General features: G+C 55.9%; 415 protein-coding genes, 4 tRNA genes, 1 other RNA gene, 45 pseudogenes and 2 riboswitches (2 of these 467 running past the window's edge). Of the genes and pseudogenes, 294 read left to right on the plus strand and 171 right to left on the minus strand.

Annotation, left to right across the window (positions count from 1 at the left end):
• From ACZ1HE_RS01165 to ACZ1HE_RS01190, 6 genes and pseudogenes are all read left to right on the plus strand, one after another.
• Positions 1 to 228: the 3' end of an imelysin family protein gene (locus tag ACZ1HE_RS01165; protein WP_472619211.1), read on the plus strand. The gene continues 1035 nt to the left of window position 1, outside the view; the window shows 228 of its 1263 coding nt (coding positions 1036–1263); the start codon falls outside the window, past its left edge; its stop codon occupies positions 226 to 228.
• A 265-nt stretch (positions 229 to 493) separates the two neighbouring features.
• A complete protein-coding gene (locus ACZ1HE_RS01170) occupies positions 494 to 772 on the plus strand; it encodes a (2Fe-2S)-binding protein (RefSeq protein ID WP_472619212.1) in 279 nt (92 codons plus the stop codon).
• Positions 735 to 1220 carry a bacterioferritin gene (gene bfr / locus ACZ1HE_RS01175; RefSeq protein ID WP_472619213.1) on the plus strand — a complete coding sequence of 162 codons (486 nt, stop codon included), beginning with the start codon at positions 735 to 737 and terminating at the stop codon, positions 1218 to 1220. The genes ACZ1HE_RS01170 and bfr overlap by 38 nt, the downstream gene beginning before the upstream one ends.
• Positions 1180 to 2718 (plus strand): di-heme oxidoreductase family protein, encoded by a 1539-nt coding sequence (locus tag ACZ1HE_RS01180; protein WP_472624295.1) that lies wholly within the window; start codon positions 1180 to 1182, stop codon positions 2716 to 2718. Before bfr ends, ACZ1HE_RS01180 begins: the two co-directional genes overlap by 41 nt.
• Positions 2718 to 3725 carry an imelysin family protein gene (locus ACZ1HE_RS01185; RefSeq protein ID WP_472624297.1) on the plus strand — a complete coding sequence of 336 codons (1008 nt, stop codon included), beginning with the start codon at positions 2718 to 2720 and terminating at the stop codon, positions 3723 to 3725. The genes ACZ1HE_RS01180 and ACZ1HE_RS01185 overlap by 1 nt, the downstream gene beginning before the upstream one ends.
• Before the next feature lie 223 nt (positions 3726 to 3948).
• A pseudogene (locus ACZ1HE_RS01190) lies at positions 3949 to 4805 on the plus strand (DUF1513 domain-containing protein).
• Here ACZ1HE_RS01190 and ACZ1HE_RS01195 read toward each other — a convergent pair.
• Positions 4792 to 5340: a potassium channel family protein gene (locus tag ACZ1HE_RS01195; protein ID WP_472619214.1), complete on the minus strand. Its 549-nt coding sequence runs from the start codon at positions 5338 to 5340 to the stop codon at positions 4792 to 4794. The pseudogene ACZ1HE_RS01190 and the gene ACZ1HE_RS01195 overlap by 14 nt on opposite strands.
• Before the next feature lie 42 nt (positions 5341 to 5382).
• Entirely contained in the window at positions 5383 to 6300 is a 918-nt protein-coding gene (gene trhO / locus ACZ1HE_RS01200) for an oxygen-dependent tRNA uridine(34) hydroxylase TrhO (RefSeq protein ID WP_472624299.1), read from the minus strand.
• 172 nt (positions 6301 to 6472) lie between these two features.
• Between trhO and pncA the strand changes: the two genes are divergently transcribed.
• The 3 genes from pncA (at position 6473) to pncB (ending at position 10711) form a co-directional block, all read left to right on the plus strand.
• Positions 6473 to 7066 carry a bifunctional nicotinamidase/pyrazinamidase gene (gene pncA, locus ACZ1HE_RS01205; protein ID WP_472619215.1) on the plus strand — a complete coding sequence of 198 codons (594 nt, stop codon included), beginning with the start codon at positions 6473 to 6475 and terminating at the stop codon, positions 7064 to 7066.
• Positions 7067 to 7141: 75 nt separating this feature from the next.
• Entirely contained in the window at positions 7142 to 9379 is a 2238-nt protein-coding gene (locus ACZ1HE_RS01210; RefSeq protein WP_472619216.1) for a hybrid sensor histidine kinase/response regulator, read from the plus strand.
• A 42-nt stretch (positions 9380 to 9421) separates the two neighbouring features.
• Positions 9422 to 10711: a nicotinate phosphoribosyltransferase gene (gene pncB / locus ACZ1HE_RS01215; RefSeq protein WP_472619217.1), complete on the plus strand. Its 1290-nt coding sequence runs from the start codon at positions 9422 to 9424 to the stop codon at positions 10709 to 10711.
• Here the strand turns inward: pncB and ACZ1HE_RS01220 are convergent.
• The 7 genes and pseudogenes from ACZ1HE_RS01220 to ACZ1HE_RS01250 form a co-directional block, all read right to left on the minus strand.
• Positions 10693 to 11640: a DMT family transporter gene (locus tag ACZ1HE_RS01220; RefSeq protein WP_472619218.1), complete on the minus strand. Its 948-nt coding sequence runs from the start codon at positions 11638 to 11640 to the stop codon at positions 10693 to 10695. The two genes, pncB and ACZ1HE_RS01220, sit on opposite strands and share 19 nt — an antisense overlap.
• Complete coding sequence (locus ACZ1HE_RS01225) at positions 11633 to 13084, minus strand: aldehyde dehydrogenase family protein (protein ID WP_472619219.1); 1452 nt, start codon at positions 13082 to 13084, stop codon at positions 11633 to 11635. Before ACZ1HE_RS01225 ends, ACZ1HE_RS01220 begins: the two co-directional genes overlap by 8 nt.
• 45 nt (positions 13085 to 13129) lie before the next feature.
• Entirely contained in the window at positions 13130 to 14728 is a 1599-nt protein-coding gene (locus ACZ1HE_RS01230) for an ABC transporter ATP-binding protein (protein WP_472619220.1), read from the minus strand.
• Positions 14725 to 15540 carry an ABC transporter permease gene (locus ACZ1HE_RS01235; RefSeq protein WP_472619221.1) on the minus strand — a complete coding sequence of 272 codons (816 nt, stop codon included), beginning with the start codon at positions 15538 to 15540 and terminating at the stop codon, positions 14725 to 14727. The genes ACZ1HE_RS01230 and ACZ1HE_RS01235 overlap by 4 nt, the downstream gene beginning before the upstream one ends.
• A gap of 88 nt (positions 15541 to 15628) precedes the next feature.
• Positions 15629 to 16576: an ABC transporter permease gene (locus tag ACZ1HE_RS01240; protein WP_472619222.1), complete on the minus strand. Its 948-nt coding sequence runs from the start codon at positions 16574 to 16576 to the stop codon at positions 15629 to 15631.
• A 10-nt stretch (positions 16577 to 16586) separates the two neighbouring features.
• Positions 16587 to 17618, minus strand: a complete 1032-nt coding sequence (locus ACZ1HE_RS01245) for a ligand-gated ion channel (protein ID WP_472619223.1) — start codon at positions 17616 to 17618, stop codon at positions 16587 to 16589.
• 115 nt (positions 17619 to 17733) lie between these two features.
• Positions 17734 to 19165, minus strand: a pseudogene (locus ACZ1HE_RS01250) (ABC transporter substrate-binding protein).
• Between the two features lie 231 nt (positions 19166 to 19396).
• Here ACZ1HE_RS01250 and panB point away from each other — a divergent pair.
• The 4 genes from panB (at position 19397) to ACZ1HE_RS01270 (ending at position 23060) form a co-directional block, all read left to right on the plus strand.
• Positions 19397 to 20236: a 3-methyl-2-oxobutanoate hydroxymethyltransferase gene (gene panB / locus ACZ1HE_RS01255; RefSeq protein WP_472619224.1), complete on the plus strand. Its 840-nt coding sequence runs from the start codon at positions 19397 to 19399 to the stop codon at positions 20234 to 20236.
• Positions 20233 to 21084 (plus strand): pantoate--beta-alanine ligase, encoded by an 852-nt coding sequence (gene panC, locus ACZ1HE_RS01260; protein WP_472619225.1) that lies wholly within the window; start codon positions 20233 to 20235, stop codon positions 21082 to 21084. Before panB ends, panC begins: the two co-directional genes overlap by 4 nt.
• Before the next feature lie 69 nt (positions 21085 to 21153).
• On the plus strand, positions 21154 to 22632 hold the full coding sequence (gene glpK, locus ACZ1HE_RS01265; RefSeq protein WP_472619226.1) for a glycerol kinase GlpK: 1479 nt from the start codon (positions 21154 to 21156) through the stop codon (positions 22630 to 22632).
• Positions 22629 to 23060 (plus strand): VOC family protein, encoded by a 432-nt coding sequence (locus ACZ1HE_RS01270; protein ID WP_472619227.1) that lies wholly within the window; start codon positions 22629 to 22631, stop codon positions 23058 to 23060. Before glpK ends, ACZ1HE_RS01270 begins: the two co-directional genes overlap by 4 nt.
• A 31-nt stretch (positions 23061 to 23091) precedes the next feature.
• Here the strand turns inward: ACZ1HE_RS01270 and ACZ1HE_RS01275 are convergent.
• The 11 genes and pseudogenes from ACZ1HE_RS01275 to ACZ1HE_RS01325 form a co-directional block, all read right to left on the minus strand.
• Positions 23092 to 24345: pseudogene (locus tag ACZ1HE_RS01275) on the minus strand (flavin-dependent oxidoreductase).
• A gap of 61 nt (positions 24346 to 24406) precedes the next feature.
• Positions 24407 to 24949, minus strand: coding sequence for an isopentenyl-diphosphate Delta-isomerase (idi, locus tag ACZ1HE_RS01280; RefSeq protein WP_108785158.1), 543 nt, complete (start codon positions 24947 to 24949; stop codon positions 24407 to 24409).
• Positions 24950 to 25148: 199 nt separating this feature from the next.
• A complete protein-coding gene (locus ACZ1HE_RS01285; protein ID WP_472619228.1) occupies positions 25149 to 25562 on the minus strand; it encodes a c-type cytochrome in 414 nt (137 codons plus the stop codon).
• A gap of 103 nt (positions 25563 to 25665) precedes the next feature.
• Positions 25666 to 26681: pseudogene (locus ACZ1HE_RS01290) on the minus strand (P1 family peptidase).
• Positions 26682 to 26685: 4 nt separating this feature from the next.
• Positions 26686 to 27039 (minus strand): cupin domain-containing protein, encoded by a 354-nt coding sequence (locus ACZ1HE_RS01295; RefSeq protein WP_472619229.1) that lies wholly within the window; start codon positions 27037 to 27039, stop codon positions 26686 to 26688.
• On the minus strand, positions 27036 to 27782 hold the full coding sequence (locus ACZ1HE_RS01300; protein ID WP_472619230.1) for an SDR family oxidoreductase: 747 nt from the start codon (positions 27780 to 27782) through the stop codon (positions 27036 to 27038). The genes ACZ1HE_RS01295 and ACZ1HE_RS01300 overlap by 4 nt, the downstream gene beginning before the upstream one ends.
• Before the next feature lie 125 nt (positions 27783 to 27907).
• On the minus strand, positions 27908 to 28327 hold the full coding sequence (arfB, locus tag ACZ1HE_RS01305; RefSeq protein WP_472619231.1) for an alternative ribosome rescue aminoacyl-tRNA hydrolase ArfB: 420 nt from the start codon (positions 28325 to 28327) through the stop codon (positions 27908 to 27910).
• 296 nt (positions 28328 to 28623) lie between these two features.
• Positions 28624 to 29253, minus strand: a complete 630-nt coding sequence (locus ACZ1HE_RS01310) for a queuosine precursor transporter (protein WP_472619232.1) — start codon at positions 29251 to 29253, stop codon at positions 28624 to 28626.
• 97 nt (positions 29254 to 29350) lie between these two features.
• Positions 29351 to 30058, minus strand: coding sequence for an esterase-like activity of phytase family protein (locus tag ACZ1HE_RS01315; RefSeq protein WP_472619233.1), 708 nt, complete (start codon positions 30056 to 30058; stop codon positions 29351 to 29353).
• 148 nt (positions 30059 to 30206) lie between these two features.
• Complete coding sequence (gene mepA, locus ACZ1HE_RS01320; protein ID WP_472624301.1) at positions 30207 to 31061, minus strand: penicillin-insensitive murein endopeptidase; 855 nt, start codon at positions 31059 to 31061, stop codon at positions 30207 to 30209.
• 20 nt (positions 31062 to 31081) lie between these two features.
• Positions 31082 to 32445, minus strand: a pseudogene (locus ACZ1HE_RS01325) (MFS transporter).
• Positions 32446 to 32635: 190 nt separating this feature from the next.
• Between ACZ1HE_RS01325 and ACZ1HE_RS01330 the strand changes: the two are divergent.
• The 3 genes from ACZ1HE_RS01330 to yaaA all read left to right on the plus strand — a co-directional run bounded on the left by ACZ1HE_RS01330 (position 32636) and on the right by yaaA (position 35860).
• Positions 32636 to 32923: a YggT family protein gene (locus tag ACZ1HE_RS01330; protein WP_472619234.1), complete on the plus strand. Its 288-nt coding sequence runs from the start codon at positions 32636 to 32638 to the stop codon at positions 32921 to 32923.
• 95 nt (positions 32924 to 33018) lie between these two features.
• Positions 33019 to 35058 (plus strand): DNA helicase RecQ, encoded by a 2040-nt coding sequence (recQ, locus tag ACZ1HE_RS01335; protein WP_472619235.1) that lies wholly within the window; start codon positions 33019 to 33021, stop codon positions 35056 to 35058.
• Positions 35059 to 35089: 31 nt separating this feature from the next.
• The gene (yaaA, locus tag ACZ1HE_RS01340) at positions 35090 to 35860 is read left to right on the plus strand and encodes a peroxide stress protein YaaA (protein ID WP_472619236.1); all 771 of its coding nucleotides are present in this window, start codon (positions 35090 to 35092) and stop codon (positions 35858 to 35860) included.
• Here the strand turns inward: yaaA and ACZ1HE_RS01345 are convergent.
• Positions 35857 to 38079: pseudogene (locus ACZ1HE_RS01345) on the minus strand (response regulator). The gene yaaA and the pseudogene ACZ1HE_RS01345 overlap by 4 nt on opposite strands.
• Before the next feature lie 135 nt (positions 38080 to 38214).
• Here ACZ1HE_RS01345 and ACZ1HE_RS01350 point away from each other — a divergent pair.
• From ACZ1HE_RS01350 to ACZ1HE_RS01365, 4 genes and pseudogenes are all read left to right on the plus strand, one after another.
• A pseudogene (locus ACZ1HE_RS01350) lies at positions 38215 to 43642 on the plus strand (alpha-2-macroglobulin family protein).
• Entirely contained in the window at positions 43639 to 44199 is a 561-nt protein-coding gene (locus ACZ1HE_RS01355; protein WP_472619237.1) for a putative glycolipid-binding domain-containing protein, read from the plus strand. Before ACZ1HE_RS01350 ends, ACZ1HE_RS01355 begins: the two are co-directional and overlap by 4 nt.
• A complete protein-coding gene (gene pbpC, locus ACZ1HE_RS01360) occupies positions 44192 to 46225 on the plus strand; it encodes a penicillin-binding protein 1C (RefSeq protein WP_472624303.1) in 2034 nt (677 codons plus the stop codon). The genes ACZ1HE_RS01355 and pbpC overlap by 8 nt, the downstream gene beginning before the upstream one ends.
• Before the next feature lie 20 nt (positions 46226 to 46245).
• Entirely contained in the window at positions 46246 to 47085 is an 840-nt protein-coding gene (locus ACZ1HE_RS01365; protein ID WP_472619238.1) for a 2-keto-4-pentenoate hydratase, read from the plus strand.
• Between the two features lie 106 nt (positions 47086 to 47191).
• Here ACZ1HE_RS01365 and ACZ1HE_RS01370 read toward each other — a convergent pair whose 3' ends face one another.
• The 5 genes and pseudogenes from ACZ1HE_RS01370 to ACZ1HE_RS01390 form a co-directional block, all read right to left on the minus strand.
• Entirely contained in the window at positions 47192 to 47785 is a 594-nt protein-coding gene (locus ACZ1HE_RS01370; RefSeq protein ID WP_472619239.1) for a GNAT family N-acetyltransferase, read from the minus strand.
• Between the two features lie 68 nt (positions 47786 to 47853).
• A pseudogene (locus ACZ1HE_RS01375) lies at positions 47854 to 49897 on the minus strand (hypothetical protein).
• Positions 49894 to 52656 (minus strand): annotated as a pseudogene (locus tag ACZ1HE_RS01380) (DUF4159 domain-containing protein). The pseudogenes ACZ1HE_RS01375 and ACZ1HE_RS01380 overlap by 4 nt, the downstream one beginning before the upstream one ends.
• Positions 52653 to 53528, minus strand: coding sequence for a DUF58 domain-containing protein (locus tag ACZ1HE_RS01385; RefSeq protein ID WP_472619240.1), 876 nt, complete (start codon positions 53526 to 53528; stop codon positions 52653 to 52655). Before ACZ1HE_RS01385 ends, ACZ1HE_RS01380 begins: the two are co-directional and overlap by 4 nt.
• On the minus strand, positions 53525 to 54532 hold the full coding sequence (locus ACZ1HE_RS01390) for an AAA family ATPase (RefSeq protein WP_472619241.1): 1008 nt from the start codon (positions 54530 to 54532) through the stop codon (positions 53525 to 53527). The genes ACZ1HE_RS01385 and ACZ1HE_RS01390 overlap by 4 nt, the downstream gene beginning before the upstream one ends.
• A gap of 65 nt (positions 54533 to 54597) precedes the next feature.
• Between ACZ1HE_RS01390 and ACZ1HE_RS01395 the strand changes: the two genes are divergently transcribed.
• Entirely contained in the window at positions 54598 to 55167 is a 570-nt protein-coding gene (locus ACZ1HE_RS01395; RefSeq protein WP_472619242.1) for a DUF1285 domain-containing protein, read from the plus strand.
• Here the strand turns inward: ACZ1HE_RS01395 and ACZ1HE_RS01400 are convergent.
• Complete coding sequence (locus ACZ1HE_RS01400) at positions 55164 to 56099, minus strand: DMT family transporter (protein WP_472619243.1); 936 nt, start codon at positions 56097 to 56099, stop codon at positions 55164 to 55166. The two genes, ACZ1HE_RS01395 and ACZ1HE_RS01400, sit on opposite strands and share 4 nt — an antisense overlap.
• Before the next feature lie 173 nt (positions 56100 to 56272).
• On the opposite strand from ACZ1HE_RS01400, the pseudogene ACZ1HE_RS01405 reads away from it, so the two are divergent.
• Together ACZ1HE_RS01405 and ACZ1HE_RS01410 are read left to right on the plus strand one after the other, a co-directional pair.
• Positions 56273 to 57030: pseudogene (locus ACZ1HE_RS01405) on the plus strand (hydroxypyruvate isomerase family protein).
• 11 nt (positions 57031 to 57041) lie between these two features.
• Complete coding sequence (locus tag ACZ1HE_RS01410) at positions 57042 to 57272, plus strand: DUF2798 domain-containing protein (protein WP_472619244.1); 231 nt, start codon at positions 57042 to 57044, stop codon at positions 57270 to 57272.
• A gap of 53 nt (positions 57273 to 57325) precedes the next feature.
• On the opposite strand, the gene polA is transcribed toward ACZ1HE_RS01410, so the two are convergent.
• Positions 57326 to 60124, minus strand: coding sequence for a DNA polymerase I (gene polA, locus ACZ1HE_RS01415; RefSeq protein WP_472619245.1), 2799 nt, complete (start codon positions 60122 to 60124; stop codon positions 57326 to 57328).
• 309 nt (positions 60125 to 60433) lie between these two features.
• Between polA and ACZ1HE_RS01420 the strand changes: the two genes are divergently transcribed.
• Positions 60434 to 63223, plus strand: a complete 2790-nt coding sequence (locus ACZ1HE_RS01420) for a bifunctional aconitate hydratase 2/2-methylisocitrate dehydratase (protein WP_472619246.1) — start codon at positions 60434 to 60436, stop codon at positions 63221 to 63223.
• Positions 63224 to 63762: 539 nt separating this feature from the next.
• Here the strand turns inward: ACZ1HE_RS01420 and ACZ1HE_RS01425 are convergent.
• The 5 genes from ACZ1HE_RS01425 to ACZ1HE_RS01445 form a co-directional block, all read right to left on the minus strand.
• The gene (locus ACZ1HE_RS01425) at positions 63763 to 64869 is read right to left on the minus strand and encodes a lyase family protein (protein WP_472619247.1); all 1107 of its coding nucleotides are present in this window, start codon (positions 64867 to 64869) and stop codon (positions 63763 to 63765) included.
• Complete coding sequence (locus tag ACZ1HE_RS01430; RefSeq protein ID WP_472619248.1) at positions 64862 to 66376, minus strand: tripartite tricarboxylate transporter permease; 1515 nt, start codon at positions 66374 to 66376, stop codon at positions 64862 to 64864. Before ACZ1HE_RS01430 ends, ACZ1HE_RS01425 begins: the two co-directional genes overlap by 8 nt.
• Positions 66377 to 66382: 6 nt before the next feature.
• Entirely contained in the window at positions 66383 to 66799 is a 417-nt protein-coding gene (locus ACZ1HE_RS01435) for a tripartite tricarboxylate transporter TctB family protein (protein ID WP_472624305.1), read from the minus strand.
• A gap of 121 nt (positions 66800 to 66920) precedes the next feature.
• Positions 66921 to 67640, minus strand: a complete 720-nt coding sequence (locus tag ACZ1HE_RS01440; RefSeq protein WP_472619249.1) for a tripartite tricarboxylate transporter substrate binding protein — start codon at positions 67638 to 67640, stop codon at positions 66921 to 66923.
• 14 nt (positions 67641 to 67654) lie between these two features.
• Complete coding sequence (locus tag ACZ1HE_RS01445; RefSeq protein ID WP_472619250.1) at positions 67655 to 67879, minus strand: hypothetical protein; 225 nt, start codon at positions 67877 to 67879, stop codon at positions 67655 to 67657.
• Between the two features lie 178 nt (positions 67880 to 68057).
• Between ACZ1HE_RS01445 and ACZ1HE_RS01450 the strand changes: the two are divergent.
• Both ACZ1HE_RS01450 and ACZ1HE_RS01455 read left to right on the plus strand, forming a co-directional pair.
• Positions 68058 to 68150, plus strand: a pseudogene (locus ACZ1HE_RS01450) (LysR family transcriptional regulator); the annotation flags it as partial.
• Positions 68151 to 68162: 12 nt separating this feature from the next.
• Positions 68163 to 68897 (plus strand): LysR substrate-binding domain-containing protein, encoded by a 735-nt coding sequence (locus ACZ1HE_RS01455; RefSeq protein WP_472619251.1) that lies wholly within the window; start codon positions 68163 to 68165, stop codon positions 68895 to 68897.
• Between the two features lie 173 nt (positions 68898 to 69070).
• Here the strand turns inward: ACZ1HE_RS01455 and ACZ1HE_RS01460 are convergent, their stop codons facing one another.
• From ACZ1HE_RS01460 to ACZ1HE_RS01470, 3 genes are all read right to left on the minus strand, one after another.
• Positions 69071 to 70150: an NAD(P)H-dependent flavin oxidoreductase gene (locus ACZ1HE_RS01460; protein ID WP_472619252.1), complete on the minus strand. Its 1080-nt coding sequence runs from the start codon at positions 70148 to 70150 to the stop codon at positions 69071 to 69073.
• Positions 70151 to 70368: 218 nt separating this feature from the next.
• Complete coding sequence (locus tag ACZ1HE_RS01465; RefSeq protein WP_472619253.1) at positions 70369 to 71889, minus strand: trimethylamine methyltransferase family protein; 1521 nt, start codon at positions 71887 to 71889, stop codon at positions 70369 to 70371.
• A gap of 116 nt (positions 71890 to 72005) precedes the next feature.
• Entirely contained in the window at positions 72006 to 74033 is a 2028-nt protein-coding gene (locus ACZ1HE_RS01470) for an FAD-dependent oxidoreductase (protein WP_472619254.1), read from the minus strand.
• 254 nt (positions 74034 to 74287) lie between these two features.
• Here ACZ1HE_RS01470 and ACZ1HE_RS01475 point away from each other — a divergent pair, with 254 nt between their 5' ends.
• On the plus strand, positions 74288 to 74773 hold the full coding sequence (locus ACZ1HE_RS01475; protein ID WP_472619255.1) for an RNA pyrophosphohydrolase: 486 nt from the start codon (positions 74288 to 74290) through the stop codon (positions 74771 to 74773).
• 113 nt (positions 74774 to 74886) lie between these two features.
• Here ACZ1HE_RS01475 and ACZ1HE_RS01480 read toward each other — a convergent pair whose 3' ends face one another.
• Both ACZ1HE_RS01480 and nth read right to left on the minus strand, forming a co-directional pair.
• Positions 74887 to 75876: an adenosine kinase gene (locus tag ACZ1HE_RS01480; protein ID WP_472619256.1), complete on the minus strand. Its 990-nt coding sequence runs from the start codon at positions 75874 to 75876 to the stop codon at positions 74887 to 74889.
• Positions 75873 to 76517: an endonuclease III gene (nth, locus tag ACZ1HE_RS01485; protein ID WP_472624307.1), complete on the minus strand. Its 645-nt coding sequence runs from the start codon at positions 76515 to 76517 to the stop codon at positions 75873 to 75875. The genes ACZ1HE_RS01480 and nth overlap by 4 nt, the downstream gene beginning before the upstream one ends.
• 186 nt (positions 76518 to 76703) lie before the next feature.
• On the opposite strand from nth, the gene ACZ1HE_RS01490 reads away from it, so the two are divergent.
• From ACZ1HE_RS01490 to ACZ1HE_RS01505, 4 genes and pseudogenes are all read left to right on the plus strand, one after another.
• Entirely contained in the window at positions 76704 to 77555 is an 852-nt protein-coding gene (locus tag ACZ1HE_RS01490) for a methylated-DNA--[protein]-cysteine S-methyltransferase (RefSeq protein WP_472624309.1), read from the plus strand.
• A 256-nt stretch (positions 77556 to 77811) separates the two neighbouring features.
• A pseudogene (locus ACZ1HE_RS01495) lies at positions 77812 to 78542 on the plus strand (helix-turn-helix transcriptional regulator).
• Between the two features lie 101 nt (positions 78543 to 78643).
• The gene (locus ACZ1HE_RS01500) at positions 78644 to 79312 is read left to right on the plus strand and encodes a YiaD family glycine zipper/OmpA-like lipoprotein (RefSeq protein ID WP_472619257.1); all 669 of its coding nucleotides are present in this window, start codon (positions 78644 to 78646) and stop codon (positions 79310 to 79312) included.
• A gap of 156 nt (positions 79313 to 79468) precedes the next feature.
• A complete protein-coding gene (locus ACZ1HE_RS01505; protein WP_472619258.1) occupies positions 79469 to 80011 on the plus strand; it encodes an NADPH-dependent FMN reductase in 543 nt (180 codons plus the stop codon).
• A gap of 101 nt (positions 80012 to 80112) precedes the next feature.
• On the opposite strand, the gene ACZ1HE_RS01510 is transcribed toward ACZ1HE_RS01505, so the two are convergent.
• Positions 80113 to 80508 (minus strand): VOC family protein, encoded by a 396-nt coding sequence (locus ACZ1HE_RS01510; RefSeq protein WP_472619259.1) that lies wholly within the window; start codon positions 80506 to 80508, stop codon positions 80113 to 80115.
• A gap of 38 nt (positions 80509 to 80546) precedes the next feature.
• On the opposite strand from ACZ1HE_RS01510, the pseudogene ACZ1HE_RS01515 reads away from it, so the two are divergent.
• Positions 80547 to 81355: pseudogene (locus ACZ1HE_RS01515) on the plus strand (HTD2 family dehydratase).
• Positions 81356 to 81658: 303 nt separating this feature from the next.
• On the opposite strand, the gene ACZ1HE_RS01520 reads toward ACZ1HE_RS01515, so the two are convergent.
• Positions 81659 to 82693, minus strand: coding sequence for an NAD(P)/FAD-dependent oxidoreductase (locus tag ACZ1HE_RS01520; RefSeq protein ID WP_472624311.1), 1035 nt, complete (start codon positions 82691 to 82693; stop codon positions 81659 to 81661).
• A gap of 62 nt (positions 82694 to 82755) precedes the next feature.
• Here ACZ1HE_RS01520 and mnmC2 point away from each other — a divergent pair, with 62 nt between their 5' ends.
• Complete coding sequence (gene mnmC2 / locus ACZ1HE_RS01525) at positions 82756 to 83421, plus strand: tRNA (5-methylaminomethyl-2-thiouridine)(34)-methyltransferase MnmC2 (protein ID WP_472619260.1); 666 nt, start codon at positions 82756 to 82758, stop codon at positions 83419 to 83421.
• Positions 83422 to 83456: 35 nt separating this feature from the next.
• Positions 83457 to 84293: a DMT family transporter gene (locus ACZ1HE_RS01530; RefSeq protein WP_472624313.1), complete on the plus strand. Its 837-nt coding sequence runs from the start codon at positions 83457 to 83459 to the stop codon at positions 84291 to 84293.
• On the opposite strand, the gene ACZ1HE_RS01535 is transcribed toward ACZ1HE_RS01530, so the two are convergent.
• Positions 84252 to 86234, minus strand: a complete 1983-nt coding sequence (locus ACZ1HE_RS01535) for a lytic transglycosylase domain-containing protein (RefSeq protein WP_472619261.1) — start codon at positions 86232 to 86234, stop codon at positions 84252 to 84254. The genes ACZ1HE_RS01530 and ACZ1HE_RS01535 overlap by 42 nt on opposite strands.
• 134 nt (positions 86235 to 86368) lie before the next feature.
• Between ACZ1HE_RS01535 and dapA the strand changes: the two genes are divergently transcribed.
• Both dapA and ACZ1HE_RS01545 read left to right on the plus strand, forming a co-directional pair.
• Positions 86369 to 87241, plus strand: coding sequence for a 4-hydroxy-tetrahydrodipicolinate synthase (gene dapA, locus ACZ1HE_RS01540; RefSeq protein ID WP_472619262.1), 873 nt, complete (start codon positions 86369 to 86371; stop codon positions 87239 to 87241).
• 222 nt (positions 87242 to 87463) lie between these two features.
• Complete coding sequence (locus tag ACZ1HE_RS01545; protein ID WP_472619263.1) at positions 87464 to 88546, plus strand: MBL fold metallo-hydrolase; 1083 nt, start codon at positions 87464 to 87466, stop codon at positions 88544 to 88546.
• 326 nt (positions 88547 to 88872) lie between these two features.
• Here ACZ1HE_RS01545 and ACZ1HE_RS01550 read toward each other — a convergent pair whose 3' ends face one another.
• The 6 genes and pseudogenes from ACZ1HE_RS01550 to pdxR form a co-directional block, all read right to left on the minus strand.
• Positions 88873 to 89745, minus strand: coding sequence for a dimethyl sulfoxide reductase anchor subunit family protein (locus ACZ1HE_RS01550; RefSeq protein WP_472619264.1), 873 nt, complete (start codon positions 89743 to 89745; stop codon positions 88873 to 88875).
• The gene (locus ACZ1HE_RS01555; RefSeq protein WP_472619265.1) at positions 89745 to 90509 is read right to left on the minus strand and encodes a 4Fe-4S dicluster domain-containing protein; all 765 of its coding nucleotides are present in this window, start codon (positions 90507 to 90509) and stop codon (positions 89745 to 89747) included. The genes ACZ1HE_RS01550 and ACZ1HE_RS01555 overlap by 1 nt, the downstream gene beginning before the upstream one ends.
• A pseudogene (locus ACZ1HE_RS01560) lies at positions 90509 to 93332 on the minus strand (molybdopterin oxidoreductase family protein). Before ACZ1HE_RS01560 ends, ACZ1HE_RS01555 begins: the two are co-directional and overlap by 1 nt.
• 87 nt (positions 93333 to 93419) lie before the next feature.
• Positions 93420 to 94430: a phosphate acetyltransferase gene (gene pta / locus ACZ1HE_RS01565; RefSeq protein ID WP_472619266.1), complete on the minus strand. Its 1011-nt coding sequence runs from the start codon at positions 94428 to 94430 to the stop codon at positions 93420 to 93422.
• Between the two features lie 22 nt (positions 94431 to 94452).
• On the minus strand, positions 94453 to 96228 hold the full coding sequence (xsc, locus tag ACZ1HE_RS01570) for a sulfoacetaldehyde acetyltransferase (RefSeq protein WP_472619267.1): 1776 nt from the start codon (positions 96226 to 96228) through the stop codon (positions 94453 to 94455).
• A gap of 131 nt (positions 96229 to 96359) precedes the next feature.
• Entirely contained in the window at positions 96360 to 97820 is a 1461-nt protein-coding gene (pdxR, locus tag ACZ1HE_RS01575) for a MocR-like pyridoxine biosynthesis transcription factor PdxR (RefSeq protein WP_472619268.1), read from the minus strand.
• Positions 97821 to 98075: 255 nt separating this feature from the next.
• Between pdxR and ACZ1HE_RS01580 the strand changes: the two genes are divergently transcribed.
• Both ACZ1HE_RS01580 and ACZ1HE_RS01585 read left to right on the plus strand, forming a co-directional pair.
• Positions 98076 to 98384, plus strand: coding sequence for an ArsR/SmtB family transcription factor (locus ACZ1HE_RS01580; protein WP_472619269.1), 309 nt, complete (start codon positions 98076 to 98078; stop codon positions 98382 to 98384).
• Positions 98377 to 99406 (plus strand): annotated as a pseudogene (locus ACZ1HE_RS01585) (permease). The gene ACZ1HE_RS01580 and the pseudogene ACZ1HE_RS01585 overlap by 8 nt, the downstream one beginning before the upstream one ends.
• Positions 99407 to 99455: 49 nt before the next feature.
• Here ACZ1HE_RS01585 and ACZ1HE_RS01590 read toward each other — a convergent pair.
• Positions 99456 to 99839: a hypothetical protein gene (locus tag ACZ1HE_RS01590; protein WP_472619270.1), complete on the minus strand. Its 384-nt coding sequence runs from the start codon at positions 99837 to 99839 to the stop codon at positions 99456 to 99458.
• A gap of 128 nt (positions 99840 to 99967) precedes the next feature.
• On the opposite strand from ACZ1HE_RS01590, the gene ACZ1HE_RS01595 reads away from it, so the two are divergent.
• Positions 99968 to 100474: a hypothetical protein gene (locus ACZ1HE_RS01595; RefSeq protein WP_472619271.1), complete on the plus strand. Its 507-nt coding sequence runs from the start codon at positions 99968 to 99970 to the stop codon at positions 100472 to 100474.
• Positions 100475 to 100542: 68 nt separating this feature from the next.
• Here the strand turns inward: ACZ1HE_RS01595 and ACZ1HE_RS01600 are convergent, their stop codons facing one another.
• The 11 genes from ACZ1HE_RS01600 to fliF form a co-directional block, all read right to left on the minus strand.
• Positions 100543 to 101196, minus strand: coding sequence for a ribonuclease T2 family protein (locus ACZ1HE_RS01600; RefSeq protein ID WP_472619272.1), 654 nt, complete (start codon positions 101194 to 101196; stop codon positions 100543 to 100545).
• A gap of 127 nt (positions 101197 to 101323) precedes the next feature.
• The gene (locus tag ACZ1HE_RS01605) at positions 101324 to 102202 is read right to left on the minus strand and encodes a DMT family transporter (RefSeq protein ID WP_472619273.1); all 879 of its coding nucleotides are present in this window, start codon (positions 102200 to 102202) and stop codon (positions 101324 to 101326) included.
• A 165-nt stretch (positions 102203 to 102367) separates the two neighbouring features.
• Entirely contained in the window at positions 102368 to 103882 is a 1515-nt protein-coding gene (locus ACZ1HE_RS01610) for an adenylate/guanylate cyclase domain-containing protein (protein ID WP_472619274.1), read from the minus strand.
• Positions 103879 to 107625 carry an ATP-binding protein gene (locus tag ACZ1HE_RS01615; protein WP_472619275.1) on the minus strand — a complete coding sequence of 1249 codons (3747 nt, stop codon included), beginning with the start codon at positions 107623 to 107625 and terminating at the stop codon, positions 103879 to 103881. The genes ACZ1HE_RS01610 and ACZ1HE_RS01615 overlap by 4 nt, the downstream gene beginning before the upstream one ends.
• Positions 107618 to 108682, minus strand: a complete 1065-nt coding sequence (locus ACZ1HE_RS01620) for a hypothetical protein (RefSeq protein WP_472619276.1) — start codon at positions 108680 to 108682, stop codon at positions 107618 to 107620. The genes ACZ1HE_RS01615 and ACZ1HE_RS01620 overlap by 8 nt, the downstream gene beginning before the upstream one ends.
• Before the next feature lie 3 nt (positions 108683 to 108685).
• Positions 108686 to 108919, minus strand: a complete 234-nt coding sequence (locus ACZ1HE_RS01625) for a hypothetical protein (RefSeq protein WP_472619277.1) — start codon at positions 108917 to 108919, stop codon at positions 108686 to 108688.
• A gap of 10 nt (positions 108920 to 108929) precedes the next feature.
• Positions 108930 to 110387 carry a hypothetical protein gene (locus ACZ1HE_RS01630; protein WP_472619278.1) on the minus strand — a complete coding sequence of 486 codons (1458 nt, stop codon included), beginning with the start codon at positions 110385 to 110387 and terminating at the stop codon, positions 108930 to 108932.
• Positions 110388 to 110653: 266 nt separating this feature from the next.
• Positions 110654 to 111379, minus strand: a complete 726-nt coding sequence (gene fliP / locus ACZ1HE_RS01635; protein ID WP_472624315.1) for a flagellar type III secretion system pore protein FliP — start codon at positions 111377 to 111379, stop codon at positions 110654 to 110656.
• A gap of 20 nt (positions 111380 to 111399) precedes the next feature.
• Positions 111400 to 111687, minus strand: a complete 288-nt coding sequence (locus ACZ1HE_RS01640; RefSeq protein WP_472619279.1) for a FliM/FliN family flagellar motor switch protein — start codon at positions 111685 to 111687, stop codon at positions 111400 to 111402.
• On the minus strand, positions 111680 to 112279 hold the full coding sequence (locus ACZ1HE_RS01645) for an ABC transporter ATP-binding protein (protein WP_472619280.1): 600 nt from the start codon (positions 112277 to 112279) through the stop codon (positions 111680 to 111682). The genes ACZ1HE_RS01640 and ACZ1HE_RS01645 overlap by 8 nt, the downstream gene beginning before the upstream one ends.
• A complete protein-coding gene (fliF, locus tag ACZ1HE_RS01650; RefSeq protein ID WP_472619281.1) occupies positions 112279 to 113907 on the minus strand; it encodes a flagellar basal-body MS-ring/collar protein FliF in 1629 nt (542 codons plus the stop codon). Before fliF ends, ACZ1HE_RS01645 begins: the two co-directional genes overlap by 1 nt.
• Before the next feature lie 310 nt (positions 113908 to 114217).
• Here fliF and ACZ1HE_RS01655 point away from each other — a divergent pair, with 310 nt between their 5' ends.
• From ACZ1HE_RS01655 to ACZ1HE_RS01705, 11 genes and pseudogenes are all read left to right on the plus strand, one after another.
• Complete coding sequence (locus ACZ1HE_RS01655) at positions 114218 to 114532, plus strand: flagellar basal body-associated FliL family protein (RefSeq protein ID WP_472619282.1); 315 nt, start codon at positions 114218 to 114220, stop codon at positions 114530 to 114532.
• Positions 114533 to 114541: 9 nt separating this feature from the next.
• Entirely contained in the window at positions 114542 to 114982 is a 441-nt protein-coding gene (locus ACZ1HE_RS01660; protein ID WP_472619283.1) for a hypothetical protein, read from the plus strand.
• Complete coding sequence (locus ACZ1HE_RS01665; RefSeq protein WP_472619284.1) at positions 114979 to 115560, plus strand: MotE family protein; 582 nt, start codon at positions 114979 to 114981, stop codon at positions 115558 to 115560. Before ACZ1HE_RS01660 ends, ACZ1HE_RS01665 begins: the two co-directional genes overlap by 4 nt.
• A 60-nt stretch (positions 115561 to 115620) precedes the next feature.
• Positions 115621 to 116490, plus strand: a complete 870-nt coding sequence (gene motA / locus ACZ1HE_RS01670) for a flagellar motor stator protein MotA (protein WP_472619285.1) — start codon at positions 115621 to 115623, stop codon at positions 116488 to 116490.
• Positions 116487 to 117191, plus strand: a complete 705-nt coding sequence (locus ACZ1HE_RS01675; protein WP_472619286.1) for a hypothetical protein — start codon at positions 116487 to 116489, stop codon at positions 117189 to 117191. The genes motA and ACZ1HE_RS01675 overlap by 4 nt, the downstream gene beginning before the upstream one ends.
• A gap of 37 nt (positions 117192 to 117228) precedes the next feature.
• Positions 117229 to 118326: a hypothetical protein gene (locus ACZ1HE_RS01680; RefSeq protein ID WP_472619287.1), complete on the plus strand. Its 1098-nt coding sequence runs from the start codon at positions 117229 to 117231 to the stop codon at positions 118324 to 118326.
• 451 nt (positions 118327 to 118777) lie between these two features.
• On the plus strand, positions 118778 to 119497 hold the full coding sequence (locus tag ACZ1HE_RS01685) for a transglycosylase SLT domain-containing protein (protein ID WP_472619288.1): 720 nt from the start codon (positions 118778 to 118780) through the stop codon (positions 119495 to 119497).
• Position 119498: 1 nt separating this feature from the next.
• A pseudogene (gene flhA / locus ACZ1HE_RS01690) lies at positions 119499 to 121588 on the plus strand (flagellar biosynthesis protein FlhA).
• 79 nt (positions 121589 to 121667) lie between these two features.
• Positions 121668 to 122356: pseudogene (locus ACZ1HE_RS01695) on the plus strand (flagellar biosynthetic protein FliR).
• Entirely contained in the window at positions 122353 to 123438 is a 1086-nt protein-coding gene (flhB, locus tag ACZ1HE_RS01700; RefSeq protein WP_472619289.1) for a flagellar type III secretion system protein FlhB, read from the plus strand. Before ACZ1HE_RS01695 ends, flhB begins: the two are co-directional and overlap by 4 nt.
• On the plus strand, positions 123435 to 123875 hold the full coding sequence (locus ACZ1HE_RS01705; protein WP_472619290.1) for a hypothetical protein: 441 nt from the start codon (positions 123435 to 123437) through the stop codon (positions 123873 to 123875). Before flhB ends, ACZ1HE_RS01705 begins: the two co-directional genes overlap by 4 nt.
• Before the next feature lie 295 nt (positions 123876 to 124170).
• Here the strand turns inward: ACZ1HE_RS01705 and ACZ1HE_RS01710 are convergent.
• Positions 124171 to 125284, minus strand: a pseudogene (locus ACZ1HE_RS01710) (S-(hydroxymethyl)glutathione dehydrogenase/class III alcohol dehydrogenase).
• Between the two features lie 128 nt (positions 125285 to 125412).
• Between ACZ1HE_RS01710 and ACZ1HE_RS01715 the strand changes: the two are divergent.
• On the plus strand, positions 125413 to 125700 hold the full coding sequence (locus ACZ1HE_RS01715) for an I78 family peptidase inhibitor (protein ID WP_472619291.1): 288 nt from the start codon (positions 125413 to 125415) through the stop codon (positions 125698 to 125700).
• On the opposite strand, the gene ACZ1HE_RS01720 is transcribed toward ACZ1HE_RS01715, so the two are convergent.
• On the minus strand, positions 125697 to 126131 hold the full coding sequence (locus tag ACZ1HE_RS01720) for a cytochrome c (protein WP_472619292.1): 435 nt from the start codon (positions 126129 to 126131) through the stop codon (positions 125697 to 125699). The two genes, ACZ1HE_RS01715 and ACZ1HE_RS01720, sit on opposite strands and share 4 nt — an antisense overlap.
• Before the next feature lie 96 nt (positions 126132 to 126227).
• Here ACZ1HE_RS01720 and ACZ1HE_RS01725 point away from each other — a divergent pair.
• Both ACZ1HE_RS01725 and ACZ1HE_RS01730 read left to right on the plus strand, forming a co-directional pair.
• Positions 126228 to 127878 (plus strand): annotated as a pseudogene (locus ACZ1HE_RS01725) (DUF6504 family protein).
• Positions 127879 to 127959: 81 nt separating this feature from the next.
• A complete protein-coding gene (locus ACZ1HE_RS01730) occupies positions 127960 to 128310 on the plus strand; it encodes a DUF2794 domain-containing protein (protein ID WP_108785101.1) in 351 nt (116 codons plus the stop codon).
• Here the strand turns inward: ACZ1HE_RS01730 and ACZ1HE_RS01735 are convergent.
• From ACZ1HE_RS01735 to ACZ1HE_RS01755, 5 genes are all read right to left on the minus strand, one after another.
• Positions 128284 to 129057 carry a C40 family peptidase gene (locus ACZ1HE_RS01735; RefSeq protein ID WP_472619293.1) on the minus strand — a complete coding sequence of 258 codons (774 nt, stop codon included), beginning with the start codon at positions 129055 to 129057 and terminating at the stop codon, positions 128284 to 128286. The two genes, ACZ1HE_RS01730 and ACZ1HE_RS01735, sit on opposite strands and share 27 nt — an antisense overlap.
• Positions 129054 to 130436: a leucyl aminopeptidase family protein gene (locus ACZ1HE_RS01740; RefSeq protein WP_472619294.1), complete on the minus strand. Its 1383-nt coding sequence runs from the start codon at positions 130434 to 130436 to the stop codon at positions 129054 to 129056. Before ACZ1HE_RS01740 ends, ACZ1HE_RS01735 begins: the two co-directional genes overlap by 4 nt.
• A 65-nt stretch (positions 130437 to 130501) precedes the next feature.
• Positions 130502 to 130882 carry a hypothetical protein gene (locus tag ACZ1HE_RS01745; protein ID WP_472619295.1) on the minus strand — a complete coding sequence of 127 codons (381 nt, stop codon included), beginning with the start codon at positions 130880 to 130882 and terminating at the stop codon, positions 130502 to 130504.
• A 175-nt stretch (positions 130883 to 131057) separates the two neighbouring features.
• Complete coding sequence (locus ACZ1HE_RS01750; RefSeq protein ID WP_472619296.1) at positions 131058 to 131759, minus strand: maleate cis-trans isomerase family protein; 702 nt, start codon at positions 131757 to 131759, stop codon at positions 131058 to 131060.
• Between the two features lies 1 nt (position 131760).
• Positions 131761 to 132177 carry an SRPBCC family protein gene (locus ACZ1HE_RS01755; protein ID WP_472619297.1) on the minus strand — a complete coding sequence of 139 codons (417 nt, stop codon included), beginning with the start codon at positions 132175 to 132177 and terminating at the stop codon, positions 131761 to 131763.
• A gap of 169 nt (positions 132178 to 132346) precedes the next feature.
• On the opposite strand from ACZ1HE_RS01755, the gene ACZ1HE_RS01760 reads away from it, so the two are divergent.
• Both ACZ1HE_RS01760 and ACZ1HE_RS01765 read left to right on the plus strand, forming a co-directional pair.
• Entirely contained in the window at positions 132347 to 133843 is a 1497-nt protein-coding gene (locus ACZ1HE_RS01760; RefSeq protein ID WP_472619298.1) for a trimethylamine methyltransferase family protein, read from the plus strand.
• Positions 133840 to 136260 (plus strand): GcvT family protein, encoded by a 2421-nt coding sequence (locus ACZ1HE_RS01765; RefSeq protein WP_472619299.1) that lies wholly within the window; start codon positions 133840 to 133842, stop codon positions 136258 to 136260. Before ACZ1HE_RS01760 ends, ACZ1HE_RS01765 begins: the two co-directional genes overlap by 4 nt.
• A gap of 23 nt (positions 136261 to 136283) precedes the next feature.
• Here the strand turns inward: ACZ1HE_RS01765 and ACZ1HE_RS01770 are convergent, their stop codons facing one another.
• The 3 genes from ACZ1HE_RS01770 to ilvD all read right to left on the minus strand — a co-directional run bounded on the left by ACZ1HE_RS01770 (position 136284) and on the right by ilvD (position 139584).
• Positions 136284 to 136661 (minus strand): hypothetical protein, encoded by a 378-nt coding sequence (locus ACZ1HE_RS01770; protein WP_472619300.1) that lies wholly within the window; start codon positions 136659 to 136661, stop codon positions 136284 to 136286.
• Positions 136662 to 136672: 11 nt separating this feature from the next.
• Positions 136673 to 137434 carry a DUF6478 family protein gene (locus ACZ1HE_RS01775; RefSeq protein WP_472619301.1) on the minus strand — a complete coding sequence of 254 codons (762 nt, stop codon included), beginning with the start codon at positions 137432 to 137434 and terminating at the stop codon, positions 136673 to 136675.
• Positions 137435 to 137850: 416 nt separating this feature from the next.
• Positions 137851 to 139584, minus strand: a complete 1734-nt coding sequence (gene ilvD, locus ACZ1HE_RS01780; protein WP_472619302.1) for a dihydroxy-acid dehydratase — start codon at positions 139582 to 139584, stop codon at positions 137851 to 137853.
• Between the two features lie 190 nt (positions 139585 to 139774).
• Between ilvD and ACZ1HE_RS01785 the strand changes: the two genes are divergently transcribed.
• From ACZ1HE_RS01785 to ACZ1HE_RS01800, 4 genes and pseudogenes are all read left to right on the plus strand, one after another.
• Positions 139775 to 142894 carry an ABC transporter transmembrane domain-containing protein gene (locus tag ACZ1HE_RS01785; RefSeq protein WP_472619303.1) on the plus strand — a complete coding sequence of 1040 codons (3120 nt, stop codon included), beginning with the start codon at positions 139775 to 139777 and terminating at the stop codon, positions 142892 to 142894.
• The gene (locus ACZ1HE_RS01790; protein ID WP_472619304.1) at positions 142887 to 143774 is read left to right on the plus strand and encodes a lysostaphin resistance A-like protein; all 888 of its coding nucleotides are present in this window, start codon (positions 142887 to 142889) and stop codon (positions 143772 to 143774) included. Before ACZ1HE_RS01785 ends, ACZ1HE_RS01790 begins: the two co-directional genes overlap by 8 nt.
• Before the next feature lie 58 nt (positions 143775 to 143832).
• Positions 143833 to 144768, plus strand: coding sequence for an acetyl-CoA carboxylase, carboxyltransferase subunit beta (gene accD, locus ACZ1HE_RS01795; protein ID WP_472619305.1), 936 nt, complete (start codon positions 143833 to 143835; stop codon positions 144766 to 144768).
• A pseudogene (locus ACZ1HE_RS01800) lies at positions 144765 to 146040 on the plus strand (bifunctional folylpolyglutamate synthase/dihydrofolate synthase). Before accD ends, ACZ1HE_RS01800 begins: the two are co-directional and overlap by 4 nt.
• Positions 146041 to 146092: 52 nt before the next feature.
• Here the strand turns inward: ACZ1HE_RS01800 and zapE are convergent.
• A complete protein-coding gene (gene zapE, locus ACZ1HE_RS01805) occupies positions 146093 to 147178 on the minus strand; it encodes a cell division protein ZapE (RefSeq protein ID WP_472619306.1) in 1086 nt (361 codons plus the stop codon).
• A 148-nt stretch (positions 147179 to 147326) separates the two neighbouring features.
• On the opposite strand from zapE, the gene ACZ1HE_RS01810 reads away from it, so the two are divergent.
• Entirely contained in the window at positions 147327 to 148568 is a 1242-nt protein-coding gene (locus ACZ1HE_RS01810) for an MFS transporter (protein WP_472619307.1), read from the plus strand.
• A gap of 134 nt (positions 148569 to 148702) precedes the next feature.
• Here the strand turns inward: ACZ1HE_RS01810 and ACZ1HE_RS01815 are convergent, their stop codons facing one another.
• The 9 genes and pseudogenes from ACZ1HE_RS01815 to mbfA all read right to left on the minus strand — a co-directional run bounded on the left by ACZ1HE_RS01815 (position 148703) and on the right by mbfA (position 156206).
• Positions 148703 to 149023: an alpha/beta fold hydrolase gene (locus ACZ1HE_RS01815; protein ID WP_472619308.1), complete on the minus strand. Its 321-nt coding sequence runs from the start codon at positions 149021 to 149023 to the stop codon at positions 148703 to 148705.
• 125 nt (positions 149024 to 149148) lie between these two features.
• A pseudogene (locus ACZ1HE_RS01820) lies at positions 149149 to 149628 on the minus strand (alpha/beta fold hydrolase); the annotation flags it as partial.
• A complete protein-coding gene (locus tag ACZ1HE_RS01825; protein ID WP_472619309.1) occupies positions 149625 to 150539 on the minus strand; it encodes an ornithine cyclodeaminase family protein in 915 nt (304 codons plus the stop codon). The gene ACZ1HE_RS01825 and the pseudogene ACZ1HE_RS01820, both read right to left, overlap by 4 nt.
• Positions 150536 to 151156, minus strand: a complete 621-nt coding sequence (locus ACZ1HE_RS01830; RefSeq protein WP_472619310.1) for an HAD family hydrolase — start codon at positions 151154 to 151156, stop codon at positions 150536 to 150538. The genes ACZ1HE_RS01825 and ACZ1HE_RS01830 overlap by 4 nt, the downstream gene beginning before the upstream one ends.
• A 169-nt stretch (positions 151157 to 151325) precedes the next feature.
• The gene (locus tag ACZ1HE_RS01835; protein ID WP_472619311.1) at positions 151326 to 151778 is read right to left on the minus strand and encodes a YaiI/YqxD family protein; all 453 of its coding nucleotides are present in this window, start codon (positions 151776 to 151778) and stop codon (positions 151326 to 151328) included.
• A complete protein-coding gene (gene sthA, locus ACZ1HE_RS01840; RefSeq protein ID WP_472619312.1) occupies positions 151775 to 153226 on the minus strand; it encodes a Si-specific NAD(P)(+) transhydrogenase in 1452 nt (483 codons plus the stop codon). Before sthA ends, ACZ1HE_RS01835 begins: the two co-directional genes overlap by 4 nt.
• Before the next feature lie 3 nt (positions 153227 to 153229).
• On the minus strand, positions 153230 to 154063 hold the full coding sequence (gene fghA, locus ACZ1HE_RS01845) for an S-formylglutathione hydrolase (protein ID WP_472619313.1): 834 nt from the start codon (positions 154061 to 154063) through the stop codon (positions 153230 to 153232).
• A gap of 93 nt (positions 154064 to 154156) precedes the next feature.
• Positions 154157 to 155086 (minus strand): AEC family transporter, encoded by a 930-nt coding sequence (locus tag ACZ1HE_RS01850; protein WP_472619314.1) that lies wholly within the window; start codon positions 155084 to 155086, stop codon positions 154157 to 154159.
• A 145-nt stretch (positions 155087 to 155231) separates the two neighbouring features.
• Complete coding sequence (mbfA, locus tag ACZ1HE_RS01855; RefSeq protein ID WP_472619315.1) at positions 155232 to 156206, minus strand: iron exporter MbfA; 975 nt, start codon at positions 156204 to 156206, stop codon at positions 155232 to 155234.
• A 131-nt stretch (positions 156207 to 156337) separates the two neighbouring features.
• Between mbfA and ACZ1HE_RS01860 the strand changes: the two genes are divergently transcribed.
• The 5 genes from ACZ1HE_RS01860 (at position 156338) to ACZ1HE_RS01880 (ending at position 160313) form a co-directional block, all read left to right on the plus strand.
• Positions 156338 to 156955 (plus strand): TetR/AcrR family transcriptional regulator, encoded by a 618-nt coding sequence (locus ACZ1HE_RS01860; RefSeq protein ID WP_472619316.1) that lies wholly within the window; start codon positions 156338 to 156340, stop codon positions 156953 to 156955.
• A gap of 97 nt (positions 156956 to 157052) precedes the next feature.
• Positions 157053 to 157260, plus strand: a riboswitch (cobalamin riboswitch).
• 98 nt (positions 157261 to 157358) lie between these two features.
• Positions 157359 to 157553, plus strand: a complete 195-nt coding sequence (locus ACZ1HE_RS01865) for a hypothetical protein (protein ID WP_472619317.1) — start codon at positions 157359 to 157361, stop codon at positions 157551 to 157553.
• Positions 157550 to 158338 (plus strand): ABC transporter ATP-binding protein, encoded by a 789-nt coding sequence (locus ACZ1HE_RS01870; RefSeq protein WP_472619318.1) that lies wholly within the window; start codon positions 157550 to 157552, stop codon positions 158336 to 158338. The genes ACZ1HE_RS01865 and ACZ1HE_RS01870 overlap by 4 nt, the downstream gene beginning before the upstream one ends.
• A 12-nt stretch (positions 158339 to 158350) precedes the next feature.
• Complete coding sequence (locus ACZ1HE_RS01875; RefSeq protein ID WP_472619319.1) at positions 158351 to 159298, plus strand: ABC transporter substrate-binding protein; 948 nt, start codon at positions 158351 to 158353, stop codon at positions 159296 to 159298.
• A 28-nt stretch (positions 159299 to 159326) separates the two neighbouring features.
• Positions 159327 to 160313 carry a FecCD family ABC transporter permease gene (locus ACZ1HE_RS01880; protein ID WP_472619320.1) on the plus strand — a complete coding sequence of 329 codons (987 nt, stop codon included), beginning with the start codon at positions 159327 to 159329 and terminating at the stop codon, positions 160311 to 160313.
• A 183-nt stretch (positions 160314 to 160496) separates the two neighbouring features.
• Here the strand turns inward: ACZ1HE_RS01880 and ACZ1HE_RS01885 are convergent.
• Positions 160497 to 160583, minus strand: a tRNA-Leu gene (locus ACZ1HE_RS01885).
• 207 nt (positions 160584 to 160790) lie between these two features.
• On the opposite strand from ACZ1HE_RS01885, the gene ACZ1HE_RS01890 reads away from it, so the two are divergent.
• Positions 160791 to 161774: a complex I NDUFA9 subunit family protein gene (locus ACZ1HE_RS01890; protein WP_472619321.1), complete on the plus strand. Its 984-nt coding sequence runs from the start codon at positions 160791 to 160793 to the stop codon at positions 161772 to 161774.
• On the opposite strand, the gene ACZ1HE_RS01895 is transcribed toward ACZ1HE_RS01890, so the two are convergent.
• On the minus strand, positions 161775 to 162578 hold the full coding sequence (locus ACZ1HE_RS01895; protein ID WP_472619322.1) for an undecaprenyl-diphosphate phosphatase: 804 nt from the start codon (positions 162576 to 162578) through the stop codon (positions 161775 to 161777).
• 228 nt (positions 162579 to 162806) lie between these two features.
• Here ACZ1HE_RS01895 and ACZ1HE_RS01900 point away from each other — a divergent pair.
• The 7 genes and pseudogenes from ACZ1HE_RS01900 to ACZ1HE_RS01930 all read left to right on the plus strand — a co-directional run bounded on the left by ACZ1HE_RS01900 (position 162807) and on the right by ACZ1HE_RS01930 (position 171582).
• Positions 162807 to 164241, plus strand: a pseudogene (locus tag ACZ1HE_RS01900) (NAD(P)-dependent oxidoreductase).
• A gap of 129 nt (positions 164242 to 164370) precedes the next feature.
• Positions 164371 to 164511 (plus strand): hypothetical protein, encoded by a 141-nt coding sequence (locus tag ACZ1HE_RS01905; RefSeq protein WP_472619323.1) that lies wholly within the window; start codon positions 164371 to 164373, stop codon positions 164509 to 164511.
• Positions 164511 to 165044 (plus strand): hypothetical protein, encoded by a 534-nt coding sequence (locus ACZ1HE_RS01910; protein WP_472619324.1) that lies wholly within the window; start codon positions 164511 to 164513, stop codon positions 165042 to 165044. The genes ACZ1HE_RS01905 and ACZ1HE_RS01910 overlap by 1 nt, the downstream gene beginning before the upstream one ends.
• Positions 165045 to 165054: 10 nt before the next feature.
• On the plus strand, positions 165055 to 165492 hold the full coding sequence (locus ACZ1HE_RS01915) for a GFA family protein (protein WP_472619325.1): 438 nt from the start codon (positions 165055 to 165057) through the stop codon (positions 165490 to 165492).
• Entirely contained in the window at positions 165489 to 170021 is a 4533-nt protein-coding gene (gltB, locus tag ACZ1HE_RS01920) for a glutamate synthase large subunit (protein ID WP_472619326.1), read from the plus strand. The genes ACZ1HE_RS01915 and gltB overlap by 4 nt, the downstream gene beginning before the upstream one ends.
• Positions 170022 to 170264: 243 nt before the next feature.
• Entirely contained in the window at positions 170265 to 171110 is an 846-nt protein-coding gene (locus tag ACZ1HE_RS01925) for a Hint domain-containing protein (protein ID WP_472619327.1), read from the plus strand.
• A gap of 148 nt (positions 171111 to 171258) precedes the next feature.
• Positions 171259 to 171582, plus strand: coding sequence for a DUF4189 domain-containing protein (locus ACZ1HE_RS01930; protein WP_472619328.1), 324 nt, complete (start codon positions 171259 to 171261; stop codon positions 171580 to 171582).
• 199 nt (positions 171583 to 171781) lie between these two features.
• Here the strand turns inward: ACZ1HE_RS01930 and ACZ1HE_RS01935 are convergent, their stop codons facing one another.
• Entirely contained in the window at positions 171782 to 173125 is a 1344-nt protein-coding gene (locus tag ACZ1HE_RS01935; protein WP_472619329.1) for a FliI/YscN family ATPase, read from the minus strand.
• An 84-nt stretch (positions 173126 to 173209) separates the two neighbouring features.
• Between ACZ1HE_RS01935 and ACZ1HE_RS01940 the strand changes: the two genes are divergently transcribed.
• The 11 genes from ACZ1HE_RS01940 (at position 173210) to ACZ1HE_RS01990 (ending at position 179579) form a co-directional block, all read left to right on the plus strand.
• Entirely contained in the window at positions 173210 to 173599 is a 390-nt protein-coding gene (locus ACZ1HE_RS01940; protein WP_472619330.1) for a FlgB family protein, read from the plus strand.
• Positions 173600 to 173610: 11 nt separating this feature from the next.
• Positions 173611 to 174003 (plus strand): flagellar basal body rod protein FlgC, encoded by a 393-nt coding sequence (gene flgC / locus ACZ1HE_RS01945; RefSeq protein WP_472619331.1) that lies wholly within the window; start codon positions 173611 to 173613, stop codon positions 174001 to 174003.
• Positions 174004 to 174020: 17 nt separating this feature from the next.
• Complete coding sequence (gene fliE, locus ACZ1HE_RS01950) at positions 174021 to 174311, plus strand: flagellar hook-basal body complex protein FliE (RefSeq protein ID WP_472619332.1); 291 nt, start codon at positions 174021 to 174023, stop codon at positions 174309 to 174311.
• 1 nt (position 174312) lies between these two features.
• Positions 174313 to 174585 carry a flagellar biosynthetic protein FliQ gene (locus ACZ1HE_RS01955; protein WP_472619333.1) on the plus strand — a complete coding sequence of 91 codons (273 nt, stop codon included), beginning with the start codon at positions 174313 to 174315 and terminating at the stop codon, positions 174583 to 174585.
• On the plus strand, positions 174585 to 175298 hold the full coding sequence (locus ACZ1HE_RS01960; RefSeq protein ID WP_472619334.1) for a flagellar hook-basal body complex protein: 714 nt from the start codon (positions 174585 to 174587) through the stop codon (positions 175296 to 175298). Before ACZ1HE_RS01955 ends, ACZ1HE_RS01960 begins: the two co-directional genes overlap by 1 nt.
• 22 nt (positions 175299 to 175320) lie before the next feature.
• Positions 175321 to 176106: a flagellar basal-body rod protein FlgG gene (flgG, locus tag ACZ1HE_RS01965; RefSeq protein ID WP_472619335.1), complete on the plus strand. Its 786-nt coding sequence runs from the start codon at positions 175321 to 175323 to the stop codon at positions 176104 to 176106.
• Entirely contained in the window at positions 176106 to 176522 is a 417-nt protein-coding gene (gene flgA, locus ACZ1HE_RS01970; protein ID WP_472624317.1) for a flagellar basal body P-ring formation chaperone FlgA, read from the plus strand. The genes flgG and flgA overlap by 1 nt, the downstream gene beginning before the upstream one ends.
• Complete coding sequence (gene flgH / locus ACZ1HE_RS01975) at positions 176522 to 177256, plus strand: flagellar basal body L-ring protein FlgH (protein ID WP_472619336.1); 735 nt, start codon at positions 176522 to 176524, stop codon at positions 177254 to 177256. The genes flgA and flgH overlap by 1 nt, the downstream gene beginning before the upstream one ends.
• 11 nt (positions 177257 to 177267) lie before the next feature.
• Positions 177268 to 177792 (plus strand): flagellar basal body-associated protein FliL, encoded by a 525-nt coding sequence (locus tag ACZ1HE_RS01980; RefSeq protein ID WP_472619337.1) that lies wholly within the window; start codon positions 177268 to 177270, stop codon positions 177790 to 177792.
• Between the two features lie 171 nt (positions 177793 to 177963).
• Positions 177964 to 178040 (plus strand) — tRNA-Arg (locus ACZ1HE_RS01985).
• A 288-nt stretch (positions 178041 to 178328) separates the two neighbouring features.
• Positions 178329 to 179579: an aminotransferase class V-fold PLP-dependent enzyme gene (locus ACZ1HE_RS01990; protein WP_472619338.1), complete on the plus strand. Its 1251-nt coding sequence runs from the start codon at positions 178329 to 178331 to the stop codon at positions 179577 to 179579.
• 55 nt (positions 179580 to 179634) lie between these two features.
• Here the strand turns inward: ACZ1HE_RS01990 and ACZ1HE_RS01995 are convergent, their stop codons facing one another.
• Positions 179635 to 180096, minus strand: coding sequence for a hypothetical protein (locus tag ACZ1HE_RS01995; protein WP_472619339.1), 462 nt, complete (start codon positions 180094 to 180096; stop codon positions 179635 to 179637).
• A gap of 303 nt (positions 180097 to 180399) precedes the next feature.
• Between ACZ1HE_RS01995 and ACZ1HE_RS02000 the strand changes: the two are divergent.
• A pseudogene (locus ACZ1HE_RS02000) lies at positions 180400 to 182818 on the plus strand (GcvT family protein).
• Positions 182819 to 183084: 266 nt separating this feature from the next.
• Here ACZ1HE_RS02000 and ACZ1HE_RS02005 read toward each other — a convergent pair.
• A complete protein-coding gene (locus ACZ1HE_RS02005) occupies positions 183085 to 183972 on the minus strand; it encodes a LysR substrate-binding domain-containing protein (protein ID WP_472619340.1) in 888 nt (295 codons plus the stop codon).
• 196 nt (positions 183973 to 184168) lie between these two features.
• Between ACZ1HE_RS02005 and ACZ1HE_RS02010 the strand changes: the two genes are divergently transcribed.
• Positions 184169 to 185521: an MmgE/PrpD family protein gene (locus tag ACZ1HE_RS02010; protein ID WP_472619341.1), complete on the plus strand. Its 1353-nt coding sequence runs from the start codon at positions 184169 to 184171 to the stop codon at positions 185519 to 185521.
• A 6-nt stretch (positions 185522 to 185527) separates the two neighbouring features.
• Positions 185528 to 187066 carry a trimethylamine methyltransferase family protein gene (locus ACZ1HE_RS02015; protein WP_472619342.1) on the plus strand — a complete coding sequence of 513 codons (1539 nt, stop codon included), beginning with the start codon at positions 185528 to 185530 and terminating at the stop codon, positions 187064 to 187066.
• 16 nt (positions 187067 to 187082) lie between these two features.
• On the opposite strand, the gene ACZ1HE_RS02020 is transcribed toward ACZ1HE_RS02015, so the two are convergent.
• The 9 genes and pseudogenes from ACZ1HE_RS02020 to ACZ1HE_RS02060 all read right to left on the minus strand — a co-directional run bounded on the left by ACZ1HE_RS02020 (position 187083) and on the right by ACZ1HE_RS02060 (position 196513).
• Entirely contained in the window at positions 187083 to 187613 is a 531-nt protein-coding gene (locus ACZ1HE_RS02020; RefSeq protein ID WP_472619343.1) for a DUF2141 domain-containing protein, read from the minus strand.
• 12 nt (positions 187614 to 187625) lie between these two features.
• Positions 187626 to 187772 (minus strand): hypothetical protein, encoded by a 147-nt coding sequence (locus ACZ1HE_RS02025; RefSeq protein WP_472619344.1) that lies wholly within the window; start codon positions 187770 to 187772, stop codon positions 187626 to 187628.
• Positions 187769 to 188518, minus strand: coding sequence for a sterol desaturase family protein (locus ACZ1HE_RS02030; RefSeq protein ID WP_472619345.1), 750 nt, complete (start codon positions 188516 to 188518; stop codon positions 187769 to 187771). The genes ACZ1HE_RS02025 and ACZ1HE_RS02030 overlap by 4 nt, the downstream gene beginning before the upstream one ends.
• 151 nt (positions 188519 to 188669) lie before the next feature.
• Positions 188670 to 189200 carry an RNA 2',3'-cyclic phosphodiesterase gene (gene thpR, locus ACZ1HE_RS02035; RefSeq protein WP_472619346.1) on the minus strand — a complete coding sequence of 177 codons (531 nt, stop codon included), beginning with the start codon at positions 189198 to 189200 and terminating at the stop codon, positions 188670 to 188672.
• A gap of 41 nt (positions 189201 to 189241) precedes the next feature.
• Positions 189242 to 189979: a maleate cis-trans isomerase family protein gene (locus ACZ1HE_RS02040; RefSeq protein ID WP_472619347.1), complete on the minus strand. Its 738-nt coding sequence runs from the start codon at positions 189977 to 189979 to the stop codon at positions 189242 to 189244.
• Positions 189976 to 191043: a pyridoxal phosphate-dependent aminotransferase gene (locus ACZ1HE_RS02045; protein WP_472619348.1), complete on the minus strand. Its 1068-nt coding sequence runs from the start codon at positions 191041 to 191043 to the stop codon at positions 189976 to 189978. Before ACZ1HE_RS02045 ends, ACZ1HE_RS02040 begins: the two co-directional genes overlap by 4 nt.
• 49 nt (positions 191044 to 191092) lie before the next feature.
• Positions 191093 to 192687, minus strand: a pseudogene (locus tag ACZ1HE_RS02050) (hydantoinase B/oxoprolinase family protein).
• On the minus strand, positions 192684 to 194786 hold the full coding sequence (locus ACZ1HE_RS02055) for a hydantoinase/oxoprolinase family protein (protein WP_472619349.1): 2103 nt from the start codon (positions 194784 to 194786) through the stop codon (positions 192684 to 192686). The pseudogene ACZ1HE_RS02050 and the gene ACZ1HE_RS02055 overlap by 4 nt, the downstream one beginning before the upstream one ends.
• A 179-nt stretch (positions 194787 to 194965) precedes the next feature.
• On the minus strand, positions 194966 to 196513 hold the full coding sequence (locus ACZ1HE_RS02060) for a class I adenylate-forming enzyme family protein (RefSeq protein WP_472619350.1): 1548 nt from the start codon (positions 196511 to 196513) through the stop codon (positions 194966 to 194968).
• Positions 196514 to 196712: 199 nt separating this feature from the next.
• On the opposite strand from ACZ1HE_RS02060, the pseudogene ACZ1HE_RS02065 reads away from it, so the two are divergent.
• The 7 genes and pseudogenes from ACZ1HE_RS02065 to ACZ1HE_RS02095 all read left to right on the plus strand — a co-directional run bounded on the left by ACZ1HE_RS02065 (position 196713) and on the right by ACZ1HE_RS02095 (position 205942).
• A pseudogene (locus tag ACZ1HE_RS02065) lies at positions 196713 to 198343 on the plus strand (GMC family oxidoreductase).
• Positions 198344 to 198356: 13 nt separating this feature from the next.
• On the plus strand, positions 198357 to 199982 hold the full coding sequence (locus ACZ1HE_RS02070) for a long-chain-fatty-acid--CoA ligase (RefSeq protein WP_472619351.1): 1626 nt from the start codon (positions 198357 to 198359) through the stop codon (positions 199980 to 199982).
• A 124-nt stretch (positions 199983 to 200106) separates the two neighbouring features.
• Positions 200107 to 200946 (plus strand): flagellar motor protein MotB, encoded by an 840-nt coding sequence (locus tag ACZ1HE_RS02075; RefSeq protein WP_472619352.1) that lies wholly within the window; start codon positions 200107 to 200109, stop codon positions 200944 to 200946.
• A gap of 98 nt (positions 200947 to 201044) precedes the next feature.
• Positions 201045 to 202346 carry a flagellar hook protein FlgE gene (locus ACZ1HE_RS02080; RefSeq protein WP_472619353.1) on the plus strand — a complete coding sequence of 434 codons (1302 nt, stop codon included), beginning with the start codon at positions 201045 to 201047 and terminating at the stop codon, positions 202344 to 202346.
• Between the two features lie 36 nt (positions 202347 to 202382).
• Positions 202383 to 203834, plus strand: a complete 1452-nt coding sequence (flgK, locus tag ACZ1HE_RS02085) for a flagellar hook-associated protein FlgK (RefSeq protein ID WP_472619354.1) — start codon at positions 202383 to 202385, stop codon at positions 203832 to 203834.
• 3 nt (positions 203835 to 203837) lie between these two features.
• Positions 203838 to 204845: a flagellin gene (locus ACZ1HE_RS02090; RefSeq protein WP_472619355.1), complete on the plus strand. Its 1008-nt coding sequence runs from the start codon at positions 203838 to 203840 to the stop codon at positions 204843 to 204845.
• A complete protein-coding gene (locus ACZ1HE_RS02095) occupies positions 204842 to 205942 on the plus strand; it encodes a flagellar basal body P-ring protein FlgI (RefSeq protein ID WP_472619356.1) in 1101 nt (366 codons plus the stop codon). Before ACZ1HE_RS02090 ends, ACZ1HE_RS02095 begins: the two co-directional genes overlap by 4 nt.
• Positions 205943 to 205952: 10 nt before the next feature.
• Here the strand turns inward: ACZ1HE_RS02095 and nadE are convergent, their stop codons facing one another.
• From nadE to ACZ1HE_RS02135, 8 genes are all read right to left on the minus strand, one after another.
• Positions 205953 to 206945: an NAD(+) synthase gene (gene nadE, locus ACZ1HE_RS02100; RefSeq protein WP_472619357.1), complete on the minus strand. Its 993-nt coding sequence runs from the start codon at positions 206943 to 206945 to the stop codon at positions 205953 to 205955.
• Between the two features lie 95 nt (positions 206946 to 207040).
• On the minus strand, positions 207041 to 208330 hold the full coding sequence (locus ACZ1HE_RS02105; protein WP_472619358.1) for an amidase: 1290 nt from the start codon (positions 208328 to 208330) through the stop codon (positions 207041 to 207043).
• Entirely contained in the window at positions 208327 to 209520 is a 1194-nt protein-coding gene (locus ACZ1HE_RS02110; protein ID WP_472619359.1) for a YlbE family protein, read from the minus strand. The genes ACZ1HE_RS02105 and ACZ1HE_RS02110 overlap by 4 nt, the downstream gene beginning before the upstream one ends.
• Positions 209517 to 209993 carry a hypothetical protein gene (locus tag ACZ1HE_RS02115; RefSeq protein ID WP_472619360.1) on the minus strand — a complete coding sequence of 159 codons (477 nt, stop codon included), beginning with the start codon at positions 209991 to 209993 and terminating at the stop codon, positions 209517 to 209519. The genes ACZ1HE_RS02110 and ACZ1HE_RS02115 overlap by 4 nt, the downstream gene beginning before the upstream one ends.
• Positions 209994 to 210065: 72 nt before the next feature.
• Positions 210066 to 210770, minus strand: a complete 705-nt coding sequence (locus tag ACZ1HE_RS02120) for a hypothetical protein (RefSeq protein WP_472619361.1) — start codon at positions 210768 to 210770, stop codon at positions 210066 to 210068.
• 91 nt (positions 210771 to 210861) lie between these two features.
• Complete coding sequence (locus tag ACZ1HE_RS02125; RefSeq protein WP_472619362.1) at positions 210862 to 212232, minus strand: Rieske 2Fe-2S domain-containing protein; 1371 nt, start codon at positions 212230 to 212232, stop codon at positions 210862 to 210864.
• Between the two features lie 34 nt (positions 212233 to 212266).
• Positions 212267 to 213727 carry an aldehyde dehydrogenase family protein gene (locus tag ACZ1HE_RS02130; protein WP_472619363.1) on the minus strand — a complete coding sequence of 487 codons (1461 nt, stop codon included), beginning with the start codon at positions 213725 to 213727 and terminating at the stop codon, positions 212267 to 212269.
• Complete coding sequence (locus tag ACZ1HE_RS02135) at positions 213724 to 214788, minus strand: succinylglutamate desuccinylase/aspartoacylase family protein (protein WP_472619364.1); 1065 nt, start codon at positions 214786 to 214788, stop codon at positions 213724 to 213726. The genes ACZ1HE_RS02130 and ACZ1HE_RS02135 overlap by 4 nt, the downstream gene beginning before the upstream one ends.
• A 94-nt stretch (positions 214789 to 214882) precedes the next feature.
• Between ACZ1HE_RS02135 and ACZ1HE_RS02140 the strand changes: the two genes are divergently transcribed.
• The 3 genes from ACZ1HE_RS02140 to ACZ1HE_RS02150 are packed head-to-tail and all read left to right on the plus strand — an operon-like array spanning position 214883 to position 216905.
• Positions 214883 to 215977 (plus strand): pyridoxal phosphate-dependent aminotransferase, encoded by a 1095-nt coding sequence (locus ACZ1HE_RS02140; protein WP_472619365.1) that lies wholly within the window; start codon positions 214883 to 214885, stop codon positions 215975 to 215977.
• Positions 215977 to 216525 carry a decarboxylase gene (locus tag ACZ1HE_RS02145; protein WP_472619366.1) on the plus strand — a complete coding sequence of 183 codons (549 nt, stop codon included), beginning with the start codon at positions 215977 to 215979 and terminating at the stop codon, positions 216523 to 216525. Before ACZ1HE_RS02140 ends, ACZ1HE_RS02145 begins: the two co-directional genes overlap by 1 nt.
• Positions 216522 to 216905: a thiamine pyrophosphate-dependent enzyme gene (locus ACZ1HE_RS02150; RefSeq protein ID WP_472619367.1), complete on the plus strand. Its 384-nt coding sequence runs from the start codon at positions 216522 to 216524 to the stop codon at positions 216903 to 216905. The genes ACZ1HE_RS02145 and ACZ1HE_RS02150 overlap by 4 nt, the downstream gene beginning before the upstream one ends.
• Before the next feature lie 176 nt (positions 216906 to 217081).
• Here ACZ1HE_RS02150 and ACZ1HE_RS02155 read toward each other — a convergent pair whose 3' ends face one another.
• The gene (locus ACZ1HE_RS02155) at positions 217082 to 217972 is read right to left on the minus strand and encodes a LysR substrate-binding domain-containing protein (protein ID WP_472619368.1); all 891 of its coding nucleotides are present in this window, start codon (positions 217970 to 217972) and stop codon (positions 217082 to 217084) included.
• Between the two features lie 163 nt (positions 217973 to 218135).
• On the opposite strand from ACZ1HE_RS02155, the gene ACZ1HE_RS02160 reads away from it, so the two are divergent.
• The 5 genes from ACZ1HE_RS02160 to ACZ1HE_RS02180 all read left to right on the plus strand — a co-directional run bounded on the left by ACZ1HE_RS02160 (position 218136) and on the right by ACZ1HE_RS02180 (position 221581).
• Positions 218136 to 218570 carry a hypothetical protein gene (locus ACZ1HE_RS02160; protein ID WP_472624605.1) on the plus strand — a complete coding sequence of 145 codons (435 nt, stop codon included), beginning with the start codon at positions 218136 to 218138 and terminating at the stop codon, positions 218568 to 218570.
• Positions 218461 to 218973 (plus strand): amino acid ABC transporter permease, encoded by a 513-nt coding sequence (locus ACZ1HE_RS02165; RefSeq protein WP_472624319.1) that lies wholly within the window; start codon positions 218461 to 218463, stop codon positions 218971 to 218973. The genes ACZ1HE_RS02160 and ACZ1HE_RS02165 overlap by 110 nt, the downstream gene beginning before the upstream one ends.
• 44 nt (positions 218974 to 219017) lie before the next feature.
• Positions 219018 to 219848: a transporter substrate-binding domain-containing protein gene (locus tag ACZ1HE_RS02170; protein ID WP_472619369.1), complete on the plus strand. Its 831-nt coding sequence runs from the start codon at positions 219018 to 219020 to the stop codon at positions 219846 to 219848.
• Positions 219849 to 219913: 65 nt separating this feature from the next.
• A complete protein-coding gene (locus ACZ1HE_RS02175; protein ID WP_472619370.1) occupies positions 219914 to 220819 on the plus strand; it encodes an amino acid ABC transporter permease in 906 nt (301 codons plus the stop codon).
• 9 nt (positions 220820 to 220828) lie between these two features.
• Positions 220829 to 221581, plus strand: coding sequence for an amino acid ABC transporter ATP-binding protein (locus tag ACZ1HE_RS02180; RefSeq protein WP_472619371.1), 753 nt, complete (start codon positions 220829 to 220831; stop codon positions 221579 to 221581).
• Between the two features lie 14 nt (positions 221582 to 221595).
• On the opposite strand, the gene ACZ1HE_RS02185 is transcribed toward ACZ1HE_RS02180, so the two are convergent.
• The 4 genes from ACZ1HE_RS02185 to ACZ1HE_RS02200 all read right to left on the minus strand — a co-directional run bounded on the left by ACZ1HE_RS02185 (position 221596) and on the right by ACZ1HE_RS02200 (position 224363).
• Positions 221596 to 222531, minus strand: coding sequence for an ornithine cyclodeaminase family protein (locus ACZ1HE_RS02185; RefSeq protein ID WP_472619372.1), 936 nt, complete (start codon positions 222529 to 222531; stop codon positions 221596 to 221598).
• A gap of 151 nt (positions 222532 to 222682) precedes the next feature.
• Entirely contained in the window at positions 222683 to 223222 is a 540-nt protein-coding gene (locus tag ACZ1HE_RS02190) for a helix-turn-helix domain-containing protein (RefSeq protein WP_472619373.1), read from the minus strand.
• An 80-nt stretch (positions 223223 to 223302) separates the two neighbouring features.
• Positions 223303 to 224115 (minus strand): RHO alpha subunit C-terminal catalytic domain-containing protein, encoded by an 813-nt coding sequence (locus tag ACZ1HE_RS02195; RefSeq protein WP_472619374.1) that lies wholly within the window; start codon positions 224113 to 224115, stop codon positions 223303 to 223305.
• Positions 224106 to 224363, minus strand: a complete 258-nt coding sequence (locus tag ACZ1HE_RS02200) for a Rieske 2Fe-2S domain-containing protein (protein WP_472619375.1) — start codon at positions 224361 to 224363, stop codon at positions 224106 to 224108. Before ACZ1HE_RS02200 ends, ACZ1HE_RS02195 begins: the two co-directional genes overlap by 10 nt.
• 203 nt (positions 224364 to 224566) lie before the next feature.
• Between ACZ1HE_RS02200 and ACZ1HE_RS02205 the strand changes: the two genes are divergently transcribed.
• The 9 genes from ACZ1HE_RS02205 (at position 224567) to ACZ1HE_RS02245 (ending at position 233761) form a co-directional block, all read left to right on the plus strand.
• A complete protein-coding gene (locus ACZ1HE_RS02205) occupies positions 224567 to 225817 on the plus strand; it encodes an FAD-dependent oxidoreductase (RefSeq protein ID WP_472619376.1) in 1251 nt (416 codons plus the stop codon).
• 13 nt (positions 225818 to 225830) lie between these two features.
• Positions 225831 to 226088 (plus strand): sarcosine oxidase subunit delta, encoded by a 258-nt coding sequence (locus tag ACZ1HE_RS02210; RefSeq protein ID WP_472619377.1) that lies wholly within the window; start codon positions 225831 to 225833, stop codon positions 226086 to 226088.
• Complete coding sequence (locus ACZ1HE_RS02215; RefSeq protein WP_472619378.1) at positions 226078 to 228945, plus strand: 2Fe-2S iron-sulfur cluster-binding protein; 2868 nt, start codon at positions 226078 to 226080, stop codon at positions 228943 to 228945. The genes ACZ1HE_RS02210 and ACZ1HE_RS02215 overlap by 11 nt, the downstream gene beginning before the upstream one ends.
• Before the next feature lies 1 nt (position 228946).
• Positions 228947 to 229447 carry a sarcosine oxidase subunit gamma gene (locus ACZ1HE_RS02220; RefSeq protein WP_472619379.1) on the plus strand — a complete coding sequence of 167 codons (501 nt, stop codon included), beginning with the start codon at positions 228947 to 228949 and terminating at the stop codon, positions 229445 to 229447.
• A gap of 18 nt (positions 229448 to 229465) precedes the next feature.
• Entirely contained in the window at positions 229466 to 229882 is a 417-nt protein-coding gene (locus ACZ1HE_RS02225; protein ID WP_472619380.1) for a RidA family protein, read from the plus strand.
• On the plus strand, positions 229879 to 230628 hold the full coding sequence (locus ACZ1HE_RS02230; RefSeq protein WP_472619381.1) for an aspartate/glutamate racemase family protein: 750 nt from the start codon (positions 229879 to 229881) through the stop codon (positions 230626 to 230628). Before ACZ1HE_RS02225 ends, ACZ1HE_RS02230 begins: the two co-directional genes overlap by 4 nt.
• Positions 230629 to 230712: 84 nt before the next feature.
• Positions 230713 to 231642: an AEC family transporter gene (locus ACZ1HE_RS02235; protein ID WP_472619382.1), complete on the plus strand. Its 930-nt coding sequence runs from the start codon at positions 230713 to 230715 to the stop codon at positions 231640 to 231642.
• Between the two features lie 175 nt (positions 231643 to 231817).
• The gene (locus ACZ1HE_RS02240; RefSeq protein WP_472619383.1) at positions 231818 to 232585 is read left to right on the plus strand and encodes a DUF1013 domain-containing protein; all 768 of its coding nucleotides are present in this window, start codon (positions 231818 to 231820) and stop codon (positions 232583 to 232585) included.
• Positions 232586 to 232909: 324 nt separating this feature from the next.
• Positions 232910 to 233761 (plus strand): DMT family transporter, encoded by an 852-nt coding sequence (locus ACZ1HE_RS02245; protein ID WP_472619384.1) that lies wholly within the window; start codon positions 232910 to 232912, stop codon positions 233759 to 233761.
• 97 nt (positions 233762 to 233858) lie between these two features.
• Here the strand turns inward: ACZ1HE_RS02245 and recR are convergent, their stop codons facing one another.
• From recR to ACZ1HE_RS02260, 3 genes are all read right to left on the minus strand, one after another.
• Positions 233859 to 234449 (minus strand): recombination mediator RecR, encoded by a 591-nt coding sequence (gene recR / locus ACZ1HE_RS02250; protein WP_472619385.1) that lies wholly within the window; start codon positions 234447 to 234449, stop codon positions 233859 to 233861.
• A gap of 84 nt (positions 234450 to 234533) precedes the next feature.
• Positions 234534 to 234878 carry a YbaB/EbfC family nucleoid-associated protein gene (locus tag ACZ1HE_RS02255; RefSeq protein ID WP_472619386.1) on the minus strand — a complete coding sequence of 115 codons (345 nt, stop codon included), beginning with the start codon at positions 234876 to 234878 and terminating at the stop codon, positions 234534 to 234536.
• Positions 234879 to 234948: 70 nt separating this feature from the next.
• Complete coding sequence (locus tag ACZ1HE_RS02260; protein ID WP_472619387.1) at positions 234949 to 236709, minus strand: DNA polymerase III subunit gamma/tau; 1761 nt, start codon at positions 236707 to 236709, stop codon at positions 234949 to 234951.
• Positions 236710 to 236878: 169 nt separating this feature from the next.
• On the opposite strand from ACZ1HE_RS02260, the pseudogene ACZ1HE_RS02265 reads away from it, so the two are divergent.
• Positions 236879 to 237387: pseudogene (locus ACZ1HE_RS02265) on the plus strand (protein-tyrosine phosphatase family protein).
• Between the two features lie 5 nt (positions 237388 to 237392).
• Here ACZ1HE_RS02265 and ACZ1HE_RS02270 read toward each other — a convergent pair.
• The 6 genes from ACZ1HE_RS02270 to ACZ1HE_RS02295 all read right to left on the minus strand — a co-directional run bounded on the left by ACZ1HE_RS02270 (position 237393) and on the right by ACZ1HE_RS02295 (position 241342).
• A complete protein-coding gene (locus ACZ1HE_RS02270) occupies positions 237393 to 237791 on the minus strand; it encodes a hypothetical protein (protein ID WP_472619388.1) in 399 nt (132 codons plus the stop codon).
• Between the two features lie 89 nt (positions 237792 to 237880).
• Positions 237881 to 238091, minus strand: a riboswitch (cobalamin riboswitch).
• A 78-nt stretch (positions 238092 to 238169) separates the two neighbouring features.
• Entirely contained in the window at positions 238170 to 239126 is a 957-nt protein-coding gene (rsgA, locus tag ACZ1HE_RS02275; RefSeq protein ID WP_472619389.1) for a ribosome small subunit-dependent GTPase A, read from the minus strand.
• Positions 239127 to 239385: 259 nt separating this feature from the next.
• Positions 239386 to 239484: signal recognition particle sRNA small type (ffs, locus tag ACZ1HE_RS02280), an RNA gene on the minus strand.
• A gap of 42 nt (positions 239485 to 239526) precedes the next feature.
• Complete coding sequence (locus ACZ1HE_RS02285; protein ID WP_472624321.1) at positions 239527 to 240405, minus strand: 5'-nucleotidase C-terminal domain-containing protein; 879 nt, start codon at positions 240403 to 240405, stop codon at positions 239527 to 239529.
• Positions 240306 to 241142 carry a metallophosphoesterase gene (locus ACZ1HE_RS02290; RefSeq protein WP_472619390.1) on the minus strand — a complete coding sequence of 279 codons (837 nt, stop codon included), beginning with the start codon at positions 241140 to 241142 and terminating at the stop codon, positions 240306 to 240308. The genes ACZ1HE_RS02285 and ACZ1HE_RS02290 overlap by 100 nt, the downstream gene beginning before the upstream one ends.
• The gene (locus ACZ1HE_RS02295) at positions 241142 to 241342 is read right to left on the minus strand and encodes a hypothetical protein (protein ID WP_472619391.1); all 201 of its coding nucleotides are present in this window, start codon (positions 241340 to 241342) and stop codon (positions 241142 to 241144) included. The genes ACZ1HE_RS02290 and ACZ1HE_RS02295 overlap by 1 nt, the downstream gene beginning before the upstream one ends.
• Before the next feature lie 307 nt (positions 241343 to 241649).
• Here ACZ1HE_RS02295 and nudC point away from each other — a divergent pair, with 307 nt between their 5' ends.
• Together nudC and ACZ1HE_RS02305 are read left to right on the plus strand one after the other, a co-directional pair.
• Positions 241650 to 242633, plus strand: coding sequence for an NAD(+) diphosphatase (gene nudC, locus ACZ1HE_RS02300; protein WP_472619392.1), 984 nt, complete (start codon positions 241650 to 241652; stop codon positions 242631 to 242633).
• Positions 242634 to 242670: 37 nt separating this feature from the next.
• The gene (locus ACZ1HE_RS02305; protein WP_472619393.1) at positions 242671 to 243138 is read left to right on the plus strand and encodes an SRPBCC family protein; all 468 of its coding nucleotides are present in this window, start codon (positions 242671 to 242673) and stop codon (positions 243136 to 243138) included.
• A gap of 78 nt (positions 243139 to 243216) precedes the next feature.
• Here ACZ1HE_RS02305 and ACZ1HE_RS02310 read toward each other — a convergent pair whose 3' ends face one another.
• Positions 243217 to 244050: a prephenate dehydratase gene (locus ACZ1HE_RS02310; protein WP_472619394.1), complete on the minus strand. Its 834-nt coding sequence runs from the start codon at positions 244048 to 244050 to the stop codon at positions 243217 to 243219.
• A gap of 120 nt (positions 244051 to 244170) precedes the next feature.
• Here ACZ1HE_RS02310 and ACZ1HE_RS02315 point away from each other — a divergent pair, with 120 nt between their 5' ends.
• The 5 genes and pseudogenes from ACZ1HE_RS02315 to ACZ1HE_RS02335 all read left to right on the plus strand — a co-directional run bounded on the left by ACZ1HE_RS02315 (position 244171) and on the right by ACZ1HE_RS02335 (position 250618).
• On the plus strand, positions 244171 to 244677 hold the full coding sequence (locus tag ACZ1HE_RS02315) for a c-type cytochrome (protein WP_472619395.1): 507 nt from the start codon (positions 244171 to 244173) through the stop codon (positions 244675 to 244677).
• Between the two features lie 258 nt (positions 244678 to 244935).
• Positions 244936 to 246839: pseudogene (locus ACZ1HE_RS02320) on the plus strand (extracellular solute-binding protein).
• 9 nt (positions 246840 to 246848) lie between these two features.
• Positions 246849 to 247935, plus strand: a pseudogene (locus ACZ1HE_RS02325) (microcin C ABC transporter permease YejB).
• On the plus strand, positions 247935 to 249044 hold the full coding sequence (locus tag ACZ1HE_RS02330) for an ABC transporter permease (RefSeq protein ID WP_472624323.1): 1110 nt from the start codon (positions 247935 to 247937) through the stop codon (positions 249042 to 249044). The pseudogene ACZ1HE_RS02325 and the gene ACZ1HE_RS02330 overlap by 1 nt, the downstream one beginning before the upstream one ends.
• Positions 249041 to 250618 (plus strand): ABC transporter ATP-binding protein, encoded by a 1578-nt coding sequence (locus tag ACZ1HE_RS02335; RefSeq protein WP_472619396.1) that lies wholly within the window; start codon positions 249041 to 249043, stop codon positions 250616 to 250618. Before ACZ1HE_RS02330 ends, ACZ1HE_RS02335 begins: the two co-directional genes overlap by 4 nt.
• Before the next feature lie 256 nt (positions 250619 to 250874).
• Here ACZ1HE_RS02335 and ACZ1HE_RS02340 read toward each other — a convergent pair whose 3' ends face one another.
• The 3 genes and pseudogenes from ACZ1HE_RS02340 to hemN all read right to left on the minus strand — a co-directional run bounded on the left by ACZ1HE_RS02340 (position 250875) and on the right by hemN (position 254394).
• Complete coding sequence (locus ACZ1HE_RS02340; protein ID WP_472619397.1) at positions 250875 to 251177, minus strand: hypothetical protein; 303 nt, start codon at positions 251175 to 251177, stop codon at positions 250875 to 250877.
• Positions 251107 to 252798, minus strand: a complete 1692-nt coding sequence (locus ACZ1HE_RS02345) for an elongation factor G (RefSeq protein WP_472619398.1) — start codon at positions 252796 to 252798, stop codon at positions 251107 to 251109. The genes ACZ1HE_RS02340 and ACZ1HE_RS02345 overlap by 71 nt, the downstream gene beginning before the upstream one ends.
• Positions 252799 to 253039: 241 nt before the next feature.
• Positions 253040 to 254394 (minus strand): annotated as a pseudogene (gene hemN, locus ACZ1HE_RS02350) (oxygen-independent coproporphyrinogen III oxidase).
• A gap of 61 nt (positions 254395 to 254455) precedes the next feature.
• On the opposite strand from hemN, the gene fnrL reads away from it, so the two are divergent.
• Both fnrL and ACZ1HE_RS02360 read left to right on the plus strand, forming a co-directional pair.
• On the plus strand, positions 254456 to 255199 hold the full coding sequence (gene fnrL / locus ACZ1HE_RS02355) for a transcriptional regulator FnrL (RefSeq protein ID WP_472619399.1): 744 nt from the start codon (positions 254456 to 254458) through the stop codon (positions 255197 to 255199).
• Between the two features lie 64 nt (positions 255200 to 255263).
• On the plus strand, positions 255264 to 255518 hold the full coding sequence (locus tag ACZ1HE_RS02360; RefSeq protein WP_472619400.1) for a GlsB/YeaQ/YmgE family stress response membrane protein: 255 nt from the start codon (positions 255264 to 255266) through the stop codon (positions 255516 to 255518).
• Between the two features lie 370 nt (positions 255519 to 255888).
• Here the strand turns inward: ACZ1HE_RS02360 and ACZ1HE_RS02365 are convergent, their stop codons facing one another.
• Complete coding sequence (locus ACZ1HE_RS02365) at positions 255889 to 256728, minus strand: universal stress protein (RefSeq protein WP_472619401.1); 840 nt, start codon at positions 256726 to 256728, stop codon at positions 255889 to 255891.
• A gap of 197 nt (positions 256729 to 256925) precedes the next feature.
• Here ACZ1HE_RS02365 and ccoN point away from each other — a divergent pair.
• From ccoN to ccoP, 4 genes and pseudogenes are all read left to right on the plus strand, one after another.
• Positions 256926 to 258534, plus strand: a pseudogene (gene ccoN, locus ACZ1HE_RS02370) (cytochrome-c oxidase, cbb3-type subunit I).
• A 14-nt stretch (positions 258535 to 258548) separates the two neighbouring features.
• Positions 258549 to 259277 (plus strand): cytochrome-c oxidase, cbb3-type subunit II, encoded by a 729-nt coding sequence (gene ccoO, locus ACZ1HE_RS02375; protein ID WP_472619402.1) that lies wholly within the window; start codon positions 258549 to 258551, stop codon positions 259275 to 259277.
• Between the two features lie 11 nt (positions 259278 to 259288).
• Entirely contained in the window at positions 259289 to 259474 is a 186-nt protein-coding gene (locus tag ACZ1HE_RS02380) for a cbb3-type cytochrome c oxidase subunit 3 (RefSeq protein WP_085794038.1), read from the plus strand.
• Positions 259471 to 260346, plus strand: coding sequence for a cytochrome-c oxidase, cbb3-type subunit III (gene ccoP / locus ACZ1HE_RS02385; RefSeq protein WP_472619403.1), 876 nt, complete (start codon positions 259471 to 259473; stop codon positions 260344 to 260346). The genes ACZ1HE_RS02380 and ccoP overlap by 4 nt, the downstream gene beginning before the upstream one ends.
• A 150-nt stretch (positions 260347 to 260496) precedes the next feature.
• Here ccoP and ACZ1HE_RS02390 read toward each other — a convergent pair whose 3' ends face one another.
• On the minus strand, positions 260497 to 260652 hold the full coding sequence (locus ACZ1HE_RS02390) for a hypothetical protein (RefSeq protein WP_472619404.1): 156 nt from the start codon (positions 260650 to 260652) through the stop codon (positions 260497 to 260499).
• Positions 260653 to 260751: 99 nt separating this feature from the next.
• Between ACZ1HE_RS02390 and ACZ1HE_RS02395 the strand changes: the two genes are divergently transcribed.
• The 12 genes from ACZ1HE_RS02395 to rplA all read left to right on the plus strand — a co-directional run bounded on the left by ACZ1HE_RS02395 (position 260752) and on the right by rplA (position 271602).
• Positions 260752 to 261633: a LysR family transcriptional regulator gene (locus tag ACZ1HE_RS02395; protein WP_472619405.1), complete on the plus strand. Its 882-nt coding sequence runs from the start codon at positions 260752 to 260754 to the stop codon at positions 261631 to 261633.
• Between the two features lie 200 nt (positions 261634 to 261833).
• Positions 261834 to 263261 (plus strand): cytochrome c oxidase accessory protein CcoG, encoded by a 1428-nt coding sequence (ccoG, locus tag ACZ1HE_RS02400; RefSeq protein ID WP_472619406.1) that lies wholly within the window; start codon positions 261834 to 261836, stop codon positions 263259 to 263261.
• Positions 263262 to 263263: 2 nt separating this feature from the next.
• On the plus strand, positions 263264 to 263722 hold the full coding sequence (locus tag ACZ1HE_RS02405) for a FixH family protein (RefSeq protein ID WP_472619407.1): 459 nt from the start codon (positions 263264 to 263266) through the stop codon (positions 263720 to 263722).
• A 4-nt stretch (positions 263723 to 263726) separates the two neighbouring features.
• Complete coding sequence (locus tag ACZ1HE_RS02410; RefSeq protein ID WP_472619408.1) at positions 263727 to 265910, plus strand: heavy metal translocating P-type ATPase; 2184 nt, start codon at positions 263727 to 263729, stop codon at positions 265908 to 265910.
• A gap of 4 nt (positions 265911 to 265914) precedes the next feature.
• The gene (gene ccoS / locus ACZ1HE_RS02415) at positions 265915 to 266073 is read left to right on the plus strand and encodes a cbb3-type cytochrome oxidase assembly protein CcoS (protein ID WP_472619409.1); all 159 of its coding nucleotides are present in this window, start codon (positions 265915 to 265917) and stop codon (positions 266071 to 266073) included.
• A 21-nt stretch (positions 266074 to 266094) separates the two neighbouring features.
• Entirely contained in the window at positions 266095 to 266499 is a 405-nt protein-coding gene (locus ACZ1HE_RS02420; RefSeq protein WP_472619410.1) for a (R)-mandelonitrile lyase, read from the plus strand.
• A 163-nt stretch (positions 266500 to 266662) separates the two neighbouring features.
• Positions 266663 to 267712: a hypothetical protein gene (locus ACZ1HE_RS02425; protein ID WP_472619411.1), complete on the plus strand. Its 1050-nt coding sequence runs from the start codon at positions 266663 to 266665 to the stop codon at positions 267710 to 267712.
• Positions 267713 to 267805: 93 nt separating this feature from the next.
• Entirely contained in the window at positions 267806 to 268003 is a 198-nt protein-coding gene (secE, locus tag ACZ1HE_RS02430) for a preprotein translocase subunit SecE (RefSeq protein WP_164660327.1), read from the plus strand.
• 208 nt (positions 268004 to 268211) lie between these two features.
• On the plus strand, positions 268212 to 268745 hold the full coding sequence (nusG, locus tag ACZ1HE_RS02435; RefSeq protein ID WP_085796206.1) for a transcription termination/antitermination protein NusG: 534 nt from the start codon (positions 268212 to 268214) through the stop codon (positions 268743 to 268745).
• Between the two features lie 173 nt (positions 268746 to 268918).
• Positions 268919 to 270304, plus strand: coding sequence for a DUF3179 domain-containing (seleno)protein (locus ACZ1HE_RS02440; protein ID WP_472619412.1), 1386 nt, complete (start codon positions 268919 to 268921; stop codon positions 270302 to 270304).
• A gap of 172 nt (positions 270305 to 270476) precedes the next feature.
• The gene (gene rplK / locus ACZ1HE_RS02445; protein WP_085794049.1) at positions 270477 to 270902 is read left to right on the plus strand and encodes a 50S ribosomal protein L11; all 426 of its coding nucleotides are present in this window, start codon (positions 270477 to 270479) and stop codon (positions 270900 to 270902) included.
• A gap of 1 nt (position 270903) precedes the next feature.
• Positions 270904 to 271602 carry a 50S ribosomal protein L1 gene (gene rplA, locus ACZ1HE_RS02450; protein WP_472619413.1) on the plus strand — a complete coding sequence of 233 codons (699 nt, stop codon included), beginning with the start codon at positions 270904 to 270906 and terminating at the stop codon, positions 271600 to 271602.
• 23 nt (positions 271603 to 271625) lie between these two features.
• Here the strand turns inward: rplA and ACZ1HE_RS02455 are convergent, their stop codons facing one another.
• Positions 271626 to 272399 carry a hypothetical protein gene (locus ACZ1HE_RS02455; protein WP_472619414.1) on the minus strand — a complete coding sequence of 258 codons (774 nt, stop codon included), beginning with the start codon at positions 272397 to 272399 and terminating at the stop codon, positions 271626 to 271628.
• 388 nt (positions 272400 to 272787) lie between these two features.
• Between ACZ1HE_RS02455 and rplJ the strand changes: the two genes are divergently transcribed.
• From rplJ to ACZ1HE_RS02495, 8 genes and pseudogenes are all read left to right on the plus strand, one after another.
• Positions 272788 to 273306 carry a 50S ribosomal protein L10 gene (rplJ, locus tag ACZ1HE_RS02460; RefSeq protein ID WP_472619415.1) on the plus strand — a complete coding sequence of 173 codons (519 nt, stop codon included), beginning with the start codon at positions 272788 to 272790 and terminating at the stop codon, positions 273304 to 273306.
• A gap of 81 nt (positions 273307 to 273387) precedes the next feature.
• Positions 273388 to 273763: pseudogene (gene rplL / locus ACZ1HE_RS02465) on the plus strand (50S ribosomal protein L7/L12).
• Between the two features lie 251 nt (positions 273764 to 274014).
• Positions 274015 to 278151, plus strand: a complete 4137-nt coding sequence (rpoB, locus tag ACZ1HE_RS02470; protein WP_472619416.1) for a DNA-directed RNA polymerase subunit beta — start codon at positions 274015 to 274017, stop codon at positions 278149 to 278151.
• 62 nt (positions 278152 to 278213) lie between these two features.
• Positions 278214 to 279191, plus strand: a complete 978-nt coding sequence (locus ACZ1HE_RS02475; RefSeq protein WP_472619417.1) for a GSCFA domain-containing protein — start codon at positions 278214 to 278216, stop codon at positions 279189 to 279191.
• A gap of 19 nt (positions 279192 to 279210) precedes the next feature.
• A complete protein-coding gene (gene rpoC, locus ACZ1HE_RS02480; RefSeq protein ID WP_472619418.1) occupies positions 279211 to 283455 on the plus strand; it encodes a DNA-directed RNA polymerase subunit beta' in 4245 nt (1414 codons plus the stop codon).
• Positions 283456 to 283576: 121 nt separating this feature from the next.
• Complete coding sequence (gene rpiB, locus ACZ1HE_RS02485; protein ID WP_472619419.1) at positions 283577 to 284017, plus strand: ribose 5-phosphate isomerase B; 441 nt, start codon at positions 283577 to 283579, stop codon at positions 284015 to 284017.
• 124 nt (positions 284018 to 284141) lie between these two features.
• The gene (locus ACZ1HE_RS02490; protein WP_472619420.1) at positions 284142 to 284945 is read left to right on the plus strand and encodes a glycosyltransferase; all 804 of its coding nucleotides are present in this window, start codon (positions 284142 to 284144) and stop codon (positions 284943 to 284945) included.
• A gap of 2 nt (positions 284946 to 284947) precedes the next feature.
• Positions 284948 to 285814: a DMT family transporter gene (locus ACZ1HE_RS02495; RefSeq protein ID WP_472619421.1), complete on the plus strand. Its 867-nt coding sequence runs from the start codon at positions 284948 to 284950 to the stop codon at positions 285812 to 285814.
• 17 nt (positions 285815 to 285831) lie between these two features.
• Here the strand turns inward: ACZ1HE_RS02495 and ACZ1HE_RS02500 are convergent, their stop codons facing one another.
• Positions 285832 to 286638, minus strand: a complete 807-nt coding sequence (locus tag ACZ1HE_RS02500; RefSeq protein WP_472619422.1) for a putative rhamnosyl transferase — start codon at positions 286636 to 286638, stop codon at positions 285832 to 285834.
• A 357-nt stretch (positions 286639 to 286995) separates the two neighbouring features.
• Between ACZ1HE_RS02500 and rpsL the strand changes: the two genes are divergently transcribed.
• From rpsL to tuf, 4 genes are all read left to right on the plus strand, one after another.
• Positions 286996 to 287367: a 30S ribosomal protein S12 gene (gene rpsL / locus ACZ1HE_RS02505; RefSeq protein WP_005621086.1), complete on the plus strand. Its 372-nt coding sequence runs from the start codon at positions 286996 to 286998 to the stop codon at positions 287365 to 287367.
• 15 nt (positions 287368 to 287382) lie between these two features.
• On the plus strand, positions 287383 to 287853 hold the full coding sequence (gene rpsG / locus ACZ1HE_RS02510) for a 30S ribosomal protein S7 (protein ID WP_085794060.1): 471 nt from the start codon (positions 287383 to 287385) through the stop codon (positions 287851 to 287853).
• A 21-nt stretch (positions 287854 to 287874) separates the two neighbouring features.
• Positions 287875 to 289992 (plus strand): elongation factor G, encoded by a 2118-nt coding sequence (fusA, locus tag ACZ1HE_RS02515; RefSeq protein ID WP_472619423.1) that lies wholly within the window; start codon positions 287875 to 287877, stop codon positions 289990 to 289992.
• Positions 289993 to 290055: 63 nt separating this feature from the next.
• Positions 290056 to 291231 carry an elongation factor Tu gene (gene tuf, locus ACZ1HE_RS02520; protein ID WP_472619424.1) on the plus strand — a complete coding sequence of 392 codons (1176 nt, stop codon included), beginning with the start codon at positions 290056 to 290058 and terminating at the stop codon, positions 291229 to 291231.
• Between the two features lie 195 nt (positions 291232 to 291426).
• Here the strand turns inward: tuf and ACZ1HE_RS02525 are convergent, their stop codons facing one another.
• Complete coding sequence (locus tag ACZ1HE_RS02525; protein ID WP_472619425.1) at positions 291427 to 291819, minus strand: sugar O-acetyltransferase; 393 nt, start codon at positions 291817 to 291819, stop codon at positions 291427 to 291429.
• 23 nt (positions 291820 to 291842) lie between these two features.
• Positions 291843 to 292007 (minus strand): annotated as a pseudogene (locus tag ACZ1HE_RS02530) (maltose acetyltransferase domain-containing protein); the annotation flags it as partial.
• A gap of 370 nt (positions 292008 to 292377) precedes the next feature.
• Between ACZ1HE_RS02530 and ACZ1HE_RS02535 the strand changes: the two are divergent.
• From ACZ1HE_RS02535 to speB, 6 genes are all read left to right on the plus strand, one after another.
• A complete protein-coding gene (locus ACZ1HE_RS02535; protein WP_472619426.1) occupies positions 292378 to 293934 on the plus strand; it encodes a GT-D fold domain-containing protein in 1557 nt (518 codons plus the stop codon).
• Positions 293935 to 294264: 330 nt separating this feature from the next.
• Positions 294265 to 294579 (plus strand): 30S ribosomal protein S10, encoded by a 315-nt coding sequence (rpsJ, locus tag ACZ1HE_RS02540; RefSeq protein ID WP_008756422.1) that lies wholly within the window; start codon positions 294265 to 294267, stop codon positions 294577 to 294579.
• 18 nt (positions 294580 to 294597) lie between these two features.
• Positions 294598 to 295323, plus strand: coding sequence for a 50S ribosomal protein L3 (rplC, locus tag ACZ1HE_RS02545; RefSeq protein WP_472619427.1), 726 nt, complete (start codon positions 294598 to 294600; stop codon positions 295321 to 295323).
• A complete protein-coding gene (gene rplD, locus ACZ1HE_RS02550; protein ID WP_164661563.1) occupies positions 295320 to 295937 on the plus strand; it encodes a 50S ribosomal protein L4 in 618 nt (205 codons plus the stop codon). Before rplC ends, rplD begins: the two co-directional genes overlap by 4 nt.
• Positions 295934 to 296230 carry a 50S ribosomal protein L23 gene (locus ACZ1HE_RS02555; RefSeq protein ID WP_472619428.1) on the plus strand — a complete coding sequence of 99 codons (297 nt, stop codon included), beginning with the start codon at positions 295934 to 295936 and terminating at the stop codon, positions 296228 to 296230. Before rplD ends, ACZ1HE_RS02555 begins: the two co-directional genes overlap by 4 nt.
• 165 nt (positions 296231 to 296395) lie before the next feature.
• Entirely contained in the window at positions 296396 to 297367 is a 972-nt protein-coding gene (gene speB / locus ACZ1HE_RS02560) for an agmatinase (RefSeq protein ID WP_472619429.1), read from the plus strand.
• A 211-nt stretch (positions 297368 to 297578) separates the two neighbouring features.
• On the opposite strand, the gene ACZ1HE_RS02565 is transcribed toward speB, so the two are convergent.
• Positions 297579 to 297869 carry a hypothetical protein gene (locus tag ACZ1HE_RS02565; protein ID WP_472619430.1) on the minus strand — a complete coding sequence of 97 codons (291 nt, stop codon included), beginning with the start codon at positions 297867 to 297869 and terminating at the stop codon, positions 297579 to 297581.
• A gap of 208 nt (positions 297870 to 298077) precedes the next feature.
• Between ACZ1HE_RS02565 and ACZ1HE_RS02570 the strand changes: the two genes are divergently transcribed.
• The 6 genes from ACZ1HE_RS02570 (at position 298078) to rplP (ending at position 301156) form a co-directional block, all read left to right on the plus strand.
• Entirely contained in the window at positions 298078 to 298254 is a 177-nt protein-coding gene (locus ACZ1HE_RS02570) for a hypothetical protein (RefSeq protein WP_165821522.1), read from the plus strand.
• Between the two features lie 258 nt (positions 298255 to 298512).
• Complete coding sequence (gene rplB / locus ACZ1HE_RS02575; protein ID WP_085794068.1) at positions 298513 to 299355, plus strand: 50S ribosomal protein L2; 843 nt, start codon at positions 298513 to 298515, stop codon at positions 299353 to 299355.
• 3 nt (positions 299356 to 299358) lie between these two features.
• Positions 299359 to 299637, plus strand: coding sequence for a 30S ribosomal protein S19 (rpsS, locus tag ACZ1HE_RS02580; RefSeq protein WP_005980699.1), 279 nt, complete (start codon positions 299359 to 299361; stop codon positions 299635 to 299637).
• Positions 299638 to 299640: 3 nt separating this feature from the next.
• Complete coding sequence (gene rplV, locus ACZ1HE_RS02585; protein WP_085794069.1) at positions 299641 to 300021, plus strand: 50S ribosomal protein L22; 381 nt, start codon at positions 299641 to 299643, stop codon at positions 300019 to 300021.
• Entirely contained in the window at positions 300021 to 300728 is a 708-nt protein-coding gene (rpsC, locus tag ACZ1HE_RS02590) for a 30S ribosomal protein S3 (RefSeq protein WP_472619431.1), read from the plus strand. The genes rplV and rpsC overlap by 1 nt, the downstream gene beginning before the upstream one ends.
• Positions 300729 to 300742: 14 nt before the next feature.
• Positions 300743 to 301156: a 50S ribosomal protein L16 gene (gene rplP / locus ACZ1HE_RS02595; protein ID WP_108792445.1), complete on the plus strand. Its 414-nt coding sequence runs from the start codon at positions 300743 to 300745 to the stop codon at positions 301154 to 301156.
• A gap of 6 nt (positions 301157 to 301162) precedes the next feature.
• Here rplP and ACZ1HE_RS02600 read toward each other — a convergent pair whose 3' ends face one another.
• A complete protein-coding gene (locus tag ACZ1HE_RS02600) occupies positions 301163 to 301411 on the minus strand; it encodes a hypothetical protein (protein WP_472619432.1) in 249 nt (82 codons plus the stop codon).
• Positions 301412 to 301589: 178 nt separating this feature from the next.
• On the opposite strand from ACZ1HE_RS02600, the gene ACZ1HE_RS02605 reads away from it, so the two are divergent.
• The 3 genes from ACZ1HE_RS02605 to ACZ1HE_RS02615 all read left to right on the plus strand — a co-directional run bounded on the left by ACZ1HE_RS02605 (position 301590) and on the right by ACZ1HE_RS02615 (position 302741).
• Positions 301590 to 301775: a hypothetical protein gene (locus ACZ1HE_RS02605; RefSeq protein WP_472619433.1), complete on the plus strand. Its 186-nt coding sequence runs from the start codon at positions 301590 to 301592 to the stop codon at positions 301773 to 301775.
• Between the two features lie 110 nt (positions 301776 to 301885).
• Positions 301886 to 302506 carry a 2OG-Fe(II) oxygenase family protein gene (locus tag ACZ1HE_RS02610; protein ID WP_472619434.1) on the plus strand — a complete coding sequence of 207 codons (621 nt, stop codon included), beginning with the start codon at positions 301886 to 301888 and terminating at the stop codon, positions 302504 to 302506.
• Between the two features lie 19 nt (positions 302507 to 302525).
• Positions 302526 to 302741 (plus strand): hypothetical protein, encoded by a 216-nt coding sequence (locus ACZ1HE_RS02615; RefSeq protein ID WP_472619435.1) that lies wholly within the window; start codon positions 302526 to 302528, stop codon positions 302739 to 302741.
• A gap of 15 nt (positions 302742 to 302756) precedes the next feature.
• On the opposite strand, the gene ACZ1HE_RS02620 is transcribed toward ACZ1HE_RS02615, so the two are convergent.
• Positions 302757 to 303107 (minus strand): DUF6122 family protein, encoded by a 351-nt coding sequence (locus tag ACZ1HE_RS02620; RefSeq protein WP_472619436.1) that lies wholly within the window; start codon positions 303105 to 303107, stop codon positions 302757 to 302759.
• A gap of 303 nt (positions 303108 to 303410) precedes the next feature.
• On the opposite strand from ACZ1HE_RS02620, the pseudogene rpmC reads away from it, so the two are divergent.
• The 32 genes and pseudogenes from rpmC (at position 303411) to ACZ1HE_RS02780 (ending at position 325520) form a co-directional block, all read left to right on the plus strand.
• Positions 303411 to 303616, plus strand: a pseudogene (rpmC, locus tag ACZ1HE_RS02625) (50S ribosomal protein L29).
• A gap of 12 nt (positions 303617 to 303628) precedes the next feature.
• Positions 303629 to 303859, plus strand: a complete 231-nt coding sequence (gene rpsQ, locus ACZ1HE_RS02630) for a 30S ribosomal protein S17 (protein WP_085794080.1) — start codon at positions 303629 to 303631, stop codon at positions 303857 to 303859.
• Positions 303860 to 303945: 86 nt separating this feature from the next.
• Positions 303946 to 304314, plus strand: coding sequence for a 50S ribosomal protein L14 (rplN, locus tag ACZ1HE_RS02635; protein ID WP_008757934.1), 369 nt, complete (start codon positions 303946 to 303948; stop codon positions 304312 to 304314).
• A 2-nt stretch (positions 304315 to 304316) separates the two neighbouring features.
• Positions 304317 to 304628, plus strand: a complete 312-nt coding sequence (gene rplX / locus ACZ1HE_RS02640; protein ID WP_085794081.1) for a 50S ribosomal protein L24 — start codon at positions 304317 to 304319, stop codon at positions 304626 to 304628.
• Positions 304621 to 305181 carry a 50S ribosomal protein L5 gene (gene rplE, locus ACZ1HE_RS02645; protein ID WP_085794082.1) on the plus strand — a complete coding sequence of 187 codons (561 nt, stop codon included), beginning with the start codon at positions 304621 to 304623 and terminating at the stop codon, positions 305179 to 305181. The genes rplX and rplE overlap by 8 nt, the downstream gene beginning before the upstream one ends.
• Before the next feature lie 18 nt (positions 305182 to 305199).
• A complete protein-coding gene (gene rpsN, locus ACZ1HE_RS02650; protein ID WP_085794083.1) occupies positions 305200 to 305505 on the plus strand; it encodes a 30S ribosomal protein S14 in 306 nt (101 codons plus the stop codon).
• A gap of 13 nt (positions 305506 to 305518) precedes the next feature.
• Complete coding sequence (rpsH, locus tag ACZ1HE_RS02655; protein WP_085794084.1) at positions 305519 to 305911, plus strand: 30S ribosomal protein S8; 393 nt, start codon at positions 305519 to 305521, stop codon at positions 305909 to 305911.
• A gap of 11 nt (positions 305912 to 305922) precedes the next feature.
• Complete coding sequence (rplF, locus tag ACZ1HE_RS02660) at positions 305923 to 306456, plus strand: 50S ribosomal protein L6 (protein ID WP_472619437.1); 534 nt, start codon at positions 305923 to 305925, stop codon at positions 306454 to 306456.
• Between the two features lie 11 nt (positions 306457 to 306467).
• Positions 306468 to 306827 (plus strand): 50S ribosomal protein L18, encoded by a 360-nt coding sequence (rplR, locus tag ACZ1HE_RS02665; RefSeq protein WP_058283506.1) that lies wholly within the window; start codon positions 306468 to 306470, stop codon positions 306825 to 306827.
• A gap of 114 nt (positions 306828 to 306941) precedes the next feature.
• Positions 306942 to 307511, plus strand: coding sequence for a 30S ribosomal protein S5 (rpsE, locus tag ACZ1HE_RS02670; protein WP_472619438.1), 570 nt, complete (start codon positions 306942 to 306944; stop codon positions 307509 to 307511).
• 12 nt (positions 307512 to 307523) lie between these two features.
• Positions 307524 to 307712, plus strand: coding sequence for a 50S ribosomal protein L30 (gene rpmD / locus ACZ1HE_RS02675; protein WP_008559881.1), 189 nt, complete (start codon positions 307524 to 307526; stop codon positions 307710 to 307712).
• 142 nt (positions 307713 to 307854) lie between these two features.
• Entirely contained in the window at positions 307855 to 308235 is a 381-nt protein-coding gene (locus tag ACZ1HE_RS02680; protein WP_472619439.1) for an ectoine synthase, read from the plus strand.
• 200 nt (positions 308236 to 308435) lie between these two features.
• Positions 308436 to 308666, plus strand: a complete 231-nt coding sequence (locus ACZ1HE_RS02685) for a DUF1127 domain-containing protein (RefSeq protein ID WP_085794088.1) — start codon at positions 308436 to 308438, stop codon at positions 308664 to 308666.
• A 61-nt stretch (positions 308667 to 308727) separates the two neighbouring features.
• Positions 308728 to 309366: a DsbA family protein gene (locus ACZ1HE_RS02690; protein ID WP_472619440.1), complete on the plus strand. Its 639-nt coding sequence runs from the start codon at positions 308728 to 308730 to the stop codon at positions 309364 to 309366.
• A gap of 141 nt (positions 309367 to 309507) precedes the next feature.
• A pseudogene (gene rplO / locus ACZ1HE_RS02695) lies at positions 309508 to 309982 on the plus strand (50S ribosomal protein L15).
• Between the two features lie 108 nt (positions 309983 to 310090).
• Complete coding sequence (gene secY / locus ACZ1HE_RS02700) at positions 310091 to 311455, plus strand: preprotein translocase subunit SecY (protein WP_472619441.1); 1365 nt, start codon at positions 310091 to 310093, stop codon at positions 311453 to 311455.
• Positions 311452 to 312030, plus strand: a complete 579-nt coding sequence (locus ACZ1HE_RS02705; RefSeq protein ID WP_472619442.1) for an adenylate kinase — start codon at positions 311452 to 311454, stop codon at positions 312028 to 312030. The genes secY and ACZ1HE_RS02705 overlap by 4 nt, the downstream gene beginning before the upstream one ends.
• A gap of 208 nt (positions 312031 to 312238) precedes the next feature.
• A complete protein-coding gene (rpsM, locus tag ACZ1HE_RS02710; protein WP_472619443.1) occupies positions 312239 to 312598 on the plus strand; it encodes a 30S ribosomal protein S13 in 360 nt (119 codons plus the stop codon).
• 15 nt (positions 312599 to 312613) lie between these two features.
• Positions 312614 to 313003 (plus strand): 30S ribosomal protein S11, encoded by a 390-nt coding sequence (rpsK, locus tag ACZ1HE_RS02715; RefSeq protein ID WP_085794095.1) that lies wholly within the window; start codon positions 312614 to 312616, stop codon positions 313001 to 313003.
• Between the two features lie 117 nt (positions 313004 to 313120).
• The gene (locus ACZ1HE_RS02720; protein ID WP_472619444.1) at positions 313121 to 314137 is read left to right on the plus strand and encodes a DNA-directed RNA polymerase subunit alpha; all 1017 of its coding nucleotides are present in this window, start codon (positions 313121 to 313123) and stop codon (positions 314135 to 314137) included.
• 136 nt (positions 314138 to 314273) lie between these two features.
• Positions 314274 to 314693, plus strand: a complete 420-nt coding sequence (gene rplQ, locus ACZ1HE_RS02725; RefSeq protein ID WP_472619445.1) for a 50S ribosomal protein L17 — start codon at positions 314274 to 314276, stop codon at positions 314691 to 314693.
• Positions 314694 to 314804: 111 nt separating this feature from the next.
• Positions 314805 to 315200, plus strand: a complete 396-nt coding sequence (locus ACZ1HE_RS02730) for a YybH family protein (protein WP_472619446.1) — start codon at positions 314805 to 314807, stop codon at positions 315198 to 315200.
• A 64-nt stretch (positions 315201 to 315264) separates the two neighbouring features.
• A pseudogene (locus ACZ1HE_RS02735) lies at positions 315265 to 316648 on the plus strand (trypsin-like peptidase domain-containing protein).
• Positions 316649 to 316651: 3 nt separating this feature from the next.
• Positions 316652 to 317980 carry a replication-associated recombination protein A gene (locus ACZ1HE_RS02740; RefSeq protein WP_472619447.1) on the plus strand — a complete coding sequence of 443 codons (1329 nt, stop codon included), beginning with the start codon at positions 316652 to 316654 and terminating at the stop codon, positions 317978 to 317980.
• Between the two features lie 47 nt (positions 317981 to 318027).
• A complete protein-coding gene (crcB, locus tag ACZ1HE_RS02745) occupies positions 318028 to 318408 on the plus strand; it encodes a fluoride efflux transporter CrcB (RefSeq protein WP_472624325.1) in 381 nt (126 codons plus the stop codon).
• Positions 318405 to 319448, plus strand: a complete 1044-nt coding sequence (locus ACZ1HE_RS02750) for an RluA family pseudouridine synthase (protein ID WP_472619448.1) — start codon at positions 318405 to 318407, stop codon at positions 319446 to 319448. Before crcB ends, ACZ1HE_RS02750 begins: the two co-directional genes overlap by 4 nt.
• Positions 319445 to 320116 (plus strand): HAD-IA family hydrolase, encoded by a 672-nt coding sequence (locus tag ACZ1HE_RS02755; RefSeq protein ID WP_472619449.1) that lies wholly within the window; start codon positions 319445 to 319447, stop codon positions 320114 to 320116. The genes ACZ1HE_RS02750 and ACZ1HE_RS02755 overlap by 4 nt, the downstream gene beginning before the upstream one ends.
• A gap of 3 nt (positions 320117 to 320119) precedes the next feature.
• Complete coding sequence (locus tag ACZ1HE_RS02760; protein ID WP_472619450.1) at positions 320120 to 320827, plus strand: ATP12 family chaperone protein; 708 nt, start codon at positions 320120 to 320122, stop codon at positions 320825 to 320827.
• Positions 320828 to 321036: 209 nt separating this feature from the next.
• A complete protein-coding gene (locus ACZ1HE_RS02765; protein WP_472619451.1) occupies positions 321037 to 322053 on the plus strand; it encodes an amino acid ABC transporter substrate-binding protein in 1017 nt (338 codons plus the stop codon).
• Between the two features lie 129 nt (positions 322054 to 322182).
• Positions 322183 to 323414 (plus strand): annotated as a pseudogene (locus tag ACZ1HE_RS02770) (amino acid ABC transporter permease).
• A 3-nt stretch (positions 323415 to 323417) separates the two neighbouring features.
• A complete protein-coding gene (locus ACZ1HE_RS02775; RefSeq protein WP_472619452.1) occupies positions 323418 to 324716 on the plus strand; it encodes an amino acid ABC transporter permease in 1299 nt (432 codons plus the stop codon).
• A 12-nt stretch (positions 324717 to 324728) separates the two neighbouring features.
• Positions 324729 to 325520: an amino acid ABC transporter ATP-binding protein gene (locus ACZ1HE_RS02780; RefSeq protein WP_472619453.1), complete on the plus strand. Its 792-nt coding sequence runs from the start codon at positions 324729 to 324731 to the stop codon at positions 325518 to 325520.
• A 47-nt stretch (positions 325521 to 325567) separates the two neighbouring features.
• On the opposite strand, the gene ACZ1HE_RS02785 is transcribed toward ACZ1HE_RS02780, so the two are convergent.
• The 17 genes and pseudogenes from ACZ1HE_RS02785 to ACZ1HE_RS02865 form a co-directional block, all read right to left on the minus strand.
• The gene (locus tag ACZ1HE_RS02785) at positions 325568 to 326065 is read right to left on the minus strand and encodes a SixA phosphatase family protein (protein ID WP_472619454.1); all 498 of its coding nucleotides are present in this window, start codon (positions 326063 to 326065) and stop codon (positions 325568 to 325570) included.
• On the minus strand, positions 326062 to 326715 hold the full coding sequence (locus tag ACZ1HE_RS02790) for a ferredoxin (RefSeq protein WP_472619455.1): 654 nt from the start codon (positions 326713 to 326715) through the stop codon (positions 326062 to 326064). The genes ACZ1HE_RS02785 and ACZ1HE_RS02790 overlap by 4 nt, the downstream gene beginning before the upstream one ends.
• Complete coding sequence (locus tag ACZ1HE_RS02795) at positions 326712 to 327506, minus strand: sterol desaturase family protein (RefSeq protein WP_472619456.1); 795 nt, start codon at positions 327504 to 327506, stop codon at positions 326712 to 326714. Before ACZ1HE_RS02795 ends, ACZ1HE_RS02790 begins: the two co-directional genes overlap by 4 nt.
• 57 nt (positions 327507 to 327563) lie before the next feature.
• Positions 327564 to 328427 (minus strand): acetylglutamate kinase, encoded by an 864-nt coding sequence (gene argB / locus ACZ1HE_RS02800; RefSeq protein WP_472619457.1) that lies wholly within the window; start codon positions 328425 to 328427, stop codon positions 327564 to 327566.
• A 114-nt stretch (positions 328428 to 328541) separates the two neighbouring features.
• Positions 328542 to 329951, minus strand: coding sequence for a PepSY-associated TM helix domain-containing protein (locus tag ACZ1HE_RS02805; RefSeq protein ID WP_472619458.1), 1410 nt, complete (start codon positions 329949 to 329951; stop codon positions 328542 to 328544).
• Positions 329952 to 330025: 74 nt separating this feature from the next.
• Positions 330026 to 330364 carry a DUF2946 domain-containing protein gene (locus ACZ1HE_RS02810; RefSeq protein WP_472619459.1) on the minus strand — a complete coding sequence of 113 codons (339 nt, stop codon included), beginning with the start codon at positions 330362 to 330364 and terminating at the stop codon, positions 330026 to 330028.
• 23 nt (positions 330365 to 330387) lie between these two features.
• Positions 330388 to 331041, minus strand: coding sequence for a ribosome biogenesis GTP-binding protein YihA/YsxC (yihA, locus tag ACZ1HE_RS02815; RefSeq protein ID WP_085794113.1), 654 nt, complete (start codon positions 331039 to 331041; stop codon positions 330388 to 330390).
• Entirely contained in the window at positions 331038 to 331778 is a 741-nt protein-coding gene (locus ACZ1HE_RS02820; protein WP_472619460.1) for an MOSC domain-containing protein, read from the minus strand. Before ACZ1HE_RS02820 ends, yihA begins: the two co-directional genes overlap by 4 nt.
• Complete coding sequence (gene yidC, locus ACZ1HE_RS02825; protein WP_472619461.1) at positions 331775 to 333595, minus strand: membrane protein insertase YidC; 1821 nt, start codon at positions 333593 to 333595, stop codon at positions 331775 to 331777. Before yidC ends, ACZ1HE_RS02820 begins: the two co-directional genes overlap by 4 nt.
• Positions 333596 to 333719: 124 nt before the next feature.
• Positions 333720 to 335261: a putative bifunctional diguanylate cyclase/phosphodiesterase gene (locus ACZ1HE_RS02830; RefSeq protein ID WP_472619462.1), complete on the minus strand. Its 1542-nt coding sequence runs from the start codon at positions 335259 to 335261 to the stop codon at positions 333720 to 333722.
• 69 nt (positions 335262 to 335330) lie between these two features.
• Positions 335331 to 336199 (minus strand): annotated as a pseudogene (ttcA, locus tag ACZ1HE_RS02835) (tRNA 2-thiocytidine(32) synthetase TtcA).
• Between the two features lie 157 nt (positions 336200 to 336356).
• Complete coding sequence (gene yidD / locus ACZ1HE_RS02840) at positions 336357 to 336602, minus strand: membrane protein insertion efficiency factor YidD (protein ID WP_472619463.1); 246 nt, start codon at positions 336600 to 336602, stop codon at positions 336357 to 336359.
• A gap of 422 nt (positions 336603 to 337024) precedes the next feature.
• The gene (locus tag ACZ1HE_RS02845; RefSeq protein WP_472624327.1) at positions 337025 to 338353 is read right to left on the minus strand and encodes a DUF3604 domain-containing protein; all 1329 of its coding nucleotides are present in this window, start codon (positions 338351 to 338353) and stop codon (positions 337025 to 337027) included.
• Positions 338299 to 338811 carry a DUF3604 domain-containing protein gene (locus tag ACZ1HE_RS02850; RefSeq protein ID WP_472619464.1) on the minus strand — a complete coding sequence of 171 codons (513 nt, stop codon included), beginning with the start codon at positions 338809 to 338811 and terminating at the stop codon, positions 338299 to 338301. Before ACZ1HE_RS02850 ends, ACZ1HE_RS02845 begins: the two co-directional genes overlap by 55 nt.
• A 5-nt stretch (positions 338812 to 338816) precedes the next feature.
• A complete protein-coding gene (locus ACZ1HE_RS02855) occupies positions 338817 to 340733 on the minus strand; it encodes a DUF3604 domain-containing protein (protein WP_472619465.1) in 1917 nt (638 codons plus the stop codon).
• A 1-nt stretch (position 340734) separates the two neighbouring features.
• The gene (locus ACZ1HE_RS02860; RefSeq protein WP_472619466.1) at positions 340735 to 341352 is read right to left on the minus strand and encodes a hypothetical protein; all 618 of its coding nucleotides are present in this window, start codon (positions 341350 to 341352) and stop codon (positions 340735 to 340737) included.
• Positions 341352 to 342329, minus strand: a complete 978-nt coding sequence (locus tag ACZ1HE_RS02865; RefSeq protein WP_472619467.1) for a SphA family protein — start codon at positions 342327 to 342329, stop codon at positions 341352 to 341354. The genes ACZ1HE_RS02860 and ACZ1HE_RS02865 overlap by 1 nt, the downstream gene beginning before the upstream one ends.
• 92 nt (positions 342330 to 342421) lie before the next feature.
• Here ACZ1HE_RS02865 and ACZ1HE_RS02870 point away from each other — a divergent pair, with 92 nt between their 5' ends.
• Positions 342422 to 343081, plus strand: a complete 660-nt coding sequence (locus ACZ1HE_RS02870) for a Crp/Fnr family transcriptional regulator (protein WP_472619468.1) — start codon at positions 342422 to 342424, stop codon at positions 343079 to 343081.
• A 381-nt stretch (positions 343082 to 343462) separates the two neighbouring features.
• On the opposite strand, the gene ACZ1HE_RS02875 is transcribed toward ACZ1HE_RS02870, so the two are convergent.
• Positions 343463 to 344776, minus strand: coding sequence for an NAD(P)/FAD-dependent oxidoreductase (locus tag ACZ1HE_RS02875; protein WP_472619469.1), 1314 nt, complete (start codon positions 344774 to 344776; stop codon positions 343463 to 343465).
• A 204-nt stretch (positions 344777 to 344980) separates the two neighbouring features.
• Between ACZ1HE_RS02875 and ACZ1HE_RS02880 the strand changes: the two genes are divergently transcribed.
• Positions 344981 to 346384 carry an MATE family efflux transporter gene (locus ACZ1HE_RS02880; protein ID WP_472619470.1) on the plus strand — a complete coding sequence of 468 codons (1404 nt, stop codon included), beginning with the start codon at positions 344981 to 344983 and terminating at the stop codon, positions 346382 to 346384.
• A gap of 21 nt (positions 346385 to 346405) precedes the next feature.
• Here ACZ1HE_RS02880 and rnpA read toward each other — a convergent pair whose 3' ends face one another.
• Positions 346406 to 346825, minus strand: coding sequence for a ribonuclease P protein component (rnpA, locus tag ACZ1HE_RS02885; protein ID WP_472619471.1), 420 nt, complete (start codon positions 346823 to 346825; stop codon positions 346406 to 346408).
• A 25-nt stretch (positions 346826 to 346850) separates the two neighbouring features.
• Positions 346851 to 346985: a 50S ribosomal protein L34 gene (gene rpmH, locus ACZ1HE_RS02890; protein WP_005980833.1), complete on the minus strand. Its 135-nt coding sequence runs from the start codon at positions 346983 to 346985 to the stop codon at positions 346851 to 346853.
• A 314-nt stretch (positions 346986 to 347299) separates the two neighbouring features.
• On the opposite strand from rpmH, the gene ACZ1HE_RS02895 reads away from it, so the two are divergent.
• The 9 genes from ACZ1HE_RS02895 (at position 347300) to ACZ1HE_RS02935 (ending at position 355438) form a co-directional block, all read left to right on the plus strand.
• The gene (locus tag ACZ1HE_RS02895; RefSeq protein ID WP_472619472.1) at positions 347300 to 348031 is read left to right on the plus strand and encodes a TVP38/TMEM64 family protein; all 732 of its coding nucleotides are present in this window, start codon (positions 347300 to 347302) and stop codon (positions 348029 to 348031) included.
• A gap of 3 nt (positions 348032 to 348034) precedes the next feature.
• Positions 348035 to 349453, plus strand: coding sequence for a dihydrolipoyl dehydrogenase family protein (locus ACZ1HE_RS02900; protein ID WP_472619473.1), 1419 nt, complete (start codon positions 348035 to 348037; stop codon positions 349451 to 349453).
• A 16-nt stretch (positions 349454 to 349469) separates the two neighbouring features.
• A complete protein-coding gene (locus ACZ1HE_RS02905; protein ID WP_472619474.1) occupies positions 349470 to 350855 on the plus strand; it encodes a sensor histidine kinase in 1386 nt (461 codons plus the stop codon).
• A 64-nt stretch (positions 350856 to 350919) separates the two neighbouring features.
• Positions 350920 to 350996 (plus strand) — tRNA-Arg (locus tag ACZ1HE_RS02910).
• A gap of 591 nt (positions 350997 to 351587) precedes the next feature.
• Positions 351588 to 352511 (plus strand): alpha/beta fold hydrolase, encoded by a 924-nt coding sequence (locus ACZ1HE_RS02915; protein WP_472619475.1) that lies wholly within the window; start codon positions 351588 to 351590, stop codon positions 352509 to 352511.
• Positions 352508 to 353902: a 3-isopropylmalate dehydratase large subunit gene (leuC, locus tag ACZ1HE_RS02920; protein ID WP_472619476.1), complete on the plus strand. Its 1395-nt coding sequence runs from the start codon at positions 352508 to 352510 to the stop codon at positions 353900 to 353902. The genes ACZ1HE_RS02915 and leuC overlap by 4 nt, the downstream gene beginning before the upstream one ends.
• Position 353903: 1 nt before the next feature.
• Complete coding sequence (gene leuD, locus ACZ1HE_RS02925; RefSeq protein ID WP_472619477.1) at positions 353904 to 354509, plus strand: 3-isopropylmalate dehydratase small subunit; 606 nt, start codon at positions 353904 to 353906, stop codon at positions 354507 to 354509.
• Between the two features lie 15 nt (positions 354510 to 354524).
• On the plus strand, positions 354525 to 354851 hold the full coding sequence (locus tag ACZ1HE_RS02930; RefSeq protein ID WP_472619478.1) for a LysR family transcriptional regulator: 327 nt from the start codon (positions 354525 to 354527) through the stop codon (positions 354849 to 354851).
• Between the two features lie 5 nt (positions 354852 to 354856).
• Positions 354857 to 355438 (plus strand): LysR family substrate-binding domain-containing protein, encoded by a 582-nt coding sequence (locus tag ACZ1HE_RS02935; protein ID WP_472619479.1) that lies wholly within the window; start codon positions 354857 to 354859, stop codon positions 355436 to 355438.
• Positions 355439 to 355495: 57 nt separating this feature from the next.
• Here ACZ1HE_RS02935 and ACZ1HE_RS02940 read toward each other — a convergent pair whose 3' ends face one another.
• Positions 355496 to 356419 (minus strand): LysR family transcriptional regulator, encoded by a 924-nt coding sequence (locus ACZ1HE_RS02940; protein WP_472619480.1) that lies wholly within the window; start codon positions 356417 to 356419, stop codon positions 355496 to 355498.
• A 98-nt stretch (positions 356420 to 356517) separates the two neighbouring features.
• On the opposite strand from ACZ1HE_RS02940, the gene ACZ1HE_RS02945 reads away from it, so the two are divergent.
• Genes ACZ1HE_RS02945 through ACZ1HE_RS02965 form a run of 5 tightly spaced genes read left to right on the plus strand, consistent with a single transcriptional unit; the run spans position 356518 to position 361494 of the window.
• Positions 356518 to 357711, plus strand: a complete 1194-nt coding sequence (locus ACZ1HE_RS02945; protein WP_472619481.1) for a CaiB/BaiF CoA transferase family protein — start codon at positions 356518 to 356520, stop codon at positions 357709 to 357711.
• Positions 357708 to 358652, plus strand: coding sequence for a hydroxymethylglutaryl-CoA lyase (locus ACZ1HE_RS02950; RefSeq protein ID WP_472619482.1), 945 nt, complete (start codon positions 357708 to 357710; stop codon positions 358650 to 358652). Before ACZ1HE_RS02945 ends, ACZ1HE_RS02950 begins: the two co-directional genes overlap by 4 nt.
• A gap of 28 nt (positions 358653 to 358680) precedes the next feature.
• A complete protein-coding gene (dctP, locus tag ACZ1HE_RS02955) occupies positions 358681 to 359679 on the plus strand; it encodes a TRAP transporter substrate-binding protein DctP (protein WP_472619483.1) in 999 nt (332 codons plus the stop codon).
• Position 359680: 1 nt separating this feature from the next.
• Entirely contained in the window at positions 359681 to 360211 is a 531-nt protein-coding gene (locus ACZ1HE_RS02960) for a TRAP transporter small permease (RefSeq protein ID WP_472619484.1), read from the plus strand.
• Positions 360208 to 361494, plus strand: a complete 1287-nt coding sequence (locus tag ACZ1HE_RS02965) for a TRAP transporter large permease (protein WP_472619485.1) — start codon at positions 360208 to 360210, stop codon at positions 361492 to 361494. The genes ACZ1HE_RS02960 and ACZ1HE_RS02965 overlap by 4 nt, the downstream gene beginning before the upstream one ends.
• Positions 361495 to 361598: 104 nt before the next feature.
• Here the strand turns inward: ACZ1HE_RS02965 and ACZ1HE_RS02970 are convergent, their stop codons facing one another.
• The gene (locus ACZ1HE_RS02970; RefSeq protein ID WP_472619486.1) at positions 361599 to 362252 is read right to left on the minus strand and encodes a GntR family transcriptional regulator; all 654 of its coding nucleotides are present in this window, start codon (positions 362250 to 362252) and stop codon (positions 361599 to 361601) included.
• 208 nt (positions 362253 to 362460) lie between these two features.
• Between ACZ1HE_RS02970 and ACZ1HE_RS02975 the strand changes: the two genes are divergently transcribed.
• The 16 genes from ACZ1HE_RS02975 to ACZ1HE_RS03050 all read left to right on the plus strand — a co-directional run bounded on the left by ACZ1HE_RS02975 (position 362461) and on the right by ACZ1HE_RS03050 (position 377318).
• Positions 362461 to 363222, plus strand: a complete 762-nt coding sequence (locus ACZ1HE_RS02975) for a Gfo/Idh/MocA family protein (RefSeq protein WP_472619487.1) — start codon at positions 362461 to 362463, stop codon at positions 363220 to 363222.
• Positions 363146 to 363553, plus strand: coding sequence for a Gfo/Idh/MocA family oxidoreductase (locus ACZ1HE_RS02980; protein WP_472619488.1), 408 nt, complete (start codon positions 363146 to 363148; stop codon positions 363551 to 363553). Before ACZ1HE_RS02975 ends, ACZ1HE_RS02980 begins: the two co-directional genes overlap by 77 nt.
• An 88-nt stretch (positions 363554 to 363641) precedes the next feature.
• Positions 363642 to 364652 (plus strand): TRAP transporter substrate-binding protein DctP, encoded by a 1011-nt coding sequence (gene dctP, locus ACZ1HE_RS02985; RefSeq protein ID WP_472619489.1) that lies wholly within the window; start codon positions 363642 to 363644, stop codon positions 364650 to 364652.
• An 85-nt stretch (positions 364653 to 364737) separates the two neighbouring features.
• The gene (locus ACZ1HE_RS02990; RefSeq protein ID WP_472619490.1) at positions 364738 to 365259 is read left to right on the plus strand and encodes a TRAP transporter small permease; all 522 of its coding nucleotides are present in this window, start codon (positions 364738 to 364740) and stop codon (positions 365257 to 365259) included.
• On the plus strand, positions 365256 to 366551 hold the full coding sequence (locus tag ACZ1HE_RS02995) for a TRAP transporter large permease (RefSeq protein WP_472619491.1): 1296 nt from the start codon (positions 365256 to 365258) through the stop codon (positions 366549 to 366551). Before ACZ1HE_RS02990 ends, ACZ1HE_RS02995 begins: the two co-directional genes overlap by 4 nt.
• Positions 366551 to 368443, plus strand: a complete 1893-nt coding sequence (locus ACZ1HE_RS03000; protein WP_472619492.1) for a bifunctional sugar phosphate isomerase/epimerase/4-hydroxyphenylpyruvate dioxygenase family protein — start codon at positions 366551 to 366553, stop codon at positions 368441 to 368443. Before ACZ1HE_RS02995 ends, ACZ1HE_RS03000 begins: the two co-directional genes overlap by 1 nt.
• Positions 368440 to 369276 carry a citryl-CoA lyase gene (locus ACZ1HE_RS03005; protein WP_472619493.1) on the plus strand — a complete coding sequence of 279 codons (837 nt, stop codon included), beginning with the start codon at positions 368440 to 368442 and terminating at the stop codon, positions 369274 to 369276. Before ACZ1HE_RS03000 ends, ACZ1HE_RS03005 begins: the two co-directional genes overlap by 4 nt.
• The gene (locus ACZ1HE_RS03010; protein WP_472619494.1) at positions 369266 to 370453 is read left to right on the plus strand and encodes a Gfo/Idh/MocA family protein; all 1188 of its coding nucleotides are present in this window, start codon (positions 369266 to 369268) and stop codon (positions 370451 to 370453) included. Before ACZ1HE_RS03005 ends, ACZ1HE_RS03010 begins: the two co-directional genes overlap by 11 nt.
• Positions 370443 to 371117, plus strand: a complete 675-nt coding sequence (locus tag ACZ1HE_RS03015; protein ID WP_472619495.1) for a hypothetical protein — start codon at positions 370443 to 370445, stop codon at positions 371115 to 371117. The genes ACZ1HE_RS03010 and ACZ1HE_RS03015 overlap by 11 nt, the downstream gene beginning before the upstream one ends.
• Positions 371110 to 372300 (plus strand): Gfo/Idh/MocA family protein, encoded by a 1191-nt coding sequence (locus tag ACZ1HE_RS03020; RefSeq protein ID WP_472619496.1) that lies wholly within the window; start codon positions 371110 to 371112, stop codon positions 372298 to 372300. Before ACZ1HE_RS03015 ends, ACZ1HE_RS03020 begins: the two co-directional genes overlap by 8 nt.
• Positions 372301 to 372455: 155 nt before the next feature.
• Positions 372456 to 373370 carry a sugar phosphate isomerase/epimerase family protein gene (locus tag ACZ1HE_RS03025; protein WP_472619497.1) on the plus strand — a complete coding sequence of 305 codons (915 nt, stop codon included), beginning with the start codon at positions 372456 to 372458 and terminating at the stop codon, positions 373368 to 373370.
• Positions 373351 to 373899 (plus strand): aldehyde dehydrogenase family protein, encoded by a 549-nt coding sequence (locus tag ACZ1HE_RS03030; protein WP_472619498.1) that lies wholly within the window; start codon positions 373351 to 373353, stop codon positions 373897 to 373899. Before ACZ1HE_RS03025 ends, ACZ1HE_RS03030 begins: the two co-directional genes overlap by 20 nt.
• Positions 373896 to 374762 carry an aldehyde dehydrogenase family protein gene (locus ACZ1HE_RS03035; protein WP_472624329.1) on the plus strand — a complete coding sequence of 289 codons (867 nt, stop codon included), beginning with the start codon at positions 373896 to 373898 and terminating at the stop codon, positions 374760 to 374762. The genes ACZ1HE_RS03030 and ACZ1HE_RS03035 overlap by 4 nt, the downstream gene beginning before the upstream one ends.
• A complete protein-coding gene (locus ACZ1HE_RS03040; protein ID WP_472619499.1) occupies positions 374762 to 376543 on the plus strand; it encodes a thiamine pyrophosphate-binding protein in 1782 nt (593 codons plus the stop codon). The genes ACZ1HE_RS03035 and ACZ1HE_RS03040 overlap by 1 nt, the downstream gene beginning before the upstream one ends.
• 255 nt (positions 376544 to 376798) lie before the next feature.
• Positions 376799 to 376993 carry a hypothetical protein gene (locus tag ACZ1HE_RS03045; RefSeq protein ID WP_472619500.1) on the plus strand — a complete coding sequence of 65 codons (195 nt, stop codon included), beginning with the start codon at positions 376799 to 376801 and terminating at the stop codon, positions 376991 to 376993.
• 4 nt (positions 376994 to 376997) lie between these two features.
• A complete protein-coding gene (locus tag ACZ1HE_RS03050; RefSeq protein WP_472619501.1) occupies positions 376998 to 377318 on the plus strand; it encodes a hypothetical protein in 321 nt (106 codons plus the stop codon).
• A 24-nt stretch (positions 377319 to 377342) separates the two neighbouring features.
• Here ACZ1HE_RS03050 and ACZ1HE_RS03055 read toward each other — a convergent pair whose 3' ends face one another.
• The gene (locus tag ACZ1HE_RS03055) at positions 377343 to 377786 is read right to left on the minus strand and encodes a GntR family transcriptional regulator (protein ID WP_472619502.1); all 444 of its coding nucleotides are present in this window, start codon (positions 377784 to 377786) and stop codon (positions 377343 to 377345) included.
• A 548-nt stretch (positions 377787 to 378334) separates the two neighbouring features.
• Here ACZ1HE_RS03055 and ACZ1HE_RS03060 point away from each other — a divergent pair.
• The 14 genes and pseudogenes from ACZ1HE_RS03060 (at position 378335) to ACZ1HE_RS03125 (ending at position 391453) form a co-directional block, all read left to right on the plus strand.
• Positions 378335 to 379309, plus strand: a complete 975-nt coding sequence (locus ACZ1HE_RS03060) for a TRAP transporter substrate-binding protein (RefSeq protein WP_472619503.1) — start codon at positions 378335 to 378337, stop codon at positions 379307 to 379309.
• A 76-nt stretch (positions 379310 to 379385) separates the two neighbouring features.
• Entirely contained in the window at positions 379386 to 379919 is a 534-nt protein-coding gene (locus ACZ1HE_RS03065; RefSeq protein WP_472619504.1) for a TRAP transporter small permease, read from the plus strand.
• A gap of 2 nt (positions 379920 to 379921) precedes the next feature.
• A complete protein-coding gene (locus ACZ1HE_RS03070) occupies positions 379922 to 381208 on the plus strand; it encodes a TRAP transporter large permease (RefSeq protein WP_181892894.1) in 1287 nt (428 codons plus the stop codon).
• 19 nt (positions 381209 to 381227) lie between these two features.
• Positions 381228 to 381662 carry a GlcG/HbpS family heme-binding protein gene (locus tag ACZ1HE_RS03075; RefSeq protein ID WP_472619505.1) on the plus strand — a complete coding sequence of 145 codons (435 nt, stop codon included), beginning with the start codon at positions 381228 to 381230 and terminating at the stop codon, positions 381660 to 381662.
• Positions 381604 to 382545, plus strand: a complete 942-nt coding sequence (locus ACZ1HE_RS03080; protein WP_472619506.1) for an NAD(P)-dependent oxidoreductase — start codon at positions 381604 to 381606, stop codon at positions 382543 to 382545. The genes ACZ1HE_RS03075 and ACZ1HE_RS03080 overlap by 59 nt, the downstream gene beginning before the upstream one ends.
• Before the next feature lie 54 nt (positions 382546 to 382599).
• Complete coding sequence (locus ACZ1HE_RS03085) at positions 382600 to 383343, plus strand: SDR family NAD(P)-dependent oxidoreductase (RefSeq protein ID WP_472619507.1); 744 nt, start codon at positions 382600 to 382602, stop codon at positions 383341 to 383343.
• A 72-nt stretch (positions 383344 to 383415) separates the two neighbouring features.
• Positions 383416 to 384339, plus strand: a complete 924-nt coding sequence (locus ACZ1HE_RS03090; protein ID WP_472619508.1) for a sugar kinase — start codon at positions 383416 to 383418, stop codon at positions 384337 to 384339.
• A gap of 16 nt (positions 384340 to 384355) precedes the next feature.
• Positions 384356 to 385099, plus strand: a complete 744-nt coding sequence (locus ACZ1HE_RS03095; RefSeq protein ID WP_472619509.1) for a ribonuclease activity regulator RraA — start codon at positions 384356 to 384358, stop codon at positions 385097 to 385099.
• Positions 385100 to 385186: 87 nt separating this feature from the next.
• Positions 385187 to 385840: a bifunctional 4-hydroxy-2-oxoglutarate aldolase/2-dehydro-3-deoxy-phosphogluconate aldolase gene (gene eda, locus ACZ1HE_RS03100; protein ID WP_472619510.1), complete on the plus strand. Its 654-nt coding sequence runs from the start codon at positions 385187 to 385189 to the stop codon at positions 385838 to 385840.
• Positions 385837 to 386976, plus strand: a complete 1140-nt coding sequence (locus ACZ1HE_RS03105) for a mandelate racemase/muconate lactonizing enzyme family protein (protein WP_472619511.1) — start codon at positions 385837 to 385839, stop codon at positions 386974 to 386976. Before eda ends, ACZ1HE_RS03105 begins: the two co-directional genes overlap by 4 nt.
• Complete coding sequence (locus ACZ1HE_RS03110; protein ID WP_472619512.1) at positions 386973 to 387842, plus strand: amidohydrolase family protein; 870 nt, start codon at positions 386973 to 386975, stop codon at positions 387840 to 387842. The genes ACZ1HE_RS03105 and ACZ1HE_RS03110 overlap by 4 nt, the downstream gene beginning before the upstream one ends.
• 30 nt (positions 387843 to 387872) lie before the next feature.
• Complete coding sequence (locus ACZ1HE_RS03115) at positions 387873 to 388673, plus strand: NAD-dependent epimerase/dehydratase family protein (protein WP_472619513.1); 801 nt, start codon at positions 387873 to 387875, stop codon at positions 388671 to 388673.
• Between the two features lie 49 nt (positions 388674 to 388722).
• Complete coding sequence (locus tag ACZ1HE_RS03120) at positions 388723 to 389490, plus strand: HpcH/HpaI aldolase family protein (protein WP_461406285.1); 768 nt, start codon at positions 388723 to 388725, stop codon at positions 389488 to 389490.
• Positions 389491 to 389654: 164 nt separating this feature from the next.
• Positions 389655 to 391453, plus strand: a pseudogene (locus tag ACZ1HE_RS03125) (IlvD/Edd family dehydratase).
• Between the two features lie 68 nt (positions 391454 to 391521).
• Here the strand turns inward: ACZ1HE_RS03125 and ACZ1HE_RS03130 are convergent.
• Positions 391522 to 391678, minus strand: a pseudogene (locus ACZ1HE_RS03130) (IS6 family transposase); the annotation flags it as partial.
• 157 nt (positions 391679 to 391835) lie between these two features.
• Between ACZ1HE_RS03130 and ACZ1HE_RS03135 the strand changes: the two are divergent.
• On the plus strand, positions 391836 to 394355 hold the full coding sequence (locus ACZ1HE_RS03135) for a patatin-like phospholipase family protein (protein ID WP_472619514.1): 2520 nt from the start codon (positions 391836 to 391838) through the stop codon (positions 394353 to 394355).
• Between the two features lie 279 nt (positions 394356 to 394634).
• On the opposite strand, the gene ACZ1HE_RS03140 is transcribed toward ACZ1HE_RS03135, so the two are convergent.
• A complete protein-coding gene (locus tag ACZ1HE_RS03140; protein ID WP_472619515.1) occupies positions 394635 to 395948 on the minus strand; it encodes a tetratricopeptide repeat protein in 1314 nt (437 codons plus the stop codon).
• Positions 395949 to 396076: 128 nt separating this feature from the next.
• Here ACZ1HE_RS03140 and ACZ1HE_RS03145 point away from each other — a divergent pair, with 128 nt between their 5' ends.
• From ACZ1HE_RS03145 to ACZ1HE_RS03160, 4 genes are all read left to right on the plus strand, one after another.
• Complete coding sequence (locus ACZ1HE_RS03145) at positions 396077 to 396349, plus strand: hypothetical protein (protein ID WP_472619516.1); 273 nt, start codon at positions 396077 to 396079, stop codon at positions 396347 to 396349.
• Between the two features lie 31 nt (positions 396350 to 396380).
• Entirely contained in the window at positions 396381 to 398051 is a 1671-nt protein-coding gene (locus tag ACZ1HE_RS03150; RefSeq protein ID WP_472619517.1) for a sulfatase-like hydrolase/transferase, read from the plus strand.
• Between the two features lie 132 nt (positions 398052 to 398183).
• Positions 398184 to 398864, plus strand: coding sequence for a hypothetical protein (locus ACZ1HE_RS03155; RefSeq protein ID WP_472619518.1), 681 nt, complete (start codon positions 398184 to 398186; stop codon positions 398862 to 398864).
• A 79-nt stretch (positions 398865 to 398943) separates the two neighbouring features.
• Complete coding sequence (locus tag ACZ1HE_RS03160) at positions 398944 to 399495, plus strand: hypothetical protein (RefSeq protein ID WP_472619519.1); 552 nt, start codon at positions 398944 to 398946, stop codon at positions 399493 to 399495.
• Positions 399496 to 399604: 109 nt separating this feature from the next.
• On the opposite strand, the gene ACZ1HE_RS03165 is transcribed toward ACZ1HE_RS03160, so the two are convergent.
• On the minus strand, positions 399605 to 401074 hold the full coding sequence (locus tag ACZ1HE_RS03165) for an arylsulfatase (RefSeq protein WP_472619520.1): 1470 nt from the start codon (positions 401072 to 401074) through the stop codon (positions 399605 to 399607).
• Between ACZ1HE_RS03165 and ACZ1HE_RS03170 the strand changes: the two genes are divergently transcribed.
• On the plus strand, positions 401073 to 401252 hold the full coding sequence (locus ACZ1HE_RS03170; protein ID WP_472619521.1) for a hypothetical protein: 180 nt from the start codon (positions 401073 to 401075) through the stop codon (positions 401250 to 401252). The two genes, ACZ1HE_RS03165 and ACZ1HE_RS03170, sit on opposite strands and share 2 nt — an antisense overlap.
• A gap of 81 nt (positions 401253 to 401333) precedes the next feature.
• Positions 401334 to 402236: a LysR family transcriptional regulator gene (locus ACZ1HE_RS03175; RefSeq protein ID WP_472619522.1), complete on the plus strand. Its 903-nt coding sequence runs from the start codon at positions 401334 to 401336 to the stop codon at positions 402234 to 402236.
• Positions 402237 to 402700: 464 nt separating this feature from the next.
• Here ACZ1HE_RS03175 and ACZ1HE_RS03180 read toward each other — a convergent pair whose 3' ends face one another.
• Genes ACZ1HE_RS03180 through ACZ1HE_RS03195 form a run of 4 tightly spaced genes read right to left on the minus strand, consistent with a single transcriptional unit; the run spans position 402701 to position 405805 of the window.
• Positions 402701 to 404158 (minus strand): sulfatase family protein, encoded by a 1458-nt coding sequence (locus ACZ1HE_RS03180; protein WP_472619523.1) that lies wholly within the window; start codon positions 404156 to 404158, stop codon positions 402701 to 402703.
• A 45-nt stretch (positions 404159 to 404203) separates the two neighbouring features.
• Entirely contained in the window at positions 404204 to 404854 is a 651-nt protein-coding gene (locus ACZ1HE_RS03185; protein WP_472619524.1) for a GMC family oxidoreductase, read from the minus strand.
• Positions 404851 to 405012, minus strand: a complete 162-nt coding sequence (locus tag ACZ1HE_RS03190) for a hypothetical protein (RefSeq protein ID WP_472619525.1) — start codon at positions 405010 to 405012, stop codon at positions 404851 to 404853. The genes ACZ1HE_RS03185 and ACZ1HE_RS03190 overlap by 4 nt, the downstream gene beginning before the upstream one ends.
• Entirely contained in the window at positions 404951 to 405805 is an 855-nt protein-coding gene (locus ACZ1HE_RS03195) for a GMC family oxidoreductase (RefSeq protein ID WP_472619526.1), read from the minus strand. The genes ACZ1HE_RS03190 and ACZ1HE_RS03195 overlap by 62 nt, the downstream gene beginning before the upstream one ends.
• Before the next feature lie 161 nt (positions 405806 to 405966).
• Here ACZ1HE_RS03195 and ACZ1HE_RS03200 point away from each other — a divergent pair, with 161 nt between their 5' ends.
• The 7 genes from ACZ1HE_RS03200 to ACZ1HE_RS03230 all read left to right on the plus strand — a co-directional run bounded on the left by ACZ1HE_RS03200 (position 405967) and on the right by ACZ1HE_RS03230 (position 413293).
• Positions 405967 to 406485: a MarR family winged helix-turn-helix transcriptional regulator gene (locus tag ACZ1HE_RS03200; RefSeq protein ID WP_472619527.1), complete on the plus strand. Its 519-nt coding sequence runs from the start codon at positions 405967 to 405969 to the stop codon at positions 406483 to 406485.
• Positions 406486 to 406721: 236 nt separating this feature from the next.
• Complete coding sequence (locus ACZ1HE_RS03205) at positions 406722 to 407597, plus strand: TAXI family TRAP transporter solute-binding subunit (protein ID WP_472619528.1); 876 nt, start codon at positions 406722 to 406724, stop codon at positions 407595 to 407597.
• Complete coding sequence (locus tag ACZ1HE_RS03210; RefSeq protein ID WP_472619529.1) at positions 407566 to 408267, plus strand: hypothetical protein; 702 nt, start codon at positions 407566 to 407568, stop codon at positions 408265 to 408267. Before ACZ1HE_RS03205 ends, ACZ1HE_RS03210 begins: the two co-directional genes overlap by 32 nt.
• Positions 408234 to 410009: a TRAP transporter permease gene (locus ACZ1HE_RS03215; protein ID WP_472619530.1), complete on the plus strand. Its 1776-nt coding sequence runs from the start codon at positions 408234 to 408236 to the stop codon at positions 410007 to 410009. The genes ACZ1HE_RS03210 and ACZ1HE_RS03215 overlap by 34 nt, the downstream gene beginning before the upstream one ends.
• Positions 410010 to 410027: 18 nt before the next feature.
• Entirely contained in the window at positions 410028 to 411395 is a 1368-nt protein-coding gene (locus ACZ1HE_RS03220) for a sulfatase family protein (RefSeq protein WP_472619531.1), read from the plus strand.
• Entirely contained in the window at positions 411380 to 411592 is a 213-nt protein-coding gene (locus ACZ1HE_RS03225) for a sulfatase/phosphatase domain-containing protein (protein ID WP_472619532.1), read from the plus strand. The genes ACZ1HE_RS03220 and ACZ1HE_RS03225 overlap by 16 nt, the downstream gene beginning before the upstream one ends.
• A gap of 51 nt (positions 411593 to 411643) precedes the next feature.
• A complete protein-coding gene (locus ACZ1HE_RS03230; RefSeq protein WP_472619533.1) occupies positions 411644 to 413293 on the plus strand; it encodes an amidohydrolase in 1650 nt (549 codons plus the stop codon).
• A gap of 608 nt (positions 413294 to 413901) precedes the next feature.
• Here ACZ1HE_RS03230 and yghX read toward each other — a convergent pair.
• The 5 genes and pseudogenes from yghX to ACZ1HE_RS03255 form a co-directional block, all read right to left on the minus strand.
• Positions 413902 to 414788: pseudogene (gene yghX / locus ACZ1HE_RS03235) on the minus strand (YghX family hydrolase).
• A gap of 85 nt (positions 414789 to 414873) precedes the next feature.
• Positions 414874 to 416397 carry a malonate--CoA ligase gene (locus tag ACZ1HE_RS03240; RefSeq protein ID WP_472619534.1) on the minus strand — a complete coding sequence of 508 codons (1524 nt, stop codon included), beginning with the start codon at positions 416395 to 416397 and terminating at the stop codon, positions 414874 to 414876.
• On the minus strand, positions 416394 to 417692 hold the full coding sequence (locus ACZ1HE_RS03245; protein WP_472619535.1) for a malonyl-CoA decarboxylase: 1299 nt from the start codon (positions 417690 to 417692) through the stop codon (positions 416394 to 416396). Before ACZ1HE_RS03245 ends, ACZ1HE_RS03240 begins: the two co-directional genes overlap by 4 nt.
• A 1-nt stretch (position 417693) precedes the next feature.
• The gene (locus tag ACZ1HE_RS03250; RefSeq protein ID WP_472619536.1) at positions 417694 to 418350 is read right to left on the minus strand and encodes a GntR family transcriptional regulator; all 657 of its coding nucleotides are present in this window, start codon (positions 418348 to 418350) and stop codon (positions 417694 to 417696) included.
• A 51-nt stretch (positions 418351 to 418401) separates the two neighbouring features.
• Positions 418402 to 418788, minus strand: coding sequence for a YciI family protein (locus ACZ1HE_RS03255; RefSeq protein ID WP_472619537.1), 387 nt, complete (start codon positions 418786 to 418788; stop codon positions 418402 to 418404).
• 84 nt (positions 418789 to 418872) lie between these two features.
• Here ACZ1HE_RS03255 and ACZ1HE_RS03260 point away from each other — a divergent pair, with 84 nt between their 5' ends.
• The 20 genes and pseudogenes from ACZ1HE_RS03260 to ACZ1HE_RS03355 all read left to right on the plus strand — a co-directional run bounded on the left by ACZ1HE_RS03260 (position 418873) and on the right by ACZ1HE_RS03355 (position 435124).
• On the plus strand, positions 418873 to 419757 hold the full coding sequence (locus ACZ1HE_RS03260; RefSeq protein WP_472619538.1) for a fumarylacetoacetate hydrolase family protein: 885 nt from the start codon (positions 418873 to 418875) through the stop codon (positions 419755 to 419757).
• Positions 419754 to 420419 carry a malonic semialdehyde reductase gene (locus ACZ1HE_RS03265; protein ID WP_472619539.1) on the plus strand — a complete coding sequence of 222 codons (666 nt, stop codon included), beginning with the start codon at positions 419754 to 419756 and terminating at the stop codon, positions 420417 to 420419. Before ACZ1HE_RS03260 ends, ACZ1HE_RS03265 begins: the two co-directional genes overlap by 4 nt.
• 18 nt (positions 420420 to 420437) lie before the next feature.
• On the plus strand, positions 420438 to 420893 hold the full coding sequence (locus tag ACZ1HE_RS03270; RefSeq protein ID WP_472624331.1) for an OsmC family protein: 456 nt from the start codon (positions 420438 to 420440) through the stop codon (positions 420891 to 420893).
• 34 nt (positions 420894 to 420927) lie between these two features.
• Positions 420928 to 421473, plus strand: a complete 546-nt coding sequence (locus tag ACZ1HE_RS03275; protein WP_472619540.1) for a type 2 periplasmic-binding domain-containing protein — start codon at positions 420928 to 420930, stop codon at positions 421471 to 421473.
• Entirely contained in the window at positions 421445 to 422002 is a 558-nt protein-coding gene (gene dctP / locus ACZ1HE_RS03280) for a TRAP transporter substrate-binding protein DctP (RefSeq protein ID WP_472619541.1), read from the plus strand. The genes ACZ1HE_RS03275 and dctP (ACZ1HE_RS03280) overlap by 29 nt, the downstream gene beginning before the upstream one ends.
• Positions 422003 to 422032: 30 nt before the next feature.
• Positions 422033 to 422584: a TRAP transporter small permease subunit gene (locus ACZ1HE_RS03285; protein ID WP_472619542.1), complete on the plus strand. Its 552-nt coding sequence runs from the start codon at positions 422033 to 422035 to the stop codon at positions 422582 to 422584.
• Complete coding sequence (locus ACZ1HE_RS03290) at positions 422581 to 423027, plus strand: TRAP transporter large permease subunit (protein WP_472619543.1); 447 nt, start codon at positions 422581 to 422583, stop codon at positions 423025 to 423027. The genes ACZ1HE_RS03285 and ACZ1HE_RS03290 overlap by 4 nt, the downstream gene beginning before the upstream one ends.
• Positions 423028 to 423044: 17 nt before the next feature.
• Positions 423045 to 423887: a TRAP transporter large permease subunit gene (locus ACZ1HE_RS03295; protein WP_472619544.1), complete on the plus strand. Its 843-nt coding sequence runs from the start codon at positions 423045 to 423047 to the stop codon at positions 423885 to 423887.
• Between the two features lie 10 nt (positions 423888 to 423897).
• Positions 423898 to 424764 carry a dioxygenase family protein gene (locus tag ACZ1HE_RS03300; RefSeq protein WP_472619545.1) on the plus strand — a complete coding sequence of 289 codons (867 nt, stop codon included), beginning with the start codon at positions 423898 to 423900 and terminating at the stop codon, positions 424762 to 424764.
• A 21-nt stretch (positions 424765 to 424785) separates the two neighbouring features.
• A complete protein-coding gene (locus tag ACZ1HE_RS03305; RefSeq protein ID WP_472619546.1) occupies positions 424786 to 425592 on the plus strand; it encodes an amidohydrolase family protein in 807 nt (268 codons plus the stop codon).
• Between the two features lie 68 nt (positions 425593 to 425660).
• A complete protein-coding gene (locus ACZ1HE_RS03310; RefSeq protein WP_472619547.1) occupies positions 425661 to 425966 on the plus strand; it encodes a FixH family protein in 306 nt (101 codons plus the stop codon).
• Positions 425967 to 425974: 8 nt separating this feature from the next.
• Positions 425975 to 427090, plus strand: a complete 1116-nt coding sequence (locus tag ACZ1HE_RS03315) for a cytochrome-c peroxidase (protein ID WP_472619548.1) — start codon at positions 425975 to 425977, stop codon at positions 427088 to 427090.
• Positions 427091 to 427291: 201 nt separating this feature from the next.
• Positions 427292 to 428323: a LacI family DNA-binding transcriptional regulator gene (locus ACZ1HE_RS03320; protein ID WP_472619549.1), complete on the plus strand. Its 1032-nt coding sequence runs from the start codon at positions 427292 to 427294 to the stop codon at positions 428321 to 428323.
• Positions 428324 to 428442: 119 nt separating this feature from the next.
• Positions 428443 to 429723 carry an ABC transporter substrate-binding protein gene (locus tag ACZ1HE_RS03325; RefSeq protein ID WP_472624333.1) on the plus strand — a complete coding sequence of 427 codons (1281 nt, stop codon included), beginning with the start codon at positions 428443 to 428445 and terminating at the stop codon, positions 429721 to 429723.
• Between the two features lie 213 nt (positions 429724 to 429936).
• Positions 429937 to 430812: a carbohydrate ABC transporter permease gene (locus ACZ1HE_RS03330; protein ID WP_472619550.1), complete on the plus strand. Its 876-nt coding sequence runs from the start codon at positions 429937 to 429939 to the stop codon at positions 430810 to 430812.
• A gap of 11 nt (positions 430813 to 430823) precedes the next feature.
• Complete coding sequence (locus ACZ1HE_RS03335) at positions 430824 to 431657, plus strand: carbohydrate ABC transporter permease (RefSeq protein WP_472619551.1); 834 nt, start codon at positions 430824 to 430826, stop codon at positions 431655 to 431657.
• A gap of 9 nt (positions 431658 to 431666) precedes the next feature.
• On the plus strand, positions 431667 to 432668 hold the full coding sequence (locus ACZ1HE_RS03340) for an ABC transporter ATP-binding protein (protein WP_472619552.1): 1002 nt from the start codon (positions 431667 to 431669) through the stop codon (positions 432666 to 432668).
• A pseudogene (locus ACZ1HE_RS03345) lies at positions 432668 to 434196 on the plus strand (mannitol dehydrogenase family protein). Before ACZ1HE_RS03340 ends, ACZ1HE_RS03345 begins: the two are co-directional and overlap by 1 nt.
• On the plus strand, positions 434193 to 434621 hold the full coding sequence (locus tag ACZ1HE_RS03350; protein WP_472619553.1) for a PfkB family carbohydrate kinase: 429 nt from the start codon (positions 434193 to 434195) through the stop codon (positions 434619 to 434621). The pseudogene ACZ1HE_RS03345 and the gene ACZ1HE_RS03350 overlap by 4 nt, the downstream one beginning before the upstream one ends.
• Positions 434573 to 435124 carry a PfkB family carbohydrate kinase gene (locus ACZ1HE_RS03355; protein WP_472624335.1) on the plus strand — a complete coding sequence of 184 codons (552 nt, stop codon included), beginning with the start codon at positions 434573 to 434575 and terminating at the stop codon, positions 435122 to 435124. The genes ACZ1HE_RS03350 and ACZ1HE_RS03355 overlap by 49 nt, the downstream gene beginning before the upstream one ends.
• Before the next feature lie 248 nt (positions 435125 to 435372).
• Here the strand turns inward: ACZ1HE_RS03355 and ACZ1HE_RS03360 are convergent, their stop codons facing one another.
• The gene (locus ACZ1HE_RS03360; RefSeq protein ID WP_472619554.1) at positions 435373 to 436386 is read right to left on the minus strand and encodes a helix-turn-helix domain-containing protein; all 1014 of its coding nucleotides are present in this window, start codon (positions 436384 to 436386) and stop codon (positions 435373 to 435375) included.
• A gap of 113 nt (positions 436387 to 436499) precedes the next feature.
• On the opposite strand from ACZ1HE_RS03360, the gene ACZ1HE_RS03365 reads away from it, so the two are divergent.
• From ACZ1HE_RS03365 to ACZ1HE_RS03390, 6 genes and pseudogenes are all read left to right on the plus strand, one after another.
• Positions 436500 to 437948, plus strand: a complete 1449-nt coding sequence (locus ACZ1HE_RS03365; RefSeq protein ID WP_472619555.1) for an acyl-CoA dehydrogenase family protein — start codon at positions 436500 to 436502, stop codon at positions 437946 to 437948.
• Positions 437933 to 438262, plus strand: a complete 330-nt coding sequence (locus ACZ1HE_RS03370; RefSeq protein ID WP_472624337.1) for an acyl-CoA dehydrogenase C-terminal domain-containing protein — start codon at positions 437933 to 437935, stop codon at positions 438260 to 438262. The genes ACZ1HE_RS03365 and ACZ1HE_RS03370 overlap by 16 nt, the downstream gene beginning before the upstream one ends.
• Before the next feature lie 23 nt (positions 438263 to 438285).
• Positions 438286 to 439095 carry a methylthioacryloyl-CoA hydratase gene (dmdD, locus tag ACZ1HE_RS03375; protein WP_472619556.1) on the plus strand — a complete coding sequence of 270 codons (810 nt, stop codon included), beginning with the start codon at positions 438286 to 438288 and terminating at the stop codon, positions 439093 to 439095.
• Between the two features lie 16 nt (positions 439096 to 439111).
• The gene (locus ACZ1HE_RS03380; protein WP_472619557.1) at positions 439112 to 440725 is read left to right on the plus strand and encodes an AMP-binding protein; all 1614 of its coding nucleotides are present in this window, start codon (positions 439112 to 439114) and stop codon (positions 440723 to 440725) included.
• Between the two features lie 176 nt (positions 440726 to 440901).
• Positions 440902 to 441126 (plus strand): annotated as a pseudogene (locus ACZ1HE_RS03385) (glutathione S-transferase N-terminal domain-containing protein); the annotation flags it as partial.
• A gap of 27 nt (positions 441127 to 441153) precedes the next feature.
• The gene (locus ACZ1HE_RS03390) at positions 441154 to 441537 is read left to right on the plus strand and encodes a glutathione S-transferase C-terminal domain-containing protein (RefSeq protein ID WP_472624339.1); all 384 of its coding nucleotides are present in this window, start codon (positions 441154 to 441156) and stop codon (positions 441535 to 441537) included.
• A gap of 64 nt (positions 441538 to 441601) precedes the next feature.
• Here ACZ1HE_RS03390 and ACZ1HE_RS03395 read toward each other — a convergent pair.
• A tRNA-Ala gene (locus ACZ1HE_RS03395) sits at positions 441602 to 441677 on the minus strand.
• A gap of 161 nt (positions 441678 to 441838) precedes the next feature.
• A complete protein-coding gene (locus tag ACZ1HE_RS03400) occupies positions 441839 to 442165 on the minus strand; it encodes a TIGR02300 family protein (RefSeq protein WP_472619558.1) in 327 nt (108 codons plus the stop codon).
• A gap of 131 nt (positions 442166 to 442296) precedes the next feature.
• On the opposite strand from ACZ1HE_RS03400, the gene ACZ1HE_RS03405 reads away from it, so the two are divergent.
• The 6 genes and pseudogenes from ACZ1HE_RS03405 (at position 442297) to ACZ1HE_RS03430 (ending at position 447466) form a co-directional block, all read left to right on the plus strand.
• Positions 442297 to 442950 carry a M48 family metallopeptidase gene (locus tag ACZ1HE_RS03405; protein WP_472619559.1) on the plus strand — a complete coding sequence of 218 codons (654 nt, stop codon included), beginning with the start codon at positions 442297 to 442299 and terminating at the stop codon, positions 442948 to 442950.
• Between the two features lie 43 nt (positions 442951 to 442993).
• A complete protein-coding gene (locus ACZ1HE_RS03410; RefSeq protein WP_472619560.1) occupies positions 442994 to 443641 on the plus strand; it encodes a GntR family transcriptional regulator in 648 nt (215 codons plus the stop codon).
• Between the two features lie 75 nt (positions 443642 to 443716).
• Complete coding sequence (locus tag ACZ1HE_RS03415; RefSeq protein WP_472619561.1) at positions 443717 to 444730, plus strand: ABC transporter substrate-binding protein; 1014 nt, start codon at positions 443717 to 443719, stop codon at positions 444728 to 444730.
• 7 nt (positions 444731 to 444737) lie between these two features.
• A pseudogene (locus tag ACZ1HE_RS03420) lies at positions 444738 to 445504 on the plus strand (ABC transporter ATP-binding protein).
• Positions 445497 to 446285, plus strand: coding sequence for an ABC transporter permease (locus ACZ1HE_RS03425; protein WP_472619562.1), 789 nt, complete (start codon positions 445497 to 445499; stop codon positions 446283 to 446285). The pseudogene ACZ1HE_RS03420 and the gene ACZ1HE_RS03425 overlap by 8 nt, the downstream one beginning before the upstream one ends.
• 41 nt (positions 446286 to 446326) lie before the next feature.
• Positions 446327 to 447466: a lytic murein transglycosylase gene (locus ACZ1HE_RS03430; protein WP_472624341.1), complete on the plus strand. Its 1140-nt coding sequence runs from the start codon at positions 446327 to 446329 to the stop codon at positions 447464 to 447466.
• A 227-nt stretch (positions 447467 to 447693) separates the two neighbouring features.
• Here ACZ1HE_RS03430 and ACZ1HE_RS03435 read toward each other — a convergent pair whose 3' ends face one another.
• Positions 447694 to 448533 carry a LysR family transcriptional regulator gene (locus tag ACZ1HE_RS03435; protein ID WP_472619563.1) on the minus strand — a complete coding sequence of 280 codons (840 nt, stop codon included), beginning with the start codon at positions 448531 to 448533 and terminating at the stop codon, positions 447694 to 447696.
• A 158-nt stretch (positions 448534 to 448691) separates the two neighbouring features.
• Here ACZ1HE_RS03435 and ACZ1HE_RS03440 point away from each other — a divergent pair.
• A pseudogene (locus tag ACZ1HE_RS03440) lies at positions 448692 to 449971 on the plus strand (serine hydroxymethyltransferase).
• Between the two features lie 151 nt (positions 449972 to 450122).
• Here ACZ1HE_RS03440 and ACZ1HE_RS03445 read toward each other — a convergent pair.
• Positions 450123 to 451085: an acetyl-CoA carboxylase carboxyltransferase subunit alpha gene (locus ACZ1HE_RS03445; RefSeq protein WP_472619564.1), complete on the minus strand. Its 963-nt coding sequence runs from the start codon at positions 451083 to 451085 to the stop codon at positions 450123 to 450125.
• A 125-nt stretch (positions 451086 to 451210) separates the two neighbouring features.
• Here ACZ1HE_RS03445 and ACZ1HE_RS03450 point away from each other — a divergent pair.
• Positions 451211 to 452045, plus strand: a pseudogene (locus ACZ1HE_RS03450) (AraC family transcriptional regulator).
• Between the two features lie 6 nt (positions 452046 to 452051).
• On the opposite strand, the gene ACZ1HE_RS03455 reads toward ACZ1HE_RS03450, so the two are convergent.
• A complete protein-coding gene (locus ACZ1HE_RS03455; protein ID WP_472619565.1) occupies positions 452052 to 452645 on the minus strand; it encodes a LysE family translocator in 594 nt (197 codons plus the stop codon).
• Positions 452646 to 452718: 73 nt separating this feature from the next.
• Between ACZ1HE_RS03455 and ACZ1HE_RS03460 the strand changes: the two genes are divergently transcribed.
• Together ACZ1HE_RS03460 and ACZ1HE_RS03465 are read left to right on the plus strand one after the other, a co-directional pair.
• On the plus strand, positions 452719 to 453171 hold the full coding sequence (locus ACZ1HE_RS03460; protein WP_472619566.1) for an Lrp/AsnC family transcriptional regulator: 453 nt from the start codon (positions 452719 to 452721) through the stop codon (positions 453169 to 453171).
• A 121-nt stretch (positions 453172 to 453292) separates the two neighbouring features.
• Positions 453293 to 453871, plus strand: a complete 579-nt coding sequence (locus ACZ1HE_RS03465) for a PA14 domain-containing protein (RefSeq protein ID WP_472619567.1) — start codon at positions 453293 to 453295, stop codon at positions 453869 to 453871.
• Between the two features lie 48 nt (positions 453872 to 453919).
• On the opposite strand, the gene ACZ1HE_RS03470 is transcribed toward ACZ1HE_RS03465, so the two are convergent.
• A complete protein-coding gene (locus ACZ1HE_RS03470; protein WP_472619568.1) occupies positions 453920 to 454531 on the minus strand; it encodes a hypothetical protein in 612 nt (203 codons plus the stop codon).
• Between the two features lie 304 nt (positions 454532 to 454835).
• On the opposite strand from ACZ1HE_RS03470, the gene ACZ1HE_RS03475 reads away from it, so the two are divergent.
• Complete coding sequence (locus ACZ1HE_RS03475; protein ID WP_472619569.1) at positions 454836 to 456005, plus strand: iron-containing alcohol dehydrogenase; 1170 nt, start codon at positions 454836 to 454838, stop codon at positions 456003 to 456005.
• A gap of 71 nt (positions 456006 to 456076) precedes the next feature.
• Here the strand turns inward: ACZ1HE_RS03475 and ACZ1HE_RS03480 are convergent, their stop codons facing one another.
• Positions 456077 to 457036: an L-malyl-CoA/beta-methylmalyl-CoA lyase gene (locus ACZ1HE_RS03480; RefSeq protein WP_108789757.1), complete on the minus strand. Its 960-nt coding sequence runs from the start codon at positions 457034 to 457036 to the stop codon at positions 456077 to 456079.
• Positions 457037 to 457337: 301 nt separating this feature from the next.
• Between ACZ1HE_RS03480 and dgcN the strand changes: the two genes are divergently transcribed.
• On the plus strand, positions 457338 to 458124 hold the 5' portion of the coding sequence (gene dgcN, locus ACZ1HE_RS03485) for an N-acetyltransferase DgcN (RefSeq protein WP_108789759.1). Its footprint extends 215 nt past the window's final position; only the first 787 of its 1002 coding nucleotides appear in the window; it begins with the start codon at positions 457338 to 457340; its stop codon lies off the right edge, out of view.

A 458124-nucleotide genomic window follows, 5' to 3' on the forward strand; every position in this document is an offset into this window, starting at 1 on the left:
ACCATGATGGCGCTGGGCCGGATCAAGTCGGCGGCGGAAAGCGGCTTTGCCTATGACCAGATGTTGGAGCGCGGCAACGCAGCGGGTGAGGCTCTGGTGATGGGCGGCGTCAACGGCCTGGTCGACCAGACCCGCAGCATTCAGCGTATCGTCGCAATCTTGAAGCTCGACAACGTCGACTTCGAAGGCTCGGATTCGCTGGACAACCCGAATGCGGTTTTCCATTAAATCAGAGCCCTGATGAACAAGGATCAACGGCGCCTCTGGCGCCGTTTTTTTTGTAGCGCTGGTTCGTTGGTGATTCCCTAATTGCCCAGTTCTGTTGCGTGAAATACCGCTTATCTTTCGATTTGCGGGTGCAAACCGCAAAAGTTTCCTTTTACCTGAGTGTTTTACTGCGAAAATACACTCGCGCCCCCAATTGTGACTGGTTCGTGCAGAAATACCCGACTATTACACTTGGATAAGAAACCTTCGCTACGGACTACAAAACATGATCGTCTGTCACTGCACCAACATCTCGGATCATGAAATCCAATCTGCCATCGACTGGATGCGTGCATCTGATCCCGAAGCGATCATTACACCGGGCAAGATCTACCATGCCCTTGGTAAGACGGCGGATTGTGGCGGATGCATGCCGCTTTTCCTCGACACCATGCGATCCAACGTTAACCTCGAAGTACCAATGCAATTGCGGCGTTTGCGCGTCGCAACAACACAGGAGAGTAGTCATGAAGGGCGACGCAAAGGTTATCGAGTATCTCAATAGATCCCTGCGGCACGAGCTAACGGCGGTCAGCCAGTATTGGCTTCACTATCGTTTGCAAGAAGACTGGGGTCTGGCCCATATGGCTAAGAAAAGCCGCGAGGAATCCATCGAAGAGATGGAGCACGCGGACAGTCTGATTGAACGGATCATTTTTCTTGAAGGTCACCCCAACCTACAAAAACTGGACCCGCTGCGCATTGGCCAAAACCCGCGAGAAACTTTGGAATGTGATCTGGCTGCTGAAATCGACGCGCGTGCACTGTATGCCGAGGCCCGCGATTATTGCCGCGAAGCAGGTGACTACGTTTCGATGTCGCTGTTCGAAGGTTTGCTCAAGGACGAAGAGAGCCATATTGATTTCCTCGAAACCCAGCTGGATCTTTATGATCGGATCGGTGCTGAAAACTATGCGCTGCTCAACGCTGCAAAAATGGACGAAGGCGAGTAAATCGCTTGTCGGAGTTGCCACTCTGGTGGCGACTCCATGTTTCGCCGGGTCGCTGGACGATCCGCATCTTTCAAAAACTCCCAGAACGGAAATCGACTGGCAACGCATTCAGGCGGTAACGACGCCAGTGCGAGATTTTTCTGCAGCTGAGCCTCATGAGGCTTTGTCAGGTGGCGCTGCGTCTGTCTCTGCGAGAGCGGATGCAGATGCGTTTTCACAACCCTCGGGCAACATGAGCTTTGAACGAGAACTGGATTTCCGCTTGGGAAATGGGCTGTTCAAGAAACTCTGGGTTTCCTCGCCCTCTTCTACCTTGGCGTCCGATGGGCTTGGTCCATTGTACAACGCCCGGTCGTGCCAACGTTGCCATGTCAAGGATGGTCGCGGCCATCCACCAAACGGACCGGAAGACAACGCCGTTTCAATGTTTTTGCGCATCTCGATTCCAGGTGGCGCCGCTCCGCTTGAGATTGAGGATTACATCGCCACGCAACCTGACCCCGTTTATGGTTGGCAACTTCAGGACTCCTCACTGCCGGGCCACTCGTCTGAATACCGATTGGACGTGACTTATACTGAGGTTCCGGTCGAATTGTCGGGTGGCGAAGTCGTTTCATTGCGACGGCCAGAGTATCAGGCAACCGATCTTGGGTACGGTCCGTTGCACCAAATGGCCATGCTCAGCCCCCGGGTGGCACCGCAGATGATTGGCCTTGGTCTGCTTGAAGCCATACCCACACAGGACATTCTGGAGAATGCAGACGAAGACGACGCAGATGGTGACGGCATTTCCGGACGTGCCAACATTGTGTGGTCTGTTGAATTCAACAAGCCGATGTTGGGTCGATTTGGCCTCAAAGCTGGATCTCCAACAGTTAATGAGCAATCTGCGGCAGCCTTCTCGGGTGACATAGGAATTTCGACGTCGCTGTTTCCTGACCCATGGGGCGAGTGCACGGTAATGCAGAACGCATGCCGCAACGCACCGCACGGCGATAATGATGTCCGTGAATTCGAAGTTGATGACGAGGCAATGAACCTTGTTACGTTCTATAGCCGCAATTTGGCTGTGCCATCTCGCCGAGGCGAAGGTTCACCAAAAACCTTGCGTGGCAAAAAGGTGTTTTACGAAACAGGTTGCATTGCCTGTCACACACCCAAGTTTGTGACCCATCGCCTACAGGGCCAACCGGAACAGAGCTTTCAGTTGATCTGGCCCTATTCTGACTTGCTGTTGCACGACATGGGGCCTGGATTGGCTGATGGACGGCCCGAGGCACGGGCGACCGGTTCTGAATGGCGAACGCCCCCTTTGTGGGGAATTGGACTTACACGGCAAGTGAGCGGCCACACGCAGTTTCTCCATGACGGGCGCGCAAGGTCGCTGCTGGAAGCCATCCTTTGGCATGGGGGAGAGGCTCAGTCACAACGTGATGCTGTAGTAGCCATGCCAAAACCTGACCGTGATGCCCTTATCCGCTTTTTGGAGAGCCTTTGATGTTGAAAATTTGCGCCCTTGTTTCTGTTTTGGGAGTAACGGCGGCCGCAAGTTGGGCCAAACCGACTGACGAGGTTTTGGACAATCATGTGTTGCCGGGCTTCAGTGAATTGGCTGTCACCAGCTCTATTCTGGCCGAAGTTTCCGACCAGGAGTGTGACGCGAATTCAGAGCAATTGCGCGAGGCTTTTTCGAATGCCTTTGATGCTTGGATTCAAGTTAGTCATTTACGGTTTGGGCCAACTGAAACAGACAATCGCGGATTTGCACTGGCGTTCTGGCCGGATAGCCGCAGCAGTACACCCAGAACGCTTATGTCACTGATCAATGAAGAAGATTCTGTAGTCGACGATCCCAAGGCGTTCGCATCCGTATCGATCGCTGGCAAAGGTTTCTATGCGCTGGAATATTTGTTGTATGATGACCGCATTCGCGAAACAGGATCTGAAACCTATAGGTGTCGATTGGTTCAGGCCATCGCAACAGATATCGCGAGAACTGCACAGGACATCAATTCGGATTGGCGTGACGGATACGCGGATCAGATGCGTGAACCGCGATCGGGAGGTTTATACCAAAACACTGATGAAGTGCTGCAGGAATTCTACAAAGCGCTCACAACAGGGCTGCAGATAAATGATGATATGCGCTTGGGGCGACCCTTGGGGACTTTTGACAAGCCGCGTCCCAATCGGGCCGAAGCGCGCCGTTCCAACCGATCGCTGCGGCATTTGCAGATGTCTCTCGTTGAATTGCACGAGCTGGCTGGGAAGCTTGCCGTAGGAAAGCCAGAAATAGAGTCTGAATTGGACGCAAGCTTTGCAGCGGCGATCAAAAAGTCGAAAATGCTAGATGATCCCACCTTCTCAAAAGTGGCGACGCCGTCTGGGCGCATCCGGGTAGAGGCATTGCAGCAATCAGTTTCTGATGTGCGCTCGACAGTGACACAGTTCTTAGGACCTGCCTTAGGGGTATCTGCTGGTTTCAATTCACTGGACGGGGACTGACATGGCGACGCGACGCGGGTTTTTGACCGGGTTGGCGGCGGCTGGAATACTGCATCAACCCAGCTGGGCAGCTGTGGGCAAACCCGTGTTTCTATCCGCTGCGCGCACGAACGATGGTGCTTACGTTCTATTTGGCATCACAGGCAATGGTGATCCGGTTTTTCAGATTCCAATCCCAGATCGAGGCCACGCCGCCGCGGCGCACCCTGAAAGGGCCGAGGCGATGGCATTTGCACGAAGACCGGGCCGATTTGCGATTGCTTTAAATTGCCTGACAGGCGCGATTCTTGCGCGGCTGACAGCCCCTCAGGGGCGGCATTTTTATGGGCACGGCACCTATTCTGCTGACGGGCGGTTTCTGTATACCACCGAAAACGACTTTGAAGGTGCGCGCGGGATTGTCGGTGTATGGGACACGGGCACCTTTAGAAGAGTGGGAGAGTTCCCTTCGGGGGAATCGGCCCGCACGACATTTTACTGGTGCCAGATCAGGACGTTCTGGTCGTAGCCAATGGCGGTATTGAAACCCATCCTGATAGCGGGCGGGCCAAACTGAACTTGCCGTTTATGAAACCGAACCTGACTTATCTGTCGCTTGATGGCGATATCATTGAAAAAGCGGAACTTTCGACAGACTTTCACATGAACTCCATCAGGCATCTGGATGTACGCAAAGACGGCTTGGTTGGGTTTGCCACTCAGTGGCAAGGTGACCGATCTCGCAGCCCTTCGGTTGTCGGTCTGCACAAACGGGGCACCGAACCAAGGCTGTTAGCAACCACGCAATCCCAGAACCGCGCAATGCATGGCTACGGCGGCAGCGTCACTTTCTATGCTAATGGTTCACGCATCGCGGTGTCCTCGCCCCGTGGTGGAATTGTTCAAACAGGTGATGTCGCAACTGTCCAGGTGGATCATGATCAATCGATGCCGGACGTTTGCGGATTGGGTGTTTCGCAGGGAGCGTTGCGGGCGTCCACGGGAAACGGGGCTTTCTTCGACGTAGGGCAATCTGCAACGCGACTTAGCCAGTCAAATCTGGCGTGGGACAATCATCTGGTGAAAATCAATCGAAGTTGAACCGTTTTTGCGCGCGATGAGAGTAGACGCCAACGGCAGCGGCAACAAACAAACCCAACAAGATGTAGCCAGTTATGGCTTCAGCTACTGCTAAGCCGCGGCATGTTCCGACAGGTCGCAAATCGCCGAACCCAACAGTCGTGAATGTAACGTAGGAAAAGTATAACACATCCATCGCGGTTTTTGCCCCGACGATGCAAAGATCGAAGTACCCAAAAGATCCATACACCGCTGCAAATAGGAAAGGCACAACCTGAATAAACGAGACACCCATCAGCAACAGTTGATGATGAGGGGACGAAATTCGGGTCGCGTAGATCCAGATCTGACAGATCATCCAAACCGTGAGCCCGAAGGTGGCCCAAGATCCGATAGTGTTGCCTGCTGTATCTTCGTTCAAATGCGTCAGGGCATAGAAGGCCGCAGTACTAACAACGACCAATGCTGCCGATCCAATCAAGGTCGGACGCCACCATTCCAAGTTCATTTCCTGTTGCGTCATCGATCCTGTCTCTGTCAGCTGAAATTGGTTCACAGCCTAGCCGTGTCACAAAATTTGGCAAACAAGATAAGGAGTTCACTTGGGTATCGGTTCGCTTCCAAGATGCTCTTCGCCTCGCTTCCTGGATAGAGCAATCTGCTTTTGACGTTCGCGAAAGCGTGCCTTGTCCGCCTCGGTCGTTTCGGTCACGCACCTGTGGCAGGACACTCCGGTTTCGTATTCCGGACGTTCCATATCCTTGGGCAAAAGTGGCCGCCGACAGCCATGGCAAAGAGTGTGTGGTCCCTCTACCAACCCGTGGCCGACCGAAACGCGATTGTCGAACACAAAGCATTCGCCTTGCCAAGTGCTATTGTCTGAAGGCATTTCCTCGAGGTAGCGAAGAATACCTCCTTTTAGGTGATAGACGTCTTCGACCCCCTGCCCCAACAGAAAATTGGTCGACTTTTCGCAGCGGATGCCACCCGTGCAAAACATGGCTACGCGTTTATTGTGAAAGCGATCCTTGTTCTCTTCCCACCAGGCAGGAAATTCCCCGAAACTAGTCGTCTTAGGGTCTATTGCGCCTTCAAATGTACCGATCTCGACCTCATAGTCGTTGCGTGTATCGATCACGACGACGTCGTCGGATCGGACCAGGTCATTCCATTCTTCAGGCTCGACATAGTGACCGACACGAGCGACCGGATCCACGTCCGGCTGGCCCATTGTCACGATCTCTTTCTTCAAGCGTACTTTCATCTTACCGAACGGGGGGTGATCGCTTGTCGCCTCTTTCCACTCCAGATCCGAACAACCTGGCAGGCTCCGGATGTGAGTTAACACGGCATCGATGCCAGTACGTGGACCGGCGATAGTGCCATTGATCCCTTCCTGTGCCAGCAGCAGAGTGCCTTTGACCTGATTGATGTGGCACAACTCCAACAACGCAGGTTTTAAGACTGCGGGATCCGGGAAGCGGGTGAAGTGATAGAGAGCGGCAATCGTGTACATATCCTGGGCCATAAATCCATGTTCCATTGGGTGCAAGGGGCCGCAGCGCCCTATTTTCAAGGATGAAATGTGTAAATTGTAGGCATGTTATTTCGCGAAACAAAGGCTGGAGGCCGTTTGCAAAGCCCGGATGGCAGGTTACACCTTGAGCATCCGCAACAGGAGGATGCCTATGGGAAACGCGCTGATCATCATTGATGTCCAAAATGACTTCTGTCCCGGTGGTGCGCTGGCCGTCGCAGGAGGGGATGAGATCGTACCCGGTATCAACGCGCTCATCCCGGATTTTGATGCCGTGATCCTGACACAGGATTGGCATCCGGCAGGGCATTCCTCGTTCGCCAATTCCCATGGGGGACGCATACCTTTTGATGTCGTCGAGATGCCGTACGGAGCGCAGGTTCTATGGCCCGACCACTGTATTCAGGGTTCGCAAGGCGCCTTGTTTCACAAGGACTTAGACACCATGGGTGACCTGATCATTCGCAAAGGTTTTCGGCGTGAGATAGATAGCTATTCGGCCTTTTTCGAAAATGATCGGTCGACGCCGACAGGACTGGAAGGGTATCTGCGGACCCGTGGAATTTCCAAACTGACGTTGGTGGGGTTGGCATTGGATTTTTGCGTTAATTTTTCGGCCGTCGACGCAGCAGGCCTGGGATTTGATGTCACAGTTGATCGCACCCATTGTCGTGCCATCGACATGAATGGCTCACTCGCAGCGGCAGAAATGGCAATGCGCGACGCTGGAGTGACGCTGGTCTGAAGCGCTGGTTGCAATTTCTTAACTGACGATCCGTTACCAATTGAACAATGGTGATCATTGTTCCAAGGGCGGATCATGCCTGAAAATTCCTCGTCGGACGTCGGCCGACTGGACGCGTATGAACGACAATACAGCCGCAGGGGGCTGATGATCCGCTATGCGCGGGGGCGTGTTGCGAACTTTTCCGCACGTCAAATTCTGACGGTGATTGGTGGCATTGTTCTGGGCACTCTGAACAGCCCGGCTCAGGGGGTTCTTGCAATCAGCCTTGCGTTGTCGGGGGAAGCGTTAGATTGCCTATATTTGCGGCGCGCTGAACGTTTGATCGCAAGTGGGGAAGCCTTTCAAAGGGTTCGTGCATTGAGCACCGCTACTGCTGCCATTCAGGCAGCGACAATTTCCGTTTGCGTCATGATGGCTTGGCTGGGTCCGGTAACTGGAGTTTCGCCGTTGTTTTCGGTGGCATTTTTGGCGGGCGCAGCAATTAATGCGGGTCTTGTTTTACCATTTCATCGTCCGGCGGCCACCGCGCGGCTAATGGTATACGCTATGACCGCTATTGGTCTGTTCGCCTATGATGCTGTCACCGTCCAGGGATACAGTTCGGTCCTGCTTATGAATTCGGTCGGTGCTGCGATGCTGGCTTATATGGTGATGCTCTTTCTTCAGTTTATTGTGAGGGGATTCCACAGGCACAAGCGATCCACATTCGAGTTGACCAAGCAGGGGCGCGACTTGACAAAAAGCCAAAAGGAAGCCGAGCAACTGTCTCTTGTTGCCCGAAATGCGAACGACAGCGTTATCGTATCCGGTCCAACAGGCAAGATTGTTTGGGTTAACAATGCCTTTTCGCGGATAACAGGCTACTCTTATGACGAAGCCATAGGATGTAGACCGGGTGACTTGTTGAATGGTCCGGATACCGACCCCGACACAGTAAGAAACATCCAAGACGCGATTTTGGACGGAAAACCTTTCCGCGGCGAAGTTCTGAATGTGACAAAGGGTGGCCAGTCGATTTGGGTCGAGACAAACCTTGTACCAGTGCTGGATGATGACGGTCAGGTTGAAGTGGCCGTGGCCGTTGAGCGAGATATAACCTTAGCCAAATCCCATGCTCGTGAGATGTCTGCTGCCCGGGAAGCTGCAGTAGAGGGCGCACGCGCCAAGGCTGAATTCTTGGCGACGATGAGCCATGAGATTCGCACCCCGATGAATGGTGTGATCGGGATGACCGATCTGCTGTTAGAGACACGCCTGAATGCCGAGCAACAGCAATACACGGAAACAATCCGGAGTTCAGCCCGAGCGTTGCTGACAATTATCAATGACATTCTGGATCTCTCCAAGCTGGACGCGCAGAAAATGGCGTTGAGCTATGTGGACTTTGATCTTCTGCAATGTTTCGAAGAAACGATCCGGTTGCTTCAACCTCAGGCACGGGAGAAAGGGCTGGATCTGCGCCTTATCATCGAGGGAGACATTCCGAACATTGTGCACGCCGACGACGGCCGCATGCGACAAATCCTGATCAACCTGATTGGAAATGCAATCAAGTTCACCGAGACGGGGGTAACCGTATCGCTTGCTGCCAATCGATGGGGTGAGGGTCACATGCTCTCGGTCGAGGTTACAGATACCGGTATTGGGATACCGGCAGAAAAAGCCCAACAAATTTTCGAACGATTTTCACAGGCCGACGCGGCGACCACGCGTCTATACGGTGGGACGGGACTGGGGCTGACGATTTCTCAGGAACTCATACAAATGATGGGTGGCGAAATTCGCGTGGAATCAACCGTTGGCGAGGGATCATGTTTCGCAGTGGAGTTACCGGTGGGACCCGATGTCGAAGAAGACTCGGGGCCTTCGAAAACGGAACAGCACCTACGCAATAAGATGGAGGTTTTGGAAGGAAAAACTGTCCTGGTGGCCGAGGACAACAAAATCAATCGACTGCTCATGGAGAAGTTCCTGGTCGATGTCCCGATTGAATTGAAGTTTGCGTTTGATGGTCAGCAAGCGGTCGATCAAGTTTCTGACCAGTGTCCTGACCTGATCTTCATGGATATGTCGATGCCGGTTATGGGGGGGATCGAGGCGACAGAACGCATTCGGGAAATGGACGGGCAGCAGCCAGCGATCGTGGCATTGACTGCAAACGCCTTCGACACGGACAAGGCAGCCTGCCGCAAGGCAGGCATGAACGACTTCCTCAGCAAACCCGTTCGACGTGCAGATTTGATCGACTGCATGATTGCTCAACTGAGTGTGGATCAAGATGCTGAGCAATCAAATTGCGTCGGCGACTAACGTGGCGTATCCATATCTGAGTCAATACGACGAGGGTTGCCCGTGGATATCGCTACACGCGTTTATAATCACAAATGGAAGATCGATCCGATCGTCCGTTCATTGATCGACACTGATTTCTATAAACTGCTGATGTGCCAGTCGGTGTTTCGCAATCGACCTGAAACGGATGTCACGTTCTCACTTATTAATCGCTCGACACAAATTCCTTTGGCAGATTTGATCGACGAAGGGGAGCTTCGTGAACAGTTGGACCACATCCGGTCGCTCCGGCTAAGCCGTGGGGAAAGTACCTGGCTGCGTGGCAACACTTTTTACGGAAAGCGGCAGATGTTCCGCCCCGATTTCATGGAGTGGTTTGAGGGACTGCAACTGCCGCCCTATCACCTGGAGCGGAAGGGTAACCAGTACGAACTGACGTTCGAGGGAAAATGGCACGAAGTCATGTTGTGGGAGATTCCCGCTCTGGCCGTTCTGATGGAGCTAAGGTCCCGCGCCGTGATAAACGAAATGCGGCGTTTCGAACTACAAGTCCTCTACGCCCGTGCAATGACGCGAGTGTGGGAAAAAATCGAAAGCTTGCGAGGCATTGATGGCCTGAGTATCGCGGACTTTGGCACCCGCCGTCGCCATAGTTTCCTGTGGCAGGATTGGTGCGTCCAAGCGATGATGGAGGGTCTGGGCAGCAGCTTTACTGGCACTTCCAACTGTTTGATTGCCATGCGTCGCGAAGTCGAAGCGATTGGCACCAATGCTCATGAATTGCCAATGGTCTATTCAGCTTTGGCGGCAGGCGATCAGGCTCTGGCGAAAGCCCCTTATGACGTTCTCAGCGATTGGCACGAAGAACATGATGGTAACTTGCGGATTATTCTGCCGGACACATACGGAACAAAGGGATTTCTCGACAGCGCACCGGATTGGTTGGCAGGTTGGACGGGAATTCGCATCGACAGTGGCGATCCTGCCTCAGGTGCGGAAATTGCGATCGATTGGTGGACTTCACGTGGCGAAGACCCGAAACAAAAACGCGTAATTTTCTCAGACGGTCTGGACGTGGACAAGATCGCGGAACTGCACCAGCAGTTTGCAGATCGGGTCAATGTTTCGTTTGGTTGGGGCACGCTTCTGACCAATGACTTCCGCAAACTCGTACCTGATGATGGGCTGGCGCCGTTCTCGTTGGTTTGTAAAGCTGTGTCGGCGAACGGTCGACCAACGGTCAAGCTTTCGGACAATCCAGAGAAAGCCATGGGTCCTGAGGACGAGATCGAAAGATACAAACGCGTGTTTGGCGTGGGAAAACAGCAATCCTATGAGGTTTTGGTCTGAACCGCTCGCCTGCGTAGTCTCTGCTCACGCCAGATCACCAGTAACCCTCCGGCAATGATCAGGATCGAGCCGGGGAACAGATCCTTCCATGGCGCTTCGTCAAACACCAGCCAGCCCGCGACAAACGCGATCGGGATGCCAAAGTAACTAAATGGGGCAAGATTGCTTTGCTCCGTCATCCGGTATGAAACGACAAGACACAGCACAGCTGTACCACCGAACATCCCCATCGCGACAATCCAAAGAAGATCCTGGCTCGAGGCGATTGGCGAGAAGCCACCAGCAAACATAGCCAAACCAAAGGCCCCGAACAGGGCGGCGACAACGGAGTAGAGATTTATCAAAGGAGAGGGAACATCAGGGTCCATCTTGCGTGCCGTGACACCAGTCAACGCGTACATGAACGCAGCTGCCAGAGGTGCCATTGCATCCATTCCAAAGCCGTCATCCGTTGGGTTCATGACCATGATCACCCCAATAAAGCCCAACAATACGGCGAACCATCGGACCATTCCCACTTTTTCACCCAACAAGGGCACGGCTAAGGCCGTCATGAAAATCGCGTTGGAATAAGAAATGGTAGTAGCGGTCGCAAAAGCCATCACCCCCAGCGAATAGTAGAAACAGAACTGGGCAAATGTGACAAATACCCCTCGCATTAGACCCAGTTTCCACTGTCGCATTTTCCAGGGTCGCCCGCTGCGATGCCAACTGGCCGATGACCAAAGAGCAATAATACTGGGAAAAATTCCGAAGAAATTTCGATACGCTGATAGTTCTGCCGCAGAGTACCGAGGCGACAGATATTTGATTATCAGACCCATGATGTCGAACAACGTCAACGCCAGCAACGACAGCAGGATGGCAAAGATCAGATTGTCCTTGTGGCCTTGCGATGAGCCCGCCGCCGCCGCCGCATGTTCACCCATGGAACGCTGCGACAGTTTTTAGTTGAGAGAACCCATAGAGGGCTTCAAAGCCCTTCTCTCGCCCGTGTCCTGATTTCCCGACACCACCAAACGGAAGCTCGACACCCCCGCCTGCGCCATAGTTGTTGATAAATACCTGCCCTGCGCGCAGTTGCTTGACCAATCTCATCTGACGCGCACCATCTTTTGTCCAGATGCTGGCAACAAGGCCATAGTCTGTGGAATTGGCGATCTGAATTGCCTCTTCCTCAGAGTCGAAAGGGATCAGAACCTGTACAGGGCCAAAAATCTCGTCCCGGGCCAATGGATGATCAGCAGGGACGTCGGCAAATAGGGTCGGCCTGACATAAGCACCTGTCGAAGGGGCGTGATCCGCGATTTTTCCTTGCGCAGCACGTGTAAGATCCGCACCCTTTTCAAGAAATTCGGAAACGATTTCTTTTTGCCGGGCAGAGATTAGCGGCCCAACCCTCAAATCATCCTTTGCCGGTCCAACGGTAAGTTCCTCATACGCATTGATCATCGCTGATTTGACCGTTTCATAGACCTTGCGCTGGACCAGAATGCGAGACGACGCCGAGCAGGTTTGACCTGCATTTTGAATTCCTGCATTTACCAGAAACGGCAAAGCAGTCTCTAAATCAGCATCATCAAACACCAGCTGAGGCGATTTTCCACCCAATTCCAAAGTAACAGGCACCACATTCCGGCCAGCGGCTTGCTGAACCAGAGCTCCTGTCGCGACGGAACCGGTGAACGAGATGTGATGTACCCCCGGATGAGCAGAAAGTGCTGCACCTGCTTCGGCACCGACACCGGGAACCACGTTCAAGGCCCCGGCGGGTAATCCGGCTTTGACCGCTAAATCGGCAAAGGCCAATGCGGTAAGGCAGGCTTCTTCGGCGGGTTTTAAAACTGCAGCGTTTCCCATGGCCAAGGCTGCGCCAACCGAGCGGCCGATGATTTGCATTGGGTAGTTCCACGGCACGATGTGTCCGGTAACTCCATGGGGTTCTCGCAGGGTATAAACAGTGTATCCGTCAAGGTAGGGAATGGTATCGCCGTGGATCTTGTCTGCAGCACCACCATAGAATTCGCAGTACCGAGCCAAGGCGATGGCATCCGCGCGAGCCTGGGTTAATGGTTTGCCGACATCTGCAGCCTCGATCGCTGCCAGTGCATCGACATGATCCAGTACAAGTTGCCCTAACCGGGTCAGGACACGACCTTTCTCAAAGGCGGGCATTTTGCCCCAATCTTCTGATAGGGCCTGTTCTGCTGATTGTACGGCTGCGTCGATGTCCTGCGGTCCCCCGCGTGCGATCCGGCAGATTTCAGACCCATCTGACGGGTTGATCAAGGGCAACGTGTTACCCGACGCCGGAGCACGCCATTCGCCACCAATCAGGCACAAGGTTGGATCGAACCATAAATTCAAAGACATGCTAGACCCTCGTGATAAGTCAAATTCGTTTGAAACGGTGGATGCTCAACCCACGGTCCTTGCGATTGAAGGAAGCCGGGGCGCTGCGGCAATCAACGCCTGAGTGTAGGTATGTTGAGGATTCGAGAACACCTCTTCTGTCTCACCTTGTTCTACAATCTTTCCGGCTTTCATGACCATGACCCGATCCGTAATCGTGCGCACAACGCTGAGATCATGGCTGATAAACAGGTAGGTTAGCTTATAAGCGCTGCACAACTCAGCCAGAAGATCCAGGATCTGCGCTCGGACGGATACATCTAGGGCGGAAACGGCTTCGTCAAACAGGATCAATTCTGGCTTGATGATCAGAGCGCGCGCAATCGCGATGCGCTGTCGTTGCCCGCCAGAAAACTCGTGAATGTATTTCCCGGAATCATCTGGCGACAGACCCACCGCGGTCAACATCTCGGCGATGCGATCACGGCGTTCAGAGACCGTTAGAGGCGTTTCCAGAAGGTGAAACGGTTCCGTGATCAGTCGTTCAACTTTGTGACGTGGGTTGAAGCTGCCAAAGGGGTCTTGAAAGACGACCTGCATCTTGCGCCGTACATCCAAATTTGGCGCATGACCGGAAAATACCGGGTTCCCATTCAGTAGAATCGAGCCCTGTTGTACTTCTTCAAGGCCCAAAATTGCCCGAGTTAGTGTCGATTTTCCACATCCCGACTCACCAACTAATCCAAGACGCTCGCCTTGATTGAGCGCAAAGCTGACGCCGTCTACAGCCCGATGATATTCGGGTTTGGCGAACAAACGGTTTTTTGGCTTACGATAATCCCGAACAACGTCCGATACGACCAGCAATGGTTTAGAACCCTTCACTGCGGGCAGTGACACCTGATGGTTCGAAGCCTGAAACAACATGCGAGTATAAGGGTGTTGCATGTTCTGTAGCAAATGCCGGGTGTGACCGGTTTCAACCACTTCACCGTGACGCATGACAACGATGCGGTCTGCCAAATCAGCGACAACCGCCAAATCATGCGTGATCATCAGCAGTCCCATACCGTATTCCGTTACCAGACCCTTTAGCAGGTCAAGGATTTGAGCCTGAGTTGTTACATCCAGAGCTGTTGTCGGTTCGTCCGCGATCAGTAAACGTGGGCGAAGTGCGATCGCCATTGCAATGACTACACGTTGTCTCTGGCCACCTGACAATTCGTGTGGGAAGCGGGACAATGGGAACGTGGTTGGCGGTAAGCCCACGCGTGTTAAAACCTCTTTTGCCCTTTCCTTAGCTTGTTCGGCGGGCATTGCCTTGTGGATCAGAATGGTCTCCATCACTTGATCACCGATGGTTTTCACCGGATTCAGTGCGGTCATAGGCTCTTGAAAAACCATTCCGATAGACTTGCCCCGGAGGCCACAGAGGGACGCTTCGGACATCTCGGGAAGGTTCTGTTCGTCAAGTGAAATCGAACCCAATGTCTGTGCTGCTTCTGGCAGCAATTGCATGACTGCAAGCGCAGTAAGTGACTTGCCCGAGCCACTTTCCCCGGTAACGGCCACGATCTCACCGGGCTCTATCGACAGATTGACGCCCTTTAGAATGTTGGTTGCGTTGATCGACAATGACAGATCTTTAATGTCCAACAAACTCATGAACGTGCCACCCGGATGCGAGGATCAAGCCAATCGCGCAGCCCGTCTCCCATTAAATTCAAACCCAGAACCGTGATGATGATGGCAAAACCCGGTATCAAAGCCAGATGAGGGGCAAAGCTGACCATGGTTTGTGCATCAGCCAGCATGCGGCCCCAGCTGGGGGTAGGTGGCTGTGCTCCCAACCCGACATAGCTCAATCCTGCCTCTGCAAGAATTCCCAGGCTGAACTGAATAGTGCCCTGTACGATCAGCAGGTTGGCTACATTTGGCAAAATATGTTCTGCCGATATGCGCGCGGCTCCTTTGCCAGCTACACGGGCTGCCATGATGAATTCGCGCTCCCATAGGCTCAGGGCGGCACCACGGGTAATGCGGGCAAAGACGGGTATGTTGAAAATACCAATGGCGATGATGGCATTCACAGCGCCTGCTCCGAAAATCGCCGTGATCAGAATGGCGATCACCAGCGAAGGAAAAGCAAAAACCAGATCATTGCCGCGCATGATCACCTCGTCCAGCCAAGACCCCTTTCTGGCGGCGGCGGTCAGGCCTAAGGGAACGCCAATGGCCATCCCGATGCCTACGGCGATTAGAGCCACGGCTATAGATGTGCGGGCTCCAACCATGATCATTGCAAGCATGTCGCGACCAAAGTGATCGGTTCCCAACCAATGCGCGGTGGTCGGTGGTTGCAATTTTTCGGTTATGTTAATCGCTGCGTGGTCGTAGGGCGTCCAGATGAATGACACGGTGGCTGCCAGGATCACCAATGACGACAACGTTGCTCCCAGAACCAGATTGCGATTCATCTGTTCCCCCGGGTTGATGATGGCAAGGGTGAATGGGCGCCACGGCAAGAACCGGTGATGCGGCAACTCGGTAGGGTGGGTTGATAGGTCATGTCCTGCTCCTGAGGCGGGGATCAACGGCGGCGTATGCAAGATCAACAATGAAATTGACCGTGATAACCGCAAAAACCAGCAACATCACAACGGATTCGACAACGATCAGATCGCGGGAAGAGATCGCCTGAAAGACCAACCGTCCAAGACCAGGAAGATAGAATACTTGCTCAATGATAATTGAACCGGCCAGCAGAAAAGAAAATTGCAGGCCAATAATTGTCAGAACCGGGATCATTGCATTGCGCACCCCATGCCGCCAAAGCGCTTGTCGACGGCTGAGCCCTTTGGCTCGGGCGGTTCGCATGAAATCCTCTCCCAGAATATCGAGTAGCGCAGAACGCATGACGCGGGCCAGAATTGCGGCCTGTGGCAAAGCCAACGCGATGGCGGGCAACGTCAGGGAACGAATCCCGGCTCCGAAACCTTTGTCCCATCCAGCAAAACCACCAGCATTGAACCAGCGCAGATTGATTGCGAAGACCAGGACCAGCATCATCGCAAACCAGAAATTGGGAACAGCAACGCCCAATTGGGTAGCCCCCATTACGGCGACATCACCGGGTTTGCCTCGTCGTGATGCGGCATAAATCCCAGCAGGAAAGGCGATCAACGTGGATAGCGTCAGCGCGTAGAGGGCCAAAGGCAGTGACACCCACATCCGGTCCGCGATCATCTGCGACACCGGTGTACGATAGGTATAGGATGTGCCGAAATCCCCGGTTAGCATCCCTCCGACCCAAGAAAGGTAGCGTTGAGTTTTGGGTACATCCAAACCCAATTCCGCGCGCAAAGCGGCCAACGTATCCGGTTGTGCGTTTACACCAAGCATAAACGATGCGGTATCTCCTGGCGCCACTTCGATGACGGCAAATATCACCAGCGAGGCCACTGCGAGGCTGATGATCAAAGACATCAGGCGTTTGAGCGTATAGCGCAACATCAGTGCAAACTCAGCTCACGACTAGATAGTTCGTGATGGCAAATCCGACGATGGCAGCATACCCCAGAGGGTAGATCCATTTGATCGCGTAGTTGTCGAGTTTTCTGGCGACGTGTTCTCGACCAGAAGCTTTGAGACGCCTTAACATCACGTTGAAAATGATAATTGCGCCAGTCATCACGAACATCCACTGCAGAATGAAGTCCAGGAAGGTCAGATATCCCAGCTTGGGCAGGTCATCCGAGATCGCCCAGTTGAATGCGACAAAAACCAGCAGGTTTGCTCCAGCAATCTCTATCCTCTTGCGGTACTCGTCCAAAAAGAACAGGGCCCAGCTACACGCCACCAGCACCAGCATCGGAAGGAAAATCCGAATGGCGTAGTACATGACGTGCCTGCGCCCTTCGAATGCCAGCGCCGCTTTGGCGCTTTCAAGACCGGACAATCCGGTTGTGGTGCTCAACTGCATGTGGGCCTTTTCGAGAATCCACTCTTCTTCACCGAGGAGGTTTCCCAAGCCAGAGTGTTCTTCTAGAACTTTGTATTTGACCACATCTGACGGGTAGACCGAGACGATTTCGAAAAAGAACTGTTGATGATCGAACGGGTACTTCTTGAAGTTGAAATAGGGCGCCTGCAGGGTCAAAGACGATTTTTCGAGGTAAGTCACTTGACCAGAGTGGTGAATCGCAACGACAGATTGGTGAATCCAGCGATTGGATTGCTGGTTCTGAATGACAAATGCAGGGACAATCGTTGATCGTTCAGAAGCGTGTTGCACAAAGGCTTCGGGCTTGACGATGCGAACGTCTCGCCCGATGTCGTTTCGGTTAAAGGAAAGTGCGGGGTCAAGCCAGCTGGCGCGAATTGTTACCACAGCTCCGAAGTTTTCCGATTTCTGATCAACAAACGAGATCTGATCGATGTGAATGCCGATCCCAACTTCCAAGGGATTATCTGGCGTTCCAACAAGGTTGTCCATTTCCGAGTGGAACAAACCCTGCGCCGAACTTGTCGGTGCAGTCAGAAACAGCGTCATCATGAAACATGTCAGTAAGCCCAAGGGCCTGAGAATACGTAAGAGGTTCATGTTGATCGAATCTAAGAAACTAAAAGTAAGACCGGGCCTGACAGCAGGCCCGGTAGGTTTGTAGAGATTACTCGGCCCAGCTTACAGCTGTCAGATCGTTCGCAGCTGTTGGAGCATTGACCCATAGCCCCTGAACACCTGCTTTGGCGACGCTCAACGCAGCCAATTGGAACAGATAGCCGTTCACATAATCTTCTGAGATCATAGTCTGCGCCTGACCCAATAGCTTGGTTCGTTCATCCGGGTCGGTGGTTGAGTTCAAAGTGGTCATCAGCTCTTGGAACGCAGGGTTGTCATACTGGAAATAGTATTCAGGTCGAGCATAGATGCCGATGTCCATGGGTTCTGTGTGGCTGACGATGGTCAGGCCAAAATTCTTGCCCCGGAACACGGTTTCCAGCCACTGCGCCCATTCGACATTGGTGATTTCGGCTTTGATACCAACCTCGGCCAACTGCGCTGCGATGATCTCACCCCCGCGACGGGCATAGGACGGCGGCGGCAGATGCAGAGTGGTTTCAAAGCCATCGGGAAAGCCTGCTTCGGCCAGCAGGGTCTTGGCTTTATCGGGATCGTAGGTCGAGTTGCCGGTCAGATCGACATAAGCCGGGTGATGCGGGGCAAAATGGGTGCCGATGGGCGTGCCATAGCCGAACATTGCCCCATCCACGATGGCCTGACGGTCAATGGCATGGGCAAGCGCCTGACGCACGCGCACATCATCAAACGGAGGCTGTTTGTTGTTGGTCGACAAGATCGTCTCACCCTCGGTCGAGCCGACAAGGACACTGGAAACGGGGATCAGCCTCGAATTGGGGTAGGTTTTCGGGCGCCGGGAAGCCACTGAACACATCCACATCCTCGGCCATGACGGCAGCAAAGGCTGCCGTGGGATCCGAGATAAACTTGAAAGTGGCCTTTTCCAGCGCCGGTTGCTCGCCCCAATAGTCGGCGTTGCGTTCCAGGTCGATCTTGTCGCCCTGCACCCAGCCCGCGAATTTGAAGGCGCCGGTGCCGATAGGATTGGTTTTGATGTCGTCGATACTCTCGGGTGCGACGATCACCGCATCACCCCAGGCCATGTTGAACAGGAAATTACCGTTGGGCTCTTTAAGCGTGACTTTGACAGTCAGCGGGTCAACCACAGCGACGTCGGTGATCCCCGCAAACAGTGCCTTCTGCGCGTTGGCGCTGTCTTCGGCCCGGGCGCGGTCCAGGCTGAATTTGACGTCTTCGGCGTCCATTGTGGTGCCATCGTGGAAGGTCACTCCATCGTGCAGCTTGAAGGTATAGACCGTGCCGTCGTCCGAAATTTCCCAGCTTTCAGCCAGGCCCGGCACGATGGCGCCATCGCCCATGAAACGGGTCAGGCCCTCGAACACGTTGGTGTAAACAACCGAGTCGATCGCCTGCGCTGCCGCACTGGTTGGGTCCAGGTGGGGCGGTTCCAGTTGCATCGCGACGGTGATGTCCGACTTGGCGATGGCCTGTGTAGCCATCAGGCTGACGCTCAGCGCCAAAGCTGCTCGAAATGTGTGTTTGAATGCGTGTCCCATTATGTTCTCCCCAGCAATATCTTGCTCGCCCGATCCGGGAATCTGGCGGCCTGACCCTCACTGTTTCCTTAAACCTTGGGTCAATCAAGGAAATGTTGGCGCAACCGGTCTTTATGTGTGCGGTGCAGAAATGCTATGCCGCGCCGCAACATAATACGCCCGCAGGAGGGAACCATGAGTGCCACCGCCCGCAAGAAAGCGCCAAATGCCGAAGATATCCGCGCCCGAAAAGGGGGCGAACCGCTGGTAAGTCTGACCGCCTACACGACGCCGATGGCGCAGTTCATGGACGCGCACTGCGACTTTGTTCTGGTGGGCGACAGCGTTGGTATGGTGCTGCATGGGCTGACCTCGACACTGGGTGTGACGATGGACATGATGATCATGCATGGTCAGGCCGTGGCGCGTGGACTGTCCAGCGCGATGATGGTCATCGACATGCCGTTTGCCTCCTACGAAGAGGGACCGCAGCAAGCATTTCGCAATGCGGCACGGTTGATGGCCGAAACGGGTGCCGGGGCGGTCAAACTCGAAGGCGGGGTGGAAATGGCCGAGACTATCCGCTTTCTGGTCAAGCGTGGCATCCCGGTGATGGCACATATCGGCCTGACGCCGCAGTCGATCAACACCCTTGGCGGATACAAGGTCCAAGGCCGCGATGCGCAGGCTGAGGCGGTTCTGGCCGATGCCCAGGCCGTTGCAGAGGCAGGGGCGTTTTCGGTGGTGCTGGAGAAGGTGCCCCAAAAGCTTGCAGATCAGATCACTGCCGAGATTGCCATTCCAACCATCGGTATCGGTGCCTCCGCAGGCTGTGACGGTCAAATTTTGGTGGTTGACGACATGCTGGGCTTTTTCACCGCGTTCAAACCGAAGTTCGTCAAACGCTATGCCGATTTGGGCGACCGGGCTGAGGCCGCGATTGCGGAATACGCCGCTGAAGTGCGGGCGCGCAGTTTTCCGGCATCGGAACATGTTTTTGCCGACACAGCACCGGAAAAGGGAAAATCGAAATGACCGCCCCGATCCTGCGCTCCCTCGCGGAACTGCGCGACCTGACAGCCACCTGGAAACGTGCGGGCGAAAGCATCGGCGTGGTGCCCACCATGGGCGCTTTGCATGCAGGCCACCTGTCTTTGGCCAAGGCTGCGCGCGATGGCTGTGACCGGGTGATCGTCACGATCTTTGTGAATCCCAAACAGTTCAACAATCCCGAAGATCTGGAAAATTACCCCCGAACCGAACATGAGGACGCTGAGAAGCTGGCGCCTTTGGGCGTTGACGCGATCTATGTGCCCGCCCCTGACGAGATTTATCCCAGCGGCTTTGCCACCAACGTTTCGGTTTCGGGTCTGACCGATGTGATGGAGGGCGAATTCCGCCCCGGCCACTTTGACGGTGTGGCAACTGTGGTGGCGAAACTGTTCCTCCAGACGTCTGCCGATCGGGCCTATTTCGGACAGAAGGATTATCAGCAACTTATGCTGGTCACCCGCATGTCGCGCGACTTGGACATCCCTACCGAAGTCATCGGCTGCCCCACCGTGCGCGAACCTTCTGGCCTTGCTATGTCCTCGCGCAATCTGCGCCTGTCGGACGAAGGGTTGGTTAAAGCCGCGCAACTGAACCCGATCATGCAAGAGGTGGCACAAGCTCTGGCCCAAGGCGCGTCGTTTACCGATTTGGCAAAACAAGCGCGCGACAATCTGGAACAGGCTGGATTCACCGGCATTGAATACTTCGATCTGCGTTGCGCAACCTCGTTGGAGGCTTTGGACACCCCAACCCGCCCGGCACGGATGCTGGCGGCAGCTTGGATGGAAGGCGTGCGCCTGATCGACAACATCGAAGTGCCCTCGATCTGATTTCTAGGCTGGAACGTTTCCCTTCGCTCGGGCTAACCTCGCCGAAAATACAGCGGGGAGCGCGCGGCAATGACCTATATTCTTGCAATTGATCAGGGCACCACATCCAGTCGGGCAATCCTGTTCGACGGTGACATGACGCGCGTGGGCACGGCGCAGCAAGAGTTTACGCAGCACTTCCCGCAAGCCGGATGGGTAGAGCACGATGCCGAAGAGATCTGGTCGACCACTCTGTCGGTCTGCCAAGAGGTGCTGGCCAATCATGGTGTCGGCCCGGACCAGATCGCCGGGATCGGCATCACCAACCAGCGCGAAACCACCGTTTTGTGGGACCGCGAAACCGGCAAGCCCCTGCACAATGCCATCGTCTGGCAGGACCGGCGCACCGCGTCGATCTGCGATGCGTTTCGCAGCGAGGGGTGCGAGGATGATATTGTCGCCCAAACCGGCTTGCTGCTGGACCCTTATTTCTCTGGGACCAAAGTCAAATGGGTGCTTGATACAATCCCTGGTGCGCGAGAGCGGGCGGAGCAGGGCGGGGTGCTGTTCGGTACCATCGACAGTTTCCTTATCTGGCGGCTGACCGGGGGCAAAGTGCACGCCACAGATGCCACCAACGCAGCGCGGACCTTGCTGTTCAACATTCACACCGGTGAGTGGAGCCCCGAGATATGCGATCTGTTGCACGTGCCCATGGCCATGTTGCCCGAGGTGCGGGATTGTGCGGCGAACTTTGGCTCGACCGAGCTGTTTGGCGGATCAATCCCCATACTGGGCGTGGCTGGCGATCAGCAGGCGGCAACCATGGGGCAGGCTTGTTTCCAGCCGGGCATGATGAAATCCACCTATGGCACGGGCTGTTTCGCGCTGCTCAACACTGGATCGGATCCTGTTGCGTCGAACAACAGGTTGCTGACGACGATTGCCTATCAGTTGGATGGGCAGCGGACCTATGCGCTTGAAGGGTCGATCTTTATTGCGGGCGCAGCCGTGCAATGGCTGCGCGACGGTTTGGGCATTATTGAAAGCGCGCCGCAAAGTGGCGAGCTGGCGGCGCAGGCCGACCCCGCACAGAACGTGGTGTTGGTGCCGGCCTTCACCGGCTTGGGTGCGCCCTATTGGAAACCGGACTGTCGCGGCGCTGTGTTTGGCTTGACCCGCAACTCAGGCCCGGCCGAATTCTCTAAAGCAGCCTTGGAAAGCATCGCCTATCAGACGCGTGACCTGTGGGAGGCGATGCAGGGCGATTGGGGCAGTGACGCCGATGTGACCTTGCGCGTGGATGGGGGCATGAGCGCGTCTAACTGGGCGATGCAGGGGTTGTCGAACCTGCTGGGCGCGTCGGTGGATCGTCCGGTGATGCAGGAAACAACGGCCCTTGGCGCTGCTTGGCTCGCTGGGATGCAGGCGGGGGTCTACCCCGATCAGGCAGGTTTTGCCGAAACCTGGGCGCTGGATCAGCGGTTTGATCCCAAGATGGCTGAGGCTGACCGCGAAGCGGCCTACGCCCGTTGGAAAGCTGCAGTGGCAGCGACCATGGCGTTTTGAGGTTTTCACACCTCAACATCGTGGCGCGGGACGTGGACAAGCTGGCCGCGTTCTACCGGCAGGTTTTTGGCTGCTGCGATCTTCGCTCACCCCGAACCCTTTCCGGTTCGGTCGTGGATCGTGGGATAGGTCTAAGCGGAGTAGAGATCCGCTCGATCTGGTTGTCCATGCCAGGCAGTGATGAAGTGTTTCTGGAGCTCTTCCAGTTTGCCTCATTCAGTGATGGATTCGTTGGACATGCGAACACTCCGGGCTTCGCACACATGGCCTTTGAAGTGAGCGATCTGAAGGGTATTTGCGACGCGATCACCGAGGCCGGTGGGTCCGCCTTGGGCGAGATCGCCAATCTTGGCACTGATAAGAACCCCTATCTGGCGGTTTACATGCGCGATCCCGAAGGCAACATCATTGAGCTCGGGCAGCATTAGTCAGGATCGCTTGGGTGCGCGAGCGTCCCTGTCATCGGTCAACGTGGGCACCGTCTGGAATGATACGGGGTTTGGCGTTCAGTGCCTCTATCGAGAAGCCTGCTGTGGTTTTGTATTTTTCAGAGTGGGCCGCCAGATCGGCGTGAGGAATCACGTCGTCAATCACTTCGAAATCACCGCCGCATAGATCCTCGACCCGTTGCAACACCGCATCCGGTCCGCCACCTGCGCGGTTGGCGAGGCCGACGCCGGTTGTAACCGGGCGGACCTGCGCCTCATATGATTCGAGCGCTTGCTGGGTTACCCCGTGTTCAAGCAAACAGGCTCCGATCACGCGGGCATCGACGATGGCACTGGCTCGCCCCATTGGATCCGATGGGATAGGTCGGATGCGCGGCATCCCCCATCAGGGTCACGGCGCCTTGTGTCCATTGAGGCAGCGGATCTCGATCTACCATCGGGTATTCATAAACCACCTGCGCGCCCTTGATCAGCGCGGGCACATCGACCCAGTCGAACTGCCAGCCTTCGAAATCGGGCAGGAAATCGGCGATGTCTGCGGGGCGGTTCCAGTCCTCTTTCTTCCACGCGGCATCCAGCGGGAAGCGCTTTTCGGCGATCCAGTTTATGGTGGCCAATCCGCTGTCCGGATTGGGCGCAGAAATCGGATAGGCGACCAAGCGCAAGTCATCGTGCCCGATCATCACCATCGCGGCCCCGCCTCGAAACTCGGGCGCTTGGGTGGTTGCACGCCACAAAACGCGGCCGTTCCAGATCGGCGCGCCTTCGTCCGGGTACATCTGCGCACGCAGGGCCGAATGGATGCCGTCCGCAGCGACGATCAGGGACGCTTCTTCGGACCGCCCCCTTCCAGCAGCAGTGTTGACGACGCTTCGAACCCCACGGCCCGCGCGCCGGTTTCGATGCAGTCCGGTCCAGCCCTGTCGATCAGAGCGCGATAGAGCATCATCTGCAATTCGCCCCTATGGACGGAATATTGCGGCCAGGTGTAGCCCGCCCAGGTGCCGCGCGGTTCTTCCCAGATGGTTTTGCCCAGTTTGGAATAGAACCCGTACTGCTTTGTACGCACGCCGATGGCGTCAAGCTCGTGCTCCAACCCCATCTCGAACAGCTCGCGCACTGCGTTGGGTTGCAGGTTGATGCCAACACCCATCGGGCGGATGTCTTGCGTGGCCTCAAAGATGCGGAACGGCACCCCGATCTGGTGCAATGTCAGCCCAAGGCTCAGGCCCGCGATACCGCCCCCGGCGATCAGAATGGTCAATGTTACTCTCCCCTAGCTCAAGCAAGAGAACCAAGTTCGAATGTAACTGACAAGGGGAGCCTTAGGCCTTGGCCGAGATAATCAGATCAGGGCCAAAGATAGTGTCGGCGTGATGCTGCAGATAGATCTTGAGCCAGGGTGTAAACCGCTCAGGGTGGCGGCGGACTTCGGCCAGCAAGTCGTGATAGTCGATCCAACGGGTTTCCATCACTTCGTCCGGGTTGGGTTCCATCGCCAGATCGCCGCGCGCATGGGCGAGGAAAACGTCGACAACCTCATTTTCGACCATGCCATTGCCGACGTCGGCGTGATACTCCAGCCTGTGGCGGTATTCGGGATACAGGCCAGTAATCCCAAGCTCTTCGTTCAAGCGGCGCACGGCGCATGTGCTGGACGTCTCGTCCCAATCAGGATGGGTGCAGCAGGTGTTCGCCCACAGGCCCGGCGTGTGGTATTTGTTCATCGCCCGCCGCTGGATCAGGATATCCATCCCGCGCACGACAAAGACTGACACGGCTTTGTGTTTAAGACCCTTTTCATGAGCCTCTAGCTTGTCTACGGGCGTCAACTCACCATCCACCCAAGCAGGGATCAGGATACCCATGTCGAAACTCCCGGAATGTGGTGCTGTGTGCAGGTCATGATGGGCCGGTTGGTAGCGCGTTTGTTTGTGTTGACTGATGGCGAGGATCGCAATGCAAGGTTGCTGACATCAAAGGTGGCGTCGATCGTCAAGCCAATCAATCGCACGAAAGGCCGCAGGGGCTGCGGCCTTTTGTTCTTTTTGAACGCTTGGACCTGATTTATTCGGCCGTGACGCTTTCCAGATAGGCGTAAATGTCTTCCGAACCCTTCTTGAGCTTGAATGACATCTTGGATTTGGCGGATGTGCTGTCGAGATAGGTTTTCAGGAAGCTTTTGGGGTCCTTGGTATATTCAGCAAAGTTTTCTGCATCCCAGACCAAGCCCTTTTCACCGGCCTCAACCAGGCTGTCGCCATACTTGAACCCGTCAACAGTGCCTGCAGTGCGGCCAACTATGCCATAAAGGTTTGGACCGGTCTTGCCGCCCTTCAGGATGGTTTCACCGTCATCTGACACGATGGTGTGACAGGCTTTGCACTTGTTGAAGGCTTTCTTGCCTTTCTCGGCGTCGCCCTCGGCCAGGGCAGGCACGGCCAGCAGGCCGACAATCATCGTCGCAACAAGACGTTTCATGGCTATTCTCCACTAAATTGGCTGCCCCTAATGAGAGGTCGCGAGGCCCAAGAGTCAAAACGGCACTTTGACGCGCACTGGCACTGTGTCGCAGTCCCTGAGTTTATTTACTGTTTGCTTGCGACCATGTCGGCAAAAGATCGCCTTTGGCCGGAGTGGCCAGATATGCGGCACGCGCAATGGCGCGCGACAGGCAAAGGGCGGCGGCATGGCCGATCATTGTCAGATCGCGTTCCGGGTTTGTCATCGGCCGCGCGCCTGTTGACACTGAAAACACCAGATCCCCATCCCCCGGCGAATGAGCAGGCACGGTTGCCCGTGCAATGCCATCGTGGGCGGCAATGGCCATGCGCTGACATTGCGCCTTGGACAGGTCCGCATCGGTTGCCACGATGGCGATGGTTGTATTGGCGCGGTCTTGTGAATGCTGACGCATCGCCATGAGCTTCCGGCTTTCCTGACTGCGGCCAAGCCCCCATTCGGATCGGGGCCAGCTCCGCCGAACTCGGCCTCAATCTCAAAGTTTGCGGCCCAGAAATGCCGATCTCCCGGCGTGGTGACGCTGCCCATCGGGTTGACGCCGACGAGGGCGCCGACGGTCGTACCATCGTCCAACACCAGCGACGCGGACCCCAAACCGCCTTTGAGCATAGAGGTCAGCGCGCCCGTGCCCGCACCGGCGGTGCCTAGGTCAAACTCTTCACCTGCGGCCTCAAACGCCGCACGGCCCAATGCGCGATAAGGATTTTCGGTCCAATCCTTTTGCCCGCCATTGAGCAGGTCAAACAGGATCGCACCCGGCACCAGGGGAATGATCGCCTGGCCAACCTGAAACCCGCGCCCCTGTGTGCGCAACCCGTCCACAACGCCAGAACAGGCGTCCAGCCCATAGGCGGATCCGCCTGATAGCACCAGCGCCTCAACCTTGGCCACGGATTTGTCTGGGGCCAACAGATCGGTCTCGCGCGTGCCAGGCGCGCCACCCATCACATGGACCGAAGCCGTGAAGGGCTCGGCTGACGTCAGGACCGTTGTGCCGGATTTCAGGACGTCGTCTTGGGCGTTGCCGACCATTAGGCCGGACACATCGGTAATCAGGTTTTTGGGACCGGGCTGCATGGCATCAGATCCTGGGTTTCGGGGCCGCCGTGGCGGGATTACCGGTATTTGGCACGCCCTTCGGTTCGATCAGAAGAACCTTGCATTCGGCATCAGCACGGGGGCGATGAGTTACACCCTTGGGCACGATATAGAGTTCACCGGCGCGCACAATTTCGGGCGATTGACCTTCGATGTCCATCACCATCTCGCCTTCCAGAACGAAGAAAAAGTCATCGGTTTCGTCATGATGGTGATAGGGGAAATCGCCCTGAAATTTAACCACCATCACGTCGTTGCCGTTGTAATCGGCCACCACATGCGGATCCCAATGAGACGAGAACTGCGCCAGCTTTTCGGTCAGGTTCACACGGCTCATATGCAGCGGCCTCCGTCGACTTCCATCGCGACGCCGGTGATCATGCTGGCCTCGTCCGAGCACAGGAAACAGGCGGCGTTTCCCATATCCTCGGGTTGCGAAAAGCGGCCCAAAGGGATGGTCGAAAGGAACTTGGCGCGCACTTCTGGTGTGTCCTCGCCCATAAAGGACTTCAAAAGCGGCGTTTCACCTGCGACCGGGTTGATCGCGTTCACACGCACACCCGAGGGGGCAAGTTCTACGGCCATGGTTTTTGTGGCGGTGATCATCCAGCCCTTGGAGGCGTTGTACCAGTTCAGATTTGGCCGGGGAGAGACACCGGCGGTCGAAGCGACGTTCAGAATAGCACCTTTCCCGCGCTCTTTCATGTGGGGAACCAATGCGCGGGCAGTCAGGTAGACCGACTTCATGTTCACGTTAAACACGCGGTCGAAATCCGCCTCGCTCACGTCCTCCAGCGGTGTAGGAAGATGGGTGACACCTGCGTTGTTGACCAGGATGTCGATGTGACCAAGCTTGACCAGGGCGGTTTCGGCCATTGTGTCGACGGAAACCGCATTACTGACATCGACCTGATGGGCAAAGGCGTCGCCGTCCATCTGCTTGGCGATTTCCTGGGCGGCATCCAGATTAATATCTGCGATCATCACGTGCGCGCCTTCGGAAACGAATTTGGCCACGATGCCCGCACCAAAGCCCGAACCGCCTCCAGTCACGATGGCTGTTTTCCCTTGCAGTCTCATGTGTTCCCTCTCCCCTGAAAACGCGATGTTGGGGTACACTATCAGCGCGCACCAAGGACGCCAGCCCAAAGCGATCCGGAGATCGGGTCTTCAGGCCTCGGTGGTGCTCCCGAGGCTGAAAATGATTATTCGTCAGGAATCCTGCCACGCAAGGATTTGACCTCGCTCCGGGCTTTTTTGGCCTGCAGTCGACGCCGCACCGACCCCTTTGTGGGTTTGGTTGCAATTCGACGTTTGGGAGCCACCAATGCCTGTTGAATCAGTGCCACCAACCGTTCGCGCACGATCTCACGGTTGCGGATTTGCGAACGGGTTTCATCGCACTGTAAAATCAACGCGCCCTCTTTGGTCCAGCGGCGCCCTGCCAACCGTCTGAGGCGATTCTTCACTGGACCGGGCAGCGAAGGTGAGCGTTCAGCCTCGAACCTCAGCTCGACCGCGGTGGACACCTTGTTGACGTTCTGTCCGCCGGGGCCAGAGGCACGCATGAAGCTTTCCGTCAGCTCCCAGTCCTGAATTAAAATATCGTCGGTGATCCGCAGCATGGCGTGACCATACAGCGGCCCTTGTTGGGCAAACAGAGCTAAATCAAAAAGGGCTGCTCGAAAACGAACAGCCCTTCGAAAGTTTTAGGAGGTCGGGTCGGTCAGAGTAAACTCCACGGACCTGATCTCAGATCGTTTCGGGTGGCGTTGCCGCCAAGGATTGCCTTAGCAGGCGCGCCCCCGAATTGTTCCGACACCTCTCTCCAATCTCTTTCTCGACACTGGATCACCTCCTTTGCTTTTGTTGAACTCAAAAGAAAGGTGGCACGGGTTGCCGAATTCTCCAAACAAAATCGTCAGGCGGTGCTGCCGTTCGGGTCAAGGCGCCGCACAATCATGCGGAACGGGATAAGCGCGATCAGGGCCAGCGACAGCTTGACCAGCCAGTCTGCAAAAGCCATCGACATCCACAAAGGTGCGACCGGGCCCATGCCCAGCATCGGGATCGCCTCATTCGCCCAGGACACGTCGTTGGCCGGTTCCAACCAGGCAAGCTGAGCCGAGAACGCGATCGAGAAGAACAGAGCGGTGTCCACGCAGGATCCCACCAGGGTCGAGGCCAGCGGCGCACGCCACCATTTGCCGTCGCGCAGAGCGGAAAAGATGCTGACGTCCAGCATCTGTGCCGTGAGGAAGGCGATGCCCGATCCCATGGCGATGCGCAGGGTGACCAGCGGGCCAAACTCGCCCATGATCTGGGTGCCGATCAGCGAGCAGATGACGCCCACGATGAAGCCCACGAAAACCACGCGGCGCGCGGGACCGGCGCCATAGACGCGGTTCATCACATCAGTGACGATAAAGGCAAGCGGATAGGTGAAGGCCCCCCATGTCAGCCATTGGCCGAACAGGAATTGAACCAGAATGTTTGAGGCCACGACGATGGCGGCCATGGCAAGAATGCCGGGAAGATGTGCACGTGTCATTTGTCTGAGCCCGTTTTTTTGACAAGGTAGCGGCGACTTGTCCCGCCTGAACGACGGGTAAGCGGCGCGTTTAGACAACTTTGGTTACAAACACAAGTCAGTCGGGCAGGATGTACTCTACCAATTCCGTCCGTTGGATAAACAAAAAGTTGTCGTCCGATATCATGGTTGCGCGCAGCGTGCCGCTTTGGTCGCGCCAAACAGAGATACCTTCAAGATTGTCGTGAGTGCCAGGACCTGTTCGGAACATGACTTCACCGCCCGATACCATTCCGCCTTTTAGCTCCCATCTTCGCAATTGACTGCGAAACCCCAAAATTCCCGCTGAACGTTCCAGCAGATAAAAGCGGCCATCTGGGCCAATGTCCGCTCCCACGGGCTTGAAGGTGCCATGAGTAGGTAAAGTGAATGGTTGCGACCAGCGCCGACCGTTCCAACGGTAGACAGGAATGTGTCCGTCAGCAGTCAAGCCGCTTTCCGGCATGGTATAAAGATGTCCATTGCGATCCAGAGCCAATGGTTCAAATGACCCGTTTATTGCCATTTGTCGAAAAGCTGCAGGCCGAGGCAAAACGTCGGCGACCGCGCCTTGATTCCGATAGCGAGCGACTCTGTGGACACCTTCGAATGAAATATAAATCGTTCCGTCCGGGGCTATTGCCAGACCTTCGGAATCGCCGACACGTCCAGACAGTGCTTCGCCTTTGCTGGAACGAAGACGACTCATCGACGTTAGTTTCACGTCGGCGATCTTCCCTTCATCTCTTGCAACGTCGGCAGTCGCTATTCTGGCACGGTCGCTCAACACCGTCAGTTGACGCCCGCCATCCGACATTTCGATGGCCGAAAACCCCCGAACCACGGGGCCTTGCTGGTCCACAAGTGGCTGCTCAGGAACTCCGCTTTTGACGTTTTATCAGCGGTTGCCGAGCCGGAAACTGCACTCGCCAGAACTATTGAGAGTGCAATACCGAAGCGCATTGTTTTGGCAAATCCGAAAGAAAGTAATCGCGTCGCTTCTTGGGTGGCGGCGCGTTGGGGTCACGCGGCTTGGGCGGCGGCGGGCTAATGATGTTGTTGACCCAAGTTTGCGCTTCGTCGCAGCCGTCGCCTTTGGGTGGTGGATCCTGATTGATGCAACCTTTTGCGTTGCGTGGGCATTTCAAACGGACATGGAAATGGTAGTGATGTCCGTACCAGGGTCGGATCTTGCGCAAATAGGCCCGATTGCCTTTTTCGGTGTTGCACATCTGAACCTTTGCGCCCGGAAAGACAAAGATGCGCGCTGTGCGTTTGTCTTTGGCTGCGGCTTTGATGATCTCGTGATGTTGGCGTGTCCAGTTGCTGTTGACGAATGCGCCTTTATTTCGGCGCAATGAGATCGAAGAGATGTTCTCACGTTGCTGGCGCGACATGCGCAGATTGTTCGCAGGCAACATCCAGATGTCGATGTCCAGACCAATCTGATGACTGCGATGCCCTGTCAGCATCGGCCCGCCGCGTGGCTGGCTGATGTCCCCGATGTACAAACCACGCCAACCGCGCTGCTGTGCGGCCTTGCGAGAGAGTTTTTCAATGAAATCGATTGTCTCTGGATGTCCCCAGTTTCGGTTTCGTGACAGACGCATGGCTTGCCACGTCGGGCCCGTTTCCGGTAGCTGAACCGATCCTGCTGCGCAGCCTTTGGAGTAGCTGCCATAGGCCGAGGATTTTTGGTTTGAGGCCGTTCCTTTCGCCCCAAACAGCTGCTTGGCCAATGGTTCCGCCGAAAGTGGGCTGATCAACCCGAGTAGACAAAAGACAAAAATTGAAACTTGAAGAAATCTCACTAGGAACGGTCCCCTTCTGGTTTCACCCAAATCAACAGGATCAAGCCCAGAATAAACAATCCGACCACGGGGGAAACCCCCAGCCGTGCACTGCCTGTCGCGGTCGTCATAATAGCGATCAATGCAGGCGCCAAAAACGCGGTTGCTCGGCCTGACAGACCATAAAGTCCAAAACTCTCTGTTGGAGCTTCGGGATCAGAATGACGCACCATCATTGATCGACTTGCGGATTGCAGTATGCCTCCCATGCCCCCAATCAGGACACCACACCCAAAGAACACCATGTCTGGCAAGCCCGATCCTGCTTGCAGTGGGATGCCAAAGATCTGTGTCCTATCCATGCCGACAATGGTTGCGCACACCAGGATCAATACCCAGATCGATGCCCTGATCACGGGTTTAGGGCCAAGCCGCTTGTCGGCTTTGCCCCTAACCATGAAAACAGGGCCGCGGCCAAGACACTGACAATGCCAAAAACCCCGATTTTCACAATGTTCCATTCCAGAACCAGAGTAGCGTATACGCCGCCGAAACCATAAAGCCCGTTCAGTGCATCGCGGTACAGCATCGAAGATCCCAAATAGGCTGCAAGACTTGAACGGGAAAAGACCCGTTTAACGGTTTTTGCCAACATTCTCAGCGCTTGGGAAATCCCGCCAGATTTGCCAGTCGGGTCACCGTCGCGAACCCACATGAAGTATGGGATCATGAAAATGGCGAACCATCCCGCCGTCAGGATTCCAACAAAGCGTGTGCCTTCTCGGGCTGTCGCATCCAGACCAAAGGCAGGATCAAGACCGATCAGTGTTTTACCATTGGGTTGTTCGACAAACAGGGCCAACATGATCGCTAGGGACACCAGCCCCCCGAAATAGCCAAATGCGAACCCGGACCCAGAAATCTTGCCGACATCTTTTTCGTCTCCGATGTCGGGAAGCTGTGAATTGATGAAGATCAGGGCATATTCTGCACCGACAAAACCGAAGCCGAATGCAAACAGCATCATCCACATGTTTGACCCGTCTGGCATCGTATACCAGAGCAGACCAGAACCAACGACATACATGACGGAAAATCCAAATATCCAAGGAATGCGCCGTCCGGTCACATCCGCCAATGCGCCAATCAAGGGTGCACCGAAACCAATGATCAGTCCGGTGACCGTCAAACACCAAGACCAAACGGTTTGTGCCCGCGCAGCCGCGGCTTCGTTGTCCAAACCAGTGGAATGAAAATACTCGGCTGCTACGCTTGCAAAATATGGCCCAAAGATGAAAGTGACGAGGAGAGTGTGATACGGCTGGCTTGCCCAATCAAAGAACCACCATCCCCAGACGCGCTTGCGCGCAGAAATTTCCGACATGTCCATCCCCAAAGCAATTGGCTTGATATGACGGGCAATTCACGAGCGACGCAAGGAATATCGCTTTGACCAAGAACCGTCGTTGCCGGCGTGGCACAGTCAATCCTGCAATGCTCAGGTGCTTCAGCGGCTCTTGCCCTTTGCCACAGGTCTGCTTAGGTGAGTAGCGGTCCGACAAAGAGGAAAACCGATGCAATCGCTGTTCCAAATTCTGATGCTGCTGCTGGACGTTGTCTGGTTTTTCATCATCGCCCACGTGATTATGAGCTGGCTGATCAATTTTCAGGTATTGAACCTGCATCAGCAACTGGTTGCTCAGATCTGGTACGGGCTGAACCGCATCCTGGAACCGCTTTACGGCCCCGTGCGCCGGATGCTGCCGTCCATGTCGGGTATCGACCTAGCCCCGCTGGTGGTTCTGCTGGGTGTCTTTGCCCTGCGGATTATCCTGATCAACAACGCGGCGCTGTTCTACTGACCTCGTGACCCGTGACCTCTTGTTCACGGAATCTTAGTATGTGATTGTGTCTGCTAAGAGCAGACACACAAAATACTGACGAGGCATACGCCCAAATGTTCGACGCCGCGCCACTGTTGCGAGATGTCTTTGGATTCGACGCCTTCCGCCCAGGGCAGGAAGAGATTGTCGATGCCGTGACTGCGGGCGAAAATGTGCTGGCGATCATGCCCACGGGTGGCGGTAAATCCCTGTGCTTTCAACTGCCTGCGCTAATGCGTGAGGGGGTCACGGTTGTGATCTCTCCGCTGATCGCTCTGATGCGCGACCAAGTGCGCGCGTTGCAAGAGGCGGGCGTCGCGGCTGGGGCACTGACATCCGGCAATACGCCTGAAGAGACCGACGCGGTTTGGGCTGCTTTGGATGCGGGCGAGCTGAAACTTCTCTATATGGCACCGGAACGTCTGGCGTCAGGTGCTGCCATGGGCATGCTGCGCCGGATCGGGGTCAACCTGATCGCCGTGGATGAGGCGCATTGCGTCAGCCAATGGGGCCATGATTTCCGCCCAGATTACCTGCGCATTGGCGAGCTGCGCCGTGCCCTGGATGTGCCGTTGGCCGCCTTCACCGCAACGGCGGATGCGGAAACGCAGGACGAGATTGTCGAGAAACTGTTCGACGGTGTCCCTCCGCGCGCCTTCCTGCGTGGATTTGATCGGCCCAACATCCACCTCGCCTTTTCCGCCAAGGACAACCCCCGTCGCCAAATCATGGAATTCGCTGCTGCTCGTAAAGGGCAGTCCGGCATCGTCTATTGTGGCACCCGCAACAAGACCGAAACCCTTTCGCAGGCCCTGCGCGAGGGCGGGCATTCTGCATGCTTTTACCATGGAGGGATGGAGGCCGAGGATCGGCGTGTCGTCGAAACCCGTTTCGCCCGCGAGGATGGGTTGATCGTGGTTGCAACGGTGGCTTTTGGCATGGGCATCGACAAGCCCGACATCCGCTGGGTGGCCCACGCAGATCTGCCAAAATCGATCGAGGCCTATTACCAGGAAATCGGTCGCGCTGGGCGCGACGGTGGACCGGCGGAAACGCTAACCCTCTTTGGTCCGGATGACATTCGACTGCGCCGGTCTCAGATTGATGAAGGGCTGGCACCGCCCGAACGCCGCGCTGCGGACCATGCTCGCCTGAATTCTCTGCTTGGCCTGGCCGAGGCGCTGCAGTGTCGGCGCAAAACATTGCTTGGTTACTTTGGTGAAACGGATGTGAGTTGCGGCAAATGTGATCTGTGCGATGCGCCCGCAGATGTGTTTGACGGAACTACGCCAGTGCGGATGGCGCTTTCAGCGATCCTGCGGACTGAAGAATGGTTTGGCTCGGGCCATCTGATCGACATCCTGCTGGGCAATGAGACCGACAAAATTCGTGCTCGTCGGCATGACCAATTGCCCACTTATGGCGTTGGCAAGGAGTACAGCAAGCCGCAATGGCAGGCGATTTTCCGGCAGATGATGGGGCACGATCTGATACGCCCGGACCCTGAACGCCATGGCGCGCTACGCATGACCGAGAGGGCCAAGCCGATCCTTAAAGGCGAGGCGCAGATCCAACTGCGCCGGGATTCCATCCGGAAGGCCGCACGCAGGCCAGTGGTCAAAGCAATGGTTTCAGACGAGGATGCACCGCTGTTGTCTGCCCTTAAGGCCAAACGCCGCGCGCTGGCTGAAGCTGCCAAAGTACCGGCCTATGTCATTTTTCCCGACCGAACGCTGATCGAAATGGCGGAACGCCGCCCGACCTCGCTGGATCAGATGGCGCGGGTGGGGGGTGTCGGGGCCAAGAAACTGGAGCGCTATGGCTCACTCTTTCTTGAAGTGATCACCGGCACGGTGGAGGAACTGCATCCGGCGCGCCGCAAACTTGCGGGTCAGGATCGGGCTGATTTGTACGATCAATTGTTGAAAAAGCAGACCGAGTTGTCGCGCGGAGCAGATGGTATCGACAAACCCCTTAGCTGTTCGGCCTCACAATTGGCCAAGGTAGCGCAACTCAACCCTGCGGATCGAAATGCGCTGGAACGGGTATTGGGAGAACGCCGGGCAGAACGATTTGCCGAGGCTTTTCTGGACGTCCTTAGAGCAGCAAGCTAAATCTGCAAAAAGTACAAAATGGGGAACTGAAATGCTGGTTGTGATTTCTCCGGCCAAGAGGCTGGACTGGGCAGAACGCGATGTCATGGCGACGGAACCCGCATTTCAGGAAGATGCGATCCGATTGGCCAAGACGGCGCGCAATCTGACCTTGGGCGATCTGCAAAAACTGATGGACATCAGTCCTGACCTGGCCCGATTGAATCGCGACCGATTCAAGTCGTTCGCCAATGAACCCGGTGTCGACCTAACGCGCCCGGCCGCACTGGCCTTTGCCGGAGATACTTACCAGGGCCTTGAAGCCGGTTCGTTGGACGCAGATGAATTGGCGTGGGCGCAAGACCATTTGCGTATTCTGTCTGGCCTCTATGGTGTGTTACGGCCACTTGATCGAATTCAGGCGTATCGCCTTGAGATGGGAAGCAGGCTGAAAACCCGACGTGGCAAGTCGCTGTATGATTACTGGCGCGATAGCCTCAGCAAAGCGCTGAACGAACAGGCGGAAAAGATGGATGCGGACACTTTAGTGAACTGCGCCAGTCAGGAGTATTTCGGCGCCGTAGCCCCAAAAGCGTTGAAGTTGCGTGTGGTGACGCCCGTATTCATGGAAGACAAGGCAGGCTCTCCGAAAATCGTCAGCTTCTTTGCCAAGAAAGCTCGCGGCGCGATGGCACGATTTGTGATTCAAAACAGATTAACTGATCCAGCGGCTCTTCTGGAATTTGACACAGGCGGGTACGCCTATCGCGCAGATCTGTCTCAGCCGGAGAAACCGGTTTTTGTGCGTCCTTATGAGGCCTAATCGTTCTCACTGGGATCCACTGGAAGGGCCTGTGGGGGACAGAACTCCTTGATGCGTTCGTGAATCAAGATTTTACGCAGTGGTTTGGTCATGTAGTGATCCAAACCTGCTGCCAGATCCCTTCTGAATCGCCGTTCATCGCGTGCGCAGTTAATGCGACAATTGGAACGTGATGCCCGGTCTCCTGTTCCTGTTTGCGGATCGCCTGTGTTGCTTCTTTTCCATCCATTTTGGGCATCGAGATGTCCATAAAAATCAAGTCCGGCTCAAATTCTGAATGGGCTTTCACTGCCTCCAGACCGTTACCAGCGAATTTCAAATCAATCTCGAGGTCTTTTACCATTTTCCGGAACACCAGTTGGTTTGTGCGGTTGTCCTCTGCCGCCAGAACACGCATTCGGCGTTTGCCTGGTTCAGTAGGTGTAGGTGCCATCTTGGCTTTTTGGGGATCAATTTCCGCACTACCGCGAGTGGGAGCAGGTTGAGATGTTTTTGCACCCAGTTTCGCCAATCGCGTAAACAGTTCCGCGCGGGGAATGGGTTTTTGTAGAATTCCTTGAGACAGTTTGCTGGCTGGATCTGCTTGGGCGACGCTTGGGTTTGATGACAACAAAACAAATGGCACGTCCGTCCAATGCTGGTTGCGCAAAGCTTCGACCAATTCCAGACCATCCATTTCAGGCATGTTGTGATCGCTCAGCACCAAATCGACGGTCTGATCCATGCGCTCCAATGCTTCATGTCCAGAGGCACACGAGGTAACTTTTACCCCTAGCTGGGCAAGTTGTTTCTGAAGAATTGCCCGATTGACCGAAAGATCATCAACAATCACTACGTGCCGTATCTCTCCAAGGAAATTGGGAGGTGACGGCTGCGGCCCCTCGGCCATGTTCAGCGCAATTCGAAACCCAAAGCACGAGCCTGTGCCCTCTTCACTTTCCACCCACACCGATCCTTGCATCAATTCCACCAGGCGGCGCGAAATTGCGAGGCCAAGTCCGGTGCCTTCGAACTTTCGGTTGCGCTCGTCTTCGACTTGATTGAATTCACCAAAGATATGCTCGATTTTACTGGCTGGAATTCCAATGCCGGTGTCTTCGATTGCAACGTGAATGGCGCAGCTTTGGGATATCGGGTCGGGCACCCCGGTAACGCGGATCAGGACATGACCTTGGGATGTGAACTTGATTGCATTGCCAACCAGATTTGTCAGCACCTGTCGGATGCGGCCCGGATCTCCAATGAACAAGGTTGGTAGGAACAGATCGTAATCAACCAGCAGGGTCAGACCCTTATCTCGAACGGTGGGTTGCAGGAGCATCGCGATCTCATGAATACAACGTTCAAGATCAAATGGTTCGGGATGCAGGATCAGCTTGTCAGCCTCGATCTTAGAATAGTCTAGCACATCGTTGATAATGACGAGCAATGCTTCGCCCGAATTCTTGATGGTGTTTGCATAAAGCCGTTGCTCTTCATCCAGGCTGGTATCTGTCAACAATTCTGCCATGCCCACCACACCATTCATGGGTGTACGGATTTCGTGACTCATATTGGCGAGAAAGGCGGATTTTGCTCTGTTGGCGGCTTCGGCACGGGCGCGGGCCGCGCGCAATTCGGTTTCATAGTGAACGGTTGAGGTAATGTTCAGAGCCAAGCTCACGACGTCGCCACCGTGACCGCGTTGGTCGATCAGCTTGATGTATTGGTCGTTCCACAACCGTATCACAACCGGTTCGGGGTTCGGGGCAAGCCAACGCTCGGTCATCATGTGACGCCACTCGGCCTGAGACACGGCCTCGGTGTTGACCAAGCCTTCGTCGGTGAAAAGCTGCAAAATCCGCATGTAGGAAATGCCGGGTGCAACTTCTTCCAGCCCGTCAAAAACGTTCAGGTAGGCAGTGTTGGCGCCGATTAGATTGCTGTCGGCGTCGAAGAACGCAAACCCGTCCTGAATGGTTTGAATGGAATGCCACAACCGACGTTCCGCTATTTCGATCTTAGCGTTTGCAACCGTCAGGTCCGACTTAACCTTTTCGTTCTCGTCACGAACGGTCGCGACTTCGGCCTGCTTTTCACCGATTTGACGGGTCAGGGCCAATGCATGCTTAGCCTAGTTTGCGATTTGCGGCGCTCAATTCAGCCTGTTTCAATTCAAGCAGTCGTTCAGCTGCTAGACGAGCGCGTCGTTCTTCGGCCAATTTGTTGACTAGGCTCATTCCCACGGATCCCCAACGGTTCTTGGCAGCAGCATCCAACGAGTCGGTGAAGAAGTGTTTAAGCCACTCTGTCAGCGGGAATCGTTGCCAATACCGCGCCAGCCATGCGACCCTGATCCAAACGCGGAGGGCATGATGACACGCTTTTTGACCTTTATTTTCGTCAACATTATTTCAATGGTCTCATTCACGATCGGAGCGGCAGCTCAAAACGCAGTGCCTGAGTTTCGGTATGTTGTTACGCAGGGCATGGACTTTTTCGGCGAGGATTTGGATGCCCTGTTTGACACGGACTTGCAGTCTTGTGTCCGCGCCTGTTCCATCACTCAACAATGCGCTGCTTTCACGTTTAATACGCGGTCAAATGCGTGCTTCCCCAAAAGCGGAGTAAAGGATCAAACGCCGTATGACGGGGCAGTATCCGCGCAAAAAGTGCTTACACAGGCCGAAGTTTTGCAGCGCGGATCAGACCGAATGCACAAGGTGCCAAGCCTTCACGCACAGGATTTTGAGCAGGCTGCCAACCTGGCGCGTGACCTTGGCCTGAAACACCCTGCAGGCGGCATGGATATCGACGCAGTTCTGGGCGCGATGCGTGCTTCGACCGCTGACCCAAATAGGGCTCTGGGTTGGACGGGGGCAGCCGTTTCGTTGACAGACCGGTCTGATCTTTGGGTGGAATATGCGCTCAGGTTGTTACAAATAGAACCAAAAGCGCAGCGCCGCTCAGACATACAAGCGCAGGCGATTTCAGCAGCACTCAATGGGTATTTGAGGTCAGACAATGCAGGCGCTCAGGTCACTGCATTGGAGGTTCTTGCACAGGCGCTTGAGCGTTCTGGACGAGGCCGCGATTCAGTTTCCATTTTGCGCGTAGCGTTCGGGATTCAACCGCGTGACGATGTTCTGGCAGCGCTGGAACGGGCAATTGGAAAATACGGTTTCCGCGTGACTGACACCACAGTTGAAAGCGACCTTTCTGCGCCTCGGATCTGTATTGAGTTTTCCGAGAAACTAGAGAAGGCCAATGTAGACTATGAACCGTATGTCCGATTGCCAAACCAAACACTTTCTGTTCAGGCAGACGATAATCAGATTTGCGTTGATGGGGTCGAGCACGGCGAACGGTACCGCCTAACACTGCGAAAGGGACTACCATCTGCGTCGGGCGAAACCCTTCATCGCGATGTAACACTTACACACTATGTGCGTGATCGGTCTCCTTCGGTTCGATTTCCAGGCAGATCTTACGTTCTACCCAAAACGGCAGAAGCCGCGCTGCCAATCGAAACTGTTAACCTGACACAAATCGATCTGCGACTGCGGCGGGTCAGCGACCGGAATCTTTTGCGCGCAGTTCAGGACGGATTTTTCGGTCGCCCGCTCAACCAATGGCAAGATCAACAGTTTGCTTCAGAAATCGCGCAAGAGGTCTGGTCCGGTACGGCCGAGGTTGTCAGCGAACTCAATCAGGACATGACCACGCGCTTGCCGCTTTCCGAGGCGATCGCAGGACAACCCGCTGGCATCTATGCCCTGTCTGCACGCGTACCAGGTGCTGATCCCTATGATGATCCGGATGCGACCCAGTGGTTTGTTCTGTCCGATCTGGGTTTGCAGACGGTGTCCGGAACAGACGGGCTGCGTGTTTCCGTTTTGGGGTTGGGCGACGCCAAGCCACGGGCTGGCATAAAGGTCGCGTTGATCTCAAAAGCCAACGCTGTGCTCGCCGAAGCTGAAACCGGTACAGATGGCACTGTTCTGTTCGAAGGTGGGCTAACGCGTGGGTCCGGGGCCGCGGCTCCGGCGATGGTATTCGCGCGTCAGGGCGAACGGGACATAGGGTTTCTTTCGCTGACAGACCCGGCCTTTGACCTGACGGATCGTGGGGTGGAGGGTCGACCGGCTCCGGGGCCTGTCGACGTTTTTCTGACTACTGATCGCGGAGCATACCGAGCGGGTGAGGTGATCAATGCAACGGTGCTGGCGCGCGACGGTGTGGCAAAAGCAATCGATGGCTTGCCGATGATTGCCATTTTGACCCGCCCTGATGGCGTGGAATACCTGCGTCGGGTGTCAAATGGGGGTGCCGCTGGTGGTTACGTTTTTGATTTGCCGGTTGATACAAACGTTCCGCGCGGCACCTGGAAGCTGGATATCAAAAGCGACCCTAAAGGCCTAAGTCTGGCCAGTCAGATCTTGTTGATCGAGGACTTTCTTCCCGAACGCATCGATTTTGAACAAACCCTTCCAGATACTCCTTTGCGCCCGGGTGATAGTGTGCCCGTGTCCATCAACGCCCGATATCTGTTCGGCGCGCCTGGTTCGGATCTGACTACTGACGGTCAGATGGTGATCCGCACGACGCGAGAATTGGGAGCCTTTCCTGGATACCGTTTCGGTCGTCACGACAGTTCTGTCACGGCGCAAAGCAGCTATTTCGGTGGTGAGCGCACGGATGCGCAGGGCAAAGTTCAACTGATTGTTGATATCCCCGCAATTGAAGCGGCGGGTCGACCACTCGAAGCTACGGTCATTACACGGATAGCTGACGGCTCAGGGCGGCCGGTTGAAAGACGCCTCAGCGCGCAGGTCAATCCGCCCACGGAGCTAATCGGGATTAAACCGCTTTTTGAAGATGTGGTGGCCGAAGGAACGGAAGCCGAGTTTCAAGTTATTGGTCTGACACCCGACTTGACGCCTCAATCGATGCGCGTGCGCTGGACCCTGAACAGGGTCGAGACACGGTATCAATGGTACCAGCTTTACGGAAACTGGAACTGGGAACCAACAACCCGACGTACCCGGATTGCGGTCGGCGAGGCTGATCTGGGCCCTGACCCTTTGACGGTATCCCAGCCAGTAGATTGGGGTGAATATGAACTGGTCGTCGAACGACTTGACGGGACGTATACGGCGGCCGCGTTGAATTTTTTGCGGGTTGGTATCAGGGAGGCGATTCCTCGGTCACGCCGGATAAATTGGAGCTGTCACTGGATAAGGACAGCTACCGTGTGGGTGACACCGCTCGCTTGAGGATCGTTCCACGCATGAGTGGCACTGCGCTGATCACTGTAATGTCCAACAGTGTGATACACCGGGAAATGGTCGAAGTATCCGAAGGTGATACGCAAATTCCATTGAGTGTGACCGAGGATTGGGGCAGTGGCGCCTATGTCACCGCCACAGTAATCCGACCGATGGACGAGAGTTCGGGCCAGAATCCGGCCCGTGCACTGGGGCTGGCTCATGCGCAGGTCGAGCCTGAAGGGCGCAAATTGGCAGTCTCTATTGACACTCCCGACGTTGTAAGACCTCGGCAAAATCAAGCAGTCAGTGTTACGGTCGAGGGTGCAACTGAGGGTGAAGATGTCTTTTTCACATTGGCGGCCATTGATGTTGGAATTTTAAATCTGACCGGTTTCAAAAGCCCCAATCCGCAGGATCACTACTTTGGCCAGCGACGATTGGGTGTTGAACTGCGAGATGTCTATGGTCGGTTGATCGATGGAATGAACGGGGCCATGGGGCAGGTGCGATCTGGTGGTGACACTGACACCGGCCTGCGCATGCAATCCCCTCCGCCGACGCAAGACTTGATGGCGGTGTTCAGCGGTCCGGTAAAAATTGGCCCGAACGGCACGGCGTCGGTTGAGGTACAACTTCCGTCCTTCAATGGCACGGTGCGCCTAATGGCCGTGGCGTGGTCGCAGTCCGCAGTGGGACAGGCCGAGCATGAAATGCTGGTTCGAGACCCGGTTGTCTTGACCGCCAGCTTGCCGCGTTTTCTAGCTCCGGGTGACAGAAGCCGGATGTTGTTGGAGGCAGTGCATGCCGACGGTGCAACCGGTACAATGCAAATCCAGGTCACCGCTTCGCAAGGTGCTCAATTGGGTGACGTACCCGCATCGTTCACGCTGGAAACAGGCCAAAAGAAGTCTTTTTCGATCCCCGTTGTTGCCGAAACTGTCGGAGATCACCTGGTACAGCTGGTACTGACGACACCAGACGGGCAGTCGCTGCGACAAACTCTGACATTGCCTGTTCGGGCAAATGACCCGGTGGTGGCGCAAACCAGACGCTTTTCTCTGGGGGCGGGTGACAGTTTTCTGTTTTCAGATGATGTGTTTGCGGGATTGCGTGCTGATACGGCCGAGGCGATCTTATCAGCCGGGCCTTTGGCCAAGTTTGATGCCCCCGGACTGCTCAGTACATTGGGCCGTTACCCATATGGCTGTACCGAGCAGATCACTTCACAAACAATGCCTCTGCTGTATTTGTCGTCTGTGGCGCAAGCCGCCAAGCTTGGAAGTGGCGCCAAGGTTTCAGCTCAGATCGACGCTGCAATCTCGCGCGTGCTGACACGGCAGGCATCGAACGGCGCCTTTGGCCTTTGGCGGGCTGAAAGCGGAGACTTTTGGCTGGACGCATATGTTTCCGACTTTCTGAGCAGGGCCCGTGCCGAAGGGTATGTTGTTCCCCAACGTGCCTTTGATCAGGCGATGGATAATCTGCGCAATCGCATCAACTATGCTCCTGATTTCGACTTCGGTGGCGAAGACGTGGCTTATGCGCTGATGGTTCTGGCGCGCGAGGGTGCGGCCGCGATGGGTGACCTGCGTTATTATGCCGACGAAAAGGCCGAGGCTTTGGCCACCCCGCTTGCGGTTGCCCAATTGGGCGCAGCATTGGCGATGTACGGCGATCAAACCCGAGCGGATGCCTTGTTTGCCCGATCGGCCATCATGTTTGAGGAGCACGGCTTTGTGGACTCGGTCGTGTGGCGGTCTGACTACGGGACATCTCAAAGGGACGCCGCAGGCGTGCTTGCACTGGCTGCTGAGGCAGGAAGTGTCACGTCCGGAAATGTCGAGCTGATTCAACAGGTCAGCCAGACAAACGGACATTTGTCTACGCAAGAGGCAGCATGGACCTTGTTGGCGGCACAGGCGTTGGTCAAGTCGCCAGAGCAATCAGGCCTGAAGGTCAATGGAACACAGGTGTCAGGTCCCTTTGTAAAGGTTCTTCGCGGAGCGTCTGGAGATGTCTACAACATTACGGCGGCAGACGGGCAAGCAACTGACATCACTCTGACAACCTTGGGTGTTCCCGAAATTCCTGTTGCTGCCGGAGGGACAGGATACGGGATCACGCGCCAGTATTATTCTATGGAAGGGACATTGCTGGATCGCCGCGATTTCACAGTGGGTGAACGAATTGTCACGGTTTTGACAGTTGATCCGTTCGAGGCCTCGGGAGCGCGCCTGATGATCAATGACCCACTGCCCGCGGGAATCGAGATCGACAATCCCAGCCTTCTTCGGTCGGGCGACGTTCGGGCGCTTGATTGGCTATCCCTATCCGAGGCTACGCATACCGAGTTTCGTTCGGATAGGTTTCTGGCGGCCATCGACATGCATGGCGGTGATAGGGTTACCGTGGCCTATGTGGCACGCGCTGTCACGCCAGGGGGTTTCATCACCCAGCGGCTTCGGTTGAAGACATGTACCGTCCTCGATATCGGGCTCAGACTGAAACCGGACGGGTCGAGGTCAGACAATGACGAAGGTGCTTGCAACAGCACATTGGCAGCGGTCCGAGGGTGAGGGAACCGACCGCTGTACCTTGTCGCGCGTCGAACATGGGTGGATCTTGATGGGCTACGCTGTCTGGCGCGTAAACGGGGTTGGCTCACGGCTGAGCTATGACGTGCGATGTGGCCCTGAATTGCAAAGCTTGTCTGCTGATATTGCAGGTGAAGTTGATGGTTCGCCAGTTTCGCTGCGCTTGTTTCGCAGTGACGATGGATGGTTGTTGAATGATGTTCCGCAGGTCGACACCCAAAATTGCAAGGACTTGGATCTTAGTTTCACACCTGCAACCAATCTTATGCCGATCCGGCGTTTGGGCCGAATGCCGGGGGATCAGATCACGACAACCGCCGGTTGGTTGAAGCCCGGGTTAGACAAAATCGAGCGTCTTGAGCAAAGCTATGAGCGGACTTCGGATGGGCAGGTTCACTATACGTCGACCAACCATTCGGCAGAATTGAAAGTGGACATATGCGGATTTGTGACGGCCTACCCCGACGGGTGGCACGGATGGGTGGATGATGCCTAGGGCCGCGTACCTTTGTTTTGCACTTGCTGTTGGTCTGTTCGTGGTTGCCATGGCGCGGGATGGTCTGGACCAATGGATAGACCGAACCGAAGTGCCCGTGGTTCTGTCCGAAACTTCGGTTGAGGTCCTTGATCGGAACGGCCAACTGCTACGCGCTTTTCAGGTTGAGAACGGCATATGGAGACTATCTCCCGGAACTGTGGATGAGACGTTTCTTGCCATGCTCCAAAGGTATGAGGATAAGCGCTTCGCGTCACACAATGGTATTGACCCGCTGGCTTTGCTTCGAGCTGTTGGGCAAGCAATTTGGAACGGAAAACCGGTTTCTGGCGGATCTACTCTGACGATGCAGGTGGCACGTTTGCTTGAGGATGGCCCAACCGGTCGATGGTCTGGCAAGCTGCGGCAGATGCGGGTTGCCTTGGCGCTTGAGCGCCGGTTGAGCAAGGGGCAAATCCTTGACCTTTACCTGACAAACGCACCTTACGGGGGCAATCTCGAAGGTGTGCGAGCCGCCTCGCGCGCTTGGTTTGGAAAAGATCCCACCCGGTTGACCGCGGCGCAAGCAGCCCTGTTGATTGCATTGCCACAATCCCCCGAGGCGCGCCGTCCAGACCGCCATCCGGTTGCTGCGCGCAAGGCACGCGATCGTGTTTTGGAACGAATGCATGATCAGGGCGTATTGCCTCTGGCTGAGGCGCAGGCTGCCCGGCAGGAAAAATTGCCGGGCAGCCAACGGGAGTTTCCGAGGTTGGCAGCCCATCTCGCTGACCGCCTGCGTGCACGGCACCCCGAACGATTGCGGCACAACCTGACTGTTGATGCAGAGGTTCAAGCCAGTCTTGAGCAGTTGATACACCAGGCGGCACGCGTTGCAGGACGAAAAATGTCTGCCGCTCTGATCCTGGCGGATACCCAGACGGGAGATATTCTGGCATCGGTTGGTTCGCATTCGTATCGGGCAGATCGGCAGGGATTCGTCGATATGACACAGGCAATCCGATCCCCGGGCTCAACCTTGAAGCCACTTGTATATGGGTTGGCATTTGATCAGGGATTGGCTCATCCGGAAACACTTATCCACGATGGGCCAATTCAATTTGGTCGATATGCTCCCCGAAACTTTGACGGGCAATTCAGGGGGGATGTTCGGGTTCGCGAAGCCTTGCAGATGTCTTTGAATATTCCGGTGGTCAAACTGACGAATGCCTTGGGTCCGACTCGGTTGATGGCGGCGTTGCGAACTGCAGGTATTGAACCTCAATTACCGAATGGCAAGCCGGGCTTGGCGGTTTCCTTGGGTGGTGTCGGGCTCAGCCTGCAGGATCTGGTTCAGCTGTACGTCGGACTTGCGCGCAAAGGGCAGGGGACACTCCTGCGAGAGGACTTGTTGATGCCGGTGGCAGAAGCGGGCCGGATACTGTCGAGTGTGTCTGCTTGGCAAGTCAGTGATGTTTTATCGGGTGTTGCGCCTCCACCCGGAGCCCGGAGTAAAACTTTGGCTTACAAGACAGGCACATCATATGGGCACCGGGACGCTTGGGCTGTTGGTTATGATGGCCGACATGTGATTGGTGTCTGGATGGGCCGTGCTGACGGAACCCCAGTTCCCGGGGTCTTTGGAGGTGAACTTGCGGCACCTGTATTGTTTCAGGCGTTTGGTCGGTTGAAACCCGAGTTTGAACCCCTGCCACCTCCTCCGCCGTCCGCACTAATTGTGGGTGCAGCGGAGTTGCCGCGCCCTTTGCAACGGTTCGAAACGCGCGGCGGGACCATGGAAAAGCAGCACGCGCCACAATTGGTTTTTCCCCCGAACGGCGCCAGTCTTGAAACCCACGGGGCTTCGGTCGTCATAAAGCTGCGCGGAGGTCTGGCTCCCTTTGTCGTTTTGGCGAATGGCGTGCCCGTCGCAAGGAACATGCACCTGAGAGAATTTGAAATCAGCAATCCGGGGCGCGGGTATTCCAATCTGGTGGTGATTGACAGTGCAGGACAATCCGACCGAGCAGAAGTTCGGATTGAGTGAGTAAAAGGAGTTCAGTGAAAATGAAATTTGTTGCCCCCCTGATACTGATCTTGAGCGGCGGCGTTGCGTGGGCTGAATGTGCCAGCGACGATGAAATTGCTAATTTTGTTCAGGACTATACCACAAATACACCAACGGTTGCTTTGTCTAAGAATGGAACCATGGACGATGCGTTGTGTACGCAAACCAAGCTTGCCAAAGCGCTGGAACCGTACATGGGCCCTTTGATCGGATACAAAGCTGGATTGACCAGCAAACCCGCGCAAGAACGGTTCAAGGTTAGCGAGCCGGTGCAAGGAGTTCTCTACCAGAACATGATGCTGGAAGACGGGGCCGAGGTGTTGGCAAATTGGGGAGCTCGGCCAGTGTTTGAGGCCGACTTGATTTTGGTTGTCGGAGACCACGCCATCAATTCCGCTACGACACCGGCCGAGTTGCTGGCGCATGTATCCGAAATTCGCCCCTTCATCGAACTACCTGATCTGACACTGGCCAAAGGTGAACCGATCACCGGTGTGACCCTGACAGCGATTGGCGTGGCTCCGAAATTGGGCGTTTTGGGAACGGCCATACCGGTCGAGGATAGTGTGAAAATGACAGACATGCTTGCTAATATGCAGGTCAGTCTGCAAGCGGCGGATGGAGAGGTATTGGCCAAGGTTCCGGGAAAGGCTGTATTAGGTCATCCTGCAAACTCAGCGCTTTGGCTGATGTCCAAAGGGATCGAGTTTGCTCCTGGCGACATGATCTCGGTGGGTTCGTTTGGCCCCTTGTTTCCACCTGAGAAAGGCAAAGGTGGGGCCGTTGCGACCTATTCAGGATTACCGGGCGATCCGTCTGTACGCGATACGTTCAAGTAGCGAGCGCGAGTTGAACATCTGCGGGAATTGACTTTTGAATCACAAATTGACGCGGTGACCTTGGGCTTGACGACGTGACGGGACCATGGTTGCTCAGTCCGCGTCCTCAATCATCTTTCTCATAAATAATGAACGGTGTTTTCGAGGCTACTTTGTCGTAGAGCATGCGCCCTTTGTAGTTGAACTCTTGTGTTGCCCAATAGGTACTGGGTACGCCGTCTTGCTTAGCCTTCTTGTGCACCGCTTCAATCAAGGCTCTCCCTACGCCTGTCCCCCTTACTTTGGGGGCGGCAAACAAGTCCATCAGGTAGCATGTATCTTCAATCGTCCACATGTACCGATGATAGAGAAAATGAGCCAATCCAACTGGTTCGCCTTTACTTTCGGCGATAAGGCATTGGTGTTCTCCAACGTCATCCGACAAAAGTCTTTGAAAGGACACTTGGTACACGTCATCCGGCACAGAAGTTTCATAGAACTGCAAATATGCTGTCCATAGCTGACTCCATTCATTGTAGTCGCTTGCTCTGAGGGGGCGTATGATGAAGTCTTCCATTGCAACTTTCTCGAGATGTGAACGAGAGCCCATCTCACAAAATCCGGTTCGTAGTGTCAAACACGTTGAAAATTGTTTTTTCGGAGTAGCTTCTTCCAAATTGGAAACGTTCAACAAATGGGGCGGTATTGTTTGATGCGCCACATTGAAATGACTTTGAAATGCTCTTTGGTCGCATCAAGCGTGGGTTCAGCTCGTGAGAAGAAACTGGCTCACCGTCGACCTTCACGGAGCCATCCGCCGACTAGAAAGCCGGATGCCAAAAGCAAAACCAGCCATCCAGGTAACAAATTGCTCTGAGTCACATCACGCGTTTCATAGGCATTTCGGGGCGTGATACCCAACCATCCCCGCCCGGCCGCAGGGCGACCTTCGCGGACCGTACGAACCGACGGAATGCCGTCTTCAAGCCGGAACACACCGCCACGCAAAGGTTTCAGGAGCGGGTCGATCAACTCGGCACTTGCAATTGTCTGTTCAAACTCTCGTGGAGCTGCGGGGCCGAGTCCAACAACGGCTTCGCGAGGACCTTCGGCTAGTCGATAAAGACCGATTTCAGGGCCGTGATACGTGGTTTCGTACCGGCCAGGCGACACTTCGGTCAAACCCAGTTGCAGTGTTTCACCATCTGGCCGGGTCACAGTGACGGGGCCAACTTCGTCGGACAGAGTTCTGCGGATGATGCGCATGGTTTGGCCCTGTGCTTCGGCAAAAAGGGCTTCTTCCTCTAACTCCGGCTCTTTCATCATCCAGTGGGCAAGTCGGCGCAGCAGTTCAAGTTGCGGTCCGCCACCTTCGTATCCACGGCTCCAAAGCCAAGCATGATCAGACGCCAAGAGGGCAACACGGCCTTCGCCCACACGATCGAGAACCAGAAGAGGGCGGTCATCTATGCCAGTCATGACGACATGACCTGACTGAGGTTCAACATCGATCTGACGGAGCCAGGGTCCCCAGTTTTCCGCATTCTCCAAATCCGTGGTCACAGGGTGACGTTGGCCAATATCAGTAACTTCAGGTAAATAGCGATCCTCGATCACGCGTGCCGTAGGCTCGGCTGGCAAAATCGGTGCAAGAGGGGATCGATAGATGCTATCGGCCGTGGCAAAATCCGGGCCGAGCGGCGACAAGCACTGCGCCACCGTCCGCGACATAGTTGGTGACGTTGTCCAGATAGATCGCTGGCAGGATTCCACGGCGTTGGTATCGGTCGAAAATGATCAGATCAAAATCTGAGATCTTTTCCAAAAACAGTTCGCGTGTTGGAAAGGCAATCAATGACAATTCATCAACCGGAACTCCATCTTGTTTCTCAGGTGGGCGCAGAATGGTGAAATGAACCAGATCGACCGAGCTGTCAGATTTTAACAGGTTGCGCCAAGTACGCCCACCGGGATGCGGTTCACCAGATACCAGCAGTACCCGCAGGCGATCACGAACTCCGTTCATTTGGATCAACGCGCTGTTGTTGCGGTCGGTCAGCTCTCCATCGGCTGTCGGCACCGAAAACTGAATCACGTTGCGGCCACCGTGGGGCAAAGTAACGGGCAGCTCAAAATCTTGCCCAACAGGAACGTCGAAGCTTTGCGCCGGAGCACCGTCCACCGAAATTTGGAGTGAAACAAACGGGACCAGTTCCGGCACAGCTCCGGTGTCTTCGATGCGAACTGTCAAAATGACAGGCTCATCGATGATGGCAAAAGCAGGTGCATTGCGCACGATCAATCGACGATCCCAATCTTTCGCCCGACCGGTCAACAACAGATGCAACGGGGCAGGTAGGTCAGGCGCCCGGTCAATGTCGTGAACACGCCCGTCGCTGAGCGCCAGGATGGCTGCTACCCGAGCGCGGGGCTCTTCGGCCAATACCTCGGTTAGGGCTTGCATTAACAGAGTACCAGTATCGCCTTCGCCATCTGGTACAGTAATGCGCCGCAATTCTGTGTTGTCGCGCCGGTTGATGACCTCGGCCAAAGTTTCGGCCGCGTTGGTCGTTTGCGTGCCACGGTCCGACAAGGATTGGCTGGCGCTTTCATCTTCCAGCATGATCACAATGTCGGTTAGCGGGGCCCGGTCCTCGATCTGATAGACCGGACCGGCCAAAGCGGCCAACAGCACCAAGGCGGCAACTCCGCGAAGCGCCCACCCCGAGAGGTTTCGCCACAGTGCCAGCAACACGCCCACCAGTGAGAAAACAGCCACGCCAATCAAGATCGGCCAAGGGATCATCGGATCAAAAAGGATCGTTCCGGTCATTGGCCCAACCTGTCGAGTAGCGCGGGAACATGAACCTGATCCGATTTGTAGTTCCCAGTTAGCACATGCATCACCAAGTTTACTCCAAAGCGATAGGCCAATTCTCGTTGCCGCTCGCCAGCGTATCCGCGACCGACTGGAAGCAGTGGACGCCCGTCCTGATCGGTTGCCCAGGCGCCTGCCCAATCATTACCGCCGATCACGACCGGAGTGACGCCATCGTTTAGGTTGCGAAATGGCATGCCTTCGATCTGCTCGGCATCCGGCGGCGCGGATTCGACCCAGACCTGAGCGTTCTGATGGCGCCCCGGAAAATCTTGCAGCAGGTAGAACGTACGAGTCAGGACGTGGTCCCGTGGGACTGGTTCTAGGGGGGATGTCCAGCAGGTTGGCGAGTTGTTGTAGTTTGCGTCCGTTCGGGCTCGCAGTGCCAAATTTGGCTATGTCGGCGTCGCGCGTGTCAAACAGGATCATGCCGCCCGACCGCAGGTACGAATTCAATTTGGCATATGCCTCATCCGAGGGCAGCGGTTGATCGGGGGTGATCGGCCAGTAGAGCAACGGAAAAAATGCCAGCTCATCGCGTTCCAGATCAATACCGACGGGGTTTGCGGGTTCGATCGAGGTGCGGAAAAACAACGTGTCCGACAGCCCCCTCAGGTCGGCTGTTTGCGACCCGGTCCAGGCCCGCGTCGCCGGTCAATACATGGGCCAGAACCAACTCGTTGGTCGAGGCGAGTGCAAAATCGATTTCCTCGGCCGTTTGCGCGGGCAGATCAGTTGGCAGCATCAGCAGCGCTACAATCGGAGCAACTGCGCGCCCAAATCCCAATCTCCCTGACAGCATTAGAGACGCGATCACATCAATAACCAACATCATTAGCGCAAGGCTGAGCAGGATGCCGGACAAATCCCGCTCGGGCTCAACCGCTAGGCCACGCACGGGGACCGAGGCAGGCCAGGTGGCGACACTGAGTTGCGTGTCTTCGGTGATCACGTTCATCGCCAGACTGCGCTTTTCGTTGGTGTAGATACCCGGGCGCAAATCCGGGCCGATGGCACTGCTGGCCAGTTGCTCACCTGGGATGCCGGGCAGGTTGCTCGGCGTCTGACAATGCGCCGAACCCGTCCATGATGCGCGACGGTGTCCACGTGGTGCCTTCCAGGTTCACAGCTTCACGAATTTTGGCGGCACTCGACACCGCCAAGCGATCCAGCATTTCAACAAACAGACCCGACAGCGGCAGGTTCGACCATTCCGCATTGGCAGTTACATGGAACAGAACCACTTGCCCTAACCCCAGCGACTTGCGCGTGACCAAGGGCGTGCCGTCGTTGAGCGAGGCGATCACCCGGTCTGCCAGCGTTGGGTCGGGCTGTGCCATCACCTGCGTTGTCACGGTCACTTCGGCAGGCACCCGCAACCCGAAGAAGGGCGAGGTTTCTTCGAACGGAGCCAGCGTTTTGGCCTCGCCCCAGCTCATCGCGCCACCGACAGATCGGCCGCCGCCACGTAGTCGCACGGGCATCAGGGCGTTTTCCTCGGCGCGGGCCAGATCGCTTGCCGCCAATCGTGGGCCAGCAAAGCGAAGCAGGAGCCCGCCCTTTTCTACCCAGGCTGTCAGTTCCGCCTCTTCCAGATCTGACAGCGTGGCAATATCCGACAGGATGACGACGTCCGGGTTTGCCGGCAGCACCTCGGCCAATGTGCCGTCGATGAACTCCGCCGTTGGTGCGACGACTTGAGTCAGGTAGTGGTGAGGGGACAGCAGGGCCAGTCCTTCGCGGTTCTGGCGGCCAGCAAAGATTGCCACTTCGCGGCGACGCAAACTGTCGTCGGCCAGGGTCACGGCACCGGCAGAGCGTTGGCCTTCGACCTCAAATCGGGTGATCCGCGCGCGCAATTCGGACGGTAGTGACAGATCTGCGGTGGTCTCGATATCACCCGATGCGAATTGTGCATCGGCCTTGGCGAGAACGCGCATGGTTCCGGCTGGATCGCGCCCCTGTGCCAGAATAGAAACCTCGCGCGCGTTGGCAGCTTGGGTACGGGTTACGACCAAGCGCACGACACCGTCTTCGAACTTGGCAGGACGCAGGGCCAGCGCAGGCTTTGCCGATTGATAAACGGTCACCGCGCCCCGAGTTTGTAAAAGGTCAAGAGCCGCAACACGGCCCGCATAGTCCAGTCCGTCGCTGAGCCAAAGCGTATCGAAATCGCCCTCAATTGCGTTGGTGATTTCGACAAATCGGCTGAGTTGAGGATCCGAGGGCTGCCAGGGTTCAGGTTGCAAGCCGGGCAAGCGGCTGCTCCAGACGGCTGCTGACTGGAACACCACCGGTTCGGGATCGCTCAAGCGTAGGATCGCAACCTGCCGCCCGGCACGGCCTGCTTCAGCCAGTTGCACCGCCAAAAGATCGGATTGGTCGCTCCAGTGTGATGCTCCGGCCCATGTTGCATCCATCACCACCATCAAAGGGCCAGACCCGGCTTCATCCCGCGAGGGGTTGAGCACAGGGCCAGCCAGCCCGATGATCACTGCAGCAACGGCCAGCATGCGCAAGAGCAGCAACCACCATGGCGTGCGGTCGGAAACGGTTTCATCGTCCTTGATGCCCAATAGCAGTGTGACAGCCGGAAACATCCGCCGGATCGGTGCGGGGGGTACGGCACGCAGCAAGAGCCACAGGATCGGCAAGGCCAAAAGCCCCAGCAACAGCCAGGGCGTACTAAACCCGATGCCAGCCAGAACGGTCATCTACGCCCCCCGCCCAACGCACGGTAGAGCCACAAAAGGGCCAATTGCGCGCTGTCATTGGTGTGGTGCAGTCCCAGTTGCCAGCCAGTTACATGACACAGTTCTTGCAGCTTGGCCTTACGCTCGGCAAGGCGCTCCAGATAACGCCCCCGCAGCTCTCCGGCCTTGAGCGTTTCGTGACGGACGGTGCCGCCGACGCTCTCGAATATTGTGCGACCTTGATAGGGAAACAGTTCCTCGCTTGGGTCGAGCACTTGCAGCAGCACACCGCGCACGCCGCGATCGGCGGCTTTGGTCAGGGCTGTTTCCACTTCGGCCAGATCGCCCAGGAAATCGGAAACAAAGACGGCGCGGGCGTAAGGAACCATCGCGCGGTGTTCGGGGGGTTCGTAATCCGCTTCCGTATCCTTCGTCCAGGCTTCGGCCAAGCGAATGATCTGCGCATTGCCACGTCGGGGCGGCAGGCGGGTGCCGGTCAAGCCAACACGTTCCCCGCCGCGCACCAGTAGAATTGCAATCGCCAGCGCCAACAGTCGGGCGCGCTCCTGTTTCTGAGGCACGCTCTTGTCGGAGGCAAACCGCATCGACGCGCCCTGATCGACCCAGAGCATCACCGACTGTGCGATCTGCCATTCCCGTTCGCGTACAAACTGCTGATCGCCGCGGGCTGAGCGGCGATGGTCGATCAACCGCCGACTGTCCCCGTGCTGTGCCGGACGGTATTGCCAGAAATCATCGCCCAACCCTGCGCGCCGACGCCCGTGATCGCCCAGCAAAACGGTGCCTGCCAGTTGCTCGGCATAGGCCAGCAACGGGGGCAGCCGGGACGCTTCGGTCTCGGATCTTTCACGTAGGGTGAGCGCCGGGGTCACGCCGCCGCCTCGGCCGAGCCCAGGCTGGCCGCTGTGGTTTCGATCAGGTCAGCCAGGCTGTCACCGCGCGCACGGGCGGCAAAGTTCAGCGCCATTCGGTGGCTGAGCACAGGGCGGGCCATATCGATGACATCCTCAGCATTTGGCGCAAGACGCCCTTGCAAAAGGGCCCGTGCCCGCACGGTCATCATCAGCGCTTGAGCAGCACGCGGCCCCGGACCCCAGGCCACGGTTTCGGCTACACGGTCGGACACGCCGGGTTCTTCGGGGCGGAAGGCGCGGACCAGATCAAGGATCATCTCGACCACTGATTCGCCCACGGGCATCCGGCGTAGCAGGGTCTGCGCGTTTAGCAGTTCCTGGTGGGTAAAGACCTGATTGGAGTCGTCCTCTTCGATGCCGGTGGTGGCCAGCAGAATATCCCGCTCGGTTGCGCGGTCGGGGTAATTCACGTCGACCTGCACCAAAAAGCGGTCAAGCTGCGCTTCGGGCAGGGGATAGGTGCCTTCTTGCTCGATGGGATTTTGTGTCGCCAGAACATGGAACGGCGCGCCAAGGCTGCGATCCTCGCCCGCGACGGTCACGGTCTTTTCCTGCATCGCCTGCAGCAGCGCCGATTGCGTCCGTGGACTGGCGCGGTTGATCTCATCCGCCATCAGCAGCTGACAGAACACTGGCCCCGACACAAAGCGAAAATGGCGCGAACCATCTTCGGCCGTGTCCAAAACCTCGGACCCCAGAATGTCCGCGGGCATCAGGTCGGGTGTGAATTGAATGCGATTGCCATCCAGCCCCATGACCGTCGACAGGGTTTCCACCAGTCGAGTCTTACCCAACCCCGGCAGGCCGATCAGCAGAGCATGCCCGCCGCATAGCAGCGCGGTAAGTGTCAGGTCGACGACCCGCTCCTGCCCGATGAACCGGCGGGTGATCGAGGTCTTGGCCTCTTTCAGCTTGGTTTCCAGACGTTCAATCTCGGCGACCAGATCGGCGGGCTCAGACATGGTTTTCCTCTCGATGAACCTATATGAGTGTAAGTGTATCGCGCTGACAGGAAATGGCAAAAACAATGAGCGGACAAAAAGTTGTGACGCCTTCGGCAGATGACATCGCACAGGCGGTAAAATCGACCAAAGACAGCGGATTACCGCCGGTTCACCTGTGGAACCCGCCCTTTTGTGGCGATCTGGACATGCAGATCCTGCGCGACGGTACTTGGATCCACGAAGGGCGACCCATCAACCGCCCCAAGATGGTGCAGCTTTTTTCGTCTATCCTGAAGCGTGAGGGCGACAAGTATTATCTGGCCACCCCGGTTGAGAAGGTGGGAATCACCGTCGAAGACGCGCCCTTTGTCGCCATCGACGTCGACAGCGAATGGGAAGATGACGCGCAAGTGCTGATGTTCAAAACCCATGTCGGGGATCAGGTTGTCGCCGGTGTGGATAATCCGATCCGCCTGGCCGAGGGAGATGAACCCACGCCCTATGTCATGGTGCGCGCCGGGCTTGAGGCGCGAATTGATCGAAAAAGCTTTTACCGGATGGTGGAACTGGGCGTTCACCACGAAGGTTGGTTCGGGGTCTGGTCTTCGGGTACATTCTTTGGCTTGATGCCGTCCGAGCAGGTCGAAGGTTAGCGCCTCGGCTGCAGCTGCGATGCGACAACGCCCAAACCCACGATGGCCGCGCCAATCGCTTGGGTCCAGTTCCACGCCGATCCAAGTATCACCATGATCACCATCACATAGAAGGGTGCGGTGTTGATATGGAACGTGGCAACGGCCACGCCCAGTTTGTCGACCGCTCCAATGAACATGATTTGGCTGACCGACATGGCAACGATGGCGTAAATCGCCAACATACCGATCTGTTCCATGTCTATGGCCACGCTAGGGGTCACTTCGAAGCCAAGAACAGCAGAGCCTGCCAGCAGTGTCGAAACCATGAGCAAAGCCCCGGAAAACGTGATCGTTGAACGCCCCACCGGTCCCAAATCAGGAAGGGCTTGCACGGTTTTCATGCTGGCCCAGGTGAACAGCGTCGTCGCAACAATCGCACACAGCGCCCCAAGCCCCAGCTGAACGGGCGCCAGACCACTGGTTGCGATAATACCGCCGATGATCGAGGCAACCACTCCAAAAGCGAACTGCTTGTTCAGACGGCGGGTGCCTGCGCGCACCTCAAGAACGGCTCCGATCAGTGGCGCGCACGAGGCCACCAGTGCAACGGTCACCGGATCGGTGAAAGCCTGCGCGACTAGCAGCAGATAGGTGCCCAGACCAAAGCCAAACCCGCCGATCGTCAAGGCGCGACGCCAGTTCGCGTTCAGGATCTTGCTGGGCCCCTCGACAAACAACCACAGGGGAAAGAGCACAGACAATGCCATGATCAGACGCGCGGTAATGATCGTCAGAGACGGCCAGCTCTGCAACAACACCTCGGCCGCAGGAAAGCCAGCTGCCCATGTCATCATGGCCGCCATGCCCAGCATATTTCCCGAAGCGATATTGTGCCGCGCGGAACCGGCGGCGGGCGCAGGTATCCGTGCGGGATCTGGGCTATAGGCCATCCCGATGTGTCCTGTTCGAATGTGGATCAAACGCCTGATTCGGCGCTGCTCTTCCGGTGTCGCCGGAATCCGCCCCGCCATCTGGCCGGTTTTCGACAACGTGTCGTTTTCAGAGGCTTGGCGGGATATGGATCGAAGGTTTATGCCTGTGCATGAAATTTACGGAGGGTCCGATGCCCAAGTTTGCCGCCAACATCTCTCTGCTCTTCGCCGAGCTGCCTTACCTTGATCGCTTTCAAGCCGCAGCAGAGGCGGGTTTCGAGGCGGTGGAGATCCTGTTCCCTTACGAGATTGCGGCGCGCGACACGCGCCGGGCTTTGGTTGCCAATGGGCTGGAACTGGTGCTGATCAATGCACCGCCGCCAAACTATACGGGCGGACAACCGGGTTTTGCGGCTGTGCCGGGGGCGAGGAGCGCTTTCAACGGGATATCACTCGGGTCATGCGTTACGTCCAGCAGCTGCGACCGGGTATCTTGCACATCATGGCGGGATACGAGCAGGGCGTTCAGGCACAGGACACCTTTGTGCGAAATCTGCAATGGGCCGCGGATCATGAGCCAAGCCAGCAGTTCACCATCGAACCGCTTAATCCCGGTGATCAGCCCGGCTATTTTCTCAACGATTATGACCTGGCGGCCGAGGTACTGGATCAGGTGGATCGCCCAAACGTCGGCTTGCAGTATGACACCTATCACGCAGAGGTGATCCACGGTGATGCGCTCAAAGTTTGGGAGCGCTTTCACTCGCTTTCGGTTCATGTCCAGATTGGCGCTGCACCGGACCGGTCCGAACCGGGGCGAGGCACTATGGATTTTCCAGTTCTGTTTCAGGCATTCGACGAAGCCGGGTACACAGGTTGGGTTAGTGCCGAATACAAACCGTCAAAGCCCCAAACCCTGGATACCCTGGGCTGGAGACCTACCGACTGAGGAGAGGCCAGATGCTGCCCGCCCGATTTGCTCCCATCCTGTTCGGATTTCTGGTGTCCGGGATCATGTCTTGCATCGTTACTTGCGTGGCGACGATCAAGGCGGTTGGTCTGGGCGAGCACACATTCGGAAATTGGATGGGCGCGTGGGCCTTCAGTTGGCCCATTGCCTTTGCGGTCATCCTGATTGTTGCGCCGGTGGTGCGCCGGTTCGTCGAGCGCCTGGTCAGCCCTAAGGGCTGACACGCTGCAAAGAGGGCTCGTCGGGCCTGATGCGCAGCGTCCTCTGAGGGACCTCAGTGCGCTTCGGCCCAGTTCGCGCCCTGACCGGCATCCACAGTCAGTTTCACGTCCAGCTTCACCGCAGGGTCGGCTGCGCCTTCCATTATGTTGCGCGCGACTTCGATGGTTTGATCCACGGCATCCTCGGCCACTTCGAACAGCAATTCGTCATGCACCTGCAACAGCATCTTGGCGGGCAGATCAGCGATGGCATCAGGCATCTGCACCATCGCGCGGCGGATCACATCCGCTGCGGTTCCTTGGATCGGCGCGTTGATCGCGGCGCGTTTGGCAAAGCCTGCACGCGGTCCCTTGGCGGCAATCTCGGACGTGTGGATTTTCCGGCCAAACAACGTCTGCACATAGCCATGCTCTTTGGCAAACTCGACCGTATCGTCCATGTAACGCCGGATACCCGGGAAACGTTCAAAATATCGGTCGATGAACCCCTGCGCTTCGGCTCGTGGAATGCGCAAATTACGCGCCAGACCAAAGCCAGAGATGCCATAGATTACACCAAAGTTGATCGCCTTGGCCTGTCGCCGGATATCCGGTGTCATCTCATCCAGCGGCACGTCAAACATTTCAGACGCGGTCAGCGCGTGAATATCCAGGCCGTCGGCAAAGGCCTGTTTCAGCGCGTCGATTTCGGCGATATGCGCCAGAATGCGCAGCTCGATCTGGCTGTAGTCAAGCGAGACAAGAACGTTGCCCGGTTCGGCTATGAAAGCTTCGCGAATGCGTCGCCCTTCTTCCGTGCGCACGGGAATATTCTGCAGGTTCGGATCGGTCGAGGCCAAACGTCCGGTGCTGGCCCCGGTGATCGAATATGATGTGTGAACGCGGCCGGTGTCGGGGTTGATATGCGTCTGCAGAGCATCTGTGTAGGTCGATTTCAACTTGCTAAGCTGGCGCCAGTCCAGCACCCGACGTGGTAGCTCATGTTCGGTCGCCAGATCCTCAAGAACATCCGCCCCGGTCGAATATTTACCAGTCTTGCCCTTCTTGCCGCCTTCCAGCCCCATCTTGTCGAACAGAATCTCGCCCAATTGCGCAGGCGAACCCACGTTGAACGTCTCACCCGCCAGCTCGTGAATTTCGGCCTCAAGCCCTGCCATCTTCTGGGCAAAGGCGTTGGACATGCGGCTTAGAACCTCACGGTCGACCTTGATGCCGTGCATTTCCATTTCAGACAGCACCGGCACCAGCGGACGCTCAAGCGTTTCGTAAACCGTCGTCACCTGCGCGCGGTGCAGTTGCGGCTTGAACAGCTGCCACAGGCGCAGAGTAATGTCTGCGTCCTCGGCGGCATATGCTGTGGCCTCGTCAATCGGCACCTTGTCGAAGGTGATCGCAGATTTGCCCGAGCCCAACAGCGGTTTGATCGGGATCGGCGTGTGGCTGAGGTAGCGTTCGGACAGGGTATCCATCCCGTGCCCATGCTCGCCGCCATGCATCGCATAAGACATCAGCATCGTGTCGTCGATCGGGGCAACGCGCACGCCGTAGCGTTCAAAGATCTTGGCGTCGTACTTCATGTTCTGTCCGATCTTCAGGATCGAGGGATCCTCAAGCACCGGTTTCAGCAGGTCGATGGCCGTGTTCAGTGGCATTTGTCCTTCGGACAGCTCGTCCGAGCCAAACAGATCATCTGCTGCGGCTGCCCTGTGGGTCAGCGGGATGTAGCAGGCTGATCCGGCCTCGACACACAGCGAAATGCCCACCAGATCGGCGATCATCTCGTTGAGGCCCGTGGTTTCCGTGTCAACCGCAACCCAACCCCTATCGCGGATCAAATCGATCCAAGGCTGCAAGGCGGCGGCATCGCGGATGCACTCGTATTTGGAGGCATCAAAAGGCACGTCCTCGGCCACTGCATTCTCAACTTCAGGTGCAACTTTTTCGGCAATGACCGGGGCTTCGGCACCTAGCTGATCGGCGATCCGCTTGGTCAAGGTGCGAAACTCCATCTCGGCAAGGAACCCCAACAGGGTTTCCGGGTCGGGGTCGCGCACTTCAAGATCATCCAGCGTGAATTCCAGAGGCGTTTTTTCGTCCAGCTGCACCAGTCGCTTCGACAGTTCGATCTGATCGCGCTTTTCGATGAGGGTCTGGCGGCGCTTTGGTTGCTTGATCTCTTCGGCGCGATCCAGCAGCGTTTCCAGATCGCCGTATTCGTTGATCAGCAGGGCGGCGGTTTTGACCCCAATGCCTGGCGCGCCCGGCACGTTGTCGACGCTGTCGCCAGCCAGGGCCTGCACGTCCACAACCCGTTCCGGAAACACACCGAACTTCTCAAACACGCCGTCCCGGTCGATGCGTTTGTTCTTCATCGCATCATGCATTTCGACCCCGTCGCCCACCAGTTGCATCAGGTCCTTGTCCGAGCTGATGATGGTGCAGCGCCCACCGGCCTCTCGCGCCTGGACGGCCAGGGTGGCGATGATGTCGTCAGCTTCATACCCCTCTATCTCTTGGCAGGCGATGTTGAAGGCGCGGGTTGCCTCGCGGGTCAGCGGCATCTGTGGGCGCAGGTCCTCGGGCATCGCCTCGCGGTTGGCTTTGTATAGGTCATACATATCGTTGCGAAACGTATGGCTGCCCTTGTCAAAGATAACCGCCAAATGGGTCGGTGCGTCGGCGCCATGATTGCCGTCGATATAGCGTTGCAACATATTGCAGAAGCCGGAAACGGCCCCAATCGGCAAACCATCCGACTTGCGGGTCAATGGTGGAAGGGCGTGATAGGCGCGAAAGATAAAGGCTGAGCCGTCAATCAGGTGCAGGTGGCAACCCTTGCCAAATGTACTCATGCCGTATCTCCCATGTTCGAACTTGAATCTGTCCTGCCATGGAATGCATCAGGATACCAGTGCGAGCACTCGAGGTTCCTGAAATGCAGCACGCGGCGAAGCAGCCAGTATGTCGAAAATCTATCTTCGGTTGGCCGGGTCCGGAACTGTTGAGCTGATCAAATATGCACCGCATGCCATACAACTTGTCGCAACTAGACCGGTTGAACTCAGGGGGCACAATGTATACAGCAGTATACAAATTGGGATTCCACGTTGCCGTGACGTGGCGAAGCCCGCCCTGTGAAACGCCAGCTTCGGGAAATAACTATGAGCCTCTACACCGATTACCTGACCGAGATCGAAACCCGCAAAGAGCAGGGTTTGAACCCAAAACCCATAGATGATGGCGCCCTGACCAAAGAGGTGATCAGCCATATTAAGGCTCCAGACAGCGAACATCGCGAAGACTGCCTGAAATTCTTCATCTATAACACGCTTCCTGGAACCACCAGTGCCGCCGGAGAAAAAGCGCGGTTACTGAAAGAGATCATCCTGGGCGAAACGACGATTGATGAGATCACTCCGACATTTGCTTTTGAATTGCTAAGCCACATGAAGGGTGGCCCGTCTGTCGAGGTTCTTCTCGACCTAGCGCTCGGAAATGACGAAAGCGTCTCGCGCGAAGCAGCAGATGTTCTGAAGACGCAAGTGTTTCTCTACGAGGCTGACACGGACCGTATCAAAGCAGCGTATGAAGCTGGAAATGCTATCGCCGCTGATCTGTTGGGCAGTTATGCTGAGGCTGAGTTTTTCACGAAGCTCCCTGAAATTGATGATGAGATCAAGATTGTAACCTATGTCGCCGCCGAAGGTGACATCTCGACAGACCTTCTTTCGCCGGGCAATCAGGCGCATTCTCGTGCCGACCGCGAATTGCATGGCAAATGCCTAATTTCCGAGCAGGCTCAGAAAGAAATCGAAGACCTGAAGCTCAAACTCCCGGATCACCGCGTCATGCTGGTCGCGGAAAAGGGTACGATGGGTGTGGGGTCTTCGCGGATGTCAGGTGTAAACAACGTGGCACTGTGGACGGGCAAACAAGCGTCGCCATACGTGCCGTTTGTGAACATCGCACCGGTTGTCGCCGGAACCAACGGTATCTCGCCGATTTTCCTGACCACCGTGGGCGTTACCGGCGGTATCGGGGTCGACCTTAAGAATTGGGTCAAAATGGTCGACGAAGATGGCAAACCGATTCTGAACAACGATGGCAACCCAGTGCTGGAACAGCGATATTCGGTTGACACAGGCACGGTTCTGAAAATTGACACCAAGGGTAAAAAGCTCCTCAGCGAGGCCGGTGAGGAACTTGTTGATATGGCGGGGTCCTTCACGCCACAGAAGATGGAATTCATGAAGGCGGGCGGCTCCTATGCCGTGGTCTTTGGTAAGAAACTTCAGACATTTGCGGCTGAGACATTGGGCATCGAACCACCTTTGGTCTTTGCACCGTCCAAGGAAATCAGCCACGAGGGCCAAGGTCTGACTGCGGTTGAGAAGATCTTTAATGCCAATGCTGTGGGCGTCACGCCGGGTAAAGTATTGCACGCTGGATCTGATGTTCGGGCCCGGGTCAATATTGTGGGCAGTCAGGACACCACCGGTCCAATGACCGCGCAAGAACTTGAAGCGATGGCTGCCACCGTCCTGTCACCCAGTGTCGACGGTGCCTATCAGTCCGGCTGTCACACGGCTTCGGTTTGGGATGCCAAGGCGCAGGCCAACACGCCGAAATTGATGGCGTTTATGAACAAATTTGGCCTTGTCACCGGGCGCGACCCAAAAGGCACCTATCACGCTATGACAGATGTGATCCACAAAGTGCTGAATGATATCACTGTGGACGATTGGTCGATCATCATTGGTGGTGACAGCCACACGCGGATGTCCAAGGGCGTGGCTTTTGGTGCAGACTCAGGAACCGTTGCACTAGCGCTGGCAACAGGTGAGGCCTCGATGCCGATCCCGGAATCCGTAAAGGTGACATTCAAAGGTCAAATGGCCGATCATATGGACTTCCGCGATGTCGTTCATGCGACGCAGGCACAGATGTTGGCGCAGCACGGTGACAACGTTTTCCAGGGCCGTATCATTGAGGTGCATATCGGGACGCTGCTTGCTGACCAGGCTTTCACTTTCACTGACTGGACTGCCGAGATGAAGGCAAAGGCGTCGATCTGCATTTCGAACGACGACACGTTGATTGAATCGCTGGAGATCGCAAAGTCTCGAATCCAGATCATGATCGATAAGGGAATGGAGCATGAAAACGGTATGCTCCAAAATCTAATCGACATCGCCGAAACTCGGATCAACCAAATTCGGTCGGGTGAGAAGCCCGCACTTCGTCCGGATGACAATGCAGAGTATTTCGCCGAAGTTGTGGTGGACCTGGGCGAGATTGTTGAGCCGATGATTGCGGATCCTGATGTCAACAACGCCGACGTTTCCAAACGCTATACCCACGATACGATCCGGCCGATTTCCTACTACCGCGCGGAAAAGAAAGTCGACCTTGGTTTCGTCGGGTCGTGCATGGTGCACAAGGGCGATATCAAAATTGTGGCGCAGATGTTGCGTAACCTTGAAGCACAACACGGCAGTGTTGAGTTCAAGGCACCGCTGGTTGTTGCCGCGCCGACCTACAACATCATTGATGAACTGAAAGAAGAAGGCGATTGGGAGATCTTGCAGAAATACTGCGGCTTCGAATTCGACGATGCAGCACCCAAGGTGCAAGCACGTACAGAGTACGAAAACATCCTCTATCTCGAGCGCCCGGGTTGTAACCTTTGCATGGGTAACCAGGAAAAGGCGGCCAAAGGGGACACGGTTCTTGCCACCTCCACTCGACTGTTCCAGGGCCGCGTTGTTGCCGACAGCGAAACCAAGAAGGGCGAATCCCTGCTTGGCTCCACTCCGGTTGTGGTGTTGTCGGCGATCTTGGGTCGTACACCGACGCTTGAGGAATACAAGGTTGCGGTGGAAGGGATTGATCTGACCAAGTTTGCTCCACCGCTGCAGAAGCCTGCACTTGCACGGTCAATGCATTTCTGATCCGAACTTTGAAGTTCCTATCAGGCGCTGAAACCTGCGCCTGCCCGTATTTTTTGTTCTCTTCTGTGCCGGGCCTGCGTATTCATCGTAGGCCCGGTGTTGCTTTTGTTAGGGGCAGGCGAAACACCCATCGGGCACCTTTTAGGACTATGGCCCGCAGTTCTGTTTGATCAGATGGAAACAAATGGCCTGAGCCGAGCGATGTGTGGACGGCCATAGTTACGATCACATGTACCGCATGTTTGTGAGCGAGTTGCTTGTCATGATGCGCGATCTCGTTTGCATAGAATTCGGCAACATCCGCGTTTCGTTCGCCAATAATAGTGCTGGATGATGATCCCTATGCTTCGCTCCTGAAAACATCCGCCACATTGGTGTCCACTCGGCGGTTTTCGAAGGGCCCTGACCGGTTGGGTTGAAAACCAAAGCATCCACGGCAATCAGGTTTCAATTACTTGCAAGTCAAACAAACGTCGTTGAACACCCTTCGTGCGATTGCCGACCGTCCGGCCTGGACAACCGCAATCGCACGGAGACCTTCAATGGGACATAGCCTGTGTGTGTCGCAGGCTTTCAGTTAACGCTCTTTCCATTGCAGCATTGTCGACGATCAGGGTTTTGAACATTCGTTCCACCCATTCCAATGCTCCAGAGGTCAGCAAGAACGTTTCAGGTACGACCATCCACTCGGCGATCCACACACCGCCAGAACGCTCATGTTGGTGCAGAGTTAACTCTCCGATTTGCTCGGCTCGCTGACGACCAAGCCTTGAGACGGCCTCGCCGAATTCTGAAGCGCGCTGGTTTGTTTTGTGAGCCATGGCCGAAGATGCTCCCTTGCCGTCTTCGGGACGCTCATAAACTTCGCCAATGTCAGACGACGACAGCAAGTTTACATTGTGGGCGATCTTGGCCAACGTGCCACAAAGTGCGCCGAGGGAAGTGACGACTTCGGCCACCCCGTCACGGGCGTTTTGCCAATGTGGGTCGACCGTGTTCAACCCCAACGCCGATGCCACTGTTCGCTTGATTTCAAGTCCAGACCCATTTTCGTAGTCTCGCAGATCCCCAACAGGTCCACCGATCTGGGCGTTCAGCCCGCGACCGGCGGCATCCGAAAGGGAAGCAAGGCGGCGTTCCAATTCGGATCGCCAAACTTGCAACTTCGTTTCCAACCTGATTGGCACAGCGTGCTGTCCGTTGGTACGCCCCATCATCATTGTCGAACGATGTAGATGGATGTGTCGATCCAGTTCCGCCACGAGTGATGTGACGCCGGTCTGTACTTGCTCCAGACCGTGTCGCATCTGCAAGGCCATTGCCGTGTCCATGATGTCCTGAGTTGTGGCTCTGAAGTGCACATATTTTCCATGTGACCCGGTCAAAGCTCTCAACTGCCGTACAAGACCGACAATAGGCCGCCCGACAACGGTCATATCATCCCTCAATTGGTATTGGTTGAGATCCGATACTGAAACCGCTTCGAGTGCATCTGCGGCCTCAGCCGGAATAATCCCGGCCGAAGCCTGGCAACGTGCCAGTGTCTGTTCAACCTTAAGCCATGCCGATAGGGTGGCGTGCTCTGACCAGATGGCGCGCATGTCCGCACTGGAAAAACAGTCGCGGTAGAGGCCGAAGTCAAGCATCGCCCAAACCTCCTTCAGCAAGCTTGCGCTCTTTCATGATTCCACGGACGCGGAAGGCAATGGCCCCGGCACCGATGATCAAGAAAGCCAGTGCGATTGGACGCTCGATAAATATCAAAGCGCCTCCATCGGACATCAAAAGCGACTGACGGAATGTTTCTTCTGCACCCTTGGCCAACACAAAGGAAATCACGAAGGCAGCAATGTTGAAGTCATATTTGCGCATCAACCAGCCGGCGAACCCTGCACATGTCATAACGGTAACATCAAACATTGATCCGCGCGCAGAATAGGCAGCTACAAAGGCGGTCATGAAAATCAGAGGATACAGCACATTGGTGGGTATCTTGAGAATGAGCCGAGCGACTTGAGTGGCCCCAAAGTATCCTATGACACCATAGGCGATGATCCCCAGCATGCCGCAAGCAAACAGCTTGTAGACCAGTTCCTTGTCCGTCAGGAAAAGCGTCGGGCCAACCTGAATTCCGTGGATCAGAAAGACGCCCAACAGAATCGCTCCAATTGTAGAACCGGGAATGCCCAATGTCAGAAGCGGAGCCATCGAGGGACCGGAAACCGCGTTGTTTGCTGCCTCAGGCGCTGCGACCCCTTCCAGGGCACCCTTGCCCCATTGCTCGGGGTTCGTGGCACGGCGTTTACCTTCTCCGTAAGAGATAAAGGCTGCGATTGCCGAACCTAGACCAGGCAGAACGCCGATGCCTGCACCGATGAATCCACCGCGCAACGCGTGGGGTAGGCAGGGTTTGTACTCATCCCATGTCAGGTCGTTGCCGTCAGCCGAACTCTCGTTTTCTTTAGTTTCACCAGTTGCCTTGCGGCGTTCTTCCAACTGAGCAAAAACCTCTCCAAGAACGAAGACACCGATCATCAGCGGCACCAGCCCGATACCATTGGACAGGTCGAACGAGCCGAACGTATAGCGTTCTTCGCTGGAAATTGGGTCCAGCCCGACCATGGCGACTAGAATACCCAGCAATGCCGAGGCCAGGCCTTTGACGATGGACTTACCAATGACCGACCCGATGACGACGAAGGCGGCGAAATAGATCGCAAATGTCTCGGGGGGGCCTAGTTTCAGAGCGATGGCGGCAATGAATCCGACACCGACAACCAACAGGATATCTCCCATCAAGTCGCCGATCACAGACGAAATTGTGGCGACCTTCATCGCCTTGCCTGCTTTACCCGCGCGGGCCAATGGATAACCGTCAATCTGCGTCGCCGCACTGGCAGCTGTGCCAGGGGTATTGAACAGAATCGCAGCAATGGATCCACCGTATCGGCCGGATTTACCGATTACATAGAGAAAGGCCAGGGCAAACAGGGGGGACATATAGAAGGTGATCGGCAGCAACATCGCGATCGCAGCCGAAGCGGTCAAGCCAGGTGTTGCGCCAACAATCATGCCAACAGCCGCGGCAAGAACAATGGCAAACAACAGTACCGGGTCGGTGATTACCGAAAGAAGGGCGGGAAAAATTTCCATAAGATGTTACCCCTGAATCCAGTCGAGCAGGTCGAAAATTTCGCCGTAAGGCGGAAAGACTCCGAGCAGCACGAAGAAGATGAGATGAAAAACCAGCGGGCAGATAACAACCGAAACGGCCAGTCCGATCCTGCTGCGTACTCCGAACATGTACATTACCACCGGTGCCACAATTGCTGTGGGCAGCAGATAGCCAAACCAACGAAATGAGTGCTGATAAATCAAAGCTATGACGAAAAGCACGATGATCTGAAACACAGCCCCGTTGTCATTCGTGCCTTCTGATACGCCCCCTGCGGTCTGACGTGACGCACCCGCAAGCAAGAGGAGGGACAGCCCCAACAGGGCAACCGATGCGGAAAAGGGCACAATACCGGCCCAGGTGTCTCCAGGTGATGCGCCTGGAACTTGCCAAGCCCCCAGATGGCTACAAGTGAAATGGCCGCAAGCACCAAACCTTCGGCATAAGCGCGCATGTCTTCCTCCCTATGTGAACTGCAGATGAAAAAAGACCGGGTAACAGTGTCACCCGGTCTTTTGAGATTTAGTTGCTCAGGCTTTCAACCAGCGGCGTGGCATCTTCTTTCATCGAAGTCAGCGTTGCCTTTGCGTCTGCGCCCTTTTGGAAAACAGGTCCGGTTCCGCGCGAGGCCAGAAGCTCTGCAAATTCAGGCTTGGCGGCAATTTGTTCAAGTGCTGCCTCCATGGCGGTCACAACCTCGGCAGGGGTGCCTTTGGGCGCAAAAACGATCACGGGCGAGGAGACGGCGGCAAATGGAATACCCAGCTCTCCAAACGAGGGGACTTCGGTCATAATGCCGTCACGATCCTGGCTGTTGACCGCAAGGGCGCGCAATTGCTCTTCGAAACCAGCAAGCTGTTGAACACCCAGGAAGCCGAAATCAGCCTGCTCACCAATCAAAGCAGCACGGGTCGGTCCGCCTCCTTTGAATGGAACATCCTGTGCTTCGATGTCGTTGCTTGCCAGAAAGCCAAGACCGCCAACATGGTGGAACCCGCCGCGACCCGAATGGGCCCAACGCAACGATCCGGGATCTGCCTTGGCCGCGTCGATCACGTCTTGAACAGACTGGAACGGGCTGTTCTTGGGTACCATCAACGAAGTTTGCAGCTGACCAACCTGGGCAACAAAGTCAAAACTCTCAAGTGCGTCAATTTCTGTGTCACGCGTCATCGTGGACAACAGGAACGAACCGCCTGAGGTCATCATCATAGTATAGCCGTCAGGGCGTGCGCCCACCACAGAGTTGGCTCCGTTCAGCCCCCCGACCCGGGCTTGTTCACGACAACGACCGGGACATCCAGAATACCCTCGGCTGCGGCCGAAATGGCGCGAGCGTAGGCATCGGTGCCTCCACCGGCTTTGTATGGCACAACCAGGTTAATTGGGCGCTTGGGCCAATCTGCTGCAAAGCTTACGGTTGCGGATGCAGCGACAGCAAAGGCCGCGATTGCAGTGCTTAGAATAGTACGACGCTTCATTGGGTCCTCCCTATTTCAGTCGAATCCAGCTTATGCGGAAACAATGATTGCGAAAAATGCAAAGATGTTATCTACTCTTGCAAAAAACGGAAGATGTGAACATGAACATCAAAGCTCTCCGGGCCTTTACCGCAACATTGTCGGAAGGATCGCTGGTTGCGGCTTCTGAGATTCTTTTCTGAGTCAACCTGCGGTCAGTCGCTTGATTTCGGGCCTGGAGGCTGAACTGAAACTCAAATTATTTGACCGCAGCGGTAGGACGCTGACACCCACGCCTGAGGGGATGGCCTTCTACCGGGAAGCGGGGCGGATTCTCGATAACTTGGATGAAGTTCCGCGCATCGCGGCCGAAATTCGAGCGGGACGCACTGAAACCCTTCGCGTTGTGACGATGCCCCGGATTGCGCAATCGCTTTCTGCGCCCGCCGTGGCAAGATTTCTTCGTTCTAATCCGGATACCAACATCAGCCTTGATGTGCGTGCAAGACGGGAAGCCGGCAAATGGTTGGCGGGACGAGAATATGACATCGGTATCGGCGCTTTGCCGGTCGACCATCCGGGCATTGTGACCAAACCCCTTCTAAGGGTTCGTGCACAGGCGATTTTGGCTGCAGATCACCCACTTGCTGATCAAGATGAGCTGGCCGCAAGCGACTTTGGAGACGAACCAGTCATTCGGCTGATGCATGGTTTGCTGCTCCGTGATCAGCTGGATGATTTCTTTCGCTCGGCAGGGGTTGTGCCGCGTCAGTCTTGTGAAGTTGCTGCATCGCAGCTGGCGTGTTCGTTGGTCGCTGAAGGGGCCGGTATCACGATTGCAGATGAACTTGTTGCTTCAAAGGGAATGCGAAGGAACCTCGCCCTTGTTCCCGTTGTCCCAGAGCGCTGGATGACGTTCGGATTGCTGTACCCGATTTCGCAATCCAAAACAGATGCTTTGTACCGCTTTGAAAAATGTTTGTCGGCCGTTGTCGAGGAGTTGGCACTACAAAGCCCAACACTCGAGTTGGTTCAGTAAGGGCTGGAAACTCGGATGGTGCACCTGAACAGTCGGAATGAACGTCTAACGCTGAGTTTCCGCTTGTTGTGATTTGCGCAAAGGCGTTTCAACGTTCTGTTCCTCGCAGGCACCTACAGAACGTCCAATTTTTTCATGGATACACCTCTTAGTTTCTTCGAATTCGAGCGACGTCATCCCCGATCCTCCCAAGCAGCGAGAGCGTTGCTCATCAATTGACGGGTCAGAGTTTCGGCACTTTCTTGGGTGCCACAAAGCCCGGCAGCTTGCCCTGACCACAGCGAACTAAAGTCAGCATGCCCATTGGCTTCAGCTTTCTTCTTTAAAGGGGCCAACCCATCCCCGGCCTTCGGAAAGGCCGGAACCCTATCGGAGAGAGGTCCTTTTTCACGCATCAGCTTGTTCATGACACTTCTCGCAGGTTTGCCGGAAAAAAGGTTGGTTATTGCCGTGTTGTCGACGCTGTGCTTCAGCAGTGCAGTTCTGTGCATGTCAGTGATAAGCGCCTCCTGTGTGAACAGATATGCAGTGCCAATCTGTACCGCTGAGGCTCCAAGTAAAAAGGCTGCTGCAATTCCCCGTCCATCTGCAACACCACCCGCCGCAATGACCGGAATGGAAACGGCATCAACAATCTGGGGCAGCAGTGCAAATGTTCCGGCCTGTGTCGCGATGTCCTTGGTCAGAAACATCCCTCTGTGTCCGCCTGCTTCATAGCCTTGTGCGATAATTGCGTCGCACCCGTTGGCTTCAAGAAAGCGCGCTTCTTCAACCGTTGTTGCGGACGCTAGAATACTCATCTCGCAGGACTTCAATCTGGCGAGAAGACTCTTTTCAGGTAGCCCAAAATGAAAACTCACGACACCTGGGCGGAGGTCTTCGACTACCCTGCACATATTATCATCAAACGGCATACGGTCGACAGCTTGAACGAGCGCATCCTGATCCAAACCCAGATCGTCATAGTATTCGGACAAGTATTTTTTCCACTGTGAAGCACGTTGGGGGTCGTCATCTGGCATCGTGTGACAAAAGAAGTTCACGTTAAGTGGCGCGTCGGTTTGTGCTTGAAACACTTCGATCTGTGTTCGCATCGTATCAAGGTCAAGCATGGCACAAGGAAGGGAACCGAGCCCGCCCGCCTTGGCAACGCCGACGGCCATTGCCGCGTCACTTGCTCCGGCCATCGGAGCTTGAATGATCGGCTTATCAATACCCAGAAGCTCCATCAGCTTGGAAGAACGTTTGTGCATCTTGCTTTCCTTTGCGAGTCCAGCCCACCGTAACTGCCAGCTACTCAAAAATCGATCATTCAAAGTCGTGCCGCTTGTTAGCGATCGGGCGCAAGTTGATCGGTTTGATGTGCAGAAACGCTTGCCCCGTTAACCCGTTACAGAGTCTGCCGTTCGACAGCATGACTAAGACAAATCAACTGGGAACATCAGCCATTTGCAAGATACAAGATTGTCCCCTAGTGCCACAGATCCGGCAGGGTTTCCTTTTTTCGCTCCATGAAAGCCTTCAGGCTTTCATCCACAGCCTCATCCAGAGGGGGAGGTTCGTAGCGCAATAGGTCTTCTTTCCATTTTCGATTGGCACGGCGCGCGGCATCGGCACCTCCCTTTTCGGACCATGTTTCAAATGACAAAGTGTCGGACAACTGGGCGTCATAGAAAGCTGTTTCATAGTTGCGCATTGTATGACCACAGCCAAAAAAGTGGCCGCCGGGGCCAACCTCGGCAAAGGCGTCCATGGCGAAAGCCTCGTCATCCAGTGACAGGCCGTTCAGGAACTTGTGCATCGCACCCAGATAGTCAGCGTCCATTACCAGTTTCTCATAAGATAAGGTCAGCGCGCCCTCTAGCCAGCCCGCCGATTGCAGCACAAAATTGGCTCCGCTTAAGACAGCGGCGTGCAAAGCTGTGACGCTTTCCATCATGGCCTGCCCATCCGGCACTTTGGAACTGGTGAACGCCCCCGAGCAGCGGATCGGAAGCCCGACCCGGCGCGCCAGCTGGCCTGCGACATAAGACGCCAAAGCCGATTCCGGAGTGCCAAATGAGGGCGATCCAGATTTCAGGTCGACGGTCGTCACAAAGTTACCGAACACAACTGGTGATCCGGGCCGCACCAATTGGGCCAAAGCGCACCCGACCAGCACCTCGGAATAGGCCTGTGTTACGGCAGCGATCATTGATACCGGAGCCGTTGCACCACCAAGGACAAAAGGAACAATGACCGGACATTGGTTGGCGGCGGCATAAGTGCGGATGGCACGGGACATGGCGTAGTCAAACACCAGCGGAGAGTTCATGTTGATGTTGGCCATGACCACGCAGTTGCGGTCAACAAAATCTGCTCCAAAAGCAAGGCGCGCCATTTCAACGCTGTCTTCGGCGCGCTCTGGGGCGGTGACCGAACCCATGAAAGGCTTGTCGCTCCATTTCAGGTGTGCATAGACCATGTCCAGATGGCGCTTGTTTACTGGCAGATCTGTGGGCTCGCAGGTGGTTCCGCCCGAATGATGCAGCCACGGCGACATGTAAACGAGCTTGGTCAGGTTTTCGAAGTCCCGGATCGTGCCATAGCGCCGACCACCATCCAGATCGCTGACAAAGGGCATGCCATAGCCGGGACCAAAGACGACGTTCTTGCCGCCCAGATCGATCGTACGCTCAGGATTGCGGGCGTGCTGGCGAAAGGTTTTGGGCGCGGTTTTGAGCGCCTTCTGCAGCAGCCCCGGCGGGAACCGGACCCGGTCGCCTTGGACGTCGGCGCCTGCCTCGTGAAACAGGCGCAAGGCTTCGGGATCTTCGACAAACCGGACACCAATCTGTTGCAGCAATTGCTCCGACCGCGCTTCGATCTGTTCCAGGCCTTCGGTGCTGATTAGGTCATAGGTGGGGATGTTGCGGTGCGCGCCGGTAATGATCTGCGGAGCGACATTACCAACTTGCTTGTTTGTGCGTCGGCGGCGAATTGGACGTGTCATGATCCCTCTCTGGGCGGTTGGTTTGAAAACCGTGAGTGGGATATAGGGAGCGTTTCTGTCCCGGAAACGACAAAGCGTCGGTCCCGGGGCAGGTGTCACATGGATGTGTTGGCGCGTTAGAGAGACGCGGCCAGGCGCGTGCCTTGATTGATCGCGCGTTTTGCGTCGAGTTCAGCAGCGACATCAGCACCACCAATTACATGGCAGTTCACGCCCTTGGCCTCTAGCGCATCCGCAAGGCTGCGATCCGAAAGCTGTCCCGCGCAAAGCACCACGGTGTCGCATTCGATAACGGTCGGGTCGGCGCGTTCCTCGCCAAAGCTGACGTGCAGCCCCTGATCGTCGATCCGCTCGTAGTTCACGCCGCCGACAAAATTCACGTCCTTCATCTTGAGTGTGGCGCGGTGAATCCAACCGGTTGTCTTGCCCAGACCCTTGCCATGCGCCTGTTTTTTACGCTGGAGCAAGGTTACCTGACGCGCTGGTGCATGAGGCTGCGGTCCTTCGGGAGCCAGGCCGGAACGGTGCTCGGCCGGATCGGTTACGCCCCATTCCTTCATCCAAAGCGGCAGGTTCTCAGTTGGGCTGTCGCCCTCGTGCAGCAGATATTCGGACACGTCAAAGCCGATGCCGCCTGCGCCAATCACCGCCACGCGATCGCCCACCGGGGCCTTGTGGCGCAGCACGTCGATGTAGCTGAGGACATTGTCCCGATCTTGACCCGGAATGCCAGGATCACGCGGGGTGACGCCGGTTGCGATGATCACCTCGTCATAGCCAGTCAGATCGTCTGCGCCGACTTCGCGACCCAATTCAACAGTGATGCCCAGATCGGCCACCATTGTGCGATACCAATCAACAAGCCCCCAGAACTCTTCCTTTCCGGGCACCTGTTTAGCCATGTTAAGTTGGCCACCGACCTCATCTGCGCGGTCGAATATAGTCACTGTGTGACCGCGTTCTGCGGCGGCCATTGCGGTCGACAGACCTGCCGGACCAGCGCCGACGATGGCGATGGTCTTTTTTGCGTCGGCGGGATTGATTACCAGTTCGGTCTCATGACAGGCGCGGGGATTCACCAGGCACGAGGTCAGCTTGCCGCCAAAGGTGTGATCCAGACAGGCCTGATTGCAGGCGATACAAGGCGCGATCTTGGCGGCGTCCCCGGTGGCAGCCTTGTTGACGAAATCAGCGTCCGCCAGCATCGGGCGGGCCAATGACACCATGTCGGCGCAGCCTGTCGACAGAACCTCTTCGGCCACTTCGGGTGTGTTGATGCGGTTCGAGGTGATGACCGGGATCGACACCTTGCCCATCAGCTTTTTGGTGACCCAGGCAAATGCCGCACGTGGGACCGATGTGGCGATTGTGGGAATGCGAGCCTCGTGCCAGCCGATGCCGGTGTTCAGGATCGTGGCGCCCGCTTTTTCGATCTCTTGCGCCAGTTGCACCACTTCGTCGTGGGTCGAACCGTTGGGGATGAGGTCAATCATCGACAGGCGGTAGATGATGATGAAATCCGTTCCGACGGCCTCACGCGTGCGGCGCACCACTTCGATGGCCAGGCGCATGCGGTTTTCATAAGACCCGCCCCAGCGGTCCTCGCGCTTGTTGGTGTGAGTGACGAGGAACTGGTTGATGAAATACCCCTCGGAGCCCATGATCTCGACCCCGTCATAGCCCGCTTTCTGGGCCAGAACCGAGGCGTTCACGATGTCGGCGATCTGCTTTTCGATCCCGTCTTCATCCAACTCATTTGGTGGGAACGGAGAGATCGGAGATTTGACCGGACTGGGGGCCACGCATTTGGGGCCATAGGCATAGCGACCCGCATGCAGGATCTGCATCGCGATCTTGCCGCCTGCCTGATGCACGCGATCCGTAACTATTGAGTGGTTGGCGACATCCTCGTCCGTGGTCATCATCGCCGCACCCGGCAGTACAGACCCTTCGAGGTTCGGCCCGATCCCACCAGTCACCATTAACGCAACGCCACCGCGCGCGCGATCGGCGTAAAATTCGGCCACCCGGTTCCAGTCGCGGGTTTCTTCCAAACCGGTGTGCATTGAGCCCATCAGCACTCGGTTTTTCAGTGTTGTGAATCCCAGATCCAATGGCGCAAGCATGTTTGGGTACGCAGTCATCGGCAAACTCTCCCTATTTTGACGCGCAGGATCGCTGCACTGCCGCGAGGAGTCACGCGAAACCTGACGTCAACCGCCTGTTACGCAAACCGGGACCACTCCCTCCTTCGCGGCATACCCTTGCGGGCCCTTTCTTAGTTGGGCCGGGCGTCTCGCCGATGGCGAGACCCAGTACCGCACAACGTGGGCGTATTGCCTCTGGGCGTGCAGTTGGTCCTTTGTTAGGGAGGGGTATCCGAAATATGAGGCCGCCCATGACCCCTGAAGAGATCGCCAAACTTCCCTATCGTCCCTGCGTTGGGCTGATGCTGATGAATGCGGATGGCAAAATCTTTGTCGGTCAGCGCAATGACCGCCATAAGGATGCTTGGCAGATGCCTCAAGGCGGTGTGGACAAGGGTGAAGATCCCCGTGATGCAGCCTTGCGTGAACTGTGGGAAGAGACCGGAGTGACCGCTGAGCTGGTTGATGTGGTGGCCGAGACAGAGGGTTGGCTTCCGTATGACCTGCCCCATGATATCGTTCCTAAAATCTGGGAAGGCAAATATCGCGGGCAAAAGCAGAAATGGTTTCTGTTGCGATTTACTGGCACCGACGATCAGATCGACATCCGGACCGAACACCCTGAGTTCACTGTATGGAAATGGCAGGCATCGGATCAGTTGATTGCCGAAATTGTGCCGTTCAAACGCGAAGTTTATGCCAAGGTGCTTGATTTGTTTGCAAATCACCTAGCGTGAGGTGCTGTCCCACCGATTTGGCGGGACAGGTTATCTTCGAAGTGCGCTACTGCGGATCGCCACCTTCCTGGCAGGGTAGCCGAGGAGGCAACTCACCTCTTTGCGGTCTGTTGTTATAGCAAACCTTGTTCGCGCAGGAGCTCTTGCAGGTTGGCCTCGGGGCGCGGGCCGATGTGGCTGATCACTTCGCGGGCGCAGACACAGCCAATCTTGGCGCAGGTTTCCAGATCGCGACCTGTCGCCAGGCCAAACAGGAATCCTGCGGCAAACTGATCACCTGCGCCAGTGGCATCCACCGGCACGATTTTTTCGACCGGCACGTTGATCCGCTGACCTTCTGCCAGCACCGACACGCCGTCGCCTGACCGGGTGCAAACAACCAGCGGGCAAATTGCGGCGGTCTTGGCCAGTGCAGCCTCCAGATCATCGGTTTCGAACAGCGACTTTATCTCGTCCTCGTTGCCGATCACGAAATCCAGCTCGTTCTCGATCAGCGACAGGAAATCGGCGCGGTGACGTTCAACGCAGAATGGGTCAGAAATTGCGATCCCGGTTTTGCCGCCGCCATCGCGACAGTCGCGCGCGGCTTCAAGGAAGGCGGTTTTGCCTTTGTCTTTGTCGAACAGATAGCCTTCGAGGAACATGATCTGTGAGTTCCCGGCGACGTCTTTGGAAACGTCCTTGGAGCTCAGCTCTGACGAGATACCCAGGTATGTGTTCATCGACCGTTCGCCATCCGGCGATACAAAGATCATCGAGCGAGAGGTCGGTAGTTCCCCTCCGGCAACCGGTGGGTTGACGAAATCAACGCCGTCTTCGTTCATCGCATCGGCATAAAACCGACCCAAGGCGTCGTCATGGACGCGTCCGATAAATGCTGCTTCCAATCCCAGTGCGCCTGCGCCGGCAATGGTGTTGGCGACAGATCCACCCGGAGTCTGCACCCGGTTGTTCATTGCGGCATAAAGCACCTCGCCGCGCTCACGTTCGATGAGCTGCATGATACCTTTCTCGATCCCCATGTGATCAAGAAAGCTGTCATCGGATTGGCTGATTACGTCCACAACGGCATTGCCGATACCGACGAGTTGATAGGTCTTCATAGGTTCTTGTCCTCGAACATGCACAAGTCGCGGATCAGGCAAGTGCCACACATCGGCTTGCGCGCTTTGCAATGATACCGACCATGCAGGATCAGCCAGTGATGGGCGTGAAGCTGAAAGTCGGCGGGAATGTTGTCTTCGACGGCGCGTTCCACGGCATCGACATCTTTGCCCGGCGCGATACCAGATCGATTGCCGACGCGAAAGATATGAGTGTCCACGGCTTGGGCGGGCTGTTGCCACCACATATTCAAAACCACATTGGCGGTCTTGCGCCCTACGCCGGGCAGTGATTGAAGGGCGGCTCGGGAATTGGGCACCTCACCGCCGTACTCTTCGACCAGAATGCGGCTGAGCTTGATCACGTTCTTGGCTTTTTGACGGAACAAACCAATTGTCTTGATGTGTTCGGTCAGGCCAGCTTCGCCCAGATCAAGCATCTTTTGCGGCGTGTCCGCGATCTTGAACAGCTCTCGCGTTGCTTTGTTCACGCCTGCGTCCGTAGCTTGCGCGCTTAGCGCGACAGCGACGACCAGGGTATAGACGTTCACATGCTCCAGCTCCCCTTTGGGCTCTGGCTCTGCTGCCTGGAACCGAGAGAAGATCTCGCGGATCGTATGATAATCAAGTTGCTTTGCCATGGTGGCCTTAATGCCGTGCAATGAGAGGTGGGTAAAGCCATGGGCGACCGAGAACTTTGTCCGCTGAGGCATGACGGTCACGCAGTTTCCTGCGCGCGCCATTGCCAGAACAGTTGCGCAAGTTCCGGGTCGCATTGACCGGACTGCGTTGGCTAGTGTGAGATGAGTAAGCGAAAGGGTATCGTGATGAACATGCGCACCGGGGAAGAAGGCTATCACTATGGCGTCATGCGCCGGGCCATCGAACTGATTGATCAGGGCGAGGGGAACCTGTCGCTCGAAGAGCTGTCGGGTCAAATGAACATGAGCCCGGCGCATTTCCAGCGGCTGTTTTCGCGGTGGGTTGGCGTGTCGCCGAAGAAATATCAGCAGTACCTAACTCTGGGCCACGCAAAGGCCCTGTTGCAGGACCATTTCACTACGCTTGAGGCAGCGCACAGTGTTGGCCTTTCCGGAACAGGCCGCCTGCACGATCTCTTTGTCCGGTGGGAGGCGATGAGCCCGGGTGAATACGCGCGCCATGGGCAGGGTCTTGTGATTTACTGGGGTTGGTTCGAAAGTCCCTTTGGTCCTGCGCTTGTCATGGGAACTGACAAGGGCATTTGTGGGGTTGGGTTTGCCGCCGAGACCACAGCCGAGGCCACGATGGAGGATCTACTTTCGCGCTGGCCACAGGCTACGTTTGTCGAGGATCCGATGCGCCTGCGCCCTTGGGTCCTGAACATGTTCAACGCGGCCAATGATCGATTGGAACCAACACCGCTCTATTTGATTGGTGCGCCGTTGCAGATCAAAGTGTGGGAGGCGCTGTTGCGCATCCCATCAGGTCAGGTCACCACCTATTCCGAGATTGCCGAGGCCATCGGAAATCCACGCGCGGTACGGGCTGTGGGCACGGCAGTGGGTCGCAATCCGATCAGCTGGATCATCCCCTGCCACCGGGCCTTGCGCAAATCCGGAGGCTTAGGGGGCTACCACTGGGGCCTGCCCGTCAAACGTGCGATGCTGGCCTATGAGGCCGCCAGAGCCGAAGCCTGATACGAGGTTTTGACATAGCAATCCGGGGGCGGCTTTTGGCCTTACGATCTGCGATCTCGGCGCTTTCAATTTCCCATGACTTTGGCACGCGCGGGGTGCTCCACCGATCAAGGCCAAGGGTCATCAACGTGGTGTGGTCGTACGAATACATCAGAACTCTCCAAATCCATTTACTCAGCAGAAGAAAACAGATCCTTCCTGACATCCCGTTGTCAGGGGGCTGTGCTAAGGTGTCAGGATCAACCCGGAGACTTAGATGCATCGATCCAATCGTTTGTTCGAAATCATCCAGATCTTGCGCGCCGCCCCCGGCCCTGTGACTGCGGATACGCTCGCCGACCAGCTCGAGGTGTCGGTCCGCACGATCTATCGCGATATTGCGGCGTTACAGGCGATGCGAACTCCGATCGAGGGCGAGGCCGGGTTGGGCTACTTGATGCGTCGTGGATATGATCTGCCACCGCTCAATTTCGACCTCGAAGAACTCGAAGCGTTGCAGGTTGGTCTGTCAATGTTAGCTCGCACTGGAGACAGTGCTCTACAACAAGCAGCAAAGCGAATTTGTCAGAAGATCGAAGACCTCCATGATCCGGCCGAGTGGTTGCAAGTGGCTCCCTGGGGCGCGCCATTGGACGATGCAGAGCGCGGTTGCGTGTCAATGTCCAGGCTGCGATCGGCAATCCGGCAAGAACAGAAATTGCAGCTGACGTACAAAGATGAGGTCGGCCGGAATACAGTACGCGTCGTTCGTCCGGTGGCTTTGATCTATCACTTGGAATGTACGATGTTGGCGGCCTGGTGTGAATTACGCGGGGGTTCCGGCACTTTCGAACGGATCGCATCTGGAGTTGCGACTGGTTGGAAGAAAGATTCGTGGGTCAAGGTGCCGCGTTGCGGGAGGTGTGGCACCAACAAAACCGTTGGGAGGATCCTGAAGCTAGCCCTGATGAATCACGATATGCGCGAGGAACCGCCGAGATCACTTGATTGTCGCTTGAGCCTTTACCTTCAAGCCATGATATAATGGGGCAACGCAAAAAGCCCCCGCAGCTGCTGCAGAAGAGGGCCCCTGAGCAGAAGGTGATCCCATGTCGATTTCGAAGTATTCTGTGGCTGCACTGACATGTGCAGCCATCACCCTGAGCGCCTGCACTGATCCCGCTCAATTGGGATCACAGACCGATCCCAACCAGAACGCCAAACAAGGTGCCCTTCTTGGCGGAATTCTTGGTGCAGGCTTGGGTGCAGTTTCCGGGTCTTCCAACAAAACGCGGGCGGCAATCGTCGGGGCGGCAGCTGGTGCCCTGGCAGGTGGGGCGGTCGGTACGTATCTGGACCAGCAAGAGGCCGATCTGCGCCAGGAACTTGCCAACGATGGCATCACGATTACCAATACTGGTGATCGTCTGATCGTTTCTGTTCCAAACGACATCACTTTTGCTACCGATAGCTCCGAGGTTCAACCGGCTCTGCGCTCGGACCTTAACAAGGTGGCGCAGAATTTACTCAAGTATCCCGAAAGCAGTGTTGAAATCATCGGGCATACTGATAGCGACGGCGAAGCGGCCTATAATCAGGGCCTCTCTGAACGTCGGGCAAACGCGGTCGCCGACATCATTCAGGCGGGCGGGGTGTCATTCAACCGGATCGCTACTTATGGCCAAGGGGAAAACGATCCCATTGCATCTAATTTGAATGAATCGGGTAAAGCACAAAACCGGCGGGTTGAAATCGTGGTAATCCCCTCCAACGCCTAAAGAGTTCTGAACCGAACCAACCTAAAGAAAACTGTCATGACGCAGCGTCTGGCAGGGTTTGTACGTTTTTGAACACCAGCTGCGCGCACGTTGGGGTTTGTTCCCTTCGGCAGGTTGCTAAATTGGGAACAGTTAAGAAAACCGGAGTTATTCGAAATGTCCGCACCCGTTCTTTTGGGCCTGTCAGGGTCGTTGCGCAAGGATGCCACAAACCGCAAGCTGCTGCGCGAAGCCGCGCGCCTGTATGGTGCTGAAACCTACGTCGAGGCAAACTTGCAACTGCCTCTCTATGACGGTGATTTGGAAGACGCTGAAGGTATCCCGACTGATGTTCAGACACTGGCTGATCAGATTGCAGCTGCAGACGCAGTGATCATCTCGACGCCGGAATACAACAAAGGGCCGTCTGGTGTGCTGAAGAACGCGTTGGATTGGGTAAGCCGGACCGGAGCCAACCCTTGGTTGGACAAGCCGGTTGCCGTTATGTCTGCGGCAGCAGGGCGCGCCGGAGGAGAGCGGGCTCAGATGGTTTTGCGGGGGTTTTTGGTCGCCTTCCAGCCGCGCATCCTTCAGGGGCCCGAGGTTCACTTGGCTAACAGTTCAAACGAGTTTGACGAGAGTGGCCAACTGAAAGGTGAACTCTATACTAAAACGCTCCAGAGCCTGATGGACAAGCTGAAAGCCGAAGCAACGCGTTAGAGCGCTTTGGGCCGTTTTCGGGTTGTTTTTTTGACACGAATGTCCCTAGAACGCCGAAGGCGTATCAGGTTGTTCGTACCTCGTGGTTTGCCTGAAACACCTTAAGGTCGCGTTCCGATCTCGATAAGGTTTCCGTCAGGATCGCGTGTGTAGATTGATTGGATCGGGCCGGTTGCTCCAGTGCGGGCAACCGGCCCTTCTTCGATAGAGATACCGTTGGCGGCCAAGTGTGAAGCCCAGACGTCTAAAGAGTGCTCGGTCAGGAAGCACAGATCTGCAGACCCTGGTAGGGGATGGCGAGCCTTTGGATCAAACGGGCCATCTGCCGGGTGTAGATTGATTTTTTGGCTTCCGAATTTCAACGCAACCCGGATGGAACCATCTGAGACCTTAAATTCTTCGACCTGCATTCCAAGAACTTCGGCATAGAATGTAATTGTTTCCGCCATGTCAGTCACGGTTAAAACCAGATGATCGAGTGAAGCAACGGCAGGCATGCATTGTCCTTTGAGATGATCTGGGTAAGGTGCCTTCTATGACAACTGCTGGCCAGACTGAAATTCAAAGTGACGTGATGGATCCGGCGCGCGCGGCAGCCTTTCAGATCGCTTTGGGACAAGACCCTTCGATTGAAGCAGGTTCAACACTGCCTCCATTCTTTCATCAGCTGTATTTCTGGACACCACACCCGCCCATGGGGTTGGGGCGCGATGGACACCCGTTGGTAGGAAGTGGGCTGATACCCGATATGGGGTTACCCCGAAGAATGTGGGCGGGGGGAGGCTGACATTTTCAGCACCTCTGCGAGCAGGCATAAAGGCAAAGCGCCACTCGGTGCTAGAGGACACTGCTTCGAAGAAGGGGCGAACGGGGCCTCTGGCCTTTGTCACGCTGCGCCACGAAATCTGGCAAGACAACGTGCTTTGTCTAAGTGAGTGGCAGGATCTAGTGTATCGTGAAGACCCCGCCAAGGACGGGCTAAAACCCGCCCCAGCCAAGGCACGAACGGATGAAACCGACATGCATGTAGCCAGTTTCGATTCAACGCTACTGTTTCGCTACTCGGCACTGACATTCAACGGGCATCGCATTCACTATGATCTGGACTATGCGCGCGATGTCGAAGGATATGACGGGCTAGTGGTGCATGGTCCGCTTCTGGCGCAGAAACTGATGCTGCTCGCCACCGAAGTGATGGGGCCATTGTCGGAATTTTCATTCCGGGCGTCTTCCCCGTTGATGCACTTTGAACAGGCAGAGTTTTGTCACAAGAACAGTGATTTCTGGGTGCGTGGATCTGACGGGCGGGAGTGCATGCAGGCAGTAGCCGTGCCAGTTCATTGAGTCACATTTAGCGTACGAGGGGGTTTAGTTAAAAGCGGTCCACTCCCGCGTCCGAACCAATCTGACTGCGTCAGCTCGGCTAGCGGCCTTGGGCCGGGCGCCGCGCTGCGCACGGCGCGGTCTCGCATTTGATAAGTGTTTTGGCTACGGAAATGATGTTTCAATTGTAGACCTAGGCGATCAAACACCGTCCGCCGAGCGGAGCGAGGCTCGGCCCAACGGGAGGAGGTGTTTCGCCAGAAACATCGACGACGGGCGGGAGTAACCCTGATTTTGGGCGTGTAATCTCAAAAGGTAAGGAGTTCAGAGGTTTCTTTCTGGTCGAAAACCCTCTGGAATTCTGTCACATCCGTCCAGCATCAAATCTGCCATGGCATGCGCCACCTTTGGCGCCATACCAAAGCCGATCTTAAAGCCTCCGTTGGCGATGAATTGCCCCGGATAAAGCGGATGCTCACCTAACATCGGTGCGCGGCTTTTGGTACGAGGGCGAACACCAGCCCAACGTTCGATAACCTCTGCCCCATGCAGCAATGGCAGGGCGCGGGTGGCACGGTCCAGCACATCATCGAGTTGGTCATCCGTCGTATCGGGTGTGTCATAGTCCCGCTCAGAGGTCGATCCGATAGCTAATGTGCCATTCGCATGCGGGATGAAATGCAGCGCATCGGCAAAAATCTGCGGAACCTGTCCGGCGTCAAATCGTAGCAGCAGGGCCTGCCCCTTTACGCCATTGCCAACCATTTTGCCCAAAGCCTGAGACAGTTCCAACAAGCCAGTCACACCAGTGGCATGTACCACGAAGCCGCTGTCCTTACCCTCGGTCTTGATCTGAACACCTATTGTTTGCAACGCTGCGACCAGCGCCGCGCAGGCCTGTCGTGGGTGCATCCGGGCGCTCAGCGTGTCGTGGATGACAAACCCAGTGGGGCTGGGGGGACACCAGCCGCCCATCTCAGACACCGGTCTGACGCGCCAATCGGCTCTACCTTGCCATAACTCCTTGGCTGTCTCAGACCGCTTATGTGCCAACGTTAATGCGCGTTCGTCCACAATTGGCTGTAGTCGACCCAGACGTCCATAACCGGGTGAGACGCCTCCAACCTGTTGAACCTGAGACCAGAACGTTTCGGCCATTATCAGGCTGTCGAATTGAAAGGCTTTCTTGGCATTCCAGTTCTCGGGCACATGCGGAGCCAAAGCCCCGACCAGACCGCCACTGGAACCGGCGCCGGGGCCGTAAGGATCGATCACCTGTATTTTTGCGCCGCGCTGTGCGCAGATCCAAGCGATGGACAGGCCAAAGATTCCGGCCCCGCGTATCGTCACATCTGCCATTGCCAATCTGAGCCGCCTTCGTCAGTGTCGCGCTGTTTCACCAGCCTTTAGGGGATAATGCCATGACTGACCAGCGCGCGGAACTGAGTTGGGCAGACGATACCATTCCCGTCTCGGATCGGTTCGATGACCCCTATTTCTCGCTTCAGAATGGATTGGAAGAGACGCGCCATGTCTTTTTGGCGGGCAACGACCTGCCTGCCCGCTTTGCCCCCGGCTTTCACATTGCCGAGTTGGGATTTGGTACGGGGTTAAACATGTTGACTGTCTGGGCCGAATGGGAACGATCAGGGCAGACAATGCCCCTTCGGTTCACCAGTTTCGAGGCATTTCCGATGGACGTGTCAGACATGTCCCGCGCATTGCAGGCCTTTCCCGAACTGTCGGACTGGGCTGAGCGGTTTCTGGCTGTTTGGAACGGTGAGGCCTGTGATTTGGGGACAATCCAAGTGAGTGTGATCCAAGGAGATGCGCGTCAGACACTCGCGCACTGGGACAGCTTCGCAGACGCCTGGTTTCTCGATGGCTTTTCGCCCGCAAAGAACCCCGAACTTTGGGAGTCGGATTTGATGGCCCATGTCGCAAACCACACAGCACGGGGCGGCACAGCTGCCACATATACCGCAGCGGGGTTTGTGCGTCGGGGGCTTGAGGCCGCGGGTTTCACCGTAATGCGCACCCCGGGGTACGGACGCAAACGGCATATGACACAGGCAGTTTTGGATTGACGCAAAAGAACAACATTCCTGCGGGCATTGCCCTGATGCTAGGCGCGACCGTGGTCTTTGCTCTGCAGGACGGCATCTCGCGCCATCTGGCGGGTACCTACAACACCTACATGGTGGTAATGATCCGCTATTGGTTCTTTGCCGCCTTTGTTGTGGCTCTGGCCGCCCGCGCACCCGGTGGCATGCGCGGGGCCGCCCGAACCGACCAGCTGCTGTTGCAGATATTTCGCGGCGTTCTCTTGGCGGGTGAAATTTGCGTAGCGGTCTATGGCTTCACTATCCTTGGCTTGATCGAAAGCCAGGCCGTGTTCATTTGCTATCCGCTGCTTGTTGCGGCCCTCAGCGGGCCTGTGTTGGGCGAAAAAGTGGGGTGGCGCCGGTGGGCCGCGATCGGGGTTGGCTGCGTCGGTGTGCTGATCATCCTGCAACCCGGGATGGGTGTGTTCAATCCGGCGGCGATCATCCCGTTGATCTCTGCATTGATGTTCGCTCTTTATGGCCTGCTCACGCGGTATGCCGCGCGCAGAGATAGCACCGCGACATCGTTCTTCTGGACCGGCATTGCGGGCGCCGTGATCATGACTGCGATTGGCATGTGGTTCTGGGAACCGATGCAGCCTGCCGATTGGGGCTGGATGGCGCTGCTGTGCATCTCGGGCGTGTCAGGGCACTGGTTGTTGATCAAATGCTATGAAATGGCCGAGGCGAGCGCAGTGCAGCCCTTTGCCTATTTCCATCTGCTGTGGGCAGCGATGTTGGGCATTGCGATTTTTGGCGAGACCTTGCGCGATGCCGTTGTCATCGGCACCGCGCTGATCGTGGGTGCGGGCCTATTCACTCTCTGGCGCGAACGCGCGCAAAGTCGATCCTGACAGCTCTTTCGAGAACGGAATGGGAAGGGGGTCCTTGCCTAACCGGGCGCGATAAACTGGCAGGCTTTCGGTCACGCGCATGACATAGTTACGGGTCTCGTTGAAAGGGATGTGCTCGATCCAGTCGATCATGTCCGGCGTTCCGGTGCGCGGATCGCCAAAACGCTCCATCCAGGAAATCGGGCGGCGCGGACCGGCGTTGTAACCTGCCGACATCATCACGACATTGCCAACAAAGTCGCCCGCGAGCCCCGCAAGATAGTTGGCGCCGAGGGTGGCGTTGTATTCCCAATCGCGCGTCAGCCGGTCGGTTTTGTGGCCACCGAGCAAGCCCAGATCGGTCGCCACCAGCTTGGCTGTGGCTGGCATCACCTGCATCAATCCACGCGCGCCTGCACCGCTGATGACAACGGGATCGAACTCACTTTCACGCCGTGCGATAGCAAGGGTCATTTCCTCAGCCATGGGCAGTTCTTTGCTGGCAACCGGGTGCAACGGGTAATAGGCGGCTGGAATTACCAGCCCAGTGCGTGCCGTGCGTTTGGCGATCATGACGGCCAAATGGGGTTGGCCCATGTCGATTACCATATCGCCTAGTTGGGCTGCCTGTTCCGGTGGCAGATCTTCGACCAGATGGGTCAGGAACCGCTCAGCCAGGTTCTTCTCGCCTGCACTTAGCAGCAGAAGCGATGCCTCCAACACACTGGACTTCATGAACGGAGCTTCGCGCCACGGCGGGTTCTTGGGTGGATTGACTAGATCAGGGTCAAACTCGCGCCCGATCTGTTCGGCGGCCAATAGCCCGTAGAACGATGTCTGGTGTTTTGCACCATCCGCAAAGGCAGCCTGCGCCTTGTCGATGTCACCCAACTCGGCATAGGCGCGCCCGCGCCAAAAACCACCGCGCCCTTTTGAGATGGGCGAGGCGACAGCGGCATCGAAGTTTTCGAAATGCTTGGCAGCTGTCGCTGGATCGCCCAACTTTCGCAAGGCAATGAAGCCTGCCAGCCATTCCAGATCGGCATAAGCATAGCCCATTTCGGGCGTCATGTGGTGGCGCGCGGCAACGCGGTACGCCCGCTGGTTGTTGCCCTGTCGCATTTCCAACCGGGCCAGCCTGCGTCGGCGTGGGCCCCATTTGTCAGGCTCGCCCAAAGCCTCGGGGCTGGTCGAGCGTTCCAGCATCAAATCAACGGCGCTTTCGTCCAGTTCCTTGCGGTCGCGCCAGACAAAGCGTTGATAGGCTAATCCGGGCGAGTCCATCAGCGATTTGGGAATCGCTGTGATCTTGCTGTCTACGCCGGGCGCCATTTCGAACAAGGCGATCCGCGCCTCGGCCAAATTGCGCTGCCCCTCGCTAACCAGCGGCAACATGCGCTTTGAGCTGATCATGTGTTCGTCCCAGATCAACCGATCCAGCCGTGCCGCGTGATGCGGTTGAAGCAGCTTGCCGAAGTTTTCCAGATAGTCCTTTTGCAAACCGCTTCCCATCGGCATGGTGCGCCAGGCTTTGACCAGTTCTGCCTCGGCATCGCCTCGCTGCCCCTTGGCCATCAGGGCGGCGGCATAGTTCAACGCGCCTTCGGCAGTTTGCGGAGGAACCTGCGCATAGAATTTCAGCGCCCGGTCTGGGTCGGCGTTGGTAAAGGATGGCTCGCTTTTGCGGCGCAGGAAATCCAAACCCGGCCAATCCGGCCGCCGTTCCAGAAACACCAGCACATCGCCGGAGGTGCCGAAACCTTTTCTCAGCCAATGCCAGACAATGATGTCGCGTGGAACAGATCCACGCCCGCCAGACACGCGCAGCGCTTCGTTCCAGTTTCCGGCCCGCATTTCCTTGAGGCCAAGCTTCAAATCATCAGCTGGGCCCGCCGATGCAGAGCTCAGCATCGCAGTGCCAAGCAAGATTAGGGCCATAACAGCGGCCAGAACGCGCGTCATCACTTGCATTTCCCGATCAACCAAGGCTAGAGCCTTTTACGTTAAGCCGTGTTCGGCCGGGATCAACACACAATCCCGAAAGAATGCAAGTATCGGCGGGCCACTGCCCGCATCACCAACCAGGGAGCATCCCAATGTTCACAGGCTCTATGCCAGCCCTCGTCACCCCGTTCCTCAATGGTGAGTTGGACCTGGATAAGCTCAAACACCTGGTGGAATGGCAGATCAGCGAAGGTTCAACCGGCCTTGTGCCCGTGGGTACCACCGGCGAAAGCCCGACACTCAGCCACGACGAACACGAAGCAGTTATTGCCGAAGTGGTCAAAGCCGCGGCTGGCCGCGTGCCGGTTATCGCTGGTGCCGGGTCGAACAATACAGTCGAGACGATTCGCTTTGTCGAGTTTGCGGCCCGCGTTGGTGCGGACGCAGCCCTGGTCGTAACGCCCTATTACAACAAGCCGACACAGCGGGGCATGGTGGCGCATTTCACCGCAGCACATGACTGCGCGGACATCCCGATCATCATCTACAACATCCCTGGTCGTTCGATTGTCGACATGACACCCGACACCATGGGTGAGCTGGCCAAGCTGCCGCGCATCGTGGGCGTCAAGGATGCCACTGGCGACATCGCTCGCGTCAGCCAACAACGCGCGTCGTGCGGCGCGGACTTCTGCCAACTCTCGGGCGAGGACGCGACTGCTCTTGGTTTCAATGCTCATGGCGGCGTTGGCTGTATCTCGGTCACTGCAAACGTGGCCCCGAAACTCTGTGCCGAGTTCCAGCAGGCGACACTGGCGGGCGACTATGCCAAGGCGCTGGAGTATCAGGACAAGCTGATGCCGCTGCACGAAGCGATCTTTATCGAACCCGGTCTGGTCGGCGCGAAATACGGCCTGTCGAAACTGGGCCTATGCAGTGAAGAGGTTCGCTCGCCACTGACCGGATTGGAAGACAGCACCAAAGCCGCCATCGACGCGGCCATGGCCCACGCTGGATTGATCTGATTTTCCAAAGTCGGGCAGCCGTCGAAAAGGGCGGTGCTAAAGTGGGCAAACCGCTGACCAAGAGGGTTGCTAATCACGCGCTTGCGGGTGCGCGATCAGCAACACCTCAATGACCGGTTTGAGCCCAATCTGCGAGATGGCGACTTCGTCTAAATCCGACCGCTTTCTGTGGACCGCTCTAACGAGTTCGATACTGTGGCTGGGGTGTAAGGAGAATGCGCCATGTCAACTCGCCTCAAAGTCATGACCACATTCATCGCGGTCATTGCCGTTCTGGCGGTGGGCTACAAGCTGGCCCAGCCGAAGATTGCGTCCTACCTGATGCACCGCACGACGATGAAGAATGCAGGATTCGATCGCACAACGGTATTGCCAGACGGGATACATGTTTTCATTTGCGGTGCCGGCTCTCCCATGCCGGACCCGAAACGCTCAGGACCCTGCACAGGGATCGTTGCGGGTAAAAAGGTTTTCGTCGTTGACACCGGCGGCGGCAGCATCGGCAATCTCGGCCGCATGGGATTTCCCCTTGGGAGGGTAGATGCGGCGTTACTAACACATTTGCATTCGGATCACGTTGATGGTTTGGGTGAGTTTCTTTTGCAAAGTTGGATCAATGGCAGTCGCAAGACGCCCACCCCTGTCATGGGCCCCGTCGGTACGAAAACAGTTGTCGAGGGCTTCAACGCTGCCTATCGGCTCGACAGCACCTATCGCACAGCCCATCACGGAACAGAAATCGCGGACCCGCAAGGGTTCGGTGGCGAGGCGCGCGAGTTCTCTGTCGGCGCTATCGCCGAAACAATCCTGGAAGAAGGTGATCTGAAAATCACGGCCGTCGCGGTACATCATAACCCCGTTGAGCCAGCGGTTGGCTATCGTTTCGACTACAAGGATCGCTCCGTCACTTTGTCGGGCGATACGATCTATCACCCGGGCCTTGTTGCCGTCGCCAAAGGGACCGACCTTCTAGTCCACGAAGCCTTGAACATTGAAATGGTCGAGATCCTTCGCGGTGCGCTTGAAAACAAAGGCTTCGATAACCTGGCAAAGGTCATGTTCGACATTCAGGACTATCACGCAACACCGGTTGATGCCGCCCGAGCGGCAAATGACGCGGAGGTAGATGCCTTATTGCTAAATCACATAGTGCCGCCACTGCCTTCGAGGATGCTATATCCATTGTTTTTGCAAGGGACCGAGAATGAGTTTGATGGCACCATAACGATTGCTGAGGACGGCCAGATCTTCAGCCTACCGTCGGATAGTGACGAGATCATCCACTCGAAAGGGTTTGGTTTCTAGTCGAAATGAGTTTCGATCAGAGACCTCGCATTCAGCTTCTCCTACTTTCCGCAGTTCTAAACGCCTTGCCCCTTTGTAGAACCAAATGGAGTACTCAAAACAGTGAGCCAGCCAGAAGGGAGTGCACATTCGACCGGCCGGTTTGTCCAGGAAGCGGGCGTTCATGCGGAACAATCGCGCTGCGCTGTGGCTAACGGCAGGTTTGTCCGCACATTCGCCTTTTGAAATGACAGCGCCCTCGCAGAAATCTGCGAGGGTGCTTGTATCTTGGGGACTGCTGCTTTCTTTGTGTGAAGCTAGGGGAACTTGCCCCGACCCCCAGCAGTTTATCGTTTGCCGTAGTAAAGGCCGACCACGTGTTCGGCCTGGGCAAAGAACAGCCAACGCGATGTGGCGATCCCGGCCAAGTGCGAGAGCACTGCGATCAACGCGCCAAAGTGGTGCGGTGAGATCAGCAGGATCAGGATCGGCAGGACAAAGGCCAGCACGAAGGAGATCACTCGCAGTTTGGCAGCGTGCTTGCGACCCACCACATGTACGAACTCGCGCAGCAGATAGTTGGTACCGGTGTGCGGCGGTTCAAACGCGCGCACTTTACCACGCGAGCCCAGACCTGTCGCGGTGCCCATGTTGGTGCCCGAGTTGGCAAAGGCTACGTCGCCTTGTTTCCAATAGGCCAGCTGAACCAGCGCGGCGATGGCAAGCAGAACCAAGGCTGCGTTGACCTGACCGGCCAGCAGTGCACCGCCTGCGAGGCTGAAGGAAATGAACATCGCTGGGGTCAGCTTCATGTTCCAGCGCGGGATGGTTTTCAACTGGGTGTAGATCATCGACGTGGTGAATACGGTCAGGAAACTGAACAGTGCGCCGATCAGACCCAGGGCGGTGTATGTCTCGCCCAAGAACACCAGACCGGCCCCATAGGGCGCCATCACCAGCAGGGCGATAACTGCGCACCAGCCTTCGCGGCTGAGCCAGCTGGTTTTCCACTGGGTGAACGCCTTCATCGCGCGCTCGGGGTGGCCCAGGTGAAAGGTCGACGCCATCAACCCGCCAACGGCCAACGCATAGGCGATGGCAAAGAAGACGAACGCAACCCAACCGGTCACGTCGGGGTAACCCAAGCCGAGGAACAGCAGCAGGCCAAAGCCCAAACCGGACAGGGTGGTGAATACGATAACTGAAGGTGCGGGATGCATCAGGCGTTACCTCCGGGGAGTTTGTCGAGGGCTTTGTCCAGCCAACCCATGAAGCCTTGGGGCTCTTCGGCCACGGGGGCTAACAGGGGGGCAAGGATGTCGATTTGTTCTTCTATTGTGTCCTTAGGACGGGGTGGCAGGTATTTGTTGACGGGTTTGGTGCCCATTTCGGGCATCAGGTCCATACCGCCACGCTCTTCGACCAGCTTGGACACGTCGCTGTTGGGATCACCCAGATCACCAAAGTGACGGGCACCGGCGGGACAAGTCCGTACGCAGGACGGGACGCGATCAACCTCTTCAAGGTTTTCGTTGTAGATCCGGTCAACACACAGGGTGCATTTCTTCATCACGCCCTCGGTCGCGTCCAACTCGCGCGCACCATAGGGGCACGACCACGCACAGAGGCCACAACCGATGCAGTCGCTTTCGTTGACTAGGACGATACCGTCCTCAACCCGCTTGTAGCTGGCCCCAGTGGGGCAGACGGTGACACAGGGCGCGTCCTCGCAGTGCAAGCAGGACTTGGGGAAGTGGATCAGCTGCGCGTGGCCCTGTTCAGGCTGGACTTCAAAGCTGTGGACACGGTTCAGGAAGGTGCCCGACGGGTTGGAGCCATAAGCATCCTGATCCGACAGTGGCGCACCGTAGTTTTCGGTGTTCCAACCTTTGCACGAGATCACGCAAGCGTGGCAACCGACACAGGTATCCAGGTCGATCACCAGACCCATTTTGCGGTCAGTGGATTGGGGGAGTTGGGTCATTATTTGCCTACCTTCCACGCCAGGTTCTTGGGACCGGTTCCCACCGGTGATTTGATCGGTTCAAAGACCGGCTGACTTTCTGCCAGATCCTCGGGTGCGCCTGCTTTCTCGATTTTGACCTTCAGGTCGAACCATGCGGCCTGACCGGTTACGGGATCCGAGTTTGCCCAACGCATGCCGTCGCCCTTGGCGGGTAGCAGTTCGTGGATTAGGTGGTTGAGCAGGAAACCTTTGGTTGCCTCGGGTGCGTCTTCTTCCAGCGCCCAGGCGCCTTTGCGTTTGCCGATGGCGTTCCAGGTCCAGACAGTGTTGTCGTTCAGCGCGGCCATCTCCATCACCGGTACGGTGATCTCACCATGGGGCGAGGAGACTTTGGCCCAATCGCCGTCCTGCAGGCCGTTTTCGCGCATCAGCTTGGTTGGAACGTACAGAGGGTTGCGACCATGCAGCTGACGCAGCCAGGCGTTCTGGGTGCCCCACGAGTGATACATCGCCATCGGACGCTGTGTCAGCGCATTGACGGTGAAACCCTCGTTACCCTGCTGATCGGTCTCATACCAGATCGGCATCGGGTCCAGCTTTTCCTTGATCCGTTCGCGCAGGTGATCCGGGGGTTGACGGTCGCCATGACCTTCGGCGGCCAGCTGGAATTTGCGCATCGGCTCGGAGTAAAGCTGGAACAGATAGGGCTGCGGGCTGTCATAGATACCCATGTCCACGGCCCAGTTCTGGTAGGATGTGTTCCACGGTTTGTAGTAATCCGCACCATCCGGGATGTGGGCCACGTAAAAGCCGCCGTTCTCGATGTAACGATCCAGCTGCTCGGGGTTCACTTCGCCCCGGCCTTCTTTGTCGCCGTTTTCACCACGGAAACCCGCCAGCGGGCCAATACCCGGCTTGCGTTCGTGGTTGACGATATAGTCGGCATAGTCCTGCCATTTGGCGCTGCCGTCTTCATGGGTGAAACCGGGCAGTTTCATCTTGTTGGCCAGCTGCACCAGGGCGGTCTGGAAACCGCGCACATCGCGGTCGGGCTCGATCACCGGCCAGCGAATGGCATCCGCAGCCGCATCAGCCTCACAGATCGGGCGATCCAGCAGCGAGATACAGTCGTGACGTTCCAGATAGGTGGTGTCGGGCAAGATCAGGTCGGCATAGGCCACCATTTCCGAGCTGTAGGCGTCGGAATAGATGATGCGCGGGATCACGTATTCGCCGCTCTCATCCTTGTCGGTAAGCATCTCCATGACACCTTTGGTGTTCATGGAGGAGTTCCACGACATGTTGGCCATATACATGAACAGCGTATCGATCTTGTACGGGTCACCCGCATGCGCGTTCGAGATCACCATATGCATCAGCCCGTGGCTGGACATCGGGTTCTCCCAGGTGAACGCCTTGTCGATCCGGGCCGGGCTGCCGTCTTCTTTGAGCGCCAAGTTTTCCGGGCCACGCACAAAGCCTAGGTGCGGGCCGTCCAGCGGCGCATCGGGGGTCACTTTAGAGTGCGGGGCAGGGTGCGCCTCGACCGGCTTCGGGTAAGGTGGCTTGAAACGGAAACCACCGGGAACTTCGACGGTTCCCAGTGATGATCTGCAGCACGTGCAGGGCTCGGCAGGTCTGGAAGCCGTTGGCGTGGGCTGACACACCGCGCATCGAGTGCATCGACACCGGGCGACCGATCATCTTGGTGTGTTTTTCGCCGCGGAAGTCGGTCCATTCTTTATCGAGCTCGAACGCTTCGTCAAAGGCGACGCGCGCCAATTCACCCGCGATGGCGCGGATGCGTTCGGCGGGGATGCCGCAACGCTCGGCCACAGCTTCGGGCGCGTATTCGTCGGACAGGTAACGCTCGACCATGCCGTGGAATACAGGGCGGTGGGTGACACCGTCTTTTTCATACGTGGCAGACAGATCTGGGCGGACGCCCGGCTTGTCAAACGCGGTCAACTCGCCGGTGTTACGGTCGATGACCAGCGGCTTGCCGTCTTCGTCGCGCAGGAACAGGCCCTTGGTCGCGCCTTCGGTGGCGTCGATCAGAACCGGCGCATTGGTATAGCGGCTGAGGTAGTCCAGGTCGATCTTGCCGGCCTTCATCAGCACGTGGATCATCGACAGGATGAACAGGCCATCGGTGCCGGGTGTGATGCCGACCCAATCGTCGGCCACAGCATTATAGCCTGAGCGGATCGGGTTGACGCCAATCACACGCGCGCCCCGCGCCTTGATCTTACCCAGACCGATCTTGATGGGGTTGCTGTCATGGTCTTCAGCGACGCCAAACAGCATGAACAGCTTGGTGTGGTCCCAGTCGGGCTGGCCGAACTCCCAGAATGCGCCGCCCATGGTGTAGATGCCGCCCGCAGCCATGTTGACCGAGCAGAAACCACCGTGTGCCGCATAGTTGGGCGTACCAAAGTTCTGTGCCCAGAAGCTGGTGAACGACTGCGACTGGTCACGACCGGTGAAGAACGCCAGTTTCTCGGGGTTTTCGTGACGGATCGGCTCCAACCAGCCCGCCGCGATGTCCAGTGCCTCGTCCCAGCTGATCTCTTCGAACTCGCCCGAACCACGTGGCCCAACGCGTTTCATCGGCGCTTTGAGGCGCGATGGGGCGTTGACCTGCATGATCCCGGCGGACCCTTTGGCGCACAAAACGCCCTTGTTCACGGGGTGATCACGGTTGCCCTCGATATAGGCGACCTTGCCGTCCTTCATGTGCACGTTGATGCCGCATCGGCACGCACACATGTAGCAGGTGGTCTGCCGGATCTCGTCCGAGACCTTGGGCGAAGTGTTGAGGATCGGCTGCTGATGAGTCATTGGCGGGTCCTGTCCTTTATTTCGGGAGAAACGTGCACGTTTCTTTCCGAATTGAAAACACTGTTCCGAAAAACAGCGGTGTGTTCGTTATTTTGTCCCTGCGGCTTGCAGGATGGTAACCGCAATAATTTGGGTCACGTCATCGGCGCTGCAGCCACGGGACAGGTCGTTTGCGGGTTGGGCAAGGCCCTGCATCACCGGACCGATGGCGGAATAGCCACCAATCCGCTGAGTGATCTTGTAGCTGATGTTGCCCGCGTCGAGGTTGGGGAAGATCATGACGTTGGCTTGACCAGCCACATCCGAGCCGGGCGACTTGCGCTCACCAACGGACGGGACAAAAGCGGCGTCAAACTGCAGCTCACCGTCGACCTGAAGGTCCGGCGCGTCGGCACGCAGGGTCTCGGTCGCTTCGATCACCTTGTTCACTACGGGATGCTTGGCGCTGCCTTTGGTCGAGAACGACAACATCGCAATCTTGGGCTCGGTACGCAGCAGAGCTCGGGCCGAGCTGGCCGACGCGGTGGCGATCTTGGCCAGTTCTGCGGCGCTTGGGTCAATGACCAATCCGCAGTCGGAATAAAGCATGGCGCGCGCGCCGGGTTGTGCGTTTTCGGGCGGATACATCAGGAAAAAGGATGAAATCATCCCCGCGTTCGGCGCCATGCCGATGATCTGAATGGCGGTGCGAACCACGTCACCGGTGGTGTGAACAGCGCCGCCTACGGTCCCGGTGGCACGACCCGTGCGCACCAGCATAGCGGCATAAGCGAGTTGTGTTTCGGCAGTGGCGCGCGCTTTGACAAGGTCTACACCTTTGTGCTTGCGGAGTTCGTAATAGAGATTTGCGAACTCTTCGGTCAATTCCGAGGTCGCGGGGTCGTGGATTGCAACGCCATCAGATGCGGAGGCCCCTTCGGCCTGCAACGCAGCTTCGACTTCGGCTTGCGGTCCAACAAGAATAACATCGGCCAGATCGGCCTTGTGGGCTGCCAAAGCCCCGGCAACGATGCGGGGATCTTGGCCTTCGCTTAGAGCAATTACAGGGCGGGCTGCCGGGGCGCTTTCACGCAACAACTCGATAGGTGTCTTGGTCATGCGTCCCGGTCCCTGTCCTGAATTATACTTGCTGCTGCTGCATGTCGGCTGCGTTGATGCCAGCAACTTCGACCGGCTTCTTCATCGCGTCGCGACGGAAGGGGTCACCCAGTTCCTGGTTGATCATCGCTTCGATCAGGGTGGTGATACCGTTTTTCTGATCTTCGATGGCCTGAGCCAGAGCAGCTGTCAGTTCGTCCTGGGTGCGCGCGATGACGCCTTTCAGGCCGCATGCGTTGGCGATGCCAGCATACGAAACGCCTTCGTCCAGCTCGGTGCCGACAAAGTTGTCGTCGAACCACAGTGTGGAGTTACGCTTTTCAGCGCCCCACTGGTAGTTGCGGAACACGATCTGAGTGATCGCAGGCCAGTCGCCACGGCCGATCGCTGTCAGTTCGTTGACAGAGATACCGAATGCGCCGTCACCAGCGAAACCAACAACCGGTACGTTGGGCTGACCGATTTTCGCACCAACAATCGACGGCAGACCATAGCCACAGGGGCCGAACAGGCCGGGCGCCAGGTACTTGCGGCTTTCGTTGAACGAAGGATAGGCGTTGCCGATGGCGCAGTTGTTGCCGATGTCGGACGAGATGATCGCTTCGACGGGCAGAGCTGCTTGGATCGCGCGCCATGCCATGCGGGGCGACATCCAGTCAGGCTTGGCTGCACGTGCACGCACGTTCCAGTCGGTGCCGGGATCGTCCTGCTCTTCGTTCATCGAAGTCAGTTCCTGAGCCCACGACGATTTGGTGGTGGCGATCAGGTTCTTACGCTCGGCGCGACCTGCGTCACCCGCGTCATCGGCCAGCTTGGCCGAGATCGAGGATGCAACTTTGGCTGCGTCGCCAACGATACCTACGGTAACCTTCTTGGTCAGGCCGATGCGGTCAGGGTTGATGTCGACCTGGATGATCTTGGCGTCTGTGGGCCAGTAATCAATGCCGTAGCCGGGTAGGGTCGAGAACGGGTTCAGACGTGTGCCCAAGCACAGAACAACGTCTGCTTTGGCGATCAGTTCCATACCGGCTTTCGAGCCGTTGTAACCCAGAGGACCTGCGTACAGCGGGTGGTTGCCCGGGAACGCGTCGTTGTGCTGGTAACCAACGCAAACAGGTGCGTCCAGAGCTTCGGCCAGAACGCGCGATGCTTCGATGCCACCTTTGGACAGGATTGCGCCTGCGCCGTTCAGGATGACCGGGAATTTGGCCGACGACAGCAGGTCAGCTGCGTTCTGTACAGCACCCTCACCACCCTGGGGCAGTTCGAAATCAACGATGACGGGCAGGTCGATGTCGATCACTTGGGTCCAGAAGTCGCGCGGGATGTTGATCTGAGCCGGAGCGGAGGCGCGCTTGGCTTGCATGATCACGCGGTTCAGGGTCTCGGCGATACGCGAAGGATCACGGACTTCTTCCTGGTAGGCAACACAGTCAGCGAACAGGTTCATCTGTTCCATTTCCTGGAAGCCACCCTGACCGATGGTTTTGTTTGCGGCCTGGGGGGTCACCAGCAGAACCGGTGTGTGGTTCCAGTAGGCGGTTTTCACGGCGGTCACAAAGTTGGTGATGCCGGGGCCGTTCTGCGCGATCATCATCGACATTTTGCCGGTGGCGCGGGTGTAACCGTCTGCCATCATACCGCCGGATGTTTCGTGGGCACAGTCCCAGAATTTGATGCCGGCATCAGGGAAGATGTCCGAGATCGGCATCATAGCGGAACCAATGATGCCAAACGCGTTGTCGATGCCGTGCATCTGCAGCGTTTTGACGAAGGCTTCTTCGGTGGTCATTTTCATGAGAGTGCACTCCAAGAAATAGATTATCGTTGACCGGCACGAGCGCACCGGCGGTTTGGAACTGGTTTAGGCGTAAGCAGAGGCTGCGAGTTAGGGCCAAAAACCTGAACCGCTTAGGTCCAGATGACCCCTCAATTGCGGTTGATGGACTGAGCCAAGATTTCGATTCCCGGCTCGATCCGATTGACCGGAATAGAGGAATAACCGAGTCGGAAATAGTTCTTGGGCTTTTCGGGGCCTGAAAAGAACGGTTCACCCGGTTCGATATGAACGCTCTGAGCACGCAGTTTTTCTGCCAGAACTGTTGTATCCACGCCTTTTGGTGCTCGCATCCACAACGAAGACCCGCCATAGGCACCGCGCCCTGCGATGGTCAACCCGTGCTCGGCGATCGCCGATTCTATTGCTTTTCGACGCTCGAGCAGGGCGGCAGAAACTCGTCGGATCTGTGCATCGTAATGGCCGAGTGAGAGGAAGTAGGCGGCTGTGCGCTGGATATGCCCAGGTGGGTGCCTTAGGACCAGTGATCTGAGTGCGCGCGCCTCGCGAATGAATGCCTCAGATCCCACCATGTAGCCCAACCTCAGGCCCGGAAACAGAGACTTGGAAAAGCTGCCGACGTAAATGACTCGCCCGTCGCGATCCAGCGACTTTAATGCGGGTGATGGCGCGGCCAGAAAGGCCATTTCAAACTCATAATCATCCTCGACGATCATGGCGTCGATCTCGCGAGCCCGTTGCAGCAAATCATGCCGACGGTTTAGCGGCATGGTAGCCGTTGTCGGGCTCTGGTGGCTGGGCGTAGTAAAAATTACATCGGTGTCGTGGGGAATTGCGTCAGGCGGCAAACCGTCCACATCAACCCGCAATGGGGCAACTTGACAGCGTGCCTGCAAGAGCAACTCGCGCAAAGCATAATAACAAGGGTCTTCGATCGCGGCCTTACGACGACGATTAAGCAGAACCCGCGCCGCCAGCCAAAGTGCGTTTTGTGCCCCGAGTGTGATCAAGATCTCTTCGGGTTTGGCAGTAATACCGCGCCGGGGCAGAGTGTGGCGGGCGATGAACTCAATCAACAATGGGTCGTCTTGGTCAACATAGTCGGCCGTGAGAGAGGCAAAGTCTTTCTGGCCCAACGCCCGAACCGCACATAAACGCCAATTCGCGTGGTCAAACAGCGTGGGGTCAGCCTGCCCATAGATGAAGGGAAAACGATAATCACGCCAGTCGCTAGGTTTGTGTAGCGTGTCGCCACCGGTAAACCGACGCGCAATTGCCCGGTTCCAATCGACAGTCTCTTCGGCACGTTGCAGCGGGGTATAGCTGGGTGGTACGGGCGCATTATCCGATACGTAGTATCCAGACCGGCCTCGGGATGTCAGATAGTCATTCGCCAACAACTCGGTATAAGCCAGCGTCACCGTAATCCGGCTGATCCCCAGGTGTGAGGCCAATTTGCGCGAAGAGGGGAGTTTTTCACCCACATGAAAGCGTCCCGATAGGATGCCTTCAGCAATCATCTGCTGGATCTGCGCCTGTAGAGTGCCCTGCGCGTCAGGTTTGAGAAAGAATGTGTCGACTGAGATGCCCATTGCGGCACCATAGTGTGGACTTAAGTGGCGTGCAATCTGGACTTACATATAAAGCCAAAATTCGATTCACACCTCGTGTGAAGGTGTTCGATATCGATACTTGTGGGCTCAATTTTTGGGAAAGCAAGCATAAATATTAAACATAACAAGAACTTGGTACGAGACGGGCTTCATGCACGCTCGACAAAGAAACATGTTGCAGCCCTCGAATAAACCATATAACTAGAAAACTAGTTTAATAGAGGAATGTGGAAAATGTGGGAATCAGTTGCTGCAGGATTTTCTGCGATGGGATCTGAATCGCGATTGAAGGTTCTCAAGGTTCTGGTCCGAGCAGGCGAATCGGGGCTGACAGTTGGTGAAATCCAGGAGCGGACAGAGATCGCACCATCGACCCTGGCCCATCATCTCAAGTTTCTTGCCGGAGGTGGCGTGGTGGTCCAGGAAAAGACCGGCCGCAGCACAATCAACCGAGCGGATTTCGATCAATTGCGCGTTTTGGCGGACTTCATCCTTGGTGAATGCTGTGCCGACGCGCCCAAGAGGGCTGCAAACGATGGCTGATCTTACGCAAAACCCGGGACGCAGCGCGTCCCTGCTCAAAATGCTGAAAACCCCCTGGGCAGTGATTGTTGTCGCCCTGTTGGGTGTCGCAGTGATGGATCCCGACAATCTGCAAGATGTCGTCGAGTTCGCGATCAAAGCACTGGCTCACACTGGGCAGTACATCCTGTTTGCCGTGCTGCTGCTTGCCTATCTAAAAGCAACCGGAGCCGAGGTCATGGTGGCGCGCGCCTTTGTCGGACGCGAAACAAGGATGATCTTTCTGGCAGCAATGTTCGGCGGTCTGGCGCCCTTCTGCTCATGCGAGGTGATCCCGTTTATCGCGCGGCCTTCTGGCTTTGGGCGCGCCTTTGTCGGCCGTCATGGCCTTCTGGCTTAGCTCTCCTCTCATTGATCCCCCGACCTTGCTGATCACCGCAGGTGCGCTTGGCTGGCCATTTGCCATTGGCAAGGCTGTGGCGGCGGTTGCATTGGGTTTGTTCGGTGGTTTTGTCATTAAGGGGCTGATGTCACGCGGTGCCTTTGCGCAACCTCTGCGTCAATACAAGCCGTCCGGATGCTGTGGCAGCGGACCGAAAGAACAGGACAAGCCGGTCTGGAATTTCTGGACCGAGCCTGCGCGTCGTACCGTATTCAAGTCCGAGTTTGCTGCGAACGCGATTTTCCTCTTCAAGTGGTTGGCGATGGCCTATGTGCTCGAGGCGCTGCTGGTCTTCTACGTCCCTGCCGATCTGATCGCGCAACTTGTGGGCGGCGAAGGTGTCGTGTCGATCGCAACAGCTGCTTTGGTGGGAATGCCTGCCTACCTCAACTCCTACGTCGCGCCGCCACTGCTGGCAGGGCTGATGGAACAGGGTATGAGCGCAGGTGCCGCGATGGCCTTTATGGTGGCGGGCGCCGTCAGCTCGATCCCTGCGATGGCGGCGGTCTGGTCATTGGTGAAACCGCGGGTCTTTGCGATGTATCTGGGCCTGGGTATCAGCGGCGCTATCATGGCCGGGATACTGTTTCAGATGATCTGATCCAGTAGAGATATTAAAACAATGGCCGGGCGCTCTTGCCCGGCCCTTTTTACATGCAATGGCGTGGCAGCTTTATCCGGTATCGCGGCTCACCAGAGGAAACAAAAACCCGCTTTTCGATGCACGCTGTCGTGCCGACTGTCTGCGCGACCGGCCCTTCAGTTGAGGTGATGGAAGTCGCGGAGCCATCCGGTAAGCGTACCGAAACAATGATACCGTTTCGAACGTCGCCGTTTACGGGCGTTGCAGACAGTACAGGGACGGTCAAAAAGGCTTCGTGCTCATGAGTTTCATCGCCGGTCATCAGCAGCAGGCCAGCCAGTATCCCAATCAGAGCGAAAACACCCAAGATCGCGATCCCACGGGTTTGCAAGAAGGCGTAAACCGACACGGCGCGATGGGGCCCAAGTAATTTAGACAGAATATTCAGCATGCTGCTTGGTACGCAGAGTACTGCTTGGCCGCAAGAGACTTGTGAATTGCGCTTGGTTCCCGGAGCGAATGCTATACACATTGAATAAAGATCAAAATAATGTTGCAGCAGACCTTTGGAGGGAAGTCATGACGAAACTGGCAGCCATCAGCCTTGCCGCCGCTTTAGCGGTTGGTTCAAGTTTTGCATCCGCACAAGAACTGATTGACAAAGGTTTCGTTCACGGTTGGAACTTGATGGTCGATCCCCAATTTGGTGATGGGTGTCTGATCCAAACCGTGTACGAAGACTTGTCCGTGGTTCGCTTGGGTTACGACATGGTTGGCGGCCGCGGCTATCTGACCATCTTTAACAAGACTTGGGGAGACATAGAGAACGGGAAGCAATACCCGGTGACCTTTGATTTGGATGGCGAGAAATTCGACGCGATCGCAACTGGCATCAGGGAAGGAAAGATCTCGGCGGCGATCCTGTACTTCACGGACCGAAATTTCGTTAATGCAATCGCGCGTCGCCAGGTGATGACAGTATTTGGCCAGGACGGCCAAGAGGTTATGGCGATTGATCTGACCGGGTCATCAAAGGCGTTGGACTATGCTCGTCAATGTCAGGAGGAAATGACAGGGGGCGGTTGATTCCGACCCGCTTAATCTTGAGTGGGTCGAGTGAACGTAGACTGGTCAGTTTGTGCATGTGCCGGATGCTATCTGATGGGTGTGAAAACTGCTCCCTCTAGTGTGCAATCACGGATCACGTCGCGACCGCAAGGCACCGGTTCCAATTCCTTTGACAAACAGATGCGTGCTTCTTCGATGTATCCGTCACGACAGGTGATTGTCAGCATGTCGGGCTCCAGCTTGGGGTTGGCCTTCAAAAAAGCCTCTTCTACCACTTTGGCAGGTAGTTTGACGCTGCGATCGAGTTTGCGAAACACGTCCGGCCTGACGATCTGATCATAGGCCTGCCGGGACAAATCGTAGTAGGCCGAAGCGCTCAAACCTGAACAGGTGCCGTGCTTCTTCCATTGATGCCAGGCTAGGCCAGCACTGCCTTGGATGTCCTGCATTTCACGGGTCATTCTGCGCGACGGCGGAGCTTCGGAAGTCCGGCAATAGGCGGGCCAACCGCGGTGAAATTGTGGCCACAGGCCATGCAATATCCAACCATAGTCGTGCCGAGCATCACATTGTTCAGACCCACGAGAATCTCCGGTCGTCGCACACCAGTTTGGGGACCAACTGAGTGACAGAACATAATAGTCAAATTCACCGGCTTTTTCTCCGTCCGCATTGGTTGCTGAAGCCAATGAGGTCACCAAGCCGAATAACAAAATCGGAAGGACGTAAATCACACGCATGGATTGGAGCCTTGTACTCATTAGGTTGCAAAATATCATCAATGGGTTCGCACAGTGTTTGCCAGAGCATTGGACCGGATAATGAACGAAAGGCTTTCGTCCGAAAAGCAGGAAGACGCTTTTGAGATCATGCAGTTTTGGGTGCCGGTTGGCGTGAAAGTTGAACCGCAAGAATGCCCAACGTGGTGATTAGAACACCAATCCCATCAAGCATACCCAGGCTTTCACCCAGCAATGCGGCAGCAACTGCTACTCCGAAAGCGGGGTTCAGAAAGTGAAACGTCGAAGCTCGGATGGCGCCTATGCGGTTCATCAGCAAGAACCAAATCAGGGTGGCAGCAAGGCCAGGGACCAAAGTAGTATAGGCGAAGGCCAGCAAAAACGGTGTCGTAGGATTGATGTAGATAGATTCAAAAACAGGTGCGGCAACGAACAAAACAGCTGACCCAACCAGCATCTGAAGCCCCACCACCATCATAAAATTCCCACCCGAGGTTGCGCCTCGGACAGACAGCGTTGCGAACGTAAGTGCCAGTGCTCCCAGCCCGCAAAGTAGCAGGCCAAACAGGTCGACGCCGCTGGAAATTCGCGCTCCCATGATGACAGCAACACCACCGAAACCCATGAGCAGGCCGATCAGACCCAGAGGCTTTAGTCGTTCACCAAAGATCAGCAGATTGGCCAGTGCCACCATGAGTGGCATGGTTGAGGCAATGATGGCTGCAACCGAGGCTTCGATCGTTTGCATCGCATAAAAATTCAAACCTAAGTACAGCGCATTCTGGCAAACACCAAACATGATTGTTGCGAACAATTGGGGGCGTGTCAGGCGCCAGCTTTGGCCCATGGCGCGTGCAATAATCACCCCCAGTAGTCCAGAGATCAGAAACCGGAGTGCAAGCGAGAACAGCGGGGAGGCGTCGGCAACGATGATCCGAGCCGAAGTAAAGGCGGATGACCACATTAAGGCGAAGGTCAGCCCCATAATAATGGCACGCATGTCCATGATGCTGTCTCTCCCTTTCGCAGCGGATGGACAGTTCATGATTTGGGGAATGCACGCAAGCCAATTGGTATGTGTTGATACAAATCGAGCATCGCTCGGCAGCAAACGTAGGTTATTGAAGACTTCGCCTAGTCATCGTTTCAACGTCGGCGGTTCGCGCAATGTTCAATTGGACATTGTGCTCTCTTCTGCATTTTCTGCGCATCTCTTGATATAAAGCTTGGCTACGGGGTCGTTTGGGTTGGATTGCAGGGCTTCGGAAAAGAGCTGCCTAGCCTCGTTGAACCGGTTCTGGCGGAAGAGATCCAGTCCTTGCTCGAACTCGGATGGCATGGCAGCGCTTGTAGCACTTTGAGCCTCTTTGCTTGTTCCTTTAACTTCAAACACCGTTGTGCTTTCTGACATCCCTTTGACGTTCACTCGGTCAATTTCACGAATGTCGAACTTCTGGCAGTCCTGACCAAGATGGTTAAACGCATCCCCGCTGATCAAAATCGAGGTGCCGTAAACTTTGGTAAGGTTCTCCAACCTTGACGCTAGATTGACAGCGCTGCTGATCACAGTTCCATCCATGCGGTCCTGTCCACCAATTGTGCCGAGCATCATCAACCCGGTATGCACACCGATGCCAATCCTGACCGGCTCTGCACCCGTTCTTTGGCGATGATCGTCAAAAAGTTCAATTGCGCGAATGATTTCAATGGAGCAGGAAACCGCATCCGTTGCTCCGGTTGGGAACAAAGCCATAATCCCATCGCCTAAGTACTTGTCGATGAACCCGGAATACTTGCTAATAATGGGATCCATTTCTCCCAGCAGGGCATTGATGAATTCAAAGTTCTCTTTTGGGTCCATCTTTTCTGAATGTGCTGCAAAATCACGCACGTCTACAAACATGATGGTCATTTGGCGCTGAACATGATCTGCCAGTTGGACATCCGTAATGCTGTCTTTCTCGAGCAAAGCGATGAATTGACGTGGGACGAACCGTTCGTAGGCTTGGTTCAGGTTCTTCATATCTGAATAGAGCGACGCGTTTTTGATCGAAATTGCCGCCTGAGAACTTAGTATCTCCAGAACGGCCAACCGGTCTGGGGTGAACGCTCCGGTAGACAGGGCATTTTCCAAGTAAATCATGCCTACAAGTTCACCATGGAGGAGAATTGGCGCGCATAGCACCGAACAAGGAGGTTTATCTTTGAAATAGGCATCGTCGCTGAATGGTGTTTCGATACTCGCATTGTCTAGAACGAGAACGGCTTGAGTTCTTTGGACGTAGCGCACAACCGTATTGGGAACATCGTCCAACAGTTCGCCGTCATCACGTATTTTCCTGGCACGCTTCCGAACTTCGGTCCAATCGCTTCTTCCCTCCGCTTCGACGATCAATTCACCATCATTGCGCAGCAGAACCAGACCTCTTTGAGCACCGACATTCTGAATTACAATCTTCAGCAGCTGTTGCAGCAATTCGTCTTGCATAATTGCACCCGAAATCGCTTGAGAGGCTTTCAGTACGGACGCCATATCAAGGTTGCTGAGCACTTGTAGAGACGAAAGTTGGCGCTCAAACGGAGCATGCTCGATCCTGCTCTCAATGAGGTCGCGGTGTTGGTTGCGCAATTGGGCGACTTTCGCTGTTGCTCCCCAATTTTGGTAGGTCGCAATCGCTTCGCTCAAGTACGAGCTTGCGGCGGTGCGGTGTCCGCGCTCGAGATTTGCTTCCGCCGCTCTTTCCGCGGCGATGGCGGCGACATCGTAACTCCGGTTTTTTTGGCAATTGAGATCGCTTCGTCGTACCTGGTCATTGCCAGATCAAAGTTGCCCGAGAGGCGTTGCACCTCTGCGGCTACCAACATGGCCTTATGTGATTGCGCGTCGTCAGCGGCCATTGCGATCTTGTGCAACTTTGCGAAGAGCTTTTTGAGTTTCCGCTTTTGTTTGCGCCTTTCAGAGTTATCGCTGCTCTGAATGGTACGGCTCAAATGTAGAGAGTATTGAAACAGGTAGTCCACGTAGTAGAATCCTGTAGTGACGTATTCGTCCATTCCTTCCAGTTTGGTGAGAAGCCTTGCATTCAATTCCGGGTCGTTAAACACGGTAGCAAGGTGCGAAAAACACAAGCAGAAAACGCCAATACCCTGATCGCTAACCATCGAGCTTTCAAGATCCAGGTCTTCTTCGGTCAGGGAGAGTTCACCTCGGTCGTTTGTCGCGTGGTAAAGGTATCGTTCGAACGTTTGGACCGTTGTTGTCAGCTCATCGGACCGTAGTCGCAGAGCTTCGGGTTCGAACTCTTGCAGCTTGCTTTTTATCTGCCGAAGCGGAGCACCGCTGCTGAACAACGCGCGAAGAATGCCGAAGTAATGGTATCCTACATATGCAAGATCCGCCGATGCCCAACTGTAGGCCAAACCTTTCTCAAAAAGATCGATCGACTCCGAGAGCGGCCGTTTCAGCCAATTGATGAGCATCCCCTCAACAAAAAATATCCGCCCGCGACCAAGAGAGCTGGTGTTGTTATCTCGGGCAAGTTGCATGGCGGGAACCGCGATGTCATAGGCGGCATCAAAATTACTGAACGCAGCCGAGTTCACCACGCCGTACATCATGACAGAGTTTGGGCCATAAACCGACATGCCGTGTTTCATCGTCAGGTTGAACATCTTCAGCCCATTGATGATGAAGCGGTTCTTGTCCGTAAGAAATGTCGGGGTTGCCAAGGAGTTCATGATCTCCAAAGACTTTTCGACCTCTTGGTTATCGAGCGCTTGCAAATTGGAGATATTCTCCACGCCCAGCCTTTTGACGGACCTCTTTGCCTTGATCACTTCGGCAAGGAACGTCGGCAAAAATGGAGATGCGATGTTAATGCCGTTTAGCTTCAAACCTTCAATCCCAGAGGCAATCGCTTCCGAGAATTTTGTCATATAGGTCAGCATCTGGACGTTAAGGTTGTAGGCCGTCAGTTTTTCAATGGTGGTCTTCGAGTTTTTCTTGAGTATGTCAAAGAGCTTGTCAGCAGCGTGAAAATTGCCGTTCAGGTATTCAGATTCCATCTGTTCCAGATGGAATCTGTAGGCGAGATCGTAGTCGGAATTCCAACTCCCGGCCGGGAGCAGTTCAAGCCCGTGCTTCAAATAGGCTAGGCCAAGTTCGTACGAAGCTTTTGACTTTGCTTTTTGCGCGCCGGACAAAAAGAGCTCAGCGATTTTTTGAGGAGAAGGGTGCTCATTAATGTGAGCAAAGCCGCGAATAAGCTGGTTTAGGGCTGAAAATACACTTTCGTCACTCCCTCCGCTTCTGATCTGGTCATCAAGGAGTGTTCCGATTTTGAAGTGGCGTCGAGACTGGGCGTCTTCGGGTAGTGATGCGTAAACAGCTTCGAGAATACGATCGTGCGCGAATTCAAGAGTTGCTGCTTCAGCCGCAGGCGCACGCTTCTTGTCCAGACGATGTGGGTTTGCCTCTAACAACAGTCCTTGCCGAATGACATACTTAAGCCCAGCTCGAATGTCTTCTGCGGGTACGTCTTTTATTACAGCAATTGTTTCAATCTCGAATCTGTTGCCCAGACAAGCACCCCATTGCACGAGATCGAGTACGTCCGGGGGCAACATCTGCAATCTTTCCGCAAACAAAAGAGCGACGTCTTCATGTATGGAAAGCTGTTTAATTTCATCGTTTTGCCATTCCCATCGGTTGGATTCAAAATCGAACCCGATAAGGCTGTCTTCGTCGAGCTTCAACAAGAACTGCCTTAGGAAGAATGGATTGCCCTGAGTTTTTTCCAGGCAGATTTCCACCAGTTCATCGACCAGTTCAGTTTTGGGGACACCAAACGTGTCCATCAACAATTGGACGACATCTTCGCGCCCGAGTGGGGTCAAGGCGAGGTGGTGAATATTGGCCTGCCCAAGATTGGCAATAGACGCCTTAAGCGCTGACAAGGCAGCCGAGCCTTGCGGTCGGTGTGCGCCAACAAAGTAGATGTAGCTGCTGCCAGGATCAGAGATCAGGTATTCGATTAAGTTCAGTGACGCCGCATCTGCCCATTGCAGGTCATCCACAAAGACAGTCAGCGGGTGATCTTTGCTGGCAAATACTTGAAAAAATTGTCGGCAGATCAGTTTGAATCTGTTTTCCCGTTCAGTAGGGGGCAGATCCTCGAGAGCTGGTTGTTCTCCCAGTACCGTCTCGAGGTCTGGCACGGCTTCGATCAAAAGGCGGCCAGAGCCAGATAGAGCTTGCAGCAATTCTGGTCGCAAATGTTCCAACCGTTGTGGATCTTGAGCCAAAAGTTGGCGAACCAACGCTGTGAAGCATTCAAAAAAGGCTTTGTAGGGAACATTGAACAACTGATCGAATTTCCCTGAGACAAATGACCCTTGCCCCCTTGCCTTGACCCTATCGGCTACGGTTTCAATCAGGGTCGTTTTGCCGATACCCGACGGACCCTCGACAAAAAGAAACTCGGCGCTGCCTTCTTGGGTCTTTTCCCATAGACTGTGAAGCAGGTCCAATTGGGCCGATCGACCATAAAGACGTTCTGGTATCGAAACCCGCGACTGTTCGTCCATCTCCGCAACATCGAACCACGTAATTTCGCCTTGCTGCGCAAGCATCGTTCGGCATCGGGACAAATCTTCGAAAAGGCCCTTTGCGCTCAGGTATCGTTCGCTTGGTTCTTTGGCCAAAAGCTTGTCAGTGATCGCGGAAATGACGTCCGGAACTCCTGGCTCGACGTCAACCAACAGTTTCGGTTCTACAGCGATGTGCCCATGGCTTAGCTCCAACGGATCAGACGAAGTGAAGGGCGGGGCACCAGACAAGCATTCGTACATAAGAATGCCTAGAGAGTATAAATCCGAACTGGCTTGAACTTGGTGTTTAGTGCGCCCGGTCTGCTCTGGAGAGAGATATTCCAGTTGGGCTCCGCCAAAGTCGGTCGCTATCGGTTGTTGCTCTGCAATCAACGCGGCGTCCAGATCAAAGAACCTTGAACTGAAGTCGTTTTTGTCAACGAGGACACTGTCGGGGCTGAGATTGCAGAGAACAACTTGCCTTTCGTGCAGTTTACTCAGCGTCTCGGCAATGGATGTCGCAACATTCAGGAAATCTGCCAGGTTCAGCGGACCGGCGGATTTCAGTAGCTCGCGTAATGTAGTTCCCGTGGAATCTTCGGTGACAAGCTGAAGCTTTCCCGATTGGTGTTCGATCGTCCAAGAGTGAACCTCTGGCAGATCATTAAGTTGATGGACTGCGCTTATCTTTTGCTGAAAGGCTTCAACGTCTTCGGTCGGAAGTTCGGAGATATCAACGACCTTCAGGATGACGGCTGCTCCGTTGTCCTTTCGCGTCGCACGGAACCAGCTCAAAGGCTCTTGGCGCCGTAACTCTGTCGCGTTGCTTAGTTCAAGCATTGTCCATTTCCGTCATTTGATCTGCAATCCAATCCAACGGGTTCTGACCCGCGCTGACCCACAGATAGGCTTTGGCGATTGGATCTTGGTTTGGCTTGAATGTCAGCTTGAGATGATGAAGCGTTTTCCATACGCCCGAAGGCGCAATTTCGGACCATTCGGAAAAATTCCAGCCGATCCAACCATCAAGGTCGTTTTGTTTTTGTGGACAACAAAGGCCGCGCGAAGCGAGATCGCTCAACAAATTGTGGCCGCTAGCCTTAGAAAGTCCAGCAGTCCGGTACTCAATGTCAGTTCTTAGAGACAGCTGATCGCCAACTTCAATATGGACCATCGTTGGGAACACTGAATCGCTGGCACCATCAAACCAATCTTGAACAGCGCTGATTGATCCTGGCCAGGCAATTGCTCTGAGCGAGTTCATGATCAATTCCGACGTTTCCGCTCGAAACACCACGCGAACATGGTTTTCTGCGCGTGAAAGCAAGACGCCGAGGTGAACGACTTCCACCCCTGCTGGGAACTTTTGTTGCAGTTCAATGACCTGGCTTGCGCGAATACGCGCCTGATCAGCGCATCCCAGTAAACTAGTCAGCGCTCTTTCTATTCCGTTTCTTACTTGGCTTTCTCCCCGGGATAGGGCGTCCTTGTGAAAAGCTATGAAGATGCCGGGCTGCAGGGGGTTGCTATCAGACCGATCTACGTCGTACTCCAGCCACGCGTGTGAAATCATACGATCCAAAACACCGCCGGGCGTCGCCCAATCAGTGAAGAAGTTTTCAAGCTTTTGCCGAATGAGGTCCTCTGCCTCGATCTCGAGGCGATAAGATTGCAAGTATTCACTGACCTTGATCAAACCACCATCGCTTTGATCTAGCGCGACGGCTAAATCAACATCACCGGAACCGGGAGCCAGTCGAAGTTCCAATCCGAATGCCGAAGCAGCGTCTGGAAGGCGTTCAACCACGATTTGTGCCGCCCGAAATGCTTCGGGCGAAACAATACTTGGCGGCAACTGTTTTTTGATTTCTCTCAGTGCGGCGTTAGGGACGATCATCAATTACCAAAGGTCTACGCAAACGCGTTCGCCAATGTAGGTCCAGAGGCCCTCGCCATCCTCCGCCGCGAGTGAATTGGCCAATTCCGGGGGTGCGTTGAAGTTCTTGATGTAGAACTGCGCAATCTCTTCTTTGGACCCGCTCATGGCTTCCATGAATTGGGTTTTCAATTCCGGATTGGCAACCATTTGTGCGATCCCGGCGTTGATAATCTCGCCTTCACTTTTGACACTCATTGTATTTCTCCTATTTTTTGGGTTTGGATGACGCACTGAAAAACATGAAAACTGAGTCTGCGGCTCCTTTGACACCATCAAATCCCGCGCCTTGATGGCATCCGATACAGCTGGTGTTGGGTTTCAAGTAAGCCTCGAGGATCGAGCTGCTGAGGTGGGTGGGTGAGGGCGCTCCATTGTCACTGACATCCCGCCATTGAGTTCCAACAAATTGGTACTTGGCCCACACAGAATCCTTCAAAATTTCCGACGCATGATCGTCGAATGTGTTGCATGTCTCGCAATAGTAGAGCGGTTCCCAATCTGCGAGAATCTGTGATGGCTTAGTACCAGGACCAGAACCCGGAGGTTGATTGACTGGCAGGCAGTCACTGCAATCCGGCTGATAAAACAGCCAGCCATTTGGACATTGTTCAGAAGTCGAGGCGACGCCATCTGAACCCTGAGCCGTACTCAATCGTTGCAACTCATTTTCGTGGGGCGCAGCGCAAGTATGTTCGAACGTTGCCCATCCCCAGTCGTTATCAAGGTTTTTTGTCTTGTAGATGATGTGCATCGCCACAAGACCAACTGCTTTCAGATGGCAGGAATCCTGCAAAACCCCTTGTGCGTTGATCGGCTGCACATAGGCCCAAGCCTTGTGGAACAAGTCAGGATCGTCGACATCGGCAAGGATTTTCCAGGCGGCCTTTGTAACTATCGCTCCGCGCACAGCGCCGGAGAGGTCGCTCCCAGGAATTTTGCCGTTGAATTCGCCGAAAGGAAAAGAAACGAGGCTCTTTGGATCTGTCCCCGAGCCATCCTGACTTTGGTGGCTCGCCTTCCACTTTTGGCGACCCTGGTCACTAAACAGGTTGTTCTTGACGATGTAATCATACGCAATCCGATTCATTGCAACTTCGAAGCGCAGAGGCTCGCCGGATTGGTCTATGACATAGTGACCTTGGGGGTCTTTTGTACGTGTCAAAAATCGCGGTGGCAGCACGGCTGGTACGGTCTCGCGATGCGGATATAGGGCCTTTTCCGCAGCGATATCCAATGACCGGCAGGATTCGGGCAAAACGTCTTCGAAGTCGCCCCATTTTGAGGGGAGCGTGTTCCCACCGCGGAAAATTGCGGTCTTGGTCGGCCACGTCTCCCAGACTGGGCTATTGTCGAACTCGCCTTGTTGGCCAATGAACTTAGTATAGTCCGGCCGCCCACTATTGTCAGATACCGGCCAATTCAGGTGCAAAAACGCTTTTAGAGACATTTGCGACGTTTGAGTATCTACCGCTATTGAAACATCCGTTGGAAAGCAGCGGTAATTTTTGAAGATGCCATTTTCATCAACAACAGGCGGAGCTACTTGCTCCTGAGACGTCGGCGACGTGCAATGAATTGTGTCTTGCGCAAATGTGTTTTGGCCAAAATGCGAGAAGCAAAAACACAGGAACGTCACCAATACGCACTTAACAGAGGTATTCATAGGCACCTCCCGTACAAATTTTCTGCTGAATATTTCGCAGCTTCCCCAGCGTTACTCTAGTTAGGCGTATGGAATTTTTCAAGTTTTTTGGAGATGCGCGGTTTGCATGCCCCGGATGCGGCCTGCGTGAGTAAACCAACGTGGCATGTACTGCCGCTTGAACAATTGTTGAGAAACTCAAGGACAATTGTCTCAAGTAACCGCAAATCGTTCCAGTTGCACGCCACTTAATGCCTTCAAAGCTCCCCCTCTCGACGTGAGAGCGGCTAAGGGCTGTAGCTCCGCACGAGTGCTCCTGCAATCAATGACCATCCGTCAGCAATGACAAAGAAGGCAAGTTTGAACGGTAAAGAAACAGTTGCTGGGGGCACCATCATCATACCCATGGACATCAGAACCGCTGCTACAACCAAGTCAATTACTAGAAAGGGCAGAAAAACCAAAAAGCCAATCTGAAAGGCTCGCGAGATTTCAGAGAGTAAAAAAGAGGGCACCAAAACTGAGATTGGGGCATCGGGTGACAACTCTGTTGATGCGGTGTGCTCACGCAGTGAGGTCATTGATTCAAAAGTGTCGGGGTCAATGCGTGCTGACATGAACTCCTTGAAGGGAACAATCGCGTTGTTCAACGCAGGCTCAAGCTCCATGGTTTCTTCGGTCAATGGCCGAATGCCTGTATTCCAGGCCTCGGTAAACACTGGCTCCATGATGAAGTAGGTTAGAAACAGGGCCAAGCTGACGATCAGCATGTTGGGTGGGGATTGCTGCAAGCCAATCCCCTGCCTCAGGATTGACAACACAGTCACCAGGAACGGAAAGCACGTGACCATGATCGCAAGGCCGGGTGCAAGGCTCAGAACCGTGATCAACAAAATCAATTGTATCGTGCGACCTGAAAGCGAACCGCCTTCTCCGAAGGAAATCGATAATTCCTGTGCAAAGACAGAGTTGGGGAAGATCAAGGCCAACCCAGAAAAAGCCAACACGAGCATCTTGCAACATTGATTGGTGCTCATCCCAACCTACTCTGTAGATCTGTGATTTCCGTCAGCCGTACGGCGAGTTGTCCGGATTGCTCTCCGCTCAATTCCTCGAGTTGACCTCGGGCGACAAGTGTTCCTCCGACATAGAGCTCGACTGGATCTTCTACCCTTTTGTCGAGAGTCAGAACTGCGTTTTCACCCAACCCGACTAGATCTTTTATCAGCGGACGGGCGCGTCCGACGGATACCAAGATTTCAATGGGAACGGATGTAAACGGGTTGCCATTGTCTGAATTGTTTTTGGGTTCGCTATCCAATTTCTAACTCCTCGGTTGCCTGATTCAGGAATGCGTCCATCGCATTGGAAATCGAATCCAACAACGCTGCGCAGTCGACCTCTCTCTCTGCCGTTCCAACTCTCAGGTAGGCTTGTCCCGGAGGTAGGCTGGACTCTTCAACTAGTTGTACAGGAACAGAAAATTCGCGATCCAATGCCGACTTAAGTTCGCTACTCACACCGGATGGGACCACAAGCAATGCTGGTTGAGCTACTTGCTCGTTCGCCATCGACTTAAGTTCGTCGACGATGTGCTGGCAATACGATGTGTCGATCATGTTGGGCAGCACAGTCTCAACCAGACTGTTGAACATCGGCTCGAGCGAAAGCGTCATCTGGGCTAACGCTTCGTGATACGTAAACGAAAGGTCTTCGAGGGATTTCCCAAGAGCTTCGGAAACGCGGACGTGATCTTCGGCTTGAGCAGAGACAGCATCGTCCCACCCTGCGGTGTAGCCTTGTTCAAATGCCGAGAGGCGATGTTCTTCAAGTGCATCTTCGTCCAACATTTGCAAGGGTCCAACCGCCTTGGCCGCGATTTCGAAGTCTTCAAGTAAATGGGCAATCGACATTAAACTTTCTCCTCGCTTTCTTGCAGCCAGCTGCGCAGGATCTCGACAGTTTCTTCCTGCTTGTCTCCGATCATTGACCTCAACCGATCAACCGGGTCTTCAACGGCCGTTCCATCGATGTTTCCCAGTTGTCTTGTTCCGGCCGTTGACGAAACCTGAAGGGGCGCAAACTGCTCTCCGTCCGATGTTGCAATCTCGCCAGTTAGGCCGGTTTGTTGGAGCTGCTCCACCGAAGGCGCAGCATTGTTCTTCTGGGCCGGGGGCAAGGCAAGAGACAGCGGCTCTAGGCGGGCTGAGTTGTTCAGGATTGGGCGAACAACAAACAAACCCAGCCCAAGAGTGACGATTGCCAAAGTGGCGATCTGAATGAGAGACATCAGGTCCAGATGCATTCCCCGAAACAAGGAAGGTGTAGCGGTGCTGCCCAGTGGTTCTACGGATGGTAGTTCCATAGATTTGATCGTGATGACGTCGCCACGGTCGGCGTCAAACCCCACTGCAGATGAAACCAATTCCCGCAATGCATCCAGTTCTTCTTCTGAGCGCGGAGAAAAGCTCGGTTCAGCTGAAGAGGCGCTGGTGGAGCTACCGTTCACGAGAACGGCAACACTCAGGCGCTTAATGGCACCGGGAACACGTAGAATTTCCATTTCTGTTTCAGAAACTTCATAGTTCACTCTCTCGCGCGACGCGCTGGTTGATGAATTGGATTCGTCGCCCGTTGCAGCGTCTCCGTCGGGCAGGTTAGACGCGACAGTCACGTCGCCGGATTGATTTTTTGAGTTATCCGATCGTTCTTCCACATCGGTACTGACCGCTACTCTGCCGTTGGGATCGAAGCGTCGTTCTCTAATGGATTCAGTTTCAGTGACTGTCTCTACGCTGATTTCAACAACTGCATTCCCTTTGCCGACCCGCGCTTCGATCAATCGGAGTACTCTATCTTTCATTTGTTGCGCCCGGTCGTCAGCTGAACTTGCAGCGGCGGTCGCCTCTGGAGAGCCGATCAAAGTGCCGTTGGCGTCGATGACTGCGACGTTGTCAACCGTCAGGCCGCTGATAGCACTGGAAACTAGAAACCGAATGGCATTTGCCTGGGTCGGGGTGATCGGGCTTCCGCTGGGGATCACCGAGACCGAAGCAGTCGGTTCCAAGTTTCGCTGAAACGGCGAAGAGGAATTGTTCGCAATGTGCACGCGAGCCTGCCCGACATGAGGAGATGCCACAATGGTTCTGGCCAACTCGCCTTCTTTTGCGCGCCAATACGCGGCATCAAACATTTGAGACGTTGTTCCAAAGCCATTGAGGGAATCTAGTAATTCGTATCCGCGTCCACCGTTCGCGGGTAAACCCTCGCTGGCCAGGGTCATGCGCAGCTCGTCTCGTTGAGCCGAGGGTACATAAATCGACCCACCACGCACGTCGTACGGGACGCCTCGTTGCTCCAGAGATCGAACGACATCACCTGCCGCGCCGCTTTCCAAGCCGGAATACAGTAGTTGCATACTGGGGTTAGCCACGATTCGTGACATCGCCAAAGTCGCAAGGATCATTGCCATTGCGGCCCCTACGACGATGATTTGCTTCTTTTTGTCTAAACTTGCCCAGACAGTTCTGATCTGCTGCACGTTACCCTCCGTCTTACCGGCTTTCTGCGCGGCTCACTGTCTGTATTGCGCGATTGGCCTTAACAATCGGTTAGTTCCTGACGAGCTATGAAGGATCGCGAACTTGAAGAGGGTGCGACATGGCTGACGTCACTGCGGACGAACTGGAACCAGATAAAAAGAGCGGAAAGTTACCGCTGATCGTCGGGATCGTACTTGGCCTTGCCGGTGCCGGTGCAGGGTATTTTGTGACCACGTCCGGGCTGATTCCGGGACCCAAGCATCTCAGACGCCAAAAGGTCACGTCGCGGCGACAGGCGACACCACCACTTTGGAATCTGTCAGTGACATCGAATACGTTGATTTGTCTCCGATTATGATCACGCTGACAAATGGCGAAGCGGATCATCAGCTGCGGTTCCATGCACAGCTCGAAGTTCCATCAAAGTACTTTTCTGACGTTGAAAAGATACGACCGAGAATTCTGGATGTTTTGAACGGTTACCTTCGCGCACTGGAAATTTCCGATCTCAAGGATTCACTCGCGTTGACCAGGTTGCGCGGCCAAATGCTGCGCCGAATTGGAATAGTGGCCGGTAAGGGGCGTGTACGCGACCTTCTGGTCATTGAATTTGTGCTGAACTAGGAGAATCAATTGGAACTGATCGCAGATATTCTTCTTGCTGCCGGAGCTTTGGGTGCCGGGCTGTATTGTTTTGTTCTGGCGAAGCGCTTGAAGCGATTTAATGATCTGGAAAAAGGGGTTGGCGGGGCTGTGGCCTTGCTGGCAGCTCAAGTTGACGACCTCAACAGCACCCTTAAATCGGCCAAGGACGCTTCGGACAGTTCAAACGTGGCTTTGGGCGATTTGACGTCAAAGGCTGAGGCCGCAGCCGGACGTTTGGAGTTGTTGATGGCGTCCATGCACGATGTCTCATTTGATGAATCTGAAAAATTGCCAGACGCCAATTCGGAATGCAGGCAAGAGGAGACTCAGTCAAGTCGCGAAACATCTGAGAAAACCGCAACGGATTCAAATAGTGCGGGGCTGATGTTCTCTAGGCGAGATCGCCATGGGCTGAGGGCCGGTTCATGAGTGCCCAGAACCTATCCAAAAACGGTGCCTTGTCGGTAATTGCGGTTCTCATGATTGGATCGGCAGTATTACGGCTTGGCCTAGAAGCAGGCCCTGCCATCGCACGCGAAATTGCTGAACAGCCGGAACAACCGAACCCTTCAAATGGGTTGGTTCCTAACTCACCTTCGCCAGGCTACGAAAAGCTCTTGGCCGCCTTGCAGCAGAGAGAAAACACTCTGAGGCGTCGGGAGCTCCAATTCGAGGAGCGGAGCAAGGCTTTGGCCGTTGCGGATGAAGCTATCGAAAGGAAGCTGGTGGAGCTCACCAGGGCAGAAGAAGCATTGCGCGAAACGATTGCTTTGGCCGATGTTGCAGCAGAAAACGACTTGTCTCGGCTGACCGACGTTTTCGAGCAGATGAAGCCAAAAGAATCTGCGGCCTTATTCGAGGAAATGGACCCAGAGTTTGCCGCCGGATTTTTGGCTAGAATGCGCCCCGAAGTTGCTGCCGGTGTCATGGCGGGCCTCAGCCCAAATGCTGCCTACACGATAAGTGTTGTTCTAGCGGGGCGAAATGCCAACGTCCCCAAAGACTGAACTGCGCCGCCGCAATTTTCAATCTTTCTGGAAGCTACAGACTGAATTCGGAGTACTGATATGATCGGAATCATCGGGATCGTTTGCATCTTTGCGATGGTTTTTGGAGGCTACCTCGCCGCAGGTGGGAAAATGGCCATCATCCTCAAATCGCTGCCGTTTGAAATGATGATGATTGGAGGGGCGGCCATCGGTGCCTTTTTGATCAGCAATGATATGGGAGGTGTCAAGCATACCGCAAAAGACATGGCCAAGGTCTTTAAGGGGGCTAAGTGGAAGCCGGATGATTATCGCGATCTTCTATGCCTCCTGTTTGCGTTGATCCGCATTGCCCGAAGCAATCCGGTTGAAGTTGAACAACACATCGAAGATCCGCAGAATTCCAGTCTGTTCTCCAAATATCCCAAGATTCAAGCAGACAAGGAAGCTGTAGATCTGATTTGCGACACGATGCGCTCGGCCTCAATGAACTACGACGATCCACATCAGGTTGAAGAAGTGTTGGAAAAGCGAATGGATGCCAATCTGCACCACGCTCTGCATTCTAGTCATGCGTTGCAGACAGTTGCAGACGGTTTGCCTGCTTTGGGTATTGTGGCTGCCGTTTTGGGTGTCATTAAGACAATGGGATCAATTGATCAGCCTCCTGAAGTGTTGGGAAAACTGATTGGGGGTGCTTTGGTCGGGACTTTCCTGGGTGTTTTTCTTGCCTATGGCCTAGTTGGACCATTTGCCTCCAAGGTCAAATCCGTCGTCGAAGAGGACAGTCATTTCTACCACCTGATACGCGAAGTGCTGGTAGCAAACTTACACAATCACGCTGCAGCCATTTGCATCGAAGTGGGAAGGCAGAACACCCCATCCCATATTCGCCCGGGATTCGCCGAACTGGAAGAGGCCCTGAAGGCAATCAAACAGGAAGCGGCATGATCCGGATCTTCTTGCTCATAGTTGGTTTCTCACTTCAGGCGATCCCTGCGGTTGCTGAGCGATTGATTGTACGGTCAGGTGAACACACAGATTTCACGCGGCTTGTAGTCAAGATACCCAAAGGAACAAATTGGTCTTTTGATCCGAATCAAGGTGGAGGGGGCCTTACCGTGGAACTGCCGGATGTCGTTTTCGACGTTTCGAGCGTATTCTCCCGCATTCCGCGTGGCCGTTTGGATCAACTAGAACAAAAGAAGCCGGGCGAGGCGCTATTGCTGACTTACGGCTGCCATTGTGTTGCAAGCACGTTTGTGGAGGCCGGTACATTCTTGGTTGTCGATATTCGTCAGGCAACCTTACCGGAAACCGGATCCCTCGAGTTGCCAATTGTTGTTTCTTCGTTGCAAAGAGACACGTCAAGTTTCCTCCGCGACCCGACCCATAATCCCTCGGAACTCACTGAGATCGTAGACTCCAGTGGCCCCAAAAACCGAAGTAACTCAGAAACCTCCTATGACAGTATTCGTCAAACCGAACTGAGGCTTCTCGCGGAGCTTTCGCGCGCAGTCGATCAGGATCTTCTCGATGTTTCACCACTTGGAAACGTCGCTTCGATCCAGTGCAGAATCCTCAAAGCCGGAGACGAATGCAGGAGAGTTGAGCAATTTAGGCGACAACTTTCGGATTTCCTCGGCATTTGAATTAAATAATTCGCCGCCCCCAAGTAAGAGGAGATCATTGACGCGTGAAGTGGATTGTAGCGCTGGTGAAGGTTTGGACGTTTCAAATTGGAAGATCCAAAGAAACTTCGCGGAAAACATTGGTTCCTTACGGAACGTTATTTTTGACGCGGCCGGTGCCATCGATGTGAACGCCGTTTCTACTTTGGCGCAGAAATACACCTATTTTGGTTTTGGTAGAGAAGCCGCGCAAATGTTGTCTTTACTATCAGAGAACACTCAAACTTCGACGAATTTGTTGATGCTGGCCGAGCTAATAGATGAGTTGCCGCTGGAAACTTCAGTTCTGCTACAGGGTTTACAAAGCTGCGACGGGGCAGTGCCGATGTGGTCGTTGTTAGCTGACGGAGAACTGTCTTCGACTGCCGATGTTCAATCGATCATGACTACGTTCTCGAAGTTGCCTGAACACTTGCAGATACACTTAGGCCCAAGGTTGGCTGACTTATTTGTACAAGCCGGTGACATGGCGTCCGCACGCACAATTTTAAGAGTTATCAATAGAATTCAACCAGTTTTGGAGCCAGAATCATTGATAGTTGAGGCTGAGATAGAGAAATCAAAGGAAAGCGCCGACGAATATCAGGACAAGCTGGAAGAAATTGTCGGAGACACACGTGAATCTGATCAGTCTCCCAGGGCACTAATATCATTAGTTGAAGAACGCTGGCGTAAGCGGCAAGGGTTTGAGGAAGTTGACGCCAAGTTATTGGAAACATATGCCTATGAATATCGGAATGATGAGCTTGGTAGTAGTCTTCGCGCCGCTTACATCACTGCCCTGGCCTTAGGTGGAAATTTCAATGATGCTTTCAATGCACTCTCTGACCGATCAGCAGACCGAGATCCTGAAACTTTGAACCAAATTCTTACCCTATTATCGGAAAGGGGAGACAACGTATCCTTTCTGAGGTTTGGATTAGATATCGATCATGAGCGCTCGGAAGTCCTAAAGGATGAAACCATCGATGTCGTTGCTTCCCGACTGATCGAATTGGGCTTCTTTACGCAATCTATGGATCTGTTGGAACGGCAGCCAAAAAAAGCGCACTGGAAAATTGGAAAATTTTACGCGCAAGGGCCGCTTTGGGACTAAATCTGCCTCACCGAGCACAGCTCGAACTATTAGAGGTGCCAGGAGCAATAGCCGCGTCTCTGCGAGCGGACGCGCTAATCCAATTGGGCAAGCTGTCTGCCGCCGCCGACCAATTGGAAAGCGTAGGAAAAGTTGAAGAAGCATCCAGGAACTACTGGTTGATGGCAAATTGGGAACGCATGCCATCAGGGAGCAATAAGTATAGCCGGGCCGCAGAGTTGACGCAGAGACTTCAAAATCGTGGTGAAACTGTAACCTTGTCAAAGCTGACCGAAGTCAAGAGTCTTGTAAACAAAAGCGAGGAAGTTCGGTCGACCGTGCAAGAGCTCTTAACGTCTATCGAGTAGAGACATTCGATTCACGCAAAATGTATTTCTTAGGAAAGCGTCAAGGTTCATCATCTAGTAAAAAAGGCCTGACATAGCCGAGAGTTTAAAGCAGGGATTGAGTCTTGGAGAAACCAAGAAAAATTTGTTATTCATCCTATTTGCGGATCTCTCTGGCTGTTCCGCTTGTATTGTTTTCCCCGGACCATTTGGAATCAATGGAAAACAGAGAGGGTGCAAGCCGTTTGTGCGATGCGGCAGCACTACTTGCCGCAAAGGTTTATGACGTCCCGCAAGATGTGATGTTGGCGATTGCGCGCGTGGAAACAGGCCGTGATTTTTTTGGCCAAAAACTGCCCTGGCCGTGGGTGGTTAACATAGGTGGCAAAGGATATTGGTTTTCAAGCGAGGGTGAAGCTAGATCATTTATTTTCTCTAGGTTTAAGAAGGGAGCTCGAAATTTTGATTTGGGATGCTTTCAAATAAACTATAAATGGCACGGCTCTGCATTTAAATCTATTGAAGAGATGTTTGACCCAAAGAAAAATGCGATGTATGCGGCAAGTTTTATTGCTAAACTGAATTTTGAATTTGGAAGTTGGACTGAAGCCGTCGGTGCCTATCATTCCAGAAATAAAAAGTTTGCGGACACCTATGTGGAGAAATACGAAAATGAGAAATCACAACTGAATGTGGCGCAAACCGTGTCGGATGAGTTTCAGGATGGAGGACCCATTACTAGGTCAGGTAGTGTGCCTTTGATTGGCTACGGTAAGAGCGAGCTAGGCTCTTTGGTATACTTGGGTGCCAAAAATAGATCACCCCTACTAATATCAGTTGACTGACATGCCGAAACTATACATTAGCTCCTTTCTCAACCCAACAGTTCTATTAGCCATTGCATTGATGACGGTGATCATCATGATGATCTTGCCGGTTCCGGCTTGGGTGTTGGACGTTGGTTTGGCTGCGTCTTTTGCATTGGCCATTCTCATATTCACGATCACCCTTTTTATTGAACGACCATTGGATTTTTCTGCGTTTCCAACAATATTACTTGCGTCTCTTATGTTGAGGCTTTCGCTAAATATTTCTTCAACTAAGTTAATTATCGGCCAGGGGCACACTGGTCCCAGTGCAGCGGGTGGTGTTATTCAAGGTTTTGCTCAATTCATAATGGGCGGTAGTGTTTTTCTAGGGTTGGTGGTTTTCGGCGTCTTATTGATCGTTAACTTTATGGTCATAACTAAGGGCGCAGCGCGTATGGCGGAAGTTGGCGCTCGGTTTGCGTTGGACGGAATGCCAGGAAAGCAACTTGCTATCGACAGTGACATGTCAGCGGGTGCCATTGATCACGAGCAAGCGAAGGAACGCCGGGAAAGAGAACAACAGGAAACGACCTTTTTGGATCCCTGGATGGGGCATCAAAGTTTGTTAAAGGTGATGCTATTGCTGGTCTGCTGATCACTATGCTTAATTTAGTGATGGGGTTGGTGATGGGCGTTGTCGTTCATCAAATGCCCATTTCTGCGGCCTTCGAAACCTATGCAATACTTACTGTTGGTGATGGGCTGGTTTCCCAAATTCCGGCTGTAATCATCTCGATTGCGTCCGCCTTACTCCTCGCGCGCGGAGGAATGCAGGGCGCAACCGATTTGGCGTTGTTGAATCAACTTGGTCGCCATCCTGCGGCATTGGCAACTGTAGGTGTGCTGATGGGATTGTTCGCGCTCGTGCCTGGCTTGCCATTTTTGCCGTTTATTTTAGGCAGCGGGGCTTTGGGGGCGGCGTCCTATTGGCTGTATCTACAACGAAGAAAAGACATGGAAGCAGAGGAAAACGCCGTTGTTCAATCGGAACAGGAGCCGAAGAGACGTGGGCTGGGCGATATTCTTGACATTGATGACGTCCATTTGGAGTTTTCGCTCGATTTAGTCGGGATGGTTCTGGACCCAGGGACTGGTTTGGACGCTCGCATAGCTAATATGCGTACCCATGTCGCGTCCGAATTCGGAATTATTCTTCCAGACATTCGGCTGACTGATCAGGCGGAACTGACTGCGGGTACCTACGTCATTAGGGTTCAAGGGGTCGAGCAAGCAAGAGGTGTTTTACATCCTGATCTTGTTTTGGCTCTTGTTCCCGACGGTTTCGCTTCGCTACCCGAAGGAGCGGATGTAACTGAGCCGGTTTATGGGGCTCCGGCGCGCTGGATCGCACCCGGAGACCAGGAAAACGCAGCTCTATCGGGAGCAACTATCGTTTCCCCGGCCGAAATCTTGGCGACCCATTTACTTGAGGTTATCAAACAAAATTTTTCTCGCCTATTAACCCTCAAGTCGCTGCGTCGGTTACTCGAAGAGATGACGCGGCTCAGCGATCCTGCAAGAGCGGAAGCAAATCGCAAATTGTTGGACGAATTGGTGCCCGACAAAGTCCCCGTGGACACACTTCACAGTGTACTAAAATTGCTTTTGGATGAAAGAGTTTCCATCCGAAACCTGCCATTGATTTTGGAAACGATAGCTGAAGCGCGATTGGTAACGACACAACCTGAAGCGATTTGTGAATTGGTTCGTCACCGTATGGGCTTCCAACTTGTGGCCGAGATGAAGCGCGCAGATGGATCAATTCCCCTAGTGCAGTTGGCTCCGGAATGGGAAGACGCCTTTACTGCATATCAGGTTGATAGTGGGTCGAGCGGTATAGACATCGCGCTGCCTCCAGATTTGTTTAACAAATTGGCCGATCGGGTTTGTGAACAAATCGAAAAGACCTCGGAGAGTGGAATTTTCCCTGCGATCGTGACGTCCACACGCCGACGCCGATTTCTTCGGACGGTTATGCGTGCACGCGGTATTTCCAATCCGGTTTTATCGTTCGAGGAAATTGGACTTGAAGCACGTCCTGCCCTTGTGGGAATGGTTCATGCTTGATGCAATTGGCAGCGACTTGCCCAAATATTTGTCCACAGAACTTTGGCATTTTCTTGTCGTCTTGTTCCGGGTTTCGGCGATGGTGTCCGTCATTCCGGCTTTTGGAGAACGTACTGTACCAACGCGCGTCAAGATGGCTGTCGCAATTGCATTCTCAGTCATTGTCGCCCCGGCCTTGGGCTCAGGATTTGTCGTTCAAAATTTTTATGCGTTTGTGATGATATTCTTGACGGAAGTTTCCATAGGTTTGGTCCTTGGCCTCGTCGTTCGACTCTTTGTTTTGGCATTGCAGACGGCAGGTTCAATCGCAGCTCAAGCCACGTCGTTGTCTCAAATTTTGGGTGGCGCCGCTGTGGAGCCGGTGCCGGCAATGGGATTTCTGTTGGTTGTTTCCGGGTTGACGCTTGCAGTGATGACAGGACTGCATGTCAAAGTAGCGGAATACGTCATCCTGAGTTATTCTCTTTTTCCCGTGGGGCTGTTTCCGAACGCAGCGGATTTAACCCCTTGGGGCATCAGGCAAGTGGCGTCGGTTTTTTCCTGGCGTTTGCTTTGGCTGCGCCATTCGTGATTGCATCATTGCTTTACAACCTAGCAATGGGCGTCATTAACCGGGCGATGCCTCAGCTCATGGTTGCGTTTGTTGGGGCGCCGGCGATCACGCTTGGCGGGCTCTTCCTTTTGTTCGCGACAACCCCACTGCTGTTAACAATCTGGGTGGACGCCATGAATGGGTTCCTCACTAACCCGGTCCAGGGGCAACCATGAGCAATTTGGACGAAGACACCGAAAAATCCTTCGATCCAACCCCGCAGAAACTTCAAAAGGCCAGGGAAAAAGGCGAGGTCGCCAAGTCGGCCGATCTGTCGATCGTTGCAGCTTATGCTGGGATGATGCTGGCGTTTCTAACATTAGGCAGTTCTTCCGCTTTGTCGCTGGGAACAACGTTGGTCGTTTTCTTGGACCAGCCTGAAAGTCTGTCGCGCTTGTTGGTCGAAGGCCCGTCGCCAGGCCCCGCTGGCGGTATGATCGGTTCGATTGGCCTTTCGATCTTGCCATTGTTTGCGATACCCATGGTTGCAGTTATTTTGTCCGTCGTCGCGCAACGAGCTTTTGTTGTGTCGGCAAGTAAAGTAAAGCCAAAACTGTCTCGTATCTCGTTGATTGCAAATGCAAAAAACAAGTTCGGGCGGGCCGGACTGTTTGAGTTTGCAAAAAGCTTCATCAAGTTGTCGCTCTACTCGCTGAGCCTGGGTGTCTTTCTGCGCCTCAACATGAGCGACATCGTTTCAATGACAGGAGTCGAACCGCGTATCGTGGTTCCATTGATGTTGAAGCTTGTTTTTCGGTTTCTTTTCTTAGTGTTGGCGATCGCACTCTTGATCGGGTCAGTTGACTACATCTGGCAGTATTTTGAACATATCCGCAAAAACCGCATGAGCCGAAAGGAAGTCACCGACGAAACGAAGGACAGCGAAGGCGATCCGCACATGAAGCAACAGCGACGTCAAAAGGGTCAGCAAATTGCAATGAACCAGATGATGGCGGATGTACCAACTGCGGATGTCGTGATTGTAAACCCCACTCACTATGCAGTGGTACTAAAATGGTCGCGATTGCCGGGGGCGGCGCCGGTATGTGTTGCAAAAGGTGTCGACCAAGTCGCGGCAAAGATCCGGCAAGTGGCAAATGAAAACGGGGTGCCCATTCAGCAAGATCCACCAACTGCACGCGCGCTACATGCCACTGTCGAAATTGGTCAGGAAATCGCCGAGGAACACTACCAGCCGGTGGCCGCAGCTATTCGGTTTGCGGAAAATGTACGCAAGAAAGCACGAGGTAGAATTTGAGAAAAACGGAACACCTCAGTCGATTGCTTCAGGTTTGCGAGGCAAAATACATTCAGGAATATGAGGCCATTAAAGACATTTTGCGACAAGAAACTAGAATTCAGGGTCAGCTCAATCGTCTTGATGCACAGGTCGTGTCGGCAATGTCAGAAAGCCAACAAACACTCTCGGTCCAAATGGTGGGTGTCGATGTTCTTTGGCGTGGGTGGGAGTCACGTACTCGTCGGTTGTTGAATACTGAGCTGGCTCAGGTGCGCGCAAAGAAGTTGGACGCAATGGGGCGTTTGAGAAAGGCATTCGGGCAAAAAGAAGCGTTACAGCAGCTTGAGGCACGCAGTAAGGCAACGCAAAAAAAACGCGAGGTCGATCGTCACAATGACAACCTGGTTTTAGGGAGTTTGTTTACGTCTACTCAAAATCCACGTGAGTCAGTATAGCTAGATTCACACACTTGGCAGTGTCAGCGGATCAGAAGATTGCACATCCAAAGGATACATGTGGCTTATGGACGATCTACTTTCGTTTTCGTTCGAAGCGCATTTCCCGAAAGCCAACACAATCAACTTACTCGCCTTCTTGAGTGTATTTATATCATAATACGAGCTGCTAGAGATGCTCCGACTGCCTGATGAGTTCGAGGGAGGCCCACCCATCTAAAAAGGGAGGCTCGTCTCCAAGCCTCCCTGCAAAATTTGTCTCTGTGCGACGTGACGCACTTGGGATGTGTGAAGGTTAATACAATACAACCGAACGGATCGATTCACCCGCGTGCATCAGATCGAAACCTTTGTTGATATCATTTAGCCCCATGGTGTGAGTGATCATCGGGTCGATTTCGATTTTACCTTCCATGTACCAGTCGACGATCTTTGGAACGTCGGTGCGCCCACGGGCACCACCGAACGCGGTCCCGCGCCACGAACGACCGGTGACCAACTGGAAAGGACGAGTCGAAATTTCAGCGCCTGCAGGCGCCACGCCGATGATGATCGATTCACCCCAGCCCTTGTGCGCAGCTTCCAGCGCGGTACGCATCACGCCGACATTGCCTGTGGCGTCGAATGTGTAATCTGCGCCGCCCTTGGTCAGGTTGACGAGATAGGGGACCATATCGCCTTCGACCTCTGACGGATTGACGAAATCGGTCATGCCGAATTTGGTGGCCATTTCCACCTTGGAGGGGTTCAGGTCAACGCCGACGATCTGATCCGCACCTGCCAGACGCAGGCCCTGGATCACGTTCAGGCCGATACCACCCAGGCCGAACACGATGGCGCGGCTGCCGATTTCCACCTTGGCCGTGTTCAGAACGGCGCCGATACCAGTGGTCACGCCGCAGCCGATGTAGCAGATCTTGTCAAACGGCGCGTCCTCACGCACCTTGGCCAGCGCGATCTCGGGCAAGACAGTGTGGTTGGCGAAGGTCGAACAGCCCATGTAGTGCAGGATCGGATCGCCATCGAGTGTCGAAAAGCGCGAGGTGCCGTCAGGCATCAGGCCGCGGCCACTGGGTCTCGCGGATCGCTTGGCACAGGTTGGTCTTGCCGCTCAGGCAATATTCACACTCGCGGCATTCCGGGGTGTAGAGCGGAATGACGTGATCGCCCGGCTTAAGGGAGGTGACGCCCGGGCCAACTTCGACAACAACGCCTGCGCCTTCGTGACCTAGGATCGCGGGGAACAGCCCTTCGGGATCAGCGCCTGACAGCGTGAATTCGTCGGTGTGGCAAATGCCGGTGGCCTTGATCTCGACTAGAACCTCGCCCGCTTTGGGGCCTTCGAGGTTCACTTCCATGATCTCAAGCGGTTTTCCGGCCTGAACGGCGACGGCGGCGCGGGTACGCATACTGTAGTCTCCCAGCTAGTTTTCTTTTGACCCTGCGTTAATCTGCAGGTGTTTTCAACTGTCGTTTCGTGCCAAGGTTTCAAACAAAAGAACCCGACATTACCGACATTTATATAATGGGAGCGCCAATGAAACGGATTTTGTTTGCCTGCATTCTGGTATCAGCCTGTGATACCACTCAAGTTCCGGATGATACTGAAGTGGCCGCGGAGGCCTCTGCAATCGATTTGTCGATGTGCAAGATGCAGGATTTGACCACCAGTATTGGCCAACCTGTTTCCGATATCCAATCGTTGTTGCCGGAAGGGACCCGTGTTCTTGCACCAAACAGTGTGGCAACTCAGGACTATCGTCCGACTCGGGCCAATGTTTATGTCGATGTCAGAGGAACGATCACGCGGATTGCCTGCGGTTAAGGCTTTTTCCGAAAACTTTGATGACAGGACAGGCAGGCATTTATCATGTGCGGTAGTGTCTGCCTGAGCTTGCGCAGATTACGGGTATTCAACCCTTTGGCAGCTTTGCGTGCCTGCTTGGTTTGAATTTTGAAAGACCCCCATTGAGCCCATATTTGCGGGCTTGCATTCGATGCCGGGTCATTGGGATTTCTGCGGAACTTTCCAGCGATTTGACGCGTGTTTTTGATCAGGACACGCTGGGCTATACTTGCACGTTGGCTGTTAAAACCTTCGCGCCCCGAGGCCATTACCCCCAATGTTTCAATGGCCAGCCTTGAACTGCGCATAAGTGCGATGCGTTCGATGACGCGGGGGTGCTCTACGGCGATGATGTCCTCGGCGTTTGCGGAACCTAGCCCAAGCAAGGTTGCTAGGGCCAGCGCCGTCATTGTTCGACGAGTTAGTACGACTCGACTCGACATACGATTCTCAGCTATAGAACAAAAGAAGAACAAATTGCCGCCTGCTCTGTTGTTGCCCGTCCTATGTCCAACCGTCGAATCCTTTCCCTCTGGTTCCCGCGTCTTGGTGCGGAGCGGCTGGTGCGCGCCTCACGTGGTCTGCACGAGGGGCCACTGGCCGTTGTCGAAGAACAGTCCAACATGCAGGTTATCACCGCGTTAAATTTGGCAGCGCAACAGGCCGGTTTACGTGTGGGACAGCCGGTACGGGATGCTCATGCCATGTGCGGCGGGCTGATCACACGCGCCCGCAACGTCCCGGCCGAGGCGGCGTTTCTGACCGCATTGCGCCGCTGGGCGGGCAAATTCAGCCCCTGGGTGGCCGAGGAAGCCCCCGATGCATTGGTCGTCGATTTGAGTGGCTGCGCGCATCTGTTCGGCGGCGAGGCGACGCTGCTGGATGTCCTTCAGGCCGATTGCGCCGATATGGGCCTGTCGATGCAGATGGGCATTGCTGATACTTTGGGCGCGGCCTGGGCCCTGGCGCGGTTTGCCGGGCAAGAGGTCGGATCAGACCGTAGCGGTGATGCCATCAGCCAAGAGGCGCGCGCAACCCGGGCGCGGGCGGGCAAGCGGCGGCATTGGACCAGGGGCGGTGCGGCCCCGCAGGTGGTGACCGCAGGGGGGCGCGCGAATTTCAGCGCCCGGGCAAACCTATGGCGCGCTCAGCCCACTGCCGGTGGCAGCCCTGCGGTTGGATGATTCCACGGTGGCACAGTTGGGGCGGCTTGGCTTGCGCCGGGTCGGCGATTTGCTGGGCCAGCCGCGTGCCAGTCTGGCGCGCCGGTTCGGCAAGGGGCTGGTGTTGCGGCTGGATCAGGCCATGGGCAGCGCGCCTGAGCCTGTCTCGCCTGCGCAGCCGCATGTGCAGTTTGCAGTGCGGATGACCATGCCCGACCCGATCGGGTTGAAAGAGGACCTGATGGCCGGGATCGACCGTATCCTGCCCAGCTTGTGCGCCAAGCTCGAGGCGAAGGGCATGGGCGCGCGTCATATCCGGCTTGAGGCGCACCGCACGGATCAGGCGGCAGAGGTGTTGACCGTGGGGCTTGCTCGACCGTCACACGACCCACACCGCATCCGGCCTCTGCTGGAGCTGAAGATCGACCAGATCGACGCAGGTTATGGCATCGACATGCTGCGGCTGATGGCGGTCCAGGTCGAGCCGGTTCATGCTCGCACCCTGGCGGGGCACGCCGACGCCAGCCGCGCGGTGCGTGATCGGTTGGCGGGCAATACAGGTGTGGATGACCTGATCGGCAAGCTGGGCGCGCGGGTGGGTCTGGATGCGATCACGCGCCTGCACCCGGCCTCGTCTCATATCCCCGAGAAGACAGCCCAAACCCTTGCGGCGGCTTGGTCGGAACCTGCACAGGGCTGGCCCAACCCACCTACGCCGCGCCCGCTGCTGATGTGGCAACCCGAGCCGGTCATGGCACCGGACAACCCCACCGTGCCGGGGCGCTTTCGCTGGCGCGGGCGTGACTGGACCTTGGCCGAGGCACGGGGGCCGGAACGGATCGCGCCGGAATGGTGGCTGGACGATCCGAACTGGCGCAGCGGGGTGCGGGATTATTGGGTTGTGGTGACCGAACAGGGGCACCGGTTGTGGCTCTATTTCGGGCATGGCGGGGCGATGTCGTCGGGGTGGTTCTGTCAGGGCAGTTTTGCGTGACAGGCGCGCTTTGGGTCACAGATGCGCGCGGAAAATCGCGACAGGCTTGATTAACGGATCATTTGCGGCAAACTTGTAGTCATGAACATGCAGCCTCCTAGCCCATTTTCGCCGGGGTCGGCAGACACACAAGTCGCCTTTGACCGGCGCGAACTGTCAGTCATTCTTTCTGTCTATGGTCGGATGGTCGCCGCCGGTGAATGGCGTGATTACGGCATTTCCAGCCTGCGCGAAATGGCGGTGTTTTCAGTCTTTCGCCGGACGGCTGAACACCCACTCTACCGGATCGAAAAGCGCCCTAAGCTGCGCAATCGGCAGGGGATGTATTCGGTCGTGGCAATGGACGGACAAATCCTAAAGCGGGGCCAGGATTTGAAAACGGTTCTGCGCGTGCTGGAAAGAAAGTTAATTCGCGCGGTTAACCTGGACTGATCCAAATAATAGTCGTTTGTGGGCTGTCACACGGCCATCGCCCTGTGCCTCGATTCGCGCGATGGCGGAGTCCAGCGGCTCAAACCGAACCGCCATGTGATGCGCATTTGCGTGTAGCAAGGTCGCCTCATCATAGACCCAACCAACATGCCCCTTCCAGAACAACAAATCCCCACGCCGTGGCGCGGTGCCCTCAACCAGCACCTGCCCAACCGCGCGTTCCTGATCGCCACTGTCACCGGGACAGGCGATACCACAGGCCAGCAAACCGGCCTGGACCAACCCAGAACAATCAAGTCCCAAGCGACTATTGCCACCCCAAAGATAGGGCGTTCCGAGAAACATTTCGGCCACTGTAACTGGATCGCTTTCCAGGGTGTCAGCAGAGACCAGATGTTGCTTGGGGATATACCCGAACTGGGTTTCGACAAAAGCGTCGCTCTCGTCCCGAGCCGTAATTCGACTGCCAAAACTCAACGACATGAGATCTGGTGATTTCATATTGGCTTCGGCATAGGCATGGGTGGCCAGTGTGTTGATCCAATGGGTGAAACCTCGCACCTCGGCGGTTACACCACGGGGGATAAACCCCTCGTATCCGTCTTTGGACGCTCGCACTTTAATCCAGTTACCGTCACGAGCGATCACATCGCAGGTGTCCCCCATCAACAGTTGACGATCTCGCGGCCCGTCAGGTGCACGCAGCAGGTCAACCACCGGTTCCGCAATCTGGATACACTCAGTCATAAGCCCAACATTTTCGGCAGAGCCTCGATCAAGGCGCGGGGGCCTTGACCGAACCCGCCTTTAGACCGGCCCGGTGCCTTGGTCGGTTGCCAGCTGTAGATGTCGAAATGCATGTAAGGTGTATCCGTCACGAAACGGCGCAGGAATAACGCTGCGGTGATCGAACCCGCAAACCCACCACTAGGGGCGTTGTCCAGATCGGCATACGTAGGCTCGATCATCGTCTCGTACGGCTCATGGAACGGCATGCGCCAGACGGGGTCGGCTGCTTTGATCGCAGCTTGGGACAGCGCCAGTGCGGCCGTGTCATCGTCCGTGTAGAATGGTGCGATATCTGGTCCAACAGCAACGCGGGCCGCACCCGTCAAAGTCGCCATGGAAATGATCAGGTCCGGCTTGTCTTCGTCTGCCAGGGAAACGGCATCGGCCAGCACCAGCCGCCCTTCGGCATCTGTATTATTGATTTCAACCGTCAATCCTTTGCGAGATTTCAGAATGTCGCCGGGGCGGAAGGCGTTGCCAGAGACAGAGTTTTCCACCGCTGGTATCAACACGCGCAGTTGCACTGGCAAATTCAATTCCATAATTGCGCGAGCCAGACCTAGAACGTTGGCAGAACCGCCCATGTCCTTTTTCATCAAAGCCATGGCAGAGGCCGGCTTCAAATCCAGCCCTCCGGTATCGAAACAGACCCCCTTGCCAACAAGCGTCAATTTTGGGCCGCTTGTTCCCCATGTAATTTCTATCAAACGAGGTGCTCGATCCGACGCCCGCCCGACCGCATGGATCATCGGCAGGTTCTGGCTCAACAATGCCTCGCCCTGGATTGTCTTGCACGCTGCACCAAACTCTGCGGCCAATTCTTCGGCTGCGTTTTGTAATTGATCCGGCCCCATGTCTGAGGCTGGAGAATTTACAAGGTCACGGATCATGCTTTCGGCATTGGCCAGAGTTTCGATGCGTGCGGTATCGATGCCCTGCGGCGTCACCAGCCTGGCTTTGGCAGGTTTAACGTCTTTGTAGCGATCAAATACATATCCGGTCATCAACCAACCAAAACACTCCGTAGCGAGAATGTCCTGATCGAGATCACAAATCAGATCATAAGACCCCTCAGGCAGATTTTCGGCGGCGGCGGCTAGGACGAAGCGCTTGCGGGCACGCGTTTTGTCGGTACCAAAACCCGCGACCGCCATGGCTTGAACATCATTTACCTCAGGAACAAGAACCGACTGCCCTATCGCACCGGTAAATCCATTGAGGTTCAACCAGTCCTGCACGCTTGACGGCTGTTCCTTCAGCCACGTCTCGCAACCGTCCTGATCGACGACGTGCAAAGGTATAGTGGAATCGGTACGGTTGACGAAACTCAGGGTCATCAGATGCGCTCGCTCGCTGGAATACTCAGGTAGACTAACGGGCGCGCATCTGTCCGCAAGACCTGTCAGACTGAAAGGTCTTGTAAATCCCAGACCGCGGTAAGGGATCGCTCTCCGACCCGGATCAGTCGAAACAGTGTTGCACTGGTCGCGACGTGATCTGTGGCGTCCACTGAGCGCGTGACATCCGACGCCACTTGGGCCAGAGCCGTCATCCCGATCTGTTCTGAAATGGCAATCAGGGATCGAGCGCTTTTGCGCAAGGCCATCCAATCTTGCTGACGCCAAAGTCGCTCACATTGAGAAAGACGTACAGCGAGTTCTTCTATCGCCCGGCAAACGACGTCTTCTGCTCCGGAATCGCCAAGCTGACGATAAAGATGGCTCAACCGGTCAGAATCCAATCGGACGGGTTCGTTTTGTATTAGAGAAATAATGTTATCCACCACAGATACCCCAAACTTTGCACCCCCACGGCACAAGAGGCATCATTCGCCCAACAAGTTTTCAAATCGTTGTCAGAGGCCACATAAGTTAGGGTATTTTTATTAAATTTCAGTTGTTTGCGCCGATCAAGGAGATCGCCCTGCACGAGCCATCATGTTGAGAGCACGAGAGGTTTTACATTTTGAACAGAGAGCCGTGGCCGTCTATGCGATCGTTGATGCCGATTTTGCGAAGTGTGTTCCAATAGACCGCTGCATTGCACGCAATCACTGGCTTGGATAACTCGGTTTCAAGCTCCTCAATCAACCCGACGACTGGAAGTGCTGTCCCAACCTGTAGGATGGCGTCACAGTCAGATGCTGCAACGTTTCTGAAAACTTTGCGTATCTCATCCAGCGGCGTCTCGCATATCTCAGGCAGCGATGGTGCGCAGGTACCCGCAATTGCAACAACTTCAAATCCTGCGGCCTCGGCGTTGGATCTTACATTCACATCGATTTCCGGGGTGAACGGAGTGACGATCGCGATCCTTTTAGCGCCGAACGTCCCAAGAGCCGCATAGTTAGATGACGAGGCGTTAAGTACAGGGACGTTAATTGCATCTTCCAGTTCGGTGCAGCGCCGAACGAGCCGCTCGACACCGCCAGGCCCTGCATCGGTGGTCAACCCGATGCAAATGGCTGCAGGGTCGCAATCCATCAACTTCTGCGCCTCATTGATCAAGTCATCTGAAATGTTTTCACCACCCAGACGAAACCTCTGCATCTGATTGGTGACGCCATCGGGGCGCAAAAGTTCCAGTTCTGGTTGAACCACCGTGTTCATGGCGGGGGTCATTACACCAATAATTGCACGCGAAGCGAGTGTGTCGCTCATGTCAGCACCCTTTCAGAAAATCATTCAGGCCGTTCATTCCGTTGATGTAGATTTGGTCACCCACGATGGCAGCCATCTCTTCTTCTATCTCTTCGGGACAGTCGAACCGGCTCTCCCAAATGCCCAGAGTGCAATCCGAATGCGTGATCGGAACGAACCGATGGGTCGAGATGTAGTTGCGAACAGGCAGAGGGCTCTCAAGGATGTCATAGGTATAGAAGCAGTCGTTGTCCGAGAGTTCCAACAGCGTTTCGCGAAATGTGGTTCCATCAACGATTTCAAGGCGACGCACATTGCCAACGCTACACCCATCGCCGGTCTCCATCGTCGCTTTGGCGACAGCAGGATTCCACTTTGAAACACCGTCAAACTCTCGAACAATCGACCAGATTTGATCAATGGGGGCATTCAAGATCATGCTTCTAAAGACATGCATCGTCGCAAAAACTCCTCTGAACTTGTTTGACAGTAGATTACAACTTCGACCGTCTGCAGGTAAAAAACGACACTGACAACGTCGCATTCTCTATAGCAACACATTGACGGTTCCACTTCCTTGATCACAGGGGACGACTTTGGAGTGGAGCTTGGCAAGGCGGGCGCGCGCAAAACAGAAAACAGCCAGCCACGGAGCAACCGCCCCGCCAATCGGTGGGCGTTTCCAACCCCTTGGGCCGCGACGTCTGACACAGATAATCGATGCAGCGTTTTCAATCCTGGAACGAATAGGAATGGACGATTGTCCCGGCGATGTCGCCGATCTGGTCATTTCGGCCGGGGCGGTAAGGCGCGCAGACGGGCGATTGTGCTTTCCGCGTCAGATGGTGGAATCTTGCATTGCAAAGGCTGCTAAAAAAATTGACCTACCGGGCTTTGCTGACGACTTTGGCCTGACCATCGGAGGTGGAGCTGTTCATATCGGAACAGGTGGTGCGGCTGTCGAAGTCCGTGATGCCCAAGGGGCCTTCCGATCATCGACTTTGGCGGATCTGTATCAACTTATGCAAATTGTTGGACGGTCCGAGAATATCCACTACGGAGTCCGGCCCATTGTTGCACGGGATATGCCGTCTGCTTGGGACATGGACGTCAATACAGCCTTTGCTTGTCTAAAGGCGTGCCCCAAGCCGATTGGCATTAGCTTTGACACTGCGGATCACGTCAGGCGCATTGCCAAAATGTTCGACCTGGCTTTGGGAAAAGATGATGGGTTTCGCCGCCAACCCTTTTGCATGGGTGTCATTGTACATGCGGTTTCGCCCTTACGGTTTGCGCCAGAAGGGGTCGAAATCATGAAGGCGGCAATCGCTGCTGGCATGCCCTTACAAATTTGTACGGCGGCGCAGGCCGGAGCGACCAGTCCGGTAACATTGGCCGGAGCATTGGCGCAAGGATTGGCCGAAGCTCTTGCTGGTCTGGTAATTGCAAACATCCTGAAACCCGGATTTCCAACAATTTTGGCTTTCATGCCGTTCATCAGCGATTTGCGTACGGGTGCCATGACCGGGGGCAGCGGCGAGGCCGCTGTAGCAAACGCTGCGGCTGCGCAACTCTTGTTGCACCTGGGGTTACCCTCGACAGTATCTGCCGGAATGACCGATTCCAAAGTGCCGGACGCTCAGGCCGGTTACGAAAAAGGGTACACAGTCGCTCTGGCTGCGCAGGCCGGTGCAGACATGATCAACCTGAGTGTTGGGATGTTGGGATCGTTGATGGTGGCGTCAGCAGAGGCATTGGTGATCGACGACGACATGTGCGGCGCGATCCTGCGAACTGTGCGAGGTGTTGAATTGCCGGACGATTCCCTGGATCTGGACATGATCGAAGCTGTTGCCTGCGGCCCTGGTCACTTTCTGGGCGAGGCGCAAACGCTGGCTCGCATGAAAACCGAATATGTCTATCCAACACTTGCAGATCGCCAAAGTGTACAGGACTGGCAAGAGGCTGGACGTCCGGAATTGCTGGATCGTGCTCGGGCTAAGGTCGCCGAATTGACATCTGAGCCGCCAATTCATCTTTCTAAAGAGCGTGAATCGGTAATCCGGGATGTGTTCGACATCAAGTTACCAGAGGATCGGAAATGAAAGATCACAAACAGGTGGTTGTTATCGGGGGTGGGGCAGTTGGGTGTTCTATCCTCTATCATCTCGCGCTGGCTGGCGTCACCGACACGATTCTTCTTGAGCGGGACGAATTAACCAGCGGTTCAACGTGGCATGCAGCAGGCAACATCCCGACATATGCAACCTCTTGGTTGGGCATGCGCGCAGGGAACTATGGCTCGAGGATGTACAAAGACCTTGCTGAAAAAACTGGCAGCCCAATCACCTACCGTCACACTGGAGCTTTCTGGCCAGCGCACACGATCGAGCGGATGGATTTGTTTGGCCACATCGAAGGCATTGCCAAAAGCGCAGGCTTCGACCTTCACCGTTTGAGTCCGGATGAAATGGCAGCGATGCATCCATTTTGGTCCCCGGGCGATACTGTTATTGGCGGGATACTTGACCCCTATGAAGGGGATATAGATCCAAGCCAACTAACGCAGGCGCTTGCAAAGGGTGCCCGTGAACTTGGCGCTGAAATCAAAAGATTTTCGCCCGTGACGGGCATCAAACAAAACCCGAGCGGAGAATGGGTGGTGTCGACCCCTGATGGGTCTGTGACTACAGAAATCGTTATTAATGCAGCTGGGTTCTATGGGGCGAAAGTGGCAGAAATGGCTGGTCTGAGCACACCTGTCATTACTCTGGAGCATCAATACCTGGTCACGGACTCCCTAGCCGAGCTCGAAGCGTACCCGGACTTGTTTCCATTGGTTAGAGACCCGGATATTCGGTTCTATTTGCGTCGGGAACGAAACGCATTTCTGCTTGGCTCCTATGCCCATGCGGGACGTCCAGCTTGGCCTGACAGTGGTCCGCCAAATGATTTCGCGCATCAGCTTTTTCCTGACAGTGTCGAGGATATCCTTGACGTTCTGGACGATACGATTGCCCACGTTCCTTTGTTGGCCAAGGCCGGCGCGCAGCGTTTCGTGAATGGTCCTATTGCCTATGCGCCCGATGCGATGCCTCTTGTGGGGCCTGCCGCTGGGGTTCGAAACTTCTATCATGCAACCGGGGTGCAGATCGGTATCACGCACTCGGCAGCTATTGGCAAGGCTATGGCCGAATGGATCACCGAAGGCGAAACCGAATGGGACTTGTCAGCCTGGGACCCCAGACGCTTTGGCAAATGGGCTACACAGGATTATGCCCATGCTCGGGCTTCGGAGCACTACGACCTGCAATACGCCATTCCTTATCCCCACCGAAACATGCTTTCTGGGCGGCCACTTCAGCGAACGCCTTTGTACTCAAGGCTGAAGGCTTCAGGGGCTGTGATGGGTCAAATAGGTGGATGGGAACGAGCGTTCTGGTTCGAGACTGCCGAGCATCCTGACAACGGTACATTGAGTTTTCACGAAGAACCCTGGCAAGCCGCGGTACATCAGGAGTGTATGACAGTAGCAGGCTCGGTTGGCGTGATGGATCACGGAGGTTTCACCAAATTCACCGTCGAGGGACCGAGGTCGGCCGAATATCTGGATCGTGTTTTCTGTGGAGCCGTTCCTGAGGTTGGCCGTATCAAGCTTAGCTATTTGCTGACCCCTAAAGGGCGTATTTGGTCCGAGGCCACGATCGCCAGGCTGGATGAAGACAGGTTCCTGCTGTGCGGTCCGACACTTGCCAATCTGAGGGATCTTGATTTTCTGCAATCCCAACTGCCTAGTAGCGGCGTCTCACTGGTGTCAGGGCACGTCATGGATGGTGCGCTGATGGTTATGGGGCCCAAGTCCCGCGATGTTCTCTCATTGCTAACCGCATCTGATTTGTCTGCGGAAGCCGCGCCGTGGATGTCTGTCGCAGAACTCCAGATCGCCGGAGTTGATGCGATTGCGATGCGTGTGTCTTACGTTGGCGAACTTGGGTGGGAATTGCACACAGCCAGCAGTGATTTGCCAGTCCTCTATGACGAACTGATGAACCGCGGTAAGGCTTTCGGAATTGGACAATTCGGATCTTATGCCTTGAACTCCATGCGTGTTGAAAAAGGATATCACGCTTGGGGTTCTGATTTCGGAACGGAATACACCCTGTTCGATGCTGGGTTGCAGAATTTTGCAAAACCTGCGGGCCGAAACTTTGTAGGCAGAGACGCAGTGTTGGAGCAAGCAATCCAAGAACCCAACTGGGAATGGGTCGGGCTTGAGCTTCTGGATGCGTCGCCCTGGCCTTTGGCATCTGAGCCGATCTTGAAAGGCGGTACCGCCATTGGGTACATCACTTCAGGAGCCTTTGGACCACGTACCCAAAAGATGCTTGCGCTTGGATATGTGTCCGGAGGTGCTGTTTCGATAGGTGAAGAATGCGCAGTTTCGATCCTTGGCGAGACATATCGGGCGCGGATACATGCTCCGGCACAATATGATCCAGGCAACGCCCGAATGCGCGCCTGACCAATGTGACTACGAGCCGAGCGTTACATGGTTTCCAGACAATGCCGCCGAAATGCCCGTTTCAACATGTCGAGTTCCGCCCGCAGCAAATCGACTTCGGCCCGTAAGTCGTCCGAGACAACTTCTCCGGCTATGAGCGAAAAGCTACCCAGTTTCTCATCTGTTGCATGATCGAAAATTACAAAGGTATGAACGCCGTCCGCGATTGCATGCTCTGGAATCGTGATCTTCAGATCCCAATAGCTACTCTCACCACCTTCAGTCAGCTCTACGTTTTCCAGGATCTGATCGAGGTATACAACGCGAATGTCAGGTCGTTTTCCCGTCGTGGGAGCGCCGGTTATACGGCCTTCCCATATACCGTTGCGTAGTCGGATTTTTGTCAGGTCAAGTTCGCTCATGCTTGATGTCCCTAAAGCGCAGCACGACGGTGCCGACAAAATGTGAGATCCCGGATCACAACCTGATTCATGTCTGGGGCTTCAAAGATCAGGTCGAGCCAGATCTTTTCGATCCGTTTTTCGTTCAGCCGTGAGTAAGCGAGGTCAAACTCCACCATCACGTTCTTTTCGTTCAGGGGCAGCTCCCGAACGATTTGTTCGGTGTTTGGACCATGTTTTATGTTCAGCCGCGCAAAGATTTCCAACGGTTTTTCGGTTTCGATAATCGTGTCGATGCGCAGCAGATGACCACGGGTCATGCCTTCTGCGGCTTCATTGGGCAAGTCGATCACCAACGACAGGAAAGAACCGTCGAATTTGAAAACGTCCATACGCAACCCAAACGGGGCAAGATCGGCTTCGCGCGTGTTTCGAAGCTGTCTCAGGGTCAGTTCCGAAAAATCGCAATCGTGAAACAGAGTGACTTCTTCCCCTAGTTTTGAACGAGAGGGGGCAGATGAAATCCCAAGTATCGACAACGGTCCGCGCCAGAGTTCTGGTCGCCACGACCAATCCGTGCCGTGGGGCTTGGGAAAATAGGATGAGCCGACAACCGGCAGTGCCAGCCGCCCATCGGCTATGTGGACCAGCTTGTTCAGATGGGTCCGAAGATCCCGCGCCTGATTGCGTTGGGTTCGCAACGTGGACAGATTTGCCGAGGCCGAACTCCGTGCAGCAAGACGCCAGCGCCGGAGCGCCCGTAAGTGAAACAACTGATCCAGTACCCTGCCCATATTCCATCCATCGCGCGTTGAACCGCGTTTCAATTCCTGTTTAACCGCAGGTTGTTAACCAAAGAACCCCAATACGTCGATTTGACACATTTTTTTGCACGAACCGTCAACAATTGGTTGCGGCATTTGTTTGTTCTTTCGGTGCTGGCTTTTTGCGTAAGTGTAACGAGATCGGCCAACAAATGGGCGCCTTCCTAGGTTGATGACAAGCCTTCCTCGTTGTCTTCAAGTGCCACGCCTACCTGCTTTCCATTTACGACAAAGGCAGACCGCCAATCTTGTGGACCAGCATCATTTACATCATGAGTTCTGGCGCTCAACTGCAATAGCGGAAACTCGTCGATGCAATACCCCTGAGGTGCCACCAACTTGACACCCCCCGTACTGTCGCCTCGATGGCGCCGACCAGCAAAACCTTACAATTCCATGTAGTCATGCTTTTCCGAACTTCCGCCGGGGTGGGTGACCGCCCCCTTGTAGGTCTCGCCCACCAATTGCGCGTACTTCCACAGTGCGCCTGACGCATAAATCGTTTCGCGCGGGCCGCTCCATTCAGCCCTGCGAGCGGTCAGTTCCGTGTCGTTCAGATCGACCGAGAGTGCACCGGTGATGGCGTTGATGGTGATCATGTCGCCGTCCTGCAACAAGGCGATCGGTCCGCCGTGCGCCGCTTCGGGGCCGACGTGACCGACGCAAAAGCCGCGTGTTGCACCGGAAAAGCGCCCGTCAGTGATAAGCGCCACCTTCTTGCCCATGCCCTGACCTGACAGCGCCGCTGTGGTCGCCAGCATCTCGCGCATGCCTGGCCCGCCTGACGGGCCTTCATTGCGGATCACGATCACTTCGCCCTCTTTGTAGGCGCGCTGTTGGACAGCATCAAAGGCATCCTGTTCGCATTCAAAAATCCGCGCCGGACCAGTGAACACAATGTCCTCATCCGCCATGCCCGCGATTTTCACGATAGCGCCTTCGGGGGCCAGATTACCTTTGAGGCCAACGACCCCACCTGTCGTCGACAGTGGCGTTTCGACGGGGTAAATCACCCGCCCGTCGGCGGCACGGTCGATTTGCGCCAGCTCTTCCGCAACGGTTTTTCCGGACGCTGTCATGCAGTCCTCGTGCAGCAACCCGGCCTTGGACAATTCCTTCATCACCACGGGCACGCCGCCTGCCTCATACAGATCCTTGGCCACATATTGCCCGCCGGGTTTCAAGTCGACGAAATAGGGCGTATCGCGGAAAATTTCGCAGACGTCATCCAAAAAGAAGTCGATCCCGGCCTCATGTGCCATCGCAGGTAGGTGCAGCCCCGCGTTGGTTGACCCGCCTGTACAGGCCACGATCCGAGCGGCATTTTCCAGCGACTTTCGGGTGACGATGTCACGTGCGCAAATGTTCTGATCGATCAGGTTCATCACAGCCTCTCCCGAGGCAATCGAATACTGATCACGGCTTTCATACGGCGCTGGTGCGCCCGACGAGTTGAACAACGCCAGTCCGATTGCTTCGGACACGCAGGCCATGGTGTTGGCGGTGAACTGCCCTCCACAGGCTCCGGCCGAGGGGCAAGCGACTGCTTCGAGTTTTTCCAACTCACACGTGGTCATGTGTCCGGCCTGATGCTGACCGACGGCCTCGAACACGTCCTGAATGGTGACGTCCTTGCCATCAATCCGGCCGGGCAGTATCGAACCGCCGTAAATGAACACGGATGGCACGTTCAGTCGGATCATTGCCATCATCATGCCCGGCAGAGACTTGTCACAGCCCGCCAGTCCAACCAAGGCGTCATAACTATGACCGCGCATGGTCAGTTCGACTGAATCCGCAATCGCCTCACGCGAGGCGAGCGAGCTGCGCATCCCTTCGTGTCCCATGGCGATGCCATCGGTGACAGTGATCGTGTTGAATTCGCGCGGAGTGCCAGATGCACTTTTGACTCCCAATTTGACAGCCTGGGCCTGACGGCTGAGCGCGATGTTGCAGGGCGCGGCCTCGTTCCAGCAAGTGGCCACCCCAACCAGTGGTTGGTGTATTTCATTTTCGCTCAGCCCCATCGCGTACAAAAACGCGCGATGTGGGGCGCGTTCTGGTCCCTCGGTGACGTGACGGCTTGGCAGTTTGGTCTTGTCGAACGTGCGGCGTTGCATGGCTGGCCTCCCTGATTTTCCCCTCTGATTTGAAATACCTGCCTGTGGATAACCGCACAAGGGCAGGGCAAAAACTGTTGGTGTGCGATCCTTGTAATTGAGGGGGTCAATGCTTACCGTTCAGACTTCGGTAACAGTGGAATATCCGCGCCTTGCCGTGGATTGATTCATCTGAGACGAGGGCCGGGTTATGGAACCCACGTTGTTTTCATTTATTTGGAAATATTCAAAAAAACAGCAACTTGTTCTGCTTGTTTTGACCGTCGTTTCGTTTCCCTTTCTCTACATCTCGTTGGAACTGCCCAAGCGGATCATCAACGACGCCATCGGATCGACCACAGAAATCGTGACCATATGGGGTTATGATGTTACGCAGATCCAGTATCTGTTGGTGCTATGTTTCGCCTTTCTGGCCACGGTGATCGCCAGTGGTTTCATGAAGATGCGGATCAACACCATGAAAGGTGTGCTGTCCGAACGGATGCTGCGGCGGCTGCGGTTCAAGCTGATCAGCCGGATGATGCGCTTTCCCAAACCCTATTTCGCCACCACCAGCCAGGGTGAGCTGGTGTCGATGATTACGTCCGAGGCCGAGCCGATGGGCGGGCTGATGGGTGACGCCATCGCGCAGCCGGTATTTCAACTGGGCCAGATGCTGACCATCGTGACATTTCTGTTCATGCAAAGCGTTTGGTTCGGTCTGGCCTCGGTCGCGCTGATCCCGCTGCAGGCGTGGCTGATCCCGATGCTGCAGCGGCAGATCAACCTACTGAACAAGTCCCGCATCCAAGAGGTCCGCAGGTTGAGTTCCGAAATTGGCGAAAGCGCTGCCGGTATCTCGGACCTAAGGGCAAACGGGGGCTGGCGCTATCGTCTGGCGCAGTTCACCGATCGACTTGGGCGGTTGTTCGAGATCCGGTTCAGGATCTACAACAAGAAATTCTTCATGAAATTCCTGAACAACCTGATCACGCAGATGACGCCTTTTCTGTTCTATTCAGTGGGCGGTTATCTGGCGATCAAAGGAGAGATCACGGTCGGCGCACTGGTGGCCGCACTAGGGGCTTACAAGGACCTGAGCTCTCCCTGGAAAGAGCTGTTGGGCTACTACAATCAAGTGCAGGACATGTCGTTGCGATGGGAAATCGTGACCGAACGGTTTGCCCCACGCAACATGATACCTGACGAGCTGTTTGAAGGCGAACCGCAGGATATCCCTCGACTGACTGGCGACATTGAGCTGAAGAATGTCACCGTTTTGGACAACGACGGCAATACAGTACTCGAAGATTTGAACCTGACTATTCCACCGGGCGCGCGCGTGGCGATCCAATCAACAAAGGCGAGCGAGCGTACTGCTTTGGCGCAGCTTCTAACACGTGAAATACTGCCTGCACGAGGTGAGGTTCGGCTATCCGATCATAACATCGAAGAGCTACATCAAGCAGTGATTGCAGCTCGCATCGGGTATGCACACTCACGTCCATATTTGTTTGATGGCACGTTGGGCGACAACCTTCTGATGCCGCTACGTACACAGCCTCAGTACAAGCCCGGTGAATTGCGTCGGCCAACCCGAAAACAGATCGAAGCAGTTCGGGCGGGTAACAGCGCGGATTCGCTGGATGAGGATTGGATCGACCCAGGTCTTGCTGGTTTGACGGATGGCGATCAGATCCGCGATTGGTGGTTCCAACTGGTCGAAGCCATGGGGATCGACGAGTTCATGTTCCGCCGCACCCTGCGCTCGCGGTTTGACCCCAGTCTCCATTCGGCATTGGCAGACGAGATTGTTGCAATCAGAGAGAAAGTGGCCGAACGGCTTGTTGAACGCGGGCTGGATGATGTGGTGTTTCGGTTCTCACCCGATAGGTTCAACCCGGCGGTGCCATTGGGTGGGAACCTGCTTTATGCGGCTCCCGCCCGCGAAATCACACAAGAAAAGATGGCTCGCGACGGGCGGTTCATGGCGATGCTACACGAGCAGGGGCTTGCCGATGATGCGCAGGCTATTTCGTTGGGTGTCATCGACATGCTGCGCCAAACCTTTGGGCGCGACGGCATGAGTCACCCGCTGTTTCTACGCTTGGGGTTGGATGAAGATACGTATCTGAAGCTGCTAGAGATTGCTGATCGGATCGATGCCAAGGGCGAAGAGATGCTGAGCGATGAAGACCGCGCCTTGGTTGTCACCGTGCCATTTCTGCTGACAGCGGAACAGATTGGGCCGAGTTTTCCGCAGGAGTACATGGATCGCATCCTGGCAATCCGCCAAAGTAAGGCAGCTGCGTTACGAGAATTGGTTGGCGGCGATTTTATTCCGGTGTCCGAGGACGCCTATGTCCCCCGTCTGACGGTGGTCGAAAACGCGCTCTTTGGCCGAGTGTCGCTGATGGCGGGTGCCAAGGCTGATGAGATCGAGGATTTGGTGGCCGAGGTGCTGATCGAGGCCGGATTGCGCCGCCGCATTGCTACGATCATCTACGATTTGCCTGCGGGGTTGGGTGGAACCAATCTGCCGACTGTGTTTCAGGAACGCGCAGCGTTCTCGCGTGCGGGGATCAAACGGCCCGACATTCTGGTGTTGGATCAGGCGCTGGCCAGTCACGACAGCCAAAGCCGCCTGCGCACCCGCCAGAAACTGCGCGAATTGCTGCCTAAATCCATCATGATTTTCATGGAAGACAATTTTGCCCACCCAGAGGCCTATGATCTATTCATCGAGATCAAGGATGGGCGGATCGATGGCGTGTCTCGCTCGTTGGGCGAGCTTGACCAAGGTGGTGCAGCTGACTTGAGTCGCAAGTTGAACATCATCGCGTCGACCGAGCTTTTTGCTAAACTCGACGCCCGTAACCAGCGGCTTTTGGCGTTTTCGGCGCAATGGTACGATGTGGCTGCTGGGCAGGTTATTTTTTCGGAAGGGCAATCCCCCGATGCTGCCTATCTTTGTTTGTCTGGCAAGGCCGAACTGCGTTGGCCTAACGGGAAGGATCATGATGGACGTGCAATTTCGGTTGTCGAGCCCGGCCGCCTGATTGGAGACTTGTCGATCATCACCCGCGAGCCTCGACCCTTTGACCTGATCGCGCAAGAGGACAGCAATTTCCTGCGAATTGGCGCCGAGGAGTTCCGCGCCGTGATCGAAAACGATGCCACCGTTGCTGTGAGCTTGCTGGAAACCGTTGCTGACCACTTGGTCGAGGCCGCGGCTTTCATGCGGTCTCAGAATATTAACTTGGCGGATTTCACCAATCCGGATGGCACACCGGTGCCTATGGATCTGGTCAACGGGCAGAACAATGCTTGATCGCGCGTACGCCCCACACGAGCAATTGGTTGGCCCGGGTCGCGCTCATGCGCAGCTTTGGAAACTCCTATTGGGTTTGTTGTCGATCGGGATTTTTGTCTTTGCCTTGAACACCCTTCTACTTGGCGTAATGGCGGGTGCAGGGTCCGATGAATGGGCACAGAGCGTTCTGACCGGCGCCTCCCCGTTGGCGATGTATTTTTTGCTGTTCAGCTTCGGGATCGTGACCCTTGCAGTCGCCCTTGCAGCGCGTCAGTTTCAGCGTCGAAGCCTGAGCAGCATTCTTGGGCCGATGTATCAGACTCTGGTACAGTTTTGGGTCGTGCTGCGTATCCTTCTTCTCTTGTGGGTCGTAGTGCTGATCTTGCCGCCCTATGACATGGGCGCACCACTGCAAAACAATGTGCCACTATCAATGTGGCTCCTGTTGCTGCCTCTATCCATGGTAGCGGTGCTCGTTCAAGTTAGCGCAGAAGAGATCCTGTTCCGGGGCTATATTCAGCAATCACTGGCGGCACGTTTCCGCAGCCCTCTGGTCTGGATGGTCTTGCCGTCGGTCCTCTTTGCGTTTGGTCACTACCTTCCGGGACAGGCTGGGGACAACGCGTTGCTTATCGCGTTGTGGTCGGGTGTGTTCGGCATTTTGATGGCCGATCTGACGGCTCGGGCCGGAACCTTGGGCCCTGCGGTCGCACTTCATCTTTTCAACAACATGATAGCACTTCTGTTCATCTCGCTGCCGGATAGTCTAAATGGCCTCTCATTGTTCCTGGTGCCATACGAGATGTCGGATACCGTTCAGTTGCGATCCTGGCTTCTGGCGGATTTTGCAATGATGCTGGTAGCGTGGCTTGCGGCGCGCCTTGCGTTGCGCCGTTGATTGCATTTCCTGACGCGGCGTCTTATTTGGGCACAGTGCAGCATCAGAAGGTTCCGCCATGAACTGGATCACCAACTACGTCCGGCCCCGGATCAATTCCATCTTTTCGCGTCGCGAAGTGCCCGAGAACCTTTGGCACAAATGCGATGAATGCGGGTCGATGTTGTTCCACCGCGAATTGGCTGACAATCTGAATGTATGCACCGAATGCGGTCACCACATGGGGATCACTCCGCGAGCGCGTTTCAAAGGATTGTTCGACGGCGGCGTATTTGCCGAAATCGACGTACCAGAACCAACGACCGATCCGTTGCAGTTCCGCGATCAAAAGAAATACCCCGACCGGATGAAGTCGGCGCAGAAATCCACCGGTGAAAGAGAGGCAATGCTGGTCGCCACCGGCGAGATTGGCCGCACTCCGATCGTGGCCGCGGCGCAAGACTTCTCGTTCATGGGCGGTTCGATGGGCATGTACGTGGGCAACGCGATCATTGCCGCCGCGGAAAAGGCCGTTGAGCTCAAGCGCCCGCTGATCCTGTTTTCCGCTGCTGGCGGCGCGCGCATGCAAGAAGGCATCCTGAGCCTCATGCAGATGCCGCGCACCACAGTGGCCGTGCAGATGCTGAAAGAAGCTGGTCTGCCTTATATTGTCGTCCTGACCCACCCGACCACCGGTGGTGTGACCGCGTCCTATGCGATGCTGGGCGATGTCCATATTTCGGAGCCCAATGCGCTGATCTGTTTCGCCGGTCCCCGCGTGATCGAGCAGACCATCCGCGAAAAACTGCCCGAAGGGTTCCAGCGCGCCGAATACCTGCTGGATCACGGTATGCTGGATCGCGTGACCAAACGCACCGAGATGCGAGAAGAGCTGATCACCATCACTCGTATGCTGATGAACCAGCCCCCAGCTGTCAAAGGCGACCTGCCCGCGCCCGAGCCCGAGGATGACGCTACGGCAGAGACCCCGGCGGAAGAGGCTGCCAAGGAATGACCGCCCAAACATCGGACGTCATCCTGGACCGGATGATGGCGCTGCACCCCAAGATCATCGATTTGACCTTGGATCGTGTCTGGCGTCTGCTGGATGCGCTGGGCAACCCACAGACCACACTGCCCCCTGTGATCCACATCGCCGGAACCAATGGCAAGGGGTCAACTCAGGCTATGATCCGTGCAGGGCTCGAAGGTGCAGGGCTGACGGCGCACGCCTATACGTCGCCGCATCTGGCGCGGTTCCACGAACGGATCCGTCTGGCCGGAGAGCTGATTTCCGAAGAGCACCTGGCACAGGTGTTGGATGAATGCTACGTCGCCAACGACGGCGTCGACATCACCTATTTCGAGATCACCACAGTCGCAGCCCTGCTAGCATTTGCCCGCACCAAAGCTGATTACACTCTGCTTGAGGTCGGTCTGGGTGGACGTTTGGATGCCACCAACGTCGTCGACAAACCGGCCCTAACTTTGATCACGCCCGTATCCATCGATCACGAGCAATTTTTGGGTAACACGCTGGCCAAGATCGCAGCCGAAAAAGCCGGCATCATCAAACGTGGCGTTCCTGTCATCGTCGGTCCACAGCAAGATGAGGCGATGGAGGTGATCGAAGACACCGCCGCCCGCCTTGGCGCGCCGCTGATTGCCCATGGTCAGCAATGGCACGTACACCGCGAAAGCGATCGGCTGATCTATCAGGACGAAACCGGTCTTCGGGATCTGCCTCTTCCCAACTTGCTGGGCGCACATCAGATCCAGAACGCAGGCGTCGCCCTGGCCGCTTTGCGCCACCTCAACCTGGGTGATACCGCTTACGAGGCCGCGGTAACCTGCGCCGAATGGCCCGCCCGCATGCAGCGCCTGAAAATCGGTCCGCTGGTTGACGCTGCACCCGAGGCTGAACTGTGGCTCGATGGCGGTCACAATGCCGCCGCCGGTCAGGCCATTGGCGATCTGCTGCAAGGGCTGCCCAAACGCCCGACCCATCTGATCTGCGGGATGCTGAACACCAAGGATGTAACCGGCTATCTGCGGCCGCTGGCAGCGCAAGCGGACACACTGACGGCTGTTCTCGATCCCGGGTGAGGCCAACACACTCTCGGCCGAAGACACAGCCACAGCCGCCAAATCAGTCGATTTCCCTTCCAGCACGGCGTCCTCGGTAATGGAGGCCTTGCAGGCGATCACCGCCCAAGATTCATACGCACGCGTTTTGATCTGCGGATCACTCTATCTGGCGGGTAATATCCTGCGCGAAAACGGCTGATCCCGGACAGAGATCCCGCTCTTCTTTTTGTACTAAATACGGCGGGGAACAGCTAAAGGCTGTGGGGGCAGAGCCCCCTTTTTTGTCCCCAATCTTTATCCTGCATCTCGCGCAGGCGCGAGGCAGTGCGTTCGAACTCAAACGTGCCTTCGCCTTCAACATACAGCATCTCGGGTTGGGCAGCGGCCGAACAGATCAAACGTACGCGCGCCTCATAAAGTGCATCGATCAATGTGACGAACCGCTTCGCCTCGTTGAAGTTGTTGCGTGACAGAGTTGGGATGTCGTCCAACATCAGTACCTTCACCGCCTCGGCCACGGCGAGGTAATCCCCCGGCCCAAGCATCTTGCCGCAAAGATCATAAAACGTTGCCCGCGCCACGCCATTTCTAAACGCAGGAAGTGTCACATCACGACCTTTGACTCGCAGCACAAGTGGCTCTGCCGCGCCGCCCGTCAGATCGGTCCATATCGCGTTCATCTCGGCACGGGCATCGGGACCGATGGGCGAGAAATAGACCTGCGATCCTTCCAGTCGGTTCTGGCGATAATCCGTCGGGCTCACCATTTCCCAAGTGACCATCTTTTCCTTGATCAACTGGATGAAGGGCAGGAACAGCTGCCGGTTCAATCCGTTTTTGTAGAGGTCGTCGGGAATACGGTTGGACGTAGTGATGATCACAACGCCGGCATCAAACAGCGCCTCAAACAACCGCCCCACGATCATGGCATCCGTGATGTCGGTGATCTGCATTTCGTCAAAAGCCAGCACCCGCACCGACTTGACGACCTGATCCACCACCGGTTTCAGCGCGTCTTCGATCCCGTTTTGGCGTGCTTCGTGCATGCCCACGTGGATTTCCTGCATGAAGGCGTGGAAATGCACGCGGCGCGAGGGGACATCCCCCAGCGTTTCGACGAACATATCCATCAGCATCGACTTGCCGCGCCCGACGCCACCCCACAGGTACAGCCCCTTGGGCGGGGATGGTGCCTTGCGAAAGAACCCGCGTTTGACCGGTGTCATGACAGCGGTGCGGATACGCTCGAACTCGTGTAGGACGGCCTCTTGGGCTGGGTCCGCGTTCAAGGTGCCATCGGCGACACGCGCAGCATAGAGCGAAGAAACATCTGTCATTTTGCACCCATAGCGCGACATGCGGTTGTTTGAAAGAAGACCGACCCGACCAACAGATCAAATTTGGTTAACTGTGTGCTCAAATCTCCTGAATTGACTGGGTGGGCGATCCGGTTAACGTGCCATTCTAAGTCAATTGGAGGTCCAGATGACCCGCGCGCCCAGCCTGTTCACTCCCGTACTGCTCGTCAGCTGCGTCATCATCATTGTCAGCTTTGCGATCCGTGGGTCCTTTGGCGTGTTCCAGATCCCGATTGCAGAGGAATTCGGCTGGCTGAGAACCGATTTCTCGCTGGCCATTGCAATCCAGAACCTGGCCTGGGGTATCGGGCAGCCGATCTTTGGCGCAATTGCCGAAAAGATTGGCGATCGCAAAGCGATCATCATGGGGGCAATCCTATACGCCGCCGGTCTGGTCCTGTCCGCCTGGTCTGTGACGCCGTTAGAACATCAGATCTATGAATGGCTCGTCGGCTTCGGCATCGCAGGCACCGGGTTCGGGGTTGTCCTGGCCGTGGTTGGCCGCGCGTCTTCGGAAGAGAACCGTTCGATGTCACTGGCCGTTGTGACTGCGGCGGGCAGTATCGGACAGGTGATCGGAGCTCCCACGGCGGAATGGATGCTTGGTTTTCTGTCCTGGCAACAGGTTTTCATCGTCTTTGCATTTGTGATCTTGTCGATTGTCCTGCTCTTGCCGCTGATGCGCTCGCCTGAGCCCGCCAGCAAGCAAGAGCTGCAAGAGAGCATGAGCCAGATCTTGACCAAGGCGTTCAAGGATCCGTCCTACACGTTGATTTTCCTGGGGTTCTTCAGCTGCGGTTATCAGCTCTCTTTCATAACGGCGCATTTCCCTGCCTTCGTGACCGAGATGTGCGGGCCGATCGAACCGGGCAGCATCCTGCACGGGATGGGTGTGACCACGACATCCGGTCTGGGCGCGCTTGCGATCTCGCTGGTTGGGCTGGCCAACATCGGCGGCACCCTCATGGCGGGATGGGCAGGAAATCACTTCCCACGCAAATACCTGCTGGCGGGTATCTACACGGCGCGCACCTTGATCGGAGCACTGTTCATCCTGCTGCCAATCACACCACTGTCGGTCGTCGTTTTCTCGATAACGATGGGGTCTCTGTGGCTGGCGACTGTTCCGCTGACTTCCGGCTTGGTCGCGCATCTCTATGGGGTGCGATACATGGGGACGCTTTATGGGTTTGTGTTCCTGAGCCATCAGTTGGGTGGCTTTCTGGGCGTGTGGCTGGGCGGCCGCATGTATGACCTCTACGGGGACTATACGACGGTCTGGTGGATTGGCGTCGCAATCGGCGCCTTTAGTGCGGTTGTTCACTTGCCCATTCGCGAGAACCGCCCAGTTGCGGCGGCCCAAGCCTGAAGACCAGCTACAACAAATAGGTTGGGTGCCTCCGGCACTCGGGCGCGTTCCCGCCGTCCGCAGGACGCGCAGATACGTTCATTTCGGGTTTGTTACGATCTGGAGTGGTGTCTTAGAGCCATATCGTTGATGCTTCAGTTCAACCCTTCGTTCAGGCGTTCACTCAGCACCGCCAGAACTTCGTCGGTATGGGTATAGGTCAGTCCGTGACCTGCATCGTCGATAACTTCTTGACGCGTGGATCGGCTCCACTCTGTTAGCTTGCCCATGGCCGACAGTGGGATGACAGTATCCTCACGTCCCCAAATCGCCAGTACCGGGACACCTGCTTGATGCACCTTGCGGTGCTCCTCTTGCAATTCGCGACCCAAAATACCTCGTAGACTGGAAAGAACCGCCGAAACAAACCCCTGATACTCCAGCTCGCGCAACTGCAAATCCACGATATCCGGCACAGAACTGGGGAGGTTTTTTCGGCTTCGATTTGTTTTCGGTGGCGGGTTGGAAACACTGCCATCATGAGCCAGTCGCCAATCAAAGGGGTTCGCCGAATGAACTGTGCAATGCTGCCCGTGGCCATGACCATGCCCGCAGGAGCCAACAAAACCAGATGGCGAACCATCTCGGGATGTTTGGCTGCAAAACATGTCGAAATGGCCCCACCCATGGAATACCCTATCAGGGTAAAGTCTTCTTTTACGCCCTGTGTTTCCAAAAGCTCTTCAAGTTGCTGCAGAAAGAACCTGTCGTCTTGGGCACCCTTCGGGCGGTCGGAAAATCCGCGACCGTAGAGGTCGTAGGTCAACACCCTATAGCCCATGGCAGACAGCCCGGTGACCAATCCTTGCCAAACAAAGGACGGTGTGGTCAGCCCGTGGACGCAAACCGCGACTGGGCCGCGTACCGGGCCGTGCCAGGTGAAATGGGTCGCACCCCTGGTCAGAGCGACCGTTTCTCCTGGCGCGTTGCGCCGTTCTTCCACTCCCATCACCTTGCGGCGTGCCTCGATCGCAAAGGGAGCAACAATTACAAGAGCGATAAGAACAATTAAAAATGTCATGATCTCGAGTGCCACCTTCTTAGTATGTAGTGGCTGGTCATCAGGTCCAGATGCGCACCACCGCCATTCTTGAATAGAGTAATCTCATCGGAGGTGGCCGAGAAGGCATTTAGATCATAAAAATCGGCCAACAAGTCACAACGAGAAATTGTGCCCTCTTTCAGAGGGGTTTTGAGCTCGCCAATGTGATCAATGGTGGTATCGAAGCTGTCTACAAAAATCCGTGCCTTTTGTAGTGCATTGTCATCTGCTTCACGCATGTCCGGACGATAGGCCCCGATCAGATTCACGTGTTGCCCTGGTCGCAGCCAGTCACCTTTGAGGATCGGATCTTTTGACATGGTCGCGCTGACAATAATGTCCGCCGAGTGCACCGCATTTGCCAGATCCTCAGCGATACTTACATTTGGCAGGCCCTTTGCCAACGCCTCGGCCTTGCACTTCGTCCGGTTCCAAATCCAAATTTGAGCCTTCGGAAACCCCTGGCTAAAGGCCTGGCACAGGGAATGCCCCACCGCACCTGCGCCAACAATCAATATGTTACGACTTTCTGGGTTGGCCAAGCGTAGAGCGCCTAACAAACTGTCCCCCGCTGTTTTCCATTTTGTCACCAAATGAAAATCGATCATGGCGGACAGTGTACCATCCTTGTCATCGTACAAGTTCACGGATCCATTGATCACGGGTTGATCGGATTGCGGGTTGTTTGGGAACACAGTCGCTGTTTTTACGATCGAGCCCAGACCGTCGATCCAGGCTGTTCGAGACAGCAATGTGTCCGGACCACGCGACAGCAATGTGTCGCCAATTTCCGCCTTTGCTAGTGAATGACCATCGACCAACGCTTGTGTCAACTCTAGCCAATCCAGGTTGGCTTCACCTTCCTTGAACGGGATGTAGGTGACATTCAAACCGTGTCCTCTTTCGACAGTAATCCTTCTGCGAATAGACGCTCGGCCCAACCCTGTGGTCCATTGAAATGGTGGGTCTGCCATCCCCGAGCTTGAGCAGCTTCGATGTTGTCCAGGCGATCGTCCACGAATAATAGAGTGGTCGGTGCGAGATTGCTGTCTTCTTCAACAGCGCGGTAAATGTCTGCGAAAGGCTTAACCTTGCGCATTCGGCCTGAAACATACAGCCGGTCGAATTCATTTAGAAATGGATAGACCGTGGCCGCATAGTCAAAGTTTTGAACGCCGAAGTTAGTCAGCGCAAATACTGGGATATTGCGAGAGCGCAGCGCGCGCAACAACCGAACGGAGTGCGGAATCTCTGGGGCGGCAAGTTCGATCCAATTGTCGTGCCACATGCGGATCTCATCCCGCCATTTTGGGTATTTCTCGGCCCAGTCATAAATGGTGTCGGTGAAATGATGCCCCCGATCGACGAGGTCGTTCATATGGTGCGGTTCGACCTCTGCGAACATGGCGCGACGACGGTCCTCACCGATAACCCGGTCATAAAAGCGTTCAGGTTGCCACTCGATCAGCACGTTTCCAATGTCGAAAATCACTGCGTTGATAGTCACTTGCCTGGATCCTGCTCAATCAACCGCAAACCGCGGCAATGTAATTCTCTACGACAACTGAACCAAGACGAGTGCCGATTTTCAAGTTAAGATGTCGAAAAACGCAACCGCACCGCCAACGGGAAGGGTAGCATCTTTGGTGTTGCTTTGACGGGCAGTAGCACTCCGACTATCTGCGGGCTGCTCTCAACTCGCGTTCCAAGGCATCTAAAAAGCGCGAGCGGTCGGCCTTGGTGAACCCTTTGCCGCTGCCCCCCGCGCCCAACGGATTGGCGGCGCGCAGGTCGGCCATCAGATCTCTCATCGCCAGTTGCTGGCCGATGTTGGCCTGGGTGAACGCTTCGCCGTTGTGACGCAGCACCCTTGCTCCGGCGTCGATGCACTTGGCAGCCAGTGGAATGTCACCGGTGACCACCACATCGCCGGGGCCACAACGATCCGCGATCCACATATCGGCGACGTCCGCACCCTCGGCTACAATGACTGTCTCGACTAAGGGGTTGGCAGATGGCCGCAGTCCGCCGTTTGACACGACATACATTTGCACCCGGTGGCGGGTTGCAACCTTTTCAGCCTCGGCTTTGACCGGGCAGGCGTCAGCGTCGATGTAAAGTGCCGTCACGAATCCGCTTTCTTGCCTTTGTCCTTGGGCGCGCGCTTGACCTTGAACTCTTCCGGAATGGGCATTCGGTTAAAAGCATCAAGTCCCGCGACCTTATAAGCCTCCGCCAAAGTCGGATAGTTGAAGGTGTTCTGGACAAAGTAGTCTACTGTCCCCTTCAGGTTCATCACCGCTTGTCCGATGTGGATCAGCTCTGTCGCGCCTTCGCCAACAATTTGAACCCCCAGAACACGCCGTGTCTTGAGGCTAAGGAGCATTTTCAGCATCCCGTGCTCCAGCCCCATGATATGCCCGCGCGAGGTTTCGCGAAAACGCCCCACGCCGACCTCATAAGGAATGCCACGCTCTTTCAACTCTTCCTCGGACATGCCGCAGGTAGACATCTCGGGCACGGAATAAATGCCATAAGGATACCACGGGCTTTCCGGCAGGGTCGGCGTTTCCAGCGCATGACAGGCAGCAACACGTCCCTGTTGCAGTGAGGTCGACGCCAACGAGGGATGCCCGATCACATCTCCGGTGGCGTAGATATGAGGCACGGCGGTCTGATAGGTCTTGCGGTTCACCTCAATCCGGCCGCGATGGTCTGTTTCCAACCCGATGGCGTCCAGATTGAGTGCATCCGTGGCCCCCATGCGACCGGCCGCAAAGAGCAGCATTTCGCCACGCACGTGCCGCCCGTTTCCAAGGCTGACCTCGACATGGGTTCCTGCGTCTTCGATCTTTTCTACTGGCGATCCAAGGCGCAGATCGACACCGTTTTCTCGGATCTGATGGGTGAATTCGTGGATCAAAGTCCGGTCAATGAAATCAAGGAAGCTATCGCGCGGCTCGATCAGGGTCACTCGCACATCCAGGGCCGAGAACATGGTGGCGTATTCCACCCCGATCACGCCCGCTCCGATCACTACCAAAGAGCGTGGGATCTCTTCCATCTCAAGGAAATGATCGCCATCGACCACGGTCTTGCCGTTGAACGGCACATAGTCAGGCCGATAGGTTTTGGTGCCCGTCGCGATCAGGAACTTGGCGGCGGTCAGGCGTGTGGTTTCACCCGCTTCGGTGGCCACTTCGACCTCGTTCGGGCCAACAAATTTGGCCCGCCCGTTCAGGGTGTCGACGTGGTTGCGGTTGAACTGATGTTCCAGCACATCGACCTCGTGATCGAGGGTCATGTGCAAGCGCGCCTTCAGGTCTTCGGCGTGGATCTCATCCTTGACCCTATACGAGCGGCCATAAAAGCTGCGCTCGCGCCAGCCCGAGAGGTTTAGCACAGTTTCGCGCAGGGTCTTGGACGGGATTGTACCGGTGTGGACGGAAACGCCGCCTAACCGGTCCTTGCGGTCGATCACCAGCACCCGGCGTTTCAGCTTGCCCGCCTGAATCGCGGCGGCCCGACCCGAGGGGCCGGACCCGATGATGATTAGATCATAGTCGAACTCAGCCACGGATCAGGCCCCATAAAGCGCTTCGGCGTGGAAGATCACGTGATCCTCCATGAAGGTCGAGACAAAGAAATAGCTGTGGTCATAACCGGGTTGCAGGCGCACGTTTGCTTGCTGGCGGCGGGCTGCAATGGCGGTCGACAGCGCCTCGGGGCGCAGCAGGTCGATGAACTGGTCACTGGTGCCCGTGTCGATCAGGATCGGCCCGTCAAAACCTGTCTCGGCCATCATCAAGGAGGCGTCGTGCTTGGCCCACAGCGCTTCGTCATCGCCCAGATAAGCTGACAGTTGCTTGCGGCCCCAGTCGGCGCCCGTCGGGTTCGAGATCGGCGCAAAGGCTGAAACAGAGCGGAAGCGGCCCGGCAGGTTCATCGCCAGCGTCAACGCCCCGTGGCCGCCCATGGAATGGCCGGTGATTGCTTGACGGTCAGCGTCGATGGGGAAGTTTGTGGTGATCAGCGCAGGCAGCTCTTCGGCGATATAGTCCCACATGTTGAAATGCGGAGCCCAAGGCTTTTGCGTGGCGTTGACGTAGAAGCCCGCGCCCTGGCCCAGATCATAGTCGTCGTGATCGGCCACGCCTTCACCACGTGGCGAAGTGTCAGGGAAGACCAGCGCGATGCCATGCTCGGCGGCCCAGGCTTGCGCGCCTGCTTTGGTCATGGCGTTTTCATGAGTGCAGGTCAGGCCCGAAAGATACCACAGCACCGGCACCGGCCCATCCTTGGCCTCGGCTGGCAGGAACAGGCCAAAGGTCATGTCACATTTGCACGCGTCCGAGGCGTGACGGTACACGCCTTGGGTGCCACCAAAGCAGGTGTTTTCGGAAAGGGTTTCCATGGCTGCGGTCCTTTGCATTGTCGGTTGTCTCATCGCTAACGGGCGCGGGCGTTTGCGTCCAGTGGGCGATATGGGATTTTGTTCAAGCTTATCTTATGGCGTGCCCAACCAGGCTATGAAGAGCGGCACGGAGAGGATGCTGAGCGACGTTGATACCAGAATGGCAGCTGAGGCCCGGTGCGGGGCAACACCATAGTGCGCGGCAAGCATGTAGACGTTTCCTGCCACCGGCAGCGCGGCGGCGGCGATGGCCACGGACATCGAAAATTGCGTCGTTGGGAACAGGAAGAAGAGCGATAGCGCCACCAGCACCGGGTGGATGGCCAGTTTGCACAAGCTGAGCCAACCCGCGATCTGAAGGCGTTCGGTTGATTTGCTGGCCAGCGACGCGCCGATGGCAAAGAGCGCGCCGGGCGTTGCGGCTCCGCCCAGGATGACGAGGAAGTCGTTGAGAGGTGCAGGGATCGGAACGCGGAACGCGGACCAGAGTAATCCGGCTGTAATCGAAACGATCATGGGATTGCGAAGAAGCCCGGTGCCAATCAGGCGAAAGGTATTGAGCGTCAGCCGCCCGTCGCGCCCGCCGTTGATCAGGATGACGATCAGCGAGGAAAACACGACCAGATCGACCGACAGTACCAGCATTACGGGGCCTATCGCGGCCTCACCAAACAGGACCGCAAGCATCGGCAGGCCCAGAAAGCCCACGTTTCCGATGGCGGCGCATTGCGCCTCGACCGCGGCGGTGGGGGTGTCGAGCACGCGCAGGTAGGCTACCAGGGTTGCAATAGCATAGACGCCAAGCGTACCGACCAGGTACCCGGCAATCAGTTGCGCGTCGAAGATTTCGGAAAAGGGTAAGTTGGCGGCAAAGCGGAACAGCATTGCCGAGAGGGCAAAGAAGAAAACGAACTTGGTGAGATAGGCGGTCGCCTCTTCGGTAAAAAACCGTGTGCGCCCGGCCCAGTAGCCCAGGCCGATGATCACAAAGAAGGGAAGGGTGCGCAGGAAAATTTCGCCCATGCGCAAGTGCTAGCGGGTTCTGCGGAAATTGCAATGTTGCGTCGGGGCAGGGGGTGCTCCCGCCCGTCGTCGGTGCCCCTTGCGGGCACCTCCTCCCGTTGGGCCGGGCGCCTAGCCTGCGGCTCGGCGCAGCCCCCGCAGAACGCTATCCGCTGCCAATCAGGATACCGGCGCCAAGCACAAGCGCACCGCCAAGGACCACTTGGAAGGCTGCGCGAAAGAATGGTGTTTCCATGTACCTGTTCTGAATCCAGGCGATGGCCCACAGTTCGACAAAGACGATCAGGATCGCCAGGATCGTTGCGGTCCAGAAATCGGGGATCAGATAGGGCATGGCGTGCCCCAACCCGCCGACGGTTGTCATCACACCTGAAGCGACGCCTCGTTTGATCGGCGATCCGCGCCCCGACAGTTCCCCGTCATCCGAGGCTGCTTCGGTGAAACCCATCGAGATACCGGCCCCGACTGAGGCCGCTACACCCACCAGAAATGTCGTCCAGGTGTCCTGCGTGGCAAAGGCCGTTGCAAAGATCGGTGCCAGAGTAGACACGGACCCATCCATTAACCCGGCCAGACCAGGTTGAACCCATGTCAAAATGAATTGCCGTTTGGCCTGACTCTCTTCGCTTGCGCGGCTGTCGTCGTCGAGTAGAGCATGTTCCAGATCGTTAGCCGCCGTCTGGTGCTGCGACTCTGCAGCAGCCAGGTCGCCAAGCAATCTGCGTGTGGCGCTGTCTTGCGTGCGTGCGGCCGCAGCCATGTAATACTGTTCTGCAGCGGCCTCCATTGCAGCAGCTTCCGCCCGTATCTTGTCAACGCTCATGTTTTCGATCAACCAGACCGGCCGTCGGGCATATGCTCCTGCCACATGTTCCCTCCGGATCAATGGGATCACGGAACCAAACCGCCGCTCGTGAAGAGCGATGAGGGCTGCTCGATGGTTGTCCTCTTCATGTGCCATTCCATCGAACATTTTTGCGGTGGTGGGAAAGTCCGCGCGCAGGGATTCCGCATACCCGCGATAGATGCGCGCATCATCTTCTTCTGCAGAGATCGCCAAAGCGATAATTTCTTGCTCGGTCAGATCGACGAACCGTTTTCGATGGGAAAAGAAGCGCATGGGTCACCATAGTTAGAATGATTCTAAACTACGTGCAAAACAATTAGTTTCAACCCCACCTCGCAATTTAGAATCGTTGAAACTGAACTGAACGGTTTATAAATAGAAAGAGCTACATCATGGGAGCCAACATGAACCAAGCCGCCACAATCCTGCGCACGGGCCGAAAATTTGATCAGGTTCTACGCGGCGCACGCGACGTTTTTATGGCGGATGGGTTCGAAGGTGCCAGCGTCGATGAGATCGCCAGAGTTGCTGGTGTTTCGAAGGCGACCCTCTACAGCTATTTTCCCGACAAACGCCTGCTGTTTATGGAGGTCGCACAGACCGAATGCACGCTGATGTCAGACAAGATCATGTCGATGGTAGATGAAAGCCTGCCAGCGCGTGATGTGCTTATGCTGACCGCCGAGCAAGTAATCACCTTTTTGACTTCGGATTTCGCGCAGCAAGTGTTCCGTATTTGCGTTGCCGAGCGCGACAGATTCCCTGAATTGGGCCGTGCTTTTTATGCGGCGGGCCCCGAAAACGGTCGGGAGCGGATCAGCGAGTACCTTGAGAAGGCAGTTTCTGCGGGTGAATTGAACATTGATGATATCCCCATGGCTGCGGAGCAGTTTTCAGAGCTCTGCAAGGCCAAGCTGTGGACCAGGGCTGTTTTTGGCATTCAGAATCAGTTCACCGAAGAAGAGATCCGCGATGTGGCCAAGCATGCGGTTGAAATGTTTCTTGCGCGGTACGGGACCTGACAAAAAGCTCTGCGAAACAGCTGACCAAAGAACTTGGAACCCGCCGAATGGAATCTGTTTGATTCTCCATTCTGCTTGACAGACTGAAAAGCGCTTTCGTAGATGAACGCGATGGTTTTTCCGGAACTGATCCGGAAAATGAAAAGGGAATACGGTGCGGCGCGTTGTTCAAGCGCCTAATCCGTGACTGCCCCCGCAACTGTAGGCGGAGAGCGATGCCGACATGCCACTGGCCCATGAGGCTGGGAAGGCTAGCAAAGCGCAGCTCCGCAAGTCAGGAGACCTGCCATCAAAGGTTCAACCAACCCGGGGCGGGGCGTCCTGGAAGGAGGCTTTATGGCACGGATTCGTGTTTACGTAGTTGGCACCTTCACACCGCGCGCAAAAACTTGCGAGGCGGTCGATGTCAGTTTCTCTTGATCAACCTATCTTTGTATTCCTGACCAACCTGGGAATGGACATCACATTCATTCGAAATGTGTCGCCGGTTCAAGGCCGGTTTGATGCTCGGAATAGCTTTGTGTTCCGTGTGCAGAATGCAAAGCAACGGTCGCTGATGACCTGGTTCCTGTCCATCAAGGCATTGGAGCCGTCATGACCGCGGAACAAGAATTCCTTAGCGCCCGCAATCTGGGATACTATGCTTTGAATGGTGATCCATTGGTTTCGGACGTGTCTTTTGACCTGGAACAGGGTGCGGTTCTCGCCATTGCCGGACCAAATGGTGCCGGAAAGTCGACACTGCTGAATCTTTTGTCCGGTATTGAACCGCTGGCAATTGGCGATGTTCTGGTCGGTGGTCAAAGCCTTAGAAATATGACTGCACTTGAACGCGCACAGCAGATTGCCGTGGTGAGCCAGCAATCGGAACCTGACGCCAGGCTATTGTTGCGTGATTACGTGGCTTTGGGCCAAATGCCATTGGTCACTGGACGCAGCGCGGCGCAAGACAATAGAGCGTTGGAACGCATATTGGAGCTCACAGGTCTGGCGAGCAAAGCGCCCATGTTGATGGGCCAACTGTCGGGAGGAGAGCGGCAGCGGGCGCATATCGCTCGCGCATTGGCGCAAGAACCGGCGCTTTTGTTTCTGGATGAACCTACAAATCACCTCGACCCGGACGCCAAGGGGCGCATGCTGTCGCTGGTCGCCTCTCTGGGAGTGACGGTTGTGATGGTGGTGCATGATCTTGTCATGATCCCGGAATTTGCAACCCATGCTGCGCTCATGAAATCCACCCGTTTGACTGCGTTTGGCCCGGCCGACGATGTCCTAACGACCGAAAGGGTGCGGGACACATTTGGAGTCGATTATCTGCAGCTACTCCACGAAGGCCGGATGATTCCGGCGCTTGATATCCGAAAAACTCAAGTTCAATTCTGAAGGAAAACACGAATGAAACTGTTGTGGACAGCAGTATTTGCTCTCGGGCTTACCAGCACTGTCAGTGCGAACGAGACAAAAGTCGACAATTGCGGAGAGCCGCTTGTCTTCAACACCCAACCTGAACGATTGGTGGTACATGATATTAACATGTCTGAAATGGCCTTTGCATTGGGATTGCAAGACAAGATCGTTGGCGTGACTGGTATCACCGGGTGGTACAAAACCAGCCCAGAATTTGATGCGGCACGTGGTGAAATTCCAGAGTTGGCGCCCAAATACCCAACAGTAGAGAACTTGGTTTCGGCATCTCCAGACTTGTTTGTTGCCGGATGGTACTATGGCATGAAGCCAGGTGGAGAAGTGACACCGGACACCTTGGAACCGTTCGGCATCAAGACGATGATTCTGACGGAAAGCTGCGTGCATTTGAATAAAGACCGCCCAGAGGCGAGCATGGACCTGCTTTTTGGCGATGTGCTGCGTTTAGGTCAGGTCATGAATGTTTCGGACAAAGCTGAAAGTCTCGTCGCCGATTGGAAGGAGCAACTGTCCACTATTGAAGCTAAGACTGCGGACTTGCAGAAGCCGCGGGTGTTCCTGCTTGATGGCCCCGCCGATGCCCCCTTTACGGCCGGTAAATTCGCCATTCCCGATGCAATGATTTCTGCTGCTGGTGGCGCTAGTGTTACTCATGATCTGGACACCAGTTGGGGTCGCACATCCTGGGAAGCAGTTGCAGCAACCAATCCCGAATTTCTTGTGTTGCTTGACTATCAGAACGGCAATGGTGCGGCAGATACATTCAAGTTCTTGCAGAAGCACCCGGTGATGGCACACACCGACGCAGTCAAAAACGAACGCTGGGTTGGCCTGCGATACGAGGAGTTAACTCCTGGTCCTGCAAACATCGCCGCAATCAAAAAAATGGCTAAGGCAATGCACCCGGATCACTTCTGATATGGGCCGGTTTGGCACTTCAATGACAATGGGAGCGATCGTACTGGTCGCTCTCCTTTTGCTCTCGGTGCTATTTGGCAGTACCGAAGTGCCAATTTCCGACGTGTTCACTGCAATCTATTCGGGATTGGGAATTGGAGCCGTCGATCCAGACCCCATGCATCGGATAATCTTTGATCTGCGTCTACCCCGGGCATTGTTCGCCGCGATGATTGGTGCCGGTTTGGGATTGGTCGGAGTTGTATTGCAAACGACAACCCGGAACGATCTTGCTGACCCGTTTCTATTTGGCCTCTCATCTGGCGCAGCGGCCGGTGCGGTTTTCGTGATAACGGTTACCGGCGATGTTCTGGGTATCTGGACCCTTCCATTGGCAGCGTTTTTTGGCGGTTTGGTGGCGTCCAGTATCGTGCTGGCGTTGGTGCAAGCCCTAAAAACGAGCGCTCCCGAGAAGCTCATACTGGCTGGTCTTGCAGTGTCGTTCCTGTTTGCCGCTATTACCAACTACCTGATTTTCTCGGGTGACAACCGAGCGGCACACTCGGTTATCTTTTGGATGCTAGGTGGTCTTGGGTTGGCGCGTTGGGAAACCCTCCCCCTTGTCGCTGCGGGTCTTGGCCTGATCTTTGCCTATGCGATGTGGCGCCACCGGTTACTTGATGCACTCTTAGCAGGAGATATCACAGCGAACAGTCTGGGTGTTCAGGTCAAGTCGGTTCGCTTTCGCATGTTCCTGGTCGCGGCTCTTTCTACGGCCGCGTTTGTGTCCGTTGCGGGTGTTATCGGATTTGTCGGCTTGATGGTGCCGCATATTGCGCGAGGCTTAGTTGGCCCACTTCATCGTGGGTTGCTTCCGTTGGCGGCTTTAACGGGTGCGATTCTGCTAACTGGTTCGGACATATTGTCGAGGCTGCTCTTAGCACCGCAGGAACTACCGGTTGGAATAGTAACGACATCAGTCGGTTCTGGTTTCGTTTTTCTTTTGCTGCTCGGAACTCGAAAGCGAGACCACTAGCTTTTGCGTGTTTGGAAAGAGGATATTAGGCCACTTAAAGCCATCATATTCGGATTTATGAATTTTATGAATGAATGTATCGAACGAGGGCGACTCTTCGTTTGGTAGTCCACATTCGTTTGGCGCAAGGAACAACGGCAAAATCGTTTGACAGGTATCGGGAGATTTCGTTGTCAGAGATTTTGGTGCCCAGGAGAGGACTCGAACCTCCACGTCCATACGGACACTAGCACCTGAAGCTAGCGCGTCTACCAATTCCGCCACCTGGGCAGGTGTCGTGAGGCGGGATTTACGCGGAGTGTTCGGGGGCGTCAACCGGATTCTTTTAACTTTGAGGAACTTTTTTGACGGGCTCCATAATCGTGTGGTGAACCAACCGAAATGGGCGCAGGCCAAGGTTTGAGGGCACATTTGAACCTTGTTTGCCAGCGCATAGGCAGGTAAATCGGTCAGTGCCTCAAGTGATAGGAGTCACTCATGTCAAAGATGGTCACGATCTACGGCGGATCTGGTTTTGTCGGTCGTTACATTGCGCGTCGAATGGCGAACGAAGGGTGGCGCGTACGGGTGGCCGTGCGCCGTCCGAACGAGGCGATCTTTGTAAAAACATATGGCGTAGTCGGGCAGGTCGAGCCGGTGCTGTGCAATATTCGGGATGACGCTTCTGTCGCGTTGGCGATGAAGGGTGCCGATGCAGTTGTTAACTGTGTGGGCGTCTTGAACGAAGTTGATAAGAACACCTTTGGCGCCGTTCAGGTCGATGGCGCCGAGCGGGTGGCACGGTTGGCCGCGTCAGAAGGCGTTGAACACTTGGTTCACCTTTCTGCGATTGGTGCGGATGAGGATGCAGGCAGCCTCTACGGCCGTACTAAAGCAGAGGGCGAAGCTGCAGTATTGGGGCATATGCCCAACGCCATAATTCTGCGTCCTTCCATCATTTTCGGCACTGAGGATCAATTTTTCAACCGCTTCGCAGGGATGACGCGGTTCGGCCCATTCCTACCGATCGTTGGCGCCGAAACCAGGTTTCAGCCAGTTTATGTTGACGATGTAGCAAAGGCGGCAGTCAAGGGTATCCTTGGTGAAGCCAAGGCTGGAGTTTATGAATTGGGTGGCCCGGATGTCGCAAGCTTCCGCGAGTTGATGACAGTAATGCTGGGTGTTATCCACCGGCGTCGGGTTATCCTTGGCGTTCCGACGTTTGTTGCCCGAATTATGGCCGGGGTACTGGATGTCGCGAAGTTTGTGTCGTTTCAGTTGTTTCCAAACAATATTCTAACCAGGGATCAGGTCAAAAGCCTTCAACAGGACAACGTTGTGTCGGATGGGGCCCAAACCTTTGAACAACTTGGTATCGATCCGACCACCATGGATGTTGTGTTGCCGGACTACTTGTGGAAATTCCGTCCCTCAGGTCAATATGATGCGATCAAGGATTCGGCCAAGAACCTGCGCGCTTGATCAACTGTAGGCATAGGCCAGCAAACCAATGCCCAGGATAACTCTGTAAATGACATACGGGGTGAAACTGACGCTTTGGAGAAGCCGCATCATCAAGCTCAGGGCAATCAGCGCAGCGACAAAAGCCATTGCAGCAGCAATAGCGCCATCACGTGCCATAGCTGCATCGGCGTTCAGGGCAACTTCGGCGCCAAGCAGGGCTCCTGCTGCAATGATCGTGGGAATTGACATCAACATGGCGATTTTGGCGCCGTCTTTCCGGCTGTATCCTAACTGACGGGCACCGGTGATCGTGATACCCGATCTCGATGTGCCAGGGATCAGGGCAAGCGCCTGCCAGAAGCCCATGATCAACGCGTCTTTTGAGTTCCAGTCGTTGAGTTTCTTTTGGGAGCCACCTGTTTGATCCGCCCAATAGAGTACGAGGCCAAATATCAGAACTGTCCAGCCAATCACTGTGACGGAACGCAAAGAGGCGCTCAGCCCTGTGAAATGCAGAACCATGCCAAAGATAACCGCCGGAATGGTGGCGATGATCAATCCGCTGGCGAGACGTGCGCCGGGTGTGTCTGTCTTTCCAGTTAGGGCACGAGGGAGACCTAGCAGGCCAATCTTTACGTCAGGCCAAAAGTACAGCACGACAGCTCCCAACGTCCCGATATGTACGGCGACATCAATAACCTGCCCCTGATCTTCTAGGTTTGTCAGGCTGGACAAGAGAATCAGGTGTCCCGACGAGGAGACCGGCAAAAACTCGGTGAGTCCTTGAATCAACGCGATGAGAAGCAATTGAAACAGCGGCATTCGTGGGCCTCGGTATCCTGCGAATTGGGTCTGAATTGGGTATAAGTCCTTTGGTTCAAAAAGAAAGTCGATAATAAGGACCGAATCGGACCTAAGTTGTTGCAATTTTCCGCCCATGAACCTAAACCGAGCGCAGTAAACCAGAAAAAAGGTCAGTATAGTTGACTTTTAATTGCGCGCGGCGTCTTGTAGACAATCGCGACGTAGCCAATTCATGGAGTTTGACCCGTGGCCAAGCAACCGATGCTAAAATTTGTCCAGATCGACCGCGACATGCCTAGCAAAGCGTGACGCTACTGTACGCAAGGAAGATTTCGACGAAATTTATGCCGAGTACGCTGCGGCCAAGGCCGAGGAGCAGGCGAGCCGGTGCAGCCAGTGTGGTGTGCCTTATTGTCAGTCGCACTGCCCGCTGCACAACAACATCCCCGACTGGCTGCACCTGACCGCAACCGGCCGCCTGGAAGAGGCCTATGCCACCAGTCAGGCCACCAACACCTTCCCTGAAATCTGTGGCCGCATTTGCCCGCAGGACCGTCTGTGCGAAGGCAACTGTGTGATTGAACAGTCGGGTCACGGCACCGTCACTATCGGTTCCGTCGAAAAATACATTACCGACACCGCCTGGGACAAAGGCTGGGTTCTGCCGAACGCTCCGACCCAGGAACGCAGCGAGAGCGTGGGTGTCATCGGTGCTGGCCCGGGTGGTCTGGCCGCCGCGGACATGCTGCGCAAGGCCGGTGTGCAGGTCACTGTATATGACCGCTATGACCGCGCGGGTGGGCTTTTGATGTATGGCATTCCGGGCTTCAAGCTGGAAAAAGACGTGGTTCAGCGCCGCAACGATCTGCTGGCTGATGGGGGCGTGACGTTTGAGTTGAACTGCGATGTGGACGCGGCGAAATTTGCCGAGATCCGCGAGGCGCATGACGCGGTGATTATCGCCACAGGCGTTTATAAATCACGCGATCTGACCATGCCGGGCAGTGGCTTGGCGGGTATCGAGAAGGCGATTGATTTTCTGACTGCATCCAACCGCAAAAGCTTTGGCGATGCAGTTGAAGAGTTCGACAATGGTCGCATGAATGCCGACGGTAAGAAGGTTGTTGTTATCGGTGGCGGTGACACGGCGATGGACTGTGTGCGCACCTCGATCCGTCAGGGCGCGACGTCTGTGAAATGCCTGTATCGCCGGGATCGTGCGAACATGCCGGGTTCGCTGCGTGAGACGCAGAACGCCGAAGAAGAAGGCGTAATTTTTGAATGGCTGAGCGCGCCCAAAGGGTTCACCGGCGATGACACGGTCAACGGTGTGCTGGTGCAGAAGATGCGCCTGGGTCAGCCCGATGCATCTGGTCGTCAGGCCCCCGAAGTGATCGAAGGCGCGGACTATGTTGAAGAGGCCGACCTGGTCATCAAGGCGCTGGGGTTCGAGCCCGAAGATCTGCCGACACTGTTCGGTCAGCCCGACCTTCCGGTGACCCGCTGGGGCACCGTCAAGGCGGCGTTCCAGAGCGGCGAGACCGAGATGGATAGCGTCTATGCCGTGGGTGACATCGTGCGCGGTGCGAGCCTTGTGGTTTGGGCCATCAAGGATGGTCGTGATTGCGCCGAGGCGATCCTGAAAAAGCTGGATGCTGCATCTGCAATCGCCGCCGAATGAGGGCTGAAATCCGCCTGTGACATGCGTGCACCAAGCGTGCACCACCCGTACACCGCCGCCGCATACATCTGATGCGGCATTGCAGCCAAAGGGTCAAAGACGATGACCCATAAGCCGAAGGACAGACTGATGATTGCACGATTGATTGCCGCGCTGATCCTGAGCGTGTCTGGTGGAATGGCGTTGGCTCAGGACCTTGTTGAGGTGCCCGAGGGATGCACGCCACTGGCCACGGTGCAAAAAATGAATGCCGCACCACGGTTTTGCTGATGTGCGAACAGGGGCGTCAGGTGCTGACCTTTGTCGATGGCAAAGCGGACATCGTCCACTTCTATGACAAGGAATGGGGCTTTGCTGGGTTCCTGTACCAAGCCAACGCAAATACGCGCTTTGATCGCAAGCCGGGTGTGGGTGATATGTTGAATCTGGATCAGTTGGTCGCGGATGGCCAGGATTCTGAAGATGGCATTTTGCTGTTGAACACCCGTGTGGTCAAAAACCGCGAGTTCACGGTCAAAGGCTCTTACACCTTGAGCGATGAAGTGGTCGAACTGAGCGGCCATGCGTTCCGCAAGGGCAGGTTGCACCGCGAGTTGCAGCGCGAAGGGATCGAAAGCAGCTGGCTGGGCTTTGACATGGACATCTTTGTGTCCAAAGAGCTGGGACTGTTTGTTGAGGGTGATCTGACCAACCACGCAAAGGATCGGGAGTCGTTCTCTGAAGATCACAGCCCCCGCGCCATCCTGTTCGAAGGTGATCCGGGCTTTTTGTCGGTGCGGTCACAATTCGGCTGTGACGGGTAAGGGGAGCGATATGACCGAACTGAACGGACAATGCATGTGTGGCGCTGTGAGCGTCACGGCGACCCCGGCAAAGCCCGCGATTGGTGCGTGCCACTGTGATATGTGCCGCCGCTGGACCAGCTCGGCTTTTATGACCTTTCAGGCCGAGCCGGGTTATGCCGCGCTGGGCCCGGTCAAGACTTTTGTGTCGTCCGATTGGGCCGAGCGCGCCTTCTGCGAGGAATGCGGATCGGCGCTGTGGTACCGGATGACTGCGCCGGGTCCGATGCAGGGCCAAACCCAGATGGCGGCCGGACTTTTTGAGAATGCAGGCGGCCATGGGCTGAGCCTGGAACTGTTTATCGACAAGAAACCCGAGGGTTACGCATTTGCAGGGGATCGCAAGCAGATCACCGAGGCCGAGATGATGGCTATGTATGCCCCGTCGGAAGAAGGAGACAACCAATGACCAAATATGATGCCGATTGGGTGCGCGCCGAAGAGGCGAAGCGTCAGTGGATGGCCGAGAATGGCCTGTATTCCGAGGAAGAAGAGCATTCGTCCTGCGGTGTGGGTCTTGTGGTCTCTGTTGACGGCAAGAAAAGCCGCAAGGTGGTTGAGGCTGGGATCGACGCGCTGAAAGCGATCTGGCACCGTGGTGCTGTGGATGCGGATGGCAAGACCGGCGATGGTGCAGGTATTCACGTGCAGATCCCGGTGATGTTCTTTTATGATCAGATCCGCCGTACCGGTCACGAACCCCGCATGGACGAGCTGATGGCTGTGGGTCAGGTGTTCCTGCCGCGTACCGATTTTGGCGCGCAGGAAACCTGCCGGACCATTGTTGAGACTGAAGTTCTGAAGTTGGGTTACTACATTTATGGCTGGCGTCATGTGCCGGTCGATGTGACCTGTCTGGGTGAAAAAGCGAACGCGACCCGCCCCGAGATCGAGCAGATCCTGATTTCGAACACCAAGGGTGTGGATGAAGAGACGTTTGAGCGCGAGCTTTATGTAATCCGTCGTCGGATCGAAAAGGCGGCCTCGGCTGCGGGCGTGTCAGGGATGTACATCGCCTCGCTGTCGTGCCGGTCGATCATCTACAAGGGCATGATGCTGGCCGAGCAGGTTGCCGTGTTCTACCCCGACCTGATGGACGAGCGGTTTGAATCTGCGTTCGCTTTGTATCACCAGCGGTATTCGACCAACACCTTCCCGCAGTGGTGGCTGGCGCAGCCGTTCCGCATGTTGGCCCATAACGGCGAGATCAACACGCTCAAGGGCAACGTGAACTGGATGAAGAGCCACGAGATCCGGATGGCGTCGTCCTTCTTTGGTGAGATGGCCGAGGATATCAAGCCGATCGTGCAAGGTGGCTCGTCGGATTCCGCGGCGTTGGATTCGGTGTTCGAAGTGCTGGTGCGCGCGGGTCGCTCGGCCCCGATGGCCAAGACAATGCTGGTGCCTGAATCGTGGTCCAAGCAGGCGGTGGATCTGCCACAGCCTTGGATTGATATGTATTCCTATTGCAACTCGGTGATGGAGCCGTGGGACGGCCCCGCCGCGCTGGCGATGACCGATGGTCGCTGGGTCTGTGCTGGCCTGGATCGCAACGGTCTGCGTCCGATGCGCTATGTGGTGACGGGCGATGGCCTGCTGATCGCGGGGTCCGAGGCGGGTATGGTGCCGATCAACGAAGCAAACGTTGTGGAAAAAGGCGCGCTGGGTCCGGGGCAGATGATTGCTGTCGATATGGCCGAGGGCAAACTGTTCCACGACACCGAGATCAAGGATACCCTTGCCACCAGCCGTCCGTTTGGCGAATGGGTTGGCAAGATTGCCAACCTGGAGGACCGACTGCAGGGCGTGACCGAGACCTCGCTGTTCAGCGGCGAAGAGCTGCGTAAGCGGCAGATCGCGGCGGGTTACAGCATTGAGGAGCTGGAGCAGATTCTGGCGCCGATGGCCGAGGACGGGAAAGAATCGCTGGCCTCGATGGGGGATGACACCCCGTCGGCGGTTTTGTCGAAAATGTACCGCCCACTGAGCCACTTCTTCCGCCAGAATTTCTCTCAGGTGACCAACCCGCCGATCGACAGCTTGCGCGAATATCGCGTCATGTCGCTGAAGACCCGGTTCGGGAACCTGAAGAACGTGCTGGACGAGGACAGCAGCCAGACCGAGATCGTGGTGCTGGAAAGCCCGTTCATCGGCAATGCCCAGTGGGAAAACCTGGTTGCAGGATTTGACGCAGCGCTGGTCGAGATCGATTGTACCTTTGAACCCGGTCAGGGCGCGTTGAATGCAGCCTTGGAGCGTATCCGGGCCGAGGCCGAAGAGGCCGTGCGCTCGGGTGCTGGGCACATCGTGCTGACAGATCAGCATTCGAACGCCGACAAGGTGGCGATGCCGATGATCCTGGCGACGTCGGCGGTGCACAGCCATCTGACGCGCAAAGGGTTGCGGACCTTTACCTCGCTCAACGTGCGGGCGGCGGAATGTATCGACCCGCATTACTTTGCCGTTCTGATCGGCTGTGGCGCGACCGTGGTGAACGCTTATCTGGCCGAGGATTCCATTGCCGACCGCATTGAGCGCGGCCTGCTGGATGGTTCGTTGACCGAAAACATCGCGCGCTATCGCGAAGCCATCGACCAGGGCCTGCTCAAGATCATGGCCAAGATGGGGATTTCGGTGATCTCGTCCTATCGCGGTGGTTTGAATTTCGAGGCCGTTGGCTTGTCTCGTGCCATGTGCGCCGAGTTCTTCCCCGGCATGACCAGCCGCATTTCCGGCATCGGTGTGACCGGTATTCAAACCAAGGCCGAAGAGGTCCACGCCAAGGGTTGGGGCGAAGTTGCCAACGTTCTGCCCATCGGGGGGTTCTACAAAGCGCGCAAATCGGGTGAGACGCATGCCTGGGAAGCGACCAGCATGCATATGATGCAGATGGCGTGTAACAAGGCCTCTTTCGAGCTGTGGAAGCAATATTCGGCCAAGATGCAGAGCAATCCGCCGATCCACCTGCGTGACCTGATGGATTTCAAACCGCTGGGTGCGGCGATCCCGCTGGAAGAGGTCGAGTCCATCACCTCGATCCGCAAGCGCTTTGTCACGCCGGGTATGAGCTTGGGCGCGCTGAGCCCTGAGGCGCACAAGACGCTGAACGTGGCGATGAACCGGATTGGGGCCAAGTCGGATTCGGGCGAGGGCGGTGAAGATCCCGCACACTTTGTGCCCGAACCCAATGGCGACAACCCGTCGGCCAAGATCAAACAGGTGGCCTCGGGCCGTTTTGGTGTGACCGCCGAATACCTGAACCAGTGCGAAGAGCTGGAGATCAAGGTCGCCCAGGGGGCCAAGCCGGGTGAGGGTGGTCAGTTGCCGGGCATGAAGGTCACCGACCTGATTGCGCGTCTGCGCCATTCGACCAAGGGTGTGACCTTGATCTCGCCGCCGCCCCACCACGACATCTATTCGATCGAGGATCTGGCGCAGCTGATCTATGACCTGAAACAGATCAACCCTCGCTGTAAGGTAACTGTAAAACTGGTGGCCTCGTCCGGTGTTGGCACGATTGCTGCTGGTGTGGCCAAGGCCAAGGCGGACGTGATCCTGATCTCGGGCCACAACGGGGGCACCGGTGCCTCGCCTGCGACGTCGATCAAATACGCTGGTCTGCCGTGGGAGATGGGCCTGACCGAGGCGCATCAGGTTCTGGCGATGAACAACCTGCGCGAGCGGGTCACCCTGCGCACCGATGGTGGTTTGCGCACGGGCCGTGACATTGTGATCGCCGCGATGCTGGGGGCCGAGGAATACGGCATCGGCACCGCTGCGCTGATCGCGATGGGCTGTATCATGGTGCGTCAGTGCCAGAGCAACACCTGCCCGGTTGGTGTGTGTACGCAGGACGAATCCTTGCGTGCCAAATTCACCGGCAATGCAGACAAGGTGGTGAACCTGATCACCTTCTACGCGCAGGAAGTGCGTGAGGTTCTGGCCTCGATCGGCGCGCGGTCGATTGAAGAGGTGATCGGGCGTGCGGATCTGCTGGCGCAGGTCAGCCGTGGTTCGGCGCATCTGGATGATCTGGACCTGAACCCGCTGCTGATCACGGTCGATGGCTCGGCCAACATCGTTTACAACCGCGACAAGGACCGCAACGCGGTGCCTGATACGCTGGATGCGGAAATCGTGCGCGACGCGGCGCGGTTCCTGCAGGACGGTGAAAAGATGCAGCTGTCTTATGCGATCCAGAACACGGATCGGACCGTTGGCACACGCACATCGAGCCACATCGTGCGGAACTTTGGCATGCGCAACACCCTGCAAGAGGATCACCTGACGGTGAAGCTGCAAGGCTCGGCCGGGCAGTCGCTTGGTGCCTTTGCGGCGCCGGGGCTGAAGCTGGAAGTGTCGGGTGACGCCAATGACTATGTCGCCAAGGGTCTGTCGGGGGGCACCGTTGTGGTGCGTCCGCCGCAGGTGAGCCCGCTGAAGGCGTCGGAAAACACCATCATCGGCAACACGGTTCTGTATGGTGCGACCGATGGCTATCTGTTCGCGGCGGGCCGCGCGGGTGAGCGGTTTGCCGTGCGAAACTCGGGCGCCAAGGTGGTGATCGAGGGCTGCGGTGCTTGTGGCTGTGAGTACATGACCGGAGGTATCGCTGTGATCCTGGGTGATATTGGTGCCAACTTTGGCGCCGGTATGACGGGCGGTATGGCGTACCTTTATGACCCTGAGGGCAAGGCTGAAACGGTGATGAACATGGAAACGCTGGTGACGTGTCCGGTTACGGTGGCGCATTGGGAGGCTGAGCTGAAAACGCTGGTCGAGCGCCATCTGGCTGAAACAGGCAGCCGCAAGGCGGCGGATATCCTGCAACACTGGGATGTAGAAAAAGCGAACTTCCTGCAGGTTTGCCCCAAGGAAATGCTGGTGCATCTGCCGGTCCCGTTGAACAAAGAGGCGCAGGCCGTACCGGCCGAATAAGTCTTGTCAATCAGTGCAGACGCAGCCCGTTCTGGCGGGCTGCGAAAGATGTTTGGGGAACATCTGCTGCAAAATCCCCCTGTTGTGAACACAAAAACACCCTAAATTTAGTGGATGAAAAATACCGGATCGCTGCCACGATCCAATCTTTTTGCACAAAGGTAGGGGGAGCGATGCCTACTGACTATTTGGATCAGGTGTTCCTGCTGGATCCGGCAAGCCCGCTCAGCCGTCGGGACCCAATTGAATTTTCAACAGGTTACGCTCACTGATCAGAACGACAACGGGCTGATCAACCGCTTTTCCGGAGACAACATCAACGGCGTGGACATCACAAGATCTTGGCCGGGGGACACCGTTACGGTGGATGTGCCAAACGTTGGGCTTGTTACCTATACCGGAATTACCTTCTACCTTGCCGACGGTGGCCGGATGTTCACGCCCACCGACGGCCAGGTTTTGCAGAACGGGACGTTTCAAGGATCAACGGCTGTCAACAGCCAGGGTTCATTGGATGTCGATGATCTGCCACCCACTTGTTTCACGTCTGGTACAAAGATTCTGACACCCCAAGGGGAACGCCGAATCGACGATTTGGAACGGGGTGATCTGGTCACGACACGCGATAATGGGGATCAGCCCATCTTGTGGATCGGGCGCACTGTTGTTGATGGGCGCGGTGAACTAGGGCCTATCCGGTTCAAGGCCGGTGTGCTGGGGGCAAAGCGGCCGCTGTTGGTATCGCCCCAACATCGGATGGTGATCGACGACTGGCGCGCGGCTTATTTCTTTGGCCACAAAGGGGTTCTGATCGCGGCGAAAAGCCTTGTGAACGGAACCACGGTAAAGCAGGTCAAGCGCGACAGCATTGAGTACATTCACCTACTTTTTGCCGCGCATGAGGTTGTTTTTGCCAACGGTGTGGCGTCAGAAAGTTATTTTCCGGGACATGCGTTGACCGGATCAGATCGTGCGACTCAGGCTGAAATCATCGCGCTGTTTCCCGAGCTGGATTGTGTTGACGCCATGGAGGCCAAGACGGCCTTGCCGGTCGTGCGGGCTCAGGAAGCTCGGTCGCTGGCGATCTGACCACCCTCAGTTTCTGAAAACAACCGGTTTGTGGCATACTGCCTGCGGGAGCACGAAACCTGTGTGAAGGTTAGCGGCTTCGTAGGGGGGTATGATGATCAAGCTAAGGTTTTGTATTGGAGCCGCGTTTCTTGCTGTGTTCGGGAGCATGATCGGACCGGCGGCGGCCGGATCGTGTGGATACGACTATTGTTGGGGCGCGGTGGGTGTGGGCCCGAACGGGGCTTATGGGTTTTCGCACTCGTGGGCGACCGAGCAGGACGCGATAAATGCGGCTCAAGAGGGGTGCGGATGGTCGTGTGACAACATGCGGACCTTCTATAACGCCTGTGCCGCCATTGCCGTTGCAAGTAACGGGGGCTGGGGTTGGGCCTATGATGTGAACAGGTCCCGAGCCGAGCAGACAGCAATAAGCTATTGCCGGGATTTTGGGCCGAGTTGCGTGGTGCGTGTCTGGTCTTGTTCGCAGTAGAACCGCACAGTTACTTTTGCCCGCCGTCGATCGAGCAATGAGCTCACCTCGTCGTTTTGGACCTTACTCTTGGAGTACTGATTCTTCCGAAGACCAGCCAAGATATCGGCGTGAATCAAACGTGCGAGGGAACGCGGGTGGCGTGAACGTTCCAAGGTTTAGAACGTTCCAGGCCACGATGAATACCTGTGGCGAGTATTCACTGTCGCATTTGGACCGGGTTCTGGGCCCGGCGCAGAATGAGGTTCAGGCGGTCGAAACTGTTTTCGATCGAATCGGGCTCGACCCTTGCAAAGAATCCGTCCAACTCGTCAAAAACTCGTACCGCCTGATCCAATGTAGGGTCAGTTCCTTCGGTGTAGAGACCAGCTTTGATCATGACTTCGGACTGTTCGTATGTCCCTAGAAGACGGCGCACATCTTGGATCGCGGTGTTCTGCTCGGGTGTAGCTGCATCCGGAAGGCAGCGTGAGACGGACCGTGTAACGTCGATCGCTGGAAAACGCCCACGTTCGGCTATGTCACGGCTCAGCACGATGTGACCGTCCAGCACGCCGCGCAAAATGTCGGCAACCGGCTCGTCCATATCTGACCCTGCGACAAGAACACTGAACACGGCCGTTATGTCGCCTTGTTCCAACGTGCCCGGCCCTGCGCGCTCGCATAGACCTGTGATCAGAGGTGTCACGGATGGTGGGTACCCGCGCAATGCCGGGGCTTCTCCCTGGGACACTGAAATCTCTCGGTGGGCTTCGGCAAAACGTGTGATGGAATCGGCCAAAAACAGAACATTCATCCCCTCATCCCGCAAGGTTTCGGCAACGCTCATGGCCGCCCATGCACAACGTCGCCGAACCAGCGCAGACTGATCCGAAGTTGCGGCAACCACGACGGCCCGGCTCATCCCCTCGCGGCCGAGGGTTTTTTCAACGAATTCATTTACTTCTCGTCCACGTTCACCGATCAGCGCAACCACGACCGCGTCCGCTTGCATTGAGCGCGCAAGCTGCGCCAACAGGCTGGATTTTCCGACCCCGGATCCCGCGAACAAGCCGATTCTTTGACCCTGAACAATAGGAAGCACGGTGTTCAGCACCGAAAGCCCCGTGGACATGCGCGTTCCAAGCGGCTTGCGTTCTACGGCAGGAGGCGGCGTGGCCATCAGGTCGCGTTCACCTGCTCCACGCAAGATGGGGCGGCCGTCCAAGGGTTGCCCGAACGGGTCAACGACCCGTCCGATCCACGATGCGCTGGGCGCGAACTCTGTCATCTTATGTAAAACAACGCGATTGCCCAGTGCCACGCCGTCAGGGGCGGCGTCGGGCAGCATGTTCAGCGCGTCCGTATCCACCTGCAACACCTCTCCATGTAGCGAGTTCCCGGTGTTCCTTTTGAGTTCGAGGCGGTCGCCGATACAGGCATGACTGCTCAACCCCCTGATCCTGATTACACCACCGTGTACGCCAAGAACGCGCCCTACATGGCGGGACAGGCTGAGAGAGTCGAACTGAGCTTTGAGATGGGCCGGATCAGGGACGGTCATGGGGTTCTCCAACAATTTCCTGAAACGGTTTCTAAAGGAATCGGGGTTAAGCCTTGATTGAAATTGATCGAGGGAGAAGCCCCGATGTTCTCTGACTTGAACGTCTTTAAGATGGCGTACGCCATGGCAACACATGCGGGAAAACGGCAGGCAATCGTGTCTCAGAACATGGCCAATGCCGACACGCCCGGATACCAGGCGCGCGACATCGAAGCCTTTTCCAATGCCTATGTGAAAGACGGTGCGCGCGTCGAAATGCACGCCAGCCGCGCCGGGCATTTGAATGGGGTTGAAACCGGTGCGCCCGACTGGGCGGTCTTTCACCCCGACCTGCCAAACGATCCCAACCAGAACAATGTCGCCATCGAAGAAGAGATGTTGAAGGCCGTCGAGGTCAAGCGTCAGCATGACAGGGCCATTGCGATCTACCGGTCGTCTCTTGGTATCCTGCGCAGTTCTCTTGGCCGGTCCTGAGGAGATTTGTCATGAGTGAGTTTTCCAAATCTCTATCCGTGACCGCCAGTGCGTTACGAGCGCAAGCAACTCGCCTGCGGCACGTTTCTGAAAACATTTCGAACGCAGATACCCCGGGCTATCGGCGCAAGGTCGTCCCTTTCGAGGCGAGCCGGGCCGAAAACGCGGGTGTCGACATGGTCAAAGTTGGCCGGGTGAACCTGGACCGGACCGAACTGACAAAAGTTTATGACCCGGCCCACCCTCTGGCCGACGAAAACGGAAACTTTCAAGGGTCCAACGTGGACCTGATGATCGAGATCGCTGACGCGCGCGAAGCACAGCGCAGCTATGAGGCGAACCTCAAGATGTTTGAGCAGGTGCGGCAGATGTCGTCGTCCCTGATGGATCTTCTCCGCAAGTAAAGAAAAGGACAGCCAGAATGGATATCCGCTCAGTTTCCGCCGCCCAGAATTACGCAACGGCGCGATCAGCCACCCAAGTCGACCCCAATCATCAAGGGGCTGCGCAGGGGTTGCGACAGACGTTCGCTGACTTTGCCGCGACCCTGCAACACAGCGAGCAGACAGCCGAGGCCGCTATGGTCGGGCGGGCTGATCCTCATGCCCTGGTTCAGGCCCTGGCACAGACCGAGCTTGCCGTTGAAACAGCGGTTACAGTGCGCAACAAGGTTGTTGAGGCATACCAGGAAATTCTGCGGATGCCGGTCTGACATGCTGACCGAGGGTCTCTTTTTTGACACGGTGCGCCAGGCGCTTTGGATATCGGTCATCGTATCGGTGCCGATCCTGACCGTGGCGCTGGTCACGGGGCTGGCCGTGGGCCTGTTCCAGGCGCTGACGTCGATTCAGGAGATGACCCTGACCTTTGTCCCGAAACTGGCAGCCATTGTCATCGTGTTCTGGATGTCGATGGGTTTCATGACCAAGACTCTGGTCTCTTTCTTCACTGCAACGATTATTCCATTGATCGCCGGAGGTTCCTAATGGAAACAGCAGGTTACGCAACACTTTCCCGACAATCTGGCCTGATGAATGAAATACGGGTGATTGCTAACAACATCGCAAATGCGACCACGACGGGATATCGGCAAGAAGGGCTGGTGTTTTCCGAATTCATCAAGGACGGCCCCAACCAACCGTCGCTGTCGATGGCACGGGCGCAGGTGCGAAACACGTCGTTTGAACAAGGAACCCTGACACAGACCAACGGCAAGTTTGATGTTGCAATCGAGGGAGACGGGTTTTTCAAGCTGGATACCCCTCAAGGCGAACGGTTGACCCGTGCGGGCAGTTTCACGCCGAACGCAAATGGTGATCTGGTCAATATGGACGGGTACCCTGTGATGGATGTGAGCGGGACGCCGATCTTCATTCCGCCGGATTCACAAACGATCAAGATCGCCGCGGACGGGACGATCAGCGGGGATGGGCGCTTGCTGGGGCAGGTTGGCGTGTTCACTCCGGTCAATCCATCCGGTTTGATCCGCGAAGGCGGTGTGGTGTTTCGAGCCGACGAAGGTTCGGAACCGACCGAAGACGCCAAGGTCATGCAGGGATTTCTGGAAGGATCAAACGTAAATGCCATCGCCCAGGTGGCGCGATTGGTCGAAATTCAGCGCGGTTATGAGCTTGGCCAGAGCTTTCTTGAGACCGAAGACCAGCGCATCCGAAATGCGGTGAAATCGCTGTTGCGCTAATTCACAAACACAGGAGTACCTTATGCGTGCCTTGAAAATTGCTGCTACGGGAATGACGGCCCAACAGCTGCGGGTGGAAACCATTTCCAACAACCTCGCCAATATGAACACCACAGGATACAACGCGCGGCGTGCAGAGTTTGCGGACCTTCATTATCAACAGGTATCGCGAGCAGGCACGGTTAATGCGTCCGATGGGACTGTTTTGCCAACAGGTGTGCAGTTGGGTCTGGGTGTGCGACCTGCCGCCGTTTCGATCCATCTGGCCCAAGGTGCTTTGTCGGCCACGGGGAATGACCTGGATGTCGCCATCGAAGGGCGTGGGTACATGGAAGTGACCCTTCCCTCAGGGCAGTCGGCGTATACGCGCGACGGTAGCTTGAAGCGGTCTGCCGAAGGTCTGATTGTAACATCCGACGGATTTACCGTTGCTCCCGAAATTACCATACCAATTGATGCGCGCAGCATCTCGATCAATCCGGCTGGCGAGGTTTTTGCCTATTTCGACGATACTGCGGAAGGGCAGCTTCTGGGTCAGTTTTCGCTTGCAAGTTTTGCCAATGCCAAGGGCTTGGAAGCCGTCGGCGGTAACTTGTTCAAGGAAACCGAAGCCTCGGGGGCACCAACTGTTTCCGAGCCTGGTCAAGATGGGTTGGGGACCCTCCGTCAAGGATACCTGGAGGACAGTTCGGTGGACGCGGTGCGCGAAGTTACGGAACTGATTGAGGCTCAGCGAGGCTATGAAATGAACGCCAAAGTCATCTCGGCCGTTGACCAGATGATGGGCGCGACAACGCAGGTGCGATGATGCGAGGCATTGTGGTCCTCCTGCTGTGCACGATGGGATTTTCGGCAAGTGCCGAGATCCTGGTGCCGTCCCGAACGATACGGGCCAAAGAGATCATCCAGCCGGACGATCTGATTGTGAAAGCCGTCGACGTCGCAGGAGCCATATCCGAGGAAGGCGCCATCGTCGGACAAGAAGCACGGGTGGCGCTGTATCCTGGACGACCCATCCGGCATTCCGATGTTGGCCCGCCCGCCATAGTCGATCGCAACGATGTCGTTCCGCTGATCTTTAGCAGGGGTGGGCTTTTGATCATCACCGAGGGCCGGGCAATGGGGCGGGGTGCATCTGGGGAAATCATTCGCGTGATGAATTTGACATCACGCACAACGGTGACCGGTCGTATCCGGTCGGACGGTTCAATCGAGGTTCACTGATGAAATCCAAACCGAAACTGCCGCTATTGGGCGCTATGATTGTATTGACCGCCTGTGGGCGTATGGACCATCTTGGCAAACCTCCGAGCTTTTCGGAGAGTACGGAGTCACCCGAACATGTGGCGATGTTGTGGCCGGGATTGCCATTGCACAGTACACCGCAACGTAGCGTTGATCAGGCGTCGTTGTGGAGTGGAGGACGATCTTCGCTGCTTGGGGATCGCCGCGCCGTGCAAAAGGGCGACATCATGACGGTGGTGATCGAGATTGATGAAAAGGCCGAAATCTCCAACGATACGGCACGGTCGCGTACCGGATCCGAAGATTTGGGCATTCCGAACCTTTTTGGCGTGCCGCAGAGATTAAACGAAAAACTTCCAGAAGGCGCCAGTTTGGCCGACGCTGTCGAGGTGACTTCGGCGAGCAAAACCAATGGCAAAGGGTCAGTGAAACGCAAGGAAAAGCTGACGTTGCGGGTTGCAGCAACCGTTGTCGATGTTCTTCCAAATGGTGTTCTGTCTATCGCGGGAACCCAGGAATTGCGTGTCAATTTCGAGATGCGAGAACTCTTGGTGTCTGGTTACGTGCGCCCTGAAGACATCTCGCGCCAGAATGAGATCACGTATGACAAGATTGCTTCAGCCCGTGTGAGCTATGGGGGACGTGGTCAGATTACCGACGTTCAGCAGCCACGTTATGGGCAGCAGATCCTTGATACAGTCTTGCCCTTTTAAGGAGTGTGGGAATGAAGAAATTGGTGCCTGTTCTGTTCCTGATCGTTGGCCTTGCAAGCGGAGGCGCGGCTGGCCTGTATTTGAACCCTGCTGAAACCATGAGCAAAGCTGGAGAAGAAGCCGTTCTGAAAGGCGGGGAGAGCAATGAGAAGGCAGAGGGTCAGCCCTCTTCGGCAATCAAGGCAAAACAGCCTGTAGAGGACGAAAGCTCGACCAGCGAATATGTAAAGCTGTCCAAGCAGTTTGTCGTTCCGATTGTGGCAGACGACCAGATATCGGCAATGGCATCAGTATCTTTGAGCCTTGAGGTTACCGAAGGGGGATCAGATGCGGTGTATTTGATAGAACCGAAGCTGCGGGATGTATTTCTCCAGGTTTTGTTTGATCATGCAAATATGGGTGGGTTTGATGGCGCGTTCACCCGACCGGATAATCTGGCACCGCTTCGCAAGGCTCTGAACGACGTTGCTAGTCTTGAACTGGGGAGTGTCGTCAAGGACGTCCTGATTGTCGACATTGCTCGACAAGATACTTAGGGGGGCCTGTTTTGGCCTTTGTTGAGGCTTGTTGGAATTGATGGTGCCGCGGTCGCTGAACCCCATTACCAGAGATTTTCGGGTGGTTCTGGACGACAGCTGTCGGAATGTCTGATGGCCAATGCCAAGCTGTTTGACAAAGTTGACCTCCTGTTGGAAACAAGTGGCGACGGGCCGTTAGCTCAGCCGGATAGAGCGATCCCCTCCTAAGGGATAGGCCGGGGGTTCGAATCCTCCACGGCCCGCCATTCACGAACAAAAGCTCTTTGAGATTGAGGCTCTGAGTTTAGTTTGGGAAGCGTGCTTTGAATGCAATGTGAACGCGTCGCCTCGCTGAGTTGCCAACCTGACCTGTGGTATTAAAAGACAATAGTCTTCCGCGAAATGCCCGGCCAACGCGGCGAAAAAGCAAGCGTGTGGGTCTTGCATAGACAAAAAGAAAATAGACGTATTGGACCAATAAGTTTTGCGTGTCATTGCTTAATTCTGGTCGTAGATTGCATGAAATTCCCTGCGTCAAACTGGACGAAGACTTAATGACACATATCACTCCCGAGTTGCTGACCGAAGTTCGTGACCGGTTTGCCCAGATCGATCAATGCCCGCAGCAGGGCGAGCGCATATTCTTTGAAAACGCCGGTGGCGCGCTGACGCTGAATTCGGTGGTTGAGACATCACAAGCCTATGCGGCTATCCCCGACAACCAAGGGCGCGACAACCCGGGCAGCCACGAGTTGGTCCGCGTTATCACCAAGGCCAAGGAAGACATGGCTGTCTTTATGAACGCGCCGGGTGGACAGTTCTTTGTCGGAGAAAGCGGCACCGAACTGCTGTTCCGTCTGATCATGAACGCCTGCCTTGGTACGGGTTCGGGTCAGGTTCTGGGCACCACCCTGGAACACCCCGCCACCCGCAGCGCCTGCGACCGGTGGGCTCGTGTGGCCGGGCAGACCCATGTTCTGGTCGCGCATGATGACGAGACCGGCACTGTCACGGCCGACGCTTATGCCGCCAAGGTAACCCCCAACACCAAGGTCGCCACCATCGTTCACACCTCGCCCGTGACCGGCATGGGTGTGGATGTCGAGGCGGTCGTCAAAGCAATCCGGGCCGTTGCACCCGATTGCTTCATTATCGTCGATGGCATCCAACACGCCGCTCACGGACGCATCGACCTGGCGGCTTACGGCGTCGATGGCTATGTGATTTCGCCTTACAAAGTGTTCTCGCGTCACGGCTATGGCGTCGCCTGGATTTCGGACCGGCTGACGCACCTGCCGCATAACTCCTTGATCGACGGCCCAGAAGACAACTGGGAAATGGGCACCCGCGACACCGGCTCTTATGCCACCATGTCCGACGTGGTGTCCTATTTCGAATGGCTGGGTGAGCAGGTCAGCGACGCCACCGACCGCCGCGCCAAATTTGTCGCCGCCGGAGAGGCGATCCACGCACAGGAAAAGGCACTGACCGACGCGATGATCCACGGTACCGGCAATCTGGCGGGCCTCAAGGACATGGAAAAGGTGCAGATCATCGGCGGCGTCGACAACCCCGCGCGCGAGGGTCTGGTGTCCCTCACCGTGAAAGGCGTACCATCGGTCGACGTGGTTAAGATGCTCAACGAACAGGGCATCCGCACTCACTTGCGCAAAGCCGACCATTACTCGGGCAACATCCTGACGCCCTTGGGCCTGGATGGCTGTGTGCGCGTGTCGATGTGCCACTACAACTCGGAACACGAAGTGGCGCAGTTTCTGGCGGCAATGAAAACCATTGCGGCTTAAGACCTATGGATTGTGGAACGGCTCAGAACTGCGCGGATACGAATATTCGGTGATCCTAGTTCGGCAATTCCACAGTCCCGACGATGTGGGTTCGTCTTAGGGGCAGTGCTCGGTATGCGGAAACAATGTCGGTTGTAGCGATCCCGCTGCCAATCATCCCTTCGTAACGCCCTGTTCCAGTGACGATTTCCCAAGTGTTGGCTGCGCCTTTTTCCCCTGCTTTCCAACGCATGATGAAAGTGTCATCACCCTCACCAAATACGCATATTCCCGTGATCGTGTTTGTACCGTCCTCGAATCCGAAACCCGAACCCAAACATCTGGCGGGCCCACCATCTAATGGGCCTTCAACAACTTCGAAGCCGCCTGTGTTGTCCGTCATGTGAAAAATGTGATTACCAAGGTCAAAGTTCTCTTGGTTCAGTGGGTAGACATTGTTGATTTCGATGCGGTGCTCGTCAGCATTGGCATGGGCACCGAGGATCGCCAGAAGTGAAATGAGCTGCAGGCTTTTCATTTGGTTCTCCAAAGAACGCCACTCATCTTACGAGGCTTTGAAGCGTTTACAATCAACAATAATTCTGGCGACCATTCACATACAGTGTGTGGCGACGCGCGCGAATACAATGTCGGGATTGGGGTCGTCTACGACATGACCGTTCCTATTGCCTGTAGTTCAATTACCCAAATCGGACCGTCCCTGATAATCCGGAACAGGTCGCACAACGAAATCCGTGGCTCGCCCCCCAATTTTTTGACGGGTGTTGAGCCGCAGTCCCGGCTAGCGTCTCCTCCAGCGCATTGACGGAGACAAAAGCCGATGAAAACCCACGCTCAGGCCGTTGTAATCGGGGGCGGCCTTGCCGGTTGTTCCATCCTCTATCACCTGGCCAAGCTCGGCTGGACAGATTCCGTTCTGATCGAACGGGACGAGCTGACGTCCGGCTCTACATGGCACGCGGCGGCCAACATCCACGGGCTGCACGACAACAACAACATCACCCGCATCCAGCATTATACGATGAACCTGTACAAAGAGCTGGAGCATGAAACCGGTCAGGGGTGTGGCGTGTTCCAGCCCGGCTCGCTCTATCTGGCGCAGACCGAAGAGCGTGAACACCAGTTGCGCCTGCAAGAGGCCAAAGCGCGGTTCTATGGGTTGAATTTTCACGAGGTCAGCCGCGAGCAGGCCAAGGAACTGCACCCGCTGGCCCAATTCGATGACATCCGCTGCATCATGTATGAACCCGATGGCGGCAACGTTGATCCCTCGGGCGTGACCCATGCCTATGCGGCTAGGCGCGCGCAAGATGGGCGCCACGATCGAACGTTTCTGCCCGGTGATCGGCACCGAGCAGCAAGCCGATGGCTCGTGGCTCGTGCGGACCGAGAAGGGTGACATTCACACCCAATGGGTGGTGAACGCTGCCGGTCTTTGGGGGCGTGAAGTGGCGACACTGGCCGGGCTTGAGATGCCGTTGCAGCCGACCGAACACCAGTATTTCGTAACCGAGACCATTGATGAGGTCGCCAATTTAGGCCGCCGACTGCCTTCGATCGCGGATCGCGATGGCGAGTATTACTTCCGTCAGGAAGGTAATGGGTTGCTGATTGGGGCTTATGAGAAGGACATGAGATTCTGGGCCGAAAATGGCACGCCGCTGGATTTTGCCCATGACCTTTTCCCCGATGACCTGGATCGGATCATGGAAAACGTCATCCGCGCCACGGAACGCGTGCCGGTCGCGGCCACCGCTGGTGTGAAACGGGTGATCAACGGCCCGATGATCTGGTCGCCGGATTCAAACGCGCTCTGGGGGCCGGTGCCTGAACTCAAGAACTATTTCATGTGCGGGGGGATCATCCCCGGATTTTCGCAATCGGGTGGTCTGGGCCTTTTGGCCGCACAGTGGATGATCGAAGGTGAGCCGCAATACGACATGTTTGCCTGGGATCTGGCACGCTTTGGCGATTGGGCCGACAAAAAGTTCACCAAGGCGCGGGTCGAGGATCAATACACCCACCGCTTTGCCATCCATTTCCCGAACGAAGAGCGCAGCGCAGGTCGTCCCGCACGTGTGCGTCCCGCCTATGAACTACAGAAAGAGATGGGCGCGGTGTTTGGCATGAACTGCGGCTGGGAGCATCCACTTTGGTTTGCCGACAAGCCAGGCGTTGTCGATACCAACAGCTTCACCCGCCAGAATTGGTGGGCGCCTGTGGGGGAAGAGGTGCGAATGCTGCGCGAAAACGTGGGCGTCATCGACATCTCGAACTTCGCCAACTACGTGATCAAGGGGCCGGGCGCGCAAGAGTGGCTGGACAAGCTGGTTGCCAACCGTGTGCCGTCTGAGGTGGGCCGTTCGTGCTTGACGCCGCTGATCGGTGTACGCGGCGGCATCGCCGGGGATTTCACCATCACCAAAGTGGCGGAAGACGAATATATGATGGTCGGCTCGGGCATGGCCGAGCGGTATCACCAACGCTTTTTCAATATGATCGAGCTGCCCGAAAGGACCACGTTCGAAGTCGCCACCAACCGCATCGCAGGGTTTAACGTTGCGGGTCCCAGGGCGCGTGACATGCTGCAGCGGATGACCAACGCAGACCTCTCGAACGAGGCTTTCCGCTTCATGCGCTCTGCGACAATCGAAGTGGCGGGTGTGACCTGTCTGGCGATCCGTGTTTCTTTCACCGGCGATCTGGGGTGGGAGCTGCACTGCGACGAGGGGGATCAGGTCCGGCTCTACTCAGCCCTGGTCGAACGGTCGCGCGAATTCAACGGCGGCCCGGTCGGTGGGCGCGCTTTGGGCAGTTTGCGGATCGAAAAGGGCTATGGCTCGTGGGGGCGCGAATATAGCCCCGAATACTGGCCGCAAGAGGTAGCGCTGGAGCGGCTGATCAAGCTCGACAAGGACTTCCTGAACAAAGACTCCTATCTGGCGGTCAGGGACAATCCGCCGCGTGAAGTTCTGTCGGTGTTTGAGGTCGAGGCGGTGCATGATGCCGATGCCTCGGGCGGCGAGCCGATCTTTACCAAGGATGGCAAATCAGTGGGTCGCGTGACCTCGGGCGCTTACGGTTACTCGGTCGGCAAGTCGCTGGCCATCGGCTATGCCGATCCGAAGGTGGCGCAGCCGGGCGATGAGCTGGAGGTGTTTATCCTGGGCAAACCGCACAAGGCCGTTTTACTGGCCGAGCCCCCGTTTGATCCCAAAGGAGAGCGGTTACGAGGTTAAATGGCGGGGGTTCTCCCGCGCCCGCTTGGTCCTGACTACGTCAGCACCACAAACGGCCTTGGGCCGAGCGCCGGGCTTTGCCCGGCGCGGTTGCGCTTGCGGCCAAGGACTCGCAGGAACAACAACCGTTGACCAACCGTTGCGTTCAAATCTCTGCAAGTGGCACCAGATGCCACGCGCCGAGCGTAGCGAGGCCCGGCCCAACGGGAGGAGGTTTTTCTAGGAAGAAAAACTGACGACGGGCGGGAGAGCTCCCGAAGCGGGGATTACGATTCTAGCCGTGTTGCAGCATTCAGCAGCCACGATTTGAACAGTTTGACGGCAGGCGCAGGGGTGCGATCCTTGAACTTGACGCAGTAGATCCATGGGTTGACGATCTCGGTCACCATCGGCTCCACCACCAAGCCACGTTCGAGATAGGGCAGGACAACTGCGCGGGGCAAGGCAACGCATCCCATCCCTTCGGCAGCCAATTCCAAGGCAAGGGTGGACACATCTGTCTGATGCTGTCCTGCAGACACCAAGGGTGGCAGATCAAAGTGTTTCGCCACCAGCTCCCAATAGACTGGCCGACCCAACACCTGAATGCGCTGGGCTTGTGGCAGCTGCTCGGGTCGTGACAGCGGCTCGCCCTCAACTTCGAACCCTGGTGCACAGACCAGTACCAGCCGCTCGGCCCAAAGTTGCACTGCGCCGTGAGGGATGTCTTCGGCGTAATTCATAGTGATCGAAATGTCCGAAACATCCTCATCCACATCCGACCAGACCGTGCCGTGTACTTTGACCTGCACGTCCGGGTGCGCCGCGGTGAAATCCCGCAACACGCCAGCCAACCACATCGATGCCAGGCTGGTTGGGCAGGACACCACCACCTCGCGCTTGCGTTTCTGCGAGATCAGGCTTTCGGTCGCGGTGTCGATTTCTTGCAGAGCGTGACGTACCGACGGCAGATAGGCCTCGCCCACTTCGGTCAAAGACAGCGACCGGGGCAACCGCACGAACAGCGGACGGCCAATGAATTCCTCCAGTGAACGGACATGGTTGCTCACCGCGGATTGGGTGCAGTTCAGCTCTTCGGACGCGCTGGTGAAGCTCAGGTGCCGAGCGGCGGCCTCGAACGAGCGCAGGAAGGTGAGATGGGGCAGGTTTTTCATGGTGCCCACCCTATCGCGCAAAGTGCTGGTACGCGACTGTCCTGTCTGCGTCGCCAAATGTCGCAAAAAAGCGACAAATCGTCGGTTGCGATGCGCGAAATTATCCACCCCATTGCCCCATGCTTCTTTGCGTGTTGCCCGAGCATCTTCCCACTAGCTTTGATCCAACCCAATCCGCGTGCTCGGAGGATCGCCTATGACCGCAACATTCGACCGAATTGCTGACTTCACGTTGAATTTGTCCCCCGGCGCTTTGTCCGAAACCACCCAAGACGCAGCGGCCCTGATGCTTTTGGACACGCTGGGGATCACCATCGGTTCTGGCCCGATGGAGGCAGGGTTGATCGCGCGGAACACTGCCGCCCTGCTTTACGGATCCACGGATCCAACAGTCACAGCGCGAATGATGTTCGACGGGCGACCAGTCAGCATAGCAGGGGCCGCTTATGCTGCTGCAACGCAAACCGATAATCTGGACGGGCATGATGGGTATAACCCCACCAAAGGCCATATCGGAGTTGTGGTTGTTCCAACGCTGGCCGCTCTGGCCGAGGTGACGCCGGACATCTCAGGCCCCGAGGCGCTAACCGCCGTGACCATCGGCTATGAGATTGCAGGCCGCGCCGGTCTTTCGCTGCATGACTCCGTCAGTGATTATCACACATCGGGTGCTTGGAACGCGCTTGGGGTTGTGGCGATGGCTGCGCGGCTCAAAGGGATGACCCGCGCGCAGATGCGTCAGGCTCTTGGCATTGCCGAATACCACGGCCCCCGCAGCCAGATGATGCGCGAGATCGCCAACCCTACGATGCTACACGACGGTTCGGGCTGGGGCGCGATGGTCGGCCTGTCGGCGATTGTGTTGGCAGAACAGGGGTTTACCGGCGCTCCGGCGATCACGGTTGAGGCCGAGGACGTGCGACAGCATTGGGAGGATCTGGGGCAGTTCTGGCAGATGGAGCATCAATACGTAAAGCCCTATCCGATCTGCCGATGGGCCCATGCCGCCATCGACGGGGCGCGGATGATCATGTTGGGACATGATCTTACCCACCACGACATCAAGCAGGTACACGTCAACAGTTTTCACCAAGCTGCCTGTCTGTATCGTGAGGTGCCGGACAACACGTCGAAGGCGCAATATTCGCTACCCTTCGCTGTTGCAGCGCAGATCGTGCATGGCCGGATCGGGGTCGAACAAATCTCGGGCGCGGGCCTGAGCGATGCGACAGTCATTGACGTGATGTCGCGTATCTCGATTGCCGAGTCGGAACACCACAGCAACCGCTTCCCGGTCGGCCGTTGGGCTGACGTGCAGATCACAACCACCGATGGCCGCGTACTGGACTCCGGTGACACCCACGCCCGTGGCGGCCCTGAGGCCCCGATGAGCCGGGATGACGTCATCGCCAAGTTCATGGAATTCGCCACCCCTTCGTTGGGCGAACCCCGCGCTGCCGCGATCCGCGATGCAGCCTTGGGCCTAACCCGACCCGACAGCAAACTTTCGGACCTGACACAACATCTTTACGACGCCCCGGAGGCGTAATTCCCTATGGCACGAGACAGAAGAAGCGGCGGCCGCCGCGGAAAATCAGCGCGCGCAGGGGGCAGCATTGAGCAGCTTCCCTGGCAGCAGGTTCAGAACCACTATCCGCCGTTTGAGCTACTGAACCCTGAACAAATGGACCAGCTGCACGCCACGTCCATGCGCATCCTGTCCGAGGCGGGAATTCGCGTGATGGGCGATAATGTCATGGACATCTTTGAGCGCGCAGGTGCCATCGTTGACCGTGGCACCAAGACGATCCGCATGGATGAAAGCATCGTCGCCGAGGCGCTAAAAACCGTGCAGTCACAGTTCACGCTCACTGCCCGCAACCACGCCAAACGGATCATCATGGGCGGAAACCACGTGAATTTTGGCCTGGTCGCCGGACCGCCCAACGTGCACGATCGCATCAATGGGCGACGGCAGGGGAACTACACCGACTATTGCAACTTCATCAAACTGGCGCATCACTTCAACGCCGTGAACCTGATCGGCAATCAGGTGTTGGCGCCCATCGAAATGCCTGCCAACAACCGCCATCTGGACACCTATCTGGCCAACCTTGTCTATTCGGATCTGTCGTTCCACTGCACTGCCATTGGCCGGGGTCGGGCGATGGACGGGATCAACATGATGGCCATTACGCGTGGGCAACGACCTGAGGATATGCGCGATGATCCCGGTGTGATTACCATCATCTCGGTCAACTCGCCCCGTCTTTTCGATGACGCCATGGGTGACGGGCTGATCGCTATGGCTGAATACGGCCAGCCGGTGACCGTGACACCCTTTACGCTGATGGGGGCGATGACCCCTGTGACCTTGCCCGCCGCATTGGCCCAGCAAAACGCCGAGGCGCTGTTTGGCGTGGTGCTGACACAGCTGGTACAGCCGGGCACGCCGGTCATGTATGGCTCGTTCACCTCAAACGTCGATATGCGCTCGGGCGCGCCCGCGTTCGGGACGCCCGAGAATGCCAAGGCCAATATCGTCGGCGGTCAATTGGCGCGGCGCTATGGCATTCCTTACCGCACGTCGAACGCCAACGCCTCGAACGCGGTGGACCTGCAAGCAGCGTATGAGACGATGATGGCCACCTGGGGCGCGGTGCTGGGTGGTGCAAACATCGTCTATCACGCCGCTGGATGGCTCGAAGGCGGTTTGACGGTGAGCTATGAGAAATTCATCATGGATGTGGAAATTATCCAGAACATGATCGAGTTCCTCAAACCGATGAAGTTTGATGAGGCTGAACTGGGCTTTGACGCAATCAAATCGGTGCCCACAGGTGGGCATTTTTTTGGCGCCGAACACACGATGGAACGGTACGAGACTGCATTTTATCGCCCGATCCTGTCGGATTGGCAGAACTACGAAAACTGGGAGGCCGCAGGCGCCAAAGACGCTGCCGAACGTGCCACGGAGATCTGGCAGCAAGCCCTGCGCGACTATGAGGAGCCCGCAATGGACCCCGCGATCCGGGAAGAGTTGGACGCCTATGTCGCCAAACGCAAGGAAGAGATCGGCGCGGGCGAACCCTAAGCACCCGCCCAACCGTTCAATAGTAATAGACAGTCACATCAACCGGCCCCGCCTTGACCTTGGCACGATCAAAGCCTGGATTGTCCTGCGAGCCAAAGGCATTGGACACCCCAACACCCTCGGTCGGGGTTAGGCCGCTGAAGTCCAGGTCGTAGTTCCCGTTCTCATCATGAATGGCGACAACCGCGAATTCTCCGCTGTGCAATTCGGGGAATTTGATCGTCATTGATCCTTGTTTGGCTGGTGCCTCGATAAAACCAGCGACTTTTTCAGGGTTCGAGTTTTCATAGGCCGTCTTATTGTCATAGGCCAAGACCAGCACCTTGCCCTTGGAATTGCGAATCCCTTCAAGCGTCACAGACAAAGGCCCTTTGACCTGCACTTGGCTGGGCGGCGTTTTGCCCTGGCTTGCATAGTACTCTCGATCCGCTTCGATCACGGCGGCCAGGGTCTCGGGCGATGACGCCTCTTGCGCCAACCAGGCCCCGGCCACGAATATCCCCGTGGTGGCCACAAGGCCGAACAATCGCATTGCATTTGATGGCATATCGCTGGCTCCTTATTCCGCTGGCGTTTTGGGTTTCGACTTCGGTTCCCACCCCGGTGGGTGGATCAGAACGCCGATCTTGTTGAAGAAGCCCGGCATGTTCCAGACATCCCGCCCAAGACGATAAAAACCGTGGAAGAACGCAACAAAGGGGTTCACGCTCTCGATAGGAGTGACAAGGCCGTAGACCACTTTTTCGTCTTCGCGCGCAAAGGTGCCGAACATGCGGTCCCAGATGATGAAGATCCCGGCATAGTTCTTGTCCAGATACCGGGGTTCGACCCATGGTGCACGCGGTGATGCGACGGCGTGTTCATGATCGCCTCGATCGGGCGGGGCAGCTTGCGGATCGCCTCGGTGTGAAGAATGGTCTGATAGACCTGCACAAAGATCTCGGCAAAGAAGATCACGAAGGGGTGGAAGCCCAAGAGCGCCAGTGGCAGGTGAAACAACAGCGGCCAGATACCGTCCATAGGACCAAATCGATAAGCGACCGAGATATTGAAGAAGGGCGAGCTGTGGTGAACCGTATGCGTGGCCCAGGCAAAGTTCACCCGGTGCATGAAACGATGTTCCCAGTAATAGGTGACATCGGCCAGGATTACGCAGATGATCACCGTGACCCAGGTGGTCTCGATGTCAAATATCGCAAATTGATAGACGTAGAAGAACGTCGAGACATAGAACAACCCGACGACTAATGCAGCAGTCACAATGAACATCGCAAGAGTGAGGTAGTTGGTGATCGTATCCCCGATCAAGGTCCAGCTCAGTTGTTTCTTAATAGCGTAGCGGACCATCTCGAACGCGAGATAGACCAGAGCAATAACAAAAAAGTAATCATTTACCAGCGTCTCCAGATAGGACACGTATTCGTTGCTGATGGGGGCAAAAAACTGTTCCATGCGCTCTCCTCCTGTGTGTTGGGTGGCCTTTGGCGATGGAAGTAAAATAGAATGTCGTTCATGACAATTTAAGGGGAAGCCCTGCCCAAAATCCGGTCAAACGCGTATTTTTGGGTCATGTTTTCCTTACCTTCGAACCTGCAACGTCGTGTCAGATCAACTCGTATTCAGCCAGAGGGTAATAAGTCGGCCCCTCAGGGCGCAAAACAGATTCGTACATTGCAAAACTCGTGGCCACACCCGCAGCATGGGTGAACGCACCCTCGGCGCTCAGGAACGGGACAACTAATTGCGCTTCATGGGGTTTTAACCGCGCAAGAGTCACATGCGGATGAAACTTACGCTTCTTCAGGGTGATCCCAGCCCGGCGAATGGCCTTGGAAACCTCACGATGCAGCGCCCTTAAGGCATCCGACAAGTGGACATCCGCAAAAACCAGCCGTGGCGCATCCCCACCAAAGCAACCCACCCCGCGCAGGTTCAGATCAAAGGTGGAGGCCCGGATCAGCGACAGCTCTTCATGCAGCGCTTCCAGTGCTGCCTCAGGTTGGTCATCCAGAAACGCCAAGGTCACATGCAGATTCTGAGGCTCAACAAGATGACCGGCACGCAGGTTACGCTGCAGGTCGATCAGAACCGATCTTGTCTGAGCCGCGAGAGGGAGAGCGAGAAAGCTGCGCATTTGCACACCGTAGTCCTGCTTGCCGAGGCGATTCAACGACGTCAAAGTCGATCGAACAACCGTCCCGGTAACCGATGGTGGCGGGGCAGGTTCAGAGCCTGCATGAGGCAGAACATCATCGCCTGGTTCGACGTCACCACTGGTTTGTCCAACTGGGCCTCGACCCGCTCAATCACTTCGACCGAGCGCATGTCGGTACAGCTGAGCACAATGGCCTGAGCATCGGGGTGATCCGCCTGACAAGCCAGACCGAATACCTCATCCGGGGTGAGTTCGCCTTGTCCGTAGTTCCCCAACTCACGCCCCACGTCGGCGCATTTGACCGTTTCGATCCCATTCTCGGCCATGAACGCCATCGCCTGCTCGTTGATCTCTCCCATATAGGGCGACGAGAACCCCACTTTGGCCGCACCAACAGCCTTGATCCCCGCGATCAGCGACCCCGCAGCGGTGAGCGACACCGCCCCCGACCCCGCCTTGATTTGCGCGGCCAGACCGGCATCAAAAGATGGCCCGTGCGTCAGTGTGGCTGAAGTGCAGCCATAAAGAACCACATCGGGCCGCACACCCGAGATCATCCGCAGGTCATAGCTGATGTCAGAGGCCCCCAGCCCCGCCATCTGATCCAAGCCGGGGATTTCATCGACGTCATAGCCACCCATACGCTGGAAATGCACCGTTGTATTTGGCGGGCGCAACAGCTCCATATCAGGCTCTAAATTGGTGTTTGTGAATGGGACAAGCACACCAATCTTGGCCGCGGTCCGGGTTTCAGTCATGTCAGCACTCCTTTTAGAACATCGCGTGCGCGGTCCATGATCTGAGGCGCACAAATAGTCGCGCGCAGGCAATCCGACAGGCCATATCCGCCCATGCCGCGCATCAATAGGTTTTGGGAGCGCAAAGCGGCGTCTGCTGCTTGTGCCTGTTCAGAAGAGGTGAAGCGAAGCAGAACAAAGTTGGTATGACTTTGCGGTACCATCAGTCCTATTGCTCTACAGTCATCAGCAAAGCGGTCGCGGATTTCGGCAGTCTTGGCGACCACATCCCGCATATGGTCCTGATCGCGCATCGCGGCTGCAGCTGCTGCCTGCGAAGCAATCGAGATGTTGTTGGGGTTGAGCAGTTTGCGCACCTCGTCGGCAATCGCAGGCGGGAAATAACCCCAACCGGCACGCGCGCCCGCCATACCATAGGCCTTGGACAAGGTTCGCATCACCACCGTGTCACCCCGATTTACAAGCGCGAATATTTCAGACGGATCGTTTTGTGTATCCGAAAACTCGGCATAGGCCTGATCCACCACCAGCATGATGTCCCCAGGCAGCGCGTCGCGCAGGCTGATGATTTGGGCATTGCTGATCAAGGTGCCTGTTGGGTTGCCCGGATTGCAGACAAAAACGATCCGTGTCTGCGGCGTTACGGCAGCCAGGATGTCACCCACGGATACGGTCAAATCAAGTTCGCGCGCTTTGACGTAGTCTGCCTGCACCTGGGCCGAGGCCGACGAGACAAAGGCGTAGCCATAATCGGTTCCCAAAACCCGATCGCCTGAACCCGCATAAGCGCGGATCAAGCAACCGATCAACTCCATTGACCCTGCTCCGCAGAGGATCATATCAGGGTCTAATCCGTGGATTTTTGCAATCGCAGCCCGCAAGTCGGGCCATTCAGGGTCAGGGTACGACTGCAGCTCTGCCATCGCCGCTCGCCCGGCTGCGATAGCTGCTGGACTAGCCGGAAAAGCGCTTTCGTTTTGGGCCAGAGAGATCGTATCGACCCCACCCAAGTCGGCCAGAGCATAAGCGGCCATCGCGCCCACATGTGGGACAGGTTTGATCATGATGTGCCCCCGTAGATTTTGACGCCCTCTTGGCTAACAAGCCCACGTTTCAAATCCAGCGCCAACGCCTCTGGGTCGCGCTCAGCGGCGTTACCAAAACCGCCTCCCCGGGCGTTTCAAAGATCAGATAGTCACTGGGCTCGACCCGCAACTCTCCTTTACCTGGCAGATCATTGTCTTTGTCCCGGAACCGGATGCGCCCCGGCGCGCCGGGCTGGCCGCCCATGCGGCCCAAGGCCGGGAATTTCAGCCTTTCCACAGACAAGAATACAATGAAGGGTGCGCCGTTGGACGAGCTCATCTCGATCCGCTGCCCCAAGCCGCCACGATACTTTCCTGCGCCACCCGAGTCTGGCCGCAATTCTCGTCGCCACATGACAACCGGGGCGACCGCCTCGGTAATCTCAACCTGCGAACCAAAAACGCCTGACGGATAGGCGGTTGCGGACAGGCCATCCGCATGTGGCCGCGCACCGGTGCCACCGTTATGAACCGGTTCGATGGCAAACTCGCGTCCGCCGTTCGCAGCAACTTCGGGCGCGTGGCGCATAGGCAGGTCGAACATGCAGGACGCACCCTCGGCTGGCACCTGATCCGGCAGCGCCTGATGCAGGCAGCCCAACACCAAATCCGGTGTCACCTGTCCCAGCGTGTGGCGCATGGCTACCGGGACGGGACGTTGAGCATTCAGAATACACCCCTTGGGCCCGTCCACAGTAAACGGCTCCAGCGAGCCGGCGTTGTTCGGGATATCCGGCCCGACGATGCAGCGCAGGGCAAAGACAGTATACGCCGTGGCATAGTTCAGTGGCACGTTGATGCCCTTGGATGAACATCCCGAAGTGCCAGTGAAATCCACATGAATCCCCTTATTAGAGACTGTCAAAGTGGCATGCAGTTCCAACTCGTTCTCGTACCCGTCCATCCGCAGGACGTTCTTGTAGACACCTTTGGGCACCTCGGCGATCGCCTCTAGTGTGCCACGTCGCGAGGTGTCGATGATGTAACTACCAAGCTCTTCCAGATCGTCAATTCTAAACTCTTCCATCATGGCCACGAGCCGGTTCACCCCCACTTCACAACAGGCGACCAGCGCATAGATGTCGCCTTCGTTGGCGATGGGTTCGCGGGAATTGGCACGGACGATGTCCATAAGCAGAGCGTTCAGCTCACCCTGGTCGACCAACTTGCAGGGGGGATCAACAGCCCCTCGTCATAGATGTCCGAGCCTTCGGGGCCCATGCCCAGACCGCCCAGGTCGACAAGGTGTGAAGTGCAGGAGGTGAAGCCCACCACCTTGCCATCCTTGAACGCGGGCATCATCAGCAGGAAATCGTTCAAATGCCCCGACGCCAGCCAGGGGTCGTTGGTCATGTAGATGTCGCCGGGTTTCATGTCCTGAACAGGGAACCGCTCGCGCAGATGCAGCACCGCCTCGGCCATCGTGTTGATGTGTCCGGGCGTGCCGGTCACGGCCTGTACCAGCATCCGGCCGTGCACGTCGAAAATCCCCGCGGATATGTCGCCGCATTCGCGCACAATCGGGCTGAAGGCGGCGCGGATCAAGGTCTGACCCTGCTCCTCGACCACGGCTAGCAGGCGGTTCCACATCACTTGCAATCGGGCAGTAGAGGTCTGGGTCATGCCGCGCCTCCTTTCTGGTCTTGGATAAGGACAAGGTTGCCGATGGCATCCACGTGGGCTGAGAAATCGGCTGAAACGAGCGTTGTGGTCTGCGGCTCGGTGATGAGGGCAGGGCCCGCAACGCCTTGCCCAGGTCGCAAATCTGTTCGGGCAACAAATGCGGCTTCTTTCCGGGTGCCCTCAACATCACACAGGATCGGGTGCGTCTCTCCTGGCTCCATCATTGTCAGTTCCGGCATCTTCGGCGTTGTTGGAACGGCATCATCTGGCGTCGCCACCTGTACCGCCCAGTTGAGGATTTCGATCTGCATCCCCGGCACCGGGCGCGAGAATTGTTTGCGATACTCTTTCTCAAAAACCCTTATTAGAGGCTGAATATCGCCCATTTTCAACGCTCGATCCGGCAGCGCGATCCCAATCTCATGCCCTTGCCCGTTGTAGCGCATAAACGCACTGCAACGGGTTTCGGTGGCGCGGTTCCCGGCACCCAGAGAGACCACTGCCTTGGCCTCGGCGATCATCTCGTCAAAGAGGGCGTTCACCTCGTCCAGGTCCAGCGTGTCGAGCAGCGAATACCGCGACCGGACGATCTCAAAGCTCACTGGCGCGAAAAGGAACCCAACCGCTGATCCGACACCCGGGTTGGGTGGGATCACGATGCGGCTGATACCAGCCGAGCGGGCAACGCGGGTGGCATGCAACGGGCCGTTGCCACCAAATGCGATCATGGTGCGGGGGCTAAGATCCTTGCCAGATTCCACCGCATGCATCCGCCCGGCGCTGGCCATGCTTTCATCCACAATACGGCTAACCCCATCGGCTGCCCCCATGGCGTCGGTGTTCAATTTGGCCCCAATCACCCTTGTTAGAGCCGTATTTGACGCCTCGGGATCGATGCTGATGTGTCCTTCGGCAAAGGTATCGGGTACGATGTAGCCAAGCGTGATGTCACTGTCGGTCACGGTGGGCTCGGTGCCGCCACGGCCAAAGGCCACAGGTCCGGGTTCGGACCCCGCGGATTTGGGCCCGACGGTCAGGCGCCCCAATCGGTCGACCCCCGCGATGGAGCCACCGCCCGCGCCGATTTCGATCATCTCGATCACCGGAATGCGTACTGGCATGCCCGATCCCTTGATGAAACGAGCTGCACGGGCGATTTCGAATTGGCGAGACGTCTGGGGGCGGGCGTTGTCGATCAGGCAGAGCTTGGCTGTGGTGCCGCCCACGTCGAACGACAACACCTCATCAATTCCGGCCTGTGCGGCGATCCGTGCGGCCAGGATCGCGCCACCGGCAGGGCCGCTTTCGACCAGGCGGACAGGAAAGCGCGCCGCTGTTTCAACCGTGCACATACCTCCACCTGCAGTCATCATCAGGATCGGGCAGGTCACGCCTTCGGCCTGAAACTGTTCAACAAACCGCTTCAGGTAACTTTCCATCAGTGGCTGGATATAGGCGTTGGCCACGGTGGTGCAGAGCCTGTCAAACTCGCGCGCCTCGGGGCTGACGTCGGATGAGATTGAAATGGTCAGGTTGGGGCGTTTTTCGACCAGTACATCGCGCAACCGGCGTTCGTGCGCAGGGTTGGCATAGGAATGCATCAGGCAGATCGCCACAGCCTCGGCCCCGCTTGCGTCGATGTCGGTCAACAAAGTGTCCACGGCAGCATCTTCCAGCTCGATCAGCACCACACCTTCGGCGGACATGCGCTCGCGCACGGTCAGAGCGCGTTCGCGGGGCACCAGCAGATCGGGCTTTTCCAGGTTGATGTCATACTGCGAATACCGCCGCTCATAGGCGATTTCGAGAATATCCCGGAACCCTTCGGTGGTGACCGTTGCCACTTCGGCCCCGCGCCTCTCGATCAGGGCATTGGTGGCCAGGGTGGTGCCGTGGATGAAACCCGTCACCTCGGTCAATGACCGCCCCGACTGTGCCATCACCCGCGCCGCGCCTTCCATTGCGCCGTCAGCTGGGTTGCGATGGGTGGTGAGTGTCTTGGTCGAGGCCAAGATCGTTTCTTCGCCTTCGACAAGCACTGTGTCTGTAAATGTACCGCCAATATCGATGGCGAGGCGCAGCATGTCTGTTGCTGTCATGTTGTCTTCCAAAAAAGCAGGATCGTGGGGTCGCGAAAATGGGCCGATGCCCTTAGTGCGGCACCAGGTTCGCGCCCGTCGCGCGGCGATCCATGCGTTTTGGAATTATCCCAGTCATGAGCACATCATGCGGGCGCCACGGGTCAAGTCTGTGCTGAAAACGACATGCCCGGTAAAAATCAAGTGCGGTCCCAATAGGGCGCGCGCAATTCGCGCTTCAGGATCTTACCGATCGAACTGCGCGGCAGGTCATCGCGCAGCTCCACCCGTGACAGGCGCTGTGTCTTGCCAAGCAGAGCGTTGGCCCAGTTCATGATTTCGTCACCTGTTGTCTGACCTTCCGGTCTGCGCACGACCAGGCCCAATGGCGTTTCGCCCCACTCCTCGGACGGGATAGCGATCACGGCAACGTCTGCCACGTCCGGATGATCGCGCAGCACCCGTTCCAGATCAGCGGCATAGATATTGAAGCCACCCGACAAGATCATGTCCTTTTTTCGGTCCATTAGCGTCAGGAACCCATCGGTATCAAACCGACCCATGTCGCCGGTGCGGATGAAATCCTCGCCTTGAGGGCTACGCCATGTGGCCTCTCGCGTCTTGTCATCTGCATTCAGATAGCCCTGCATCATCGCGCCTGCGCGCCCGACCACTTCGCCGAACTCTCCCGACGACAGTTCGTTGCCATTGTCGTCAATGATCCGCGCGTCGCAGCCCTGAACCGGACGGCCCACGGTGTCGAGCTTGTCGGGGAAGCTGGCACAATCCAGAACGGTGCTGATCCCGCCTTCGGTCATGCCGTACAACTCGAACAGCTTGCCGGGCCAGCGATCCAATATGTCCCGGATTAGCGGCGCAGGCAGTGGCGCCGAGGTTGAGAGTTTGGTGCGATAGCTCGACAGGTCATAATCATCAAACGACGGATCGCGCATCAGCCGCATGTATTGCACAGGCACCAGCATGGCGTGGGTGACCGCATGCGCCTGCGACAGTTCCAGAAACTGCAATGTGTCGAATTTGGCCATGCTGACAACCGTTCCCCCACGCGCCAGTACCGGTAACACCGCTACCTGTGTCGTGTTGGAATAAAGCGGTGTCGACATCAGCAAGCGCGAGTCTTGATCCAATCCAAAGACCGGCATCCGCATCAACTGTCGTCCCCGAAACAAGTGATCGTGAATGATCCCCTTGGGCGTGCCGGTCGTGCCAGAGCTGTAGATCAGATCGAACAGACTCTCTGGCGGGACGGCTACCGGGTGTTCCAAGGGCACGCCAGTGGCCCAATCGAACAGGTCGCGGTCCAGTACCGCGTCGGCAAAACCGAGCGCGGTAGCCATTTCGCTGTGCCGGGCAGAGGCAAACCGCAGCCGTGCCCCGCAATCGCCCAACATCTTGGTCAACACATCAACTTGGGCACTGGTCGGCAAAGGTACCATCGCACCGCCTGCGAGGATCACACCCGCGTAGAACGTCAGATAAGCCGCCGAATTGTCGGCCAAGGCGGCCACAGGCGTGCCCGGACCAACGCCCTCTTGTTGCAGTTTTGCCGCCACGCAGCGCGCATGGTGATCAAAGCTACGCCAGGTCAGCGACACCACCTCATCCACAACCGCGATCTGATCCGGCCGTTCACTTGCGTGTCGGACAAAGGTGGTTCCGAAATCCAGAAACGCGATATCGTCGGATTGTGGCGCGGTAATGCGGGCGGGCGAATGTGGCAACGTCATCTCTCGTTTCGACTTTGGGCAATGTCGCAACCCTTGCCGAAACATGTCCACGCTTCAACTGTTGATACACAAACGGACCTTGCGACGGCACGTCGGCCAAGACCCGCCGGTCACTCGATCTGACGCCCGGTCAAAGTGGACAACGCCACCCCTTGCAGGGCTTCATGACGCCATACAACGACAACAGGGGGAGAGACCTATGTCGTATGATTACGTGATCGTCGGAGGAGGGTCCGGCGGATCGACGCTGGCCGCACGCCTGAGCGAAGATCCAAACACAACCGTCTGCCTGCTTGAGGCCGCAGCGGGCGCGGCGACAGTATTCTGGTGCGTGCACCAGCCGCCGTGGTGGCAATGCTGCCCGGTAAACCCAAGATCAACAACTGGGCGTTTGAAACAGTTCCCCAAGAAGGCCTGAAAGGGCGGCAAGGGTATCAGCCGCGCGGTAAGGCACTTGGTGGGTCGAGTGCGATCAATGCCATGCTTTACGTGCGCGGCCATTCAAAGGACTACGACGAATGGGCTGATCTCGGCTGCAACGGCTGGGCCTGGGACGACGTACTGCCCTATTTCCTGAAAGCGGAAAACAACCAAAACGGCGCCAGTGACATGCATGGCGATGGCGGTCCGCTACAGGTCTCTGACCAGCAATCCCCCCGCCCAATCTCGCAGGCCTTTGTCGAGGCCGGAGAGGCGATGCAGATCCGCCGGGTCGAGGATTTCAACACCGGCGACAACGAAGGCATCGGCCTGTATCAGGTGACGCAGTTCCACGACCCGGAAAAGGTGGGTGAGCGCTGTTCTACAGCGGCGGCTTATCTACACCCGGTCATGGATCGCCCCAATCTGACCGTCATCACCGACGCTCACGCCACACGCATTGTGTTTGAGGGCAAGCGCGCCGCTGGCGTCACCTATCGCAGCGGCAAGGCCGACCATGAGGTGCGCGCAGACAAAGAGGTGATCCTGTGCGGCGGCGCATTCAACTCGCCGCAGCTGCTACAACTGTCGGGCGTTGGGCGACCGCAAGACATCACACCGCACGGAATCCAAATGGTGCACGAATTGCCAGGCGTAGGTCAGAACCTGCAAGACCACCTGGATTTCGTGCTGGGTTACAAAACGGCGGACAAGGATAACTTCGGGATCGGGCTGTCAGCTTCTGTCAGCCTGCTCAAACATATGGCGGCCTGGCGCAAAGATGGCTCGGGCATGTTGGCAACGCCCTTTGCCGAAGGGGGTGCGTTCTTCAAGACTGACCCCAACCTCGACCGGCCCGACGTACAGTTGCATTTCGTGATCTCGGTTGTCGATGATCATGCCCGCAAACTGCATCTGGGTCACGGCTTCAGCTGCCACGTCTGTGTGCTGCGCCCCAAGACGCGAGGCGAGGTCACGTTGAACTCGGCCGACCCTATGGATGCCCCCCGGATCGATCCAAAGTTCCTGAGCAACGACGAAGATCTGGCCGTGCTAATGAAAGGCACGCGCATGACACGCGACCTGATGCAGACGCCGCCACTCAAAGGGTACATCAAATCCGAGATGTTCATCGACAACGAACCCTCGGACGCCGAGCTTGAAGATCACATCCGCTCGCGCGCGGATACGATCTATCACCCGGTTGGCACCTGCAAGATGGGTGTTGATGAGATGGCCGTGGTGGACCCGGAACTACGTGTGCGCGGACTCGAAGGGCTGCGCGTTGTAGATGCCTCGATCATGCCACGGCTGATCGGCGGAAATACCAACGCCCCCACAATCATGATTGCAGAAAAAGCCGCCGATATGATCCGCGCGGCGCAGGCTGCCTCACAAGCTGCAGAGTAAAGAGAGAGACATAATGCTTGGCAAAATGATGCATCAGCCGCTGACCATCAGCTCGCTGATCGAACACGCTGGTCGATACCACGGCGATACGACCGTGGTGTCCGTAGAAACCTCGGGCGAGGTTATCCACAGCAACTGGGGCGAGGTCGAGGCCAACGCCCGCAAGCTGGCTGCCGCCTTGGCGAGGCTGGGTCTAAAAACCGGTGACCGCTGTGCCACGATCGCTTGGAACAATCGGCGACATCTGGAGATCTATTTCGGCGTCGCTGGTGCTGGCATGGTCTGCCACACGATCAACCCGCGCCTGTTCCCGGAACAGCTGATCTACATCATAAACCACGCCGAAGATCAGATCCTGTTCCTGGACCGGACCTTTCTGCCGGTGGCGGCCAAACTCGGCGAGCATTTGAAGACGCTCAAGCATGTGGTGCTGATGGGGCCGCGCGATGATGAAGCCGCAGCGATGATCGACGGGCTGCTGTTTTACGACGAACTGATCGAAGCTGAATCCGACGAAGTCACATGGCCCGCGCTGGATGAAAATCTGCCCTCGAGCCTGTGTTACACCTCCGGAACCACCGGCAACCCCAAGGGCGTGCAGTACACCCACCGCACCACCGTGCTGCATTCAATCGCGGGCAACCAGCCGGACGGCATGGCGTTGTCGGCCAAGGATACGGTGATGGCCGTGGTGCCGATGTTCCATGCCAACGCCTGGGGTGTGCCCTACATCGCCGCCGCCATCGGCTGCAAAATCGTCTTGCCGGGACCGAACCTGGATGGCGAAAGCCTGGTAAAACTGATCGATGGCGAGCGGGTGACCGTCGCACTTGGGGTTCCGACCATATGGATGAGCCTGCTGGCGGCGCTGGAATCCACCGGGTCCAAAGCCGAAAGCCTGCAACGTACCGTTGTAGGTGGCTCCGCCCTGCCCACGGTGATGATCCCAACTTTCCGCGACCGCTATGGCGTCGAGCTGATCCATGCCTGGGGCATGACCGAAACCAGTCCGCTGGGCACGCTCAACCAGCTCCTGCAAAAGCATGAGGGGCTGTCGGATGCTGAAAAGGGTAAGATCCGCGAAGGTCAGGGACGGCCGCCTTATGGCGTTGAGTTGCGTCTGGTCGATGATGAGGGCACGCGTCTGGCCGAGGACGGCGAAACCCAGGGCAACCTGCAGATCCGTGGCCATTGGATCGTCGATACCTACTTCAAGGCTGATGGTCCCGCGCTGACCGATGACGGCTGGTTCGACACCGGCGACGTCGCCACAATCGACAGCGACGGCTACATGATTATCCGCGACCGCTCCAAGGATATCATCAAGTCCGGCGGAGAATGGATTTCGACCGTCGAGCTTGAAGATATTGCGATCTCGCACGATGCCGTGGCCAATGCCGCAGCCATCGCCGCCAAACACGCCAAATGGGATGAACGCCCCGTGATCATTGCGATCAAACATGAAGGTGTGGAATTGGACGAGGCCGCGTTGCTGGCGCATTACATCGGCAAGATCGCGTCCTGGCAGGTCCCAGATAGGGTGATCTTCGTCGACGAACTGCCCTTGGGCGGCACTGGCAAAGTACTGAAAAACAAACTGCGAGATCAATTCGGCGACGTCCTACTGGACGCGAACTGATTTACTCAGGGTCCCCTGCCAAGTTGGTCGGGGACCCGAAATTACCAACAGTTTTACCTGTTAGACATCTCTTAACGCCTGCCCTGATATCCCTGATCCCGGGTGATAAGAATAGGTGGTGGAGATGGGTGCGCAAACCAATGCGGCGCCAGTCATCATCAAACGAAAAAAGGTAATAGGTGGCGGTGGCCACCATGGCGGAGCCTGGAAGGTCGCATATGCGGACTTCGTGACGGCGATGATGGCCTTTTTCATGTTGATGTGGCTGCTGAATGCAACAACCGAAAAACAGCGAAAGGGTCTGGCCGACTACTTTTCGCCGACGATCCCGTTGAACCCTGTTTCAGGCGGTGGAAACGGTGCCTTTGGCGGGGACAACATGTTCTCGGAAAAGACCATGGCAATGAACGGGTCAGGGGCCAGCAATCGGTTTCGGTCCGACGGAAACAAGTCACGTGGTGCAACCGGTGTTGATAAACAGGGCGGGGAAAATGCCCTTCACGAGGAGTTCAAATCGCTGGAAGCAGCGTTGATGGGCCGTGGGGGAGAGAGTCTGGTCAGTAAGAAGGCGCTTAAGCACATTGTAACGAGGGTAACGGACGAAGGTCTGGTCGTGGAGTTGTTTTCAACCGAGAACGAACCGTTGTTTGAGAACAATTCAGATAGGCCGACCCCTTTGATGAAAGAGTTGTCCAAAATGGTCGTCCGGCATTCCGCACTGGTTTCGAACGGGATGGCGATAGGCGGTCATATTCGAGCGCATCCTGTAGTTCTGGCGCATAACCCAGTGTGGGAAATGTCGACTGAGAGGGCGACGCGCACCCGCACAATGTTCGAAGGATTCGGCATTGAGCCCGACCGTATCAAACGCGTGGCAGGTCACGCCGATCGTGAACTGGCGGACAGTAATCCGATGGGGGCAAGAAACGATCGGATCGAGATCGTTTTTTTACGCGAACAATAAAGCAAGATAGATTGGTTTTTAGTTGTTAGCCCGCTGTTAAGTGCTCCTACGCTAGCTGTTGCATCGAGAACTTACTGATGCAGTAGAAAGGCGTGTCCATGACGATTTCCTCCTCGCTGAATGCAGGTATTGCGGCACTGACCGCAAATGCCAGCCGACTGGCGTCGATTTCAGATAACATCGCGAACTCTTCGACTTTTGGCTACAAGCGGGTTGAAACTGATTTTCATTCACTTGTGAACTCTACGTCCGGCGGAAACTATTCTGCTGGCGGCGTCCGCACCACGACGCAGCGAATGATTGATCAGCGTGGATCTTTGGTCACGACGACCAATGCCACGGATCTGGCTGTTCGTGGTCGCGGAATGCTTCCTGTGGCTCAGTTTTCCGAAGTGGCTTCGGGCAATGGTAATCCGGGTATGTTGTTATCGACCACGGGTTCCTTTCGCGCCAATGACGAGGGCTATCTGGTCACCGAATCCGGTCTTGTTCTGATGGGGTGGCGTGCAAACCCGGATGGGACGATCCCCAACCTTCCGCGGGATACTTCGGATGGTCTTCGCCCTGTGCAATTGAGCGTGAATCAGCTGTCCGGGTCGCCCACGACGGAAATGAACCTCCGTATGAATCTACCCGCGACAGCGACGCAGGCAGGCTCGGCAGGAGAAACTCAACCGCTTTCAGTTGAGTACTATGACAACCTCGGAAAGTCGGAGAATTTGCAGATCGAACTGGTGCCGGTTGTTCCGGCAACCGGTGAAAGCAATCAATGGACTTTGATAATGCGTGACACCGCGTCGGGCGGTTCCATTGTCGGTGAATACACCCTGGATTTTGACGATAGCCGAACCCAGGGCGGAACCCTGGCCGGTGTCGCGGCCACTACTGGAGGGGCGTATGATCCGGCGACAGGCTCCATGGTTGTCAATGTTGCCGGGGGTCCAATGGAGATTAATATCGGCAGACTGAATGATCCCAACGGAGTAACTCAGCTTTCGGATACGTTTGCGCCTGTATCTATTACAAAGGATGGATCTGCCGTTGGGGCCATGACGCGGGTAGAGGTTGATGAAAATGGGTTCGTGCATGCGTTCTTCGATTCGGGCGCCAGCAGAAAGGTATTCCAGATCCCTCTGGTTGATTTACCGAACCCAAATGGACTGGTCGCACTGGACAGCCAAACCTATGAGCCGTCTCGCGACAGCGGAACGTTTTTCCTGTGGAATGCGGGTGATGGACCAACGGGAGACATCGCGTCGTTTGCGCGTGAAGAATCAACCACGGATGTCGCGGGCGAATTGACTGCAATGATTCAGACCCAACGGGCTTATTCGTCTAGCGCAAAGGTCATCCAAACCGTGGATGAGATGTTGCAAGAGACGACCAACATCAAGCGCTAAGCGACGTCAGAAACCATTGAATGATGGAGGTCTCCAATGTCCATTTCTTCGGCGCTCAATAACGCGCTTACCGGATTGTCAGCCGCCAGCCGGGCTTCAGGTGTTGTATCCAACAATATCGCCAACGCGCTCACACCTGGCTATGCGCGTCGATCTTTGGAGGTTACCGCCAATGGGTTGAGCGGCAATGGGGTTCGTGTCGTAGGCGTCAATCGCCACACGGATCCGATACTCACGTCCAACCGGCGCACAGCGGACGCGGCCTTTGGGTATGAAAAGGCAATCGCACGTTTTCATTCCGGGTTAGAGGGGGCCGTTGGAACAACCGAAGACCCTTATTCAATAACATCCAGATTGGCCGATTTCGAAAGTGCTTTGTTGCAAGCGGCAAGCTTACCCGATTCTACTATCCGGTTGGATTTGGCCGTCGCGGGTGCCAAGGATCTCGCAGGGTCTCTATCAGAGGCATCTGAACAACTTAGGATTTCAAGATCATCTGCTGATCAAAGTATTTCAACCCAGGTTGACCGATTGAACAGTTCTTTACGGATGGTTGAGGATTTGAACCAGAAAATCCAGTCTGTCGGTGGTTCTGGAGGCGACATCAATTCCTTGTTGGATCAAAGACAAAAGGTAATTGATGAGATCAACGCGATTGTCCCGATCAACATCGCGCAAAGAAGTAACGACAAAGTGGCACTTTTCACGGACGGCGGCGCGGTTTTGCTGGATGGGAAAGCCGCCGTTCTTGAGTTCGGACTTACGGGGCAAACGAAACCGCATATGACGGTTCAAAATGGCTTGTTGTCTGGTCTGGAAATCAATGGTGTCCCGGTTTCCACCCAGGGTTCGACATCTGCCATCCGCGGTGGAAGTCTTGCTGCAGAATTTGAGATTCGTGACGTTCTTTCTGTTCAGGCGCAAGAGGATTTGGACGCGGTGGCTCGGGATTTGATCGAACGTTTCGAAACACCTGGGCTGGACAGCACGGTTGCCGCAGGCCAGCCTGGTCTCTTTACGGATGAGGGAAACCGGTTCTCGGTTGCGGCGCCTGCGGGATTGGCAGGCCGAATTGAAGTCAATGCGGCTGTCGACTCGAACGCGGGTGGCGACTCTTGGAAATTGCGGGCAGGTCTGGGTGCGCTGACCCCAGGTGACCCCGGAGATTCACGGCTACTTCGGGACTTTGGGAATGTTATGTCCGAAAGTCGGGTTCAAGCCGACACGCGGTTTGGAACAGGTGATTTGACTGCCGCAGGCGTAAGTTCAGGTCTGTTGTCAAAAGTTGCGCTCGACAATGCAACCTCAACCAGAAGTCTGAGTTTTGCCTCCGCCAACAAAAGCGAAGCGACCAGGATCGAGCAGGCCAACGGTGTGGATACTGACGCTGAGATACAAAACCTCATTCTAGTCGAGCAGTCTTATGCCGCCAATGCTCGCGTCATCGAGGTTGTGGAGGAACTTATGGACACGTTGCTGAGGTTGTAGGTCATGAGTATTTCATCAATAGGCGATCTTGCTCAACACTTGGTTCTTCGAAACCGAAGCTCTCAGATCCGATCTGAAATTACGGAATTGACGCAAGAGCTTGCAAGCGGGCACGTTTCAGATGTGTCGTCCCACTTGAATGGAGAGTATTCGCATCTTGCGGACGTTCATCACAATCTTGGGCTAAACGAGGCGCTATCCGTTACAGCTTCCGAAACCGGGGTGTTCGCTGCAACCATGCAGCGCAGCCTTGAAACCCTTGACAACCGCGTCGCAGATCTGACGCAAAGTCTTGTAGCCATCGGAAATTTCGGACAGCAAATCAATAGAGAACAGGCGAGCCTGCAAGCTGAGAGCGAACTGAAGGCAATGATAGGGGCCATCAATCAATCCGTCGCAGGAAGAAGCCTGTTTTCCGGAGTGGCAACTGATCAGGTGTCTTTGCGATCGGCAGAAACGATCCTCCAGGAACTCCGAACAGTCGTTGGCCCTGGCACGACGGCGATCGACGTAGTTCAAGCTGCTACTGATTGGTTTGCTGATCCGGCTGGTTTCAATACGACGATTTATCAGGGCTCTGACCAGTCGCTTGCTGCATTCCAAGTGGGCAAGAATGATCATGTTTCCATCGACTTGCGGGCGGATAACCCTGTCATTCATGACGTTCTCAAGAATACCGCCCTGGCGGCCTTGGCAACAGACCCCGCCCTGTCGCTGGATCAAGCCGAGCGGACCGAGTTGTTGAAGTTGGCAGGTTCTGGATTGACGAATTCAAAAGACGACATCGTCGGGTTACGCGCCAACCTAGGGTACGTCGAGGATCGAATTGGCAAAGCCGAAGCCCGTAATTCGGCCGTAAAAACCAGTTTGGAATTTGCGCGTGAGGAATTGATCGGGGCCGACCCTTTTGATGTTTCCGTGCGACTTCAGAGTGTGCAATCGCAATTACAAAACCTTTACACGGTGACCGCAAGGACATCTTCTTTGACATTGGTGAATTTTCTGAGATGAGAAAACTGTTCTGTATCCTCCTTCTACTACTGTTTCCGGCGATGGTGTCAGCGGGTGCAATTCGCTTGAAAGACCTTGTCGATTTTGATGGTGTTCGAGGCAATGATCTTGTCGGTTACGGGCTTGTGGTCGGTTTGAACGGTACGGGGGACGGCCTGCGCAATGCACCGTTCACCGAAGAGATCATGAGCAATATTCTGGAACGCCTTGGGGTAAATGTGACAGGTGAACAATTCCGCCCAAAGAATGTTGCGGCAGTATTTGTTACGGCAGATTTACCACCTTTTTCTCGGGTCGGAAGTCAGATCGATGTGACTGTTTCAGCGATCGGAGATTCCAAAAGCTTGTTAGGTGGCACCTTGATCATGACCCCGTTGAACGCTGCCGATGGACAGATCTATGCTGTGGCGCAGGGGACTGTGCTGGCAGGTGGTGCCGTTGCAGAAGGAGAGGCGGCCAGCGTGGTGAGGGGTGTTCCAACTTCGGGCGTGATCCCATCCGGTGCAAGGGTGGAAAGAGAGATTGATTTCGAACTGGGCTCGCTTACCCAGATGCGACTAGCATTGAGAGAGCCGGATTTCACGACCGCGGAACGGATCGAAACAGCAATAAACAGGACATTCAACAGACGCGTCGCCTTAATGCGAGACTCCGGTACTGTGGAGATCGACATTTCTGCTACGCGATCGGCTTCGACGGCTCATGCCATTGGTCGCATTGAGAACATTCTGGTGGAGCCTGAGCGCAAAGCCCGTGTTGTGGTCGATCAACGCTCGGGAACGATTGTAATGGGAGATGACGTTCGCATTTCACGCGTGGCGGTGTCTCAAGGCAATCTTACGCTTCGCGTGGAAGAGGCACCTCTGGTTGTTCAACCCAACCCCTTTGCCGACGGAGACACCGTTGTCGTGCCCAGAACAAATGCCGAGATCGAAGAGGACGAAGGTATCGCCTTGGCCGAAGTCCCTGAGGGCACATCGTTGACTCAGGTTGTCGCCGGATTGAACGCGTTGGGTGTCTCACCACGGGACATGATCGACATTCTAAAAACCATCAAAGCCGCGGGTGCCCTGCATGCGGAATTTGTTGTGCGATGAGGCGCAGCCTCTATTTCAGAAGATCGGGAAGAAACAAGTGTCTGTCGATCCGACTTAGCGAGTCATATCGGGCCTCTCGTGGATGGGAGAGGTTAAATGTTCCTGCTCTTTTGTACCAGGTCCGGCCCAGGCGTCCAGCGACACAATCCAGCGCCCTGCTGCCCTCGGTGTCGTGACCAAATCCCAGGGCTTCAGGCAAAGTATCGAGGGTCAGGTCCGGTTGGGTGGACAACGCGTCAGCCGTTGCCAGGACCATGAGGTCCCATTGCAGATAACTGACCCCAAGTTGTGATTCATCACCCGCGCTGATGCCTAAACCGTCCGTTGGGGTTGCACGCCAGGTTTTTTCAGGTACGCCGATTGCGCGGGCCATCCATGGCACTTCCCACGATTTCAATAGCGACTGGATTGGGGCTACGTCACCCACGTCGCCATTCAGAGTCCAGAAACCGGCGGCCAATTCAGAGAAGTTGTCGGTGCTGGCAACGATTCCGCCATAGCGATGCGCTTGATCGTATAGCGTGATCATCCGTAGCCGCGCCCGAATATTTCCGCGTCGAATGCGCAAGCCTGCGTCGTCACCGTTGGAAAGGGCCGAGTCCAGCTTGGTCAACCCCTCAACCATTGAATGGAACTGTGGGGTTAGGTCGATGTTCTGATGTTCGATGCCAAGTGCGACGCAGGCCTCTTGGCCACGTTCGGTTTCTTCGGGGTTCTGCTCAATTGGCATGGTGTGCCCCACAACGCGCCATCCTGCCGCTTTGAAAAGCGCAGCCGTCAGGGCACTATCGACACCACCGGACATGCCGATGACTGCTGTGCCTATGCCGTTTTGAACTCGATAGGCCGCCAAGTCGGCGAGGATACGATTCATATCCGAGTGCAAGACATCTTGTGGGGCGAAAGCGCCACTTGCAATGCGCGCGTCAAGCTGGGCGTCGAACCATGGGCTCAGACCGCCGATATTGTTTTGACGCGACAGATCCAGGATATCAGATTTCATTGACGGCGGCCTCCGGTACCAGTGTTGGCAATCAGGTCATGCCGCATTCATAGCTGAGGGTCTCAGGAGAATGAAACCGAATTCGCAGGTCCAGGTCAGCCGGAAACGGCCAATTGCTTAAAAACCCAGCAAGCGATGTCGAGAAGACGGGCGTCTTGACCCCGTGGTCCGATCAATTGAAAGCCAAGAGGCAAGTTTTCCTGAGTGTGGCCAAAAGGCAGAGCGACACACGGCAATTGCAGCAAGTTCCACATGCGCGAAAAGAGCGGATCGCCGGTGGCGTCGAGTCCGTGGGGTGCCGGACCGGGGGCGGATGGAACAAGCAGTGCATCCGTGTCGCGAAACAGATGGTCAAGTATTGCATTGGCCCGGTCCCGGACATTGAGCGCAGCCCGGTAGTCGGTGTCGCTGACAGCGCGCCCTGCGATGACCAGGTCGCAAAACTGCTGGCTGATCACAGGTGGGCCAATGGCAGCTTCGGCAGCGCGGGTACGGGCGGTTTCATATCCCATCACTGCTATGTGGGCTTGTGTCAGGTCTTTGAAAACATCCGGATGAGTGATTTCACCAGTTTCCCCGCCTGCCTTGGCTATTGCGGCAAGCGCCCGGGTGCAGATATCCCGCATGTCGACGCTGCCATCTTGCCAATGTGGTCCGCGCATCAGGCTAATCCGCGGTTTGGCTTCGTCAAAGTCAGGCTCAGCAGGAGGTTCAACGTCGCGAAGTACGGCATCCAGCAAAACAAGATCGCGTGGGTCACGGGCTAGCAGACCAAGAGTATCAAGGCTTTCTGACAGCTCCATAACACCTTGCAGGTCATAAGCACCGATCGTTGGTTTGAACGCGGCGACACCGCAATAGGCTGCGGGGCGGATCAGGGAAGCTGCCGTTTGCGAGCCTAATCCGAAAGGGGCCATAAAATCTGCGACTGCTGCAGCAGATCCGGACGAAGAACCACCCGGAGTATGTGCGGTGTTGCATGGATTTGCCGTCTTTCCCGGGCGAAAGTAAGCAAACTCGGTTGTCACGGTCTTGCCAATGGGAATGGCACCAGCGGAAATCAGTTGGTTAACACAAGTGGCAGAGTGTTCCGGTACTCGGTTTTCATAAAGAGAGCTGCCCCAACCCGTTGGCATGTCTTTTGTGTCAATTATGTCCTTGATTACAAAGGGGACACCATGGAGCGGCCCGCCGAAGGGGAGAGTGTCGGCGGCTTGGGCCCGCTCCATGGCTTTGTCCGGGTCGAGGCATTGAAAGGCCCCGATCTCCGGTTCTCGTTGAGTAATGCGATCCAGGTGTGCGGCCATCACCTGGGACGGCGTCATGTCGCCAGCACGGATGCCACTTGCTAGTTCATGGGTGCAAAGTTGGGTCAGATCGGTCATGCCGTAAGTTCAGCCACAGCGGCCGTAAACGGGTCAACAGGCATATCGTAGATGCCTCCACCCAAACGGCCTGCTTCACCCAGGCGATCCAAAATGCCCAAACTTATGACGGGCCCAGCCCCTTGGGCCACTGCACCGCGGGCGGTGCTGCCAAGTCGAACATCCAGTGCTCTGAAATAGGGGTGCGCCCCAACCGACAGGCCAGAAGTGCGCGCTTTGGCGTTGTCAGGTAGATAGTCTCCAAGCCCCTTCTTTTGTTCTGGGCTGAGTTCAATCGCCATGGCTCCCAAACCAAAGGCTTCGACGACGGCGCTGTCTCCGATGGCACCCAGAGCGCGATCCGCGGGTAAATCTACATCGAACTTTCCTTTTGGCGGGGTCGCTGGAATGGTGAACCACTTACCTGGAAGGCCCGAAATCTGAATTCCGACGTCGCGGCCATTTCCACCCGCTGCTGTCACAAAACTGGAGCCGTCGATCCCTTCGGCCAGTTTCATCATGCACTTTGTTGCCGCCATCCAAAGGTTCAAAAAGAGGGACGGAGAGGTCGTCATGAACTCCAGCACGTCCTCGTCGCTGATCCCCCCTGGTGTGCGATCCTTGATTTCTGCGACCAGTGCGGCCCCTGAAACGGGTGTCCGACCATGGCAATCGTCTCCTCCCATCAGGCCAACAACGGCCAGGGGAACCAATGCCATCCCTTCGGCCAGACCATTCTCAAGCACATCCAGAAAGCGGGTGTTGAGCCATCGGATGTGGTCCAAAACAGCTTGGGATCTGAGACCCAGCCGCATGGCAGGGCGAGATCCGGCGTTTATTGGCGTGAAAACACGTTGTTGCCCCCGCCAAGCGTCATAGATCGTGTGCAGCGGCATATGCGCCGACACCACTGCAGCCAAAGGTGTGACGATGTCATGATCCTGAGCTGGTTTGAGTACGATCTCGCCTGCCATTATCATGGCTTCGGCCTGATCGAAATCTTGCGCCAATCCTTCCCATACGGCGGCGACACAGGCGGAGTTCAGAATCGGCGCGGTGATATGGTCTGTTTCGGCAAACGCTGGCCCGGCGTGCAACAAGACATTGTCATCCAACCCGACGGCATCTGAAGCAGTATTGAACCGGTTCCAGACCGGCTGTGTGACCATCGCCTTGTCAAAGGCCAACTGATCGGCGGGGTGCAGTGTCATGTGTCCTCCGGTGGGATGATCCAGGTTTCCGAAAAATACAGAAAGGCGGTGGTGGTTTCATAACCAGCCTGAACGCGCGTACCCAATTGCCCGGGAAGCGCCCGCCCGTTCACCATGATCTGCGCCGAATGGGCCGGTACCAACAAAGAGAACATATTCTGTTCTCCTGAAGCGACCTCGTGCGGTGATAATTCCAAAGCCCGTGGCGGCTCGAACCCTTCCCAGATCAGTTCAACTGTCAACTGGGCTCCCGAAATGGTTTCAGAATATCGGTGACTCATCGGGTCGCCGGAACTCCGCACGGCCTGAATGCCAACTTCGGGGAGTGTGGCAAAGGCAGGCGCTCCAGCAAACGCTGCCAGTTTTGAGATGAAGTTCTGCTTCAGAAAGGCAGTCAGATCGGGGTTGTCGGACAAGATCACATTTGGGGCGTGAGCCGGTCCCTCAACTGCATCCGGTGTCCCATAAAGCAACAGCACCTGTCCCTGGCCAACGGGCGACCAAGCGACCCTAAAAAAAGAGCCATGGCCGAGAAGTTTCCCGCGTCATCTTTTAGCAGGATGCCGGGGTTTTCGCCGGTCCAATCCACGACGCCGGGGGTAATCGGTTCGTTCAAAGGCATCAGAGATCCTCCTGCGGGGTGACCCAGGTTTCGGAAAACGCCAGGAATGCGGTCGACATGGTTCGGCCAAAAAACTGTCGATCGGCGACTTGGCCGGGCAGGGGGTGCCATTGATCACGACCTGCGCTTGTTTCGCCTCAAGAAACACGGAATACATTTCGTGCTCCTTGGTGGCCGAGTTCTCCTTGGTCACCTCGACCGGCAAAGGTGGCCCCATGTCGTGCCAGATCATATCCAACGTCACTCCGGACCCACGCAGGGTTTCCGAGTAACGCGCTTTCAAATCACCGGGTCGTTTTTCGACACTGTCGCAATCCAGCCAACTCATCGCATCAAGTCCGGCCTTGCCGACGAAGGTGGGCATCTTCGTGACCCAGCCATCGACGATCCAGCGCATCATGCGCTGATTATCGGTCATGATGAAGTTCGGGACGTCGGGCCATCCGCGCGCCTCATTTGGAGCGCCCAGAACAATGGCGGCGTGACCTCGACCAAAGGGTGACAGCACCACCCGAAAAAACAACGCCAAGGTGTCATATTGGTCCTGCCCGGGGTCTTTCTTCAAATAAATCCCGGGGTTCTCGCCTGACCAATCCACGCGGCCCGGATTGTGTGGAATGCGGTTCATTTGAGCTCTTCTCCCTGCCTATGTTTGCCAAAAACTCCATGGGAGAACTGCACAGGGGAGGCGGAAGTTCTGAAATCAGGTGATACGTTCGTCATGCCCAGCTTGCCTCGTACTCTTTCAGCGCGTTTACGATATAGTCGCGCCGTTCGTTTCCGGTCAGGTGATCGCCGGACTTGTAGATTTCGGCCACCTGGTGTGAAATTTCCTTGAGTACGGCACCATCGTCCCGACCTTCCTGAAGCGGTATGCGCAGCATGGTGTCGCCCGCATAGGTCGGGATTTCACGGTCTGGAAAGCTGTCCGTGGGCTGTGGTGGGCGTTCACCTTTTTGAAGGGCACGAATGGCGTTGCGCAAGAGGCGCCGTGCCTTTGCCACGCCTCGGTCAGTGAAAGAGAGGTTTTCGCGTGAATGAACATTCTTTGGGCCTTGACTGACCCAAGCGTCATAATCACCAGGGTCGCGTTGGCGCATTTCATAGGGGCGATCCGGATCTTGCCCATAGAAATCGGTTTTGCCGTATCCAACTTGATCCCGATCGGTCAAACCTTTGGGATCATCATTGAAAGATGGATCTCGGAAATGCCGCCAGGCGATGACCATTGTGTTGGTATCATCAATCGGTGTGATCCAGCGGCTCAAGCCCCCACGCCCGAAGTAACGTGAGCCGTCAGGCACAGGGAAATGCCCGCCATTTTGAGTGAATGAGGGCAGCATATGATCGTGAATACGGACCCATACGATATCATCCACCCTTCGAACGTTGGTGTAAAAGTCCCCTGTGGCGCTGTCATGGAATTCGATCATCGGCATTTCGGCAAAAGCATCGATGAACTGACTGCGTACGGCCAGTGTGTGTAGGTAGACGACATGAAATGGATCCCAAGCGTTTTCCATCACCTGCAACCAATTGCAGGGAGACTTGATGAGATAGGGCACCAATTCGTCGCCCTCGTCATCAAACGTGTCCATAAACGGAAACGGAGGTTGTTCGTCGCGCGGTCCCAAATAGGCAAAGGCCAGCCCTTTGTATTCGATGACGGGATAAGCGCCGAGACAGGCCTTTTTCTTGACCTGAGACGCGGGCGGTTCGCATGGGGTTTCTAGAATCGTGCCGTCCAGCCCATATTTCCAGCCATGATATGAGCACCGAATGCCGCCTTCCTCGATGATCCCGAATTCAAGGCTCATGTTCCGGTGACAACAGTGGAGGTGAGTCAGACCCAGCTTGCCCTCGCCCGTTTCGCGAAAGAGCACCAGATCTTCGCCGAGAATGCGCAAGCGATAAGGCAGATCACCCACTTGATCCGTCATGGCAACAGGCATCCAGAAGCGGCGCAAATATTCACCGCATGGGGTGCCAGGGCCAACTTCGGTTAATTCCGGGTCCGGCTTCTGGCTCCAGACTTCTTGCTTGTCATGACCGCGAAAGTTACCTTCCGGGGCTTTGAAGTGGTCGTTCATCATGTCCTCCCTACGTCTCGAATATGCTGGCCCTTCACGGGAATGGGTCTGGCACCGGCGCCGTGCCGGTCCAGATGGATTTGGATTGCAAAAAATCGTTGATCGCGTCTGGGCCCAATTCGCGGCCATAGCCCGAAAGCTTGACACCGCCAATTGGAACACCCGGATCGACGCTTCGATAGTGATTGATATAGACGGTTCCGCTGTCGATGGCCCGGGCAACCCGCGCGCCCTTGTCCGGGTCCGAGGTCCAAACGCCCCCAGCTAGACCGTAGTCGCTGTCATTGGCCAGCATTAACGCCTCAGCTTCGGTTTCAAAGGTCGTGATTGCAAGGACCGGGCCAAAGACCTCTTCCCGCCAAAGCTGCATGTCCACGGTGACCCCGTCAAACACCGTTGGTCCAACGTAGAAACCGGATTGATCGGCAACGGTGGCCAGTCCGTCCAAAAGACAATTGGCGCCTTCCGCTTTTGCCTGCTTAATCATGGCCGTGACTTTGCGCAGATGCGGCTCGTTCGCTAGCGGGGCAACTTGTGTGTTGGGATCCATCGGATCGCCAATCTTCAACGCTTTCGCTCGCTCAAGAAGGCGATTGGTCACACTTTCCTTGGCGCTGGCTTCGACAATCAGGCGGGATCCAGCAACGCAGGTTTGCCCATTGGACAGGAAGATGCCGGATAGCACGCCATTGACCGTATTTTCCAAATCCGCGTCGGCAAAGACGACCTGAGCGGACTTGCCGCCCAGTTCCATTGTTGTCGGAACCACGCCACTCGCGGCGGCTTCTGCTACTTTACGGCCTCCGAAATCGGATCCGGTAAACGTGACCTTGCGTGCCAATGGGTGGCGGACCAGTGCCTCGCCGACCTCATGGCCCAACCCGGTGACGACGTTGAACACTCCTGCTGGTACCCCTGCTTCATGAGCCAGACGGGCGAACTCTAGCGTCGAGGCGGAAGCCATCTCGGAAGGTTTGACCACAACAGTATTACCAGCCGCCAACGCGGGGGCCAGTTTCCAGGCCAGTATCATCAAAGGCGAGTTCCATGGCGTGATCGCGACCACGACACCGTATGGCATGGGGTGGTTGGCACTTGTGACACCAGAGATTGCGTTGGCCTGTTGTCGCACACCAATTTTGCGCGCCTCGTTTGCAAAATGACGGTACCAACTGTGCAACCCGGCGAATTGCCCTCTTACTTCGGCTATTCGTTTGCCGTTGTCGCGAACCTCGGCTTCAACCAGATCCTGCCATCGATCCGAGAGCGCGTCGGCCAACTGGTCCAGAATGTCTCCACGGACATTGGCGTCTGATTCCGCCCAGGGGCCGGTCCGAAAAGCTTGATCCGCCGACAGCATGGCAAGATCGGCCTCATTTGTTCCGCAACGCGCAACCAAACACCAAGGCTCTCCGTTTGCAGGATCGATACTGGGTAAGGTGTCCCCCTCCCAATTTATCGATTTGCCAGAAATAAAGGGGCCAAAAGTCTTCATTCGAGGTCCTCGGCAATATCTTGAGCCACCAGGGCGAGCAGATCGCCGCGCTTCACCAGTCCTCGGTTTCCATGCGCCAGAACAATACCGGCATGCGGAAACCGAAGGGGCATCGAGACGCGTTCAGGTTCATTGGGAAAATGGAGCTCACCAGCCGGATCCCCGGCGACAACTGATTGCCCCGCACATACACGCCGGTCAAAAAGCCCGTCGAACGGCGCATAGACGGAATGATGTGGGGAGGTAATCTCTACGGTGCGTGCGGCGCAATGCGCAGGCGCAGTCTTGTCGACTATGTCCAATTCTGCGAGGCAATTCAGCAAACCTTGTTCGGCTAGGTCCGTGATCCGCGGATCAACGGCACCACCACCACCCAGTTCTGCCGCGATCATTGGTACGCCCACACGTGCCGCCGCCGCGTTGACCGAGCGATTATCGTTTTGATCACCCAACAGCCAAATCAGCGGCAAACCAAAGGCCCGCGCCATCCGGATATTTGAATTCGTGAGGTCCGGGTCCGCCGTGCGAGAGGGGAGCGTGCATGGTTCAAAGACAGATGCCTTACCACCTGAATGAAGGTCAATTACTGTGTCGCATCGTGGCATAAGAACGGTTTCGACATAGTGCGCCAGCATGGCAGTTGGGCCGCCATTCGGGTCGCCAGGAAATGCCCGGTTAAGGTTTTGCCCGTCCAGCGGTGACACCCGAGCCGAAGCCTGAAACGCAGGACCGCTCAAACCAGGAATGAGGATGATCTGCCCCTTCAGGTCGCTTGGATTTAATTGCGATGCGATCCTCATGATTGCCGCAGGCCCCTCGAATTCGTCTCCGTGGGTGCCACCGATGATCAACACGGTCGCTCCGGGCTGCCCTTTCAGGCTCAGGATCGGAACGGGGTGATACCCCAAGGGAACCGAGTTGTCCGACCATTTGAGCATGATGTCCCCCACCTGTCGGCCCGGCACATCCAGATCGATGGTCAGTTTGATGCGACTGTCTTGGGGTGCGTATTCGGGGGGCATAGCCTCACTTTCAAGCAGGTTTGAGATTCCTCTTATCATAATTTTTTTGCAAGTGAATTGCAAAAATGAGATTGCTATGTGATAGAAGTTGATAAAAGCGATACCTGATTGGGTTCAGAAATGGAGGAGTCGGATGGTCGTACCCCGTGCAAAGGCAGGAATTGACAGGATCAAACCGCATATGGTCGCGGGCGCGTCCCAGGCCGTTCCCCCAGCCTCGATCCTGTTGAACTCCAATGAAAGTGCTTTCGGTGCCAGTCCCAATGCCTTGACTGCAGCGCGGGCAGCTGTGACCGGGATCGAACGCTACCTTGAAAATCCTGACACCATATTGGCGCTAGCTTTGGCAAGTTGCTTTGGGTTGGATGTGAACCGAATTACCACTGGGCAGGGGTCAGACGATTTGTTGGCTCGTTTGGCGCGCGCCTATCTTGGTCCGGGAACGGAACTGATCCGCAGCGCCAACGGTTATCTCAAAGTACCCAACTATGCTCACGCCAACGACGCCGAGGCTATCGCTGTTCCTGACAAGGATTTTGTCCCATCTGTCGATGGCATGATCGCCGCGCTGACAGAGCGAACAAGAATCGTCTACCTGGCCAACCCCGAGAATCCTGCGGGTACATACTTGAGCGGCACAGAAGTGCGTCGCCTTCATGCGGCGCTTCCTTCGAATGTGTTGCTGGTGATTGACGCGGCTTATGAAGAATATGTCGACGCAGAAGACTATGAACCTTCGCATCATCTGGTCGAAGAGTTCGGAAACGTCGTCATGTGCCGGACCTTCTCAAAGATCTACGGCATGGCCGGGGCGCGGGTCGGTTGGATGTATGGCCCTGCCGACGTTGTGGATTCGGTGAAACGGATCGCGCTGACCTTTCCAGTTTCATCCCCATCCGCCGCTGCGGCAATCGCATCGCTTGAAGATCGGGCATTTACCAGAATGGTGTTTGAGGCCAATCGAAAGGGGCGCAACTGGATCACTTCGGAATTGCAAACTCTGGGTCTGCGCGTTGTTCCCAGTCAAGGAAATTTCGTGCTCGTTCATTTTCCCGACCCTGATCGATCAGCTGAAGCAGTGGACGTTTACCTGCGTGGCAAAGGGATCGCAGTGCGAAGGTTCGCGTCTCCGGCCTATGCCGACTACATTCGAATTTCAATTGGTCACCCGAATGAGTTGAAGGCCACATGCGACGGAATAGCCAAGTTCTTGCGGGAGGGTTCGTGATGGGATCTGCCTCCTCGATGTCCACGGATGCACCGCATGTACCTCATCCATCAGGCGCAGCCATCATCGCAGCGATCAAACAAGCCGACGTGCGAGAGATCGTGGCTCTGCCGGATATTGTCACCAGCGATGGTTTGTTGTGGCCAATTTCCCAGGATCCAGAGTTTCGTCTGACCCGTATTTGCAAAGAGGACGAAGGCGTAAGCATCTGTGGGGCAATGTCCTATAACAACACGCGTGCTGTATTGATGATGCAGCAGACGGGGCTGATGGACTCTCTTAACGCCATTCGGGCTATCGGTGTCGACTATGAACGTCCTGTGGTCATGATGGTCGGCTTGCAGGGAAAAGAGCCGCATGTGCATCCGGATATGTCAGCATCTTTTGGCGTGCGTATCGTACGTCCGGTTCTGGATGCGATGGAGCTATCGCACTCCCTGATTGAGGAACCGGATGATGTCTCGCACATCGTTGCAGCCATAGATGCGGCCTATGCTGCGTCGCGCCCACATATATTTCTTATTGGCCGATCACCGGAGGCCCCATGACCCTGTATCGAGATGAAGCACTCAAGGCATTGATTCCGCATGTTCAAGACGATGATATCGTCGTTGCGGTTTATCAAAGCTGTTTCGACTGGATGGCTTTGAACCCGCGCGACTTGAACTATGTGGCGGTTGGCGCGATGGGTCAGGCGTCTTCACATGGGTTGGGGTTGGCCCTTGCCAATCCTGATCGACGTGTGATCGTTCTGGATGGTGACGGCAGTTTGCTGATGAACCTGGGGACTTTGGTAACAATTGCAAATGCCGGAGTTTCAAATCTATACCACTTCCTGTCGGTAAACCGGGTCTATGAAGTAAACGGATCGCATCCATTGCCGGGCGCAGAGATCGTGGATTTCGAGGGTATGGCGCGATCAGCTTAGCTATGTCGGGTCGCAGAGTTTCGATGATCTGGAGGGATTTTCCTTGGCTTTGCCGCGTGTATTGAGCGCACCGGGACCGCAGTTTGTTGCTATGGAAACTTCCGCCGGACAGCCTTACCCGCGCGACTATGCCTATATTCACAGTGCACAGGCGCGAGAGACGTTCCGGAGTGCGCTTAACCGCTCGTAATCCCCTTTTTCGCAATCTCCAGAAAGGTTTCCCCTACGGCTGAGATGGGTTTGTTTTTCGACCAGAATAAGACGGCCCGAAAATTCAGTGGAGCAGCAAAGGGAAGGGCAACACAGTCTGGCATGGTTTGTAGATACTCCATGCTGGAACCGACGACGGAAACACCCAATCCGCGCGCGATCAGGCGGCAAATGGCATCCGTTGTTCGAGTTTCATACTGCATGCGACGTGTCACACCTTTGGCGTCAAAAAACTGATCGACCTCAAACCGGAAGCGCGACGAAGGCATGTAGGAAATGAAACTTTCGTCCGCCAGATCGCGGGCGTGGACAATGGTCTTGTCTGCCAGTCGATGCCCGAGGGGGACCACGCAGTAGACATCGTTGTCCTTGACGACAATGCTGTCGAACGAAGGGTTTGCGGGCTCTGTTGTCGTGATGCCAAAGTCGAAGTTCTGAGATACCATCCACTCGACGGCATCGTCGCTTGAGGCGATCTCTAGACGCGCCATTGCGTCTGGGCAGGCGGTGGCAAATCTTCCGATCAGGTTGGGCGCAAGTTGCGAGGAAACGCCAGGGGTTACGACAAGGCTCAGGCGGGCGTGCCCGAATTTGCCGATGGCCACTGCCGATTCCTTGATATGTTCCATCCCACTTACAGCCTGGCGAACCTCTTCAACCAAGAGGCGGGCTTCGTCCGTGGGGACAAGAACGCGACCCGAGCGCTGAAATAGGCGGAACCCGACCTCGTCTTCGAGGTCAGAAATCAGACGGCTGACTGCTGGTTGCGAAATGCCCAGCATCGCGGCGGCTTCGGTGACGGTTCCGGTTGATACCACCGTTCTAAACGCGTCGACCTGTCGAAATGTTATTTTCATGGTCAATCTGTTTCCTCTATCGGGAAATTTTGTGCAACGTCTTTCTCAATTATAGCATTTTTGCATGAAAGGGGTAAAAATCGTTGACAGAGCTATAAATCGCAATTGATACTCATCACGTCACTCAGCGCGATGCCAGGGGGATTAAATGCAAGGACGGGTCATGTCGGCGACACCACGCGCGCAGCGTCGGCGCGAGGATACCGGGTTCGATTCCCGGGCATTCGCGCGCACCACGTGGCAAGTGGGGCAGGCGGTCGGTGTCTTTGCGATCATAGCTTTTCTGATCTGGCGCGGTGCGCAGGCCATGGAATACAATTGGCAGTGGTACCGGGTTGAACCTTTCTTTTACCGGGTCATTGATGACGAAGTGATCTGGGGGCCGCTGGTACGTGGCTTGATCCAGACACTCAAGCTTGCGGGCATCGCTCGGCGTCATAGCTATTCTTATTGGTTTCGTCACTGCATTTGCACGGTTGTCGAACTCAATTTCGGGACGGATCGTTGCCAAATGGTATCTGGAAGCTATCCGAAACACGCCTCTTCTGGTTCAACTGTTCCTCTTCTATTTCGTCCTGGCTCCGATCTTTGGCATTGACCGGTTCTGGGCGGGTATTTTGTGTCTGGCCTTTTTTGAAGGGTCCTTTGCCGCGGAAATTATTCGCGGCGGGATCATGGGCGTGGACAAAGGTCAGTATGAAGGGGCCGATGCAATCGGCCTGAGCGTGGTCGACAAATACCGGTTCATTGTTATTCCTCAATCCCTACCGCTTATCCTTCCACCACTCACGGGACTGCTGATTTCATTGATCAAGCACTCGGCGATCGTCAGCGTGATTGCCGTATCAGAACTGACAACGGCGGGCTTAAACCTGATTGCAGACACTTTCATGGCGTTTGAAATCTGGTTCCTGGTTGCAGGTATTTACCTTGCGGTGACTGTTACACTTTCTCTCGGGGTAAGTCTGTTCGAACACCAACTTAACAAAGGCAAAAGATAAGCTTTTGAATAATAAGAGCTAAAATCAACATTGGAGGAACACGAATGAAATTCCTGAAACCCCTCAAGGGACTGGCCGTCGCGGCGGCATTGGCCGTGACCAGCTTTGCGGCAACGGCCATTCCAGCATCGGCCGAAGGTGTGCTGGAAGAAATTCAAAAACGTGGAAAACTGCGCGTGGGTATGGCGACCTTTGTGCCGTGGGCCATGCGCGACAAAGAAGGCAACCTGATTGGCTTTGAGATCGACGTGGCCAAGAAGGTGGCCGAAGACATGGGGGTCGAGATCGAGTTTGTGCCGACCGCCTGGAGTGGGATTATCCCGGCGCTGATCGCGAAGAAGTTCGACGTTATTATTGGTGGCATGTCGATCACTCCGCAGCGAAACCTGACAGTGAACTTCACCATTCCCTACGCCCACTCCGGTCAGCAGATGGCAGCCAGCAAGCAATTGGCGGGCGATTTCAAAACGCTGGATGATTACAACGATAGCAGCGTAACAATCGCATGCCGCCGCGGCGCCACCCCATGCAACATTGCCCAAAAGCGGTTCCCCAAAGCCAATGTGCGCCGCTTTGACGACGACGCGCAGGCCTTTCAGGAGGTTGTGAATGGCAATGCGCATGCCATGATCTCGTCAGCGCCCAAACCGCGCTTCTGGTCGGAAGCGCATCCTGACAAGGTTTACGTTGCCAATGGCGGCGAGAACCTGACGCGTGGTGACGAAGCTTTTGCGCTGCGCAAAGGGGACGCAGACGCCGTTAACTTCTTCTCGAACTGGATCCTGGTGAATACGTCAAACGGCTGGCTCGAGCAGACCCATGATTATTGGTTCAAGGACCAGTCAGCGTGGAAAGACATGGTTGCGGCCAAATAATAACAAACGACGACTGGGTCACCGGGACAGTCCGGTGATCCTCCCTTCAGTCAGGTGAAGAAGCGATGGACAGAAACGCGCCCCCTCCGGCACCACCCAAAAAACGGTTGTCCGTGTGGGACTTTGCCATTTTTGGCGGGGTTGCCGCGCTGGTGCTTTATGCCGGTTACCGGGTCAATGACGTCCTTGTTTACAACTGGGATTGGTCGCGTGTTCTGGATTTTTTCATTCGCTGGGATGACGAAAAAGGAAGATATGTCGGCAATCTGTTGTTATCCGGCCTGATCACTACATTGCGCCTTGCGGTGTGGGCCACAGTTTTGGCCACGATCATCGGTGTTGTCATGGGATATTGGCGCACCTGCGAGAACCTGACGCTCAAGATCATCAGCCGAACGTATGTGGAACTGATCCGCAACATACCTCCGTTGGTTTTCATCTTTATTTTCTTCTTCTTCATCTCCAGCCAGTTGTTTCCGTTGATGGGAGTGGAAGACATTGATCCGGAAAACCCGGTCGTGGACAACGCGCTGTTTCACTTTCTGTTTGGTGATCCTAGGCTTTTGTCCAACTTTCTGGCTGGGGTTTTGTGCCTGGCGATGTTCGAAGGTGCCTATATCACCGAAATCGTACGTGCCGGGATCCAATCCGTACCCAAGGGTCAGTGGGAGGCCGCGCGCGCCGTTGGACTGTCTCCGGTAAACGTGCTGCGCGACGTGATCCTGCCACAGGCGTTACGCAAGATCTTACCGCCCCTCGCAGGTCAGTTCATCACCCTGATCAAGGACAGTGCCATTGTCTCACTGATCTCAATCCAGGAACTGACGTTCATGGCAACCGAAGTTGCCGCCACCACCACCAAAGTGTTCGAAACCTGGATCCTGGTGGGCGCCTTGTATTTTGTTCTTTGCTACAGTTTTGCGGTGCTCTTTGATCGGCTTGAAAGCCGTGCCGCTCGCAGCCGCCGATAGGAGACCGCCATGCTGGATGGAAGCATCAAACCCCTCGTTGAAATCACTGGCATGTGTAAATGGTACGGTGAATTCAGCGCATTGCACGACATCAACCTGACGGTATCCGAAGGCGAGAAAGTGGTGGTATGCGGACCCTCCGGGTCAGGAAAGTCTACCATGATCCGCTGCATCAACCAGCTTGAAGCGCACCAGAAGGGCACCATCACGGTCGATGGCGTCGAAGTGACGCCGGACATGAAGAACATCGCCGAAATCCGTCGTGAAGTCGGAATGGTTTTCCAAAGCTTCAATCTGTTTCCGCATATGACCATCTTGGACAACCTGATTCTCGGGCCAATGCGAAATCGTGGAACGTCCAAAAAGGATGCCACCGAACTGGCGATGCATTACCTGGAACGGGTGCATATCGCGCAGCAGGCCGAAAAATACCCACCGCAATTGTCCGGGGGGCAACAGCAGCGTGTGGCGATAGCGCGGTCCCTGTGCATGAAGCCCAAGATCATGTTGTTTGACGAGCCGACGTCAGCTCTCGATCCAGAAATGATTGCTGGTGTGCTGGATGTGATGATTGAATTGGCCGAAGAAGGGATGACAATGATCTGCGTCACCCACGAGATGGGGTTTGCCCGCAAAGTGGCGGATCGCGTGGTGTTCATGGATGAGGGTGAAATTATCGAAGTGGCCGAACCCGAGGAATTCTTCGGCAACCCGCAAAGTGACAGGGCGCAATTGTTCCTAAGCCAGCTATTGGGGCACTGATCTGGACCACAAAATTAGGATTGGAGTTGCGCAGCCTTGCGGACAGCAAGAACAGCGGCGGCGTAGTCTCCCAGCGAAATACCGCGAAATGCAAAAGCGGCAGGACCCTCGATTGGTAAATCCTGCGAGACCAATTCTGTAAGATCACCCTTGATGCGATCATAGGGAAGCATCGGCTTTTCGCTTTCTCGTTCTTGCTCGCAATCATCAACGATCACGGTGCGGAATGCGTCCATGCCTTCGGGAATCCACGGGATACATGCATCGGTGATAGCGGCAAAGGCCGATTGTTTCAGCCAGCGGGCGTCCGGGAATGGTGCAGTTGAGAAATCCAGAGTGATCGAAGTCACGACCAAATCTGCACCTCTCATTGCGTCTTCGGGTGTCGCGCAGACTTCGGCATCAAGCCCCAGATCATGTGCAAGGTTACGTAGCTTGTCGATGTTGGCTTGGCCGCGCCCAAACACCTTGATGACCCGGAGCGGAAAGAGTTCGGCAAATGCCGTGAGATGTGATCGAGCCTGTACACCCGTTCCTACAAATCCAACTGATTCCGAATTTGGATCAGCCATCCGGCGCGCAGCGACCACGGAAAGGGCCGCGGTTCTTATTGCCGTGACCCAGTTTGCATCCAAAACTGCATTCAAAAGCCCGGTTTCAGCATCCAGCACCATGATTGCACCGTTGATCGCGGGCAAACCCCGGTCTGGATTGCCTGGGCAAACTGTTACTTGTTTTACGACGATATACCCGTCATCGCCCAATGCCAGGGTCGACATTGCATAACGACCATCACCAGGCAGGATGACCGACTTGGGAGTCGTGTGCAGTTGCCCCTTTGCCTTGGCTTTCAATGCGGCTTCGATAGCATCTGCGACTTCAGACGGCCCTATGCCCAATTGCTCCAGATCTGTATCTGACAAGTAAGTAGGGGCTGAGGATGTGTTCATGGCCGAGTCCTGAGGTGCGTTTCTTGGTATCGGTTCCCATCGTGTCCTGCCCCTGCTGTAGTTGCAAGAACCCGGGTCAGTTCAAGGATATGTTTGGTGTTACCTTTGGGTTTACTGTGGACGTGTCGACACCGTAATGAATTCGATCTCGTCACTTTGGATGCTGCGAAACCCGTGCGGGAGTTTTGCGTCGAAACTCAGCGTGTCGTATAGCCGACATTTTGAATTCCTCAGTGCCACAAGAATAAATAGCGGCTCCCTCGATCATGTAGATGAACACGTTACCCTCGTGCTGGTAGTTGGGAAGGGTATCAGATTCCTTGCGCGAAATACGGATGCGAGCCGATTGAAAGACGCCTGCGGGGCCGCTGTGCTTGCCAAGCAGCAAATAGTCGTGTGCGTGATCGCGCGTAATCCGTCGCGCAGGCAGCCCGTCACCGGCACGGACATAGTGTACATCAGCGGCGGTCTCGGAATGTGTGAACAGGGCCATCAGCGAAACTGACAAGGCTTCGGCTAACGACTGCAATGTGCCCAGTGATGGTGAGACATGACCGTTTTCGATACGGCTGATCATCGCAGTCGACACTTGCGCCCGAGCGGCCAGTTCGGTGACCGTCAGCGCCCGCTCTTGCCGCAACCTGTTAAGTGTTCGCCCAATTTCAGCATCGATTTCGGTGCGTCCCGCCATGTATGTCGTCTAGCTCCACTTGTGCCATGTTGGTCGCGCACCCTAGGGGCAGGTTTGTGTAACCTCAACCCAGTGCTCAATTATGCAGGTTCGACCTGTTCAGCCTTGGTGCGTTGCGCCACTTTCTGCCTAAACCGCATTGCGCCTGCGTCTAGGCCGAGGTTCAAATAGGGGGTCGTGCGGTTTGCCATGCCGAGTTGAACGTCTTCCAGAACGTCCTTGTCCTCGTTGAATGCCATCACGGCACCAGCAAACATTTTTTCGTCGATGGCGGCATCGCCAGCAAACATGTTGCGGTGCTGGAACCAAAAATAGAGCGAGGTTTCGTCGTCCACGGGCGTGATGAAATTGTACGAGACGTTGACGAACGCATTTTCAGACAATTCGCGATCAGGCCCGCCTTCGCCCGGCGGCGTATAGATCGACATATTGATTGCGGTCGAAGGCACGCGACATTCATAGTGTTGCTTGCGGTCGCAGTTGTCACCAAACGGCAAGAGTTGAGCGTAGTACGGCGGCGCGGGCTCAGATGAAATCCAACGCCAGATAACCACGTGATCTTCGCTCTCATCAAGCTGAAGGGGGCGGTTGTCAGTCCCGGCTCCGGCAAATGATGTTATGTGCACCCAAGCAACATGGCTGGGGTCCAGCAAATTGTCGGTTATATACAGATAATGGCATTGCATTTCCATCGCACCGCGATCGGTTTTGCCCCAGGCCGGGTTGTCGAAATTGGGAATGTCGATAATGTTGTTAGTGTCGGCCTTTTGAGGGTCGCCCATCCAGATCCACAGGAACCCATACCGATCCTCTACCGGATAGCTGCGTACCACTGCGCGTTTGGGAATTGCGTTTTCCTGCGTGGGTGCGGCGACGCAGCTGCTTAGGCGCAATCGAACGTCAAACCGTGGTAACCACAGACTACCGTACTGCCTTGAACAGAACCTTTGGAAAGGGGCAGTTTTCGGTGGGGGCACGCGTCTTCCAGGGCGATCGGTTCTCCGGCCTCGCCGCGGAACAGTACCACTTTGTCCCCGAGCAGGGTCATCGCCTTTAGGGATCTGTCAAAGTCTTCACTGCGGCCAGCTACATACCAGCACTCTCGTACAAAGGCATCGCTTCCTGTCAGGTCTTTCTGCATGTCGGGTCCCCGCGTGTCTGGTCAAATCTGGAGCTTCAGGGAGGCAGTCAGCAGGAAATCCCCGCTGCGCTCTAATTTTCCTATCAAGAAAAAAATTAACTGACAAGAACGAAAATTGTGTGTGCGTCATTGTGCAAGATATGTGCGCCCGAGTCGATGTTTTGCTTGACAGTAAATTACTATTGGTAAAAGTTATTACCATCATGCAAAATTACAATGTCTTCTCACTTGCGCGAAATGCGCTTTCGGGACACCGAAACTGGCCCAAGGCCTGGCGAAGCCCGCCGCTAAAGGATCAGTACGAGGTGATCGTGATCGGGGCGGGCGGTCACGGTTTGGCTACGGCTTATTATCTGGCCAAAGAGTTTGGCATCACGGACGTGGCCGTGCTTGATCGCGGCTGGTTGGGCGGCGGCAATATTGCGCGCAATACCGTGACGATCAGGTCGAACTACATGCGCGATGAGTCGATCCCGTTTTACGTCAAATCAGTGGCCATGTACGAAGGTCTCACGCGTGAGCTGAACTTCAACATGATGCACTCCAAACGCACGATGGTGGATGTGGTTCAGACCTACCCCCGAATGCGCGAGTTGCGACGGCGCCAACTTACAATGGACATCTACGGCTCGACCTATGAACAGATCTCGACCGATGAAGTTCGGCGACGAATCCCGGCCTTGACCGGAGGGGGAGCGGACGCGCGTTTGCCGATCATTGGCGGTATGGTGCACACGGACGCCGGGGTGAACCGGCATGATGCGGTCGCCTGGGGATATGGGCGTGCGATCGATGCGATGGGAGTGGAAATCCATCAACAAACGCCTGTGCTGTCGCTAATACGTGAACCAGATGGCGCAATTGCTGGCGTCGAGACGAGTCGAGGTACGGTACGCGCGAAGAAGGTTGTCGTTGCGGTCTCTGGTCATACGACAACGATTACTGAAACCGCTGGTTTGAACCTTCCTTTGCGAACGATGAACCTGACAGCATTTGTATCCGAGCCGGTTCAACCTTTGGTCGATGTGATCGTCAACTGCCCGGACAGCGGGTTTTACTTCAGCCAATCGGACAAGGGCGAGATGGTGATCGGGGGCGCACCTGACATGGGTCAGAGTTTCCGGCGGGATATCAAGCAGCATGTGTTCGAAGATACGGTGACAGCAATGCTGTCGCTTTTTCCCAGCTTCAAGAAGCTCAAACTGATGCGACAATGGGGTGGGCATCTGGACATCGCACATGATGCCTCGCCGATTATGTCAGCGACGGATGTAGACGGGCTTTTCGTCACCGCCGGATGGTGGGGTGGCTATAAAGCGATCCCGGCAGGTGGGCTTTGCCTTGCGCATCTGGTGGCAAAGGGACAGCCGCACCAACTGATGCAGGAATTCACTTTGAACCGGTTCAAGACCCTGGATTTCGTTATGGAATCTGGCACCACGACTGCGCGATGAAAGGGCTAGAAACATGATGACGATCTCATGCCCCTTTTGCGGGGCCCGCAGTGAAAGCGAATTTGTCTACGGAGGACCAGTTGCAGCTGATCGGCCAGATCCGAATGCTGTGACCGATGCTGAATGGGTTGAATACCTGACTATCGTGCCAAACCCATTAGGTCCGGTTGAAGAAAAGTGGTGGCACGCTCGCGGGTGTGGCGAATGGCTAACCATCTGGCGAGACACGCGTACCCACGACATTGTAGAGGCGCCAAAAAATGCAAGTTAATCGGCTTTCTTCGGGTGGGCGGATCAACCGGGAGCGTCCAGTCACCTTTTTCTTCAACGGTAAGGCGTATGAAGGATTTGAGGGCGATACGTTGGCCTCGGCACTTTTGGCCAATGGGGTCCGGGTTACAGCACGCAGTTTCAAATATCATCGGCCGCGCGGTGTTGTCGGACACGGGGTCGAGGAACCCGCGTCGCTGGTAGAACTCGAAGGCGGCGATGCCTCGGCCAACCAACCGATCACAACAGTGCGGATCCGTCAGGGCTTGAGGGCCAAATCGGTCAACTGTTGGCCTTCGCCCGAATTTGATGTGGGCGGTGTCAACCAATTGCTGACCAAGTTCATTCCGGCAGGGTTCTACTACAAAACGTTCAAATGGCCTGATTGGCACTTGTTCGAGCCCTCAATTCGGAAGGCCGCGGGCCTCGCTGCTGCTCCTGCCAGCCCACCCGAGCAGGGCCATTTTGAAGCACGAAATGCGCACTGTGATGTTCTGATAGCGGGTGCCGGACCGGCTGGATTGCAGGCCGCTTTGGACGCTGGCCGGGCTGGCAAGCGTGTATTCTTAGCTGACGAGGGAACTGAAGCAGGTGGCAGTCTGCTCGGGCGAACCCTGACAATAGCCAATCGCCCTGCCATGGATTGGGTTCGCGATGCTGTGGCCGAGCTCGCGGCAATGGAAAATGTGATCCATTTCCAGAACTCAACAGTTTGGGCGTATCGTGAGCACAACCTGATAGTGGTCAACGAACGACAGCCTGAAAATCCATCGCTTAACGAACGCAGTTGGCGTGTGCGGGCGCGAGAGGTGGTGATCGCCACAGGGGCCACAGAGCGCTCTATGGTCTTTGCAAACAACGACAGGCCCGGCGTCATGCTGGCATCGTCCTTGCAGGTCTATGTAAACCGCTACGGCGTTGTACCGGGTAAACGGGTTGTTCTCTTTGGCAACAACAATTCGCTTTACTCCGTGGCAGCCGACCTGAAGGCGGTTGATGTCGACATGAAGGCCATTGTTGATAGCCGTCAAACGATTCCGCCTGAAGCTCTTGCTGCAGTTCCCGGAATTGAGGTGATGTCGGGCACGGTTGTAAGTGGTGTCAAAGGACGCAAGGGTGTGACCGGAGTTTTCGCACGCCCTGTCACAGGCGGGCAAGCCCGATTGATAGACTGTGATCTCCTGGCTCATTCCGGGGGATTCAGCCCAACAGTGCACCTGTGGTCACAATCTCGAAGCACGCTCAAGTTCGACGAACAGATTGCTGCTTTTGTTCCCGATCAGGCAGTGCAAACTTGCCGCGCAGTTGGTGCTGCAAATGGTCAACTGACACTGAACCAGATCGTCGATGACGCAGATGAGTTGGCTTACGCGATTGAACCGATGTGGCGGGTGACAGTGCCTGGTCAGAAGGGCAAAGCGTTTTTGGACATTCAGAATGATGTCACGGTCGACGACGTGCATCTGGCGCTGCGCGAAGGCTATGACAATGTTGAACACGTCAAGCGCTATACCACTGGCGGGATGGGGATCGACCAAGGTAAGACTGGCAACATCAACATCATCGGTACAGTGGCACTGAAAAAGAGTGTTGCACTGGAAGATGTCGGAACAACGACGTTCCGTTCGCCTTACACGCCGGTCTCTTTTGGTGCGATCTCTGGCATTCGCGAGGGCGGCGTCGTTTTCCCTTACCGGCATACACCGATTACCGAATGGAACCACACCCAAGACGCGTTTATGTATGAGGCGGGAGCACGTTGGCGCCGACCGGGGTATTTTCCTCGTCCGGGAGAGGCATTTCAGGACACAGTGAACCGGGAATGCAAGGCTGTCCGCGAAACCGTTGGGGTTTATGATGGGTCGCCTTTGGGCACGTTCGAGCTCAAAGGGCGGGATGTGGGGAAATTCCTTGATCACATCTATTCCAACATCATGTCATCCTTGAAACCTGGCAACGGGCGGTACGGGCTTATGCTGTCTGACGATGGCTTGATCCTGGATGATGGTGTAGCACTTCGGCTGGATGAACACCGGTGGATCATTTCCACGTCAACCGGCCATGCCGACAGCGTAAACCAGCACATGGAGAAGCTGCTGCAGACCGAGTTTCCCAATTGGGAGGTGATGATCACAACCGTCACAAGCCAATGGAACAACGCCACAATCTGCGGACCCAAGGCGCGCGATGTCATGGAGGTGCTTGGCACTGACATCGATCTTTCGAATGAGGCATTTCCATTCATGGCCTTTCGAGACGGCACAGTTGCAGGGCTGCCTGCTAGGGTTGTTCGGGTGAGTTTCACTGGCGAGTTGTCGTTTGAGGTCAATGTTGCCCCGCGACATATGCGTGAACTGTGGGACAAGGTTCTGGCCGCAGGCGAAAAGTTTGGCGTCACGCCGGTTGGTTCCGAAGCGAACCATGTCCTGCGTGTCGAAAAGGGGTTTCTATCGCTGGGGCACGAAGTGGACGGCACCGCGGACGCCTATGACCTTGGCATGGGGTGGATCATGTCCAAGAAGAAACCTGATTATTTGGGTAAGCGATCAGTTGAATTGCGGCGTAAGTCTGGAAAGGTCAGGCGTGAATTGGTTGGCGTTCTTCCCGAAGACCCAAACGATCAGATCCCCGAGGGCGCTCCGCTGACCCCACAGGGGCGTAAAGAACGCACCGAGGGGTTGGTCACTGCCTGCGTCTGGAGCGTTGTTCATAATCGCTGGTTGGGGCTTGCCCTTCTGGATGGCGGCCACGACAGGCACGGAGAGGTGGCACATGTGCGCCTTCGCGACCGAACCATCCCGGTCAAGATCACCAAACCGGTGTTCCATGATCCCGAAGGCAAGCTGTTGAGGTCCTGATATGAGCTATGATGTCACTATTTCCCGTCAGGAACTGTCTGCACTTTTTGACATTAAGGCCCGATCAGTTCAGGCGATGATTGACCACGCCGGGGCACATCTACCGCCGCTGCCTGAACGGGCAAACAGCAAGACAACGTTGGCGGGAGCAGATCTTGCCCTCGTGGGGCGCAATCGCTGGCTGCTCCGGGCTCCGATTGTGCAAGAAGACGATTTGTTGACAGCCTTATCACCCGCAGCGGCACCGTCGGACGTCAGTATTGTTCGGGTTTCTGATACGTTGACGTTCTTCAAGATCGAAGGGGTCGATGCCGAGCAGATCATGGCAATTGCTTGCCCGATGGACTTGCACATATCGGTCTTTGGACCTGATGCCGTAACCTATACCGAGATTTTTGGTCAGAAGGGTTTGGTCCAGCGCTGTCCCGGAGGTTTCGAATGCGCAGTCGAACAGAGTTTTGGAGATATGGTTCAGGAGTATTTTGACCGCGCCAATGCCTGACCATCAGGGAGGATTCACATGGCACGCACCCACATACATAAGTATCAAACCCGCTATCACGCCCAGGCGACGTATTCCAAAGCCATCCGGGCACGCGGCGATTTTGTGTTCATGCAAGGCCAGGTCGGTACATTGTTGGATGGTACGTTGATTGGCGAAGGAGACCCCGGGGCTCAGGCCGATCAGGCATGTCGGAATATTCAGACCTGGATGGAAGAGGCAGGTGGCAGTCTAAGGGACGTTTGCAAACTGACAGTCTACGTAACCGATATCAGCTATCGGCCTGCTGTGTACGACGCCATCAATCGCTGGTTCGAAGGTGTCCATCATTGTTCGACGGGGGTGGTTGTTCAGGGTTTGGCGGATCCGTCCTTGCTAGTTGAAATTGATGCCATGGCCGTGATTGATGATACGGAACACCGGGATCGCGAATGATTGTTCGTGGTGGTACGGCATTGCAGGGGTACAGCGTTGGTATCCTTAAGTTTGAAGGAAAGCGCTATCCGCTGCCTCCTGGCGATATTGCGAACCCAACAACCTACCCGTTCCCTGTTTTGATCCGCGAAATTCCGGGTGTTTCCACAAACCCCTCACCGCCGGTCGAGTCAAAGGACGGACAGCTGTGCGAACTGACGCAAAAATGTATTGCTGCGGCCCAACAGCTCGAAACTGACGGTGTGCATTCGATTGCGATGTGCTGCGGATTCTTTTCGTTGATACAGGAAAAAGTGGCCGCGTCGGTTCGAATACCGGTTCTGACGTCGCCCTTGATCATGTTGCCCGTCATTCACCAGATGCTGCCGCCGGATCAATCTGTTGTCGTTGTGACCGCCTCAGAGGCGCAACTGACCGATCCGTACTTCTCAGCCATCCGTAGCGACCGTGCAGACCGCATTGTGGTAGCTGGCCTGGACAATGCTGCAGCCTTCAATTCGATCTGTATGGGAGGAACGTCTACTTCGGTTGACTTGAATGCGTTGCGTCAGGAAGTTCTGGATACGATTGTTTCTGCCCGCGACGCCAACCCAGACATCGGAGCAGCCCTTCTGGAATGTACCACTCTTCCACCATTTGCTGTCGATATCCGTGCAGAGATAGGGATACCCGTATTTGATTTTGTTGCCTGTATAGAGTGGATGCACCGAGCGATTATTCCAAAGCGTTACGAGGGATATATGTGACCGTCCGATGTGACTCAATTGGTCACCTTGTAAAGCTGACGGGGGTTTCGTAGGCAACAGATCCCTCAAATTGAGATATAAGCGATGCTGGTCACCCTAACCTCGATCTTGCCAATATTCCTGATCATCGCTCTTGGCTTGGCGCTGCGAAAAGGCGGAATTCCAAGTACGGAATTCTGGAACGTTAACGACAAGCTCGTCTATTGGGTTTTGATGCCTTGTCTGATGTTCAACAAGGTGTCGTTGGCAGAGTTGAATAACCCGAACCTGATGCCCTATGCGATTACGCTGGTGAGCGGGTTCTTTGTGGCGGTTGGGTTTGGGGTTGCCACTGCAAAGGCCTCAGGAATGGCCGCGCCCCAAGGGACATCAGTCCTGCAAGGGAGTGCCCGAAACAACGCATTTGTGGCCTTGGCCCTGTCGGCCAGTTTGTATGGGCCACCCGGATTCGAATTTGCGATTCTCGCATCCGCAATCCTCATTCCGGTCACAAATGTTGTCATGGTGGTGCTGATGGTGTCGGCCCTTCAGCCGGGTCGAAAGTCGAATTTGCCATTGGCTATTTTGCGTGATCTGGTGCGGAACCCTCATATTATCTCGATTAGTCTGGCATTGGTGGTCAACCGTTTCGTTGGCACAGAAATTCCGGTACTTCATGAAACGACGCGGGTGCTTGGTTTGTCGGCTTTGCCAATTACTCTTTTGGCCGTTGGGGCCAATCTGCGAGTGCGGGCTATGGCTGCCAGCGCGTGGCCACTTGTATTGGCATTTCTGGGAAAATTGGTTGTCTTTCCTGCAGCTGTTCTCGCCATTGCGATGGTCCTTGCGTTACCCTATGACCTGCTGATTATCGCTGTCATTTATGCGATGTCTCCGACAGCGGCTTCGTCTTACACTTTGGCGCGCCAACTGGGCGGGGATGCGCCGTTGATGGCTGCAATTGTTACATTGCAGACGCTGTTGGCAATCTTGACCATCCCCATCACAATTCAGATCCTGGGCTATCTTGGTTGAGTTCGGCCCAATGCCACTGCTGTTCTCAAAATGTTGAATTCCGTTTCCCTCTTTCATTGTTTGCGCAAAACGACTATGTGCTCTGTGAGTTCCCCGAAAATGGAGACCTGCCTTGGATCGCCAAGGTGCCTGTTTCAGGCGGCGGGGAAGATGTGTTTTTAAAGGAGACGTTCACATGGCAAAACCGTTGATGGCCAAGGCGACCGCCGTGTGGCTGGTCGACAATACCACGATCAGCTTCAAGCAGATTGCGGACTTCGTTGGTATGCACGAGCTGGAAGTACAGGGCATCGCAGACGGCGATGTGGCTGCTGGCGTGAAAGGGTTCGATCCTATCGCCAACAACCAGTTGACGCAGGAAGAGATCGACGCCGCGCAATCCAGCCCGCTGCACAAGCTGAAGCTCAAGTTCAACCCGGCTGCATCGGGTGAAGAGAAGCGCCGCGGTCCTCGCTACACTCCGCTGTCCAAACGTCAGGACCGCCCGGCCTCGATCTTGTGGCTGGTCAAGTTTCACCCAGAGCTGAGCGACGGCCAGATTTCCAAGCTGGTAGGTACGACCAAGCCGACAATTCAGGCGATCCGCGAGCGTACGCATTGGAATATCGCCAATATCCAACCCATTGACCCGGTTGCTTTGGGGCTGTGCAAACAGTCCGAATTGGACAAGGCTGTTCAGAAAGCCGCAGCCAAGAAAGCTGCGGAGGGCGGCGTAATGAGCGACGACGAGCGCCGTAAGCTGGTGTCGACCGAGCAGTCGTTGGAAATGGACGCGGAACCCAAGATCCCGACAGCAATTGAAGGTCTGGAGACCTTCACGCTTAGCGGTAACGATGAAGAAGAAAAAGACAGTGATCCCATCGTGGATGCTGACAGCTTCTTTAATCTGCCAGCGGGCGAAGAAGAGGAAGAAGAAGACACCTCTCACGACCCTCGTTATTGAGCAAATTCTTCGGGTCGGGCGATTTTCTGTTACGCCGACTCGTTTGACGAATAAAGAATATGAAAAGGCCCACCATTGTTGTCGATGGTGGGCTTTTTCGTAAAATGCTTGTGCTATCGATCCTCGATATCCAGCTGCGCCACACTTCAAACACTGCACCTCTGCGTGCGAGTGTGTTGTCGGCCTTACTGTGACGATGCGGTGGGCGAAACCCGAAGTTCCTCGACCAGTCGGAAATCAATCTTGGCTTCCGTGTCCTATGCTGACACACAGTTGTCAGTCGCGCTTCTGTAGATCTGTCAGCTGACAGACAGGAGACACGGTGTGAGGCAGAACATTTCACGACAAGAGAATATTGGCGTTGCGATGGTCGTGATTTCGGCCGTTGTATTCAGCACTGCTGGGATTTTCACGAAAGGCGTTTCCGCCGGAGCTTGGGACATCGTCTTCTGGCGCGGATTGGCGGCAGCCGGTTTCACGCTTTTTTATTTGGCACTTAAGGGTGAATTGGTCGAACAGGCACGGAAATTTTACGGCCCGTCCGTGGCGGTCGCGGTGTTGGGGGCTGCTGGAACGGCGGCGTTTATTCCTGCCTTCAAGCTAAGTTCGGTCGCTAATGTCTCGATGATCTATGCAGCTTCACCATTCCTTGCGGCGGCGTTGACGTGGTTGACCATTGGCGAGCGTCCCTCATCCAGAATCATGGCGGCTAGTTTGTTGGCGAGCTTTGGGGTGGTTGTGATATTTTGGGGTGCGGGTTTGCAGGGTCATATTGGTGGAGACCTTCTCGCGCTTTGGATGACGTTGATGATGGCGAGTATGATGGTTGTCTATCGCATTTGGCCGGAAACCCCAGCAGCATTTCCGGCTGCTATGTCGTCTTTAATGTTGGTGCCATTCGGGCTGGGATTTGGAAACCCCCTTCATGTGAGCGGAAGTGACATCGCTGTAACGCTTTGGTTTGGGCTGTTCTTTGCCGTCGCTTCGGTCACGTTGGCGGAAGGTGCACGTCGGCTCCGTCCGGCAGAAACGGCCTTACTATCGACGCTGGAGATGCCTCTTGCGCCGTTGCTTGCGTGGTTGATTTTGACCGAGCTTCCGACTGTTCAGACAGCGGCGGGTGGCATCGTCATTTTTGCAGCTGTTCTTTGGTCTCAACGAACTGCAGGCAGCTAGAGCGTGTTGGGAAGAATTGATTTCAAAGCCTTTGCCTCTCGTCTTCGATTCAAGCGCGACTTTGAACAACCGTGTTTCCAGCTAAACGCAACACGCACTAAATCTCTTTTCGGGCCTGCATCGCTGCAGAGATTGTGCCGTCATCCAGATAATCCAATTCTCCGCCGATCGGGACACCCTGAGCCAGAGATGTCAGACGAACACGGTTTTCCAGTTGATCGACGATGTAATGCGCAGTCGTCTGCCCATCTACTGTGGCATTAAGTGCGAGAATAACTTCGGTGATACCCTCTGCCAGAATACGGTCTACCAATCGGGGAATGCGCAATTCATCGGGACCAATTGCGTCCAATGCTGAAAGGGTTCCACCAAGGACGTGATAGCGCCCTTTAAACACACCGGACCGCTCCATCGCCCAAAGATCTGCAACATCTTCGACAACGCACAGCTCACCCGTTGCGCGTTTCTCTGAGGTGCATATCTCGCAAATGTCCGTCGTCCCGACGTTCCCGCAATTCAAGCATTCCCGCGCTGTGGCTGCGACTGTTTGTATTGTGTCGGCAAGAGGTGTGAGCAAGAGAGCCCGCTTGCGGATCAGATGTAGTACTGCTCGCCGGGCCGACCGGGGCCCAAGCCCCGGTAATTTGGCCATCAGGTCGATCAGGTTGTCGATGTCAGTGTTGCTCATCTGCCCCGCCTCAAGACGTGTGTTTCAGTCATTCTAGGGCGGTGCGCGGATCAGGTCGAGGGCGCAAGCGCGCCCTGAGAAACTCTAGAAGGGTAGCTTGATGTCTTTAGGCAGACCCATACTTTCGGTCAGCTTTGCCATCTCATCTTGTGCTTTATCGGCAGCTTTGGTTTGCGCGTCTTTGATGGCAGCCAGGATCAGATCCTCAACTACTTCCTTGTCGTCGCCGTTAAAGATCGAGGGATCGATGTCCAGGCCTTTAAGCTCGCCTTTGGCCGATGCGGTTGCCTTGACCAAGCCTGCACCGGATTCACCTACAACCATGATGTTGTGCAGTTCGTCTTGCATATCAGTCATCTTGGTCTGCAGTTCTTGCGCAGACTTCATCATTTTGGCCATGTCGCCCAGGCCACCAAGTCCTTTGAGCATCTCGTGTCTCCTAGCAAATGTATTTTGGGGTAGATACGGGCCGCCCCCCTTATGTGCAAGGGTTACGCGATCACTCGTCGTCGAATGGGTCCCATTCGTCTTCCACCTCGGGCAAAGCTTCGGTTTCGACCTGAGCAGCACGTTCTTCGGGGGTTTGAATATGAGTTATCTTCGCTTTCGGAAATTCCGCTAGAACCGCCTGCACCAGGGGGTGGGCCTCGGCCTCGGACCGTAGTTCATTCTCGGCCGCATCGCGTATTTCCGCGATTGTCGGCGCGTCACCATCTGAAATAACAGAGACGGCCCATCTGTTGCCGGTCCATGATTGCAAGCGGCTACCAAGACGCGCGGCCAGATCGCGGGGCGCAGTGTCAGCGGGAGTGAACTCAATCCGGCCGGGTTGATAAGCCACAAGTCGAACACCGGTTTCCACGTCGACCAAAAGCTTGACGTCACGCTGTGTACGGATCAATTCGACGACATGTTCAAACGTGGGATAACGGGCTAAAGCGGTAACTGTGTCATGTGCCAACGCAGTGACCGGTGAACCACTGCTGCCTCCGCTGTGCGGAGATCCTTGTGCGTAGGCCGTTGTTCCGACAGTGGCAGGCGAACCGTTACCTGGAGCCGGTATGCCCCCTCCCGGGTTCGGCTGTGGCGGAGGCGGTGTGTCCTGAAGCTTGCGTATCAACTCTTCGGGGCTTGGAAGATCGGCAACATGGGTCAGGCGGATCACCGCCATTTCTGCAGCCATCATCGCATTTGGCGCGGCAGCGACTTCTTCAAGGGCTTTAAGAAGCATCTGCCACATCCGAGTAAGAACGCGCATTGGCAACGCCTCGGCCATTTGGGCGCCGCGCGTGCGCTCGTCCGGTGAGATTGTCGGGTCCTCGGCCGCATCCGGTGTGATCTTGACCACCGACACCCAGTGGGTGATTTCGGCCAGATCTCGAAGTACGGCCAACGGATCTGCACCCTCAGCATATTGAGCACTCAACTCGGTCAACGCACCTGCCGCATCGCCACGCAGTATCATATCCATTAGATCCAGCACGCGGCCCCGATCTGCGAGGCCGAGCATGGCGCGAACTTGATCTGCTGTTGTTTCGCCCGCTCCGTGGCTGATCGCCTGATCGAGGAGCGAGGTGGCGTCCCGTGCCGACCCTTCTGCCGCGCGGGTGATCAGAGCCAGTGCGTCATCTGTGATCTCGGCGCTTTCAGCCGTTGCGATTTTACGCAATAGCGCAATCATATCTTCCGGTTCGATCCGACGTAGGTCGAACCTTTGGCAGCGTGACAGCACCGTAACAGGCACCTTGCGGATTTCAGTAGTCGCAAAGATGAATTTCACATGCGCAGGAGGCTCTTCGAGCGTTTTCAGCAGTGCGTTGAAAGCGCTGGTAGACAGCATGTGAACTTCGTCGATGATGTAAATCTTGTAGCGGGCCGAAGCGGCACGATACCGGACCGAGTCGATGATTTCGCGGATGTCACCAACGCCCGTGCGGCTGGCAGCGTCCATTTCCATCACATCCACGTGACGGCCTTCCATAATGGCCACACAATGCTCACACTGCCCACAAGGTTCAGTTGTTGGCTGTCCCTGGCCATCCGGTCCGATGCAATTCATGCCTTTGGCGATGATCCTGGCCGTCGTGGTTTTGCCTGTGCCTCGAATACCGGTCATTACAAAAGCCTGGGCAATTCGATCCGCCTCAAAGGCATTTTTTAGCGTCCGGACCATAGCGTCCTGACCAACGAGATCGGCAAAGGTTTCCGGGCGGTATTTACGTGCCAGGACCTGATAAGGGGCGGGTGCGGTGTCGGTCATGTTTGCTCAGTGGGATTCGTCATGAGGTCCTAGCGTAGATGGACGGGCGATCGGCGTCCACAGCGGCCTACACCGAATTTCGTTTGGAATTGACCAACCTCATTGTACAACTTTTGGAATTGCATTCGTCGTTCGATGATTTGAGGCAGAGTATTTGGGGGAGCGGTCCATGTCGAAAATGGTCATCTATGCCTTGCAGGTTGGGGGCGGCACGTTGGCGTTGTCGCCCTTGCCGGGCCGGTATGGAGACTACGAAACGGACCTCGACCTGATCGCGTCCTGGGCGCCGGGGCTCGTGTTGTCCATGACCACCGATGTAGAGATGCTGCAACACGGGGCACAGATGTTTGGGGCAGATATTCAGAGTCGCGCCTGCCGCTGGACCCATTTGCCAATCGAGGACTTCGCAACGCCTTCGCCGGATATTCTTTCGAAATGGCCTGAAGCCAGTGCTTCGGCACGACAAGCATTGTCCGGAGGAGGGCGCGTACTGGTTCATTGCAAGGGGGGTGCGGACGTTCCGGCATGATCGCCCTAAGGCTGATGATAGAATGCGGAGAGAAACCACGCGACGCGTTGGGACGCCTTCGTACGGTTAGACCCTGTGCAATCGAGACGGATGAACAGTTGCAATGGGCTTCGACTGGAAGGTCGGTGCGCATTCTTGACAAGAATTGACTGTGTCATACGCAGGCGTACACGGTATCTTGCGTCGGCGGACTGATCGGAAGAACCTCAACCAACGCGCAAGGAGACTGCGACAGCGCCAGCGTTACAGGGCCGGATGAGGGTTTCAAAAGAGCGTCTGCAAATCGATTGAGGTCGCTGGTTTCGATCTCGGATGTGACATCGCAGAAAATTCTGATGCGATCATGCGTGGCGACAAATCTGGCGTGGCAATCGTGTGGGCAGTGCTTTAGCACACTGTCACCTTCGATTTCGAAATCATCCGTTGTGATTGGCTTTGATGCCGCAACCGCCTGAGCCAATTTTTCCGCCATTCGATTGACCGCAGGGCAATTCTTGCTGGTGTGCTGACAGACGGTTGCCGTGAACAGATGTGTGTTTGTTTTCCAGATCATAAAGCGCCCTCCGCGCTGAACGGAGGGGCCGTTGACCGAAAGGATGGTATCCAGGACCATCGCGTCAGCCCGGACACCCCGCCCGAGTTCGAGTTACAGTTTCGATGGCAGGTTTCCTGACTCGCGTGTCGTCGCTTGGCCGACCTTCCCAACCTGACGGTCAGTGGTGTTTCGGCGTCGCTCTCCGCTTACAGTTGCGGGGGCAGTCGCGGATTTGACTCCAATTGGGGTCTCACCGTGTTCCCTTTTCATCCCAGACCGTAGAATCGTGGCCTGAGAACCATCTTGTTCTGGCTAGCGGTTTGTTGTGGTGCAGGTCAATTGACTTTCCAACAAAACGACGGCTTGGGCACCCTTGCAAGGGGGTGCCCAAGTATTTCAAAAGCCCTTTCGACCCTTCTTTTCTTTCATGACGGAACGGACCATCTTTCCGAACGCTTTGTCGCGCGCCCGAGCTTCGGCCACGGTTTCCGAGTTCATTCGGTCCTCTCGTTGCAGCTTTTGCCATCGTTTCAGGCGATTTGGGTCCAAATCGTTTTGTTCAACGGCGGACTGAATAGCGCAGCCAGGTTCAGAAGTATGAGTGCAGTTCGAAAAACGACACTCCTGGGAAAGTTCAACTAGGTCTGAGAAGACTTCGTCAATGCCCTCTTTGTTGTCGAGCATACGCAGCGCACGCATACCTGGTGTGTCGATAAGCCATCCGCCATTCGTCATGCGACGCAGTGCGCGTACAGTCGTGGTATGGCGGCCCTTTGCATCATCTTCTCGAATTTCCGCAGTGGCGCTTTGCGCCGTCGTCAGACCGTTTGTAAGGGTTGTCTTACCTACCCCAGATGACCCGACCAATGCTCCGGTTTGTCCGTGTGCGCACCACGTCAGCAGTTGTTGCAAGTCGTTAGTGTCATGTGCGTTCACTGCCAGAACCGTTAAGTATGGTTCCAAAGCTTCAGCCCGACGCACATAGTCCTGGGGGTCATGGCTGGCGTCTGCCTTTGTCAGAACCAAGACTGGGTAACACCCAGCCTGATGAGCCAAAGCCAGATAACGCTCGAGCCTTGCGATGCTGAAATCAGCGTTGCAGGAGCTTGTGATGAACAAAACGTCGACATTGGCCGCAATCAATTGCGAATGTGCGTCATTGCCTGCTGCACGACGCGAAAGCAGTGTTTTGCGGTTCAATATCCGGTCGATAAAACCATCTGAACTCGCCGCGACCCAATCGCCGACAGCGAAACCGCCCGTGGACTGCCCGGGTCGCGGAAACAAGGTGCGCTCGCCATTGGGCGACAGGCCCGTCAAGCGGTCGCGATGCACCGCCGAGATGCGGAACATGTGAAGGGGTGAAGATGCGGAAACTTGTGCCGCAAAGTGATTGGACCATCCAAGGTCCTTATATTCATTAGACATTTGTCTACCTGTTGCAGAATGCAAACAAACAACAGTGGCGGCCAAGCGCGCAACTGTTTCGTTGTTTCAGGCAGAAAACCAAAAATAGGTGGTGTTCAGACGCTCTCTGCCCGAAGGGGTGCAACTACAATCATGAAATCCCTCCTTGGGCTATGTGGTCGCGGCAACGACCCGGCGTTGGTTCAAGTGAGAGGTTGGACATCGACCCAAGCGGGGCTCGTTGTGGCTGCTTCCTTCCGGACCTGACCAGGTTGGCGAGGCGCTCGCCCGCGCCAACCTCTCGTCGCCGATATAGGCTCGTCAGGTTGAAATGACAAGTCGACTGTTAGAGTGAGATCGATAGTTTTAGAAAACCATCGGCGTTCAGACCAAGGTCTCTGACCCGTTCCGGTGGCAACTCAGGTAAATGGTTGCGTGCCGCTGGACCGGTAAGATCGACAACCTGCGTTCCACCGATGGGGGTAAAGCGCCAAACAGAACCTTCAGTGTTCAGCGCTTCAGGGGGTAAAGAGCCGACGATATAGTCGCGAACCAATTGTTGAATGCGGTGTGACGGAACGGCGATGGATTCAACGTCATTCAGGGCCGCAAAGTTTCCTCCGCCATTTGCTCGATAATTGGTTAAAGCCACGGCAAACTTTTGATCATTTCCTACGGGGATGCCTTGGTATTCAAGCTGTTTGATTCGTTGGTGAGATGCATCGATCAATCTGCCATCCGGTGCAAAGCGCGGTGGAGACGTGATGTCGATTTCGTAGGTTAAACCGTGGATAACATCAAAATTGTGCCCTGGGTGCTCACTGTTCCTAAGCAAGCTGCCCGTTGTGTCAGGCGCGATTTGGTTGAAAACACAAGCTGACATTTCCAGCCAATTCCGAAGCTGCCGCCCATCGGCAATAACTGCACTCAGTTCGTTCGGAAAAACATGCAAATCAGCAACGTGCCGCATCGAAACGGCGCCTGCTGGCACATCTGTGAACCGCCGCGGGCCTGCTCTGCCGCCAAATTTGGACGGTGCAGCTGCCGAAAGCAGGGGAAGTTCGCGAGCTGCAGTAGATGATTGGTAGGCGCGAAGAGCTGCGGCCTGAGCTGCTGCTACAAATGCTAAACCTCGATCCGGGGCAAAAAAGGAAAAAAGCTGTGCATCGGTGTTTCGATCTTTCCCACCGGCTCGCTCATCTCTTGTCGCGTCCGAACGTGATATGGATGAAACAAGCGCAACAGTTGCCTGTGTTCCGGAAGCAATGGAGTTGGCTCGCCATTTTTGCCGGAACGGGAAACAGCGCGCAGTTTGCTTTGGGCGTGATCAACAGACCAACCACCCTTGCCATCGGACATGACGTCGATGTCTATCTGTCCAAGGTGCGAGGCGGCCGAACCTGGCATGACGGCTGGCTTGTCGTGAACAAGCCCTGCACGGGCATCCACGCCCGGTAACCCCTCATGAACCACCCCGGGAAAGTGCAAATGCGTATGCCCGGCGATCAAAACATCGACATCTGCCTTTTCTGCTAACGAGATAGCTGCGTTTTCTGCGTTTCTCGTCGGGAAACCACCTGACAATCCCGTATGGGCCAAAGCCACGATTAAGTCACAGCCGTCTTGTCGCAGGTGCCTTGCTGTTCGCGCCGCAGTGTCGACTATGTCTTCAATCCAAACCTGGTCTCTTAAGTGGTTAATGTCCCACTCCAGCGTCTGTGGAGGTAGAACCGAAAGCACCCCGATCTTTATGGGCCAGATGCCTGTCTCTGTTACGAGCTCTCTTTCCAGTATGCCACTGGAGTTCCAATTCAATTGGGTGCTACCCAAGGCGTGAACGTTGGAGCAAACCACTGGGCAATGGACATCGGACAAAACCGTATTGAGGGTTTCTAGGCCAAAATTAAAATCGTGGTTGCCCAATCCGATAGCGTCATAGTTAAGCGTGTCAAACGCTGCCATCAACGGATGCCTGGTATCATTTGCTTTGATTGCGGAATCGCTGCAGCGGGTGTCCCCTGAATTCCATCGCCGTTGTCAAAAAGAAGCACCAGTGAACCTGCTGCCTCTGTGCGCGCCGTCTGAATCAATTCTGCTACACGCGTCAGCCCGACTGTGGGATCTGGCCGATCCGAGTAGTAGTCGAAACTTGTCAGGTTCATGTGCAAATCGCTTGTCGCAAGAATTCGGATTTTGCCTATCGCGCCATGCGGGCAAAAACCGGAGCTCTCCGTTTCTAAAAGCGGGTCATTTCGACTCGTTTGCATAGGTCGCTTTTTGGATTTTTACTTTATAGTTTATGCTATTAGCAGAGCACAGAAAGTCGGTAGTGTTACAAGACCTCAAGACCTTTCAATTTGTGTCAGAATTGATCCTACTTCGCGTCATCACTCTGCCGAGTTCGCCGATTGGGTTGTGGCGGATGCGCAACCGTATAAGAAGAACAGACGAGGCGTTGGGAGATGCAGGATGAAGCGGGCAGAGCAAGTGACATTCGGTGGGTCAAGTCTGAATCGAGCGGCAAACATCCGTACGGATGATGCTGCCTTGACCCAGGCTCGTGACCATCGGGACGCCGGATGCCTTCTTTTGTGGCGCGGTAAAGTTCTGGTGCATGGTGAGCGCCTGGATCGATTGTCGTGGGTTGGTATGCGTCATCCCATCTTGAAGGCGGGCTATCAGACGGCGGCCGAAGAAATGATCTTTCTTGGGTTCGAGGATGACGGCGCCCCATGTTTTGCGATGGACATCTCTGGATGGGAACCCGTCGGGCAGGATGTCAGTACGGTGGGAGGCTTTGTCGACAGATCCGAACAACAACATCCTGATTGCCCACCCGGTCATGTGTTTGTCGAACTTCGGCGGATCATGACGCGGCTTTCACCGCGTGACGCAGAATTGGCTGCCACTGCAAAGGCAGTGGTTGGGTGGCATGAAACACATCAATTCTGTGCGAGGTGCGGTGCCCCCAGCGAAATCGTGCAAGCCGGTTGGCAAAGATCATGCCCAGCCTGTGGCGGGCAGCATTTTCCCAGAACGGATCCCGTCGTCATCATGTTGATTACTTACGGAGATTCGGTCCTGATGGGTCGGTCGCCGGGGTGGCCAGAAGGTATGTACTCGCTTTTGGCGGGTTTTGTTGAACCCGGCGAAACGCTTGAAGCGGCTGTTCGGCGCGAAGTGATGGAAGAAGCAGGCGTGAGGGTGGGGCAGGTCGAATACCTGTCCAGCCAGCCATGGCCCTTTCCGGCCTCGTTGATGTTTGGTTGCTCTGGTGAAGCGCTGTCGGAAGAGATCACTATAGACCCGGTAGAAATTGAACACGCAATGTGGGTTACACGACAAGACATGATGTCGGCCTTTGCGGGAGAGCACCCTTCGATCTTGCCAGCTCGGAAGGGTGCGATCGCGCATTTCCTTTTGCAGAACTGGCTTGCGGATACGCTGGATTAAGACGTACCTTCGCGCACGGCAGGCAAGATGAGGCGACATGCAGTTCTCGGGTAAAGAAGATATCGAGGCACCAATCGAAAACGTTTTTGATGCGGTGTCCGAGTTCGAAAGTTTTGAACGTTCCGCCATCCGTCGTGGAGTCGAAGTTCAGCGTGTGAGCCAATCGCCTGTTGGTGAGGCGGGAATGGAGTGGGACATCGCGTTCAACCTACGCGGCAAACCACGCACGATGAACATTGTCATGTCCGAGTTTTCTCGCCCATCTTTTATGCGGTTTGATTCGCGCAGCAAGGGCGTCAACGGTCTTTTGGTTGTGGAACTGCTTGCATTGTCACCGCGACGCACGCGGCTCAGCGTGGACATCAAGCTGTCCGCAAACACATTGGCCGCACGACTGTTCCTGCAATCCTTGAAGCTCGCCCGGAGTAACCTGAACAAAAAGTTTAAGTTGAGAATGGCAGACTTGGCCAAAGGAATTGAACAGCGGCATACGCGGCTGACCTGACGGCGGCGACATTTGACTTTTCTCAGAGACCCGCCGCGCGTCAGACGCCACTGATGTATCGAAGTTGAAAAAAATGGATCAGTGACGCTTTCGGGCTGCCGGGTAAACACCAAGAATTTCAACGTTTGTCGTGAAATAGCTCAACTCGTCCATCGCCAGGCGGACGCTGGGATCGTCAGGGTGTCCCTCGATGTCGGCGTAGAACTGCGTCGCGGTAAAGCGGCCTCCGACCATGTAGCTTTCCAGCTTGATCATGTTTACGCCATTGGTGGCAAACCCACCCATTGCCTTGTACAGCGCGGCGGGGATGTTGCGCACTTGAAACACGAAGCTGGTGATCATTCCCTGATCACCGCGGTGCGATTCGTCAGCCTTGGGTGACATGACAAGAAACCGAGTCGTGTTGTCACCCTGATCTTCAATATGGCGGGCCAGAACATCCAATCCGTAAATCTCGTCAGCAAGTTCACTGGCCAGAGCAGCAGAACTGACATCGCCCGCCTCGGAGACTTCCCGCGCGGCGCGGGCGTTGTCGGGACTGACGCGACCGCGAATGTTGTTTTCACGCAAGAAATTTTCGCACTGCGGCAACAGCACCAGATGCGAGTGGGCGTCGGTCACGTCGGACAGTTTAGCCCCCGGAACCGCCAATAAATTAATGTGAACACGCACAAATGCTTCATCAATAATGTGCAGCCCACTGTGCGGTAGCAGCCGGTGAATATCAGCGACACGTCCATACGTGGTGTTCTCGACCGGCAGCATGGCGAGATCCGCCTCGCCCGAGCGAACGGCCTCGATCACGTCTTCGAACGTGCGACATGGCAGCGCCTCCATATCGGGGCGGGCGTCGCGGCAGGCCTCGTGGCTGTAGGCGCCGGGCTCTCCCTGAAAGGCAATGCGGTTGGTCATTTGTCGGTTTCCGTGCAACAAGTTGTTGAATTGGGCGTTTAGTCGCGGTGTCTATACCTTGCCTCTTGCAAGGGGAAGCCTTAGACACCCGCCCAGACAGCTGAAATGGACTCGCGATCAATGTTCGACACGATGACAGTTACCAAGGCCGCAGCCGGCCTGCTTGGCGCCTTCCTGGTGCTTCTCCTTGGCAAATGGGCCGCTATGATGATCTATAACGTAGGGGGGCATGGTGAAGCTTCGTACGTGATCGAGACTGAGCAGGGGGCCGAAGAAATCAGCACTGGCGAAGAAGTCAGCTTTGATGAGCTAATGCTGGCAGCCGACGTTGGTAAAGGTGCCAAAGTATTCAAAAAATGCGCAGCTTGTCACAAGCTAGAAGCAGGCGTGAACAGCACTGGCCCAAGCCTCTATGGTGTTGTTGGCCGTGCCGTGGCATCGGAAGCCGGCTTCGGTTACTCGGGCGCAATGCAAGCAAAAGGCGGCGATTGGTCCCCCGAAGCGCTGGATGCCTTCCTGCTGAAGCCGAGTGCCGACGTTTCTGGCACTTCGATGAGTTTTGCTGGGCTTAAAAAGCAAGGTGATCGGGTCAACCTGATCGCATATCTGGACAGCTTGGACAATTAAGCGCCACGCAACTTGAGAAATTTGAAGCCGCTGCCCAATCGGGCAGCGGTTTTTTCTTGTAGCGATGCGAAATCCGCAATTTCCTGCCACATGAACATGTCTTCACAATGCGTTCACGCATTCTAAACTTGAATCTCGCCCCGCTGGACCTTTAGCTGGCAACAACAAAAATTGGTCTATGTTTCATCCAAAGCAATCAGACCCATACGGAGGTAGAGCCTAATGACATCGCCCCGCGTTGCGACCCGGACCCGTTCAATGGATATTCGGCCAAAGGTGTTGGGAGCGATCGGATTGTCGATTGGCTTGCTGCTCGCCGCGACCGGCTTTGCATGGGCCGAGGATGAAAAAATCATCGAAAGTCACGGCTATTCGTTCTTTGGTGATCTGACATATCCGGCGGATTTTGAACATTTCGACTATGTTAACCCCGACGCGCCCAAGGGCGGCGAGATCGCGGTATCTGCCCCGGGCACCTTTGATTCTGATGAACCCCTACAGCCGCAAGGGCCGGGCGGGGCGCTATTCCTGGATGGTCTACGAAAGCCTGTTGGGTGAAATGCCTGCCACCGGTGCGAGTCCGCTTAGCCGATCAGATCGGTGAGAGTTACGGGTTGCTTGCCGAACGTCTGGAATATGATGAAGGCAAAACCTGGGTCATCTTCTACATGCGTCCCGAGGCACGGTTTGCCGATGGATCCCCTGTGACCGCGCATGACGTGGTGTTCAGCCACAACCTGTTTCTTGAACAGGGCCTGCCGTCCTATGCGCAAGCGGTTAAGAAACGCATCCTGTCGGCTGAGGCACTGGATGACCACACCGTGAAATTCACTTTTGCCACGGGCATCTCTCGCCGATCCTTGATTGATCAGGCTAGCGGCGTGCCTGTATTTCCTAAAGCTTGGTATGAAGAAACCGGCGCGCGACTGGATGAACCACGTTTGGATGCGGCGCCGGGATCTGGGCCGTATCAGCTGGACAGTTATGATGTGAACCGTCGCATCGTTTACAAGCGCAACCCGGACTATTGGGGCAAGGACCTGCCGATCAACAAGGGGCGCTTTAACTTCGACACCATCCGGGTCGAGTATTTTGCCGATGACACAGCCGGGTTCGAGGCATTCAAGGCGGGTGAATACACTTTCCGCGCCGAGGGGAATTCGAAACGCTGGGCAACTGAGTATGATTTCCCTGCAGTCTCCAAAGGGTGGGTCAAACGCGAAGAACTGCCGGACTTTACACCACCGACGCCAACAGGGTTCGTGTTCAACCTTGGCCGTCCTGCGTTACAGGACAAGCGCGTGCGCGAGGCGTTGTCTTTGGCGTTCAACTTTGAATGGACCAACGAGTCGCTGCAGTACGGGTTGTTCAAGCAACGTCATTCCTTTGTCGAGAATGCCCCACACATGGCCCAGGGCGCGCCTGAAGGGGCCGAACTGGAGCTGCTTAAATCGCTTGGCGATCTGGTGCCTGCCGACATGCTGACCGAACCATCTGTTCGTGCTCATGAGTCCCGCGCCAAACGGCTCAACGACCGCCGCAACTTGCGCACGGCAATGAATCTTCTGGACGAGGCTGGATGGGCTGTCGGCGATGACGGCATGCGCCGCAATGTGGCAGGTGAAAAGCTGGTGCTTGAGATCCCCTATCCATCGTCGTCGTCGCCCACTCTGACTGCGGTGATTGATGGTTTTGCCAAGAATCTTGTGGCCATGGGTGTCGATGCACGTCCCGACAAGATCGATTCAGCCCAATACACATTGCGCAACCGTGACCGGGATTATGATATTGTCTTCGACAACTACCGTGCCTTCCTGTCAGCAGGCACCGGGTTGATGCAGATGTATGGCTCGGGCGAAGCCGAATTCAGCCTTTTCAATCCCGCTGGCCTGGCCAGCCCTCTGGTGGACGCGATCATCGAACGCTCACTTGTGACAGCTAGCAAAGAGGAAGAGGCCGCCGCCTTGCAGGCCCTGGATCGCGCGCTGCGCTATGAACGCATCATGGTGCCGGTCTGGTACAATGACAAAAGTTGGGTCGCCTATTGGGACCAATATGACCACCCCGAGAACCTGCCGGAATATGCGGTCGGTGTGCTGGACTTCTGGTGGTATGACGCCGAAAAAGGCGCCAAGCTGAAATCTGACGGCGCGTTGAGGTAAGCCAGACCCATGGGAGCCTATATCCTAAGACGCCTGTTGCTGGTGATCCCGACCCTGTTGGGCATAATGATCGTCAACTTCACGCTGGTGCAATTTGTCCCTGGAGGCCCGGTCGAACAGATCATCGCTGAACTGCAGGGCGGAGGCGATGTGTTCGAAGGCTTTGCCGGTGGCGGCGATGATGTGCAGACACAATCCGGCGCGCCGAACGAAGAATACGTTGGTGCGCGTGGCCTGCCACCCGAGTTCATTGCCGAGCTGGAGAAAGAATTCGGCTTCGACAAACCGCCGCTCGAGCGCTTTCTGGCCATGTTGGGCAACTACATGACGCTGGACTTTGGCGAGAGCTATTTCCGCTCGATCAGCGTCATCGACCTGGTGTTGGAAAAGATGCCGGTGTCGATTTCGCTTGGCCTGTGGTCCACTCTGATCGCTTACTTGGTGTCCATCCCACTTGGTATTCGCAAGGCCGTGCGCGATGGGTCAACCTTTGACACCTGGACCAGTGGCGCAATCATCGTGGCCTATGCGATCCCGGGTTTCCTGTTTGCAATCTTGCTGCTGGTGCTCTTTGTCGAGCGGTTCATACTGGCAAATTTTCCCGCTACGGGGGCTGACCAGCGATAATTTCGACGACCTGAGTCTGCTTGGCAAGATCGGCGACTATTTCTGGCACATCGCGTTGCCTGTCATCGCCTCGACCATATCGGCCTTTGCGACGCTGACGCTGCTGACCAAGAACTCGTTTCTGGATGAGATCAAGAAACACTATGTCATGACCGCCCGCGCTAAGGGTCTGAGTGAAAGTAAGGTGCTCTATGGTCATGTCTTCCGCAACGCTATGCTGATCGTGATCGCGGGTTTCCCGGCAGTGTTCATCGGTGTCTTTTTCTCGGGTTCGATCATCATTGAAACGATCTTTTCGCTCGACGGTCTTGGGCGGCTTGGGTTCGAGGCCGCAGTAGCACGCGACTATCCGGTGATCTTTGGCACGCTGTTCATCTTTGGCCTGATGAGCCTGGTGGTCGGCATCTTGTCGGACCTGATGTATGTCCTGGTCGATCCGCGCATCGACTTTGAAAGCCGCGAGGGGTAATTCATGGCACTTTCCCCCTCAACCAACGCCGCTGGCGCAATTTCCGCAAGAACGGTCGGGCCTATTGGTCGCTGATTATTTTCTCGATAATCTTCACGTTGTCACTGTTCGCCGAGTTCATCGCCAACGACAAACCGATCCTGGTGAACTATCGGGGTGAATACTTCACGCCGATCTTCAACTTCTACCCTGAGACCGCCTTTGGTGGCGATTTTCAGACCGAAGCGATCTACAGCGACCCCGAGGTCAAATGCCTGATCGCAAGTGGCGGGATAGAGGATTGTTTTGACGAACCAGAAGAGATGCTTGAGCAGATCAATGCGGGCACATTCCAGGCCGATGGGTTCGATCAGGGTTGGGCCATCTGGCCGCCGATCCCCTATTCGTTCAACACCACCGTCGACCGTCCCGGTGCGGCACCACTGCCGCCCAATGGCCAGAATCTGCTGGGCACTGACAGTGCCAAGCGAGATGTGCTGGCGAGAGTGATTTATGGTTTCCGCCTGTCGATCCTGTTCACGCTGCTGGTCACCGGAGTTGCCAGCATTTTGGGCGTCGTCGCGGGTGCAGTGCAGGGCTATTTCGGTGGTTGGACCGATCTGATCTTCCAACGTTTCATTGAAATCTGGTCAGCGACACCGTCGCTCTATGTCATCATCATTATGTTCGCCATTCTGGGTCGTAGTTTCTGGCTGTTGGTTGCCTTGATGATCCTGTTCGGCTGGACCGGGCTTGTCGGCGTGGTGCGGGCTGAATTTTTGCGTGCGCGGAACCTGGAATATGTGCGCGCGGCCAAAGCGCTTGGGGTGGGCAACATCACCATCATGCGCCGTCACATGCTGCCCAATGCCATGGTTGCAACACTGACATTCATGCCGTTCATCGTGACCGGCACCATCGGCGGTTTGGCCTCGCTCGACTTTCTGGGTTTTGGCTTGCCATCGTCGGCCCCATCGCTCGGAGAATTGACCTTGCAGGCTAAGCAGAACTTGAACGCGCCCTGGCTGGCTTTTACCGCGTTTTTCACCTTTGCCATCATGCTCTCGCTTCTGGTCTTCATTTTTGAGGGCGTCCGCGACGCATTCGACCCAAGAAAGACCTTCTCATGAGCTTGCTGGAAGTGAACGATTTGCGCGTGTCCTTCCGTCAGGACGGTCAGCTGTCACAGGCGGTCAAGGGCGTGTCCTTTACCGTTGATCGGGGAGAGACCGTGGCTTTGGTGGGCGAATCCGGTTCCGGCAAATCGGTGACCGCCCTATCGACCGTCTCACTTCTGGGTAGCAGTGCCGAGGTTGAGGGGTCCGTGACCTATGATGGGCATGAGATGATCGGAGCGGATGAGCAGCGTCTGCAAAAGGTGCGTGGCAACGACATCAGCTTTATCTTCCAAGAGCCGATGACCTCGCTCAACCCGCTGCATACGATTGAAAAGCAGATGGCGGAATCGCTGGCGCTGCATCAGGGCGTGGTCGGTCAGGCCGCGAAACAGCGCATCATCGACTTGCTGAATAAGGTGGGTATCCGTGATCCGCAGGATCGGCTGGATAGCTATCCGCATCAACTCTCAGGTGGGCAGCGTCAACGCGTGATGATCGCGATGGCCCTGGCTAACAAACCGGACGTTCTGATCGCGGACGAGCCGACGACGGCACTGGATGTGACCATTCAGGCGCAGATCCTGGAACTGCTGGCCGATCTGCAAAAGGCCGAGAACATGGGGCTCTTGTTCATTACCCACGATCTGGGCATCGTGCGTCGGATCGCGGATCGGGTGTGTGTGATGAAAGACGGCGAGATCGTTGAAGGCGGTCCGACGTCCGAGATTTTCGATAACCCGCAGCACCCTTACACGCAAAAACTGCTGGCGGCTGAGCCTTCGGGCGTTCCCGAACCCATCGCGCCAGAGGCGGAGGTCATCGCCCATACTGACGGACTTCGCGTTTGGTTCCCAATCCAACGCGGTTTCTTGAAACGGACAGTTGGACATGTGAAAGCGGTCAATGACGCGACGATCAGTGTGCGCGCAGGTGAGACACTTGGCATCGTCGGCGAATCCGGCTCGGGTAAGACCACGTTGGCCTTGGCGATGATGCGATTAATCTCGTCCGAAGGCGGTATTACGTATCGCGATCAGGATGTTCGCAAATGGTCCACGCGCGAGCTGAGACGGCTGCGCAAGGACATGCAGATCGTGTTTCAGGATCCGTTCGGGTCGCTGAGCCCACGCATGACGTGCGCCCAGATCATCGCCGAGGGGCTGGCGGTCCACAATGTCGACCCTCACCGCGCGCCCCGCGAACTGGTGGCCGAAGTGATGGAGGAAACCGGGTTGGACCCTGCCTCGATGGACCGTTACCCGCATGAATTCTCAGGTGGCCAACGTCAACGGATTGCGATTGCACGCGCCATGGTGCTGCGGCCCAAGCTGTTGGTACTGGACGAACCAACCAGCGCTTTGGATATGACGGTGCAGGTGCAGATCGTCGAGTTGCTGCGGAACCTGCAGCAGAAATACGGGCTTGCCTATCTGTTCATTTCTCATGACCTGAAGGTGGTGCGGGCTATGTCGCATCAAGTCCTGGTCATGAAGCAAGGCGATGTGGTTGAAATGGGTCCATCCCAGGCGCTGTTTGAGGCGCCGCAGACGGAATACACCCGCGAATTGATCGCTGCAGCTGGGTAATCAAAAGGGGTTCTCCCGCGCCCGGGCAGACCTGACTACGTCAGCTCCGCCAGCGGCCTTGGGCATAGCGCCGGGCGATGCCCGGCGCGGTCCCGCCCGTAGTTCTCGTTGTCGAAGAGTATCAGTTTCTTCCGCCGTGCGTGTTTCGTGGAAATTGCCAGTATTGAAGGCCAGCCACCGAGCGAGGAGAGGCCCGGCCCAACGGGAGGCAGTGTCCCGCGAGGGGCACCAACGACGGGCGCGAGCACTCCGAGCTTCACTTGGCGGGTGCCATCTTGGCTTTGGTGCTTTGTCCGCGCATTTCCTCATAATGATCAAAGCTTAAATTCACCCAGCCGGTGCCACGTGTTGAACTTGCAATTGTGCGATGCAACTCGTCTTCTGCCACTGCCGGAAGCAGAGCATTGAATATCTCCCACCCGGCTGCATTGGGGTTGGCTTCAAACCCAAGAACTTGACCCTGAAGGCTGCTGATCGTCGGAACCATATCACCGACGAATGCAGAAGGCAGATGAATTTCGGCGTGCAGAATCGGCTGCAATACCTTGGGTTTCGCCATTCCGACCGCCTCGCGCACAGCCACTTTGCCTAGCCATCTTGAACGCATAGTCCGAGCTGTCGACGTTGTGGTGTTTTCCGTCCGTTAAGGTGACTTTGACGTCAACGACAGGGTGCCCTTCGGGGCCTTCGGCCAAAGCGTCCAATGCACCGGACTCGACGGAAGGAATGTAGTTTTTTGGTACTGCCCCTCCTTTCACAGTTTCGTCGAATTGAAACCCTGAGCCGCGCGGCAGTGGGGATACCGTCAGTACAACATCCGCAAATTGCCCGGCTCCGCCGGATTGCTTGCGATGCCGGTGCCGGTGATCGACAGATTTTGATATCGTCTCGCGATAAGCCGTCTCCACTGGCTCGGTCGTCACTTTGATACCGAAATCCTCGGCCAGCTTCTCTGACAATCTCCGCATGTGTTGCGGCCCTTGTGTGCCCAGAACTGCATGGCCGCTCAACTCATCTTGCGACTGTTGCAGGCCGGGATCGATGGCATTCAGCCGTGACAGCGCATTTGACAGCCGAACGTCGTCGCGTTCATTGGTGGGGGATATTTTTTGGCGGTGACTGGGTGCATGGCTGGTCGCCCATTCGGGTAGAGGTAAGGACCCGCTGCTGTCATAGATCAATCCCGGGTTCAGGTGGTCGGATTTAACAGCCAACCCGATGTCACCCGCATTCAACCGTTCAATCTGGGCTTTGGTATCCAAGGCGACCAGAGAACCAACAGTGTCACCACCCAGATCTTCATGTGCAGAAACCCCGTCGCCTAGTCCACGTAGAACGGTGATTTTGCCGATATGCTTTTTTACGTCCGCAAAGCCCGCGATGGCACGCGCCTTTTCATCGGCCTCATCGCGGTCACTGGCGATATCGAACTCGGGCGCCTCATGGCGCAGGGCCTTCATCATTCGGGTAAGCCCATTCGCGTGGCTTGCTGCGCCAAGGTACGCGGGGATCAGCTGATGATTTTGGAGCACTTTGGCTGCCAGATCGAAAATTTCTTCGCTGGCTGGCTGTTTGTCCTCGATCAGCTGCTCTAGCAAATCGTCGTCGAAATCCGACAGCGTTTCCAGTAACTCGGTGCGGGCCTCTCGCTCGCGGTCTTCGGCAGAGGACGGCAACTCGATCAATGCTGACGGTTGTCCCTCTTGATACCTCCAGGCACGTTCCGAGATCAGGTCGACTGCACCGACGATTTGCTCCTCTTCGCGTATGGGGATTTGGCGCAGTGTGATGTGATGCGTGCAATAGGCCTGCAGGGCTGCGGCGATGTCGCGGACGCGGCCGTTGGGGTTATCCATCTTGTTGATGAACAGAAAACTTGGGATGCCAGCCTCTTCGACAAGGCGAAGGTACGGGGCTGCCAGCACTGCGGCATCCGGGTCTGGCGGTACGACGATCACGGCCGCATCGCTGATCGCCATGGCAGGCCCGACATAGGCCAGTGCGTCGCCACCGCCGTTTACGTCGACGGCGCACCAGGGTTCATTGAGGTAGGAAAAACCGTGCAGGTGAACCACATCGGAGACGCTGAATTTGGTGGATCGCCCGTCCAGGCGGCTGATCGCCTCGACGAGCGTGGATTTGCCTGATTGGGTTGGGCCTAAGACGGTAAAGACGCGCATTTGAATATCCCTCTGACTGGTGCACAGCACGGGTTTCGAAGCTGCACGAAGGGGTCAGACGAACTGTGATTTGTTCGTTCAGGGGTCTTGTAACCTGCCTGCCTCGGAACGCGCAGACCCTGTGGTCGGCGGCGTTTCATCTTTTGAGTGTCGGAAATCGCAGGCAGTTCCGTCAAGTCTTTTGGAAGGTGTGCGGCGGGCCTCAGGGCGCCCGCCGCTCTGATCCGGCTCTCCCCCCGGATCAGATGGCCGAGCTGTGCCCGGCTTTGCTGAGGTCATATTCATCAAACCCGCGTGCTATCATCCGCGTCAGCGGGCGCGCATCGGGGGGATGAACAGTCCCTCGTTCGATACTCGTAGTACCCCATCAAACGCGCGATTGACCTGTTCGAAAAGGCCATCCAAGGCTCTCGGGGAAATCTCGTGGTTGCTTAGGATCTCCTTTCGGTCGATCCGGAAATCGCACATCAAACCCTCGATCAGACGGCCCCGTAGAATATCCTGCCCTTTGAACCGATGACCACGTGAGGTCGAGAATCGGCCGTCGCGAATAGCGGCAGTATGGGCCGAGGTGGCCGGGGCGTTCTGAGCGTAGCCGCGTGGGAACCGTGAAATGGACGAGGCGCCAACGCCGATCAACACATCGGCCTGATCGTCGGTGTAACCTTGGAAGTTCCGCTTGAGCCGCCCGGCCTTGAGTGCATGGGTCAACCCGTCGTCCTGGGTGGCGAAATGGTCGATCCCGATTTCGGCGTAGTTATCCCATTTGAAAAGGCGGCGGGCTGTCTCAAACAAATCCAGCCTCTCTTCGGGGGTGGGCAGCTTGTCCGAAGGGATCAGCTGTTGCCGCTTGGCCATCCAAGGCACATGGGCATACCCATAGAGCGCAACCCGGTCCGGATTGAGCGACAGCAGCTTCTGTACGCTTTCGGTCATCCGCGCCTTGGTCTGATGCGGCAGGCCAAACAGGATGTCGGCATTCAAACTGGCGATGCCGCGCTCGCGGATCATCTCAACCGCCTCGCGGGTGATGTCATAGCCCTGGATGCGACCGATGGTTTTCTGGATGATGGGGTCGAAATCCTGCACCCCGATCGAGGCGCGGTTCATGCCTGCCTCGGCCAGTGCATCCAGACGATCTGTGTCGATCTCGTTGGGGTCGATCTCGACCGAAAACTCGGCGTTGTCGCCCAAAGGGGCCACGTCAAAGATCGCTTGGGCCAGATCCGCCATCATAGCAGGTTGCAGCAATGTTGGCGTGCCGCCGCCCCAGTGCAGCCGCGACAGAGTGATTCCCTTGGGCACGCGGGCAGCAATCAGGCGTAACTCGGATTTCAACGTTTCCAGATACGCCTTTACCGGGTCGTCTGATTGCGTGCCTTGAGTGCGGCATGCACAGAACCAACACAGGCGACGACAGAATGGCACGTGAATATACAGGGAAATCGCGCTTTCAGGCGCAATTTCGGACATCCACTGCCCAAAAAGATCAGCCCCCACGTCATTGCTGAAGTGGGGCGCGGTCGGGTAGCTCGTGTAGCGGGGGACTTTCGCGTCAAATAGTCCGAGCTGAGCCAATTGGGATTTCGCTATCATTCCGATACTGTAATATGAGCCTTCAACGAATAACCTTGACCCAGATCAATTGGGGCAGATCATGACCACTCAAACTCTACATGTTCCCTCCGCCTGCGGGGATTGTCCGATCCGGCATCGTGCCGTGTGCTCGCATTGCGACCACGACGAATTGCTGGAGTTGGAGGAGATCAAATACTACCGCACGTTCGAGGCCGGACAGACCATTATCTGGTCTGGAGATATGATGAGCTTTGTGGGCTCTGTCGTGTCCGGTATCGCGACGCTGACGCAGACAATGGAAGATGGCCGAACCCAGATGGTTGGCTTGTTGTTGCCGTCCGACTTTGTAGGCCGTCCCGGTCGCGAGGGCGCGGCATATAACGTCGTGGCGACGACAGATGTGGTCATGTGTTGTTTCCGCAAGAAACCATTCGAAGAGCTGATGGTGCGCACGCCGCACATCGCGCATCGTCTGCTGCAAATGACGCTGGACGAGCTGGATGCCGCACGCGAATGGATGCTGGTTTTGGGGCGCAAGACGGCGCGGGAAAAGATTGCCAGCCTGTTGTCGATCATTGCGCGTCGCGATGCGTCTGTTGCCGCCAAAGGAAATGCTGGCCCAACAACCTTTGACCTGCCGCTCACGCGCGAGGCGATGGCCGACTATCTTGGCCTGACGCTGGAAACCGTGAGCCGTCAGATCTCGGCCCTGCGAAAAGACGGGGTGATTCATCTGGAAGGAAAGCGCCACGTGACCATTCCTGACATGCGCCGCTTGATGGAAGAGGCCGGTGATGACAGTGACGGTGGTTTTTTGAACTGAGCACTTGCTTGCGTGGCGCATCGCTGGTTGTCTCGATCTGACAAGACAGTGAAAGGGTAAGGTTATGGAATTCAGCAGCGTTTTTGCGATGCTCATCATCGGGGCTTTGGCCGGGTGGCTCGCAGGCAAACTGATGGAGGGCCGGGGATTCGGTATCCTGGGCAATGTCGTTGTCGGCATTGTTGGCGCTTTTGCGGCCGGGTTGATTTTTCCGGCGCTTGGGTTTTCCGTTGGTGGCGGGTTCATCGCGTCCGTGTTTCACGCCACCATCGGTGCGGTCATCTTGCTCTTTCTGATCGGATTGATCCGCAAAAATTGAATGAAAACAGGCGCGCGAGTGCCAGTTTATGCCGAGAAAGCGGAAACAATTTACCAACCAGATCGGGGTTAACAAATCCTACGGTTCGAGAAGCGGACATCCAGCGGCTCTTGCCAGATTTCCACTCCGAGCCCTAAGTGTCAGATGTTGCGCCAGTTGTGAATTGCAGTGATGCGCAGATAGCAACTTTAGGAAAGTCGCGCGGGCGGCCCCAACCGATCATTCAACTACAAAATAGCGAATGTCTGCTCAATCCTCGCGAGCAAACCTTCGAGAGATGACGTTCAAAGAGCCCGCCACATCTGCGGCGGGTTCTTGTTGCGTCAATCTTTGCGGCATGGGCTGAGCCTAAAAAGGCGCCCGTTTTGTATCAGTGGGCCAGGAAGACCGGGACCGACCCTTTTTCCAGCATGTTGCGGGTGGCTCCGCCCAGGATGGCCTCACGGAAACGCGAGTGGCCGTAAGCGCCCATCACGATCATCTCGGCCTCAGTATCCGCAGCATGGCGGTTCAGTACGTCAGATACACGTGGCATGGTTTTGCTGAGCACGTCGATTTCGCAGCGAACCCCATGACGGGCTAGCATCTGCGACAGCAATCCACCCGGATCCGAACGGTCTGGCCCATGTTGCGGCGGATCAATCACCACAATCCGCACGGTTTCGGCGGCAACCAGGAAGGGCAGAGCGCGGCGGATAGCGCGCATGGCCTCAATGCTTTCGTTCCAGGCCACCAATACGGTTTTGGGCTGCGCCACAGGTTGCGAGTTGTCCGGTACAATCAGAACCGGTGCGTGGCCTTCGAACATTGCCGCCTCGACGATCGGCTCGGCCTCGGCGCCCTTGTCGTCGCCATAGGGGCGCTGCAACACGACCAGATCCGAAAAACGAGCGCGATGCGCCACATGCCGCCCGATGTCAGCAATCTGCGCTACGCCGTCTTCGGTAGACCAGCGCGCGTTCGTTGATTGTAGATATGCCTTGGCCGCTGCGTTGATCTCTTCGGCGTCGGTATTAGCCCGTTTCAGAGATTCTTGCAGAATCATCGCGTTGGCACCGGCGTAGTAATATCCGGTTTGCGAACGATCGACGCCGAGGCACAGCGCCTCGACATGGGCGTTCTGTGCCTCGGCCAAAGCGACCATTTGCTCAAGCGCCGCCTTGGGCAGTTCGGGACTCGTTAGTACTGTTAGTAGAGATTTGTAAGCCATTTGAACCTCTTGACTACAATGCGCAACTTTAACGTTTGTGCATTCTCATATTCATTAAGTTATGCCTGTCACAGATTTCGCGTTAGTGTCTTGATACAGATCAAAGCAAGTTGGACCTCCGTTCTTCATGTAGCGCCTAGTCTGAATTCGTCTGGCGTGACGCAAAGATCGCGTGGGACAAGGCAAAGGGACGCAAAATGTCGAATTATATCAAGCTTATCGCGCTTGGTGTGGTGGCCATCTTCGCCATGATGGCGGCCAACTACGCGCGCGATCCGGCTTACATGGTGCATGCGATCATCATTCTGATCGTCACCGGTGGGCTATTTCTTTGGACACTGCGCCATACGGACGAGCCAGAAACCTACGTCGACTACTCTGGTGAGTATATGGACGGTGTGATCCGCTATGGCGTGATCGCGACGGCGCTTTGGGGCGTTGTTGGCTTTCTTGTTGGTGTGGTCATCGCATTTCAGCTGGCATTTCCGTCGCTGAATTTTGAATGGGCTCATGGGTATGCCAACTTTGGTCGCTTGCGTCCGCTGCACACATCGGCGGTGATTTTTGCCTTTGGTGGTAACGCGCTGATCGCAACCTCGTTCTATATCGTACAACGTACATGTGCGGCGCGGCTTTGGGGCGGCAACTTGGCGTGGTTCGTGTTCTGGGGCTATCAGCTGTTTATCGTCCTGGCCGCAACCGGCTACCTGCTGGGCTCGACGCAGTCCAAAGAATACGCCGAACCCGAATGGCACGTTGACCTGTGGTTGACCATCGTCTGGGTCGCCTATCTGGCTGTGTTCCTGGGCACCATCATCAAACGGAAAGAGCCGCACATCTACGTGGCGAACTGGTTCTTCCTGTCGTTCATCGTCACCGTCGCGATGCTGCATGTGGTCAACAACCTGGCCCTGCCGGTGTCGATTTGGGGCTCGCGTTCGGTCATGGTGATGTCCGGCGTGCAGGATGCGATGACGCAATGGTGGTATGGCCACAACGCTGTAGGCTTCTTCCTGACCGTCGGCTTCCTGGGTATGATGTACTACTTCATCCCGAAACAGGCCGAGCGCCCGGTTTTCAGCTACAAGCTGTCGATCATCCACTTTTGGGCGTTGATCTTCCTGTACATCTGGGCCGGTCCGCACCACTTGCATTACACCGCGCTGCCTGATTGGGCCTCGACGCTTGGTATGGTGTTCTCGATCGTGCTGTGGATGCCCAGTTGGGGTGGCATGATCAATGGTCTGATGACGCTATCTGGCGCTTGGGACAAGCTCCGCACCGACCCGGTGATCCGGATGATGGTGATCTCGCTTGGCTTTTACGGCATGTCGACTTTTGAAGGTCCGATGATGTCCATCCGCGCGGTCAACTCGCTGTCGCACTACACCGACTGGACCATTGGCCACGTACACTCGGGCGCACTTGGTTGGAACGGCATGATCACCTTTGGTGCGCTGTACTTCTTGGTGCCCGTTCTGTGGAAACGTGAACGCCTCTACTCGCTCAGCCTCGTGTCTTGGCACTTCTGGCTCGCGACCATCGGCATCGTGCTCTACGCCGCGTCGATGTGGGTCACCGGCATCATGGAGGGCCTGATGTGGCGTGAAGTGGACGCCAACGGCTTCCTCGTGAACTCGTTTGCTGACACCGTCGCAGCCAAGTTCCTGCCCTATGTGGCACGCGGGGTTGGTGGTCTCATGTTCCTCTCTGGTGCTGTGATCATGTGCTACAATCTGTGGATGACTGTGCGGAAAGCGCCTAGCCAAAGAGGCCAGCCTGACCGTCGCGGTCCCGGCTGAATAAGGAGGGCCGGAGCAATGGCAATTCTCGACAAACATAAAATCCTCGAGACCAACGCGAGCCTCCTGCTGATCTTCAGCTTTTTGGTCGTGACTATTGGTGGCATCGTGCAGATCGCACCGCTGTTCTGGTTGGAAAATACCATCGAGAAGGTGGAGGGCATGCGCCCTTACACCCCACTCGAACTGGCCGGGCGCGAAATCTACATCCGCGAAGGATGTTACAACTGCCACAGCCAGATGATCCGCCCCATGCGGGACGAGGTCGAGCGCTATGGTCACTACTCGCTGGCAGCGGAATCGATGTATGATCACCCGTTCCAGTGGGGATCCAAGCGGACCGGGCCAGACCTGGCGCGTGTGGGTGGTCGCTATTCGGATGAATGGCACGTCGATCACATGCGTAACCCGCAGGCGGTGGTGCCGGAATCTATCATGCCAAAGTATGGCTTTCTGGAAGAGACCCGGATTGACGGTAAATACATCCAGGATGTCATGACCAGCCACTCGATTGTGGGCGTGCCCTACTCGGATGAGATGCTGGCGCAGGCGCAGGCTGACTTCCGCGCTCAGGCCGACCCGGACAGCGACTATGACGGTCTTCTGGAACGTTACGGTGACAAGGTGAATGTCCGCAACTTTGACGGTCAGCCTGGTATCTCCGAAGCGGATGCGATCATCGCTTATATGCAGATGTTGGGCACGTTGGTCGATTTCTCGACCTTCACGCCTGACGCAAGCCGCTGAGGGAGGGGATCATGGAAGAATACACCTTTCTACGGCAACTCGCAGACAGCTGGTTTCTGGTCGGACTGTTCGCCTTCTTTGTAGGGGTAGTGTTCTGGGTGTTCCGCCCAGGCAGCACCAAAACCTATCAGGACACTGCGAACATCCCGTTCCGTCATGAAGACAAACCCGCCACATCCAAGGAGGCGAGGCAATGAGCGACAACACGTCTGAAAAGAAGAACGAGCACGGCAATGGCACAACCGGCCACAGCTGGGACGGGATCGAAGAATGGGACAATCCCATGCCACGTTGGTGGGTCTGGACCTTCTACCTGACCATCATCTGGGGTATCGGATATGTCATCGCTTACCCTGCTTGGCCACTGATTAACGGGGCAACTGCTGGGGTTTTGGGGTGGTCCACGCGTGCCGATGTAGCGGCCGAGATCCAGGCCGTCGAAGAAGCCAACGCGCCGATTAACGCCAAGTTGGAAGCCGTCGATCTGAATGCGATCGTCGGCGATGCCGAACTGAACACCTATGCGGTGTCAGCGGGTGGCGCTGTGTTCCGCACGTGGTGCGCGCAGTGTCACGGGTCAGGTGCGGCGGGTGCCAAAGGCTATCCCAACCTGCTTGATGACGACTGGCTTTGGGGTGGCGACATGGAGGCGATCCACCTCACCGTGGCTCACGGCATTCGCAACGAGGACAGCGACGATGCGCGCTATTCCGAGATGCCTGCCTTTGGTCGCGATGAGCTGTTGACCGAAGAAGAGGTCGATCAGGTCACCAACTATGTCATGTCGCTGTCAGGTGAGGCCAACGATGCTTCGCAGGTCGAGGCCGGTTCGGTGATCTATGCCGACAACTGCGCCTCGTGCCACATGGAAGACGGCACCGGTGATCGCGAGCAGGGCGCGCCCAACTTGGCGGATGCGATCTGGCTCTTTGGTGGCGACTATGAGGACATCAAGCACACGGTCACCTACAGCCGTTTTGGTGTTATGCCCGCGTGGAACACCCGCCTGACCGAAGCGCAAATCCGCGCCGTGACGGCTTATGTCCACCAATTGGGTGGCGGCGAGTGATTGCTCTTTGAGATACCTTCGGGCCCAAGGGCCCGAAGGCAGGCGTCGGCTATTCGATCTGTTCGCGCGTTTCCTGAATAGCCGACGCTGATAACCCCCAGACTACGGTCTGGTTCGCAGCCCGTCCACCTTTGCAGGTGGACGGGTTTTTCATAGGCGGGACTTGCGTGTAAACTGCGCCAGCACACGGGTGACCGCGGATTTCTTTTTCACAATGGCGCCTTCCGGCGGCTCAGGAAAAGAGGGTTTCCGGCGGGGCGCAACACGCGCGGCGGTGAGGAAGCTGTCTGCGTAAACTCCAAGCATTGCGAATGTCCTTTGTTGTTGGTGTCTGACATTCATATTGATCGGGACGGTAAAAAATGCGACTCAATCAGAATTCAGTTATGTAAGCTTGGGTTACACATGAGCTGGCGAAACATGCCGTCCCTTATCTCACTGCGTGCTTTGGATGCCTTTGCTGTAGAGGGAAATGTGGTCAATGCTGGTCAAGTTTTGAATGTTAGCCATGCTGCCATAAGTCAGCATATTAAGCAGCTCGAAGAGCATCTGGGGGTCTCGCTGGTTGATCGCAGTGGTCGCAGCCTTGTTCTGACGGATGAGGGCGAGCAGTTGGCGCGGGCCCTACGGCTTGGGTTTGGTGCGATCACGTCGGCAGTCGAGGAGTTGATGCAGGTCGATGCAGCGCGCCCGTTGCATATCTCGTGCACCTCGACTTTTGCGACCGTATGGCTGATGCCGCGGCTTCCGGATTTTCGCGCGAAACACCCTGAGATTGACTTGATGCTGGATCCTAACCCTCAGATCGTGACCCTGCGACCCGGGGGAGTGGATCTGGCGATCCGGCATGGTGACGGCAATTGGCCGGGGATGGATGTTGAAATGCTGGTACCCTCTGCAATTTCGGTGGTGGCTTCCCCTGCGTTGCTGGAGGGTCGGCCGAGCGTGACGCCCGAGGAGTTGGGGGAACTGCCCTGGTTGGAAGAGATCGGGGCAAACGAGGCCAACACCTGGTTTGAAACGCATGGGGTCGAGCTGTTGTCGCGTGGCGCTCGCATTCAATTGCCCGGAAACCTGCTGATCGAAGGGGTGCGCGCCGGGCAGGGGGTTGCGGCGACGGTGCGCAAGTTTGTCGAGGACGATCTTGCGTCTGGTCGGCTGATCGAACTCTTCTGCGACGAAGTTGCACGGGGGTACTTCATCGTGACCCGACCGGGTGTTCAGAGACCGCCGTTAAAGGCCTTCCTTCAATGGTTGAGACGCCAAAAAGCAGCGGAAACGCCCTAATTTGAGGGTGCTGGGCCGGTTTTTGGTCGAATTTCGAAAATTCGATGCACCCAATATACCAACGTGTGCAAGCCGCATGCCGGATCACAGGGCAAATTAAAACGTGAACCTTGGATACGCTTTTTGACCCATGTCAAAGTTGCCTCATGTATAACCTGTGAAAACACGCCTCGATTAACCCCACTATCTGGAGTGACGCCGTGAGCGATTCCGAGCCCGCCCCCAGCCTGTACGCCGCCAGGGAACCGATCTTTCCTCGACGCGTTTCAGGACCGTTCCGTAACCTCAAATGGATCATCATGGCGGTGACCCTCGGGATCTACTATCTGACCCCCTGGATCCGCTGGGATCGTGGCCCCAGCCTGCCGGATCAGGCCGTGCTTTTGGATATGGCGAACCGGCGGTTTTATTTCTTCTGGATCGAGATCTGGCCGCATGAATTCTACTTTGTTGCGGGTCTGCTCATTATGGCGGGGCTTGGCCTGTTCCTGTTTACATCGGCGCTCGGTCGCGTGTGGTGCGGATACGCCTGCCCGCAGACCGTATGGACCGATCTGTTCATCTTGGTGGAACGCTGGATCGAAGGGGACCGCAACGCCCGTTTGCGCTTGCATCGTCAAAAGAAACTAGACTTTCGCAAGGTTCGCCTGCGGGTCACCAAGTGGATCACATGGTTGCTGATAGGGTTGGCGACCGGCGGGGCCTGGGTGTTCTACTTCGCCGATGCGCCAACACTCGCCGTGGATCTGGTAACCGGCAATGCGCACCCAATCGCTTACACCACCATGGCCATTCTGACGGCAACCACCTTCTTCTTCGGTGGGTTTGCTCGCGAGCAGATCTGTATCTACGCCTGCCCATGGCCGCGTATTCAGGCCGCGATGATGGACGAGGATACTCTGACCGTCGGCTATCGTGAATGGCGGGGCGAGCCGCGCGGCAAGGGCAAGCGGACGGCTGATTCCGAGCTCGGCGATTGCATCGACTGCATGGCTTGCGTCAACGTCTGCCCCATGGGCATCGACATTCGGGACGGGCAGCAGATGGAATGTATCACCTGCGCACTGTGCATCGATGCCTGCGACGACATGATGGAAAAGATTGGCAAGCCACGCGGTCTGATCGACTATATGGCGCTGAGTGACGAAGCCGGTGAGCGTGCGGGTAAGCCGCCCAAGAACATCTGGAAACACATCTTCCGTCCGCGCACGATGCTATACACGTCTCTGTGGAGCCTTGTGGGCGTTGGCCTGTTGTTTGCCCTGTTCATCCGGTCGGACATCGAGCTGACTGTGGCCCCTGTGCGCAATCCGACCTTTGTAACCTTGTCGGATGGCTCGATCCGGAACACCTATGACGTACGTCTGCGCAACAAGCACGGCGAAGAGCGGCCATTCCAGCTGTCCATCGTCGGTGACCCCTCCATGCGGATTGAGCTTGAAGGGCTGTCTGGTGATACTGTGGAGGTGCCCGCCGATACCTCGTTCCTGCAGCGGGTGTACATCGTTGCGCCCAAGGACGCGGTCCCGGCCAACACAGGCAGCTCTGACGTGCGGATCTGGATCGAGGATACGTCGAACGGGGATCGCGCGTTCAAGGACACGAACTTTAACGGGAAAGGCAACTGATCATGGCCGAGCGTGAGTTTACCGGCAAACATATGTTGGCCATTTTCGTCGGGGCTTTTGGGATCATCATCACGGTCAACTTGATCCTGGCCTACAACGCCGTTGCGACCTTTCCGGGGCTCGAGGCCAAGAACTCGTATGTTGCGTCGCAACAGTTCAACGAACGCCGCGATGCGCAAGAGGGGTTGGGTTGGACTGTTGACGCTGAAGCCAAGGGCGGTCTGGTGATCCTGTCGATATTGGATGAGGCGGGTCAGCCGGTTCAGGTCGCGGAACTTGAGGCCGTGTTGGGCCGGGCAACCCATGTGAAAGAGGACTTCGAGCCGGATTTTCAGTTCGATGGCACCGCCTATGTGGCCAAGGCAACTTTGGGCGGTGGTAACTGGAATATTCGCATGAAGGCCAAGGCGCAGGACGGCACCGATTTCGTCCAGCGCGTTGTGCTGGATGTGAGGGGCTGACCTGATGGCGACGGCCACTGCACGACCCCAACCTGCTGCGGCCTGCGCCGGTTGTGTTGCCACTCCGACCGAGCCTGCCCGCCCGATCCCTGAGGATGTGCAACTGGCTCTGTCGTTGCCGACTATCCACTGTCAGGCCTGCATCTCCAAAGTCGAGCGGGCCTTGAACGCGGTGCCGGGTGTGCAATCGGCGCGGGTCAACCTTACGCTCAAACGGGCGATGATTCAGGCGGAGCCCGAGATGCGTGCCGATGCTTTGATCCCCGTGCTCGAGGCTGAGGGGTTCGAGGCGCACGAGCTGGACGCCGGTGCTCTGTCAGTCACCGGCAGTGACAAGGCCGGGCGCGAGCTGTTGATGCGGCTGGCGGTGGCCGGCTTTGCCTCGATGAACGTCATGCTCTTGTCGGTGTCGGTGTGGTCCGGGGCCACTGATGCGACGCGGGACATGTTTCACTGGATCTCGGCCGCCATAGCACTGCCTGCGATTGCCTTTGCGGGCAAGCCGTTCTTCGAAAGCGCCTGGAGCGCGCTGCGGGTGCGCCGCCTGAACATGGACGTACCGATTGTGCTCGCCATCGTGCTGGCGCTGGTCACCTCGCTTTGGGAAACGGCGCTCAGCGGCGAGCATGCCTATTTTGATGCGGCTCTGACGTTGGTGTTTTTCCTGTTGGCGGGCCGCTATCTGGATCACCGCACCCGTGCCATTGCGCGATCGGCAGCGCAGGAGTTGTCCGCGCTCGAAGTGCCGAGGGCGTTGCGGATCGAGGATGGCGTCGAGCATGAAGTTACCGTGGCCGACCTGCGGATCGGTGATCTGATCCGGGTGCGGCCTGGCGGGCGCATGCCTGTAGATGGCGCGATTGTCGAAGGCCAGTCAGAACTCGACCGGTCGCTGCTGACTGGGGAAACTGTTCCCGTTTACGCGGAACCCGGCACAAACGTGAGTGCGGGCGAGGTCAATTTGACTGGGCCGCTGACCATTCGCGCCTCGGCCGTGGGGTCGGACACATCATTGCACCAAATGGCTGATCTGGTGGCTGTCGCTGAATCTGGACGCTCGCGGTATACGTCACTGGCGGATAGCGCGGCAAAGCTTTATGCGCCGGGCGTCCATATTCTGTCTGCGCTCAGCTTTGTCGGTTGGTATCTTTATTCCGGGGATCTGCGTACGGCGTTGAATATAGCGGCTGCGGTTTTGATCATCACATGTCCCTGCGCCCTTGGTCTGGCCGTGCCTGCGGTGACGACTGCGGCTTCTGGTCGGCTATTCCGCAAGGGGATGTTGATCAAGCACTCCACCGCACTTGAGCGTTTGGCTGAGATCGACACGGTAGTTTTTGACAAGACCGGCACGTTGACCCAAGGCACGCCAGAATTGACCAACCTCGATAGCGTTCCGCGCGATGCTGCGTCGATCGCAGTTGCTTTGGCGGAGGCCTCGTCGCATCCGCTATCACGCGCAGTGACCCAATCGGCCCAGGCCGTGGGGATCAAACCTGCAGACGTTACGGACGTGACCGAGGTGCCAGGCTTTGGGACGCAGGGCTTGTTGAACGGTCAGATCGTTCGATTTGGTCGCGCCGCCTGGGTCGGCGCCGAGCAAGGTGCACATACCGCCGCTTGGCTTTCGGTTGATGGTGCGGAACCCGTTGAGTTCCGCTTCAACGACGCGCTGCGCCCTGGGGCTGAGGAGGCCGTGTCGTCCCTCATCGCGTCGGGCAAGCAGGTGATCTTGATGTCTGGCGACACCACCGGTGCGGTTCAGGCCTTGGCAGAGCGTCTTGGCATCGCTGATTGGCTGGCCGAAGCGTTGCCGCAGGACAAGGCAGCACGGATCACCGAGATGACGGGACAGGGGCAGCGCGTGCTGATGGTTGGCGACGGCTTGAACGACACGGCGGCCCTGACGGCGGCGCATGTCTCGATCTCTCCGGCGACAGCACTGGATGCGGCGCGGGTGGCGTCGGATATCGTGTTGCTTGGCACGGATCTTTCCCCGATTTCCGAGGCGTGCGATGTGGCTAAGAAAGCGACACGACGCATTCGCGAGAATTTCCGTATCGCGACCGTGTACAACGTGATTGCCGTGCCATTGGCCGTGGCCGGGTTGGCAACACCGCTGATTGCCGCCTTGGCGATGTCGACCTCTTCGATTACGGTTTCGCTCAACGCATTGCGGCTGAGGTAGACTGATGGAAGTGATCTCAATCCTGATCCCGATTTCCCTGTTTCTGGGGGCTGTTGGTCTGATCGCCTTTGTCTACACCGTGCGCAGCAATCAGTATGATGATCCCGAAGGGGATGCGCGCCGCATTCTCAGCGATGAATGGGACGACAAGCCCAAGCCGTAATCCCGAAAGGATACCAAGCAAATGGATATCTATCGCGCAGGCACTCGACCCACTCGCAAGGCTAAAGCAGAGTGGTTCACAGGCACCGTCTGGCAGGATCCGATCATCGAAGCGCCGGAACCTGCCCGCCTCCGGGCTTTGCGGGTTGGGTTTGAACCCGGCGCGCGCACGGCCTGGCACACCCATCCTCTGGGGCAGACGCTGCATGTACTCAGTGGCGTAGGCTTGGTCGGATTGCTTGGCCAGCCCCCTCAGGTGATCCGAGCAGGCGACACGGTCTGGATTCCGCCGGGTGAGGAACACTGGCATGGCGCAGGTCCCGAAACCGGAATGGTGCACATTGCCATGCAAGAGGGGCACGATGGGCGCGTGGCGGATTGGCTTGAACAGGTCAGCGATGCGGACTATCTGGCGCCGCCCCAATAAACCTCAGATTTTTCCACTTTCGACATGACGTTGGCCAAGTGTTGACGCAATTTGGCGTCACTGAGTTCTTCAGGGCTTTTGTTCTTGGAGAGTTTGGATGCTGAGTTTGTTTTTCAGATTGCCGTTTTGGGTGTATTTGGTGATGGCTGTGTGTTTCGGGTACATGACCGAACAGATGGTTGTTCACGACCGACAGAAAGAAGCTGAAAGAGCAGAAGCTCTGAAACAAGAACCGCCGAAGGTCGTTGATCTGAGCGCTTATGACCCGTCCAGCAATAAGGCGCTTGCTGATGAAGTCGTGGTCTCGGGCTGGATCAACACCGAGCACAACACAGAGCTGACCAAATCCAAAAATGGTGTCACAACTGGCACGCGCTATATGTTTGTGATGGCCGGACAGGGCGATTCCGAAGGTTCCAAGATCGCGCGCGCGGTGATTATCCTGACCGAGGCCGAGCGTGATTTCTTTGCCGACAATTCGGGTCAGTTCCTGAGTGGGTTGTTGCCGCAAGGGTTCGAGATGACATTCAATGGTCGCGCGACATCTTCCACGTCGTTCTCGGATGTGGCCCGCAAGGCAATGAAAGAGCAGGGCGTCACACGAGCCGAGAACTTCTTTTACCTTGAACCGTTTCTTCACGGTCGTGAAGCCGCGCTTGGGCCCGACGCGAACGGGGGCCAGAACATCCGCACATTTGGGTATGGGGTCGCGGGTGTTTTGGTTTTGCTTTCGCTCAGCAAGATCATGTTGCGCCGCAGCAACAAGCGTCCGCAGGCGCCGGACAGCTTTGTGCAAGGGCCGATTGTTTCGACCGGAGTTGACCTGCATTCGCAGCCAGCGGCACACACTGCGTACGCAAAGGACAGCCCCTTGGGACGGCTTGCGGACGCCAAGCCATTGCCATGCACTGATGTCGAGTCTCAGGCCAACCTAGAGCGGCGCGACTTGCCAAATCGAGGAACGAGGCTTTGGGTCAAGATGCTCTGTGGAGTCGCGGGCATTGCCGCGCTGTATTCCCTGCCGCCGACCGTGGTTGCCATAGTGGTCGTAGGGGTGCTCGCGTGGCGCTTGATGCCGCGAAACGGTTCGCGATCCAACGCAAGCGGGATGGTGTCAGGCGTTTGGGCAAGTGGACGAAGCAAGCAGGTGTCACGCAAACTGGCCAGCGACCCGTTTGAACGCCTGCGTCAGCCCGATCACGGCCAGGTATGACAAGGGGCAGGGACGGCGGGGCAAAGCGGCCTTGAATTTGCTGGCCAGCCCCGTTATGTCCCCTTCATTCGGTAGAGAAGGAATGACAGCCAAATGGCCACCACCAATCCGATCCAGTTTATTCAGCAAGTCCGCGCCGAGGTTTCCAAGGTCGTCTGGCCGACTCGCCGCGAGGTTCTGCTGACCACGGTCATGGTGTTCATCATGGCAGCCCTGACAGCTGTGTTCTTTGCGTTGGTCGACCTGTCGATTCGCGAAGGGCTCAAGCTGGTTTTGGGCATGTTCGGCTAAAGCCGAACTGGCAAAACACGGCGTTGCCCTCTTGCGCATTTTGCGCTGTCAGAGTAGGTGACGCACTACCTTCGGGATGGGCGTGCGGCGATTCGAGCTGCGCGCCGCTTTTTATTCCGGGAGTTGCGGCAGGAGAGGCCGCAGGCAAACACAGGTTTTTGGGTCGAGCCCGGTTGGGCGGGCTGAACAGGACAAGGACGGCAGGTTCATGGCGAAACGGTGGTACTCGGTCAGCGTACTTTCGAACTTCGAAAAGAAGATCGCGGAACAGATCCGCACCTCCGTGGCCGAGCAGGGTCTGGAAGATGATATTGATGAGGTTCTGGTCCCCACCGAAGAGGTGATCGAAGTTCGTCGCGGCAAGAAGGTCACCACTGAACGCCGCTTTATGCCGGGATACGTTCTGGTTCACATGGAGATGTCGGATCAGGGCTATCACCTGATTAACTCGATCAACCGGGTCACCGGTTTCCTGGGGCCTCAGGGGCGTCCGATGCCGATGCGTGACGCCGAAGTTCAGGGCATCCTGGGCCGTGTTCAGGAAGGTGAAGAAGCACCCAAGCTGCTGATCACCTTCGAAGTGGGCGAAAAGGTCAAGGTCAACGACGGCCCGTTCGAAGACTTCGACGGCATGATCGAAGAGGTCGACGACGACAACCAGCGCCTCAAGGTGTCGGTATCGATCTTTGGCCGCGAAACTCCGGTCGAGCTGGAATTCACCCAGGTTACCAAACAGATCTAATGGCGGTTCGGGCGCGGTGCGCGCCTGATACCTACAGCGCCGCTGATCCAATCCCGTTCACTTATCTCTGAGCGAACGTGATTGGATTAGCGGCGCAATTGCTTTGACAGTACACGTGGTAGAACTGGCGCCCAGAATGGGTGGGTTCACATGGCTAGCTGAGCGAGGCGTTCATGTTTTCTGTTATCAATTCCTGCATCCGGGTGCTGTGCTTGCTGTTCTTGGCAGGCTGCTTTTTTGCCGCGCCGACGTCGACCAACGCACAGCAACCGAACCAACTGCCCGCCTATGTAATCGAAGAGTTTGGGCAGCCTCCGGCAATTCCAAAGGGATCGCTTTCGCGTGAGCTTAAGCGCGCGGTGCGTACGGCTTTGGTCGACAGCCTAAAGCAATCAGTTTGGGGGCCGGATCAGAAAGACGCCCTTGCCACGATCGCGCAGTCCAATGATCCGCGCATCGCCTGGGCCATCAGTGACATAATGCGGTTTTCCTGGCGCCAACGTTTCGACGATGATCTGGCAGAGGCTGCGGCGTCGCTGTTGGGGATTACCTACCAATCTAATCAGCGTTGGGATGAGATCACCAACCATCTCATCGCGTGGGACATCCCTGCATATCCGGGATACCTGAAGACCAAGCGCGCCATTTTCACACAGTTGGTGCCCGGATGGGATCGCATTTTTGTCAAAGGGGATATCGACTGGCGGCTGGTGTCTTGGGGCGGAGTGCCGATTGATGATCGCCCCTTTGATCAGACCGACATAGCCTGCAATTGCATCCCGGCGGCTGATAACCCCGAGGTCAGCTCGGCCAAGGAAGCAAAGTGGGTCAAGGACAGCGATATCATTTTTGGCATCGAGGTGAATGGAGAGTACCGGGCCTATCCCAGACGCATCATGGAAGTGCGCGAAATGATCAATGACACGCTTGGCGGGCGTGATCTGGGTATTCCCTATTGCACGCTGTGTGGCGCGGCACAGGCATACTTCACTGACGGATTGCCAGCGGGGGTGAAGCGCCCAGTCCTACGTACGTCGGGCCTGCTGATCCGATCCAACAAGGTGATGTATGATCTCGAGACCTTTTCGGTGTTCGACACGTTTCTGGGCAAGGCCGTGACCGGGCCGTTGGCGCGTCGGGGCATTGTGCTCGAGCAGGCCACGGTTGTGACGTCAGATTGGGGCTCGTGGCGTCGTGCGCATCCGGAAACAACGGTTCTGGTCGAAGAGTTGGCTTTGGGGCGTGACTTTGACTTTCGCAACGGTCGGGATGCGGGTGGGCCGATCTTTCCGGTTGGGGATGTCGATCCAAGATTGGGGGTGCAGGAGGATGTGATCGGTGTGGTCACGGCCTCGGGTACTCCAGTGGCTTTCCCCCGTGACAAAGCCTTCCTTGCCTTGCGCGCAGGAGAGGAGATCGCTTATGAAAACGTCCGGCTGAAATTGGATGCGGGTGGGATCAAGGCGATTGGCGCGGATGGCTCCGATCTGGGCAGCCATCAGGCGTTCTGGTTCGCCTGGTCACAGTTCTATCCGGGCACCGTACTCTGGACGCCCTGACGCTTTCAAAGCGGCGCTTGCAATACGCTGAGCGATGCTCTAAAGCGCGACTCTGCTGCTTTTGCGGCAGATTCCCCTGTGGGAGGCGGCGTGATCGCGATCACCAAACCTGACCACGTTAACATGTCCGCCCGGACGCGTTCGGCGCGGAGTTATCAAGGAGATTGGCATTATGGCCAAGAAGCTTGCTGGTACAATGAAACTGCAGGTCCCTGCAGGTCAAGCAAACCCGTCCCCGCCGGTTGGTCCGGCTCTGGGTCAGCGCGGCATCAACATCATGGAATTCTGCAAGGCGTTCAACGCCAAGACGCAGGAAATGGAGCCCGGCGCGCCGTGCCCGACCGTGATCACCTACTATCAGGACAAGTCCTTTACCATGGACATCAAGACGCCGCCTGCGTCTTACTACCTGAAGAAGGCCGCCAAGGTTAAGTCGGGTGCAAACAACCCGTCGCGTGAGACCGTTGGTACCGTGACCGTGGCTCAGGTGAAAGAAATCGCCGAAGCCAAGATGAAAGATCTCAACGCCAACGACATCGAAGGCGCAATGCAGATCATCCTGGGCTCCGCCCGCTCCATGGGCATCGAGGTGAAGTAAGATGGCAAAGCTTGGTAAACGCACCCGCGCTGCGCGCGAAGCAGTCGCTGGCAAGGCAAACCTGTCGGTTGAAGAAGCTGTTGCACTGGTCAAGGGCAACGCAACCTCGAAGTTCGATGAAACCATCGAAATCGCGATGAACCTGGGCGTTGACACTCGCCACGCTGACCAGATGGTTCGCGGCGTTGTTGGCCTGCCCAACGGCACCGGCAAATCGATGCGCGTTGCTGTGTTCGCACGTGGCCCGAAAGCTGAAGAAGCTCAGGCTGCTGGTGCAGACATCGTTGGCGCCGAGGACCTGATGGAAACCATCCAGGGCGGCACCATCGAATTTGATCGCTGCATTGCGACCCCGGACATGATGCCCGTCGTTGGCCGTCTGGGTAAGATCCTGGGCCCGCGCAACTTGATGCCGAACCCCAAAGTTGGCACCGTGACCATGGACGTCAAGGCAGCCGTTGAAGCAGCCAAAGGCGGCGAAGTTCAGTTCAAAGCTGAAAAAGGTGGCGTCGTTCACGCCGGTGTTGGCAAAGCGTCTTTCGATGAAGCCAAACTGGTCGAAAACGTTCGTGCATTTGTTTCGGCCGTGTCCAAAGCAAAGCCTGCTGGCGCCAAAGGCACCTACATGAAGAAGATCGCTCTCTCCTCGACCATGGGTCCGGGTGTGACGATTTCGGTGGAGAACGCCGCCGCGGAATAATTTCCCGGTTTACGTAGTTAAGTTTACCCCGTTCCAGTCTCTGGAGCGGGGTTTTCTTTTTCGTCCAACTCATCTTGGACCCAGGTGGCAACCTTTGAGGTTTTCTGTAAGTAGTAGGCGCGTTCTTCCTCGCTCTGCCCGTCGTCAAGATACCAGGGTTTGTGTTGGGCCAAGAAGCCGCGGCCAGCCACCCTTAGTGCCGGAATGCGCGGTTGAAACCGACCGTACTTTGCAAGCGGAACCTTTGCGTTCGGAACCGGAACGTGAAGAAAGAACGTTGTATCTACACTTGCGGAATAAACGTTGGGTTCAAGCTTGTTGCGCCAAAAGCGTTTCTCCCATTGTTGGATGGGTACGGTCCGATTGAATCGTTTAAGCTTGATGTCCTTAAAAGTCCCATTGTCCGTAATATCCAGAGCCAACCCAACCTTGAGGCGCTCGTAACGAAGACCGAGTTCGAACATATGGGTCAGGAAGTCGGGAGCAGGGCGGCGGGGCAATGCCAGATCGGGGTCGGTGAAGATAAATGGTGCGTTTGGGCCCAGTAGGGTCTGCGCGACAATTATGGCGTTCCTGGGCCCCATGTTTTCGCCAAGACTGTGGAGGCGGGCTTTTGTCAGGAATTTCCGAGACGAGAGATACTCTAGCAGCTCAGGAGATTCCGAAGCGTTGTCGAGAACAGTCACATTGTGAAAGCCATGACGGTGGAACCAGTAAACCGTGGATTTCAGGTAACTGGGCTGGTTGAAGGAGTTAATGAAAACCGGAATAGCCTGACGAAGTAGGTTTTCGGTCATTGAGTGCCTCTGGTGTCAGCCTTGCTCGAGTTGAAGCTTTGTTCAACGCTCAAACCGTACCAGACAGTATGCGCCCGGAACAGATGGTTGTCATATTCCGGGTGAAAAAGGCGATTAAGGTCTTGGCAATCTCTGGGCGCGGCGCTATCTGAGTGGAGCGGAATAAAGCGTGCGATTCGTCGTGCGCTTTATTTTGTTTCGTCCAAGACGGTGGGTGACCTTGCGAAAGGTCTTAATCTCCTGCCTGAGACGGGAAAGACCAATGAGATCGAGGGCTGGATCCTCGGGCGAATTTTGGCTCAACCCCGTATTGCGGACTTGAACGCCGGGATTTCGGTTCCGGCAAATATGAGCCGGGGTGTCTGACACCCCAAACTTGGAGAGAACTGTGGATAGAGCCCAGAAAGAGAAAGTGGTCGAGGAACTCGGCCAAATCTTCGAAAGCTCTGGCGTCGTTGTGGTTGCCCACTACGTCGGTCTGACAGTTGCTGAGATGCAGGACCTTCGCGCACGTGCTCGTGACGCGGGTGGTGCTGTTCGTGTTGCCAAGAACAGGCTCGCCAAAATCGCCCTCGACGGAAAGCCGTGTGAAAGCATCGCTGACCTGCTGACGGGTATGACCGTTCTGACCTATTCCGAGGATCCTGTGGCTGCGGCCAAGGTTGCCGAGGACTTTGCCAAGGAGAACAAAAAGTTCGAAATCCTTGGCGGTGCAATGGGTGAGAACGCTCTGGACCGTGCCGGCGTCGAAGCCGTGTCGAAAATGCCTTCGCGCGAAGAGCTTATTGCTCAGATCGCAAGCATGCTTGGCGCACCTGCTTCGAACATCGCTGGCGCAATTGGCGCACCTGCAAGCAACATCGCAAGCATCCTTTCGACCATCGAAGAGAAGGCGGAAGCTGCGTAAGCGGTTAGCACTGAATGACTGGCGTCGGGAAATCCCAAAGACGTTGGAACACACACACTGTAAACGGAAAGAGCTGATACAATGGCTGATCTGAAAGCACTCGCAGAAAGCATCGTGGGTCTGACCCTGCTGGAAGCACAAGAACTGAAAACCATCCTCAAAGACGAATATGGCATCGAGCCCGCAGCTGGCGGCGCAGTTGTCATGGCAGCCGGTGGCGACGCCGGTGGCGCAGCTGAGGAAGAAAAAACCGAATTCGACGTCGTTCTGAAGAACAGCCGGCGCTTCGAAAATCAACGTGATCAAAGAAGTTCGCGCTCTGACAGGCCTGGGCCTGAAAGAAGCCAAAGAACTGGTCGAAGCTGGCGGCAAGATCAAAGAAGGCGTCGACAAGGCAGAAGCCGAAGACGTCAAAGGCAAGCTGGAAGCAGCTGGCGCCGAAGTCGAAGTGGCCTAAGCCATTCGGCAGGTGCATCGCTGATGCATCGCAAAATTTGGCTGGGCCCGGAGAAATCCGGGTCCAGCCGAACCTGTCTTAGAAAGGGCTTTGTTGCCCAAAGCCTTTTCTAAGACGCGGTTCATAGATCGGGAGGCCGCCACTCGGGACGGTGGCCATGAATTGATCTGATCGCGTTGTCTCGAATGGTTAAGCTGCTGGGGCCCGGCGGCAGACTTGACCGGTGAGAACTTGAAAAGGTGACATCTGACATGGCTCAAACGTTCCTTGGCCAGAAACGTCTTCGTAAATATTATGGCAAGATCCGCGAAGTGCTGGATATGCCGAACCTCATCGAGGTTCAAAAATCATCTTATGATCTGTTCCTGCGCTCTGGCGATGCCGAGCTGCCGCTTGACGGTGAGGGCATCAAAGGTGTGTTCCAATCGGTTTTCCCGATCAAGGATTTCAATGAAACTTCCGTTCTGGAGTTCGTGAAATACGATCTGGAGAAACCCAAATACGACGTCGAAGAGTGCATGCAGCGCGACATGACCTACAGCGCGCCGCTGAAAGTCACCCTGCGCCTGATCGTATTTGATGTCGATGAGGACACTGGCGCCAAGTCGGTCAAAGATATCAAGGAACAGGACGTGTTCATGGGCGACATGCCCCTGATGACACCGAACGGTACGTTCATCGTGAACGGCACCGAGCGTGTGATCGTGTCCCAGATGCACCGTTCGCCTGGTGTGTTCTTTGACCATGACAAGGGCAAAACCCATTCCTCGGGTAAACTGCTGTTTGCCTGCCGCATTATCCCGTATCGCGGCAGCTGGCTGGACTTCGAGTTCGACGCCAAAGACATCGTCTTTGCCCGGATCGACCGTCGCCGCAAACTGCCTGTGACCACGCTGTTGTATGCATTGGGCCTAGATCAAGAAGCGATCATGGATGCCTATTACAACACCGTGTCCTACAAGCTGGACAAGAACAAGGGCTGGGTCGCCCCGTTCTTCCCCGAGCGTGTACGCGGCACCCGTCCGACCTATGATCTGGTTGACGCAAAATCCGGTGAAGTGATTGCCGAAGCTGGCAAGAAGGTCACTCCGCGCGCGGTCAAGAAACTGATCGACGAAGGCAGCGTCACCGATCTGCTGGTGCCGTTCGACCACATCGTGGGCAAATTTGTCGCCAAGGACATCATCAACGAAGAAAATGGCGCGATTTACGTCGAAGCCGGTGATGAACTTACCCTGGAATACGACAAAGATGGCGACCTGATCGGCGGTACCGTCAAGGAACTGATCGACGCGGGCATCGCTGACATCCCGGTTCTGGACATCGACAACGTCAACGTCGGCCCCTACATGCGCAACACTATGGCGCAGGACAAGAACATGGGCCGCGACACCGCGCTCATGGACATCTACCGCGTCATGCGCCCGGGCGAGCCGCCCACCGTCGAAGCTGCTTCGGCTCTGTTCGACACGCTGTTCTTTGACAGCGAGCGTTATGATCTGTCGGCTGTTGGCCGCGTGAAAATGAACATGCGTCTGGCACTGGATGCCGAAGACACCCAGCGCACCCTGCGCAAGGAAGACATCGTGGCCTGTATCAAGGCTCTGGTTGACCTGCGTGATGGACGTGGTGACGTCGACGATATCGACCACTTGGGCAACCGTCGTGTGCGCTCGGTCGGCGAGCTGATGGAAAACCAGTACCGCGTCGGCCTGCTGCGCATGGAACGCGCGATCAAAGAGCGTATGTCGTCGGTCGAAATCGACACCGTCATGCCGCAGGACCTGATCAACGCGAAGCCGGCAGCTGCTGCTGTCCGCGAATTCTTTGGCTCCTCGCAGCTGTCGCAGTTCATGGACCAGACCAACCCGCTGTCCGAGGTTACCCACAAACGCCGTCTTTCGGCGCTTGGCCCCGGTGGTCTGACACGTGAGCGTGCTGGCTTTGAGGTTCGCGACGTGCACCCGACCCACTATGGTCGGATGTGTCCGATTGAAACGCCTGAAGGTCCGAACATCGGTCTGATCAACTCGCTGGCCACGTTTGCCCGCGTGAACAAGTATGGCTTCATCGAAACACCTTACCGCGTTGTCAAAGACGCTGAGGTTACGGATGAAGTTCACTACATGTCCGCGACCGAAGAAATGCGTCACACTGTGGCTCAGGCCAACGCGACGCTGGACGAGAACGGCAAATTTATCAACGATCTGGTGTCAACCCGTCAGTCGGGTGATTACACTCTGGCCCCGCGTGAAAACGTGGACCTGATCGACGTGTCGCCCAAGCAGTTGGTCTCGGTTGCGGCCTCGCTGATCCCGTTCCTGGAAAACGACGACGCCAACCGCGCTCTGATGGGCTCGAACATGCAACGTCAGGCGGTTCCGCTGCTGCGTGCCGAGGCGCCACTTGTTGGAACCGGTATCGAAGAAGTTGTGGCCCGTGACTCGGGTGCGGCGTATATGGCGAAACGCGCAGGTATCATCGACCAAGTTGATGCGCAGCGTATCGTTATCCGCGCCACCGAAGATCTGGAACTGGGCGACGCTGGAGTTGACATCTACCGGATGCGCAAATTCCAGCGTTCGAACCAAAACACCTGCATCAACCAGCGTCCGCTGGTGAAAGTAGGCGACACGGTTCGCAAGGGCGAAGTGATTGCCGATGGTCCGTCTACCGACATGGGTGAACTGGCCCTGGGTAAGAACGTGGTCGTCGCGTTCATGCCTTGGAACGGTTACAACTACGAAGACTCGATCCTGATCAGCGAACGTATCGCGCGTGATGACGTCTTTACTTCGGTTCACATCGAAGAATTCGAAGTCGCGGCCCGTGACACCAAGTTGGGTCCGGAAGAGATCACCCGCGACATCCCGAACGTCGGTGAAGAAGCGCTGCGTAACCTCGACGAGGCTGGCATCGTTTACATCGGTGCCGATGTTGAGCCGGGCGATATTCTGGTCGGCAAGATCACACCCAAGGGCGAAAGCCCAATGACCCCGGAAGAGAAGCTGCTGCGCGCCATCTTTGGTGAAAAAGCATCTGACGTGCGCGACACCTCGCTGCGCGTGAAGCCGGGTGATTTCGGTACCGTCGTCGAAGTGCGCGTCTTCAACCGTCACGGCGTCGAAAAAGACGAACGTGCGCTGCAGATCGAGCGTGAAGAAGTCGAGCGTCTGGCCCGTGACCGGGACGACGAAATGGCGATCCTGGACCGCAACATCTATGCCCGTCTCAAAGGCATGCTGCTGGGTAAAACCGCTGTCAAAGGCCCCAAAGGGGTCCGCGCCGGTTCGGAAATCACCGAAGAGCTGCTGGACACGCTGATCCGTGGTCAGTGGTGGCAACTGGCCCTGGAAGACGAGCAGGACGCACAGGTGGTCGAGGCTCTGAACGAGCAGTACGAAGTGCAAAAGCGCGCTTTGGATGCCCGTTTCGAAGACAAGGTCGAAAAAGTCCGCCGTGGCGACGACCTGCCGCCGGGTGTGATGAAGATGGTCAAAGTCTTTATCGCCGTGAAGCGTAAGCTGCAGCCGGGCGACAAGATGGCCGGTCGTCACGGGAACAAAGGTGTTATTTCCAAGGTTGTACCGATGGAAGACATGCCGTTCCTCGCAGATGGTACGCCGGTCGACTTCTGTCTGAACCCGCTGGGTGTTCCCTCGCGTATGAACGTTGGTCAGATCCTTGAAACCCACATGGGTTGGGCCGCGCGCGGTCTGGGTCTGAACGTCGATGAGGCGCTGCAGGAATACCGCCGGTCGGGCGACCTGACCCCGGTTCGTGAAGCGATGCACCATGCTTATGGTGACAACGTCTACGAAGAGGGTCTGTCCGATCTGACAGAGGCCGAGCTGGTCGAAGCCGCAGGCAACGTGACCCGTGGTGTGCCGATCGCAACGCCGGTCTTTGACGGTGCCAAAGAGGCAGACGTTAACGACGCGCTGGTGCGTGCGGGCTTCTCGGAAAGCGGTCAGTCGGTTCTGTTCGACGGTCGCACCGGTGAGCAGTTTGCACGTCCGGTCACCGTTGGCATCAAGTACCTGCTGAAACTGCACCACCTGGTTGACGACAAGATCCACGCGCGTTCGACCGGCCCGTACTCGCTTGTTACTCAGCAGCCGCTGGGTGGTAAGGCGCAGTTCGGTGGTCAGCGCTTTGGTGAGATGGAAGTCTGGGCTCTGGAAGCTTACGGCGCCGCTTACACCCTGCAGGAAATGCTGACGGTAAAATCGGATGACGTGGCAGGCCGGACCAAGGTTTATGAAAGCATCGTCAAAGGTGAGGACAACTTCGAAGCTGGCGTGCCAGAATCGTTTAACGTCCTCGTCAAAGAGGTGCGTGGCCTTGGCCTTAACATGGAACTGCTGGACGCGGAAGAAGACGAGTAGGGGCTTTTGGCCCCTCTCTTTCCAACGCGTGAGATCGTGAAACGGTAGGAGAAATAGCCAATATGTGCGCCGTGATCCTCTCAGGCAAAGACGCCTTTGCCAATGCCAAGGGTAACACCGCCCGCAAATACCCCGGCCGCGAGAGCGACCGGGTTTTTCAGCGTTGGACCTACCCCAAGATCACACCCAGTTTCACCATTGATGCCGGTCAGCAGGTGTTCACCATCGGGTCATGCTTTGCCCGTAATATCGAAGAAGAATTAGCCACCCACGGGGTCGAGGTGCCGACGTTGCACTACAAAACCCCGCGGTCTGAAATCACGGCCACCGGTCGCGATAACAAGGCGCTCAATCAATATAACGCGGGCACCATGTTGCAATGTGTCCGCGAGATTGAGGGCGGCATTTCTGACGCGGCCTTTTACGAAAAAGGCGATGGGGTGGTGGATGCGCTGCTGCGCACGGGCCGCATTGCGGTCACACCTAAGCGGATGAAGGAACGGCGGCAGGAAATTCGCGATCTTTATGCGACGGAACTGCCGAAATCCAACCTGACCATCATTACGCTGGGCCTGACAGAAGCATGGTATGACACCGAAGCCGAGCTGTACCTGAACGTGCCCCCATCGGGGCGTTGGGTCGCTCAGTATCCAGACCGGTTCCAGTTGGTGCGGTTGCAGTATGACGACATCCTAGCCATGGTCGACGAAATCGTCGTCACTGTGCAAAGACAGGGTTGTCCGAATGTCTTGCTGACTGTGTCTCCTGTGCCTTTGACCTCCACCTTTGGTCTCGAAGACTGCGTGGTCGCCAACGGCACCTCCAAAGCCACATTGCGCGCCGTCGCCGGCGCGATCTCTGCCAAATACGATGGGGTCGATTACTTCCCCAGCTATGAAATCGTCATTTCAGGCGGCAACGCCTCTTTTGAAAATGATCTGCGGCACGTCAAACCCGAAGTCGTGTCCCGCATCGTAAGCCATATGTTGGCAGCTTATATGCCATCCAACCCCAAGTTTGCCGACACGGCTGCACAGTAGCCCTGAGCGAGGTCCCCAGATGAACCAAGAACTGACGAACAACCCGTTTAATCCGCTGACGCCGCCGAAGGTCTTTGATGAAATCAAAGTTTCGCTGGCCAGCCCCGAACGGATTCTGTCGTGGTCCTACGGCGAAATCAAAAAGCCGGAAACCATCAACTATCGTACGTTCAAGCCCGAGCGTGACGGTTTGTTCTGCGCACGCATCTTTGGCCCGATCAAAGACTACGAATGCCTGTGCGGCAAATACAAGCGCATGAAGTATCGCGGCGTTGTCTGCGAGAAATGTGGTGTCGAAGTTACTCTCCAGAAAGTGCGCCGCGAGCGTATGGGCCACATCGAACTGGCCGCGCCTGTTGCACACATCTGGTTCCTGAAATCGCTGCCGTCCCGCATTGGTCTGATGCTGGACATGACGCTGCGCGATCTGGAACGTGTTCTGTACTTTGAAAACTATGTTGTCATCGAGCCCGGTCTGACTGACCTGACCTACGGCCAGATGCTGACCGAAGAAGAGTACATGGATGCGCAAGACGCGTATGGAATGGACGCCTTCACCGCGAACATCGGTGCCGAAGCGATCCGTGAGATGCTGGCTGCCATCGACCTGGAAGCCGAAGCCGAGCAGCTGCGTGCTGATCTGGCCGAAGCAACCGGCGAGCTGAAGCCCAAGAAAATCATCAAGCGCCTGAAGGTTGTTGAGAGCTTCCTCGAGTCGGGCAACCGGCCTGAGTGGATGGTTCTGACCGTGATCCCCGTGATCCCGCCAGAACTGCGCCCGCTGGTGCCGCTGGATGGTGGCCGTTTCGCGACGTCGGATCTGAACGATCTGTATCGCCGCGTGATTAACCGGAACAACCGTCTGAAGCGTCTGATCGAGCTGCGCGCGCCTGACATCATTGTCCGCAACGAAAAGCGGATGTTGCAGGAATCCGTTGACGCTCTGTTCGACAACGGCCGTCGTGGCCGCGTGATCACCGGCGCCAACAAGCGTCCGCTGAAATCGCTGTCGGACATGCTGAAAGGTAAGCAGGGTCGCTTCCGTCAGAACCTTCTGGGTAAGCGCGTCGACTTCTCGGGCCGTTCGGTCATTGTGACCGGTCCGGAACTCAAGCTGCACCAGTGCGGTCTGCCCAAGAAGATGGCGCTCGAGCTGTTCAAGCCGTTCATCTACTCGCGGCTTGAGGCCAAAGGTCTGTCTTCGACCGTGAAACAGGCGAAAAAACTGGTCGAGAAAGAGCGTCCGGAAGTTTGGGATATCCTCGACGAGGTGATCCGCGAACACCCTGTCATGCTGAACCGTGCGCCGACGCTGCACCGTCTTGGCATTCAGGCGTTTGAGCCGGTCCTGATCGAAGGTAAAGCCATCCAGCTGCACCCGCTGGTCTGTTCGGCCTTTAACGCTGACTTTGACGGTGACCAGATGGCTGTTCACGTTCCGCTGAGCCTTGAGGCGCAGTTGGAAGCACGCGTTCTGATGATGTCGACGAACAACGTTCTGTCGCCTGCAAACGGCGCGCCGATCATCGTTCCGTCGCAGGATATGATCTTGGGTCTCTACTATCTGACCCTGGAACGCGAAGGCATGCCGGGCCAAGGCATGGTGTTCGGCTCGATCGAAGAAGTTCAGCACGCTCTGGACGCTGGTGTTGTGCATCTGCACACCAAGATCACCGCGCGTATCCCGCAGTACGACGACGAAGGCAACGAAGTGCTGATGCGCTTTGAAACCACGCCGGGCCGTGTTCGTTTGGGCGCGCTGCTACCTGCCAACGCAAAAGCACCGTTCGAACTGGTGAATCGTCTGTTGCGTAAGAAAGAGGTGCAGCAGGTCATCGACACCGTCTACCGTTACTGCGGTCAGAAAGAGTCGGTTATCTTCTGTGACCAGATCATGACCATGGGCTTCCGCGAGGCGTTCAAGGCCGGTATTTCGTTTGGTAAAGACGACATGCTGATCCCGGACGACAAGTGGGAGATTGTGGACGAGACCCGCGATCAGGTGAAAGACTTTGAACAGCAGTACATGGACGGCCTGATCACCCAAGGTGAGAAGTACAACAAGGTTGTCGATGCCTGGTCGAAGTGTAACGACCGCGTCACCGATGCGATGATGGGCTCGATCTCGGACGTTCAGAAGGCCGAAGATGGCTCGGACAAAGAACCGAACTCGGTCTACATGATGGCCCACTCGGGTGCGCGTGGCTCGGTTACTCAGATGAAACAGCTGGGCGGTATGCGTGGCCTGATGGCCAAGCCGAACGGCGACATCATCGAGACACCGATCATCTCGAACTTTAAAGAAGGTCTGACGGTTCTCGAGTACTTCAACTCGACCCACGGTGCCCGTAAGGGTCTGTCGGATACCGCTCTGAAGACGGCGAACTCGGGTTACCTGACCCGTCGTCTGGTGGACGTGGCGCAGGACTGCATCGTTCGTGAGATCGACTGTGGTACTGAACGTGCGATCACCGCCGAAGCTGCGGTCAACGACGGCGAGGTTGTCGCTTCGCTGGCCGAACGTGTGCTGGGTCGTGTCTCTGCCGATGACGTTCTGCGTCCGGGTACGGAAGAGGTTCTGGTCGCTGCGGGTCAGTTGATCGACGAACGCATGGCCGACACCATTGACGAGGCCGGTGTTGCTTCGATGCGCATCCGCTCGCCTCTGACCTGTGAGTCCGAGGAAGGCGTTTGTGCTACCTGCTATGGTCGTGACCTTGCACGTGGTACGCGGGTCAACACGGGTGAGGCTGTCGGCATCATCGCCGCCCAGTCCATCGGTGAACCTGGTACACAGCTGACGATGCGAACGTTCCACATCGGCGGTGTTGCGCAAGGTGGTCAGCAGTCGTTCCAGGAAGCCAGTCAAGACGGTGTGGTTTCGTTCGAGAACCCGCAGGTTCTGGCCAATTCCGCAGGCGAAATCCTGGTCATGGGCCGGAACATGAAGCTGGTGATCAAGGACGAACACGGTGAGGAACGTGCCAGCCACAAGCTGGGCTATGGCTCCAAGTTGTTCGTCAAGGACGGTGACAAGATCGCCCGTGGCGACAAGCTGTTCGAATGGGACCCGTACACCCTGCCGATCATCGCCGAGAAGGACGGTACCGCGAAGTATGTCGACCTGGTGTCTGGCCTCGCCGTGCGCGACGAGACCGACGATGCCACCGGCATGACCCAGAAGATCGTGATCGACTGGCGTGCAGCACCCAAAGGCAACGAGCTGAAACCGGAAATCATCCTGGTGGGCGAAGATGGTGAGCCGGTCCGCAATGACGCGGGCAACCCGGTTCACTATCCGATGTCCGTGGATGCGATTTTGTCGATCGAAGATGGTGACAAGGTTCAAGCCGGTGACGTTGTTGCGCGTATCCCGCGTGAAGGTGCCAAGACCAAGGACATCACCGGTGGTCTGCCGCGTGTTGCCGAACTGTTCGAAGCACGTCGCCCCAAGGACCATGCAATCATCGCCGAGCAAGATGGTTACGTGCGCTTTGGCCGCGACTACAAGAACAAGCGTCGCATCACCATCGAGCCGTCGGACGAGAGCATGGAACCCGTCGAATACATGGTGCCCAAGGGCAAGCACATTCCTGTCCAGGAAGGTGACTTCATCCAGAAGGGCGACTACATCATGGACGGCAACCCGGCGCCGCATGACATCCTGTCCATCATGGGTGTCGAGGCCTTGGCTGACTACATGATCGACGAGGTTCAGGACGTCTATCGTCTGCAGGGCGTGAAGATCAACGATAAGCACATCGAGGTCATCGTGCGCCAGATGCTGCAGAAGTGGGAGATCCTGGATTCGGGTGACTCCACGCTGCTCAAAGGCGAACACGTGGACAAGCAGGAGTTCGACGCAGCCAACGAGAAGACGTTGGCACGTGGTGGCCGTCCGGCTCAGGGTGAACCGATCCTGTTGGGTATCACCAAGGCTTCGTTGCAGACCCGTTCGTTCATCTCGGCGGCGTCGTTCCAGGAAACCACTCGTGTTCTTACCGAGGCATCTGTCCAAGGTAAGAAAGACAAGCTGGTGGGCCTGAAAGAGAACGTCATCGTTGGTCGTTTGATCCCGGCCGGTACAGGTGGTGCCACCCAAAGCGTTCGTCGCATTGCAACCGACCGCGACAATGTCGTGATCGAAGCGCGCCGCGAAGAAGCAGAAGCCGCAGCCGCATTGGCCGCTCCGGTCATGGAAGGTGACATTATCGGCGATGATGATTTCGACACGTTGGTCGATACGCCTGAAAGCCGCGATTGATCTTCGCGAAAACGAACAAAAAAGCCCCCGCACCAAACGTGCGGGGGTTTTTCTTTTTCCGACCCTCTGATACAGGAGCTGCAGAATTGTCCTCTACACTCCGCAACACGGACGACACCCTATGACACGCATCGTTCTATCCAGTGATCACGCGGCCATCGACCTGCGCCAGACATTGTCCAGGCATATCGAGGCCAAGGGCTATGAGGTGGTCGATATTGGCCCAACCACCACTGAGAGCACCCATTATCCCAAACACGGTGAAGCCGCAGCCCGTCAGGTGGCAACCGGTGATGCCGATCTGGGTGTTATTCTATGCGGTACAGGGCAGGGCATCATGATGGCCGCCAACAAAGTCAAAGGCATCCGGTGCGGTGTCTGTGCCGATCCCTTTTCTGCCCGCATGATCCGCGAACACAATGATGCAAACATGTTGTCGATCGGAGCGCGCGTTGTTGGTGATGCGCTTGCGCTGGAAATTGTTGATGCCTTTCTGGACGCCAGGTTCGAAGGCGGTCGACATGCCACGCGGGTCGACATGATCACTGCGATCGAAGACTGATCCGGGCTGATTTGGTCGACAATCGAACGGGCAGATCGAAAGGTCTGCTCGTTTTTGTGTATCTAGACTTCCATTTTGGTTGCGTCCGGTGTCATGTGAGTAAGATTTGCGATGGGGCCGGGACATGCCGAAACTCAATACAATTGGTCTGTTGCGGTTTTCGGTACTGACGCCGACTTACTATTCGGAACGTTTTGACACGCTGGAGAAGACAGCGGCGCACATCTTTTCGCCCCAGCGGATGGAGCTGCGGTTTCACTTGTTCGAAAAATTGTGCCTTCCGTCTCTGGTTCGCCAATCTGATCCCGACTTCACGATGATTGTTCTGACGGCGGAATCCATGCCGGATCAGTATCTTGAGCGGCTTCTGGATTTGCTAGAACCGCTTCCGAACATTCATTGCCAGCCGGTTGGAACCGACAACCATTATAAGCTGCTACAAAACGGATATAACTCGGTTCCGAAAGAGGACTATACGCATCGTATCCTGTTTCGTTTGGATGACGATGACGCGGTCGACATCAACTTTGTCAAACGCACCAAACGGCTGGCGCATGGGATGCTCAAACTTCAGTCAACCCGGTCCCCGTTTGTCATAGCCTACAATCGCGGGTTCTATGTGCGCACAACGGGCGGCGAGCCTGAGATCTTTGATGCGTGCGAACGTGCGCCGTTGTCGACGGGAACCACATTGGTGGCCCCGGTTCACCACGGTGCAAATCCGTATCGGTTCAATCATCGAAAGTTCGCTCAGCATTTCAACACCTACACGGACATTTCAGTGCCGTCGTTCATCCGCACGATTCACGGTGACAATAAATCAAATCCATCTCAGATGGGGCTGACGCACAAGATGACGCCCGAAGACATTGCGAAAGACCTCAAAACACATTTTGAGGTGTCTCTGGATGATTTGAGAGAACTTTGAACATGTCACCCAACATAAAGGGCGCTCTGCTGATGATGAGCAGTATGGCGGCTTTTACGTTCAACGACGCGCTTATGAAACACCTTGGTGCTTCGATCCCCTTGTTTCAGCTGATCACGATGCGTGGCGTGTTCACCTGCGTTTTGATCTACGTTTTGGCGCGCTATGTCGGTCAGATCGATTTTAACATACCCCGAGCAGATCGCTGGCTTGTAGCCCTCCGTTGCTTGGCCGAGGTCGCGACAACCTACTTTTTTCTTCAGGCGCTGATGAATATCCCGCTTGCCAACGTCACGGCGGTTCTTCAGGCGCTGCCACTGACCGTCACATTGGGGGCCGCGTTGTTCTTTGGTGAGCAAGTCGGGTGGAGGCGTTTTTTGGCAATTGCAATCGGGTTTTGTGGCATGTTGCTGATTGTCCGACCGGGCCCTGACGGTTTCAACATTTATTCAATCTATGCCCTTGTGGCAGTTGTATTGGTAACACTTCGCGACCTGGTGACCCGAAAGATGTCTGCCAATGTCCCGTCGATGACGGTAACATTGGCGACGGCAGTGTCTGTTACCGGCGCTGCGGCACTGGCATCAACAACAGAAACATGGGTCGCGGTGACGCCTTCGTTAGTGGGGTTGGTTGCCGGTGCAGCTGTTTTTGTGCTGTTGGGGTATTTGTGCAGTGTCATGGTCATGCGGGCTGGGGACGTGTCATTTGTCGCACCGTTTCGCTACACCGGATTGATTTGGGCCTTGCTTCTTGGTTGGGCCATGTTTGGGGATTGGCCAGACCCGATCACGTTATTGGGCGCCTGCATTGTCGTCGCAACCGGATTGTTCACCCTGTTTCGAGAGCGTTCGCGTAAGGGTGGCTAGTCTGACCGGATCAAGTTTCAGGTGGATCGAAATGCGCGACGAATTTCTGTTGCACGTACTGCAAAGCGAATTTCGAACTCTTCTTCCTGTTCGGGCGTCAGTGGTTCAACCGGGACTGCTTTGACCTTCTTCTGTCGCGAGTCATTGTATCCATTATGTGTTCGCAACCACATGGGTTGGTCAGTGTAGCTGACAACGGGCATGAAGCGATTGATCTTTTCATGCGCGAAATTCATGATCGTCAGTCTGCTGCCACCCCCGACGTACATGCCCAAAGAGGCGACATATAAGGGGCGAAACATGTCCGTCGCGGCAATACCGTCAGCGCCAACTTCGGCGACATACCCACGGTTATAATCAAATGCCACAGTGTGATTGTCTCGAATAAGACCCGGACAATCGTTCACCGCTTCACGCAAACGTTCGACGAAATCCAACGAAATCGCATCGTCATCGTCATGCCGGAACTGAAGGCAAGGTTTCGATGGGTCCTTGCGGGCGGATTGAAGCAGTTCTTTCATAACTTCACGCTGACGACGGGGTGGTTCGGACACGATACGTATTTGTGGAATGCCAGCCGTCAAATCATGCAATCGATCACGGTGAATCTGGGGGAGGCTGTCGCCGATCACGATTATCAGCTCAAACTCTTGATCTGTTTGTTCCCGAAGACAGGGTAGGGCGACGGTTTCCATCAACCGAAATCGCTCTTCCAGACGATCTTCTTGATACAAGAACTTGATCCGATCTTCGATCGAGTCGTGCTCGACCTGAAATCCACCGATGGCGGGATAAGAAAAACGGCACAGGCCAATCACTTGCATCGGGGACTCTTTTGCTCGTATCTGCTTTTGCGCACTATGCCTGCTAGGCCGATGCCCCGACAAGGGACAGAGCATCCTGTTTCGGGTCAGTCTGAGGCCGGTGTTGACACTTGCCCCGACTCCCATATACGCGCGCTATCTCGGCATAGGGGGTCGCCCCGCCGCCGACTTCAGAGATGGAGTGGTCAAGGCCCGAACTCTTTTATCGTTCGCGCCCTCTGAGAACCAACCGCGACGTTCACCTCGGAATGGGAACGTTCGCGGATTTTGCGCTTGTGGACGCACGAACGCAGCAAGTTTAGCCGCACGCAACGCGCGTGCATGTCATGTGTGTTGCAAAACGGGGAAGAAACCGGAATGCCAACTATTCAACAGCTGATCCGCAAGCCGCGTCAGCCTAAAGTAAAACGCTCGAAGTCCATGCACCTTGAGCAGTGCCCGCAAAAGCGTGGCGTCTGCACCCGCGTGTACACTACCACACCGAAAAAGCCGAACTCGGCTATGCGTAAGGTTGCCAAAGTGCGCCTGACCAACGGTTTCGAGGTCATCTCGTACATCCCCGGTGAAAGCCACAACCTTCAGGAGCACTCGGTGGTTCTGATCCGTGGTGGTCGTGTAAAAGACCTTCCCGGTGTGCGTTACCACATCCTTCGCGGTGTTCTGGATACCCAGGGCGTCAAAGACCGTAAGCAACGTCGTTCGAAGTACGGCGCGAAGCGTCCTAAGTAAGAAGGAGAGGCTGATATGTCACGTCGTCACGCCGCCGAAAAACGCGAAGTCCTGCCTGACGCCAAATTTGGCGACAAGGTTCTGACCAAATTCATGAACAATCTGATGATCGACGGCAAAAAGTCGGTCGCAGAAAAGATCGTCTACAACGCGCTGGACCGCGTTGAGAACAAGATCAAGCGCGCACCTGTCGAAGTCTTCCACGAAGCGCTCGACAACATCAAACCGTCGGTCGAGGTTCGCTCGCGTCGTGTTGGTGGTGCAACCTATCAGGTTCCCGTCGAAGTCCGCCCTGAGCGCCGCGAAGCCCTGGCCATTCGTTGGTTGATCACCGCATCGCGCGGTCGCAACGAAAACACCATGGAAGAGCGCCTGGCTGGCGAACTGCTGGACGCTGTACAGTCCCGTGGTACCGCCGTCAAAAAGCGCGAAGACACTCACAAGATGGCCGAAGCGAACAAAGCGTTCAGCCACTATCGTTGGTAATTCCCAGAGGACATTGGACCAATGGCACGCGAGTATACACTCAACCATTACCGTAACTTCGGTATCATGGCGCACATCGATGCAGGTAAAACTACCTGCTCGGAGCGGATCCTGTACTACACCGGCAAATCCCACAACATCGGTGAGGTGCACGATGGTGCAGCCACCATGGACTGGATGGAGCAGGAGCAGGAACGCGGCATCACCATCACCTCGGCTGCGACCACCACATTCTGGGAACGCACCGAAGACGGTCAGACTGCTGATTCCGAAAAGCACCGCCTGAACATCATCGACACCCCCGGCCACGTTGACTTCACCATCGAAGTTGAGCGTTCGCTGGCTGTTCTCGACGGTGCAGTCTGTGTTCTGGACGCCAACGCTGGTGTTGAGCCCCAGACCGAAACCGTGTGGCGTCAGGCTGACCGCTACAAGGTTCCGCGTATGGTGTTCGTCAACAAGATGGACAAAATCGGCGCTGACTTCTTCAACTGCGTTCACATGATCGAAGACCGCACCGGCGCACGCGCTGTTCCGGTTGGTGTTCCGATCGGCGCAGAAACCGAGCTGGAAGGCCTGGTTGATCTGGTCACCATGGAAGAATGGCTGTGGCAGGGCGAAGACCTTGGCGCGTCGTGGATCAAAGCACCGATCCGTGAAAGCCTGCAGGACATGGCCGACGAATGGCGCGGTAAGATGATCGAAGCGGCCGTCGAAATGGACGACGACGCGATGATGGAATACCTGGAAGGCAACGAGCCCGACGTTCCGACCCTGCGCAAACTGCTGCGCAAGGGCACCTTGGAAATGGCGTTTGTTCCGGTTCTGGGTGGTTCGGCGTTCAAGAACAAAGGCGTTCAGCCGCTGCTCAACGCTGTGATCGACTATCTGCCCAGCCCGCTGGACGTTGTTGATTACATGGGCTTCAAACCCGGCGACGAAACTGAAACCCGTGACATCGCCCGCCGTGCGGACGACGACATGGCGTTCTCGGGCCTGGCGTTCAAAATCATGAACGACCCCTTCGTTGGTTCGCTGACCTTCACCCGCATCTACTCGGGCACCCTGAACAAGGGCGACACTCTTTTGAACTCGACCAAGGGTAAAAAAGAGCGCGTTGGCCGTATGATGATGATGCACTCGAACGACCGTGAGGAAATTACCGAAGCGTTCGCGGGTGACATCATTGCGCTGGCAGGTCTGAAAGACACTACAACCGGTGACACGCTGTGTGCACAGAACGATCCGGTGGTTCTGGAAACCATGACCTTCCCGGATCCGGTGATCGAAATCGCGGTTGAGCCGAAAACCAAAGCAGACCAAGAGAAAATGTCTCAGGGTCTGGGTCGTCTGGCTGCAGAAGACCCCTCCTTCCGTGTGGAAACTGACCTGGAATCGGGCCAGACCATCATGAAAGGCATGGGCGAACTTCACCTGGACATCCTGGTTGACCGTCTGAAGCGTGAATTCAAGGTCGAGGCGAACATCGGTGCGCCGCAGGTTGCCTATCGTGAGACCATCTCGAAAGAGGTCGAGCACACCTACACCCACAAGAAACAGTCGGGTGGTTCGGGTCAGTTCGCCGAGGTCAAGATGATCATCTCGCCGACAGAAGCTGGCGAAGGTTACTCCTTCGAGAGCCGCATCGTTGGTGGTGCTGTTCCCAAGGAATACATCCCCGGTGTCGAAAAAGGCATCCAGTCCGTCATGGACAGCGGCCCGTTGGCTGGCTTCCCCGTGATCGACTTCAAGGTTGCCCTGATCGACGGTAAGTTCCACGACGTTGACTCCAGCGTTCTGGCCTTTGAAATCGCAGCTCGTATGGGCATGCGCGAAGGCATGAAGAAAGCTGGCGCGAAACTGCTGGAACCGGTGATGAAGGTCGAAGTGATCACTCCGGAAGAGTACACCGGTGGTATCATTGGTGACCTGACCTCGCGTCGCGGTCAGGTGTCGGGCCAAGAGCCGCGCGGCAACGCCATCGCAATCGATGCGTTTGTTCCGCTGGCAAACATGTTCGGCTACATCAACACCCTGCGTTCGATGTCGTCGGGCCGTGCCCAGTTCACCATGCAGTTCGATCACTACGATCCGGTTCCTGGCAACATCTCGGAAGAGATCCAGGCTAAATACGCATAAGCGAAAATTTGGGGGAGCGCGCGCCGCGGGCTCCCTTCATTACCGAAAAAGGAGGCCATCACCATGGCAAAGGAAAAGTTTGAGCGTACAAAACCGCACGTCAACATCGGCACGATCGGCCACGTTGACCACGGCAAGACCACGCTGACCGCAGCAATCACCAAATATTTTGGCGACTTCAAAGCCTACGACCAGATCGACGGCGCGCCGGAAGAAAAAGCCCGCGGCATCACCATCTCGACCGCACACGTGGAATACGAGACCGACGCACGTCACTATGCGCACGTCGACTGCCCCGGCCACGCTGACTACGTCAAGAACATGATCACCGGTGCCGCTCAGATGGACGGCGCGATCCTGGTTGTGAACGCAGCTGACGGCCCGATGCCGCAGACCCGCGAGCACATCCTGCTGGGCCGCCAGGTTGGCATCCCGTACATGGTCGTCTTCATGAACAAAGTTGACCAGGTCGACGACGAAGAGCTGCTGGAACTGGTGGAAATGGAAATCCGCGAGCTGCTGTCTTCGTACGAATACCCGGGCGACGATATCCCGATCATTGCCGGTTCGGCTCTGGCGGCGATGGAAGGCAACAACCCTGAAATCGGCGAAGAGAAGATCAAAGAGCTGATGGCAGCTGTTGACGAATACATCCCGACACCGGCCCGTGCTGTTGACCAGCCGTTCCTGATGCCGGTCGAAGACGTGTTCTCGATCTCGGGTCGCGGTACTGTTGTGACCGGTCGTGTGGAACGTGGCGTGATCAACGTGGGCGACGAGATCGAAATCGTCGGCATCCGCGACACCAAGAAAACCACCTGTACCGGTGTGGAAATGTTCCGCAAGCTGCTGGACCGCGGTGAAGCTGGCGACAACATCGGCGCCCTGCTGCGCGGTATCGACCGTGACGGCGTTGAGCGTGGTCAGGTTCTGTGTAAGCCAGGTTCCGTGAACCCGCACACCAAGTTCGAAGCCGAAGCCTATATCCTGACCAAGGAAGAGGGTGGCCGTCACACGCCGTTCTTCGCGAACTACCGTCCTCAGTTCTACTTCCGTACGACTGACGTCACCGGCACCGTGAACCTGCCCGAGGGCACCGAAATGGTTATGCCTGGCGACAACCTGAAGTTCGACGTTGAGCTGATCGCACCGATCGCGATGGAGCAGGGTCTGCGCTTCGCGATCCGCGAAGGCGGCCGCACCGTCGGCGCCGGCGTTGTGTCGAAGATCACTGAATAATTCGCTCTAGCGAATGATCAGACGGAAAAGGGCGCCTGCGAGGCGCCCTTTTTTGTTTGAATTCAATGGTCCCGAGACGCGGGTGATAGTGGCGACAGTGGATTTGACCTTTGGCAAAAGCGTGCGAAAACCACACCGGTGAAGCCAACAGAAAGGTCGCTCCAATCAGAGCGGCCTTTTATGTGTTCCGAAAGGTTACAGTTTTCGAATAATCTTCGCCGGGTTGCCTGCTGCAAAGACCCGCGCAGGCATAGATTTTGTCACAACCGAACCCGCACCAATCGTGGTTCCATCACCTATCTGAACGCCAGGCAAGATGATCGATCCGCCCCCGATCCACACGTGTTTTCCGATGGTCACAGGCTGGGCCGACGTACGATACTTGGGTACCCCATTTTCGACGTACAATCGCTCTTCGGGGAGGAGCGGGTGCGTGGTGGCGTAAACCTGAACGTTTGGTCCAAATAAAGTCCCTTCTCCAATTTGGATCTGGTCGCCATCCAGAAATGTGCAGTTGAAATTAAGGAACACGCCAGCCTCAAGGTGGATATTGTCACCGTAGTCACAGAAGAAAGGGGTTCGATCCATGCTCCTGTTTTAAATGTCCCAAGTAGTTCTGATAGAACTCTTGCCCGTTTCTCCATCTCATCATGGTCTGATTGATTGAAGGTCTTTAGGAGCAAACGCGCCCTTTTGTGTCGGGCCATTATGGACGCACTTCTGGTGTCATATGAACTGGATAGTCTTTCAGGTTCATTGTTTGCTCGGTTCGACACAAGTTTCCTCCAAAGCCGCAGGAAATGGCATGTTGATTGCTGTTGAAAACAGTTGTTCCCCGCTTAGCATGTTCTGTAACCGGACGCATAATTCCACTTCGCTTCCTGAAGTAAAACTGAAGGTCTTTGGGGTTTGTGACGTGCATCGAAGTCCGGTCATGACTGCGGTGTAGTGGTCCTGCTTTCCATAACGCGCACTAGCCTCAAGCTTTTTGGTGTTCGTTTTTGGCGAAGTGTTGAGAGAGTTTGATGGTTTCAAAGTTACCCGAAATAAAGTAGTTGCTTTGTCGAGCCGAGTTGCGCTGAATTCGACCCCGAAGGCGGTAAAACATTCTTGATTCTAACCTATTAGCCTCCCGATAGGATGCCCATGAAAGCGACGATGGAAACAAGAAAACTGCTTCGATCGAAACAGGCTGAGGCTCTGCAAAGACCTGGTGAGTTGCAAAAGGCTTTCCTTGCGAAGATTGAAGTGGAAGGGCGGCATGCAACTTTGCTGAGAATGGTTGCCAAGACAAAAATTCTGACTGAACAAGCTCTGCACGAGCTGTTTACAGAACTCTACAGAAGTCAGGAACGCGAGACCTTAAGGGAACTGGCGAACGACAGTTCTTTGCGGTTTCCGTGCCTGAGACGTTTTTGGCTCCACCAATTAAGGTTTCGTGATTGCGATCCGAAACAAACTTTGGAGGAAATCGTCGAAGACTACCGTGGAAGCCGATTAAACTCTGTGGCTCGAACCAAGTGGCTCAGTTTGATTTTCGCACAGTCAGCGCGAGAAAACGACTTCAGTTTTGTTGAAACTTGGGTGCGAACGGCGACGGATGCTGAGATCAAACGTGTGGCACGGCGCTATATGTATGGTGCCTTAATCGGATTGATCAACTCCGATAAATCAGAAACTGCGAATTACATTCTAGATAGGATTTGGCCGAAGGCTTCGGAGTATCTCAAGCTATTCTATTCTGTTCCGAGTTGGAAACTCGGTAGGATCGAAGCCTCGGATATGACAAACGACAAATTGGCGGAGCGCCTTTCGAATTGTAGTCCCGAAGAGGATCCAGTTTGGGATTGGTTCTTCTCAACATATCGCAACGAAATTCAATCTGCTCAAATGGATCTTACCGACATCAGGGTAAACTCCGAAAGCGTCATAAAACTTCAGGACATTATTAAAACTGCATTGATTGATCAGCGCCCGTTTTCGCTTCTACGACTAGGGGATGGTGAAAGTTATCGAATGAAGTTGCCAGCGATTGCTTCCGAGTTTGAATCCAAGCTTCCTGGAGATGACAGGATGCGTGAAGTGAATTGGTGGAACAGGGAACTCGACCCAGAACTGGGCTCTCGGTTTGCGTCAGTGGTTTCGGAGGCACTAAATGCTGCGGACGTGTTGGGTGTATGTTCTGCACATCGTCTCATTCGGGATATCAACGCAAAACACCGCTTGGGTGAGTCCAAATCGGATAGAGCATTGCTGGCGCACGTAAACGCCTATGGAACCCTGTTTTCAATGGACAATAAGGTAATTACCGAAGAGCGTGCACATACGATCATTTATACTGACGCGTTTCTGGAGGATCTTTTGTTTTCGGCCCGAAAACTGGTAGTCGTGGGAGGGTTGTCTCCTGATGAGATGGGTTTGCAGGCAGATTGCAGTGTGGAATTCATCGCGCTTTTACCTGAACAAAACAAAAGCTTACCAACCGCTGATGGAGCGCGTTGGATTGTGGACGATTTCGACTCAATTTCCCAAGATATCTCAAATGCATGTTCGCCAGGGACGCTTGCGCTTGTTTCCGGGGGCTACGTGGGAAAGGCACTGGTTCAGGTAGCGAAATCAGCTGGCGCGGTTGCTCTCGACATCGGCTCCAGAGCCGATACGCTCGCCGGAAAGCAGACACGTTCGCCGGGAGATGCCATCTGAGTCCAGTCCGTCATACAGCGGTAGAAACAATCGTGATCGAGGGATTTTGGGCGAAATCAGGGAGCCGACATCTTCTGTTTTTCAAGTCAACCGAGGCTTTTGATGTTCGGTTGCAGGCTGCGAGTTAGGTCCCTGGAAATGCATTGTCTCTGGAATAGTAAAGCTACTTTGGAAAGCCACTTGCCACCTCTCGCAAACCCATCTATACCGCGCGAGTTCTCTGTAGAGACATGAAGGCGGGGTGATTCCCGCCTTTTGGGTTCGATGAGGGGTTGCGATGAGCGCTGTCCCTTCCTCTCAACCTCAACGCCTAAGAAAAGGCACATGCTTATGCAAAGCCAAAACATCCGTATTCGGCTGAAGGCATTTGACTATCGCGTGTTGGATGCGTCCACACAAGAGATCGTCAACACTGCCAAGCGGACCGGCGCCAACGTTCGTGGCCCGATCCCCCTGCCGAACAAGATCGAGAAATTCACTGTTCTGCGTGGCCCCCACGTTGACAAGAAATCCCGTGACCAGTTCGAGATCCGTACGCACAAGCGTCTTCTCGACATCGTTGATCCGACCCCCCAGACCGTTGACGCGCTGATGAAGCTCGACCTCGCCGCTGGTGTGGACGTCGAGATCAAGCTGCAGTCGTAAGATCGGAGGGTATTGATTATGCGCTCTGGTATTATCGCAAAGAAAGTGGGCATGACCCGCGTGTTCAAAGAAGACGGCAAGCAGATCCCTGTGACCGTTCTTCAGCTTGAAGCACTGCAGGTTGTGGCTCAGCGTACCGCTGACAAAGACGGCTACACCGCTGTTCAGTTGGGCGCGGGCACCCCGAAAGTTAAGCGCGTATCCAAAGCTATGCGCGGTCACTTCGCAGGCGCGAAGGTCGAACCCAAGCGCAAGCTGGTCGAATTCCGCGTGTCGGAAGACGCGCTGATCGAAGTTGGCGCTGAAATCTCGGCCGAGCACTTCCTGGAAGGTCAGAAAGTTGACGTTTCGGGCACCTCGATCGGTAAAGGTTTCGCCGGTGCGATGAAGCGTTGGAACTTTGGTGGTCTGCGCGCCTCGCACGGTGTTTCGATCTCGCACCGTTCGCACGGTTCGACCGGTCAGTGTCAGGACCCGGGCAAAGTCTTCAAAGGTAAGAAGATGGCCGGTCACATGGGTGCTGCCCGTGTAACCACCCAGAACCTGGAGGTTGTCAAAACCGACGCCGACCGTGGTCTGGTCTTCATCAAGGGTGCCGTTCCCGGTTCCAAAGGTGGCTGGGTCACCGTTAAGGACGCCGTGAAGAAGAAAGCCCCCGAAGGTCTGCCGTTCCCGGCAGCTGTTAAAGCGGCCGCAACTGAAGCACCTGCTGAAGAAGCACCCGCGGAAGGTGGTGAAGCATGAAACTTGACGTGATCAAACTGGATGGCGGCAAAGCAGGCGATATCGAACTGTCGGAAGACCTGTTCGGCCTGGAGCCCCGCGCGGACATCCTGCACCGTGTGGTCCGTTGGCAGCGCAACAACGCGCAGGCCGGCACCCATAAGGTAAAGACCCGTTCGGAAGTCAAATACTCGACCAAGAAGATCTATCGCCAAAAAGGCACCGGTGGCGCACGCCACGGCGCACGCTCGGCACCGATCTTCCGTGGTGGTGGTATCTACAAGGGCCCAACCCCGCGTAGCCACGGCCACGAGCTGACCAAGAAATTCCGCAAGCTGGGTCTGCGTCATGCGCTGTCCGCTAAAATGGCTGCGGGTGAGCTGGTTGTGATCGAAAACGCCGACACCGAAGCCAAGACTGCTGCTCTGGCCAAACAGGTTGCAAACCTGGGCTGGAAACGCGCATTGGTCATCGACGGCGCTTCCGTGAACGAAGGCTTCTTGAAAGCTGCGCGCAACATTGAAGGTCTGGATATCCTGCCGACAATGGGCGCAAACGTTTATGACATCCTCAAGCGTGACACCCTGGTGATCACCAAAGCGGGTGTCGAAGCACTGGAGGCTCGACTGAAATGAGCGCGAAGGCAGAACACTACGATGTGATCCGCAAGCCGATCATCACCGAGAAGGCAACCATGGCGTCCGAGAACGGCGCGGTTGTGTTCGAAGTGTCGATCGACAGCAACAAACCTCAGATCAAAGAGGCCGTTGAGGCCCTGTTTGGTGTGAAGGTCAAAGCGGTCAACACCACCATCACCAAAGGTAAAGTCAAGCGTTTCCGCGGCCAGCTGGGCAAGCGTAAAGACGTGAAGAAGGCCTATGTGATGCTGGAAGAAGGCAACACCATCGACGTGTCCACCGGACTCTGAGATTAGCTTTTCTGAAGAATTGAAAGCCCCTCGCTGAAAGGCGGGGGCTTTTTTTGTTCAAATTGACACAAGATCGTAATTTGATCAAAAGTTTGGGTTGTGCTGGACGGGCGACCGTTGGTTGATAGGGACAGCACCCGGCAACAGAAAATCAGGAGGGTATCCGTGGCCAAGTCAGATGACATCCCGGTCGATCAGGCGTTTCTTAGGAGTGACCTGAAGGGAACCGAACTCGAAAACAGTTTTTCGGGAGCCCTGAGTTTCATGCGCCGAAAGTACAGTCGGGATTTGAGCGGGGTTGATGTTGCCGTAACGGGTGTTCCGTTTGACTGTGCAGTATCAAACCGCCCCGGATGTCGATTTGGCCCTGAGGCCATTCGCCGTGCTTCGGCGCAATTGGCGTGGGGGCCGATCTGGCCCTGGGGATTTGATCCTTTTGATGTTTTGGCCGTTGTCGATTATGGCGACTGCGCCATCGACTACGCCAAATCTGCTTTGATCGATGAAGCGATTGTGGATCATATGCGACCCATTATTGATGCTGGGGCTTTCCCTCTGGTCTTGGGTGGGGACCACTATATCTCGTACCCGCTGCTGAAAGCGCAGGCTAAAAAGCATGGCCCCTTGGCCTTTGTGCATTTCGACGCTCACCGGGACGTCGAGGTCTCGGATGTCCGCTGCCAAGATCACGGGTCTATGTTCCGCTACGCGCTTGAAGACGGGCTAATTGACCCCGAAAAATCGATACAGATTGGAATTCGCACGACGTTTGAAGGCGAGCAAAACCACGGGATGACGATCCTGCATGCGGACAAAGTGCACGAGATGACTGCGACCGAAGTGGCCGAGGCCGTACGCGAGGTCGTGGGAGCCTCAAAAACCTATCTGACATTCGATATTGATTGCCTTGATCCGGCATTTGCACCGGGGACAGGAACCCCGGTTGTTGGGGGTCTTTCGTCACATCAGGCATTGTCGATCCTGCGACAGCTGGTTGGGATCGACTTTGTTGGAGCGGATTTGGTAGAGGTTTCGCCCTCTTATGATGTCGCTCAGATCACCAGTCTGGCAGCCGCGACGATCGCGACGGAAATCCTATGTGTCCACGCAGAGAATGTGAAGCAATCCAAGGGGTGATTGGCAAGACATGGTCTCTCAAACTACGTGATTTGCGGGTTTTGCGCGTTTGGGTTTCGTCGGACTTCGCGATATGCCGGGCAGCACGCAGTTTCTCGGAAAAGGGACCAGTTGGTCAGCCGCAAGGTGGTAAATGAGGATAGGCTTCGCCTGGAAGAAGCCTATCCGGGCCTAGGCCAAACCCAGAAAGATCAAGTCGATCAAGCACCCGTCAATTCGATTTATGCCACATCATCTTGTTCTTCACATTTCTTAAGGTCATGACCCCCCAAAGTAGAGGCAGAAGTGAGACAAGGAACACCACAATACCAGTCCCGGCCAGCTCCACTTCGCCCTGTGTACTAATCAGGATCAGAAAACCAAACGCTGCTGCAAACAATCCCAAGAAAACACGGCGCGCACCCAGCTGCTGCAATTCTTCAGATGGTTTGTAGATGGCGCCACATGCACTGCATGTATTGTAGCCTTCATTGATGCCTGTTCCGCAAAATCCACATTCCAAGGTTGAGTTCCTTCTAGTTTTTTTAAAGTAGTAATAACAAGATATTGGGCGGTAAATCGTGTTGGTTCTCTTCTACAATACGACATGTTTTACCAGAGTGGCGCGCGCATAGGTTGTTTGGTGTATTCGTCTAGCAGATTGGGCGAAAGCGCAGTTAGTTTTTGACTTGCCGTTGTACTGCAGGCGTTTGGTGGCTAGGCTTCTACTTATGAAACATGTCCCCAAAGAAACGACAGATGACGCACTTATTCAGGAATACCTGAACAAGGGTGGCAAAGTGAGTGTTGGCAAGACCAAGCCCGCGAACCCCGAACTGGGGCTTAGCAAGAACGTTTGGAACAACAAGCTGACCAAAGAAGAGAAGGCCGCGCGCGACAAGAAATGAGCGTGCGATCTTTGTGTTGATACAGATTGTTGCCCGGCGTGGATGCGGGCACTGGGAATCTGTGATCTCGCTATAGACACCTACTATGTTCTCTGGTACCTCGCACCAATCGTGCAGCCTCGGATTCGTTCCGGGGCTTCTGATATTTGAACCGGGGACCTTCGGGGCCCTATATCCAGGCACCTACGGGGGCCTTTAACATAGCGGGTCCAAAGACAAGAACCTAAGGACACGCACGCTAAACGGAAGACAGAAAGCATGGCACTCAAGTCGTATAAGCCGACGACGCCGGGCCAGCGCGGGCTGGTGCTGATCGACCGTTCGGAGCTCTGGAAAGGACGCCCCGTCAAAGCCCTCACCGAGGGTCTGACGAAATCGGGCGGCCGGAACAACACCGGACGGATTACATCGCGACGCCGCGGTGGTGGGGCAAAGCGCCTCTACCGGATCGTTGACTTCAAACGCAACAAATTTGATGTGGCAGCAACCGTTGAACGGATCGAATACGACCCGAACCGGACTGCATTCATCGCACTGGTCAAATACGAAGACGGCGAGCAAGCCTATATCCTTGCTCCGCAGCGTCTGGCTGTTGGTGACACTGTTGTTGCCTCAGCAAAGGCCGACATCAAGCCGGGTAACGCAATGCCGTTCTCGGGCATGCCGATCGGTACCATCGTTCACAACATCGAAATGAAGCCCGGCAAAGGTGGTCAGATTGCCCGCGCTGCTGGTACATATGCTCAGTTCGTTGGTCGTGACGGCGGCTACGCCCAGATCCGCCTGAGCTCGGGCGAACTGCGCCTGGTGCGTCAGGAATGCATGGCCACCGTTGGTGCTGTGTCGAACCCTGACAACTCGAACCAGAACTACGGTAAAGCCGGTCGTATGCGCCACAAAGGCATCCGTCCGTCGGTTCGTGGTGTTGTCATGAACCCGATCGACCACCCGCACGGTGGTGGTGAAGGCCGGACTTCGGGTGGTCGTCACCCGGTGACCCCATGGGGTAAGCCGACCAAGGGTGCACGTACCCGCAACAAGAACAAAGCGTCCAGCAAGCTGATCATCCGCTCGCGGCACGCCAAGAAGAAAGGGCGTTAATAGATGTCTCGCTCTGTTTGGAAAGGCCCTTTTGTTGACGCTTATGTTCTCAAAAAGGCAGAAGCTGCTCGTGAATCGGGCCGTAACGAAGTGATCAAGATCTGGTCGCGTCGTTCCACCATCCTGCCCCAGTTCGTGGGTCTGACATTTGGTGTGTACAACGGTCAGAAGCACATTCCCGTCAACGTCTCGGAAGACATGATTGGTCAGAAGTTCGGTGAATACTCGCCGACCCGCACCTATTATGGCCACGCCGCTGACAAAAAAGCGAAGCGGAAGTAAGTCATGGGCAAGGCAAAGAATCCCCGCCGCGTGGCAGACAACGAAGCAATGGCGAAAACCCGCATGCTTCGCACCAGCCCGCAGAAACTGAACCTGGTTGCAGCGATGATCCGCGGCAAGAAGGTTGATCGTGCTCTGACCGATCTGACCTTCTCGAACAAGCGTATCGCAGCAGACGTGAAGAAATGCCTTCAGTCCGCAATCGCCAACGCCGAGAACAACCACAACCTGGACGTCGATGAACTGATCGTCGCCGAGGCGTATGTGGGTAAAAACCTGACCATGAAGCGCGGTCGCCCGCGGGCACGTGGCCGGTTCGGCAAGATCATCAAGCCGTTCTCGGAACTCACCATCAAGGTGCGTCAAGTTGAGGAGCAAGCCTAATGGGTAACAAAGTAAATCCGATCGGCATGCGCCTCCAGGTCAACCGTACCTGGGACAGCCGCTGGTATGCAGACACCAAAGACTATGGTGACCTGCTGCTCGAGGACCTGAAAATCCGCGAGTTCATCAAGGAAGAGTGCAAGCAGGCCGGTGTGGCCCGTGTGATCATCGAGCGTCCGCACAAAAAGTGCCGCGTCACGATCCACACAGCACGCCCCGGCGTCATCATCGGCAAGAAAGGTGCAGACATCGAAACTCTGCGCAAAAAGATTGCTTCGATGACCGACAGCGAGCTGCACCTCAACATCGTTGAGGTTCGTAAGCCCGAACTGGACGCACAGCTGGTTGGCGAGTCCATCGCTCAGCAGCTGGAACGTCGTGTATCCTTCCGCCGCGCAATGAAGCGTGCGGTTCAGAACGCTATGCGCATGGGCGCCCTGGGTATCCGGGTGAACGTGGCTGGTCGTCTGGGCGGCGCCGAAATCGCACGGACTGAATGGTACCGCGAAGGTCGTGTGCCTTTGCACACTCTGCGTGCCGACATCGATTACGCACATGTGGAAGCTACCACTCCCTACGGGATCATCGGGATCAAGACCTGGATCTTCAAAGGCGAGATCATGGAGCACGACCCGCAAGCGCGTGACCGTAAAGCACAGGAACTCCAGGATGGCCCTGCACCTCGCGGTGCTGGCGGTCGTCGCTAAGGGAGGCTTGAGAAATGCTTCAACCAAAGCGTACTAAATTCCGCAAAATGCACAAAGGCCGGATCAAAGGCCTCGCAAAAGGCGGTTCTGATCTGAACTTCGGCACCTATGGTCTGAAGGCTCTGCAGCCTGAGCGCGTCACCGCGCGTCAGATCGAAGCTGCACGTCGTGCCATGACGCGTCACATGAAACGTCAAGGTCGCGTATGGATCCGTATCTTCCCCGACACTCCGGTCACCTCGAAGCCGACCGAAGTTCGTATGGGTAAAGGTAAAGGTTCTGTTGATTTCTGGGCAGCCAAGGTCAAGCCTGGCCGCGTGATGTTCGAAATCGACGGCGTCAACGACGACATCGCACGCGAGGCCCTGCGCCTGGCCGCGATGAAGCTTCCGATCAAGACCCGCATCGTGGTTCGCGAAGACTGGTAAGCCAGTCTAAAGCGCAAAACTTAAGAACCCCGCCGAGACAATCGGCGGGGTTCTTTTTTGTGTTTGCTGCTTTAAGCGGATCATTTGTCGCTTGAGGAACTGTGGCAGGGAACACTTGGAAAGAAGGAAGGGATGCGATGAAAGATCTCGACCACGTCCAAAAAGGTGATCTTTGCGGTAAAAGGTGTAGTCTTTCGGCGCAATTGGTTTTCTGCTTGGTTTTTTGACGGGGTTCAATTTTCCCGTGTAGGTCATCGGCAAGGGTCGGCCAACGTGCTGAATAGCAAGCCTGAATTTGCCTATTGTAATTCACAGGAGTGAATATGGGATTCGACTTCTGCTTGAATTTCTGCAAATCTTGGACGGAGGACTGCCTCCTCGCACAGATTCCCACCTGCTGGGATGAAAAATATTAACGAGAGGACAATTGAAAATGAAACTGAAGTTTGCTGCCCTTGGCCTGGTTGCCGCGACCTTGGTCGCTTGCTCACAGCAGGAAGAACCGGTCCCGGTCACATTTGCCCCGACCTATGACAAGCTAGGCAACGCCAGCTGCCCCGAAGGTTACACCCTGGCCACCACAACTGAAGGTGCCACGGTCTGCTCACCTTTGTCCTGAGCATAGAAACATCGGGGCGGTCCAATGGGCCGCCCTTTTTGATTCATCTAAGCGGCTTAGCCGTATGTGATACATCTCGCGCTCTTGTTTCGACTGAGGTATGAGAGCGCATGCCCAAGATTGAATCGCTTTTTGTCACCCGTATATATCACGCTGCACTGTCTGAATTCGGCCCCAAGGTTGATGCCAGAGAATTGGAGGCGTCCTGCTATTCCATTGCCGAAGACGATGAGGCGGGGCAGGAGTGGTGCGAAGAGAACGGTTACCCCGGCTACACATCCTACGCGTCGCTGACCGACCTGGGTTGGCGGTTTCCGATCTTCGCCGATTTGATCAAGTCGTTGGATCAGCATGTCATGGCCTTTGCCCAGGATCTGGAATTTGATCTGGACGAGCGTGAGCTGAAGCTGGAAGATATCTGGATCAACATCCTGCCCGAAGGCGGCATGCATTCCAGTCATATCCATCCGCATTCCGTGATTTCCGGCACGACCTACGTATCGATGCCCGAAGGGGCCAGTGCTCTCAAGCTTGAAGACCCACGCTCAGCTCGCATGATGGCGGCCCCGACCCGGATCAAAGACGGGCGGCGCGAATTGAAACCGTTCATCTACATGAAGCCCGAGGTGGGCGGTGTCCTATTGTGGGAAAGCTGGCTGCGCCACGAGGTGCCGATGAACATGGCAGAGGATGAGCGGATCAGTGTTAGCTTTAATTATAAATGGGATTGATCCCTGCCTTCTGAATGCGATGGACGCAGCAGCCCCGGCCTTTTGGATCGGGATGTTGGTGCTGTTCTTGCTGGTGCTCTATCGGACCAACTGGAACGTCCGTGAAGCGTTTTCGGAATTGGTGAGCTTTCGCCAGCGTGGAAATCAGACCAAGATCGAGAAAGTGGTTCTGGCCGCCACTTTGGCGATGACGTTCTATCTTTTGATCAAGGAGATGGAAGGGTGCGTGGCCTAACTGCAGTTGATTGCGTTACAGAGACCAAGTGCCTTGCATGACGCAATCCAGGCTGTCGGTTGCCAGATGCCACAAGCAGCCGAGCGCAAAGGCGCGTACCTTCCACGAGCGAAAGAGCAGGGCAGCGCCATAGCCTGCAGCTGCCAGGCTCGAATGCAACGGATGGAACCCGATGCTGCATCGATTTGGATCAAAGATTGGCGTCGCCAACAGATGATCGGCGTCGATGATGTTGGCTGCGATCATAAGGCCAGCGGCGAACAGCCATCTCTCACGTCCAAAAATCAACCGTGCGATGGCAAACGGCATCAAGAAATGAAAGCCGTAGTGAATGACGATTGGAAATGCTTCACTCAGCCAGTGCATTTGCGCTCTTTAACTTGGTTGATGTGCCTGGACGTTGGCGATCAGGGGTAAATGTCTGAAACGCGATTGTGTCCAATAATTCAAGCTGCATCTTCGCTATGCAGAGTTGCGCTAACAGGTTTTCGTTTCTCACTGGGAAAGAAAGCCAAGTTTCCCTTGCCCCCATGGTACGCCTCCCCTATAGAGCAGCATCTTGTGTGTCCCCTGACTGAGTCGGGGGATTCGCATGTGTTGTATTCATCCACCAGGTCCAAGGTGACCCGTTTACGGGGCCTTCTGGTGTTTTGAGAAAAGGAAAAGGCGATGAACGCCCAAGAACTTCGTGACAAAACCGCGGACCAGCTCCGCGAGGAACTCGCAAACCTGAAGAAAGAGAGCTTTAACCTGCGCTTTCAACAGGCAACCGGTCAGCTGGAAAGCACTGCAGGCATCAAGGCGGCTCGCCGCAATGCTGCCCGCGTGAAGACCATCCTGAATGAAAAGCTGCTGCTGCAGCTTCTGCAGAATAAGGAGCCTGAAGTATGCCCAAACGTATCCTGCAAGGCACCGTGACCTCGGACGCCAACGCCCAGACCGTAACCGTCTCGGTTGAGCGTCGTTTCACACACCCGGTTCTGAAGAAAACCATCCGTAAGTCCAAGAAATACCGGGCTCACGATGAAAAGAACGCTTTCAAGGTCGGCGACTCTGTACGCATCATCGAATGCGCGCCGAAATCGAAAACGAAACGTTGGGAAGTTCTGGAAGCTTAAATCTTAAGCTTCCCGGACGACTCGACAGAGTCGAAACCCTGGGGATCAGGCCACGCATCGGCCCCCCATAGGTCGGGAGAAACCACATGATCCAGATGCAAACAAACCTGGATGTTGCTGACAACTCCGGCGCTCGCCGAGTTCAGTGCATCAAGGTTCTGGGTGGCTCCAAGCGTAAGTACGCATCCGTAGGCGACATCATCGTCGTCTCGGTCAAGGAAGCCATCCCGCGCGGTCGCGTAAAGAAAGGTGATGTCCGTAAGGCCGTCGTCGTTCGCACCGCCAAAGAAGTACGTCGCGAAGACGGCACCGCGATCCGTTTTGATCGCAACGCTGCCGTTATCCTGAACAACAACAACGAGCCCGTAGGTACACGTATCTTTGGCCCGGTTGTTCGTGAACTGCGCGGCAAGAACTTCATGAAAATCATCTCGCTCGCTCCGGAGGTGCTGTAACAATGGCTGCTAAACTCCGCAAAGGCGACAAGGTCGTCGTGCTGGCCGGTAAGGACAAGGGCAAAGAGGGTACTATCACCTCGGTTGACCCATCCGCAGGCAAAGCAGTGGTTGACGGCGTGAATGTCGCAATCCGCGCTACGCGTCAGACCCAGAACAGCCAGGGCGGTCGCATCCCCAAAGCGATGCCGATCGAACTGTCGAACCTGGCTCTGCTGGACGCAAACGGCAAAGCAACCCGCGTTGGCTTCCGCATGGAAGGCGACAAGAAGGTCCGCTTCGCCAAGACCACAGGGGACGTGATCGATGCTTGATAACGCAACCTACACACCGCGCCTGAAAACTCAGTACGTTGAAACCATCCGTGCCGCTCTGAAAGAAGAGTTCGGTTACAAGAACGACATGCAGCTGCCCAAGCTGGAAAAAATCGTTCTGAACATCGGTTGTGGTGCTGAAGCTGTCAAAGACTCGAAGAAAGCCAAATCGGCTGTCGAGGATCTGACTGCAATCGCTGGCCAGAAAGCTGTATCCACCAAGGCAAAGAAATCGATCGCGGGCTTCCGTGTTCGTGAAGACATGCCTTTGGGTGCCAAGGTGACCCTGCGTGGCGACCGGATGTACGAATTCCTGGATCGTCTGATCACCATCGCTATGCCGCGTATCCGTGACTTCCGCGGTGTGAAGCCTTCTTTCGACGGCCGTGGCAACTTTGCCATGGGCATGAAAGAGCACATCGTGTTCCCCGAGATCGATTTCGACAAAGTCGACGAGACCTGGGGCATGGACATCGTAATCACCACCACAGCGAACACCGACGCTGAAGGCAAGGCACTGTTGAAAGCTTTCAACATGCCGTTCAACGCGTAAGCGCCGGGAGGATAAGACATGGCTAAAAAAGCAATGATCGAACGCGAAAAGAAGCGCGAGCGCCTGGTGGCTAAATACGCTGCCAAACGTGCCGAGCTCAAAGAGATCGCGAATGACGAAAGCAAGCCGATGGAAGAGCGTTTCAAAGCGCGCCTGAAATTGGCAAAACTGCCGCGCAACAGCTCGGCAACTCGTCTGCACAACCGCTGCCAGCTGACCGGCCGTCCTCATGCTTACTACCGTAAGCTGAAGATCAGCCGTATTGCGCTGCGCGAGCTGGGCTCTGCTGGTCAGATCCCCGGCATGGTGAAATCGAGCTGGTAAGGGAGACATAGATATGAACGATCCTATCGGCGATATGCTCACCCGTATCCGTAACTCTCAGATGCGCGGCAAATCCACCGTCATGACTCCGGCTTCGAAGCTGCGGGCATGGGTTCTGGATGTGCTGGCGGACGAAGGTTACATCCGCGGTTATGAAGCAACCACTGGTGCCGACGGCCACCCGGCCATCGAAATCAGCCTGAAGTACTACGAAGGCACTCCTGTCATTCGCGAACTGAAGCGGGTCTCGAAGCCCGGTCGTCGCGTGTACATGGGCGTCAATGACATCCCGTCGGTCCGTCAGGGCCTGGGCGTGTCGATTGTCAGCACTCCGAAAGGCGTGATGTCGGATGCAAACGCTCGCTCCAACAATGTTGGTGGCGAAGTGCTCTGCACCGTCTTCTAAGGAGGTCTGCAATGTCTCGTATTGGTAAGAAACCGGTCGAACTGCCCAGCGGTGTAACCGCGTCGGTGTCCGGCCAGACCATTGAAGTCAAAGGCCCGAAAGGGACCCGCAGCTTCTCGGCAACTGACGACGTGACTCTGAGCGTCGAAGACAACGTTGTCAAAATCGACCCACGCGGCTCGTCCAAGCGTGCCCGCCAGCAGTGGGGCATGTCCCGCACCATGGTTGCCAACCTGGTAACCGGCGTGACCACCGGCTTCAAAAAAGAGCTGGAGATCCAAGGTGTTGGTTATCGGGCTCAGATGCAGGGCAACACCCTGAAGCTGAACTTGGGTTTGTCGCACGACGTTGACTACACCGCCCCTGAAGGCGTGACCATCACGGCGCCCAAACAGACCGAGATTGTTGTCGAAGGTAACGACGAACAGCAGGTCGGCCAGGTTGCCGCTGAAATCCGCGCATGGCGTAAGCCCGAGCCCTACAAAGGCAAAGGCATTCGCTACAAGGGCGAGTTCATCTTCCGTAAGGAAGGCAAGAAGAAGTAAGGACCAGACAGATGGCAAACAGCAAACGGACCCTGTTCCTCAAGCGCCGCCTGCGCGTCCGGAACAAACTTCGCAAAGTGAACGCCGGACGCCCGCGTCTGTCCGTTCACCGTTCGAACAAGAACATCAGCGTCCAGCTGATCGACGATGTTCGTGGCGTGACATTGGCTTCGGCCTCGACCCTGGAAAAAGATCTGGGTGTCGTTGGCAAGAACAACGTCGAAGCAGCAACCAAGGTGGGCGCGGCAATTGCCGAGCGTGCCAAGAAAGCTGGCGTTGAAGAAGCTTACTTTGATCGCGGCGGCTTCCTTTTCCACGGTAAAGTGAAGGCCCTGGCCGACGCTGCCCGTGAAGGTGGCCTGAAGATCTAAACAGTGTGGGCGGTGCATGCGCTGCCCCGATGATCCGGGGGTTCCGGTCCAGATCGGGACCCACCAGGATTGGACAGATAGGCGCCAGACGCCTTTATGAAAGGAATGCCTCTCATGGCAGAACGTGAAAACCGCCGGGGCAACCGTCGTGACCGCGACGAAGCACCGGAATTCGCAGATCGCCTGGTCGCGATCAACCGCGTCAGCAAAACCGTAAAAGGTGGTAAGCGCTTTGGCTTTGCTGCTCTGGTTGTTGTTGGCGATCAGAAAGGCCGTGTTGGCTTTGGCAAAGGTAAAGCGAAAGAGGTCCCCGAGGCCATTCGCAAAGCCACCGAGCAAGCCAAGCGCCAGATGGTCCGCGTGCCTCTGCGCGAAGGCCGTACCCTGCACCATGACGTCGAAGGTCGTCACGGCGCAGGCAAGGTCGTGATGCGGACCGCTCCGGAAGGTACTGGTATCATCGCCGGTGGTCCGATGCGTGCTGTGTTCGAAATGCTGGGCGTGAAAGACGTGGTTTCCAAGTCGATCGGCTCGCAGAACCCGTACAACATGATCCGCGCCACCATCGACGGGCTGAAAAAAGAAGCCAGCCCCCGATCGGTTGCACAGCGTCGTGGCAAGAAAGTTGCTGACATCCTGCCCAAGCGGGACGAAGCACCGGCAGCCGCCGAAGCTGAAGCATAAGGAGAGCGACCCATGGCAAAAACCATCGTCGTAAAGCAGATCGGTTCCCCGATCCGCCGCCCCGCCGACCAGCGCGCTACTCTGGTAGGTCTGGGCCTGAACAAGATGCACAAAACCCGCGAGCTGGAAGATACTCCTTCGGTCCGTGGCATGGTCAACAAGATCCCGCATCTGGTTGAGATCATCGAAGAGCGCGACTAAGCGTTTCGATAGTCAGAATTAGGAAAACGCCCTCGGGAAACCGGGGGCGTTTTTCTTTTTGCCCGGTGCAAAATTCCGTTGCCGGGGGATGTCGACTGCGAAACAGTGCGCGGGCTGGCGTTTTGGCAGATGGGAGATAGAGATGATCGTCAAAGACTTGGCATCTGTGATCGGAACAGATGATCACATGGTGGGCTACAATCTGGAAAGCCGACGCATTCTGCTGGCGCGGGATGGTTTGGGCTATTCCTTGCATGACACTGTCGTCGAGGCCGGAAACGAGCTGCACCTGCATTACAAGAACCACATCGAATCCAACTACGTGATCGAGGGTGAGGGGACGGTAGAAAATGTTGCCACGGGTGAGGTGCACGATCTGAGTGTGGGATCGATCTATGTTCTGGACAAGAACGACGCGCATATTCTGCGAACCAAGACAAAGATGCGTTTTGTCTGCGTGTTCACGCCTGCGCTGAGTGGCGAAGAACGTCACGACGAAGATGGCAGCTATGATCTGTCTTGAGGTCTGGTCTTGGACAAAGGCTGACAAACGCCCCCAGTAACCGGGGGCGATCAATATCGAGAGTTGCTTTGGCTGCATAGCGGCCAGACCAGAGTGTGCGTTGTCCTAAGGGCAGGCAGGTCATACGTGCGGTTTGTCTCAGAAAGAACAGAAACAAACCCACCGGGCAATCAGGCCCGGTCCGTATGAGGAATTGAAAAATGGCACATGTTGCAACCCACGAAGGTTTTGGTCACTCGCTGGCAACCCGCATCCGCGCGGCATTTGAAAGCATGAAACAAGCGCGTGTTCTGCGTGGTGAATACAGCCGTACCGTGAACGAGCTGTCCGGCCTGACCGATCGCGAACTGCACGATTTCGGCTTCAGCCGCTACGAGATCCACGACATTGCGAATCGTCACGTTTATGGCGACCAGTTCCGCCACCTTTGATGGACACGGATAGGTCGGTTTTTCTTTGGCTCCGCGATGACTTGTCTCTAATCTCGCGGACATGAGCAGGATCGACTATTACTACTCGGCCCATTCGGCCTTTGCCTATCTCGGATCTCGGCGTCTGTACGAGATCTGTGAACAGAACTCTGTCAACCTGGTCCACAAGCCGATCAATCTGTCTCCGGTTGTCGAGGCTCAGGGTTCGTTGCCGTTTCGTGACCGGACGCAGGCGCATGTGGATTACTTTTTTGGCCGCGAGATCGAACGTTGGGCGGAATACCGGGATGTCCCTGTGATCAAGTTCCGTCCCACGCATCACGATGCCGATTATGGTCTGGCTTCTGGTATGATCGCGGCACTCGGTCCTTCGGGAACAGAGGTTGATACCTTTGCCCATGCCATCTTGGAGGCGCATTGGCGGGATGATGCGGATTTGTCGGATCGCGCGGTTTTAATGAGAATCGCACAGCAATGCGGTTTGGACGGGCGCGCGTTGATCGAGCAGGGCGCTGGAGCAGACGCTCAGGCCAAAGTTGCGGCAAATTCCCAAGACGCGCTTGGGCTCAGTGTTTTTGGTTCGCCGACCTACGTTGTGGATGGTGACGCGTTTTATGGTCAAGATCGTCTGGAATTGATCGAGCAGGCAATACAACGTCCATTCGCGCCCACACGGTGGGCCAATCCGCCAGTAAACTGACCTTGGGTCGAAAGGCTTGATCTGCGCTGACAGGCCCGCTATACGCGCCCGGTGGCGCAGTGCGCCGCGAGAATCAAAATCAAGAAATGCCGTGGTTGGCCCACTCGCTTCGAGGGTCACATCCGGCTTAGGAGAAGCGAAATGAAACTGCACGAGTTGAGCGATAACGCCAAGCGCAACCAAAAAACGCACCCGCGTAGGCCGCGGTGTTGGTTCCGGCAAAGGTAAGACCGGCGGCCGTGGTATCAAAGGTCAGAAATCTCGTTCGGGTGTGGCCATCAACGGCTACGAAGGCGGCCAGATGCCTTTGTACCAACGTCTTCCCAAGCGTGGCTTCAACAAGCCGAACCGCAAGGAGTTCGCCGTTGTGAACCTGGGCCTGATCCAGAAGTTTGTTGATGCCAAGAAACTGGACGGCGCTGCGGCCATTACCGAAGACGCGCTGATCGCGTCCGGTCTGGTTCGCCGCAAGCTGGACGGCATCCGCGTTCTGGCAAAAGGCGAAGTGACCGCCTCTTTGAACATCGAAGTAACCGGCGCATCGAAAGCTGCTGTTGAAGCAGTCGAAAAAGCGGGCGGTTCACTTAAAGTCACAAAAGCTGCTGCGGCAGAGTAAGCGCTTGTGAGCGGCGCTTAAGCCGCTTACATAGTCGCATGAGTTTTCCATGACGCCGCCCGAGCCGGAAGACGGTTCTGGGCGGTGTTTTCATAAGAGAGACCGATAATGGTATCAGCAGCAGAACAAATGGCGGCCAACACAAGCTGGTCCGCCCTTGGCAAAGCCACCGATCTGCGCAACCGCATCCTGTTCACCCTGGGTTTGTTGATCGTTTACCGCCTGGGCACCTTTATTCCGGTGCCAGGTATCGACGGCGTAGCCCTGCGTGAGTTCATGGAGCAAGCGGGGCAAGGCATCGGCGGTATGGTTTCGATGTTTACCGGGGGCGCGCTTGGGCGCATGGGTATCTTTGCCCTTGGCATTATGCCCTATATCTCGGCATCGATCATCGTGCAGCTGCTGACGGCCATGGTTCCCCAACTTGAGCAACTCAAGAAAGAGGGCGAGCAGGGCCGCAAGAAGATCAATCAATACACCCGGTTTGGTACTGTGGCGCTGGCTACCGTGCAGGCCTATGGCCTTGCCGTATCGTTGGAATCGGGTGATCTGGCCACGGACCCGGGCCTGTATTTCCGATTCTCGACCATGATTACGCTGGTCGGCGGCACCATGTTCCTGATGTGGCTAGGTGAGCAGATCACCGCGCGCGGCATCGGCAACGGCATCTCGCTGATCATCTTCGTGGGCATCATCGCCGAAGTCCCTGCTGCTCTGGCACAGTTCCTGGCCTCGGGCCGTTCGGGGGCCCTGAGTCCCGCCGTGATCATCGCTGTGATCCTGATGGTCATCGTGACCATCACTTTCGTGGTGTTCATGGAACGCGCCCTGCGCAAGATCCACATTCAATACCCGCGCCGTCAGGTTGGGATGAAAGTCTATGATGGTGGTTCGAGCCACCTGCCAGTCAAAGTGAACCCAGCAGGCGTTATCCCTGCGATCTTTGCAAGCTCGCTGCTGCTGTTGCCGGTGACCATCTCGACCTTCTCGCAGGGCACGGCTAATGGTCCGATCATGTCGTGGTTGCTGGCCAACTTTGGCCCAGGTCAGCCGTTGTATCTGCTGTTCTTCGTCTCGATGATCGTGTTCTTTGCGTATTTCTATACGTTCAATGTTTCGTTCAAACCCGATGACGTTGCGGACAACCTGAAGAACCAGAACGGCTTTGTTCCCGGTATCCGTCCTGGTAAGAACACCTCCAAATACCTGGAGTATGTGGTCAACCGCGTGCTGGTGTTGGGTTCGGCCTATCTGGCACTTGTCTGTGTTCTGCCTGAAATTCTGCGGGGCCAGTTCGCAATTCCGTTCTACTTCGGTGGTACCTCGGTACTGATTATCGTTTCTGTCACGATGGACACGATTCAGCAGGTACAAAGTCACTTGCTTGCGCATCAATACGAAGGGCTCATTGAAAAGTCCCAACTGCGTGGCAAAGGTAAGAAACGCGGCAGGAAGGGACCCGCTCGTCGATGAACATCATTCTTTTGGGCCCGCCGGGTGCGGGCAAAGGCACTCAGGCGGGGCACTTGGTTGCCACCCGCAACATGGTACAGCTGAGCACCGGCGATATGCTGCGTGACGCAAGAAGCAGCGGCACCGAAATGGGCAAGCGCGTTGCCGAGGTCATGGATAAGGGCGAGCTGGTCACAGACGAGATCGTCATCGGTTTGATCCGGGAAAAGCTGGAACAGGGTGCCGACGGTGGTTTCATCTTTGATGGTTTCCCCCGGACGCTGGCGCAAGCTGATGCCTTGGGTGAGCTGTTGGCCGAAAAGGGCGAAAAGCTCGACACCGTCATCGAGATGAAGGTGGATGACGAAACGCTGGTACAACGCATTGTTAACCGCGCTGCCGAAGCTGTTGCGGCAGGCAAAGAAGCGCGCGCTGACGACAACGAAGAAAGCGTGCGCATCCGGCTGATGGAATACTACAAGAAAACGGCTCCGCTGATCGGCTATTACCACGCCAAAGGTCTGCTGACGGATGTAGACGGCCTGGGCTCGATCGAGTCGGTTCAAGGTGAGATTGGCGCTATTCTGGACGCCTGAATTCATATGGGCTTGACCCTGACGGGAAAAGCCCATATCGACCCCTATCCCTATGGGAATCAACCGCGCACGCGGGATTCGTTTTGTGTGCAAGGACTACCTCAAATAATGCTGGACCCTCTGGCGACACTGCCAAGGTAAAGCGTTGTGAAAAAAGGTTCTGGAGTTACGGAACCGCAACGAAAAGGAAAGTGACACGTGGCACGTATTGCTTAGCGTAAACATCCCGACTGCAAAGCGGGTACCAATCGCCCTTACATATATCACCGGTATCGGTAACACTTCGGCAGCAGCAATCTGCGAAGCCGTTGGCATTGAAGCGTCTCGTCGCGTCAATGAACTGTCGGATGCCGAAGTTCTGAAAATCCGCGAGCACATCGACGAAAACTACACCGTCGAAGGTGACCTGCGTCGCGAAACTCAGATGAACATCAAGCGTCTGATGGACCTGGGCTGCTACCGCGGTCTGCGCCATCGTCGTAACCTGCCCGTTCGCGGTCAGCGTACCCACACCAACGCTCGTACTCGCAAAGGCCCCGCAAAGGCCATTGCCGGTAAGAAGAAATAAGGGAGGGTTTGATCAATGGCACGCGATAAGACTCGTACCAAGAAAAAAGAGCGTAAGAATATCGCTTCGGGCGTAGCCCACGTGAATTCGTCGTTCAACAACACCAAGATCCTGATCTCGGACGTACAAGGCAACGCCATCTCGTGGTCGTCTGCCGGTACCATGGGCTTTAAGGGTTCGCGGAAATCGACCCCCTACGCTGCTCAGATGGCTGCAGAAGATGCAGGCAAAAAAGCACAGGATCACGGCGTGAAAACGCTGGAAGTCGAAGTTCAGGGCCCTGGTTCGGGTCGTGAATCGGCTCTGCGCGCCCTGGCTGCAGTGGGCTTCAACATCACGTCGATTCGTGACGTGACGCCGATTGCTCACAACGGTTGCCGCCCGCCGAAGCGCCGCCGCGTCTAAGCGACACAAAAATTTCGCTGGGGCTGTGTATTTCTGCACGGCCCCAGTCCGTCATTTTAAACCTCGGGCGTCTGCACCTTTCCGGACATGGGGCGCAGACAGGAATGGAGGGACAACATGATCCATAAGAACTGGGCTGAACTGATCAAGCCGACCCAGCTTGACGTAAAGCCGGGCAACGACCCTGCACGTCAGGCGACAGTCGTGGCCGAGCCGCTTGAGCGTGGCTTTGGTCTGACATTGGGCAACGCCCTGCGTCGCATCCTGATGAGTTCGCTGCAAGGCGCAGCGATCACCAGCGTTCAGATCGACAACGTTCTGCACGAGTTTTCCAGCGTGGCTGGTGTGCGTGAAGACGTCACCGACATCATTCTGAACCTCAAAGGCGTTTCCTTGCGTATGGAAGTCGAAGGCCCCAAGCGCCTGTCGATCAATGCCAAGGGTCCTGCAGTTGTTACCGCCGGTGACATCAGCGAAAGTGCTGGCATCGAAATTCTGAACCGTGATCACGTGATCTGTCACTTGGATGATGGTGCCGATCTGTTCATGGAACTGACGGTCAATACTGGCAAAGGTTATGTCTCGGCTGAAAAGAACAAGCCCGAGGATGCCCCTATCGGTCTGATCCCGATCGACGCGATCTACTCGCCGGTCAAGAAGGTTTCGTATGACGTTCAACCGACCCGTGAAGGTCAGGTTCTGGACTACGACAAACTGACCATGAAAGTGGACACAGACGGTTCGATCACACCGGATGACGCCGTAGCTTTTGCAGCGCGCATCCTGCAAGATCAGCTGTCGATCTTTGTCAACTTCGACGAGCCTGAAGCGGCTGGTCGCCAAGACGAAGACGACGGTCTGGAGTTCAACCCGCTGCTGCTCAAGAAAGTGGACGAGCTGGAACTGTCTGTCCGTTCGGCAAACTGCCTGAAGAACGACAACATCGTCTATATCGGCGATCTGATCCAGAAGACCGAAGCCGAGATGCTGCGCACCCCGAACTTTGGCCGCAAGTCGCTGAACGAGATCAAGGAAGTGCTCTCGGGCATGGGTCTGCACCTTGGCATGGACGTCGAGGACTGGCCGCCGGACAACATCGAAGATCTGGCCAAGAAGTTCGAAGACAACTTCTAAGGTTTCGGAAGGGGCTTCGGCCCCTTCCATCAATGCCCGGACTGCCGGGGACAACATGGGCAAATCCGCCCCAAGGTGAATGGCTGACACGCATCGGCCATCGGACAAAGCAAAAGCTAGACGAAGGAACTACAAAATGCGTCACGCACGTGGATATCGCCGCCTGAACCGTACTCATGAGCACCGTAAGGCGCTCTTTGCGAACATGGTAAGCTCGCTGATCGAGCACGAGCAGATCAAAACAACTTTGCCCAAGGCAAAAGAACTGCGCCCGATCATCGAAAAACTGATCACCCTGGGCAAACGCGGTGACCTGCACGCTCGTCGTCAGGCCGCAGCACGCCTGAAAGAAGACCAGTATGTTGCGAAACTGTTCGACATTCTGGGCCCTCGCTACAAGGATCGTCAGGGCGGCTACGTCCGTGTCCTGAAAGCAGGCTTCCGCTACGGTGACATGGCCCCGATGGCAATCATCGAGTTCGTCGACCGCGACGTCGATGCCAAAGGCGCCGCTGACAAAGCACGCCTTGCTGCCGAAGAGGCCGCAGAAGACTAAAGGGTACCGGAACCTATCCGTTTCCTAGACCCCCGCTCGAACGAGCGGGGGTTTTTCGTTGGGAACACACAATGATCGTGTTACGAGGAAGGAAACGGCAGGAGATTGCGAATGTCGGTTCGAGAGCGAGTTGAACAAAGAATTCGAGACTACATCGAGGCGTACAACGATCGTAAGCTCACGGAAGTCATGTCGATGTTTGAAGGACGCGCGGAAATCTATACGCCATACAGCATGGCCGCGGTTGGGACAGACCAAATTCGAGCCGTCCACGAAACGTGGTTCCAACATAATGTCAAATACACGTCAGTCGAGATCACGTCATTTGAAGAAAAAGGCGAAGCTGTTCACTGCTCCGTATCCTATGACTTGGTTTACCCTGACAGGACTGAAGACGAGCGGTTGGAAACTGGAACGTCGGTAAATGTGCTTGTGAAAAATGCCAATGGCACTTGGATGTTTCTGAGCTCGAGCATCCAGCCTGCGCGGGCAAAATTGAACGATTGACAGGTTGCAATCCGAAGGCTCGCCTCGCATACCATCGCCAAGTTCAGGTCTCTCCGGAGTTCGTATGTTCCGTACAACCCTTTTTGTTCTGTTGATAATGACAGCAAACCTTGCTGGCGCCGAGACGCGTGTGCCGACTTCGCACTCGGAAATTTCCATGGGATTCGCCCCGGTGGTCAAGCGTTCGGCGCCTGCAGTTGTCAACATCTATGCCAAGATCATTACAAGCGGGCAGGCAAACCCGTTTTTCTCAGATCCGTTTTTTAGGGACTTCTTTGGCGGCTTTTCAGCGCCGCAGCAGCGAGTCCAAAACTCGCTCGGATCAGGTGTCATTCTTACCGAAGATGGGTACGTGGTTTCAAATTACCATGTTGTCGGGATGGCATCGGAGATTCAGGTGGTGACCACGGATCGGCGTGAATTCTCTGCGACGGTGGTTCTGGGTGACGAAGAAAGTGACATCGCGATCTTGCGTCTGGATGAGGCTATGGATCTGCCATCGCTGGCGCTCCGCGATTCCGATCAGGTTGAGGTCGGCGAGCTGGTGCTGGCCATCGGTAACCCGTTTGGTGTCGGGCAAACCGTCAGCAGTGGGATCGTATCCGGATTGGCGCGATCGGGAGCTGCGACCGGTAAGGCACGCGGATACTTCCTCCAAACGGACGCTCCGATTAACCCCGGCAACTCGGGCGGGGCGCTGATTGACGTGAATGGTGACTTGATTGGCATCAATACCTCGATCCTCAGCCGTTCTGGTGGTTCGAACGGGATCGGTTTTGCCATTCCAGCAAATCTGGTGCGAGAATTCCTGCGCCAGGCGCGTGAGGGCAATGAGTATTTTGTGCGCCCTTGGGCGGGTATCGCAGGTCAACCTATGAACGCTGATATTGCGGATCTCGCTCGGCCTCAGTTTGCCAGAGGGAGTCGTCATTTCGGACATGCACGCAGGCAGCCCACTTGCAAAGGCTGGTTTCAGCGTAGGGGACGTGGTCACTCATGTGGACGGTGACTTGGTAAACTCTCCGTCTGAAATGATGTTTCGCATGTCGGTGACCGGTATTGGCGGAATGTCCACGATGACCCGCTTGCGTGATGGAGAACGTGACGAGTTGAGTGTCCAGATGATAGAAGCACCGGATGAACCGCCTGCCGACGATATCACACTGGATGATCGAACCGTTCTACCCGGCCTTGTCGTAGCGCGGGCTAACCCAGCAGTGATCGCCTATATGGGTTTGCCGCTGTCCACCAAAGGCGTAGTTGTGGTTGACCCCGGTCCCTATGGCACCCGCGCGGGCCTGCAGCACGGCGACATTGTTGAGGGGATCAACGGCGAGTCGATGGATACGACCCAAGACATCCGTCAGGCGCTGACCGAGACCGGTCGATGGGTGCGATTGGATCTGCAGAGGCGGGGCCAAAAACTGTCATTGCGTTTCCGTCTGTGATCCATGGCTGATCTGTTTGACACGGGCTCTGAATCCAGGATCGACGACGATGTTGCGCCGGATCGTCATCGCCCGTTGGCGGATCGCCTGCGTCCACGCTCTCTCGCCGAAGTAATTGGGCAGCAGCAGGTTTTGGGACCGGACGCGCCTCTTGGGGTCATGCTGTCCTCGGGGAGTTTGTCGAGCCTGATTTTCTGGGGACCGCCGGGTGTTGGGAAAACAACCATTGCCCGGTTGCTGGCGGACGAAAGTGACCTGCATTTTGTTCAGATCAGCGCGATTTTCACCGGCGTGCCGGACCTCAAGAAGGTGTTCGAGGCCGCTAGGATCCGGCGTCAGAACGGTCAAGGCACGCTGTTGTTCGTGGATGAAATTCACCGTTTCAACAAGGCGCAGCAAGACGGGTTCCTACCACATATGGAAGATGGCACCATCCTGCTGGTTGGGGCGACCACCGAAAACCCCTCGTTTGAATTAAACGCCGCTGTGCTGAGCCGTGCTCAGGTCATGGTACTGGAACGTCTGGGCAAAGCGGACTTGGAGGCCCTCACTCAACGCGCCGAGGCGGAGTTGGGACGAGACTTGCCGTTGCTTTCCCCGGCGCGATCAGCGTTGCATGACATGGCGGACGGGGACGGGCGCGCTTTGTTGAACCTGATCGAACAGGTGGCGGCGTGGAAAGTGGATGCCGATCTGGACACCGACGCTCTGTCGTCCCGTTTGATGCGCCGCGCTGCCAAATACGACAAATCGGGCGAAGAGCATTACAACCTGATCTCGGCCTTACACAAATCGGTGCGTGGATCGGACCCGGACGCCGCGCTCTATTGGTTTGCCCGGATGCTGACCGGGGGCGAGGACCCGCGTTATCTCGCACGGCGGATCACCCGGATGGCGGTCGAGGATATCGGGCTGGCCGATCCGCAGGCGCAGACCCATTGTCTGCACGCTTGGGAAGTTTATGAGCGTCTTGGCAGCCCCGAGGGTGAGTTGGCCCTAGCACAAGCCCTAGTCTATCTGGCCCTTGCTCCGAAATCGAACGGAGCATACGTGGGCTACAAGGCAGCCATGCGGCTGGCCAAGAAATCGGGGTCCGAGCCGCCACCGAAACACATCCTTAATGCGCCTACGTCGTTAATGAAGGAACAGGGGTATGGTGCGGGCTATGACTATGACCACGATGCCGAGGATGGATTTTCGGGCCAAAACTATTTCCCCGATGGCATGGAACGGCCCGAGTTGTATCAACCGGTCGAACGTGGGTTCGAGCGCGAGCTGAAGAAAAGACTGGAATACTTTGCCAAGCTACGCGCGCAGCGCAATGCGGATTGACGTCCACAAAACTTGACATCCCCCGCGCGGCGGGCGAAGGGAGCGCCATGTTTTCTTCGGTTCTACATGTGGCGCTTGGTGGCGCGATCGGGGCGTCGCTCCGGTATCTGACGGGCGTGGGCGTTCTGCGCGCGTTTGGCCATCAGGAATTCCCAATCGCCATTCTGACCGTGAACGTCATCGGCTCGTTTCTGATGGGCGTTTTTGTGGTGACCGCCGCGCACAAGGGGCTGACGCACCTTAATCCGTTGGTGGCGACGGGGATCATGGGTGGGTTCACGACGTTCTCGGCGTTTTCGTTGGAAGCGGTGAGCCTTTACGAGCGCGGAGATTTGGGCCAGGCGGCATTGTATGTGGCGCTATCCGTTGGCTTGTCGATTGCGGCACTGATGTTGGGCCTGATCTTGGCCAGAGGAGTATGGGCATGAGCGGAGTACAGATGATCACCGTGGCCGAAGGTGATGGTGACCAGCGCATTGACCGTTGGCTGCGCCGCCTATTTCCGCATGTCAGCCAGGGCCGTATCGAAAAGATGTGCCGTAAGGGCGAATTGCGGATTGACGGCGGTCGGGTCAAGGCATCCAGCCGAGTCGAGGTCGGGCAGGTCGTTCGCATCCCGCCGTTGCCTGCGACAGATCAGAAACCGGCTGAACATCGCCCTCGGATCAAAGAGGCAGACGCCCGGATGATCCAAAATTGTGTGATCTATCGCGACGATCACGTGATCGCGCTTAACAAACCTGCGGGCCTACCGGTACAGGGCGGCAGCGGACAAACGAAACATGTCGATGGCCTGGCAGAAGCATTGCGCTTTGGGTTGGATGAAAACCCTCGACTGGTACACCGTTTGGACAAGGATACATCCGGTGTTTTGGTTATGGCGCGCACCCGCGAGGCGGCCAAGGGGCTGACCGCCGCATTCCGTCACCGCAACACGCACAAAATCTATTGGGCGTTGGTAGCGGGTGTTCCGACGCCTTACTTGGGTGAGATCAAGACGGGCCTGGTGAAGGCGCCGGGCCATGGCAAGCACGGTGAGGGTGAAAAGATGATCCCGATCCATTCGCGCGACGTGGATGACACTCCGGGAGCCAAGCGAGCGCATACGCTTTATGCTACGCTTTATCGGGTTGCGAGCCGTGCGTCTTGGATCGCGATGGAACCGGTGACAGGTCGTACCCATCAGCTGCGGGCGCATATGGCTGGCATGGGACATCCGATTATTGGCGACGGCAAATACGGCGGTTCGGGTCAGGAAAACCTAGGCGACGGCTGGGGCGCACAATTGGGCGGCATCATCAGCAAAAAGCTGCATCTGCACGCGCGCACCTTGAGCTTTGAGCATCCGATCACGCGCAAATCGGTCACGGTTACAGCCAAACTGCCACAGCATATGAAAGACAGCTGGGATACCTTGGGGTGGACCGAGGATCTGGCCGCAGACGATCCGTTCGAGGAACTGCGATGACCGCTGATCTACGGCTGATCCTCTTTGATGTGGACGGCACGCTGGTCGACAGTCAAGCGGCGATTGTTGGATCGATGACGGCAGCCTTTGAAGAGGCTGGTGTGACGGTTCCGGTGCGACAGGCAATCTTGTCGATCGTCGGTTTGTCCCTGCCACAGGCGATGGCGCGTTTGGCACCCGAGCAGGGTGAAGATGTTCAAGCGCAATTGGTGCAAGGGTACAAAGACAGTTATCGCGATCAGCGACTGGCGCAGGGGGCAGCTCATTCGCCGTTGTATCCTGGTGCGTTGGAAATGCTCGAAGTGCTGCATGCGGTGCCTGAAAACCTGTTGGGCGTCGCTACTGGAAAATCCAAACGTGGCCTTGATGGGTTGATCGAGGCACACGGGATGGAGCGTCTATTCGTGACCCAGCAGGTGGCTGACTTTCACCCTTCGAAACCACATCCAGCGATGATCCATGCCGCAATGGATGAGGCTGGCGTTGAACCCGCCAACTGCGTGATGATCGGCGACACCAGCTTTGATATGGATATGGCCGCCGCTGCGGGCGTGGCTGGGATTGGGGTCAGCTGGGGCTATCACAACCCATCGACCCTGACTTCGGCACACACAATCATTGATACATTCGACCAATTGCCCGGAGCATTGGCACAAATCTGGACCTGAGACATGAGCGACTGGAAACCAAAACGTTTTTGGAAAGATAGCAGCGTTGTAGAGGCTGACGATGGTTTCACGGTTGAACTGGATGGGCGTCGTCTAAAGACACCAGCAAAGACGAGCTTGATCGTTCCGACTAAAGCCATGGCGCAGGCCATCGCCGAAGAGTGGGACGCGCAAGACGGCGAGGTTGATCCCACGACCATGCCGTTCATGCGTTCGGCCAATGCGGCTATCGACAAGGTGCGTATCCAACATGCCGAAGTCGCAGACATGCTGGCGGCGTATGGCGATTCGGATTTGCTGTGTTATCGTGCCTCGCACCCGCAGGAATTGGTCTTGCGGCAGGACGAAGCCTGGTCTCCCGTTCTGGATTGGGCCGCTGATCGCCTTGGCGCACGTCTGGAACCTGTGTCCGGCGTCGTTCACGTGCCACAATCCGACGACGCGATCGCCAAACTATCTGCTCAAGTCCATGCACTGGGCCCATTTCACCTTGCTGCCTTTCATGACTTGGTCAGTTTGTCTGGTTCTTTGATTCTGGGTTTTGCCGCCGCCAAAAATTGGCGCGAAGCCGACGAAATCTGGCGCATTTCGCGTGTGGATGAGCTTTGGCAAGAGGAGCAATGGGGCTCTGACGAGGAAGCAGTTGAACACGCAGAGATAAAGCGGAGATCCTTTTTACACGCTAAGCGGTTCTTTGATTTTTCAGGTTAATCTAGCAACCGCAGCGATCCTGGCATGACGCAAGGTCAGCTGAAGCCGTCAGATCATTGATTTCTATGATCCTACTCTTGACGTTTGTTGATGATTGCGCCCAAACTTGGCCCCACTAAAGGGGAGATCCCTTTTGGTAAACGTTCCGGCACAAACTCATGCCGGTCGAACCGCCCCACAAAGGGGTGGAAAATCAGGAAGAGGTAAAAATGAAAAAAACCGTATTTTTGGGCGCGTTCACCGTCGCCGGTCTGGCAGCAGCTGCTGCAGCAGCGGGCACGATGGATGACGTCAAGGCACGCGGCAAACTGAACTGTGGCGTGACCACAGGTCTGGTTGGCTTTGCGGCGCCGGATGCAAATGGGGAATGGAAAGGTTTTGACGTGGCTGTGTGCCGCGCCGTTGCGGCCGCTGTTCTGGGTGATGCCAGCGCAGTCGAGTTCGTGCCGACCACCGGTAAGACACGCTTTACCGCGCTGGCTTCGGGTGAGATCGACATGCTGGCTCGTAACACCACATGGACCTTCTCGCGCGACGTGGACCTGAAGTTCGAATTCACTGGTGTGAACTACTACGACGGTCAGGGCTTCATGGTTCCCAAGGAACTGGGCGTTTCGTCGGCTAAGGAACTGGACGGCGCGACCGTCTGCATCCAGACCGGCACCACAACCGAGCTGAACCTGGCGGACTTCTTCCGCTCGAACAACATCAGCTACGAGCCGGTTCCGATCGAAACCAACGCTGAAGCGCAGCAGCAGTATCTGGCTGGCGCATGTGATGTTTACACCACCGACGCCTCGGGCCTGGCCGCGACACGTGCCACCTTCGAGAATCCCGGTGATCACGTCCTGCTGCCCGAGATCATCTCGAAAGAGCCTCTGGGTCCGCTGGTTCGTCACGGTGACCACGAGTGGGGCGATGTTGTTCGCTGGACTCTGAACGCGCTGATCTCGGCCGAAGAGCTGGGTATCACTTCGGCAAACATCGGTGAGATGGCAGCCAGCACCAACAACCCGGAAATCAACCGTATCCTGGGCACCGAAGGTACCCTGGGCGAGATGCTGGGTCTGGACGCTGAGTGGTCCAAGCGCGCGATCGCAGCCGGTGGTAACTACGGTGAGATCTTTGCTCAGAACATCGGCGAAGAAACCCCCATCGGTCTGGCACGCGGCCTGAACGCTCAGTGGACCGAAGGCGGCCTGCTGTACTCGCCGCCGTTCCGCTAATACACCAAACGAAAGGGCGCGAGAATTCTCGCGCCCTCTTCGTATCCACAATAATGCTGCGGACTGTTGCGGAGCGGGGCCAACCCCGACGGGACCAACAGGTATCGCAAGCCACGGGGACCCCATAATATGTCAACTTTGACCGACCCACCTAATGCTGGTTTTCGGTTGTCCATGTTGTTCAACGATACGAGGTATCGTTCACTGACATTCCAGGTCATTGCAGCCATCGTTCTTGCGCTGTGCATCTGGTATCTGGGCAACAACCTAATCCAGAACCTGCGTGCCGCAGGGCTGAACATTTCTTATAGTTTCCTCGGCGATCCCGCCGGTTATGACATCAACCAGCGACTGATCGACTATGATAGCCAGTCTTCGCACGCGCGCGCAGCACTTGTTGGTGTTCTAAACACGCTTCTTGTGGCCTTTCTTGCCTGTATCACCGCAACCGTATTTGGCGTGATTGCGGGCGTTCTACGCCTGTCCAACAATTGGCTGGTGGCCAAATTGATGGCGATTTATGTCGAGATCTTTCGGAATATTCCAATTCTGATTTGGATCATCATCATCTTCACGATCATGACGGCTGTGATGCCGGGGCCAAGAGCTTTCCGGGGCGATGATGCGACATCCAGTATGTTTCTGGACCTCTTTGCCTTCACCAACCGGGGTGTCTATATCCCGATGCCTTGGTTTGAAAACGGCCTGTTTGCTTCTGCCGCAATGAACTGGGGACTGGTTCTGGCTGGATTTTTCTATCATGGTTCGTGTCAGGCCGTGTCACGACCTGGGCAAATCAAAAACAGGAAGAGACCGGTGAACGCCCTAAGACGCTGTTGCTTAAGTTGGCGATCTGGTTTGTCCCTTTTGCCCTGTTGATGCTCATCATGGGCCTAGCTTGGGATGTGCCTGCTCTCAAAGGCTTTAACTTCAAAGGTGGTATCAAAGTCGGTGGGCCATTGATTGCACTTTGGTTCGCGTTGTCGATCTATACTGGTGCCTTCATCGCGGAAAACGTGCGTGCGGGTATTCAGGCGATTTCAAAAGGACAGACCGAAGCAGCCGCTGCCCTTGGTTTGCGTCAAGGACGGATCATGAATCTTGTTGTCCTGCCGCAAGCGTTGCGGGTGATCATTCCACCGTTGATTTCGCAGTACCTGAACATCACCAAAAACTCGTCGCTGGCGATTGCGGTGGGGTATGCGGACATCACGGCGACCCTGGGTGGCATTACGCTGAACCAGACCGGTCGGGCCATTGAATGCGTTCTGCTGTTGATGTTGTTCTATCTGACGGCATCGCTGACGATCTCGACGGTGATGAACATCTACAACTCTTCCGTCAAGCTGAAGGAGCGCTGAGCCATGGCTGATCAAACAACCAACTCCGTCGCTTTTGTTGCTGATGGAAACATCCCTGAATCTCCGCCACCGGCGAATGAAACAGGGGTGGTCAAGTGGCTGCGTGACAACTTGTTTTCCGGCGTTACAAACTCGATCCTGACCATCTTGGCGTTGATCCTGATTTATCTGCTGTTGAAAAACACGCTGCCGTGGATCCTGAACGGGGTGTGGAACGCAAATTCTCTGGCGGAATGTCGCGAGATCTTGGCGGGCAAGACAGGAGCCTGTTTTGCGGTTTTGACCGAACGTTGGCCGCAGTTGATCTATGGGTTCAAATATCCTGTGGATGCTTACTGGCGCCCGAACGTTGCCTTTGTATTGATGCTGGCTGCGTTGGCTCCGGTGCTGTTCTTTGATCTACCGCGTAAGCTATTGATCATTACGGCCGTGTATCCGTTTGTGGCCTTCTGGCTGATCTGGGGCGGGACTATCCTGGTGCCCCTGGTTGCGCTGCTTGGCTGTGTTGCGGGTGGCTTCGTCTTTCAGAAGGCTGGCAAGAGCAGCTTTGCAGCTGGTTTCTTTGGGGGCATCGTGGCTGCTCTGGTTGTCTGGCAAGTGGGTAGCTGGCTGATCCCTGAAGGAGCTTCGGAAAACGCTATGCTTACCGCCGTGCCAAGCCGGGATCTGGGGGGCTATATGCTCAACATGATGCTTGGCTTGACCTGTGTGTCGCTGTCTTTGCCTTTGGGCATTGCACTGGCCCTTGGCCGACAGTCGAGCATGCCGTTGATAAAATGGATCAGTGTTGTCTTCATCGAATTCGTTCGCGGCGTGCCTCTGATTACGCTGCTGTTCGTCGCTTCGGTGATGCTGGCCTATTTCTTCCCGCCGGAAAGCACAGTTGACCTGTTCCTGCGTGTGGTGATCATGATCACAATGTTCTCGTCTGCTTATATCGCAGAGGTGATCCGTGGTGGTCTCGCAGCCTTGCCCCGTGGGCAGTATGAGGCCGCAGACAGTCTTGGTCTGGACTACCCTCAGGCCATGCGACTGATCATCCTGCCGCAGGCAATGAAGATCTCGATCCCGGGTATCGTGAACGTGGCGGTGGGGCTGTTCAAGGACACCACACTTGTCTCGGTTATCTCGATGTTCGATCTGGTCGGCATGATCCGTGGGCCCATCCTTGCGTCAACCGAATGGAACGGCGTCTATTGGGAACTCTGGGGCTTTGCTGCACTGGTCTTCTTTGTCGTCTGTTACGGCATTTCTCAATACTCACAGTGGCTCGAGCGTCGTCTCGCCACCGACCACCATTAAGGAGTTCAAACGATGTCTGAACTTATGTCTGACCGCGAGATTGATCGCACGAAAATGCAGGTGAGCGACGAAGTCGCCATCGAAATCAACAACATGAACAAGTGGTACGGGTCGTTTCACGTGCTGCGCGACATCAACTTGACCGTCAATCGGGGCGAGCGGATTGTTATCGCGGGCCCGTCGGGTTCGGGTAAGTCCACCCTGATCCGCTGCCTGAATGCTTTGGAAGAGCACCAACAGGGCAAGATCGTTGTGGACGGCACCGAGCTGTCGAATGACCTGAAGAACATCGACAAGATCCGGTCCGAGGTTGGGATGGTGTTCCAGCACTTTAACCTGTTCCCGCATCTGACAATCCTGGAAAACTGCACACTGGCCCCGATCTGGGTGCGCAAGACGCCCAAGAAAGAGGCCGAAGAGCGTGCGATGCATTTCCTGGAGAAGGTCAAGATCCCCGAGCAAGCGGATAAGTATCCCGGCATGCTTTCAGGTGGTCAGCAGCAGCGTGTGGCGATCGCCCGCTCGCTGTGCATGATGCCGCGGATCATGTTGTTCGATGAACCGACATCGGCGCTGGACCCCGAGATGATCAAAGAGGTGCTCGACACCATGATCGAGCTCGCCGAAGAAGGCATGACTATGCTCTGCGTGACGCACGAGATGGGTTTTGCCCGTCAGGTGGCGAACCGCGTCATCTTTATGGATGCGGGTCAGATCGTGGAACAGAACGAACCCGAAGAGTTCTTTAACAACCCACAGTCGGACCGGACCAAGCTGTTCCTCAGCCAGATCCTAGGTCACTAAGGGTACATGTCAGAACATGAAAAGGGCGGGGATTTCCTCGCCCTTTTTCATTCCAGGAGTTGCCGTGGAATGATGAAATCCTGAACGAGCCCGCTGTGCCAATCAACCTCGTCCCATTTGGGAGCATCAAAGGTCATGATGGTGGTGGCGCAGGTCGGGTAGTCATGGAAGCGGTCGGCATTAGGCGGTGCCTGCGCTATCAGACCGGCAAATTCCGCCATGCCCGGATTGTGCCCCAACAACAGTACGGTCTGCCCAGTTGCATGGTTCAACATGTTCAGGATTTGCTGCGCAGATGCGTGATACAGATCGTCTGTAAACGTCGTCGTACGCGCCGTCAGGGCCATACGCTGATAGGTTTCGCGGGTGCGATGCGACGAAGAGCTGAGCACCTGATCCGGCAATACGCCCTTTTTCTTGAGCCAAATCCCGACCGCCTCGGCGGAAGCGCGTCCACGCTTGTTCAGAGGGCGGGCATGATCAGGCAGGCCAGGATCACCCCAGCTGGATTTTGCGTGCCGTGTCAGGATCAGGGTCAAGGTCATGATGGATGGAAGGCTCTCATGTGATGGGCGGTTTGTGCTCGGCTGCGTCCGGCGCCTGCGCTGACAGGGCAAGCCAGTCGCGTGGCGCAGCCTTGGGTCAGGCAAGTCTGTCCGGCTGCGGTGTTCAGATAGTTGTGGCAGCTGTCGACGTCATAGAACGACTGCGCGTTCAGGGCTTCGACCGGGCAGGCGGTGGCGCAAGGGGCGGGGCAGTCAGAGCAAGGAGACGTGTTCGAAGGGGTGGGGATGTCAAATTCGTGCTCAAAATGCAGTGCACCCCGGAATGAGGTCAGCATGCCGACAGTGTCATGCACCAAGGCGCCGACTGGGCTGGTAAATGTGCGCCCTGACTTAAGCGCCCAGTCGATAAACGGCGTGTAGGGCGGGCCGCCAAAAGGGAAATAGGCCGTTGCAGTCAAATCCTGCGCTAAGCCATGAACCGTCCTGGTTGACCATCTGTCGATGGGGTGGGGGTGTTCGTCAGTCCACTCAGGTGAGGTCTCGAACTTGTCCCAAAACGCACTCGCTGTGCCGAGCAGGATCAGGGTTCCACCGTCTAGTTGCTTGGCTTCGCTTTCACGTGGGTGCTGTGCCCCCATGACGATGAGACCAGCCGCATGGGTCGCCGCCTCAACTTGGACATAGTTCACTTGCGCTGAAAGGGGAGCATCAGGCTCCAGCTCAGGTGCGCGGGGCAATCGTCCTGCCATTCCAGTCCCACTGTCATTTGGTCATGCCCTTGCTCTGGCTGCGCGACATAGGTGCCGAACATGCGGTCCCAGATCGACAGGGCGAACCCATAGTTGCTGTCATGTTCACGCCGATGCACCGAATGATGAACCCGGTGCATGTCCGGCGTCACCAGAACCCTACGCAGCACGGCATCCAGAGCAAGAGGAAGTTTCAAGTTAGAATGATTGAACAACGCCGTCCCGTTGAGCAGAATTTCAAAAACTAGCACGGCTAATGCACTCGGCCCCAGCAGATAGACCAACCCGATCTTCAGGAGCATCGACAGAGCGATCTCAACTGGGTGGAAGCGAACGGCGGTTGTCACATCCATGTCCCGATCCGCGTGATGGACCCGGTGCAGTCGCCAAAGTAGAGGTACCTTGTGGGTGATCAGGTGTTGCGCCCAGATTGCAAAGTCCAAAACGAGCACGCAAATGATCAACTCGATCCACACTGGCCAGTTGAGGGCGTTGAACAGGCCCCAACCCTGTGTTTGCGCATCCCAAGCCGCCCCAATCGCGAGCAGGGGCAATATGGCCGCCATCAGGCGCAGGGTGAGCGTGTTCAGAAGGGTAATGCTTAGATTGGTGCGCCACCGGCTTGCTCGCGGCAAAGCACGCGGGCGGCGGGGCACAGCGGCCTCGGCCATTGCACAGACAGCGAACAGGGACACAAACACGACAAAACGGATGGGGATCTCATGCTCCATCCCATCACATTCCGGCAGCAATATGTGTAATGCAAGCCAGAACGCGACACGAGTGCGTCAGTTGGGGCGGATCATCGAGCCTGCACCGTGATCGGTGAACAGCTCCAGCAGAACACAGTTTTGCACCCGACCATCGACGATAGTACAGGCCCGCACACCGTTGCGAACAGCGTCTAGTGCGGTTTCTGTCTTGGGAATCATGCCGCCCGCGATTACGCCGCTTGCGGTCATCGCCTCAACGTCATCAGCGGTGAGTTCGGTGACAACGTCGCCTGCGGCGTTCTTTACACCGGCCACATCGGTCAGCAACAGCAGACGGTCGGCTTGCAGGGCCGAGGCGATGGCACCTGCAGCGGTGTCGCCGTTGATGTTGAAAGTCTCACCATCCAGACCTGCGCCCAAGGGAGCAATCACCGGGATCACATCCTTTTCGAACAGATCATGCAAGATTTTGGGGTTCATCTGCGATGGCGTGCCGACAAAACCAAGCGAGGCGTCGGTCTGATCGCAGGTGATCAGGTTGGCGTCCTTGCCTGACAGACCAACGGCGGTGCCGCCTTGCGCGTTGATCGCCTGCACGATGCGCTTGTTGACGACGCCGGATAGGACCATCTCAACCACTTCGACGGTGGCTGCGTCGGTGACGCGTTTGCCGTTCACGAACTCGGACTGGATATCCAGTTTTTTCAGCATCGCGTTGATCATTGGGCCGCCACCGTGCACGATCACCGGGTTCACGCCGACTTGCTGCATCAGAACGATGTCACGGGCGAAGCTTTCCATCGCTTCGTCGCTACCCATAGCATGCCCGCCAAGCTTGATAACGACAATCGCACCGTCATAGCGTTGTAGGTATGGTAGGGCACTGCTGAGTGTGGCGGCGGTCGCAATCCAATCGCGGTTCATGTTCTGCTTCTTCATCGTCAAGGTCCCTTTGGGCAACCGTGTTAGGGCCTTTGACGTCATAAGCCAAGCTGGGATTGATCCGGATTGGCCCGCCGCGACGGTGACACACCGCCGCGACAGGGTATTGGGTTAGCTAAGGGCGCGTTTCATTGCCGGGATGTTGCCCAAGATCAGCAGGTCGAACGTCAACACCACTAGCAATGTTAAGCCAACCAACGGAAACGCCATCGAAGTAAACAGCCCGACCAGAACGGCCCCTTTCCAGAACGGTAGATCCGCAGGCAGCGGAGGCGCGGCCAGACGCCCGGCGCGAGAGGGACGACGTTTGACCCACATGACCACGCCTGACACGCAGACAAAGATCACTGACAGGCAAAACAACGTATTCAGAACAAAGTTCCACGTGCCCATCAGCCCCATGTGGAACGGGATGCCAAGCGCCATCACCTTACCCATCACCGAATAGTCGTCATAGCGCACATCAGCCAGGATCTTTCCGGTGTATTGGTCCACATGCACGGTCCGATCCGTGGTGGGTTCATCAGAATCACTGCTCATGGAATCGCGGTTCAGGGTCCAAACGCCGTTGTCACCGTTCGGGAAAGCGACGCGGAACCGCCCTTCCATTCCCAGCGACAGTCCAAGCGCGACCAGAGTGTCGATGTCGACTGTCTGACCTGTGGGTACACCGGTTGCACCCACATCCGAGCCGGATGCGGGCATAGGGGTCTGTTCCAGCGCCCATGGCACGTCGTTCTGGGCGCCGTGGTTCATGCTGGCGTGGATGTCGTCAGACAGAGGCACGTTGTCCCATTTCTCGGCTGGGAAGCTGCTCCAGGGCTGCACGATCATCCCGCCCCAGATGCCGGTCCAGGATAGGCCTGAGATCAGGAAGACCACCAGCAGGCCCGACATCCAGAAACCGATGACCGCATGCAGCGATTTCCACAAGGCACGGCCCTGAGCGCGCAAGTTTGGCACAAAGGCTGCCATGGTATTGCCGCGCGGCCACCACAGGTAAAGGCCGGTAAAGACCAGAACCAAGCTTAGGCCCGCCGCGATTTCCAGCAACCGATCCCCCGCATCGCCAATCAGCAGGGTCGAGTGGATGTTATCGGCCAGATCATACCAGCCTGTACGCCGGTTCCATGTGTCCACCACAGCGCCGCTGTAGGGGTCTACAGCGACCATACGCTGACCGGCATCGCCCTTGACGCGGAACACAGTGGCCAAGGTGTCTGATTTTGGTCCGATCCATTCAACCACCGAACCCGGCACATGGGTGGTCACGATGTTTGCTTGCTCAGAGACCGGTAGGGCGACCTCGCCTCGTTCGACCGCGATCTTCTCACCGTCACGGCCGTCGTATTGTGTGATGAACATCATCATCAGGCCGGTAACAGCAAGGATGATCAGGAACGGGATAACAAAGAGGCCAGCATAAAAGTGCCATCGCCAAGCGGCGAAATAGAATTTTTGTGCAAAGTTATCAGGGTTTTGGGTATCGCCCATGGGTGTGGTGTTGGTGTTCAACGCCATTGAATTCTCCATACCGGAACGGGCCTTGTGCAGTGAGCACAGGCCATCATGTTTGTTTGGGTGTTCTCGAAGGTTTAGGAGAGTGCGGGCGGTCCGCGTGCATCGTAGCGCCAGTGAAAACCGGCCGAGCGATGCGTGAATTCGGCACGAGTCCAACGGGCTTGCGCCGGGAAGGTCAGGGGCAACGGTCCGGTAAAGGCAAGTTCTATGGCACCCTCAAATGCCCCGGCAAAGGGGCAGGGCATGCGCTCGTCGCTGTTCCGGTGTTCCGGCGCGTCCTCACTCAGGTCAACCCAGGTTTCTACCGGACCATCACCGGTACACAGTACCAGCAAGATCCGACCGTCATCAGCAGTTGCAGGCATCCAGCCCTGCGGGATCGCGCTGGTCAGCGCCACCGCGAGCAGAGCCATCAATCCTGCAAACCGGGCAAAGATCATTCCAGTGTCGCAATCACCGATCGCAGGGTTGAAATGCCGTCACCCTTTTCGGACGAGGTCAGGATGATCTCGGGGAAGGCCGCGGGGTGTTTGGACAGCGCTCCGCGTACCTGTGCCAGAATCCGTTCGCGGTCCTTGGCCTTGACCTTGTCGGTCTTGGTCAGGACGCACTGAAAGGTCACGGCGCTGGTGTCGAGCAGCTTCATAATCTCATCGTCCACTGGCTTGACCCCATGGCGCGCGTCGATCAGCACAAAGGCGCGGCGAAGCGTCTGACGACCGCTGAGGTATTGCTTCAGCAGCCGTTGCCATTTTTCGACAACCGGCAGCGGCGCATTGGCGTAGCCATAGCCGGGAAGATCCACCAGATAGAGTTCGGGGCCTTGGGTGAAATAGTTGATCTCTTGCGTGCGGCCGGGTGTGTTTGACGCGCGCGCCAGGCCCTTGGTGCCGGTCAGCGCGTTGATCAGGCTTGATTTTCCGACATTTGACCGGCCCGCAAAACACACCTCAATCCGATCTGCGGGGGGCAGACCAGACATGGCGACAACGCCTTTTACAAATTCGGACTGCCCGGCAAACAGCTTGCGCCCACGTTCGATGGTGGCGGTGTCAGGAGTTTCAACCTCGGGGAACGGAAGTTGTGTCATAGCAAAGTTACCTTGTCTCCAACGGACAGTTGTCCGCCTTGTACAACCTCGGCCCGGACAGAGAAATCCTGATGACCCCAATGGGACAATGCGCCCAATGTATCGGCGTCGCGGACACCGGTGTCAGGGTTTGCAGCGGTGGACATGCAACGGTCAGTGGGTTCTTTGACCCGAAACACAACCTCGCCGATCTTAACGTCACGGCCCATCCAGTCGAACTCCTGCCATTCAGGAACTTGATCAAACCAGATGTTGCCGCGCCATCGGTGGATAGACAGGTCCTGTCCCATGTGGCGCTCTACCGCGCGGTGCGAGGACATGTTGCACAATGTTACCGAGGGAAAGTCACTGTCGGTCATGCCGCGATTTGGCACGCGAACCAATCGGGTCGACGCTGCGCGATCTGTTGGCATCAAAGGCTTGACCCAGTCCAGAAAGGCTTGGGTTTCAGTTTCGGGGTCAAACTCGAAGTCAGGGCATGTAGGATGCGACAGGGCAATGCGCCCGTCGTTAAGCGTCTGGCACGTGATGGCCATCAACTGTGCCACTTTGGATACGCGATTGAAATTGGCGCAGGGCACCCATTTGGACCCGTCGGCCTTGGACTGCTCATGCGCAACCGCCCAAACGCGATCCCCGGGCATGGTCTGCCCGGGGCTGAAAGTTGCCTGCTGCACCGTCTCTCGACCGTGGCTTTTGATGGGATGCCGCCAGAGGCTGGTGACGAAACCGGTCATTTCTGATCCGGTTTCGGCGACTTCTTGAATGATGACTTGATGTTGCCAAACACGTCCGGTTTATAGCCTTGGGTGCGCATGATCAGATACTGTTGCGTGAATGTGATCGTGTTGTTTGCGATCCAGTAAACCACCAGTCCGCTGGCAAAGCTGCCCAGCATGAACATGAACACCCACGGCATCCAAGCAAAGATCATCTGCTGGGTCGGGTCAGTGGGCGCTGGGTTTAGTTTCTGTTGCAGCCACATCGAAATACCCAGAAGTAGCGGCAGGATGCCGATGAACACCAGCGCCATGATCGATTCCGGTGCTGGACCACCCCGGGGCAGCCAGCCAAAGCCATTCATGATCGATGTCGGGTCAGGCATGCTCAGGTCTTGGAACGGACCGAACCAAGGGGCCTGTCGCAGTTCGATGGTGACAAAAATCACTTTATACAACGAGAAGAAGATCGGGATTTGCAAGAGGATCGGCAGACAGCCCGCGGCCGGGTTTACCTTTTCCTTCTTATAAAGCTCCATCATGCCCTGCTGCATCTTCTGACGATCGTCGCCAGCGGCTTCTTTCAGGGCCTCCATCTGCGGCTGAAGTTCCTTCATCTTCGCCATCGAGACGTAGGACTTATAGGCCAGTGGGAACAGGATCGCCTTGATGATCAGGGTCAGGCCGATGATCGACCAGCCCATGTTGCCGATCAGCTTATTGATCTCGTGTAGCAACCAAAAGATTGGCTTCGTCAGAAAGAAGAACCAGCCCCAGTCAATGCTGTCGATGTATCCTTGGATACCGGTGCGCTCATAGTTTCGAATGGTTTCCCACTCTTTCGCGCCTGCAAAAAGTTGAGTGGAAACTTCGGCAGTTGCACCGTCGGCCACCGACATGGTCGGCAGAACGGTTTCAGTCTGGTAGATTTTTCGACGCTCGTCGTACTTTGCGGCTGCTTTGAACTTGCTGCCGGGTTCGGGGATCAACGTCGTCATCCAATAGTGGTCTGTAAATCCGATCCAACCATTTTCTTGAACCTGAAAGACTTCGGCTTGCGCACCCTCGTTGGGATCAACATCAAAGTCGCGCACGTCGCCGTAAGAGATTTCTTCAAGTGTGCCGTCTGTCATGCCGACGACGCCTTCGTGCAGGATAAAGAAGCTCTTTAGGCCGGGCAGATCCGCATCCTCGCCGATACCATGGCGGGCAAGAATGCCATAGGGGGCCATACTTGCGGTAGCGCCAGAATTGTTGGTCACCGACTGTGTCACCGAGAACATGTAGTTGTCGTCAACAGAAATCTCGCGGCGGAAGGTCAGGCCATTGGGGCTATTCCAGATCAGCGTGACCGGTGTTTCGGCCGTCAGAATTGTACCATTTTCCAGCGCCCAGTTTGTGTTGGCACCGGGAACATCTTCAGGGGACACGCCAGTACCAGGCGCCCATCCATACAGAGCGTAGTAAGCAGAATCCGATCCAAGCGGATAGAGAACCTTTTCAATTGGAGCACCCGGCTCAATCGAAACCCGGTAGTCCTTGAGTGACAGATCGTCAATTCGTCCGCCTTTCAAGGAAATGCTACCCGTCAGTCGAGGTGTTTCGATATCGATACGTGGCGCTTCCTCGGCGTCTTCAGCCTGAGCGTCAATCGCGTTGGTCGCTGTTGCATCAGCGGCTGCGGGAACATTCGCCACCGAGCTTTCGGGTGTGGTAATCGCAGTATCGTCTGCAGGCGTGGTTGGTTCTGGTGGGGGAAACAGCACGAACCAGACGAGGATCACGAGAAAGCTGAGAGCAGTTGCCAGAATTAGATTCTTGTTCTGATCGTCCATCGGGGACAGCCACCTTGTGCATTTGAAGACAGGGTGGGTTCAACAGAGTGCGAGTGCAAAGGTCAAGCGGAATCGCATTTCAAACCCGAGTAATCAGGCTCGGTGAGGTCCTATTATGGTGTAGTCAGCCGGTTTCGCGCCCAATTTGCGGCGCATCCTGCAATTTTGCTTGGTGGAGGGCTATCCAATCTAAGGTCTGATCGAATGGCATGGGTTTTGCGATCCCGAACCCTTGAACGTGGTCGCATCCGAGTTGTGCCAGCAATGCGTGTTCACCGACAGTCTCGACACCTTCTGCAAGCGTTTCCAGCTCAAGTCGCTCGGCCATGGTAAGTATCGCTCCGATCAACCGTTGCTGTTCAGGATCTCTATCTGCTTTCATCACGAATGATCTGTCGATTTTTATCCGAGAGATCGCAAATCGGCGGATTGATGCAATCGAAGCGTGTCCAGTGCCAAAATCGTCCAGATCGATTCGGCACCCCAAAGCACCCAATCCGGCGACATTTCGGGTTATCGTATCGTCAGGTGTGTTGCTGAACACGGTTTCGAGGATTTCGACAGAAAGGCGGTCAGGCGTAAGGTCAAATCGATCCAGTTCCCATTGGACCTTTTCGACCAATTCGGGATTTCGCAACTCGTCAGACGCAAAATTAACCCCAACCCTAGGTACGTCGACCCCTGCGCTGTCCCAAGCCTTTAGCGCTGTCATGGAATGGTACATCATGACTTGCCCAAGCCGTTCCAGAAGACCTGCTTGTTCAACCAATGGAAGGAATTTGTCAGGTGTAAGAACGCCTCGCACCGGATGAACCCATCGTGCCAGAGCCTCGAACCCTGTAACTCGGCCGGTATCTGTGGAAATCTGTGGCTGGTACCAAGGTTGTATCTGACCATTCCCTAAGGCGGCCGACAATTCTGCGCGTAGGCCTTTTTCTATCTGGGTTCGCTTTTGCATGTCAGGAGAATAGGCACGGATAGTGGAGGGCCCGTTAGCTTTGGCTTCAAGTAGGGCGGTTTTGGAAGCCTCCAGCCAGTCAGATGCTTCGTTTCCAGGGATACGCGAATGCTGGCAGAACCCAATTGAACAAGAGACGTAAACCGCTGTGCCATCGATCGAAATTGGATCCTCGGCGGCACTTTGAATTCGACCGGCAAGTTGGATGCACAATTCAAGATCTAATTGAGGTACCGGAGATAGACAAACTGCAAAAGTACAATTGTCAAGCAGTGCAACTGCATCCTGATCTCGAACCGCAGACAATATCCGATCACCAGTTCGTGCGGTAACCTGCTCAGCGGCCGAAGAGCCATAATGCTTTATCAGATCAGAGTAGTCGTCGATCTCGATTTGGAAGTTAGCAGATTTCATGCCAGTCAGTTTCGACTGTTCAAAAGTCTCATTCAGGACTTCGACGTAACTGTCCTTAGAGGTAAATCCGGTGTAGCGGGTTTTGTTGGCGCTGTGCTTCACCGGCCAACTGCCAAAGGCCCCGGCAAATGCAAATGCGAGGGGCAAGGCTAGTGAGGTGAATATCAAGGCTGGTTCACCGCCGAACCAAAATGCCCCAAGAGTGATGGCCGGTAAGAACGCCAATAAAGGCGGGCCCAACAAAACCGGTACGACGCGCGATAAATGTCGAGACAGTAACCCTGAGATCCGCATGTCTTTTGTCTGGCCTTTTGTTGGGGCGTTGTACTCAACGGACCCTAGGAAACCAGTCTGACTTAGACGTTAACGCAACACGGGAATTTCGGTGGAATTTTCGGTAATTTTTTCTTCTGTCCGCATCAGACCGGCAAAATCGAACAGTTTTGGATCCAAAAGATGCGACGGGCGCGCATTCATAAGAGCACGGAACATAACCTGACGGCGACCGGGGAGTTCTTTTCCCACCCGTCCAGAATCTGCTTCACCTGTTGGCGCTGCAAACCATCCTGACTGCCACAGAGATCACAGGGAATGATGGGATAGTTCATCGCGGTCGCGAATTTCTCGCAGTCGGCTTCCGCCACATGCGCAAGCGGGCGATAGACAAAGAGATCCCCCTCTTCATTCACCAGCTTGGGCGGCATCGTCGCAAGACGCCCGCCGTGAAAGAGGTTCATGAAAAATGTCTCAAGGATATCGTCGCGATGATGCCCCAGCACCACGGCCGAGCATCCCTCTTCACGCGCAATTCGGTAGAGATTTCCGCGCCTTAACCGAGAGCATAGCGCACAGAATGTCCGTCCCTGAGGCACCTTGTCCATGACGACGGAGTAAGTGTCTTGATATTCGATCCGATGGGGAACGCCCATTTTCTCCAGAAATTCCGGCAGCACTGTCGCGGGAAATCCCGGCTGTCCCTGATCCAGATTGCAGGCCAGAATCTCGACCGGCAACAGCCCGCGCCACTGCAATTCATGCAGCACAGCGAGCAGCGTATAGCTGTCCTTGCCGCCCGACAGACAGACCAGCCAGCGGGCACCGCGTTCGATCATTCCGTATTGTTCGATGGCCTCACGCGTATAGCGGACAATCCGCTTGCGTAGCTTTTTGAACTCGGTGGTCGAGGGCGCCCCGGCAAAAAGCGGGTGGATATCTGTGTCATCGTCAAGCATCCACGCGGCTTACCCGAGTTGCTTGAACCGGGCAAGACCTGCGCGTTGCGGTAACACATTTGGGCAACGCGCTGGGTGTTACCCCCTGATTCTACCCTGTGACATGCGTGCACCGAACGTGCACAGGGCGTGCACCGGTGATACAGCAAGACCGGCGTTAACCGTTGTTTTCCGGTGTTTTGGGATCAGGCACGGGATCATAGCCATCGCCGCCCAAAGGATGACACCGCCCGATGCGCCGCGCGGCCAGAAGGCTGCCCTTGATCGCGCCGTGCTTTTCCAGCGCCTCCATCGCATAGGCCGAGCAGGTCGGCTGATAGCGACAGTTGAACCCGACCCAGGGGCTGAAAATCAGCCTGTAGGCCCGCACGGGCAGGGCAACGATATGGGCAAGCGGGGTCATGCGCGGACCATAGGGGGAAATGGGGGGCGGTGGAAGGCGGTCGAGATGGTTTGTCGTCGGTCGTCAATCGTTGACGATCGGGGTGTCGGCAAAAGCTTGCACTTAGCAAAATCTTGCGAACGCCTCTTACCCGATTGTGGTGCGCGTTGCAGCGTAAGGAAACTTGGGCGCAAGCTCTTGAATGCGGAGCCATATACGAATGGTAGCGATGCGCAGATCGCTACCTTTGCAAAACCCATGAGTAAGCCGCCGACTCCTTGGCACAGTCGGCCCAAATCGGACATCCAATCGAAACTCTGGATGCTGCGATGAATGCATTACCGGCAAGGGTTACCCCTCTGCTTCAGGATTTGAACCCGGCGTTGCTTTCGGCTTGTCGCACGACTTGAAAACCCAACTATTACAAACGTTCAAGTCTGTGATTATCCAGCGGGTGCATACCAGATCGGCGAACCCCAGGCGCGTTCCTGAATCGTAGCGGGGACTTCTTCCAACAAAGGAAGGCCAGAACGAACGGCATCATATGTCGACCACCTTGGGGTCGGAATTTCAATAGCACGTGCGTAGTAAAACGCGCCTTGCTCAGGGTCGAAGCTGGGGTCGGTCCAACTGCCCATCAGTGTTGGCGCACCAATGTCGTTGGTATACAGCGCGGTTGTCAGATCGACAGTATTGCCCACCGATGGAAGCTTGCCATCAGCGCCAACCTTGCGGTCCCCGGACCAGACCACGTCGATGATCTCTTCGTGGATATCACCCGTTGAATCGACCCAGCCTTTGATGATCTGGATGCGATCCAGATTGGCCCCGTCCGCGTCTTTTTGCGCATAGACGGTAAAGGTGGGCGCTGTGTCCCCACTCAAATCTCCACCCATTGGCACGCCGTTTTCATAGCCGTCTTCCACCATCGCAACGGGATCAGTGGGATTACCCCCAAGGTTCGAGCCACCGAACATTCGCACTTTGATCCGAGGTCCGGACGTCGCAAAGGTTTCACGCCGCTTCATCGCGTCCCAGATCGAGGCTCGAGTGTTTTCCTCGGCCCAGACACCGGCAAGTGAGCCAATCGACAGGTCGACCCCGTCGATCCAACCGCCAACCCCGCCCTTGCGACGTCGATCTACACTGCCATCTTCAGGACCGTGACCACCGATAAAGTCCTCTTCGGCCACATCCGACATCAGGCCGTTGTGATTGTCAGTACCGCCGATGAACCCGTATTTATAGGGATTCACACCCAGCTCCTGCTGAGCAGCCAATCCCAATTTCAACCCTTCGCGCACAAAGTCGCGCTTGTGGAAATACCGGTTTGAGTTCTTCTGGATGGAATTGGCGTTTTCGAAACCGGCGAACTCATCCGCTTGCCAGAACGCTTCGTGCACCTCTGAATTGCCCTTGATCTGCATCATTTCGATCAGCGGTTCCCAAGCCTGTCGTGTGCTGGCCCAGTCCTTGTCCGGGGCTTCACCAAAACTGGTGAGAACGGGAAACATCTGCTGCTTGGACGCGTTCGAATTGTGCGGGATCGCCAAAACGGTTGACCCGTTGTCTTGTGCGTTTTGCAGCCAATCCCAAAGGTCTTCGACCTTATTGGAATCGTAGCTGGACATCGGGAGATCAGGGACTGTGCTGTCCCGGAATATCACATTGCGATGCATGTTGCCGCCGTTTGGAGCCGCCGACCATTCAAAAGCAATCAAAGCTGTAAAATTGCCCGGATCATTGTGTTCCTCGGCAGCGTCGATGATGATCCGCCAACCGGACTTGGTGGTCTCAGGCCCCTGATAGAAAGGGGGTGGGTTGGATTTTCACTGCGATTGTTGGCGATGACGTACTTGTAGAACCATTCCTGTTTGTCTTTCAGCGTTTCCAAACTGCGCAATTGCTGCAGATCTTCCTGCTCGTATCCCGGTGCATCGGGGAATATCGCCGAATACATTTCACCCAGATATTCCACGTGATCGCTGACCGCCGCAAAGTCGAGCGGGCGCGACAATTGCTTGTGACGACCATTTACCAGAACTGGGTCGCCCTTGGCAAAGCGCAGGCTGTCAGACGGCATCAATCGTGCGCCGCCGATATATGCATCCAGCGACAGTGCCGTGTGCATATGGGTCTCGCCAAAGTATGCGTTGCGCATCGGGTTGGGTTCCGCCAATGCCATAGTCGAGAGCGCTAATGTGGATGTTGCAAAAATAAGTGCTTTCATTGGTTTCATCCTTCTGGTGTGTACCAAATTGGCGAGGTGTAGGCGCGCTCTTGTGTGATCATCTTGACCCCATCGGGGATGTCGACATCAAAGCGAACCGCGTCATAGGCGGTCCAGCGTGGCGTTGGGATTTCGATGACACGGGCATAGTAGAATGCGTGCTGCGAGGGGTCGAATTCTGGATCAGTCCACACGGTTCCCAGTTCGGCCCGGCCGATATCATTGGTCCAGCTTGGGATGCTCAGATCGACGGTATTTCCGACGGCTGGTAATTTGCCGTCATCACCGGGTGTGCGCTCACCGGCCCAAACCACGTCGTGGACTTTTTCGTGGGTCTCGCCGTTTGCATCAACCCAGCCCTTGATAATCTGGATGCGGTCCAGGTTGGCGCCAATCGGATCGCGCAGGGCGTAAACAAGGAAAGACGGGGCATCGGTACCCGCCAGATCGCCGCCCATCGGGACACCTTTTGAATAGCCTATCCGTGCCAACTCGCGGTGTTTGATGTCGTCGGCCACGAAGTCTCCGCCAAAGAACCGTACTGTGATGCGTGGGCCCGTGGTCGCATAGACCTCGCGCCGTTCCATCGCGTCAAAGATACCTGCCCGGGTGTTCTCAGTGGCCCAGACGGCCGTCGGACCCGGAGTGGCATATTGCCAACCCTTATAGGAAATACCCAAATCCTCATTGCCCTTGGCCACCGAGTTGGCGCGGGTTTTCGACGGCTCCATCCATGTGAAGGCGCCAAAGAAGTTGTTGTCGAGCTGCGTGGTCAACCCGGTGTGGATATCTGAACCACCGACAAAGCCCAGCTTGAAGGGGTTGATCCCGTCGGATTGCTCAAAGACCAGACCATTTTTCAGCGTACTGCGCACCATTTCAGTGGCGAGCATCTCAGGCGTCTTGGCTTCAGAGACATCGAGATTTGCCCAATCCCACCGTTCATAGTCCGCAAACTCATCTGTCGGGGACAGCATCGGATGGGTTTCGCTGTCTCCTTTGGTCTGGCCAATCTCGACCAGCTTTTCCCATTGCTGTCGGGTTTGCAGATACTCGCGGTCAAAAGGCGCATTGCCGTTCAGCGTATCGTTGAGTGCAAACATGATGCCGTTGCTAAGGTTCGGATTGTGCGGAATCGCCAGCACGTCCCCTCCGGTCTTGTCCTCATAGCTTTGCATCCATTTCCACAGATCGCGTGGATCCGGGCTGCCCATTGGTGGCGCCATCAGGAAGGGAACCACTTGCAACGCCCTTTCGGGTCCATCGCGAAAGATCACATTGCGATGCAGGTTGTTGCCTGCAGTTAATGAGGTCCATTCATACGCGATCATCGCAGTAAAGACGTGCGGGTCGTTGAATTGCTCTGCTGCCTGAACCAGGTCGCGCCATGTATTGTCATAGCCGGGCGATCCGGGTTGATACAGCAACGCCTGGCTAAGCGTGCCCTGACTGAATTGCGCGATCAGGTCGATACTGGCCTGTTTGGCCTCTTCCCCGCCCTTTGCGAATGCTTCGTGAAACTTTTTGCCTTGTGGGTCCGCCATAATATTTGGCGCACCTTTTTTGATATCGGTGATCACCCCCATGCCATCGGTGTGTTCAGTCAGCATATAAAAGTCGAAAGGCCGCTCAAGCTTGACGGGCTTTCCGGTATTCGACGTCACCTGCTCGCCCCGGGCAAAGCGGTACATGTCTCGTGGCATCAAAGTCGTGCCGCCGCCACCTGCATCCGCTGACAATGCGGAATGGACATGGGTATCACCGAACAGAACTTTGGTTGGGAACCCCCGATTAGCATTGGGAGAATACGGCTGCCCCTTAAGCTCACCAGCCGCATTGTCGGCCGAAGCCGTATCCTGCGCCAGCGCGGGTAACGACAGGGACACCGCAAGTACAGTTGCCAAAGTCAAATGCATGGTCATCTCAAACCCCTTCTTTCAAATATCCGCCGCTCTTCATTTCGGAACTAACAGTTTTGCCGACCGACCAACCCTGACCCAGAGCATAGCTAAAGATCGGTTGCAGGGTCGAAATGTTCACATCCGGTCGCGTGCTGTCGCCTCCAACAGTCAGGATGTTTTGATTGAAAAGCCCCACCAATCCCCATTTGGGCCGCGCCACGAAACCAAGGGCCGGTCCTAGCCCCCATTTTTCGGCGCTGACACCATCAGCGCACGTCGGCAACAGAGCCACAACACCTATGCCATAACGGCCCCAGGATCGATCAAATGCCGCCAGATTGAACAGGGTCGCATCCCCGGTCCCTGTGTTGCCGTTCGAGCTATGCGAAACATAGGGAAGTGTCAGACGTGCGATATTGCTGACCCCACCCAACTGAAATGGAATGGCGGCGCGAAACTGTGCGACATTCTGCGTTCCGCCTGCGTTGTGCAGGGACGGTGAATAGAAATTCTGGAATTGAAATGACATCAGAGACGCGGTCGGATCACTGGCCTGGCTCGCAAGTGACTGGCCGTCCTTTTGGGCAACCGCTGCCGCCGGAAGGGCCGTCAACAGAACAAGAGCCAGAGCACGTCTCATTAAAACACCAGTCCAATCGTCATCCAGAGTTTGTCGCTTTCAAATCTGCGTTTGGCCCCGAATTCCTTGATGTATTTTGCCTTGATGGACACAGGTGTCTGACCGATCTGGGTTGACCACGAAACGATGGGTCCCAGCCCAAAAACCCGCCCCTCTAAGCTTGACGCCCCAAGCAATTGCTTGATCCCATCCGCGCCGCTGCCGCTGTCGTCACCGATCTGGTGATACGCGTAACCGGTTACTCCAAGGGCAACCTTGTTGGGCAAATGCCGCATGACTGTGCCCTCAAAGTGCGCCTCGGGCGCGGTCTGATAATCGGTCGCTTCGTTTTTGGCGCTAAAGGTCACGCCAAAGGATCCTGAGTACTCCCAACCAGTCGCAGGATCGAACCAGGTCATCGACAAGGTTGGATCAAAAGCAAATCGGTTCTTGCCCGCGTTCAGCGCATCAATCGAACGGTTGGCAACGTTGATCTGCGTGGTCCGATAGTGTCCGGTGGGCAGAAAGAACTGAAGGGCCAACGTTGTGTTCAGCTTGCCTTTGCTCCAGTTCATGAGCGGTGTAAAAACAATATCTCCAAAGGCGTTTTCGCCGTTGTCGTTCAGAGTACCGGAAAAACCCGAGCCGAGTTCACCAGAGTACTGACCGTTTGCCGAAACGTAAGGCACATTCACATTTAGGCCCAACCGTGCATTGCCCCAATGCGCGTCAAAAACATGGGTGAAATTGAACTTGTATGTAAACACATCGATATCAGGATCGGTCACAACCACCCCGCCTGAGGCCATGCTGGGCGCGGTGCCGCTGAAAAATACGAAATCATTATTGAGATAAGTTCCTGGAGGCGGCAAGACGCCCGACATGCTGTCGCGGCTGCCTAACAGATAGGTCTCAATCCCACCCTCTACGGCTTGCGCCTGTTGCACCGACAAGAACGCCGAAGAACACAGCGCAAACAGTCCAAATATTGTTCTCAAATTCATTCTCCCAAATACGGGGCGCTTGTTCGCACGCGTTCACATGTGATAGCCCGGAAATCGCGCGCCAATTGTCCAATGTTGGATATTTTATGAAGAAAACTGTTGAAACGAGGGAAAGCCAGATCCTATTGGCGACATCTCCTTGGCTTGCTGCGCTTGATACAGGTCTGGCCAATGGCCTGTTAGGTGCGGGTCGCAGTGTGAATTTCGAAAATAGCTCTGGCATCTACGCACTCTCAGATCACGACCAATCCGTGTATGCTGTCGTATCTGGCGCGGTTGGGATTCAGGTGGACGATGGCCAAACCGGGGTCTTTCTGGGTCATGTGTTCGGGCCCGGTTCTTGGTTTGGAGAAGCGGCCGCAATCACCGGCTTGCCTCGACAGATTGGCGCGGTTGCTTTGACAGATTGTCAACTGCTGCGGGTTTCATGCGAAGCGTTGAACCAGCTTGAGCAGGAGGGCCAATCGATATGGCGAGCACTTGGGGCACTGGCGGTCATGAATGGTGCATTGGCCGTTCGCGTTGCCCGTGATCTTATGCTGGCAGATTCCAAACTGCGCACCCTTACGATTCTGACCAGAATATCGGAGGCATTCGCACCAACCGGTGCCATTCCGCTGACCCAGCAACAATTGGCAGAGATTTGTCGCTTGTCCCGAAGCTCTTTCGCCAAGCTGGTGGGAGAGCTAGAGGCCGACGGGCTGGTTCAGCGAAAATACGGCTCACTTGTGGTCGTTCCGCAATGATGCACCCATGCTTCGGAATGCTCCACCAGTTTTGTCATCCGTAGCGTCGCAACAATCAAAATTACCAAACTCTAAAAAACACAGGCCACTATACAAAGAGCCGCTGTTTCATTTCTTTCTTCTTGGGGTGGCAATATTTGGCTGGCTTTCAATACTCAATCCCGAGCAGATTTGAGCCAGACTTCACCCGATAACTTGGTGCATGCACCCCAATAGGAGGCGTCCGTTTCGGGTTGGGTCCGGTCATCCGGTGGGGCAGATCAAACCACTGGTGGTGGCCTTTGGGTGAAAAATCAGGTGCCGCACCCTCAACAGCAGTTTCGAGCCCGAATTGCTCATTGTTGTACTAACTCCAACCGTCTGCTCTTTGCAGATACTTTCCTAGTTGATGAGCTTTTGAGCACGTTCAACGATATCTTCTCGGGTTAACACAGTAGGAGGCTCCAGTAGGTGGGTAACATTCACACTTAAGCGATGCACTTCGGCGTCCGTCTCAGCCAGTTCTCGGATTGCTGATCCCATCTTCCAGCGCTTCTCGATACCTTCGGGACGCTCTCCAACCGTACTTGGGTGTTCCAGATCACGGGTTTCCATGACAGACCAGCCAACTTGATTGAGCGCCTCGGATGCTGCGAAATATCGTGGAGCGAGACCATCCAAGCCGCCTGTTAATCCCGAACGCAATGCCCGCGCTTGGCCTGCGGACAAGCTTATGCCTTGTCCATACATCGGGTTAAAGCTGGTCACCGCTTCACCCATGGGAATTATCCCCCGAGGAAACTGTCCCATTCGGTCATAACGAAGCCAAAAACCCTTTGGAATTTTGTAGGAGCGAAAGTCGGAAACCGGCACGGCTTGCTTCAGTTTTTCGTGGATGATGGGGTGGGCAAGTCCCTTCGTCCATTCAACAAATCCTTCCGCTTCGCGTGGCGCCATGTCACCGCCCCTGCCATACATGGTCGCAAGCCAAAGTCCACCATCGACGGGTGTTAGATATGCCGCGCGCGTGTTGGGCGGTATTGCGAGCATAAGGCAGGCCCAAGTATCATCAGCCAGATCACGAGGCGGTCGGAAAAACCCGGATGTGTACGACATCCCGATGCCCAGTTCCTGACGTGCGACTTCACCAAAACGATGATCGACGAGCCAACGCGGCAGGGTTGTCGCGCGACCGGAGCAATCAACAACCAGGTCCGAAATGATTTCCGAACCGATGTCGCCTGTTTGTATCTTCACACCAGAAATGTCGCCATCACTATCGGTGCAAAACTGCGTAAATCGAGTGGCTTCCTTGATAGATACATTTGGCAACGCGAGAACACGCTGGCGTGTCACGTGTTCCAACAAAGGCCGAGTTACCGATGGTGTAAGGATACCTACGTCTCGAATTGGAGTCGGGCCAGCCGCATCGTGGAACCAGATATCCTTGTTTCTGCGAATTTGAACAGCACCCGCCTCATAGAGTTGCGCCATGATGCCTGGCAGAAAGTCCTCCATGGCTTCAACAGCATATCCAAGGAACGTATGTACGTGTGCTCCTTGAGGGACTCCCTTTCGAACTTGAGGTGTGAGCGGAAGATCATCTTTTTCGAGGACAATGACTTCAGCAAAACGGTCCGCGAGCACTGCTGCTGCCATCAAACCGGCCATGCCCGCCCCAATTACAATTGCTCGTTGCTGTTGTCGGCTTGTCATCGCTGTGTTTGTCCCACATTCCCGCTCGAAACGAAGACTAGCATTTTCATGGTTTCTTCAGAAGCCGACATCTCCTCTCAAATCTGGGATGTCGGCTAAGTCCGCATAGGGGACATTACGTTCGAAGGGCGTCTGGGTCGGTTTGCTTCGGGACCATTGTTCTGGGCATAGTGCCGCAGAACACAGGCTTGGGAATGGCGATCTATGGCAGAGCAGACGGACAAGCAGGCGGTGTTCCTGACGGGCGGGTTGATGCGTCATGTGGTGCGGATGTCCTTGACCACCAGCGTGGGCCTGATGGCGATCTTTGCGGTCGATTTCGTTGACATGATCTTTATCTCGATGCTGGGCAATGACGCTTTGGCCGCGGCTGTGGGCTATGCCGGGACGCTGTTGTTTTTCACCAATGCGTTCAACATCGGGTTGTCGATTGCCGCAGGGGCGCTTGTGGCCCGGGAATTGGGCGCTGGACGGGCCGAGCAGGCGCGCAACTATGCCTCGAGCGTGGCGACCTGGGGCGTGATCTGCGGGTTGGCGGTGTCGGCGCTTGTTCTGATGAATGTGGATTTCATGCTGTCCCTTTTGGGGGCCGAGGGCGAGGTTTTGCGGCTGGCGGCGCGGTATGTGTCGATCATTTTGCCCACGATGTGGGTGATGGCGGCGGCGATGACGAGCATGGCGGTGTTGCGCGCGCATGGGGATGCGCGGCGGTCGATGATGGCGACGATCTATGGCGGGTTGGTGAATGCTGTGTTGGATCCGGTGCTGATCTTTGCGGTGGGTCTGGGGCTGGATGGGGCGGCCATAGCCTCGGTTCTGGCGCGGATCACGATGTTGGTGGCGACGTTTCTGCCCGCGTTGCGGGTGCATCGGGGGTTTGCGCGACCTTCGCCGGGGCAGGTGGTGCGGGATTTCGGGGCGGTGCGCGCCATTGCGGTGCCTGCGATCCTGACCAATGTGGCGACGCCTTTGGGCAATGCCATCGTGGTGCGCGAGATTGCCCAATACGGTACGGACGCTGTGGCAGGGATGGCCGTCATAGGTCGGCTGTTACCAGTGGCGTTTTCGGTGATCTTTGCGCTTTCGGGTGCGATTGGTCCGATCATTGGACAGAATTTCGGCGCTGGGCAGATTGATCGTGTGCGAGCGGCCTTTCGGGCGGGCGTACAGTTCACGGGCGTTTATGTGCTGTTGATGGCGGCGGTGCTGTTCGTGCTGCGCGAGCCGATTGCGGATGTGTTTGATGCGCAGGGCGAAACGCGTGAGCTGATCTATCTGTTCTGTGGCCCGCTGGCGTTGGCGGCCTTTTTCAACGGGGTGATTTTTGTGACCAATGCGAGTTTCAACAACCTTGGTCATCCGGTTTATTCGACCTGGATCAACTGGGGGCGGCACACAGTCGGAACATGGGTGTTCGTGATGATCGGCTCGTATCTGGGTGGGGCGTCGGGTGTGCTGCTGGGGCAGGCGTTTGGCGGCGTTTTGTTTGCTGGTCTTGCGTGGCTGCTTGTGGGACGCGTTGTGTCGGATCTGTCGCGCCCTGTGGAAGCCGAGCCGTTTTCCGAGCAAAGACGCCTGCACTCGTTGTTTGGACGACGAGGGTGGTGAAAATCAACCTGACTGGTTGATCTACTTGTGCAGTTTGCGCAGGGCGTATTCCAGATCGCTGATCAAGAGCGGGAAGGGGCGGGCGATGGTGTCGGCCTTTTTGCCGATCAACACATAGTCGTAGCCGGGTTTTCCTTGGGACAGCAGAACGGCGCGGGCGGCTTCGCGCAGGCGGCGTTTGGCGCGGTTGCGGGCCACGGCGTTGCCGACCTTTTTCGAGCAGGTGAAGCCGATGCGAATGCCCTCTGCCTCTCCGTCGTGGCGCTTGCGGGCCTGAACCAGCATGGACGAGGTGCCCTGCTTGCGGGCGCGGGCGGCTTTTAGGAAATCGGCGCGTTTGGCCAGAACCTGCATGCGCCCATCGTCCGGACAAACGGAAACCGCCGGAGGCCTGTTCCCTTGGCTCGACGAGCCATTCACGGGGGCCTCCGGCGGTGTCATGTTCAGCTGAACAGTGTCGGTGAGCTTATGCGCTCAGCGACTTGCGGCCGCGTGCGCGGCGTGCGTTCAGGATCTTGCGGCCGGCTTTGGTGGCCATGCGCGCGCGGAAACCGTGGCGGCGTTTGCGAACCAGGTTCGAAGGCTGATAGGTGCGTTTCATCGCTCCGTCTCCAATCTATTGTATCGGTCGGGTTCGGTGCAGATTCGCCCACCCGGTGTATTCGAAGCCCGTCCTTTACGGGTGAAAGGCGGGCAAGTCAAACCCCTGTCGGGGGATTTCGGCGCCTTTTGCAACAAAAATTGGCTGGGCGCCAGAGGTTTGGTTTCAGTTTTGTCGGTTTTGCCGACATTCTCTCACGAAACGGGGCGTTACGATCAACCGCGCGTGAGGTGGCTGTTGTCCAGACACGAGAGGACGCATGTTTGGAGCACGCTGATAGAAGCCAAGATATGCCCCAACCGCCGGACCACAAGATGACTGACACGACCACTGCCGCCAAGAGCGGCCTAAGCCGCCATATCCCGCTGCTGGTGATTCTCGCCGTTGCGGTGGCGGGGTTCTTTACGCTGCGCGACTACCTGAGTTTTGAGACACTGCGCGACAACCGCGAGGCGCTGCTGGCGTATCGGGACAGCCACTATGGTGCCTTGGCGGCGATTTTCGTTGCGGCCTATGTAGTGATCGTGGCCTTTTCGCTGCCCGGAGCCGCCGTCGCGTCAATGACTGGTGGGTTCCTGTTTGGGCTCGCTGTGGGCACTGGGCTGAACGTGGTGTCGGCGACCATCGGGGCCTCGGCCATTTTCTGGGCGGCGCGGCTGGGGCTGGGCAATTCGCTGACGGCCAAGTTGGAGACGTCGGAGGGGACGATCCGCAAGCTGAAGGATGGGCTGCGCGAGAATGAGATCTCGGTGCTGTTCCTGCTGCGTCTGGTACCCGCGGTGCCGTTCTTTGTGGCCAATCTGGTGCCTGCTCTGGTGGGGGTGAAATTTTCCAACTATCTGTTCACAACTGCGCTGGGCATCATTCCGGGCGCGATTGTATTTACCTGGATCGGTGTGGGTCTGGGCGGTGTGTTTGATCGGGGTGAGACGCCGGATCTGTCCCTTTTGTGGGAGCCGTTTGTGATTGGGCCGATTGTGGGGCTGTGTGTGCTGGCGGCCCTGCCGATTGTGATTAAAACCTTGCGTGCCAAAAAAGAGATGTAAGTCGTGAAAGAGATCAAGACAGATATTCTGGTCATCGGGGCCGGATCGGGCGGGTTGTCGGTCTCGGCCGGGGCCAGCCAGATGGGCGCGGATGTGACCTTGCTTGAAGGGCACAAGATGGGCGGCGATTGCCTGAACTTTGGTTGCGTGCCATCCAAGGCGCTGATTGCAAGCGGCAAGGCGGCCTGGGGTCAGGCGCATGCGGCCAAATATGGCGTGGCGGATGTTGTGCCGAGCATCGACTATGCGGCGGCCAAGGATCATGTGCATGATGTGATCGCGCAGATTGCGCCGGTTGATAGCCAAGAGCGGTTTGAGGGTTTTGGCGTTCGGGTCATTCGCGAATACGGCGAGTTTGTCTCGCCGACGCAGGTGAAAGCGGGGGACAATCTGATCACCGCTCGACGGGTTGTGATTGCCACCGGCTCGTCGCCTTTGGTGCCGCCGATCCCGGGGCTGGACAGCGTTCCGTATGAGACCAACGAGACCATATTTGACCTACGGGAGAAGCCCGAACACCTACTGATCGTGGGCGGTGGCCCCATCGGGATGGAGATGGCGCAGGCGCATGTCCGCCTTGGGTGCAAGGTTACCGTGATCGAGGGCGCAAAGGCGCTTGGCAAGGATGATCCCGAAGCGGCTGCGGTGGTGCTGGATGCATTGCGCGGCGAAGGGATTGAAATCGCCGAGGGCGCACTGGCGGCCCAGATTCGGGGCGAGGCGGGCGCTATCGAGATCGCCACACAGGATGGGCGTATTTTCAAAGGCTCTCATCTGCTGATGGCCGTCGGGCGCAAGGCCAATATCGACAAGCTGAACCTTGAGGCGGCAGGGATCGAGACGACGCGGACGGGGATCAAGGTGGATGACAGTCTGAAGACTACCAACCGCAAGGTGTATGCCATTGGCGATGTGGCCGGGGGGCTGCAGTTCACCCATGTGGCGGGCTATCAGGCAGGGGTCATCATCCGCTCGGCCCTGTTTGGCCTGCCTGCCAAGGCAAAGACCAATCACATCCCCTGGGCGACCTATACCGACCCGGAACTGTCGCAGGTCGGTCTGACCGAGGCGCAGGCCCGCGCGGAGCACGGGGATAAAGTTGAGGTGGCGCGCTTTGACTATCACCACAACGACCGGGCCATTGCCGAACGCAAGACCACGGGATTCATCAAGGTGATGGTGGTCAAGGGGCGCCCGGTTGGCGTTACAATCGTCGGCCATCAGGCCGGTGAATTGATCAACTTGTGGTCGCTGGCGCTGGCCAATAACTTGAAGATGGGGCAGGTTGCCGCCATGGTCTCGCCTTATCCGACGATTGGTGAGGTTAACAAACGAGCTGCGGGGGCGTATTTCACGCCAAGGCTGTTTGAGAATCAAACGGTTAAACGTGTGGTCAGGTTCGTGCAGCGGTGGCTGCCCTGACCGGGAAAGGACCTTGATGCTGAACTCGCTTTCGGGCCGGTTTTTGATCCTGACAACGGTCTTCGTGATGTTGGCCGAGGTCTTGATTTTTGTGCCGTCGATTGCGCGATTCCGCGAGGATTACCTGCTGAACCGGCTGGAGCGGGCGCAGATTGCGTCGCTGGCGTTGTTGGCGGATGACATGCTTGAGGCCAAGCTTGAGGCCGAGCTGCTAGAAAACGCGGGCGTGTTCAACGTGGTGTTGCGGCGGGATGAAGTACGGCAGCTGATGCTGTCGTCGCCAATTCCTGATGCGATCAGTGAAACCTATGATCTGCGCATGGCGGGGCCGATGGTGTTGATCAAGGATGCAACTGTGCGCCTGTTCAACCCGGACGATCAGATCATTCGTGTCATTGGTGCGCCCGTGCGCGAGGCCGGACTGTTGATCGAGGTGACGATGGAAACCGGGCCGTTGCGGTCCGCCATGATCGACTATGGCTTGCGGGTTCTGGCCCTGTCCGCCGTAATCTCGATCATCACGGCGTTCCTGTTGTTTCTGGCGGTGCGTGTGGTGCTGGTGCGTCCGATCAAGGGTGTGGTCGACACGATGCAGCGGTACGCCCTGGCACCCGAGGACGCGCGCGGGGTCATCCAGCCCAACGCTGGTGTGACCGAGTTGCGCGAGGCGGAAGAGGCGCTGCTTATGTTGCAAACCGAGTTGACACAGGCCCTGAAACAGCGCGAGCGGTTGGCGCAGTTGGGTGGAGCTGTGGCCAAGGTAAGCCATGACCTGCGCAATATCCTGACCTCGGCTCAGCTGTTCACTGACCGGATCGAGTCGAGCGAGGACCCGCTGGTGCGGCGGATGGCGCCCAAGCTGGTGAACTCGATCACGCGGGCGGTGTCCCTGTGCGAAAGCACGCTGGCGTTTGGGCGGGCCGAGGAACCCGCGCCGACATTGACGATGGTGCATCTAAGGGATGTGATTTCGGATGTGGTGTCGAGCGAGCGGCTGGCGATTGCCGATGCCTGCGTTCAGATCAGCAACGATATCCCCGAGGATCTGATGGTGCGGGCCGACCCCGAACAGATTTTCCGCGTCGTGATGAACCTGGTGCGCAACGCGCGTCAGGCACTGGTGGCGTCGAAAAAGCCAGGCCAGATCACTGTTACGGCGGGCGAGCGGGATGACAACTGGTGGATCGAGGTGCGCGACACCGGCCCAGGCCTTCCGCCCAAAGCGCAAGAGAACCTGTTCACCCCATTTCAGGGCGGTGTACGGCAAGGTGGTTCAGGTTTGGGGCTGGCGATTTCCGAAGAATTGGTGCGCGGGCACGGCGGAACCCTGATGCTCAAGAATACCGGGCCGGAGGGAACAACCTTTGAAATATGCCTTCCGCGGGGCGACGGAACTTTTTGAAATTTTTTTGACGAATCCGCTTGCGCCCCTCCGACGCTGGGACTAAATACCGCCTCACCAACGCGGACCGATAGCTCAGCTGGATAGAGTACTTGACTACGAATCAAGGGGTCGGGGGTTCGAATCCTCCTCGGTCCGCCATGGTAATCCCGTTAAACGTCACACGAACCTGACCCAACCGTCACAGTTGGACCAGAAAAGCAGTGAACGTTCGGCATCAGAAGGCGCCCCCAACTTTGGACATCAGTTGAATTTGACCTTTGCGTCATCAACTAACACGCCGCCCCCATTTCATACTTCCGCAGACAATTTGGTTTGATCGGCCCCCTCTTGGTAAATCAGAGTTGATTTGTAGATCAGCCACGTGGCGAACGTGGGAAGGGGCGAGGCAACGCTATTCGACAGGGGTGGTGCAGCCCGCAGGCGCAACCCTCTAGTGTCTTTCAGCCAGGCCGTCGTTAACAGATTACCATTTTCGCCCAAACGAATAACGGAGCGGTCTACCGCTGCCGGGTCAACTTTTCGGAAAGTTCTGTAGTTTTTTGAACCTCCCACATGTCGTGGGTGCATCAAGCTTCACGCACCATTCTCCTGTTTAGTCAGGCCGGTTTGACCCGATCAAATATGCTGAGCGAGATTACATGTTTGAGGGTGATGATTTTTCGGAATAATTGATCAGTGAATCCGATTAATATTGCTGAAAAAGTCAGTTATCTTGAATAATAAATCGATTTGGCGGAGCGCACCGGTATGTTTCTGGATTTCGAGGAACTGACTCTGAATGTCGGCGAACAGAAGATTTTTGTGCGACACGGTGGCGACCCCGGCAATCCGGGCCTTTTACTGTTGCATGGCTATCCGCAGACGTCAGCCATGTGGCATGCTGTTGCCCCGCAACTGACAGATCAGTTCCATGTCATCTGCGCCGACCTTCGCGGGTATGGCCGCTCGTCCAAGCCCGCCTCAGATGATCGGCATACGCCCTATTCGAAACGTGAAATGGCAAAGGACATGGTCTCGGTCATGTCTCAGATGGGGCACGCGGCGTTTCTGATCGGTGCCCATGATCGCGGTGCGCGGGTCAGCCATCGCATGGCTATGGATCACCCGCAGAATGTCCGGGCGATGGTCTTGTTGGACATCGCGCCGACGCGTGAAATGTATCACAACACCTCGAAGGAGTTTGCCACTGCCTATTGGCACTGGTTCTTTCTCATTCAGAAGCACCCCATCCCGGAACAGATCATCGGCAATGATCCCGCGCAGTTCTGGAAATTGAAATGCTTCAATCAGGCCAAGGGTGAAAACCCTTTTACCGCTGCGGCGCTCGACGAATACATCGCCGCCTTCAGTACGCCTGAGGCCATCCACGCCTCTTGCGAGGACTACCGTGCCGCCGCGACCATCGACATCGAACATGACGATCAGGACGACGGGCGGAAGGTTGAACAACCGATGATGGTCATATGGGCCAAGCGTGGAGTGATCGAGACTTGCTTTGATGCGATGGCGTTGTGGCAGGAGCGAGCGCTCCGGGTCGAAGGCAAGGCCGTCGATGCGACGCACTACATGGCCGAAGAGATCCCGGACGAAATAGCCAGCCGAATGCGCGCATTTTTCCTGCGCCAGACCGAACGGAAGGATGCTGCCGAATGAGCAGGACGCTTTACGATAAACTGGTGGACGCACATAAAGTCTGCGACCTGCCGGACGGCGACATGCTGATCTATGTCGATTTTCACATCATGAATGAATACACCAGCCCGCAGGCCTTTTCCGGACTGGATCAAAAGGGGCTTTCCGTTTGGCGGCCCGAGGCCCATTTGTCAGTGGTCGATCACGTGAATGCCACACGGCAGCGCGATCCGCATGATGCGGCGTCTAAGCTGCTGATCGACAATCTGGAAGCCAATTGCAAAAAACACAACATCGCCTTCTACGGCTTGGGCGACCGCCGCCAGGGGATTGAGCATGTTGTTGTCCCCGAACAGGGCCTTGTCGCGCCGGGGATGCTGATTGCCTGCGGCGACAGCCACACCACGACCTATGGGGCCTTCGGAGCGCTGGGTTTTGGCATCGGCACGTCCGAGGTCGAACATGTGCTGGCGACACAAACCCTGCGCTATAAGCGACTGAAGACCATGCTGGTCAAAATTGATGGCGATCTTGCCCCTGGTGTGACCGCCAAAGACATCATCATGAAGGTCGTCCAAGAGGTCGGTGCGGGGGGTGCCAATGGCTATGCGGTCGAGTTTTCCGGCTCGGCCATCCGCGCGCAGGAAATGTCCGGGCGGATGACAATCTGCAACATGGCGGTCGAGTTGGGCGGACGGGCTGCCCTGATCGGGGCTGACCAAAAGGCGCTTGAGACAATCAAGGGGCGCGCGCATAGTGGCACACTGGATTTCGGCGGTCTGGAATGGAACTCGGATGCGGGCGCGGAATACGACACAGTGTTCGAGATCGACGCTGCTGATATTGCTCCGCTTGTCAGTTGGGGTACCAGCCCGGATCAATCCGTTCCCGTCGACAGCTTGGTCCCCGCCGAGACCGAAGGGATGACGCCAAAGGCACGCGAGGCGCTGACCCGGGCGCTGGACTATATGGACCTGCAGGCAGGTCAGGCGATAACCGATATCGAGATCGACAGCGCCTTTATCGGCTCGTGTACCAACAGCCGCATCGAGGATCTGCGTGCCGCGGCCGCAATCCTGAAAGGGAAAAAGGTCGCTGGATCGGTAAATGCCATCGTCGTTCCGGGCTCGACCTATACTCGCCTCCAGGCCGAAGCTGAGGGGATCGACCGGGTGTTTATCGAGGCGGGCTTTGACTGGCGTCCTGAAAGCGGCTGTTCAATGTGCCTTGCGATGAATGACGATATCGCCATGGATGGCGAGCGGATTGCGTCCTCGACCAATCGCAATTTCGAAGGTCGGCAGGGCCGTGGGGCACGCACTCATTTGATGAGTCCCGAAATGGTGGCCGCCGCCGCCATCCATGGCCGTATCGCGGATGTGCGTGAGTTTCTGACTGAAGGAGCGGAATAAGATGCCAAAAACTGTTCACGGGCTGGCCGCCGCCTTGCCGCTTGCCAATGTCGATACCGATGTGATCATGCCCAAACGATTTCTGATCACCATCACACGCGAGGGGCTGGCTGATGGCACATTCGCCGACCTGCGCTTTCACGACGATGATACGCCGCGCACGGATTTTGTGCTGAACACACACCCGTGGCACGAGGCGAGAATATTGGTTGTCGGCGACAATTTCGGCTGCGGATCCAGCCGGGAACACGCCGTTTGGGGGCTGGTTCAACTGGGTATTCAAGGCATCATTGGCACCAGCTTTGCGGGTATCTTCTATGACAATGCGCGAAAGAACGGCCTTGCCTTGCCCATTGTCAGTCCTGAGGTGCGAGACCAGTTGATGCAGGCAGCGACCCATGAGGATGGTGTCAGTTACACGATTGATATCGAAAACCGGGTCATCAGAATGGGCGAGGCAGAGCTGCCATTTGAAATGGACGAAGCGACACAGACAGCCCATCTTGAAGGGCGCGACGACACTTTGAATTCGCTGGAATTCGCGGATGCGATCCGCAACTATGAAAGCGGGCTGGGCGATCAGCAACGGGTGCGCGTCATACAGTAGTCAGGACAGGTTGCCTTGGAATTTCGCCAACTTCAGTGCTTTGTGGCCGTCGCCGAAGAGTTGCATTTTCGAAAGGCGGGCGAACGCCTTGGCCTTAGTCAGCCTGCTTTGTCTGACCGTATTTCTGCGCTGGAACACGAGTTGGGCTTTGCCCTGTTCTTTCGGACAACCCGGCAGGTTAGCCTGACGCAAGCGGGGTCCGAGTTCCTGCGCGACGCCAAACGTATTCTGGCGGATATCGACAAATCCGTTTCCAAAGCCCGACACACGGCCGACAGTGGGTTGAAGACATTGCGGGTTAGCGGTGTTGACGAAGCAATCTCGATGCTGTTGCCGCTGTAGCGCTGATGGAATTCCGCAAACGGCAACCTTCGGTTCATGTGGACATTCTTGAGATTTCGTCTTCTGACCACCATACGCAAGAGCTTGCAAATCACCGCACCGACATCGCATTTGTCCGCCAGCCTCCTGAAGACGAGTTTCTGAAGGCAGATCTTTTGTACCAGCAGGGTGCTGTTGTGGTCTTGCCTTCCGCATCGGAACTTGCAGGTCGGGAATCGCTATCAGCGGCAGATATCCGGGATCACCCGATTATTGGGTTTCCAAAACATGCCCGCCCGATCCTTCACGACCTGCTCTGGAACAGCTACCGCGCCCGTGGATGGCAACCGGACATTGCCTGCGAAGTCATCGACAAATCCACTATGTTGCAGCTGGTGGCGCACGGGGTTGGCATCGGGCTGGCACCCGCGTGGATCCGCGCGCTCGCGCCGCCACATTTGAGTTGCATATCGTATCAGACAGACGGTCAACGCATCGAACTCTACGTCGCGCGACGGGCGACGGGGAACTCGAAACTGGTGGATGAGTTCGTGGATGTAGTCAAAGACGTATCGTCGCGACTGCTTCCCGCCGGGGCTGATCAGTGACAAGAGCCCAACGTTATCCGGACCCATGCCGAGAAGTTGCGAGAAACCGTGATGCGACTAACTCGTCAGCGTCGCTTTCCATTGCTGCGCTTCCACCGCTTCAATCGTCAGTTCGATACAAAGCTGACGCACGGCTTCAAAGGCAAAAGTCGCCGGACGGTCACTTAATTCTCCAATAAAGAGCGTGCGGTTGAGTTTTGGCTTGATAATCGGACGTGTCGCCAATGTGCCCGCGTCAATGTGTTCTTTCAGAATAAACTCGGTGCCCACGATGCAACCGATGCCAGACAGAAGGGATCCGCTGATTGCGGAGATCGAATTTATTTGGAACTGCGCGTTCTCTTCGATCCGCCTGAGTAGGGAAGGGTCGTCCATCACAGCTCGGGTGTACAGGCCTTGGCGAAGTATTATCAACGGTAAGTTCAGCAGTGCCCCAAAGCTGATTGCATCGGTCCCACCGATAACATCTGGGCGGCCCACCAGAACCAACTCCTCTTCCAAGATTGGTTGGAACCTGAAGCGCGCGTCAGGAAGTTGGTTGTAGGTCAGGGTCAAATCGACCTCTGAAGATGCAAGCTGTTGGGAGGTGGACCCGGAAAAGATCTCGGAAAGATGCAGGCGGAGGTTCGGATAATCTTGTGAAACGCGTCGCACCAGGGGCACGCCGATTGCTTTGACGGCAGAATGCGCAAAGCCAACCGAGATTTCACCGGCGACCTCATTCTCAGTTTCCCGGATATCGGTGCTGGCGGCTTGCATGGATCGCAGGATCGCACGCGCGTGTTCATATAATCGGGCACCAGATGCTGTCGGCCGCACGCCTCTTGGCAGTCTTTCAAATAGCTGCGTGCCAAGTTCGGCTTCGAGATTGGATAAATGCCTGCTTAACGCAGACACAGCGACCCTTTCCCGATCAGCAGCACGCGCCAACGCGCCTTCCTCAAAGATCGCAGCAAAGTATCGGAGCTGTCTGCTGTCCATGCTTTCTCAATATCAGAAAGCAGGCTTATTAACATTGAAATTTTGCGAAGCATATCGATCGGGTAGCTTTGGTTAAAGCAAGTCCAACCGGAGCATACATGGTGTCAGACGATTTCAGACCTTTGCGGGGCATCCGCGTTGTTGAAATGACCCACATGATTATGGGGCCAAGTTGCGGTCAGGTCCTTGCCTATCTTGGTGCTGAGGTGATCAAGGTTGAACCCCCTGCGGGGGACAAAACCCGGCACCTGACCGGAATGGGGAAGGGGTTCTTCCCAAGTTTCAATCGCGGCAAGCGCTCAATTACCTTGGACCTCAAGTCCGAGGCCGGAACGTTGGCGCTGGATCAGCTTCTGGCAACCGCGGATGTTTTTGTTGAGAACTTCCGCGACCAGTCCCTTGCCAAGATGGGATTTGCGCCCACTGAGTTGCGAAGTAAGTACCCCAATTTGATCATCGCATCCTGCAAGGGCTTCCTGCATGGTCCGTATCAGGACCGAACCGCAATGGACGAGGTCGTTCAGATGATGACCGGAATGGCCTATATGACTGGCCCAACGGGTCGTCCCTTGCGCATTGGCTCTTCTGCAAATGACATCATGGGTGGGGTCTTCGGCGCGCTTGCGGTTCTCGGTGCGTTGATGGAGCGGCAGCAATCTGGAGAAGGCCGGACGATACGCATTGGCCTGTTCGAGAATTGCCTGATGCTTGTCATGCAACACATGGTGCAATTCGATCTAGACGGACACGAACCGGCCCCTATGCCCGAGCGGGAATTTTCCTGGCCGGTCTACGACATCTTCGACACGCGGGACAATCGTCAGATCTTTGTGGGGGCTGTCACTGAGGGCCATTGGCAAATATTGTGCAAAGCAATCAGCTTAGAGCATTTGCTGGAGGATAGCCGACTTCAGACAAAGATGGACCAGATCGAAGCGCGGAACTGGACACTTCCCCTTTTTGCAGAAGCGATTGGGAAACGCGATTTTCCCAAACTGATCGAGATTTTTGAAGCTTCGGGCATTCCCTATTCACCGATCAATCGTCCTGCTGATATGTATAAGGACCCGCATGTCCTGCGCCCCGGTGGCCTGCATCACTCGCAATTATCTGGGGGACAGACGTTCCGGGCTCCGGGTTTGCCCATCGAAGTTGATGGTCGGATTCCACATCCCGTTTCACTCGATGTCGCAGATGTCGGCGATGATACGGATAATGTACTTTCAGAGCTTGGCCTGTCACCTTCGGAAATATGGGCGGCAAGTGGCGCGGTGGATAGGAGTTCAACGTGACCTGCGTATCCGAAATATACCCAGCCGACAGAGTCGTATTGCGGGAAGTTGGCTTGCGCGACGGTCTTCAGATGGTCCAACGATATCCCTCGACGGCGGCGAAGGCCGAATGGTTGCGTCGGGAATGTGCCGCGGGTGTTCGGCACTTTGAAATTGGCTCTTTCCTTTCGGCAAAAGCGATGCCGCAATTCGCTGATGTTCGGGGCATCATCGACATTTGCCGCAGCCTTAACGTCCATTCGGCGGCGCTTGCCTTGAATGATCGCGGCGCGACGGACGCGGTTCAAACTCAGGTCGGTGAAATCGTCACAGTGGTCTCGGCAACCGAGGAACATAGCCAGGCAAACGCACGTCGGACACGGGAGGAAGCAATTGCTCTGGTTGGTAGAACCGTTGAACTGGCAAGGGGCTCAGGAACCTCACCTTTGGTACAGGTTGGTATCGCCATGGCGTTCGGTTGCTCGATTGCTGGCAAAGTCGATCCGGACGAAGTGGTGCGCATCGCGGCCGCATGCGCGGAGGCGGGTGTGGACATGATCGGTCTTGCAGACACAGTCGGATTTGCGGGTCCAGATCAGGTGCAAGACCTTGTTGAACGTGTGAAAAACGAACTAGGCGACGTTGCGCTGAACATTCACCTGCACGACACAAGGGGAATGGGGATTGCCAATGCCTCTGCTGCCCTGGACGCAGGCATCCGGGTGATCGATGGCTCGCTGGCAGGGCTCGGAGGCTGTCCATTTGCCCCTGGCGCAACAGGGAACGTAGTCTTTGAAGACCTTGTATATCTCTGTGAACGCAAAGGTTTTGCAACCGGCATCGACTTGGAAAAGCTGATGTCTGTGCGAGAGGTCGCCGCGTCTGAAATGCCCGACGAACAACTCTTCGGTGCGTTGCCACGCGCCGGAGCACCGCGCCAGATCAGCTGGCGCGCCGATTAAACAACAAGATGATAAAGTGGAGGAGAATATGAACATTTTCAGAACTGCAGCGGCCGCGTTATTGGCCGCAACATCCGTTGGCAGCGCGGCCTATGCCGAGGCAACCGAGATGCGCTGTAGCCATCAGTTGCCACCTGCGCACCATATTGCAAAGGTCATCGACCAATGGGCCGAAGAAATTGAGACCCTGTCGAACGGAGAAATCGACGTTCAAATCTTTGGTGCCAACAGCCTTGTTGGTGCGCGCGAGAACATTGCATCAGTGGCCAAAGGCAACATTGAATGCGCGTTCTCGATCAACCCACAATGGGGCAAAACCCTGCCAATCATGAACGTGACCCTGAAACCATATGCCGTTACTGATCCGGAGACGCTTGCCGCTTGGCCGGATAGCGAAGCGGCGGCATTTCTGGATCAGAAGCTGCTTGAAAAAGGTGTGCAGAACGCGGTCTGGCTGTTCACAACACGGATGACAGCGATGACGTCGAAGGGATCGCCGCTGATCAATCCGGAAGATTTCGAAGGCGTGAAGATAAGGGGCCTGAACCCGGTGGCGGATGAGGGGCTTGTTGCCATGGGGGCCGCGCCTTCAGCGATGTCTGGCTCGAAAGTGTACGAAGCACTCTCAACCGGTGTGATCGATGCGGGCATGACCGATATTGCCGCCGCCTATTCGCGCAAATACTTTGAAGTCCAGGACCATGTGACGGTGGTGCCGCTCTTTAGTGTGTTCTTCCACGGCTACCTTAACCCGGCTTGGTACGATGGTCTGACGGATGCACAGAAGGCAGCTATAGCCGAGGCGGGGGCCAAAGCCGCAGAATGGGCAGTTGCCGCGTCCGAAGAAGCATCAGCAGCTGCACCCGAGCAACTGGCTGACAATGGCATGAAGGTGCATTTCCAGACGCCTGAGGAAGAAGCAGCCTGGAAAGAGTTAATGGTACCGGCTTTCGACAAATCGTTTGGCGACGCAACCGGTGAGGACGGCGTCAAGCTGCTTGAGTTGGTCGGTCAAATTTCGAACTGACATGAAGCACGATCATGAAACTGACACCTCTGAGGCCTTGCCGGTCTCAGGGGTGGAGCGCGCGGTGCGCCTGATTACGCTATCTGGGGCAGGTATCGCCGCATTGCTGGTGCTCGTCGTATTCGGGGTCGTGAGCTACAGCGTCTTCATGCGCTATGTCCTTGGAACACCGATCACTTTTTCCGATGAACTCAATGGCTTTATCGTCGTGGCAATGGTTGCCCTCGGAGCAGGCGAGGTCCTTTTGCGCGGCGAACATTTCGGTGTCGACCTGCTGACTGAGCGTGCGGGTCCTCGAACTCAATGGTTGGTCGAGATTTGGGGGATGATAGGTGTGATCCTGGTCGCTGCGGCTATTCTCTACAGCGCGGTGATTATGGTGCAGTTTTCATACGACTTCGGCATCTATTCAGATGGATATCTGAGCGTCCAGATGTGGATTCCACAGGGCTTTCTCCTCATCGGCATGATCATTCTGATCCTTGCGGCGCTGGCTCGCATCTTCACGCTACTGACGGTGCGTCGACTATGATGACTTTTCTTATCTTGGCCGGTCTGATTGTCCTTTTGCTCACGGGGATGCCAATCTTTGCCGGGCTCGGGCTGACATCGCTGATCATAATGATGCTGACGGAAGGCAACGTGAACAGCGCGGCTGATACGGTGTTTGCCAAACTGAACAACGGCCTTTTGACGGCCATACCGATGTTTGCCTTCATGGCACACGTGATGATCCGCGCTGGTGTCGTCAAGGATCTTTACGATGCAGCAAATGCGATGGTCGGCCATTTGCGTGGTGGTCTTGGGGTTGCCACGATCCTCTCCTGCACCATTTTCGCAGCCATTTCCGGTTCATCTGTAGCCACAGCGCTTACGATTGGCTCGACGGCCATCCCGCAAATGAAACGCTTCAACTACAGCCCGAGCTATTCCTACGGTGTGATTGCAGCGGGCGGTACGCTCGGGATTCTAATCCCTCCCTCTGGACCTCTTATTCTTTATGCCATCGTAACCGAAGCTTCGATCGGAGCTTTGTTCCTGGCCGGGTTGGTGCCGGGTATCATGATGGCTGTAATATTCGCGGTCTGGGCAATGATCAGCGCCGGGTTTGGGGGCACAGTTGTCTCTCAACCATTTGCGGGCATGGGCGTTATCTGGGCACGTATGAGGCAGTCGATCTGGGCATTGTTGATGCCTCCGGTGGTTTTGGGCGGGATCTACCTTGGAGTATTTACGGCGACAGAAGCTGCTTCTATTGGCTGTCTTTACGCGCTGTCCATCAGTGTAATCGTTTACCGCAATTTCGGTCTGCATGACCTTTGGGTAACCGCGTTTGAGACAGTGCGCACAACCGCAATGCTGTTCATGATCCTGGCCGCTGCGGCGCTGTTTGGTCACGCGGTAACCATTATTCGTCTGCCCATAGAAATCGTTGAACAAGTGACGGCAATCGGCCTCAGCCCCGCCATGTTTGTCATAGCCGTCATGCTGCTCATTCTGGTGCTGGGCATGTTTTTGGAGACTATATCGATCATTCTGATTACGACGCCAATCGTTTTTCCTGTCATGCTGGCACTGGGGATCGATCCAATTTGGTACGGTATCCTGCTAATGATCAACCTCGAACTCGCGCTGATCACACCTCCTGTCGGGATGAACCTCTTCGTTATCAAAGGTATTGCGAAAGCCCCTTTGTCGGAGGTCATTCGCGGAGCTTTGCCCTATGCCGCGCTAATGCTACTGGGCCTGATCCTCGTCTTTGCAATCCCACCTTTGTCCACGTGGCTTCCTGAGGCGGCGGGGTTCGGGCGTTGAATGATGAATTTACGAAATTCGCCTAGTAAGCACGGCATTGAACTTACCTTTCAGGTCCCGCGTCGCTGATCCAGATGATAGAGATAGGCGGCAACCACAGCGAGCTACATAGCCTCCAGCGTATGTGCGAGACCGTTTCGGATGTGATCTTCCAACAGCTTCTTAGCGGTGTCCGCGTCTCTGGCCAGAGACGCGTCGAACATACCCTTATGCTCCCTGACGGCATCTTCGCCGCGGTAAGTTAGTACAAGCATCTGATACCGCAAATACTTGTCGTAGATGATCGAGTGCAGAGACAGAAGGTTCTTGGAGTTGCAGGCCGCGATCATCGCTTGGTGAAACTCCCAATCATACCGTTTCCAGGTTTCTTTCTCTGACTCATCGCCCTTGAGAAGCTGCTGTTCCATCAGGTGCAGTTTGTGGTGTGCGGCAACCAGATTGCCTTCCCAGTCCGTGTCGCCGTTCGCAATGGACAACTCCAACGCGTGGCATTCCAACAGGACTCGCAGTTCTGCAATCTCGGTCAGGTCTTCTTGGGAGACCGGCGTAACCAGAAATCCCCGTTGCTCGGGGGCTTCGACAAATCCGTCGCTGGCAAGCCTGTTCAGAGTTTCACGAAGTGTCGAAAGGCTTGCCGAGTAGCGTTCCTTCAAGGCGTCCAGCTTCAGTTTGGAGCCGGGCTGCAACTCTCCGAAGATGATATCCCGCTTGATGCGCTGATAGGTGCTTGCACCTATCGTAGACGGCTGTTTCGCCATACGTTTCACCCGATATTCTCAGTTTCCTCATTCAATTAGCATTTTTCAGAGACATCAGCAATCCAGATCCATGTATGGTAAAAATAAAAATATCATATATTATTGCGGAATCGCGAAAACCCCAATACGGTCATGGCCAAGTTGGGCAAAGCAGCCCGATTGCAATCATCGGTTTCGGGATTTTCCGAACCCTCCGGAAGGAAGCAAAGTGTCTAAGAACTTTCGCATTGCTATCGTTGGCATTGGCCTTGTTGGACGCCGCCACGCAGACGCTATCCGAGCGTTGCGCCATGTTGATCTTGTTGCAGTAGTTGATCCCAGCGATGAAGGCCGTGCATATGCCGTTGAGCACGGGGTCGCATGCTACGAGACCCTCGAGGAAATGTTTGCAAATCTGACACCGGACGGGGCCGTTCTAGCGACCCCGACTACGTTTCATGTTGAACAAGGCCTGACGTGTATTCGACATGGTTGTCCTGTTCTTGTCGAAAAACCGATCGCCGTAGAAGCCACCGCTGCACTTGAGCTTGTTCAAGCAGCGGAGAAGGCCAATGTGCCGCTAATGGTCGGACATCATCGTCGACATAACCCTCTGATCAGGTCGGCTAAGGAAGCCATAGTCGATGGGAAGATTGGGGATGTGCGCGCTGTCCATGCGAATTGCTGGTTCTATAAGCCAGACGAGTATTTTGATGCTGCGCCCTGGAGAAAGAAACCCGGTGCAGGGCCCATCTCGGTCAATCTTGTCCACGATGTGGATCTGCTGCGGTACCTGGCCGGAGAAGTCGTGACGGTACAGGCTCAGTCGGCTGCATCGCAACGGGGTTACGACAACGAAGATGTTGCTTGGCGCTCTGTTGACGTTCGAAAGCGGAGCGATAGGCACCATAAGTGTGTCCGACAGCATCGTCGCTCCATGGAGCTGGGAGATGACGTCTCAGGAGTATCCAATTTATCCTTCAACCACTGAGAGTAGCTACATGATAGGTGGCTCTCATGGTTCGTTGTCCGTTCCCGATCTTCGACTGTGGAGTTACCGGAGTGAGCAAAGGGACTGGTGGACGCCTATCTCATCGACCGCGCTGAAGAAGGGTGCGTCTGACCCTCTGGTCAATCAGCTTAGGCACTTTGTTGAAGTAGCTCGGCACGAAGCAGATCCGATTGTGTCCGGATGGGAAGGCTTCAGAACGCTTCAAGTTATTGAAGCCATTCAGAATTCCTGCAGGACTGGCGAGACTGTCAGGGTGAGAAACCTTCAGGAAATGCAACAACAGAAACTGCAGGAAATAAAAAATATCTGATATTTTGCAAAAAATCTTGCAAAAGGTCCAAAATAGGTCAAAACTCAGAATCGGAAAAATGCATCATGATGTCTCAGGGAGGAGCAAAGTGATTACCAAACTTACCCGCAGGGCTGCAGTGTCGGCCCTGATCGCAACCGGTGTTCTGATTAGCGCAACAAGTGGTGCGCTGGCAGAAGACAAAGTTCAACTTCGCCTCGCAACATCAGGATCGGAGACCGACCAGCGTTCAGTCGCAATGGCCGAAGTTTTCGCGCCCATGGTTGCCGATTTCGCAAGCTATGAACCCAGCTATAACGGTACCATCTTCGCGCAAGGCACTGAGTTGGACGCTCTCAGCCGGGGCAACCTGGAGATGTCGATCACCTCGGCGCAGGAACTGGCACAGTTCTTCCCCGAGTTCTCGATCTTTACGGCAGGCTATGTCCACCAGGACGCCGCGCATCAGGTGGCTGTCTTCAACGATCCCTTGATGGATGGCTTCAAGCAAAAGGCCGAAGAAGAACTTGGCGTCAAACTGCTGTCGGTCATGTATCTGGGCCGTCGTCAGGTGAACCTGCGCCAATCCAAGGACGAACTGACCGTCAGCACTCCGTCCGATCTGGAGGGGGTGAACCTGCGGATGCCGGGCACGGATGCTTGGCAGTTCCTTGGCAAAGCGCTGGGTGCTGCACCGACACCAATGGCGTTCTCAGAAGTTTACACGGCTCTGTCGACGGGTGCTGTTGACGGTCAGGACAATCCACTGCCGACCGTCGTGGACGCAAAGTTCTACGAAGTAACCAATCAGATCGTTTTGACGTCTCATCTGGTTGACCTGAACTACATCGCTATCGGCAAAGGGGTTTGGGACGGGCTGACACCGGAACAGCAAGCCAAGGTTCAGGAAGCAGCAGATGCAGCCGCTGAATCTGGTCGTCAGAAGCAGCTTCAGAAAGAAGAGGACCTTGTCAGCTTCCTGAAAGAGCAGGGGATGGAGATCTACGAGCCCGATCTCGCAGCGTTCCGCGATCAGGTACAGACTATGTATCTGGATAGCGAATTCGCCGGTTCCTGGCCGGACGGTGTGCTGGAACAGATCAACGCTCTGGGCAACTGAGTTCTGTAAGACAAGGGAGGGAGAACCGCAATGAAAGCCTTTATCAAGGGGTTCTCCCGACTGACCGAAGCGATTGCCGAGCGGGATGCTGGCGGCAATCTTCCTGATTTTCCTTTTACAAATCCTGCTGCGGTATTTCTTTACCCCCGCAGGATGGACCCTGGAACTGATCGGTATCCTGTGGGTCTGGGTGATCTTCTTCAGTTGCGCCTTCATCGTGCGCGAGCGAGATCATGTGAAGTTCGACATCATCTACCTTTCGGTGCCCATGCGCGTGCGTAAGGTCTTTGCGATGCTGGCGGCCGCGGCAATCGTGGTCGGGATGCTCTACAGTTTCCTGCCGACGTGGGACTACATCGACTGGATGAAAATCCGCAAAACCGCGACTGTCCGCAATCCGTTCTCGGGCGAGAAGATACCGCTGCGAACCGTGTTCTCGATTTATGCCGTGTTCATGCTTGTTGTGGCGGCGCGCTACGGGTGGCTGTTCTTTGACATCATGCGCAAGGGGCCACCAAAAACCGAACTTGAAATGGTCGTTGGGTACAACGTGGTCGACGACCATCCCCGTGTCGATGTGAAAGACGACGAGGACGCTGACAAATGAGTATTGAACTTCTTTCCTGCCTGCTCACACTCTTTGTTCTGGCAGGCATCGGGACACCTATCGGCTATTCCATCCTTTTGGCCTCATTGGTGTACTTGGGCGCGGCCGGATTGGATGTCGCCCTCGCGGGCGAGAAGATCCTGCAAGGTTTCTACAAAAGCACGATCCTGCTTGCCGTGCCTTTGTTTATCGTCGCCGCCAATATCATGAACGCGGGGTCGATCACCGACCGCCTGCTGAACTTCTGCGTCGCTGCCGTCGGGCGTTTCAAGGGCGGTCTTGGGCACGTCAACGTGGTGGCTTCGTTGATCTTTTCCGGCATGTCCGGCTCGGCTGTCGCGGATGCTGCGGGGATCGGCAAAATCATCATTGAGATGATGACCAAGGATGGCCGCTACAGCCGAGGCTATGCCGCCGCAATCACTGCGGCGTCGGCGACGATTGGCCCAATTATTCCGCCCTCAATTCCGATGGTTTTGTACGCGCTCGTTTCCAAGGCATCTATCGGGTCCCTGTTCCTGGCCGGTATTCTGCCGGGCCTAATCATGGGCGTCGTCCTCATGGCGATGAACTATTATCTGGCAGGTAAGCGAAACTTTGCACTGGAAGAACCGGTTCCACTGCGCGAGTTGCCCGCAAAAACCGCCAACGCGTTCCCGGCGCTGCTGATGCCCGCTATCCTGCTCTATGGCATCTATGGGGGCGTCACGACACCGACCGAGGCCGCCGCAGTTGCTGCGTTCTACGCCCTGCTACTGGCAGCTCTGTTCTACCGCGCACTGACCTTCCGTGGCCTGTATCAAGTGTTCGTCGACAGCGCGCGCTCTTCCGCAGCCGTCGGGGTTGTCATTGGCGGTGCGTTCATTCTGAACTTCATCGTCATTCAGGAACAGATTCCACAGTCGATCTCGGCGCTGCTGGAGGGTTCGGATGTCAGTCCGATTGTGTTCCTGATCCTCGTAAATCTGCTCATCCTTGCGTTGGGTTGTGTACTGGACGCAACGACGATCATTCTGGTGATCGTGCCCCTGTTCATCCCCACCTGCGAAGCGCTTGGGATTGATCTGGTACATTTCGGAGTGCTGGTCGTCGTGAACTCGATGATCGGTCTGATCACGCCGCCCTATGGCATTCTACTCTTTGTGATCAACGCCGTGACGGACATTCCGCTGCGTGAAATCATTTCGGAAATCTGGGCCTTCCTGGCGGTGCTCATCTTCGCCTTGGCGATCATGATGTTGATGCCCGATCTGGTCCTGTGGTTGCCGCGCATGTTTGGATATCAGGGGTAATGTGCCTCTCGGTTTCGACAACCTCCATACCCGGCGATCTGGCAGAGAAGCTTCAAGCCATCGCCGGGGCTGGATTTGACGGTGTCGAGTTGCACGAACCTGACCTGACCGCGTTTGACGAGCCGCCCTCGCAAATCCGAAACATTGCGTCTGATCTCGGCCTGAAGATTTGTCTGCTGCAACCGTTCCATAACCTCGAAGGTCAGATCGGCCCGGGGCGGGATCGCGCCTTTGACCGGCTAAAGCGTAAATTCGATCTGATGGACGCGTTAGGCACGGACCTGTTGCTTGTCGGGTCCGCTTTCGAGGTCGATGCCGCTGCGACCGAAGAACAGGTAATCGCAGACCTTGGCGAGGCGGCCATGATCGCGAAAGAGATGGGATTGCGTCTGGCCTATATGGGTTTGCCATGGTCGAACCTTATTCACTCAGATGAGCAGGCGTTACGTGTCGTGGAAGCCATCGACAGCCCTCATTTGGGATTGGCTTTGAATTCATTCTTCTCGCTTGCCGACGGGTCCAAACCCGCCCGCCTTCGGGACATTCCCGGCGAGCGGCTGTTCCATGTACAACTGTCCGATGCACCCCGGCTTGAGATGGATATCCGCAAACTCAAACGGCATTTCGGGCTTTTGCCCGGGTTGGGATCATTGAACCTCGCGGGCTTTGTGCGAGTGTTGGCCCGTGCCGGTTACAAGGGACCTTGGTCTGTTGCACGCGTCAACGAAGCGGCACCGCAACCCGGTGGTCGAACGCTGGCTCGGGACAGCTACAGGTCGCTGGTGAACCTTCTGGATGAGGTGTCGCGAACCGAACCAAGCGCAGATTTCGGCATCCCGAACCTGCCCGAACGCGTTTATGCGTCAGGCTTTGAGTTTGTCGAATTTACTGCCGACGAAACAAGCAGTACGCAGCTGGCAGACATGCTGTCAGCAATGTGTTTTCGAATGGAGCGAAAGCACGTCACCAAGTCCGTCGAGCTGTGGCGGCAGGGTGCGATAAACATCGTGGTGAATTCCGAAAAGGAAGGTTTCGCCCATTCGGCGTTCCTCGGTCACGGCCCCTCGGTCTGTGATATGGGATTGCGCGTCAAAGATGCGGATCAGACGGTTCAGCGCGCCACCGCGCTGGGCGCGCCAGATTTTTCGCAACCGGTGGGGGCCGGGGAACTGGGCATTCCAGCCATCCGAGGTGTTGGTGGCAACGTCGTTCATTTCATTGACGAGAAATCCGATCTGCATCGGGTATGGGACATCGAGTTTGAGCCAGTGGCCAAGACCAAAGCGACCCAGCCTGCCGGTCTACGCCGTATCGACCATTTGGCACAGACAATGCGTCACGATGAGATGCAAAGCTGGCTGCTCTACTACATTTCGACTTTTGAGATGGCAAAATCCCCGATCGTGAACGTTGCCGACCCGTCGGGTGTTGTGCAAAGCCAAGCCATCGAAAGCCCCGAGGGCGAAGTGCGTTTAAACCTGAATGGTGCAGTAGGGCGTCGAACACTGGCGGCTTCATTCCTTGAAGACGGTTTTGGTGCCGGTGTTCAGCACATCGCCTTCCAGTCGGACGACATATTTGAAACCTCAGCTCAATTGCTCAAATCCGGCTTTCCCAGCCTGCCCATCCCAGAAAACTACTACGCTGATCTGCAAGCGGTTTTTGAATTGGATGACGATTTGATCGCCAAACTGCGCCGAGGCAACATTCTCTACGACCAGGCGGCGGGAGCCGAGTACTTTCAGATCTACAGTCGCCCTATCTTTAACGGCTTTTTCTTTGAAATTGTTGAACGCCGCATGGGCTATGCCGGTTATGGCGCGCGTAACGCGCCCATTCGCCTCGCCGCGCAAAGCAAAACCCAGACACTCAAAGAGGTGCAGGCTCAATGACCGTGCTGGATGAAAAAATGACAATGGATGAGCGCGCCGTTCGCCAATGGTGGCGCACTTCCATCATCGACATGAAGCCTGGCCAGATCGCGTTTCGTGGCAACGCCATAGAGGACCTGATCGGAAACGTATCTTTCCCGCAGATGATCTGGCTGATGGTGCGGGGCGATCTGCCCAGCGACGCTCAAGCGCGCCTGCTCGAGGCTGCTTTGGTCGCAGGCGTGGATCACGGTCCGCAGGCCCCCTCGATTGCGGCTGCGCGTATGGCTGCCACCTGCGGGGTAGGTCTCAATAATGCGATGGCGACTGCGGTGAACATGCTGGGCGACGTGCACGGCGGGGCAGGAGAGCAGTGTGCAGAGCTGTACTATGATGTCGCGGCCCGCATGGATGCGGGAGCTTCGCTGAATGACGCTGTGAAGGGTGGTCTAGACAGCTGGCGCGAGACCTATGGCAAGATTGTCTCGGGCTTTGGTCACAGGTTCCACAAACCCGTCGACCCGCGTGCGCCTCGATTGATGCAACTTGTTCGTGATGCGGCGACAGAAGGTACAGTTTCTGGCCGGTTTGCCGATATCGGAGAAGAGGTTCAGGCCGAACTCGGTCGTCAACGCGGCGGTCGGCCAATTGCCATGAATATCGACGGTGCGACAGCCGTGATCTTCTGTGAACTTGGCTTTCCTGCGCCCTTGTCGCGCGGGTTGTTCTGCTTGTCCCGCTCGGTCGGAATACTCGCCCACGCTTGGGAGCAGATGAACCAGGGCGGTCGGAACAAAGGGCCGATGCCCCCGAATTACTTACCCCTCTACGAAGACAGGAATGATGACACGTGAGACATCGAAATCCTTCCGGGTCGGCCTTATAGGCTGTGGTCGTATCAGCGATATCTATCTAAAAACACTATCCAAATTTTCGAACGTCGAGGTTGTAGCTTGCGCAAGCCTTGAACCTTCGGAAAGCCGCGCCAAAGCGGATCAACACGGTATCGCCAAGGCCTGCACGCCAGATGAAGTCTTTGACGATCCGACGATTGATTGCGTTCTGAATCTGACAATTCCGGCGGCGCATGCGGAAATCAGTTTGCGCGCGTTGGAGGCGGGCAAGCACGTTTATTCCGAAAAGCCACTGGTCATGAACCGATCGGATGGCAAGGCGATCCTACACACAGCCTCCGAAAAGGGGTTACTGGTTGGCTGCGCGCCTGACACGTTTCTGGGCGGTCGCTGGCAGACCGTTCGGCGCTTGATTGATGAAGGTGCTATTGGAAAGCCGACAGGTGTTTTTGCCCATGTCGGAACGCACGGGACGGAACGCCATCATCCAAACCCGGATTTCTACTATCAGGCGGGTGGTGGGCCATTGCTGGACCTTGGGCCATATTATCTAACCGCCATGATTTGCTGCCTTGGTCCCGTTGACCGTGTCGCCGGAATGGCACGGCGGACATTTGACAAAAGGATGATCGAAAACGGCCCGCGCAATGGCGAATGGATGGATGTCGAGGTCGACACTCACTCCCTAAGCCTGCTGCAGTTCGCATCTGGAGCTATAGGATCGATGACCATGAGCTTCGACGTGTGGGACAGCGAAACTCCGCGGTTCGAGATCTACGGTGAAAACGGCACCATCAGCATCCCTGACCCTGACCCGGTTCATGGAGCTAACATTTTTCAGGGGGATGTCTGGCTGAAAACGCGGGACACCTCGCGCTGGTCTCATCAACCTCGTCCAACCGGTCGTGAAGACTGGCAGGTGGTCGAAAACAAACACGAGTTTAATGAAGATAGCCGCGGGCTCGGCCTTTTGGATCTGGCCTTGGCGGCACAAGAAGGACGCCAACCGCGTGCTAGTGGAGCGCTTGCCTACCACGTTTTTGAGGTCATGGACGCGATCGAACGGGCGCCGAAATTCGGCGCCTATCAGACGATAGAAAGCTGCTGTGAAACACCCGAGCCTTTGTCGGCCGATTTCCTAATGAATGAACGGAAGGAGTTGGTCCATGCCGATTGAGACGCTCGACTTTGCTCAGCCATTCTTTCGCGTCCAGCACATCACAGATGAAGGCAGATTATCTGTCGAGGGTCGTGCAATTGTTCTTAATCTCGGGCAACTGGATCTCTCGGTCGAGGATCAGGCCGTTGCGCCGCTTTCGTCTGTTATCGTTCAAGATAGCTCACTCAAAGGTGTGGAACGCGCAGTAATTGTCCACGGTTTCGACGCCCATGACGATGACAACGAGTTGTTTGAATGGGTGAAAGATACGTGGCCATCCGCTTTTGATGTCCGCCAAGAAGAGCGTCTGCGTGGTGTCAGCCACTACATGTCGCCAAAGGTCTTCGTGGGTAACGTTGGACTGACCATGTACCACTCGGGCTCGGTGCCGTTGAATGTCGGATTGCACAAAGATCATCCGTTCTGCCCGGTGCCGGGGTTTCGCGAAGTGCATACGCAAATCGTAGGCTTTGGCAAAATGCAGCAATGCCGAGAACGGGACGTTAAGACCCTTTATCTCGAAGAATTCATGGCCCCGGGCACGACCCACAAACCTATGTATGACGCCGAAGGCAACTATCCCTGGCATCAATACGAGACGATTACCCCCAGCATCTTCATGGCTGTCGAAATACTGCCGGAAGGCGCGCGGGCCCCGGAAATGGAGGTTCAGAATGGCTGAGAGACTTTTACCCGAAAACCTGAACTTTGATGGTCCTTTCCCTCGCTTGTCTCGCCGTTTGAGATTGGGCGTTGTTGGCGGAGGACGGATCTCTGTCACGCAAGCAACAGCTGCGCGGATGACCGATCGGTGGGAGGTCACCGCAGGCGCGCTCAGTTCTGATGCTGCGCGCAGCAAGGCGCGTGGGGTCGAGTGGTATCTGCCAGCAGACAGGTGCTATGCGTCATTCGACGAGATGGCAAAGGCCGAGGCGGCGCGCCCGGATGGCGTAGATGCTGTCATGATCACTACCCCGAACCATGTTCATTTCGAAGCGGCCAAAGCGTTTCTGGAGGCGGGTATTGACGTGCTTTGCGACAAGCCCCTGACCAATGAAGTGGCCGAGGCCGAGGGGCTTGAGGAGGTTACCGCGCGCACGGGGCAGGTCTTTGCTGTCGGTTATGCAATGTCGTGTTTTCCGGTAATCCGTCAGGCCAAACAAATCGTGGCGGAAGGCGGCATCGGTAAAATCAACCAGATCCACGTCGAGTTCATGCAAGACTGGATGACACCCGACGATGTGGCTGATGCGCCCCATGTCAAATGGCGGCTGGACCCAAAGATTTCTGGTCCGACCAGCTGTGTCGGCGATATCGGCACCCACGCCGCGCATCTTGCCAGTTTTGTCTCGGGCCTGCCGATGACCGACCTGAGGGCCGAGTTCCATGTATGCGGCGCGCCGAAGCCTTTGGAAGACACGGTGTTCATGTTCACCCGCTACCAAAATGAAGTCCCCGGAACCTTGATGGCAACACGCCTTGCCCCCGGAAATCGGGGAGGGTTGCGGTTGCGGATGTTCGGCAGCGAAGGCGGTCTCGAGTGGGACCTGGAGTATTCTGAGCAGCTGAAGTTCAATCGGTTCGGTGAACCGGATCGTATCATCAGCCGAGGTCACGGGCATGGCATCGGCCCCGGCGCAGAACGTCTGATCCGTACCGCGCGCGGCTTCCCTGAGGGGATTATCGAAGCCTGGGCCAACCTCTATACGGAATTTGCCGTGGCCGTAGCCGCGCGTCGGGATGGCATCACCGTTCCGGCCGATTGGCTTACTTATCCCGGTGTCGAACAAGGCGCAGACGGTGTTCGATTCATTGACGCCTCAGTGCGCTCTCACCAGTTCGGAGGGGACTGGGTCACTCTCTAAGGCTCTGCCAACACAAAGGTTAAGCACGCCCGGGCAATTGCCCGGGCGTTTTCATTTCCTGTTCAATACAAAAAAGTTGATATTTTAAAAAATATCATATATTTTTTATTACGTGTGATGAAACTAAGATTCGCAGACACGTGGAGCTGTCGTTCATGGTGAAACCCGAAGAGACTGGCGCAAGCCCCTCTCTCTATTCCTTGGCGCACCTGACGCTGATTGGCTGCACGCCGCCCGAGCTGGTCTATATCGCCGCGCGGGCCGGTTACGATGCCGTCAGCCCTCGGTTTATTCCGATGCATGTGCCCGGTGAATTCACTCAATCTCCTATCGACAAGGCACAGGTTCAGGCCACCAAAACTGCTCTCTCTACTACCGGCTTGAAAGTCCTTGATGTCGAGCTTGCGCGCATCACGGAAGATGTCGATCCGCGCAGTTTTGAGCCCTCTCTGGAGATTGGCGGGGAACTCGGCGCCAAACGCATGATCATGAGCGCGTGGACCAACACCCGCGATGATCGTGACTTCCTGATCGACGTCTATTCTGAAACCTGCGAACTGGCGGCGACCTACGGGATAACAGTGGACCTGGAGTTCCCAAGCTTCTCTCGCTTGCGCACTCTGGATGAAGCACTGGATATTGTCCGCGCCTCTGATCAGCCGAATGGCGGTATTCTGGTCGATACGCTTTATCTGCACCTTAGCCGCGTTGATCTTGGAGAGCTTTTGCACGTCCCCTCGGACCTGTTTCACTTCCTGCATATCTCTGATTGTCTGCCCGGCATCGCCGATACGCGTGAGGGCATGATCCAACTGGCCCGCGATGCGCGGCTATATCCCGGTGAGGGATGGATCGATTTCACCGGCATCATCGAACGGATGCCGCCCGTCGACTATTCCATCGAACTGCCCAACCAAAGCCGCGTTGCCGAGTTGGGGTATGAAGAACACGCGCGTCGCTGTCTTAGCCACGCCAAGCAGACATTCGGCGCGGCGCGATCTCAGCGTCGTATGCCCGATGCAGCAATTCCAAAACACCAAGAGGATCATCATGGGCAAAGAGCTCACTGAAAACGACCGACAACTCGCGGCCGATATGCTGGCACGCGCCCGCGCTGCCATGGCCGAAATCGAAGATTGGGATCAGGGCAGGCTGGACCGCCTGTCTCAGGCCATCGCGTGGTATGCTGGGAACGAGAAAACCTTCACGCGTCTGGCTCAGCAAGGTGTCGACGAAAGTGGCATCGGAGATCGCGAAGGGCGTCCCGCGAAGCGATTCAAGATTCACATGGTACTGCGTGATGTCCTGCGCACTCCATCGACCGGTATCGTCGAGGTGGATGAAGAAAAAGGGCTGGTTAAATATGCCAAACCTGCCGGTGTGATCGCGTCTCTGATCCCCATGACCAACCCGGCGATGACACCACCGGTGACCGGTGTCTCCGCCGCGAACGCCCGGAATGCCGTGATTTTCAGCCCGCATCCGCGAACCGCCCTTACCACGTATGAAATGGTTGAGGTCATGCGTGCAGCTTGTCGAGCCGCTGCGGCGCCCCCGAGGACTTGTTTCAATCCATTCGCAAACCATCGATCCCATTGACGCAACATCTGATGGAGATTTGTGACCTGACGCTGGCGACGGGTGGCAAGCCCATGGTCAAAGCGGCCTATAGCTCCGGGCGTCCAGCCTATGGCGTCGGCGCGGGCAATTCTTCCATTGTCATCGATGAGACCGCCGATCTGGACATCGCCGCTCAGAACACCCGAATTTCAAAGACGTCTGATTTTGGGTCTGGCTGTTCGGCTGACGGCAATATCATCATCCAGAGCTCAGTTTACGACGACATGGTCAAGGCACTTGAGGCCGAAGGCGGATACCTCTGCTCAGATGAAGAGAAGGCTATGCTCGAAGCTGCAATGTGGGATGAGAAGGGCAACCGCACCTTCCCGACCATCGCCTGTCCGCCTCAGCAAACGGCCAAGGTCGCCGGGTTCTCGATCCCCGAAGATCGCAAGTTCCTGATGGTTGAAAATCAGGGGCAAATCGGCCCCGAGCACAAGTTCTCCAAGGAGAAATTGACCACATTGATGGCGCTTTATCACTTCGACACGTTCGATGATGCGCTGGAAACAGTCAGCCAGATCTACAACACCGGAGGTAAAGGCCATTCTTGCGGGATTTACAGCCACAACGACGATCACATTGATCGGCTCGCGCGTCTGGCTCCGGTCAGTCGTATGATGGTGCGGCAGCCACAATCCAAGGCAAATGCAGGGGCTTGGACCAATGGCATGCCCATGACCAGCAGCCTCGGTTGCGGCATCTGGGGCGGCAACATCACCAATGAAAACGTCACCATGAAACATATGATGAACTACACTTGGGTCAGCCGTCCTACGCCTGAGGATCGCCCCTCGGAGCTGGAGCTGTTCGGTGAGTTCTACGGACAGGAGGTCGCGTGATGGACGGAGCGAAACTGGAAGGCAAAACCGTTGCTGAACACATCGTTGACTTTCTCGAACGTCGCGAGGTCAAGCATGTATTTGGCCTTTGTGGCCATACGAATATTGCGGTGCTTGCCGCGCTGGCCGAAAGCTCGATTGATTTCGTAACCGTGCGGCACGAACAAATTGCCAGTCACGCAGCAGACGCGTATGCGCGCGTAACGAGCAAGGCCTCGGTGGTGCTGTCCCATCTCTCCCCGGGGCTGACCAATTGCGCCACCGGGGTCGCCAACGCCGCGCTGGACTGTATCCCGATGGTGGTGATCGCGGGCGATATTCCTACGCATTACTACGGCAAACATCCGCATCAGGAAGTGAACCTCCACGCGGACGCAGCCCAGTGGGAGATTTATCGCCCCTTTGTCAAACGTGCATGGCGCGTAGATCGGGCAGACCTGATGGCCGAGATTCTGGAAAAGGCGTTTCATCTCGCTGAAAGCGGCCAGCCCGGGCCGGTACTGGTCAATGTCCCCATGGACATCTTTTCAGAGGTGATCCCCTCGGACAGTTTCGACCGAATTCGCGACAACACACGCGCGCTCAAGAAACCGTCGATTGATGACGAGACAGCGGGAGAGATTGTCGAAGCGTTGGCTAAAGCTGAAAACCCAGTCGCTTATGTCGGAGGTGGAATTCTTCTGGCACAGGCCAGCGAGGAGTTGCGAGAATTTGTTGAACTTATGGGCCTGCCAGTCGCGCATTCCCTGATGGGTAAAGGTGCGTTGCGAGACGACCATCCGCTTGTGTTGGGAATGACCGGATTTTGGGGCACTGAATTGGTCAACAAGTCCTGCTTGAAAGCGGACTACATCTTTGCCGTGGGCACTCGGTTCAAAGAGGCTGATTGTTCAAGTTGGTACCCTGGCTACACGTTCAACATTCCCGGATCGAAGGTCATTCATATCGACATCGAGCCGCAGGAGATCGGTCGGAACTATCCCACCGAGATCGGAGTCGTTGCTGACGCCAAGGCCGCGTTACGTGTCCTCAACCGGGTTGCCCGCGAGATGTATCCAGACGGCTTTAAGCGCCCCGCGCTGGAACAGCAGATCACGGATTTCCGGACAGAATTCAAAGCGCGCAACCTGGAAATGGCGACCTCTTCGGCCTTTCCGATGATGCCCGAGCGTATTTTGGCAGATACTCGCAGGGCACTGCCTGAGGATGCCATCATCACCACGGACGTTGGGTGGAACAAGAACGGTGTCGGACAGCAATTCGATATCCTGACCCCCGGTTCAATATTGACCCCGGGCGGGTTCGCGACGATGGGCTTCGGCCCGCCGGGAGCGATCGGAGCAAAACTGGCGGCGCCGGACCGTGTGGTGATCAGCCTGGTTGGCGATGGTGGTTTCGGCCAAAACCCGTCGATGCTGGCAACGGCCGTGGAGCTTGATCTGGGCATCATCTGGCTGGTTATGAACAACAACGCCTTCGGCACTATCGCGGGTTTGCAAAAGGCTCACTACGGTCTGACATACGGGACTACGTTCCCTGGATCAGCGGCAGCTCCTGCAAACGGGCCGGGTTATGCAGACATTGCACGAGCTTATGGTGCAGAAGGGCACAGGCTCAGCGCTGCTGATGAATTGTTACCCGCATTGGAAGCAGCGATCGCCAGCGGCAAACCAACCGTTCTTGACGTCCCAATGATCAACAACCCGACACCAACAACCGGGCATTGGAATATTCTCGACATCTATTCGCCAGACAGGGAAGTTTCGCACGTTGCAACCTAAAGCAGTTTAGAGTGTGCAATCCGCTTACGCATACGGCTTTTGCCTGTATCTATTAAACAGAAGGGTAATTGCCGCTGTGCGATGGTTTCAGCTTGACGGATAACCTTTGAGTGGCAAATGGCAAAACTTGTGCGCCGTGCTTTTCAAGCACCCAATGATATCGCGATCTTGGTTTCAATCATTGCCTTGACGTGACATGAACTAAGCTAACGGTATCCGCACAAAGCCATTGTAAATAGAACAAAGGAACGACTCATGACCTCAGCCAAACCAAATGTCGGCGCGCAAATCGAGCAAATGAGTTTTTCAAAGCTTGGGTCTGAGGACAAGGTTACGATCGGTCAACAAAAAGACCGCTGGACCATGCTGTTTGTCTATCGAGGCAAGCATTGTCCGCGCTGCAAGCGCTTCTTGAACAAGTTGAATGCGGCTCTGCTTAGCATGGGCTGACGTTATGGACGTTGTTGTCGTCTCTGCCGACACCAAAGAAAAAGCTGCGGCAGATAAAGCAGAATTCGGTTGGGATTTTGATCTTTGCTATGGAATGACCGAAGCGCAAATGCGCTCGCTTGGTCTTTATGTATCATCACCTCTATCCGATGCAGAAACGACGGGTCTGTTCGCCGAACCTGGCGCGTTTGGCATCCGTCCGAATGGGACGCTGATGCTGGTCGATATCTCAAACGGCCCTGCGGCACGTCCAGATTTGGAAGAGCTTTTGGACGGAATGAAATTCAATATTGATAATGACCGTCCGGAACGAGGAACGGCCTAAGACCACCAGAGCGCTTGGCCCCGGTTACTCGAAGTAGCCAGGGTGCGTCTTGTGAATGAAGTCGATGGTTTCGTCGAGGCGGGACAGGTGTTTCCTGACAGAGGCTTGCGCTTGATCATGGTCTCCTGTCGCCATGGCCTCTGCAATCTCTCGGTGATCGGCGAGGATGGCGTCTGCGGCACTGCCCTTTTCAAGGCTGAGCATACAAAGCCGGTCAACCTTTTGCTTTGATTCCAGCATCACATCAAATGCCATCGGATTGCCGCTGAGCACGTAGATCAGTTTGTGGAAATCATAGTCCAGCGCGTGAAACGCCGATAGATCACCGTCACTGATCGCCTGCTCTTGTAAAGCAAGATTTTCTGCAAGTTTTGCTTCACGAGTTGCGTCCCAAACTTCCATCGCTCGATGGACGATCTCTAGCTCCACCGCCATTCTAACCAGTCGCGCGAGAGCCACACGCTCCATGGAAAATCCTCGAACTACGGTCGCCTTTTGTGGTCGTATTAAGAGAAGATCTTCGTTGCCGAGCCTTGTGAATGCGTTGCGAACAGGTTGGCGTGATACGCCGAATCGGCCTAGCTACCTCTGTTTCGGATAGCTTTGTACCGGGAAGAATTTCAAGCGAAACGATCTCGTCGTGTAGCGCTTCATAGACCGCATCGGTTGTGGTTCGTCTGACAATATCTTCCACGGTGTGTTGCTTGCGCCCTCTATCTTGGTCGGGTTTCAGTTTGCCGATTCACCGCTAAGGTGTTGAAACCAATAAAACATTATCTTGGTTTCTGCTTTAGTGAACCAATGTATGCCTGTCACCTATCAAATGCCTTGCGCCTTCGACTGTCAAGCAATCTGACATACTAGATGCCTACTGTTGACAGAACTTGGATACTAGTGTCCTTTTAGGGACAGCAGCGATTCTGGTTCTTGGGGGAAATCGAAAGCTACGTGGCTTACGGTCTCTGAAATTCCATGAAAGCCAAATCCTGTCCAAAATTAAACGGGGAGGAGAACCCATGACTTTCACGAAATCGTTCTTTGCGACTGCGACCGCTGTGGCGCTCATTGCAACGTCAGCTTCAGCCGAAAACTGGCGCGCCTGGAACATCCACAACGACGGCCATCCCAACACGGCTGCGATGGACAAGTTTGCCGAACTGGTTGACGCTGCTACAGACGGTGAGGTTACCGTCGATGTGTTCCACGGTGGTGTTCTTGGTTCCCAACCGGATGCCCTAGAACAGGTTCGCATCGGCGCAATCGAGGTCGGTAACTTCAATCTCGGTCCCATTGGCCCAATGGTGAAAGAAGCCAACCTTGTTTCGCTTCCTTTCATCTTCAAAAGTGTGCCGCATATGTTCCGCGTGCTGGACGGCGAGGCCGGTGAGGTTGTTTCCGCTGCAATGGGTGAAGCAGGCGTCCTGCCGCTAGCATGGTTTGATGCTGGTGCGCGTTCCTTCTACAGCCAAAAGCCGATCAACACGCCCGCAGATGTCGAAGGTCTGAAAATCCGCGTGATGAACAACGATCTTTATACATCGATGATTTCAGCTATGGGCGGGAACCCGTCTCCAATGGCGTTCTCCGAAGTTCAGCAAGCGCTGAAAACCGGTGTGGTTGATGGTGCAGAAAACAACTTCCCGTCGTTCAAGAATGTCGGTCACTATGAAGTGACAACCCACTATTCATTGTCCGAGCATCTGATCATCCCCGAGTGTATCTGCGTGAACACGGCCAAATTCAACGCGCTGTCTCCTGAGTTGCAAGCCGCCGTGCGTGGTGCAGCGGAAGAAGCTGCGTTGGTCCAGCGTGAGCTGTGGGCTGTTGGCTCTGATCAAGCGCGCAAGGATGTTGAAGCAGCAGGCATTGCGGTTAATGAAATCGCGGACAAGGGGCCATTCCAGTCCGCGATGGATTCGGTTTATGCAGACTACCTGGCTGCAAATCCGGACATGAAAGCATTGGTAGAAATGGCGCAAGCCACTGAATAAGTTGTCTTAACAGTTCAACTTTGAGCGCCCGGCTCCACCAACTGGATGCCGGGCGTTTTGTCTCAGAGGAAACCCAATGCACGAGCCCGATACCCCACCTGCCGCCATGCGCAACATGGACCGGCTTCTTGATCTGCTCGCACGAGTTTGCATGTTGCTGTCTGGCGTCGCCATTGTTGTTATGACTGCGATCTTTGCTTGGCTGGTGTTCGGGCGCTACGTTCTGAACAACACGCCCACTTGGGTCGAGCAGGTTTCACTGCTGTTGGTCATGGTCATCGCGTTCCTTGGTGCGGCTGCGGGCGTGCACAATCACACACACCTTTCTGTTGTCGTGTTTCGAAATATCGTCCCGCCCTCCGTACGAACAGTTTTCGTCGTGGTCTCTGATGTCCTGATGGCAGGGTTCGGTGGCATGATGTTTTGGTACGGAATCGAGTTGACCAAATTCAAATGGAACACCCTGATCCCCCTCATCCAATGGTCAGAGGGTTTGCGCTCCTTGCCACTGACAATCAGCGGCGCGTTGGTGTTCCTTTTTTCCACTGGCCATCTGATCCGCCTGTTTTTGGGCCGAGATGAACGCCAAGACAACATAGATCAGGGATAGTCATGGGACTCATGATTTTGTTGGGGGTTTTTGCCCTTTGTGTCATCATCGGTGCCCCGGTGGCCTACGCCCTTGGTATCGCTGCATTGTCCGCCTTCTGGTTTGAAGGATTGCCACTGTTTGTTGGCTTCCAGCGTATCGTGTCGGGCATCAACGTCTTTTCCCTAATGGCGATCCCGTTTTTCATCTTTGCGGGCGAGCTGATGTTTCACGGTGGTATCGCGATCCGGTTGGTTCGGTTTGCGCAAGCCGCCGTAGGCGCGGTGCGCGGTGGGCTGGGTATCGTCAATGTCTTTTCGTCGATGTTGTTTGGTGGCATTTCCGGATCAGCGATTGCCGATATCTCGGCTCTTGGGTCGATCCTGATCCCAGTGATGAAAGACAAAGGTTATGATGCCGACTATGCGGTGAACGTTACAGTGACGTCATCAATTGCCGGGATCATCATTCCGCCCAGCCACAACATGATCATCTTCGCCCTTGCAACAGGCGGCGCGGTTTCAATCTCAAAACTGTTCCTGGCTGGTGTTGTGCCTGGTGTCCTAATGTGTTGCTGCCTTGCGATTGCCGCCTATGTCGTGGCGGTCAAACGCGGCTATCAGGCCGAACAATTTCCGGGTTGGACCGCACTGGCCATCGCCTTTGTAGGGTCGATCCCAGGCTTGTTGACGGCCGTGATCATTGTTGGAGGGGTCTTGTCAGGCGTCTTTACAGTGACTGAATCCGGTGCGTTCGGGGCAATGTATGCTTTTGTCGTGACGCTTGTTGTCTATCGCAGCCTGTCCTGGGAAAACTTCAAAACCGCCGTTATCTCTTCGGTGCGCACAACTTCTATGGTGATGATCCTGATCGCCTGTGCCGGTGCTTTTGCCTATATGCTGACGTTCAACCGGGTGCCGACAAAAACTGTCGAATTCCTGTTGGGTATCACAGAAAACCCAATCCTGATCTTGTTGATGATCAACGCTGTGCTGTTGCTCTTGGGAATGATCATGGACATGGCCGCGTTGATCCTGATCTGCACACCGATTTTCCTGCCAGTGATGAACATGCTGGGTATCGACCCGCTCCAGTTCGGCATGATCCTTTTGGTGAACCTCGGCCTTGGTCTTTGCACGCCACCGGTCGGGACCTGCCTATTTGTGGGGTGCGCCGTTGGAAAGCTACCGATGGAGAAAGCGGTCAAAACGATCTGGCCTTTCTACCTCGCCATCTTTGCCGCGCTCATGCTGATCACTTTTGTACCGGCAATATCCCTGACACTGCCGAACCTGATCATTGGCCCGTAAATCAAAGGAGAATGAGGCGATGCTGACAATAAAGCGCCTGGACATCGATGACGCGGGCAAGTTGATCGCAGGAGCGCGAGCCAAAGCGCAGGAAATCGGCGTACCCATGTGTATTGCCGTCACAGACGAAAGCGGCAACCTCATCGCGTTTGAACGGATGGATGGTGGCAAGATCACAAGCATCAATTTGGCCATCGACAAGAGCTTCACTGCAACCGGTATCCAAAAAGGAACCGATGCTCTTGCTGAAGCAAATCAGCCTGGCATGGCCGCACACGGAATATCCTCAACGCTGGGCGGAAGAATGGTGACCGTAGCAGGGGGCCTTCCCGTGACGGTCGAAGGCCAGGTGGTTGGCGGGATCGGAGTGAGCTCGGGCTCACCAGCCCAGGATCTTGAAGTCGCTCAGGCAGGGGTCACGACGCTCTGCGAAGCCCAATTGGAAAGAGTTTAAGGAGTCAGATATGACAAAACCCGTCATCGGTTTCATCGGCCTCGGTCTTATGGGCGGCAACATGGCCGAGTGCCTGCAAAACAACAGTTTTGACCTGGTTGTCATGGGTCGAAACAAGGAAGCTGTCGCAGCTACGGTCAACCGCGGTGCTGTCGAAGTCACAACGCCACGAGAGCTAGCTGAAAACAGCGATATCGTGATGCTTTGTGTAACGACATCGGACGTCGTCGAAAGCCTGATCTACGGCGATGATGGCATTCTGGCGGGCATCAAGGACGGTGCTGTGGTCATTGACTTTGGCACCTCGATCCCGGCGTCCACTCGCAAGATCGGTGCAGACTTGGCCGCAAAAGGTGCTGGTATGATTGACGCGCCATTGGGACGCACGCCCGCACACGCCAAGGATGGTTTACTGAACATCATGGCAGCTGGGGATATGGCCACCTATGAGAAGGTGAAACCTGTCCTGGATGTCCTGGGTGAAAATGTCTTTCACCTCGGCGAGCTGGGTGCGGGCCACGTGACCAAGCTCATCAACAACTTTATGGGTATGACGACGGCTTGCACCATGAGCCAAGCCTTTGCTGTGGCTGAACGCTCAGGGGTAAACAAACAGCAGCTTTTTGACATCATGTCAGCCGGACCGTCCAATTCCCCCTTTATGCAGTTTTGTAAGAACTACGCTGTGGATGGTGTCAGCGATTTGGGGTTTTCGATTAACAACGCCAAAAAGGATCTTGGCTACTTCCTGAAGCTGGCCGAGGACGTGGGCACGCGTGCCGAGATCGCTGAAGGAACCGCGAACAACCTTCAGGCCGCCGCGGACGCAGGCATGGGCGATGGCAACGTGCCGGAAATCTTCGACTACTTTGCCAAGCTTTAGCGTCAGATTCATCAGTCACGCGTAGCAGCACCAATTGAATGGGAAAGAACAACCATGAGACTTCAGGGAAAGACCGCAATTGTCACTGGTGGTGGCCGCGATATCGGACGCGCCTGCGCTGTCAAGCTCGCCTCCGAAGGGGTGAATGTAGCGGTGAACTACTTCGCCAGCAGTGCTGGCGCCGAGGAAACCGTGTCTGAGATCAAAAAGATCGGTGGACAGGCGTTTGCAATGCAAGGCGACCTGAACAAACCCGAAGAGGTCGATGCATTGATCGCCAAGACGGTCGATACCTATGGCAGCCTGGACATACTGGTGAACAATGCCGGAGGTTTGATCGCGCGCAAGAAAATCACCGAGATGTCGCTTGAGCATTGGCAGGCTGTCATGGATCTCAACCTGACCAGCACGTTTCTTATGGTCAAAGCGGCACTGCTGCATATGAAATCCGGAGCCATTGTAAACATCGCCAGTCAGGCGGGTCGCGACGGTGGTGGCCCGGGTGCGTCGGCTTATGCAACGTCAAAAGGCGGAGTCATGACGTTCACCCGTAGTCTTGCAAAGGAACTGGGCCCCGATATCCGTGTCAATGCAATCTGCCCGGGCATGATCGACACGGATTTCCATAACATCCATACTCCTGATGCAGGCCGTCGCGGGCTAGAAGCTGCTGCGCCGCTCAAGCGGCAAGGCCAGTCTCAGGATGTTGCGAACCTCGTGGCGTTTCTGGCAAGCGAGGACTCGGCCTATCTGACCGGGACCAATGTTGATATCAATGGTGGGATGCTGTTCTCGTGATCGCAGCAGCACAGTTGGCGTAAGTGTCAAACGCTACTGTTCGTCAACCTTCAAAGTACTGGACACCGGACTATGCGTATTCTCTCGATTGGTGAATGTATGGCCGAAATGGCCCCTACTGACGCGCCAAGCACCTATCAGATGGGGTTCGCCGGAGACACGTTCAATACAGCTTGGTATCTGGCCCAACTCACACCCGAAACGCCCTTGTCCTATTTTACCGCCGTCGGAGACGACGCCATCTCGTCCCGGATGCTGGGTGCCATGCGCGAAAGTGGGGTGGATACCCAGCAGGTGCGGATCGTGCCAAACCGTTCTGTGGGGTTGTATCTTATCACGCTGGACAACGGGGAACGCAGTTTCACCTATTGGCGCGGTCAGTCAGCCGCACGTCTGTTGGCGCAAGACAAGCAAGCACTCGCCCATGCCATGACGCAATCAGATCTCATCTATTTCTCGGGCATCACTCTGGCAATCTTGGATCCTGAAGGGCGCGCCACCTTACTCGACGCTGCTCGGTCGGCGCGGCGCGATGGAAAACGGATTGCCTTTGATCCTAATCTACGCCCGCATCTTTGGGACAGCCCGTCCGAGATGACCGATACTATCATGCAGGCGGCGGCCGTTAGCGATATCGCCTTGCCATCGTTCGAAGACGAGGCACGTTGGTTCAGTGACATGGACCCTGCCGCCACTTTGCAGCGCTATGCAAGCGCGGGTGCGGATACGACCGTTGTCAAGAATGGCGCAGAAACGGTCCTTTATCGTACCCGTGACGCAGAGGGCTCTGTCCATGTTCCGCCTCTGGCCTCGGTTGTGGATACGACTGCGGCCGGTGACAGTTTCAACGCTGGCATTCTGGCGGGGCTGGCATCAGACACACCCTTGCCTGACAGCATAGCGCTGGCGTGCAAACTGGCGGGGCATGTCGTGCAAGGCAAAGGTGCCCTTGTTCCCGTCAACCAAAGCCTGCTCGACAGTTGCCCACAGCCTTAGCAGAAGGATCCAGCCCATGCCGAACCCTCAGCCTGCCGAAACGATCAAACTGCATCCCGATACGCTTGATCGCTTGTCAAAGGTCAGCACGGCAACCGTGGCCACGCTGCTTTACAAACGCGGTTATCAAAACGCCTATGTTCAAGGCGTTGCCCCATTGGGCAAGGGCAAGCCCACCCTTGTCGGCCCGGCCTTTACGCTGCGCTACATTCCGACGCGACCTGATACCGACCCGATCGAGGCGTTTCGTGAGCCAGATCACCCGCAGCGCGTGGCCGTGGAGACATGTCCGGAAGGCGCGGTATTGGTCATGGATTGTCGGCAGGATGCCTCGGCGGCCTCGGCCGGTTCGATCCTTTTGACGCGACTGGAAATGCGTGGAGCAGCGGGCGTTGTCACGGATGGTGGCATTCGTGACGCCGACGGTACCGCCGCACTTGAGATGCCAGTCTTTGCTGCGAAACCGTCTGCCCCAACCAACCTTACGAAGCATCATGCGGTTGATATCGGATTGCCAATCGGGTGTGGCGGTGTGGCGGTCTATCCCGGTGACATCGTTCTGGGTGACAGCGATGGTGTCATGATTATCCCACGTCATCTTGCCGATGACATTGCGATCGAGGCAGGCCCAATGGAGCTTTTCGAACGCTTTGTTTTGGAAGAGGTGCGAAAAAACACCCCCGTAATCGGACTTTATCCTGCAACCGACCCAGACGTTCTTGAACGATTTGAGGTCTGGCGCGCACGGCTCTCTGACTGACGTCTGAATCGCGATCACCTATTGTCCAATACTGGGACGAACGCATTTCGCCTCAGGGCTCACCCACCAAAAGGATAGCTTATCCAGATGACTATTTCTCCAAAGGCAGCGAGTTTACGGGCCCGAGAAATCTGTGCACTCGCGCCAATTGTGCCGGTTTTGGTGGTTGATGATGTCACAACAGCCCGACCATTGGCCGAAGCGCTTATCGCAGGCGGTTTACCCACGCTGGAGGTCACGTTGCGCACCCCTGCCGCTCTCGAGGTTATTCGGGTCATGAGCGGCGTCCCAGGTGGGCATGTCGGGGCTGGCACACTGATAACCCCCGAAGATGTTCGGGCTGCCAAAGAAGCTGGCGCTACCTTCGGTGTCTCTCCGGGGGCAACCGATGAACTGCTGGCGGCTTGTGAAGCCGAAGGATTGCCGCTCCTGCCCGGGGCCGCGACTGCGTCTGAGGCGATGCGTCTTTTGGCGCGCGGCTATGATATGCTCAAGTTCTTTCCAGCCGAGGCCTCGGGCGGGGTATCGGCACTCAAGGCTATTGGCGCGCCTTTGCCGCAGGTTTCCTTCTGTCCTACGGGTGGGGTCAGCACGGCCAATGCAGGCTCATATCTGGCGCAGCAGAACGTGGTTTGCGCTGGAGGCAGTTGGGTGGCGCCCAAAGATCTTATCGCAGCGACCGATTGGGCGGGTATCGAGACCCTGGCTCGGGACGCGGCCCAGTTGGAGGTGCGTAAATGAAGATTTCCGAGGTCCATACACATCTTCTCGACTACAAGCTTGAGACCGCCTTCGAGAGCGCAGCAACTCGTTTCGCGCGACGTCAGCATGTTTTGGTCGAGATTATCTGTGACGACGGCACAACGGGTTGGGGAGAATGTTTGGGGCCAGCGCAGCCAAACGCGGCGATCGTAAAGGCCTATGCGCCCTATTTGATTGGCCGCAATCCGCTGGATACGGAAGTTCTCTGGCAAGGCCTGTATAATCTTCTACGAGACCAAGGGCAGCGCGGTCTCACAATGACCGCGCTTTCAGGAATTGATGTCGCTTTGTGGGACATCAAGGGTCACCACTTTGGCGTTCCGGTTTCGGTGCTTCTTGGGGGACGTGTTCGGGACACAGTAAAGGCATATGCGACCGGGTCATTCCGGCGCGACGGGGTCGATCGTATTTCGGACAATGCCGAGGAATGCGCAGCCCATGTCGCTGCAGGGTTCCACGCAGTCAAAATCAAGATTGGCTTTGGGGTGGAAGAAGATCTTGCAGTCATCAAGGCGGTGCGTGCAGCGATCGGAGCGGATACTCGTCTGATGATCGACGCAAATCACGGGTACTCGGTCCAAGAAGCGATCACTCTGGGCAACCGGGCGGCAGAGTACGATATCGATTGGTTCGAGGAACCAGTCATTCCGGAACACCTTGACGCGTATCGCCGCGTGCGCGCTGGTCAGCCTATTCCGGTTGCTGGCGGCGAGACTTGGCATGGCAGGTTCGCGTTCCGCGAGCCCCTGGAATCAGGATGCATCGATATCGCGCAGCCAGACTTGTGTGGCACTGGCGGTTTTTCAGAGATGCGCCGGGTCGTCGATATGGCGGCTCTACATGGCGTACGTGTTGTTCCGCATGTTTGGGGAACGGCAGTGCAAATCGCCGCGAGCCTTCAGTTCGTTTCGGCCCTGCTACCGGACCCACCCCGGCGCAATCCAATCGAACCGATTTTCGAGTTTGATCGGACGCATAACCCATTCAGGCAGGCGATAATCACCCACCCGATCGAACATGAAAACGGTGTGATCGCAATTCCGAACAAACCGGGTCTGGGTATTGAGATCAATCGTGATGCATTGGCAGAGTTCGCCATGGGAGATCCCGAATGATCGAACGCAGCTTCTCTGGTCGTGCCCCTGAGATCAAGCTGCCTGCAGGCGCCATTGATACACATCTTCACGTCTATCTGTCCGGGTTTCCAGCACTGCCAGGAGGTCCTGGTCTGCCAGAGGGCCAGCCTGGCTTATCAGAGTACCGACAAGTCATGGGTTGGCTTGGCATTGATCGGTTTGTCATCACGCAAGGAAACGCGCATCAGACCAACAATGCGAATTTGCTGGCTGCGCTCAAGGACGTCGGGAAAGTGGCGCGCGGCGTGGCCGCCATAGACGGTGAAACCTCTGATACAGAGCTTGAATTGCTCAAGGATGGAGGTGTCGTTGGGACGCGTATCGTGGATCTGCCAGGGGGCGCAGTTGGGCTCAACCAGCTCGAAGAGGTTGACGCCCGTGCATTTGCCGCGGGTTGGATGATTGCCATTCAGTTCGATGGCTCGGACATTTCGGACCATTTTGAGAGGCTGTCAAAACTACGGTCCAGATGGGTGTTGGACCACCATGGCAAATTCTTAAGGGGCCTCGCGCCTGATGGCGATGAAGTCGCAATGCTCAAACGCCTTGTCGACGGTGGCAGATGCTGGTTCAAGTTTGCTGGTTGTTATGAGTCCTCCATCGAAGGCGAACCGCATTATTCGGACGTAGCCAACGTTTCGAGGATCATGGCAGCCCATGCCCCCGAGCGCATTGTGTGGGGAACGAATTTCCCTCACAATTCGGCGACAAAAACCTCGGACTACCCTAATGACGCCGCGTTGCTCGACACGGTTCTGAGCTGGTTTCCAGACGACCGCGCGCGTCACCTCGCTCTCGTAGAAAACGCGGAAGAACTCTACGATTTCCAATCTGTAGCGACGTGATCGCGGCCTGCAAAAAGTGAGATACAGAACATGCTAAACAAACTTTTGATAACAGGCGCAGACGGCAACCTAGGGTCGGTTTGTCGGTCTCGCTTGCACGGCCTCGCCACCACCATTCGCCTTGGCGCGCGCGAGGATGTTGGCCCCGCCGGTGAAAACGAAGAAATCGTATATTGTGACCTGGGCGACAAAGATGCGGTTGAGGCCATGGTCGAGGGGTGCGATGGGATTGTTCACATGGGGGGGCAATCAATTGAAGCCCCTTGGGAAACCATTAAACAATCCAATATCGACGGTGTTTTCAACCTCTATGAAGCGGCCCGTAAATCGTCGGTTACGCCGAGGATTTTCTTTGCCAGTTCAAACCACGCGATTGGCTTTCACGAACAGACAACGCGGCTTGATGCCAACGCACCGGTAAGGCCCGATGGTCTGTATGGCGTGTCAAAAGTTTTCGGAGAAGCTCTCGCACGGCTTTACTTTGAGAAGTTCGGCATCGAGACAGCATTGGTCCGCATTGGGTCGTCCTTTCCGGAACCAAAGAACCATCGCATGCTGGCAACGTGGTTGAGTTTCGATGATCTGATATCTCTTATCGAGAGGGTTTTCACTATTCCGCGCTTGGGTTGTCCGATTATCTACGGCGCTTCGAACAACGACGCATCCTGGTGGGACAATCGTGAAACAAGCTTTCTGGGGTGGAAGCCAAAAGACAACTCCGAGACGTTTCGCGCCCGCATCGATGCCGAATGCACCCCACCTGCGAAAGACGAAGTTTCCGCAGTTTATCAAGGCGGAGAATTCTGTGGCCAGGGCATTCTTGAAGAATAGTGCCAACACGATCAGGCCACATGCGCAAACACTCTGAAAAGGTAAACTGATGCGACCAAACAAAATTAGAGAGCATTGGGCCGCCGGACGGCCTGTCGTCAACGGATGGCTGGCGATCCCAAGCGGTTTCTCAGCCGAAACCATGGCGCATCAAGGATGGGACACACTTACTGTTGATATCCAACATGGCGTAATCGACTACCAAAAGGCGGTCGAGATGTTCACTGCGATTTCGACAACCGATACCGTCCCAGTAACGCGCGTGCCGTGGCTCGAGCCCGGTATTTTGATGAAGGTGCTCGATGCCGGGGCTTACGGCGTTATTTGCCCAATGATCAATAACCGCGAAGATGCCGAGAACCTTGTGGCCTGGACACACTACCCGCCCAACGGAACAAGGAGCTTTGGGCCGACCCGAGGCCTCTTGTACGGAGGTTCAGACTACCCACAGCATGCCAATGACACGATCGTCGTCTTTGCAATGATCGAGACTTTGCAAGGTCTCGACAACCTTGAAGACATTCTGTCGGTTCCAGGGCTCGACGCCGTGTACATCGGACCTTCCGATCTTTCCCTGGCTTTGGGTTGCAGCCCGGCATTCGATGAGGTCGAGCCCCCCGTGGCCGAGGCCATTGAACTGATAGCCGCCAAGGCAAAAGAGTATGGGAAGTTCGCAGGCTGCCATAACGGAACCCCGGAATACGCTTTGAAGCGCATCGAAATGGGGTTCCAGTTCGTCACTATCGCGTCGGATGCCCGTTTGATGGCTGCTGCTTCGAAAGATGCTTTGGCTCAGGTGCGTGATGGACTGTCATAGTTTGTCGGCGGTGAATTTTGTAGAGCGCATTTCAAAAACGCGAAGCCTGACAAGTTTCCGCTACTGCACGGGGCTGAATTGTGAGGCTCCACTTTTCGCGCTGTTTGATTTGCTCAAAGGTCGCAAGAACTAACCGACACACGACCAAGACTTAGGAGGCACGCATGTCACGTATGAAGCCCGAAGACCTCAGATCACGTCAGTGGTTCGCCAATCCGAGTGATCCGGAAATGACCGCGCTCTATTTGGAACGTTATCTCAACTACGGGCTCACGCGCGACGAACTGCAATCCGGTAAACCTATCATCGCAATTGCACAGACGGGCAGCGACCTAAGTCCCTGCAACCGCCACCATCTGGAGCTCGCCAAACGGGTACGCGACGGAATTATCGCAGCAGGAGGCACAGCCATCGAAGTGCCGGTCCATCCCATTCAGGAAACTGGCAAACGACCCACCGCCATGCTCGACCGTAATCTGGCATACCTGAGTTTGGTTGAATCGCTGTACGGTTACCCGATTGATGGCGTGGTGTTGATGATTGGCTGTGACAAGACCACACCGGCGCTTCTGATGGCAGCTTCGACAGTCAACATTCCAGCCATCGCTCTGTCTGTGGGGCCGATGCTCAATGGTTGGCACGAGGGTAAGCGTGCGGGGTCTGGCACTGTTATTTGGAAAGCTCGCGAACGCCTTGCTGCCGGGGAAATCTCTGCTGATGAATTCATGGAAGCCGCCGCAGCATCTGCTCCTTCGGTGGGGTACTGCAACACTATGGGAACCGCCACCACCATGAACAGCTTGGCCGAAGCACTCGGCATGCAGCTACCAGGCGCGGCGGCCATTCCGGCCCCGTACCGCGAACGCGGTCAGATCAGCTATGAGACTGGAAAACGCATCATTGAAATGGTGTGGGAGGATCTGCGCCCGTCAGACATCATGACGCGCGCGGCTTTTGAAAATGCTATCGTGATAAATTCCGCCATTGGCGGATCCACCAATGCGCCTATCCACCTAAATGCTATTGCGCGCCATCTAGGTGTGCCGCTTGATAATGATGACTGGCAGGCGTTGGGGCACGATGTGCCACTTTTGGTCAATCTACAGCCCGCAGGCGAATATCTCGGCGAAGATTACCACCGCGCCTAAGCGGTGTTCCTGCCGTGATCGCAGAGCTGATTGCAGCGGGTCGCCTACCTCACACAGAGGCCAAAACTGTCAACGGGCACAGTATAGCCGACAACTGCGCGCGCCAACGCAGCACAAATCCCGACGTCATCAAATCCGTTGATGCCCCGCTTAAAGACAAGGCAGGGTTCATCAACCTAAAGGGCAATCTATTTGACAGCGCATTGATGAAAACCAGTGTCATTGGGCCAGAATTTGCGAAAGCCTATCTTTCCCATCCCGATGATCCCAACGCGTTTGAGGGCCGTGCAGTTGTTTTTGATGGGCCCGAAGATTTTCACAAGCGCATCGATGACCCATCTCAGGATATCGACACCAGTTGTATTCTCGTTATGCGAGGAACCGGCCCCAAAGGGTATCCCGGCGGTGCAGAAGTCGTGAACATGCGTGCGCCATCCTATCTCTTGAAGCAAGGCGTTCAGGAATTGCCCTGCATAGGTGATGGGCGCCAATCTGGCACTTCTGGCTCGCCTTCAATCCTGAACGCTGCACCCGAGGCCGCCGACAATGGTGGCCTAGCAGTCCTGCAATCAGGGGATCGGATCCGCGTTGATCTTAACACCTGCACAGTCAACATTCTGATTTCCGACGCGGAACTTGAACGGCGCAAAGACCAGTTAATCCAAAACGGTGGATATCCCGTGCCCGAAAGCCAATCTCCTTGGCAACAGTACTTCCGTGATCTGGTGCAACCTTTTGACAAGGGCATGAACCTACGCAATGCTGACGCCTATCGCGACATCGCGCGCAAGTCGCTGCCGCGAGACAACCACTGAATTCAACAAGTTATTGGCACGCAGCGGGATTGTTTGCAGCGTCACATACGCGTTCCAGCCTCACTCAGCCTGTAGCGCCTGATGCATTCGGTAAAATGCCTGCCAAACCTATTCACCCATTGTCGGGTGGTTTCACGGCTGACCATCACGCCCAGATCGCATAAGCGATGATCTCGCGGGGAAACGATAGCCATTCAGGCGCGGCAGCGAAGGCGATATTTTCATCCCGGCCATCTACGGCCATCTAAGCGACAACCGGCGGGCCAACAAGTTGGCAATGCAAATGCGACAAATAAGGCATTCCGTTTCTTTTGCTTTGAGCAATTGCTGCAATGCGGCATAGTGATGGGGCATCTGCTAAGAGTCTCACGGAGCTTCGGTTGTGCCTAAGAAGAAAATTGATATCGCTCTTCAGGGCGGTGGATCGCATGGTGCGTTCACTTGGGGCGTTCTGGATCGATTGCTACAGCTTGAAGATATTGAAATAGTGGGCATTTCTGGCACCAGCGCCGGGGCAATGAACGCCGTGGCACTAGCACAGGGTCTAACACAGGCTGGGCCTGAGGGTGCCCGCAACTTGCTTAGGCACTATTGGACACAGGTGAGTCGGGCTAGCAGGGCAAGCCCCTACAAACGAACTATATTGGACAGGTTAAGGGGCGACTGGAACCTAGAGCATTCTCCCGGTTTCATCATTTCGCAATTTACACGTCAAATGGCGTCACCGTATCAGTTTAATCCGCTTAACATTAATCCCTTACGGGACCTTGTGCGGGACTGTTTTGATTTTGAAGCTATCAATTCAGCAGAAGGGCCGCGCATTTTTCTGTCCGCAACAAATGTGCGAACCGGGCGCCCCAAAGTCTTTCGCCAACCCGATCTGAGTGCAGATGCGGTCATGGCGTCGGCCTGCCTTCCACATGTCTTCAAGGCTGTGGAAATCGACGGTGAAGCGTACTGGGATGGCGGTTACATGGGTAATCCACCGCTCTTCCCCTTGGTGGATGAGACCGAGGCGCGAGACATTGTCATTGTTCAAATTAATCCGTTCGAACGCGCAGAAATTCCCACAACACCCTATGAGATCGAAAATCGCCTTAACGAAATTACATTCAATGCCAGTTTGATGAAAGAAATACGTTCTCTTGGGTTCCTCTGGGAGATTATAGAACACGACAATCTGGATCGCGCGGCTTACCGCGATGGGCGATTGCACAGGATCCATGCATCTGGGGCCATGTGTAACCTCAGTGTGTCCAGCAAGATGAACGCCGAGATGGCCTTTCTGGACCACCTATTCGAAATCGGGCGTAAAACTGCTGACGAGTGGGTGAACTCAGCGTGGCCAGACGTTGGAAAGACCGCAACTTGGCGGCCTAGAGAGATTTTTGAAGAAAGCCTCCAGCTAGGCACATCTGGCGGAAGGCACCAATCGGGAGCCGAAGAAATGATGGATATTGTTTCCGTACTACTCGCGCTCTTGTTGCTCATGTACTTTGCGTTCCGCGGTGTCACGCTGCTGATATTGGCGCCGCTTCTCGCTTTGCTGGCTGCTGCTTTGACGGGCGCACTGCCGCTGCTGGCCAGCTTCACGCAGATTTTCATGACGAATACAGGCGATTTTATCATTTCCTTTTTTCCGCTTTTCTTTCTTGGCGCGATCTTCGGCAAACTTATGGATGATAGCGGCTCGGCGCGTTCGATTGCACATTGGGTGATTGCAAAGCTTGGCGCTGACAAAGCCATTCTAGCGGTCGTCTTGTGCTGTGGCGTACTAACCTACGGCGGGGTCTCGCTCTTCGTGGTGGCATTCGCGATCTATCCGATCGCAGCCGCTCTCTTCCGTGACGCGGATATTCCCAAACGCCTCATTCCCGGAGCGCTCGCGCTGGGCGCGTTCACTTTCACGATGTCAGCTCTACCTGGCACCCCTGCGATCCAGAACGCCATTCCGATGCCATTCTTCGGAACCACAGCCTTTGCCGCACCGGGTCTCGGGATCATCGCGGCCGCCATCATGGCTGGCCTAGGAATGGCGTGGCTCAACCACCGCGCGTCCCGTGCAGAAGCTGCCGGTGAAGGATATGGACAACACGACGAGGTGCTTCCCGAACCGGACAGTGAAATGCGCGCGCGATCCCAGGGCGAAGGCTTCGACTTGAACGAAATTGAACCAAGCAATCTGCGTCAAACGAGTGAACCAAGCTTCGCGCTGGCCATCACCCCAGTAGTGCTTGTGGTCGTGGTTAACTTCCTCTTCATCCAGGTGGCGGTACCGCATTTTGATACCAGTTACCTTGCCGAACCGTTGTTTGGTCAGACAACCATTGAGGCCGTACGTGGCGTTTGGTCAATCATTGTCGCACTTACAACTTCGATCCTGTTCCTGCTCGCAACAAATTGGACTCGTCTGGAAAGCGTCAAAACAAGTCTCAACAAGGGGGCTGATGCGGCCGTTTTGCCGATCTTCAACACAGCAAGTCTCGTGGGTTTTGGCGCCGTTATAGCGGCACTTCCTGTTTTTCAGGCGATCACAAATGCCATGCTCGGGTTGAGTGAGGGCAATCCGCTTGTTGCCGTGGCGGTTTCTGTTACGACGCTCTCAGCGATCACGGGTTCTGCCTCTGGCGGTATGAGTATCGCTCTTGATGCATTAGGTTCACAATTTGTCGAACTTGCCGCCGCAACCAGTACTTCGTTGGAAGCCATGCATCGCGTCACATCTGTCGCTTCGGGCGCTCTCGACGCCTTGCCCCACAATGGCGCGGTAATCACGGTGCTCGGCATTTGTGGACTGACCCATCGAGAAGCATATGGTGATATATTCGTAGTTGCTGTTCTGGCGCCGATGATTGCATTGATCGCTATCATCCTGCTTGGGACTTTGCTCGGTGGATTTTGAAGCCCCACAAGGTGATGGTTGCAATCATGGCAATGATCGAGAGTACAGTAAAGCTAGTCTCTGGCGCTGTCGACGCAGGCATTACCGTTTTCCCAGTAGGCAGTCTTAAACGATCCAGGAATAAGCACCTGTAGGATGCGCTCGACAAACCGCGCAAAAGCGTGGAGTTCAAGGGCGAGCGTGATCCTTAGAAGAGTTGGGAGCCCGCGACGGGCCAGTATATCGATTGGGGGCTGACTACGCCTTTGCCACATTTCCAACCATCAAGAAGGCCGATGTTCACAATCCAACTTTGCTAGCGAAGAAAATAAAGTCGTTCATATCGACACCAGGCGCGAACAGTCTCTGGGTCAAGGAAACAACGTCTACATTTGGCCAGGCTTTCTTTATTTCGTCGGCAAGCCTTCTTCCTTCTTCCGATTGGCCATTTGCTTCATAAGATACAGCAAGAAAAGCTGAGGCAACGGAACTCACGGGTGCGCCATCAGTGACCGACCTTTGCAATGCAACTATTGCACTTTGGTAATTTTCCAATTGAAAATGCGCGGCGCCTAAGGCGTTTATCCTAGGCGAACGACCATCATATGGTAGGCCGTCCAATTCGGGATCACAGACCCGTATCGCTTCATTGAACCGGCCCGTAAACAGATAAATAATACCCTGGAAATCCTGTATCGTGGAATCTTTGGGCGCCAAAAGTGCGCTAGATTCTGCACGATCTATTGCCTCATCGTGGCTACCTGCAACAAACAATGACCAGGCTTTTGCAATCTGGGTCCAGGAGGAAGAGGGAGCCATAGAGACGGCTTCATCAGAAAGCAGCAAGCCCTGATCGACCATCTGAGTTCGCGCATCTGATGGAGGCAACATGAACCCCTTCATCGACGTCATCAAGGCAAGCCCAGCAAGGGCGTCACTATTGTAAGGGTCAAGTTCGAACGCGCGTTCGAACAAAGAGAGCGAACTTTGGAGACGGACTGGATCAAACGCCGGGAAAATCAGATATCTGGCTTGATCCACCAGCGTCACACTTTGCAAGCGCGCTGGTGAGACGTCAAATGTTGCAGTGCGTTCCGCAGCCCTTCGCATCGTTTCAGCGCTGTCAGAGACGTCCTTAGGAATACCAACAAATAGTATGCTTCCAACAACAAACAGGGCAAAAACCAGGCCGATTAATATGCCTGTCTTTGACAAAAAGAATGTCGAAGTGCCCGGCGAGTATTGAATGGAAGATACGGACGCGGTTTCTGTGGGTGCAGTTCCAGACACCATCGTTTCAAACTCGGGAACATAAGTCCCTTTAGGAACGTTGATCCGTAGTGAAATGCTCTCTTTTTCGTTCAGGTAAAAGTCATCCAACATGCGCCGGAGGCGCCCCGCATCAACCCGCACCAAGTTGGTTTGCAGATCATCTTCGATGGAACGCCCATAGACATCCATTGCGATGGTCTTGGCCTTGATCAACTCCTGACGACCGGCGAGCGTTTCTTCGACCACGTATGTCAGAAAGTCGACGATCCGCGGAGAAGTAACGAAAGCTTCGCTAGAAGTAATTTTTGCTAGAGTTCTTCGGATTTCTGTTTCCTGCGTCACGGCTTCCTCATGCCCTCTCGGATCACCAGCTTTGCGTGGAAAGAAATTTACCCACAACCTCAACACATTAAGGGGGCAATTTACCGTGTATCACTTCCCCATGCAACTCAGATCATAGACTTGTTTGGGTGGCGGTCAAAACACACTGGCTGCTGCGGCCAAGCAAGAAGGTTAATTTCTTGAGAGAACGACGGGAATACTTGCTCAGTTTGAAAACGGTCCGTGAAAAACGGCTCATTGATCCAATCCTGAACGAAATTTGCCTCGACTACCAGTCTCTCTTGATGGGGCTGAAGGGCTTGGAAAACGACGCATCTAAGACCGCACCGGATTTGGTCTGCCAACTCGAAAACACACTGAATGCTCTTGAAAATGAAATCCTGGCGCGCGTCGCGAAATGAAACCACTTGCATCAAAGACAAAGGACCGAAAATGAAAAAACGATCCAAACTCGACATCGGCTGGCTTAGAATCGGGGCGGTAGTATTGTTTGCGAGCGGCCTTGCTTCGAACAAAGCAAGCGCAACTGACGACATTATTCGCGACGGCGAATACAACTTCCTTGCCGCCCAGCATGGTGACGTTTGGGCAGAGCAAGACAAATCCATCGATGCAAAATTGGCTGAGTATCGGGACCAGAATGGTGGCAAGCCACCGAACATTCTGTACATCCTTATTGATGACGTCAGCTTTGGCCAGATGGGCAACAGAGCAATGAATTACGTCACAGGGATAGACACCCAACACGTCAACAAGTTGGCCCAAGAGGGCATGTCGCTGATGCGCATGTACACCGAGCCATCCTGTACTCCGACGCGTACCGCGTTTCTGACCGGCCGCCACCCCGTGCGCGCTGGTGTTGAAGAAGTAAAGGTCGCTTTGGTGGGTGAAGGCCTGGCATCTGAAGAAGTTACTTTGCCTGAAGTCCTAAAGCAGGCCGGTTACAATACGTCGCATGTAGGCAAGTGGCATCAGGGCGACATCGAACAATCCTATCCTCACAACCAAGGGTTTGATTGGGCAGCTTTTCCGGTTCACCAGCAAGTTCAGCTCAGCCTGATGACACGAGAGGCCATGCAGGCAAACAATATGCTGGGATTTCACCCGTCCGGGCAGTCGAATGAGTTTCACATCGATCAGAGGTTTCGTCCATATGGGCTCGTAACGGGGCTGGAAGGCGAAGCTGGCGGGACAGCCAAGGAAATCGACCTTCAACCGGGTGAAGAATGGACACAAGCCCATTACGAACGGATGAACGAGCGTTATCAAGCGCAGATCCTGGAGCAATTGGAAAACCTGTCTCAGAAAGACGATCCCTTCTTTTTGCAATACTGGCCGCTGTATCCGTTGAACTTTGCCTATCCGGAACAGGCAATTTCGCGCAACGGTGGCTTTCATGCAGACAAGCTACAGCTTCTGGACACATGGATTGGTGAACTGCTGGCCAAAGTAGATGAGTTGGGTCTTCGCGAAGATACTGTTGTAATGCTGATGGCCGACAACGGTCTGATGTATCACTACGAGGGTACTTCGGGCCTATCGCAATTGATTTACCGCGGTGGTAAAACCCAACACCTCGAAGGCGGGGTACGTACAGATGCATTTATCCGCTGGCCAGGTGTGATCGAGGCAGGAAGTGCCGCCGGAGACATTGTGCATGTCAGCGATATGTTCACCACATTTGCCCGTATCGCGAACGCGACAGACTACATTCCGCGCGACCGGGTGATCGACGGGGTGGATCAGACCGCTTTGCTTCTCGAAGGCGAGGGCAATTCCCGGCGTGATTACGTTTACGTTTACGAGGGGCCGGTTCTGCGTTCTATCGTAAAACAGGAATTCAAGATGCATATGCCCGCCCCCGGCGTTCCTGGTGCAGCTGCTCCAGTCTTCAATATCCTGCGCGATCCACGTGAGGAGAACCCGCAAATTGGAAACGCCTTGTGGTCAGGTGCAAGCTTTCAAGACATGGCCAAACGCCACGCGCTGACCATCGAAAAACACCCACATCTGCCCTTGGGCAAAGGCAAGCCCTACGAAGGCATCGAAAATTTGCGCCCTGAAAGCATTGAGACAAGAGAAGTCTTTGATAGCTGGCACTAAAAAAGAGCGGGTGCCAGGTCAATCGGTCTGGCGCCCGTCGTTTTTCAACGAAACATGCGGAACATTACGATGCACATCTGGAAGATCTCTGTAGTTTTCAGCTTTTTCGCGTTTTTGTCTGCATCAATCGGCTTGGCCGAGGAAAACGCGTCGAACCCGTTGGCGGCTGTCAACAACACAGATATTAGGTTTCAGACTTTCGATAATACGAACGGTTCGCAGTTGCACGATCTGTACATTGATGGTGCGTATATGTTGCGACCGGATTTGAAGCTGAAATACGAGCTTCATTACAACTCCACAGACATCACAGGAACAAGAGAGCAAGGCTTTGAAAAGGTCATTTTGAAAGCGATCTATTTCCCTTCGGAATCTATGCTCAATGAAACGTGGGGAATGCGCACGGCCGTCGGTCTGGAATGGTCTCTGGATCTAGGCGATGCAGCGAAAGGCATAGGATCGGGCGCCGACACTCTGGCACCATTCGGCGGGATCGCATTTGCAAATTCACGAACAGGCCTCACACTAATTCCCTTGGTCCAACATTTTGCATCCTACAGCGGTCCAAACGACGTAAGCCAAACAGCGTTGAGGCTGATCGCGCTTCAACCATTTGCCAAGGACTACTGGGCCAAGCTGGACCTGATTGCACCATATGACTGGAACCGGGACGCAATCCCTGCAAGCGCTGAAATCCAGTTAGGTTACAACGTCAACAAACAGCTGGCGATTTATGGTGACATACTCGTCGGACTTGGGTCTGACAGGAGCTTTGATGGCGGCCTAGGCGTAGGTCTTCGCTTTAAGTACTGATGCGTCCCCAAATCACAACAGAACTATTTCGTTTTACCTCAACATCCCGCACAGATGATCACATCAAGAAAAATTACAGATGGGAAAGAGTACGACCCAGGCGTTGCGCGTAGCCCAACTGACGATAATGATCCCGATCACGGCTTGGGCGCAGTCACTTCCAGCAAAGGGGCAAAGTGAAGACGGCTGGCGTCACACAGTCGGTATTTACATGTTCGCGCCGCTGAGCACTACCGGTACGTCCACCATAAATGGGAGTACCGTGCCAATTGATCTTAACCTTAGCGACGTTCTGGATCTGCTCGATTTCGCTGCCTCAGGGCGGTACAAAGCATGGAAAGGTGATTTCGGTGTTGTTGTCGACGCCAACTACGTAGGCATAAAAGCCGACGGAAATCTGCCCGGCCCGGCTGGCGCGGCATATGACGTAACCGTACGCCAAAAATGGGTGGCGTTGATGGCAGCGTACCGGATCGCAGATGGTGTCCTAAATAGTTCAGGTCAACGGTTCACTTTTGATGTTCACGGTGGAATTCGATACAACAACCTAAAACAGGAAGCGAATATTGGTGCGCTTTCAACTGCGGGCGGAGATGAGGCTTGGAGCCAAAAATTCCCGATGCTGCATTGAGTCCAAATGACAAGCTTAGGTGTGAAAGCAGACCCTGGTTAGCCGGTGTATTCCCGAAAATTCTTTATGGATCGGGAGGCAAGGATTCATGCCTCCCGAGAAATGATTTCTATTGTGACATCCCGCCTTCAGTCGAAACTTGCTCTTCGACATGGTCCTGATTGGTTATGTCCGATCCCCGTGGAGGATATTCCTTGAACGTAGATAGGTGATTTTGGACAATCTTGGCGGCAGGACCAAATGCCCACATCTTGTTGCCCATCCACCGAGTGTACATTCCCGATTCCTCGGCCGCTTTTTCGTAGGGATCGCGGCGCAGGTTGAACAATAAGGGTGCGTTCAGTTCTTCTTTTGGACCTGCCCAACCTTGGGTTTGGATCGTGAAATGTGCTTTCCAGTCGCCATGGCGCACAGCTTGCAGGTCCGGGCCTTCGTAGTAGATGATCTCGTCCCGGTTACTCTCGCCCTCACCAGTTAGGAACGACAGTTGATTGTATCCATCCAGATGCACTTGATAACCTTCGTAGCCCTGCAGCAATGATCCGGTCAGATCGTCAGGTCCTCCGGCGGCGGCAACAAGGGTGGGCATCCAGTCAAGACCCGCAAAAATTCCGTTGCTCACGGTTCCGGCTGGGACTTTACCGGGCCAGCGAATGATGGCCGGGACGCGAAAGCCGCCTTCCCATGTCGTGCCCTTTTCGCCGTGGAACGGCGTTGTTCCCCCGTCGGGCCAGGTCATGGTTTCGGGGCCGTTGTCTGATGTAAAGACAACAATCGTGTTGTCCGAAACACCCAGCTCGTCCAGCTGGGCCATGACTTTGCCCACGTTGTCGTCAAGCTCTTTCATGACGACATCCTGCAAGCCGCGTCCGTCGCCCAACATGGCTTCGTATTCGGGGCTCAGATGTGTCCAGACATGCGCCCGCGCCGGTGCCATCCAGACAAAGAACGGCGTATCGCTGTCGACTGCGCGGTTGATGAAGTCCAGCGTATGGGCCGTCACCTCGTCATCCAGCGTCTTTTGCCGTTCGGGCGGGGCCGGGCCATCGTCGACGATGCGTTGCTTACCAACCAGGCCCCAGCGTGGATCAACGGTTTCATCCACTGTATCCGTCGCATAGGCGTGGATGATGTTCCGGGGACCAAACGTGTCGTTGAATTTCTGATCTTTCGGCCAGTCCGGGTCGGATGTGTATTCCATCGCGTTCAGATGATAAAGCCAGCCCCAGTATTCATCAAAGCCCTTCACGGTCGGCAGGAACTTATTCATATCGCCCAAATGGTTCTTGCCAAATTGGCCGGTTGTGTAGCCCAAAGATTTCAGCATGTTGGCCAGAGTAGGGTCGTTTTCGTTCAGACCTTTTTCAGGATCTCCGGGCAGGCCAACCGTGTGCATCCCGGTTCGAACCGGAAACTGTCCGGTGATAAAGGCAGACCGTCCGGCGGTACAGCTTGGCTGCGCATAGTAATCCGTCAGACGCATGCCATCTGCTGCAAGTTGGTCAAGGTTGGGGGTTTTGATGCTTTTCACACCCTGGTGGTAGCTGCCGAGACTGGCCCAGCCGACATCGTCGGCCATGATGACAAGGATATTGGGTTGGTCGGTTTCGGCCAAAACTGGCATGGCACAGACCGAAGCTGTGGCCAGCGTTGCGGAAACCGCAACAGATCGAAGAATGAACATTTTTACCTCTGTGGACGTAGAAGACGATATCGATGGTGGGAATATCGAAGGGTCCATCAGGGATAGCGATTGAGACTTTCGTGTCGCAACAGAGCTTTACCAGGATTTCATATTGTGAAACCTAAAAAGCGAAACCTGAAATGAAATTGACCGCATGATGAACGAAAACGCTTTGACCGCCTTTCTTGCATTGGCTGAAACCGGTAGCTTCCAAAACGCCGCTCGCGCGATGGGTGTGTCCAATGCGTCCTTGTCTCGCTACGTGGGGCAGGCAGAGGACCACACGGGCCTTGTTTTGTTTCACCGAAGCCGAAACAGCAGCACATTGACACGCGCCGGGCAGGAGTTTTTGCCAATCGCCCAAGCGCTGCGCGAAGACCTGAACCGATATGCGACGCGTGTGGCCGGTTTGCGCGAAACCGGGCCGAGCACGTTGCTGGTCGGTTGCGGACCGCTGACCACGAGAACCCTGATCCTGCCCGTGTTGCGCGCCGTGCGGCAGGTAATGCCGGACCTGCGCTTTCGAATTCTGGTGAGTGCCTACGCACGCCCGCTCGACTTGTTGCAGGCGGGGGATTTCGATGTATTCCTAGGCGATCTGACCTACACGCCGGACGCCGAAGATGTCGAGATCATGGTGATGGAAAAGCAGAAGATCCAGTTTGTTGCGCATCGCGATCATGAAATTCACCAGCGCGGCCCGCAAACGATGGCCGGTATTTTCGAGTATTCCTTTGCTTCACCGCATCTTCACAAGCACTGGAAAGCAACCTTGATAAAGTCACTTGGTGGCGATGACGAGGCCGTCAAAAAGGTTAATGCCCAGCCGCATATCGAATGCGACGACTACAACCTCCTGACCGGATTATTGGCGGAGCCTGACTTCATTGTGGGAGGAATGCCAGACACGTTCGCTGAGCTGATCCGGGCAAACACAGTCAAACCCGTGTCGATGAAGCAGAACCTTACGTGGAACATTTGCGCGGCGCGTAAGTCGCAGAACACGTCCACCGCGGTTGAACTGTTTTGGAACGAGCTTGCTAAGTATCGGGCGTGACCAATCAAGTGAGGCGTAAAGAGACCTCAAAATCCTACATTTACTGGCCCATATTAGCCCTTCCTCCTTGCCTCGATAAACTTGCCAAAGTTCCGCTTTGCACCGACGGCGGCTTTTGAACGCAAATGGCCAATGGCAGCAAAGTCCGCATTGTGTGAGTTCATCCCTTTCCAAGTTTCGCGAACGCAGCGAATGACTGCAAAGCAGGCGCGGGCGCAGGATCTTTAGGGTAGTCCGAATGTCCGGTTTGGGCGAGTTAGCGATTCTAGAAGCCGTCGAAATCCAAGCTTGTGGACCGTCTTCTCAGACGGCCCATACCGGTCATCCATGCGTCAGAACCCGAAGGGCGGTGACTAGCTAAAGCGGTCCTTGTTTCAAAATCTTAAGTTTGACTTTCGAACCTATCCTCTGCCCAGTCGAATTGGATTACGCTGACGTCGAAGTTCATCGTTTAGTTTGAGAACTCAGGGCGCCAACCTTGTCCCCAGTGCGTCTTGCCAGAGCCTTTGGTAAGTCACGTTCGATTTTGCTGAACCACGGCGCCAAAGATCGTATTCGGGGACAGAGTACGTGGCAAAGAATGACGTGACCTTGCCTTGGAGGTCGGAAATCACCCCAGACAATTCGGGCTGATCGATAAGGTTTTGCTTCTCATTCGGATCATCCGTCAGTCGATAGAGCTCGTCCTTCATCGGATAAGACGGCGCGCCCTGGAAGCGCATGGCATAGAGCCACTCTTGTGTCCGTACCGCCCTTGTTTCTTCTTGTTCGAAAAACACAGCGTCGGCCCCTTCCAAGGTCTCACCCCGCAAAGTAGGGCCAAGATCGCGCGCGCTGCTTGGAAGGCTGGGGCTGACGTCCGGTGCACCGACCAACGACGCCAAGGTGGGGAAAAGATCGATCTGACTGCTCAATCCAGCACAGACGTCTCCCTCGACGATGCCACTGCCCGCCATGATCATGGGAATGTGATAGGATGGCCTGTGTGCACTGGCCGGGAAAGCAGCAGCGCCGTGGCCCCAAATGCCGTTATGGCCGAGAGAGAAGCCGTGATCGGACGTGTAAATCACGATGGTGTCCTCATCCATCCCTAGACGCTCCAGCGTTTCCAAAATGCGCCCGACGCCGCTGTCGATAAGGCTGATCTGGGCAAAGTAATTGCGCAGCGACTCTACGTTGTTGGGCAAGAGAAGCGGGCCCTTGAACTGTTCACGAACGCCTCCTTCGGCAACGCGCAACCCAAATCTTTCCAACACCTCACTTGCAAGCCCTTCTCTGGGGATCGAATGCATGTCGGCATTGTCGTAGAGGCCTGCAAATTCGAAATCGGGGCGCCCCTTGATTGCGGGCCAGTGCCCATATGGGCCGTTATAGGGGACAAAGGCAAAAAACGGGTCATCCTCACCCACCTGGTGCTCAAGAAATTCAATGGTCTTGTCGGTGAAGAAATCGACCGTATGACCGGCAAAGCGGTAACGCTCTTCCTGATCAATTACGTCATTGTTGTAGAAGCTGGTTGTATGGCCGTGCGGAAAGGTGACCCAGTGATCAAAGGCCAATTGCGGCACGAAAGGCACCCCAAGATGAAACTTTCCAATCAATGCGGTTGTGTAACCGGCCTGTTTGATGATCGAGGGGATATTGTTGTAATCGCCAATGGCTGACCAGTTCTTTGGCCAGTGATTTATCAGCCGGTCGTCCAACCAATTATGAATGCCATGTTGGCTGGGCATCAGTCCGGTCAGAACCGACGCGCGGCAAGGCGAGCACATGGCATTGACGCAATAGGCGTTCTGAAAGCGCACCCCGCGCGCGGCCAATTTGTCCAGGTGAGGTGTTTGAACCTCGTCGTTGCCATAACACCCCAGCAAGTCCGCAGGCTGGTTATCTGACATAAACAGGATGATGTTCGGGCGTTTCATGGGTTTTCCTCAGGTATCTTCGGTGCGGATGTCAGGTCGTCTTGGTTACTCGTTCAGAATAAAATTTGCTGCGCGGTGCGCGATCATCATGGTCGGCGCGTTCGTGTTTCCGGAAACCAGTACGGGCATGATCGAACAATCCGCTACCCGAAGGCCATCTATTCCGTTCACGCGCAACTTTGTGTCCACGACAGCGGTGTCCGACGGACCCATTCTACACGTCCCGGCGGGGTGGAAAATCGTCCGCGCCTGGTCGCGTATGGCATCGTCGAGAGTATTTGACCCCACGGTGGACCCCAGCATAGGGCCGGGCCAAATTTCCTCTCCTACAATGGTGCGCAACTGTGGTTGATCGAAAATCTCCCGCGCAAGTCGCACGCCACGGCGCAACGTATCAAGATCGGCCTCTTCCGAGAGGGCGCGCGACGAGAATTTAGGCGCGTCTTTGGGATCGCGTGATTTCAGACCCAGGCGACCTCGAGATTTGGGGCGCATAGTCATGGGATGCACCTGTACCGCGTGAAAGGGCAGAGGCGGCTTGCCCGGCGCATCGGGTGCGAAAGGGGCGAAGTTGAACTGGACATCGGGGCGGTCGGACCCGCTCGTGTCGGTGCAGGCTCCGGCTTGTAACAGGTTCGAGGTCAACAGCCCACGCCCGAAGCCGTAGTAGTCCAGCCCGTGCCGCAAGGCCGTCAAACCGCGTTCCGCACCGTACAGCCCCTGGCCCCGGTGAGGCGGCGCGTCACCGGCGTTCCAACATGATCCTGAAGGTTGCGGCCCACTTGGTCAGCCTCATGAACAATGTCGATACCGTGACGTTGCAACTCGTCGCGCGGGCCTATGCCCGAGAGCATGAGCAGCTTGGGGCTGTGAAAGCTGCTTAGCCGTCAGAATGATCTCTTTGCGCGCGGCAACAACCGCATCGCGCCCTCTTTCGTCTCGCACCTCAACGGCGACAGCCCGTCGGTTTTCAATGCGAATCCGGCAGGCGAGATGGTTGGTCAGGAGAGTCAGGTTCTCACGTCCCATCTCAGGCCGCAAAAAACACGTGGCCGCAGATTGGCGACGTCCGTGCGCCGCAGTGACCTGATACCAACCCGCTCCGTCCTGATGTTTACCATTGAAGTCGTCGGTCTCGGGCAACCCGGCCGACCAGGCGGCCTCGAGAATAGTGGCAGAAACCGGGTGGGGTTCGGACGGGTCGGCAACGATCAATCGACCCTCGCGCCCATGATAGGGATTGCCCAGCCGGACATTCGCCTCTTGCTCAACAAAGGCAGGGAGAACATCGTCAAACGCCCAGCCGTCGCAGCCGTGCACCGTCTTCCAGTCGTCGTAATCCTGATGCTGACCACGCATGTAGATCATGCCATTCACCGATGACCCGCCGCCAAGCACATTTCCCTGTGGCACCGGAAACGGTCGATTGCCCAGGGTTTGATCAGGCTCTGACGTGACGACGTCGGCATCGCCGCTCTCGAGCGCCTTGAAAAAGGTGGCGGGGATATGAATCCAGCGGTTCTTGTCAGGGCCGCCACGCTCCAGCAGAGCGACCGTGCATGCGCTTTCCGCAGCCAGCCTAGCGGCGAGAACACACCCTGCAGCGCCTCCGCCGACAATCACGTAATCAAAGGTCAACTTCTCCATAACTGGTCCCGTTTCTAAGCCGCACGTATGCCTGTCGTGACGACATGCGCGAGCTCGATCATCATGCGAGAGGCTGTACGGCCAGCAATGTTGCACTTGCTATATATTGCACTTGCCAATATATAACTTAACAAGTCAATAGATTCTGCAGGAGCGACGCATTGCACGGAGCACTCATTCCATCAGAGGAAATCGACAACTTCGTTACCCTGAGGGCCCGGAAATTTACCAGTTCGGTCCGGCGGGCATTGACGCGCGACGTTCTGCAAAATGAAAACCTTGCGTTGCTTGAATGGCAGTTGCTGTTTTCAATCGCCAGGTTTGGCAGCTGCCACGTAGCCTATGTGACGAAGCACACATCGATTGATCCCGCGCATGGCAGCCGAGCCGCCACAGCCCTAGAGAAAATGGGACTGATTTCGCGCCGCGAAGACCCGAGAAACAAACGCCGCAAGTTGATGTCGCTCACGCCAAGCGGGATCGAAACAGTTGAGCGCATTTGGCCCAAAGCCAAACAAGTTACCGCAAATTTCACGGACAAGCTGTCGTCTGAGGACTTGGAAGAACTCAAGCGGTTGCTGGATCTATTGAACGGCGCACCGCTGACCACTGGTGGCTTGGAGGACAGCCAAGAAGGGGTGGAGGTCTTCAATACCAGGGAGAATTTGGTCGCGGAATAGTTGCAAGTTTGGCCGCTGTGACGCGGAACACGCAAAATCAGGTTTCAGATCCAGGGAGGAAACTATGAAATCAATGAAACTGATCGCGGCTGCGGTCGCATCAATGACAATGGCGACCAGCGCAATTGCGCAGGTCAACCTGACAGCTGAAACGGCAAGCCCCGGCGGCGCGACCCATCTTTCGCTCGCTCACTTGACCGAGGTTGCTAGGCACTTCGGGAGTTGCCAATATTCAATTGGCGGATGGTCAAACACTGACCAACTCGATCCAGAACGTCGCAGAAGGCAAAACAGATATCGCCGGAACGCCCTACATTCTTCCGTTCCTGATGAACCGCGGTGTTGGCCCCTACGGTTCTCTGGGCAAGGAAAAGGGAGCCGAACTGGCGGGCAATCTTCGCGCAATCAACCCCTTTGTTCTGGGGATCTTCTTTCTCTTTGCCTATGACTCCAAAGGCATTGGCGGCTGGGACGACCTGAAAGGTCGCAAGATCTATAACGGCCCGCCCAGAGGCGGTGCTTTGACCAATGCTCGCAGCATGATCCAGATTGTGGCGGGTCTGAAAGACGGCGAAGACTATGAAGGCATGCAGATCAACTGGGGCCAGGGCGCTACGCTGATCAGCAGCGGTGAGCCGGATGCGGTCGTTCTTCCGGAACTGTTCCCGAGCCCCCGTCTGACCATCCCCAGTGCAGCCGGTAAAATGACCGGTTGGTCGATGCCCAAGTCGGCCTACGAAAGTGAGGCGATGGGGAAATACATGAAGGCCCCTGGTAGCGCGCCATGGACCGCTCCTGTTGCAGATATCGCGGCCGTCATGGGCGATGACTGGTCGTTCGTATCTGAAGACGACACTTTCCGCGCCTTTGCCACGATTGGCGGCAATGTCGTGCACAAGGACATGGATGATGAGCTCGTTCATCAGTTGGTGACGACGTACATCGAGTCTCTTGATGAACTGAAATCCAAGGCGCCTTACGGCGACACCGTTGGCTATGACTTCCCCATGCAAGGTATGTGTGGTGCCAACCCGGTCAAATACCACCCCGCTGCAGCTCGTGCCTGGCGCGATGCTGGCTATGAAGTGGATGATTGCGCCGTCGCGCAATAACCCAAAGTCGCCCAAAAAACGGGCGCCGCCAGTTTTGGCGGCGCTGGATCTCTTAGTTCAGAAGGCTGAGACCAAAGTGATCGACAAAGAAAGACAAGACTTGAAGAACGAGCTGTTTCCCAATCGGGCGGTATATGTCCTGGCGCTGATTTTCGTGGCCATGGGGGTCGTGAACAGCACGCCCGTGATCCCCGGCTGGACCGAGATGTGGCAAAGTCTAACCGGCGTCGAGAACCTTAAGGTTCGCAGTTTCGCGACCGAATGGTTCTATCCGATCGTGTTTTTCATCATGATGCTTATCGTGATGCTTGCGCACTCGATTTGGCGATCTTGGCGAGGAAGACATTACGCTTGGTTCGGCGCTTTCATGGACATCGCATTGATCGTCGCGGCCGGGGCCATTTCCCTCACTTATCTCATTGAAATCGACAGTGTTTGCCTGATCGACGCATTGAACGGAGATCGTGCACGGATCATGGCCGAAACCTTGCAGGCCGAGATTGAGTTCGCCGAAACCATGGGCCTGCCAGCGCCTGATACGGTTGAAGACCCTAAATGCGTCAACACAACCGGTGTCTGGCTGGTGGCCATCATGGGCGCAGCCATGCTGATTTTCCTGGGGTACAATATCAAGGTGTGGGGACTTCCCTGGTCGCCGTCGCGATCCTGATCGCGCTCTACACCATGGGCACTGTTCTGGTTTGGTACTTCCACGGACCTGACGACATCAACAAATATTTCATGACCAAACTCGGCGGCGAGCCCCGAACCTTCCTTGACGGGGTGCCAAATGTGCATGACGCGTTGGTCAACAATGCCTCGGGCATCTTGGGACGGTTCATGAACGTCATCATGAACATGGTGTTCCCTTACATCATTCTGGGTGCGCTCTTTGGCAAATCCGCCGGTGGACGAACACTGATCAAGATCGCCTTTCGCTGGACCCGCCACCTGCGCGGTGGTCCGGCGCACGCGGCCATCGTCAGCTCGGCCCTATTCGGCACGATCTCGGGCGGGCCGGTCGTCAACGTGCTTTCGACCGGTGTGCTCACGATCCCGATGATGTTGAAGCGCGGGTTCTCCAAAGTCTTCGCTGGTGGTGTAGAAGCCGCAGCCTCTTCCGGCGGGTCCATCATGCCGCCCGTGATGGGCGTGGCTGCTTTCATCCTAGCCTCCATGACCGGCGTGCCCTACCGGGATGTGATCATCGCTGCGGCCCTGCCTGCAGTGGCGTACTTCTTGTGTCTGTTCCTCAGCGCCTCATTCCAATCACGCAAGCAAGGTATCGAGGCCTTCGGAGAGCTGACCGAAGACATGCGGATCAACCGCGAGGACATCATTCACCTGATGCAGATTTTTTTGCCGATCCTGATGATCCTCATTTTCCTGCTGACACCAAAGGACATGGTGGGTTGCGGACCCTTGGCTGCACTTCTGGGTGCTGATGCTGTGTTCCAAAACGACCGCTGCGTCGTGACCTCGCTGCCGTGGGTTTTACAGGTCTTCCAGAACGCCGCGGGCGACGCGGGCGCGACCGGCTGGTGGGCTGCGGCCTTAGTTCTTGTCCTGCTGTTCCTCGACAAGGAGTTCCGGGCACAGCCTCGCAAGGTTCTGGACGCTTTGGCAGAATCGGGCATCACCATCTCAACGCTGTATCTGATGCTGCTCGCGGTGACCGTCATCGATGTCTGCCTGAACTTCACTGGGCTGTCCAAATTCGTGGCGATTGATGTGCTGCGTTTCCTGTTGTCGCTCGATCTTGGCGGAGGCGGCTCCACGACCTTCCAGTTTGTTGCCCTCACAATCACGATGCTTCTGGCAGTGCTGTTGGGCATGGGGATGCCCGCCGTTCCCGCATACATCAACGTGGCTTTGCTGATGGGACCATTGTTGGTCGGGCTTGGGATTGCAACTTTCACGGCGCATATGTTCATCTTCTACTTCGCCATTGCGTCGGCGATTACACCACCGGTTGCGCTTGCCGCTTTCGCCGCCTCGACAATCACCAAGGCCGAACCGATGGCGACCGGGTTCAGCGCGGTTCGATCCGGAATCGTGATGTTCGCAATCCCCTTCGTGTTTGCCTTCTATCCTGAATTGTTGCTGGTGGACCAAGCCTTGCTTGACCCGGCCAGCACCTCAGGCGAACGCCTGCCGGGGTATGAGGACGGCATCCAGATCGGGGCTCTCTTATGGTTGCTGGCGCGTTTGATTCTGGCCCTGTACCTGGTTGCAAGTGCGCTTGCAGGGCATGATGCACGACCGCTCTCAATCGTCTGGGTTCTCATCCGGCTTGCGACCGCCGTGGCCGTGTTGATGCGACCGGAAACCATACAGTTTGCCGCCATCGCTTTTGCAATCGCGACACTCGCTTGGCACCGTGTTGGTGCCCGGCGCGCCGAAACCGCTTGAAGGCAGGAAGATAATGAAATGAAGAAACGCCCGAACTTTCTGTTTTTCATAACGGACCAACAGCGCGCGGACTGGTTGGGATGCTACGGCCACCCGGTCCTTAAGACCCCCAATATCGACTCCATCGCAGCGCGCGGCACGCGGTTTGACAACTTTCACACGGCGTCGCCCGTCTGCATGCCAAACCGGGCCTCGCTTCTGACTGGCCGATACCCCAGTGTGCATGGTCTTCGTTACAACGGGTGTGTCCTGCCAGAGAACGCCTGTACCTTTGTCGATGCCCTTGCCGATGCGGGTTATCACACCGCGGCCATTGGTAAGAGCCACTTGCAACCCTTCACCGGCATCGCGCCCATGGGCAAAGACCCAAAGGACATCGCGGCTATGCCTGAGGCCTGGAAAGACACCCGGCTGGCACAGTACGAAGAAGAGCCCGAGCACTATGAAGGCGAAGAACGCTACGACATCAAAACACCTTACTACGGCTACCAGCACGTCGATATGGTCACCTCGCATGGGGACCGTTGTGGCGGCCATTATCAGCAGTGGTTCCGAGAAAACGCAGAGGATTGGCAAGCTCTGACCAATCCCGCGAATGAACTACCGCACAACTATTCGTGCCCGCAGGCGTATCGAACACCGATCCCCGAAGACCTTTATCCCACCGGATACATCCGCGACCGGGCTGTCGACTATATCAAGGCGCGCGCGGATCAGGACGAACCCTTCTTTGCCTTTGTCAGTTTTCCCGACCCGCATCATCCCTTCAATCCACCGGGAAAATACTGGGACATGTACAACCCAGACGATTTCGAGGTGCCCCTGCCGTTCCAGGCACACAAGAACCCGACACCGCCGATGCGCTGGTTGCATGATCAGTGGAAGAATGGCGGTGGCCAGGCGACCCCTCAAACCGCGATGATGCTGGGCGAGCAACAGATCAAAGAAGCCATGGCCCTATCGGCCGGTATGATGGCGTTTATTGATGATGCCATCGGAGACATCCTGAACTCATTGGAAGAGAGCGGGCAGCTGGACGATACCGTCATCTGCTACAACTCGGATCACGGCGACTATTTGGGTGACTTCAACTTGATGCTCAAGGGTGCCTTGCCCTTCCGCAGCATTACGCGGGTGCCTTTCATCTGGTCCGATCCGGACGGGCCCTCAGAAACTTCATCGGACGCACTGTGTTCGACGGTGGATCTTGCCGCTACGATCCTGGATCGTGCAGGGCTGAAACCCTTTAACGGCAATCAAGGTCAGAGTTTTCTGCCAGCAACGCAAGGCGCCGAAGGCCTCCGGAGCGAAACGCTGGTCGAATACAATGATGGTGGCAGTCGCCTTGGGTTTGATTTGCTTAGGCACGGGTGCGCGCTCTCGTGACGCCCGAGTGGCGCTACACCGTCTATCGGGATCAGGATTGGGGTGAGCTGTACGACCTGACCAACGACCCAAATGAGACCGAAAACCTTTGGGACAGCCCCGATCATCAATCCGTCCGGGCACAGCTGTCCGAACGGCTTGTGCACCAATTGATTGCCCAAATGGATGAAAGCCCGCAGGCAGATCGCCTCGCTTGAAAATACAGTTCTCCGTGCTTTCGTCACGGATCCAAAGGAAGGACGCCGCCCTTGCCACATGCTGATGAAATCTGGACAGGCGGCACAATCCTGACGATGGACCCCGCTAATCCCTTGGCCGAGGCGATGGCTGTCACCGGTGGGAAAATCACGGCGGTTGGTCGCTCTTCTGACGTTGAAAATCTCACGGGTCCCGGCACAACCATCCATCGGTTGCATGGACGGTTTGTCATGCCGGGTCTGGTCGAAAGTCACACCCACGCGCTCTGGGGGGCGTGCCGCACGTTGTTCGACATCTACGTGGGTTTTGACGCCAGTCTTACCGATTTGCTCGACGCCGTCCGAGAGCGCTGTCTAAACAACGATCCGAGCGAGGTTGTGTTCGGTGGTCCGTGGCGACCGGTGATGCGCTCGGAAATGGGGGCGAACCCACGCGAACTGCTCGATGCGATTTCGACAGAGCACACAATCGTGCTGCACGATGCCAGCCAGCATTTGTTGTGGTGCAACTCTCTTGCTCTGCAGCGCGCAGGCATAGGCCCTGATGCTTTGGACATTCCGGGTGGCATCATCGAACGTGACCCTGCCACCGGCGCGCCCAACGGCATTCTCGCCGAAACCGCCACCGCCGCAGCCCGGGCCCTTGTCGCGCGCTCGCCAGATCAGCTTGGCGAGGCGGTGAGAGAAGCGGTGCGCTATTTCACCAGCTTTGGGTTCACCGCTTTCAAGGAACCGATGGCGTTTGAAGAAGAGCTTCGCACCTATCAGACAGCGGACCAAAACGGCGATCTAAGCATGCACATGGCCGCGCATATTGTGCACTCCAGCCCCTTGGGCGGGGACCTCGTGCCTTATGACGAGATGGATCGCCTGCGGCGCCAGTATGCCAGCGAGAACGTACGACTGGACTTTGCCAAGCTGTTTCTTGATGGCGTGGCACCTGGGTTCACGGCGTCCTTTATCGAACCCTATCTTGCCGAAAGCGGATATGACGTCGCCTCACACGATCCGGATGCAACTCTGCTCATTCCGCCAGCCGAGTTGAACGACATGCTGATCCAGTTGGACAGACGCGGGTTCACGGTGAAGATGCATGCGGTTGGAGACAACGCGATCCGAAAAGGGCTTGATGCAATAGCCGCGGCCCGAGCGGCCAATGGCCCCAGCGACATGCGCCATGAAATAGCACATTCTAGTTTTGTCTCGGATGCGGATTTGTCCCGTTTCAACAGCCTGAACGCCGTCGCCGAGGTGTCGCCCAAGATGTGGTACCCCAATCCGGGAACAGCGGTCCAAAAGGCACTGCTTGGGACAGACCGCGTCGAGAAAAACCATCGCATTGCTGATCTCCTAGCCGCCAATGCCGAGGTGATCTATGGCTCAGACTGGCCTGCCGCTGCGCCCGACGCCAATCCCTGGACCGGCTTGTCAGGTATGTTGACACGTCGCAGCGCCGACCCGAACTTTCCCGGTATGTTGGCACCAAACCAAGCGATCTCGCTGGCGAATGCTCTTCCGGTCTTTACGATAAATGGCGCGCGTTCAATGCGTATGGAGCACGAAACAGGCTCGTTGAAGGTCGGGAAATGGGCCGACTTTGTAGTCTTGGAAAGCAACCTGCTAAGTGTCCAGCCAATGGATATTGCTGCGACCCGTCCCCAAAGTACCTATTGGAAAGGGCAGGCAGTTTTTGAGGTTTGAATGCGAAAGAATGGTTGTTCGGGTCTGTAAAGCCATGCTTCTACATCTGATGAGATCGTTTTAGTTGACGGGCATTTGCAATCGGGAAAAATTGGGCAGTGCCGTTGTACGACGAAGCGTTTTCCACGCTAGTTTCAGGTTACTAGCGACATGTTGAACGTCACACGAACTTGACCCAACTGTCATAGTTAGACCAAAAAAAGCCGTGAACGTTCGACATCAGAAGGCGCCCCCAATGTTGAACATCCTTTGAATTTGACCTTTGGGTCAGATGTCCTGCGGCCCCCAATTCATACACCCACATACAATTCGTCTCATCTGCCACGTGGCGAACGCAAGAGGGGGTGAGGTAAGGCTAGTCGACAGGGGTGGCGCGGCCCTCAGGCACAGCCGAGAACACGGCCCTTTCTAAAAAGGGTGGCCCAAGGGGGAGGGCAGCGCCCTCACCCTGACGGCTTGGGGCGTTTGGCTTGTCCAAATCCCGCTGGACCAAAAGAGGATGGCCGATAGCCCTGTCACAACAAGGGCTTCAATGGGTTCGGCTCTGGTAAGCTGAGGGTTGCGACGAAGCGATTCAAATTCAAGGCGGCGCTTCGCCGTACCCGTATTTACCTCAGATAGGTGGTGAACCAATCAATGGTCCGGTCCCAGGCCAGGTTTGCCATTTCCTCGTCGTAACGAGGCGTGCTGTCATTGTGAAAACCGTGGTTCGCGTTTTCGTAAATATGAGCCTCGTAAACTTTGTCATTGGATTTCAGAGCAGCCTCAAATTCTGGCCAACCTGCATTGATGCGCTCATCAAGCTCTCCCATCTGGATTAGCATTGGCGCCTGAATTTTGGCGACATCTTCGGCTGCTGGCTGGCGACCATAGAACGGCACGCCTGCGGCCAGTTCCGGGTAAGCCACGGCAATCGCGCTAACAACACCGCCGCCGTAGCAGAAACCCACAGCGCCAACCTTCCCGGTGCAGTCATCCCGGTTCAACAGGTGTTCAAACCCATTGAAGAAATCATTCATCAACTCGACCCGGTCCACTGTCTTTTGCAGCTCGCGCCCGTCCGCGTCGTTGCCGGGGTATCCGCCGACCGACGTCAGCCCGTCTGGGGCCAGAGCCATGAACCCAGCTTTCGCCAATCTGCGCGCCACATCTTCGATGTAGGGATTAAGGCCGCGGTTCTCGTGGATCACCAACACTGCGGGCAGGGGGTGTCCACACCGGCAGGACGAACAAGGTAGCCCCTTACGTCGCCGGTTCCATTTGGCGAGGGATAGGTGATGTAGTCTGCATGGATGTCGGGATCGTTGAAGGATACCTGCTCGGCCATTGCATAATTCGGGCTGAGCATGTTCAGCAACGCGACCGCGGATAGACCACCAACCGCGAACTTACCGGCGCGGTTCAGGAACTGGCGCTTGGTGATTTTGCCGTGCGCGTAAAAGTCGTACAGGTCCAGAAGTTCCTGGTCGAAGTCTTTTGCCGTCATGCGAGTCATTGTGAATCTCCTGATGATTTGGCGGTTCGCAAGGTGGATTGTCAGATCAAAGGATCTTAGGTGGTTTGAGTTTTGCGGCGGGCTGCTAGGGCACTGCCACTGGCAGTTCCTTCTGCGCATACTGTTCGCGCAGAACGTTCTTTTGAACCTTTCCCATTGTATTGCGCGGTAGTTCCGAGACGAGCTCATAGCGGCGGGGATGTTTGAAGCGCGACAGCTTGTTTTTGACCCTCTCCGCTACCCGTTCCATGTCTGGGTGTGCATCGGGTTCGGCAACCAGAGTGGCAATGATCGCCTCGCCGAAATCCTGATCAGGAATGCCAAAAACCGCCGATTCCAGGATACCGTCGATGTCGTTCAGGACGTCTTCGATTTCTTTGGGATAGACGTTGTAGCCACCAGTGATGATCAGGTCTTTTGACCGTCCTACGATCGACAAGTAGCCGTCCTCGCTGTATTGGCCCAGATCTCCGGTGATGAAGAACCCGTTTTCCCGCAGTTCTCCGGCGGTTTTCTCAGGCATTTGCCAATAGCCTTTGAACACATTGGGTCCACGCACTTCGATCATTCCAACTTCGCCCTGAGGCAGCGGTTTTCCAGTTTCAGGGTTGGCAACGATCACCTCGATGCCAGGTAGCGCCATGCCGACGGTTCCTGCGCGACGCTCACCATCATAGGGGTTTGAGGTGTTCATGTTCGTTTCGGTCATGCCATAGCGCTCAAGAATACGGTGGCCGGTGCGCGTTTCGAACGCCAGATGGGTCTCGGCCAGCAAGGGGGCTGAACCGGAAATGAACAGGCGCATGTTCCCTGTGGCCTGCTTGGTAAAACCGTCATCCGCCAGCAATCTGGTGTAGAAAGTGGGGACACCCATCAGAAGGGTCGATTGCGGCAATTCCTCTAAGATCAAGCCAACGTCGAATTTTTCCAGCAGGCGAACTTTGGCACCGGCGAGTAGTGATGTGTTCATCGCCACGAAAAGCCCGTGCGTGTGAAAAACCGGCAACGCGTGAATCAAGCGATCAGCGTTGGTGATGTCCCACAAGTCCACAAGGGTTTGTGCATTGGACAAAAGGTTTTGATGGCTCAGCATCGCGCCTTTCGAACGGCCGGTGGTGCCTGACGTATACAGCAAAGCCGCAAGGTCATCTGGTGCGCGATCCACGGTTTCGAATACATCGGGTTGTGCGTCTGCCTCGTGGCTCAAGCTTGGAGAAACGCCGCCGAGGGTCAGCAGTTTGGCACCAGACCGGGCTGCCAAATCTGCGATTTCAGCTTCATCCTCGCTGTCGCAAATGATCATCGCCGGTTGAGCGTCAGAAATGAAATAGTCCAACTCTGCCAATGTATAGGCCGTGTTGAGCGGCAGGTAGACAGCACCTGCCTGAACCGAAGCAGCATAGAGTGCAATCGTATCGGCCAGCTTAGGGGCCTGCACAACGATGCGATCACCGGGGGAAACTCCGCTCTTCTGCAAAACATGCGCGATCTGCGCGGCGCGCTTAAGGAACGCGTCGTAAGAGATGACCTGACCATCATCGAGTTGCAGGAATGGAGCCGAGTTGCCTTCGTGGTGGGCAAACAAGCTGTCGTAGAGGGTGTTGGTCACGCTGTATTTTCCCTTGGCTTGATCGCAAGTGCTGCGGTTGAGGCAGTTCGAACTGAACGCGAGGCTTGGACCGTGGCATGTGTCGCGAATTCTTCGTGGTGACGTTCTGTTTTGTTCAAATCGTAAAGATAGTTGACCATTGCGCCACCAGACTGGGCGCGCCCGTTCGGCGACAGATCTGCGTCAGCGTGCAATTCATGAAGCTCGGCACCATTCCCCAAATGAAAGCGCGCCACAGGGTCCAGTGGCATTCCATCTTCGCGCTTGGCGAACAGCAAGTACCGGGCGGCCATCGCGCGTATGTCCTGCGGCGTGGCTGTATCTGTCAGCACGGCTTCGGCGGTATGCCCATGTTCTGGGTGTTCGGTTTCACCAGCCAGCCACCGGTTTAACCCCGGTATCGGCGACAATGTCACAAAGGTATCAAGCTCACGGAGCTCTCGCGAAAGCTCGGTCACAACCTGTTTTATCAATAGATTCCCAAAGCTGATACCAGCCAAACCCTTTTGGCAGTTTGAGATGGAATAGAACGCCGCGACTTTTGCCTGCTCGGCTTCGATCGGTTCACGAGCCTCAGAAAGAAGCGTGTCAATTGCATCCGGGATTTCAGCGGTCAGAGCGACCTCAACAAAAATCAGTGGCTCATCTGGCATCGAAGGATGGAAGAACGCAAAGCAACGACGGTCTGGCGGGTAGAGCCTTCGCCGCAAATCGTCCAGATCGTTGATCTGGTGCACAGCTTCATAAGCGACGATCTTGTCCAGAACGCGGGCAGCGGTGTCCCAGCTGATTTGTTTGAGGACAAGAAATCCCCGGTTGAACCAGCTGCGCAACAAATGAACGAAATCGATATCCGTTCGCTTGAGTTCCGGGTTGGATTTGAGAAAGCGCAGCAGATCAACGCGCATAGCCACAAGTTCTTGGGTTGCACCGGGTGGCTGGTTCAACCGACGCAACAGCTCTTGTCGCCTGGGTTCCGCAACTTCACTGAGCTTTTGGTAATGATCGACACTTCGATCACTGGCGTAGAGGCGGGCCGCTTCAGAAAGCTGATCTGCGTCCAACTCAAGTTGGTCATTCAAATAGACAAAAAAGTCTAGTTTCTCAGGGTCATCCAGGGTGTGGTAGCGATCAAGGATCGTAGACGCGAGGGTGAAGCCTGATACTTCACCTTCGGCAGACAAAAGCGCGTCACAAAGCCCGGTAATGGATCGCTTGTCATCCTTGCCACGCCTTTTGTCGGGACGGTCCAGCAGTTGATTCAACAGATCGCCCAGAAACCAATTCCGCTGCATTTCAGGGCTCCATCTGGCTGCTCAGGTACTCGCCTGTTCGACGGTAATGATCGATCAAGTGATTGGTCGCGCGGTCCGCGTCGTGATCAAGTGCGGCGTCCAGGATTTGCTGATGCTCGGCGGCGATGTCCCGCTTTTTGTAGCTCGACCCGCTGGCCGCCAGATAGCGGTAGCGAATGTTGAGGTCATAAAGCTGCGAGCAATACCGCAGCAGCAACGGCAGTTTAGAATTGTCCAACAAAGCCATATGAAACGCCTTGTGAGTGTCTTCAAAATCGTGCGCCCCGTTTTGGCTGGCTTTTTTCATATGGTGGTGACGCAAGACAAGCCTGTCCTCCCATGCTGCATCCGCATTGGCGATGGATGCCCGCAGCGCGGTTTCTTCAAGATTGCACCGAAGCAGCAGGATTTCTTCAAAGTTGCACTTGCTCACTGGTGCAGCCCGAAATCCTCGCTGATCGATCCGTTCAACCAACATGTCCGAAGTCAGAAGGCTAAGCGCTTCGCGAACCGGGCTTGCGCCGGTATCAAGTAACCCGCGGAGCTGTTCGATCTTGAGTTTTTGTCCCGGAGGCAATTCGCCGGTCAGGATCATTTCGCGCAGCCTTCGATACGCGCCATGAGTGGCTGATGTCTCTTTGCCCTCGGTATCAAGCATGGCGTCCATATCCGACTGTTCCTTTTTGGCGGCAAAAACTCTTGTGTGCTCTTAACTGAGGGCGCTCGTGCCAGTCGATAGACCAACTGAAAGGTTCAGCGAACCTTCGTTGATCAACCAACGTCGAAGCATAAAGCTGCGTGCCCCGCTTTTGTGCATGGGATCGTCCTCGGCCAACTTCCGCGCAGTTTCAAGACTGTCGGCACGGTAGATGATCAGGCCTACACCTTGCATATGCTCGCCGGTTTCATCTGACATCGGTCCAGCAAATGCCAACCGTCCCGCGCGTTCAAGGTCCGCCTGATACGCCAAATGATCTGGCAGCGACGCCTTTACATCTTCGGGCGCTTTGGTAGGCGTGCTGAATGCAACGTAAAGCTCCAACGCCAGTGCGCCTCGGCTCTTTGCTTCTGATTTATAGTCTGCCCAAGCAACCATTGGTGCGCTCCAAAAATATCGATATTATTTGACATATGGCAAAATAGTCGGCAAAAATCAAGCGAACTGACATGGATGGTGAAAATGAAATACCTGGTGGGAGAGACTTCGGAAGGCACAGCGGTTTTTGCTGTAGGCGGCGAAAATGCAGTGAATCTAACGGCTTTGGATCCCGCCGTTGGTTCTGACCTGATGGGTTTGATCACGAATTCGGGCCTAACCGACTCACTTAACGACAAAATCGCTGGAGCCGACACGGTGCCTGTGTCCTCGATCACGCCAGCCTTGCCTGTTGCCTCTCCTGGCACAATCATTTGCATGGGGTTGAACTATACGGATCACATCAAAGAGGGCGGGTACGATATCCCGGAATACCCAACGCTGTTCATGCGCGGGAAGAATTCGATCATGGCCGCGGGGCAGCCGATGGTGCGGCCTGCGTGTTCGGAAAAGCTCGACTATGAAGCCGAGCTTATGCTGATCGTCGGGAAGCGTGGTCGTCATATCTCGGAAGAGGACGCGTTGGACTATGTTTTTGGTTACACCGTGTTCAATGATGGGTCATTGCGAGACTATCAGCGCAAAACGGTTCAATGGACGCCGGGCAAAAACTTTGATGACACAGGCGCCATCGGTCCATTCACCGTAACACCGGACGAGGTGCCCGAAGGGGCATCCGGGCTGAAGATCGAAAGCCGTGTTGGCGATGAAATCCTGCAAAGCTCGAACACGGCCAACATGATTTGGGGCGTTCGTCAGGTCATTGCGACGATTTCGGAATACACCACTCTTGAACCCGGAGATCTGATTGCATTGGGTACGCCACCGGGTGTTGGGCATGCTAAGAAGCCCAATCCGCGCTGGTTGAAGCCGGGCGAAACCGTCGAGGTCGAGATTGAAGGCATCGGTATTTGCGCTAGCCCGATCATCGACGAGAAAGATGCCAAATCAAAGGTGGCCGCAGCATGAGCGCACCGACCGGGGCAGAGCTGGAGGCACTTCGCGCCAAGGCGCAGCAGGATCATCGCGATCTGCACGAACGCATTCCACGTTTGTCGGATGACGCGATCGCACTGATTCTGCGTGAGTCCAGATCTCATTACGCTTGGACCGATAAGCCGGTTTCTGACGCGCTGCTTGAAGAGATTTATGACATCACGATCAACGGTGCGACCAGCATGAACACGCTGCCCGCGCGGTTTATTTTCGTGAAAAGTGCGGAAGGAAAAGAGCGGCTGGCCAAGTCGTTAAAACCGAAGAACGTTGCAAAGATGATGGACGCGCCTGTCACGGCGATCATTGCCCATGACATGGATTTTTGGAAAGAACTGCCTTTTCTTTTCCCACACGAAGATCGTCGGCCGTTGTTTGAAAACAAGCCCGACTACGTGGCTGATACAGCGTTTCGAAACGGCACGCTTCAGGGCGCTTACTTTATGATCGCCGCTCGGGCTGTCGGCTTGGACGTCGGCGCCATGTCAGGCTTTTCGAACCAGATCGTCGACGATGAATTTTTTGCGGGCACGACGCTCAAGTCGAACTTTCTGTGCAATCTGGGCTACGCGGACGAGACCGGTTTGTTCCAAAAACTGCCGCGTTTTCCGTTCGAAAGGGTTTGTTCCTATGCCTGAGGAGATGACGCTGTGGCTATGAAAATTAAACCTGTCGTCACGTACCGGACGACAGCGCAGTGCCCGACACATGCGCGCACCGAGATCCCAATTCGCGATCTGGATGTGATTGTTGACGAGCCTGTTGAGCGAGGCGGTACAAATCTTGGCCCGTCTCCGACCGAAACTGCAATGGCTGCTCTGATCGCCTGTACGAATGTCATCGGGCACAAGAACGCGCACCGTTTGGGAATTGATCTTGGCACGGTGACGATTGACGCGAAATGCAGGTTGGACCGGCGCGGTGTCCTGATGGAGGAGGAAATCGATGTTCCGTTTCCCGAAATCGAGCTCACCGTAAAGTGTGACACGCCCGCCAGTCAGGAGGAGCTGACACGCGTGGGCGAAGAGACGGCCAAGTATTGCGCCATCGCAAAACTGTTTGAAGCGGCAGGCACTGACCTGACCGTCAACTGGGTCAAAACAAACCAATAGAAGACAAAAGACCCGACTTTCTGGGAGGAGAGAAATGAAAAACTGGACCAAACGCAGCTTTGCCGCAGCCGCCCTGGCAAGCGTCTTGGCGATGCCTCTGGCGGCGGAAGAGACCATTTCCGCGGTCGTGATTGATGGCTACCCAGACCGGGCCTTGTGGGTGAAGGAATTCACCAACTTCTTTATTCCAGAGGTGGACAAGCGGCTGGCCGAGTCTGGAAATTACAAGATGAACTGGCAAGAAAACTACGGCGGTTCAATCGTAAAGCCAAAAGGTGTTCTGGAAGGGATCCAGCTGGGCCTTGGCGACATCGGCATCGTGACTACGATTTTCCATTCCTCGAAGTTGCCTAGTCAGGGTATTTCGGGTTCTACACCCTTCGTGGCATCGGATTCTCGCGCCGTGGCCAAGGCCGTGGACGAAATCGCGCGCGAATACCCGGCGATGCAGAACGAGTTTGCTGCGCAGAACCAAGTGTATCTGGCCACAGGTGTCGTTCTCGACACGTATCAGATTTTCTGCACGGAACCGGTTGCTTCTGTTTCGGACCTTGAAGGTCGCAAGATTGCCGGTGCTTAGCCTAAATCTGCGTTATCTTGAGGGCATCAAGGATGCTGCCGGTGTACGCGGCGGTCTGACTGATTTCTACAATATGCTCCAGACGGGTCTGGTCGATTGTGGAATGTTGTGGCCCGAAGCGGCGAAGACGTTCAAGATCGCTGAAGTGGCCCCCTATATGCTTAAGGCCGATCTGGGTGCCGTGAACTCCAAAACCATTACGGTCAACGCGGACTATTGGGCAAAACTACCGGACCAGGTCAAAGATGCGTTGAAGGCTGTCGCCGTCGACTATCGTGATCACGTCGCAGGTATCGCCATGGACCGGGCTGCTGCTTCGCGGGATGCTTACGTTGAAGCGGGCGGAACGATCGTCGAGGTTTCTGACGAAGACCGTGCCGCCTGGGCGAACGCCATGCCAAATGTGGCACAGGAATGGGCCGCAACGCTGAACGACAATGGTGAACAGGGCACAGAGATGCTGGCTGCTTACCTTGGCAAGCTTCAGGACGCAGGCTTCACTGGGGTCCGTGACTGGACGGCCGAATAACCGTCTGGCGATCCACGAAAGGGGCCTTTCATGCTGAAGACTGCAGTTGCTGGCCTATCGCGGGTCGCCAATTCACTTGCAATCGCCGCCAACGCTTTGGGTACGCTCGTCGTCCTTGCGTTGGTGGTTGTTCTGAATGTCGACGTTATTGCGCGAGGTCTGTTTTCAGCGCCATTACGTGGCACTTATGAGATGGTGCAATTCTCGGTCGTTATGATCGTTTTTCTGCAGTTGGCAGACGTGGTCAGGGTGGACCGGCTGACGCGCTCGGACGGGTTTCTGAACCTGCTTCACCATCGCCGCCCCCACCTGACGGCCAACCTGCGGCGCATCATAAACGCCATTTCGGCAATCTTCATGGGCCTGATCGCCTACATCACCTTCCCGGAATTTCTGCACATGTGGGAGACAAAGGACTACTTTGGCGTGCCCGGTCTTTTCACGTTGCCATGGTGGCCGGTCAAACTGGTCATTGCCTTCGGGACGGCGCTTGCATGCGTGATCTTTGTGATCAAGGTCATCACGGGACAGGACCGCCCGCAACTTGTCCGCACCCCAGAACATGACGAGGCCGAGCAATGACGCCGATTGAAATTGGCCTGATCTCGGTCGTTGCCATCGTCTTTTTGATCTACGCGGGCGTCTACATTCCTATCGCGCTGGGCGTGGTCTCGTTCGTGTCCATCTGGCTTATGCGGGACAACTTTACACTTGCGCTCAATCTGCTGAAGGTGGCGGTCGGTGACAGTGCGATGGAGTACAGTTTTGCGACCATCCCGCTGTTTACCTTTATGGGGCTCATCGTCTCCAAAGCTGGGTTAGGCAGGGACATTTACGAAGTCATGACCATGCGGTTTCGCAAGGTCAAAGGCGGTATTGGAATGGCCACGGTCGGAGCCAACGCGGTCTTTGCCGCCGTAACCGGGTCGTCAATTGCATCCGCCTCTGTGTTTACCAAAGTCTCGGTCCCGCAGATGATGGCGCAGGATTACAACCCGCGCTTTGCTGTTGGAGTGGTTGCTTAGGCTCCTCAGTTCTGGGAATGATCATTCCACCATCGGCCATGCTGATCATCTACTCCTTTGTCGCCGAGCAATCTGTAGGGGACATGTTCCTGGCAGGGGTCATTCCGGGGATCATGCTGGCAATCGCCTATGTCGGTGCGATTTGGGTCATGGGCCGCTTCACACCCGCATTTGTCGGCGGCCGTGTCGTCGAAGACACCGAATGGATGACCGGTCGCGAGATCGCGTCCAAAACCCTGCCAACTTTGTTCATCATCACGGTTGTGCTTGGAGGGATTTACACAGGCTGGTTAACCGCTGTCGAGGCGGGTGCGGCCGGGGCACTGGTTGCGTTGATCATCGCCGTGGTGCGCAAGTCCATGTCCGCTCGGGGGTTTTGGGACGCTCTGCTGGAAACCGGTCATATCACGGCGGCGATCCTGTTCCTGATTACGGCTGCGTCAATCTACAGCCGCATGCTGGGGCTGGCGGGGCTGCCCAATCAGCTACAGGACTTGCTCGCAGGCAACTCGGCGTCTTTCTGGTCGATCATGCTGCTTTATGTGCTGTTGATGCTGTTTTTGGGCACGTTGCTGGATACTGCTTCGATCATTCTGATTGTGGTCCCGTTGTTCCTGCCAATGGCCGAAGCGTTGGATATGTCGCTGATCTGGTTTGGGATCATCACAGTGGTGGGCGCCGAAATCGGGCTTTTGACGCCGCCCTTGGGCATATCCTGTTTCGTCATCAAATCCACGATCAATGATGATCGTATATCACTTAAGGACGTGTTCATGGGGGCACTTCCGTTTGCGTTCGTGATGCTGATCGTTCTGTTCATTCTGATCGAGTTCCCGATACTCAGCCTTGCCCTGATTTAAGGAGGCCAAGATGCGCTCTGTCACCAAAGACAATATCACCGACGTGTTCATGGGATACGTGTCCAAAGACGCCGATCCGCGGATGCGTGAAGTCATGGGGTCTCTGGTCAAGCACCTCCACGATTTCGCCCGTGAAACCAACCTGACGCATGACGAATGGCGCACTGGAATTGCGTTTCTGGAGGGATGTGCCGCTGTGGAAACCGAGGACAGGCATGAGTTTGTCTTGGCTTCGGATGTATTGGGCCTGTCCTCGTTGGTGGACATGCTACATTCCAGCCCGGAGGCAACCAGTTCTTCTGTACTTGGGCCTTTTCACGTCTCGGGCGCGCCCCCGCTTCCAATCGGTGGCGACATGAAGCGCCAATACGGTGGGCCGGTTCTGCTTGCTGAAGGCGTAATCCGGGATACCGAGGGCAATCCGATTGCCGGAGCAGAGCTGGATATCTGGCAAACCGCACCAAATGGTCTTTACGCAAGTCAGGACGAAGAACAGGACACCTATTCATTCCATGGGCTGATGACAGTCGGAGAGGACGGCCAATATGCGTTCACCACAGTCAAACCAGTCGAATACACGGTGCCATCGGATGGGCCTGTCGGAGATATCCTACGGGCGTGTGGTCGCCATCCCTGGCGACCGTCGCACCTGCACTACATCGTCAAGGCACCCGGTTATCGCACGTTGGTGACCGAGATTTTTCCGGACGACGATCCCTATCTGGATCAAGATACGGTGTTTGGTGTTCGGGACGATCTGGTGATGACTTATGTCAAACGTCCGGCGTCGGAGTTTCCAGATGGCATGGAGATTTCCGGTAAGATCACCGAACCTTTCTTGCACGTGAATTTTGACGTGACGCTTGCCAGAGTCTGAATGATATTGAGGAGGCTTGGGGTGCTGAAATATATGTTCATTTTAGGTGCCGCACTGTTCTGCGGTACCGCCGTCGCAGAAGAGCGACCGATTTTTGACGCGCATATTCATTACAGCCACGATGCCGTTAAACTGGTTCCTCCAGAACAGGTGGCCAAAATCCTTCGGGATGCGGGAGTTCGTAAAGCCCTGGTTTCCAGCTCGGATGACAATGGCACTCAACTGTTGTTGGCCGCAGCACCTGATATCGTTGTTCCGGCACTGCGCCCTTACCGTCGCCGCGGTGAAATCAACACCTGGATGCACGATGAAACTGTAATCGACTATCTGGAAGCAAATCTGGCGAAGAACGACTACGAAGCCATAGGGGAGTTTCACGCTTACGGAGATGACATTAAGACGCCGGTTATCCAGCGTATGATTGCACTGGCTAAAGAGCGGAACCTAATTCTACATCACCACGGCGACCGAGAGGCGGTTGATCTGATCTTTGAGACTTGGCCAGAAGCGCGGGTTTTGTGGGCGCATTCTGGATTTGATGATCCAGCTAACGTTGTTGACGCGTTGGACACTTATCCGGGGCTTTGGGCCGATCTGGCGTTTCGTTCTGATATGGCCTCGCGAGGTCGCATCGACCCTGATTGGCAGGCTGCTTTCGAAGCGCACCCAGATCGTTTCATGGTGGGTACGGATACATTTGCCCCAGAGCGTTGGTACTATGTAGGCCCTCATGCCGACTTCTCACGAGAATGGTTGGATTTGCTTCCGGACCAGATTGCGGACAACATCGCCTATGCCAACGCAGAACGTTTGCTGGCATCAAAATGATCCGCTGGGCTGTCTGGTTTCTAGTAACTCCAGGCGCGGTGTTAGCTTGCGAACCGACAGGGCAACGCATGAATTCGGACGTTCAAAACGCACCCGAAGTGTATCTGACTGTAAACGAAATTCCGCTGGCTCAACCGTTTTCCGTTCTGGTTTCAGTTTGTGATAAAACTGCCGTGCGCCAAATGCGTGTGGATGCAATCATGCCTGCTCATCAACACGGTATGAACTATACTCCCAAGGTTACCGAATTGGGCGGTGGAGTGTTCCGCGCTGAGGGTATGCTGTTTCACATGCCGGGTTTGTGGGAGCTGCAAGTCGATGTCGACATCAGTGGTCAATCGGTTTTCTACACGTCAGAAATTGCGCTGAAATGAAGCTTTGGATGACAGCTGTGCTAATGGTCCTGACGGGCGCAGTGCGTGCAGAGGTTTTGCTGTCTGAAGGCGAAGTTCAGCAAGCGCTGTCGTTTGGGCCTTGGCCGCCATCCTTTCAGGCGGATCCAAGCAACAAGGTTTCTGAAGACGCCAGAGCGGTTACGCTTGGGGAGGCCTTATTCAACGACCCGGTGTTGTCGGTTGACGGTGCATTTTCTTGTGCAAGTTGCCACGATCCTGAACAGGCGTTTACCACGCCGGAGGCGCGGGCGCTTGGCCGTGTTCTGTTGGATCGAAACTCGCCATCACTGCGGGATCTTGCTGGCCTCCGCTGGTATGGGTGGGGCGGAAAGAGCGATAATCTTTGGGCAGCCAGCCTGCATCCGATTATCGAAGAACAAGAGATGGCGCACAGTGCCGAAAGCTTGAGAATGGCTATCTCTGAAAGTAGCTACATTGATGATTTTGAAACCATATTTGGCGACATCCAAGATCAAGGCCCTGAACTTGTTCTGGTGAATACTGCAAAAGCTCTTTCGGCTTACTTGGAAACCGTCACTACCGACCGGACGCAGTTTGACGATTTTCGCGATGCCTTGGAGCGCCAAGATATTGCATCGGCGATCGACTACCCCGAAGCAGCCCAGCGAGGTCTTCAGCTCTTTTTGGGGCGTGGGAACTGTGTGTTTTGCCACAACGGTCCGAGGTTTTCCAACAACGAATTCCATGACGCTGGTGTACCCTATTTTCTAAGTGAAACAGACGTTGACCAAGGCCGGTTCGGTGGGTTGAACTTTCTGCTTTCGAGCGCTTACACGCTGGACGGTGATTGGAATGACGATCCCGAAAAGACAGGCGCATGGGCAGTTCAAAATGTGCGCAGGAGCCATTCTGATTTTGGAACCTTTCGTACGCCCAGCCTGCGGGGCGTAGCGGAAACCGCACCTTACATGCATGACGGCAGCCTCAACGATCTGGAGGCCGTGATCCGGCACTACAGTGAAATTGATACTGAAAGGATGCACGCCGATGGCGAAGCCATTCTCTCGCAAATGAATTTGTCTGAGCGGGAGATTGCAGACTTAGTTGCATTTTTGGTGACACTGTCCAAGGCACCTTACTAAAGCGTTCATAATATCAGCCCGGGAACGCGTTGTTTGGCTGCCTGCTTCGGAGTTCATTTGTGGCAGTGTCGATGAGGGGGCTCTGCTCGTTTCTCCATGCAAGACTTCACAGGACTATGTTTCCGCGCGTAAAGTATTTATGGTGACCAAATCGCCGCCAAGTAAAATTGCGGGGTCCTGAAAACCCATAGAGAACGTCCCATGACAGGCACCAAAATCAAAAACATGGAAGAATTTGCCACTGTTAGCGGCATTTCGCGACCAACTCTGTCCAAGTTCTTCAACGATCCCGACAGCGTACGTGCATCCACTCGAAAGCGGATTGAAGCTGCATTGGAGCAATATGACTACCAGCCCAATCTTTACGCAGTGAACCAAAATCGACGTCTGACCAAGAACATCGGCGTTGTCGTGCCATATTTGGCAGACCCGTTCTTTGCGAAGATCGCGCGTACGATTGAAGAGCATATCATTGAGACCGGGTTCCGGCCGGTTCTTCTGGGATCGCATGGCAGCGCTGCGATGGAAATCGCGAACTTGGAAAACTTGCGCAGTATCAAACCAGCTGGTGTTCTTCTGGCACCTCTGGGGCGGGCGTCAGATCATGCAAAGATCGAGTCATTTTGCCGAGATGTGCCAACAGTTCTGTTTGACGCCAATATTGAAAAGATAGGCAAAGCATTTGTCGGCTCAAACAACGAGCAAAGTATTGGCCTGATTGTGGATTACCTGTGTCGTACAGGCGAGCCACCCAGTTTTTTTGAGATGAAGTCTCCAACGAACCCAAATGCTTTTAAGCGTCGCAATGCCTACATCTCTGCCATGGAAAAGCTAGGGCATAACCCCAACCTGATCCAAGCCGAGGGCGAAGGTTGGGAGTTTGAAGAGATCGGATTTCGCGAAGGCGTTCGCGTTGTGCGTGATCGAAACCTTCCGACGAACACCATTCTGTGTAGCAACGACCGCCTGGCCATCGGGCTATTGTCGGCAGCCTTCGAAGCGGGGCTGCGCGTCGGGATTGGTGACAAAAGCGAACTGCGGGTTGCCGGTCACGATGACCATCCGTTTTCACGATATACATGCCCAACCCTGACAACTGTTTCTCAGGATTATGAGGCCATCGCCAAGAAAAGCGCCGCGGTGCTGTTGGAGCATATTGAGGCCGAAGAGGCCCCTGATTCGCGGCGAGAAACGTTGTTTGATGGCCGTCTGATCATGAGATCTTCGGCGTAGAGGTTTGATATATCGCCTTAAATCATCAACTTTACGCGCGTAAAAATTTAATTTGACGCAGGTTGCCCCTGAACGTTACCCTTGTGGCAACATCTAATTTAGGGAGGACGAGGATGTTTATGAAAGGCGCGCTTCGGGCAGCCACCGCCATTTCGCTCTTGGCGGCGGGTGGTGCATCTGCCGAGTCACTGACAATCGCGATCGTGAACAACGGTCACATGATCAACATGCAGAAGGTTGCTGAAGCTTACACTGCTGAAACAGGTGTCGAGCTGAACTGGGTTTCTCTGGAGGAAGGCGTTCTGCGAGAGCAGGTCACTTCTGACACCGCAACTGGCGGTGGACAATATGACATTATCAACATCGGTATGCAGGAGGCCCCCATCTGGGGTGCTGCGGGTTGGATCGAGCCGTTGAATTTCTCGGCAGAATACGACGTTGATGATATCCTTCCGGCCATGCGCAACGGCTTGTCGCACGAGGGTCAGCTTTATGCTGCGCCTTTCTACGGTGAATCCTCGATGGTCATGTACCGCAAGGATCTGACAGACGCGGCGGGTGTTACCATTGCCGACAATGACAGCTGGGACAATGTGAAGGCGGCGGCTGCTGCTATTCATGATCCTGACAACGGTGTCTACGGTGCCTGCCTGCGTGGGAAGCCGGGTTGGGGTGACAACATGGCGTTCATCACCACAGTCGTGAACTCCTTTGGTGGAGCGTGGTTTGACGCAGAAGGCCGCCCACAACTGGATAGCCCTGAGTGGAATGCGGCAATCAATTTCTATGTCGATTTGTTGGGCAACTATGGCCCTCCAGGTTCTGAAGGTAACTCCTTCAACGAAATCCTGGCGCTTTATAACGAAGGCAAATGCGGGATGTGGATTGACGCCACCATCGCAGCATCCTTTTTGAAAGTGGATGGCGTGGCCTACGCACAGTCTCCGAATGCCGGTAATCCGGTGGGCGCAAACTGGCTCTGGGCTTGGGCGATGGCAATCCCGGCGGGATCACCTAACGCGGAAGCGGCAGCCAGCTTCATCGAGTGGGCAACGTCAAAAGACTATGTCCAGGCAGTCGGCAACCACCCAGACTTTGGTTGGGGTTCGGTCCCGACCGGTCAACGCGCATCCACCTATGCAATTCCTGAGTTTCAGGCAGCAGCCGGATTTGCGGCAGCGGAATTGGCTGCAATTGACAGCGCCGCACCTGAAGCGACGGATCTGAAGCCATATGTTGGTGTTCAGTTCGCGGCGATCCCTGAATTCCCCGAAGTTGGCTCGGCAGTTGCACAGGAAATGGCTGCGGCCCTGTCCGGTGCAAAATCGGTCGAAGACGCGCTGGCAGCAGCGCAGGGTGCTGCTGACTCGATCATGAAAGAAGCCGGTTACTACGACTAAACTATCCGAGGGCCCGGCCCATCGTCGGGCCCTCCCATAGACGTACCACAGGGTTTGCTAGTTCGCCTTGGTACCGCCTAACATTCAAACAATCGTAACCCAGAAAAAAGATGCAAATCGGAAACCCCGCTTTGTTGAGAGGATAGGACCATGTCCGACAGAAAGCTCCCTCGCCTTCTTCAGAGTCCCGCAGTCCTGCTTCTCTTGGTATGGATGCTGATCCCTTTAGGGATGACGCTGTACTTTTCATTCATCCGCTACGTGTTGAACAGTCTACGCCGTCCAGAGTGGACCACCCCAAGCCTCAGCAACTGGCGTGGTTTCGGCAACTATGAATTTGTTCTGAAATCCAAGGACTTCCTTTTTGCCATTCAGAATAGCCTGTTTATCGTTTGCAGCATTCTGATCCTGACGGTGATCCTGGGCGTATTGATCGCCGTTCTGATCAACAAGGCCTTTCCGGGACAGGGCATCGTCCGCGTCCTGCTGATCTCGCCCTTCTTTGTAATGCCGGCTGTGAATGCGGTTCTATGGATCAACATGATCCTCGATCCGGTCCTTGGCCTGCAGGGAATCGCTGTTGGCAGCATCAACGATCTGATCGATACACTCAGGTCAGCCCCGGCAGTTGGTTGGTTCTTTTCGCTTTGGCCGGAACTTGAGCCGATCTCTTTCCGGGCGACACAAACCTCGGCCCTTGCGGTCATCATCATGGTGACTTGGCAATGGACCCCTTTTGCGGTTCTGATTTTCATGACCTCGCTGCAGTCAGAAGACCAGCAACAGAAAGAGGCGGCCGTGCTGGATGGCGCAAGTGCATGGTCACAATTTAGATTTTTGACGCTGCCGCATTTGTCTCGGCCCATTGCGATCGTGGTGATGATCCAGGCAATTTTCCATCTCTCACTCTATGCAGAGATCGAAATTGTCAGCCGCGGGAATGGCAACAAAAACCTGCCGTACCTGATCGGAGAGTTTGCCAACAACAACATCGGGGCTGCCAGTGCCACAGGCATCTTCGCAGTCATCCTTGCCAACATCGTCGCGTTCTTTCTGCTGCGCATGATTGGCAAGACGTTGATGGAATAAGGGAAAAACCAATGGCCATTGTTGCAAAACCCTCGAGATTTTCGAAATACGGTCGGCCGACGTTGGCCTGGATCGTAGGGCTGCTGTTCTTCTTCCCAATCTTCTGGATGGTACTGACCAGCTTTAAGACCGACGCCGACGCGGTGAAACCGGAACACCTGATCTGGTTCACGCCGACGCTCGAAAACTACCTGAATATGACCGAGAACTACGACTATTGGCGCTTTGCCAGGAACTCTGTCATCACAGCGGTTTTTGCCACCGTCTTCACCCTCTTTGTCGGCATCCCTTGCGCTTACGCCATGGCATTCAACCCAAGTCGCGCCACCAAAGACGTGCTGATGTGGATGCTCTCAACAAAGATGCTTCCTGCGGCGGCTGTGCTGTATCCGATGACCTTTCTCACCAAGTCCGCAGGACTGTTTGATACCCATTTCCTGATCATCCTGGTGCTCAGTCTGATCAACCTGCCCATCGTGGTTTGGATGCTCTTCACCTACTTCAAGGAAATCCCGAAGGACATCATCGAAGCCGGTCAGATGGACGGTGTGAACACTTGGGGTGAGATCAAGGAAATCCTCATTCCGCTTGCGTGGGGTGGCATCGCGTCGACCGCTTTGCTCTGCTTCATCTTTTGCTGGAACGAAGCCTATTGGACTGTGCGCCTGACCACCACAGATGCAGCCACGCTGTCCAAACTCATCGAAGGCAACCGAGCCCCCGAAGGCCTCTTCTTCGGACGCCTCTCTGCCGTCTCGGCAGCCGCCGTTGGACCCATCGTTGTCCTTGGATGGTTCTGCCAGAAACAACTTGTCCAAGGCTTGACCTTCGGCGCTGTGAAGTAAGGAACGACAATGGGACGTATTCAGCTCAAATCCGTGACCAAGAGTTTTGGTGACGTTCAGGTTATCCCTCCATTGGATTTGACCATCGAAGATGGAGAATTCGCGGTCTTCGTCGGCCCTTCTGGCTGCGGCAAGTCCACCTTGTTGCGGATGATCGCCGGTCTTGAGGATCTGACTTCTGGCGACATCGAAATTGATGGTGAAGTTGCGACCGAAGTGCCACCGTCTCAGCGTGGGTTGGCCATGGTTTTCCAATCCTATGCACTGTATCCGCATATGACCGTCCGCAAGAACATCGGGTTTCCTCTGCGTATGGCGAAGATGGCCCAGGCGGAAATTGACCAACGTGTCGAAACCGCAGCCAAATCGCTGAACCTGATGGACTATTTGGATCGCAAACCTGCTGACTTATCAGGCGGCCAACGCCAGCGCGTTGCAATTGGGCGGGCGATTGTCCGCGAACCTGCAGCCTTTTTGTTCGACGAACCGCTGTCAAACCTGGACGCCGCCCTGCGTGTAGGGATGCGTTTGGAAATTGGCGAACTGCATGAACGTCTAAAGACCACCATGATCTATGTGACCCATGACCAGGTCGAAGCGATGACCATGGCGAACAAAATTGTGGTGCTGCGTGCTGGGGTGATTGAGCAGGTCGGCTCGCCGTTGGACCTTTATCACAAGCCACAGAATGAATTTGTAGCGGGTTTCATCGGCTCGCCGAAGATGAACTTTGTAAAGGGAGCCGAGGCTGAGAAGCATGGCGCAGCAACCATTGGTATTCGACCGGAGCACACCGACGTCAGTATGACGGATGGTGCATGGAAGGGCCGCGTAGGTGTTGCGGAACACCTTGGTTCTGACACTTTCATTCACGTACATGACACGGGTCTTGCCGACTTGCTGACAGTCCGAGTGACGGGAGACATCTCGGTCAAACATGGTGACACCATATATCTGACGCCGCAGACCGATCAGATTCACAAATTTGATGCGCAAGGCCTGAGAGTTTGATGGCTGCAACGGCATCCAATACCAATGTGCTTGCGCTTTCAGACGCTAACCTGACCAAGCTTCCGGCGGCTGTTGCTCGCCCTGAATATGATCGGGATAGCCTTCGCCCTGGTATCGTGCACATCGGGCTTGGCAACTTTCACCGCGCGCATCAAGCTTGGTATATCCACCGGTTGATGCAGCAGGGGCGTGCGCAGGACTGGGCCATCATCGGAGCAAGTGTCCGAGCTCAAGACAAGGTTATGCGTGACCGTTTGATGTCTCAGGACTATCTGACAACGTTGATTGAGTTGTCTCCAAAGGGCAAATCGGCCGAAGTTGTTGGCTCCATAATTGATTACCTGCCGATTGAGGAAGAAAATACAGCGCTTGTCCGGCAAATGGCTGATCCCGCCATTCGGATCGTTTCACTAACGGTCACCGAAGGCGGGTATTTTACTTCACCGGTTGAAGATGGCTTGGACACCGCTCACCCAGACATTCAACACGACATTCGCCATCCTGAAAGCCCAAGGACTGTTTTTGGGTCCATTGTTGCCGCGCTTGCGGCGCGCAAAGAATCTGGGATTGGGCCCTTCACGGTTCTCAGCTGCGACAACCTTCGCGGAAATGGCAGTATTGCACGCCAAGCAATCATTACGCTGGCTCAACACATAGATCTCGCTCTCGCGGAATGGATTGATGAACAGTGCAGTTTCCCCAATTCCATGGTGGACTGCATTGTGCCTGACGAACTGGGCCAATTGAAATTGCACTGGCGCAGAGCTTCGGTGTCGATGATGGGGTTCCGGTTACTCACGAAAGCTATCGACAATGGGTGATCGAGGATGATTTTTGCGTGGGTCGACCCGAATTCGAAGAAGTTGGGGTGATCATTACGCCAGAGGTTCACGCTTACGAGGCAATGAAAATTCGCATACTGAATGCGGGCCATCAGGTGCTGGCTAATGTCGGTGAACTTCTGTCTGTGGAAACCATTGCAGAATGCATGGCTCACCCCGAAATTTCGCAGTTCTTCAACAAGGTCGAACACGAAGAAATTGCGCCGTATGTATCGCCTGTACCGGGCATGACGCCGACACAATATGTGAGTCTGATCGCTCGTCGATTTTCAAACCCGGAAATTCGGGACACAACACGCCGCGTGGCTTTTGACGGATCTTCGCGCCATCCAGAATTCATCCTGCCGATCATTCGAGAGGCCCTGAAGAACGGTGGCTCTGTCGAAGGCTTGGCATTGGTCGAAGCACTGTGGGCGCGAATGTGCGCCGGGGTTCGGGATGATGGGAGTGTTGTTGCAGCGAATGACCCCGATTGGCAGCGGTTGTCAGAGGTTGCACGAGAGAGTGCTCAAAGACCGACAGCATGGCTTGAACAACATCAAATCTATGGCAACCTTGTCGATGACCCAATCTTCGTACCGACCTTTTGTCGCTGGTTAACGATGATCTGGTCCGAGGGCAGCCTTGCCGCGCTCCAAGTCTATTTAGCGCAGGCTCAAAACTCGGAAAGAGAGACGTCAAGATGATCCTGTGTTGTGGTGAGTCCCTCATCGACATGATCCCAGAACCGACACGTCAGGGGACCGATGGGTTTGTTCCACATTGTGGCGGCGCAGTAATGAATACGGCGGTTGCTCTGAGCCGTTTGGGCGTGCCAACCGGGTTATTTACCGGCCTATCAAATGACATGTTTGGTCAGCAATTGGCTGCGCATCTTCGCTCGTCAAATGTTGATCTTTCGTTTGCCGTGACGTCGGACCGTCCTTCGACGCTTGCATTTGTTCAGTTTGTCGATGGTCAGGCCAACTACAGCTTTGTTGATGAAAACTCAGCTGGCCGCATGTTGGACCTTTCTGATCTGCCCAAAGTACCAGACGACGTTTCCACTCTTTTTTTGGCGGCATCAGCCTCGCCACTGAACCAGGGGCGGAAACCTATGCCACACTTTTAGACCGGGAGAAGTCCGGGCGGGTTGTCATGCTGGATCCAAACATCCGAGAGAAGTTCATTCCCGATGAGGAACGATACCGTGCTCGGCTGGAGAAGATGTTGGCAAAAACCGATATTGTGAAAGTTTCAGATGAGGATCTGGATTGGATGATCCCACAGCCCCTACCTTTAGCAGAAAAAGTCGCCACGTTGATGAGGCGCGGCCCCAAAGTCGCTATTGTGACTCGCGGCTCTTCTGGGGTGATTGGATTTCTGTCTGATGGTTCTGAAGTTAATGTTGCCGCTGAGAAGGTCGATGTCGTGGATTCAGTCGGGGCTGGTGATACTTTCAATGCGGGGCTCTTGTGCAAGTTGAACGAACTTGGGTGTTTGGACGCGCAAACACTTAGGAAACTCGACCCTGAGGTACTAATGCAGGCCTTGCTTTTTGCCTCAAAAGTCGCCGCAATCTCGGTCTCGCGGAAGGGCGCTAATCCACCTTGGGCACAAGATGTGATGGCTTGACTGTGTGTTGTGTTATGTAACTTCGAGAGAGCGGATTGTTTGTATTGCTTGTTTCTGCACCTGCTCCGAAGGGTGGTTGTTCTCGCGAACTGTGCTAACGGGCGGTCGCAGGATCATGTCCCAAAGAGCGGAGTTTTGAAGTTGGGAGATGACACGTCGGACATCCTTGCCGCGCCTGGTGTGGATTGAAGGTTGCGAAACCAACGTCTGATCTCGCCAGATTGGGTGTCAGTAAACAGGCATCTGTCTTAAATTCGGTAAGATCCCGGCGTTCTGCCTGTCCATTTCCGAAAGGCTCGGTGAAAATTTGCCGGGGCTGAAAACCCGGTATCAAAGGCAATCTGCTCGATACTGTTGTCGCCTTGCTGAAGGGCGCGAATGGCCATGTCCCGCCTCAGCGCGTCCTTGATCTCTTGAAAGGACGTCCCTTCCTCTTTCAGCCGCCGGTTCAGCGTCCGTGGGGTCATTTTCAGCGCCGTTGCAGCCTCGGGGAGCTGGCCCGTTTGCCAGGCCGCACCATAAAGAAATGCACGGGTCTGCAGGCTGTATGTATGCGCGCGGGAACCGGTGAAAATCCAGTCAAGCGGTGCGCGTTCAAGAAATGCAGATGCCTCGGCCGAAGTTCGGGTGATCGGGCGTGTGAATTGGCCTGGATCGAAAAGGATGCTGGTTTGCAGCGCCGAGAACTGCACCGGGCAGGGAAAGACGACCGCATAGTCCGAGGCAAAACCCGGTTGCGCAAAGGCAAAGCGCACTTCTTTGACCGGGATTTCGGACCCGCCTAGCCACGACAGCAACCCATGCGCCAGCTTTAGCAAGAGCATATGACCAAAGCGCTGAGGGCGGGTTTCCTGCGCAAAGGGGATCAGTGCCAATTCCACATGTTCAGGTGCGTGGTGCAGCTCCAGAAAAAAGTCATCCAGCAGCAGGTTCCAGAAGGTTGAGAAGCGATAGAGTGCCGAGGTCATGCTGCGCGCTTCGCGCTGAATGGTGACCAGATGTTGCAGGGCTCGCGGTCGAATGGGTCTGCTCCAAAGGCCCATCATCTCGTCGCCAGTTTCCAAGGCCGCAATTTGGTAAAGCCGAGTGATCTCGTCAAGCGTGACCCGCTGTGATGGGTTTTGGGGTTCAGAGTCCAGACCGGCTCGGTCTAGCAGCGCGGACAAGGTTTCAGGTGTACAGCATGAGTTTAAAGCACCCAGCCAATCCTGAATGAAGGCGTTTGATACCGTGGTCAGGGATATAGGATCTTGGCTGGTCACGTCTGAGACCTTCTGGCGTAATCGGATATAATATTGTCAAGGAATGAGCTTATCTGCAAGGATTTACAGGGATATCTGACGCAAAGCCATAGTTCTCGGCAAGGAGCGCCTGCATGTCATACCAACCGCCTGTACAGGATTTGATGTTTTGTATCGAGCATCTGTCTCATTGGGACGGGGTGTCTGCGATGGCGGTTTATTCCGATTTTGACCTGCCGGACATCGGCGCGGCGTTGGAAGGGTATGCGCGTTTTTGCAATGAGCAAATCGCGCCTTTGTCTCATGTCGGAGATGAACTTGGAGCGCAGTTCGAAAAGGGTCGGGTGACGATGCCCGAAGGGGACGTTCTGGCCTATGCTCAATTTGTCGAGATGGGGTGGCAGGCCCTGACACACCCGGTGGAGTATGGCGGCATGGGGCTGCCGCGAGCTGTTGGGGCAGCAGGTGTCGAGATGCTGAACGCAGCCGACATGAGCTTTGGGCTCTGCCCTCTTTTGACCGATGGCGCGATCGAAGCGTTGTTGCTGACCGGAACAGAAGAGCAGAAAGCGACCTATCTGGAGCCGCTGATTGCGGGGCGTTGGTCTGGCACGATGAACCTGACCGAACCACAGGCGGGCAGCGATCTGGGGCGTGTCATAACCAAAGCCGTTCCACGCGCAGATGGGAGCTTTGGTATCTCTGGCACCAAGATTTTCATTACGTATGGTGCTCATGATCTGACTGAAAACATCATTCATCTGGTGCTCGCGCGAACCCCCAATGCACCCGCTGGTGCAAAAGGGTTAAGCCTGTTCATCGTGCCTCAGAAATTGCTGGATGCGGATGGCATGCCAGCTGCCGAGAATGCGGTGAACTGCGTTAGTATCGAACACAAACTGGGTGTTCGAGCCAGTCCCACTGCGGTGCTGGAGTACAAAGATGCCACCGGGTTCCTGATTGGTGAGGAAAACCGTGGGCTGGAGTACATGTTCATCATGATGAACGCCGCCCGGTTTTCAGTGGGTGTGCAGGGGGTCGCAACCTCGGACCGGGCGTATCAAAGGGCGCTGTCCTACGCGCGCGACCGGGTGCAGAGCCGTCCTGTCAACGGATCGGCCAAAGACGCAGTGGCAATCATCGAGCACCCAGACGTGCGTCGGATGCTGTTGCGGATGCGCAGCCTGACCGAAGGCGGGCGGGCCATGGCGGCGGCAACGGCTGGTTTGTTGGATCTGGCGCATCACGGGGATGACGCTGACGCCAATGCATTGGCTGAATTCATGGTGCCGCTGGTCAAAGGCTTCTGCTCAGAGCGCGCGGTTGAGGTCACGTCGCTGGGGGTGCAGATCCACGGCGGGATGGGATTTATCGAAGAAACCGGTGCGGCTCAGCATTATCGCGATGCGCGCATTTTGCCGATCTACGAAGGTACGACTGCCATTCAGGCCAATGACCTTCTTGGGCGCAAAGTTATGCGCGACGGGGGGAAACGGCTCGCCGGTTTGCATCTCGTATCGCTGAAACCGAGGCCGCGCTGGCCAGGGGTGATGACACCGCACAGGCGATTGGAGCGGCACTGAACGACGCGCGGACGGCGTTTGAAACTGCGCTTGACTGGATGCTGCACAACAGCCGCAACGACATTGATGCTGCCTTTGCCGGATCTGTGCCGTTTTTGATGCTCGCCGGGACATTGGCTGCGGGATGGAAGTTGGCCAAGGGTGCATTGGCCGCACAAACCAGTCTGAAAGTTGGTCAGGACACGGCTTTCATGACCCAAAAAATCGCTACTGCTCTGTTCTTTGCGCAACATGTTCTGCCAGAGTGCCAGGTTGAAAAGACCCGCATCCTGTTTGGCGCGCGCAGCTTGCTCGACGCAAATTTTCCCGAATGATGATCCGCGAAAGGACCCGTCCCATGAATGATGTCGTGAACCCCGATACATATGAGAACCTTGCCATTTCCGAACGCGAGCATGGCCTTTATGTGGTCACCCTCAATCGGCCCACCAAAAGAAATGCTCTGGATGTAACCACGATTGAAGAACTGATCCGATTTTTCAGTGGTGCCCGCATGGCCGGGGTCAGGGCTGTGGTTCTAACTGGTGCAGGCGATCACTTTTGCGCTGGGCTTGATCTGGTTGAACACTGGAAGGCCGACCGCAGCCCGGACGATTTCATGCATGTTTGCCTGCGCTGGCACGAGGCGTTCAACAAGATGGAATACGGTGGCGTTCCGATCATCGCGGCGCTGAAGGGGGCTGTTGTTGGTGGGGGTCTGGAACTGGCCAGTGCCGCACATGTACGGGTGATTGACCCGGGCACCTATTTTGCATTGCCCGAAGGCCAGCGCGGTATTTTCACCGGCGGCGGCGCAACAATCCGCGTGTCGGACATGATTGGCAAATACCGCATGATCGACATGATCCTGACGGGTCGTGTCTATCAGGGGCAAGAGGCGGTCGATTTGGGCCTTGCCCAATACATCGTCGAAGACGGTGGCAGTTTTGACAAGGCAATGGAACTGGCCAGCAAAGTGGCCCAGAACCTGCCGCTGACCAACTTTGCCATTTGTTCTGCCGTGAGCCACATGAACAACATGTCTGGGATGGACGCGGCCTATGCCGAAGCGTTTGTTGGCGGTATCGTCAACACGCAACCTGCCGCCCGTGAACGGTTGGAGGCATTTGCCAACAAGACCGCCGCCCGTGTGCGGCCCAACAGCTAAGAAAGGCGAAACCGGAATGCGTCGGACCTTTCAGGATCTCAAGAAAACTGCGGCAAACCACGTGCCGCTGTCCCCAACATCGTTTCTGCGTCGGGCCGAGAACCTGCATGGTGCGCGCACGGCTGTAATTTATGGTGACATACGACGCAGTTGGGCCGAAACAGCGTCCCGCATCCGCGCGGTAGCTGGCGGACTGGCAGGGCTGGGCATAGAAAAGGGTGATACAGTTTCGGTGTTAAGCCCGAATATCCCCGAGCTTTTCGAGCTGCACTTTGCCCTGCCACTTACCGGTGGCGTACTCAATACACTGAACACACGGCTAGAACCGGAAACCATCGCCTATGTTTTGGATCATGCAGACACCAAGCTAGTTATCGTGGATCGAGAGCTTGTACCACTACTGGCCAAAGCATTCAGCATTCTGGGTCGGGCGTTGCCAGTGGTCGAGATTGTGGACCCGAATGCAGCAACTGGTGACGGGATGGGGGACACGACCTACGAGGCGCTGACCCGATCAAAACCTCTGACTGCCGACTTGCCCGAGGACGAGTGGGATGCCATCGCGCTGAACTATACTTCGGGTACGTCAGGGCGGCCCAAGGGGGTCGTCTATCACCATCGCGGGGCTTATTTGATGGCGCTTGGTACCAGCGCTGCGTGGCAAATGCCGACCTATCCTGTTTATCTTTCGGTTGTGCCGATGTTTCACTGCAACGGTTGGGGACATCCATGGTTGATGGCAATGCTGGGGGGAACCGTTGTCTTCACCCGCGTTCCGGCTGCGGACCTGATTTTGGATGCAATCCGCGCGCACGGTGTGACCCATTTTGGCGCGGCTCCTATTGTGTTGCAGATGCTGGCTGAGGCCGAAAGCGGTGCCGCCCCCTTTGATCCGGCGATCCGCGTTTTGACAGCGGGTGCACCACCGCCGCCTTCGGTTCTGGAGAAAACCCGATCGATGGGGTTTGACGTGATGCAGGTCTATGGTCTGACTGAAACATACGGCCATATCTCGCAATGTTTGTGGCAAGAGGACTGGAATGACCTCAATCCGGCGGAACAGGCCGAACTGCAGGCCCAGCAAGGCATCGCCTTTCCGATGGTCGAGGACGTCACCGTAATTGACCGCACCACTGGTGAGCCGGTACCCCGTGATGGTACGACGCAGGGTGAAATTGCCATCCGCGGCAATACTGTGATGGCGGGGTATTACAAGGACTCCGAAGCGACAAAAAGTGCTTTCGAGGATGGCTGGTTCTGGTCCGGGGATGGTGCAGTCATGCACGACAACGGCTACATCCAAATCCGCGACAGGTTGAAAGATGTAATCATCTCGGGCGGTGAGAATATCTCGTCGGTCGAGGTAGAGGCGGTGTTGTATCGCCATAACGCGGTGCAAGCTGCGGCAGTGGTTGCGATGCCACACGAAAAATGGGGCGAGGTTCCCTGTGCCTTTGTCGAACTGCGACCGGGCGCACAGGCCACAAGTGACGAGATTATCGCGTTCTGCCGCGATCATCTGGCCGGGTTCAAGGCTCCGAAAGCGGTAGTATTTGAGACGCTTCCAAAGACGTCCACAGGCAAGATCCAGAAATTCCAGCTTCGCGACCGGGCCAAGTCTTTGGGTTAGTGGTCTGGGGTTGCAGCGGCGATCCCGGATTCGCACAACCAAGGAAACCTGTTCAAGACACCTACTTCCGTGACACAGGGAAACTGACGTTCTTCTTTTCGGTGACCACATGACAGTAAGGTGTGTTTAGTACCGGTTTGTTTGACCACGACGTTCAATTGCAGATAAATCCCAGTATGGCTCATCACCCAATCTTCTGGACGTTCCGCCGTTGCCCATATGCAATACGGGCCCGGCTCGCCCTGGCGAGTTCAGGGGTCAAAGTTGAACTGCGTGAGATTCGATTGCGGGACAAACCAACATCCTTTTTGCAAACATCGCCATCGGGAACAGTGCCCTCACTTCGGTTGTCTGACCAAGTCATAGACGAAAGCCTGGAAATAATGGTTTGGGCTCTGCAACAACATGACCCGCAACGGCTTTTGGCCATGCCTCAGGAAGGCTGGGATTTGGTTGCGGTGAATGATGGTCCATTCAAGACCGCATTGGATCACACGAAGTACGCGACGCGCTATCCGGAACTGGACGCCAAAATCGAGCGTGACAAAGCCGCAAGCTACTTGCGTAACCTTGATGAACAACTTGCCCGATCGTCGTGGCTTTTTGGAGATCGCCCGACGATTGCCGATCTGGCGCTTCTGCCGTTTGTGCGCCAGTTTGCCTATATTGACCGAGTTTGGTTTGATGCTCAGAGCTGGCCGAACTTGATGAAGTGGCTGGATGGTTTTCTGGACAGCAAAGAATTCGTACAGGTAATGGACAAATATTCACCGTGGTCCGAAGGTCAGGCTCCGGTTTGGTTCAATGTCTAAGCCCAACATTTCGTAAACACCTGTCCAAAAGGACGGGCGACGAGTGGCAAAAAATCGGAAGATTTGGTGGAGCCTAGGGGAGTCGAACCCCTGACCTCTTGCATGCCATGCAAGCGCTCTCCCAACTGAGCTAAGGCCCCATACAGCTGTTGCTGCGGTGGGCGGACATTTATGAAACGACAGAGTTGAGCGCAAGTGCAAAATCGGTCGCATCGGTAAAAAAGTTCACCCGCCCGAAGGTGAAGCTGAAGGCTGCGTCACAAAAAGAATGGGCCGGGATATTTCCCGGCCCGTCCGATTCTCACGAGTCTTCGTCTTCGGATGAGACGTCGGCGATTTCGTCCAGGGACACGTTGTCCTCGTCGTCATCGTCGTCCAGAACATCATCGCCCAGATCGACATCTACATCGTCATCATCCTCCAGTACGACGTCTTCTGTGTCCATCGACTGTTTGTTCTTCAGCGTGGCCGCATCTTCGGCATCCGCTGCAATCATCCGGCTTTTGCCAGTGTCCAGTTCCACGATTTCGCCCGTATAGGGGCTGACAATCGGGTCTTTGTTCAGGTCGTAAAAACGTTTGCCGGTTGTTGGGCAAACGCGCTTTACGCCCCATTCTTCCTTGGGCATGTGAAATCCCCTTGATATCAGGTGAGTCGTCGACGATTCAGGTCAGGTGCCACATGACGTGGGTACTGTCAAAGGCTTTGATCAACAAGGAGCGCACATATGGCTGATCATCATCTGCCCGGGGACCCCCGGTGCCGTTGACAGTACGCCGTTCTGCCCGTGCGCGGCGGATCAGTTTGAGGATCTCGCAGTTGGATGGCCGGGTCACATTGACCTTACCCAAGGGGGTGGCCGAACGTCACGCGTTGGAATTTGCGGCCGAGAAGGAGGATTGGATCCGATCGCATCTGCAGTCGCGTCAAACAGATGTCTGCGTCGACATCGGGTCGGATCTGCCGGTCGAAGGACGGTTGCGCCGGGTCGAGGCGGGGCACGGACGCGGTGTTTCATTGCAAGATGAGGTGATCGTAGTACCGCCGAAATCGGCGCCCCGAAGGCTGCAACGCTTTTTGAAAGAGCTGGCGCGCGAGCGGTTGGCAAATGCATCAGACATTTACAGCGCGCGTCTGGGGCGCAATTACAATCGCATATCGATCCGGGATACCCGGTCAAGATGGGGCTCTTGCACCGCTGATGCCGGGTTGATGTATTCGTGGCGTTTGATATTGGCGCCGACCGAAGTGTTGCAATATGTTGCTGCACACGAAGTGGCTCATTTGGTTGAAATGAACCATTCGACCGCCTTTTGGGATTTGGTCGAAGAGATACATGGACCTTATCGTAAACAGCGCACATGGCTTCGAACCGAAGGCGCCTCGTTGCACCGTTTTCGGTTTGACGGATGATTGCTGTTGACCCGCCGATGATTTGTGATCACGTTTTGTCTTGATGATGACCGCAAGACATACTGAACAAACCACGGCTGCGCACGACCGTGTTTACCGAACTTTGCGAACTCGGATCATGCACGGTGAAATCGCGCCGGGTCAGGCCATGACATTGCGCGGCATCGGGGCCGAATTCGACGTGTCGATGACACCTGCGCGAGAGGCGGTGCGCCGATTGGTGGCCGAGGGCGCGCTGTTTCTGTCTGCCTCGGGGCGTGTTTCTACACCTGAATTGAGCAATGATCGTATCGAAGAGCTGGCTGCCTTGCGCGCGTTGCTTGAGGTTGAATTGGCCAGCCGGGCCTTGCCACGGGCGCACATGGCCCTGATCGATCGCTTGCAGAGCATCAATATGGCGGTGGCCGAGATGGTCTCGAAACGTGATGCGGTGGGCTATATCCGGTCAAACCTGGAATTTCACCGAACGCTATATTTGCGCGCGCAGGCGCTGGCAATGCTGGCGATGGCTGAAACCGTCTGGTTGCAATTGGGCCCCACGATGCGGGCACTCTATGGCCGTTTGCGTCGGACCGACCCGCCGCAGGGCCACAGGTTGATCATAGCGGCCCTCAAAGCCGGAGATGAGCCGGGTTTGCGTTTGGCGGTACGGTCGGATGTGACGCAAGGGTTGCGGCTGCTTGTGAGCTGAGATCCGCGTTTGCGGGATTGCACCCGGATTTCATAAAGTCTTAGACTGAGACGGAATTTTCAGGGGAGAGTGAAAATGACTAATTTCTCAAGACGCGGCGCCATGGGCCTGATGGGCGGCGCAGCCGCGTTGCCAATGCTGGGTACACCGGCGCTTGCCAACAACAAGATGACCGTTGGTGCGTTGCGCTTTACCAGTCATGCAGCTTCTTTTGTGGCGTTCGAGCGCGGCTATTTTGCGGAAGAAGGCCTGGACGTCGAGTTCAAGTTCTTTCAGGCCGCCCAACCCATGGCGGTTGCGATCGCTTCGGGTGATGCAGACTATGCCGTAACCGCAATCTCGGGCGGCTTGGTGAGCCTTGCTGAGAAAGGCGCGGCCAAGGTGATTGGTGGTGCGCTGAGTGAGGAAAAGGGCATCGACGGGCAAAAGATCCTGGCGTCCAATGCTGCCTATGAGGCTGGCCTGACCAGCCCGGCGGCTTTGGGTGGCAAGAACTATGCTGTCACGCAGGCGGGATCGTCCTTCCACTACATGGGGTCCAAAATCTCGGCTGCCGAAGGGGTCTCGGTCAAGTTCAAGCCGCTGCAAAAGGTTGGCGCCATCATCGGGGCAATGAAGTCGGGGCAGGTAGATGCTTGGTCGATCGTGCCGCATATTGCCAAGGGATTGTCCGGGGCCGGGGCCGTCAAGATCATTGGCGACGTGGCCGACTACATCCCGAATTATCAGGTTACAACCGTTTTCACCTCTGCCAACAACGCCGAAAACGAACGCGGTCAAACCGAAGCCTTCTTGCGTGCGTTTTCACGTGGTGCGGACGATTTCAACGCCGCTCTGGTTGACAAGAGTGCGGGCGATGAGGCCGCGACCGATATGGTCAAGCTGATCCATAAATACGTCTATGCAGACCGCCCGTTTGAAAAGGCTGAAAAATCCATTCGCAATGGCGCCATGCGGATCAACAAGAACGCAGGGCTCAACATGAGCTCGGTTCAGGACCAGCTGGATTGGTACAAATCCGAAGGTCTGATCAAGGACGGCATCACGTCAGAGACGTTGGTTGATTCATCCTACGCGCCGACGATCTGACGCGCATATGGACCTGACCCTGGACCACCTGACGCACCGATATGGCGACATGTTGGTGCTGGACGACGTGTCGCTGCGCATTCCTGCGGGCGAGATCCTTTGTGTGATCGGTCCGTCCGGCTGCGGCAAGTCCACCTTGCTGCGGATGCTGGGTGGTCTCGAGCAGCCAGATCAGGGGCAGGTATTGCAGGGGGAGAGGCGCCCGAGGGGTGCCTCAACCCGCTGACCTTCGTATTCCAGGACTTTGCTCTGCTGCCCTGGCGTAGCGTGGCAGGCAATATTTCATTGGTGTTAGAAGATCATGGTCTACCTGGGGCGCAAGTCGATCAGATCATCGACAATGTTCTTGCCCGCACCAAGCTAAGCGATTTTCACAATGCGTTGCCCCGTCAACTGTCTGGCGGCATGAAGCAGCGGGTCGCGATTGCACGCGCCTTGGCCGTGAACCCGGCAGTCATGCTGCTGGATGAGCCGCTGTCAGCGCTGGATGCGCAGACCCGCGAGCTGTTGATGGAAGATTTGGTGAGCCTTTGGGCGCGCCAGCCGTTTACGGCTGTCTACGTCACCCACAATCTGTCTGAGGTGGTGCGCCTTGGCCATCAGATCGCGGTTCTGTCCCGCCGCCCGGGCCGTATCCGCGAAGTGATCCGGATTGACGTACCGCTCACCGAGCGCACGCCCGGTCTGCCAGAGCTGGATGATCTGCAATCGCGCCTGTGGCACCTGATGCGGGATGAAGCCTTGGCTGCGGATCAGGAGTTGGTGCATGGCTGAGCAAAGCGTCCCCTTTCGCGGCGGCGGCTTTCGCCCGCAGACCAAGCGTGGTGTGGGCATTATAGTCTTCGTCGTGCTGCTGCTTTTTGTCGAATGGGGCACGCGGGCAGGCTGGATTTCCAATCTGACTTTGCCGCGCCCGTCGGACGTCGGGGCGACACTTTGGGATCTGGCGCGATCGGGAGTGCTCTGGACGCATCTCGGGCCGTCCTTGACCCGGTTGATCATGGGCTCCTTACTGGGTGTCTCGGCAGGCATCGGAATTGGGGTTCTGATCGGCTTGTTCTCTTACGTCCGCGCCGGGCTGGTGCCGGTTGTGGCGGCGATATTTCCGATCCCCAAGATCGCGCTATTGCCGCTTTTTGTGATCTGGTTCGGCATCGATGAGGGATCAAAATACGCTCTCATCGCCCTTGGCACATTCACCCCCACGGTCGTCGCCACGTATGGCGCGGTCGATAACGTGGACCGCGGATTGATCCGCATGGGGCAGAGCTTCGGCCTGAGCTGGTGGTCTATCGTACGCAAAATTGTTCTGCCCGGCGCGCTGCCCGGCATTCTGTCGGGTTTGCGAGTCAGCTTAGCCATCGGGATCATCCTGCTGGTCGCGGCCGAGATGCTGGGGGCCGAATACGGGGTCGGGGCATACATTCTGCAGGCCGGTTCGCTTTATGATCTTGAGCGGCTTTTTGCCGGTGTGGTCATTCTGTCGGCATTGGGCATCCTGACCAGCTGGATCATCGGCAATTTCGAGAAACGTCTGCTGGCTTGGCGCAGCTGATCGCGGTATCCTACCTGCAAAACAACGAGCAGGTACTTGTCATGATGGATCGCAGGTTTTTCTCGCTTGGCGCCGGGGCTTTGATGCTATCGGCGTGTGGGTCAAGCAACGTCGCAGGCCCCGTAGCCAAGCCCCGGGTGCAATCGGTGCCCAATTCCGGATGGGACGCTTGGGTGACAGGGTTCAAAGGGCGCGCAGCGGCACAGGGAATTTCTCAATCCACGATCAACACGGCCTTTCGCGGGGCGGGCTATCTGCCCATCGTGATCGAACGAGACCGCAACCAGACTGAATTCAAACGCACGCTTGAGGATTACCTGGCGATTGCGGCCTCGGATGAGCGGATCGCGACGGGCAAACAAATGCTGGGACGTTATCGTTCGTTGTTGACGCAGCTTGAGGGGCGCTATGGGGTTCCGCCGCAAATCGTGTTGGCGATCTGGGGACTGGAAAGCCGCTATGGCGCGCGGCGCGGTGATATTCCGGTGATTTCGGCGCTGTCGACGCTGGCCTATGACGGGCGACGCGGGGCGTTTTTTGAAAAGCAGCTCGTGGCAGCGCTCAAGATCTTGCAGAATGGTGATACGACACCTGCGAACATGACAGGCAGTTGGGCTGGCGCAATGGGTCATACGCAGTTCATCCCGACATCCTATTTGGCTTATGCGGTGGATTTTACAGGCGATGGTCGCCGGGATATCTGGTCGGAGGATCCCACAGATGCGCTGGCCTCGGCCGCGGCTTATTTGCAGCGATCCGGCTGGGTGCGGGGGCAAACCTGGGGCGGCGAAGTCGGTTCGGCGGCAGCAAAATCTGCCACACCGGTTTCGGTGATCCAACCGCAAAAGCCGGGGCCACAGTTTGCTGTGTTCAAGAACTTTTCGGTCATCAAGCGCTACAACAACTCGGATAGTTATGCTTTGGGTGTTGGCCATTTGGCGGATCGGATCGCAGGCGGAGGGCCGCTCAAAACGCCGTTCGGGCCGGATGCCAATGGGTTGACGCTGAATGACCGTAAAGAACTGCAAACGCGTCTGACCAAAGCTGGTTACGATACCGGTGGAGCTGATGGGGTGATCGGGTCCAAGAGCAAGGCGGCAATCAGCGAGTATCAACGGGCCAATGGCCTTTCTGTGACAGGTGTCCCGTCTGCGGCATTGTTGCAGCAATTGCGCGGGTAACAGCAGTCCATCCGAAGGAAGCACCGTGATAGGTTGGTAGGAGACGCTCCCGTAACCGAGCGGTTCCAACTTTTTCTGCACCGCTAGCAGCTTTGGGCCGGGCATTGCGCAAGGCGCAATGCCCGGCCCAACCGGAGGAGGTGTTCCGCCAGGAACATCGACGACGGGCGGGAGGGTTTGCGTCTTGTTCGCGGCTTTCTCATTGCCTCTTGATCACGCAATGTGGATCAGGAGCCGACGGCCAAGGCCTTGGATAAAAGAGCGTAGGCTTGTGTGCGTTCAAACCCGATTGCCGTGGTGAGCACGAGGTGGCGGTCAAGCGCAACTTTATTCCTGAAAGGCGCGACCAGTTCTCCAGTGGCCAGTTTTGCCTGAACAAGGGCCTCGTGCGCCATAAGAACACCCGCGCCATGACAAGCTTCTTCCACAGCCACGCTGAACAGCGAATGCGCCGGGCCGCGCTGTCCGGTTCTGTCGATACCGGGGACTTGGTTCAGCCACTCTGACCAATCCCCGGCCCATGTGGAATCATGGATTAGGGTTTCCTTGTTCAGATCCGTGACCGAAGTCAGCCGTACTGCCAGAGACGGAGCGCAGACAGGAAAAATCCGGTCTTGAAACAAGGGTTTTTCGTAGGGCTGAAACGGTCCGCTCTTGAAAAACAGCCTTACGTCAAAGGGTTCACGGGCCAGGTTTGGTGGTCTCTCCAGTGCAACAACCGAAACGGAGATGTCCGGGGCCAATTCCCGCAATCGACCCAGCTTTTCTGACAGCCAGAGCTGTGCAAGAGAAGGCAGCGTTGCAATGCGAATGGTATTGGGCGCGCTTTGGGTTCGCAGGGCCTGAACTGCCTGCCCCAATTGGTCAAAAGCGGACGTGAACGCTGGCAGCAAGGTTTTTCCAAGTGCAGTGAGCTCAACTCCGCGTGTGCGTCGCTCAAACAGGTCACATTGTGCCCATGCCTCTAGCGTTTTGATGTGCTGAGCAATTGCACCAGGTGTAACGCTGAGTTCTTCGGCCGCGGCAGTAAAGCTCCCCAATCGCGCGGCGCTTTCAAATGCGCGCAATGCGTTAAGGTGAGGTCCCTTTGGGCGAGGAGGAGCAACAGGCATGGCATCTTGGCATAGTTTTTCTACGGTTAAATTTTAGCAATACTGGTTTGATCGGTCCACCAGGAAGATCGCAACATGGGGCAACTTTAAATCTACAAGCCAGGAACGTCCCCATGACAGCACACTTCAATTTGCACGTTTCACAATCTGACCCTTTGATCGCTGCCGCTTTGAATGACGAGAAGATCCGTCAGCAGGATCAGATAGAACTCATTGCTTCAGAAAACATTGTGAGCCGTGCCGTTCTGGATGCGCTTGGACATGAGATGACCAACAAGACGCTGGAAGGGTATCCGGGCAACCGCTTTCATGGCGGGGGTCGCTATGTGGATGTTGTTGAGCAGGCGGCGATTGACAGGGCCAAACAGCTTTTCGGGTGTGAATACGCCAATGTGCAACCGCATTCTGGCAGCCAGGCCAATCTTGCAGTGTTCTTTTTGCTGCTCAAACCCGGCGACCGCGTTCTATCGCTCGACTTGGCGGCGGGCGGTCACCTGAGCCACGGGCTGAAGGCAAATCTTTCGGGGCGATGGTTTGAACCGCATCACTATGGGGTCGACAGGGAAACCGAAGTGATTGACTACGACGAACTAGAGCAGCGAGCCCATGACATCTGTCCTAAATTGATTATCGCGGGCGGATCGGCCTATCCGCGTGCGATCGATTTTGAGCGTATGAGCCGAATCGCCAAGAAGGTCGGCGCATGGTTGCATGTCGACATGGCCCATATTGCCGGGTTAGTGGCAGGGGGCGTTCACCGTAGCCCTTTCCCACATGCTGACATTGTGACCTGCACCACGACCAAAACGCTGCGTGGCCCGCGCGGCGGTTTGATCCTGACCAGTAACGAGGATTGGTTCAAACGGCTGCAATCGGCGGTTTTCCTGGTGTGCAGGGATCGATTCACACGCAGGTGCTTGCGGCAAAGGCGATCTGTCTGGGAGAGGCCCTGACTGACGAATTCAAAGAATACGCGGAGCAGGTCAAAACCAATGCCGGCGTTCTGTCTGACACATTGCAGGCGCGCGGATTCCGGATCGTCTCTGGCGGAACAGACACACATGTTGTGCTGGTGGATGTCGGGTCCAAGGGGCTGACAGGGAAACGGGCCGAGCAGGTTCTAGAGCAGGCCAACATCACCGCGAACAAGAATGCCATTCCCTATGACAGCCCGCGTCCGCCAGAATGGGTGGGTCTGCGCCTTGGCACGGGGGCAGCGACCACCCGAGGTATGGGCAACCGCGAGTTCAGATTGTTGGGCAATATGATTGCAGATTTGATCGAAGCCGAGGCCGCAGGCGAAAGCGAGAGAACCTTTATGCCCTGCAAGGCGCAAGTCGCAGAACTTTGCGCAAAATTTCCAGTCTACACAGGAACAGACTTATTAAGTTGATCGTTCCGGGAGCGAAGACGGAGGTCTAGAAGTTGAAACCCGATTGGGCGCTGCCAACTAGCGCTCAATCGGCTTTTTGGCGCATTGGTCAGTGCTGATTGGTTCAGAAACGATTCACCACCAAGACGCTGCACGACTGCGAAAGATGCCCTTATGCGGCCAACCCCTTAGAGCCCATGTCCAGGAACTTTTTGCGGCGGTCTGCAATGAGATCTTTGCCATCCATGCCCTTAAGCTCGCCCAACATCGCTTCGATCATGTGTCCAACCGATGTGACAGCGGCAACTCGATCTCGATGCGCACCACCCTTGGGTTCCGCAATGACGCGGTCCGCCACACCGAGCTTGTGCAGATCCTGGGCCGTCAGGCGCAGGGCTTCAGCTGCTTCGCGCATCTTCTCGGCGTCTTTCCACAGGATCGAGGCGCAACCTTCGGGCGAGATCACGGAATAAACCGAATGTTCTAGCATCGCCACGCGGTTCGCGGTCGCAAAGGCCACCGCGCCGCCAGAGCCGCCCTCACCGATGATGACCGAGACCAGCGGCACGCCGATTTTCAAACACATCTCAGTCGAGCGCGCGATCGCCTCGGATTGACCGCGTTCTTCTGCGCCTTTGCCGGGGTAGGCGCCGGGCGTGTCCACCAGCGTGATCACCGGCAAGCCAAAGCGCCCGGCCATTTCCATCAGTCGGATTGCCTTGCGGTAGCCTTCTGGGCGGGCCATGCCGAAGTTACGTTCGATCCGCGACTTGGTGTCGGTGCCTTTTTCATGGCCGATGACCACCACCGGCTGACCGTTGAAGCGCGCCAGACCACCCATTACAGAATGGTCGTCGGCAAAGTTTCGGTCGCCCGCCAGTGGCGTATATTCGGTGAACAGCGTGTCGATATAGTCTTTGCAGTGTGGACGTTCAGGGTGACGCGCCACCTGGCATTTCCGCCATGGGGTCAGATCCTTGTAAAGATCTTCGAGCAGTGAAGCGGCTTTGGCATCCAGAGCGGCGGCCTCTTCGGCTACGTCCATCTCTTCGTTGGCCCGTGCCATGGCACGCAGTTCTTCTGCTTTGCCTTCGATTTCGGCCAGCGGTTTTTCGAAATCCAGATACTGGGTCATGACGCCTCTCAACGCGGAATTTGCTGGATATATGACGTCAGGTTGCCGCAGATGCAACTCAGCAAGATTTGTGATCTGCGATTGTGGCATCGATTGGGGTGCGAAACAGACCAGTGAGGGCCCTGATGACAGGCCGATATGAAGACCGCCTGCTGCGGGTTCTGAGCTATATTCACGACAATCCGGCAGGTGACTTGTCACTGGACCGATTGGCGGATGAAGCCGCGATGTCGCGGTTTCACTGGCATCGGGTGTTCAGGGCGATGACTGGCGAGACCTGCGCACAGGCCGTGCGCCGGATGCGGATGAACCGGGCAGCGACTTGGTTGATACAAACGGATTGGTCTGTCGATCAGGTGGCTAAGCCGCTGTGGGTACCCCAACAGTGCCAGCTTCGCCCGTGCCTTTGCCGAGGATTTTGGCCAGCGCCCGGGTCCGTTTCGCCAAGCGGGGCGCTTGCGCCCGCCATTATCGAAACCAGATCCAGAGGAGTTTCCTATGCATCCTACCGAAATAAGAACCGAACCCAAACGTCGGCTGGCTATGCTGAGACACAAAGGCGCCTATTACACCATTGGCCAGAGCTTTGAGAAATTTGGCGCAATCTGTGAGGCGCGCGGGCTCTGGCCGCAGGTCGGTCCAGTCATTGGCGTTTATTTGGACAATCCCGAAGCTGTACCTGAAACCAAACTGACCAGTCTGGCAGGGGCGGAATGGCACGGCGATGGAATCCCCGAAGGAATGGAGGAATGGGTTATCGACGGCGGCAAAACGGCGGTCATGACCTATAAAGGGCCATATTCAGGGCTGGCGGCTGCCTATCAGACCCTTTTTGGTCTTTGGTTACCGGAAAGTGGTGAAGAGCCTGCTGACGCGCCGTGTTATGAGATCAGCTTGAACAACCCGCGAACAACAGCACCTGAGGATTTGTTGACCGAGATCTGCTTGCCGCTCAAATGATCCGACTTATGGAAACAAAACGGGATAGAGCGAGGCGATCAGGAGCAGGGCCATAGTCCAGTTGAACAGGATCAAACGGCGTGGGTTCGTCAGAATTCGCGCCATTTGTTGGCCTAACACGGTCCACGTGCTGACCGAGGGCAGGTTCACCGCGCCGAACACTAGGGCAACGATCAACACGGCGCTCAAATTCTGGCTGGGGGTGTAGGCTGTGATCGCGGTCAGCGCCATAGTCCAGGCCTTGGGGTTGACCCATTGGAACGCCGCGGCCTGAAGAAATGTCATCGGTGTCCCGGCGTCTTCTTGTCCTTCAACCGGGGCAGCGTTCGCGATCTTCCAGGCCAGATAAAGCAGATAAAGAACCGAGACGACTTTGAGGATCTGATAGCTGACGGGAAATGCATCAAAGACCTGCACAAGACCTGCTCCCACCAGCAGTACCATAAAGGTGAATCCCAGACCGATCCCCAACATGTGCGGAATCGTACGGCGAAATCCGAAATTTGCACCCGAGGCCATCAGCATCAGATTGTTCGGCCCCGGAGTGATCGAGGACACAAACGCAAAGGCAACGAGTGCTATGAGCAGATCATGAGTCATGTCACACAGAATCGCGCGTTTTGACCCAAATGAAATTGCGTTTTGTTTCGCTTTCCATCAGAATTCACAACAAATGGCGAAAATTGACGAAATAAACCAACATATATTGCGAGAGCTTACACGAGATGGTCGTATCTCTAATCTCGACCTCGCAGATAGGGTTGGCCTGTCACCCTCGGCGTGTCTGCGTCGTGTGCAGGAGTTGGAGAGGACTGGCGTTATCGCTGGATATCGCGCTGTGCTTAACCCAGCGGCGACAGGTGTTGGGTTCGTGGCCTATATCGGAGTGGGTTTGGGAGAGCATAGCAAAGCGGCGCAGGAAGGGTTCGAACAGGCGTTGCAACAGGCGCCCGAGGTGGCTGAGTGTCACAACATTACCGGGACCATTGAATACCTGTTGCGCGTCGAATGTGCAGACCTGCCCGCCTATAAGACCTTTCATACCGATGTACTGGGGACACTGCCGCATGTGACGTCGATTACATCCTACGTTGTCATGGGGTCGCCAAAGGATCTGAGAGCCTGAGTGGGGAAATTGTGAACGGGCCAACCCTTGCCGCGTTCGGAATTGCCGCCTAGGCTCGGTTCCAATTCGTTGCAAAAGACTGGCAAAAGCTGGCGGCAACGACCGCAACAGGGAGATAATGATGAAATCTACTATGATCGGAGTGGCCGCTGCGCTTTCGCTGGTGATTGCCTCGGCTGCAGGTGCTGCGCCGCTGAAGCTGAAGCCCGCAAGCCCTCAGCCTTCACCCAAGTCCGGGTTGTCAGTCAAATATGCTTGGGGCGGTGAACCTCCGTCAAAGATTCAGTCGATCGACACGGCGAAACAAATGATGGGTGGCGCCAAACGTGGCAAACCATTGCGTGGTCTTGACTACCGAGACACGAACGAGGGCGATCCCGTTCTAACGTACAACAAGGCAATGAACGTCGCGGCCGAAATCCGAGGCTACATTCGCTTTGACGCGCCGGGGGTTTATGAGATCGAAACTTGGTCCAACGATGGGATTGATGCCAGGATATCCGGTCAGTCAGTCGGGTACTTTTCCGGTCGCCAGGGATGTGACGCCAATCAGCGAGTTGAAGTCGAGGTTCCGCAGGCTGGCTGGTACGACCTGAAGATGCACTATTTTCAGAAGTACGGCACGGCTTGCTTGATGATGAAGGTCGGCAAAAAGGGCAGCAAGCTCAAATGGGCACCGAACAACATCTTTGGTCATTGATCCAAAGGTCTAACTTGATTTACGCGGGGTCTTGTCGATCCCGCGTTTTCATTTGTTCAACGCATGCTGCAAGGCCAATTCCGGCGATGAAAAGACCGGGATGTCTGAAACGATGTAAAGCGCGGCCTGAGCCATAGAAGCTTGGGCAAGAACCACGCAAGACATGTCGGGATATCCGGCGATCGTGGCATCAATGTGCTTGGCGATCTGCCTGGTGAACTGTTTGGTCTGACCACTCTCGAACATGGCCCAAAGCTCTGTCAGAGGCAGCGGTTGAATTCGTGGTGTCTTACCGATGTCCAAAAACGCCTGAGAGAGAAGTTCTGTCGATGGTCTTAATGTACTGTTGAGACAAAAGACCATCAAAACCGGACCACCAGTGGCTGCTGCCGCATCCATCATCGGGCGATCTATGCGCAAAGCACCAGCTTGAGCCGCAATGTCAGCTATGCTGGTACAGGTGCAAAGCGCGTTTTCCGCTTTCCCCACCTCAGCTTTGATTTCTGCACTCAGAGATGCATCGACCCCGGAGCGCGCGCGATGTAGCCAATCCGGACGTACCACATGGGTTAACTTGGCCTGCGGAGATATTTTTTGCGCGAGTGCATCAAATGTGGCGCAATGGTTCTCTGCTGTATGAAAAAGGGTCAGATCGGTCATGGAAAGCTTATCTTGAAATTATGTGTACCTGACAACTCTGACATGCCGCAAATGTTGGAATACTACCAGCCTGACATGGCATCAGCGCCGGTGAGGCAGGTGAAACTGGTTTTTGAAAGTCCAGGCCAGGGTTGGGTCTTATCAGCTGGTGTCAGACCTTTGACGTTTGAGAAATGACCTAACGTTTAACGCAATTCCGCGACAGAATTAGTCGTTCGTGGGGTACGCAGTTTGGATCAAATCGGCTTAGATAAAGATGAAAACGGCTGTTACATAGGGCAGGCGCACGGACTGGGAGAGTATAGTGCAGACATTTAACATGGGCCGGGTTCCTCCGGTAACTTTTGGGGCCGGACGTATCCGGAAAGTCGGTGATATCGTGGCAGGGCTTGGCGGTGGGCCGGTCTTGATTATTGCAGACGCGATTCTTGCAGAATTGGGTGTCACCGACACTCTGGCAGAAAGTCTGACTGCCAAGGGTGTGTCCTTTGAGATGGCCGCAGATGTTGCCGGAGAACCAAAACAGGCGCTTGTTGATGCGCTGTGCGCACGGGCGCGCGAAGCCGAGGCCAAAATAGTGATCGGTCTGGGCGGTGGTGCTGCGATGGATGCAGCAAAACTGGTTGCGGCGATTGCTCAAAGTGGCAAGCCTGCTCATAACTTTGATTTGGCGGCACAGCCCTTGCCGAACACTGGTTTGCCCGCCATCGCCATCCCGACTACCGCCGGTACAGGGTCCGAGGTTACCCGCACCTCCGTGATTTCGCGAGCGGATGGCTCCAAGGGCTGGTTCTGGGGAGAGGAGCTGATGTTCACCCAGGCTGTGCTGGACCCCGAGTTGACGCTCAGTCTGCCACCGCATTTGACAGCCTGGACAGGGATTGATGCAGTGGCCCATGCGCTAGAGGGTTCCACCGCCCGCACCACCAGCCTTGCGGGGCTGATGTACGGGCTAGAGGCTTTGCGCATCATGAGCGATGCTCTGCCACGGGCTGTGGCGGATGGATCCGACATCGAGGCGCGGGGACAAGTGTTGTGGGGCAGCATGGTTGCTGGATTGTCCCTGCACAATTGCAACACGCACATGGGGCACAACATCAGCCATTCGCTTGGCTCGCTTTCGCGGGTCCACCACGGGCTGGCCACTGGATTGGGGCTGGAGGTTAGCATGCCCTGGTTGGTGGAGCGCCCTGAGGGGGCCGAGCATTATGCCCGTGCGGCTGAGGCTCTGGGTGCGGCGGCTGAAGCGCGGGCTTTGCCCGGGGCCTTGTCCAACCTGATGCGGGCCTGTGGCATCCCGGCTGCGCTACCCGCAGAATGCGCGGACGTGAGCGTTTCGGCCTTGGCCGCAGAAATGCGTAACCCGGCCAATCACGGGATGGCGAAAAATGCGGCTTGCCCCATCAGCGATGAGGAACTGGACGAGATCGCCGGGATGATGATGGCGCTGCCGGTGGCAAAGTCCGCCGCCTGATCCATTGCAGAAACGAAAAAGGGCCTCAGGCGCGATGTGCCTGAGGCCCTTTCGTCTTTTGGTCGCCGGATTTAGCCCGCTGCGATCAGCTCGGCCTGTGCCACGATCACTTCGGCCTGTTTGATCGATGCGATGTCGACAAGGCGGCCCTTGTAGACGGTTGCGCCTTCGCCGTTGGCCTTGGCCTGTTCCATGGCGGCCAGGATCTCGCGGGCTTCGGTGACGGCCTCTTCCGATGGAGTGAAGACCTCGTTCGCCAGCGCGATCTGCTTGGGGTGGATGGCCCATTTGCCAACCATGCCCAAAGTGGCTGAGCGTTTGGCCTGTGCGATGTAGCCTTCGTCGTCCGAGAAGTCGCCGAACGGGCCGTCGACCGGCAGGATGCCGTGCGTGCGGCAGGCGGCGACGATGGCGGCCTGGGCCCAATGCCACGGGTCCGACCAGTGCTTCACACCTTCGCGCAGCATGTAGTAGTTTTCCTGCGTGCCGCCGATGCCGGTGGTCTGCATGCCCATTGAGGCTGCAAAGTCAGCCGCGCCAAGGCTCATGGCCTGCATGCGGGGGGATGAGGCCGCGATCGCTTCGACATGTGCGATGCCAGCAGCAGATTCGATGATCACTTCAAAGCTCACAGGCTTGGTGCGGCCCTTGGCGCGTTCGATCGCGGTGACCAGGGCGTCCACGGCATAGACATCTTCGGCACAACCCACTTTGGGGATCATGATCTGGTCGATGCGGTCACCGGCCTGCTCCAGCAGGTCAACCACGTCGCGGTACCAATAGGGCGTGTCCAGGCCGTTGATGCGGACGGACATGTATTTGTTGCCCCAATCCACGGTGTTGAGTGCTTCGATCACATTGGCGCGGGCGACGTCCTTGTCCGAGGGGGCCACCGAATCCTCGAGGTCGAGGTTGATCACATCCGCAGCCGATGCGGCCATTTTCGGGAACAGTTTGGTGTTGGAGCCCGGGCCGAACAACTGGCAGCGATTGGGTCGCGCGGGGGCGGCGGGCTGAATGCGGAAGCTCATGTGATCTCCTGTCGCGAGGGTAAGGATATTTCGATTTTCTTGAGAAATGGGGTATTAAATTGCGCAGCTTAGCGCAAGGCTCTTTGTGCAGATGCAGCATTGCCTGTGCAGCATCTTCGACATGAGTGTTCAATAAGCTGCACAAAGTTTAATCGAAGTGAAAACTTGGAATATTTTTGCGCTGACCTGTCATTTGGCGCAAAATTATCCCTTTGATGGTTTTCAAATTAGTCATAACGCGAAGTGCTCGTGAGATCGCCTCATTAGCATACGCCAGAATCAAGAATGGGAGTGCACCGCAATGATCGAGACACCGTATTTGCTGTTTTTGGGCGATGCGCCCGACCAACTCGCGGCCAAAGTTGCCATCGGCATCAAGGATTGGCGCCCTGAGAACGCCGTGGGCCAGTTCCGCATGGACGGCTGCAAGGCCGATCTTGGCCTGAAGGACATGGACCTGACCGAGGCCAAGGCCGCTGGCGCCAAGACACTGGTCATTGGTGTGGCCAACCGGGGTGGCGTGATCAGCCAAGCCTGGAAAAAAGTTCTGGTTATGGCGCTGGAAGAGGGCTTTGACCTGGCGTCGGGCCTGCACAACCTGCTGCGTGACGAGCCCGATCTTGTTGCCGTGGCCGAAGCCACTGGTCGCAAACTGCACGACGTGCGTGTGCCAGAGGTTGAGTATCCGATCGCGAATGGCGTCAAGCGTAAGGGCAAGCGCGTTCTGGCTGTGGGCACCGATTGCTCGGTCGGCAAGATGTACACTGCTCTGTGCATGGACGCCGAAATGCGCAAGCGCGGCATGAAGTCGACCTTCCGCGCCACTGGCCAGACCGGCATTCTGGTGACCGGTGATGGTGTGCCGCTCGATGCCGTGATCGCCGACTTCATGGCGGGTTCGGTCGAATGGCTGACCCCGGACAACGACGAAGACCACTGGGACCACATCGAAGGTCAGGGCAGCCTGTTCCACGTGTCCTATTCGGGCGTGACCATGGCCCTGATCCACGGCGGCCAGCCTGATGCTCTGGTTCTGGCACACGAGCCGACCCGCGAACACATGCGCGGTCTGCCCGATTATCAGCAGC

The organism is Falsiruegeria sp. JB4-1 (genome assembly GCF_055693495.1).

What these genes read in the sequence shown, in the direction of transcription:
- ACZ1HE_RS01170 (WP_472619212.1), top strand. Translation starts at nt 494, where the DNA reads ATGATCGTCTGTCACTGCACCAACATCTCGGATCATGAAATCCAATCT.
- bfr (WP_472619213.1), top strand. Translation starts at nt 735, where the DNA reads ATGAAGGGCGACGCAAAGGTTATCGAGTATCTCAATAGATCCCTGCGG.
- ACZ1HE_RS01180 (WP_472624295.1), top strand. Translation starts at nt 1,180, where the DNA reads ATGCGCTGCTCAACGCTGCAAAAATGGACGAAGGCGAGTAAATCGCTT.
- ACZ1HE_RS01185 (WP_472624297.1), top strand. Translation starts at nt 2,718, where the DNA reads ATGTTGAAAATTTGCGCCCTTGTTTCTGTTTTGGGAGTAACGGCGGCC.
- trhO (WP_472624299.1), bottom strand. Translation starts at nt 6,300, where the DNA reads ATGTACACGATTGCCGCTCTCTATCACTTCACCCGCTTCCCGGATCCC.
- pncA (WP_472619215.1), top strand. Translation starts at nt 6,473, where the DNA reads ATGGGAAACGCGCTGATCATCATTGATGTCCAAAATGACTTCTGTCCC.
- ACZ1HE_RS01210 (WP_472619216.1), top strand. Translation starts at nt 7,142, where the DNA reads ATGCCTGAAAATTCCTCGTCGGACGTCGGCCGACTGGACGCGTATGAA.
- ACZ1HE_RS01220 (WP_472619218.1), bottom strand. Translation starts at nt 11,640, where the DNA reads ATGGGTGAACATGCGGCGGCGGCGGCGGGCTCATCGCAAGGCCACAAG.
- ACZ1HE_RS01225 (WP_472619219.1), bottom strand. Translation starts at nt 13,084, where the DNA reads ATGTCTTTGAATTTATGGTTCGATCCAACCTTGTGCCTGATTGGTGGC.
- ACZ1HE_RS01230 (WP_472619220.1), bottom strand. Translation starts at nt 14,728, where the DNA reads ATGAGTTTGTTGGACATTAAAGATCTGTCATTGTCGATCAACGCAACC.
- ACZ1HE_RS01235 (WP_472619221.1), bottom strand. Translation starts at nt 15,540, where the DNA reads ATGAATCGCAATCTGGTTCTGGGAGCAACGTTGTCGTCATTGGTGATC.
- ACZ1HE_RS01240 (WP_472619222.1), bottom strand. Translation starts at nt 16,576, where the DNA reads ATGTTGCGCTATACGCTCAAACGCCTGATGTCTTTGATCATCAGCCTC.
- ACZ1HE_RS01245 (WP_472619223.1), bottom strand. Translation starts at nt 17,618, where the DNA reads ATGATGACGCTGTTTCTGACTGCACCGACAAGTTCGGCGCAGGGTTTG.
- panB (WP_472619224.1), top strand. Translation starts at nt 19,397, where the DNA reads ATGAGTGCCACCGCCCGCAAGAAAGCGCCAAATGCCGAAGATATCCGC.
- panC (WP_472619225.1), top strand. Translation starts at nt 20,233, where the DNA reads ATGACCGCCCCGATCCTGCGCTCCCTCGCGGAACTGCGCGACCTGACA.
- glpK (WP_472619226.1), top strand. Translation starts at nt 21,154, where the DNA reads ATGACCTATATTCTTGCAATTGATCAGGGCACCACATCCAGTCGGGCA.
- idi (WP_108785158.1), bottom strand. Translation starts at nt 24,949, where the DNA reads ATGGGTATCCTGATCCCTGCTTGGGTGGATGGTGAGTTGACGCCCGTA.
- ACZ1HE_RS01285 (WP_472619228.1), bottom strand. Translation starts at nt 25,562, where the DNA reads ATGAAACGTCTTGTTGCGACGATGATTGTCGGCCTGCTGGCCGTGCCT.
- ACZ1HE_RS01295 (WP_472619229.1), bottom strand. Translation starts at nt 27,039, where the DNA reads ATGAGCCGTGTGAACCTGACCGAAAAGCTGGCGCAGTTCTCGTCTCAT.
- ACZ1HE_RS01300 (WP_472619230.1), bottom strand. Translation starts at nt 27,782, where the DNA reads ATGAGACTGCAAGGGAAAACAGCCATCGTGACTGGAGGCGGTTCGGGC.
- arfB (WP_472619231.1), bottom strand. Translation starts at nt 28,327, where the DNA reads ATGCTGCGGATCACCGACGATATTTTAATTCAGGACTGGGAGCTGACG.
- ACZ1HE_RS01310 (WP_472619232.1), bottom strand. Translation starts at nt 29,253, where the DNA reads ATGACACGTGCACATCTTCCCGGCATTCTTGCCATGGCCGCCATCGTC.
- ACZ1HE_RS01330 (WP_472619234.1), top strand. Translation starts at nt 32,636, where the DNA reads ATGCAATCGCTGTTCCAAATTCTGATGCTGCTGCTGGACGTTGTCTGG.
- recQ (WP_472619235.1), top strand. Translation starts at nt 33,019, where the DNA reads ATGTTCGACGCCGCGCCACTGTTGCGAGATGTCTTTGGATTCGACGCC.
- yaaA (WP_472619236.1), top strand. Translation starts at nt 35,090, where the DNA reads ATGCTGGTTGTGATTTCTCCGGCCAAGAGGCTGGACTGGGCAGAACGC.
- ACZ1HE_RS01355 (WP_472619237.1), top strand. Translation starts at nt 43,639, where the DNA reads ATGACGAAGGTGCTTGCAACAGCACATTGGCAGCGGTCCGAGGGTGAG.
- pbpC (WP_472624303.1), top strand. Translation starts at nt 44,192, where the DNA reads ATGCCTAGGGCCGCGTACCTTTGTTTTGCACTTGCTGTTGGTCTGTTC.
- ACZ1HE_RS01365 (WP_472619238.1), top strand. Translation starts at nt 46,246, where the DNA reads ATGAAATTTGTTGCCCCCCTGATACTGATCTTGAGCGGCGGCGTTGCG.
- ACZ1HE_RS01390 (WP_472619241.1), bottom strand. Translation starts at nt 54,532, where the DNA reads ATGTCTGAGCCCGCCGATCTGGTCGCCGAGATTGAACGTCTGGAAACC.
- ACZ1HE_RS01395 (WP_472619242.1), top strand. Translation starts at nt 54,598, where the DNA reads ATGAGCGGACAAAAAGTTGTGACGCCTTCGGCAGATGACATCGCACAG.
- ACZ1HE_RS01400 (WP_472619243.1), bottom strand. Translation starts at nt 56,099, where the DNA reads ATGGCCTATAGCCCAGATCCCGCACGGATACCTGCGCCCGCCGCCGGT.
- ACZ1HE_RS01410 (WP_472619244.1), top strand. Translation starts at nt 57,042, where the DNA reads ATGCTGCCCGCCCGATTTGCTCCCATCCTGTTCGGATTTCTGGTGTCC.
- polA (WP_472619245.1), bottom strand. Translation starts at nt 60,124, where the DNA reads ATGAGTACATTTGGCAAGGGTTGCCACCTGCACCTGATTGACGGCTCA.
- ACZ1HE_RS01420 (WP_472619246.1), top strand. Translation starts at nt 60,434, where the DNA reads ATGAGCCTCTACACCGATTACCTGACCGAGATCGAAACCCGCAAAGAG.
- ACZ1HE_RS01425 (WP_472619247.1), bottom strand. Translation starts at nt 64,869, where the DNA reads ATGCTTGACTTCGGCCTCTACCGCGACTGTTTTTCCAGTGCGGACATG.
- ACZ1HE_RS01430 (WP_472619248.1), bottom strand. Translation starts at nt 66,376, where the DNA reads ATGGAAATTTTTCCCGCCCTTCTTTCGGTAATCACCGACCCGGTACTG.
- ACZ1HE_RS01445 (WP_472619250.1), bottom strand. Translation starts at nt 67,879, where the DNA reads ATGAAGCGTCGTACTATTCTAAGCACTGCAATCGCGGCCTTTGCTGTC.
- ACZ1HE_RS01455 (WP_472619251.1), top strand. Translation starts at nt 68,163, where the DNA reads ATGGCCTTCTACCGGGAAGCGGGGCGGATTCTCGATAACTTGGATGAA.
- ACZ1HE_RS01460 (WP_472619252.1), bottom strand. Translation starts at nt 70,150, where the DNA reads ATGCACAAACGTTCTTCCAAGCTGATGGAGCTTCTGGGTATTGATAAG.
- ACZ1HE_RS01465 (WP_472619253.1), bottom strand. Translation starts at nt 71,889, where the DNA reads ATGACACGTCCAATTCGCCGCCGACGCACAAACAAGCAAGTTGGTAAT.
- ACZ1HE_RS01470 (WP_472619254.1), bottom strand. Translation starts at nt 74,033, where the DNA reads ATGACTGCGTACCCAAACATGCTTGCGCCATTGGATCTGGGATTCACA.
- ACZ1HE_RS01475 (WP_472619255.1), top strand. Translation starts at nt 74,288, where the DNA reads ATGACCCCTGAAGAGATCGCCAAACTTCCCTATCGTCCCTGCGTTGGG.
- ACZ1HE_RS01480 (WP_472619256.1), bottom strand. Translation starts at nt 75,876, where the DNA reads ATGAAGACCTATCAACTCGTCGGTATCGGCAATGCCGTTGTGGACGTA.
- nth (WP_472624307.1), bottom strand. Translation starts at nt 76,517, where the DNA reads ATGGCAAAGCAACTTGATTATCATACGATCCGCGAGATCTTCTCTCGG.
- ACZ1HE_RS01490 (WP_472624309.1), top strand. Translation starts at nt 76,704, where the DNA reads ATGAACATGCGCACCGGGGAAGAAGGCTATCACTATGGCGTCATGCGC.
- ACZ1HE_RS01500 (WP_472619257.1), top strand. Translation starts at nt 78,644, where the DNA reads ATGTCGATTTCGAAGTATTCTGTGGCTGCACTGACATGTGCAGCCATC.
- ACZ1HE_RS01505 (WP_472619258.1), top strand. Translation starts at nt 79,469, where the DNA reads ATGTCCGCACCCGTTCTTTTGGGCCTGTCAGGGTCGTTGCGCAAGGAT.
- ACZ1HE_RS01510 (WP_472619259.1), bottom strand. Translation starts at nt 80,508, where the DNA reads ATGCCTGCCGTTGCTTCACTCGATCATCTGGTTTTAACCGTGACTGAC.
- ACZ1HE_RS01520 (WP_472624311.1), bottom strand. Translation starts at nt 82,693, where the DNA reads ATGGCAGATGTGACGATACGCGGGGCCGGAATCTTTGGCCTGTCCATC.
- mnmC2 (WP_472619260.1), top strand. Translation starts at nt 82,756, where the DNA reads ATGACTGACCAGCGCGCGGAACTGAGTTGGGCAGACGATACCATTCCC.
- ACZ1HE_RS01530 (WP_472624313.1), top strand. Translation starts at nt 83,457, where the DNA reads ATGCTAGGCGCGACCGTGGTCTTTGCTCTGCAGGACGGCATCTCGCGC.
- ACZ1HE_RS01535 (WP_472619261.1), bottom strand. Translation starts at nt 86,234, where the DNA reads ATGACGCGCGTTCTGGCCGCTGTTATGGCCCTAATCTTGCTTGGCACT.
- dapA (WP_472619262.1), top strand. Translation starts at nt 86,369, where the DNA reads ATGTTCACAGGCTCTATGCCAGCCCTCGTCACCCCGTTCCTCAATGGT.
- ACZ1HE_RS01545 (WP_472619263.1), top strand. Translation starts at nt 87,464, where the DNA reads ATGTCAACTCGCCTCAAAGTCATGACCACATTCATCGCGGTCATTGCC.
- ACZ1HE_RS01550 (WP_472619264.1), bottom strand. Translation starts at nt 89,745, where the DNA reads ATGCATCCCGCACCTTCAGTTATCGTATTCACCACCCTGTCCGGTTTG.
- ACZ1HE_RS01555 (WP_472619265.1), bottom strand. Translation starts at nt 90,509, where the DNA reads ATGACCCAACTCCCCCAATCCACTGACCGCAAAATGGGTCTGGTGATC.
- pta (WP_472619266.1), bottom strand. Translation starts at nt 94,430, where the DNA reads ATGACCAAGACACCTATCGAGTTGTTGCGTGAAAGCGCCCCGGCAGCC.
- xsc (WP_472619267.1), bottom strand. Translation starts at nt 96,228, where the DNA reads ATGAAAATGACCACCGAAGAAGCCTTCGTCAAAACGCTGCAGATGCAC.
- pdxR (WP_472619268.1), bottom strand. Translation starts at nt 97,820, where the DNA reads ATGGGCATCTCAGTCGACACATTCTTTCTCAAACCTGACGCGCAGGGC.
- ACZ1HE_RS01580 (WP_472619269.1), top strand. Translation starts at nt 98,076, where the DNA reads ATGTGGGAATCAGTTGCTGCAGGATTTTCTGCGATGGGATCTGAATCG.
- ACZ1HE_RS01590 (WP_472619270.1), bottom strand. Translation starts at nt 99,839, where the DNA reads ATGCTGAATATTCTGTCTAAATTACTTGGGCCCCATCGCGCCGTGTCG.
- ACZ1HE_RS01595 (WP_472619271.1), top strand. Translation starts at nt 99,968, where the DNA reads ATGACGAAACTGGCAGCCATCAGCCTTGCCGCCGCTTTAGCGGTTGGT.
- ACZ1HE_RS01600 (WP_472619272.1), bottom strand. Translation starts at nt 101,196, where the DNA reads ATGCGTGTGATTTACGTCCTTCCGATTTTGTTATTCGGCTTGGTGACC.
- ACZ1HE_RS01605 (WP_472619273.1), bottom strand. Translation starts at nt 102,202, where the DNA reads ATGGACATGCGTGCCATTATTATGGGGCTGACCTTCGCCTTAATGTGG.
- ACZ1HE_RS01615 (WP_472619275.1), bottom strand. Translation starts at nt 107,625, where the DNA reads ATGCTTGAACTAAGCAACGCGACAGAGTTACGGCGCCAAGAGCCTTTG.
- ACZ1HE_RS01620 (WP_472619276.1), bottom strand. Translation starts at nt 108,682, where the DNA reads ATGATCGTCCCTAACGCCGCACTGAGAGAAATCAAAAAACAGTTGCCG.
- ACZ1HE_RS01625 (WP_472619277.1), bottom strand. Translation starts at nt 108,919, where the DNA reads ATGAGTGTCAAAAGTGAAGGCGAGATTATCAACGCCGGGATCGCACAA.
- ACZ1HE_RS01630 (WP_472619278.1), bottom strand. Translation starts at nt 110,387, where the DNA reads ATGAATACCTCTGTTAAGTGCGTATTGGTGACGTTCCTGTGTTTTTGC.
- fliP (WP_472624315.1), bottom strand. Translation starts at nt 111,379, where the DNA reads ATGCTCGTGTTGGCTTTTTCTGGGTTGGCCTTGATCTTCCCCAACTCT.
- ACZ1HE_RS01645 (WP_472619280.1), bottom strand. Translation starts at nt 112,279, where the DNA reads ATGTCGATTGCCCATTTACTTGAAGACTTCGAAATCGCGGCCAAGGCG.
- ACZ1HE_RS01665 (WP_472619284.1), top strand. Translation starts at nt 114,979, where the DNA reads ATGAGTGCCCAGAACCTATCCAAAAACGGTGCCTTGTCGGTAATTGCG.
- motA (WP_472619285.1), top strand. Translation starts at nt 115,621, where the DNA reads ATGATCGGAATCATCGGGATCGTTTGCATCTTTGCGATGGTTTTTGGA.
- ACZ1HE_RS01675 (WP_472619286.1), top strand. Translation starts at nt 116,487, where the DNA reads ATGATCCGGATCTTCTTGCTCATAGTTGGTTTCTCACTTCAGGCGATC.
- flhB (WP_472619289.1), top strand. Translation starts at nt 122,353, where the DNA reads ATGAGCAATTTGGACGAAGACACCGAAAAATCCTTCGATCCAACCCCG.
- ACZ1HE_RS01715 (WP_472619291.1), top strand. Translation starts at nt 125,413, where the DNA reads ATGAAACGGATTTTGTTTGCCTGCATTCTGGTATCAGCCTGTGATACC.
- ACZ1HE_RS01720 (WP_472619292.1), bottom strand. Translation starts at nt 126,131, where the DNA reads ATGACGGCGCTGGCCCTAGCAACCTTGCTTGGGCTAGGTTCCGCAAAC.
- ACZ1HE_RS01730 (WP_108785101.1), top strand. Translation starts at nt 127,960, where the DNA reads ATGAACATGCAGCCTCCTAGCCCATTTTCGCCGGGGTCGGCAGACACA.
- ACZ1HE_RS01735 (WP_472619293.1), bottom strand. Translation starts at nt 129,057, where the DNA reads ATGACTGAGTGTATCCAGATTGCGGAACCGGTGGTTGACCTGCTGCGT.
- ACZ1HE_RS01740 (WP_472619294.1), bottom strand. Translation starts at nt 130,436, where the DNA reads ATGACCCTGAGTTTCGTCAACCGTACCGATTCCACTATACCTTTGCAC.
- ACZ1HE_RS01750 (WP_472619296.1), bottom strand. Translation starts at nt 131,759, where the DNA reads ATGAGCGACACACTCGCTTCGCGTGCAATTATTGGTGTAATGACCCCC.
- ACZ1HE_RS01755 (WP_472619297.1), bottom strand. Translation starts at nt 132,177, where the DNA reads ATGATCTTGAATGCCCCCATTGATCAAATCTGGTCGATTGTTCGAGAG.
- ACZ1HE_RS01765 (WP_472619299.1), top strand. Translation starts at nt 133,840, where the DNA reads ATGAAAGATCACAAACAGGTGGTTGTTATCGGGGGTGGGGCAGTTGGG.
- ACZ1HE_RS01770 (WP_472619300.1), bottom strand. Translation starts at nt 136,661, where the DNA reads ATGAGCGAACTTGACCTGACAAAAATCCGACTACGCAACGGTATATGG.
- ACZ1HE_RS01775 (WP_472619301.1), bottom strand. Translation starts at nt 137,434, where the DNA reads ATGGGCAGGGTACTGGATCAGTTGTTTCACTTACGGGCGCTCCGGCGC.
- ilvD (WP_472619302.1), bottom strand. Translation starts at nt 139,584, where the DNA reads ATGCAACGCCGCACGTTCGACAAGACCAAACTGCCAAGCCGTCACGTC.
- ACZ1HE_RS01785 (WP_472619303.1), top strand. Translation starts at nt 139,775, where the DNA reads ATGGAACCCACGTTGTTTTCATTTATTTGGAAATATTCAAAAAAACAG.
- ACZ1HE_RS01790 (WP_472619304.1), top strand. Translation starts at nt 142,887, where the DNA reads ATGCTTGATCGCGCGTACGCCCCACACGAGCAATTGGTTGGCCCGGGT.
- accD (WP_472619305.1), top strand. Translation starts at nt 143,833, where the DNA reads ATGAACTGGATCACCAACTACGTCCGGCCCCGGATCAATTCCATCTTT.
- zapE (WP_472619306.1), bottom strand. Translation starts at nt 147,178, where the DNA reads ATGACAGATGTTTCTTCGCTCTATGCTGCGCGTGTCGCCGATGGCACC.
- ACZ1HE_RS01810 (WP_472619307.1), top strand. Translation starts at nt 147,327, where the DNA reads ATGACCCGCGCGCCCAGCCTGTTCACTCCCGTACTGCTCGTCAGCTGC.
- fghA (WP_472619313.1), bottom strand. Translation starts at nt 154,063, where the DNA reads ATGGAAACCCTTTCCGAAAACACCTGCTTTGGTGGCACCCAAGGCGTG.
- ACZ1HE_RS01850 (WP_472619314.1), bottom strand. Translation starts at nt 155,086, where the DNA reads ATGGGCGAAATTTTCCTGCGCACCCTTCCCTTCTTTGTGATCATCGGC.
- mbfA (WP_472619315.1), bottom strand. Translation starts at nt 156,206, where the DNA reads ATGCGCTTCTTTTCCCATCGAAAACGGTTCGTCGATCTGACCGAGCAA.
- ACZ1HE_RS01860 (WP_472619316.1), top strand. Translation starts at nt 156,338, where the DNA reads ATGAACCAAGCCGCCACAATCCTGCGCACGGGCCGAAAATTTGATCAG.
- ACZ1HE_RS01865 (WP_472619317.1), top strand. Translation starts at nt 157,359, where the DNA reads ATGTCAGTTTCTCTTGATCAACCTATCTTTGTATTCCTGACCAACCTG.
- ACZ1HE_RS01870 (WP_472619318.1), top strand. Translation starts at nt 157,550, where the DNA reads ATGACCGCGGAACAAGAATTCCTTAGCGCCCGCAATCTGGGATACTAT.
- ACZ1HE_RS01875 (WP_472619319.1), top strand. Translation starts at nt 158,351, where the DNA reads ATGAAACTGTTGTGGACAGCAGTATTTGCTCTCGGGCTTACCAGCACT.
- ACZ1HE_RS01880 (WP_472619320.1), top strand. Translation starts at nt 159,327, where the DNA reads ATGGGAGCGATCGTACTGGTCGCTCTCCTTTTGCTCTCGGTGCTATTT.
- ACZ1HE_RS01890 (WP_472619321.1), top strand. Translation starts at nt 160,791, where the DNA reads ATGTCAAAGATGGTCACGATCTACGGCGGATCTGGTTTTGTCGGTCGT.
- ACZ1HE_RS01895 (WP_472619322.1), bottom strand. Translation starts at nt 162,578, where the DNA reads ATGCCGCTGTTTCAATTGCTTCTCATCGCGTTGATTCAAGGACTCACC.
- ACZ1HE_RS01905 (WP_472619323.1), top strand. Translation starts at nt 164,371, where the DNA reads ATGATTGCACGATTGATTGCCGCGCTGATCCTGAGCGTGTCTGGTGGA.
- ACZ1HE_RS01910 (WP_472619324.1), top strand. Translation starts at nt 164,511, where the DNA reads ATGTGCGAACAGGGGCGTCAGGTGCTGACCTTTGTCGATGGCAAAGCG.
- ACZ1HE_RS01915 (WP_472619325.1), top strand. Translation starts at nt 165,055, where the DNA reads ATGACCGAACTGAACGGACAATGCATGTGTGGCGCTGTGAGCGTCACG.
- gltB (WP_472619326.1), top strand. Translation starts at nt 165,489, where the DNA reads ATGACCAAATATGATGCCGATTGGGTGCGCGCCGAAGAGGCGAAGCGT.
- ACZ1HE_RS01930 (WP_472619328.1), top strand. Translation starts at nt 171,259, where the DNA reads ATGATCGGACCGGCGGCGGCCGGATCGTGTGGATACGACTATTGTTGG.
- ACZ1HE_RS01935 (WP_472619329.1), bottom strand. Translation starts at nt 173,125, where the DNA reads ATGACCGTCCCTGATCCGGCCCATCTCAAAGCTCAGTTCGACTCTCTC.
- ACZ1HE_RS01940 (WP_472619330.1), top strand. Translation starts at nt 173,210, where the DNA reads ATGTTCTCTGACTTGAACGTCTTTAAGATGGCGTACGCCATGGCAACA.
- flgC (WP_472619331.1), top strand. Translation starts at nt 173,611, where the DNA reads ATGAGTGAGTTTTCCAAATCTCTATCCGTGACCGCCAGTGCGTTACGA.
- fliE (WP_472619332.1), top strand. Translation starts at nt 174,021, where the DNA reads ATGGATATCCGCTCAGTTTCCGCCGCCCAGAATTACGCAACGGCGCGA.
- ACZ1HE_RS01955 (WP_472619333.1), top strand. Translation starts at nt 174,313, where the DNA reads ATGCTGACCGAGGGTCTCTTTTTTGACACGGTGCGCCAGGCGCTTTGG.
- ACZ1HE_RS01960 (WP_472619334.1), top strand. Translation starts at nt 174,585, where the DNA reads ATGGAAACAGCAGGTTACGCAACACTTTCCCGACAATCTGGCCTGATG.
- flgG (WP_472619335.1), top strand. Translation starts at nt 175,321, where the DNA reads ATGCGTGCCTTGAAAATTGCTGCTACGGGAATGACGGCCCAACAGCTG.
- flgA (WP_472624317.1), top strand. Translation starts at nt 176,106, where the DNA reads ATGCGAGGCATTGTGGTCCTCCTGCTGTGCACGATGGGATTTTCGGCA.
- flgH (WP_472619336.1), top strand. Translation starts at nt 176,522, where the DNA reads ATGAAATCCAAACCGAAACTGCCGCTATTGGGCGCTATGATTGTATTG.
- ACZ1HE_RS01980 (WP_472619337.1), top strand. Translation starts at nt 177,268, where the DNA reads ATGAAGAAATTGGTGCCTGTTCTGTTCCTGATCGTTGGCCTTGCAAGC.
- ACZ1HE_RS01990 (WP_472619338.1), top strand. Translation starts at nt 178,329, where the DNA reads ATGACACATATCACTCCCGAGTTGCTGACCGAAGTTCGTGACCGGTTT.
- ACZ1HE_RS01995 (WP_472619339.1), bottom strand. Translation starts at nt 180,096, where the DNA reads ATGAAAAGCCTGCAGCTCATTTCACTTCTGGCGATCCTCGGTGCCCAT.
- ACZ1HE_RS02005 (WP_472619340.1), bottom strand. Translation starts at nt 183,972, where the DNA reads ATGAAAAACCTGCCCCATCTCACCTTCCTGCGCTCGTTCGAGGCCGCC.
- ACZ1HE_RS02010 (WP_472619341.1), top strand. Translation starts at nt 184,169, where the DNA reads ATGACCGCAACATTCGACCGAATTGCTGACTTCACGTTGAATTTGTCC.
- ACZ1HE_RS02015 (WP_472619342.1), top strand. Translation starts at nt 185,528, where the DNA reads ATGGCACGAGACAGAAGAAGCGGCGGCCGCCGCGGAAAATCAGCGCGC.
- ACZ1HE_RS02020 (WP_472619343.1), bottom strand. Translation starts at nt 187,613, where the DNA reads ATGCCATCAAATGCAATGCGATTGTTCGGCCTTGTGGCCACCACGGGG.
- ACZ1HE_RS02030 (WP_472619345.1), bottom strand. Translation starts at nt 188,518, where the DNA reads ATGGAACAGTTTTTTGCCCCCATCAGCAACGAATACGTGTCCTATCTG.
- thpR (WP_472619346.1), bottom strand. Translation starts at nt 189,200, where the DNA reads ATGCGCAGCTTTCTCGCTCTCCCTCTCGCGGCTCAGACAAGATCGGTT.
- ACZ1HE_RS02040 (WP_472619347.1), bottom strand. Translation starts at nt 189,979, where the DNA reads ATGACTGAAACCCGGACCGCGGCCAAGATTGGTGTGCTTGTCCCATTC.
- ACZ1HE_RS02045 (WP_472619348.1), bottom strand. Translation starts at nt 191,043, where the DNA reads ATGATCAAACCTGTCCCACATGTGGGCGCGATGGCCGCTTATGCTCTG.
- ACZ1HE_RS02055 (WP_472619349.1), bottom strand. Translation starts at nt 194,786, where the DNA reads ATGACAGCAACAGACATGCTGCGCCTCGCCATCGATATTGGCGGTACA.
- ACZ1HE_RS02060 (WP_472619350.1), bottom strand. Translation starts at nt 196,513, where the DNA reads ATGACGTTGCCACATTCGCCCGCCCGCATTACCGCGCCACAATCCGAC.
- ACZ1HE_RS02070 (WP_472619351.1), top strand. Translation starts at nt 198,357, where the DNA reads ATGCTTGGCAAAATGATGCATCAGCCGCTGACCATCAGCTCGCTGATC.
- ACZ1HE_RS02075 (WP_472619352.1), top strand. Translation starts at nt 200,107, where the DNA reads ATGGGTGCGCAAACCAATGCGGCGCCAGTCATCATCAAACGAAAAAAG.
- ACZ1HE_RS02080 (WP_472619353.1), top strand. Translation starts at nt 201,045, where the DNA reads ATGACGATTTCCTCCTCGCTGAATGCAGGTATTGCGGCACTGACCGCA.
- flgK (WP_472619354.1), top strand. Translation starts at nt 202,383, where the DNA reads ATGTCCATTTCTTCGGCGCTCAATAACGCGCTTACCGGATTGTCAGCC.
- ACZ1HE_RS02090 (WP_472619355.1), top strand. Translation starts at nt 203,838, where the DNA reads ATGAGTATTTCATCAATAGGCGATCTTGCTCAACACTTGGTTCTTCGA.
- ACZ1HE_RS02095 (WP_472619356.1), top strand. Translation starts at nt 204,842, where the DNA reads ATGAGAAAACTGTTCTGTATCCTCCTTCTACTACTGTTTCCGGCGATG.
- nadE (WP_472619357.1), bottom strand. Translation starts at nt 206,945, where the DNA reads ATGAAATCTGATATCCTGGATCTGTCGCGTCAAAACAATATCGGCGGT.
- ACZ1HE_RS02105 (WP_472619358.1), bottom strand. Translation starts at nt 208,330, where the DNA reads ATGACCGATCTGACCCAACTTTGCACCCATGAACTAGCAAGTGGCATC.
- ACZ1HE_RS02110 (WP_472619359.1), bottom strand. Translation starts at nt 209,520, where the DNA reads ATGACACTGCACCCCGCCGATCAGTTGGCCTTTGACAAGGCGATGGTC.
- ACZ1HE_RS02120 (WP_472619361.1), bottom strand. Translation starts at nt 210,770, where the DNA reads ATGAACCGCATTCCACACAATCCGGGCCGCGTGGATTGGTCAGGCGAG.
- ACZ1HE_RS02125 (WP_472619362.1), bottom strand. Translation starts at nt 212,232, where the DNA reads ATGAACGACCACTTCAAAGCCCCGGAAGGTAACTTTCGCGGTCATGAC.
- ACZ1HE_RS02130 (WP_472619363.1), bottom strand. Translation starts at nt 213,727, where the DNA reads ATGAAGACTTTTGGCCCCTTTATTTCTGGCAAATCGATAAATTGGGAG.
- ACZ1HE_RS02135 (WP_472619364.1), bottom strand. Translation starts at nt 214,788, where the DNA reads ATGATAAGAGGAATCTCAAACCTGCTTGAAAGTGAGGCTATGCCCCCC.
- ACZ1HE_RS02140 (WP_472619365.1), top strand. Translation starts at nt 214,883, where the DNA reads ATGGTCGTACCCCGTGCAAAGGCAGGAATTGACAGGATCAAACCGCAT.
- ACZ1HE_RS02145 (WP_472619366.1), top strand. Translation starts at nt 215,977, where the DNA reads ATGGGATCTGCCTCCTCGATGTCCACGGATGCACCGCATGTACCTCAT.
- ACZ1HE_RS02150 (WP_472619367.1), top strand. Translation starts at nt 216,522, where the DNA reads ATGACCCTGTATCGAGATGAAGCACTCAAGGCATTGATTCCGCATGTT.
- ACZ1HE_RS02155 (WP_472619368.1), bottom strand. Translation starts at nt 217,972, where the DNA reads ATGAAAATAACATTTCGACAGGTCGACGCGTTTAGAACGGTGGTATCA.
- ACZ1HE_RS02160 (WP_472624605.1), top strand. Translation starts at nt 218,136, where the DNA reads ATGTCGGCGACACCACGCGCGCAGCGTCGGCGCGAGGATACCGGGTTC.
- ACZ1HE_RS02170 (WP_472619369.1), top strand. Translation starts at nt 219,018, where the DNA reads ATGAAATTCCTGAAACCCCTCAAGGGACTGGCCGTCGCGGCGGCATTG.
- ACZ1HE_RS02175 (WP_472619370.1), top strand. Translation starts at nt 219,914, where the DNA reads ATGGACAGAAACGCGCCCCCTCCGGCACCACCCAAAAAACGGTTGTCC.
- ACZ1HE_RS02180 (WP_472619371.1), top strand. Translation starts at nt 220,829, where the DNA reads ATGCTGGATGGAAGCATCAAACCCCTCGTTGAAATCACTGGCATGTGT.
- ACZ1HE_RS02185 (WP_472619372.1), bottom strand. Translation starts at nt 222,531, where the DNA reads ATGAACACATCCTCAGCCCCTACTTACTTGTCAGATACAGATCTGGAG.
- ACZ1HE_RS02190 (WP_472619373.1), bottom strand. Translation starts at nt 223,222, where the DNA reads ATGGCGGGACGCACCGAAATCGATGCTGAAATTGGGCGAACACTTAAC.
- ACZ1HE_RS02200 (WP_472619375.1), bottom strand. Translation starts at nt 224,363, where the DNA reads ATGCAGAAAGACCTGACAGGAAGCGATGCCTTTGTACGAGAGTGCTGG.
- ACZ1HE_RS02205 (WP_472619376.1), top strand. Translation starts at nt 224,567, where the DNA reads ATGCAAAATTACAATGTCTTCTCACTTGCGCGAAATGCGCTTTCGGGA.
- ACZ1HE_RS02210 (WP_472619377.1), top strand. Translation starts at nt 225,831, where the DNA reads ATGATGACGATCTCATGCCCCTTTTGCGGGGCCCGCAGTGAAAGCGAA.
- ACZ1HE_RS02215 (WP_472619378.1), top strand. Translation starts at nt 226,078, where the DNA reads ATGCAAGTTAATCGGCTTTCTTCGGGTGGGCGGATCAACCGGGAGCGT.
- ACZ1HE_RS02220 (WP_472619379.1), top strand. Translation starts at nt 228,947, where the DNA reads ATGAGCTATGATGTCACTATTTCCCGTCAGGAACTGTCTGCACTTTTT.
- ACZ1HE_RS02225 (WP_472619380.1), top strand. Translation starts at nt 229,466, where the DNA reads ATGGCACGCACCCACATACATAAGTATCAAACCCGCTATCACGCCCAG.
- ACZ1HE_RS02230 (WP_472619381.1), top strand. Translation starts at nt 229,879, where the DNA reads ATGATTGTTCGTGGTGGTACGGCATTGCAGGGGTACAGCGTTGGTATC.
- ACZ1HE_RS02235 (WP_472619382.1), top strand. Translation starts at nt 230,713, where the DNA reads ATGCTGGTCACCCTAACCTCGATCTTGCCAATATTCCTGATCATCGCT.
- ACZ1HE_RS02240 (WP_472619383.1), top strand. Translation starts at nt 231,818, where the DNA reads ATGGCAAAACCGTTGATGGCCAAGGCGACCGCCGTGTGGCTGGTCGAC.
- recR (WP_472619385.1), bottom strand. Translation starts at nt 234,449, where the DNA reads ATGAGCAACACTGACATCGACAACCTGATCGACCTGATGGCCAAATTA.
- ACZ1HE_RS02255 (WP_472619386.1), bottom strand. Translation starts at nt 234,878, where the DNA reads ATGCTCAAAGGACTTGGTGGCCTGGGCGACATGGCCAAAATGATGAAG.
- ACZ1HE_RS02260 (WP_472619387.1), bottom strand. Translation starts at nt 236,709, where the DNA reads ATGACCGACACCGCACCCGCCCCTTATCAGGTCCTGGCACGTAAATAC.
- ACZ1HE_RS02270 (WP_472619388.1), bottom strand. Translation starts at nt 237,791, where the DNA reads ATGATCTGGAAAACAAACACACATCTGTTCACGGCAACCGTCTGTCAG.
- rsgA (WP_472619389.1), bottom strand. Translation starts at nt 239,126, where the DNA reads ATGTTCCGCATCTCGGCGGTGCATCGCGACCGCTTGACGGGCCTGTCG.
- ACZ1HE_RS02290 (WP_472619390.1), bottom strand. Translation starts at nt 241,142, where the DNA reads ATGGCAGCGTTTGACACGCTTAACTATGACGCTATCGGATTGGGCAAC.
- ACZ1HE_RS02295 (WP_472619391.1), bottom strand. Translation starts at nt 241,342, where the DNA reads ATGAACCTGACAAGTTTCGACTACTACTCGGATCGGCCAGATCCCACA.
- nudC (WP_472619392.1), top strand. Translation starts at nt 241,650, where the DNA reads ATGAAGCGGGCAGAGCAAGTGACATTCGGTGGGTCAAGTCTGAATCGA.
- ACZ1HE_RS02305 (WP_472619393.1), top strand. Translation starts at nt 242,671, where the DNA reads ATGCAGTTCTCGGGTAAAGAAGATATCGAGGCACCAATCGAAAACGTT.
- ACZ1HE_RS02310 (WP_472619394.1), bottom strand. Translation starts at nt 244,050, where the DNA reads ATGACCAACCGCATTGCCTTTCAGGGAGAGCCCGGCGCCTACAGCCAC.
- ACZ1HE_RS02315 (WP_472619395.1), top strand. Translation starts at nt 244,171, where the DNA reads ATGTTCGACACGATGACAGTTACCAAGGCCGCAGCCGGCCTGCTTGGC.
- ACZ1HE_RS02335 (WP_472619396.1), top strand. Translation starts at nt 249,041, where the DNA reads ATGAGCTTGCTGGAAGTGAACGATTTGCGCGTGTCCTTCCGTCAGGAC.
- ACZ1HE_RS02340 (WP_472619397.1), bottom strand. Translation starts at nt 251,177, where the DNA reads ATGGCGAAACCCAAGGTATTGCAGCCGATTCTGCACGCCGAAATTCAT.
- ACZ1HE_RS02345 (WP_472619398.1), bottom strand. Translation starts at nt 252,798, where the DNA reads ATGCGCGTCTTTACCGTCTTAGGCCCAACCCAATCAGGCAAATCCACG.
- fnrL (WP_472619399.1), top strand. Translation starts at nt 254,456, where the DNA reads ATGACCACTCAAACTCTACATGTTCCCTCCGCCTGCGGGGATTGTCCG.
- ACZ1HE_RS02360 (WP_472619400.1), top strand. Translation starts at nt 255,264, where the DNA reads ATGGAATTCAGCAGCGTTTTTGCGATGCTCATCATCGGGGCTTTGGCC.
- ACZ1HE_RS02365 (WP_472619401.1), bottom strand. Translation starts at nt 256,728, where the DNA reads ATGGCTTACAAATCTCTACTAACAGTACTAACGAGTCCCGAACTGCCC.
- ccoO (WP_472619402.1), top strand. Translation starts at nt 258,549, where the DNA reads ATGGCAATTCTCGACAAACATAAAATCCTCGAGACCAACGCGAGCCTC.
- ACZ1HE_RS02380 (WP_085794038.1), top strand. Translation starts at nt 259,289, where the DNA reads ATGGAAGAATACACCTTTCTACGGCAACTCGCAGACAGCTGGTTTCTG.
- ccoP (WP_472619403.1), top strand. Translation starts at nt 259,471, where the DNA reads ATGAGCGACAACACGTCTGAAAAGAAGAACGAGCACGGCAATGGCACA.
- ACZ1HE_RS02390 (WP_472619404.1), bottom strand. Translation starts at nt 260,652, where the DNA reads ATGCTTGGAGTTTACGCAGACAGCTTCCTCACCGCCGCGCGTGTTGCG.
- ACZ1HE_RS02395 (WP_472619405.1), top strand. Translation starts at nt 260,752, where the DNA reads ATGAGCTGGCGAAACATGCCGTCCCTTATCTCACTGCGTGCTTTGGAT.
- ACZ1HE_RS02405 (WP_472619407.1), top strand. Translation starts at nt 263,264, where the DNA reads ATGGCCGAGCGTGAGTTTACCGGCAAACATATGTTGGCCATTTTCGTC.
- ACZ1HE_RS02410 (WP_472619408.1), top strand. Translation starts at nt 263,727, where the DNA reads ATGGCGACGGCCACTGCACGACCCCAACCTGCTGCGGCCTGCGCCGGT.
- ccoS (WP_472619409.1), top strand. Translation starts at nt 265,915, where the DNA reads ATGGAAGTGATCTCAATCCTGATCCCGATTTCCCTGTTTCTGGGGGCT.
- ACZ1HE_RS02420 (WP_472619410.1), top strand. Translation starts at nt 266,095, where the DNA reads ATGGATATCTATCGCGCAGGCACTCGACCCACTCGCAAGGCTAAAGCA.
- ACZ1HE_RS02425 (WP_472619411.1), top strand. Translation starts at nt 266,663, where the DNA reads ATGACCGAACAGATGGTTGTTCACGACCGACAGAAAGAAGCTGAAAGA.
- secE (WP_164660327.1), top strand. Translation starts at nt 267,806, where the DNA reads ATGGCCACCACCAATCCGATCCAGTTTATTCAGCAAGTCCGCGCCGAG.
- nusG (WP_085796206.1), top strand. Translation starts at nt 268,212, where the DNA reads ATGGCGAAACGGTGGTACTCGGTCAGCGTACTTTCGAACTTCGAAAAG.
- ACZ1HE_RS02440 (WP_472619412.1), top strand. Translation starts at nt 268,919, where the DNA reads ATGTTTTCTGTTATCAATTCCTGCATCCGGGTGCTGTGCTTGCTGTTC.
- rplK (WP_085794049.1), top strand. Translation starts at nt 270,477, where the DNA reads ATGGCCAAGAAGCTTGCTGGTACAATGAAACTGCAGGTCCCTGCAGGT.
- rplA (WP_472619413.1), top strand. Translation starts at nt 270,904, where the DNA reads ATGGCAAAGCTTGGTAAACGCACCCGCGCTGCGCGCGAAGCAGTCGCT.
- ACZ1HE_RS02455 (WP_472619414.1), bottom strand. Translation starts at nt 272,399, where the DNA reads ATGACCGAAAACCTACTTCGTCAGGCTATTCCGGTTTTCATTAACTCC.
- rpoB (WP_472619416.1), top strand. Translation starts at nt 274,015, where the DNA reads ATGGCTCAAACGTTCCTTGGCCAGAAACGTCTTCGTAAATATTATGGC.
- ACZ1HE_RS02475 (WP_472619417.1), top strand. Translation starts at nt 278,214, where the DNA reads ATGTGCGCCGTGATCCTCTCAGGCAAAGACGCCTTTGCCAATGCCAAG.
- rpoC (WP_472619418.1), top strand. Translation starts at nt 279,211, where the DNA reads ATGAACCAAGAACTGACGAACAACCCGTTTAATCCGCTGACGCCGCCG.
- rpiB (WP_472619419.1), top strand. Translation starts at nt 283,577, where the DNA reads ATGACACGCATCGTTCTATCCAGTGATCACGCGGCCATCGACCTGCGC.
- ACZ1HE_RS02490 (WP_472619420.1), top strand. Translation starts at nt 284,142, where the DNA reads ATGCCGAAACTCAATACAATTGGTCTGTTGCGGTTTTCGGTACTGACG.
- ACZ1HE_RS02495 (WP_472619421.1), top strand. Translation starts at nt 284,948, where the DNA reads ATGTCACCCAACATAAAGGGCGCTCTGCTGATGATGAGCAGTATGGCG.
- ACZ1HE_RS02500 (WP_472619422.1), bottom strand. Translation starts at nt 286,638, where the DNA reads ATGCAAGTGATTGGCCTGTGCCGTTTTTCTTATCCCGCCATCGGTGGA.
- rpsL (WP_005621086.1), top strand. Translation starts at nt 286,996, where the DNA reads ATGCCAACTATTCAACAGCTGATCCGCAAGCCGCGTCAGCCTAAAGTA.
- rpsG (WP_085794060.1), top strand. Translation starts at nt 287,383, where the DNA reads ATGTCACGTCGTCACGCCGCCGAAAAACGCGAAGTCCTGCCTGACGCC.
- fusA (WP_472619423.1), top strand. Translation starts at nt 287,875, where the DNA reads ATGGCACGCGAGTATACACTCAACCATTACCGTAACTTCGGTATCATG.
- tuf (WP_472619424.1), top strand. Translation starts at nt 290,056, where the DNA reads ATGGCAAAGGAAAAGTTTGAGCGTACAAAACCGCACGTCAACATCGGC.
- ACZ1HE_RS02525 (WP_472619425.1), bottom strand. Translation starts at nt 291,819, where the DNA reads ATGGATCGAACCCCTTTCTTCTGTGACTACGGTGACAATATCCACCTT.
- ACZ1HE_RS02535 (WP_472619426.1), top strand. Translation starts at nt 292,378, where the DNA reads ATGAAAGCGACGATGGAAACAAGAAAACTGCTTCGATCGAAACAGGCT.
- rpsJ (WP_008756422.1), top strand. Translation starts at nt 294,265, where the DNA reads ATGCAAAGCCAAAACATCCGTATTCGGCTGAAGGCATTTGACTATCGC.
- rplC (WP_472619427.1), top strand. Translation starts at nt 294,598, where the DNA reads ATGCGCTCTGGTATTATCGCAAAGAAAGTGGGCATGACCCGCGTGTTC.
- rplD (WP_164661563.1), top strand. Translation starts at nt 295,320, where the DNA reads ATGAAACTTGACGTGATCAAACTGGATGGCGGCAAAGCAGGCGATATC.
- ACZ1HE_RS02555 (WP_472619428.1), top strand. Translation starts at nt 295,934, where the DNA reads ATGAGCGCGAAGGCAGAACACTACGATGTGATCCGCAAGCCGATCATC.
- ACZ1HE_RS02570 (WP_165821522.1), top strand. Translation starts at nt 298,078, where the DNA reads ATGAAACATGTCCCCAAAGAAACGACAGATGACGCACTTATTCAGGAA.
- rplB (WP_085794068.1), top strand. Translation starts at nt 298,513, where the DNA reads ATGGCACTCAAGTCGTATAAGCCGACGACGCCGGGCCAGCGCGGGCTG.
- rpsS (WP_005980699.1), top strand. Translation starts at nt 299,359, where the DNA reads ATGTCTCGCTCTGTTTGGAAAGGCCCTTTTGTTGACGCTTATGTTCTC.
- rplV (WP_085794069.1), top strand. Translation starts at nt 299,641, where the DNA reads ATGGGCAAGGCAAAGAATCCCCGCCGCGTGGCAGACAACGAAGCAATG.
- rpsC (WP_472619431.1), top strand. Translation starts at nt 300,021, where the DNA reads ATGGGTAACAAAGTAAATCCGATCGGCATGCGCCTCCAGGTCAACCGT.
- rplP (WP_108792445.1), top strand. Translation starts at nt 300,743, where the DNA reads ATGCTTCAACCAAAGCGTACTAAATTCCGCAAAATGCACAAAGGCCGG.
- ACZ1HE_RS02600 (WP_472619432.1), bottom strand. Translation starts at nt 301,411, where the DNA reads ATGACCTACACGGGAAAATTGAACCCCGTCAAAAAACCAAGCAGAAAA.
- ACZ1HE_RS02605 (WP_472619433.1), top strand. Translation starts at nt 301,590, where the DNA reads ATGAAACTGAAGTTTGCTGCCCTTGGCCTGGTTGCCGCGACCTTGGTC.
- ACZ1HE_RS02610 (WP_472619434.1), top strand. Translation starts at nt 301,886, where the DNA reads ATGCCCAAGATTGAATCGCTTTTTGTCACCCGTATATATCACGCTGCA.
- ACZ1HE_RS02615 (WP_472619435.1), top strand. Translation starts at nt 302,526, where the DNA reads ATGGACGCAGCAGCCCCGGCCTTTTGGATCGGGATGTTGGTGCTGTTC.
- ACZ1HE_RS02620 (WP_472619436.1), bottom strand. Translation starts at nt 303,107, where the DNA reads ATGCACTGGCTGAGTGAAGCATTTCCAATCGTCATTCACTACGGCTTT.
- rpsQ (WP_085794080.1), top strand. Translation starts at nt 303,629, where the DNA reads ATGCCCAAACGTATCCTGCAAGGCACCGTGACCTCGGACGCCAACGCC.
- rplN (WP_008757934.1), top strand. Translation starts at nt 303,946, where the DNA reads ATGATCCAGATGCAAACAAACCTGGATGTTGCTGACAACTCCGGCGCT.
- rplX (WP_085794081.1), top strand. Translation starts at nt 304,317, where the DNA reads ATGGCTGCTAAACTCCGCAAAGGCGACAAGGTCGTCGTGCTGGCCGGT.
- rplE (WP_085794082.1), top strand. Translation starts at nt 304,621, where the DNA reads ATGCTTGATAACGCAACCTACACACCGCGCCTGAAAACTCAGTACGTT.
- rpsN (WP_085794083.1), top strand. Translation starts at nt 305,200, where the DNA reads ATGGCTAAAAAAGCAATGATCGAACGCGAAAAGAAGCGCGAGCGCCTG.
- rpsH (WP_085794084.1), top strand. Translation starts at nt 305,519, where the DNA reads ATGAACGATCCTATCGGCGATATGCTCACCCGTATCCGTAACTCTCAG.
- rplF (WP_472619437.1), top strand. Translation starts at nt 305,923, where the DNA reads ATGTCTCGTATTGGTAAGAAACCGGTCGAACTGCCCAGCGGTGTAACC.
- rplR (WP_058283506.1), top strand. Translation starts at nt 306,468, where the DNA reads ATGGCAAACAGCAAACGGACCCTGTTCCTCAAGCGCCGCCTGCGCGTC.
- rpsE (WP_472619438.1), top strand. Translation starts at nt 306,942, where the DNA reads ATGGCAGAACGTGAAAACCGCCGGGGCAACCGTCGTGACCGCGACGAA.
- rpmD (WP_008559881.1), top strand. Translation starts at nt 307,524, where the DNA reads ATGGCAAAAACCATCGTCGTAAAGCAGATCGGTTCCCCGATCCGCCGC.
- ACZ1HE_RS02680 (WP_472619439.1), top strand. Translation starts at nt 307,855, where the DNA reads ATGATCGTCAAAGACTTGGCATCTGTGATCGGAACAGATGATCACATG.
- ACZ1HE_RS02685 (WP_085794088.1), top strand. Translation starts at nt 308,436, where the DNA reads ATGGCACATGTTGCAACCCACGAAGGTTTTGGTCACTCGCTGGCAACC.
- ACZ1HE_RS02690 (WP_472619440.1), top strand. Translation starts at nt 308,728, where the DNA reads ATGAGCAGGATCGACTATTACTACTCGGCCCATTCGGCCTTTGCCTAT.
- secY (WP_472619441.1), top strand. Translation starts at nt 310,091, where the DNA reads ATGGTATCAGCAGCAGAACAAATGGCGGCCAACACAAGCTGGTCCGCC.
- ACZ1HE_RS02705 (WP_472619442.1), top strand. Translation starts at nt 311,452, where the DNA reads ATGAACATCATTCTTTTGGGCCCGCCGGGTGCGGGCAAAGGCACTCAG.
- rpsK (WP_085794095.1), top strand. Translation starts at nt 312,614, where the DNA reads ATGGCACGCGATAAGACTCGTACCAAGAAAAAAGAGCGTAAGAATATC.
- ACZ1HE_RS02720 (WP_472619444.1), top strand. Translation starts at nt 313,121, where the DNA reads ATGATCCATAAGAACTGGGCTGAACTGATCAAGCCGACCCAGCTTGAC.
- rplQ (WP_472619445.1), top strand. Translation starts at nt 314,274, where the DNA reads ATGCGTCACGCACGTGGATATCGCCGCCTGAACCGTACTCATGAGCAC.
- ACZ1HE_RS02730 (WP_472619446.1), top strand. Translation starts at nt 314,805, where the DNA reads ATGTCGGTTCGAGAGCGAGTTGAACAAAGAATTCGAGACTACATCGAG.
- ACZ1HE_RS02740 (WP_472619447.1), top strand. Translation starts at nt 316,652, where the DNA reads ATGGCTGATCTGTTTGACACGGGCTCTGAATCCAGGATCGACGACGAT.
- crcB (WP_472624325.1), top strand. Translation starts at nt 318,028, where the DNA reads ATGTTTTCTTCGGTTCTACATGTGGCGCTTGGTGGCGCGATCGGGGCG.
- ACZ1HE_RS02750 (WP_472619448.1), top strand. Translation starts at nt 318,405, where the DNA reads ATGAGCGGAGTACAGATGATCACCGTGGCCGAAGGTGATGGTGACCAG.
- ACZ1HE_RS02755 (WP_472619449.1), top strand. Translation starts at nt 319,445, where the DNA reads ATGACCGCTGATCTACGGCTGATCCTCTTTGATGTGGACGGCACGCTG.
- ACZ1HE_RS02760 (WP_472619450.1), top strand. Translation starts at nt 320,120, where the DNA reads ATGAGCGACTGGAAACCAAAACGTTTTTGGAAAGATAGCAGCGTTGTA.
- ACZ1HE_RS02765 (WP_472619451.1), top strand. Translation starts at nt 321,037, where the DNA reads ATGAAAAAAACCGTATTTTTGGGCGCGTTCACCGTCGCCGGTCTGGCA.
- ACZ1HE_RS02775 (WP_472619452.1), top strand. Translation starts at nt 323,418, where the DNA reads ATGGCTGATCAAACAACCAACTCCGTCGCTTTTGTTGCTGATGGAAAC.
- ACZ1HE_RS02780 (WP_472619453.1), top strand. Translation starts at nt 324,729, where the DNA reads ATGTCTGAACTTATGTCTGACCGCGAGATTGATCGCACGAAAATGCAG.
- ACZ1HE_RS02785 (WP_472619454.1), bottom strand. Translation starts at nt 326,065, where the DNA reads ATGACCTTGACCCTGATCCTGACACGGCACGCAAAATCCAGCTGGGGT.
- ACZ1HE_RS02795 (WP_472619456.1), bottom strand. Translation starts at nt 327,506, where the DNA reads ATGGAGCATGAGATCCCCATCCGTTTTGTCGTGTTTGTGTCCCTGTTC.
- argB (WP_472619457.1), bottom strand. Translation starts at nt 328,427, where the DNA reads ATGAAGAAGCAGAACATGAACCGCGATTGGATTGCGACCGCCGCCACA.
- ACZ1HE_RS02805 (WP_472619458.1), bottom strand. Translation starts at nt 329,951, where the DNA reads ATGGCGTTGAACACCAACACCACACCCATGGGCGATACCCAAAACCCT.
- ACZ1HE_RS02810 (WP_472619459.1), bottom strand. Translation starts at nt 330,364, where the DNA reads ATGGCTCTGCTCGCGGTGGCGCTGACCAGCGCGATCCCGCAGGGCTGG.
- yihA (WP_085794113.1), bottom strand. Translation starts at nt 331,041, where the DNA reads ATGACACAACTTCCGTTCCCCGAGGTTGAAACTCCTGACACCGCCACC.
- ACZ1HE_RS02820 (WP_472619460.1), bottom strand. Translation starts at nt 331,778, where the DNA reads ATGACCGGTTTCGTCACCAGCCTCTGGCGGCATCCCATCAAAAGCCAC.
- yidC (WP_472619461.1), bottom strand. Translation starts at nt 333,595, where the DNA reads ATGGACGATCAGAACAAGAATCTAATTCTGGCAACTGCTCTCAGCTTT.
- ACZ1HE_RS02830 (WP_472619462.1), bottom strand. Translation starts at nt 335,261, where the DNA reads ATGCGGATCTCAGGGTTACTGTCTCGACATTTATCGCGCGTCGTACCG.
- yidD (WP_472619463.1), bottom strand. Translation starts at nt 336,602, where the DNA reads ATGACCCCGCTTGCCCATATCGTTGCCCTGCCCGTGCGGGCCTACAGG.
- ACZ1HE_RS02850 (WP_472619464.1), bottom strand. Translation starts at nt 338,811, where the DNA reads ATGAAAGCACTTATTTTTGCAACATCCACATTAGCGCTCTCGACTATG.
- ACZ1HE_RS02855 (WP_472619465.1), bottom strand. Translation starts at nt 340,733, where the DNA reads ATGACCATGCATTTGACTTTGGCAACTGTACTTGCGGTGTCCCTGTCG.
- ACZ1HE_RS02860 (WP_472619466.1), bottom strand. Translation starts at nt 341,352, where the DNA reads ATGAGACGTGCTCTGGCTCTTGTTCTGTTGACGGCCCTTCCGGCGGCA.
- ACZ1HE_RS02870 (WP_472619468.1), top strand. Translation starts at nt 342,422, where the DNA reads ATGAAGAAAACTGTTGAAACGAGGGAAAGCCAGATCCTATTGGCGACA.
- ACZ1HE_RS02875 (WP_472619469.1), bottom strand. Translation starts at nt 344,776, where the DNA reads ATGACAAGCCGACAACAGCAACGAGCAATTGTAATTGGGGCGGGCATG.
- ACZ1HE_RS02880 (WP_472619470.1), top strand. Translation starts at nt 344,981, where the DNA reads ATGGCAGAGCAGACGGACAAGCAGGCGGTGTTCCTGACGGGCGGGTTG.
- rnpA (WP_472619471.1), bottom strand. Translation starts at nt 346,825, where the DNA reads ATGACACCGCCGGAGGCCCCCGTGAATGGCTCGTCGAGCCAAGGGAAC.
- rpmH (WP_005980833.1), bottom strand. Translation starts at nt 346,985, where the DNA reads ATGAAACGCACCTATCAGCCTTCGAACCTGGTTCGCAAACGCCGCCAC.
- ACZ1HE_RS02895 (WP_472619472.1), top strand. Translation starts at nt 347,300, where the DNA reads ATGACTGACACGACCACTGCCGCCAAGAGCGGCCTAAGCCGCCATATC.
- ACZ1HE_RS02905 (WP_472619474.1), top strand. Translation starts at nt 349,470, where the DNA reads ATGCTGAACTCGCTTTCGGGCCGGTTTTTGATCCTGACAACGGTCTTC.
- leuC (WP_472619476.1), top strand. Translation starts at nt 352,508, where the DNA reads ATGAGCAGGACGCTTTACGATAAACTGGTGGACGCACATAAAGTCTGC.
- leuD (WP_472619477.1), top strand. Translation starts at nt 353,904, where the DNA reads ATGCCAAAAACTGTTCACGGGCTGGCCGCCGCCTTGCCGCTTGCCAAT.
- ACZ1HE_RS02935 (WP_472619479.1), top strand. Translation starts at nt 354,857, where the DNA reads ATGGAATTCCGCAAACGGCAACCTTCGGTTCATGTGGACATTCTTGAG.
- ACZ1HE_RS02940 (WP_472619480.1), bottom strand. Translation starts at nt 356,419, where the DNA reads ATGGACAGCAGACAGCTCCGATACTTTGCTGCGATCTTTGAGGAAGGC.
- ACZ1HE_RS02945 (WP_472619481.1), top strand. Translation starts at nt 356,518, where the DNA reads ATGGTGTCAGACGATTTCAGACCTTTGCGGGGCATCCGCGTTGTTGAA.
- dctP (WP_472619483.1), top strand. Translation starts at nt 358,681, where the DNA reads ATGAACATTTTCAGAACTGCAGCGGCCGCGTTATTGGCCGCAACATCC.
- ACZ1HE_RS02960 (WP_472619484.1), top strand. Translation starts at nt 359,681, where the DNA reads ATGAAGCACGATCATGAAACTGACACCTCTGAGGCCTTGCCGGTCTCA.
- ACZ1HE_RS02965 (WP_472619485.1), top strand. Translation starts at nt 360,208, where the DNA reads ATGATGACTTTTCTTATCTTGGCCGGTCTGATTGTCCTTTTGCTCACG.
- ACZ1HE_RS02970 (WP_472619486.1), bottom strand. Translation starts at nt 362,252, where the DNA reads ATGGCGAAACAGCCGTCTACGATAGGTGCAAGCACCTATCAGCGCATC.
- ACZ1HE_RS02990 (WP_472619490.1), top strand. Translation starts at nt 364,738, where the DNA reads ATGCTGGCGGCAATCTTCCTGATTTTCCTTTTACAAATCCTGCTGCGG.
- ACZ1HE_RS02995 (WP_472619491.1), top strand. Translation starts at nt 365,256, where the DNA reads ATGAGTATTGAACTTCTTTCCTGCCTGCTCACACTCTTTGTTCTGGCA.
- ACZ1HE_RS03000 (WP_472619492.1), top strand. Translation starts at nt 366,551, where the DNA reads ATGTGCCTCTCGGTTTCGACAACCTCCATACCCGGCGATCTGGCAGAG.
- ACZ1HE_RS03005 (WP_472619493.1), top strand. Translation starts at nt 368,440, where the DNA reads ATGACCGTGCTGGATGAAAAAATGACAATGGATGAGCGCGCCGTTCGC.
- ACZ1HE_RS03010 (WP_472619494.1), top strand. Translation starts at nt 369,266, where the DNA reads ATGACACGTGAGACATCGAAATCCTTCCGGGTCGGCCTTATAGGCTGT.
- ACZ1HE_RS03015 (WP_472619495.1), top strand. Translation starts at nt 370,443, where the DNA reads ATGCCGATTGAGACGCTCGACTTTGCTCAGCCATTCTTTCGCGTCCAG.
- ACZ1HE_RS03020 (WP_472619496.1), top strand. Translation starts at nt 371,110, where the DNA reads ATGGCTGAGAGACTTTTACCCGAAAACCTGAACTTTGATGGTCCTTTC.
- ACZ1HE_RS03025 (WP_472619497.1), top strand. Translation starts at nt 372,456, where the DNA reads ATGGTGAAACCCGAAGAGACTGGCGCAAGCCCCTCTCTCTATTCCTTG.
- ACZ1HE_RS03030 (WP_472619498.1), top strand. Translation starts at nt 373,351, where the DNA reads ATGGGCAAAGAGCTCACTGAAAACGACCGACAACTCGCGGCCGATATG.
- ACZ1HE_RS03040 (WP_472619499.1), top strand. Translation starts at nt 374,762, where the DNA reads ATGGACGGAGCGAAACTGGAAGGCAAAACCGTTGCTGAACACATCGTT.
- ACZ1HE_RS03045 (WP_472619500.1), top strand. Translation starts at nt 376,799, where the DNA reads ATGACCTCAGCCAAACCAAATGTCGGCGCGCAAATCGAGCAAATGAGT.
- ACZ1HE_RS03050 (WP_472619501.1), top strand. Translation starts at nt 376,998, where the DNA reads ATGGACGTTGTTGTCGTCTCTGCCGACACCAAAGAAAAAGCTGCGGCA.
- ACZ1HE_RS03055 (WP_472619502.1), bottom strand. Translation starts at nt 377,786, where the DNA reads ATGGAGCGTGTGGCTCTCGCGCGACTGGTTAGAATGGCGGTGGAGCTA.
- ACZ1HE_RS03060 (WP_472619503.1), top strand. Translation starts at nt 378,335, where the DNA reads ATGACTTTCACGAAATCGTTCTTTGCGACTGCGACCGCTGTGGCGCTC.
- ACZ1HE_RS03065 (WP_472619504.1), top strand. Translation starts at nt 379,386, where the DNA reads ATGCACGAGCCCGATACCCCACCTGCCGCCATGCGCAACATGGACCGG.
- ACZ1HE_RS03070 (WP_181892894.1), top strand. Translation starts at nt 379,922, where the DNA reads ATGGGACTCATGATTTTGTTGGGGGTTTTTGCCCTTTGTGTCATCATC.
- ACZ1HE_RS03075 (WP_472619505.1), top strand. Translation starts at nt 381,228, where the DNA reads ATGCTGACAATAAAGCGCCTGGACATCGATGACGCGGGCAAGTTGATC.
- ACZ1HE_RS03085 (WP_472619507.1), top strand. Translation starts at nt 382,600, where the DNA reads ATGAGACTTCAGGGAAAGACCGCAATTGTCACTGGTGGTGGCCGCGAT.
- ACZ1HE_RS03090 (WP_472619508.1), top strand. Translation starts at nt 383,416, where the DNA reads ATGCGTATTCTCTCGATTGGTGAATGTATGGCCGAAATGGCCCCTACT.
- ACZ1HE_RS03095 (WP_472619509.1), top strand. Translation starts at nt 384,356, where the DNA reads ATGCCGAACCCTCAGCCTGCCGAAACGATCAAACTGCATCCCGATACG.
- eda (WP_472619510.1), top strand. Translation starts at nt 385,187, where the DNA reads ATGACTATTTCTCCAAAGGCAGCGAGTTTACGGGCCCGAGAAATCTGT.
- ACZ1HE_RS03105 (WP_472619511.1), top strand. Translation starts at nt 385,837, where the DNA reads ATGAAGATTTCCGAGGTCCATACACATCTTCTCGACTACAAGCTTGAG.
- ACZ1HE_RS03110 (WP_472619512.1), top strand. Translation starts at nt 386,973, where the DNA reads ATGATCGAACGCAGCTTCTCTGGTCGTGCCCCTGAGATCAAGCTGCCT.
- ACZ1HE_RS03115 (WP_472619513.1), top strand. Translation starts at nt 387,873, where the DNA reads ATGCTAAACAAACTTTTGATAACAGGCGCAGACGGCAACCTAGGGTCG.
- ACZ1HE_RS03120 (WP_461406285.1), top strand. Translation starts at nt 388,723, where the DNA reads ATGCGACCAAACAAAATTAGAGAGCATTGGGCCGCCGGACGGCCTGTC.
- ACZ1HE_RS03150 (WP_472619517.1), top strand. Translation starts at nt 396,381, where the DNA reads ATGAAAAAACGATCCAAACTCGACATCGGCTGGCTTAGAATCGGGGCG.
- ACZ1HE_RS03160 (WP_472619519.1), top strand. Translation starts at nt 398,944, where the DNA reads ATGGGAAAGAGTACGACCCAGGCGTTGCGCGTAGCCCAACTGACGATA.
- ACZ1HE_RS03170 (WP_472619521.1), top strand. Translation starts at nt 401,073, where the DNA reads ATGATGACAAGGATATTGGGTTGGTCGGTTTCGGCCAAAACTGGCATG.
- ACZ1HE_RS03165 (WP_472619520.1), bottom strand. Translation starts at nt 401,074, where the DNA reads ATGGCCGACGATGTCGGCTGGGCCAGTCTCGGCAGCTACCACCAGGGT.
- ACZ1HE_RS03175 (WP_472619522.1), top strand. Translation starts at nt 401,334, where the DNA reads ATGATGAACGAAAACGCTTTGACCGCCTTTCTTGCATTGGCTGAAACC.
- ACZ1HE_RS03180 (WP_472619523.1), bottom strand. Translation starts at nt 404,158, where the DNA reads ATGAAACGCCCGAACATCATCCTGTTTATGTCAGATAACCAGCCTGCG.
- ACZ1HE_RS03190 (WP_472619525.1), bottom strand. Translation starts at nt 405,012, where the DNA reads ATGCTCTCGGGCATAGGCCCGCGCGACGAGTTGCAACGTCACGGTATC.
- ACZ1HE_RS03195 (WP_472619526.1), bottom strand. Translation starts at nt 405,805, where the DNA reads ATGGAGAAGTTGACCTTTGATTACGTGATTGTCGGCGGAGGCGCTGCA.
- ACZ1HE_RS03210 (WP_472619529.1), top strand. Translation starts at nt 407,566, where the DNA reads ATGAAGTGGATGATTGCGCCGTCGCGCAATAACCCAAAGTCGCCCAAA.
- ACZ1HE_RS03220 (WP_472619531.1), top strand. Translation starts at nt 410,028, where the DNA reads ATGAAGAAACGCCCGAACTTTCTGTTTTTCATAACGGACCAACAGCGC.
- ACZ1HE_RS03245 (WP_472619535.1), bottom strand. Translation starts at nt 417,692, where the DNA reads ATGCAGCGGAATTGGTTTCTGGGCGATCTGTTGAATCAACTGCTGGAC.
- ACZ1HE_RS03250 (WP_472619536.1), bottom strand. Translation starts at nt 418,350, where the DNA reads ATGCTTGATACCGAGGGCAAAGAGACATCAGCCACTCATGGCGCGTAT.
- ACZ1HE_RS03255 (WP_472619537.1), bottom strand. Translation starts at nt 418,788, where the DNA reads ATGGTTGCTTGGGCAGACTATAAATCAGAAGCAAAGAGCCGAGGCGCA.
- ACZ1HE_RS03260 (WP_472619538.1), top strand. Translation starts at nt 418,873, where the DNA reads ATGAAATACCTGGTGGGAGAGACTTCGGAAGGCACAGCGGTTTTTGCT.
- ACZ1HE_RS03265 (WP_472619539.1), top strand. Translation starts at nt 419,754, where the DNA reads ATGAGCGCACCGACCGGGGCAGAGCTGGAGGCACTTCGCGCCAAGGCG.
- ACZ1HE_RS03270 (WP_472624331.1), top strand. Translation starts at nt 420,438, where the DNA reads ATGAAAATTAAACCTGTCGTCACGTACCGGACGACAGCGCAGTGCCCG.
- ACZ1HE_RS03275 (WP_472619540.1), top strand. Translation starts at nt 420,928, where the DNA reads ATGAAAAACTGGACCAAACGCAGCTTTGCCGCAGCCGCCCTGGCAAGC.
- ACZ1HE_RS03285 (WP_472619542.1), top strand. Translation starts at nt 422,033, where the DNA reads ATGCTGAAGACTGCAGTTGCTGGCCTATCGCGGGTCGCCAATTCACTT.
- ACZ1HE_RS03290 (WP_472619543.1), top strand. Translation starts at nt 422,581, where the DNA reads ATGACGCCGATTGAAATTGGCCTGATCTCGGTCGTTGCCATCGTCTTT.
- ACZ1HE_RS03295 (WP_472619544.1), top strand. Translation starts at nt 423,045, where the DNA reads ATGATCATTCCACCATCGGCCATGCTGATCATCTACTCCTTTGTCGCC.
- ACZ1HE_RS03300 (WP_472619545.1), top strand. Translation starts at nt 423,898, where the DNA reads ATGCGCTCTGTCACCAAAGACAATATCACCGACGTGTTCATGGGATAC.
- ACZ1HE_RS03310 (WP_472619547.1), top strand. Translation starts at nt 425,661, where the DNA reads ATGAATTCGGACGTTCAAAACGCACCCGAAGTGTATCTGACTGTAAAC.
- ACZ1HE_RS03315 (WP_472619548.1), top strand. Translation starts at nt 425,975, where the DNA reads ATGACAGCTGTGCTAATGGTCCTGACGGGCGCAGTGCGTGCAGAGGTT.
- ACZ1HE_RS03320 (WP_472619549.1), top strand. Translation starts at nt 427,292, where the DNA reads ATGACAGGCACCAAAATCAAAAACATGGAAGAATTTGCCACTGTTAGC.
- ACZ1HE_RS03325 (WP_472624333.1), top strand. Translation starts at nt 428,443, where the DNA reads ATGAAAGGCGCGCTTCGGGCAGCCACCGCCATTTCGCTCTTGGCGGCG.
- ACZ1HE_RS03330 (WP_472619550.1), top strand. Translation starts at nt 429,937, where the DNA reads ATGCTGATCCCTTTAGGGATGACGCTGTACTTTTCATTCATCCGCTAC.
- ACZ1HE_RS03335 (WP_472619551.1), top strand. Translation starts at nt 430,824, where the DNA reads ATGGCCATTGTTGCAAAACCCTCGAGATTTTCGAAATACGGTCGGCCG.
- ACZ1HE_RS03340 (WP_472619552.1), top strand. Translation starts at nt 431,667, where the DNA reads ATGGGACGTATTCAGCTCAAATCCGTGACCAAGAGTTTTGGTGACGTT.
- ACZ1HE_RS03350 (WP_472619553.1), top strand. Translation starts at nt 434,193, where the DNA reads ATGATCCTGTGTTGTGGTGAGTCCCTCATCGACATGATCCCAGAACCG.
- ACZ1HE_RS03365 (WP_472619555.1), top strand. Translation starts at nt 436,500, where the DNA reads ATGTCATACCAACCGCCTGTACAGGATTTGATGTTTTGTATCGAGCAT.
- dmdD (WP_472619556.1), top strand. Translation starts at nt 438,286, where the DNA reads ATGAATGATGTCGTGAACCCCGATACATATGAGAACCTTGCCATTTCC.
- ACZ1HE_RS03380 (WP_472619557.1), top strand. Translation starts at nt 439,112, where the DNA reads ATGCGTCGGACCTTTCAGGATCTCAAGAAAACTGCGGCAAACCACGTG.
- ACZ1HE_RS03390 (WP_472624339.1), top strand. Translation starts at nt 441,154, where the DNA reads ATGCCTCAGGAAGGCTGGGATTTGGTTGCGGTGAATGATGGTCCATTC.
- ACZ1HE_RS03400 (WP_472619558.1), bottom strand. Translation starts at nt 442,165, where the DNA reads ATGCCCAAGGAAGAATGGGGCGTAAAGCGCGTTTGCCCAACAACCGGC.
- ACZ1HE_RS03410 (WP_472619560.1), top strand. Translation starts at nt 442,994, where the DNA reads ATGATGACCGCAAGACATACTGAACAAACCACGGCTGCGCACGACCGT.
- ACZ1HE_RS03415 (WP_472619561.1), top strand. Translation starts at nt 443,717, where the DNA reads ATGACTAATTTCTCAAGACGCGGCGCCATGGGCCTGATGGGCGGCGCA.
- ACZ1HE_RS03425 (WP_472619562.1), top strand. Translation starts at nt 445,497, where the DNA reads ATGGCTGAGCAAAGCGTCCCCTTTCGCGGCGGCGGCTTTCGCCCGCAG.
- ACZ1HE_RS03430 (WP_472624341.1), top strand. Translation starts at nt 446,327, where the DNA reads ATGATGGATCGCAGGTTTTTCTCGCTTGGCGCCGGGGCTTTGATGCTA.
- ACZ1HE_RS03445 (WP_472619564.1), bottom strand. Translation starts at nt 451,085, where the DNA reads ATGACCCAGTATCTGGATTTCGAAAAACCGCTGGCCGAAATCGAAGGC.
- ACZ1HE_RS03455 (WP_472619565.1), bottom strand. Translation starts at nt 452,645, where the DNA reads ATGACTCATGATCTGCTCATAGCACTCGTTGCCTTTGCGTTTGTGTCC.
- ACZ1HE_RS03460 (WP_472619566.1), top strand. Translation starts at nt 452,719, where the DNA reads ATGGCGAAAATTGACGAAATAAACCAACATATATTGCGAGAGCTTACA.
- ACZ1HE_RS03465 (WP_472619567.1), top strand. Translation starts at nt 453,293, where the DNA reads ATGAAATCTACTATGATCGGAGTGGCCGCTGCGCTTTCGCTGGTGATT.
- ACZ1HE_RS03470 (WP_472619568.1), bottom strand. Translation starts at nt 454,531, where the DNA reads ATGACCGATCTGACCCTTTTTCATACAGCAGAGAACCATTGCGCCACA.
- ACZ1HE_RS03480 (WP_108789757.1), bottom strand. Translation starts at nt 457,036, where the DNA reads ATGAGCTTCCGCATTCAGCCCGCCGCCCCCGCGCGACCCAATCGCTGC.